The sequence below is a fragment of the Bacillus sp. FSL K6-1560 genome (assembly GCF_038592935.1).
Lineage (GTDB): Bacteria > Bacillota > Bacilli > Bacillales > Bacillaceae > Bacillus > Bacillus subtilis.
Genome location: NZ_CP151946.1, coordinates 1482713 through 1937565, shown reverse-complemented (window position 1 = coordinate 1937565; position 454853 = coordinate 1482713). Strand labels below are relative to the sequence as shown.

Genomic DNA, 454853 nt, shown 5'->3' with positions numbered 1-454853 from the left:
ACATAATATGAAAGTTGGTAAAGTGGGTTCTGCTAATTGCCGCCTTTTTTCACTTACAGAAGCAGTGGATTTTGCTGAGAAATGGTTTATTAATAATGATAGTAAAAATATAAAAAAATAGCTTGGTCTACCAAATGAGTTTAGTAACACTTTTTAAAACTATCGGGTTCTTTAGGTTTAAAATTGACAGTTAAATCATTGAGCTTGGAAGGAAATTTTTCAAGCTTATTTTTAGTGTCCACCTGTTTAGCCTTTTTACTGAGAAGGCCTCCCACTCTGTTGATCCTCGCTTAACAATGGGAGGGCTTAACTCGTTATAAAAATAAGCGCTCTCCCCTTCGGAAATACGCCTGGCTATTTATTACCTTATTATCATATTAGCCGATGTAAAGCAAAACAGAGTGTCAACGTTGACTCAAAATTTTGTCAAATCATTTATCCATAATAATCATCTGAATTGTAATTAAAGTACTCAAAAGTATCTTCAATGACTTTCTTGCAGATATCACATACATCCCAATGTCCCATATCATTTTGTTCGGTATAAACTTTGGACACTTCACAAGTGCAATAGTCTACTTCATTAAACATGCTTATCGCCCTTCGTCTTTGAGATTATCATACCACGTAATCCACGAATTAACTTATGCTTTATACAATGCGGTTCGCCTCTTCATTCTTTAATTTCCTTCACTAAGTAAATCACTTTGCAAATCCACCAAAAATGCAGATTCAAAGCCCTTTGCAACTCTCTGTTGTATAAATCAATTTTATATCCCCCATTCAGTGACTGCATAAATAATTTCATTTGGGTTAGGATCATGATCTAAATATCCGCCATATCGAGACACTAGAACCCCATATTTAAAATTAAAGTCAATAATCCATAAATCGCTGTTATTTATTTGTTCCCACAGAAAATTAAAGTTCTCTATTATCCAGTTACCGTTAATCAGAAAAATTGGGCTATCCTCTATCCCTAAATATAAGTAAACTTGTTCATCAGGAAGCTTAGTTTGTTGCACATGATTGATCACTTCATATTCCCAACTGTATTCTTTTCTATGCTCACTGTATTTAATTGCATAATCATTTTTATGTAACTCAAAGTTCCATTTTTTCTGAACTTTATCTAGGATTCTTTCTAATTCAGGAGATGTGATTAGACTACAATCCTCAATAGTAGTTGCCATATCACGAGGCAGTGTTGACATCAATGTTACTCGGAGGCTTTTTTGTTTGTTTATTTTCAACTTCTGTCTAAGAAGCATTTTTCGATTGTCCATACTATCCCCCATAAATAATAATGTAAGGTTAATAAAAGAAGCCAGAGAGTATGTGAGAGAACCCTCTGACCTAAAGTGACACTAGCTAGTACATATACAATAATCGGGGTGTATAATTTGTGTCTGATACTCCGCATCTCCTGCTGTTAGAACACGTTTCACGTAATAATAAAAGATGGCTGCTGTTTACCTTCCTTTTTATTACGGAAGTATGAACGGCAGCCTATTGATTTAGAATACCCAAAAAATAATCACAAGCCAGGAGATAATCAAAGTTAAAATGAACCATTTTTCCTGCAAAGAAATTAAAGCGTAGCAAATATAAGAGATAGTTAACATCACAATAGAAGTGATCTTGACATACCATCCAATAGATTCATTGGAGAATGCATAAACAAATAAAGAGATAAGAACAAGAACCATAAATATGTTCCCTACAGTCTTTAATATACTCTTTTTGTCATCAAAGTTCATAATTTCAACCTCCAAAATATGTATATTATATGTTATAATTATACAGCATCCAGATAGTCATAAGCATTAAAAAACTTGAAAGGATGATTGTTAGTGAAAAAAACAGTTCTAACTACCCTATCTCTCGGACTCCTATTCTCAACAGTGGCTCCACTAACTAGCCATGCAGAATCCATCTCAGAACCTACACCAAGTTATATCACTCAGGTTAATTCAACACCACTTCAAGAATTAGTTAAAACATCATCAGTTCCAGTCATCCAAGAGAATGGAGAAATTTCAATTCAAGCTGTGCCACCATCAACAAAATGGAAGGTTGTAGATCATTTTAGAGGGAACTCTAAGAACATAGACACTGCAGCTGAATTAGGAGCAAGAATTGCTGCAGGATTACCTGGTCTTAAATACTCTTGGGCTGGTATATTCGCTCAGGCTGTGTTTGGAACATTCTATCACAAAAAACCAACTCGTTATTACTCAACAACACAATACTTAGCCTACGACAAAAAGTATAGATACACAATCGTTGATATGTACGTCTACAAAGACAGTAAATACAGCAAGCAAATAGGTTATGATTATAAAGTTTTCAGAACTCCTAGATAATATAAAGCCCTTTTATAGGGCTTTTTAGCTTTTTAAACAAAAAGCCAGAGAGTATGTGAGGGAACTCTCTGGCCTATAGTGGCTGATACACCAACTATGATACATATACAGGATACTTTAAATTTAGGATGTATTCAAGCAGCTTTCAGGTTTAAATAAAATGTGAATTTTATTTAAACTATTTAACGTACACTTATTTAACTGCTACTTATTTATTGTCCTTTATATGCTCTTCCCCATAAATACTCTTCATTGTTTCTTCACGTTTTTTCTCTTCCCTTTTCTCTTCCTCTGGAGATACTTTCTTTACTTCTGGTATTTCCATGTTTTTAAGTTTGTCATACACCATAGGGCGTGAATATCTTCCTGTGCTGCCGGGAAAATATGCGTCTATCAAGTTGTATTTATTATCCATCAACATTTCAAACTCATAGTAAGTATCCGCTTGGTTTCCAGTTCCTTTTATTTCATAAGAAGATTGAATGTAATATAAACCATCATCCCTTTTTTCTACCAAACTTTTTTCATAATCAGCTGGAATTGTTCTTTCTGGTACTCCGAACATTTCTTTAACAAGCCAGGATACTTTTTCATAGATATCTTTATGTGTAGTACTTGTTTGAGACTTTGCAGAATATTTATCTGTTTCGCTTGCATCCAACTCCTTTTGCCCTTCTTCACTTTTATAGTACTCAGTGATCTGTTCACACTCTTCTTTTCCGTACACTTCAATACAATCATCCATATTTGGAGTATCCGCGAGTTTATTATCATTTTCCTTTACAACTTCTTCGGAGGATTCCTCTTTAGACTCATTTTTATTTTTAGAACCATCATTTGAATTCGCACTACTTTCAGCACACCCACCAGTGAAGAAAATAAAAGATAAACAAACTAACATTGAAAAGCGAATATTCATAAAGCCCTCCTGGATTTATAAAGTATTTACAATGAATTTAGATGAACTAATTATAACCCATGTTCAAGAAGGTTTTTCATAAAATTTCAATCAATTCAATTCTTTCAAATTATTGTATTGTTTTCGTATTCAATGTCAGATAAAATATTCTTAATTAAGTTTCTGTTTTGACATTAAACACAAATAAAGAGGTGCTAAATTTTTGGAGTTAAAAAACATTGTTAATTCTTACAACATCACAAATATTTTAGGGTATCTTAGACGTTCTCGTCAGGACATGGAACGAGAAAAAAGAACAGGTGAAGACACACTCACAGAACAAAAAGAACTTATGAATAAAATACTTACGGCCATTGAGATCCCTTATGAATTAAAAATGGAGATTGGATCAGGAGAAAGCATTGATGGTCGACCTGTTTTCAAAGAATGTCTTAAAGATCTTGAGGAAGGCAAATATCAGGCAATTGCTGTTAAAGAAATAACAAGACTTAGTCGTGGGAGTTATAGCGATGCAGGACAAATTGTTAACCTCCTTCAAAGCAAACGATTGATCATAATTACACCATATAAGGTTTATGACCCTAGAAACCCTGTTGACATGCGCCAGATACGTTTTGAGTTATTTATGGCTAGAGAAGAATTTGAAATGACTAGGGAGCGTATGACAGGCGCTAAATACACTTATGCAGCACAGGGAAAATGGATATCTGGACTGGCACCTTATGGATACCAATTAAACAAAAAGACGTCTAAACTAGATCCAGTTGAGGATGAAGCAAAAGTAGTTCAATTAATTTTTAACATCTTTCTAAATGGGTTGAATGGAAAAGATTATAGCTATACAGCAATTGCTTCACATCTAACAAATTTACAAATCCCTACACCGTCAGGGAAAAAACGTTGGAATCAATACACAATCAAAGCAATTCTCCAAAATGAAGTTTATATAGGAACTGTTAAATATAAGGTTAGAGAAAAAACAAAAGACGGAAAGAGAACAATTAGACCTGAAAAAGAACAAATTGTAGTACAAGATGCGCATGCTCCTATAATTGACAAAGAACAATTTCAACAATCACAAGTAAAAATCGCAAACAAAGTTCCCCTTTTGCCAAATAAAGATGAATTTGAATTAAGTGAACTGGCCGGTGTTTGTACTTGCTCAAAATGTGGTGAGCCTTTATCTAAATACGAATCTAAACGCATACGAAAAAACAAAGATGGAACTGAAAGCGTTTATCACGTTAAATCGCTCACATGTAAGAAAAATAAGTGTACGTATGTGAGATATAACGATGTTGAAAATGCAATTCTGGATTACCTCTCTTCCTTAAATGACTTAAATGATAGTACTTTAACAAAACACATCAATTCGATGCTTTCAAAGTACGAAGACGACAACAGTAACATGAAAACAAAAAAGCAAATGTCTGAACACCTTTCACAAAAAGAGAAAGAGCTAAAAAACAAAGAGAACTTCATCTTCGATAAATATGAAAGTGGCATTTACAGTGATGAACTTTTTTTGAAGAGAAAAGCTGCATTAGATGAAGAATTTAAAGAGCTCCAGAATGCAAAGAATGAGCTCAATGGATTACAAGATACACAATCAGAAATAGACAGTAATACAGTGAGAAACAACATAAATAAAATAATTGACCAGTATCACATTGAATCAAGCTCAGAGAAAAAGAACGAGCTATTAAGGATGGTCTTAAAAGATGTTATTGTTAACATGACACAAAAAAGAAAAGGGCCTATACCAGCTCAATTTGAAATAACCCCTATCCTAAGGTTTAATTTCATTTTTGACCTCACAGCCACTAATAGTTTCCACTAAGAAAAGTAGTAAGTATCTTAAAAAACAGATAAAGCTGTATCTCCTGTGAACACAATGGGTGCCACCAAGCTGTTATCTGAAAAGCTGTTTCATCAAGCAAACCGCCACGTCCAAAACAAAGGAACCTTGTTTTGTTCGGTCCGCTTTGGAAATGTTCTCGGTTCCAGAGGTTCGGTCATCCCCATATTATTTGAACAGATGATGGAGGGTGAACCTCTGACCATCACAGACAAAAACATGACCAGATTTTTCATGTCAATAGACGATGCAGCTACATTGACATTACAATCTGCTGCTATTACAAAAGGCGGAGAAACCTTTATTTTCAAAATGGAATCACTGAAACTTGAAGAACTGATTCATGGGTTTGAAGAATATGCATCGCAGCACGGGCTCCCGCGGCCGGCTGCAGTAGAAGTGGGCAAGCGTCCAGGTGAAAAGCTTCACGAAGAATTAACATCTCCACATGAAATTGAATCACTGTATGAATGGGGCAACCTTTATGCAATCCTTCCAGAGCCGGAAAAACATCCTGACTTTCGCAAAGTCAATCTGCCTGGGTATCAATCAGATCAAGCCCCGCTCATTACGAAAGAAAGAATTGCTCAGATTATTGAAGAATTGCATCAAGAGAAAAAGGCATAAAAACAAGCCTGTCTATCCATTAGGCAGGCCTGTTTTTAACAGTTTATTTATTAAAGAGATGCAGATAGCTTTCGTATCCTTCTTCTTTCAGCTTATGCTTCGGAACAAACCGCAGCGCTGCTGAATTTATGCAGTAACGAAGTCCGTTTGGACCCGGTCCGTCATTAAATACGTGGCCAAGATGAGAATCAGCAGTTCGGCTTCTTACTTCTGTGCGAATCATGCCGTGGCTCGTGTCCAGTTTTTCTTCCACTTCTTCTTCTTCAATCGGCTTTGTAAAGCTTGGCCAGCCGCAGTGGGAATCAAATTTATCTTTGGATGTAAACAATGGCTTGCCTGACACAATGTCTACATACAACCCTTCTTCCTTATGATCCCAATATTCATTTTGAAACGGCGGCTCCGTGCCGTTATTTTGCGTTACTTCATATTGCATGCGATTTAACGACTTCATTTTTTCTTCTTTATTGTACGCCATTTATTTAGCCCCCCAATGCTCGCTGATAAATCCCGCACGTCCGGAACCTGTCCGGTAGCGCTGATAATGTGCTGGATTCTTTTTATAAAAATGCTGATGGTAGCCTTCCGCTTCATAGAAAGGTTCAGCTTTTAAAATGTCCGTTACAATCGGATCTTTAAAGATGCCGCTTTCCGCCAGACGTTGCTTGGAAGCTTCCGCAAGCTCCTTTTGTTTATCATTATGATAAAAAATGGCTGCGCGATAGGAACTGCCGCGATCAGCAAATTGCCCCCCGGCATCTGTCGGATCGATTTGCTGCCAAAATAATTCAAGCAGTTTTTCATAAGGGAATACATCAGGATTAAACGTGATTTGAACGGCTTCACGATGTCCCGTCGTTTCACTGCACACCTCTTCATACGTAGGGTTTTCAGTATGGCCGCCTGTATACCCGGACACCACTTTTTCAATTCCCGGCTGTTCGTCAAAAGGTTTAACCATACACCAAAAACAGCCTCCTGCAAATGTGGCGATTTCTTTTTTTTCAGACATACTGGTGCCTCCTTTGTTAATACGTGGTATTATTATATTATAGCATGTAAAAATAGAATGAAAATGATTCTGCTTTTCAATAAAATCTATAGGTTTTAAGCAATATGCTTATGTAATGGAGGTTCACAAATTTGAAAGTAAGAACACAGATGATGTACGATATGGAAACTTTACTCCGTAAAGTCTTTAAACAAATACGCAATGAAATCAATGAAATTTTAGATAAAGAGCTGTCGCGGAATGAATTCACCATTCTTCGGATCCTCAGTGAACAAGGGCCTAAAAAAGTCACTGAATTTGCGCCTATTTTAGAGGTATCGGCAAGCCACATTACGGCTGTGACCGATGCGCTGGTAGAAAAGGAATGGATTACGAGAATCAGATCGAAGGAAGACAGACGCATCATCCGCATTCATATCACTGAAGCGGGCGAAAAAGTCCTTCAGCACTTTAACGAGAAAAAAACGGAATATTTCTTTAAACGCTTTGACTGCTACACTGATGCTGAACTTGCCACGTTAATCGAGCTCTTCAGCAAACTTGATAAAAAACGGTGAAAAAAAGCACATACCGATATATAGGTATGTGCTTTTCGCAGTGCTTCACTTATTTTTCAGTAAACAGCTTCATTGCTTTCCAGCGGCCATATCTATAATACAAAAATGCCGCGCAGCTGCTAAATAAAAAACTCATTCCGATTCCAAGCCCGATTCCTTTTTGTCCAAGCCAAGCTGAAAATAGAGCTGTGAAAGGATATCTCAACACCCAAAACGAGATCAAATTCAATACCAGAACCTGCAGCATCGCTCCCGCGGCCCTGACGATTCCGTTCAGCACAAAATTAATCCCAATAAAAGGGTAGAAAAACGCAATCCACTTCAAATATTGTTCACCAAATGCGACCGCATCAGGCTCACTGATAAATAACCTTATGAGATATTTACCAAATACCCAAATCATAACCGCAATCACCAGCATGCAGGAAATAACAGCTATCACACCTAGCCTTGCAATTGTTCCCACTCTTTTTTCGTTTCCGATTCCAATATTTTGCCCTGCCATACTATTGACGGCCGTACCGGCAGCCATTGCTGGAAGCGTGATGATACTATCAAGCCGCTGCACCGCGCCAAAGCCTGATACCACGTGATCCCCGTATGAGTTAACAACACTCATAATCGCCATCATACCGCCTGTAATCACCATCATCTGCAGACCTGCCGGAATCCCGAGTTTCAAAATCAACGCGGACTCTTCCCACTTGGGCATTCTCGGAATTGAGAATGGCACAAGCTTGTGTTTGACCACATAAAACAACCCATACAAAAACGCAATGCCCTGTGACAAAATCGTTGAATAAGCCGCTCCCGCTATTCCCATGCGGAACACAGAAATAAAGAGCGGCGCAAGCACTGTATTCAGTACAACAGCAAACGCAATAAACCGGAGAGGTGTCTTGCTGTCGCCCAGCGCACGAAGCACAGTACTGATAAAGTTATAACCAAACAAAAATAAAATGCCGATAAATTGAATCTGTAAATACGTCTCAGCAAGCGGTATCATTGACTCCGGCGTTTTTAGAAGACGCAGCAAAAGCTCTGAGAGAAAAAAACCGGCCGCGCCGAATCCGATGCTTAGGCCTGTTAATAAAACAACAAAAGCGTTAATATACGACGCCATTCCTTTTACATCATCTTTTCCTTTTTGCTGAGATAAAATGGTTAACGTCGCATTGTTAAGGCCCAAAATAAAAGACAGCACGGTCAAAACAATCGTGCTTGATACCGCGGTTGCCCCAAGGGCCTTTGCCCCCAGTAAATTGCCGATCCACAAGCTGTCTATAAATTGAAAGGAAACCTGCAATGCGTTTCCGAGCATAATAGGCATTGAAAACAGTACAAGCTGTTTCAGCACGTTCCCCTGTGTAAAATCGTATGCTTTCATCTTTTCTCCTTGTGTTCTCAAATTTTCTTCGGACCGCACGAAAAAAGAGACGTTGTTTCATGTCTCTTTTTTCATGACTTATCGGTTTTTTTTCGGTCTCGCATACCGAATGTAAACACCATCACACTTAGGAACAAGGCACAATAGGAAACATTCAAATACATTTGATCCATGTCTTCAGCAGCCAGATGATGATAAGCAAGCCAGCCGAAGTACAGGGAAAATGTAAAGGATAATAAACTGAAATACTGGTAAATCCTTTTCATTTTCAGTCACCTCTATTGTTTAGGATGGTAATAGGAAAACTCAATTTCATCTTTTTCTAAATTTATCTTATCCGCTTTGACATACATTCCATTCGTTAAAGGCATTTCTGACAAACGTACTTCAATGCTTTTATCTCCGGGGTGAACATGGACAAATGACGGCAATTCATAAAAGCTGTCCATATAATTTAACACAAAGCTAATTGGTATACTCAATTTCCCTAACGAAAATTTCGTGACATTCAGCTCTACATCACCGTTTTTTTTCACAGTCGGCTCAAAAGCGATAAACGCATCAATAGACGTGGAAAATGCCTTGATTTTCCCTGCGACATGAACATCATCATCAATCTCTACTTTATAATCAAGCTTGTTTGATGCTTTGTCGTTTAAATATGAGTTAACAAACGCAGCTAATGATTCTTTTGTGCTTGTCACTTGAAATCCATACTCGCTCTCAGATGAATCCTTCACCTGAGCCTGTTCCCCCGGGAGCAAAACAAGTGCCACAAACCCGGCGGCGAGGATAAAATTGATTGCAAGCAATATAAAAAACAGTCGCTTCCACTTATTCATGCTGTCACCCTACTCTTTCGGTAATCCTTCTTTTTTAATGGCTTGATAGACGCGCTTTGCGATAAGAGAATAACCCGTACCATTAGGATGAAAATCATCTTCCTCAGAAATTCGGCTGCTGTCACTTTTTTGATTGAACAAATCTTCGATATGAACGATTTTTGCATGTTTATCTTTTTTCAGCTCTTTTTCAGCAATATGGTTCCAATCCGTGACGACACCGTTTATTTCATTTAGTTCTGATAATGTAAACGTAAACGGATTGTACATGCTGACATAAATCAGCTCAGCGTGATCATTCAGCTTGCGAATTTCAGAAATGATTTTTTCAAAGCGCTTTTCGTACGGTTTTTCCGCTTCCTGAAACGGTTCAACGGTTAATTGCAGAAAGTTTTGGCGAAGGATTTTCATCAAATCATTACCGCCAATTGTAAAAAAGACATAATCTGCGTCCTTTATGCCTTTTTGAACCTTTTTATCTTTTAGTTTTTCTAATAAATCATCCGAACGGTTCCCTTTTACGGCATAATTTTTCACGTCGACCGTTTTGACTTGTTTATCTGACCGGATAGAATCCGCCACCTTGCCGACATATCCCTTTCCGTCGGGATCTCCGATTCCTTCTGTCAGCGAATCTCCGACAGCCGCTATGACAATGTGTTCTTTTGTTTTCGTTTCATGGGCTTTTTGTTTTCCCTCAGATGATGTACGTATGCTCGTACACGCAGTAAGAAGCAAAATCAAACTGGCCATGATTGAAAAAATGCGCAGCTTCAATCTTGTTGCTCCTTCCCATTCTACTAGTGGAAAGTGTATCATGTTTTAGAAGATTTGCAAATGCCTAGTCTCTTAGCTTACTTGAGTGTACTGGCTGACTTCACATCGGAAATGATATCATCGTACGGTGTATTCTCCACTCCATTGTAATCTTTCAGCACCTTACCGTCCGGACCTACCAAATAAAAAGAAGATTGATGAATCACTTGGTCCTCTCCCTCCGGCTTCTTTACGATCGCTTTAAAGCTCTTAAGTGCGAACTCCTCAATCTCACTCTGGCTGTATCCCGTGAGAAAATCCCAGTTATCAAAAGATAATGGATAATTTGCGGCAAATTTCTTCAGCTGTTTCGGCTTATCGTTTTCTGGATCAACACTAAATGATATGATGCGGACATCTATATTTTCGGCTTTCAATTTTTTTTGCAGATCGGTCATATGAGCGGTCATTGGCGGACATATAGTTTCACAATTGGTAAAAATAAAATCCGCCAGCCATACTTCTCCTTTTAAACTCTCTAAAGAAACGTTCTTGCCGTCTTGGTTTTGAAATGTAAAAGGCTCCACCTCGTAATTGAGCGGATCTTTAATCTGCTGTCCTCCGCATGCACACAAAAACAGAAAAATCAGCCCAGCCGTTAACCCCTTGATAACCTTCATGACATCCACCCTTTCCAGCCAGCATAAAAACGCTTTCTAAAACCGTCCTTACTGTCCCATGTTTGTATTCGATACTGAGCAAAAAAAATCCTGCATGCCTCCCATTAACGATTACAAAGGAGGGCATGCAGGTAAAAAACAGCATGTTACGCGTTGTGCTTTAACACCTCTTGATGAAAAACAGCCTGATAATCTGCCCACTTCATCCGGCGCTTCATATAATGTCGGAAAGAATACACTTTTGCCCTGCTGTTTGATGAAAACACTTCTTTTAAGTAGAATTGCAAATGGTGATGTAACATAAAGAAATAGTGCTCATCTTCCTTTAATACAGGTATTTCTGTCACTTTCACCTGAATCCCGTCACCGCGTTTGAACTCTAGGCTTTTGAGTAACAAGCTATCAATCCTCTTTTTTGTTTTTCTTCTATTATATATGATGCCAGCCGGGCTGTCTGTCATTTTGCGCGGTTGTGTAAAAAAATTAGATTAGCAAATGGAACAAGTCCTCATCCTTGTTCACCTCTACATAATGAAACGGTTTTTTGTTCATCCGTTCAATCAGCGGCCCATAATCGGCTTTGTTCTGCAGCTCGATGCCGACAAGAGCAGGTCCGTTGCTTTTATTATTTTTCTTCGTATATTCAAATCTTGTAATGTCATCATTCGGTCCGAGTACTTCGTCAAGAAATTCGCGGAGCGCCCCCGCTCTTTGCGGAAAGTTGACGATAAAATAATGCTGAAGACCTTCAAAAATTAAGGAACGCTCCTTCATTTCCTGCATTCTTCCGATATCGTTATTGCCCCCGCTTACCACACACACCACGTTTTTCCCTTTAATTTCATCCTTGTACAAATCAAGCGCTGCGACAGAAAGAGCTCCAGCCGGTTCAGCAACAACCGCACATTCGTTATATAATTCAAGAATGGATGTACATACTTTTCCTTCAGGCACAAGGAGAATGTCATCAACGACAGTTTCCAGCGTCCGGAAGGTTTCCTCGCCAATTTTTTTAACAGCCGCCCCATCTACAAACTTATCAATTTTATCAAGTGTGACGACATGCCCAGCTTTGTTTGATTCAAAGTAGGATGCCGCTCCCGCCGGCTCAACAGCAATTACCTTTGTATCAGGAGACACGTTTTTCAAATATGTACCTACCCCAGAGAGAAGGCCGCCGCCTCCGACACTTGCAAAAAGAAAATGCGGTTCTGTATCAATGTCGTTTAAAATCTCGACTGCGAGCGTTCCCTGTCCGGCCATCACATCCGGATCATCGAACGGATGGATAAACGTCCGAGATTCCGCCTCACAGCATTCAGCAGCGCTTTTATACGCGTCGTCAAACGTATCGCCTGTCAAAATAATATCGATAAATCCTTTTCCGAATAGTTCAACTTGAGATACTTTTTGTCTCGGTGTAGTAGACGGCATAAAAATTTTCCCGTGAATGCCAAGATGTTTACACGAAAATGCCACACCTTGAGCGTGGTTTCCGGCACTTGCACACACAACTCCGTTCTCTGTCTGCTCGCTGGAAAGCTGTTTCATTTTATGATAAGCCCCTCTGAGCTTAAAAGATCTGACAACTTGCAAGTCTTCGCGTTTTAAATAGATATTGCATTCATATCTCTCAGAAAGTCTGTCATTCCTCTGCAAAGGTGTGTGAATGACAACGTCCTTTACGTTTTGGTGAGCCTTCAAAATGTCTTTCACTTGGATGAGAGAGTTTTCTTTAAGCAACGGTTTCATGTACAGATTCCTTTCTTGTTTTAAATCCCTATTTAATATGCCATTATAACATGAAAATTCAAAAAATAAGACAATTATTTTTATTTAATAATTAAAAAAATACAGACTATGTCCACCACATCTTGTGGTAACTTCTGTTCAACCATTATCCTGCAGAGTCAAGAAAAAAGATGATCGTAAAATAAAGGGTGTTTTCAACCAAAAGGCATGATATAATGAAACCAATTAGAACCAAAAGGAGCCAATTGATGAATAGTGCACCAAAACTCAATACATTTCAACATCTAATCGGAGAACATCAAACTTTTCTGGAAGCGAAGCGAATCGCCAAGCAGTTCTCGTTATCGGAGCTTCCTGTCTTAATAACAGGAAAAATCGGAACAGGCAAAAATCACTTCGCACATGCCATACACTTGGAATCTTCGAGAAGCAATGAACCGTTTATAAGCGTCAATTGCAGCACCCATTCGGAAGAAACCCTTATTCATAAGCTTTTTGGCCCTAACGGAAACACAGGTGTTTTTCAAAAAGCGGTACGAGGAACCCTTTTTCTTGATGATGTATGGCGCATGCCTGCTTCTGTACAAGCTCAGCTGTTAAAAGCGCTTGATTCAGACACGGAGAAACCGCGAATGATCTGTGCTTCTGCAGACCGATCCGTGGAACATACATTCAGGCAAGACTTATTCTACAGACTGAACATTTTAACGCTCACACTGCCCGAATTATCGGAACGAAAAAGCGATATTCCGCTTTTGACACAGCATTTTCTCTCAAATTCTGGTCAGCAATTGTTAATCGATCCCTCCGTTTTTCCCGTGCTTGAGAAGCATGCATTTGAAGGCAATGTCAGGGAATTAAAAAACGCTGCAGATTATATGGCGGCAGTATCAAGCGGGGGAACGATTCAGCCATATGACCTGCCGCCGTATATTAGAGGCACGATAGACGGAAAAACGTCGAAGAAAAAAGCGAAACTGCTGACTTTAATGGAAAAAGCTGAGTTTTTGTTTATTTTGGAAACAATAAAAGTATTGAACGAAAAAGGAGAACCTGCCAGCAGACGGATCATTTCTGAACACAGCAAAAATACCCAAACCTCGTTAACTCCTCAGCAGGTCAGAAGCCGTCTCGACTATTTGGAGAAAAAAGATTATGTCACCAAAAGCCGCGGACGCGCAGGCACAAAAATTACCTTTGAGGGCTTGAGCTTTATAGAGACGTTAAAAAATCAAATGATCTAGCGATCGAAAGGAGAATGTACTTGTTTACAATCAAAGAAGAGATCGCCAATGCGATTACACACGGCATCGGTGTCCTCTTATCCATCCCAGCATTAGTGTTTCTAATCATATTTGCGGCTAATTACGGGTCTGCATGGGACATTGTCAGCTTTACAATATTCGGTGTCTCTATGCTGCTGTTATATTTGAGCTCCACCCTGCTTCACAGCATCACACATAAAAAAACGAAGGACATTTTGGAGATTATTGATCATAGCGCAATTTACGTACTCATCGCCGGAACCTACACGCCTTTTTTGCTTGGGCCGCTGAAAGGCACACTCGGCTTTACCCTGTTGGTTATCGTATGGTCACTTGCCCTAGGCGGAATCGTTTTTAAAATTTTCTTTGTGAAACGGTTTATCCTATTGTCAACCTTCGTGTATTTAGTCATGGGGTGGCTGATGATTATTGCAGTTAAACCTTTATATGCTTCACTAAGCGGAGCGGGATTCAGCCTCCTTTTTCTCGGCGGCATTTTATACTCTGTCGGAACCATCTTTTACATTTGGAAAAAGATCCCCTTCCATCACGCCATTTGGCACAGCTTTGTATTGGGCGGGAGCGCTGCCATGTTTTTCTGCGTGCTCTTCTATTGTGTAAAGGTGCCGTTCCTTTCGTAACAGTAACAGAAAAGCGCAGTCTTCACGACTGCGCTTTTTTTATGCACGTAATTGTTTTTCATTGGCAGGTATATAAGCTTTTGAAAAGGACAATTCAATGTCTGCCGGTTTTAAGCGTTTAAAAAACGAGCCCTTTTGCATGTTATCTGTTCCTTTCGTTTCCACCATCACCAACGGAAGATGATAGCGGGCCGCAAGTTCTATAGGATCAATAGAACCATCTAGTGAAAGAATCAGGCTTTGTCCCTTTTCCAGCTGTTTTGTCACATCTTCATATACCTTTTCTGAATCACCGTCTGAAATCACATCCATCCGATCCAGCCATTGCCCGATAAAAGGCAAGCGGAACACTTTTGGGTTGGCGATAAAGCCAGCCGGTTCCTCAATATATCCAGCAATTAAGGCCAGTTCAGCCAAACGCAAACGGGGATGCACATACAAAACAGGACCTTGTGGTATTGGCTCTGGCTGATGGATTGTCACAACTGAACCGGAGATGCCGATACAGCCTTCCAAAAACGCCTTTGGCTGTTCGTACACAAGAGTCATCTGTTTTTTGTATGACAGACGGGGATCAAGCATTGCTTGATTAAATAATTGTTTCATATTTTTTAACAGCATATACACAATATAAACCACTAGAAGGCTGTAGCGAACCAATTAAAATCCTCCCGCTTTAGAAGAATTCTTTTTTTCATACATTAGAAATTCGTAATCATACGGGTTTTTTTCGTCTTTGATCCCCTGCTCAGAAGAAACCAGCTTCCAATTGGATTCATCAAATTCAGGGAAGTGACGGTCACCCTCAAACTCGTGATGAATTTTCGTCATATACAGTCTGTCCGCATAAGGGAAAAGGTCCGTATAGAGCTGAGCCCCTCCGATCACAAAGCATTCTTCAGGGCCTGAACAAATGTCCAGTACATCCTTTAATGAACCGACAACCGTGCATCCCGGAAATTCTGAAGCCGGCGCTGAGGTAACGACAATATTTTTCCGATTTGGAAGCGGACGTCCGATCGATTCAAATGTTTTTCGGCCCATAATGATTGAATGGCCCGATGTTACTTTCTTAAAGTATGCAAGATCATTGGGCAAATGCCACGGCAAATCATTGTCTTTGCCGATAAGCCTGTTGGCATCCATCGCAAAAATGAATGAAATCATACGCTTACCGCCCCTTTTTGCTCTAAAACATGTCTGCATAAATCCTTAAACTGTTTCATTTTTTTCATCCTTTAAAAGTAGTCTTCTAGTAGTGTAACACAATAAAAAATCATTTCTGAACCCAGAAATGATTTTTTTATAGTCAGCTGACGACAGGCTTTTCATCCTGTTCTTTTTCTTCATCTTGCAGATCCTGATGCGTATGTGCAATTCTGCTCGCCGCTGCTGCAGCAAGAGCTGCCACAATATCATCCAAAAAGGTGTGAATACCGTCTGGACTTTCATCTAGTTCCTTAATAATTCCAATCTTCTCTTTATCCAAATAACCGAAATTGGTCAAACCGATCGACCCGTACACATTAACGATTGAAAGCGGGATAATTTCATCTATGCCGTAAAGCGGTTCATCCGTTTCAACAAGGTGCTGCAGCGGTTCGGGGAGAAGCTTCTTTTCTGCAAGCTGATCGAGTGCAAGGCCTGTCAAAACAGCATGAATAATTTCACGTTTGTTCAGAACTTTTTCTACATTCTCCATGCAAACACTGAGCGGCAGATTTGGATTGTATTTTTCCTGAAGTTTTTGAACAATCCGTGCAATATCTTCTATCATAACGCCCCGTTTGTTCAGCATATCCTTTGTTATATCGACCATTTCATTCATTGTGTACTTTTTCATGTCTAATGGCATCTCCTTTAGGCACTCATCCAGTTGGGAGGCGTGTTGCGGTCCCAGTAAATACTCCCAAGCTCATGATGTGATTGAAATCCATCTTCTGCTGTATGATAATGAAAATTAAACCAGTAGCCGTCATGAGGCGGGTGGTCTCTTCGCACATGGAATCTGAGAAGATCTTCTCCAGTTGTCCGATTATAAACGTTGAAAATTTTTTCCGTTTTGCCCGCTGAAGGCATGCTTGAGATCACAACATCTTGGTACGCCTCATCATCTTGCAATGTCGCTAAATAATCACTAATCACATTTTCGATTTTTGGCAGGATCTCTTTCCGATAGTCATCCTCAATGACAGGAGCGATTCTGCTGCCGAATTTTAAAAAGGACTGATCCTCAGCGCTGTCAAGGAGCTGTTCCTTGTACGATTGAAAAAGCAGTTCAGGATCTCGCCTGTCATCCGACTCATCATCGTACAGGTCATGCTCATCATAAAAAGCGGTGTAATCATTCTGCTCAAGACTGCTCGGCTGTCCGGAAGGCTTGTCCGCCATAAGGGCAGCCGGAGGAGATACGAGCCCGAACGTTACAATGGTAAATAAAACCACAAGGGTCTTTCTCATCCACAATTTCATGACTGCTTATTCCTCTCTATTTTATTGTCATGTTTCTCTTATTTTAGCACATCCAAAACATGCAAGTCATGTACTATATGAAACTGAAATGCAAATTAGGAGATTCGTTGCTATGCACTTTGCGTAAAAACGCTTACAATATTCCATGAAAGGAGGCTTTCCGCATGATTGACGCTCTGTTTGCCACAGTTTCACTCTTAACATTGTTATACTTTGTCGTCATGGAGGTCACCGATTAACAGAAAGCCCGTGATATGAATCACGGGCTTGTTTGAATGACGCCATAATGGAACAGTGCTGTTTTTCTTTTCATGACGTTAAAACCAAACTGTTCAAACCGCGGGCTTTTCCAGTGGTCTTTTAGCACAACGCTTTTTCTGGCAACTCGTACCGCTTCATTGATACATCCTTCGCGCAAAACGGAATCCTCTGCCAAATCACGTAAAGGCGCGATACCGTCAGAGGTTTCTACAGGTTCATGAAACATTGGATCGAAATAAACCACATCAACAGAGTTGTCAGGAAGCTGCTTGATGTGTTCAAAGCAATCACCATTCTTCACCTGGATTCTTCTCATCGCAGCTTGAAGCTCTTCTATACCCGTTTCCCATGAATGCAGCCCCATCCTCACTAAAACAGACACAAGATGGTTTTTTTCAATCCCAACAACAGAACCCGTTTCGCCTACTGCCATACTTGCGATAATGGCATCTGACCCCAGCCCGAGTGTGCAATCTAAAAACGCATCCCCTTCAGATAAGCCGGCAGCCCGAAGCATAGGCTCTTGCTCTCCCTGTAAGAAGCGTTTGGCTCTAAACATCGCTGTATTCGGATGAAAAAAGAATTTGGCACCTTGTTTCGTATACAGCTCAAACCGCTCTTTGCCGACCACTAGCAAATCACGTTCAGCTGACTTCAACAGGTGTTCAACCGTTTGTTTATTCCGGCCGCAGTATGGCATATTTAGCTCTTTAGAAAGCTGCTTTGCAGTTTTTATGGTGTGTTCAGACGGTCTATAGCTTGTTGTTATCATCTTCTGTACTCCCAAAAAGAAAATGCCCGGAAAACGGGCATTTAGCAGTGCGCATCGAAGGCAGCAGTCAGATTTTTCATAATTTCTTCCATATCGTGTCCTTCAATTTCATGACGCGGAATAAAATGTACGACTTCTTTGCCTTTCAAAAGAGCCATTGATGGTGAAGAAGGCTCCTGGCCAGTAAAATACTCACGCATTTTCGCAGTAGCTTCTTTATCTTGGCCCGCAAATACAGTCACCGTATTGTCAGGTGTTTTGTCATTCTGGAGGACTGCCTGTGTAGCCGCAGGACGCGCAAGGCCTGCCGCGCAGCCGCATACAGAGTTAACGACTACAAGAGTTGTGCCCTCTGCCTTTTCCATAAAGTTTTCTACTTCTTCCGCTGTTGTTAACTCTTCAAAACCTGCTCCAGTCAGCTCGCGGCGCATCGGCACGACAAGCTGGCGCATGTATTCTTCATAAGCCATTGACATAAAAAAAGCCCCCTCTAGTATCCTTCATCTGAAGTAAAGGATACTATAGAGAGGGCCGGATTTCAAATGTTCACACCTTAAAATAAAAGAAAGTGTCCCCAGCTATCTAGATTTTCATAATACCGCCGGTGTTGGCACTTGTCACAAGTTTAGAATAACGTGCCAGGTAGCCGGTTTTCACTTTCGGTTCAAAACCTTTCCAGTTCGCTTTTCGTTTTTCCCACTCTTCTTCTGGCACTTGTACATCCAAGATGCGTTTTTCGATATCAACGATAATATGGTCTCCGTTTTCAACAAAGGCAAGCGGCCCGCCCTCAGCGGCCTCAGGTGATACGTGGCCGATTGAGAGGCCACGGGAGGCTCCGGAAAAACGTCCGTCCGTAATCAATGCCACTTTTGGTCCGAGTCCCATTCCAACGATTTGGGATGTTGGCGCCAGCATTTCCGGCATGCCAGGTCCGCCTTTTGGCCCTTCGTATCTAATGATGACAACGTCGCCTTCTTTTACTTTTCGGTTGATAATGCCGTCAAGCGCCTCGTCCTGAGAATCGAATACGACAGCCGGCCCTTCGTGTCTTGTAATCCCATTCTGTACGCCGCCTGTTTTAATGATAGCGCCGTCCGGAGCTAGATTACCGAATAAAACAGCAAGGCCACCCTTTTCAGTGAATGGTTGATCCAGCGGATGAATGACGTCATAATCCTTTACTTCATGTCCGGCAATGGTTTCTCCAAGAGTTTTTCCTGTAACAGTCAGCGCATCTAAATGAAGCGCTCCTTCTTTCTTGGAAAGCTCATTCAGAGCCGCTGACACGCCGCCCGCTTCATGAAGATCTTCAATAAACACATCCGATGCAGGAGCCAGCTTGGCCAAGTGCGGCACGCGCTCAGCGACTTCGTTAATGCGTTCTAAAGAGTATTCAACGCCGGCTTCGTTTGCAAGGGCAAGCGTATGAAGAACGGTATTTGTAGAACCTCCGAGCGCCATATCGAGTGCAAACGCGTTATCAATCGCTTTTACTGTAACGATATCACGCGGTTTGATATCTTTGCGAATCGTTTCCATTAATTGCGCAGCCGATTTTCTCACAAACTCTTTGCGTTCCGGAGATGTCGCCAGAATAGTTCCATTACCCGGCAAGGCAAGACCAAGTGCTTCTGACAGACAGTTCATTGAGTTCGCCGTAAACATGCCTGAGCAAGACCCGCACGTTGGGCATCCGAACTGCTCTAGTTCTTGAAGCTCGTTTTCGTTGATTTTCCCTGCTTGGTAGGCGCCTACCCCTTCGAATACTGAGGAAAGGGAGATTTTTCGCCCGTCACTTGTTCTTCCTGCCGCCATCGGTCCGCCGCTGACAAAAATCGTCGGAATGTTGATGCGCATTGCCGCCATAAGCATTCCCGGTGTGATTTTGTCGCAGTTCGGAATACAGACCATTCCGTCAAACCAATGTGCGGATACAACCGTTTCCACAGAGTCTGCGATAATTTCACGGCTTGGCAGCGAATATCTCATACCGATATGCCCCATTGCGATGCCATCATCTACCCCAATGGTATTAAATTCAAACGGAACGCCCCCCGCTTCTCTGATTGCTTCTTTTACGATTTTCCCAAACTCCTGCAAGTGAACATGACCGGGAACGATATCAATGTATGAATTACACACCGCAATAAACGGCTTGCCGAAATCCTCTTCTTTTACTCCTGCTGCACGAAGCAAACTGCGGTGCGGAGCTCTATCGATTCCTTGTGTGATCATATTACTGCGTAATTCTGCCATGGTGATCCTCCTAAATTCTTTCAATTGTTTGATTGGATTTTATTTTGACAATTTTCAGTTTATTTATGGGCTGTTTTTGCAAATAAGATAAATACAGGCCGCCCTCACCTTGTTTTGTTCTTTCGTGTTTTTATATTTATATAGCTTTCTTTCGATTTGAACCCTCCAACTATTAATATTGTTACTTACTATAAATAGTTTTCGGATATTTTTCAACAATATTCGAAATAATTTTTATAAAAAGTGAATTCACATAAAAAAGGTGCATGATCTGCACCTTTTTTATTTCTATTCGCCTTTTTTTCTGCTTTCCGTCATTTGTTTCCAAACAGAACCTTTTGCTTCTTCTCCATGCTCAATACGTTCAAGCGCCATTTTGACTTGAAGGCTGACCTCAAATTCGGGGTCATCTTCGGCAGCGCGCAAAGCTTCAATTGCACTTTCATCCCCGACTTCATACAGGAACATGGCCGCACGCCAGCGAACAAGCTTGCTGGAGTCGCTTAACGACTTGATCATAGCGGGAATGGCTTGAGGATCGCCGATATCAGACAGGCAGTCTCCGGCCGTTCTTCTGACTGATACAGCTTTGTCCTCAAGTGCTTTATACAATAGAGGAAGAACATCAGGTGTTTCAATCATCCCTAAGTACACAACAGCCTGTCTTCTGATGGACACCTTTGGATCATCCAATGCCTTCTGTAAAACCGGGATATCCTCTTCTTTCGGATCCATCTGTTCCAAGTGTGCATAACGCTTTTTCCAGTCCTCATCATCCAGCATGTCAAGCGTTACTTTATACGCTTTGCGCTGTACAGCTTGTTTTGCTTCGCCCTTTCCTTGAGCGGCTGCTTCAGTCAGTCGTTTCAGCCGTTCATCACTGTATGCCGCCTGAAGCTCTTCTGTCACATCATGGCCGATTTCATCAAAGTCACCGAATCTGACACCTTGTTCTTTCCAAGCCCGCTCAAACACAACATTGGAAGCTTCAGATCTAAGTTTTAAGATCGCCTGCTGAAAGCGTTCAGGTAAGCCGAAGCGTTCTTCCCGCTCTCCATCGGTTAATTTAACTTGCATAGGAATGCCGCTGAACATCTGCACAAAAACTTTTACCTCTCCAAAAGATTCTTGATCAGAACGATTTTCTTCTCCGCCTTCAGCACTTTCCATCCCAAATGCAGTGCGGACTTGCGGTAATATGTCTTTCCAGTCGTATCTTGCATTCCGTTCAACAGCAAGAAAATCTGCGACGTGATATACCCCTTTAACTCCATCTATTTTAAGAATTTCCGCTATAACAGGCGGTGCGCCTTCTGCTTGCTCAGGTTTATAGTTATTGCTTTTGCCCGCCGGAAGCTCTTCCGTTAAGATGACTTTCATTGTATTCGGGCTTGGTGTAGGTTCAATTGATTTTATCTTCATGATCGTCCTCCTATAGCATATCTGTGACTTATTCTATCATAGTCGCTCCAAGCCTTCTATTACGACGTTTTGGCATCAATCCCGGGTATTTCTTTTTCTAATTGGCGGACAAACTGAAGCATAAAATTGTGTCTTTCTTCTGCCAGTTCCCGTGCAGTGTCTGTATTCATCATATCTTTCAGCCGCAGCAGCTTATGAAAAAAATGAGCGTAGGCGCTTTGCTCATCTCCATAAAGGCCATGCCCTTTTGCGCCCGCAAACATGAAAGCTCTCGCAATGCCGACAGCACCAATCGCATCAAGTCTGTCAGCATCCTGTACGGCTTTTCCTTCAATTGAGAGCGGCTCCTTCGCCAATTTCCCCCTGTCCCGAAAGGACATCCTTGTTATATTATGAATCACCCTGTCAGCATTCTCTTTTCCTACTCCGAAAAAAACGAGCTGATCATATACTTCGCTCACAGAAAGCCTGACCGTGTCAGGCAGCTTCATATCAATTAAATCATGAACCAAAGCCGCTGTTTCAACAATGAACAAATCCGCTTTTTCCTTTTCTCCAATATACGCTGCAAGATCTGCTACTCTTGATACATGATGCCAGTCATGTCCAGAGCTTTCGTCAGTCAGGATAGATTGAACCCATGTCCTGATTTGCTCTGCCTGCTTCAATTCCTTCACAAAAACACCCTCTTTTTATTGCTCTAATAGCTTCACGATATCGTTTTCCAGCTCTTTCGGATTTGTATTTGGTGAATAACGGCCAACGATTTCTCCATTTCTATCCACTATAAATTTCGTGAAATTCCACTTGATCGCCTTAGTTCCCAGCATCCCTTTCGCATGTTCTGTCAAATACACAAACAGCGGGTGGGCGTTTTTCCCGTTTACATCCACTTTTGAAAACATAGGAAATGTAACACCGTAATTTGTTTCACAAAATTCCTGTATGTCAGCCTCTTCACCAGGCTCTTGGTTCATGAATTGATTGCAGGGGAACCCTAAGATCTCCAGCCCCTCCTGCTGATATGTATCATATAATTCCTGCAGCTGCTTTAATTGGGGAGTAAAACCGCACTTACTTGCTGTATTCACGATCATCAGTACCTTTCCCGCGAAAGGCTGAAGTGTCATGTCTTTCCCTGTGATTGTACGTACCTTCATATGATAAATAGACATGTAAGTCCCTCCTATGTCCCTAGTGCTGATTATTTTACCTTTTTTAAATCGCAATTCAAAATGTAAACATCAATTAAGAACTCATAAGAAACCTAACGATATGAGCGTCCGTTCATTATCAATTCATATGGCTCATTTTTTATCTTAATCATTCTATAAAACATTACAATTCCCTCTGACATCATGGAAAATCATTTTACTGTGAAACCAAAAGGCGTGTCAGTGCGTTTTATTTAAAGAGTTTTCTGTTGTTTCCCCCTCAACACGCATAGATAGATTGAAAATTGGCGTGAAAATTCCTATAATGAAGAAAATTAAACGGGGAAATAATGGAGGTGGCACGTTGCCTATTAATATACCAACACACCTGCCGGCAAAACAGGTGCTTGAAAGTGAACATATATTTGTAATGGATGAAAGCAGAGCATTTCATCAGGATATCCGGCCGCAAAAAATTATTATATTAAATTTGATGCCGAAAAAAATCCAAACAGAGACTCAGCTTCTCAGATTGCTTGGAAATTCGCCTTTACAGGTTCATTTCACATTTTTAATCCCAAGCACACACACGCCGAAAAATACTGCGAGAGAACACCTTGACGAATTTTACACGACTTTTTCCAATATCCGTCACAAGAGGTTTGACGGCATGATTATCACCGGTGCGCCGATCGAGCATTTGGCGTTTGAAGATGTTTCATATTGGGAAGAGCTCAAGGAAATCATGGAGTGGAGCAAAACAAATGTCACTTCAACCTTGCATATTTGCTGGGGTGCTCAAGCAGGTTTGTACTACCATTACGGTGTGGAAAAAATTCAAATGCCGAAAAAAATCTTCGGTGTGTTCGAACATACCGTTCTTTCAAAACACGAAAGATTGGTAAGAGGTTTTGACGAGCTATACTACGTGCCGCATTCCCGGCATACAGATATAAATATGGAACAGCTTCAAGCAGTGCCCGATTTAAACATTCTTACCGCATCAAAGGAAGCCGGGGTTTGCTTAATTGTGTCAAAAGACGAAAAACAAGTCTTTTTGACAGGGCACCCTGAATATGATACAAATACGCTTCTTCAAGAGTATGAAAGAGATTTGGAACGAAACCTTTCTACTGTCGAAGAGCCTAAACATTATTTTGCAAAAGGCAGCAACGAGCCAGTGAATCGCTGGAAAGCGCATGCCACATTATTGTTTATGAATTGGCTGAATTATTACGTTTACCAAGAAACTCCTTATGAATGGGACTAATTTTTCTTTTTTTAGTGATACGCTGAGCAAAAAATATGATAAAATACATCTGATTCAGTCTGCGTATAACAAAAATTTAAAATACTGGAATCCAAATCATTTAAAATTAGCTTAACTTTTTCACTGCATTAATAATTCGATTATGTATTTGTGTTATGTTTATGTATAGACAATAACTCCTTACGATGCATGAAGCTTGCTTGTTGTTGATTACATTGAGGTGAATTTACTTGAATACCAATAAAAGAGTATTAATTTTGACTGCAAATTACGGAAATGGACATGTGCAGGTAGCCAAAACACTTTATGAACAATGTGTACGGCTCGGCTTTCAGCATGTAACAGTTTCTAATTTGTACCAAGAGTCAAATCCGATTGTTTCAGAGGTAACTCAATACCTTTATTTAAAAAGCTTCTCAATCGGGAAACAGTTTTATCGTTTGTTTTATTACGGAGTTGACAAAATCTATAATAAACGTAAATTCAATATTTACTTTAAAATGGGTAATAAAAGATTGGGCGAACTTGTCGATGAACATCAGCCCGATATTATTATTAATACATTTCCGATGATCGTCGTGCCGGAATACAGACGCCGAACTGGAAGAGTCATTCCTACCTTCAACGTTATGACTGATTTTTGTCTTCATAAAATTTGGGTTCACGAAAACGTGGATAAATATTATGTGGCGACAGATTACGTGAAGGAAAAACTGCTGGAGATCGGCACTCATCCAAGCAATGTAAAAATCACAGGAATTCCAATCAGGCCGCAATTTGAAGAATCCATGCCGGTTGGCCCGATATATAAAAAGTACAATCTTTCACCAAACAAAAAAGTGCTTCTGATCATGGCAGGTGCCCACGGTGTATTAAAGAACGTAAAAGAGCTGTGCGAAAACCTTGTCAAGGATGACCAAGTGCAAGTGGTTGTCGTGTGCGGGAAAAATACGGCTTTAAAAGAATCTTTGAGTGCGCTTGAGGCGGAAAATGGTGACAAATTAAAAGTTCTGGGCTATGTGGAGCGCATTGATGAGCTATTTCGGATCACAGATTGCATGATTACCAAGCCCGGCGGCATTACTTTGACAGAAGCCACAGCCATTGGAGTGCCTGTCATTCTGTACAAACCCGTGCCTGGCCAGGAAAAAGAAAATGCAAACTTCTTTGAAGACCGCGGAGCTGCCATCGTTGTGAACCGTCATGAAGAGATTCTCGAATCAGTCACTTCCCTTCTTGCAGATGAAGATACCTTGCATCGCATGAAGAAAAACATTAAGGACCTTCATTTAGCAAACTCCTCTGAAGTGATTTTAGAGGATATCCTGAAGGAATCAGAAATGATGACTGCCAAACAAAAAGCCAAAGTGCTATCGTAATGGCGTACTTGAGAGCATACGAAAATCGTGTGCTCTTTTTATTTATATTCAGCCATCAATAAAAGCGGTTACATTTTTTTATGGAACTTGCCCTTCTTTTGAAAAATAAGCCGTTTCGCAACTTGACGGGTGCTCCCAGATGGTGTATAGTTGAACCATCATTTAACAATGAATCAAAGTTAAATGATGACAAAATTTTTTTTAGCACATGGGTGCTACAGTACTAGGAGGAATTAAGCAATATGCAAAACGGTAAAGTAAAATGGTTCAACAACGAAAAAGGATTCGGCTTCATTGAAGTTGAAGGCGGAGACGATGTATTTGTTCACTTCACAGCTATCGAAGGAGAAGGATACAAATCATTAGAAGAAGGACAAGAAGTTTCTTTTGAAATTGTCGAAGGTAATCGTGGACCTCAAGCTTCTAATGTTGTAAAACTCTAAACTCAATACATGATGATGAGATGACAAATAGAGGAGAGGCATTCGCCTCTCCTATTTGATTTTCATCTGGATTTCAATCGCCAAAATGTTTTGTTTGCACCTCTGTTCAATCTCTTCAACATACTTTTCCATTGACGGTTTTCCTTTTTTCGCGATATCCGCCAGTTCTTCTAAATCACTGTATATTTCTATAAATGTTTTGTGAAGGATCAACTTCAAGTCTTTATCATCCATAGCTGCGTTCCCCTTCTCTATCAAGATACCTCAAATAGTAAAACAGCCCTATTTATTCTGGTTCAATAGTTATATCGGCTTATTTTTATTTTCTTTTCTATTTTGGTACATAAATTTCAAAAAAACTCTGCAAAATAATGGCGGAGGTGTTTTTGGTGACTTCAGAATTTCATAAAGAGGATCAGACTGGCTTTACGGATAAGCGGCAGCTGGAACTAGCGGTGGAAACAGCGCAGAAAACAACAGGAGCTGCGACGAGAGGCCAAAGCAAAACATTAGTTGACTCTGCATACCAAGCCATTGAGGATGCTAGAGAACTGTCACAATCTGAAGAGCTGGCAGCTCTCGATGATCCTGAATTTGTAAAGCAGCAACAGCAGCTGCTAGATGACAGCGAGCATCAGCTGGATGAATTCAAAGAATAAAAACCGCAGCTTCTGCGGTTTTTATTTTTAGTGATTGGTTAAGACATCTCCGTATTGTTTCAGCTTTTCACCAACCGTACATTTATTGATACAAAATGAATGCGCATAAGTTTTGCCAAATTCTTTGCGAAACTGCTTCTTAATAAAACAGTCCTTGCAATATTCATCGTGCAGTTCTGTCAGTTCTTTAAAGATCATTTTCTTATCCAATATCGTCATCTCCGTTACGGTCTAATTTCGTGTGGCTTTCTACGAATTGATGGGATAGAATTTTTTTAGCGAGGCCGTCAGCTTCCTGATTGTCTTTTCGTTGTATTGTTTCGTAGGTTGGAGTAAGCTTCAGCGATTCAAGGAGTGCTTCTATTTTGTCCAGCCATTCATTATGAGATGGATCATAACAAGGCCAGCTGCCGTCAAGCTGATTCAGCACAACAAGCGAGTCCCCTTTGATTGTAATTGAATTTCTGCTTGCCCCAAGCTCTCTTACTTCTCTTATTGCTTCATAAAGCGCTGCGTATTCAGCTTCATTATTGGTTTTCAGCCGGAAGCTTTTATTTTTTCTCAAACGATGCCGGATTCCTCCCAATGAATAATAGATGACGATCCCGAGACCGGCCAGTTCGCTCTCCTTATCGAAACTGCCGTCAAAATAAACAGTAATGTCATCAGGCTCTTGAGCAAGCTCCTCTGTCAGCTTTTCCAATTCCTTCAGCGTCCAGCTGCCTCCTTTCTCGTCTTCGAACTCTAGCTCTTTCATGTATGGAAAACGGCCAAGTTCTCTGGCGAGCATACGTGCCTGCTGTGCTGTCAGCCAGTCTTCGCTAAAAAATGAGACGGATCCCGTTCCTTTTGCTTCTATTTTCAAATGCGGTCTGAGCTTCATTACAATCACCTTACCATTCATTAGTTGCCGGGCTTATGCTATAATCAAACCAATCTTACCCCGGAAAGGAAGCTTTTTCATCTTGTTTAATAATTCGTTTTGGATCTTTTTTGCGATCATTCATTTTATCATTGTTCTTTTATTTTATAAAGGATTTGGCAAAATGGGACTGTTTGTTTGGATCGGTTTTGCGACAGTCTGCGCCAACCTCCAAGTCGTCAAAACAGTTGAACTGTTTGGCTTAACAGCGACACTCGGGAATGTGATGTATGGCACAATCTTTTTTGCGACAGATGTGCTGAATGAAAAATACGGACCAGCTGAAGCCAGAAAAGCGGTATGGCTCGGATTCTCAACGCTCCTGACGCTGACATTTGTCATGCAGGGCGTGCTGCTTTTCGAACCGGCTTCCAGCGACATATCACAAACAGCGCTGGAAACGATCTTCGGATTCCTTCCGCGAGTTGCGTTAGGAAGTCTGCTTGCCTTTATCTTCAGCCAAACGCTGGATGTTTATGTATATTCGGCAATTAGAAGGATATTTCCTTCTGATCGGCTTTTATGGCTCAGAAACGGCGGCAGTACAGCAGTCAGCCAGCTGTTTGATACATTCATATTCACTGCAGTCGCCTTTCTCGGCATTTATCCGGCAGGCGTGTGGCTTCATATTTTTATTTCTACATATTTGATTAAGTTTGCGGTATCTTTGATTTCATTGCCTTATGCTTATGCAGCCAAAAAAATGATACCTAAAGATGAAAGGAGTTCATAATGCCTACAGAAATATACGTAGACGGCGCAAGCGCTGGTAATCCCGGGCCTTCGGGTATCGGCATTTTTATCAAACATGAGGGAACAGCAGAATCCTTCTCTATTCCAATCGGAGTGCATACAAATCAGGAAGCGGAATTTCTTGCATTAATTGAAGGGATGAAGCTATGTGCAACGCGCGGGTATCAATCGGTTTCCTTTCGAACCGATTCAGATATTGTGGAACGCGCCACTGAGCTTGAAATGGTTAAAAATAAAACGTTTCAACCGTTCGTAGAAGAAATCATCCGATTAAAAGCGGCATTCCCTCTTTTTTTCATCAAATGGATACCGGGCAAGCAAAACCAAAAAGCCGATCTTCTGGCAAAAGAAGCGATTCGGCTGAATGAAAAGAATTAAATCTTGATGATTGGTTCATCCTAATGGCGAGGTGAACTAACATGAAAAAGAAAGATAAAGGCCGGCTGACCGGCGGTGTTACTCCGCAAGGCGACCTGGAAGGCAATACACATAATGACCCTAAAACAGAGCTTGAGGAGAGAGCAAAAAAAAGCAATACAAAACGCTAGAGAAGATCTAAACGATCTCTCTAGCGTTCAGCTTTTCAAGCATACGCTCAATTCCTTTGATTTGGTGGCGGCGAAGCATGTCAGCCGCCTGCTCCATTTGCAAAGTAAATAAAGCGTCTTTCAGTGTGCAGGCCAGCGGCACTGAGCAATGAATTTCCGCAAGCTTCCTCGACATCTCCAAATCGCTTAAACCTTGCTGAATTTTTCCCTGCTGTCCTTTTGGAAGAAGAGAAAGATTTTCCAATAAACGGTCAATCGTTTCGTATTCACGAATCAGTTTGTAGGCTGTTTTTTCTCCAATCCCTTTGACTCCGGGATAGTTATCACTGGAATCTCCCATAAGCGCTTTAATATCAATCAAAGCCTTCGGCATTACGCCTGTTTCTTCATAAAAAGTCTCTTTTGTATAGACTTTATAATTTCCGATTCCTTTTTGAAGCAAAGCAACGCTTACTTTATCCGTTAAAAGCTGAAGTAAATCTCTGTCTCCTGTTACGACCGTAATGTCCGCTTCATTCGCAAATAAATCGGCAAGAGTACCGATACAGTCATCCGCTTCATAGCCGGCAAAGCCAATATTCATGATTCCAAGCTCTGCGGCTGCTTCCTTTGCCAAATCAAACTGCGGAATCAGCTCCACAGGCGGCGCGCTGCGGTTGGCCTTATAATCTTGGAACAAGTCATTTCGGTACGTTTTGCTCCCCATGTCCCAGCAGCAGACGACGTGTGTCGGCTGGAATGTTTCCACAGCCGTAATCAAATGCTTTAAAAAGCCGTTGACGCCGTTCGTCGGCACCCCGCTGTCATTTATCATAAAGTTGCGATGTACGGCCGTGGCAAAAAAAGCCCGGAATAAAAGAGCCATGCCGTCAACCAGCAATAGTTTATTATTATTCATCAAATAACTCCCTTTTCTTTCATTCCTTCTATTTTATCATAAAGCAGCCCAAAAATAAAAAACAGTATCTCTTTAATTAGAGATACTGTTTGGATATTTATCAATCGTTGTGTCTTTTGTTGCTGGCGATCAGTTTTTCAGCTTCGCGTCCTGCGTAAGAGTCAAAATGGGTTTGAAATCCGTTTTTCTTTTTGGCATTGTTATTCGCCTGTGCATTTCTGTTTCCGAGCTTTGTTCTGCCCAACATGAATCCCCCCTTACGTCGGATGCATATAGTATATGCTTCCTACAGGAGGTTCACTCGCGACAGGATCATCCAGCTTACATGCGGCTTACGTATTCTCTGACCATTTCTTTTGATACAAGCCGTCTTGTCGGGACGATGCCTTTTTTAGCGAGCTGATTCATTTGCTCGGTAATTTCATTAATTGCATCTGTAGTATAAGGTTCATCGTTTCTGCATTTCGCAACAGCTTCTTCAATCGCCAATTCACGCATATTTTCAAGACGCATAAATGCTTTGATATGCTCGTGCTGTTTTGATGAATGTGCTGAAATTGCTTTATGTACCTCTGACATTAATCGTTCATCTCGCTTTTTTCTATTTAGTCTATCATGACTTGAAATACAAGCCAACTGAATTTTACATTTTTATTGTATTGTCTGAATTTTTCCAGGAGATGCACGCCTGGTACGCTATTTCAATCTCTTTCGCATGTTCCCCTTCCGCATATCCTCTTAAATATGTCTCTTTTTGATCCGTTATTTGCGCGATTGCTTTTTCGCCCATATCTTCCTGTAAGCGTCTGAGGTGAGCTGTGTAATGAGAAATCAGGCTTTCTTCTTCATTTTTTATCCATGCCTCTGTGATTTTCGTAAGTTTCATCCGTACAGCTTCGATAAAGGCCGATTTTCCTTTCTGCTCAAAAAACTGCTTCGGTGATTTGACCTCTTTTAGTTCCTGCTCGAAAGCACGTTCTTCTATTTCTGGTTCAACTTCCTTCAACTGTATGCCGTTTGAATGCTGATCACCCGCATAAACGGAAAAATAGCCGTCCTCATTTAATGTTTTTTGAAATTGATCCAGCCATTCTTCATTGATATGCCGTTCGATGAAACCGCTCATACGAACATCAAGCGTTTTGATTTCCTGAATATATTCAAATTGATATTCATGTAAGGCTGTTGTCATCGCCTTACTGACGTTCTTTTTCCAATCCCCGTTTTGCAGCCCGGGATGAAATGCCGATTTTAATAAATCATTTGCAAAATATGATAATCGCTGTGTAATGTGATATAGCTGCTCTCTTGTATCTTTTTTTACTTTTTCAATGATGGTTTCTGAGTTCCGCCGTTTCTCGATATCGGCCGCTGTCCGCTCAAATGACAGCATAAGGCGCTGTTTCTGCGCTTCCTTCTCTTCTCGGGACTGATGCCGGGATTGGTGAAGCTGAAAAACGGTTTCGCATAGTTTGTCTGCCTCCGAACTGAGCTGCGCTGCTGACGCTTTTTTTACATCCACTTCGATAAACCGGTCTAAGTGTTTTCTTACTTTTGAGAACTGATTGTAAAATGACTCCGGTTTTCCCACCAGTTCCTCCTTACTTGATACAGTAAAGAGCTGCGGTTCATAAACCCCTTCTTTTACAAGCTCTGCGCTGACATAATCGGTCACTGTTTCGAGTTCTGTTTTATCTTTTGCAAGGTCTGCAGCATTAATAATAAAAAACATTTTATCCATGCTGAGCGATTCTTTCACAAGTCCAAGCTTTCGCAAAAATGAACGGTCTCCTTTTGAAAAAGAGTGCTGATAATAAGTCATATAAAAAAATGCATCAGCATCTTTGATATATTGGAATGCCAGTTCTGTATGCCGTTTATTCATGCTGCTCGCGCCGGGTGTATCAACGATCGTAATCCCTTTTTCAGTGAGCGGGCATGTATAGTAGACCGTTACCTCTTTCACAGCACAGGCCGTTGTTTCCTCTGCTACATACGGCTTTAATTCAGATAGCGGAATCGTTAATTTCTTCTGTTCCTGTATATACTGCTGATACTTCTCATATGCAAGCAGGAAATTGCTGATCAATTTCACGTGTTCTTCCTGCAGCCTGTTTTTTTTGACTGCCTTTTCCCACTTCTCTGTGAAGGAACGGCCTGCCGGTTCCTTTGGTATTCCGGTGAGCTGCAAAATTTCAGCCGTTATGTCATCCTCTGTCTTAAACACTACATCCGCTGTTTTGTTTAAGTTGCCATTGATTGGCATTGTGATCTTGTTAATTGTCGCTGTGGTTGGCGTTGGTGAGGATGGCAGCACTCTTTCGCCGACAAGCGCATTGGCAAATGATGATTTCCCCGAGCTGAAGCCTCCAAAAAGAGCGAGTGTAAATTTCCGTTCCTCAAGCCTTTTCACCCTTTCACGAAACGCTGAAGTTTGCTTTAACAACATGCTGCATTCGCCTAAAAGGTCAGACAAAGTGTAAAAGCGTTTGATTTGGTCTTGAAGCGGCATTTCTTGTTCCATTTTGATTTCTGATTTCGGCATCGGCTGCGCCGTCAGCTGGCTTCGGCCTTGTTTCTGCTCTGGAGCCGCCACTCTTGTTTTCTTCGATTTAAACCATTCTGTGTCTATATGCATTGGGCATGCGGACTCTTCTTCCCAAATGGCCCACAGGCGATCGGTTTTCTCTCGGGCATTATTCTCTAAACGCGCCTGTTCTTGAAGAAAGACAAGTTTTTCTGATTCTTGGACGAGCCGGTCGTTAATCGTTTGCACGTCTTTGGAAACACGCTCTTTCACCATAGCGGAGAGCACCTTTATGATGTCTGCGGCTTCTCTTTTCGCCTCTTTCCGGATGAGCTCTGCCAAATCTTTTGTATATTGCAATACATATTCAGAAGAAAAGGCTGCACCATGCTTGACCGCGCGTTCAATGATGCTTATATCAAGCGGTGTGCGATAGGCCTGAATCAGCTTTTCACTTTCAGCGGTATAGACATCAAATGCCTTGGCGAGTTTATGAAGCGTGTCTATCATATGCCAATCCGCTTCGGCCTCTGTTCGTTTTGCCACATCAGAGAAAAAAGCATTCCGCCTTTTATCTCTTTCCTGTGCAGTTTTCGCTTTAGAAAAGAAAAAGCCGGTTTTAAAGGAAGGCTCTTGTGATTCTAAAAATGCAGCCGCCAATTCACGCATTTCAAAAGGCGTCAGGTTGGCGTTTTTTAAAATACGATTGATTTCTTCCTGCATCCTCTTCTCTGCCTCAGTCGTTTGTTTTTCGGCCTCATCCAATTGATCACGCAGCGATTGGACCAGTCCAGTTTGGATATTAAGCTGTTCAGCGAAACTCGGAGCGCCTGTTTCGTCTTTCTTCAGCATTTCCGTATGTTCCTTTAGCAGGTTACGGACTTTTTGAACGGTTAAAGCCTGCATATTGCTTTTTGATTGCTGTTCTATTCTTCTTAACTCTTCTCTCAGGGCCCCCATCTGATTGAACGGGTGGTCCGGTTCTGTTACTGACGTAAAATAGAGCGCTTCCTTTGAAATCCCTTCATTGCAAAGCATCTCCTCTACCTGCGCTTGATAGTCTCCAAATTTCGTCTCCGTCTCATCATGGCGGTCAATTTGATTGACGATAAAATACACATTCGGAATGCTTTCTTTTATTGATCTGAGAAACTTTACATTTTCCTCAGAGTGCACGTGATTATAGTGAACGACGTAAAACAGCGCATCCGCTTGGTGAAGAATAGAAGCAGCCGATAGAAAATGCGCATCATCTGTTGAATCTATCCCTGGAGTATCAATATACGCAACCCCGGAATCGATCTCAGTATATCTGTCAAAAATTTCGACGATTTCAATCTGTTCCCCGTCTTTACAATATTGCTGCACCTTGTCTTTCTGGTAAGGCCCTTCCAGCTCAGCACACGCTCCGTCTGTTGTATGAAGCCGAACTCGCTTTTCCCCGTTTCTGATCACAACAAGGTTAGCGCTTGTCGGAATCGGGCTTGTCGGCAAAATATTCTCCATTAACAGGCAGTTCAGCAGTGACGATTTCCCCGCTGAATAATGCCCGGTAAACGCGATATAAACCTCTTCATCAGCCGCTTTTTTCATGACCGCAGCCAGTTTAGCAGCCCTTTGTTCATCTTGATTCTCAATAAATTGCTTATAAAGTTCCCCGGTTTTATGCAAAAGCTCTTTTCTGTTTTGATCTGTCATAAGTCTGAACCCCTTTGTGCCGTTTCAATTGTGAACCTTTTTCGAAAGATCTGAATTCATTCCCTTTTCATTTTACACAAGAATAAACCAAATTTCTTTAGGAGAATAGAAAAAAGCCGCCATTACGGCAGCTTCTATAAAAGAAAATCTGCAACTTTTACAAGTTCCAGATTCATCAAACAGATTTATTAGAGATTCCTTTTAATACAAAACCAATTAATACACTATATGTACAAACCGCTCCAAGCAAAAACAGCATTGTCATTTGCTTCACCATCCTGATTGAGAATCTTTTTCAAATCCATTTTAACATGGTTGAGAATGATTTTCAATCGCTATTTTACGCTGTATTCCTGTAATGCTTTGTCTTCTGCGCGAATTCTGACGCTTAACAACACGGCATTGAAAATGGAAAACAGACACATGGTGACGTATGCTTGATAAAGCAGCGGAATCAGCAAAATTTCGAGTATAACAACGGCATAGTTTGGATGTTTCATCCATTTATATGGACCTTTTTTTACAAGCTCTACACCTGGAACAACAAGGATTTTCGTATTCCAATATGCCCCTAAGGAACAAAGCGCCCAATACCGTACGATCTGTACGCTTAAAATAACTGCAGCGATACCGAGCCACCAGCTGGACGGCTGTTTATTCATCAGCAGCACCTCGGCAATTAAGGACAGGAAAAAAAGGATATGCATCGTAATGATATACGGATAGTGGCTCTCGCCAAATTCAATTGCTCCTTGCTTCTTTACCTTTTGTTCGTTTTGCCTGGCCACTGCCATTTCTGCTGCTCTTTGAACAATGAGAATGGCGATCAACAACCAAAACATGAGTCAGGCCCCCTTTTCCCAGCTGAATAACAGCAATTCTGATGAGAAACCCGGCCCTAATGCGCCAATCAGTCCTCGTTCAGCTTCCTTTTTATGTCCGTTCTGCAGATGGTCTTTGATCACATACAAGATTGTGGCTGAAGACATATTTCCGTGCTTTTGCAAAATGCTTTGCGCAGATGAAAGCTTTTCTGACGACAGCCCGAGACTTTTGATGTATGCATCGATCACTTTTTTTCCGCCTGGATGCGCCAAAAAAACACTGATATCATGGAATGACAGCTTATGTTTGTCCAAAAAAATCTGTACATTTGTTTTGAGCCATTTTTCCACCAAGGTTGGAATGTCTCGTGAGAAAATGACTTTGAATCCTTGATCGGTAAAGTCCCAGCCCATGACATCTTCTGATTGTTTCATCAAAACAGATTGGGCGTCCATTATCTTCGGCGCAAGTTTCAGCTTTGACATCCTGCGGTCCGCCTTCTCTCCGCATAATAAAGCTGCGGCAATGCCGTCACCAAAAAGCGAGGTGCCGATCAGATTGCTTTTCGTTTTATCTTCCGGCTGGAATGTCAGGCTGCACAGCTCGGCAGCAATGACAAGCACAAAAGCCTCAGGATACGCTTTGCAGTATTCGGTTGCACGCGCAAGTCCGCTGGCTCCTCCTGCACAGCCAAGCCCCCAAATCGGGATCCGCTTCGTATATGGAGAAAACGGAAGTTCATTCATAAGCCGCGCCTCGATACTCGGTGTGGAAAGACCTGTACTGGAGACGAAAAAAACAGCTTCCACTTTCTCATAAGGAATGGCTTCTTGAAAAAATTCCGGATGAGAGAGGCACTCACGAACAGCCGCTCTGCTGTGTTTAAGTGTTTCTTCTATGTATATTTGATTTTTTTCTTCAAAGCTGTGCCCCTCTTTATACCATTCAATCGGCTTAACAAACTGTCTCGAATGGATTTGCCCGTTTTTAAAGGAGGATAACAGCCGGTCAATATCCTTAAAAGAATGCTGAAACATATAGCGGGCGAACTCGGCCGCTTTCTCTTGGTTTACATTATACGCAGGAAGACTTGTTCCAATGGATAAAATAAACGCCATGCGATCACCTCTTTGCATACATTGTGCCGCAACAATCTTTTTTATATGCAAAAAAACTCCGCCGCGGCGGAGTTAGACTGCTGTTTTTTGTTCAGCGAGGTCAGCTTCTTGTTCTGTTTTTTTAGCTTTAGAAAAAACGTTATATACAAAATTTAAGACGACTGCAGTAAAGCTGCCCGCCACAATGCCATTCGTTGTAAGCAGCGTTAAGGCACTCGGAAGCTGTTTGAAAATATCCGGCACAACGGTCACACCGAGCCCCAATCCCACTGAGCAAGCAACAATCAGCAGATTTTCCTGTTTCGCAAAATCAATGCGGCTGAGCATTTTAATTCCGTAAGCAATCACCATTCCAAACATCGCCACCATTGCACCGCCCAAAACAGCGGATGGAATAATGGTCGTGAAAGCAGCGATCTTTGGAAACAGCCCAAATGCCATTAGGATCACACCTGTGACCACAATGACGGCATTTTTTTTGATCCCTGTAAGCTGAACAAGCCCGACGTTTTGAGAGAATGCCGTGTAAGGAAAAGCGTTAAAAATACCTCCCAGAAGCACAGCCAGTCCTTCAGCTCGATAGCCTTTAGACAAATCTTTCTCTGTCAAACGGCGGTTTGTCAGGTCACCTAAAGCAAAGTAAACACCAGTTGACTCCACAAGGCTGACAATTGCAACGATGGACATCGTAATGATAGGCGCTGCATGAAAAGACGGCGCGCCGAAGTAAAATGGCTGAATCATTTGAACAACTGCCGCGTCCGAAACATTATCAAATTGAACTTTCCCCATAAAATAAGCGATGAAGGTGCCAATCAAAATACCGATCAAAATCGAGACGGACTTGATAAAGCCTTTTGTAAAACGGTACAGAAGCACAATGATACTCAACACGGTAAAAGCAAGAGCAAGGTTGGAGAGATCTCCGAAATCTGCACTTCCTTCTCCGCCGGCCATGTTATTCATGGCAACCGGCATCAGTGTAATACCGATAATCGTAACAACAGAGCCTGTCACGACCGGCGGAAAAAACGATACGAGCTTTCCAAAGAAAAATGAAATAAGAATGACAAGAATGCCTGAAGCGATAATGCTGCCGTAAACTGTTGAAACCCCATATTCAGATCCAATCGCAATCATTGGCGATACAGCTGTAAAGGTACATCCAAGCACTACCGGAAGCCCGATCCCAAAAAATCGGTTGCTCCACACTTGCAGAAGTGTAGCCACACCGCACATAAAAATATCAATTGATACTAAGTAAGTCAGCTGCTCGACGGTCAGTCCCATTGCTTTTCCGACAATCAGAGGAACGACAATGGCGCCGGCATACATGGCGAGAACATGCTGAATCCCTAAAGACAGCGTTTTGCCGAATCCATTTCTCATGAATGAACCTCCTGTACGAAGGACACTTTTCCTTCTTCTAAAGACTGAATTCTTGCCAAAGATTCCACTCGGTAGCCCAGTTTTACAAGTTCTTCTCTTCCCGGCTGAAATGACTTTTCAATAACAATGCCAATTCCCGCGATAGAAGCTCCCGCTTGCTTCACAATCGACACAAGCCCGTGCGCTGCCTGTCCATTTGCCAAAAAATCATCGATAATCAGCACATGATCCTGTTCCGACAGGTGGGTCCCAGACACTGCGATTTGGCTTTCTGTTTGCTTCGTAAAGGAATAAACAGACGCTGTCAGCAAGTTGTCGGTGAGTGTTAACGATTTATGCTTTCTCGCGAAGACAACTGGCACACCCAGCTTCAAGCCCGTCATTACAGCGGGGGCGATACCTGATGATTCGATTGTCACAATTTTGGTAATACCGTCTTTTGCAAACCTGGACGCAAATTCGTCACCAACTCTCTGCATAAGCAGCGGATCAATTTGGTGATTCAAAAAAGAATCCACTTTCAATACCTGATCAGATAATACGACGCCTTCTTCCTCTATTTTCCGTTTCAGTGCTTCCATCCTGTCTTACCTCCGTTATGAGAATAAAAAAAGCATTGCCCGCTCAAATAAAGAGCAAGCAATGCTGATATCACAAAAAACCGTACACGTGCGGTTCCATTGCTCACCCATAGTCGGACATTTACGGTGCCCGGTAGAAACTTGCGTGCCATATCCACGCGATTATATGAGTGTTCCTATTATATTGTAATAAATTATATCAAGATTCTAATCTCTTGCATAGGCTGAAAATAAAAATTCCCGAACTTTATTTTTGTTTTTTTAGATATCATTCGTATTTCAAGGGTATACGATATAAAAGAGCCTGACGACCGCGCCGCCAGGCTTTTGATTATGACAGATAGAGATTTGAATATTTGTTTGATAAATAATCAATTAAATAGCGAACATTCAGCTCTTCTCCCGTTGCATCTTTAATAATGTCTAACGGCTTTTTCCGTTTTCCGTGAATGTGCACCTTTTCCGTTAGCCATTGCTTTATCGGATGGAACTCTCCTCTTTCCAAGAGAGCGTCAAATTCAGGGAGATCCTCAAGCATTTTTTGTTTCAGCTGAGCCGCATACATGTAGCCGAGCGCATAGGATGGGAAGTAGCCGAAATCTCCACCTGCCCAATGGACGTCCTGTAAAATCCCATCTGCGTCAGTCTGCGGTGTAATCCCTAAATAATCTTGGTATTTTTGATTCCAAAGCGACGGCAGATCTTCCACAGACACTTCATTGCTGAAAATCGCTTTTTCAATTTCATAACGGATGATGATATGAAGAGGATACGTCAATTCATCCGCTTCGACCCTGATAAATGAAGGTTTTGATTCATTGATTGCCCGGATAAAATCATCCAGGGAGATGTCCTTGAACTGTTCAGGTGATGCTTCTTGAATCTTCTGATAGTACGGTGTCCAAAAATGCTTGTTGCGGCCGATAAAATTCTCGTAAAATAATGATTGCGATTCATGAATTCCCATTGATGCGCCGTCTGACAAGTTCGTGCCACTGAGTGCTTCATCAATATTTTGCTCGTATATCGCGTGCCCGCACTCATGAATGGTGCCAAAGATCGCCGTCCGGAAATCTTTTTCATCATATCTCGTCGTGACCCGAACGTCTCCCCGATTCAGCGTAGTTGCAAACGGATGAACGGTTTCATCAAGTCTTCCGCCATCAAAATCGTAGCCAAGCTCCTGTAAAAAATACAGACTGAGCTCTTTTTGCTTTTCTTTCGGGAACGCTTTTGTAATAAAGCTTGTATCTGGTTTATTTCCGGAAGCTGTCACCTGTTTAACAAGAGGGATAATCGCTTCCTTCAGCTCAGTAAACAGCTGATCAAGCACCTTTACCGTGACGCCGGGCTCAAACAAATCAAGCAATGCATCATAAGGATGCTCTTGATATCCCCAATACGTAATAAAACGTTTATTGAATTCAATCAGCTGTTCTAAATAAGGAGAAAACAGGCTGAAATCAGATTTTCCTTTCGCTTCCTCCCACGCTGTTTCTGCCTTTGAACACAGAATCACGTATTCTTTGTATTCAGCCTCAGGGATTTTCTTATTCTCTTCATACTCTTTTTTCGCCAGTTCCACTGCTTTTTTCGTATCTTCCGACAAGTCATCAAATCGTTCATACAGGACATCGATAAGCTCCTTCATTCGATCTGATGTTTGGATATTGAATATATCTGTTGAAAGCTGGCCGATACTTTCGGCACGATCCTCTGAGCCGTTTTTCGGCGCGCCTGTTCTGGAGTCCCAGTGCATTAACGCAACTGCTTCGCTGTAATGTGAGATTCTTTTTATAAGATCAAAAAATTCTTTTTCATATGTATGTATCTCCATATCCATTCCCTCCCTATTCTAGCCGTTCCATTACAGGCTAATGGAAGGGGGTATGAAAGTCAAATTGTTTGTATAAAAGGCTGCCGGTATGTTTTTATGGCAGCCTTTTTATTCAGTTGATCGTCATTTGATTTTTTGGCGGAGGTGTTCTCCGCTTTTTCTGCTTGATTTTTTTATCTACCCACACTGTTGCCAGCGGGGTTAAGAGCGAGGTGACAATAACGCTTGTCGCGATAATTGCAGTTGCCGACTCAGCAACTGGCGCAAATGAGGCATTCGCTTCCGCTAATGCATATGGCACGGCTACAGCCGCCCCCGCCGTAGAAGAAGCGGCCACTCCCGCGACACCATCTCCCCGCGCAATAAAACGATCAAGCAAAAACAAAGAACTGCCCGATAAAATGACGACAGAAACTCCGATAAAAATGCCGAGCAGCCCTGATTGGATCAGCATTCCAAAATTCAAGGTATTGCCGAGCGAAAAGGCGAAAAATGGAATGATCGCCGGCACAACCTTGCTGAATAAGTCTCTGAGATCATGATCCAGGTTTCCAAGTATACATCCAAGTAAAAACGGGATGACTGTCGCTGCCAGCGTTTCCCATGGGAATGCGGCAAGTCCCGTCACACCAAACGTCACCATGGTCATAAAAGGACCAGATTCTGTACTGATAAAGGCGAAAGCGCCCGCATCCTCTTTTCTTCCCATGTGATTCATGAGCGCCAAATACAGTCCGCCGTTCGTTTCATTCATTACCGCGACAATTGCTAAAACAGAAAGGCCTGCAAAAAAGCCGGATTGTATGCCTTCGTCAGGTATAAATTGCGCTGCGATCACGCCGAGCAGCGCCGCAAATCCGATCTTCCCCAATAATAACGTGATTCCTTTTCTTGCGATATAGCCTGAAGAACGAAAATCAATCGTTGCTCCTACGCAAAAGATAAAAACACCCAGTATCGGCAGCGTTCCGGTAATCAAAGCACCCGTAAACCCTCCAAAGAACTCCGCTGTTCCAGGCGCAAACGTGTTGAGCGCCGCTCCAAGAAATAGCGGAATAATCATCATTCCGCCAGGTACCCGTTCAATTGTCGCCTTGATTTTCATATTGTGGATTCTCCCATCCTCCGGTTATGAAAAAACAATTCCACTTACACTTGGAAAACAGCCTGCAAATCCTCTTTTGAACAGCTGCCCAACTGGCTGCCGACTCCGACGGCGCCAGCTCCGGCTCTAAGCCAATCAGGCACTTCAGACGGATGTATCCCGCCTGTCGGAATAAAGGTCACCTGCGGGAAAGGACCCGCTAAATTTTTCATAAACGGAATGCCAAACACACCGCTTGGGAACAGCTTTAATGTCGTGAACCCGAATGTCAACGCTTCCATAATTTCGCTCGGAGTCAAGACGCCGGGGATATAATGTGTCTTTACAAAAGATAGATGTTCAGCAAGATCAGCTGAAAAACCCGGACTGACAATAAACTGCGCGCCAGCCTCAGCAGCTTCCCCAGCTTGCTGCGCGGTGATGACCGTGCCCGCGCCAATTAAAATATCTTCCCTATTACGGAAGGATTCGATAATATCTGATGCCTCGGGGGTCGTATACGTCACTTCAACTGCACGAATCCCTTTATCTAATAAACTCTCAATCTGCTGACAGGCCTCCTGCTTATCCTTTGAACGAATGACTGCAATCAGCTTTGCTTCTTTCAGACGGTTTTCAACGACTTTGGACTCCATATTAATAATCCCCTTTCTTTTGGTGAACCGTTCTTTGAGCAGATAAAAAAGAAGCTAATTTCTCCCTGGTCGGCAAACCGTCCATATCCCCCGGTGCCTGCACTTGCAAAGCGCCAATCGCATTTCCCCTTTGCACCGCATCCTTGTACGACAAACCGTCTAGGATACCGCTGATTACACCGACTGCAAATCCGTCTCCGGCGCCGACCGTATCAACCACCCGATCGACCCGGCAGCCTTCTAGAAATCCTTCACTTGTCCCCGTTTTAAAGTAAGCGCCTTCTTTTCCAAGTTTAATAGCAACAAATCTGGCACCTTTTTTCAAATAATAGTCGGCAATGCCTTCAGGTGTTTTTTCTCCGGTCAATAGCTCTCCCTCTGCGATACCCGGGAAAAACCAGTCTGCAAGCCCAGCCAGATCATTAATTGTGTGTACCATTGTTGCTTGATCAGGCCAAAGCGAAGGTCTTACATTAGGGTCGAATGAAATGGTCTTCCCTGCGTTTCTCATGTCGTTCATGACATGATACGTGAAGTCTTTCATCTCGGCTGATAAAGCAGGCGGAATGCCTGTCACATGCAAATGGCCTGCGCATTGAAAATAATCTCTCGGATATTCAGCTGAAGTTAATGTGCTTGCAGCTGAGTTTTTCCTATAGTAGGTAACTTGCGGGTCGCCTTCTTTCACTTTTGACTTCAGCAACAGCCCGGTGGGATTTTCGTCCTGCGAGCGGATCACGCGGGACACATCTACTCCCTCTTTTTTAAGCTCTTGTAAAATAAACGTTCCGAGCTGATCATTGCCGACCTTGCTCATCCATCCCATTCGGAATCCGAGTCTGGCAAGACCGCAGGCGACATTGCTTTCTGCTCCGGCAAGCCCTTTAGAAAAAGTGGATACTTCATGAAGGCCTCCATACTCATTTGCGTAAAACATGGCCATTGATTCCCCGAATGTCACCGCATCAAGCTTCATCTCTTCCCAACCTCCTCTTAGTTGAGGGCACCTAGGATTAAAGTGACTTTCTCATGATGACTTTTGCCTCTAATTCAATGGTTTGAGGCGCTCCTTTGTCACCTTCAATCCTTTTTAATACACGTTCCATCGCCGTCCTGCCCATATCATGTGACGGCTGGGCGATCGTTGTAATGCCTGGACCGATCAGTTTATACCATTCCGTATCATCGAATCCTGCAATCCCTATATCTTGAGGGATGCGCAGGCCAAGCTCTTCCATACAGCTGATGATTTTCAGCATAATCAAGCCATTCAAAGCCAGAATCGCTTTTTTTTGCTCCGGCATTTCCTTGCGAAAAGAACGGAGCGCCGCCTTAAGCTGCTCCTTGTCCTTTACGTCAATTTCATGCAATCTGACAAGCCCGTTCACATTATGAACCGAAGCCATTTCCTGATACACAGCTGCTCTTTCTGCACGAGGGCTGATAGAGGAAATCGGTTCGGTAAACAGCGCGACATCAGTATATCCTTTGCTGTACACCTTCTGAAGAATCTCTTTTGTGATCCATCTGTTGTCAGTCGTTACGGTATCCAGTTTCAGATCCGGCAGTTTCCGGTCAATTAAGATTGTTGAAATTTGCTGTTCAGCAAAAGCGCGCAGTACATCCTTGTTTTCCCCTGTTGCGTTTAAAATCAAGCCCTCAACCGAATGGGCTTCTAGCTTTAAGAGCATTTCCCGCTCTTTTTCAGGACTGTTATCTGTGTTGCACACCATAATGCTGTATCCATATTGATCACAAACCTCTTCGACTCCCCTGAAAGCAGCGACCGAAAAAGGATTTGTAATGTCAGCTACAACAAATCCGATTAACTTGCTTTTTTTTATTTTCAAACCTTGTGCCATTTTACTCGGCCGATAATTCAATTCTGCGATTGCCTTTTTAATGTTTTTCACTTTTTCAGGAGAAATCGCGTCAATTTTTCCGTTAATATAGCGGGAAACTGTCGATTTCGAAACTCCTGCACATTCAGCTACATCTTTGATGGTTGTATGGCCTGTTGTTTTCTTTTTCATTCAAGTGCTCCTGTATCTCATATATTTGAAACCGTTTTCAAAACCGTTACAACAAAAGGATACCATAATTTTAGAATTTGGAAAGAGTTTTTTTAATAATGTGTCAATTCATTATTTTTCCGTTGACTCTTTTCACTATTTATCCTAAAATTTTCTTTGAAACCGTTACCAAAATATTTTCATTCAAGTGTTGCTGAAATCCTAACCAAGGGGGAAATATAATGGAAAATCGTTATTCTGTACATCCTGAACAAGTAAAACGCTTTACAACAGAGGAGCTTCGCAGTCATTTCTTAATGGATCCTTTATTTACAGAAAACAAACTTACGATGTATTACTCACATGAAGACCGGGTTGTCATCGGCGGAGCGGCTCCAGGGCAAAGTGAACTGAAGCTTGATGCAGGTGATTTTCTAAAAACAGACTTCTTTTTGGAACGGCGTGAAATCGGGATTATTAATGTCGGCCAGCCTGGTGCCGTTAGAGTCGGCGATGATGAATATGTGCTTCAAACAAAGGATTTTCTCTATATCGGAATGGGTAATCAGGATGTATCATTTTCAAGCCTGAACGGTGAAAAAGCGAAGTTTTACTTCGTCTCCGCTTGCGCCCACAAAAGCTATCCGACACAAAAAGCCGCCCTAGCTGAACTGACACCGGACCGCCTTGGTGATGATGCAGCGTCTAATGTCAGAAGTCTGTACAAAGTCATTCATCAGGATGGCATTAAAAGCTGTCAGCTGATGATGGGAATAACGATATTAGATCAAAACAACAACTGGAATACCATGCCAGCACACGTTCATGACCGTCGGATGGAGGCTTATCTTTATCTGGATCTTGAAAAGGACTCAAAGGTATTTCATTTCATGGGCCAGCCGGACGAAACACGCCATCTTGTTGTTGGAAATGAGCAGGCTGTCCTTTCTCCCGCCTGGTCTATTCATTCTGGCGCAGGAACATCAAACTATAGCTTTGTGTGGGCGATGGCTGGAGAAAATTACACATTTACGGACATGGATCTCGTTCCGATGGATGGGCTGAAATAAGATGGGTTATCTACATGACGCCTTTTCATTAGAAGGAAAAACAGCGCTGGTGACAGGCCCGGGAACAGGGATCGGTCAAGGTATTGCCAAAGCCCTAGCCGGGGCTGGCGCTGATATTATCGGCACATCACATACAAGCAGCCTGTCTGAAACACAGCAGCTTGTGGAACAGGAAGGCCGGATATTTACATCTTTTACATTGGACATGAGCAAGCCAGAAGCGATAAAGGATTCTGCAGCTGACCTGTTTGAAAACAGGCAGATCGACATCCTTGTCAATAATGCCGGCATTATTCATCGGGAAAAAGCGGAAGATTTTTCAGAAGAGAACTGGCAGCACGTACTGAATGTCAATCTACACAGCCTGTTTATTCTGACACAGCTTGCTGGCAGGCACATGCTGAAAAGAGGTCATGGAAAGATTATTAATATTGCCTCTCTCCTGTCTTTTCAAGGCGGCATCCTCGTTCCGGCTTACACCGCGAGCAAACACGCTGTTGCCGGTTTGACAAAATCATTTGCAAATGAGTGGGCAGCGTCCGGTATTCAGGTCAACGCAATCGCCCCAGGCTATATTTCTACTGCGAATACAAAGCCTATTCGGGATGACGAAAAGCGAAATGAGGACATTTTAAAGAGAATTCCTGCCGGCCGCTGGGGCCAAGCGGATGATATCGGGGGGACTGCAGTCTTTTTGGCATCACGTGCTTCAGATTATGTAAATGGACATATTTTAGCAGTTGATGGCGGCTGGCTATCCCGCTGACAAATAAAAAAAGCTGACGAACGACCGTCAGCTTTTTTCCATTACATCATGTGCGGTTCAACAGGCAAGACCTTTTTGACCTCATCAATGATGCGTTCATTTTCTCCGCCAGCGTAAATGTGAATCGAGCCGCTGTCTTGATTCGAGCGAATCAGGCGCCCGATGCCCTGCCGTACACGTAACAACATATATGGCAGATCAACTTCTTCGAACGGATCTTTTTTCGCTCCGTTGCGCTTCGCTGTAAATACAGGATCGTGTGGCGGGAACGGCAATGACCAAATGGTAACATTCTTCAATGCGTCACCGGGAATGTCGAGTCCTTCCCATAAGTGAACTGAACAAAGTACTGTTTCCTCTTCCTCTTGGAATTTCTCTACTAAGCTGCTGATTTCCTCATCACCTTCGAAGAAAATTGGATACGGCAGCTCCCATGCCGCCGACAGCTCTTTAAACTCGTTTAATTCTTCAAAAGAAGGGAAAAGCACCAGCGTTCTTCCTTTGTAACGTTTGATTGTTTCAATCGTTTCAGCCGTTTTTTGTTCAGCGGCCATATCTGTTTTTGCGTATAGATTAATACTCATTTGCTCGTCATAATCATAAGGGGAATCAACAGTTAATGACAAATAATCATGAATCCCAAGACTGTCGGCAATATAATCAAACGAACCGCCTTCTGACAGCGTAGCAGAAGAAAAGATATAAGGAATTTTCTTAGAAAACACTTTTTCGCCAAGTACTTCTGCTACCGTTCTCGGCATCACGACAAAAGTTGATTCTGCTTCCTTTTTCTCCAGCCAGCTGATCGCATCCTTTTGATATAGAGATAATGAATACGCCATTTGTTCAACATATTCTTCCACTACTGACAGCTCGTATTGATCAATCGTATACATTTCAGACTCAAATACAAGTGCCTCACCGATTTTATCAAGTAAACGGCAAAGCTCGTCCGCCGCCTTTTTGACACGCTGGTCATTTTTTATTTCTAAACGGTGTGAACCGGCTACTTCCTTTGATTCTTCAGAAAGAACATAGAAAAATTCGTCGTTTGCGAGAAGCGCATCTTCAATCAATTCTGCAAACTCTTCTCTGATGTCATTTTGCAGCAATCGTTCTAAAAACAATTCAAGAGTAGACTGCTTCACTCTATAGGTTAGCGCTTTTTGCGCAGCAAACTCTAACAAGTGCCCCTCATCAAATACAACTGCACTATGATCAGGCAAGAGCGGCAGCTGGCCCTCTCGTTTGCGTGATTCTTCCGTCCACACATGCTCCATATAAAAATCATGGGAACAAATGATTAAGTCCGTTGACTTGCGGTAGTAATCTCTGGAAAGTGTCAGACCGCATCTGTGTCTCATATCACAAGTCAGACAGTCCTGAAACGAGTCGTAGCTTACGTCAGACCACTCTTCATTCGATAGATTTGCGTACTGCTTACGGTCGCCATACGGATAAAAGCGCTGCATCGCCTGTGACTCGTGGACAAATGACGGTAACGACTCATAAAGATCCAGCCATTTATCATCATCAGAACGCTGCATTGTTTTTTCAAGCTTCTTCAAGCATAAATATTGCTCATGTGATTTTGACAGCCTTGTATCAATTTTCAGATCAAGATGCTCAGCCAGCTTAGAAATATCGCCCTCTTTTTTCACCAGCTGTTCAATTAATGTTTCATCTGCACAAGCGATGATGGCGGGTTTGCCGACATACCTTGCATAGCTGATTGCAAAAAGAAGATAAACCAGCGTTTTCCCCGTTCCCACTCCAGCTTCGGCGAACATGACTTTTTTCTCTTTAAACGCCCGCTCCAGCTGAAAAGCCATAAATACTTGCTCGTCCCGAAGATCAAACCCTTTTTCGGGAAGGATATCGTAAAACACGTCACCAATCCAATTGTTCAATTCTTCATAAAAATTCTTTGTTTTCGTTAAAGAAAAAGGCAAACGTGATGTTGTCACCTAGTTCCAACCCCCAACTATTCGACATTCAGACCACCAATAATATCATTTTCCGCTGATGAATACAATAAAAAAACTTGGCAATGCCAAGTTTTTTGCAGTTTACTTACGATTGATCACATGCGACGATAAAAAAGGATGGTCTGTTGAATAAATATGTTCTACCGCTTTTTCTAAATCAGTTTGCGCATGCGAAATCACAGACGGAGACGAATCAGTCCCGAGCTCCTTCAGCTCGTTTGCTGTTGCGTCAAGCGCCATTTGAATAAGATTAAAATGTTCGCTGTTCAGCATGAGATCACCTCTGATGGAAATAATCATCATTGTATGCGAACTTTTCATTTTATATACATGCTTTACCGCATGTTATCACCGAAACATGCACAAACTACACTTGATATTCCGTCTCCGGATTATCCGTCTTATCAACAATATTCTATCAGGGAGTGATGTTGACATGAGTTATAGAAACCGATTAGATCAGCATTCTGAACTGTTTCATCACAATTGGACGCGGCCTAAACGTTCTAAGTCTCAAGTAAACGGTCACACTGAAATGTCCCAAACCAACATTATATTGAGAAGCAACGCGAAAGCTCACCGTTGGTAACGATAGAATAGGGCTGAAAGATGAAAGAAGACGCATGCAGAGCGTCTTCTTTTTATGCGTTTTCTGTTTTCTTTCGCTGCGGCCTTACTTTTGACCAATATTGATAATAATCCGTTTTAATAAACCCGTTAAAGAGCTTTCGTTTCTTCGTTGCTTTTCTGCCATATGCTTCCTCAAAGTTTTCATTTGATGTCAGCATATACACAGACCAAGTATCAAGCGGCTCGAACGCCTTCCCCATTTCTTTGTACATCTGCTCAACGGCTTTTTTCTCGCCGAGACGCTCTCCATATGGCGGGTTGCCGACAATTACGCCAAATTCCAGATTTGTGGTAAAGTCTTTGACCTGCATCTGTTTGAACTGGATTAGATCTCCCAATCCTGCTTCCTCTGCATTTTCTTTTGCGATTTGAACCATGCGGTGGTCTATGTCGCTAGCGAAAATTGTAAGCGGCTGATCATAATTTGCCTTTTCTTCGACTTCAAGCCGCGCTTTGTTCCACAGATCTTTACCGATCCATTCCCAATCCTCTGAAACAAAATCGCGATTGAATCCCGGGGCGATGTTTTGGCCGATTAGCGCCGCTTCTATCGCGATTGTTCCGGAGCCGCAGAAAGGATCAACAAACGGGCGGTCAGGCGTCCAATTGGTTAATTGCACCAAAGCGGCAGCAAGTGTTTCTTTAATCGGCGCACCGCCCTGATCGACACGGTATCCTCGTTTGTGAAGGCCTGTCCCTGATGAGTCCAGTGTAATCAAAGCCTGATCTTTCAATAAAGAAATTTCGACTTTATACTCGGCACCTGTTTCTTCAATCCAATCATTGGCTTTGCCGGACTGCAGCTTGAGTTTTTCGACAATTGCTTTTTTGACGATCCGCTGACAGTCGGGAACGCTTGCAAGTGTTGATTTTACCGATTTTCCGATGACAGGGAATTTCCCGTTTTCAGGTATAAATGAGCGCCAGTTAATCGCTTTCGTTTTTTCAAACAGTTCATCAAATGTTTTCGCTTTAAAAGAAGCAACCTGAACCTTTATGCGGTCGGCTGTTCTAAGCCAAAGGTTCGCACGGCAGATGGCAAGTGCATCACCTTCAAAAATAACTTTCCCGTTATCAACCTTGCATTCGTATCCTAAATCTCGTACTTCCTTTGCGACAACAGCTTCAATGCCCATCGGCGCCGTTGCAATTAGTGTATACTTCTTCATCGTATCACCCTGTCTTTTAAAACTTTTCTCTTTTCAAGATAAAAGCTCTCCTTATACGGGAGAGCTTGTTTTCATCATTTTAAATGTAAGTGGTCTAACGTTCTGTAAGCCATGTTTTGTTCCGTCGTACTGCAAACGGCTCATCACCTCGTACTCAGGCGGCAATCATCTATCTACAGAAAGCATTCTGTCCTTCTCTCCGTTGAATTCCGTTAAGAAGGTTCCCCTACCAAAATTTGGGTTTCTCGCTCGAGGGGTTTACCGCGTTCCACTCTCACCATTTCTAGTGAGACTTCGTCACTGTGGCACTTTCAAGGATACTCAGCCATATCCGAAGACGTAGGCTTTTTTCCTGCCGTCAGCCTCTAAAGACTGCCCTAGCTTATGACTTCGCTAGGCACGAACACTACGGGCATCTCAGCACCGTGCGAGCATGGACTTTCCTCTACAGATTCAAGATCTGCAGCGATTACCCGAACGTTAAGAACATGAATTATTATATAACAACTGATTACAATTTACAAGCGCCATTTTTTTCAAGCGTGATCAATCATAAAGCTTGCTGCCAAAAACGTGTTTTTCTAAGTTAGACAGCCGTTTTAAAATATCAAAGTTTGTTGTGTTAGATTGCACAGGCTGTTTTTTGCTTGCTTCTTCAAGCTGTTTTTTCAGCTGCAGATTTTCCTGCTGCAGTTCTTCAATTTCTTGATGGAAGGTTTCATAATCCTTAATAATCATATCTAAAAATTTGTCAACGTCTTCTTGCTTGTAGCCTCTAACGCCTGTTTTAAATTCTTTTTCCAAAATTTCTTTCGCAGAAAGCTTTACTTTATCAGCAAGCATCTTTTTCACCTCGTATCGTGAATCATCACATATATTTTTTCAGAAATCTGTACGGTTGTCAAATTTCTCTTATTGCTATGAGTAGCTGTCTTCCTCTACTGTCACTCTCAAGTCATCCATTGTAATAAAGTAGATGGGATAGCCATCCTTTTCGCGCCTTTTTTCCGCTGTCCCAAGCATATACTTAGGGGAGCCTTCCTTTTCCGGGTCATATAAAAGCAGAAGCCCGTCGGACTTATCAATGAAGAACTGATTTTTTTGTTTGAATTGAAGCGGGCTTTCATAAGGACGGTGAGTCAGGCTTGCTTCATAGTCTGCCTGAGCCAGAACTGCTTCATACTGTTCCTTATTCGGTTCTTTCCAGTTCTTTTCCTGCTCGTAAAATGGTGTGATGACAGCTACCTTTAAGTCAGGGTATTCCTCCTGCAAATCATATGCAGCTTCTGCCGCCCACAGCTCCGCTCCAAGCTGGCCCGAAATTAAAATCCATTCTAATCCTTCATCCAAAAAAGCAATCAGCCGGTTCTTAATGGCTTTTTTTATGTAATACAGCGCCTTGTCATCCTGCTTAAATATCCCGAGTTCAAACGGTTTATAGCCCGTAATTGCCAGTACTTTCATCATTTCACCTGCTTTAAAAAATGGGGCTCCCGTGGGCCCCATTTGTTGTGCTGCATTGTTTACACCATCAAGCTGCACGTTTTCCATACTAGTAGTCGCAGCAAGGTTTTCCTGCTTGAAAATGCTGATGCGTAGCCGGGTCAACATTTGAGAAAGTGTGTGGAAAGTAGTGAACGTGCTGAAAATGCTGGTGGTTTACGTTTGTTGTATGCTGTGGGTGAATGTGCGGCACGATAGTCTTCGAAAACGTATGATGTTCACAGCAATGAGTAGGATGGACAATTGGCGCCATCATATGCGGTCTGCAGTGATGCATGATAAAATCCCCTTTCCATAAACTTTATTACAATACTAAGCTATGAAAAATAAGGGGTACATGTTCTGATGCAAAGACCTATTTTAAAAGTGTGCAATTAAGCTGTCTTTAAAGTTTGAAAATACAAAAGCAATCAAAAATACCACAACAAAGAACAAGTAAAAAACACCCTTATACATACCAACTCTCCCTTTAAAAATAACTAAAGTCATTTTACAGGATTCGCCGCTATTCTACAACAAAATCAATGTGAATTCAGCAAAAAAAATTCATGGCGAAACAAGTCGTCTTTTGCGCTTTCCCGGGGAATATTTAAGAGGAATATTTCCTCTTCAGCCGGGCAATTCTCACATGCAGTTTTTCAGTTTCTTTCTCTGATAAGCATGCCGCCTCGCTAAGCAATTGCTCTGCTATTTGCAATGCTTTTCCGAATTCTTTTTTCTTATGCTCAAAATATTTCGCGAGCTCTATTACAGCAGCGTATCTGCACTTCTGGTTTTGCGAGCGGGACAGCTTTTCCCAAAGCGGCACTGCTTCTTCCAAGCGGTTTTGTTTTTTGTACAGGAGCGATAAATCCAGCCGTGCACTGTCCTTGTCCTCAAACGATTTTTCTATAAGCCTTTCCAACTGCTTGATCGCTTGGTCCGTTTCTTTATGAGCCATAAACCATTTCGCCATAGCATAGGCTTCACTGTGTTCTTTTGGCGCATGTGATTCTGAAAGGATTTTTTTAGACATATGGATGTACAATGAAATGAGTGATAACACATCCATTTCATTATGATGCAGGACACCTTTTAAAAGATCCGGCTCTTGCGCCTTGATAAAATGAAAGTAAAGCATTGGCGCCAAGTAGCCCGGTGTGTCTTCTAGTCTGCGGATGCCGAGCTCCTCTTTTTCAACCGTGCCAAGAGATACGCGGTCCATTTTGTGTTTCCACAGGCGTCTAGCTCCATGCAAAAGATCAAAGTGGCCAAACTCCGGAAGCTTCGGAAGTCTGTCACGGATCAAGGTGTGCCTTGTTTTCACCTGCGGCCAATCAAAGGCTTTGCCGTTGTAGGTCACAAGTGATGTAATGTCAACCTCGCTTAAAAAGCTTTGGTACAAGGCGACTTCGTTCCCCGGTTTGGGCAAAAGATGCTGTTTGACTGTCACTCGGTCTTCATATACTCTCGCATGCCCAAGCAAAAAAATGGTATTCCCAGCTCCACCCCCAAGACCGGTTGTTTCTGTATCAAAGAAAAAGAGGTTGTTTTTGTTATACCCTTTTGCTGACAACGTATGCGACAGGCCGCTTTGATTCCACAGTGTGATCACTTCCTCAAGCTCAGAAAAGCTGTATAACCCATGGCGGTGAGAAAGCGGATATTCTACTTCTCTGATGAGGCAATATTCATCTTCGAAGATGAAAGGCTTCATGCCAAAAGCCTCCCACTCTTCTAAAAACGGGATGTCATCAAAGTGGTTTTCTTGTTTGCCTGCTTCTATTTTTTGTTCTCCTTCATCGAGCACCATGTGCTTTTTCATCCGCTGGAGTTTCCCTTTTAATGACATATCCGGCCCCCCTCCTTACGACATTTGATCCAACAGCTGCAAAATTCTTTCCTTTGCTTTTATCCCTTCTATTTCCGTACCTATACAAGACGGACAGCCGTCATGACAAGGACAATGTGTAATCAGTTGTTTCGCCGCTTCATTAATGTCTGAAAAACGTTTAAAGACTTCCTCCGCCAAACCGATACCGCCCGGATAATGATCATATAAAAATATGGTTGGCAATCCGGTATGGGCTGCTTTGATTTGAGAAACAACATGAACATCATTTCGATCACACATGATATACACAGGGACAATATGCTGCAGCACATTCGAGATGCCAAGAAGCAGCTGTTCCAGTGTCTTTTCCCCGATGTCCTCATCCGCTGTTTTGATTTCGAGCCAAGCTGCACTTGTATGCAGTTCTTCTTCCGGCAAATGAATAGGTCCAGACCCAATATTTTCAAAAGTGGTCATTTTTATTTTTTTAAAAATGGTCGGCAGGGCATTGACAGTGACGTCTCCGTAGTGCAATGACGTACGGCTTTTTTCTTTCGTTTTATCGATTTCTAATACCTTCAGCTGAACTGCCAGGTTTGCATCCGTATAATATTCGACATCGACTTTTCTGACATACGCCTTTTTATGGTCCCAATCGAGCTTCTCAACTTGATACTGAACGCCTTCATGCAAATAAATTGCTTCATCATGTAAAAGCGTCATTGCACTAAAACGGTCCATTTCACCGATAATCCTTACATTTGCAATATCCGACTGATCAACTATAACGACATTTTCCTGGGAGGCGGAACGCAAACTGATGTTTGAAGCAGGGAACGACTCACTTGCCCAATGGTACCGTTCGCCGTTGCGGTGAAGAACAGCCTCTTCCTGAAGATACTCAAGAATATCACTGACTTCCATGGCTCCAAATTCTTCATCAGCTCTAAAAGGAAGCTCATAAGCCGCACACTTTAAGTGGTCTACTAAAATAATCAAATTCTCCGGATTGATTCTTGCAGATTCCGGCGAACGATTAAAGAAATATTCAGGATGCCGCACAATATATTGGTCAATCGGTGTTGAATTGGCTACCATGATAATCAAAGATTCACCGTGTCTTCTGCCGGCTCGTCCGGCCTGCTGCCAAGCACTTGCAACACTTCCGGGATACCCCGTCATTACACACACTTGCAGCTGGCCGATATCAACACCAAGCTCTAAGGCATTCGTACTGACCACTCCTAAAATGTCGCCTTCTCTCAGGCCTTTTTCGATTTCTCTTCGCTCTTTCGGCAGATAGCCTCCCCGATAGCCTCTGATTGATTTTGTTCCAATCTCTTTTTTCACAAGCTCCTGAATATGGCTTAAAATAATTTCCACCCGAACTCTGCTTCTGGCAAAAACAATGGTCTGCACTTTGTTTTTAAGGAACTCTTTCGCCAGTTCATTCACTTCTGCGGTTGCGCTCCTTCTAATATTGAGCGGTTTGTTCACAATTGGCGGATTGTAAAACACAAAATGCTTGCGTCCGCTCGGTGCGCCGTTGTCATCGACCAGCCGCATCGGGTTGCCTGTCAGCTGCTCTCCCAATTCCTTTGGGTTGGCAATTGTTGCGGAAGTACAAATAAAAACCGGATCACTTCCATAAAACCGGCAGATCCGCTTTAGCCGCCGGATCACATTTGCCACATGGCTGCCGAACACACCTCGATACGTATGAAGCTCATCGATGACGATATACTTAAGGTTTTCAAACAAACTGACCCATTTCGTATGATGCGGTAGAATGGCAGAATGCAGCATATCGGGGTTTGTAATGACAATATGACCTGCTTTTCTCACCTTTTGTCTGATTGCCGGAGACGTATCCCCGTCATATGTAAAGCTTTTAATATCAATGCCCATTTCATCAATAATTTCATTTAGCTCGCTCTTTTGGTCTTGTGCCAGCGCTTTAGTCGGAAATAAATATAACGCCCGGTTTGTTTCATCTTGGGCGATGGACTGCAGGACTGGGAGGTTGTAGCATAACGTTTTTCCTGATGCTGTTGGCGTTACAGTAACGATGCTCTCTCCTTTTTGCACATATTGAAAAGCGGAATATTGGTGAGTATATAGTTCATCAATGCCCCTTTTCGAAAGGGCCGCTTTGATTCTCTCGTCTATACTTTCGGGCATAGGCCTTGTTTTTGCTTCCCGAGGCTCAATTTCATGCCAATTCACAACGTTTTCATTTCCTTTTAAATCAGAAATGAGTTCAGTCAGTGATTTCTTTTTCATTCTTTACACCTCTTTGTCAAGTACAGTTTACCGAATATTTGTTTGCATGGCTAGGTGCAAATTTTATACAGTTGAATAAAAAAAGCAAGGCATACGCCCTGCTTATTTCGCTTTTATTGTAAGGAGCTTTGATTCGCCTTTACGAGCGGCCTTTTCGCCTGCCGGTACCATTGATCCTACAGCCTCACCATTCATTATAACGATTGGGATGACTGTGCTGCTCGCTTTTTCTTTTATTAATTCCAAATCACATGTAATCAGCGGGTCACCGACCTTCACTTTATCCCCTTCTTTAATGTGGGCAGTAAATCCTTCTCCGTTCATATTGACTGTCTCCAGCCCGACATGAATTAACAGCTCAATTCCCGAGCGAGTCCGAATGCCAACGGCGTGTTTGGTGTGGAAAATCTGAATGACTTCACCTTCAGCGGGAGAAACGATTTCACCGCTAGAAGGTTCCACCGCTATTCCTTCTCCCATCATTTTCTGTGAAAAAACAGGGTCCGGCACATCTGACAGGTCCATTACTGTACCGTCTGCCGGAGAATAAATAACCTCTTCTGTCACCTTTTCCTGAGTTTTGCCCATTCCGAATAATTTTTTCAGCAATGTATTTTCTCCCTTCTCATTCACTTCAACCGTTATCCCTTCATTCACCACTATTTAACCACACTTTCAATTTTGCTTCAATTTATAACAACATCTGGCATAGACGCATAATCTGGTTAAAAAAGGCGGTGGCGAAATTGGAATTCTATGATGACAAAAAGAACGAACTGCAAAAGAAAGAAGAAATCATAACGGAGGCAATCGACACTCTTTTTCAATCCTCAGCGTTCGGCAACCTTATAAACGGATTTCAGAACCTGATCAACTCGAGTTTAAAGGATGTGCAGACGACCATACATGTCAGAGAAAGAGATACTGGGCTGTATATCGATATTACCATTCCGGCGACGTTTCGAGATGGCGAGATCGTCGTTGATGTTAAATCGAGGTATCTCCATGTAACACTCCAAGAAAAACAGAAACACCAAAATGAGGCTACCTTTACAAGCATGACAAGAACGGTTCAGCTGCCTTATGAAGTTCGCCAAGAAGATATGGAAACGTCTTGGAACGAGCAGACAATGACACTTTTCTTTCCAAAAAATAAGCATGAATGAACGATTCATTCATGCTTCTATCATTTAAAAAAGCTGGTAAATCCCTTTATTAAAGATCCGACCTGATTCATTGCACTCATTACTTGACCTGTCGTATCCATCATTTTATTAAAATCAAATTGCCCATTGGCTTTTTTGAACTGCGACATAATGCTTTGAAATTGCGAAGGCTGCTGTTGATTAGGCCTTGGGATAGGATAAGGGTTAGAAAATACAGGCGGCTGCATAGGCATAGGCTGGATCGGAGCATAAGGCTGATAATAATCCTGCTGTCCATAATGCTGCTGAGGCAGTTGTTGCTCTAAATAACCGGGTGCAGCCTGCTGATAATATCCTTGCATATGCTGAGGATAATAATAGCCCATTTGCCGAGGATAGCTTCGAGAGCTCCCGTTCATTGCGATTCCCCCCTAAACACAACATATTTCTCTTCTATATATGTATGAATGACTTCTATTGTTTGTGTCACAAGTGATGATTAGCATTTGTCAAATTGTGTCGAAAGTTTAAATTTTTTAAAAACAGAAAAAAGTCGAATCATTATGGTACCATATTTTCAATACAGATGAGAGGGGATGCACCATAATGAACGTATCATACTTAAGCAAACGTTTTGCAGAAATGAAGAAATATGAAACAGACTGTATGAATAAACTGATGGACTTTGCCAAGTTCCTCTATATTCAAGGACATCTCAGCATAACTGAGTTTCGTAACAGTATGAAGGTTCTCGAAGCAAATGGAGCAGAAAGCCCGGCATATGAGATGAATTAACGTCCGGCCCCCTATAAAAGCGAAGAGAAGACAGCCTTTTACCGGCTGTCTTCTCTTGCAATTTCATCCTTTACTGCGTGCAATGTATAAAGGACTGACTCAGTGATGTCCTTGAATCGTTTTTTATGAATATGATGAACATATGATTGAAGGACCAATTCCAGGAAATTATCCTTTACGGTCTCAATTTGCTCTTTATGCACATATTTAGGCCGGCGGACTTTTATCAATTCAAGAGCACCCTCTGCCCAGCGAGCGGCCAGTTCATCATTCTCTTCAACTGCAGGCTTTATCGTCTCAAAAAAATCATAAGAATGATTACTGTTTTTCCCTTCCTGATACCGATCAGCGCCTTTTTCAGCAACTTCAATCATTTGCTCGGTCATTTCCAGCAAAGTTTGTGATAGCAATATCTTTCACCTCAATGCCTATCGTACCAAATTTCACTCGCAAATTCAGCCGATGCGGTATACCTTCTCAAACGCATACCTGTGTTCAGGCGATTGATACAGCTCATTTATACAAATATGAAGATCTATGATTTCTTCTTCCAGCACACTCAGGCGATCGTTTTCCGTTTCCCGCATCTCAGCCTCTAATGCATTTACAGAATGATTCAGGCTTTGCTCAGCTCGCGTTAATTCATCTTCTATATCAGAAAGCATACGGAGAATATCTGTCTTGCTAACATAACCGGACATTCGTGTACCTCCCTTTCCTCGTCTCTCCCGGTTAAAATTCTTTGCTCTCAAGGCTCTTTCCTTCCTCATGACAAAACTAGAAGCAAATCGCCAAACAAACAGGTATTCCACGAAAAGCTGAAGTTTTCGACAAAAACACCCGCAAAAATTGTATGATCCTCCTCGTTAATGCAAACGATACTTGTGAGGAGGTGCCGTATGAAAATAAGACCGAAAAAAGCCGGCCAGCAAAAAAAGACTGAATCAAAGGCAATCGATTCTTTAGATAAAAAATTAGGCGGCCCGAACCGCCCTTCTACGTAAGAAGCAAGGAATTTCCTTGCTTCTTTATTTTTTCAGCCACTGCTCCACCGCAAAAAGCGCATGAAGCTGGCGCTTTTTATGTAAATACCAGTCTGTCAATTCAATCTGCTTCGGCAATTCCTCGCGCCTAAAGAACGTTTTCTTTATCTTTCCATGAAACCAATCTGTTTTCGTTCCGTCTAATGAGTGGATTAACTCAGGGTAGCATGTCCTTAGCATAGGAGATGTTCTTTTTGTAATCCCGATTATCTTTTCTATATCAAAACGGGAACCTGTGTGCGGCACTGTGTGCAAAAAGTGATAAAAAGAGGAGAACAATTCTGGCTTGAACAGCAATTGAGACAGCTGCTTTCCCAGCCTTATCCTTTCCTCCGCCTTTGAAAAGCGTTTCACTGAAATGCCGTAAAGTAACCCATTTGAGGAAGGAAAAATAACGGTGTTAAAATGCAACCAATCACTTAAATAAAAAGGAATCGTGTCAAAAACATTCTTTTTAAACGAAGGATTTTGTATAATAGGTGTTTGGATAGTGTTTTGTTCATTTATAATAAGGGCATACATTAGCCGCTCCGTATTTCGCTCATGCCAAAAACGGGTCCATTCTTCCGACATAAATTGTGAGACGCCAAACACATGCAGCAGATGAAACAGCGGTTTCCCGACTCTTTTTGACCAGTGGTATAAAAGAAGCTGCGGATAGGCATCCGAAAAAATAAGCCAGTTCGCTCTTTCATAGGCTAAAAAGAACCATTCTTGCTGTCTCTCACGGAGTCCAAGCTGAAACAGACTGCCTTTTAAGTCAGTCATTGACCAGCCGGCATTACGAGAAACGAAAGAAGCCAAAAGCGACCATTTGATTTCCGGATGACGGTCGTAAAATGCTTTATAAGCATTTGTTCTTGAAATGTTATCCGCGTTTTTTATTTTTGTCTGCCGCTCAATTCGGCTCAGAAGCTTTCTAATGGTCTGTTGTTCTTGCACGTTCATTCACTTCCGTCATGATTAGTTTAATAAGGAGGATGAGAAAGTGATTCGGTATCCTAACGGAAAAACATTTCAGCCGAAACATTCGGTTTCATCCCAAAACAGTCAGAAAAGGGCCCCGTCTTACAGTAATCGCGGAATGACCCTCGAAGATGACTTAAACGAAACGAATAAGTATTATCTGACAAACCAAATTGCCGTTATACACAAAAAGCCGACACCTGTTCAAATTGTAAATGTCCATTATCCAAAAAGAAGTGCCGCAGTGATTAAAGAAGCTTACTTTAAACAATCATCGACAACAGACTACAATGGGATTTACAAAGGGCGGTATATTGATTTTGAGGCGAAAGAAACGAAAAACAAGACCTCTTTCCCCCTGCAGAATTTTCATGACCATCAAATCGAGCATATGAAGCAGGTAAAGGCTCAAGACGGTATTTGTTTTGTTATTATATCCGCTTTCGACCAGGTTTATTTTTTGGAAGCCGATAAGCTGTTTTATTTCTGGGACAGAAAAGAAAAAAACGGCAGAAAATCAATTCGAAAAGATGAGTTGGAAGAAACAGCTTATCCGATTTCTCTTGGATACGCACCCAGAATTGATTATATTAGTATTATTGAACAGCTTTATTTTTCGCCATCATCTGGTGCGAAAGGTTGATTAACGAAAGGTTGAGATGTTATGTCAGATCAATTTAACAGCCGTGAAGCTCGGCGAAAAGCGAACAGCAAGTCGAGTCCTTCACCGAAAAAAGGCAAGAAACGAAAAAAGGGCGGATTGTTTAAAAAGACCCTTTTCACTTTACTCATTCTGTTTGTTTTAGGCGTAGTCGGCGGTGCTGTTACATTTGCCGTCATGGTTTCTGATGCGCCGTCCCTTGATGAAAGCAAATTGAAGACGCCTTATTCATCAACGATTTATGATAAAAATGGAAAAGAAATTGCTGAATACGGTTCCGAAAAGCGGTCCTACGTCTCAATAGATGAAATACCTGATGTCGTAAAAGAAGCCTTTATCGCGACAGAGGACGCACGTTTTTACGAACACCACGGGATTGACCCTGTCCGTATCGGAGGTGCCCTTGTCGCCAACTTTAAAGACGGCTTCGGAGCTGAAGGCGGAAGTACGATCACCCAGCAGGTCGTTAAGAATTCCCTTCTGTCCCATCAAAAGACGCTGAAACGGAAGGTACAGGAAGTGTGGCTTTCAATTCAGCTGGAGCGCAATTACTCTAAAGATGAAATTTTAGAAATGTATTTAAACCGGATTTATTTTTCTCCCAGAGCATACGGAATCGGAAAAGCGGCAGAAGAATTTTTCGGCGTCACAGATTTAAGCAAATTGACTGTGGAACAAGCTGCGACACTCGCGGGTATGCCGCAAAGCCCGACAGCGTACAACCCCGTTAAAAACCCGGATAAAGCGGAAAAAAGACGGAACATCGTACTCAGTCTGATGAAAAAGCAAGGATTTATTTCTGATTCTCAATACAACAAAGCGAAAAAAGTGGCAGTGAAAGACGAAGGCGTTGTTTCACAAAAGGAATATGAAAAAAACAATTCAAACAAATACAGCGCGTTTGTTGAAGAAGTCATGAAAGAAATTGAAGAAAAATCTGATGTCAATCCAGGTACTGACGGATTAAAGATTTATACAACATTAGATACAAAAGCACAAGACAAACTAGATGAATTAATGGACGGAGACACTGTCGGATTTACTGAAGGCATGCAGGGCGGTGTGACGCTTCTCGATACCAAAAACGGAGAAGTCCGAGCGATTGGTGCGGGACGCAATCAGCCTGTTGGAGGCTTTAACTATGCTACTCAAACTAAGGCACAGCCTGGTTCGACCATAAAACCGATTTTGGACTATGGACCAGTTATTGAAAATAAGAAATGGTCCACATACGAACAAATTGATGACTCAGCTTATACGTATTCTAACGGAAAACCGATTCGTGATTGGGACCGCAAATATCTAGGGCCTATCTCAATGCGTTACGCTCTGGCACAATCAAGAAATATACCTGCTTTAAAAGCATTCCAGGCAGTCGGTAAAGATACTGCTGTAGACTTTGCAAATGGACTTGGCCTTGGTTTAACAAAAGATAATGTAACAGAGGCTTATTCTATTGGCGGTTTCGGTGGGAACGATGATGTTTCTCCTCTGACAATGGCAGGAGCATACAGCGCGTTTGGAAATAACGGAACGTATAATGAACCCCATTTCGTAAAGTCTATTGAATTTAACGATGGCACAAAGCTTGACTTAACACCAAAATCAAAGTCAGCAATGAGCGATTACACTGCGTTTATGATTACAGATATGCTGAAAACAGCTGTTAAGACAGGTACTGGACAGCTTGCACAAGTACCTGGTGTAGAAGTTGCAGGAAAAACAGGGACGACCAACTTTGAAGAAAGTGAAATCCAAAGGTACAATATCGCAAGCGACGGCGCCCGAGATTCTTGGTTCGTTGGCTACACACCACAATATACAGCTGCCGTCTGGACGGGAATGGGAGAAAACGAGGCTGGAAAGAAATCACTTTCAGCTGAAGAGCAAAAAGTTGCAAAGCGCATCTTCGCCCAGCTCATTGCCGATGTCGATGACGGAAGCGGATCATTTGAGAAGCCTGACAGCGTAGTGGAAGCCACCGTAGAAAAAGGTTCTAATCCGGCAAAACTGGCAGGGCCAAATACGCCAAGCGATAAGAAGCTCACAGAGTACTTTGTTAAAGGCACAGCTCCTTCTACTGTTTCTAAAACATATGAGAAAGAAGAAAAAGAGGAAACAGCTAAACTGTCTGGTTTAAACGTGAAATACGATAAAGACAATCAATCTTTAACGTTAAGCTGGAATTATGACGGAGATGCGACCTTTGCTGTTAAGCAATCTGTTGACGGCGGCAGCTACTCGGAAATTCAAAACAGCTCTGCAAAAGAGGCAGTCATTTCGGGTGTGCAGCCAGGATCTGTGTACAAATTCGAGGTAACAGCCGTCAGTGATGATGGCAAAAGTACAGCTTCCACATCTTATGAGGTGCCAAAAGCTGAAGACGATGAAGATAAAAAAGACCAGCAACAAACGGATGATGAAAAACAAGATGATGAGAAGACTCAGGATGATACCCAAACTGATGATTCTCAAAAAGATGACGGTAAGACGGATCAAGATCAGACAGATGATTCAACAAATGATCAAGACAAAAAACAAGACAACACGAACACCAATCCGTCTGACAACAGTAACCAAGACCAATCTAACAATAGTAATAACAATAACAGTAATAACCAGGATACGTCGGATGGTGATTCGAACTCAGATACGAATGACTCAACAGGTACTGACACGAATAAAAATAAAACAGACACATCTAATAAAACACAAACAAACTCATCATCAATTGAAAAAACAAATTAACCAAAAAAGCCGTCACCTTTGGGGTGATGGCTTTTTTGGTACACAGTAAAAAACCTCCCGTTTTAACAGGAGGTTTTATCGATTCATCGCATGATATTTATAAAAATGCTTTTTCATTTCGGTAATCAGCTCATCAAGCTGAATAAAGCAATGGTATTGGGTCGGCTTAAGAAGAATAAATTCCACTCGTTCAGCCCAATTAATCGGCTTTGCGGGATATGATTTCTCCCTCAGTTCTTGCCAATCGAGCGATTGCACCGGCTCACCTGCTGTCCAATGTAACGAAACCAGCAAACACACAATGCCCTTTAACATTTCGTTTTGGTCACATCTCGATTTTCGTGTTTGAAAGACTGGGAGAAGTGATGCTTTGATGTCATCCCACACTTCAAATAAAAGCGGAACGTATTTCCCGCTGTCCTCCCATGGCAAATCGCCTTGTAATTCCGTGCAGAAATCAAAATACACGGGATTGGTCTGCAAGGTTTTCTTCATATCCGAGGAACTCTTCTGGCCAAGACTGCGCAAGTATTGCTCATAGGAAGCCAACACTTCTTTTGCTTGCGTCATCGTTTCACCAGTCCTTTTTTATCCCTCTTCTGCCCTTCTCTGCACAAAGAAAGCAGCGGACACTCCGCACAGCGCGGAGATTGGGCTTTACAGTGATATCTGCCGAAGAAAATAAGCCGGTGATGCGTAACGGACCAGTCTTCTTTGGGAACCTTGCGCATCAGCGTCTTTTCAACTTCCAGAACCGAGTCCTTCCACCTGCAAATGCCCAATCGTTTGCTGACTCTCTCCACATGGGTATCTACGGCTATGGCCGGCACGCCAAACGCAACGGATACCACTACGTTTGCGGTCTTTCTCCCGACCCCTGGCAGTTTGACAAGCTCATCGCGGTCTCTCGGCACTTCTCCGCCATAATCTTCAATAATCATTTTACTCAGCTTTTGAATATTTTTCGCTTTATTACGATATAAACCGATTGATTTAATATCTTGCTGAAGCTCTTCCAGCGGAACAGCCAAATAGTCTTCCGGCCGTTTGTATTTTTGGAATAATGTTTTGGTCACTCTGTTTACAAGTGCATCTGTACATTGCGCAGATAAAGCAACAGCCACCACTAATTCAAAAGGATTGGAATGAACCAGTTCACACTCCGCATGAGGAAACATGTCACCTATCTTGTCTAAACAGAATTCAATTTGTTTTAGATTTAACACGATTGTCACCTTTTCACTTTATTGTTCAAGCCAATTGTAAAAAGGAACCTGCCTTTTATACTCTTTTTGCTGTTCATTCTGCTTTGCTTGTACACGCCGGAATTTTTGGCTGTGTATTTTTGCCTGCTCCACAGTTTTAAGCCCGTTTTTCTTCCATTCAAACAAAATCCGGTCAATGTAGCGGAAACTGAGTTTTCCTGATAGTACAGCCTCTTTTAACGCGTGTTTGATCAGTTGTGCGTCATGCTGATCCTGGTCCTGCCAGATCGCCAGCGTTTCACACTCCAAAGGCGATAACGGCCTTGCGAACTCTTCCTCAAAAATGGTATAAAGGCTTTTTTGTTCCCCTTCTGCTTTTCTTTCCTGTGTTTGATTCTGTGCAAGCTGAATATACTCGTACAGTTTCCCCCATAAAGGCTGAAGAGAATATTTCTCAAATTTGATGCCGTTTTGATCCTCGCATTCTTCAATAAACAGAAAGCCTTTTTGAATAAACATCCGCAATCTGTTTGTGCATTCTTCAACAGAAATTGACATACCTTCCTGCAGCTGATTCGGTGTAGGAAAATATGATCCTTTTTCTAAATGCATTTTAATTTTTAACAGCAGAATAAGTTCTGTTTCATTAAGCCCAAGCTGTTTATAATGCGTAAGCAGAAGATTGGGGATGGTTGATGTTCCCTGCTCCTGCATATCAATAAATTGCTGTTTTTTCATCGTCACACCTCTTACTGTAAAGGATTGTGATTGCCCCTTTACTGTAAAAAGTCTCCCTTGCAGGAGACTCTTTTTTGTTTCATTTGAATGTATTACGGATACAGACGGTTTAACAGTCTTGGGAACGGAATCGTTTCACGAACGTGAGGCGCTCCGCTGATCCAAGCTACTGTCCGCTCTAATCCAAGGCCGAAGCCGGAATGAGGAACTGATCCATATTTTCTAAGTTCAGCATACCATTTATATGCGTCAGAATCCAGTCCATGTTCTTTAAGACGGGATTCCAAAAGTTCCATATCGTGAATCCGTTCAGACCCGCCGATGATTTCTCCATAGCCTTCCGGCGCAATCAAGTCAGCGCAAAGCACAACGTCCTCACGGTCAGAAGCCGGCTGCATATAGAACGGTTTTAAGGACGTCGGATAGCGAGTGATGAATACCGGTTTGTCATAATGTTCAGCAATCGCTGTTTCATGAGGCGCTCCGAAATCATCTCCCCACTCGATATCGTTAAAGCCTTTTTCTTTCAGAAATTCAATCGCTTCATCATACGTGATTCTTGGGAACGGGGCTTTGATTTGCTCAAGTTTTGACGTGTCTCTTCCCAATGTGTTTAATTCAATTTTACAATTCTTAAGAACTGATTGTACGATGAAAGAAACGTAATTTTCCTGTACTTGAAGGTTTTCTTCAAATTCTACAAACGCCATTTCCGGTTCGATCATCCAGAATTCGATTAAGTGACGCTTTGTTTTAGACTTTTCCGCTCTGAATGTCGGTCCGAAAGAGAATACTTTTCCTAAAGCCATTGCCGCAGCTTCCATGTAGAGCTGGCCGCTTTGAGACAGATACGCATCTTCATCAAAGTACTTTGTCGCAAAGAGTTCTGTTGTACCTTCAGGTGCGCTTCCAGTCAAAATCGGCGGATCCACTTTTACGAAGCCTTCGTTATTAAAGAATTCGTAAGTCGCGCGAATGATTTCATTACGGATTTTCATGATCGCATGCTGGCGCTTTGAACGCAGCCATAAATGTCTGTGATCCATCAAAAATTCCGTTCCGTGTTCTTTTGGTGTAATTGGATAATCGGTCGCTTCGTGAATGACTTCAATATCTGTCACAGCAAGTTCATATCCAAGCGGAGAACGCTCGTCCTCTTTGACAATCCCTTTTATATAGAGCGACGTTTCCTGCGTCACTGATTTAGCTGTTTGGAAAATGCTTTCTTCCACTTCCGCTTTTACTACGACACCCTGAATAAAACCGGTACCGTCCCGAAGCTGTAAAAACGCAATTTTCCCGCTTGAACGCTTATTAGCGACCCAAGCTCCGATCGTTACTTCCTCACCTACGTGCTTGTACACTTGGTTGATTGTTGTTTTCAACATATTTCCCTCCAAAACAAGAAAGACATTCGGAAGCTCATTGCCCCGCGAACTCTTTTATCATCACTTTATTATACCCGCTCTTAACTAACCGGGTCAATGCAGATAAAAAGCGGCTTTTCTGTCAGCCGCTTTTTGATCTGTTAGCTATGTTTTTCTACAAAACGCTTGATTCTTTCAATGGCTTTTTCAAGAAGATCTAACGATGTTGCATAAGAAAGACGGACATTCTCAGGAGAGCCAAATCCGGATCCTGGAACAATCGCAACTTTTTCCTCCTCGAGAAGCGCTTTAACAAATTCATCTACATCTTTGAAACCGCAAGAGTGAGCTGCCTCTTTTGCATTTGGGAACAAGTAAAAAGCACCTTCCGGCTTCACACAGCTGAACCCTGGGATTTCTATGAGCTTTGCATAGATCGTATTTAATCTATGTTCAAATGCTTCTCTCATTTCTTCCAATGGCTCAGAAGGCCCGTTATAAGCAGCAATCGCTCCGTATTGTGCGATTGATGTCGGGTTTGACGTGCTGTGGCTTGCAAGGTTCGTCATCGCTTTAATAATGTCTTCAGAGCCTGCCGCATAACCGATTCTCCAGCCTGTCATGCTGTGGGACTTCGATACGCCGTTTATAATGACCGTTTGCTCTTTCAGTCTGTCTGACAGCTGTGCAATGGAAACATGTTTCTTTCCGCCGTATGTAAGTTTTTCATAAATTTCATCTGACACAATCAAGATATCATGTTCAAGGCACACTTCACCGAGCGCAGATAGTTCTTCTTCCGTATACATGACACCAGTCGGGTTGCTTGGAGAGTTAATAACGATTGCTTTTGTTTTTTCCGTAATTGCATTTTTCAGCTGCTCAGGCGAAATTTTGAAGTGATTTTCTTCAAGCCCTTCTACATAAACAGGCTTTCCGCCAGCGAGTTTCACCTGCTCCGGGTAGCTTACCCAGTAAGGCGTTGGAATAATAACTTCATCTTCTTCATCCAAAATCACTTGGAAAAGGGTATACAGAGCATGTTTGGCACCAGTGCAGACAATAATTTGAGACGGTTTGTATTCAATATTCTGGTCGCGTTTAAATTTCTCTGCAATGCTGTTTTTCAGTTCAGCCAAACCACCGGAAGGCGTGTATTTCGTATGGCCCTCGTTCATCGAACGCACAGCGGCATCAATAATATGCTGCGGTGTATTGAAGTCAGGTTCGCCTGCTCCTAAGCCGATGACATCATGGCCTGCGGCTTTCAGTTCTTTCGCTTTCGCTGTGATTGCCAGTGTGGTTGATGGTGTTAATGCGGATACTCTTTTTGCCAGTTTCAACTTGAACTCCCCCTAATTCGTCTTAAGGCGTGATATTTTTGAGAATCTTTCCAGTTGTAAAGTCCACATAACTTAAACTGTATTGCCCTTCTTTGTCTAAGTACGTCACTTCCCAAAGCAGGACGTTTCCTTCTCTTGCCAGATGAACCTCTTTTTGCTTTGAAACCAGCCCTTCATCCTTTATGATTTTCGCCGCTTTGTCTTCAGAGATTCCCTCTTTCGCTTCTTTTGAGAGAATTTTTGCTTTTTTATCGGCAGGAACCCAGACATATAATGCAGTGCCTTTTTTATCCGTTCCCTTTACAACATAATATTTTTCTTTTCCGACAAATGTTTCGACTTGATCAACATTGGCGAGATCGGTTTCTTTTTTAGCTTCAGCAGCTGCTGCTTCGTGCCCCTCTTCCTTTTGTGCCATGGCTGATTTATAAATGCTTGCCGAGACAAGAAGTACTGCTAAAAAAATAATACCAAAAATGACGGTAAATATTAATGCTTTTTTTCTCATCTTCTCACCTACGTACGATAAATGGTAAAAACGGCTTGGTTTTTGTTTTCTTCATCCAGCGCAAGGCCGAACATCAGATTGTCTCTTTTCAATGTACGATTCAATGTGTCCACAATTTTATACAGATCATCAGAATGCTCTACATTAATTGTTGAAAGAATTTCGATTTTACTTTCCATTTTTTCATCCTCCAGTTTGAACAAATATTGTTAGTCATACTCCATTTCAGGACACGCCATACTAGTATCACAGAGCGGGAAATCCGCTTTTAAATAAAACACCATCCTACTCCCACACCGCAAAAGCCGCTTTATGCGGCTTTTATTCTTTTTCCCCTGCAACATAAGCTTCAAGCTCGCTGTCAGTCATTTCGGATACTGAGGTTGTCGGCAAGGCATCAAGAAACAGCCGGCCGTAACCAGCGGTTTTAATCCGTCTGTCCAATATCATAATCGTTCCCTTGTCTCCCGCAGAACGCAGCAAGCGTCCGATTCCTTGCCTGAAGGTCAGCACAGCTTCCGGTAATGACACTGTTTGAAACGGATTCTTTCCTTTTTTGCGGGCAAACTCACATTTTGCAGCATGAAGCGGGTGATCAGGGGACCGGAATGGGAGCCTCACGATCATTACTGTTGTCAGTTCATCACCAGGGAAATCAACGCCTTCCCAAAAATGATTTGTTCCGAGCAGGATCGCCTGATTGGATGTTTTAAAAGTCTTCATCAGTTTGCCGGGACTTCCGCCTGTAATCCCTTGTGCCAAGAGCTGAATGCCGGAAGCACTCATGTTATGCTTGAGCTCCTGGTGAACCTTTTTCAACATATCATGGGATGTAAACAGCACAAGAATTTTAGGCTGTTTTTCCTTTGCCATCAGTTCGATATAACGGGCTGTATCCTGTATAAATTCAGGTTGTCCTGTATCCTGAATTGATTTCATTTCCTTTGGAATCATCACCTGCATACGCTCATCGTAAGAAAAAGGTGACTCAATTCTCATTGTCCGCGGGAAAAAGTCACTCAGTCCCAGTCGTTCAATCATAAATTGAAAAGAACCTTCGACTGTAAGGGTTGCAGATGTCAGCACCACACTATTTTTGCGCGCGAAAAACTGATCAGCCAGAAGTTCACCAGGTTCAAGAGGCTGTGCGTAAATGGCCACTGCATTTTTCGCACCCTTTGCATCTATTTCAATCCAAACCGCTTCATCGTCATCAGACCCAAAGAAGAGCTTCTGCAACGTCTGACAGTAATGCTGCAAGCCTTTCATGCTTCTTTGGTATTCATCGGCTAAAAAGACGGTTTTGCTCTTCATACCCTTCAAATGTTTTTCCATCAGGGATGACTGCGCCTCAAAAAGCTGCTGCAAATGTGTCAGCATGGAACAAAGCCTCTCCGCACCATCTGTTAAGATCGACCAGCTTTTATCCTGGCTTTCTTTGTTCACCTTAAACACTAGACGGTTTAAGTCTTCTTTAGGTTTTCTTCGTTTGACAAAAGAATGTACAGAGCTGAAGAAAGCATCACTTTCTGCTTGAACATGCTGAAGCCACTCTTCCAATTCGAAAAATGAATCAACCGGCAGGCTGTTTCGCTGGAATAGCTGTCTCATCTTTTTTAGAAGTCCCTGCTCCTTCAGAGTGCCGATTCTGCTCAATTTCGTATGCAATTCTATGTACGTAGCTCTTTTCCCTAAATGTTCGCTTGCCGCACGTTCAAAATGGTGTGCTTCATCAATAATAAATGTGCCGCTTTCGGGAAGCCTTTTTTTCTGGCTGCCTTCATCGGTCAGCAAAAGAGAATGATTGGTGATCACCAAATCGGAACGCAAAGCAATCTGTTTGGCCCGCTCGTAAAAACCGATCACATGCTCACTGCGACTTCTTTTATAGGAGTCATCGTCATAAGCCAATCTGTCCCACAGCAATTTTCCGCCTGAAGGCAAATTCAGTTCCGCTACATCTCCTGTATTTGTCTCTGTCAGCCAAACGAGAAGCTGTGCCTTTGTCAGTACGGCATCATAATTATCATCTTCTTCATGAAGCACCTGCTCAAATTTATACAGGCATAAATAATGCGATTGCCCTTTTAAAATCGCCGCTGTTACCGGAAATGGAAACAGATCTTGGACAATCGGCAAATCCTTTGTGAGAATCTGCTGCTGTAAAAGCGTCGAATACGTGCTGATTATGACCGGCTTTTTTGATTTCTTGGCAAAAAGCGCAGCCGGAATAAGATAGCCAATCGTTTTTCCGATGCCTGGAGGAGCTTCAATCAGCGCATGCTCACGATTGGCAAACGCATCAGCCACCTCTCTCATCATCATCATTTGGCCGTCTCTTTTTTCATACCCAGGCATTAACTCTGACAGCGCTTTTTCATTTCCCGCTTCCCAGCTTTCGATCTCAAATGAGAAGTTCTCGTCCTCATTTATACGAACATCGATAGCTTCAGGTTCTCTGACAGAAAACGAAGAAAAGCGCGTATAGCCCGGTATCTCGGTATGTCTGTTTTCATTAATGAACATATCCAACAAATGCGTCAGATCACTGATGAAATGCTGCGAAAGCCTTCTTAACTGCTTTAATGTCGGATAAGGAAGCTGCCGCAGCTTTTCAAGGATTTCCAAAAAAATAAGCCCTGTCACTTCAGCATCGCTGTCAGCCCGGTGCGGCTGATCATGCCGCAGCTGAAGCTCCTCGCTTAATTCCGTCAGCTTATACCCTTCAAATCCCGGAAAAACAATACGTGAGAGCTCGACAGTATCAAGCACTTCACAATCTGGGAGCTGAAAGCCCGCCTTATGTAGCTCATACTTGACAAATCCAAGGTCAAAATGGATATTGTGTGCGACAAAATAAGCGCCGTCAAGCAATTGGAATACTTCTTCAGCAACTGCTTCAAATGGCTGTTCATTCTCGACCATTTGATTAGAGATTCCAGTAAGCTGCTCAATAAAAGCAGGGATTGATTTATTTGGATTAATGTATTTTGAAAACCGCTCAGTAATTTGTCCATTTTCGATTACAACCGCTGCGATTTGTATGATTTTATCGCCTTTCTTCGGCGAATTCCCTGTTGTCTCTACATCTATAACAACGAACCGTTGCTTATTCATTAAAATGGACACCTCAATTCTTGCATACGACAAAAGTGTAACACGTTTTGTACGGAAATGGAGCGGCAAAACCGTTTTACTCTCAAAATCTTAAAAGAAAACCCCCGATAAAGGGGGCTTTTCTTCTACAAAATTGTACGGGCTGGTTCGTTCCCCAGCATTTGTTCAATTTTGTTTTGATCATTCAGAACAGCCACTTTCGGCTCGTGGCTTGCCGCTTCTTGATCAGACATCATTTTGTAGGAAATAATAATGACCTTATCTCCTTCCTGCACAAGGCGTGCGGCTGCACCGTTTAAGCATATGACGCCGCTTCCCCGTTTACCAGGAATAATATACGTTTCAAGACGTGCTCCATTATTATTATTCACAATTTGTACTTTTTCATTAGGAAGCATTCCCACAGCATCAATGAGATCTTCATCAATTGTAATGCTTCCCACATAGTTCAGGTTTGCTTCCGTAACAGTTGCCCTGTGAAGCTTGCCGCTCATCATTGTTCGATACATATTATATTCTCTCCATTTCTCGAATATCAATAATGATATTATCTATTAAACGCGCTTTTGAAAAAGCAACTGCAACAGCGAGAATCATCTTTCCAGCAATTTCATTCACAGGCTCGAGTTCCGGATAGGAATAAAGCTCTACATAGTCTATGGTTCCGCTAGTCGTTTCAATGATTTCTTTTGCAGCTTTTATCACCGCTTCAGGATCTCTTTCACCGGCTTGGATCAGCTCCGCACTTGTTTGAAGGGCCCGATACAGCTTAGGCGCTTCTTTTCTTTCCTCAGCTGTTAAGTATACATTGCGAGAGCTTTTAGCTAAGCCGTCTTCCTCTCTGACCGTATCGACAGGAACCAATTCAATATCCATGAAGAAGTCACTGATTAACCCATCAACAACAGCTACCTGCTGCGCATCCTTTAAACCGAAATAGGCACGAGTCGGCTTGACTAGGTTGAAAAGCTTCGTCAGTACGATCGCGACCCCGTCAAAATGTCCTTCTCTTGAGCGCCCGCATAACACGTCTGTGCGTCTTTCTACATGAATCGTGACATTCTTTTCACCGGGATACATATCATGAGCATCTGGCGTAAATAAAATATCGACTCCGGCGTTTTCTGCAAGAGCTGCATCCCGCTCAATATCGCGCGGATATGCTTCAAAATCTTCATTAGGGCCGAATTGTGCAGGATTCACAAAAATACTCATAATAACGGCGTCGTTTTCTTGTCTTGCTTTGTCTGCTAAGGTTAGATGGCCCTCATGCAGAAACCCCATCGTCGGGACAAATCCGATTGACTTGCCCTCTGAATGATATTGTTTTATGGCTTCTTTCAACTGTGAAATATCAGTAATCTGTCTCATCTTATTTTCCCCCGTACAAGCCGTCCAGCACTGTCTGGTTCATTTGAAAGGAATGCTTTTGTTCAGGGAAAGCACGATGTCTTACATCCTGAACATATCCGCTGATTGCTGTTTCGATGGTTTCATCAATGCGCGTATATTGCTTTACAAATTTAGGTGTTCTCTCAACACCGTGGCCAATAATATCATGATAAACGAGAACTTGTCCGTCCGCTTTCACACCAGCACCGATTCCAATGACCGGTATGCTTAGCGTCTCGGCAATTTTGGCTGTGAGTTCTGCCGGCACACATTCCAGCACAAGCATCATAGCTCCTGCTTCTTCGCATTTTATACTGTCTTCTATTAATTTTTTGGCGCTTTGTTCGTCTTTGCCCTGTACTTTATAGCCGCCCAGTACGCCGACTGACTGCGGTGTCAAACCTAAGTGACTGACTACTGGAATGCCTCCAAGCGTCAATGCGCGAATGGATTCAAACACGCCTTCTCCGCCCTCAAGCTTCAGTGCGTCAGCTCCGCTTTCCTGAACGATAGCCGCTGCATTTTTCAGCGTATCTTCCTTAGATAGGTGATAAGACATAAACGGCATATCTGTCACAATAAAGGTATTCGGCGCACCCCTTTTAACGGCTTTTGTATGATGAATCATGTCCGCAACTGTCACACCGACAGTTGAATCAAGGCCGAGGACGACCATTCCAAGTGAATCACCGACTAAAATCATGTCAACTCCCGCTTGTTCAGCAAGTTTAGCTGCCGGATAATCATAAGCGGTCAGCATGACAATCGGTTCTTCAGACTCCTTCATTTTTAGAAAATCCAGTTTTGTTTTCATGTTTTCTCCTCCTCATGTTTAGAGGAGATGATCTGCCGTTTTCTTCTGCAAGCCAAAAAACCTTCCGTTACAACGAGAAGGATTCTTCACTTTCTAAAGTTCGGCGAGTTTCATCCCTCTGTCCCAGTCCTTTTTTGGATCAAGGCAGACTGCTGCAATGTCTATCTATTTTAATAATAGGTGCAGTTCGCAGGCGATACTGCCCAATGGAAGTATACCAAAATCAACGGGCTTGTACCAACACATTAGCCCAATTCGATATCGGCAGAATAGATTTTTTTAATGCCTTCGTTCGTTTCTAAAAGCAGAACGCCTTCATCATCTATACCTAACGCCTTCCCGTAAAAGGTTCCGTTTAACGTTCTGGCTCTCATATTAGTGCCAATACCGAGCGCATAGCTTTCCCATAAAAGCTTAATCGGCGTAAATCCGTGCGTCATATAATCCCGGTACCGTTTCTCAAAGCATAGTAAAATATGCTGGATGACGCCGGCCCGATCAATTTTTTCCCCAGCAGCTTGGCTGAGGCTTGTCGCGATGTCCTTCAATTCATCTGGAAAATCATTAGGCTGCTGGTTAACGTTAATGCCGATCCCAATGATCACTGAACGTACGCGGTCTTCTTCAGCCTGCATTTCCGTTAGAATACCGACTGTTTTTTTTCCGTTAATCAAAATATCATTTGGCCATTTAATATCCGTTTGGATGCCTGCTGCCTCTTCTATTCCCTGCACAACAGCTACTGCAGCAAGAAGAGTCAGCTGCGGTGTTTTTTGGAGCGGAATGTCAGGCCGCAAAATCAGGCTCATCCAAACACCGTTTCCTTCTTGAGAATGCCATACCCTAGACATTCGGCCCCTTCCGGCTGTTTGTTTGTCAGCCACCACGAGGGTGCCTTCCGGTGCGTTATTATTCGCGAGCTCATGAGCCGTTTTTTGCGTGCTTGAAAGAACGTCATGGTAAATAAGATGCTGGCCCATCACTTCCGTTTTTAATCCAAAACGAATTTCGCTTTCACTGAGTTTTCCGGGCTTTTTGATGAGCCGATATCCCTTTCTTCTAACGGCTTCTACTTCATAACCCTCTTTCCGAAGCTCTTCAATATGCTTCCACACAGCAGTTCTTGAACAGCCGAGAGCATCACTGATTTTTTGGCCGGAAATAAATTCATTGCCGGCCTGAGAAAATAATTCAATAAGGTCTTTTCTTAATGTTGACCGCATGTCTTCAGCCACTCCTCTATGTGTTTCTTTTGATTGGAGAGCTTCCCTGTCACAACAGCCTGCTCGATCCGCTGTAATTCTTCCGACACCCATTTTCCGGCCGGCTGGTTTCGAAGCGCAAGCAAGTCCTTACCCGTGATATCAAGATCCTTAAGGCTTTTGATCGGCAGGTTTTGATAAGTGTACTGAATGTCCTTCAGTTTCTTTTCATCCAGTTTTTCGTTTTGACGAAGCTGCGATATTTTGGCCGCTGAGAGCAGTGCTTTTTCCCCAGCTCTGTACATTGTCATTGCGTCAAGGCTCTGGCCAAACGTATCGGCAATGTGAATGGCTTCCTTGATCACTTTTCCCGGGAGCTTCCAGGCTTTCAGGAAAAGGGGCGCGTCTTTTAAAACTATGCCAAGGTTAATTAAAAGAGCAGCCCAAAGCTCCTCACGGGATGTTAAAGAGAAGAATGGAAACTCACTCGTTGAAATCAGGTTTTCTCGTTTATGATAAAAACCAGGAAGCTCTTCATACAATCTCGTTTGAATGAGCGTTTGAAGCGCCTGGCGAGAAGCTCTTCCCTTCAGCAATTTCTCGAACTCTATAGTTTTTCGTTCGACTGAAACATGGGAGAGGAGTGATTTTTCTTTCGCAATGGCTTCTTCTGTTTCCGGTGAAAGCGTAAAGCCAAGCTGACTCATAAAGCGTACGGCTCTCAGCATACGAAGCGCATCCTCTTGAAATCTATCCTCAGGCTTTCCAACGGTTCGAATCACTTTCTGATCAATATCTTTCTTGCCGCCAAAATAATCAAGCACCTTCCCGTCCGCTGTCATGGCCATCGCATTGATCGTTAAATCTCTTCGTTTTAGATCCTCTTCTAATGATGAGATAAATTGCACTTCTGACGGTCTTCTGAAATCAACATAATCAGATTCAGTCCGGAATGTCGTGACTTCATAGGTTTCATCCTCCCAGAGCACAATAATGGTCCCGTGCTCTTTGCCTACATCAACAGTTCGTTGAAACAGCCGTTCTACTTGATCAGGTGCCGCATCTGTCGCGATATCGACATCTCCGATCGTTCGTTTCATATAGCTGTCACGAACTGCGCCCCCGACAAAATAAGCCTGATGGCCCGCTTCGATTAAGATGCGGAGCACGGGAAGTGCTTTGATAAAAACTTTTTCCATGTGATCACTCCGGTTCTGCTAAATCGCCATAAATCTGTTCATACTGGCTGACAATTTTTTGGGAAGAAAATTCATTTTCAAGCATCTCTATTGCCGCCTTTGTAAAACGATTGCTTAGCTGTTCATCTTCTAAAATGCTCATCGCGCGGGCTGTTGCAGCCGCAACATCACCGACATCCACCAAAAATCCGCTCACATTGTTTTTAATAACCTCAGGGATACCGCCAATGTTTGTTCCGATACAAGGCACTCCGCAAGCCATCGCTTCAAGCAGGACAAGACCGAAGCTTTCTTTTTCAGATAGCAGCAGCTTCAAATCGCTAATAGAATAAAGCTCTTCAACACGGTCTTGATTTCCAAGCATTAAGACTTGGTCTTCCAAGCCATATTTTCTGATAAGCTCGCAGGCTGTCGATTTCTCCGGACCGTCTCCGACTAAAAGCAGCTTCGCTTTCGTTTTGCCAGCGATATTGCGGAACACACGGATGACATCCTGCACGCGTTTAACTTTTCTGAAGTTGGACACATGGATGACGACTTTTTCATCTGGTAAAATTCCATGTTTCTCTTTAATTGCCGCTGTGTTTTTCTTCAGATACACACGCTCGTCTATAAAGTTATAAATCGTTTCAATTTTTTTCTCCGGTTTAATTAAATCGTATGTTTCAGCCGCAAGCGCTGAGGAGACGGCAGTCACCCTGTCTGATGACTCAATGGCAAAACGGATCAGATCTTTTAGAGACGGATCATAACCTAACACCGTGATATCCGTGCCATGCAAAGTGGTAACAATGCCGATATTGCGTTTCAGCATTTGTTTTGCAAGATAGGCGCAAACGGCATGCGGGAGAGCATAGTGAGCATGGATAATGTCTAAATTCTCCCGTTCCGCCACCTCTGCGATTTTGCTTGCCAATGTCAAATCATACGGAGGATACTTAAAAACAGCATATTGATTAACCTCAACTTCATAAAAATGAATATTGGGATGATATGTATTCAGTCTAAACGGAATGCTTGATGTGATGAAATGGATTTCATGTCCCTTTTCAGCAAGCTGCTTCCCCAGTTCTGTCGCAATGATACCTGAGCCTCCAACGCTCGGATAGCATGTGATTCCTATTTTTAGTTTTCTCATTGTTCGCCCCCAAGCACATCATGATCAAGCATCAGCATCCGTTTGGAAAAGAAACCTTCGGCATACTCCACGCCCGCTTCTTTACCGTAAAGCTTTTCTCTCGCTTCAACGATTTCAATATACCCATTCGTCAGAGGAGTAGAAACGGAATCCTTTGACGGGATAAACTGGCTTTTGTAGGCGTTGAGGCTTTGTTTCTTTGCCTCTATTGTATCCGAGATATCAATAACAAAATCCGGCTGATGAAAACCATTTATCATATAATAGTAAACCTTGCTGACTTTATGCGCCGGAAGGCTTTTTTCGTCTTTATATTTATGGATTCCGGCGGAAAAGATCGCTTCTTCCACCAGTGCAGCCGCATTGCCGTGATCCGGATGGCGATCCTTTTTATACGGCATAAAAACCGCTTTTGGCCGACAGGTTCTGATGACAGTGACAATCGACCGAATTGCCTGATCACTCATTATTAGGCCGCGGTCTGGAAGCGTTAGCTGAATTCTTTTATCTGCGCCTAATATGCGGGCTGCTTCAGCTGCTTCTTCTTTACGCAAACTGACCGTACCGTTAGAAGAGAGTTCCGCTTCTGTCAAATCGCATATCATTACTTTTTTTTCCTGTTTGACAAACTTCGCTATTGTGCCGCCCATTCCGATCTCGACATCATCACTGTGGGCGCCAAAAGCAAGAACGTCAGCATTATACATTCGGCTCTTCTCCCCGAAGAAGGTCACGGAATTCGAAAACACCTTCATCAAGTGTGCGGACGAGAATTTCCGCAGTACCCATATTTGTGGCGAGCGGAATGGAATACACATCACATAACCGGATTAATGCCGAGACATCCGGTTCATGCGGCTGCGCGGTCAGCGGGTCGCGCAAAAAAATGACAAGATCGAGTGCATTGGCAGCGATCAGTGCACCGATTTGCTGGTCTCCCCCTAAAGGGCCGGATTGAAAACGTTCAATTTTAAGACCTGTCGCCTCTTGAATTTTCAACCCTGTGGTTCCGGTTGCGTATAGATCATGATTCTTTAAAATATCCCGATAGGCAGTCGTAAATTGAACCATATCCTGTTTTTTCTTGTCATGCGCGATCAAAGCAATTTTCATTGTTTATCCCCCCGTCTAATCAATGATATTTTCTAAACCGTACACAAGCTGATCAATCTTCATGACTTGTTCGACTGACAGTTTAACGCCTGACATGAAAGAAGCACGGTTATAAGAATCATGGCGTATCTGAAGCGTTTGGCCATCCATGCCGAACATGACCTCCTGATGCGCGATCAGTCCCGGAAGACGGACGCTGTGCAAGCGAATGCCGTTTTGCTCCGCTCCTCTTGCTCCTGGGAGAATTTCTTTTTCATCCGGATGTCCTTGCTGCTTTTCTTTACGGACTTCTGAAATCATTTCCGCTGTTTTAAGCGCAGTTCCGCTTGGTGCGTCAAGCTTCTGGTCATGATGAAGCTCAATAATCTCAACATCCTCAAAATAGTTGGCAGCCATTTTTGAAAATTTCATCATCAGTATCGCACCGAGCGCAAAATTTGGCGCAATGATGGCTCCGATCCCTTTTTCTTCTGTTAAAGACGTGAGCTCTTTTAAATCAGCTTCTGAGAAACCGGTTGTTCCGACAACTGGACGGACTCCGTGCTCTAATGCAATTTTTGTATGTACTTTTCCGATTTCGGGCGTTGTTAAATCAATCAAAACATCCGGTTGTGTTTCTGTAAAGCAGGCATGGATATCTGTGTAAATGAAAGCATCTGACTCAACAGGCATCACATCAGATAATTTTTGCTGATCGTATGTATGGTCTATGGCCCCGACAAGGTCAAAATGAGGTGTTCGTTCTGCCAATTTAACAGCTTCCTGCCCCATTCTTCCACGCGGTCCCGCAATGACTACTTTAATTGTTTCGTTTGACATCTCGATCTCCTCTACTTTCCTTCTTCTTTTCTGGTCCAGCGATCTTTATCTCTTGTATTAAATTTATGCATGACTCGGTCGTGGGCTTCCTCTAAAGAGATATCAAGGGAGTTGGCTAAACAAACCAATACAAATAGCACATCGCCCATTTCCTCTTCCATGCTTTTATCATCTTCAGTCGCTTTTTTTGGTTTTTCTCCATAACGGTGATTCACTTCTCTGGCAAGCTCGCCCAGTTCTTCAGTCAGCCTCGCCATCATGGCCAGCGGGCTGAAATATCCTTCTTTAAATTGGCCGATGTAACGGTCTACTTCAGCCTGTATGTCTTTCATTGTTTTATCACTCACTGAACGAAACCTCCTATCATCCTCTTACATGTTAGCTAATTCAGATACGTTTGACAAATGTTTAAGCACGTTTGCTGTTTTCTTTTTCATCCACTATAATATAAACGCTATCTAATGGAAGGAAAAGGGGTTTTGTGTGATGCTTGGAGAAATTAGATTAAAAAACATATTTTTTATTTTAATCGGAGCGGCAATTTTTTCATTTGGCTTGGTTCATTTCAATATGCAGAACAATCTGGCTGAGGGCGGTTTTACAGGTATTACACTTTTGCTTTATGCCCTTTTCCACATCAGCCCCTCTATCTCGAACCTGGTGTTGAACATTCCGATTTTTTTTATTGGCTGGCGTTTGCTCGGCAGGACAATGTTTGTTTATACCCTTGTCGGCACTGTAGCATTGTCTTTGTTCCTCAGCATCTTTCAGCGATATGAAATACATATGCCCCTTCAGCACGACTTAGCGCTCGCCGCTTTATTTGCCGGCGTATTCATCGGAGCCGGACTGGGAATTATTTTCAAGTTCGGCGGAACGACAGGCGGTGTTGATATCATCGCACGTTTAGTGAATAAGTATTTTGGGATCCCGATGGGCAGAACGATGTTTGCTTTCGATGCCTGCGTCATCATTTTGTCTTTGCTTACTTATCTCTCCTATAAAGAAGCGATGTATACGCTGGTAGCTGTATTTGTAGCGGCAAGATTAATCGATTTTATTCAGGAAGGCGGATACGCTGCTAAAGGCGCTACGATCATCTCTTCGAAAAACGACCTGATTCAGAAAAAGATTCTTGAAGAAATGGAACGAGGCGTCACCATTTTGAAAGGACAAGGTTCCTACACAAAAGAGGATATAGATGTACTTTATTGTGTGGTGCCGAAAAACGAATTGGTGATGCTGAAAAGCGTGATTAACTCCATTGATCCCCATGCCTTTGTAGCGGTAAGCGATGTTCACGATGTGCTCGGAGAAGGATTTACGCTTGATGAAAATAAAAATCCGCTTCCGCGCTGACATGTAATAGAAAAAAGGCGGCTGACCGCCGCCCCTCATCCTTATTTAGGGTAGTCCCTTTTTTTCAGCTTGTTTTTTTCCGCCTTGTACTTTCTGTAACCGACATAGGTAAGAGCAGTAATGATGATACTGCCGGTTGTAATCATCACCCAGAGTAAAGACGGATCGGCATCATCCTCCTCCACCCTGTCAAACACATTTTTCAGGTCATGCTGAAGAAGGGAAAGCCGTTCAAGCTTCGTGCTCTCTGTCATTTGCTGAAATTCCTCTTGCTCAATGACGTCTATATGTTTTCCGACTGTTTCAAGCTGATCCTCTGATACATCGATTGTAAGACTGGGGTAAATCAAGTCATATAAACTGATAAATTCATTCCATTTTTCATGAAAGCTTGTGCTTCCATTCTTTTGGACATCTCGCTTCAGCTCAGTAAAAGCTTCCATAATCGGTTTTTCCAGTGAGCCCCATAGCGGGTCAGACCGATTGTCAACCGCATCCATCAGCATCCTGAACTGCGCGGCTGCTCTGAGTTTTTGTGTGTCTGATGTATCAGCTTGCTTTAAACTCCGAACCATATCATTATAGCCCAATGTGATTTGACGAATTTGGGCTCCCGTTAGCATGGGGTCTTGCTGTTTTTTCTCAGCGGATTTTAATGTTTTTTCAAAATACTCCAAGACTTGAAGCGCCTCTTCATATTTCGCCTGTCGGGTCATTTGAAAGACTGTATCGGATAAATCATTCAATTCCTCGAGGCTTCCCCGCTCTGCAGCCTTGGCATTTCCATTATAAAAAATAAGTGCAATCAACAAACAGATCGTCAGCTTTCGTTTCATGCAGGTCCCTCCCACTCTCTCTCCTTACAGAATATGAAGAAAGGGACAAGGATAGACCAACATTGTCTTTACATCAGCTCAAGCTTCGTTTGCTTTTTTGAGACCACAAGAAAGTAAGCAAGCGCGATTGAGAAGATGCTTAGCCAAAATGTTCCGTATCCTATTTCAGTCATATAATCAGAAAGCATTGAATATCGCGGCATCATATCAAACAAGTAGTCAATGACATCGTTATGCAGTGTCCAGACTGCAGCAATTGCAAGATGCCAAAATGAAAAACGAAAATACGGACTGTATAATACGCCTTGAACTGCCATTGCAAAATGCGAAGCAATTAGCATGTAGCCCTCCCACGGCAAGTCACCAGTTACTGCAAGCACAAGAAAATTCATAGCCACCGCCCATAGGCCATACTTTACGAGGGTAACTAGCGCAAGCGCCTCAAAGAACGGAGCATTCCGTTTCATGAGAAAGGCAAGCAGCACAAACAGAAAGAAAAACGTTGCTGTGGGACTGTCCGGAACAAAAATCAGGAAACGGGCCGGTGTCTCCAAAAGCTGCGGCAAGTACCAATAGTAGCCGTAAACCGTTCCCAGAAAATTAATGGCTAAGACAAGAATAAGCATCGGCCGCTGCCCTAATACATATTGAAACCATTTCACATCGAATCAACTCTCAGTCTGTAAAAATAATATGTCCATATAAAAAAGCTGACGCCGGGTCAGCTTTTGATAATAAAAGTATATCCTTCCATTTGACAATTCACAATACGTTATTTTGCGGTTGTTTCAGAAATAAATTTTGCAAGTTCTTCGAGTTGCTTATCATTTCCTTTGAACACACCCGCCGGCATTTTGCCTTTCCCTTCTACAGCTATTTTTTTGATTTCATCCGGTTTCAGCCCGCTGTCAACCAATGAAGGCCCGGCCGCTCCTCCCTGAAGGTTATCCCCATGGCAAGAAATACAGCCCTGTTCCTTAAAAACCTTATATCCTTCTGCATTGGTGTCAATGTCGGCTTCTTTTGTAATTTTCCCCTGTTCTTCTGCCTTGGCCCAGTCATGAGTAGCAACTGACTGCCACGTCAAAAATACAGCAGCGGAAATGGCCAGAAGCATCATACCGACAGCGACCGGACGCTTCCACGGCCTTCTTTCTGTCCCTCTGTCTAGGAATGGAGCCAATAGCAGGGCCCCAAAAGCGAGACCTGGCATAATCATGGCGCCGACCACTGTAAAGCTTCCAGCGGCGTATTCATATTTCAACAGCTGGTATAAGAAAAGAAAATACCAATCCGGCAGCGGAATATAACCAGTATCAGTCGGGTCCGCCATCCGCTCCAAAGGCGGCTGATGCACAATCGTCAAAACGAGAAAACCGATGAGAAAGACAGCTCCAACCATCCATTCCTTTAACAAGAAATTTGGCCAGAAAGCCTCTGTTTTACCGGGATACTCCGAATAATCCTTCGGTATATTCGGCTTTTTTTCAGCCGGTATCCTTGAGTCGCCTACAAATTTCATCCCTTTGCCCCGGTGCATGTCATCCCCTCCCTTTTATTCGCAGATCAAGAGTTTAAAGCGGTCCTGAAATCCCCTGCTTCCGGATCATAATAAAATGTGCAGCCATCAGCCCGAACAATGCGGCAGGAAGAAAAAATACATGGATCGCAAAAAACCTAGTCAGCGTTTGGGCGCCTACAATATCCGGATGCCCTGCAAGGAGCGTTTTAACTTGCGTTCCGATCAAAGGCGTGGCTTCGGCGATCTGCAGCCCGACTTTTGTTGCAAACAGAGCCTTCATATCCCAAGGAAGCAAGTAGCCTGTAAAGCCAAGACCGAGCATAACAAAAAAGATCAGCACACCGACAATCCAGTTCAGCTCGCGCGGTTTTTTATACGCGCCTTGGAAAAAGACCCTCAGCGTATGTAAAAACATCATCACAATGACCAGGCTCGCACCCCAGTGGTGCATCCCCCTGACAATCTGGCCGAATGCCACTTCATTTTGCAAATAATATACCGATTCCCAGGCATTTTTGATATCAGGCACATAATACATCGTTAAAAACATTCCAGATAATACTTGGATAACGGTTACAAAAAACGTCAGTCCCCCAAAGCAATACACAAACGCAGAGAAATGATGGGCGGGATTCACATGTTCCGGTACTTCGTGATCGGCAATATCCCTCCACATCGGTGTAATATCAAGCCGCTCGTCTACCCAGTCATAAATTTTGTTCAGCATGTCACCCTTCCCCCTTAGGCTTTGCTTTTCCAAGATACAGGAAGCCGTCTTTTACTTCTTGCTCATAATGATCAAGAGGCGCAAGCGGCGGCGTGCCAGGGACATTGGTGCCGTCCTTTTCATAGAGTCCGTAATGGCATGGACAAAAGAATTTATTCGGGTTTTTAGGATCACTATTCCAGTTCACCGTACACCCTAAATGTTTACAAATTGGCGAAAGTGCTACAATTTCATCCCCGTTTTTGAAGACCCAGGCTGATCTTGACTCTTCTGACTCATACCAGGCATCGACTTGATTAATTTTAAAATCAAAGCGCTGCGGCTCTTTTGTCAACTCATCAACGCTGACAACCTGAACCATATCCTGCTTCCCTGTCGATTTTAATACCGGGTCGAGTGCGAAGCGAACCATAGGCATGAGCATACTAGCCGCCATAAAACCTCCTACGCCTGTGAGCGTGTAATTCAAAAATTGACGTCTGGATATATCATGTTTTCCGCCCATCTCTTCTCCCCCCTCTAGGTCACCCCTGCAAACTGACTAAAATAGAAAATATTGCAATAACTCTAGACACCCTCATAATATATGAATCTCTCAGCAAGGTCAATATAGCCAAAATATTGTTCATAAGGAAATGTAAGTGTTTTTATGAAGTGCTCCATAACTGTAACAAAACGTTCAAAATTTCAGCAGTGCGTTCATCCAATATTTTTCTTTTTAAAGAGTCATTTAAATGCTCTAATGGAACAGACGGTGTAACAATCATTTTGCCTAACGCATCCTCAGCTCTCCAACTTTCGTCAGATGTGAGCAGGACAACATGCGGAAATTCCGTTATCAGCTCTTCCCGCAAATCCTTAAGCCCTTGAACGGTTATTTCATTTCTATCAACATATGTATAAGGCGGAAGTAAATATACCCGTCCCTTTAACTGCCTTTCAAGTTCTTCTGAGAGAAGCTGCGTAAACTCGCCTTTCTCCGCCGCCATTTTAAAATGGTTATTAACCCTTATGTTAATTAATGGTATGACAGCGGTATCAATGTAATCCTTAGCTTGTAAATAGTCCTTGGCATCAGTGATTCTCCACCTCATCGTTCTCCCCCTTTACGGCAACAAGCCTTGCAATTCACTGCAAGGCTGGTCATATTATGTGAGCTGATTTAATTGGCGCGATAATTGTTCAAATGCCTCTTTATCATGACGATCTAACGCGTCGTCAATGTCTTTTAATAATTTTTCTCTTTGGAATGTGGAAATAGCGTGCTCTAAAATCTGTTCCGCCAATCCCTGATCTTTTTTATTCTCAAAAAGGTTTTTCGGAATATGCGGGTTGGACTCCAGCACCGCCGCATATTCAGGTGAGCTGTAAGCCGAACGGAAATTAAGCTGGATAAACAAATCCTGCTGTTTATTTAATCTAATATCATGAAAAGATTTTTCCGCGTCGGTAGTCATGACATTCTCTTTATAGAACCGGAACGGAACTTCTTCAACACAATGTGTTGACATTATAATGCCTCTCGGGCAAAATTCAGCCTGCTCCACAAAATGAACCTTCTCCATGAGAGAATCATGGCTCATTAAGTAGTTCAAGATCCAAACGCACTCTCGGCGCTTTAACTGATAATGGTTTAAAAACCAACGGATAAAATCTTTTTTCTCATTGACAGAAACAGGGGTCTGCATGTAATTCCCTCCTCTATCGTTCGTATAATCTATATACTTATATGTTCCACATGAATGGTTAATATTCCTGCTTATCTAGAAAATTCATCCTCGATTCGCAAAATCGTTTCTTCAAGCTCTTCATTGGCTCCGTCCATTTCAAGAACCTTTTTCAAAAGCGGCAGCGCTTCTTTTTGAAGGCCTTCTTCTAATAGGAAGCTTGCGTATTCATATAAGAAATCTCTATCCTCCCGATAATGAAGATAGGCAGCCTCAAAGGATTGTTTTGCTTCCTCGTATTGCTCTAATTCAGTATATGCGCTTGCAAGATACCAATTGTATTTCGGATCTTCTTCACCGTAGCTTCGAACCTCTTGAATAAGATCAATGATCTGATCATAATCCTCTTCTTTGTGATACACGGCAAGAAGTGTATGAAGCGCCTCGACAAAGCCCGGATCAAGCGCAAGCGCCTCCTGAAGCAGCTTTTTCCCCTCTTCTGACTTCCCGATTTTTAAGGCCATTTTGGCGGCATAAAGGAAAAGTTCTTTGTTATATTCATCATATCTGATCCCCTCTTTTGCCGTTTTTAATGCCTCTTCATACATCCCTTCAGCTTCATAGCTTTTCGAGAGCGGCATATAAAGTGAAGTATAAGATGGATCAAGCTCCTTTAAATCAGACAGCTGCTTAATAGCTGTTTTCACAAGCCCCGCCTGTAAGGCTGTAAAACCATAGCCGAAAATCGTATTAGGATCAGGATTCTCATCGACAGCTTTCTCATACCATGGAATGGCATCCTCAAATTCACCTGAGGCACTTAACGATTCTGCCAGTCTTTGATGGACATTAACGCCTCCGATCTCACTCTGCTCCTCAGCCGTTGTTTTAAAATATTGAACCGCTTTTGCATAGGCTCCCTGAGCAAAGTAAAGTTCTCCCAGTGCAAAATCAATAACAGGTTCATTGTCCAGAATGGACTTTGCCTGTAAAAGCTTTTGTTCACTGACTTCGAATAACCCCTGCATCTGATAAAGATCCGCCATAAGCAGCAAACTTTCCGGATATGATGGATCTGTTTCCGGAATAGTCTCCAGCACAGCGAGGGCTTTTTCTTCTTCGTCAATATCTATTAAAAGTTCAGCGTAGAAATTCGTCAGTTCTGTTTCATTTGGATATAAATCATGTAGATCACTAATCAGTGAAATTGCTTTTTCTACATCGCCCCACTCGTAATAAAGCTGGGCTGCAATGGCTTTATCTTCATCATGCAGCTGTTTTTCAGCCTTCGAGAGCGTGTTGAGGCCTTTTTCTGTTTCACCTGCTTCAACTAATTTTATGGCTTCTTGAATCAATGTATTCAAATCGGACCGGTCCTTTCTTTTCCTATACAACATCAACCATACAAAAAAGCTTTATTTGTTCGGGTTAATCTTATCATAATTCAGACGAATGCCCCCGGCAAATAAGATGCTTCTGTACGGAAGGGAATTATTGAGTCTTATTAGTTTACCAAAAGATCTTGAGATAGAAAATGAAAAAAGGAAGATCGCCCTCTGTACAGTAAAGCAGCTCTTTGACCTGCCGGCTTGTAAGTAAAGCACATCCCCCCTTTTTGTTTTTCTATCCCCTCTATAAGACAAGCTATGTTTTTTCGCCTCGAATTATGATCTGCATAAAAAATCCTGAAGTAAAACTTCAGGATTTTTTCGAAAGCTTATTTAAATGCTCGAAGAAGGTTGGATAAGAAACGTGAATGGCATCCGTGTGCTCGATTTCAATCGGCTCCTCCGTTATACAGGAAGCAATACCAAGCATCATTCCGATTCGATGATCTCCGTGGCTGGACACTGCCGCGCCGCCTTTCAACGTTTGTTTGCCATAAACCTTCATTCCATCTGCTGTCGGTTCAATTTCAGCACCCAGCTTGCGAAGCTCAGAAACAACAGTATCAATACGGTTTGTTTCTTTCACTTTTAGCTCTGCCGCGTCCTTAATAACGGTAGTTCCTTCCGCCTGAGTCGCAAGAAGCGCGATGATAGGGATCTCATCAATTAAACGCGGAATGATATCTCCTCCGATTTCAACTGCTTTTAGAGATGACGTTTCTATAATCAAATCTCCATAAGGCTCTGCACCGCTATCAGCAGATGGTTTGATTTCAAGTTTTGCCCCCATGTTTTGAAGGACGTCAATAATACCTGTCCGAGTCGGATTTAAACCTACGTTTTTCAATACAATTCTGCTGTTTGGAACCATCGCGCCAGCAGCAAGGAAAAACGCGGCTGAAGAAATGTCTCCAGGAACAAAAATATCAGCAGCTGTCAGTTTCTGGCCACCAGCTATGGAAACACTCGTTTGATCTTCAGAAAGCTTAACGCCAAAAGCAGAAAGCATCCGCTCAGTGTGGTCCCGAGATTTATGGGGCTCTGTGACAGTTGTTGTGCCCTCAGCCTGTAATCCGGCCAGCAAAACAGCAGATTTAATTTGCGCGCTTGCAACAGGTGATACATAATCAATTCCTTTTAATGAAGCGCCGCTCACTGACAGCGGTGTAAACTCTCCGCCGGCTCTGCCGTCGATTTTAGCCCCCATTTTTTTCAAAGGCTCAGTCACACGCTTCATTGGGCGCTTCGCAATGCTCTCATCTCCGGCTACCGCGCTGTAAAAAGGACGGCCCGCCAATATTCCGAGCATCAGGCGAATGGTTGTACCTGAATTTCCGACATCTAAAAGGCTTTCTGGCTCTTTCAGGGCATCGATTCCTTTTCCGTGAATCACGACATCGCTGCTGCTTTGCTCAATGTGAACACCCATTTTTCTAAAGCAATCGATCGTGCTCAGACAATCTGCTCCCGGCAGAAAGTTTTTAACTGTTGTTGTGCCTGCCGCTAGCGCGCCAAACATAACAGAGCGGTGAGAAATGGATTTATCACCGGGAATATGTATTTCTCCATGTAAGGTCTGCACTTTTTCTCGTTTCATTTTTTCCACCTCAATCAGCATAAAAAGTTTCATATTCCGCCCGGGCTTCAATGCATTGTTCTGCCCTTTTGCGGTCGTCATCAGACTGAAAACTGATCCTTAAAATCCCGTTAATATCCTCTCGTGTTTCGATAATGCGGATATTCGTGATACTGATGCGCTCCGCAGCTAAGATAGCTGTTATCTCGGATATTACACCCGGATGATCGGGTACATCCACATATAAATCATAAAATGCAGGTATCGCTCCCTTCTGCCGAAGCGGCAGCCCGTCGCGATAATCCTTGGCGGTTTTAAAATAACGAAATAGATTTTCCGCATCTTCTTGTTCTACATATGTACGGATCTTGTCAATTTCACGAATCCACTCATCAAAACGGTCTAAGATTTTATCTTTATTATGTAATAAAATATCCCGCCACATTGCCGGGCTGCTTGATGCAATCCTTGTAATATCTCTGAATCCGCCGGCAGCAAAACGCTTAACAAGCGGATACAGGTTTTCCGAATGATGGGTTTGGTGAACAAGACTGGCTGCTACAATATGCGGAAAATGACTGATTACACTTGTAACGCCATCATGCTCCTCGGGCGACATTTCCACGAAATGGGCATTCGTCCCCTTCAGCAGGTTTTTTAACTGTTCCACAGCTTGTTTGTCCGTTTTCTGGCCTGGCGTTAAAATATAAAATGCATTTTCAAACAGGAACTCCTTCGCAGCGGCCACTCCTGATTTATGTGAACCCGCCATCGGATGTCCTCCGACAAATTGATAGCGGCTAGGCAGCACTTGATCAGCGTAATCAACCACTTTTTGCTTTGTGCTTCCTACATCCGTAATCAAAAGCTCATGTTCAATTCCTGAATGAGCCAGCTCTTCAAGCATAACCAGTGTTTGTTCAACAGGTGTCGCAATGATTACTGTAGCTGCCTCTTTCGCACCGCTAATAAACGAATCAGCACGATCGTCTATCACACCTAATTTTAATGCCGCTACCGCCTGTTCATCAGAGATGTCGATTCCGATAATCCGTTTGCCGGGATGATTTTTTTTGATGGCTAGGGCAATCGAACCGCCTATCAATCCGAGACCGGCGAGCAATATTGTATCTTTCATTTGATTCATACGTCATCACCTGGTTTATAGACTAAAGAGGTGATATTTGATCACCTCTTATAAAATTTCAGCTAAAATGGCAAGTATTTCTTCATTTTGCTCTTTTGTTCCGATCGTAATCCGGAGTGATGTCGGGAAACCTAAAGCATTTCCTGACCGGACGATATAGCCTTTTTCCAGCAGAGCCTGAAACAGTTCATCAGCAGGACGTTTAAAGTCAATTAACACAAAATTTGTCTGTGAAGGGTAGCACTTTAAACCATGAGTTTTCGCAAAATCATAATACTGCTGAAGGCCTGCATTATTTTGCTCGACACAGGAAGCAATAAACGCTTGATCATCAAGTGCGGCAATCGCCGCAGCCTGGCCCAGACGGCTCGTATTAAACGGCTCTCTCGCCGGCTCAATCTGGCGAATCAGGTTCTCGTCAGCAATTCCGTATCCGACTCTGAGCGCTGCCAGACCGTATGCCTTTGAAAATGTGCGCAAAATCATCAAATTGGAATACTTGCTTAAGAGCGGCACAGTTTCCGGGTAATCCTCTGCTGTTACATATTCATAATATGCTTCGTCAAGAACGACAAGGACACGAGAAGGAACGCGCTCCAGAAATGCGAGTAATTCTCCTTCAGATGTATAAGTGCCAGTCGGATTATTCGGGCTGCATATCCAAACGACTTGTGTCTGTTCGTCGATGGCTTCTAACATGGCGTCTAAATCATGTGAGCCGTCGGGACGAAGTGCAATTTCACGTACTTCAGCACCTTCAATAACCGCATTATGTTTATATTGCGGAAAAGTCGGAACAGCAGTGATCGTATTGGTTTTATTGTTTAGAAATGCCCGGCAGATGATCTGAATGATTTCATCAGAACCGTTGCCGAAAATAAGTGATGTTTCGCTGACATCGAGGTGCTTACTGAGCCTTGTCCGCAAAGCGGCGCTATACCCGTCCGGGTAAAGGGCTAGCTGTTGAATCTCATGATGAAGCGCCTCTTTTGCAGCCTCTGAACAGCCGTAAGGATTCTCGTTTGAAGCAAGCTTCACAACTTTATCCAAGCCATATTCTGATTTCACTGCTTCAATCGGCTTTCCAGGCTGATAAGGCTTCAGCTGTTTTAAATGTTCTTTGATACGCAAATCAGTCACCTCATTTTAAACTGTACAAGCCGCCAAACGCCATTGCATAATCCTCAAACTCCTGCAGCGCCTGATTTCTCGTTTCAGCGCTGATGAGCCGGTCCTTTAATTCTTCTATTTTTCTGACGAGCGCGCTTCCCACTACGACACCGTCACTAATTTCATTCATCTTTATGACCTGTTCACGGTTTGATATACCGAACCCTACAGCGACCGGAACAGTGCTGAGATTCTTCACTGTCCGAATGAACGGGTACACGGATGAATTGAACTCATTGCGGACACCGGTCACACCCAGAGAAGACACACAGTAGACGAAGCCCTCGGCTTGTTCAATAATGGTTTTCAAACGGCTTTCGCTTGTCGGCGCAACCAAAGAAATATACGTCACCTCATGGCTTTTACATTCCTCTTGAAGGCTGGCGCTTTCTTCTAGTGGCAGATCCGGAACAAGCAGACCGTCAATATGATTTTCCCGCAGTAAAGCGAAAAAGTATTCTTTGTTCAATTGTAACACAGGATTATAATACGTAAAGAGGATAATCGGAATATTCACTCCGTTTTTTTTCATTTCTCCGCCTAATTCGATTGCCTTTACGATATTCATTCCTTGATCAAGTGCCCGCTTTGAAGCCCGCTGGATCACCGGACCGTCTGCAAGCGGGTCAGAGTATGCAACACCAAGCTCCAATGCAGTGGCGCCTGCTTTTTGAAGCGACTTCGCCAGTTCAATCGAAACCTCAGGAACTGGATCGCCCGCCGTAATAAACGGGATAAACAATTTTTCTGATGGTTGAAGATCCAATTTAAACATGGGCTTTCACCTCTTCTTCCAATACCTTCATTAATGTGTTGACATCCTTGTCTCCCCGTCCTGATAAACAGACGAGAATGAGTTGACCGCGATCCATTCCTTTGGCGAGTTTGAATGCTTTCGCTAACGCATGGGCAGATTCGATTGCCGGCAAAATCCCCTCTTTTTCTGACAAAAGCTTTAATGCATCCACCGCTTCTTCATCAGTGATACTGTCATAAGTGACACGGCCGCTCTTATGCAAGTGTGCGTGCTCCGGACCGATTCCAGGATAGTCGAGACCGGCTGAAATAGAGTAGGGCTCAATAATTTGCCCGAATTCATCCTGAATGAGATAAGTCAATGAACCGTGAATAACCCCTACGGTTCCTTTCGAAATAGTGGCGGCATGAAGAGGCGTATCAATTCCTTTTCCTGCTGCTTCAGCGCCGATCAGTTCAACATCTTCATTTAAAAATGCCTGAAACATACCCATCGCATTGCTTCCTCCGCCTACACATGCCACTACTTTATCAGGCAGAGTGCCTTCAATACGTTTCAACTGATCCTTCGCTTCCTCTCCGATCATTTTTTGAAATTCACGGACCACTTGCGGATAAGGATGCGGGCCGACAACTGATCCAATCATATAAAAGTGATCCTCACAATGCTGAACCCAGTACCGGATCGCCTCATTTGTGGCATCCTTCAATGTTCCGTTTCCGCTTGTTACAGGCACTACCTCCGCTCCAAGAAGCTTCATGCGGAAAACGTTCAGAGACTGGCGGACAACATCCTCTTCACCCATAAACACAGTACAGGAAAAGCCGAATTTGGCTGCAACTGTTGCAGCGGCAACGCCATGCTGGCCGGCACCAGTTTCAGCAATGATTTTCGTTTTGCCCATTTTTTTAGCAAGTAGCGCTTGACCTAGCGCATTATTGATTTTATGAGAACCTGTATGGTTTAAATCTTCTCGTTTCAAATAGATTTTCGCGCCGCCTAAGTATTCAGTGACTCGATCAGCGTATGTTAACGCAGTCGGCCGTCCGGAATAGTCCTTTAACAGCTTATAATACTCTTCACGAAAAGCGGGATCATCCTTGATTTGTTTAAATGCTGTTTCTATTTCATCTAACGGCTGCATGAGTGTTTCCGGAACAAACTTTCCGCCAAAATCACCGTATCTGCCTATTTCATTCGGATATGGATACATATCGGTTCATCCTTTCTTCTAAAAGCCTCATCAGATTCTGATCTTTTTGTCCGTTTTTTTCAATTCCGCTGGCAAGGTCAATTCCTTCTGGCTGCCATTTCAATAGGCCTGTGATGCTATCCGGATTCACGCCGCCAGCGATAAAGCAGCGTTTACCAATAGCCGCCTGCTGATATTCCGGCACACATTCCCAAGAAAATGCAACACCAGTTCCGCCTCTAGACCCTTTTACAGATGAATCAATCACAAAGCCGTCAACATTATCTTTAAAGCGGGCTATTTCTTGAGTTGTGTTATCTTGATGGTGAAGCGCCTTCCATATTTCACAGCGTGTCAGCTTGCGAAGAACAGCAGCATCCGTCGGTTTTTCATCACCGTGAAGCTGAATGACGTCGAGCTTCAAGCTCTTGGCAACACGTGACATCGTCTCTATTGATTCATTAACAAAAACACCTGCAACCTGTTTTTCGACACGAACTTGGTTCAGCCATTTTTTCACATCTTGCGGAGATACTTTTCGTTTGCTTTCAGCAAAAATAAATCCTAGGTAATCAGCCTGTGATTCCGCCGCAAGCTGCAAATCCTTTAGTGACCGAATACCGCAATATTTTAATGCCGGTTTCTTCAAAACCTCACTCCCTAAACAAAGCATGGATTGCTTTACGCTGAGAAGTTTGTCTCATCAATGATTCACCGATAAGTACAGCTCGCGCCCCATGTTCATTGACAAAGGTTAAATGTTCTAAAGAACCGATTCCGCTTTCGCTGACAAGCAAGGATTCTTTCGGAACGAGAGATGCGATTTGTTCTGTCTGCTTTACAGATGTCTCAAACGTTTTTAGGTTTCGATTATTTACGCCGAGAATGTCGGGTGTGAACACTTTCAATATTTGTTCTAGCGTTGATGCATCATGAACCTCCACTAACACATCCATCCCCTTTTCACCTGCTTCAAGATATAATTCATGAAGGTGTAAGGGATCAAGCACCTCGCCGATTAACAATATGGCATCCGCTCCGATTCTTCTTGATTCCTCTACTTGAAGAGAATCAATAATAAAATCTTTTCTAAGTACAGGAATCGAAACAGCTCGCTTTACGTCTGATAAATAGCTGTTTTCCCCTTGAAAAAACGGGGTGTCTGTTAAAACGGAAATCGCATCTGCCTTCGCAGCCTCATAGTCTTTTGCAATCTGCACAGGTACAAAATCCTCTTTAATAAGCCCTTTTGACGGCGATGCTTTCTTCACTTCGGCAATCAACCCGATAAACCGATTCGGGCTTGCCAGCGCCTCCTTAAATGAACGTTTCTCGAAAGGCTGCTCTACCGGCAGAACCAGTGTTTTCACTTCTTCTTTCTTTTGTTTGATGATTTTTTCAAGCATAGATCTCTTCCTCTTTCTGCTTTAGTCGTTCAAGCTGCGCGGCAGCGCCTCCGCTTGTAATCGTCTCTAACGCCAGCTCCGTTCCTTCCTTCAGTGAGGCGGTAATTCCCGCCGTGTAAATCGCAGCACCCGCATTAAAAGCCGTAATAGATAAAGCGGAACTGCTGCTTTTATTTTCAAAAATATTCTGAATGAGATAAGCGCTCTCTTTCGGAGACTGCACCTGTAAATCTTCAAGTCTGCCATTTGTGAAACCGAAATCTTCGGGTGAAACGGTATACTCCCGGCGCTCTCCGTCCTTTAATTCAATCACGTCGGTCGGTGCTGTAATTGAAAGCTCATCTAAACCGTCACGGCTTGATACAAACATAACGTGCTTCGGCTGAAACGTCTCCAGTGCGCTTGCCATCAGTCCAGCTTTTTCAACAGAATAGACCCCAATCACCTGACGCTTCGCCTGTAAAGGATTGCTGAGCGGTCCAAGCAGATTAAATACCGTTCTGAAACCTAGCTCTTTTCTAGTACCTGCTACATGTTTCATAGACGAATAGTAAAGCGGCGCAAAAAGAAATCCCATGTTGTTTGTTTCAATGCTGCTTTTGACCTTTTCGGGAGTGGTTTGAATAGAAACCTCTAGCTCCTCTAAAACATCAGCGCTTCCGCTTTTAGAAGAGACAGAGCGATTGCCATGCTTAGCGATTTTCGCGCCAGCTGCCGAGGCAACAATTGCCGAGGCCGTTGAGATATTAAAAGTGGAAATACCGTCTCCCCCTGTTCCGCATGTATCAACAATATCAGGAAGTCCATCGACTGTAAGAGCGTGTGCCCGCATTGCCTTCACAAAACCCGCAAGCTCTTCTGGCGTCTCCCCCCGATGAGCAAGAATAGACAATATACCACCCATTTCAGAAGGAGTCATTTCCGCTGCCATCATCATATTCATCAGCGTTTCAGCCTCACCGGCAGTAAGGGTTTTTCCGTCAACGCACAATTGTAGAAATCTGTTCATCAGCTTTATCCTCCTTGCTATGAAACATGTCTTCTGCAATATGAATCGTTTTCAGCAGCGCACCGGCTTTATTACAGCTTTCTTCGTATTCGGCTTCCGGAACAGAATCAGCAACAATGCCAGCACCTGCCTGTATCGATGCAACGCCGTTCTTTACACTCATCGTGCGAATCGTAATACAAGAGTCGATATTCCCGTCAAACCCAATGTAGGCAATACATCCTCCGTATGTCTCTCTCGGTGTTGGCTCGAGCTCTTGCAAAAGCTGCATGGCACGGATTTTGGGTGCGCCTGTTAAAGTCCCCGCCGGGAAAGCAGACATCAGTGCATCGACAGGATGAACCCCTTTTTTCAATCGGCCTGTAACCACCGAGATAATGTGCATGACATGTGAAAAGGAAACAATTTTTGTGAACTCCGGCACAGAAACAGAACCATACTCTGCTACTCTGCCGATATCGTTTCGGGCAAGATCAACGAGCATGTAATGCTCCGCTTTTTCTTTTTCATCCTTCATGAGCTCAACCTTCAGTCTCTCATCTTCAGCTTTGTCTGCACCGCGTTTTCTCGTACCGGCAATCGGATGGATTTCTAAGTGCCCGTCTTGAACGTGTATTAACCGTTCCGGAGAGCTGCCGACTATTTCTCTATCTAGCAGTTTCATATAATACATATACGGCGAAGGATTGACGATCCTAAGCACTCGGTATAACTCAAAAGCATCTGCTTTTATCGACACCTCAAATTTTTGTGATAAAACACCCTGGAAGATATCGCCTGCTTTTATATAGCTTTTGATTTTTTCTACATCAGCCATAAAAGCCGATTTTTCATAATTAGAAGATACCGTCTCAAAGCTGGGTGTCTTGTATGAATCAGCAGAGAGAAACAGCTCTTTTATGTTTTTTTGGCCCATCATTTTTTCGATGAGATTTTGGAGCTCCAGATGATTTTGATGGAATACATCCATTTTTTCGTTTTCTGTTTCCTCTCCATTAAGCCTTGCATATTGGATAAAATGGACGTTTTTGGTTTCATGATCATACGCAATTAATGTCCGGCAAACAAACAGCATACACTTTTCCATGTCTGTTTCTTTTGTATGCGAAGGAACAGAAGGCTCAATCAGCGGGATCATATCATAGCTTAAGTACCCGACAGCTCCGCCGACAAAAGGAATGCCAAGCTGAGGTGTTTTGATTTTGTATGTGGTATTCATCCAGTTCAGCACTTCTTTTAGTTCTTTTCCTGTGTAAAGAGATTTGCTGTCCTGATCAGCGGCCGAAAAACGGCCCTGCTCTTCTTTAATTGTGAGAAATGGATTCAGGCCGATAAACGAATATCTGGACCAAGTGGATGTATCGTCCTTGCTTTCAAGAAGATACGTAATCTCCCTGTCAAGCTTCTCTATCATTTGAATGGGTGTCAGTGTATCGACTGTGAAGGTCTCCACAATCGGTATCGTGTGGTGGGACAAGCTGTCCTCTAAAAATGCGGAAATGTTTGATTGGAAATTCATTGCTCTCACTCCTTATGGCAAGGAGAATGAGAAGATGGCATGAGAGGATAAAATACTATATAACAAATAAACCCAAAAGAAAGACTTCTTTTGGGTAGAATAAACATACATGTCTCAGCTCAACTAAACTCATTCTCTGCTACCCTATTCTCTAACTCAACTCATTCTAATCGCTTTATACACACTCTTGTGTATTTCTAAGCTATTCTTATCGTATTACAATTCAGTATTTTTTGTCAATGATAAATCGGGCCTCAATACGACGGCTTTTTCTAAATATACATGTCTGATCTGGTCCTGAGGGACATCTGTCTGGACGGTCATCATGACTCTTATGCACTTTTTCAGACCGCCTGTTACGTCCATTTCCTGCATACATGTTACCGGTACATACTGCCATCCTGAAAGCTCGCGAACAGCTTTTGCCGGGAAAACAGCGTGCAAATCAGGTGTAGCCGAAAGAAGCATTTGAACAACATCTTCCGGTTTTGTATGATTTTCTTCTATGATTTTCTCTAACAGCTGTTTTGTTTTTTGTAAAATTTCTTCTTCAGTATCCCGTTCAACTGTAGTTGCTCCGCGAATTCCGCGAATCATCATGATGTCTCCTCCAATCGCCATTTGTTCAGCCAGCTCTCAAGTTCATTTCTGGAAAATGTATGATCAGCAACTTTCCCTAATTCGTTGAGCACAATAAACTGAATCTTCCCGCCGCGGGTTTTCTTATCATTCATCATGCGGTCCAAGAGAACCGAAGTTTCCGTCTCTTTTCTGATTTGACTTGGATAACCCAGGCTTTTTAGCCAGCCGACCAAACGTTTTCTGTCCATTTCACAGCCTACAGTCTTTTCGCTTATATATAAAGCAAACTGCATTCCGAGGGCTACGGCATCACCGTGAGTGATCTGCCCGTATCCATATTCCGCCTCAACGGCATGACCGAGCGTATGCCCAAAGTTTAAGTAAGCTCTTATCCCCTCTTCTTTTTCATCCTGCTGAACGACAGAAGCTTTAATTGAAATACCTTTAAAAATCATGTCATTCAGCTGATCACTTGTGATATCACGCAGTGAGTGGATATTCAGCAGCTCCTCCAGAAACGCTCTGTCATAGATAAACGCGTGTTTAATCACTTCTGCCATTCCGGACCTAAGCTCTTTTTCAGGCAGAGAACGCAGGAAATCTGTATCATAGAGCACGGCTTTCGGCTGATAAAACGCACCGATTAGATTTTTTCCAAGCGGGTGGTTCACGGCTACTTTTCCTCCGACTGCGCTGTCATGCGCCAAGAGCGTCGTAGGCATTTGAATGAAATCAATGCCGCGCATAAAAGTGGCTGCCACAAAACCGGCAAGATCTCCTACAACACCGCCTCCAAAAGCAATGATGCATGAGGAGCGATCCATATGAAATCGAATCGCTTCACTCTGCAGCTTTGTGTACATGTCCATGGATTTTGCCTGCTCTCCACTCGGTACCGTCACTTTTTTCACAGGCCATTTTTCTTGCAGCAAATGGAGCATTTCATCACCATACAGGCGGTCCACTTCTTCATCCGTGACAAGCATAATCCTTGTTAAAGGCCTGTTTAAAGAGGTTAATAGTTCGCAAGCCTTTTTTCTGATACCTTGTCCGATAAAAACAGGATATGACGAGGAAGCAGTTTGAACATGCAGTGTCTTCATTAAAATTCCCTCGACAGTTTTCTCATATTCTCCACATTTTCTCTAATGCGGTCAATTTGATCTAATCCGAATTGTTCAACGACTGCGTTCGCAATTTCCCAAGCGACAGCCGCTTCAGCGACTACACTTGCCGCAGGAACAGCACAGCTGTCTGAACGTTCAATGCTGGCAGAAAACGGTTCTTTCGTTTCAATATCGACACTTTTCAGCGGTTTATACAAAGTCGGAATCGGCTTCATGACTCCGCGGACAACAATCGGCATCCCTGTCGTCATGCCGCCTTCCAGTCCGCCAAGTCTGTTAGTAGCACGGGTGTATCCTTTTTCCTCGTCCCAAATGATCTCGTCATGGACTTCGCTTCCATTTCGGCCTGCCGCCTCAAATCCGATCCCGAATTCCACACCTTTAAATGCATTAATTGACAGTACAGCGGCAGCAAGCTTGCTATCCAGCTTGCGGTCATAATGGACATAGCTGCCCACGCCTACCGGCATTCCCTCGACAATGACTTCTACTATTCCGCCGATGGAATCTCCGTTTGCCTTTGCTTCATCAATGGCAGCCATCATTTTTTTGCCTGCCTCTTCATCGTAGCATCTGACAGGAGACTCTTCCGTTACGCGCTGCAGGTCTTCAATTGACGTATATTCTGTTTTTTCAGCTTTAACAGCGCCAATTTGCAACACATGGCCCGCCACCTTAATGCCAAGCTCAGAAAGAATCTTTTTAGCTACAGCCCCTGCCGCCACTCTGACAGTTGTTTCCCTTGCTGAAGAACGCTCAAGCACATTTCTCATATCACGATGATTATATTTAATTGCACCGTTTAAGTCAGCGTGCCCAGGTCTAGGTCTGGAAATCTGGCGCTTCATTTCCTTTTCTTCATCTTCTGTAATTGGAGCGGCGCCCATGATTTTTGTCCAATGCTTCCAATCGTTATTTTCAACTACGAGAGCAATTGGTGAACCGAGTGTACGTGCATGGCGCACCCCGCTCATAATTTTGGCCTGGTCTTTTTCGATCTGCATGCGGCGGCCGCGGCCGTGTCCTTTTTGGCGTCTGGCAAGCTCAAAATTGATATCTTCCTCCGTTATGTAAAGCCCGGCAGGTACACCCTCAATAATGGTTGTCAGTTGGGGGCCGTGTGATTCTCCGGCTGTTAAATATCTCATGACTTCTTCTCCCTTCATCGCATTAACGCTTTTAAGTAAGACTACTATAACATATTTTTCAGCAAAAAGTCAGTCTATCTTTTTTGATAAAAGAATGTATCGGCTGGGACTAGGCCAAATTTTTCGGGATTGAAGATTTGCTCGGTGCTGCCGACAAAAAGAACTCCATTCTTCTTCAAGCTATGTGCCATTTTTAAATACAGCTCTTCCTTCGCGCTTTCTGTAAAATAAATAAATACATTGCGGCACACGATTAAGTCAAAGTCTTGTTCATAACGATCCGCCAGCAAATTGTGCTTTTTGAATGTAATATTCTTTTTGATTTCCGGTTTCACTTCATAACTTCTATTTGCGTTTTGCGTAAAATAACGATCTTTCACAGATAGCGGCACTTCCTGTAAAGACCGCTCCTGATAAACACCTTTTTTCGCTTTTTCCAATGCTTTTTCATCAATATCCGTCGCCAAAATCTGATAGCCCGGAAGACCTTTTTGCTGGTCCAAAAGCATGGCAAGCGTGTATGGCTCCTCCCCCGTTGAGCAGGCGGCACTCCAAATCTTTAAAGGCCTAGAGGTCTTGATTAACGGCAGAATTGCAGTCTCAAGAACTTCCCATCTTTTATAATTACGATAAAATTCTGAAACATTGATCGTCATTCTGTCCAATGTTTCATTTAAGAGAGCTTGATCCTTTTCCAATGCCGCAGCAAAGTCCTTAAAGCTTTGGAACCCCTTTTTCTCATAAAGTGACGTTAGCCTTCTCTTCATTTGTGCTTCTTTATATAGTGTTAAATCGACTCCGGTTAATTGTTTCCATTTCGTTGTAAATACGCTGTATGTATCCATCTCTACTCTCCCAGTCTCGCTGTCTTTTTGTCCTAGTATAGCTTGTTTTATCAGGAAATTGTATTGTTTCAATAAAAAAATCAGCTTTTCAGCTGATTTTAGATCGTTGGGAAAGGCAGAGGTCTGATGCACACTGCCATTCAACCCTTTATTCACTTTAATGTAAACCTTTACAAAACAGATCAAAAACCGGCGGCGTTATATGATGCCGGCTCTGTTACTTATTTTCACAATGATTAATAGATCCAGCCTGCCATAAGCTGCTGATATGATACTAATTCTTCATTCTTAAAGAAAATGTTAATCTCGCGTTCTGCACTTTCGAGAGAATCAGAGCCGTGGATGATGTTTTTTCCGACAAACATGCCATAATCCCCACGAATCGTACCAGGTAAAGCTTCTTTAGGGTTTGTTTTCCCGATCAGCTGTCTCGTCACTTCAATGACATTTTCGCCTTCCCACACCATTGCGAATACAGGTCCTGAAGTAATAAACTCAACGAGCTCTCCGAAGAAAGGCTTTCCTTGATGTTCGGCGTAGTGTTTCTCAGCCATCTGTTCAGTCACTCTCATTAACTTGGCACCAGCTAATTGTAAGCCCTTACGTTCGAATCTAGATAAAATGTCCCCAATGAGCTGACGTTGGACACCGTCTGGTTTCACCATGATAAAAGTCTTTTCCATCATATTCTCCACCCCATCATTATGTATGTATAGGCTTTCACACTGCACACCGAAATCGTAACATCTTTCTGATAATTAATCAATCCGGGGCGGAGAAATTTCTTAATATCTACAAAAATTAAAATTTTCTTTTACCGATATATTTTGCGATGGCTGCAAGAGACGAGCGTGCGCGCCCTCGAGGAAGCGTGTTTAATTTCTGAAAAGCTTTCTGCAGATACATTTCGCTTACTGCCATAGATGCTTCAATTGCATCTGTTTTTTTGATTTCTTCAATGATTGGTTCAAGCTGTTCCTGCGTTGTCTCACTGTTAATCAATTTAAGCTGGTTTTTTAATGCAGGATTTTTCAGGGCATACAGCACTGGCAATGTGACGTTTCCTTGAAGCAAATCTCCTCCAACGGGTTTACCCAGCTCTTCTTCAGTTGAAGTAAAATCAAGAATATCATCAATAATCTGATAAGACATGCCGACGTAATACCCAAACCAGTACAATGCCTTATGAATCTTCTCATCAGCTCCAGACGCAATGGCACCAAGCTGGCAGCTGACCGCGATCAAGAGAGCCGTTTTTCTTTTGATACGCCGGAGATACGTTCTGAGATTTTGTTCCATGTTGTATTTGTCTTTGATCTGCTCAATTTCCCCTAGACAAACTTCAACGATCGTCTGTGACAAAATCCTATGGGCTTTCGGTTCGTTAATTCTCGTCATCATTTCAAGAGATCCCGCAAGCATATAATCGCCTGTGTACATCGCAATACGATTGTCCCACTTTGCTTTGATTGTCGGTTTTCCTCGGCGAAGCTCCGCATCATCAATGACATCATCATGAACCAAAGATGCCATGTGAATCATTTCCAGAGTGACGGCGACATATTTAATCTTATTAATATCGTAATCGCCAAACATGCCGGAAAGCAGCACGAAAACAGGACGAATACGTTTCCCTCCGGCCTGCAGCAGGTGAAGACCTGCCTCGCTTAAAAGCGGGTAATCGGAACGTACGGTTTGTTCAAGTTCTCTTTCGATTACATCAATATCGTCATTTAAAAAAGAGTAGGCCATTTTAAATTTCATATCATTCACCCAAACATCTGTGTTTTCATTTCCATCCGATATGCGTGGCAGCGACTCCGCCAGTAAACGAATGATATTTAACATTTTTCAGGCCCGCCTCTTCAAACAGGCCTGCCAGTTCCTTCATTCCAGGGAAATCTCTGGCTGATTCTTGAAGCCAAGAATATTCTTTATAGCTCTTCGCAAACAGTTTCCCGAAAAACGGCATAATATACTTAAAGTACATAAAGTAAGCCTGTCTGAATCCGAACATTTCCGGCTGGGACGTTTCCAGACATACCACCTGCCCGCCCGGCTTCACTACACGTCTCATCTCTTTCAGTACAGTCAAGTAATCAGGGACATTGCGGAGCCCGAAACCAATGGTGACATAATCAAATGTATCATCATCAAAAGGAAGCTCCATCGCATTTCCGTGCAGCAGTTCAATTTGGCTGAATCCGCCGTCTTTTACTTTCTGCTCGCCGACACTCAGCATATTTTCACTGAAATCCAAGCCCTTGATCTCGCCGCTTTTGCCGGCCGCTTTTGCAAGAGCGATCGTCCAGTCAGCAGTTCCGCAGCAGACATCAAGTGCTTTTGCGCCTTCTTTTACATTCATGATGCGCATCGTTTTGTCGCGCCATTTTTTATGCTGCTGAAAACTGATGACAGAGTTCATTTGGTCATAATTTTTATATATTTTTTCAAATACTCCGTGTACGCGCTGTTCTTTTGAGTCCTGCATAATGGTTTACCCTTCTTCCACTTTCTGATGATAGGTTTGATCTTGGCTGATTGTCTTCAGACGGTTTATTAAAATGTTCTGAATAGGTGAATTTAGAGGCAGAAGTGACTCAATGCTGTTTTTCGCTTTTTTAAAACAATCTTCTAATATCTCTTCTTTTGTTTTTCCCAGCTGTATAAAACTGCCGATCACATCCAGAAATGCATCATTTCCGTTCATAAGCCGCTTAAATACAAAAAAATCACTCGACAGCTTTTTCCAGCGCGGAAGGTTGAAGTGTTCCGCCACACGATGGAATAAAGCTGATTCAACGATGCCGACACTTTCGAAAAAATCGTTTTCGTCCTTGAAAGAACGGTCATACAGACGAATTTTATGTTCGTTGATTTCTTTAATGGCTGTAGCAAGCGTCCGAATCATGTAGATATCCTTCATTTCAGATAGTAAAGAGTAGTACAGCCCGCTGAAATAATCGCCCGCGAGAACAGTCAATTGGCGGTTTTTGTTTTCGTCTCGTTTTATGACTCTAGCTGTCGTCACTTCATCATGGGTATCAAGGGCGCTTTGTACAAGCATCGCTGTTACAATATAATTTTCTCTGTCGTTGTTTTTTATGTCAGCTTCTTCAAATAAAGCATGAAAAAGAAGAAGCTTATCCTCATCAATTTTCGGCGCAGAAATATGCTTCGCTAAATAAGGATGAGACAGCTTTTGTTTTAATTTCGTGTTCAGATTGGCTAAAGTTCCGTAGATGTCTTGCAAAAATATCACCCTTGTCCCCAAATTCACATTTATTTCTTAATCTATGTATGAGTTTTATCTTTTCATTCGCTTACGCAGGTATCATTATAGCATAAAAAAAAGAAATTGGCTGTATCCTCCCGCTGTTTGCGAGCATTTGCTTTTAACAGCGGGGACAGCCAGCTTATTTTTTTTCGCTTTTCATTTCTCCGTACGCGGTTTGAATCAGTGCCTCTCCTCTGACTTTAATGGCAGAAGTATGCTCTGTAAACTGAGCGATGATCACTTCTCCCTTGTCGAGTTTTTCGGAATGGTGAAACTTTGTGTCTGTTCCTCTTGTCAGGCCGATCACATTCACTCCGTCCTCAACGGCTTTAATGACGACAAAATCACTTGAATGCTTTTGGTTCATTTATAGCACCCTCTATCTTTATTAGTCCTGGCGTTTAATATGTTCCAATACTTCTGCACGGGCAGCGGCATCATCTTTAAAAACGCCTCTGACTGCTGAAGTCACAGTTTTCGCACCCGGTTTTCTTACACCGCGCATCGTCATGCACATGTGTTCCGCTTCAACCACTACCATTACGCCATGCGGATCAAGCGTTTCTACGATGCTTTCTGCAATTGTAGAAGTGATGCGTTCCTGAAGCTGCGGGCGCTTTGCAACGGCTTCAACGGCACGTGCCAGTTTGCTGAGTCCTGTGACCTTTCCGCCTCGCGGGATATATGCAACATGTGCTTTTCCATAAAAGGGAACAAGGTGATGCTCACACATAGAATGAAACGCGATATCTTTTACAAGAACAAGCTCCTCATGGTTTTCACCGAAGATAGTCTGGAAATGTTCTTTTGGATCTTCATTCAAGCCGGAGAATACTTCGGCATACATCTTTGCGACTCTTTTCGGAGTATCAAGAAGCCCTTCTCTATTCGGGTCTTCTCCGATCGCTTCTAAAATTTGACGAACAGCTTGTTCGATTTGCTCTTTATTAACTTCTTTCATGTTCTATGTCCTCCACCAATGAATACATTTAATTTCGATTCTAGCACATATGTCCCGCTAAAAGCAAAGTGAATGCCCTGTCAGGAAGCCCATGCTCTTGAAATATGAAAAGCCCCTTAGAAAGGGGCTTTTCTGTGAAGAAATAAAGTGTATGTAAGCTAGATGCATACACGATCTATATTCACAATTATTTTCCGGCAACTGCGTCTTTAAGCGCTTTACCTGGTTTGAAAGCAGGTACTTTGCTTGCTGGAATTTCGATTTCTTCACCTGTTTGAGGGTTGCGTCCTTTACGTGCAGAACGTTCACGCACCTCGAAGTTACCAAAACCGATCAGTTGGATTTTATCACCGTTTTTAAGTGCATCTAAGATCGTATCAAAAACAGAGTCAACTGCTTTTGTAGCGTCTTTTTTAGACAATTCGCTTGCTTCAGCAACCGCATTGATAAGTTCTGTTTTGTTCATGCCTTTCACCTCCTCCCAAAAGGATACATTCAGTTCGTTTATTATCATTTCTTCACAGTTCAGTCTGATTCTAAACCTGTCTCACAAAAAAATGAGAGCAAGTAAGAGAAAGACAATTAAACGGCTTTTTAAGAAAAACTGCACTCTGAGGAATGTTTGTCCAACAAAGTGAAGAATTTCTGTATGTAGAGTAACACATATAAAAGGCCATATCAAGCATTTTAAAGCGTCAATCCCTTGCTCGTCAAGGATTTAAGGTGATTTACCGAACAAATATTCCTTTTTTTCCTTTTTTCATCCTATTCCTTGATCCTTTTCCATTATTAAGAGCAAAGAAAAAAGACCTCCCATTCTATAAAGAGGTCTACCGGTATTACAGGATGATGGCGATTAAGCCGCCAGAGCCTTCGTTTATGATTCTTTCTAATGTTTCTTTTAATTTATACCGTGCGTTTTCAGGCATTAATGACAGCTTTGCCTGAATCCCTTCTCTCACAATTGAGCTCAGCGACCTTCCGAAGATATCGGAATTCCAGATGGAGAGCGGATCATCCTCAAAGTCCTGCATTAAATAGCGTACAAGCTCTTCACTTTGTTTTTCCGTTCCGATAATCGGGGCGAATTCGCTTTCGACATCGACTTTGATCATATGGATCGACGGAGCGACAGCTTTCAGCCTCACACCGAATCGCGAGCCCTGCCTTATAATTTCCGGCTCATCGAGACTCATATCAGCTAAAGCAGGCGCTGCAATACCGTATCCCGTCTGTTTGACCATTTTTAAGGCATCAGACACTTGATCATATTCTGTTTTCGCATGGGCGAAGTCTTGCATGAGCTCAAGCAGATGGTCTCTTCCTCTGATTTCGACGCCCACAACTTCTTTTAAGATTTGATCATATAGATGATCCGGCGCGTACAAATCAATTTCTGCCACTCCTTGGCCCAGCTCAATTCCGGCTAATCCGGCACTTTCAATGAATTCAAACTCGCTGAATTGGCCGACAACCCTGTCTACGTCCCGGAGCCGTTTAATATCCTTAACCGTTTCCTTTACGGACTCCTGATAGCTTTCACGCAGCCAATGGTTTTCTTTCAGCACCATTACCCAGCTTGGGAGATTGACATTCACTTCTAGCACCGGAAACTCGTAGAGGGCCTCTCTGAGCACATTCAGCACATCTGATTCCCGCATGCTCTCTACACTCATTGCCAATACCGGGATATCATATTTTTCGCTTAAATCCTGGCGCATGGCTTCCGTTTCCGGGTGATACGGCCTGACTGAGTTGATGACCATAATAAAAGGTTTGCCAACCTCTTTCAGCTCTTCAATGACTCTTTCTTCAGCCTCTATATAGTCACTTCTGGCGATATCTCCAATGGTGCCGTCTGTCGTAATGACAACTCCGATGGTCGAGTGTTCTTGAATGACTTTTCGTGTGCCGATTTCAGCAGCCTCATGAAATGGGATCGGTTCTTCGTACCAAGGCGTATTGATCATCCGCGGCCCGTTTTCATCTTCATATCCTTTAGCGCCGGGCACTGTGTAACCTACACAATCTACTAATCTTATATTCACATCGAGTCCGTCTGACACATGAACAGACATCGCCTGATTCGGAACAAATTTAGGCTCTGTAGTCATAATGGTTTTGCCGGCTGCGCTTTGCGGCAGTTCATCCTGCGCTCGGGCCCGGTCTGCTTCGTTACTGATATTCGGGAGCACCACAAGCTCCATAAATTTTTTAATGAACGTGGATTTTCCTGTACGGACAGCACCTACGACTCCTAAGTATATATCGCCTCCTGTTCGTTCAGCGATATCCTTGAAAATATCGACCTTTTCCAAGTGATCCCCTCCCGGACTTCCTATCCTTTTCAATTTTATTAAGCTCTTTCAATCAAACACAGGACACTATATGTGTATGACGTTGTCCTATTTGAATATGACATCTTTAGAAAATTTCTCATCCTCAATCTATTAATATAAAAAAACCTTTCTCCCTATTTGTATGCAAGGGAGAAAGGTTCATTCCTTTTTCATATCATTTTCTAAAAAAACAGGTTCCTGTTTGTCATTTACCGTATATTTTACAGAAAACGCGGGGACAAAGGGGGTTTCCTCCCAAATCATATCCTGGATTTCAGTCCCGGGTTTAAACGTTTTTTTGCTTTTTTTGAGGCAAGAAGCCAGCTCAGTCCGGTAATCGGCATATATTTCTCCGTCTCCGTCAATCATAAGCGGCAACGAATTCCCTGAGATTGGGCTTGTCACTGTAAGAGAGCTGCCATCCCCAAGCTTCTTCTCATCGAGTGTAAATAAATCACGAGATAGCACATCCTTGTAAGGCGGATATTGATGCTCCTGACGATACATTTGGATGCGCAATTTCACATCGCGAATTTTTTCTGCCATCTTCAGATCAATTAATTTAACAGTCGGATCGTTCTCTACGTCAACAAGCACGTATTGATAGTCTCCCCCGCTTTCAAATGCCGTACTTGGAGGTTCAGCTATGTATCTTGGCGCTAACCGGTTAAAGTCTATCGGATATTTTTGATATAGCGGTGTCGACATATCTTTTGTTTGAATGGGAAGCAGCCCTCCATTTGCCTTTTGAAATTCATCAACAGCAGATTGAACCTGCTTTAGCTGGTCTTGATAAGGAATGGCATGCACACTGCTTTTCCGTTCATTTGGATATAAACATCCGGATAAAAACACGACTGCCGCAAAAATGATTGCGCACTTCAGTTTACCCATACAGCACTTCCTTTTACAGCTTTATTCATTGACAGGGCCACTAAAAACCACGACAAACACAATAATTCCAGATATGAGCATACACATGTATGCGAATGATGAAATCGCAATCTTCAAAAAACGGTTTTGGCACTTAAAGCGGCTTAAATAGATGGAAGCTACAGCCAGAAACATCAGACCCATGGACCCTAGAGCAAACCACATTTTCATCAATGCCAGATTCAATGACGTGCGCCTCCCCGATATGTATGATGTAAGCGTTATATTATATTTTAATATACAGCGCCGGAAAAGATCAACCGGATTTTCCATCCTTTGATAGAACAAAAAAACTGAAGCAAAGAGGGGGACCTTCGCTTCAGTCAACTTGACTATATTCACCTGCACGTTTAAGAAACACTCTCTTGGACTTCGATGCTATAGTATGCGACTTGGCATACAGATGCATCCTCTATTGCCTAAATCGGCAAAATGTTTCAGGAGATCCCAAGACTTGGGTGTTCTTCTGTTTTTCGGGCTTTCGTTCAATTAAGATATGCGTTTCATCATACGATTGACACTTTTACTTCACTTGATTTTCAAACGTATTTACCAAATCCTCCATCTCGTGGGTTTTCCCTCTCGCCATTAAAGATTCAACAGCGGTTTCCACTTTTTGTCCGTTGAATAGGACCTGATGGAGAGCTTCTGTAATCGGCATTTTAACATCATATTTCTTCGAAAGCTGATAAGCCGCTTTCGTCGTGCGAACGCCTTCGACTACCATTCCCATCTCTTCAAGAACATCTTCAAGCTTGTACCCTTTTCCGAGCAAATTGCCCGCACGCCAGTTTCTGGAATGAACACTTGTGCACGTCACAATCAGATCGCCTACTCCTGTCAATCCAGAGAACGTCAAGGGATTTCCGCCCATTTTCGTTCCGAGTCTCGCGATTTCGGCAAGTCCGCGTGTAATCAAAGCCGCTTTGGCATTGTCGCCGTACCCTAAACCATCTGTAATTCCTGCAGCAAGGGCAATAATATTTTTTAAAGCCCCTCCGATTTCAACTCCGATAATGTCAGGATTTGTGTATACCCGAAAATTGTGATTAATAAATAGATCCTGCACCTCTTCTGCTGCCCTCATGCTCTTTGAAGATGCAGTAACAGTTGTGGGGTGCCGCAGCCCTACTTCTTCCGCATGACTCGGGCCGGAAAGGACAACAATATCTTTTCTGACATCACTCGGGAGCTCAATTTCCATAATTTCAGAAATGCGCAGAAGTGAATCCGGCTCAATACCTTTGCTGACATGAACAAAGACTGCCTTTTTCGTTATAAAAGGGACAGCCTGTCTCAGCACTTCCCGAATTGCTTTTGTCGGGACCGCAACGATAATGACATCTGCGTCTGAAACAGCCTCTTTCATATCTGTTGTTCCTTTAATGGATGTAGACAGCTTAACATTCGGCAAATAATCTTTGTTTTCATGCAACTCATTAATTTGATGAATTAAATCTGCACGGTGAGCCCACACACACACTTCATTTCCATTATCAGTTAGAACTAAAGCCAGTGCTGTTCCCCAACTCCCTGCTCCAAGCATTGTGACTTTTTTCATGTTTGATTCACACCTTTTTATTTTCTAGCTCTTGCAAATATTTTGATTGGTGTCCCCTCAAAACCGAACGCGTCTCTGATTCGGTTTTCTAAAAACCGTTCGTATGAAAAATGCATCAATTCCGGATCGTTTACAAACACAACGAAGCTTGGCGGCTTTACCGACACTTGAGTCGCATAGTAAATCTTCAAACGAGAACCGTTATGAGTCGGTGTCGGATTCATTGCCACAGCGTCCATAATGACATCATTTAAGACGTTTGTTTGAACTCGAAGTGAATGATTTTCACTTGCTTTAATAATCGCAGGCATCAGCGTATGGATCCGTTTTTTCGTTAAGGCAGACATAAATAGGATTGGCGCATAATCCAGAAATTGAAAATGATCGCGAATATTTTCTTCAAATTCTTTCATTGTGCTCTCATCTTTGTCAACAGCATCCCATTTGTTTACGACGATTACGACGGCCTTGCCCGCTTCGTGTGCATAACCGGCGATACGCTTGTCCTGTTCAATAATGCCTTCTTCGCCATCCAGCACAACTGCCACGACTTCTGAGCGGTCAATCGCTTTCAGCGCCCTCAGTACACTATACTTCTCAGTCGTTTCATAGACTTTCCCTTTTTTTCGCATACCTGCAGTATCGACAATGACAAACTCCTGCTGGTTGTAAGTAAATGACGTATCAACAGCATCTCTTGTCGTTCCAGCCACGTTGCTGACAATAACGCGTTCTTCGCCGAGCATTGCGTTCACAAGTGAAGACTTTCCGACATTCGGACGTCCGATCAGACAGAATTGAACAACTTCCTCATTGTATTTCGTTTCTGGAATGTTTTTAAAATGCTCTGCAACGGCATCCAGTAAATCACCCAGTCCGAGTCCGTGTGTTCCCGAAATTGGATATGGCTCGCCAAAGCCTAGCGAATAAAAATCATACATATTCGCTCTCATTTCTGTGTTATCCAGTTTATTAACCGCTAAAACAACAGGCTTTTTTGTGCGGTACAAAATTTTCGCCACTTCTTCATCAGCAGCTGTCACGCCTTCACGGCCGTTCACCATAAAAATAATCACGTCCGCTTCATCCATGGCGATTTCAGCCTGCTGGCGAATCTGCGCTAAGAACGGCTCATCACCGATATCAATACCGCCCGTATCAATCAAATTAAAATCATAATTCAGCCATTCAGCCGAGCTGTATATCCGATCCCTTGTCACGCCAGGGGTATCTTCTACTATTGAAATTCTTTCTCCCGCAATCCGGTTAAAGATTGTGGATTTTCCTACATTTGGTCTCCCGACAATGGCTACGACAGGTTTACCCATAGTACCCTTCCTTTCAATCCAGCCGCTTTCATTTTTACATAAATTTTCAACCGGTTATTAAAATCATTTCATTCACTTTTATGAAAAGAAACCCTTCAGAGGAAGGGCTTAACTCATTTATTATATCAGTTTTTACTGGGATCACAACTATTCTTAAAAATGTTTCACGATCAAATACACGTCATCTCCGATTCTGTGTGCTATTCCATCAAGGATCGCCTCAAGATTTTTAGCGAAAAGCTCCATCTCCTTTTGGTCATTGCAAAAAAAGACAGGTGCTCCCCCTGCAGCCCGGTTTGGATTTGTCGTGATTACAGACAAAATCACTTTCGTAAGAGATTCACTCATCCTATCACCTTATCCTGATTCTTGATAAATTCAGTCGGCATTCTAATCGCATTTTCCAGGGTTGGAACATTGCTAATAATTTGAACAGCCGTTTCGGGATGGTGAATTTGCGGGAGAACAAATACCGCCACTCTCCCATCATTTAAATCCCGTTTTGCAATTGGTGTCAAAGATGGCTCTCCTGAATCCCGATAAACCCCGAGCACATTGGAAACATCAAATAAAATGGCCTGACGCTGCCCTAAATTTGCTATCGTCGCTGCTGAATTAAAGTTTTTTGGCGTTAAAATAAAGCCCATGCCATGCTTTAAAATCAGTTCCTGTTTCTCTGGAAGCCCGATATTCATCATATAAATATTATCAACAAACAGTCCCGGACCGTCAAAGCGCGGCTTTATGTACTCGATGTCTACAATATCCTTCAACACACTGCCCGACATAAATTTCATGGCCAGTAAAAAACAAACGACAGCCGCTATGACAGCAGCCCAGATGGATAAAAACACATACGCAGAGGTTGTCAAAAGCGCTGTAAAGATCACAATATAATTTCTGCTTTCAAACGCAATGGCAATCCCCTCAATATATGTGCTTCCCCTTGAGACAAGTTCATACGAATCCATTTGCGTCAATGTGTTCCGCTCCATGTTTCGGACATCTCTAAATTGCGTCGCTGCCAATGTTAAAAATGTGATGGCCGTAAATTCCTCCTGCAAAAGCGCCGGCATAATAATTGCACCTAAACCAGCCGCTATCAACCCCAGCGCGATGTGAATCACTTTCCCATGAACATAGGTCGGATACTGGCGGTAATCCGTTTTCAGCATATAAAGCCTTGTCGCAATTCCGGCAATGACCCCAGCAATAATCGGATAGATGTAATCACTCATGACATTTTGGTAGCTCCTTTGTTTGATCTTTTGCTTTTCTGACCAATCTGGCTTGCGAGGTGTTCGTATTTAGATATGCCAAACAGCAATATCATCCCCGCAGAACACGCATTCAGCCATTGAAAGCCGCCAACAGCCATAGCCCCGGCCAACTTCTGGATCACAAATGAATACACCAGTTCGCCTTGGCACATCCCTAGGACAAATAAGACAAGCTGCTTCTCAAAATTCCTTTCAACAGAAGCTGTTAAAAGCACTATGAATATAACAGCAGCCCACTCAGGTTTTATGATGAACCAAACCGGGTCATATAATGCAAAAAGATAAACAAACGCATACGCGGCAACAAGCGTCAGATAGACCATGATGTAACGAAAACGATACATTCCCAAATACCCGGCATAGACACATCCGCAAACGAAAAACATCAAAAATGCAGCATTCAGGGAAAAATATAAAGCGATGTCATGTATGCTTAGAATAATATTAGTTAAAATAAAGACAGAGACGGCAATTCGTCTTTTCGTCTTTTCAAAAATAAATGTTGTCAGAACCCACAGAAACCACATTGACCAATAGTAATAAAATTGTTCCATTTTACTTCCTCCATATTCCCAGTATGGAGTTCAAGCACATTTTTTAAACAATCGATCTCACATTAAGGAGTATGATCATGGGAAAAGACAGACAAGAGAAAAAACTCAAAGCTTCAGGCAGAGTCGAATCAGACCGCGACCAGTCCATTCACTATGACGGAGCGACAAGCCTTGAACAAAACGGAAGATTCAAAAAGCGAAAATCATAATACAAAAAGCCCAAACCACATATGGTTTTGGGCTTTTATCATTTATCGCACACTATAGCTTGATGTATTGATCCCTCTCTCTGTGAGCCAATGATGGGTTTCACCTTTGATCACAAGGGGCGCCTTTTGTAAATCGTCAATCGTTCTGGCGCCCAGCACGGTCATAATCATCTTTAATTCCTCAAGGATCAGCTGAATCTCCTCAAGCAGTCCTTCCTCACCGCTGTCAGTCAGCGCTTTTAAAAAATGCCCTGCCATTCCGGTGCAAGAGGCCCCAAGCGCAATTGCCTTTGCCACGTCAAGTGCATCTTGCAGACCGCCAGAGGCGATCATGGTGCTTGCAGGAAACTCAGAGCGGATTTCCGCCAAACTTGCAGCTGTCGAAATGCCCCACGAGTTAAAAAAGGAGATTTGCCGCTGTCTTCGGAGATTTTCAATTTTCGAGAAATTTGTTCCCCCGTAACCACCTATGTCAACAGCTGCAGCACCAGCTTCATACAGCTTTCCTGCTGATTCTTTGCTCATACCGAATCCGACTTCTTTCACAATGACTGGTACACTGACATGACTGCAAATTTGTTCAATACGTTCCAGTGCGCCGCTAAAGCTTCTGTCTCCTTCAGGCATCACAATTTCCTGAATCACATTGAGGTGGATCTGCAGCGCATTTGCTCCAATCATCTCAACGGCTTCCTTTGCCTGAGCAGCCGTTGCCTCGCTTCCCAGGTTGGCAAAAATCAGCCCGTTTGGGTTTTCCTTTCGAACAATTTCATAGGAAAGACGCTCTGATGGCTCTTTTAATGCTGACATTTGCGATCCCACAGCAAGGGGAATTCCAGCCTGAGAAGCCGCTCGCGCAAGCGATTTATTAATCTCATATGTAAGTTTTCCGCCGCCGCCAGTCATTGCATTGATAAAAATCGGCGAACTGCTTGAAAGTTCGCCGATTTTTGTGGAAATATCTACTTGTTCTAATGCAAGATCGGGCAGACTGACGTGAACAAACGTAATATCATCAAGACCTGTTTCCCGCTTTTGGCCGGTGGACAAGGCATGATTGATGTGTTGTCTTTTTCGTTCTGCTCGAGTCACGTTTATCACCAATTATTTTAGTTTATTCAGCTTATCTCCGATCAGATCTCCAAGCTGGAAGCCAGTGCTTGTTTCTTCCTTCGCTTGATATTGACGGTAATCTTCCTGGTCAGCTTTAGGCGTTTCTTCAAGTTCACGCATGCTTAATGAAATGCGCTCCTCATTTTCATTCACATCAAGAACCTTCACTTTTACAGTCTGTCCTTCTTCAAGGACTTCATGCGGCGTGCCGATGTGTTTATTGGAAATTTGAGAAATATGAACGAGACCTTCAACACCTGGAAGGATTTCAACAAAGGCACCGAAGCTTACAAGACGCTGTACAGTTCCTTCAAGCACATCTCCAGGCTTCACTTTTTCGCCGATTTGGCTCCAAGGTCCAGGCAGTGTATCTTTGATCGATAAAGAAATACGTTCATTATCACGGTCAACCGATAACACTTTCACTTTTACTTCTTGCCCCTCTTCAACAACGTCAGACGGCTTCTCTACATGAGAGTGGGAAAGCTGTGAAATGTGTACAAGTCCGTCGATGCCGCCGATATCAACAAACGCGCCAAAATCAGTCAGGCGCTGTACTTTGCCATCAAGTACACTTCCAACTTCAAGAGACTGAAGAAGTTCTTGTTTTTTATTCGCTTGTTCACTTTCAACAACAGCACGGTGTGAAAGGATCACGCGGTTTTTATCACGGTCAAGCTCTACAACGAGCAGTGACAGTGTTTTTCCTTTATAGTCAGTGAAGTCTTCAACGAAATGTGCTTCAACCAGCGATGCCGGAATAAAACCGCGAACGCCGATATCAACGACAAGGCCGCCTTTCACGACATCTTTCACTTCAGCTTCAAACACTTCTTTTGTTTCAAATTTTTTCTCAAGGTCTTCCCAAGCGCGGTCTGCATCAACAGCACGTTTAGATAAAATCAAAGCATCGTCTTCCACTTTTGTTACTTTCAGGTCAAGCTCGTCGTCTACTTTAACAACATCCGATGCTTTCTCTACATGAAGACTTGATAATTCACTGATTGGAATAATACCGGATTGTTTGACATTGATAATTTCTACATCTACATGTTTGTCTTCTACCTTTGTCACAATCCCTTTAACTACATCTCCAACCTCTGGCACTTGAACATCAATTTGATTCATTTCCTCTGTCATTTGAATAACCTCCTTGGTCCAAACCTACACAGCTTAATTAAAACGGTTTGAAAGCTGAACATATAACATGCCCGCTTTTAGCCGAATATGTATTAAAGAATCATCCAAAAAAGTTTTTTGAATGATCAATAAAAAGTTTTATTAGTATTAACTTCTAATAAAAGGACAGGTTTGTCAAGCAATAACATTCTATCTTCGTTGAAAAATTCAAAAAAAGTGGCATTTGCCATCCTCAGCGGGACTTTTGCTCCACAGCCTCGAGGATTTTATCAGCTACCTCTTGAATGGAAAGCGATGTCGTGTCGATTTCAAGAGCGTCTTCTGCTTTACGCAGCGGAGATACTTCGCGCTCTGAATCAAGCTTGTCTCTTCTTGCAATTTCCTCAATTAATGTTTCGTAGTTGACATCAAAGCCTTTTTTCACATTTTCTTCATAACGGCGTTTCGCTCTCTCTTCAACAGATGCCAAAAGAAAGATTTTTACTTCTGCATTTGGCAGCACATGCGTCCCGATGTCACGACCATCCATGACGACGCCGCCTTTTTCCCCAAGCTGCTGCTGGCGTTTCACCATTTCTTCTCTGACACTTCTGTGCTTGGCCGCAATTGAAACTTGGTTGCTGACTTCATCTGTTCTGATCGCATCAGTTACATCGGTGCCGTTTACAAGCACTTTTTGTCCATCTTTTGTTGTAATCAGCTCAATGTCTGTCCGCTTTAGCAGCTCAGCCAGTTTTTCTTCATTTGTCAGCTCAACGTTTTCTTGTAAAGCCGCGTACGTAATCGCTCGATACATTGCTCCTGTATCAATATATATGTACGATTTTTTCTCAGCCACAATTTTGGCAACGGTGCTTTTCCCTGCAGCTGCCGGGCCGTCAATTGCAATCGATAATTTCTTTTCCATAATTCCTCTCCTTGCTCTTTTCTCCTCTATGGATTGTATCACGAACTTTATGAAAAAGGGTGAAAAATTGATGAATAATTAATGTTTGAAGGTTTCAATCTTATTGTCCCCCTCCATGTTATCCACCCCTTCATATTGAATCACTTTTGATATGTATGGTTCAATATGCTGATAGTGAAAAAGAAATTGGACACCAAATAAAATGATGGCCTGAATGAACAATAATTTGATCAGCAGCCGTTCAAATGTTTTCATTGGAGCACCTCCATTACAAATAGTATGGAAGTGTTTGCCGATGTTTATTCCATTCGGGCCTTTCTTCTCTTATTTAACTGGCGCCTGATGCAGTATTGAAGCAAAGCCTGCTGGTCACCTGCTGCAATTTCTGAATACTCTAAAGTCATTTTGCGTTTTCCTGACTTGGGGTCATTAAAGATTCGTCTGACAACTGCTTCTGTTTCTATTTGACGTGTGTGCTCCTCTTCAGGAAGACGAATGATCAGACGCAATGATTCCCCCGATTGAAAAGAAAGGCCATCAGCTAAAACCACGGCGATGCCGCCTGCACTGATGTTATAGGATAGTGTGCGGACCTCTTCCTCATTTCCCGGCTGAATTTGCACATCTAATACCGCATCAGTTCTTACATATTGGCGGCGCTGGATTCTTATCATTTTTTCACGGGGAGGCATTTCAAGACAGATCATTTGAAGTTTGTCCTTCACTTTACCTTTTATACGGCTTATAAAGCGATAAGGAACTTCGTCTTTTCCCACAAACTCTACCGTTACTTCCATATCGTTATGTAAAATCACAGTTCGCCCTGTAACTACATCAACAGGATACGCGATCAAAAGTTCATTGTTTTCGATGCTGACCGCCTTGCTTTTTGCCTTTTTCAATTCATTTTCTTCTATATATTCTAAAAGTACATTTTCTCCAATCTCTATCATTGACTTCACTCTTTCGCATTCAATATACTCACGTTTTTATTAAAGCACGTAATGAAAAAAAGGAAAAGACATTTAGTCCTTTCCTCCTGTTTTTATAGGTCTTTATATATAGGTTCTGCATTTTTTAGTTTTTCAACCTTTTCTTCCGATCCGTCTTTGGCATTGATATACATTCTGAATGTGTCATTTTCAATTGTCCCAAGCATTTCGTAGCATAACACTTCTTGACCTAGTTCATTTGTAATCAAAGCGAGCCTTGTTTCTCTCACTTGTACATTTTTATTTAATTTAGACTTTGCCTCTGCTTCAGTAATTGCAGGCTTAGGTATGGTTCTTTTTCTGTGAGATGTGAGGAAGTCTCTTGCTGAAAAGCCGACAACCTCACCGTCATCCAAGGCCACTTTCATACGAATTGCCTCGGGGTACATCCGGACTTTATTTTCAACAGGAACATATGAAAATACACCGATTTTATCATATTGCGCACTTTCATCAATTTCCAAATCATCTGTTTCAAATCCGTTTTTCTTTAAAAATGCAAGCGCTCGGTTCGATCCGTCATTTAAACTGATTTTCTGATCTTTCACTTCTCTGTTTTGGATCAAGTATACCGGATGCCCGCCCTTCTTCGTAATATCCATATAAATCACTGCTTTATGGTCTGGATCTTTCATGCTGATGCTATATACATCGCGATTTGTTTTTTTTCCGCTCTTTACCACTTTAATTGAATAATTGTCATCTGGGGCAAAGCGCTCAGCAATATGTTTTGCTTCCTGTTCGGAAATTTGTTTTCCCTTCAGATGGCTGAAGCCTTTCTCTTCTTTTTTCGTGCTGGTGAAACTCGGACCAAGATCAGTGCCAGTGGAGAATGCACCAACATTTTTTTCGACTGTTTTAAAGCTGTTGATAATCGTATTATCACTTTGTTTTTCGTCAGAAGCCAGGGCCATTTCTACGTCCATCCAGCGAAGGTTTTTGCTCATGACAAGGTGCTGAACATGACGCAATTCATTTTGTATATCTTCGGACTGCTGATATAGCTTATTTAGTGATGTATACTCGTTTTTATCAAGCGGCTTTTGGTCCAAATCTCTGACTGACGTTTTATAGCTGAAATCGCCGATCTTTGATAATAGCTCTTCAGTTTTATTAAACGGCATTAATGTAAGCGGCAGCTGACTGACACTGTTATGAGCTTCTGATGTAATCCTCCACACATCGATCAATGCAGGCGACAGTGATTTTTGGCTGTTCATGGCAAGTGTTGTTCCGATTTTATCATGAAGCTGATCCATCTGATAGGTAAGCTCATGAAACGCCCGCTGATAGTTATTTTCAGCATGAAGAAGAACTGCGTCTTTTTCCTGGTGTTCTTTGTATCCCCAGTAGCCTGTACCGACTATTGCAATACCAAGCACGGCGATTAAAATTCCTCTGATCATTTATCACACCTCTTTTTATGCTTTCTCATATCTGCTACTCACAGAAAATGTGTTTACCGATTCTTTTAATCTGTGGACGCCCCCAAATCCACGGACTTGTAGCCGTATCCGGATTAAAGTAGTAAAGTGCTTCCTCTGATGGGTCCCAGCCATTGATGGCATCCAGCACTGCTTCTCGGGCCGTTTCATTCGGCTGCATGTAAATTTGTCCGTCGGCTACTGCTGTGAAGGCAAGCGGCTCAAAAATAACCCCCGCTACTGAATTTGGAAATAACGGGCTGTTCAAACGGTTTAAAATGACTGCTGCAATAGCAACCTGCCCCTCGTACGGCTCGCCCCGGGCTTCGCCATAAACCGCTTGAGCAAGCAGCCTGATATCGTTGTTGGAAAATCCACCAGGCATGTTCGCTGCTACCGCATCCTGTTTTCTTGCTTTTGCTGGTGTATTGTTTTGCTGTTTATTCGCATTCGCTTTAGGCTGCTGCGTTGTTTTTTCCGCAGGCTGTTTCTGCCTCGCTTCCGCTTGCTGTCTTGCTTTTTGTGTTGCTGCTTTTGACGGTTTCGTCTGATACTTCAGCGGGATTTTTCCGTAATGCGTGAATGTATTCCCTTTATTGAGCTGTTCCATAACATATTCACGATAGTATTTTGATTTACATATTAAGGTTTGCTTTGTTTTAGCTCCTACAAGGCCGTCAACCTCTTTTAACCCGAATTGATCCTGAAAATTCCGAACTGCCCAGTACGTCCCCCATCCATAAACCCCGTCAATTTTTCCGTTATAATATCCGTTGTATTGAAGACGCGCCTGAAGCTCGACCACATCATCCCCGGTTGCCCCTCTTTGAATGACCTGATTCGAAAAGGCAGAGATCGTTTCAGTATTAATAAACGTCGTTATTGTAAAGGAAAAAAGGATGAGACATGCCATAATCGATCCTTTGGACTTCATCTTTTCAAGCCTCCTACTGCAAATTTTTAAGTGTAATCGTATTTTCTGTAACGAGGTTATTTTTATACACTCTTTCCTTGTTATCCCTCAGAACATAAAAACTGCACACAAAAAAGCCGCACGGTTGCTGTGCGGCTTCTATACTTGCATCATATTAACGGAACGGGCTTTTTTCGCTTTACGCAAACCAAACCACCATAAAAACACCATAAATGGAAGCATATAATAAATCCAATTGCTAAGCGCTGTTAGGATAAAATCATATGATCCATGCAAAAGAGATGGGACAACTAAAGAAAGAGTAAGCCACTTTACACGCGCCTTATCAGCGGAAAAACGGGCTTTTCCAAGGTAAAATCCCATTATAACGCCAATCAAGGCATGGCATGAAACAGGCAGCAGCGCCCTGACAAACGCATGCTCCACGCCGTGGCCAATTAAATAAAGAATATTTTCGAGGGTTGCAAAACCGAGTGATACACTTGCACCGTACACAATCCCGTCATAATGCTCATCAAAGTGGGCGTGCGGGTAAACACTGATCATCAGTATAAACCATTTTAATGATTCCTCCAAAAACCCCGAAGATAAAAAAGAAACGAAAAAGCTTCCGCCTCCTACATTCTCTTTTTCAAGTACATACTGGATAAACATGATGGGAAATACAAGAACAACCCCGAGAAAAAACGACCGTAGCACCATATGTACAGGTTCATTATCATACTGATCTTTTAAATAAAAATAACTTAATAACGCGATGCCGGGGGCAATTCCTGCAGAGATGATTGCAAACATCAGGCAACCTCTTTCCTTTATATTCCTACGTCTATCCTACCATGTTGTTTAAAATTTTACATCTGTCTGCACTTAAAAAAACAAAAAGAGCATACGAATGCATCATATGCTCCTCATCTTTAATGGTTTTCTCTTTTGGCGATTTCCGCTGCGATATGCCCCCCGTGAAACCTGCCGTTTTCAATAAATATTTCATTTGCATTGTTTCCCGCAGCAATAACACCGGCAATAAAGACACCTTCAACGTTCGTTTCCATCGTTTCTTCGTTGAAATATGGACGCCCTGTTTCTTTATCAATTTCAACACCAATTTTTTCAAGAAATTGATGATCAGGATGATAGCCTGTCATGGCAAATACAAAATCATTTTTAATGGTAATGAGTGCTTTCTCTCCGGAGCGATACACAACTTCATCCTCGGTGATTTTTTCGACACAAGCGCCAAATTCCATACGGATTGTACCGTTTCTGACGAGGGCTTCAAATTCCGGCAGAATCCACGGCTTAATGCTTGGAGAATACTCATTGCCCCTATATAAAACTGTGACACGCGCTCCAGATTTCACGAGTTCAAGGGCAGCGTCCACGCTTGAATTTTTCCCGCCGATAACAACAACATCTTTATCAAAATACGGGTGGCCTTCTTTAAAATAATGAAATACTTTCGGCAAATCCTCACCGGGTACATTCATATAGTTTGGATGATCATAATAGCCTGTGGCGATGATACAATATGGCGTCGTGTAGGTCTCTTTTGACGTCTCAATAACGAATGTGTTTTTTTGCGTTTTCGTCACTTTATGCACCATTTCAAATGCGTTAACACGGATGTTTTTCCGTTTGACGACTTCCCGGTAATACGATAAAGCCTGAATTCTGACAGGCTTCCTGTTTTCCGTAATAAATGCCACATCTCCGATTTCGAGCTTTTCACTTGAGCTGAAAAAGGTTTGATGCGTCGGATAATTGTAAATACTGTTAACGACATTGCCTTTTTCGATGACGAGGGCATCAATGCCAATTTGTTTTAGGTGAATGGCAGCAGATAGTCCGCAAGGCCCTCCGCCTATAATAATTGCTTTTTCTTGAATCATTTCTGTCAACTCCTGCGATTGGCATTTCACTTCATATTTTCTATTTCCGAATAAAAAAATCTCCTATTTTATCATAGGAGATTTTTTATTTTTATGCAAATCATCAACTTATATCCAGCCTCTAAAACGCGAAGCTTCAGCCATTTTGCGAACGCCGACCATATATGCAGCGAGCCTCATGTCAATTCTTCGGTTGTTAGCCATTTCATAAATATTGTTAAATGATTTGACCATCATTTTTTCTAATTTTTCTTCTACCTCTTCTTCACTCCAGTAGAAGCCTTGGTTATTCTGAACCCATTCAAAATAAGAAACTGTTACGCCACCGGCACTTGCCAGCACGTCTGGTACAAGCAGAATGTCCCGGTCTGAAAGAATTTTTGTTCCTTCAAGCGTTGTTGGTCCGTTCGCTGCTTCAACGACAATTTCAGCCCGGATATTATGGGCATTTTCTTCTGTAATTTGATTTTCAATCGCAGCAGGAACGAGAATATCACAATCCAGCTCCAGCAGCTCTTGGTTGGTAATGGTATCGTTGAAAAGCTTTGTTACGGTACCGAAGCTGTCGCGTCGGTCTAGTAAATAATCGATATCAAGGCCTTCCGGATCATAAAGTCCGCCATACGCATCTGAGATGCCGACAACTTTTGCCCCCGCATCATGCATAAATTTTGCCAAATAGCTTCCCGCGTTTCCGAAGCCTTGGACAACGACACGCGCACCTTTAATATCGATGCCTCTCTTCTTAGCCGCTTCTTTAATACAGATGGTAACACCTTTTGCTGTCGCAGATTCTCTCCCGTGAGATCCGCCAAGCACAAGCGGTTTGCCTGTAATAAATCCAGGCGAATTAAATTCATCAATTCTTGAATACTCATCCATCATCCAAGCCATGATTTGTGAGTTTGTAAATACATCCGGTGCCGGCACGTCTTTTGTCGGGCCGACAATTTGGCTGATCGCTCTGACATACCCTCTGCTCAGACGCTCAAGCTCTCTAAACGACATATCCCTTGGATCACAAACAATTCCGCCTTTACCACCGCCATATGGAAGATCAATTATGCCGCATTTTAAACTCATCCAAATTGAAAGCGCCTTCACCTCTTTTTCTGTTACGTTCGGGTGAAAACGTATCCCGCCTTTCGTTGGACCGACAGAGTCATTGTGCTGCGCACGATATCCTGTGAAAATCTTTACTGAACCGTCGTCCATACGAACAGGTATTTTTACCGTTAATAACCTCATCGGCTCTTTTAACAATTCGTATACCTCTTCGGGATAGCCCAATTTTTCCAGAGCCTTATGTATTACGGTTTGGGTTGATTTTAATACATCAAGTTTGTCCTCTTCTGTATGACCGGTGTTTCGATCGGCTGCCATTTGAGTTAACCTCCTAGAATCTTCTGTTTCTCACATGCTCCCTTTCAGAGAATAGTATACACCTTCATATGATCTGTGCATAGAATAAACGTTATGTTTTTCCATGTTTTTTAAAGAAAAAAAACTGCTGAAATCAGCAGTTTTCCGTTGCATTCTTATGAAAAATGAGTTTGTATCGTTTCTACAGCATTACCGTCCATAATGAGCTTACCATACTCTTGCAGGCGATAAATCGTTAAAGTTGTCGGATTGCCGTATTCAGCCAGAACCGCCACAACCCCTTCAGCCGTATGTGACCCTAGATCTTCAAGGCTTAAAAAGTACTGCCCGTCATAGTGGTAGACAGTTCCCCCTGTGATACCGATTCGCTGTAAGCTTTCTGAAAGCTGAATGATATCTTCAAAGGAATGGAATTGATATATGATGTCCGCGCTTTCATCAAGCTTGACTTGCATTTCGATGTAATCATCATCATACTCATCGTCTTCTGAATCGGCGTCTTGGTTCTTTGTTACAATCACGACCATCCCTTGTGCTTGGAGAGAATACACTTCCACTGCAATCGGTCCATTCGCTTCAAAGCCGAGCTCTGTATTTGCTTCATTCATCATATCTTTAAATAACTGGTGGACTTTGAATGAGTCCTTCCAGAGGTCTTCTTTTGTCAATCCCCGGTCTGTCAAATCATCGAGGGTTAAAAAGATTTTGATCTTATTATAATTCAGACGCTCAAGCCGCATAACGTTCCCTCCTGCCTCTACTTGCACACAAATCATATAACACATTATATGAGATGATGAGTCATAGGTTCTTAATTGTTATCAGTTTACACTGAGTTCACTAGTAAGACAAGCACAATGCAGTTTTTATTGCCATATGGATTTTTGCTTTTTAGAAGTTATTCTGGCCCGCAAAGAGTCACAATGTGTGTTTCAGGCTCAGCACCTAAACGAAGAGGCACTTTTGTCGTGCCGTAGCCGTTGCTGATCAGATATGCCGCGTTTTTAACAATACCTGTTTTCCCCAGTTCATAAGGGCCAAATTTTCCAAACCTGATCTGGCCTCCATGGGTATGTCCGCTGAGTATCACATCAATACCGTCATCTTCATTGATTTGTTCATGAATCTCCGGATTATGACAAACCAGAATATTCAGCTGGCTTTCATCAAGTTCTTTGATGGCTTCCTCATAATGATCCATCTCCATCCTGATATCATCAACCCCCGCAATCGCAATCGTATGCCCATTGTATGAAAACGGGACTGACTCATTTCTCAGAGTGATGACGCCGTGCGCTTTAAATATGGAATACAGCTTATGCTGCCTGACTTCATAATCATTATTCCCCCACACAAACACGATAGGGACCCCGAAATGTACGAGCCTTTTGATGTTTTCCTCGATTCTCGCACTGGGCACCCCGCCCTCAGCTAAATCACCGCCGATTATAACCAAGTGAGGGGCATGGCTTCGCGCTTTTTCTAAAAGGTCTTGATCGATGAGACGTTTGTGAATGTCTGAAATAAAAAAGATTGTCAGAGGCGGCTTGCCCTTCATCTTTGATAAAGGAAACGTATGTGTCTTCAAATGATTGCCTTTTGCTGTTGCATACATTTTTGCCGTCATTGCCGCTGCCGCAACAGTTAGTACACCGGCAATTTTCACTGATAGCTTCATAAAAAACTCTCCATTCTTTTTAGAACTTATCAATAAGACGGACAATAAAAAAAAGACGTTTCTATCGTTTGAGAAAACGCCCCATTTTATTTACTTTCAAAATATAGATTAATGTCATATTTGTGCTTCATCATATGAAAAACAGACTCTCTCGCCTTCCATTTATCGGGCTGCGGCCAGAGATCAGTGCTTTTCTGAATAATTTCACATCTCAGTTTATGGAAATCAGTCTCGGATTTTTCTTCCTTTTTCTTGAAATAATATGAAGTGCAGTAGGCAAAAGCGGTTGCCAGCATCCAAAATAAATAAAAGGTATGGCTAAGTATTTCTTGAAGTATAAGCTGAGGCTCCGGGCTTTTGATCATGATCATAACACATAATAAGCCTAGGCAGATAAGTGAAGCCCATCGCCATCTGCGGCATTGTGCTGCATAATTTTCGAATTTTTGTTTTCGTTTTACCAGCGCTTGGAGCATCTGTTTGGTCGGCGCGTCTGTAAACTGATCCAGCTGATTCCATAAGGATTCCATACGCTTCACACCTTGTCCATTTTCATTGCTATAATATATGAACGTAAAATAAAAATAATACCCTATTCATCCATTAAGGGGATGTCCAAAACTTGTCCGGTGTAAACATCATTTCCATTCAGATGATTATACGCTCGAATTTTTTCTTCTCCTGTCCGGCTTTTATAATACTTCATGGAAATGCGGTATAGCGTTTCTTTCTTTTGGACGGTGTGCTTGACAACGCGATTCGGCACATTTTGAACTGGCTCAGCCGGCTGCTGTTGCTGTTCTTGCTGTTGTACTGTTGATTGGGAAGAGGAAGCAGCCGCGGCGGTTGCTTCCTCCTTATTTGCCGAGTCTTCTTTTTCCGCTACAGCAGTCTGTTTCTTATCATCAGCGGTTTTTGCCGGCTCTTTTGGCTTGGAATCTTCAGGCTCTTTTTTTGACTCCTTCTGCAGTGCGGTCTCTTTAGTGTCTGCGGTATCGTTTTTATCCTCTGATTTCGGGACAACCTCATATTTGCTTTGGCTGCTGTCAATAAAAACATCTTCATAATCGTCATGATTATCCGGGTGGCTCTTTAGATAAAATAAGGTGACTAAAACGATAACCGGCACAAATACAAATATTACTGCGAGTACTGTGAATAATGGCGTTTTTGTTTTGCCTTGCTTTTTTTTCTGTTCTCTTTGATTTTTTACAGATTGTCTTGTCGGAAGGTTTTCTCCATCATCGACATAATCGTCCGCCAATGCGGCGTTTTGATCTTCATAAAGATTCTGGGCTTTTCTTCTCTCTACTCTTGACATGTTCGTCATGTTTATCCCTCCTCACATGTTCAAAACGAATCTGACAGGCAAACACGGCATCAATGATAAAATGCGCCGTCATCGGAACAAATAAGTTGCCGGTCCATTCATACATCAGACCGAGCAAAAAGCTGATTGCTGTCACCATAATAAATAACAGCCATTTTGACAAATACCGAAAGTGCAGAGCGGCAAATATAAGACTGGCCGCCCATAAACCGATATGAGTCTGCAGCACTCCTCTGAATAACATTTCTTCCGCGAAAGCAATCAGAAGCGTTAAAAATATAATATGAGGGATTGACCTCTTACTGAATATTTTTTTATTGATTCCGCCGTCATCATATAAATGAGACGGAAACCATTTCATTACTGCCACATCGGCTAAAATAACAATAACAGCTATAGAAACACCATACCAGATGATTCGCATATCGCGAATGTCCCAGAGCTTTAATACGTCCCGTACATCCTCAAAAAAGAACAGTCCTGCTGCAGCAGCGGCAAAGATGATGAGTAGCTGCGTCAAATATAACTGCTTCAGCATATCACGGTCAGACATATGCTGAATATAATCTTTTTGCTGTTTCAGTTCAGCTCACCTACAGTCCGCAAGCTGAATATCCGGTGCAATTCCGAACTCCAGCTGTCTAATGGCGCCATTTTACTCCGTTCCCCTTTTTGTTCATACAAGGATAAATCAAAACCGCAATGTGAACAGCACGGGAGGTTTCCGTCATCGGGCTCGTATGATTCATCAAAGTAGGTTAACAGTGCCTGCCTTAAACAGCCGTCACGCTGAAGCAAAAATGATACACGGTGCATTTTTTCCAGCTTCAGCTCCATGCGATATGAAATTTCTTTCTTCATCAGTTCAACTGATGTTTTTCCCTGCATAAAGAGATGAATCATCATACGGGCCTGTGTCTCTCCGACGCCATACTGAAGTAATACGTCACGCAGCCTTCTCTCATCCCGCTCCTCCGTCTTCTCTAGCACACGGATTACGTCGGCGATTTCTTCAGCTGTGACACTCTCCATCTGGATAATTTGTTCCTGCAATTCAAAATCCCCTGGCGCCCGCAGCAAAATGCTGACACTCGGCTTTCCGTCGCGTCCCGCTCTGCCGATTTCCTGCATAAAAGCTTCTGCCGTCTGCGGGGAGTGAAAATGAATCACATATCTGATATCAGGTTTATCGACACCCATTCCAAACGCATTCGTACAACATATCACATCAAGCTGGTTATGAATAAACTGCTGCTGAATTAAAATCCTGTCCCCTGACTCCAAACCGCCATGGTAAAAGTCGGCTCTGCTGCTCGTTTTGCTTTTAATCTCACCCGCTAATTCCTCAGCCCATTTCCGTGTTGGACAATAAACAATTCCCGGGCCTTGCAGATTTTCAACCAGCTGAATGACCCTATCTATTTTTTCGGCAGTATCCGCCGCATTTTCAACCCTCAGTGCGATGTTTGGGCGGTTGACTGAGTTGAGATGGCGTACAGCATGCTGCAGCTCCAGCAGGTTCATGACATCTTGCAGCGTTTCCTTTGTAGCCGTGGCGGTCAATGCCAGAACGGGCGGGTGACCAAGTTTTTTTCTCAGCTGTCCGAGCTTTGAATAATCAGGCCTGAAGTCGTGTCCCCATTCAGAAATACAATGCGCTTCGTCAATAACAAATAGGCTGATCGGGACGCTTTTCAATTTTTCCAATACATATGGAGACTGTAAAGCTTCAGGAGACAAGTACAAAAATTTATATCGATGAATATGTTCTAAAACAAATTGTCTTTCCTGCCTGTTAAGCATGCTGTTCAAAGCTGCAGCACGCTTTTCCCCCCGGGCTTTCAGCTGCTGCACCTGATCCTCCATTAAAGAAAGCAGTGGAGAAACGATTAATACCATGCCGTCAAGCATATAACCAGGCAGCTGGTAGCAAAGCGATTTCCCTCCCCCAGTCGGGAGCATTGCAATGGTATCCTTCCCGCTGAGTATGCTTTCAATAATGTCCTGCTGCCCTTTTTTAAAGGAAGTAAAACCAAAAAACTGATATAACGTTTGCTGTAATTTAGTCATATTGCTGCACCTGCTTTGTCAATGCCAGTCTGATTTGAAAGTAGCTGAACCGCTGTTCCAGCCCGTCGCGAATTTGTTTGATTTTATTCGTCCGCATCCGTTTGGCAAACTCTGCGATTTGGAGCTGGTCTTCTGCTGATACATAATCATTAATCATAAACGTAGGCTCATGGAGAGAAATCTCGACAATGTGGTCTTCAATCGTCGCTGTTTTCAGCTTTCTGATTTCAGCAATTCGATGTATCGGAAACCCTTGTTTGACCATCTGCCATGTTTTCCTCGTCGACTCTGTCAGGGCATTATCTAAGTGCACATCAGAAAGAAGATCCTTTAACAAAGCATCTTCACACTCCGGAAGAGAATGAATAAAATAATGTACCGAAGCCCAAAACATGATATAGACATACCATTCGTCTTCTTTCAGCGTATCAGCAAGCTGCCTGCTCGTATAACCGATCCGATGGTGCGAGGTTAAGGAGTAGACAAAAATTTGCGCTGCTTTGTTTTCAATCTTTTTCAAACGCGCCTCAAGCATGGCAAAAAGGCTTTTTGCCATCTCTATATGATCCGTATGCCGGGACAGGTATTTCTTTACCCAGTGAAGTGTCTTATGATCCTTTGTGACAGGGATATACTGCCTGCTCCCTTGCTGTTTATGGGATAAGACCTGCACAAGCAGCGAAAGCCTTTTCCAAAGCACGCCGGCAGCCTGCTGATAATGAGCGCCGTGACAATGAACGGGCCACGGCCGCTCGCTAAGGGAATGTCTCAAAACTGCTGCGCCGCTGGCTGTCACTTTGTATGTATCTGTTTCAGACATTGGCGCGAGATATGAATGCTTTTCAAGCTTGTCAAGCGACGCAGAAATATCGCTTCTCGAACATTTTGCCGCCATTCCAAAGTATTTTGCAGTCTGAAATAAGCCGGCATCTTGAATGGTCTGTGACGATCTCTTGCCTTTGAATAGGTGAAAAACAGCGCTTCCCGACCGTTCCCCGTTTATTTTGCAAAGGCAATCGAGAACCATAATATCGAAGTAATTTAATGACAACCTATCCACCTACATTCTTCCTGACAAAAATCGTTGATTTGCTCTTTTTATTTTAACAGATTTCAAACAGAAATCGACGTTTAAAGTCATCATTAAGGGGGATGTTATGTAGATAACCCCTTATGTGATAAGCATTCTCAATCATTTTTCTGTTGAAATGTGGCAGCAACATCATTACAATAAGTAAGAGGAATAGGTGTTAAATTGATTAAATATAAAGATTGATCCATTTGTTCCACCAAGAACAATCTGGGAGGTTTTATTCATGGCAAAGTACACAATCGTAGACAAAGATACATGTATTGCATGCGGCGCTTGCGGAGCTGCTGCACCAGACATTTACGATTACGATGATGAAGGCATCGCGTTCGTAACGCTTGATGAAAACAAAGGTGTTGTCGAAGTTCCTGAGGTACTGGAAGAAGATATGATTGACGCATTTGAAGGATGCCCTACTGATTCCATCAAAGTGGCGGATGAGCCATTTGAAGGCGACCCGCTTAAATTTGAATAGAAGTAACAAAAAAGCTCCCGAACGGGAGCTTTTTTATTTAATGGATATGTGCACTTCTGTGCTGCTCAATCCATGGCTTAAGCTTGATAAAAATTAGTGAAAATACAACCGTAATTACAATACCTTTTATCATGTTAAACGGCAGGATACCTGCGACGACTGCTGTTTTTAGCGCGCTGTCGGATAATGCCGGTGAATGTAAAAACCACGTGTATGCCGGAAGAATCAGAACATAATTTAAAATACTCATTAAAATGGTCATCGCTGCAGTTCCCAAAAGCAGGCTGACAGCCAAGCCCTTTGCTGAGTTGAGTTTTTTAAATAAGAAAGCAGTCGGTAATATAAAGAGTGTTCCTGCAATAAAATTCGCAACTTGCCCTACAGGAACTCCGGCCATGCTTCCCTGAATGATATACTGAAGAACATTTTTTATCGCTTCTACGGCAATACCCGCCAAAGGTCCGTAAATCAGAATGGCAATAATAGCGGGAACGTCGCTAAAATCGATTTTTAAATAATCCGGAAGACCCGGAAACGGGAAATTTAACAGCATCAAAACAAATGCAATGCTGCTCAGCATGCTGACCACAACTAATTTTTTTACTTTCACTTCATTCTCTCCTTTTCGATCACATCTTACTCGAAAACGGAAAGGTTCTTTTCCAGCCAATAAAAAAAACCGCTTCATATATAAAAGCGGGGTTTCGAAAATTAGGCTAGGCAAAGAAACGTTTGAAAAATTCAATTTCAAAACGCTTATGAACCTCCATCTTCTCCCATCCAGACTGTACTGTCGGCTCCGGAATCTCACCGAATCCTGCTGTAAAGACAGCTCGCGGGCTTAGAGCCATTGGCTCATCACCGCCGGTAGGGAATTTCACCCTGCCCCGAAGATTGATCATATGAAATTTAATTACATTATAAACGATAACTGGTTGGCTGTATAGAGAATTGCTTCAAATTATATATATTACCTGCAAGCTGTCAAATCATTGATTTATTAGGCTTTACTTTTATCCTTTACTGCGTCAATACACGTTGACACTCTTTTGAGAATATGTTAAATTATCAGATATTTAGTTTGTCAATTTAGGAGGAAATCTAACGATGTTTCGAGTATTGGTCTCAGACAAAATGAGCAACGACGGTTTACAGCCACTTATTGAATCAGACTTTATTGAAATCGTTCAAAAAAACGTAGCAGATGCAGAAGATGAATTACATACTTTTGATGCTCTTTTGGTGCGAAGTGCGACAAAAGTAACAGAAGACCTTTTCAACAAAATGACTTCTTTAAAAATTGTCGGAAGAGCCGGTGTCGGTGTCGATAATATCGATATTGATGAGGCTACGAAACACGGGGTAATCGTGATCAATGCTCCGAACGGCAACACCATTTCGACAGCTGAGCATACATTTGCAATGATCTCTTCTTTAATGAGACACATTCCGCAGGCTAATATCTCAGTGAAATCCAGAGAGTGGAACCGCACAGCTTATGTGGGTTCAGAGCTCTATGGAAAAACGCTTGGTATTGTAGGATTAGGCCGAATCGGAAGTGAAATTGCACAGCGTGCGAGAGCGTTCGGTATGACAGTGCACGTTTTTGATCCTTTCTTAACGGAAGAAAGAGCGAAAAAAATCGGCGTAAACAGCCGTACATTTGAAGAAGTGCTTGAAAGTGCGGATATCATTACCGTTCACACGCCTTTAACAAAAGAAACAAAAGGCTTATTGAATAAAGAAACGATTGCAAAAACGAAAAAAGGCGTTCGCTTAATTAACTGTGCGCGAGGCGGAATTATCGATGAAGCAGCACTTCTCGAAGCTTTGGAAAACGGGCATGTTGCGGGAGCGGCTCTTGACGTTTTCGAAGTTGAACCGCCAGTTGACAACAAACTTGTTGATCATCCATTAGTCATTGCCACTCCTCACTTAGGAGCATCAACGAAAGAAGCACAGCTCAATGTCGCCGCCCAAGTGTCAGAAGAAGTTCTGCAGTTCGCAAAAGGCCTGCCTGTCATGTCAGCTATTAACCTGCCTGCCATGACAAAAGATGAATTTGCTAAAATTAAGCCCTACCATCAAATTGCAGGAAAAATTGGCAGCCTTGTATCACAGTGCATGAAAGAACCAGTACAGGATGTTGCCATTCAATATGAAGGCACAATTGCTAAACTTGAAACATCGTTCATTACAAAAGCCCTTCTGTCAGGCTTTTTAAAACCGCGCGTTGACTCTACTGTTAACGAGGTCAATGCCGGGGGTGTCGCAAAAGAACGCGGCATCAGCTTCAGTGAAAAAATTTCCTCTTCTGAATCTGGATACGATAACTGCATCAGCGTAAAAGTGACAGGAGACCGCAGCACCTTTACTGTAACGGCTACGTATATTCCTCATTTCGGAGAACGAATTGTCGAGATCAATGGATTTAATATTGATTTTTATCCGACAGGTCACTTGGTGTATATCCAGCATCAAGATACAACAGGTGTCATCGGCCGAGTAGGACGTATTCTCGGAGATAATGATATTAACATTGCAACTATGCAGGTTGGCCGTAAGGAAAAAGGCGGAGAAGCCATCATGATGCTTTCCTTTGACAGACATCTGGAAGATAAAATTGTGAAAGAACTAACAAATGTCCCTGATATTGTGTCTGTGAAGCTCATTGATCTGCCATAATAAAAAAACTCAAGCTATATAGCTTGAGTTTTTTTATTGTTCTATCCTCGTGTGTTTTTATGCAAAATATCTAAGACACTCCTTAGCTCAGAAACAGGTATTTGACCTGGTGCGGACGCCTCTTCTCCAGCTCCAAAAGTACAAGCCGATCCAAAAACCTCACCGCTCAGCCTGCTGATGAGCCCTGTTGCAGCCATTGACATTGTAATAATGGGGCGGTCTGCATATTTTGTTTTCATTGTATACGTCGCATCAAGCAGCGTTAGGAGATCTCCAGTATCATTCGGCATAACAGCCATTTTGGGAATATGTGCCCCTAAATCCTGCATTTTCCGAAGTCTTGAAAGAATCTCATCTTTCGAAGGCGTTTTTTCAAAGTCGTGATTTGACATCACCACATAGACGTTGTTTTCTTCCGCCATCGATACTAACGCTTTTACATTTGCATCTCCTGAAAATAATTCGATGTCTATCAGATCGATGTCTTTTGTTTGGATTGCCGATTCCAGCAAAGCAAGATAGGAGCTTTCGTCCATCTCCATGCTCCCGCCCTCTTTGTGGGTTCTGAATGTAAATAGAAATAGCTTGTCTTCTAAAGATTTACGAAGCTTAGACATGAGCTTTGTGACCGCTTCTCTGTCATTAGCTTTTTCAAATACGTCGACTCTCCATTCAACAATGTCCGGATTCAGTAATTTTACTGCCTCTGCTTCATTCAGAATTTGTTTTTCCGTCTTTCCCATCAGCGGAACGATGATTTTCGGCATTCCTTCCCCGATGGAAACTCCTTTAATTGTTAACACGTTCACTCATCTCAAATCCTTTCAATCGTTACCTTGTTTTATTATACACGCACAACTTTTTTTTGAAAATTTCTATTATATGAATAGCAACTAAAAAAAGAGCCTCAAAGGGCCCATTTTAGTTTAAGAAAATCGGATTTGGAGCAGCCGGTACCGGAATTGCATCTGATACGTCATATTTGCCGATTTTGTTTGTTCTGGTTTCGGTAAAGGTCACTTCTGTGAAGCCAAACTCTTTTGCGGTTAAAAGAAGTCCCTCAATCATTAAAATACTGGCAATAGAATCCTCAACTTCTGAGTCCTTTGAGAAACGGATATATAAGTGCTTCTGTTTCTTCGTTACAGATTGGACAGTACCCGCTTGAATAAGCGGTGTTGTATCTTTTTGACTGCTCGATTCCATTTCATTAATCGCTTCTTTTACCGTATCAAATGTTTTTTCTGACGGAATGAGAAAGTTTCCTTGTTTATTTTTGTACAAGTAGTAAGCTCTTTTTGACTGTTTTGGAATCGAAATTTCCGTAAAAGTGCCATATGAGCCAATCCGAACCCCAGTCTCATTTTGATCCGATAAAAATTTGACTTTTTCATAAGGACTCCATTTTAAGGATTCTTTAAGCAATTTTTTTAACAGTGTATCATCTTTTACAGAAAATGCCGTAGCTGGCTGATGGACTCGTATACTTAATTCCTTCTGCTTTGGTTTTTCTTTTATTTCTACTTCATCTATGAAGGATGGAATTGTAATGGCATGATCCAAGATATCCAATTCACTACTTACAGTCAGCATGTCCTGGATCGTTTGGTATGCATTTGTTTTTTGAATGCTGACAGGTATGATTGCAGATGTATCGGCATCAGCAACTGCTACAGTGATGTAATTGTCTTGTTCCTTTTCAGTTACAACAAACAATGTATGATCCAGGGATGATGCAGCTTTTGGGCTGTCTTCTGTCTCAGTTTTCGTTACTGCGTTCTCTTGGGACGCTTCTTTTTGTTGAGGCTGTGCCTGATCAAAGAAATGAGGAGAAATAATGAAGGCGATATAAACCGCAATTGCAGCGGCACACGCGGGGCCAATCCACCTGACAGCGGGCTTATTTTTACGCTTTGCCATCGTCAGCCGCTTGTAAATATCCTGAGGCGAACGATGGTCTTTAACTGCCGGAAGTTGACTTAACAACTCCTTTATCTGTTCTTCGTTCCATTCTGACTTCATCATCCATTAGCTCCTCCCTCAAAAGCTCCATATGTTTCCGAAGTACTTTGAGCCCTCTGTGTTGGGTCGTTTTTACTTTGCTTTCCGAGAAGCGCAGAGCCTTGGCTGTTTCCTGTATTGAATATCCCTGAATAAACCGCAAGATAATCACAGCTCTTTGATCGATTGTACATTGATCAAGCGCAGCATAAATTTCCCGGACATTTTCATGTTGAACCGCAAGTTCGTCCGGGAGCAATTGCTGATCCCTGACATCCTGTGTATCCCAGTCAAATGTACCGAGTATACGCTGTCTGATTGTTTGCTGTTTACGAAACCAGTCTATCGCAACATGGCGTGCGATAGACAAAAGCCATGTTTTTTCACTGCTTCTTCCTTCAAACGTATGATAAGAATTTAATACCCTGATATAAACCTCTTGAAGAAGGTCTTCTGTCTGGTTTTTATCCTTTACCATATAAAATAAAAATTGGTACAAATCTTGATGATATGTATCATATAATAATTGAAAGGTTTCTTCCATTTGAAACCCCTCCGTTCACTTTTTTGTCGTATGAATAGCTTGAAAAGTTACATTACAACTATATTACGAGTAACTGGAATTTGGAAGGGAATTTATATTAACATATCCTTAAATTTTATTAATGTTGGCTATTAAAAAAACACCCGCTCAGTCAGCGGGTGTTTCTTATGGAACAAGATTCTTCGGCAAATTCAGACTCGATTTTACCGTTTTGTCGGAATATAAAAAGTAAATGTTGTTCCTTTATCTATTCGGCTGTGCACAGTAATTGATCCGTTGTGGGCTTCCACGATATTTTTAACGATAGCCAGCCCTAACCCGGTTCCTGCTCTTCCCCTTGTCCGCGCTTTATCTGCCTTATAAAACCGCTCAAAGATAAATGGCAGATCTTCTTCCGGTATGCCGGACCCGGAGTCTTTGATATCAATTTTCAATCCATCCTTCACAGAATGGACTGAAATGGAGACACTGCCACCGGATGAAGTATGCCGCAACGCGTTATCGATCAAATTGGTAAATACCTGCTCCATCTTGTCTTCATCAAACATAAATTCCTCTTCTGTGAGAGAAATGTCATGATGTAAAGCAATATTTTTTTCTTTCGCAACACCAGAAAACTTCCGAATGATCTTTTCTAAAAACTCATTCACATTGATTTTTTCATAATGTAAGCCTGTATGGCCTGATTCCATTCGGGCTAAATCAAGCAAATCATTAACTAAACGGCCCATTCGGAGCGATTCGTCATAAATGATTTGGGCAATTTCTTTCCGGTCTTCTTCAGAGCTTGCAATGTCATCGACAATTGCTTCACTGTATCCCTGAAGCATGGAGATTGGTGTTCTCAGCTCATGACTGACATTTGCGATAAAGTCCTCCCGCAGCTTATCAAGGCGGCGTTCTTCTGTCATGTCACGCAGTACGGCAACCGCTCCTCTGACATGCGATTCCGCATAAAGCGGCGACATCAAAAGCACCCATGATCTGCCTTGCAGCGTCATCTCAATCATTTGTTCTTTTTCAGTGCTGACAGCGTTTTGAAACAGCTCTTTTGCTTCAGGCGGAAGGTTGTCGCCTTCTTTGATATTCATGTTCTGTTCATAATACCAAGCCTGAAGAAAACGTTCAGCCGGCGGGTTGGTCACAAGAATCGTACCGTCAATATTAATGGTAATAACCCCGTCAGCCATACTGCTCAAAATGTTAGAAAGCTGCTCTTTTTCTTGATTGAGCGCATTGATATGAAAGTTAAGCTGCCGGCCCATTTGATTAAAAGCGGTCGCCAGTTCACCGATTTCATCCTGAGTTAAAATCGGGATTTTTGTATCGAACTTGCCCTTCGCCAAATCCTGCGCGCCTTCTCTCATTTTTCGGAGAGGGTACGTGACCCTGCTTGATAAAAAGAATGCGAAAAATGTGGTCAGCACAATCGCAATTCCAGCGGCAAGAAAAATATAGCGGGTAGTATGTTTTGTTGTATCTTTAACGGCAAGCAAAGACTGGGATAAAAAGACCATGCCTTTCTTTCCGTCTTTTTCATACGGGACACCTACAATCAGGCGTTCATTATCCGTGTCTGTATCGCTCAGTCCCGTCCGTTTGCTTACTTTTTTATGGTCTTGGAGAGCTTTATTTAAGTCTTTGTCATGCTGTATTTGCTCAACCGTTATAGACGACAGGCGATTTTTATCATTCGGAGAATACCAGTGGTTCTTCTCATCCTGGATGATGGCAATGCTTGTTAAGTTATCAGCGAGCTCCCAAGTGATTGACCTTGCCAGTGCCTGGTCCTCGTGATTTTCTAGGATGACAGCAACTTTATTCGCAAGCTGTGTTAAATCATTCTCGGCTTCTTCCACATGGTAGTTTTCAATAAACTCCAGCAAAAGAACCGTTAAAATGAACAATACGATCAAGACGAGTGAAAGGATCGTAAACCACAGCTTGCCTACTACGCTTTTCCAAAATTTCATTCAGCGCCGACCTCAAATTTATAACCTACACCCCATACGGTGACAATTTTTTTCGCAGCTTCCGGAGATACCTTGTTCAGCTTCTCTCTCAAGCGTTTGACGTGAGTGTCCACTGTGCGTAAATCACCAAAAAACTCATATTGCCACACTTCTTTCAGAAGCTTTTCCCGATCATACACCTTGTCAGGCGTTTTCGCTAAGAAATATAGAAGCTCATACTCTTTTGGCGTCAGGCTCACTTCTGTTCCATCAGCTGTTACGCGGTGAGCATCATGGTCTATTGACAGATGTGAAAACACGAGCACATTTTTCGTCGGTGTATTGGCATTGAAATAAGAGGTTTGGGATGCTCTTCTCAAAAGGGCCTTTACACGCAGCACGACTTCTCTCGGGCTGAACGGCTTAACAATATAATCATCTGTTCCCGCTTCAAACCCCTGCACCCGGTTTGCTTCTTCTCCTTTTGCGGTCAGCATGATAATGGGTGTCGCTTTTTTTTCACGAATTTGCCGGCACACTTCAATTCCATCAGTCCCCGGCATCATCAGATCAAGCAAAATTAAGTCATAATTGGCTTCAAGCCCTTTAGTAATGGCTTCATCACCATTTTCAGCTTCATCTATAGCATAATTTTCACGTTCAAGATACATTCTTAAAAGGCGGCGAATTCTGGCTTCGTCATCAACTACTAATATTTTTGTTTCGTTCGTTTGGTCCATGTTTTCCCCCTGCTTTCCTTCTGTTACTTTCATTTTATCAAATCGTGAGAAAGTTTGAGAACTGTGTCGCTTTCAAAGGACTATGCATAAGAATGAAGTCCGGCAAGCACAAGATTTACGAATATTAAATTAAACATAATAATAGCAAAACCGATTACGGCCAGCCATGCTGACTTCTCACCGTGCCAGCCTCTTGACAGTCTTAAATGCAAGTAAGCGGCATAGAACAAAAATGTGATCAGCGCCCATACTTCCTTAGGGTCCCAGCCCCAAAATCTAGTCCACGCGAGCTGAGCCCAAATCATTGCAAAGATCAGCGCGCCGAGTGTAAAGATCGGAAATCCGATTGATACGGCCCTGTACCCAACCTCATCCACCAGATCAAGATTGACGTTTTTCACCAGCGGATGTAATAGAGCGCTGATTCTTTTTCTGATGATCAGACGGAGAGCCCCATACAACACAAGACCTGCTCCAAATGACCAAATGACAGTGTTCACTTTTCTGCCTGAGAAAAGCGCGGGAAGATCAACAAGCGGTTCCATTCTTCCTTCGGTCAAAAGCTCTCCCTGATGCGGACCGACAAGCGCGGGCATTTCGTACACCATCACGCTTTTTTCTTTACTTTTGTCCACCCAGTTAAACTCCGCTTCATAGCCTGCAAGACGAAATGCTGATGTGATTGCAATAAAGGCGACGGTTGTGACCAGGATAAACATAATCGCTTCAAGCCAGAAGGTCTTTTTGCTTGGCTTTGTCTGGTCTACATGCTTCAAAAGAAAGATGACACCAGCGACAAAGCTGATGGCAAGTATAGCTTGCCCAAGCGCGGCCGTTGTTACATGAATATACAGCCAGTTGCTTTGGAGCGAAGGAATTAAAGGCGAGATATCTGTCGGAAACATGCTGGCGTAGGCAATCAGCAATAAAGCAATTGACAGCGTAAACAGGCCTAATGAAGGCAATCTATAGAGAAAATAAAGAATGATAAACGCCAAAACAAGCATCATGCCAAAAGCGGTGGTGAATTCAAACATATTGCTGACCGGCGCATGGCCGCTGGCAGCCCACCTTGTGATGAAATATCCAAGGTGGCAGAAAAAACCGACAATAGAAAGGGTGATTCCAATGTTGGCCCATCGGTTTGGCTTGCCCTTTTTATCTTTATTCCCGCGTATGGCCCCGCCAAAGATCGGGACAGCGATTAAATACACAAGAAAGGCCGCATAAAGAAAATTTCCGCTCAGCTCTGCCATGACATCACTCCCTTTTCGCCTATTTCTGTGTTTTGATTAATTCTTTTTGGTCCACCGGTTCAGTCAGTCCGGAATCAGCCAATATAAATGCTAAATCCTTCTTCAGGCCAAACCAGTTTTTATTGGTATGCCCCGCTACCATAACTGCACCGTCCTGTGAGTGCAGCCAAATTCTTCGATGCTGCCAGTACATACCTTGAATAACACCGATCATAAAAATGGCTCCGCCGACAGCAAGCACCCAGAGTGTCAGATCCTTTCTGACTGTAAGTCCAGTAATGTTTTTCGTTTCGACATGGTCAAATTTCAGCTTGTATTTATTATTGCCTGATCCTTCGATGGTTTCTTGGATGGCGACAAAGCTCTTTTCGCCTTTCGGTTTGTCCGGCGTTATAATATTAAAGACAAAAGCCGGATTGTTAGGGATCTTTGTTTTTGTGCTCGGCTCTCCGTCCTGATTAAAATAGAAGTCAGGCAGGTAGCTGGCGATTTCCACCTTGTAACCGTTGCCAAGATCATAGACCGAATCTGGATCCAGAAGGTTGATCTTCAGGCTCCCAAAGGATTTTTTTGTTTTTTTATCAATCAGCTGGAACACCATTTGGTCAAGCTGATTCTCTTTGTAATCCACCTGGTAAACGGAAAAAGAATCAAAACGCAGCGGCTGATTGACACGGATGTCTTCTTCTGTTACTTTTTTCAGCTTCGGCTTCTCGCCATAAACAATTTTTCCTTCTCTCTTGTAGAGTACGGCATCGGTTTGAAAGTTCTTTGCCACTCTACCGTCCCCGACTCTGTCAATGGCATCTGCAAATACCTTTTTTTCTGTTTTGCTGTTATAGGTCTCTACGCTGAATTGATTGTTTTTCAAATAATATTTTCCGTCTGTACCCGGAATTGCGGCGGTTTCGCCTTCTCTGACCCAAAGCGTCTCATCGACGTACATGCCAGGCACAAATCTCAGCATCGCACCAATCAAAAAGATGATCAATCCAATATGGTTGACATACGGGCCCCAGCGGGAAAAGCGTCCTTTTTCAGCAAGAATGCTGCCCTCTTTTTCTCTGATTCTATAATGTTTTTTCTTTAATAGAGCAACTATCTTTTCTTTCGATTCCCCGTTCAGTACAGTAACTGTTTCACTGAACAAGCGCTGCCTTCTTAAAAAAGCTGGGCTCCTTCTGACGCCTTGGTTTTTTAACGCTCTGTACAACGGAATGACCCGATCAAGGCTGCAAATCACGAGTGAAATGCCGATCGAGGCAATGAGCAGCAAATACCACCAAGAACCATATAAATGATGAAACCCGAGCAAATAATAAAGCTGGCCGAACGTGCCGTACTGCTCCTTGTAATAAGTATCAGCCTGTGCGCCCGGAGGCAGATAGGCTTCCTGGGGAAAAATGGTGCCGAACGCTGATGCGGCAAGGGTTATGACGATAAGCCATATTCCCACCTTAACCGAGGAAAAGAAATTCCAAATTTTATCGATGATCGTTTTGTTATAGGTTTGCGAACGTCTTGCGCTTCCGTCATATCTCATATCAGCGAGCGGAGGTTGAGTTTCCTGAAGAGCTCTTCCGCACGATTCGCATAAAACGGTTCCGACCGGGTTTATATGTCCGCATTCACATTTGACTTGCTTCATCCCGAAGTCTCTCCGGGTTTTATGAGATTCATATATTCGTGTATCATGCTTTCTGTCATAGTGCCGGTCACCACCTTGACAACTTTTCCTTCCGGATTGATCAAAAAGGTTGTCGGAAGCGGAGATACGTCATAGGCATCAAGCACTTGGCGATCTGTATCCAGAACAACCGGGAAATTGACTCCGTAGGATTTCATAAAATTATGTACTGCTATCTTTGACTCCCCAACATTTACAGCGACAATTTCAACACCTTGGCTTTTAAAATGCTTATATTGGTTTGCCATATAAGGAAACTCTTTTTTGCACGGTTCACACCATGTACCCCAGAAATTCAAAAAAACACCTTTCCCTTTTAAGTCACTGAGCTCGATACGTTTCCCATTCGTATCCTCAAGGACAAAATTCGGTGCGTCGGACCCTTCGGATATACTCTCTTTGCCGGCAAATACAGCATTGTAAATGGTATAGCCGAGTGCGCAGATTAAAACGAGAAGGATGCCGGTCCGAATGAATAAACGCCTTTTTTTCTTCATTGTCCACTGCCCCCTTCCCCCTATTGCAGATCCATTCAATTATATCATTGCACGTTCATTTCACATTTCTTACTTTTTGAAGGTTATGTGAAATTTAGAAAGCGTTTTTACCGTGATCCGCCAGTGCTCTGAGCCTTTTTACTTCGTGAGGCGTAAGCTCTCTGGCATCGCCCGTGTGCAGGCCTCGCAGGTTTAAAAACGCGTATTCCTCACGCTTCAGCTTGATTACCTCATGTCCGATCGCTTCAAACATGCGGCGCACCTGTCTGTTGCGTCCCTCATGGATCGTCAGCTGAATAATGCTTGTCTGCTTTTTCTTATCCAAGGACAGCAGCTTCGCTTTAGCAGGCGCTGTTTTGCCTTCTTCCAGCCTAATTCCGCGCTCCAGCTTTCTGAGCAGCTCTTTAGGCGGAATTCCTTTCACCTTCGCCACGTATGTTTTGTCTATTTCATACTTAGGGTGCATCAGCTTATTGGCGAATTCGCCGTCATTGGTTAAAAGCAAAAGACCGCTCGTATCATAGTCCAGACGCCCAATCGGATAAATGCGCTGCGGAATATTTTTAAAAAAGTCCGTCACCACTTTGCGTCCTTTATCATCTTGCGCTGCGGAAATAACGCCTCTTGGTTTATATAAGAGAAAGTAAACCGGCTCTTCGCGTTCAACCTTTAACCCGTTTACCTCAATCTGATCAGAACCGGTGACCTTAACACCTAGCTCTGTTACTACTTTGCCATTCACCTTTACTTTTCCTTCTTTAATCAGCTCTTCTGCCTTTCTGCGCGACGCAACTCCGGCATGAGCAATCACTTTTTGCAGTCTTTCCATGTCTTTCACCTCAAGTATTATCTTACTTTTTTCAACCTTAACAAACAAGCTTTTTCAAATTCCTATGCCAAATCTAAAAAAAACGCCGTTTTCAGGCGCTCCCAAATAATAACGTAACGATGATGATAGATGCAACTACGCCGATTAAATCTGCAAGAAGTCCCACCTTTAATGCATCACCCATTTTTTTAATGCCGACTGCTCCGAAATACACAGTCAGTACGTAAAGCGTTGTATCTGTAGATCCCTGCATGACGGAAGCCAGCCTGCCGATAAAGGAATCGGGCCCGTATACTGCAATTAAATCGGTCGTCATTCCGAGAGCGGCCGTACCGGAGATCGGGCGGATCAGAGCAAGCGGCACTACTTCAGCAGGGATGCCGATAGCGGAGAAAGCCGGTTTTAAAAGATCCATTATAAAATCAAGCGCGCCTGATGATCTGAAAACAGTTATAGCGACAAGCATTCCGACTAAATAGGGGATAATGGAAAAGGCAATTTCTATCCCCTCTTTCCCGCCTTCGACAAACGATTCATATGTTGGAACCTTTTTGATCGTTCCATAAAGAAGAATTCCGGCAATAATGATTGGAATCATGGCTAAAGACAGCCAGTTGATGATTTCCATCCGCTCACCTTCCCTTCTTTTTGCGGCGGTAATAAAAATACCGATCAATGATAATGGCACCGATTCCGGAAATAAGCGTTGCCAAAATGCTTGGCCCGACGATATCTGTCGGCGTTTTGGAGGAATAAGCCATTCGGACAGCGATCACCGTTGTCGGGATGAGTGTGATGCAGGACGTATTAACAGCTAAAAAAGTAATCATTGACCGGCTTGCTTCCGATCGGTTTCCATTCAGCTTTTTCATTTGTTCCATTGCTTTAATGCCAAGCGGAGTTGCTGCATTTCCGAGGCCGAAGAAATTCGCCATAAGATTAGATAAAATATAGCCCATCGCCGGGTGATCTGGCGGTATATCAGGGAACAGTTTAGATATAAAAGGCCTGCACATCCGGCTGAAAATATCCAAAAGACCTGACTGCTCGGCGATTTTCATTAAGCCAAGCCAGAAAACAAGCACGCTCATCAATCCAAATGAAATCGTAATCGCTTCTTTCGCACCCTTAAACACAGCTTCATTTACATCTTGCAGAGTTCCGTTGCACATTGCAAAAACGAGTCCGATCACGGTTAAACTGACCCAAATTATATTGACCATTTTGCTCCGCCTGCCGCATTCAGAAAGATTGATTTAAACGTTTCAAAAAATTGTTTCTTCGGTTTTTGATGCCGCTCATTTTCATAATAGATCGGCACTTTTGCGATGGTTGCATCGTTGAACATGATCTCCATGTGCCCTACGATGTCAGGGATTTTCGAGGCATCTTTTTCCCATGCTTTTTTCGGCTTGAGCAGTGTGGTATTAATTTTCACATCTTCTTTTTCCTCTTCAGTCAGCAAATAGGTGATATCACGTTTGATAAAAGCCTTCGATTCATAAAATGTGCCTTTCAGCTTTGGAATATCCCCTTTTTTTGCAATTAAATAGGTTTGATAATGCTCAAACACATAGTTAAACATCTTCATATGGTCATCCCAATCATTAGGGTCATTAATGGTGACGGCTATCAGGTCAATGCCGTCCTTTGAAGCCGTAGAGACCAGTGTCCGTTTTGCAAGTTTTGTATAGCCTGTTTTTCCTCCTGTGCTGTACGGATATAGCATGGTCAGCAGTTTATTTTTGTTTTTCCATACGCTTTCCATCGTTTCCGCTTTGTATATTTTTGTGCCTGAAATCTTTTGATAGTCTTTCAGCTTCATAGCATATTTAGTTAAAATGGCCATGTCATAGGCTGTTGAATAATGATTTTCATGGTCGTCTAATCCGTGCGGGTTTTGAAAACGGGTGTTTTTCATACCAAGCTGCTCGGCTTTTTGATTCATCATATAAACAAACCCATCGAGGCTCCCACCGACATGCTCAGCAATCGCGACAGCGGCGTCGTTTCCTGATCTTAGCATCAGGCCATACACAAGATCTTTTAGCTTCACTTTTTGACCTTCTGTTAAATAAATGGCGGAGCCTTCTGTTCTGACAGCATTTGCCGAAACCGTCACCGTTTGATCCATTTTGCCGGATTCGATGGCGAGGACGGCGGTCATAATTTTTGTGATGCTCGCGATCCGCCTTTTTTGATGCTCATCCTTGGCATATAACACTCTGCCTGACGCACCGTCAATAATGATCGCGCTTTTTGCACTGACATCTATAGCAGCATGTGCTGTATTCACATTTACGGTTGCAATAAGAAAAGAAATCATGATCACGAATACTGCTTTTTTGAAAATGCGCATGTTTGCTCACGTCCTTGTGGTGGTTTGTACAAGTTTATGCGCATGTCCATCAGTTATGAATAACAATTATATTTCTGGAAGCAAACATAAAAAAACTCTCCCTGAAAAAGGGAGAGTAAACGTTATCTGATTGGCGCCATGCTTGATCCGGACGCTTCGTAATGAGCCAGCTCTTCCCTCATCTTCAGAAAGGCCGCGCTCAACGGCAATAATAATTGCTCAAGCGACGCAGGAACAGCATGATAAAACTCAATTGCGCTGACCCCGGTATAAGACGCCCGGCTATTTTCACACCACGTGTCTTTTTTCGGCATAAAGAACTCTTCAATGCATTGGTGATACACATTATAAAGTGTTTTTTCCGCTCTGGCTTCCTGAAAAGGCTCCTGCATCAGGAGACGGCGGCACGCTTCTGCGCCTCCTTCACAAAATACTGCCATTCTTCTCAGAGTGCTCAGCACATCACAGCAGTATCCTTTTTCAATAGGCAATTCAGCCTGTAAGGACTCAAGCGTCGTTTGATTTAGGTAATCGTTCACGGTATTGACAACCATTGATAAGAATTCGCCTGTTTTTTGAGTCTGCGCTCGCACAATCGAATGTCCCATTTCGTTTGGTATCTTCCCCTCATGTCTTTGTCTCTCACATTTTGCTTCTTTCATGATAGCTTCTTCCTTATATCTTATGATGATGAAAAAGCGCGATTCATTAAACTTCTATTTTATATCTTCGAAGGTTTGGTTAAAGTTTTCAAAAAATAAATCTGCTTCTTCTTGAAGAACGTCTTCTTCCGCATTTTCAGGCAGCGGCGGAAGCTCGTCCAGCGTTTTCAGACCGAATTGTTCAAGAAAAGTCGGCGTAGTACCGTATAAAATGGCCCGCCCCGGACCATCGGCACGCCCTACTTCACACAATAGCGCCTTCGCGACAAGACTGTGTAAAATCCGCTCTGATTTTACTCCTCTGATTTCTTCAATTTCTGCTCTCGTAATTGGCTGTTTGTATGAAACAATGGCCAGTACTTCTAAAGATGCTTGAGAAAGGCCCTTTGACGGCACTTCAATCAGTTTTTTCAAGTAAGGCGCAAAGTCTTTTTTGGTAGAGAGCATGTACGTATCTGCATACTCAATAAGTTCAATCCCTCGTGTATCTCCGCGGTATTCGTCCGCCACATCCGCCATGATCGTGTTCAGTTCAGGCTCTTCGATTTCAAGCACTGTTAACAGCTGCTTTTTTGTAAGCCCTTCATCGCCTGCCGCATAAAGAAGGGCTTCCACAATAGCTTTCCAATTCACGATATCAAGCCCCATGAATGGATTCACTCCCCGTAATGTAAATATCTGAAAAATTGTGCTCCTGTTCAATGAGGACCAGCTGATTTTTCATCAGCTCGAGAACAGCTAGAAAGGTCACTACTAAATGTTCTTTTTGCTCATATGGAAACAGATCCATAAAGTTGATTCTCGTTCCTCTAGATTTCAAGCTGTGCACGATTTCGTTCATTCTGGCTTCGATTGGTATGTCCTGTCTTGTAATTGTTGTTTCCATCGGCCTGTTTATTTTTTTGCGTTTCAGCACTTTTTGAAAAGCTCCGATCATATCATAGACCGTGACAGAGAGCTTTTGCTCAGACTGTTTTACTTCTTTTGCATATTCACTCAAATCACTCGGCGGTTTCGTGAACGATTTTTGTCTTTCTTCTTCCCGTTCTTTTAAATCCTTCGCCGCATCTTTATATTTTCGATACTCAATCAGCTTTTCAATCAGTTCCTCCCGCGGATCTTCTTCTTCAAGTAATTCATCTTCAAAGAGCTCCTCCTCTTGCTTCGGGAGCAGCATTCTGCTTTTAATGCTGAGCAGCGTGGCAGCCATAACCAAATACTCGCTGGCCATATCGAGCTCAAGCACACGCATCGTATGTACATATAATAAATATTGTTCAGTGATCTTCGCCACAGGTATATCATATATGTCAATTTCAAGACGATTGATTAAATGAAGCAGCAGGTCCAATGGGCCCTCAAACGTATCAATTTTCACTTGATATTCTTCCATCATCTCACCATTTTCAAGTATCACTCTCATTGCCGGAAAAACTGGCTACCCTATAGTATAAGCCACCAAAAAGCTCTCGTCCAATACTATTTCATTTCCTGTTTTGAACAAGTTTGTACAGAATATCCACGAGAGGTGTTTACTCGGAGCGCAGAAGCGGGAGAAAAAGCCTTAGCTTCTGGTTTTCCTTCTAAGAAGCAATAGAGGCCGAGCGTTCTTTTTTCCTTTTATCCCTTCTATGGTACACTAAAAGCACATTAAAGGAGGAAACACCTTGTATCCGAAAGCTTATATAGATTATCTCGTTGAGTTTCACGCGACACGGGATTATTTTGAATGCCATGAAATATTAGAAGAATATTGGAAGGAAGATCCGCCAAAGAAACGAAAACGCTATTGGGTGGGCTTTATTCAGCTTGCAGTGGCTTTATATCATCACAGAAGGCAGAATACAGCCGGGGCAAAAAGACTGATGGCGAACAGCATCCGGATTCTTCAAGCAGAACACCGGGCAGTCGAAGACTTAGGGCTTGATCATGGCCGTTTGCTCGAACTTATGCAATCGGTTTACGAACAAATCGAGACGGGCTCTGCCTATAAAAGCATTATGCTGCCAATCAAAGATGAGAAACTGGAGGAAGCATGCAGGATCGAATGCAGGAAAAAAAAGTATACATGGGGGCAGCCCAGTGCACTCAGGAACATATTTCTTATCGACAAACACCGTTTGCGGGATCGGACTGACGTCATCCGTGAACGTGAAAAAGAAATAGAACGCAGAAAAAAAAGCAGAGACTGATGACAGCCTCTGCTCAGCGTGTCGACAAACCCTCGCATTCGTTGTCAAGCCTGTGCGTTGGTGCTCACGAATGAAAACATTCGCTCCGCTCCAATGCTCAGCTTTCCTAGACTTCAAGGGTTTTCAATCGCGCTGAAAGGATGACAAAAACCTAAAACAAAACTGTTTTCGGATTTTGTCATCAAACTAAAGCAGAGGCTGATTACAGCCTCTGCTTAATTATTGTATGAAATGTCTTGATCCTGCTGACCTTGACAACGTTCGAAAAAGCTCTGCGTTAATTCATTTGGAACCAGTACTTGCGTTTTGAATAAATGCTTTAAAGCATCCATCATCTGTTTTCCGATTCCTTGATGGCGATGAGAAGGATTCACACTGATATGCCGGATCTCAACCTCAGAATCCTTTTTTTCGACTCCGATTGCTCCGACGATATCCTCGTCCTCTTTCCAAAGAAAGAGCTGGCGGTCTGTATCCGTTTCGTAGTCCTTAATTGTCTGCTGAAGCTGCTTAAGGTCTTTTTCATTCGGCATAAACGAAAGAAGCCCCATCGCAATCTTTTCAAACGATTTTTTATAACGAATTAACATAAAAACCCCTCTATATCCAAAATGTCCAGTCTGCTATTAACGGATACGAATAGGTGATCCGTTTTCTCACATTATATCATTTTCGCCATATTTTTAAACTGTTTTCAGCAAATTATTCAAATGAGCGGTTTAAATTTGCCATTTCAATGGCAGAAACAGCACAATCTACACCTTTGTTGCCCGCTTTTGTGCCCGCACGCTCGATGGCCTGTTCGATGTTTTCAGTTGTTACAATTCCAAAGATGACAGGTACACCAGTAGTGTTTGCTGCTTGCGCGATGCCTTTTGCAGCTTCATTGCAGACATAATCGTAATGCGTCGTAGCGCCTCTGATGACAGTGCCCAATGTGATAATAGCATCATATTTTTTTGTTTCCGCCATTTTTTTCGCAGCAAACGGTATTTCAAATGCGCCTGGAACCCAAGCCACATCAATGTCATTTGTGTCTACGCCATGTCTGAGCAGCGCATCTTCTGCTCCGCTCAGCAGCTTGCTCGTAATAAAATCATTAAATCTTCCTACTACGATTCCGATTTTAAGACCTGTACCAACTAAATTTCCTTGTATGATATTCATATGATTCCCATCCTTTTTTTGTGATATTTGTGATTAGAAATGAAGTAAATGACCTAGCTTGTTCATTTTGGTTTGCAAATATTTTTTATTGTGTTCTTTCGCCTCCATTTGAAGCGGCACTCTTTCTGAAATACTGAGTCCGTAGCCTTCAAGGCCTGCGATTTTTCGCGGATTATTCGTCAAAAGCTTCATATTCCGGACACCGAGGTCGCGTAAAATTTGTGCTCCGATGCCATAGTTGCGAAGATCCGGCAAGAATCCAAGCGCCTCATTGGCTTCTACGGTGTCATAACCTTGTTCCTGAAGCTTATAAGCTTTTAATTTATTGATTAAACCGATGCCTCGTCCTTCTTGGCGCAAGTACAGAAGCACTCCACGGCCTTCTGCGGCAATTTGGTTCAGCGCGGCGTGCAGCTGCGGTCCACAGTCACAGCGATGAGAGCCAAACACGTCACCTGTGAGACATTCTGAATGTACCCGGACCAATACCGGGTCTTCTCCGAACGGCACATCTCCCATCACAAATGCGACATGCTCTTTTCCATCTACCTCATTTGTGTATCCATAAACCTTAAATGTCCCAAAATCAGTAGGCAGCGTAATGTCAACTTCACGCTCGACGAGTGTTGTCAGATTGTAACGGTATTGAATCAAATCCTTAATGGTGATCATTTTTAATTGATGCTTTTTCGCAATTTCAATGAGCTCAGGCACTCTCGCCATCGTTCCGTCTTCATTCATAATTTCACAAATGACGCCGGCTCCTGGAGATCCGCAGGCTTCAGCAAGATCAACAGCAGCTTCTGTATGGCCCGCTCTTTTCAGGACACCTCCTTTTTTCGCAATCAGCGGAAAAATGTGCCCCGGACGCTGAAAATCAGATGGCACGGATGTGCTGTCCAGCAATGCTTGAACGGTAAAAGATCTTTCTTGAGCGCTGATACCTGTTTTCGTTTCACGATGGTCTATGCTTACGGTAAATGCAGTATGGTGAGAATCTGTATTATGCTCCACCATAGGGTGAAGATCAAGCCTGTCTGCGATTTCCTCACTGAGCGGCGTGCAGATCAGTCCTCTCCCATGTGTCGCCATAAAGTTAATGACTTCCGGCGTTGCATGCTCGGCAAGAGCCACAAAGTCTCCTTCATTTTCTCTGTCTTCATCATCTACAACGATGATGACTTCGCCTTTTTTTAAAGCGTCCAGTGCTTCTTCTATCGGATGAAACATGCAAATCTTCCTCTCTAAAAGCCGTTTTCGCTTAAGAAGGCTTTTGTAATGGTTTGTTGGGTCTTATTTTCATTGGCTTTATGCAAAAATCGATACATATATTTTCCGATCATATCGCATTCGATATTCACTTTAGAGCCGATCGTTTTTTCTGAAAAGATCGTTTCGCTGATTGTATGCGGTATTAAGGAGATCGTCACTGTGTCTTCTGTCAGGCCGAATATGGTTAAGCTCACGCCATCCACAGTAATTGATCCCTTTAAAACCAATGTTTTTGTTAATGACGGGTCCATTTTTAAATCATAGTAAACTGCGTTGCTTTTCTCTTCAATTCGTGTGATTTCCGCAGTTCCGTCGACATGGCCTGAGACGAAATGGCCTCCGAAACGGCCGTTTGCCGCCATTGCTCTTTCCAGATTTACTTTGCTTCCTTTTGTTAAATCATTCAGTGACGTAGCTTTGACTGTTTCAGGCATAACATCCACTGTGAATTGATTTTTTGTAAAATCAGTGACAGTCAGACAAATGCCGTTCACTGCAATGCTGTCGCCAAGATGAACATCCTCTAAAATCTTTGAGCATTTAATTGTTAAGGCCATTGAATGCCCTGCTTTTTTCATGGATTCGATTGTGCCTGTTTCTTCGATAATTCCTGTAAACATGGTCACCATCCTATTCCTTTGTCGGTTTTGCCGTCAGTTTGATATCACGGCCGATTTGGGTTATATCAGTGAATTGTAATAAGGGGACATCTTTCATTGATTGAAAACCTTCACCGGAGATTAAGCTGGGAGCATGCGTTCCTCCGATTAGTTTAGGGGCAAAATAGAAGATGATTTCTTGAAAACAGCCTTCTTTGACAAAGCTTCCGTGAACAGCTGAACCGCCTTCCACATACACCGACATGATGCCTTCTTCCGCTAGGATCTTCAAAACATCGGGAATTTGAATGCGCTCGGTTTCAAGTGTAAATATGTTCACTCCGTAAGCTGAAAGCCGTTTTTTCTTTTCCTCGTCTGCGCGTGCCGTCGTAAAAATCCATGTCGGCGCTATTTGATCGCAAATCACTTTAGCGTCCTCAGGAATCGAGAGTACGGTATCAAGTATGACCCGAACCGGCTGTTTTGTTACATTCGGCAGTCTGCAGGTTAAGCTCGGATTGTCGGCTTTCACTGTGCCAACTCCGACTAAAATGCTTTGGTGTGTTTTCCTGTATTGCTGAGCATCCTGTCTTGCAGCCTCTGACGTGATCCATTTGCTGTCACCCTTGCTGGTAGCTATCTTACCGTCAAGGCTGGCAGCCGCTTTTAGCGTGACGTACGGAAGGCCTGTCCTCATAAAGTGCAGAAATTTTTCATTCAGCCTCTCCGCCTGGTCTGCCAGGATGCCTTCCCTTACCTCAATGCCGGCTTCTTTCATCATGCTGATCCCTCTTCCAGCCACAAGCGGATTAGGATCTCTCATCGCTACGAACACTCTTTTGATGCCAGAGTTGATAATCAATTCTGCACATGGCGGTGTTTTTCCGTAATGGCTGCACGGTTCGAGTGTAACGTAAATATCGGCACCCTCTGCATGTGCTCCAGCCATATGGATGGCATGAACTTCTGCATGAGCTTCACCATATTTTAAATGGGCGCCCATTCCGACAATTTGTCCGTCCTTTACGACAACAGCGCCGACGAGCGGATTGGATTCGGTCTGTCCTTCGCCCTGCTTCGCAAGATCTAACGCCAGCTTCATATAATACTCTTCCATTTGTTTCCCTCCCCTCTTTTGTTATTTACCGTCAAAAAAGCCCCGAATTTATAAAAAATTCGGGGCTTTAGGTATTTTACGCAATAGGAAATAACACTATGCATTTTTGAACCATTTGCATAGCGGTTCATCATCCTTCTCCCATCCAGACTTTCACTGTCGGCTTCAGCTTAAACTGAATCCACCGCGTGCTTATGCACACGGGTCACGGGCTCTAAAGCAAATGTGCTTTACTACCGCCGGTCGGGATTTCCACCCTGCCCCGAAGGATACAATCTTTATTCATTTGTCCTTATTGGCTATTATAGCGATCCTTTTTAAAGTACGCAATGAAATAAACTTACAATTTGAGAAAAACAAAACATCACCCTTCGATCCGAAAGGTGATGTTTTGTTAATCATTCACTTTTGCAACCTTGATTAATCCGTCGATCCGCTTTGATTTGCTGAAGTATGCCTTAATCTTGTCACCTTCTTTTATATCAGATAAATCCTGATTTAATTTTTTTCCGTTGAAGATGATTTTCGTTCCGTTTTCTGCTACTCCATGATACTCTGAGCCGTCAATTTTCGTCACTTTATATTCCTGGATGGTGTATTCCTCTTCTTCCGAGGACAAGGTTTGTCCAATTGCTGTCGGAACATCCTTCAGCTCAACATCATTTATGTACATATAACCGCCTGCAAGTAAAAGCAAAAGCACTAACAGAATGGTAATCTTGGTTTTTATTCTTCCCATTTCTAAACCTCCAGCCAATATGAATCTATTCATTCATATGAGTTATTCCTTTTTTTCATGAATAAAAAACCGTAAATTCTCGTAAATTATTAATATAACGATGCATAACGGGAATATGTTTCACATTTCTGCAAAAATTTCTTTTCTATAGATATACGAATTTATGTTCTGTTTTTAGGGGATGACCGTAAAAAAGATATAAAAAAAGCAGCCCCAATGGGAAACTGCTTGATCCTAATTTGTTTTGCGCATTTCGTTAAACGGGTAGAAAACAAACTTTGACGTACCCGCAATTTGTTTTTTCGTGAAGAGGCCAAGTCCGTTACGGCTGTCCATGGAATTCCGACGATTGTCACCCATCACAAAATACTTGTTATCAGGCACTTTAACCGGGCCGAAATCATCGGTCAAAGGTTTACCGTCCTGTTTCGCTCTCTTTTTATTAGCTGCCAAATAAGGTTCGTCCACCTTTTTCCCGTTGATATAGAGCTGGTCATTTTTCATCTCAACCGTATCGCCGGGAAGGCCGATAATACGTTTGACATAGTGAACATCATCTCCGTTTAACACGACGATGTCTCCTCTATCAAACTCGCCGATGTATTTGACTGTCATATTGACAAAGACCCTTTCACGATCGTGAAGTGTAGGTTCCATGGATTCACCGTCAACGACATACGGCGCAAAAATAAAGTTGCGGATGAGCAAAGCAAGAACGACAGCAATCACAATTGCTTTTGCCCATTCTAATATTGATTTTTTCTTCGAAACATTTTCTGATTTCAACTGATTTCCTCCAATAAACAACGGTCTTCAATTTATGTTATCACGAATCGAAAAAAAATCCCATTAGGACCATTGAAGTGATTTTACAAACTGTTAATCTTCATCTTCTACCCACATCATGCCTATTTTTTCTTATCGATCATAACTAAGCCTGCAAATATTGAAAGAAATGAATCGCATAATTCAGAAGCGATGGACTCAGAAGAAAGAGAGTTCTCATATGCTAAATCTTTAGATCGTATATAAGGCATGAGGTTACGAACAGTTTGTTCATTTACTGCATTCCATTGATCTCTCAGTCCATGATACCCATGGCACTTGACAAAAAACAATTCACGTCATAAAGGTTACTGGAATGTTGGCGGCAACCTATTTCACAGGTGATAACCGCACCCCATTTTTTGCTTTCATAATATGTTTAAAATCATTCAAGCTCGAAAACATGGATCAGCCTCCAAAAAATAAATCCAATATATTCCCGGCAGTTGAAGACTCTTTATTATAAAACTCTGAATATCCGCAGTTCTTACAGTAAACCACTAGAAATCGGTTATGCTGCACGTCAAACAGCTTTGATAATCCCGTGCCGGTTGTGGCTATTTCTTTTTGTCCTGCTTCAGTACTGCCGCATTTTATACAGCCTTTGTTGTCCATATCGCGATCTCCTTTTCATTACATCACGTTTATTTGATTTATTTTACTATAAAATACCAATCCCAGTGAACAGGCATCTCCTAAATATTTTTGCCATTAAGTTTACGCTAATCAACTCTAGCACTAATACATATAAAAAATAGAATGATATGAAAGGAGACTTGATAGTATGATTGATTATCCTATTAATATAAACAACGTTTCCGGGAACAGTGTAATTAACGTAGGCGGCGCTTTTATGATCAGGCCTTTAACTTTGTCCAAATCTGTGTTTGGCTCCGGAGGTTTAAACACAGGAATTGTCTTTGAAAATAACTTTGTAAGCAAGGCTAAAATGATTAATCATCAATTTACTGATCAGAACGTCACCAAAATTTTTTAATGTATTCAATACACGGGGGTCACTAACTAAACACCTGGTTTTGCCAACCGCCATCAGCATTCGGCGGTTTTTTATTGAACATTTTTGGCCAATAAAAAAAGCTTCCTCTCTAAGAGGAAGCCTTTTGCCTGCCGATTAGCCTTCTACACGAACTTCTTTCATGACGTCGCCATTAGACATGTTTTTCGCGAATTCTAATCCGCTTGTTACTTTACCAAATACAGTGTGAACACCGTTCAAATGAGGCTGTGGCTCATGAACGATGAAAAATTGGCTGCCGCCAGTGTCTTTTCCGGCATGTGCCATAGAAAGTGCGCCCGCCTCATGTGTATGCGGGTTTCCTTCTGTTTCACATTTGATTGTGTATCCCGGACCGCCAGTACCAGTTCCGTGCGGGCATCCGCCTTGGCTGACGAAGCCAGGGATCACTCGGTGGAATGTAAGCCCGTCATAAAACCCTTCGTTTGCAAGCTTTTCAAAGTTTGCAACAGTTCCAGGTGCAGCTTCAGGATAAAGTTCAAATTCAATTTTGTTCCCGTCTTCTAATAAAAAGTAACCTGTTTTCAATTGTATGCCTACTTTCTTTATTTTAATTTTCAAAGGAGATTATGTATGATAGGTTATAGCCTGTCTCTCCTTGTCGCGGCTATTATACCACACCTTTCGGGGGAAAACGAATCTCCCGAGCTTTACTAAAAAATAAAAATGAAACCTGAATCTCTTTATCTCCGTCTAACCTAACGGAACTGTATTTTTCATGATTCAGGTCCTCACAAAGCAGCACTATCCAGCTGCTTGTGAAATTGAAGGAGGTCAAACTGCTTTGAAGAAAATTTGGATTGGAATGCTGGCAGCGGCCGTTTTGCTGCTGACGGTTCCGAAGGTCAGTCTCGCGGATGCCGCAGTTGGAGATGTCATTGTAACACTGGGTGCTGATTTGTCAGAATCCGACAAACAAAAAGTGCTTGATGAAATGAATGTCCCTGATAATGCCACAACGGTAACCGTGACCAATAAAGAAGAACATGAATATTTAGGAAAATATATATCAAACGCGCAAATCGGATCGAGAGCGATTTCTTCATCCTCAATCACCATTGCCAAAAAAGGCTCCGGATTGAATGTTGAGACCCATAATATCAGCGGCATCACGGATGAAATGTACCTGAATGCACTGATGACAGCCGGTGTTAAAGATGCGAAGGTGTATGTTACAGCACCGTTTGAAGTATCTGGGACTGCGGCTTTAACTGGATTGATTAAGGCGTATGAAGTTTCTTCTGACGAAGCGATCTCGGAGGATGTTAAGCAGGTCGCCAACCAAGAGCTTGTCACGACATCAGAGCTTGGAGACAAAATCGGTAACGAAAATGCATCAGCCCTGATTGCAAAAATCAAAGAAGAGTTTGCTAAAAACGGGGTGCCTGATAATAAAGCTGACATCGAAAAACAAGTGGATGACGCAGCTTCTGATTTAAACGTCACACTTACTGACAGCCAAAAGAATCAGCTTGTCTCCCTATTCAATAAGATGAAAAACGCTGACATTGACTGGGGACAGGTCAGTGACCAGCTAGATAAAGCGAAAGATAAGATTACGAAATTCATAGAATCAGATGAGGGCAAAAACTTCATCCAGAAAGTCATTGATTTCTTCGTATCTATCTGGAATGCGATTGTATCTATATTCAAATAAGAAAAGCGCCGAAAAATCGGCGCTTTCTTTTATTGCTTTACACCCGTTTTAAATGGCAGATCAAGTTTTACAATATCTTCGTATGTTTCTCGCTTCACGACTAAATGAGCCTCACCGTTTTCGACAAATACAACGGCGGGTCTCGGAATACGGTTATAATTGTTGGCCATGCTGTATCCATAAGCGCCTGTACAAAAAACGGCAAGAAGATCGCCTTCTTTTACTTCCGGCAGGTCAATATCCCAAATCAGCATATCTCCGCTTTCACAGCACTTTCCGGCAATTGATACCGTTTTGTCATGCGCTTCTCCGATCCTGTTGGCTGCCGCAGCTTCATATTTAGCTTGGTAAAGCGCAGGACGAATATTGTCGTTCATGCCTCCGTCTACAGCCACATATTGGCGGACACCCGGCACTTCTTTTTGAGAGCCAACCGTATAAAGAGTTGTGCCTGCGTCTCCCACGAGAGAACGGCCCGGTTCGATCCAAATTTCCGGGATGTCAAAACCGTAACGGGAAGCATTTTCTTTCACAGCTTCAATAATTTTTTCAACGTATTCAGTGGCATGAAGCGGTTCATCATCTTCCGTATAACGAATGCCGAAACCTCCTCCAAGGTTCAGCACCTTGGATACAAATGAATATGAATCTCTCCACTCGTCTAGTTTTTTGAAGATTTTTTCCGCTGCTAACACAAAACCGGCCGTATCAAAGATTTGCGAGCCGATATGGCAATGGACACCCAGCAGCTGAATGTGTTCCGATTGTAATACTTGTTCAATGGCCCGTTCAGTTTGTCCGTTATGAAGATCGAAACCAAACTTTGAATCTTCCTGGCCCGTTGTAATGTAGTCATGCGTATGCGCTTCTACTCCGGGCGTGATCCGAAGAAGAACGTCGATGGAGTGACCCGTTTCTTTACATAGGTCTTCAAGAAGCGCAATTTCATAGAAATTATCCACCACAATGCAGCCGATGCGGTGCTCAAGCGCCATCCACAGTTCTTCCCTGCTCTTATTGTTCCCATGAAAGTGGATGCGTTCTGCCGGAAAGCCTGCCGCAACAGCCGTATATAGCTCTCCTCCGGATACGACATCTAAAGAAAGTCCCTCTTCCTCAGCGAGCTGAATCATTGCGACTGATGAGAATGCTTTACTCGCATATGCCACCTGTGCTTTCAGCCCTGCAGAAATAAACGCCTGCTTAAAGCTTTTAGCACGCTCACGTATTAAAGCCACATCATATACGTAAAGAGGTGTACCATATTTCTCCGCTAAATAGAGAGCATCCACACCTCCGATTTCTAAATGACCATGTTGATTTTGTCTGCTTGTGCCGTGTAAGAACAATGTCATTCCCTCTTTCTCCGCTTATGGATGAAAGGACAGTTTTATGGACTGTCCCTTCATAATTAAGACATACATTATCATACTCTTCAGTCAGTTTCAATGCGATTATGAATTGGTAGGCTGTCTTAAACGATTTTTGGGGTGAACGATACTGGGTCTTACTTTTGCGCCAGGTTTCGCTGTGCGGACAAGAACCTGCCACAGCGCCTTTCCGTTAAAGGGAATCAGCGGCCATAAGTACGGTGTCTGAAGGGATTTGATGCTTGCCATGGCAATAATTAGCACTGTAAATCCGATGACGAGCCCTTTTATATGAAATAAGGCAACGAGTATCATGAGGACAAGACGGCTCATTTTGTTTGCCAAGCTTAATTCATAACTAGGCGTCGTAAAGGTTCCAATCGCCGCAAGTGAGACGTACAGAATTACCTCAGGAGAAAAAAGGCCGACCTCAATCGCAATCTGCCCGATCAGAACAGCGGCAATTAAACCCATTGCTGTCGATAAAGCCGTCGGGGTGTGAATGGCAGCCATTCTGAGAAACTCGATTCCTAAGTCAGCTAAAAATATCTGCAGGATGATCGGGATATGCGTATCTTTATTTAAACCGATAAATTTCATGTTGTCCGGGAGCAGATCAGGCTGAAGCACAAAGAGAAACCAGATCGGAAGAAATAAAGTAGAAGCAAGAATACCGAAAAATCTTACCCATCTTAAAAAGGTCCCGACTGAAGGCGCCTGCCTATATTCTTCAGCATGCTGCACATGGTGAAATAAAGTCGTCGGGGTAATGATCACACTCGGCGATGTGTCCACTATAATGATAACATGGCCTTCTAGAACATGATTTGCGGCCACATCCGGTCTTTCTGTATAGCGCACGAGCGGAAAAGGATTATAGCTTTGATTAACAATGAATTCCTCGACAGTTTTGTCTGCCATTGTTAATCCATCGACATCAATGGATGCAATTTCTTTTTCTACGATCTCAACCAGATCCGGATCAGCTATATCTTCTATATAACAAATGCTTAAATCCGTCTTTGACCGCTCACCAACTTTAGTCATCTTGACTCGAAGGCGCTCGTCTCTGATCCGCCTTCTGAGAAGGGCCGTATTGACGACGATATTTTCAACAAATCCGTCTCTGGCTCCCCTGACCACCTTTTCCGTATCAGGTTCTTCCGGGTTTCTGCCCGGATAGCTTCTGACGTCAATTATAAATGCGAAGCCTGCACCTTCAACAATGACAGCGACGAGCCCAGACAGCACTTGGTCGGTGGTTTCATCCAAGGTTTTTACTTTTTCGACCTGGGCGTTAAGCAGCCTGTTTTCGACGATGTCGACCAGCTCATCAGGGTCTTCTTTCCGATTGTTAATGGCAACAAGCTCTCTCATTAAATGAATAATATAGGCTGTATCGCATAATCCATTTAGATAGTAAAGCTGGATCTCTTTATCTAAAATCGTGAGTTTGCGAACACCTACATCATAGCTCGTCCCCATCCCAACACGGTTTTTGAAATATTCTTCATTTTTAGCTGGATTCCGATAAACCCGAATTTTCTCTTCCTTGTGGTCCGGCATGATACCCGCTCCTTTCTAAAATAAACTCGACCGCTTTCATGGTGATTGGCGACCCTTTTGAGATATCGTCTTTTCTGCCCATTTTGCCGATATCCCCGATACCGACAATAAGCGGGAGATCAAGTTTATCAAGGCAATAGACTGTATCTCCACTCATTCTGTGGTCATCAAATTCTCTTTCCCCGACTTTATCGACGCCGTATTCAGTTATTTCTCCATTGCGGTCAATGCTTACATCGACCCTGGTCCATTCAGCCTGATGTGTTTTTGACGCGACCGCAATCACACCGAGCACTTCAATAGACGGATGGGTTGCGACATAGGTTAGAGCGGCTTCTCCCGGACCCTCTCCTTGAAGGCCGGAGTCGTCAAACATGACAAATACAGGATCATACGGTGCTGAGGCGATCAGCTTGACAAGCTCGGCGCCGCTGCGGGTGGAAGGATTCCCTTTTGATTGTGAAATGCATCGACCTCCCACTTTGCTTGCGGCGTATTCAATTGTTTTAGCGGCATAAACATCCCCGTCTGTTACCAGTATGACCTTGCGTTTTGTCGTCATGTCGGCATTATCCTTTCGGTTTGAAAATAACAGCTACGATAAAGGCGAAAAGAATAGCGGCTGAGATACCGGCCGAGGTCAGCTCAAAAATCCCCATGCCGATTCCGATAAATCCGTGTATATGCGCCTGATGCATGGCGCCGTGCAGAAGACTGTGACCGAAGCTGACGATCGGAACGGTGGCGCCTCCTCCGGCAAATTCAATAAATTTATCGTAAATGCCGAAACCATCTAATATTGCACCGATTACAACAAATGATGTCATGACATGAGCTGGCGTCAATTTAAAAATATCCAAGAGCAGCTGGCCGACGATACAAATGGCCCCGCCGCAGACAAAAGCCAAAAGGTAGTCCATGTTAAGATGCACCTCCTGCACGCTCAAATACAACCCCGTGGGCGATAGTCGGGATGGTTTCTTTTTGCTGGATCATTGTCGGGCTTAATAGTGCCCCGGTCGCTACGACAAATACACGGTTTAATTTTCCTTCTCTCAGCTGCTTAAAAATATGAGAGTAGGTGACAACCGCTGAACAAGCACAGCCGCTCCCCCCGGCAAAGACCTGCTGATCCGGAGTGTAAATCAGAAGCCCGCAATCATCATGCTTTGTGCCGACTGGATATCCATCTTCTTTTAAGATGTCTTTTACGATTGGAGAACCGACGCCTGACAGGTCACCTGTCAGGATTAGATCATAATCATCCGCTGTCCGGTTGAGATCTTTAAAGTGCTGCTTAATCGTATCAGCTGCAGCCGGAGCCATAGCCGATCCCATATCAAAAGGGTCTGTAATTCCTAAATCAGAAACCTTTCCGACAGTCGCACTTGTGATTTGGATATCACCCGGTGTCTGACTGATGACAACTGCACCGCTTCCGGTTACAGTGGAGGTAGCAGTGTCCGGTTTTTGGCCTCCGTATTCTGTCGGATAGCGAAACTGTCTTTCCGCAGTTGCATTGTGACTGCTGGTGGCAGCGAGTGCCCTTTTGGCAAACCCGCCATCAACTAAGGCTGATGCGACAGCCACTGTTTCCATTGATGTTGAACAGGCGCCAAACATACAAAGAAATGGGATTTTCAAGTGTCTTGCCACATAGTTAGCCGTCACGTTTTGGTTCAGCAAGTCGCCTGCCAGCAATAGGTCAATATCATCTTTTGTCAGATTGTTTTTTTGAAGCGCAACATTAACAGCGTCTTCCATCAGCTGCCGTTCCGCCATTTCCCAGCTTTTTTGATTACAATGCATTTCGTCATAGGTTTTATCAAATAAAGAGCCGAGCGGTCCGTCTTTTTCCTTTGGTCCTGCTGCCGTTCCCGCTGAGTTGACAAATATGGGATGTTCAAATACCCAGGTTTGCTTTCCTGTTAATTTCATTTTCTTCTCCTCCTATGACATCAGTTTCTCAAAAGCAAACCGAATCATTCCAACGATGTATGCAGCTACAACTCCGAAAACAATAACATTTCCTGCCAGTTTAAACATATTTGTCGCTACTCCAAGCACTAATCCTTCGCTTTTATATTCAAGAGCCGCGCTTGCCATACTGTTGGCAAAACCTGTGACAGGTACGGCTGAACCTGCGCCTGCGAATTGTCCGATTCTGTCATAGATGCCGAACCCTGTAAGCAGGGCAGAAATTAATATCAGCGTTGCAGCTGTTGGATTCCCCGCAGTTTTTTCATTGAAATCAAAAAAATGGATATAAAAATTTTGCAGACCTTGCCCGATTGCACAAATCAGTCCGCCCACTAAAAAGGCTTTTACACAGTTCCAGACGTAAGGCGGCTTAGGCTGATATGTTTTCACTTTTGATTTGTAATTTTCTTTTATGTTTGTCATCTTGAAACCTCCTTATGAATGGTCAATAAAGTACAGCCAATGAAATAAGGATCCCGCGATTTTCCCAATCACGATGGCCATTAACAGAATAATGATTTTACTTCTGAGCCCGATTCGTTTTGCCAAAATTGGCAGGACATTTAAAACCTCTGTAAGAGCAGCCGCTAGCATCCCGACGAACAAACCTGCCAGAAGCCCGACCGGCACAGCTATCCATTTTGTTAGATAAAGATGATTCATATGAAGCGTCTCCCATCCCCCGCAAACCGCGCCAAGAATAACAGCCGCTTCATAAGCCTGAACAAATCTCATTGTTTTGGTGAGCTGCATCAGCCGCGGAATGATTCCCATTACGGTTAAAAAAGCAACGAAACCCGCCCCCACCGTTATGCCTCCGCCGAGCCCGACAAAAATAATGAACAATACACTAACGATCATGCAGATCCTTTATGGTTTCTTGATTCTCATGCATGGCCACATATTGATCGAGATCAAGCTGATAGTTAAACATCTCAACCTCCAGCGGGCTGGGCTCTTCATTTAGGCGCTTTTTAAATATGTGGTTAAAAAACACGATCATCCCCAGTCCCAAACCGATGCTGTATGGGATTTGAAGCAAATATGGATAGTCATTCCTCTCTCCGGTTATGATTTCATATAGTGCGATATGAACATCTCTCATGCTTACATCCTCATGAAAGTTCATGATGGCAAGACACGATCCAATAAACAGAAGCAGCCAGACACCGATAAATAGAACCGTTGATAAATTTCGCTTTCGATATTGAATTTCAACAATGGTTTCTGCTCCGCCTACGGTTTGAACATCAAGTGTCGGATCTTGTAAATGAATGGCTCTGAGGACTTGTATGATATCCAGAATTACGATATTTTTATCTTTTTCGCTCACCTGATAAAGCGGCATAGCCGAAAGTTTCTTTTTCAGCTGAAGCTGCCCTTCTATTTGCGCGGCATCTCCAACGGTAATAATATCCCCTGGATGTGCCAGCACCCGGTGGCGAAGCCGGATAAATATTCGTCGTTCCATCATTGATCACCATCTTTCGGTGGTTATATATGTAGTATGTGGTTCGATTTTGTTCTCATTCATCCGCTCGAAAAGACCATAAATTACCACGCTTTTGCACACAAAAAAGCTAGCCTGCACTGCAGACTAGCCATCCGTATGATCCATTTGAACCTTGATCTGTTTTAATATTTTCTTTTCAAGCCTGGAAACCTGCACCTGAGAGATCCCGAGCCGCTCAGCCACCTCGGACTGTGTCTGGTCTTTATAATATCTGAGATAGACGATTAGTTTTTCCCTTTCCTCCAAATCGCTGATTGCTTCTTTCAGCGCAATTTTGTCAAACCATTTTTCTTCTGAGTTGTCAGCGATTTGATCAAGCAGGGTAATCGGATCTCCGTCATTTTCATAAACGGTTTCGTGAATCGAAGATGGAGCCCTTACCGCCTCTTGGGCCAGTACAACATCCTCAGCTTCAATCTCCAAATGGTCAGCGATCTCCTGCACCGTCGGCACTCTGCTCAGTGTTTTCGAAAGCTCATCCTTCGCGCGCCGGATTTTGTTTCCAAGCTCTTTTAATGACCTTGATACCTTTACGGTTCCATCATCACGGATAAATCGTTGGATTTCTCCGATAATCATCGGCACTGCATACGTTGAAAAACGCACATCATAGGTTAAATCAAATTTGTCAACAGATTTTAACAGCCCGATGCAGCCGATCTGGAAGAGATCGTCAGGCTCATATCCTCTGTTTAAAAACCGCTGTACGACAGACCAAACAAGACGCATGTTTTTTTCTATGAGGAGGTCTCTTGCCTGCTGGTCGCCATTTTGGCTTTGTTTGATTAATTCCTTTACTTCATGATCCTTCAGCTGAGCGTTTTTGCCGTTTTTCTTAACCTCCACATCCATAACAAATCTCCTTAATTACAAAGCGCTTTGCTTTTTGATAAGTGCTTTGTTAAGCGAATCGTTGTTCCCATTTCAGGCGATGAATCGATACTGACATCATCCATGAAATTTTCCATAATGGTAAAGCCCATTCCAGAGCGCTCAAGCTCAGGCTTAGTCGTAAATAGAGGCTGACGGGCTTCTTCAAGATCTGTAATGCCTAAGCCTTCATCACGAATAGTCATATATACGACATGATCTTCCAGCGTCACTGAAATGTAAACTTTCCCTTCACAGTTCTCTTCATATCCATGGATAATCGCATTCGTGACAGCCTCTGACACGACTGTTTTGATTTCAGTCAGTTCATCCATTGTCGGGTCCAGCTGAGCTATAAATGAAGCAACTGTCACACGGGCGAACGATTCATTCTGACTGAGGGCAGAAAACTCAAGGTGCATTTCATTTTTCATGATGCCACCCCCAGTGTCAGGAGCGCCTGCTGTTCAGATTGTTCAAATCGGATAATTTTAAACAGACCCGACATATCAAACAATCGCTTCACCGCAGGAGAGATAGCGCAAACAACCATTTCCCCGCCAATTTGCTTAATTTGCTTGTATCTTCCTAAAATAACGCCAAGCCCTGAGCTGTCCATAAAGGAAAGGTCCTCCAAGTTCAGCACGATATGGCGAATATCATCCTTCTCCAATGATTGAGTCACTTTTTGCTTCAGGGTTTCAGCCGTATGGTGATCGAGTTCGCCTGTTAATCGAATACAAAGCACAGATTCTTTGACATGCATGTCAATTCCAAGGCTCATGCTCATTCCTCCTTGATATGATCGGATAATGAGTGTTTCGATTTCGACGGAATGAATTCCTTCACCGTGACAAAACTAGTGGTCATTCGGCATAATTACTTAAATTTTGTCCAGTCTCCCATCGTCCGCTTCAAGAATGTGATAAACCCGGCTTTCTTCATATCTTCTTTTGCAGCAACAGGACTTTCAGCGAGTACTTCTCCATCCTTTTTCAGAACAAGAGTGCCAAGCTCTTGGCCTTTTTGAATCGGAGCACTAATATTGTCCTTCATCTTGATTTCTTTTTTCACATCGTTCATATCCTCGCCTTTTTTCGTCAATATTGAAATCGGCTCAGATGTAGTGAGTTCGATCAATTTTTGTTTCCCTTTTTTGACCTTTACTTTTGCTACTGTTTCATTTCGTTTATATAAAGGATGCGTTTCATACTGGCTAAAGGCGAAGTCAAGCATTTTTGTCACTTGCGCGTTTCTTTCTTTAGGCGTGCTCGCTCCGAATACAACCGCTATGGCCCGCATGTTTCCTTTTTTAGCCGAAGCAGTCAGACAATATTTCGCTTCGCCTGTATAACCTGTTTTTACGCCGTCTACACCAGGATAAAATTTGATAAGGCGATTTGTATTTACAAGCCAAAACTTTTTATCTGTATTTTCACGCAGATAATCTTCATACGTGCCGGTAAACTTCGTAATTGATTCGTATTTCAATAATTCCTTAGCCATGATTGCCATGTCATAAGCAGAGCTGTAGTGTCCTTCCTCGGTCAGTCCTGTTGGGTTTTTAAAGGATGTATTTTTCAATCCCAGCTCTTTTGCTTTTTTATTCATTTTCTTCACAAATTCTTCTTCAGAGCCGGAAATAAATTCAGCCATGGCGACGGAAGCGTCATTTCCCGAAGCGATTGCGATGCCTTTCAGCATTTCTTTGACAGTCATTTCTTCGCCGGGCTCAAGGAATATCTGTGAGCCGCCCATTGACGCCGCATGTTCGCTTGTACGGACCTTATCACTCATTTTGATTTTGCCTTTATCTAAAGCTTCCATAATCAAAAGCATCGTCATAATTTTCGTCATGCTTGCAGGCGCCAGTCTCTCATTGCTGTTCTTGTTGTAAAGCACTTTTCCCGTGTCACGTTCTATCAGCACCGCAGACTTCGCTTCATGAGCAAGCTCCGATGTACGTTTTCCGTCTTGTTTTGCAAATGCAGACGGTGCAAATGTAAGCAGCATTATACCAATCAACAAAGTGGATAAAAGACGTTTCATCTCAAAAGCCCTCCATTTCATAATCCTTTTTATTTTTTCCAAGCGTGATGGTTTTATACGCCACTGATGGAAAATGTTTCGAATTTTGGGCATAAAAAAAGACAGCTGTGTGATATCAGACACAGCTGTCTTTTGGTCCTGCATTGATTCATATTTATTCGTACTGAGCGACGATCGCTTTAACAAGCTTTAAGAATCCAGCTTTTACTTTTTCGGTCACTTCCATAACTTCATCGTGACTTAAAGGCTGATCCAGAATTCCGGCTGCCGCGTTAGAGATGCAGGAAATGCCAAGAACCCGCATTCCCGCATGATTCGCTACAATGACTTCCGGAACAGTAGACATGCCGACTGCATCAGAGCCCATCGTTCTTAAGAAACGGACTTCTGCCGGTGTTTCGTAAGAAGGTCCTGTCACAGCAGTGTACACGCCTTTTTGAATTGGGATATTAAGGTCTTTCGCAATCTTTTCAGCCAGGCTGGACAGATCTTTGTCATAGGCTGAAGACATATCTGGAAATCTGGCGCCGAAATCTGCTTCGTTTGGCCCGATTAACGGGTTTGTTCCCATAAAGTTGATATGATCGGTAATAATCATTAAATCTCCCGCACGGAATTCAGTGTTGACACCGCCTGCGGCATTTGTCACGATCAACGCTTCCACACCGAGCGCTTTCATCACGCGTACAGGGAATGTGACTTTCTCCATTGAGTAGCCTTCATAAAAATGAAAGCGGCCCTGCATTGCAATGACGGAAACTCCTTCAAGAGTGCCAAGCACAAGCTGTCCGGCATGCCCTTCAACAGTAGATACCGGGAATTCAGGTATATCTTCATATTTCAGCTTGACCGGATTTTCGATTTCGTCCGCCAAAATGCCAAGACCTGAGCCTAAAATAAGGCCGATCTTCGGAGATTCCGGCAGGTTTTGTTTAATAAAAGCGGCTGCGCGTTCAATTCTGTCCTTCAAGAAACAGTCCCCCTATTGTAATAAAGATAAAAAGCTTTTCCCGTATTTCGGTTTATTTGTTTGGAAATTATCAGCGATCGTTGCGCCAATATCGGCAAATGTATCTGCAAGCGGCAGCATTTGCGCTTTCTTATGTTTTTTGCTGTAAGCGAGAATCGGCACATACTCGCGTGTATGGTCAGTCCCATGATGAATCGGATCATTGCCGTGGTCGGCTGTAATAATTAACAGATCGTCTTCTCTCATTTTTTCAAACACTTCCGGAAGCCGCGCATCAAATTCTTCAAGCGCGCGTCCGTAGCCTTCAGGGTCACGGCGGTGTCCGAATAACGCGTCAAAATCAACAAGGTTCGCAAAGCTCAGACCCGTAAAGTCTTCTCCCAGCGTATCGATCACCTTGTCCATTCCGTCCATATTAGAAACCGTTCTGCGTGAAGAAGTAATGCCTTCTCCGTCGTAAATATCAGAGATTTTACCGATTGAAATCACATCTAAGCCGCTGTCTTTCAATTCATTCATGACAGTGCGATCAAACGGTTTAAGGGCATAGTCATGGCGGTTTGGCGTCCGTTTGAATTGACCCGGCTCTCCGACGAACGGCCGTGCAATAATGCGGCCAACCATATATTTCGGATCAAGCGTCAGCTCTCTCGCCGTTTCGCAAATGCGATACAGCTCCTCAAGCGGCACAACCTCTTCGTGAGCGGCAATTTGCAGAACAGAGTCAGCAGACGTGTAAACAATTAAAGCCCCTGTCTCCATGTGCTCCTGACCAAGCTCATCCAAAATCGCTGTGCCGGAAGCCGGCTTGTTTCCAATAATTTTGCGGCCAGATCTCTTTTCCAGCTCTTGAAGCAATTCATCAGGAAAGCCTTCCGGGAACACTTTAAATGGTTTATCAATGTATAAACCCATAATCTCCCAATGGCCGGTCATCGTATCTTTTCCGTTTGACGCTTCTTGCATTTTTCCATAGTAGGCAAGCGGATGTTCTGTTTTTTCTACACCTTTGATATCTTCGATAAGACCAAGGCCGAGCTTTGCCATATTCGGCATATGTAATCCGTTCATATGCTCGGCAATATGACCGAGCGTATGAGCGCCTTCATCATTAAAGTCAGCGGCATCCGGCGCTTCGCCGATTCCGACTGAGTCCATCACAATTAAAAACACACGATTATATTTGTATGCAGGCATCTTGAAAGCCTCCTTTTTTTCTATACGTCTATTGTATCGCTAAGAGGTCTGACAACTCAAGTATAAACCGTTTTCATTCCCGTTGACAATGCATTTGGAAATAATGAGAAACTTCAATATTTTCTGTCGCTCTAAACAAAAAAGCCGCAGCCACCTGCGGCTATGCTCGCGGATGAAACTGCTTGTACACATCCTTCAGCCTTGTTTTCGTCACATGCGTATAAATTTGCGTTGTGGATATATCCGCATGACCGAGCATTTCCTGCACCGCTCTTAAATCTGCCCCGTTCTCAAGCAGATGCGTCGCAAAGGAATGCCTTAGCGTATGCGGAGTCAGCTCTTTCTTAATGCCGGCTTCCAACGCGATTTTTTTCAGGTTCTTCCAAAATCCCTGGCGGCTGATCTGTTTGCCGTGATGATTTAAAAAGAGGGCGTCAGATACATTATTTTTTAACAGTTTTCCCCTGGCTTTTGTCATATATTCCTCAATGGCGGAAGCGGCGGCTTCACCAATTGGCACAATCCGTTCTTTTCTTCCTTTGCCGAAGCATCGGACAAACCCCATAGATAAATGAACATCTGTCGTTTTCAACTCAATCATTTCACTGACTCGTATGCCTGTCGCATAAAGCAGCTCCAGCATTGCTTTATCCCGATATCCGAAAGGGCTCGTCAGCTTAGGCGTGTCCAATAATCGCTCGACTTCATTGAGTGCGAGCACCTTCGGAAGCGCCCGTTCCGTCTTTTGTGTTTCGATATGAACGGAAGGGTCCTTATCCGTTACTTTTTCCCTGAGCAGAAATTGATGAAAAGAGCGAATGGATGCCAAATGCCGCGCCGATGTCTTGCCGGATTTCCCCGAGTCCTTCAAATGCTTTAAGTATTGGATAATATGTATGCGGGTAACGTGATTCCAATCTGTAACATGAAGGGTTTCTGTTAAGTAGAGAGAATAGCTTTTCAAGTCACGTTCATAGGATACGATCGTATTTTGAGAGAGCCCTCTCTCTACCATGACGTAGTGGATGAAATCCTTTATTTGATCTTTCACTCTTGATCTACTCCCCGTTTTGGTAAAAAAAGATCAACCGGTCGAGCCATCCGCCTTTTTCATCCTGATCCATTTCAACAACTTTTACAGCGGAGCCTTCCGGTTTATCATACCGATGATAGTTTTCATACTCTTGATTCACCCATATCATAGCATAATAGAACAAAGCGGTAAAACCGGTAAACAGGATGAAAACTTTCAATGCATCGACAGCTGTTTTCAGGAATCTTCCCATGTCCTAATCGATCCTTTCCTATGGTTCCAGTTATATAAACCATATGCCAAATCAGAAAGGTTTTATACATAGAAACAGCAAAAAACCCTTTCCCCATGAGAAAAGGTTCGCGCTCGGCACCGTCTATTCAGTTTCTTTTCCGTTACAGCGGTGGCAAATGCCGTGAAACGTCAATCTATGATCTTTAATCTTAAATTTCCAATCACGTTCAATGATTTCTTCCACGTCTTCAAGCAAATCTTCTTCAATTTCATCAACGGCTCCGCACTCCATGCACACCAAGTGGTGATGAAAGTGAGCTGCGCCCTCTTTCCGAAGGTCGTAACGGGACACACCGTCTCCAAAGTTAATTTTATCTACGACTTTTAATTCAGTTAATAATTCAAGCGTACGGTATACTGTAGCGAGACCGATCTCAGGAGATTTCTCTTTTACGAGGAGGTATACATCTTCTGCGCTTAAATGGTCTTCTTCGTTTTCAAGCAGCACTCTTACTGTCGCTTCACGCTGTGGCGTAAGTTTATAGCTGGATGAGTGCAGTTGTTTCTTAATTCGATCAATACGGTTTTCCATGTCTTTCCCTCCTACGCCGCATTCCATGACTCATTATAACAAAATACGCGCAGAGTTCCAACTATAATTATTATAAACTGATAAATAAAACGGTTTTCTTTTAATAATAATTTTAAAAAAGTCTAGATGTAAGCTTTTCCATTAAAACAGGAGATAAGTATGCTTCAAAGAGAGATGAGATCAGCGCTAAAAACAGAATGACCAGCAGCACAAAGGCATACCGCCCGAACCATTGAATCGGCGCGTCATGCAGGCTTCGTTTCACGAACAGCTGTCTGATTAACTTTAAAGAAAACGCAATTGCACATGTGCCCATAATGAGATAAGCCGGAATCAGCAGCACATTTTGCGGCAAAACGGAGACAAAAGATAGGAAAAACCCGCTTACTCCCATCTGATTGACTAGGAACCCGACAGTAAAGCCGACGACGATCCCTTTCAGAAAGATCATGATGAAAATAATCGGCATTCCAATGACGGAAATTCCCAGTATCCACATCAGGCCTAAATACTTTGCATTATGAAAGATACTTTGCCCAAACATATCAGCTGAACTTGCCTGTTTTCCATCCGAAAGCTGTCCAAAAAATTGACTTAAGTAGTAGTATAAATCTTCTTTCTGGCTGATGGTCATACTGTTGACAATAATCGCGCCAAAGATGACACCCATGAAAAACAGCACTGACACAAATATATAAAGAGAGAGATGATCTTTGACATGCCTGAGAAACATGTCCTTATAAGAGATTTTTCGCATACCGTTTCCTCCCGCCCGTTCTAGTGATTTGATTTAATAGATTGTATGAAAGAAACGGAAAAACATGCCCTTTTTCAAAAAGAAACGATAGAGACGAATGCTAGGCGGCTTTTTGGGGCACAAAAAAATCCTTATCATCAACTGCTGTATGATCATAAGGATTCTTATGCTTCCGTTTATTCAAAATCTCTTTTTTGCTTTTTGTCATTCTTTCATGTGTGCTGCCTCTTGATAATAAGACGTCACGTCCGCCGTTTCTCAATCGATGCTCCCGCTTCTTTTTCGCTTGGCTTTTTGCCATGTGATCACTCCCTTTTTTTTTCATAGTAATGATAACAAAATTGAACAATAATAAGAAAAAAACAGCACCTGCTACGACAGGTGCTGTTTAGCTACATTTATTTCACTGCTGTAAGAGCTGCATGCTCGACAGCTGCTGCTACCGCATGATGGACTTTTGAATCAAGCGGCTGAGGGACAACATCACCTTGTTTAGTGCAAGCTGCGATGGCCTCTGCTGCTGCGACAAGCATATCATGATTAATCTCCGTGCTTTTTGCGTTAAGCGCTCCTCTAAAAATCCCCGGAAAACCGAGTACATTATTAACAGAACGCCCGTCAGCTGCATATGCGGCGCCAGCCTGCAGTGCGGCCTCCGGCTCAATTTCCGGCTTCGGATTCGATAAAGCCAGAATCACTTGACCAGAACGTACAAATGCCGGTTTTATTAAACCCGGAACGCCCGTTGTAGCAATGACAATATCACATGTTTCCATAAGCTCCTCAATACTGGAAACTGCCTGTCCGCCGTATTGTTCGAGACGGTTCATTGCTGACTCTGATTTGTCTGTGCCGTACACAGCATTCACACCATAAGCCATGAACATCCGGCAGATGGCCACGCCTGCTGCGCCAAGGCCGATTTGCCCCACTTTCGCTTCTTTCAGGTCAACTCCCGCACTCCTGCATGCCGAAATGGCAGCTGCCAGCGTCACTACAGCTGTACCATGCTGGTCATCGTGCATAACAGGGATGTTCAGCTCCTCTTTTAGGCGATCCTCGATTTCAAAACAATGCGGCGAACCGATATCCTCAAGAAGGATGCCGCTAAAGCCCGGAGAAATATGTTTTACTGTTTTGATGATTTCTTCAGGATCACTCGTATCAAGCAGTATCGGAATGCCGCTAATGCCCGCCAGCTGATCAAATAAAGCAGCCTTTCCTTCCATGACAGGCATGCCAGCCACAGAGCCGATATTCCCAAGGCCTAAAATTGCAGTTCCATCCGTTACAATTGCAACAGAATTGCTGATCGTTGTATAAATAGAAGCTTTTTCAGGTTCTTTTTCGATCAGTCGGCACACGTCCGCAACACCTGGTGTGTAGACACGTCCCAGCTCTGCCAGTGAACGGATCGGCATTTTGCTTTTCATTTGGATTTTTCCGCCTTCATGTGCGGACAGGACTTCATCAGATACGGTGTGAAGCCTGATCCCTTCTCCGAGGGCCTGTACAGCCGCGATCACTTCCTGAAGCTGTTCTTCATTCTCCACTTGAACGGTAATATTCCGCATTGTGTAATTGGGTCCGACCTTTACCGTCTCCACTTCACCAATATCTCCGCCCAGAAGGCCGATTGCCGTAGCCACCCTTCCAAGATTTCCGGGAACCGAAGGCGTTTCGATCATCAGTGTCCGAATCATGTGTTTCGCTATCATTCAGTGATCCTCCCCTATTAGCCTAGTTTTTCGGCTTTAACTGTATTGTTTTTCGTATACCATATAAATTTTCCTGTATAACCATAGATAATTGCAAGACCTATTGCTACAAAACTGAGCCACATAAACGGCAGATAAGAGAAGGTAGAAACACCTAAAATACCAGCCATGTAAATCCCATTATCAGACCAAGGTACCATCCCCGAAGTCAATGTTCCCCCGACCTCTGAGTTACGTGATAACACTCTTCTGTCCAGATGCAAGCGATCATAGCTGTCTTCCATAATTTTCGGAGTCAAAATAAGAGATACATACATCGCACAGCCGAAGATGTTCGCTAAAAACGCTACGATCAGTGTAGACAATGTGACATTGCCGGCTGAAGTTAATTTCTTTTCAAACGTTGAAACAATGACTTTTAACACGCCGAGTTTCTCAAGCAGACCGCCAAAACCAAGGCCAAAGATGATGACGACGAGAGAATCAAGCATACCGACAATTCCACCGCGGTTTAACAAGCCGTTCAAAAATTCAACATCAGTTTTAATAGAGAAACCGTTGTACGCAGTTGCAATCGCATGGGCAATATCCATTCCTTGGAAAACAACAGCCCAGATTGCACCGAGTAAAGCGCCAATTACGATAACCGGCATAGATGGCTTTTTCATCGCCAATAAGACTATGACGACAACTGCCGGGATCAGCATCCAAATATGAATGTCAAACGTGTTTTGCAAAGATGATTTTAAGAATTCAACTTTATCAAGATCAATATTTTTCCCGCCGTACATAAATCCAACAACTGTAAAGAGTATAGCTGTAATGACATAAGCAGGTATTGATAAATAAAGCATTGCTCTCACGTGAGCCAATACATCGACTTTTGATAGTGAAGAAGCTAGAACTGTACTGTCAGACAGCGGAGACAGCTTGTCCCCGAAATAAGCACCTGAAAGAATAGCTCCCGCTACTAGAGGAAGCGGAATGCCTAAACCCTCTCCAATTGCGATCATGGCAATGCCGGCAGTTCCGACTGTTCCCCATGACGTTCCTGTTGCCACAGACATAATGGAACAAATAATTAACGTTGCCAGTAAAAAGATACTTGGGTGAATAAATTCCAGTCCGTAATAAATCAAAGTCGGCACAACGCCTCCGGCAATCCATGTTCCGATGAGCGCCCCAACTGAAACGAGAATCAGTACAGCTTCAAGGCCATTTGATATCCCATGTACAATCGCATTTTGTAAATCTTTATAAGAATAACCGAGTCTTATACCTAAAAGCATTGCAATAAACCATGAAACAAAAAGCGCCAGCTGTATCGGCAAGTCGAGAAAGACTGTAAACGATAGAACAAGTGCTAAAAATACTCCTAGTACAATAATAATTTCAAATAGTGTTGGCAATCTTACATCCTTCAAAAGAAGTCCCCCTTCATGTAAAAGCTAAAACGCTTTCAATATATAGTGCAACACGTATACTATACTTCCTCATCCCTATGTTGTAAACAGCTTATTCATCCGACTATTCGGAGATGAATAAGCTGTATTTTATACAAATTTTATTTTTCTAATAGTTCTTTCCCTGCGATACCTGGTTTGGTCATCTCATATGGGTTTAAAATAATATCCAATTCTTCTTCAGTCAGCACATCATGCTGCAGGCAAAGGTCACGGACTGATTGGCCTGTCATAATCGCTTCCCGGGCAATTCTGGCAGCCGCTTCATATCCAAGATGCGGATTGACAGCTGTGATCACGCCTGCGCTTTTTTCTACGTATTGCTTCAACCGCTTTTCGTTGGCTTCAATGCCCTTTAAGCAGTTGTCAGTGAACGAACGGAAGCCGTTGTTCATGATGCTGATGGATTGAAGCAAATTAAAGACAAGCACGGGCTCCATGACGTTCAACTCAAGCTGGCCGGCTTCTGAAGCAAGGCAGATTGTATTGTCGTTTCCGATAACCTGGAACGCAATTTGGTTGATCAGCTCCGCCATAACCGGATTGACTTTCCCCGGCATAATAGATGAACCCGGCTGACGTGCAGGCAGAGAAATTTCCGCAAGTCCGGCGCGCGGTCCCGACGCCATTAAGCGCAGGTCGTTTGCGATCTTCGACATGTTCATCATGCAGACTTTTAATGAAGCTGATACCTCTGTATAGGCATCTGTATTTTGTGTCGCATCAACAAGATGGTCAGCGCCGACAAGAGGAAGCCCGCTAATATCAGCAAGGTGCTTTACTACCTGTTTGATATATTCAGGATCAGCGTTCAGCCCTGTACCAACAGCAGTTGCGCCCATGTTGACTTCATATAGGTGCTGGCGCGATTGCTTGATTCGTTTGATATCACGCTCGAGAACACGGCTGTAAGCTTCGAATTCCTGGCCAAGACGGATCGGAACCGCATCTTGAAGGTGTGTCCGGCCCATTTTAATAACAGAGTCAAACTCCTGTGCTTTTTGCTTAAACACACTATGCATATCTTCCATTGTTTTCAGCAGTTTTTCCAAGAGCTTCAATGTGGAAATATGAATAGCAGTCGGGAACACATCGTTCGTAGACTGTGACATGTTCACATGTGTGTTTGGACTTAAATGGATATAATCTCCCTTTTTGTGGCCCATGATTTCAAGCGCCCGGTTTCCGATAACCTCATTCGCATTCATGTTCATAGAAGTTCCGGCACCGCCCTGAATCGGATCGACGATAAACTGATCGTGCCACTTGCCTTCCAGAATCTCGTCAGCGGCTTGTACGATAGCTTGGCCAATTCCTTCATACAGCCGTTTCACGTCCATGTTGGCAAGAGCCGCAGCTTTTTTCACAATCGCCAGTGCGTTAATCATTTCCTCATGGATTTTGTATCCTGTGATCGGGAAATTTTCAGAAGCACGGAGCGTCTGAATTCCGTAATAAACGTCTGCCTCAATTTGTTTTTCCCCAAGGAAGTCTTTTTCCACGCGATATTCTTTTTGGCCGTTTAACATAATCTTTAACCTTCTTTCTCTTTGCTGGTTATCGTTTTTACATTTTACAGGACAACGTCATCAGCTATCGGCGTTTCCATAATTCTCTTGACGACAGGAAGATCCGAAGACTGACCTAGCGCCCACATCAATTTTGGCACAATTGCTTCTGTGTTCATATTTCTTGATCGGATAATTAAGTCTTGGTTGACTCTGCGGCCAACCTCGTAAATGCTCATGTCTTCGCCTTCTTCAAGACATTGAGTCGTAATGACGACGACAATGCCGCTTTCGATCAGCTCATTCACTTTTGACAAAATGTCCCTGCCTTCAAACGGCACCCCTCCGCTGCCATAACTCTCAATGACAATTCCTTTGTACATGCTTTTCAGGGCATCAAACATTTCAGGCTTTAAGCCTGGATGCAGCTTCAGCAGACATACATCTGTGCATAGTGAAGTGTCAACTGTGAAGGTGTCGTTCTCAGGTTCCGTTACTTGTTTGTTGTATTCGATCCCGTCTTCATTGATAAAAGCGATATATGGGTAATTGATGCTTTCAAATGCGTCGTAGCTTTTCGTTCTTAATTTGATCGCACGCGTTCCCTGAATGACTCTGCCGTCAAATACAACATAAACGCCGCCCACGCCTTCACAGGCAAATCGAATGGCATCAGTAATATTTTTTTTGGCATCGGTTTTTTGGAACGTGATCGGAATCTGCGAGCCGGTGATGACAATCGGCTTTTTGGCATGCTGCAGCATATACGATAGTGCTGCAGATGTATAGGCCATTGTATCTGTACCGTGAGTAATAACAAACCCGTCATAGGCATCATAATTTTCCTTAACGGCTTCCGCTATTTCCACCCAGTATTCAGGCTGCATATTGGTGCTGTCTATATTCATAAGCGACTGAGTTTCCATTGTGTAATCGTTATCAAGTTTTGATACGTAACTTAATAATTCATCAGCCTTGACTCCGGGAGCCAGCCCATTTTCCCCTTCAACTGAAGCAATCGTTCCCCCAGTTGTCAACATCAATAATTTTTTCATACCATGCACCTCTTCACTGTATCTAAAGATGGGTTGCGAGAAGGCATTCGCTTTTCGCATACTTTTAATGCAATTATAGACACGGAAAATAAAATACGCAAGACATTATTATTCAATTCGCGTACACTTCCTAATACCTATATGATATAATCAGCTCAAGGTGAAAAAGGAGCGGAAGTTCATGAATCTAGATCGTTTAACTGAATTGAGAAAAAAGAAAAATTGGTCGCTTCAATATACAGCTGACCTTCTCGGTATCGCAAAAAGCACATATGCCGGCTACGAGTCAGGCTACCGACGGCCTTCACTTGAAGCGCTTGCCATGCTGGCTGACCTCTTTGACACAACCTGCGATGAACTTTTAGGCCGCGAGAAACAAAAACAGACTGCTCCTCAGGCCATAGAATTGGCCACGTGGAGCAGCCTTGACTTTACCATTTCTGTTGATGGCCAGCCGCTGAGTGAAGATGAAATCATCCAGCTGATTACCTTTATACGCACAAAAAGAAAAGTACAGGAGGAACTGAGTTAATCTTTAGCTCACGGTTTAATTTTACCGTAGGTTCCTCCTCCTCCGGCTTTCAATTCCAGTTTTCCGGATCTCGCTTTTACGATAAGCGCCGCGGTTTTCAGCGGGACAACGCGAGCCAAATCTTCTTCTGCAGCCTCATGAAGAACAGCCATTTCTGTTCCGAAGGCTTTTTTTAGTTTGTCCAGCGTTTTCGGGCCTACACCCGGAACAAATTGCAGCGGGATCTGATGTACATATCGCGGACGCGGGACGCGAACTTCAAGCTGATCACTCAATTCACGCAATCTTTCGCTGACTCCCTTGGTAAATCTGGCATTTCCGCAATTCGCGCACGCTGTTTCCCCGCTTACAGCAGGCTCTCCGCACGCTTCGCAAGCCGTCTGATAATATTTCCCCAATAACGGGTCCAAGCCATAATTTTTGATAATTTTCCTGTCATCTTGTCCCTTTAATGCAAGAGCAAATTCAGTAAAATCAGCTGACTGCACATATAGTTCATTATATTCTCTGCCGATTTTCCCCAACGAATGCGCATCAGAATTTGTTAAAAAAGGATACGGATTCAATTCAGATACCTGTGATGCCATGTCTGTATCACAGCTTAATCCAAGCTCCACCGCGTCTATCATAGATGGATCAAAAACCTCAGTTAAGCTTGATTTAACCCCTTTTCCATATAAGCTTTTATGCGGCGTAAAGATATGGGCGGGGATAAACAAGCCGCCCATATCCTGCACTTTTTTTTGCAGGTTTAAGCCCGTTTCATAAATCCGCTGCGAGCTTAAATGAATATTTTTCAGCCGGGCTGACAGCCAGTTTGAAAACTGTTTCATATCAGACAGCGTCGGCATAAATACGAGCACATGGATCGGTCCGCTACAAGCTTCATCATAAATCTCCAGCTCGCTCCCCAATAAAAGAGTCGTGCTGCGATAACGGATTCCTCCCCCGTCAAGCTCGCGATATTTTCCATATGAAATGCCTTCCTCAAGCTCTAGAATGACTTCCGGAGAATGACAGTCGATAATGCCGAGGAGTTCAATTCCTTTATGTTCACTGGCTTCAACCAAAATTCTGTCCAGCGTTAATGTTTTGGCGCCTGTTATTTTGACAGCCCTTCCTGTAAAGGTCCGGCCGATATGAATGTGCAAATCCGCGTAAATCTTTTTCATTTTTGTGCTTGGAGCGCTTCTTTCAGTTGAAGATACTGAATCGCGTAGGCTGTTTTAGCATCATATACTTCACGCGATTCAACCAGCTTTAGCGCATCTTCAAGCGTCACCTCCATCACTTCAACAAACTCGTCCTCATCAAGCTCCCGTTTTTCTTCAAACACAGAAAGCTCCTCAGCAAGAAAAACGTGAACAATTTCATCTGCAAATCCGGGTGATGTATAAAACGCAGTTATTTTTGTCAGTTTTTTTGCTGTATAACCGGTTTCCTCTTCAAGTTCCCGAAGTGCCGTATACTCCGGCTCCTCACCTTTTTCAAGCTTACCGGCCGGAATTTCAACAATCGTCCGCTCAAGCGGCTTACGGAATTGTTTGACCATGATGATTTTCCCTTCATCTGTGACGGCTAGTACCGCTACAGCTCCAGGGTGTTTCACAATTTCACGTTTACTGGCTTTGCCGTTTGGCAGCTCTACATCCTCGACATAAAGATCAATGACTTTACCCGAAAAGATCTGTTCTTTGGCAATTGTTTTTTCTTCTAATGATTTCATTTCTTCATCTCCCGTTCTGTCTCTATATGATGCCCCATACATTTTATCATACTAGAGCAAAAGGGGGCTTCTTCGTGAAAGTGCACCGCATGCCAAAAGGTGTTGTCTTAGTCGGAAAAGCATGGGAAATTCGGGCGAAGTTAAAAGAGTATGGACGCACATTTCAATATGTGAAAGATTGGATCTCAAAGCCATAAAAGTTGAAACTTTAGCTCCTTTATATTACGGTCAATACAAAGCCTAAAAAAGGAGTGTGCACATGAAAAAGCGCAAATTGGGTACATCTGATTTAGACATTAGTGAAGTCGGACTCGGCTGTATGTCTCTTGGAACTGAAAAAAACAAAGCATTGTCCATTCTGGATGAAGCGATCGAGCTTGGCATCAACTATTTGGACACAGCGGATTTGTATGACCGAGGCCGCAATGAAGAAATTGTCGGTGATGCGATCCAAAACAGACGCCAGGATATTATACTGGCAACAAAAGCGGGAAACCGTTGGGATGACGGAAGCGAGGGCTGGTATTGGGACCCTTCAAAAGCTTACATAAAAGAGGCGGTAAAAAAGAGCCTTACACGTCTGAAAACAGATTATATCGACCTTTATCAGCTTCACGGCGGCACGATAGAGGACAACATTGATGAAACGATCGAAGCGTTTGAGGAATTAAAACAAGAAGGTGTCATCCGCTACTACGGCATTTCTTCCATCCGCCCGAATGTGATTAAAGAATATGTAAAAAAATCAAACATCGTCAGCATTATGATGCAATTCAGCCTGTTTGACAGACGCCCTGAGGAATGGCTCCCGCTTTTAGAGGAACATCAAATCAGCGTAGTCGCCAGAGGTCCTGTTGCCAAAGGGCTCTTAACTGAAAAACCGCTTGATCAAGCTTCAGACAGCATGAAACAAAACGGGTACTTGTCCTATTCATTCGAGGAACTGACAAACGCCCGCAAGGCAATGGAGGAAGTGGCTCCCGATCTTTCCATGACAGAAAAGTCGCTGCAGTATCTGCTAGCACAGCCTGCTGTCGCTTCAGTGATTACAGGCGCCAGTAAGATTGAGCAGTTACGGGAAAATATTCAGGCAGCAAATGCACGGCGTTTAACCGAAGAGGAAATCAAAGCGCTCCAATCTCATGCGAAACAAGACATTTACAAAGCTCATCGCTCATAGCAGAAAAACCAGCACCCGTACGGGTGCTGGTTTATTTATATTGATGCCAATCCATTTGGCTTTCATTTAGGAGTTCTTCAAAGCTCTTATTTTTTTCGATCTCTTTTTTCTTTCTGATCTGTTCTGCTTTTTCTCTTTCCTGCCTCTTTTCATCCTCTTCCTTCAATTGGCTCTTCATCTCCATAAGCTTTGCTTTGATATCGGATTGAAGGCCGTCTTTTAGCTGGTGTTTGTCAGCGGATTTTTGTTTTTTCATTCAGACTTCCCCCATGTTTTGTTTTGAAGACAGTTTATCACGGAGCATATACACTGAACAAGCAGACTCTCTTCTGATTACTTTCTCAGCGAAGCAGTGTTTAGGTATAATGATTTTAAACACGAATTACCTATATTTAGTTGAAAGGTGCTGTGACTTTTGAAGAAAATCCTTTTGGCCATTGGCGCTCTCGTAACAGCTGTCATCGCAATCGGAATTGTTTTTTCGAATATGATTCTATTCATCAAGAGAAAAACGGATGAAGACATTATCAAAAGAGAGACAGACGACGGACATGATGTGTTTGAATCATTTGAACAAATGGAGAAAACCGCTTTTGTGATACCATCCGCTTACGGGTACGACGTAAAAGGATACCATGTCGCACCGCATGACACACCAAATACCATCATCATCTGCCACGGGGTGACGATGAATGTACTGAATTCTCTTAAGTATATGCATTTATTTCTTGATCTCGGCTGGAATGTGCTCATTTATGACCACCGCCGGCATGGCCAAAGCGGCGGAAAGACGACCAGCTACGGATTTTACGAAAAGGATGATCTCAATAAGGTTGTCAGCTGGCTCAAAAACAAAACAAATCATCGCGGATTGATCGGAATTCACGGTGAGTCGATGGGAGCTGTGACCGCCCTGCTTTACGCTGGTGCACACTGCAGCGATGGCGCTGATTTTTATATTGCCGATTGTCCGTTCGCATGTTTTGATGAACAGCTTGCCTACCGGCTGAGAGCGGAATACAGGCTCCCGTCTTGGCCCCTGCTTCCTATCGCCGACTTCTTTTTGAAGCTGAGAGGCGGCTATCGCGCACGTGAAGTATCTCCGCTTGCTGTCATTGATAAAATCGAAAAGCCGGTCCTCTTTATTCACAGTAAGGATGATGACTACATTCCTGTTTCTTCAACCGAGCGGCTTTATGAAAAGAAACGCGGGCCGAAAGCGCTGTACATTGCCGAGAACGGTGAACACGCCATGTCATATACCAAAAATCGGGATACGTACCGAAAAACAGTGCAGGAGTTTTTAGACAACATGAATGATTCAACAGAATAAAAAAGCGAAAGGCCTCTTCGGCTCTTTCGCTTTTTTATGTTACAGAACGTCGGTAATGCCATCCATATTTTCTCTGATCCATTCAATCGCAAGATCTATCGTTGTAAACTCCTGCGTCTCGAAGGTCATTTCATCCTGCAATAGCCAGACATCTTTCTTGATGGACTCTGCTCCTCCAATTGACCAGTGAAGCAAGGTATAGGGATGGTTTTGATTCAGGAAGGATACCCACGTTTTATTTTGTGCTGTGTTCTTCATTGCCTTCAGCTTTTGTTCCACGTTTCGCGTCTCCTACTTTACTAATATGCTCATTCTGGGGCTGAGCATTTCAGCCGGGCTTTTCAGCGCCAATGTTTTGGCTTTTTCATTGTAATCGATCGTCATTTGATCGTCAAAAAACACTTTTTGTGACGATTGGATATACAGCGGAATGCCGTTCGTTTCCAGCTGCTCGCACTGTCCCGTTAATTCTTCTGCCAGCCAGATTGTCGGGACACCGCTTACCGCGCAGCCGCATCCTTCTGCATCGTAACGAAGCTGGGCTTTTTTCCCCGGGTTGGCGTCAAACGCCTGCTGCAGTGCCTGTTTTGCTGCATCTGTCACATGTATGTTCATAAGGTGAAACCCCCGTTTTCATCATTTTCGCTATTGTAGCATACAACACTGCCATTCGCATTGTTTCTGCCTTTTTTCCACCGCTTCGCATTTTCTTCTGCAGTCTTGATCCACTCATCTTTCCCTTGTATGTACTGATTGATGCTGTCAGGATGCTGGGCCGCCAGCCGTTTTTTGAGAACGGCGTATTCTTTCGCTATGTTTGGATGAGCTCTGAGATAATCTCTGAATAACAGATGCCTTTCAATAGCAGGGTTTCCCTGTTCGTACATATGGACATGATGAGTGCGTTTATTTCCGCCCTTTTGGAAATAACGCCTGCCCGCTATGCCGTTCTCACCTTTTGGTGTATAGCCGTTAGCCTTCATTTGTTCATCAAATTGGCTCACGGCTTCAATGCTTCTGACTTCAATTAACATATCAATGATTGGCTTCGCTGCCATGTTCGGTATTGATGTGCTTCCGATGTGATGAACAGCGATAATCTCCGGCCCGAACACAAGTTTCAGCCGTTCTTTTTCTTCATCGAAACATTCTGCCCATTTTTCGTTGTAGAGAATGACCTCAACTTTTCTTTTCGGATACAAATGAAAGACCGACAGCAATAGACCCTGCGCTGCTTTGACGGTTTCTGCCTTTTGGAATCCAGCCTGTGTATAGAGTGACACGGCCGGGGTATTGTTCTCGGCTGTGACTACTTCGATTTTCTCAGCGTCTTCATTATGATCAATGACAAATTGCAGAAGTGCTCGTCCAATTCCTTTTCTGAAACCGTCAGGATGCACAACAAGCCTGCAAATGGTGAGATGATGCATGTTTTTCTCATATGAAATGACACCGATCAGCTTGCCGTTTTTCCGATATCCCGCAAACCGTTCATGGGATGCTTGAATATCCTTCACCTTCTCTTGTAAAGCGGGAATACCGTCAAAACCGATAATCTCTGTTTCCTTTATGTAGGCGGGGATCTGTACGGCTAAAATCTCACGCGCTATCGCGGCTTCCTTATGCTGGAGAAATTCAATCATTCGTGTTCTCCTGAAACAGCCGCTGTCTGTCGACTTTTGCGACGCGGACTGCATACGACTCGTACCAAACGCTTTTTCCTTTTTCTTTTGCTGCTTGATGTTCAGTGTGATGCCTCCAATGGTTAATTGCGTCCATACTGTCCCAATAGGAAACTGTGATGCCCCTTCCATCCGCTTCACGTACGCTTTCCACGCCTAAAAATCCAGGCTGATCCGCCGCAAGCGATACCATCCGCTCCGCTGTTTCTCCATATCCTGTGTCATTTTCGCTTTTGACAGAAGAAAAAATGACTGCATAGTAAGGAGGCTCAGGTGTTTTTGATAAAAAATCCATCATATTTCCCCCTCATATGTTTTTGACAAACAGTATCCTGTCTTGGCCCGGGCCATCATAGTTTGCAAACACTGAGATGCCATTTACCGTCTTGGTGCCCTTTTCAATATCAAACCCCAATTTTGTGTGATATGCGATTGATACCTTATTCACAGGTGAAGTGACGCACTTTACCCGGGTGCAGCCTCTTTGTTTTACTGTTTCGATAAATACATCATACAATTGTTTCCCAATTTGCATTTTTCTGAAATCTGGATGCACACCGGAAAAATGAATGTACGCCGTTTCAGGATCCGATTGCGATTGAAATCCGATTAAAAATCCCGTCATGCTGTTATGTTCGGATGTAATAAAGCTTGTGTCCTGAAAATGCTCAAAAAATAGTCTCGGCAATTTTTCTTTCAGCTGTCTGCCGCCCCACCATTCATTCAGTACAGACGTTACCATTTCATAATCTGAAGACGTGATTGTTCGAATATCCATTACGATTTGATCTCCCTCCGTCTGGCAAAACGAATGTCAGCTCTTTTTCTCACAATATAAAAATTATATTTTGCCTGGCTGGAATTGTAAATGCCTTCTTTCCTGTATTATACGTTTCCAGACTGCCGAGGGAACAATGTTTGATCATTTTAAACCTATTTCTCCCCCAAGCAGGAGGAGAGACTTTACAGCACAATATCAAGCACTTGATCAAGTTTCAGCTTATAAAGCTGATCCTCGTCTCCTTTTATCCATACTGCTTTTTCAAACTCTTCATACCGGCAGATTTTCCCGGTGCAGCGGACAATTTCACCGTCCTGAAAGCAGCTCACAGTGATATCCTGAGCAAACTCCATCGCGGCGCAAAGCGTTTGATTCATCTCTTCCAGCTTATCGGGATCAAGGATCGGCTTCTGCAGCTTTTGTTTAAGCCGCTTTCTCTCCAGCAGGCTTTGCTTATGTTCCGGCAGAAACATCCTGCTCCCTTCCCACAGCAGGTTGCCTCTTTTTAAATGGTCGTTCATTTATAATGCCCCCCTATTTTAGCCGCACGTTCAAATGCCTGGCCTGCCGCTGTCAGTGACGCCGCCCTGATGATTGCTGTGTCGCCGAATCGATTTTTAATGCCGTCCATCACATAGCCCAGGCTCATTTTCTTTGCATAATCCTGAAATAAATTGAGCTGCCATATGTCATCAGATGAGAGCTGAGACAGATTGACACCGAGGCGGCGGACAGGTTTCCCGTCCCAAAATGTAAGAAACAGCCGTCGTACAGCCTCATATACATCCTGCGTAGAATTAGTCGGCTCTGCCAGCTTCACTTGCCGGTTGAAGCCCGTCGGCCAATCAAAATCAGCACCCCGGCAGCTCACTGACACCGTCTGCCCCATGACCCCGGCGTTTCGGCTTCGCCTGCACACTTCTTCACTCAGCTCAAGCAATACGACCTTGATTTCTTTGTCAAAGTGTTCGTAGTCTCTCGGGAGAGTCATTCCATGGCCTATCGCCTTTTGCCCGTCCAGAGACGAAGTTGACACAGGGGAATAGTCGATTCCGTTTGCCGTCATCCACAGCACGTGGCCGTTAATGCCCCATTTCTTTTTTAAAAGATCGAGCGGAAAAGCCGCGAGCCCGCCGATCGTGCTGATGCCCATCCGATTTAAATGATGCTTCATGCGGCTCCCGACGCCAAACATGCTGCCCACCGGGAGCGGCCACATTTCGGTTTTCATATTTTCTTTCGTTAAGGTAAAAATACCGTTCTTATTCTTTTTGGCAAAATTGTCACACGCAATTTTGGCCAGCGCTTTGTTAGGGCCGATTCCGACCCGTGCATAAACGCCGATCTCCCGCATGATTCTGCCCTGAATGCTTTTCGCGATCTCCATCGGCGTCCCAAACAGCTTCTGGCTGCCTGTAATGTCCATGAACTGTTCATCGATAGAATAAGGCTCCACAAGGTCTGTATACTCCTCGAGAATGGCCGTAATTTGCAGTGATACATCAATATACCGCTGCATACGCGGCCGGAGCACAACAGCCTCAGGACACTTTTCCTGCGCCTCCCACAGCCGTGAAGCATTCACCACACCTTTTTGTTTCGCCAGCGGGCAGGCAGCCAATACGACTCCGCCCCTTTTTTCAGGGTCACCCGAAACAATGACAGGCTTATTTTTCAAATGTGGATTTTCCGCTTTCTCTACAGATGCATAAAACGATTGCATGTCAACGAGAAAAATCACTTTTTCTTTCATCATACACACCTCTAAAAAGAACTTATGTTCGTTTTTCATTATATGCGAAAGTATGTTCGTTTTATACTGGTAAATGATTCTTGTCTGACAGAAAATATGATCCAAGGGTTTGAGAGAAGAAAAACATTTAGTAGAATAAAAGCGAAGCATAAGGATAGGAGAGTCATGATGGAGAAATTTGTCGAAAAAATGATGGAACAGGCATTGCGGCAATACGGCAGAAACGTTGCTATAGATCCGTTAAGCCCGTATGAAAAACAAAGCCTGAAAGCGGCTCTACAAGAGAGACGGAATGAAGAACCAGATGAGGATTTGCATGCGCATATAGAAGATATCATTTATGACTATGTCACAAACCAAGGCCTGTTCTCTTAAACGCATGACTGTCAGTTCTTTCAGCCGCTGATGCGACTTCCCTTTGAAAACACCGCCTGAAACAAATAAACAGTCTCAGGCTTACAGAAAAAGCAGGATTTTCTCACACTCCATAGATTCATATGGCCTGGCGTAAAATTCCCCCTCAGAACTCGCGCAAAACGGAATAAGCTGTCCATGATCACGCGTATACACTTTTTCGAAGAGATGTGCTCTCTTGTTCTGTCATGCGGTCCATCGGTTTTCAGCTTACATCTTGATCTCATAGCCGGTTTCACTGCCGATATGATCTACGTCCTGGCGGCTTAAACTCTTTTAATGTTTCAAACACACCCTCACTGAATTCGGACATACCGTCATTTTCCTTCTGTCATCACCTTCAATTTCAAGATGTAACCCCCGCCACACGCATCCTCAACGCATAGTATATTGCCATCCATACAATCAGGCATACTACATGTCAATAACGAAATATTTTGAACGATCTATTGGAGAAGGAAATTTTTTCATATATGATAGAGAAAGATCATACATACAGGAGAGAATATAATTCATGAAGAAATGGAAAGATATCCACCCGATCAGCTGGACAATTATAATCGGAACCATTTTCGGCAGAATGGCAACATCGATGAGCATTCCTTTTTTAGCGATTTATTTGACAGCCGTCCAAGGCGCATCAGCTTCCTATGCAGGGCTGGTCATCGCCGCGAGCTCATCAGTCGGCATCCTCGCAAGCTTTTACGGCGGATATATCTCAGATAAATTCGGCAGAAAAAACATGATGCTTGTATCGATTTTCGGATGGATGCTGGTATTTGCAGGCTTTGCGGCGGCATCTCACCTCTGGGTGTTTTTTGTAGTTAACGCATTAAACGGTCTTTGCAAATCACTGTTTGAGCCCGCTTCAAAGGCTTTGCTGTCTGATATGACAGAAGAAAAAACGAGACTGCTAGTTTTTAATTTACGCTATGCGGCTATTAATATCGGCGTTGTCTTCGGACCTGTGCTTGGCCTATATTTCGGCTCATCGCAATCGACTACGCCCTTTTTGGTGCCTGCAGTCATTTACGGACTATACGGAATTGTGCTTGCCCTCCAATTTAAAAAACATCCATCCTTATCAGCACCAGCCCAGTCCCGAAATATGAGCGTGCGGGAAGCGTTTATGGTCACGCAAAAGGATTATCTTTTTACCATTGCTTTGGTCGGCATTACGCTATGCACCTTCGGCTACTCACAATTGAGTTCCACATTCCCTCAGTATATGGCGCAGAGCCCCTTGATCGGCAATGGAACGAAGCTGTATGGGCTGATGCTGACATTAAACGCAATCGTTGTGTTGGCGACGCAATTTCCCATTGTCCATTTTGCAAAACGGTTTTCGCCGCTTTGTTCTCTGATGCTCGGTAATGTGATGGTTAGCATCAGCATGGCCATTTTCACCGTATCGCACGGTGTTCCATCAATTGTGATGATTGTCATCACATTTACAATCGGCGAAGTTCTTTTATTCTCTATGATGGATTTATATGTAGACCAGATTGCAAAACCAGGATTAAAAGGCACTTATTTCGGGGCAATCGGTTTTTCACAGCTCGGAAACGTCATCGGCCCTTGGGTCGGGGGGATATGTATAGACCTGTTTGGCGCTGACAGGCCGATTTTTATTTTTTCTGTCCTGAGCGGCATTACCCTGCTCGGCCTGCCATTTTTAGCGTTCGCCTATCGGCAAATGAAAATGGAGACCACAAAACACCGTTCTCGTCTGGAAAAGCCGCTTTAAATAAAAAACGGAAGAGAATGAAACTCTCCCGCAAACATGAGGTGAAGAACATGAATATAGGTGTTGTGATGTTTCAGCTGTTTGTATTTATTATATTTGCCGCTGTCATCTTTGCGGCTGTTACAGGCTTCAAGTATGCGAAAAACCGAAAAGCGCAGCTGGATCACATTGAGAAAAAGCTGAACAGCCTGTCCAAAGATCACGATTAACAGCTTGGGGCAACGAGCTCTACCTTAATCCGGTCTGGATCCTCACAAAAGACTGCATAATGCCCGTCTCCTCCGGCAAAAGGATGCCTGTCTCGGTACAACACACGATAACCTTTTGCCGTCAATTTTCCAGTCATCTGATCGACTTGAAGCTTGGATTCAGCATGAAATGCGAGATGGTTCAGACCGACTCGGCATCTATGGTATTCCGGCTCTAGAAATGGCTCTTTCGCCTGCACAATCACTAGGTAAAAACGATCTTTCTTCCAGCTGATGCCTGAGCTCCATTTTTGATACTCTTTATAGCCAAGTTCTTTTAAGAACCATCCCCAAAACCGCCTAGACGCCTCCAAATCAGAGACATACAGTTCGATATGATGCACAATTTCATACCCTCCTTACCAGCACTTCCTCGACCTTATGCCCGTCTCCCTTACGCAAAATGAGATCTGACCTGAATTTAGTCGGCAAAATATTTTCATATAAATTCGGCCGGTTGACACTCTCCCAAATCGAGGCTGCCATCTCGTCAGCCTCCTGATCAGACAAGTCTTTAAATTTATGAAAATATGAATCAGGATTTTGAAAAGCAGTTTCCCGAAGCAGGCGAAAACGCTCTAAATACCAAGTGAAAATCCGGCTTTCCTCCGCATCCACATAAATCGAAAAATCAAAGAAATCGGAAACAAAAATACGCGGGTTTTCCCGGTCATCCTCCAAGGTGGGCGACTGAAGAACATTAATGCCTTCAATAATCACAATATCCGCCTGTTCTACAACCTCGAACACACCTTCCTCGCGGTCATAGGTTAGATGGGAATACACTGGGGCCTTTACGCTGTCCTTTCCTGATTTTAAGTCATTCAAAAATTCGAGCAGCGCCTTTACATCATAGCTTTCAGGAAATCCTTTTCTTGACATCATATTTTTCTTTTTCAGCTCGGCAGTAGGAAATAAAAAACCATCTGTCGTGATAAGGCTCACTTTTGGACGGTCAGGCAAACGCGAAAGCAGCTTCTGCAAGATCCGCGCCGTCGTGCTTTTTCCGACTGCGACACTGCCGGCAATGCCGATAATAAACGGAATTTTGGCTGAATGTGGGTGCTTCAAAAAAACATTGACATGCTTATTGCGTTCAGCCGCAGACTTGACATGTAAATGAAGCAAGCGAACAAGCGGAATATAGATCGTCTCCACTTCTTCAACAGATAGATAATCATTCAATCCTTCCACAGCTTTTGCCTCTTCTTCAGATACAGCAATCGACAAATGCCCCCCAAAACCAGACCAAGACTCCCGATTGTGCTGTGTATATAAAGTATGTAGGTTAAGTTCTTTATTTTTCACTGTTTACACCTGACTCTCTGTAGGTTAAAACCCTTACAAAGATTGTAACGGAAAACCTTTTTACTGTCTGCTTATTTTTCATTTCGTTTTTTTAGCAAATCAGCACCGATTCGGTTATACGCAGCCATTTCATCTTTTGGAACCATGCTTCCTCCCGTTCCCCAGACGACATGTACGGCATGTTCCATCTTATATTTCTGAGCATAGCGCCTTCCCTCTTCTGTCGTAAAAAGCTGAACCGGCCCGAACATGCCGGCAAGAGCAGAGGGCTCTAAATATTTATCTTCAGATACAGCCAGCATATGAAGCAAAGTATAAAGCGTATTGTCCTCTACCGTATAACAGCCGCTCAGAAGCGGTTCAATCAGCTTGCCGACAAATCCTGACGGCCTCCCTACGGCAAGTCCGTCAGCAGCAGTCTGATTATCCAGGCCGATATCCTGGACGGAGATTTTCTCGTGAAGTCCTGAATAAAGCCCTAACAGCATACAAGGTGAATGAGTTGGTTCTGCGAAAAACACATGAACATGATCTCCGTATAAAAGCTTCAGCCCAAATGCTACACCGCCCGGTCCTCCGCCGACTCCGCACGGCAGATACACAAACAAGGGCGTCTCAAGACTTGGCTTTATATTCATACAGTCAAGCTGTGTTTTTAATCGGCTTGCAGCAACAGCATATCCTAAGAACAGCTGTCGAGAATGTTCATCATCAATAAAATAACAGAATGGATCTTGTTCCGCCTGTCGTCTCCCTTCGTTCACCGCTTCGCTGTAATCTGTTTCGTACTCCATAACAGTGACTCCCTTTTGGCGGAGGAGATCCTTTTTCCACTGCTTAGCATCGGCGGACATATGCACTGTCACGCGAAAGCCGAGTGCCGCGCCGATGATGCCGATGCTTAAACCTAGATTTCCTGTCGAACCGACAGCAATCGAATAGCGGGAGAAAAACCCGGTAAACCGCTCTTCCTGTAAGATGCGGTAATCATCGGTTTCCTGAAGCATTCCTTCTTGAAGCGCGAGATTTTCAGCATGCTTTAACACTTCATAAATCCCGCCCCTCGCTTTAATCGATCCTGAAATCGGAAGCTCATGGTCGCACTTTAAAAGCCATCTTCCCGGAAATGGCTGCTGATATGCCGCTTCCAGCTTTCCCTTCATATGCTGCACCTCAAAAAGCGGAGACTCGATGATTCCTTTAGCGCCTTTCGTCTCAGGAAACACCTCAGCAATGTAAGGTGCAAACCGCCGCATTCTTTTTTCCGCTTCCGCTATCTCGGTTGCCCACTCATCTGCACGGGGTATTGGCCCCTCTTTCTTGCCTGAATTTGCCCAGAATACAGGCTCTGCATCAATCAGTTTCTGAATAAACGGATCTTTAAGCAGAGCATGAAGGACTTCTGAATGAACTAACATTCAACAATCTCTCCCTTCCACTATCAAAAACTGCCTCGTGAGAAACAAGCCACTCCACCACAGGCAGTTCTATCATTATTTTTTCATGAGCGCGCGTCCTGCCAGCTTTTCTACAAGAGCTGGAAACAGCTGATACAGCTTAGTGCCGGCATTCATTAAACGCGGAAGATTGATCTCCCGCTTTTTCGTAAAAATTGCAGCTGTAATTTGAGCTGCCACGTCATCAGGATCAAGCATCCAGCGGCCGACATTTTTGGCGTAGTCCCCGCCTTTATCAGCAATGGAAAAAAAGTCCGTCTGAATCGGTCCCGGGTTGACTGTTGTCACATAAATGCCGGTTCCCGAAAGCTCCATCCGCAAAGCGTTTGAGTAACCTAACACGGCATGTTTGGTCGCGGAATACAGGCTAGACTTCGGTGTTGCGATTTTCCCCGCTTGAGAGGCGATATTGATGATATGGCCCTTTTTTTGCTCAAGCATTTGCGGAAGCACCGCTTTTGTACAGGCGATCAGGCCGAAGACATTCACATCAAACATCGCTTTCATGTCATCCAATGTAGAGTCTAAAACCGTTTCAAATATACCGAAGCCTGCATTGTTAATCAGTACATCAACCGAGCCGATCTGATCGCGGACCCGGATGATATCCTCTAGGCGGCCGACATCCAGAGGAAAAAGCTCACACTGTCCGCTCCATTCCTCGGTTATTTTCCTTTTGATTTCTATCAAACGATCCTCGCGTCTAGCCGACAGAAGGACATGGGCTCCTTCAGCCGCGCATAAGTATGCGATTCTTTCACCAAGCCCTCCTGAAGCGCCGGTTATCCAAATCCTTTTTCCCGCTATATGTTTCACCCATTTCACCTCTTCATTGTTTTAAAGTATGCGGTATTTCCTTCCCAATATGACGTGATGGCTTCTTCAGCCTCCAACACATCAAGGTGACCTGCCGTTTCTGACATCGTTAAAAACAATTCTTTTTCATATACAGCAGGAAAAAGCTGCTGACAGACCTGAAAAGCGGTCATCGGCTTTTCATCCAGCATGCGACGAACATCCTCCGTCCTGTTCCTCTGCTTGTCAAAACGCTTCTCAATCAGCGCTTGTACACTGGTGATAGGCTCGCCGTGACCAGGAAATACGATTGTTGGATCAAGTTGAGACAGCCTTCGCAATGACCGCTGATAATCCACTAAAGGCTTTGACCTGACGTCTCCCGCTTTCGGCGCTTCCAAAATCGGATTAGATGAGCTGTTTGCCAGCAGTAGATCGCCGCCAAGCATCCTTCCGCTTTTTTCATGGAACAGAACGATATGCGATTCAGCATGTCCAGGCATCTCCAACACAGACCAGCCCTCAAGCCCATCTATGCCCATACCTTCTCTGATTGATTTTGTCAGAGATCTCGTACAGGAAAATGCGTACGCTGACCGAATCAGCTTTTCCGCCTTCCCCGTATCAAATGGAACGCCTAATTCAGGCAGCAGCTTTTGAAAAAAACGTTTTTGCCAATCCACAAAGGCTTGATTTCGGCTGATATAAGGTTCGTTGAACGCATGCCCAATCACTTCGATTTCATCTGAAAAGACATCAAGCAAGCCTGCATGGTCAGCATGATGGTGAGTCAGTACAACCTGCTCGATATCTGATATTTTCACATTTACAGCGGCAAGCTGCTCTTGTAGGGCTCTGGCAGCCTCTTTTGTATTCGGCCCGGCATCGATAAGTGTCAGCGCATCACCTTTTACGAGGTAAACGATAACATCGCCGACAGCAAACGGCGTCGGGACGCGGATCGCAATTACATCTTCAGTTGTCATCCTTTCGCTCCTTGTCTTCATTCATTATTCATATTTTAGCTTTTTCTCGGTCTTGTGTCATTATTGCAGAATGAGAACAAACCTTTTTGAAAAAGCTATTGACATTAGCTTGTCCGCCATTGCATAATGAACAACAAACTAAAACGAGAACCATTGGAACGCTATGACGAGGAATAGTATACAAGGCAATGGCCTAAGAGAGCGATACCCCCGGCTGAAAGGTGTTGCGGCCCGCTTGTTTGTAGAACCTGCCCTCAAGTCGCGGTTAGGAAAACCTAAACGTTTCCCGCGTTACGGGGATTTGAGCTGAGCACAATTTGTGCTAATGAGGGTGGTACCGCGAACCTTTTCGTCCTTTACGTGATGAAAAGGTTTTTTGTTGTTCTGATAGAAGGAGGATATCAATGAAAAAGATAGGATTTGTCGGCGCCGGATCAATGGCAGAAGCAATGATCAACGGCATTTTGCAAAGCGGCATCACAAAACCAGAACATATCTATATTACAAATCGCTCAAATGACGAGCGTCTGATTGAATTAAAGGAAACGTACGGCGTGCGTCCATGCAGAGATAAAAATGAGTTTTTCACTCACACCGATATCATTATCCTCGCTTTCAAACCGAAAGACGCGGCGGAAAGCATCGACAGCATACGGCCGTATATCAAGGACCAGCTTGTCATTTCAGTACTTGCAGGCCTTACCATCGAAACCATTCAGCATTATTTTGGCAGAAATCTCCCGGTCATTCGCGTCATGCCGAATACATCAGCGGCAATCAGAAAATCAGCAACCGGATTTTCCGTAAGCGCTGAAGCAAGCAAGAATGATATTAGTGCCGCAAAAGCTCTATTGGAAACAATCGGTGATGCAACACTGGTTGAGGAGCGAGATCTTGACGCTGTCACTGCAATCGCAGGCAGCGGCCCGGCCTATGTGTATCGTTATATTGAGGCGATGGAAAAAGCGGCACAAAAAGTAGGATTAGATAAAGAAACGGCAAAAGCACTCATTTTGCAGACAATGGCAGGGGCAACAGATATGCTCCTTCAAAGCGGCAAACAGCCGGAAAAGCTGCGTAAAGAAATCACCAGTCCTGGGGGCACTACAGAGGCAGGTCTTCGCGCTTTACAGGACTCCCGCTTTGAAGAAGCAATTATTCACTGTATTGAAGAAACAGCTAAACGGAGCGCAGAAATCAAAGAACAGTTTGCCGGTGCCGCCTTAGAGAGACATTCTTAGATGTAAGGACAAAAACAGAAGGCACAGTGCCTTCTGTTTTTTATTTTTCCCGCAGCAGCTGGCCGGCAGATTCTGATTGCTTTAATAGCGCGGAGATCGTAAATGAAAGCAAATCGGGAAGCACTTCAAAGGAATAAGGCATATACAATCTTTCCGTCCATTTATGCGGGTCTTTACCAGCCGGACCGACATTTAAAACCGGGACATATAAAGCCTGATTTTTACTGCTTGGCAATGAATATCCTCTGTTAAAGAGCGGCATATTGCTTGTGTATGCATCAACCTCCTGCTTTTCCAGCTGAAGATAACTCAAGTCCGAAAGTCCGGGGAAGTACTGAACCTCCCGTAATGCAATGCCGTATCGCTCAGCCGCATAATGCTTTAACTGATCTGCTGTATTTCTGATCAATTGATCATCCTTTGAAGAAACAGCTGGATAAAGCGGCGGACTATAAAACAGAACGATGAGCGGCGCATCCTCCTTACAAAGCGAAGCAAGCTCAGAAACAATTTTCGTCGAAAAATCCCTGTCTCCAAGCTCGCCCCTGTTAGCAAAGGCATAATTTAGAGCCCGCTCTGTTTCCGAGATCCCCGCACGCTTTTTTGCACGCGAGACCAGCTCATCAAATGTCAAAACAGTGACGTCCCGCTCAATCGGCTGAAATGGCTCAAATTGTTGAAAATCCTGTGTTTTCTTCCGAACGTTCGACATGATTTCCTCCGCCGCCTGTTCTGCTGTTTTAAGCAGCATCTGATGCAGCTCACTAGCTGAGCGTTTCATTGACAGCACATTAAATAATGTGACAGCTGTATGCGGTGTCTGGACTGAATATGCCTCTTTCAAGTCCTTTTGCATTAAGTTTACCGGCGGCGGAGTGACCTCGCCATCAACCTTTTCGCAATAATCAGCATTCAGTTCAAGCAAACGGTTAATCTCAGATACCATTAAATTTGCGTTTAGGCCTGAAAACGGCTCTCCAACATGTGTCTCAATCCCCTTGCAGAAAAAACCCGCAAGCACCTTGCCAATGCTTCCTGTATAAAAATATTGCTGCTGATCTCTGGGAAATTTTTCAAACATCGGTTCGGCATTCAGGCAAGCGGTTAATGTGATATCATGCTTTTTCTCCATTTCCTTCAATGCAGGAACCGCTTCAATCATGCCTCTTGAATTCACTTCCTCGTCCGGAACCGTTATCAACAGCAGATTGCCCTCAAAATGCCCGTTCATTGCCCTCTCCAGCATCGACAGTTGAACACAAAGCCCCGCTTTCATATCCATCGTCCCTCTTCCGAACAGCCAGTCTCCGCTTTCGGCATCTCTTCTCACACGTTCCGGGAGCAGCTCTTTTTTCTCTAAAAAGGAGCTCAAAAGCTCAGCAGGCTTGCAAGCCATATGTTTAAATTCGCCGTAATCTTCTATGTCAACGACATCAAAATGACTCAGCAGAAGCACTGTCTTTTTGACATTCTTCTTTTTGACTAGAGCCGTAAGAAAAGATCTGCCATCGTCCATCGGATGAAGTGTTACATCATCAGGGTGCTTTTGAAAATAGGGCTTGTCCTTCAAAATAAAATAAAGATACTCTGCAAGCGCTGCCTCGCCCTTTGAACCGGTGATGCTTTCGTATTGCACAAGAGAAGTTAAAAGTGCCAGCAATTCGTCCTTCGTCTGCCAATTCATTGATTCCGCCCCTCCTATGAATAAAAATGCTTCTATACTGAAAAATAAACTGATTTCTCGTCTATTATACAGAAATGTTTGACAAAAGCGGTTCATTTGAGCAGTTTATATGACGGGAAAGAAATGACTTGATATAATCAATCTCTAAAAACCTTACGGGAGGCGAAAGAAATGGCCAGAAAATTATTTACACCGATTACAATTAAAGATATGACGTTAAAAAACCGCATTGTCATGTCGCCAATGTGCATGTATTCTTCTCATGAAAAGGACGGAAAATTAACACCGTTCCACATGGCACATTACATATCGCGCGCAATCGGCCAGGTCGGACTGATTATTGTAGAGGCGTCAGCGGTTAACCCTCAAGGACGAATCACTGACCAAGACTTAGGCATTTGGAGCGACGAGCATATTGAAGGCTTTGCCAAACTGACTGAGCAGGTCAAAGAACAAGGTTCAAAAATCGGCATTCAGCTTGCCCATGCCGGACGTAAAGCTGAGCTTGAAGGAGATATCTTCGCTCCATCGGCGATTGCGTTTGACGAACAATCAGCAACACCTGTAGAAATGTCAGCAGAAAAAGTAAAAGAAACAGTTCAGGAGTTCAAGCAAGCGGCTGCCCGCGCAAAAGAAGCCGGCTTTGATGTGATTGAAATTCATGCGGCGCACGGATATTTAATTCATGAATTTTTGTCTCCGCTTTCCAACCATCGCACAGATGAATATGGCGGCTCACCTGAAAACCGCTATCGTTTCTTGAGAGAGATCATTGATGAAGTCAAACAAGTATGGGATGGTCCTTTATTTGTCCGTGTATCTGCTTCTGACTACACTGATAAAGGCTTAGACATTGCCGATCACATCGGTTTTGCAAAATGGATGAAGGAGCAGGGTGTTGACTTAATTGACTGCAGTTCAGGCGCCCTTGTTCACGCAGACATTAACGTATTCCCTGGCTATCAAGTCAGCTTCGCTGAGAAAATCCGTGAACAGGCGGACATGGCTACTGGTGCCGTCGGCATGATTACAGACGGTTCAATGGCTGAAGAAATTCTGCAAAACGGACGTGCCGACCTCATCTTTATCGGCAGAGAGCTTTTGCGAGATCCATTCTTTGCAAGAACTGCTGCGAAACAGCTCAATACAGAGATTCCGGCCCCTGTTCAATACGAAAGAGGCTGGTAATGCCCATAAGAGATATCCTGTAGAGGATATCTCTTTTTTTATTTTTAGAGAAACGATCGGCTAAGGTTCTCCGTCTCCCTAGTAGAACCAATTAGAGGAGATGACTCCAATGAAATCAGCTTGGATGGAAAAGACATATACAATTGACGGATGTGCGTTTCATACACAACACCGGAAAGGATCAAGCGGTGTAACGATTGTCTTTGAGGCCGGCTATGGTACTTCTTCTGAGACGTGGAAACCATTAATGGCGGACATTGATGATGAATTTGGCATTTTCACATATGATCGGGCAGGCATAGGAAAAAGCGGGCAAAGCAGAGCTAAACGAACAGCTGATCAACAAGTGAAAGAATTGGAGAGTTTGCTTAAAGCAGCTGATGTAAAACCTCCTTATTTGGCTGTTTCACACTCATACGGAGCTGTCATCACCGGTTTATGGGCCTGCAAAAACAAGTATGATATTATCGGCATGGTCCTTCTTGACCCAGCTTTAGGCGATTGCGCCAGCTTTACCTTTATACCCGAAGAAATGCACAAATCACATACGAGAAAGATGATGCTTGAGGGCACACATGCAGAGTTTTCAAAAAGTCTGCAGGAGCTCAAAAAGCGGCAAGTCCACTTAGGAAACATGCCTCTTCTTGTGTTGTCATCAGGAGAACGGACTGAGAAATTCGCTGCTGAACAAGAGTGGCAAAACTTGCACAGCAGCATATTGTCTCTATCTAACCAAAGCGGCTGGATTCAAGCTAAAAACAGCTCCCACAACATCCATCATGATGAACCTCATATCGTTCACTTGGCTATTTATGACGTATGGTGCGCAGCGTGCCAGCAGGCCGCTCCTCTTTACCAGGCAGTCAATTAACGTAAAAAAAGACCGGGCCGTAAGGGATTCCCGGTCTTTTATATTATTTTGTTTCACGGTGAAGGGTATATTTCTTTAAACGCGGTGAATATTTTTTCAGCTCCAAACGGTCTGGATTGGTGCGTTTATTTTTTGTTGTGATGTAATTTCGGTCTCCCGTTTCAGTGCAGGCTAAAGTAACATTTACTCTCATATTTAACATCTCCTTATAAAACGTAATAATTACGTTTTATTATACAACATCATCACAAATTGTCAAATAAGAGCTCTGCCTTCAGCCTCGCGGGACGTTTACCTCTAAGAAATCATATGCCGCCACGCTATTGGGGAAAACGTCAACCGCTTCTTTTTGAAGCTCCAAAGAAGCATCTCCCTGATATCTTGCGCTGATATGGGTTAAAATGAGCTGCTTCGCTCTTGCTTCTTTCGCTGTTACAGCCGCTTGTTCCGTTGTACTGTGATAATAATCATAAGCAAGTTTACGGTCTTCCTTAGCAAAGGTTGCTTCATGAACAAGCACATCACAATCCCTCGCAAGCTCTTTTAGTTTGTCACTTACTCTCGTATCACCGGAGAACACAACAGATCTTCCCTTTTTAGGAGGCTCCAGAAAATCATTCCCATTGATGATTCGTCCGTCTTCAAGCGTTACCGTTTCGCCTTTTTTGATTTTCTGATATACAGGTCCGGGCGGGATGTTCATTTCTTTTAATACATCAGCCTTCAAGGAACCCGGTACGTCTTTTTCCTGCACACGGTACCCGAAGGCTTCCACTCCATGAATAACAGATACCGCTGTGACAATAAACTGATCGTCCTCAAACACGATTCCTTCTTCAATTTCCTGGACCGCAAGCGGATATGTCAAATGGGTCTTCGTGACGGCAAGGCTTGTTTCAATAAACGCCTTGATCCCTTTAGGTCCGTACACTGTCAGCTCGTCCTCTCCGCCTTGAAAGGAACGGCTCCCCAGAAGCCCCGGAAGTCCGTATACATGATCGCCGTGCATGTGTGTAATAAAGATTTTCTCTATTTTACGAGGTTTAATCGTTGTATGTAAAATTTGATGCTGTGTGGCTTCCCCGCAGTCAAAAAGCCATACCGAACGCCTTTCTTCAAGCAATTTTAATGCCACCGACGTTACATTTCTCGCCTTGGCGGGAATGCCGGCTCCCGTTCCTAAAAAAAGTAATTCCACGTTTCCTTCCTCCTACTAGAACCAGATACCTACAAGAATACAGGATCAAGCTCAAAATGTGAATCTTGCCTCTGAAAAGAACAATCCTTTCGTGCTAGAAACATTTTTTCAGCATTCTGCTTAAAAAAGGTCTTAAATGTTTGCTTTCGTTGAATTTTAGATTTAAAATGAAGGAAATATACGGGGTGTACTAAAATAAAGCTTCGAATAAAGTGAGGTACTTTTAGTGAAAACAAACCAACAACCAAAAGCAGTAATTGTCATATTCGGTGCAACTGGAGATTTAGCAAAACGAAAATTGTATCCGTCTATTCACCGTTTATATCAAAACGGACAAATCGGAGAAGAGTTTGCAGTGGTAGGAGTTGGAAGAAGACCTTGGTCTAATGAGGATCTTCGCCAAACTGTTAAAACATCCATTTCCTCATCTGCAGATAAGCATATAGATGATTTCACGTCTCATTTTTACTATCACCCGTTTGACGTGACAAACCCTGGTTCTTATCAAGAGCTAAACGTATTGCTTAACCAGCTGGAAGATACATATCAAATTCCTAACAACAGAATGTTCTACTTGGCAATGGCTCCTGAATTCTTCGGAACGATTGCAAAAACATTAAAATCAGAGGGTGTAACAGCTACAACCGGCTGGTCCCGCCTTGTCATCGAAAAACCGTTCGGCCATGATCTGCCAAGCGCACAGGCATTGAATAAAGAAATCCGCGAAGCATTTACGGAAGATCAAATTTACAGAATCGACCATTATCTAGGCAAACAAATGGTTCAGAACATTGAAGTGATTCGATTTGCCAATGCGATTTTCGAACCGCTTTGGACAAACCGCTACATTTCAAACATTCAAATCACATCTAGCGAATCACTAGGCGTTGAAGACCGCGCAAGATATTACGAAAAATCAGGCGCCCTTCGCGACATGGTGCAAAACCATATTATGCAGATGGTTGCCCTTCTTGCAATGGAGCCGCCTATCAAATTGAACACAGAAGAAATCCGCAGCGAAAAAGTGAAGGTGCTGAGAGCACTGCGTCCTATTGCAAAAGACGAAGTGGATGAATACTTTGTGCGCGGACAATATCAAGCTGGTGAAATTGACGGTGTACCGGTTCCTTCTTATACAGAAGAAGATAATGTCGCTCCTGACTCCAATACAGAAACCTTTGTTGCCGGCAAGCTCTTGATTGACAACTTCAGATGGGCTGGTGTTCCATTCTATATCCGTACAGGAAAACGAATGAAAGAAAAGACCACAAAAATTGTCGTTCAATTTAAGGACATTCCGATGAACCTGTACTACGGCAATGAAAACAACATGAATCCCAACTTGCTTGTCATTCATATTCAGCCTGACGAAGGCATCACGCTTTACCTAAATGCTAAAAAGCTTGGCGGAGCAGCACACGCGCAGCCAATCAAACTCGATTATTGCAGCAATTGCAATGACGAGTTGAACACCCCTGAAGCATATGAAAAACTAATTCACGACTGTCTTCTTGGCGATGCAACAAACTTTGCACACTGGGATGAAGTTGCCCTTTCTTGGAGCTTTGTCGACTCTATTTCTGAAACATGGGCAGCAAACAAAACCTTATCTCCTAACTACGAATCAGGCTCCATGGGACCGAAAGAATCTGATGATCTTTTGGCGAAAGACGGCTTACACTGGTGGAATATATAATAAGAAGAAAAAAGCCGAAAATGTTTACAAGCATTTTCGGCTTTTTTACGCTGAACAATCTCTTTAATAACAAAACCCCCAAAGCTTAAGAGCTTCGGGGGTTTCTATTGATTACTTCATCCATTCAGTATGGAAGATGCCTTCTTTGTCAGTACGCTCATACGTATGAGCGCCAAAGTAGTCGCGCTGTGCTTGGATTAAGTTTGCAGGCAGTACGGCTGTGCGGTAGCTGTCATAGTAGGCTAATGCGCTTGAGAATGATGGCACCGGCACACCTTGTGCAACTGCAAGTGAAATCACTTGGCGAAGCGCTCCTTGGTAGCTTTCTACAATATTCTTGAAATAGCTGTCAAGAAGCAGGTTGTCAAGCTCAGGCTCGCGATCGTAAGCTTCTTTGATCTTCTGAAGGAATGCCGCGCGAATGATGCAGCCACCGCGGAAGATCATAGCGATTTCACCATATTTCAGATCCCAGTTGTATTCTTCAGAAGCAGCTTTCATTTGGGCAAATCCTTGCGCGTACGAGCAGATTTTACTCATGAACAACGCTTTTCTGACCGCTTCAATCAGCTCTTCTTTATTTTCTGTAACAGGCTTCACTTCTGGTCCTGAAAGAAGGCCGCTCGCTTTCACACGCTCTTCCTTCATAGCTGAGATAAAGCGCGCGAATACAGATTCAGTAATAATCGGAAGCGGAACACCTAAGTCAAGTGCGCTTTGGCTTGTCCATTTTCCTGTTCCTTTTTGGCCTGCTTTATCAAGAATCACATCAACAAGCGGTTTGCCTGTTTCTTCGTCTTTTTTCGTAAAGATGTCAGCTGTAATCTCAATCAAGTAGCTGTCAAGCTCACCTTTATTCCATTCAGCGAAAACTTCGTGAAGCTCATCAGCAGAAAGGCCCAGCACCTGTTTCAGAATGAAATATGATTCAGAGATCAGCTGCATATCTCCGTATTCAATTCCGTTGTGCACCATTTTTACGTAATGGCCGGCGCCGTCCGGACCGATATATGTCGTACAAGGTTCTCCGTCAACTTTTGCAGAAATGGCTTCAAGAATCGGTTTTACAAGCTCATGTGCTTCTTTTTGTCCGCCAGGCATGATAGAAGGTCCTTTAAGCGCCCCTTCTTCTCCGCCGGAAACGCCTGTTCCGATAAAATGAATGCCGCTTTCAGCGAGTTCTTTGTTACGGCGCTGTGTATCTTTATAGTATGTATTACCGCCGTCAATTAAAATATCATCCTTCTCTAGATGAGGAAGAAGAGATTGAATTGTCGCATCTGTTGCAGTTCCCGCTTTAACCATTAATAAGATTTTGCGTGGTGTTTCCAAGGATTGGACAAATTCTTCAATGCTGTAAGTGCCAACAACATTTTTTCCTTTTGCCTCCTGTAAAAACTCCTCAGTTTTACTGCTTGATCTGTTGTAAACAGAAACAGAAAATCCCCGGCTTTCGATATTTAAAGCCAGATTTTTACCCATGACCGCAAGTCCGATAACGCCGATTTGTTGTTTTGACATATTCTAACGTCCCTTCTGCAAACGTTTAATCATTTTAAAATTTAAATTAAAATAAAATGATATTTATAATAAAGAAATTACCATACATTCACCCTTTTTTTCAAGCGATTCAGCTTTTCTTTTCATCTTGAAAAAAATCTTTATTAAAGCTTGTTCCCTTTGTTTTGCTCTCCTCTTTTTTTAACGTTGCCCCTTTTCTGATCAGTTTGGTACCGTACTTTTTATTCAGCTTTTCCATCATCTGCTGAATGGGCTCATCCTTCGCATCCTCATTAAAGCTGAACAAATCGAGCTGCTTATAGGCCTGCTCTTTTTCTACCAAATCGGTTCCGGTAATGCCAAGCAGTCTGACAGGATTTTTATTCCAGTGTTTAAAAAAGAGGTGCTCTGCTTCTTTCAAAATGTCATTTTTTTGATCAATCGGGTTTCTCAGCGTAGTGCTTCTTGTGATGGTTTTCCAATCCGCATATCTAATCATAATAAAAAGCTTCGAAGCCATGACTTCCTTGCGCTGTAAACGGTCACTCACAGAAGCGGCAAGCTTTCTAAAAACGCCTAACAGCTCTTCTTCATCACTGGAATCATGGGAAAGTGTCGATGAGTTGCCGACGCTTTTAAATTCGTAAATGCGCTCCGGGTCAACCGGCGCATGGTGAATGCCATTTGCTTTATTTTTAAGGCGCGGACCGTTGATGCCAAGCAGGCGCTTCAGCGAGTGTTCATCAGCTGCAGCTAGCTCTCCGATTGTATGGATGCCGAGTCCCTTCAGTTTTTCCGCTGTCTTTTTGCCGACTCCGTGCATCTCTCCAACAGGAAGCGGCCACAGGATATCAGGCACTTGCCTCTTTCTTAAAATCGTAATTCCAAGCGGTTTTTTCATATCAGACGCCATCTTAGCGAGAAATTTATTCGGCGCGATTCCTATGCTTGACGGAAGCAGCAGCTCTTTTTGCAATCTGCTTTGGATTTCTTTTGCCGTCTCTAGAGCGCGGCTGCTGTATGGTGTATCGGTCATGTCCATATAGCCTTCGTCGATGGAGACAGGCTCCACTAGGTCAGTATATTCACGAAGAATGGTAAACATCGCTCGTGAAGAGTTTCTATAGCGGTCAAAGTTCGGCGGAAGAACGATGAGCTCAGGACAATGGCGCTTCGCTTGCCAAACCGGCATCGTTGTTTTGACGCCGCGCGCTCTTGCTTCGTAGCTGCATGTCACCACAATGCCCTTTCGCTCCTTTACGTTTCCGGCAACTGCGACCGGCTTTCCCCGGAGAGCCGGATCATATGCCATTTCAACCGACGCATAAAAGCTATTCATATCAATATGGAAAATAATTCGGCTCTTTCCCGGCATAAACAAATCTCCTTTTCGGTCATTAGACAACAGCTTGTACATATAGTAAAATGAAGCTATTGAATGGATGTGATGACAATGTTTGTGGAATCGATAAATGACGTTTTATTCTTAGTCGATTTTTTCACAATTATTCTTCCTGCTCTAACGGCAATCGGGATTGCATTCCTCTTACGGGAGTGCCGTGCGGGCGAGCAATGGAAATCAAAACGAACAGATGAACATCAGACGGTCTTTCACATTAACCGAACAGACTTTCTTATTATTATATATCATCGCATTACAACTTGGATACGTAAAGTCTTCCGCATGAATTCGCCTGTGAACGATGAGGAAGACGCCGGTTCTCTTCTTTTATAAACCGCATTTATAAAAAGGAGGAGAACAAAATTGTTAAAAACATATCAAAAACTTTTGGCTATGGGTATCTTTTTGATCGTATTATGCTCGGGTAATGCTGCATTTGCAGCGACTAATCAGGTGGGAGGCCTCAGCAACGTAGGGTTTTTCCACGATTATTTAATTGAACCGTTTTCCGCTCTGCTTAAGGGTGTTGCCGGGCTGTTTCACGGAGAATACGGACTCTCTATTATCCTCGTAACCATTATTGTGCGTATGGTTGTACTGCCTTTGTTTGTTAATCAGTTCAAAAAACAGCGCGTGTTCCAAGAGAAAATGGCCGTTATTAAACCTCAGGTTGACAGCATTCAGGCCAAATTGAAAAAAACGAAGGACCCTGAAAAACAAAAAGAACTGCAAATGGAAATGATGAAGCTGTATCAAGAGAACAACATCAATCCGCTTGCTATGGGATGCCTCCCAATGCTGATTCAGTTTCCTATTGTGATTGGGTTTTATTACGCGATTCGCTCTACACCTGAAATTGCGTCACACTCGTTTTTATGGTTCAGTTTAGGACAATCAGATATTCTCGTGTCTCTTAGTGCGGGAGCAATGTACTTTATCCAGGCCTATATCGCTCAAAAACTGAGCGCGAAATATTCCGCTGTCCCGCAAAACCCAGCGGCACAGCAATCCGCAAAATTGATGGTGTTCATCTTCCCTGTGATGATGACGATTTTCTCGCTTAATGTTCCGGCAGCCCTTCCGCTGTACTGGTTTACAAGCGGACTGTTTTTAACAGTGCAAAACATCGTCCTTCAGATGACGCATCATAAAAGTAAAAAAACAGCCGCTCTTACTGAGTCGGTGAAATAAAAAAGCAACCCCGTGCGAAAAGCCGGGGTTGTTTTTTGTTACTTGCAAAGCATACCGCGCCAAACAGTCTTGTTTATCATGGCTGAAGCAGAAATGGCCATCCAAAAAATAGCCGTATCGTTTAAAAAGAAGGAAATAGGGAATACCTTTACTCATCTCCAAACGAAAGGAGCATATACGTTGACGGAACACTTTCAGCAAAAAAACATTTCTGTACCTGAAGGAATCTGGATCATGAGACAAACCTGGAATGATGTCTTATTTGCTCACTGGCCTGTTGATGTTTCTATCCTTCGCGCTTTGGTACCGTCCGTTTTAGAATTAGATACATATAACGGGCAAGCTTGGATCAGCATGCTTCCCTTTATGCTCACGAACCTGAGGGCGCGTTATCTTCCTGCCATTCCCGGTGCGCGTGCATTTCCTGAGCTTAACCTCCGCACCTATGTCACGTATAAAGGTAAGCCCGGCATTTATTTTTTTAGCTTAGATGCCGATCATCGTCTGGCGGTCCTTGGCGCACGCACATTCTTTCATCTGCCTTATTTTTACGCGGATATGAAAGCCGAAAAAAACGGTGATGCCATTGACTATGTCAGCAAGCGGAAAGATGACAAAGAAGCAGCATTCCACGCCGCATATCGGCCCATTTCAGCGCCTTTTACAGCAGAAAAGGATTCGCTCGATTACTGGCTGACAGAACGGTATAGACTCTATACTACCAATCAAAGCAAACTCTATTACGAAGACATCCATCATCATCCATGGCTGCTGCAAAACGCCGAAGCGGAAATTTCAGTCAATACGGTGACTGATGCTCACGGCATTACATTGCCAGAGTCAGACCCCTTGCTTCATTACGCTAAAAAACAGGATGTGTTATTTTGGCCGCTTAGGAAATGGAGCTAAAAAACCCGATGCGGGAAATCGCACTCGGGTTTTCTTTTTTTATTTTGCCGCCTCTTCAATAATGGCAACAACCATTTCTGCCGTTTTAACGAGCTCTTCGATCGGCATTTTTTCATTTTTTGTATGGATTTGCTCATAACCGACAGCAAGATTGACCGTCGGGATGCCATGACCAGCGATTACGTTCGCGTCGCTTCCGCCGCCGCTCGTTTGCAGCTCGCTTGGACGTCCGATTTTAGCAGCCGCTTTTTTCGCGATTTCAACAACTTGGTCGCCGTCTTGATATTTAAAGCCCGGATACATAACCTCAATTTCGACTTCTGCGCGTCCGCCCATATCAGCAGCTGCCTCTTCAAAAGCAGCTTTCATTTTTTGAACCTGAGCTTCCATTTTCTCAGGAACTAAAGAGCGCGCTTCAGCAAGAATATGAACTTCGTCGCACACAATGTTTGTTTGTGTGCCGCCTTCAAACCGGCCGATATTAGCTGTTGTTTCTTCATCGATACGGCCCAATGGCATTTTTGAAATGGCTTTGCTAGCGATTGTAATCGCTGAAATGCCTTTTTCAGGTTCAACCCCGGCGTGCGCGGTTTTCCCGAAAATTGCCGCTCTTACCTTCGCCTGTGTCGGCGCGGCCACAATGATATTTCCGACTTTTCCGTCTGAATCAAGAGCATAGCCGTAGGATGCAGTGATCATAGAACGGTCAAGAGCCTTCGCTCCGATCAGACCCGATTCTTCCCCTACTGTGATGATGAATTCAATCGTGCCGTGTTCAATGTTTTCTTCTTTCAACACCTTAATCGCCTCAAACATTGCAGCCAATCCCGCTTTATCATCAGCGCCTAAAATCGTCGTGCCGTCAGTTTTGACGTAACCGTTCTCTACAACTGGTTTTACGCCGTTTCCGGGTACAACTGTGTCCATATGAGATGTAAAATAGATCGTATCTGTTTGTTTTGTCCCTTTTAGCGTGCAAATCAGGTTACCGGCTTCGTGGCCCGTGATATCCATTGTATCGTCTTCTTTAACGTCCACACCTAAATCAGAAAATTTTCGTTTCAGCACTTTGCAGATTTCAGCTTCGTGCTTTGTTTCTGAGTCAATTTGGACAAGCTCTAAAAATTCTTCCAGCAGGCGTTTTTCATTCACCATTTGTAAGTCCCTCCATATTAAAGCGGTATGTTACCGTGCTTTTTTTTCGGTCTCTCTTCTGTCTTATGTGCAAGCATATGAAAAGCTTGAATCAGTTTTCCCCTTGATTCTTCCGGCAAAATGATGTCATCGACCATTCCACAAGCGGCCGCTTTGTATGGGCCGGCGTTTTGCTTTTTGTATTCAGCTGTTTTTTCGCGTTTCGTCTTTTGCGGGTCAGCTGAAGCTTTGATTTCCTTTTCATACAAAATCGATGCCGCACCTTCTGGACCCATCACTGCGATTTCAGCATTCGGCCATGCAAACACAAGGTCCGCTCCGATCGCTTTGCTGTTCATGGCCACATAGGCGCCGCCGTACGCTTTTCTAATGATGAGTGTGACTTTTGGGACAGTCGCTTCAGCATAAGCAAACAATAATTTTGCTCCATGCCTGATGATTCCATTGTGCTCTTGCTGAATACCCGGCAGAAACCCCGGGACATCTTCGACAGTCAATAGCGGGATATCAAATGCGTCACAAAAACGGATGAACCTTGCTGCTTTATCAGCAGCGTCAATCGTCAGGCTTCCCGCCAGATGCTTCGGCTGGCTCGCCACGATGCCGATTGCTTTTTCACCCAGCCTTGCAAACCCAATGACAATGTTCTTCGCAAAAAATGGCTGAATCTCAAAAAAAGACTGCGGGTCGGCCATCTCCTTAATCACCGTCCGAACATCATACGGCTTTGTCGTGTCAGCAGGCACTAGACGGTTTAATAACGGTCTGGACGCCTCTTTCTCTGGCTTCGGCTCTGTTGTCCGGCCATTCAGCGGCAAATAAGACAGCAGTTTTCTCACCCCTGTCAGAACCTCCTTCTCCGTATGCCCGGAAAAGTGGGCGTTTCCGCTGACGGCATTATGTATCCCCGCTCCGCCTAAGCTCTCCGCATCAACCTGTTCCCCTGTCACTTTTTCAATCACCTTCGGGCCGGTAATAAACATCCGGCCGGTCTGTTCAGCCATAAATATAAAATCTGTGAGTGCCGGAGAATATACAGCGCCTCCAGCGCACGGCCCTAAAATAACCGATATTTGCGGAATGACTCCGGAATATAAGACGTTTCGGTAAAATATGTGACCGTATCCATCTAATGATACCACACCCTCTTGAATTCTCGCACCACCTGAGTCATTCAGCCCGATAATCGGCGCCTTATTTTTTGCTGCCAGATCCATCAAAGCGCAGATTTTCCTGGCATGGGTTTCGCCAAGCGCCCCTCCGTACACTGTGAAGTCTTGCGCAAATACATAAACTGAGCGGCCGTCAATTGTGCCGTACCCTGTCACGACCCCATCCCCTAACATGCGCTGTTCTCTTGTTAACACTTGACTTTCCATGAAGGGGTGTAATTCGATAAAGCTGTCCTGATCTAGAAGAAATATGATCCTTTCCCGAGCAGTGAGCTTGCCCTTTTGCCGCTGCTGAGCCAGCTTTTCCCGTCCTCCGCCTTCTTCTGCCTGCTTGCGTTTCGTGTATAAATGATCCATGTGCTCATTCATGCTCATTGTGTTGGTCTCCTTTCGGTTCACAAAGCTCTACAAGAACACCGTTTGTTTCCCGAGGGGAAATAAACGCGATCTTTTTCCCGTTCGCCCCCTGTCTTGGAAACCTGTCAATCAATTGAACATGCCGGTCAGACAATGCTTGAAGCTGTTCAGATAGGCCGTTGCACAAAAACGCAATATGATGCAGTCCCTGCCCTTTCTTCTCCAAAAATAAACGGACGGGGCTGTCAGCTGTCAACGGCTCTATCAGCTCAAGTTTGACGCTACCAGCTTGAAAAAAAGCAACATTCACCTTTTGCTCTTTAACCGTTTCTTGATGAAGAAATGCAAGCCCCAATACATTTTCATAAAAGCTTCTAGCATCTTTTATCGAAAAAACGGCTATCCCGATATGGTCAAGCCTGTTCATTTGCATCCCTGCTTTCGCTAATAGATATCGCTTGTCCACCCATTCAAAACACGCTAAAATATAGACAGATTGTTTAAGGAGTGAAAATCATGTCTCAAAAACTGATGAAAAGCGTTTTGATCGTGATTTTGGGAGTTTTTATTCTTTCAACTGTACTCTCAGGAATCGTCATGTTTTTATAACGATAAAAAAGCAGGCGCCTTATTCAATGGGAATATCCTGCTTTTTTATCAGAGCTTTATGCTCGATGGCAATCTCCTCAAAAGAGCGGTTGTCGTCCGTGATCAGCACTCTCGTTCCTACTGGTATCGTTTGAAACAAATGAACGACCTCATCGTTATGCATACGTATGCAGCCGTTAGACACAAATTTTCCTACTGATTCCTCTCGGTTTGTCCCATGAATTCCATAAATCCGCCCGTCCGTTCCTTTCGCGTCAAATCCGACCCATCTGGCCCCAAGCGGGTTGTCAGGAGATCCCCCTTCAATATTTTTCTTTCTGTAGTAAGGATTTTCAGCTTTTACCGTTACCGAAAACTCTCCTTCAGGCGTCAAATCATCTGTTTTTCCAGTCGCCACACTATACACGCCTTCTACTTTGTTGTCGAGGATAACAGCAAGTTCATTTGTTCGCTTGTTGACAATAATATACGGATCACCCGGCAGCGGATTTTCGCCGAGCGGCCAAATCGGTGAAATCATCATAAAAATCGAACATAAGAAAAAACGCATAAGCTCCTCCTTTTTCATTAGGTTGACCAATGAAGGAAGAGCTCATGCGAATCATCCGAGTGATTTTTGCGCTTTTATTCCTTTAAAATAACTTTTAATCACTAAATATTGTTCCATTTCACCGAGAAGATGGAAGAGAGCAGCCCTCGCTTCAAATTCCTCTCTAGTCGCAGGAAGCGGCATCTCCTCAAATTCTTTTCTCATGTCAGCAAGTCTTTTCAGAAATTTATACGCTGTATTCCCAGGGTGTATCGCCTCCCGCAAATCATGAATAAATTCAGCGATCATTTTTCCCTGATCTACCGTGATGGAGATCGATGTCACTTTAGGGAGAAGGCGTTCAATAATTTCAAATTGCTTTTCTCTCATTTTAAAATAATGATAATGCAGATTTTCGTAACGTAAAATGTGGTTTTGCACATCTCGATATGCCAGGTTTTTAGCCTCCGTAATAAGCTGGTGCGTTTCCGGAATTTCTTTTCCTGACCAATCTTGCTCACCAGTTAACAAATACCGTTCGATTTCTGCAAAAATGACAGCAAAGTTATCCTCTATCTTTTTACGGTAAGCAATCAGCTTCCGATCAAGACTCGGCATATACAAGTTCATCAATAGAGCGACGCCGATGCCGACCGTAATAAGCTGAACTTCATTCCAGATGAAAGTAGGCGTAATGCCGCCGGACATGTATAAATGAAGGATAATAACAGAACTGGTGACGATACCCTCGTTAATTTTTAACAGAACCGTTATCGGAATGAATATCAAAAGAAGCGCTCCGATCACAAACGGGTGGTAGCCAATAAGCTCGAAAAAGAGATAAGAAAAAGCAATTGCCAGACAGCATGCCGCAAAGCGGGCCCATGAGGCCTGAAGCGACCGTTTTTGTGTGATTTGTATACACAAAATGGTGATGATTCCTGCTGATGCGAAGTTTTGCAAATGCAATAACTGGCTTATATAAATAGCCAAAGCTGTTCCAAGCGCGGTCTTTATTGTGCGGTAACCAATTTTAAACATGTCGGACTCCATTTCTATTTGTTTCTTCAATAAAAAAGAAGAGGCGGCCAGCCTTCTTCTTTTTTATATTCTATAATATTTTCTCTAAAAAGTCCTGCGCTCTTTTGGATTTTGGCGACATAAAAAATTCCTTCGGATTGCCGTCTTCGACAATCATTCCTTGGTCCATAAACAGCACACGGTCTGCCACTTCTTTTGCGAAGCCCATTTCATGTGTGACAATCACCATGGTCATGCCGGTTTCGACCAGCTCTTTCATCACCTGTAGCACTTCTTTGACCATCTCTGGATCAAGGGCGGAGGTCGGCTCGTCAAACAGCATGATGTCCGGATTCATCGCAAGAGCCCTGGCAATCGCGACACGCTGTTTTTGTCCGCCAGACAAACGGTTTGGATAGTCATTTCGCTTTTCAAACAAACCGACTTTGCGGAGCAGGTCCTCAGCTTTCTCCTGTGCAGCCTGTTTTGATTCTTTTTTTACATTGACAGGCGCGTACATGATGTTTTCGAGAACCGTTTTGTGCGGAAAGAGATGAAAATGCTGAAAAACCATCCCGATGTTTTCCCGGACCTTTAATGTGTTGGTTTTTGGCTTCGTAATCTCTGTGTCTTTTATTGTAATGGTTCCGCCGTTAGGCTTTTCCAACAGGTTTAAACAGCGTAAGAACGTTGATTTGCCTGAGCCTGAAGGACCGATCACGGCAACAACCTCACCCTCAGCGATTGTTGTTGAAATGTTTTTTAATACTTCGTGTTTCCCAAATGATTTTGACAGCTTTTCAACCTTAATCATTGGATTTCAGCTTCCTTTCTACAGCCTTGCCGATAAACGTTAAAATCAGGACAAGCACATAATAAATCAATCCCGCGATAATGAGCGGCTCAAGGTAATTGTAAGTGGCGGCGCCAGCTTGATATGCGCGTCTCATGACATCACCAAGCCCGATGACGGTAACGATCGCCGATTCTTTTGTTAACGTAATTAATTCATTCACAATTGCAGGTGATATATTTTTGAAGGCCTGCGGCAGCAGCAGATCCTTCATCATTTTTCCATACGGGACACCGAGTGCAACAGCAGCTTCTTTTTGCCCTTTATCAATGGCATTGATTCCGGCTCTGATAATTTCCGATACATAAGCGGCGGAATTCAAAGACAATGCGACAACCGCAGCCCAAAACTGGTCAATTTGAAATCCGAGCAGCTGAGGAAGGCCAAAATAGACAATCATAAGCTGCAGCACTAAAGGCGTGCCTCGGAACACTGATGTATAAAAATCAGCGATCCAGATAAACGGGCGGAATGTGCTGATCTTGCATAAGCTTAGCACAATACCGAGTATAAGTCCGATAATAGCAGATACAACAACAATTTTTAATGTAATTGCCAAGCCTTCTAATATAAAAGGAATTTGGGGGATCGTTGCTGAAAAATCCAAATTCATAGCCTTTGTCTCCTTTTCTTACAGGAAAAAAGTTTCCTATTCAATAAAAAGGCTCAACGAAAAAGTTGAGCCGCTTTTTTTACTTCTCGCCAGTGAACCATTTTTTCTTCAATTTCTCAAGCTCTCCGTTATCTTCCATTTCCTTGAGCGCTTTATTGAATTTGTCTGTCAGTTCACTGTCCTTTCTGAAAGCAATTGCTGAACCGGCTTCTTCCGCTTTCGCATCAGGAATCACAAAGCCTTGCAGGTCATCATTTGATTTGAAATACCCTTCTGCAACAATGTCTTCAATAATCGCGGCATCGAAGCGGTCAGATTTGATTTCCTGCACCAAATCAGAAATTCTGTTGCGGTCTTCTGTTTTAAAACCATATTCCGGAGAAAGCTCTTTCCCCTTCTCTTCCTGAATAGAGCCAAGCTGAACGCCAACTGTTTTTCCTTTCAGGTCTTTCAAAGATTGAATGCCGCTGTCTTTTTTGCTGACAATCATATGGTTCGCTGTGTAATACACATCTGAAAAATCAACTTGTTTTTTACGCTCAGGCGTTGGTGTCATTCCTGACAGAACGAGATCCACCTGTTTTGATTTAAGCGCTGTAATTAAGCTGTTGAAGTCCATATCCTGCACTTCAATTTCATAGCCTGCCTTCTTTGCCAGAGCTTTTGCCAGCTCTACATCAAAGCCGACAATATTATCTCCTTCTTTATATTCAAACGGTTTGTAATCCGCCGAAGTACCCATAATTAATTTTTTCTTTCCGCTTTCTGAACCTGAATTGCTTGAGCCGCACGCAGTTAATGCAAAGGTGATGCAAGCAGCTACAAGTAATAAGAGCCATTTTTTCATGATCCATTTCCCCCGTATTCATTACTTTTGGTGTATTTGAATATTTATTCGTTAATTTGTATTTTAAACAGTTTCTTATTTTTATGCAATACTATTTTTAAAAATTATCTTCAAGCTTATCTTTCCAGTGATCTCTTTTTGATATTACTAGATAAAAATAAAATCACTGTACAATCCGATTGAATAATCCCTTAATATTTATTCATATACTCTTGGAAATTTATGCACAAAAAAACCCGGGCCGCTTTGAGCATCCGGGTTGTTCGTCTTATACTTCTTCACAATATTCTTCAAAGGCTTCCTGCAGCTTTGCCACTACGGCCATCGGCTCATGGCCTTCAATTTCATGACGCTCTACCATTTTCATGATCTTTCCGTCTTTCAAAATCGCAAAGGACGGAGAAGATGGCGGATAACCTTCAAAATAGTCACGCGCACGCGCTGTCGCTTCTTTATCCTGTCCGGCAAAAACGGTGACGAGCTGATCAGGTCTTTTATCATAGTGAACGGAATGGTAGGCTGCCGGTCTTGCAATTCCTCCGGCGCATCCGCAAACAGAGTTTACCATGACAAGCGTCGTTCCTTTTTTCGTAAGTGCCTCATCCACCTCTTCAGCTGTTTTCAGCTCAGTGTATCCGGCAGCTGTTATTTCTTGTCTCGCTTGGCGGACAATATCATTCATAAATAAATTAAAGTCCATATTCAATGAAGACCTCTCCTTTTTCATCATCTGTTCTTATGATAGCAAGGAAACGTCCATATCGGCAAATGACTTTGCTTCGCCGTGCACTTTTTTTGCTCTTCGTTTACTGCTTACAGAAAAAGGGGATTATATAACCAGAAGTAAAATAAAGGAGCAGTTGTATATGAGCCACCGGAAAGCGTTACTGATTCATAACGGAAATGCCGGCAACAAAAATATAGAAAAAGCACTTGGTGCTGTCGTGCCGGTTTTATCTCACCATTTAGATGAGGTGATTATTAAACAGACAAAGAAAAAGGATGATGCGTATCATTTTTGCCGATCCATTGATGATTCTGTCGACACCGTCTTCATTCTCGGCGGCGACGGCACGATCCATCAATGCATAAATGCTATCAGCGCTCTAGAAAGAAAACCCGCGGTCGGAATTTTGCCCGGAGGCACGTGCAATGACTTTTCAAGAGTGCTTGGCATCCCTCAAAATCTTGCAAAGGCAGCGGAAGCACTTATGTCAGGAAAAAAAACCAGCGTAGACGTATGTCAGATGAATGACCGTTATTTTTTGAATTTCTGGGGGATCGGCTTAATTGCAGAAACGTCGAATCAAATCAACGAAACGGAAAAAGCATTATTGGGAAAAATCAGCTATTTTACAAGTGCCTTGCGAACCGTCTCATCCGCTGCATCGTTTCCGATGACATTAAAAATTGATGGAGAAGAAATTAAAGAAGAAGCCGTTATGCTGCTTGTGATGAATGGTCAATATATTGGAACGAATCGAATTCCTCTCCCCGATGCCAGTATTGAAGACGGCTTACTTGATGTTCTCATATGCCGCAACACCAACCTCACCGCGTTGCGGGAGCTGATGAGCATGGAACAAGGCTCAATTGATCGTTTTACCGGAGAGTTGTCCTATGTCCAGGCCTCCCGTATCGAGATTGAAACAGACACTGCCAAAAAGGCGGATATGGATGGAGAAGTTTATACACATACACCCGCAGTCATTCAGGTCCTGCCGCAGCATATCGACATGCTTGTTCCCGCAAATGAATAACTGTCATAAGGCTTTAGAAAGATTTTGCAAATCCGTTGACTCTCCCCTAGGAGGAGGTCTTACAGTATAAGGGATACACACTTGAAAAAGGGGAAGTCATATGGAGAAGAAAAATATTACCTTAACGATATTATTAACCAATTTATTTATTGCTTTTTTGGGGATCGGGCTTGTGATTCCAGTAACGCCGACCATTATGAATGAATTGCATTTATCAGGGACTGCGGTCGGCTATATGGTTGCCTGCTTCGCTATTACACAGCTCATTGTCTCACCAATAGCCGGACGATGGGTTGATCGCTTCGGACGCAAGATCATGATCGTGATCGGCCTATTGTTCTTTAGTGTGTCGGAGTTTTTATTCGGCATTGGAAAAACAGTTGAGATGTTATTTATCTCCCGTATGCTGGGCGGTATCAGCGCAGCCTTCATTATGCCCGGGGTCACGGCTTTTATTGCAGATATCACGACCATTAAAACGAGGCCAAAAGCACTCGGTTATATGTCAGCCGCTATTTCAACAGGATTTATTATCGGCCCCGGCATCGGGGGATTTTTAGCAGAAGTCCATTCCCGGCTGCCTTTTTTCTTTGCGGCAGCTTTTGCACTGTTAGCAGCCATTTTATCAATCCTCACGCTGCGCGAGCCGGAACGAAACCCTGAAAATCAGGAAATAAAAGGGCAGAAGACAGGCTTTAAACGGATTTTTGCCCCCATGTATTTCATAGCTTTTCTCATTATCTTGATTTCGTCTTTTGGTTTAGCATCATTTGAATCTTTATTTGCATTATTCGTGGATCATAAATTCGGATTTACGGCCAGCGACATTGCCATTATGATTACAGGAGGAGCGATTGTTGGCGCCATTACGCAAGTCGTCTTATTCGACCGCTTCACAAGATGGTTTGGCGAAATCCATTTAATTCGGTACAGCTTAATTCTCTCGACGAGTCTGGTATTCTTGCTGACAACAGTACATTCATATGTTGCGATTCTGCTGGTTACAGTCACCGTATTTGTCGGATTTGATCTCATGCGGCCTGCGGTAACGACTTACCTGTCAAAGATTGCGGGAAATGAACAGGGGTTTGCCGGCGGTATGAATTCAATGTTTACAAGTATCGGCAATGTATTCGGGCCTATTATCGGCGGAATGCTGTTCGATATTGATGTAAACTATCCTTTCTACTTTGCAACGGTCACCTTAGCCATAGGGATTGCACTGACCATTGCTTGGAAAGCGCCTGCACATCTTAAAGCCAGCACGTGATAAGAAGCGCATTCTTTGTGTACTGCAAAGAATGCGCTTCTTCTTTATACTGATGACAGAAGGAGTGATGGCATGAAGGAATCGTATTACTCAATTGGGGAAGTATCAAAACTGGCAAACGTGTCGATAAAAGCGCTCCGTTATTACGATAAAATTGATTTATTTAAACCCGCCTACGTCGACCCGGATACCAGCTACCGCTATTATACAGATTCTCAGCTCATTCATCTGGATTTGATCAAATCATTGAAATATATCGGCACACCTTTAGAGGAGATGAAAAAAGCACAGGACTTAGAGATGGAAGAACTGTTTGCTTTTTATACAGAGCAGGAGAGGCAAATCAGGGAGAAATTAGACTTTTTATCAGCACTGGAGCAAACCATTTCATTGGTGAAAAAGCGGATGAAACGGCAGATGGAATATCCCGCGCTCGGTGAGGTGTTTGTTTTAGATGAAGAAGAAATACGGATCATTCAGACAGAGGCAGAAGGAATCGGGCCTGAAAACGTGCTCAATGCCTCCTACAGCAAATTAAAAAAATTTATCGAGTCAGCAGATGGATTTACGAACAATAGCTACGGCGCTACTTTCTCTTTTCAGCCCTACACCAGCATTGATGAAATGACTTACCGTCATATTTTCACGCCTGTATTGACGAATAAACAGATTTCATCAATTACGCCGGATATGGAAATCACAACAATCCCTAAAGGGAGGTATGCGTGTATCGCGTATAATTTTTCGCCTGAACATTATTTTCTCAACTTACAGAAGCTTATCAAGTATATCGCAGACCGCCAATTAACAGTTGTCAGTGATGTTTACGAGTTAATCATACCGATTCATTACTCCCCGAAAAAACAAGAAGAATATCGTGTCGAAATGAAAATACGAATCGCTGAATAATAGAAAAAGAGCATTTTTTGAAACAAAACTTCAAAAAATGCTCTTTTTTCTTATTTAGTAAACAGATGTCTTCTCGTCAATCGATTCTAAAATTTGTTTCACTCGTCCGAGGAATCGTCCGCACACGAGACCGTCAAGCACTCTGTGATCTAAGGACAGACACAGATTAACCATGTCTCTGACAGCAATCATGCCATTGTCCATGACAACCGGGCGTTTGACGATGGATTCTACTTGAAGAATCGCAGCCTGAGGGTAGTTGATAATGCCCATTGACTGAACAGAGCCGAACGAACCTGTGTTGTTGACGGTAAACGTGCCTCCCTGCATGTCATCTGCAGTGAGTTTTCCGTCTCTTACTTTTTTGGCAAGACCGGTAATTTCTTTCGCAATGCCTTTAATTGTTTTTTCATCAGCGTTTTTAATCACCGGAACAAATAAAGAATCCTCTGTGGCAACTGCAATTGAAATATTGATATCCTTTTTCTGAATAATTTTGTCGCCCGCCCACATGCTATTCATTTGCGGGAATTCTTTTAACGCCTGAGCGACCGCTTTTACAAAAAAGGCGAAGAACGTTAAATTAAAGCCTTCTGTCTTCTTAAAGGAATCTTTTATACTGTTGCGATATGCAACCATATTTGTGACGTCGACTTCCATCATCGTCCAAGCATGCGGAATTTCTGTTTTGCTGCGCTTCATATTGGAAGCAATTGCTTTTCTTACACCTGTGACAGGAATTTCTTTATCACCGGCTGCAGACGCAGGATATGCCGTCTCTTCTTTTGGCTCAGGTTTTGATGCAGACTTCGGTGCAGGAGCTGCTGTTTTCGGCTCCTCAGGATTCTGTTCTTGCACGCCGCCTGTTTCAATTAAGCGCTGAATATCTTTTCGCGTAATGCGGCCGCCGGCACCTGTTCCTGTTACTTGTTCAAGATCAATGCTGTGCTCTCCGGCCAAACGGAGTACAGCTGGCGAGTAGCGCTTTTTATTGGGCTGATCAGCTGCTTCGGCACTTTTTGCAGCAGGCGTCTCAGCGGCTGTTGAAGCAGCTGGCTGTTCTTGTTTTTGTTCAGCCGGATTCGCGCCTTCTGTTTCAATTTTGCAAATCACTTCTCCGACTTGCAGGGTTTGGCCTTCTTCTCCCACAAGCTCTGTTATCGTACCAGTAAAAGAAGACGGAACCTCTGCATTTACCTTATCTGTCATGACTTCCGCGATCGGATCGTATTTGTTCACTTTATCACCGGGGGCGACAAGCCATTTGCTGATCGTCCCCTCTGTTACGCTTTCTCCAAGCTGCGGCATCGTCATTTGTTCAATTGCCATGATTGTATCCTCCCTTACGTCTTTAAAACTCCGCTAATTCTCTCATCGCCGCTTCCACTTTATCAGGGTTGACCATAAAGTATTTTTCCATTGTCGGCGCATAAGGCATAGCCGGAATATCAGGACCTGCAAGCCGTTTGATCGGCGCGTCTAAGTCGAACAGACAATGCTCGGATATAATTGCGGCTACTTCGCTCATGATGCTGCCTTCTTTTGTATCTTCTGTGACCAAAAGAACCTTTCCAGTTTTGGACGCAGCTTCGATGATGGCTACTTTATCAAGCGGGTAAACTGTTCTTAAATCCACCACATGCGCTGAAATGCCATCTTTTTCGAGACGTTCTGCAGCTTGTAAGGCGAAGTGGACACACAGACCGTATGTGATCACTGTGATGTCGTCGCCTTCCCGTTTTACGTCAGCCTTGCCAATTGGCAGGACATAATCATCAGCCGGAACCTCTCCCTTTATCAGACGGTATGCCCGCTTGTGCTCAAAAAACAGCACTGGGTCTTCATCACGAACTGCGGCTTTTAAGAGCCCTTTCGCGTCATATGGTGTTGACGGCATGACAATTTTCAGTCCGGGCTGGTTGGCGAAAATTGCTTCGACTGATTGAGAATGATACAGGGCCCCGTGCACGCCTCCGCCGTATGGCGCTCTGACGACAATCGGACAGCTCCAGTCATTGTTGCTGCGGTAGCGGATTTTAGCCGCTTCAGAAATAATTTGGTTGACTGCCGGCATAATGAAATCAGCAAACTGCATCTCAGCAATCGGTCTCATTCCGTACATTGCCGCTCCGATACCGACTCCTGCGATCGCAGATTCAGCAAGCGGCGTATCCATAACGCGCTCTTCCCCAAATTGTTCATAGAGTCCGGCTGTCGCTTTAAACACACCGCCTTTTCTTCCTACATCTTCCCCAAGGACGAAAACGCGAGAATCTCGTTCCATTTCTTCTTTCATCGCCAAATTGATTGCATCAATATATGACATTACTGACATTTGTTCTTCCTCCCTACTTCGCATACACATAATCAAGCGCTGACTCAGGAGCTGCATATGGGGCGTTCTCCGCTTCATCCGTCGCTTCATTTACGATTGCCATAATTTCATCCAGCATGGTTTGTTCTATCTCATCGGACAGCAGGCCTGTTTCCTTTAAGTAAGCTTGATAAGTAAGCAGGGGATCACTTTTTTTCGCTTCCTCTACTTCTTCACGGCCTCTGTAGCTGCTGTCATCGTCATCACTGGAATGTGGTGTAAGGCGGTAAGAAATCGTTTCAATTAATGTCGGGCCTTCTCCTCTGCGTGCCCTTTCGCGTGCTTCTTTGACCGCTTGATAAACTTCCAGCGGATCATTACCATTCACAGTTACGCCAGGCATCCCATAGCCTACGGCACGGTCGGAAATATTCTCACATGCGACTTGCTTATCGTAAGGCACTGAGATTGCGTATTTGTTGTTTTCACACATGAAAATAACCGGCAGCTTATGGACAGCGGCAAAGTTTGCCCCTTCGTGGAAATCGCCTTGGTTTGAAGACCCTTCCCCAAATGTAACAAAGGCTGCGATATCCTTTTTCTCCATACGTCCCGCAAGCGCAATACCGACTGCGTGCGGCACTTGCGTTGTAACCGGAGATGATCCCGTCACAATGCGGTTTTTCTTTTGTCCGAAATGTCCCGGCATCTGGCGGCCTCCTGAGTTCGGATCTGCTGCTTTTGCAAACCCGGACATCATTAAGTCCTTTGCTGTCATGCCAAACGCGAGCACGACACCCATGTCTCTGTAGTACGGCAATACATAATCCATTTCACGGTCAAGTGCGAAAGCCGCTCCTACCTGTGCTGCTTCCTGTCCTTGACAAGAGATTACAAATGGAATTTTGCCAGAACGGTTTAACAGCCACATTCTTTCATCGATTTTTCTTGCTAACAGCATGGTTCTATACATATCAACGGCTTCCTGATCAGTCAGCCCTAGTGCTTGATGTCGGTTTGTACTCATTCAAGCCCCTCCTTTATGCTTTTAAAAATGAATGGCTTTGCCATCTGCGGCAAGCGCTGCTTCTCCAATTGCTTCAGAAAGCGTTGGATGCGGGTGAATCGTTTGCCCAACCTCCCACGGCGTTGCGTCCAGCACTTTGGCAAGACCCGCTTCAGAAATCATGTCGGTGACATGCGGGCCGATCATATGAACGCCGAGAATATCATCTGTATCTCGGTCCGCCACGATTTTGACAAAACCGTCGCTTTCACCGTATACAAGCGCTTTTCCAATCGCCATAAATGGGAACTTGCCGATTTTGACATTATGCCCGTTCGCCTTTGCTTCGTCTTCGGTTAAGCCGACACTGGCAGCTTCAGGGCTTGAGTAAATGCACTTCGGCACAAGCGTCGGATCAAGCGGATGCGGATTGAGACCTGCAAAATGCTCAACAGCAATAATTCCCTCATGTGAAGCAACGTGAGCTAACTGCAGGCCACCGATTACGTCTCCGATTGCATAAATATGAGATTCCTTCGTCTGGCAGCTTTCATTGACTGAAATCATGCCATTTTCAGTAACAATATCGGTGTTCTCTAGGCCAATGCCTTCGATATTTGCCTGTCTGCCGATGGAAACAAGCATTTTCTCAGCAGAGTAGGTAACGGTTTCTCCGTCTTTTTCCGCTTGTATGCTGATATCATCTGATGTTTTTGTCATTGTGTCAGGCAGCACTTTTGCCCCTGTTATGAACTGGATGCCTTTTTTCTTAAGAAGACTTTCCATTTCTTTTGAAATCTCTAGATCTTCAGTCGGCAATATGCGATCCGCGTATTCAATAACCGTTACCTTCACACCAAAATCATGAAGCATAGACGCCCATTCGATACCGATAACCCCTCCGCCGACAATGATGATTGATTGTGGCAGCTCCTCCATTTGGAGCGCCTCATCTGAAGTCAGTACAGACTTACCGTCCGCTTCAAGACCCGGAAGCATTCTCGGTCTTGATCCTGTTGCAATGATCACTTGTTTCGGGATCAGCATGTCATTTTCTTCGCCATTTCCCCGCTCAACAGAAATTGTTCCCGGCAGCGGAGAGAAGATTGACGGTCCAAGGATACGTCCATATCCGGTGTACACGTCAATTTTTCCTTTTTTCATTAAATGATTTACACCCGCTGCAAGCTTATCAACAACGGCTTGCTTACGCTGCTGCACTTTTTCAAAGTTGAGGGACACGCCAGCCGTTTCCACCCCGAATTGATCGGCTTCACGAGCTGTCCGGTATACCTCTGCGCTTCTAAGCAGCGCTTTACTCGGGATACAGCCTTTATGCAGACATGTTCCTCCGAGTTTTTCCTTTTCCACAACGGCTGTTTTTAAGCCGAGCTGAGCGGCTCTGATGGCCGCAACATAACCGCCGGTACCGCCGCCCAGAATGACTACGTCATACTCAGTTGCCATGGTGACTCACTCCTGTCTGTCTATTCAATACGATATTGTTTGGATTGCTCTTCGCCCTGCAATACTCTGAGCGCCCCTTGGGCAAGAGACTGCAGTTCATTTTCACCCGGATAGACTAAAACGTCTGAAATCCAATCTATGTATGATCTGATAGCAGAAACAAAGCTTTTGCCGTACGCAAGGCCTCCCGTCAGCACAATCGCTTCAACTTCGCCTTTTAACGCCGCGCTGGCTGCCCCGATTTCCTTTGCTACCTGATATGCCATGGCATCATAAATGAAGCGGGCTTTTTCATCGCCCCCTTGAATCATTTGTTCCACTTTTACTGCATCATTTGTACCGAGATAGCCTAAAAGTCCGCCGGTGCCAACAAGCTTTTTCATGATTTCTTCTTTTGTATATTCCCCTGAAAAACATAGATCAACAAGATCTCCCGCAGGCACTGTTCCTGCTCGTTCAGGACTGAATGGTCCCTCGCCGTGCAGGCCGTTATTGACATCTACCACTCGCCCGCGGTCATGGACGCCAATTGTAATACCTCCGCCCATATGGGTAATAATCATTTTCATGTTCTCATATCGTTTGCCAAGAGAGGCTGCCGCTTTACGAGCGACAGCTTTTTGGTTTAACGCATGGAAAATGCTTTTCCGTTCAATTTCAGGCATGCCTGAAACTTTCGCAAGCACTGACATTTCGTCTACGACAACAGGGTCGACGATATACGAAGGGATATTCAGGCCATCAGCGATTTCCCGCGCGATAATGCCGCCGAGATTAGAAGCATGCTGACCGGCGTAGCCGCTTTTCAAATCCTCAATCATCTCATCATTCACCACGTAGGTCCCGCCTTCAATTGGCCGGAGAAGGCCGCCTCTTGCGCAGACTGCATCAAACTTTGAGATATTGATTCCCTGTTCATGAAGCGTTTCGAGAATATGGTTTTTACGAAATTCATACTGATCAATAATTCGGTCAAATCGCTGCAGCTCTTCTATGTTGTGTCTCAATGTTTTTTCAAAAATGTTTCTTTCGTTATGAAAAACACCGATTTTCGTTGAAGTTGAGCCTGGATTAATTGTGAGAATGCGTTTTTCGTCATGTAGCACTTTCATAACCTCCAGATCAATTTCTTAACGTCTGCTTAATACACTGTGGCCGTTTTGCAAAAACTGGCTTCTTGAGCGGCGCATGCGTTCAATTCGTTCCTCTGCCAAGCGGTCAGCCGCTAAATATGCAGGAATGCCGTCACGCTGAGAAATCTCTAGTACACGCTCGATATTGCCGTAAATGCCTTCAACTTTTTTCAATGCACGTTCTGCATTATAGCCGTAAAGCTCATCTGCCACGTTGATAACACCGCCCGCGTTAATCACGTAATCCGGTGCATAAACGATGCCCATTTCGTGAATTTGATCACCATGGCGTGTCTCTTTTAATTGGTTGTTAGCCGCACCTGCGATCACTTTCGCCTTCAGCTGTTTAATGGTGTCGTCGTTAATAGTCGCACCAAGGGCACACGGCGCATAAATATCGCAGTCTTGTGAATAAATGTCATCAGGATCTACCGCACGGGCGCCAAAATCTTCAACTGCACGCTGTACAGATTGTTTGTTGATATCCGTAACGATTAAGTTTGCTCCTTCTTCATGCAGGTGGCGGCAAAGGTTATAGGCTACGTTCCCAACACCCTGTACAGCAATGGTTTTTCCTTCAAGAGAGTCGGTTCCGAAAGCAGCTTTAGCTGCTGCCTTCATTCCTCTGTACACCCCGTACGCTGTGACTGGGGACGGATTTCCAGAAGAGCCGAAAGCAGGAGAAATCCCTGTGACATAGTCTGTCTCATCATGAATGATATCCATATCCTCGACCGTTGTGCCCACATCTTCAGCCGTGATGTATCTGCCATTCAGTCCTTGAATATAGCGGCCAAACGCGCGGAACATTTCCTCATTTTTGTCTTTGCGCGGATCGCCGATAATGACTGTTTTTCCGCCGCCAAGGTTTAAGCCGGCCGCCGCGTTCTTATAGGTCATGCCTCTTGCCAATCTGAGCGCATCTTCAATTGCCGCTTCTTCATTTTCATATGTCCACATTCTCGTTCCGCCAAGCGCCGGACCAAGCGTTGTATCATGAATGGCGATAATCGCTTTTAATCCAGATTGTTCATCCTGGCAGAATACCAATTGTTCGTAATCGTATTTCTCCATATATTTAAAAAGTTCCATGTTCGTTCCTCCTAATGTGTGTATTCTTCAGATGCGCATATTGCCAGCGCAATGGAATACAGTTTATTTTCAGCAGAGTCCGCTCTGCTTGTTAAAGCAATCGGTGCTTTTGCTCCTGTAATGACAGCCGCCACGCTGGCCTTGGCAAAATAAATCAGTGATTTATATAAAATATTGCCGGCCTCAATTGTTGGGACGAGAAGGATATCTGCGTTGCCCGCTACGTCTCCCGAAATTTTTTTCTGGGCCGCGGCAATTTGTGAAACTGCGTTATCCAAAGCAAGCGGTCCATCAACAATGCAGCCTTTGATCTGGCCCCTTTTGTACATTTGAGCTAGAGCAGCTGCATTCACGGTCGCTTCCATTTTAGGGTTCACCGTTTCGACCGCTGCAAGGGCAGCTGCTTTTGGCATATTGTTCCCCACTGCATGGGCCACATGAACGGCATTTTGCAAAATCTGCCGGAGCTCTTCCAGCGAAGGAGCAATATTCATTGCCGAATCTGTCACAAACATCAGCCGGTCAAAATCCGGTATATCGAAGACAGCCACGTGAGAAAGGACACTTGCTGACCGAAGCCCCTCCTGTCTGTTCAATACCGCTTTAAGCAAAACAGAAGTCGGCACATTGCCTTTCATTAAAACGTCCGCTGTTTTATGATGCACAGCACGAACCGCTAATTTCGCCGATTCCTCAGGAGTATTGGCATGGACGATTTCCACTTGATGCCCTTGCATGGATGATGTCAGCTCGTTCAGTTTTTTGCTGTCGCCCGTTAACAAGAAACGGGCGGATAGGTGCTCGGCTGCCAGCTTTACAGCCCGGATCACTTCCTCATCCTCAGCATGAGCAACCGCAATGGTCTTATTTTTGTGTATCGACGCTTTGCCGATTAAATCTTTCAGCTTCATCTGTTACCACCTTTCTTGTTTCGACTCCGCCTTTTATTATGCAAGTTCCATGCCAGCTCTTAAGGGTGCTGTCATACCAGGTATACCGAAACATTCGTGCAGATGTTTGCGTTTATTCTGCAAATTATTGCATGCCTTCATTTGCAAGGCCATATTTATCCATTTTGTAATATAAGTTCCGAATGCTGACACCGAGAGCTTTTGCTGTTTTTGTCCGGTTAAAATGATGCTTTTCAAGCGTTTGCTGGATCAAATGCGCTTCAAATTTTTCTACTGCGACAGACAGCTTTTCGCCTTCAATATCCGGAAAATCAAAACCTGTTCCCTGATCTGTGTCATTTTCTTTTTGCTCAAGTTCGAATACAGGCAAGTGATCTTTTTCAATCCATTCCATATGCGGATTCAGAAAAATCATGGCTCGTCCAAGGACATTTTCAAGCTCCCGGACATTCCCAGGCCAATGGTAGGCAGATAAGGCGCGCAAGGCTTGCTGTGAGAGCCCTTTTACATTCCTGCCGTAATCCCGGTTGATCTTTTGGATAAGTCTGACGCTCAATGCTTCAATGTCCTCCAACCGCTGCCGCAAAGGCGGGATGGAGATCGGATAGCGATTGATCCGGTAATACAGGTCTTCCCGGAATGTTCCGTCCGCCATCGCCTTTTCAATATTTACATTTGTCGCCGCGATCACTCTGACGTTGACAGGGATCGCTTTCGTGCCGCCCACTCTGACGATTTCCTTTTCTTGAAGGACGCGTAGCAATTTGGCCTGCATATTTTGTGTCAGCTCACCGATTTCATCTAAGAAAATACTGCCGTTATTTGCTTCCTCAAATAAACCCTTTTTACCGCCGCGCTTCGCTCCTGAAAACGCACCATCCTCATAGCCGAACAATTCTGATTCGAGCAGGTTTTCAGAAAGGGCTGCACAATTCACGCGAATAAATTTATTGTATTTCCGGTCACTTTCGTTATGGATGGCATGGGCGAACAGTTCTTTTCCTGTTCCTGATTCCCCGCGCAGCAAGATGGTTGCCGGTGTTTTCGCACCGAGCTTCGCCTGCTCAAGCGCAACCAGCATTTGCTCGCTTTTGCCGATAATGTCGTCAAACGTGTATTTCGCTTCAAGCGTGCGAATAATTTGTCTAGCGCGATTAAGCTCCGCTGTCAGCATTTTAATTTCGGAAACATCGTGAATCACGCCGACGCTGCCTTTCAAAATCCCGTCCACAATCACCGGTGCTACATTAACGATCACTTCTTTTTCATTCGGGCCGACCTTCATTCTGACACCGCGGACAGGACGTCTTGTTTCAAGCACCTTTAAATGCATGCTTTCGCCTTCGGAAATATCAGTGTTTGCAGGCTTGCCGATGACTTCTTTTTCAGAAAGCCCCGTCATTTTCGTATACGCTTTATTGATTAGCAGGCCGATGCCGTTTTCATCAACGACAGAAATCGCCTCATCGGAGGATTGAATAATTGCCTCCAGCATCGTACGGACCTGCTTTAAGTTGGTCACTTCCTCTGCCAGCTCGACCGCATCAGTGATATCTTTAAACACACAAAGAGCCCCGAGCAGACGTCCGCCTTCATCAATAATCGGCAGTCTTGTGGTCACAATTTGCAAATGATCGCCTAACAGCTGCTTCTGGTTGTATTCAGGCACTCTTGTTTTTAAAATCCGCGGCATCTTAGTGCTCGGAATCACTTCTTTTATTGGGCGCCCAATGACTTCCTCACGTTTTTTTCCGACCATTTTTTCGGCCATATGGTTAAAGAGAATGATTTCTTCATTGATATCAATAAAAATCATTCCATCATGGGTGGAATTAAAAATTCTGTCATATTTATAGGTTTGCTCTTTTAGCATTTGAATCAGGTGCTGCTTTTCTTCCATCAGCTGAAAAACGATGTATGCCATTTTTCCTGGCATGACAATGGTATCTTCATGCTTTCTTTGAAGGAGCTCGTCAAACACGGCTTGATCGCCGGTGGTATGAATGACGATATCCGGTTTTTGTTGTATGTAAGGTTTCCAATCAGATGATACGGCAATCCCATACTGTTCTGCTTCTTTCAATCCCGGCGCTTCGGGGTCTTTGTCAACTACGGCAATGATATCTATGATGGCTGTTTTAATCAGAATATGTAATAACGCCGTTCCCCTTTTGCCGGCACCTACTATCAGTACCTTTTGCATCCCGATACCCCTTTGCATGAAAAAATTTGCACACCTATTTATTCCGTTGCAATAATTTGCACAACCCTATGTTACCACGTTTTCTTCTCTTGACAAAATATTTTTTCCGCTGGACAATAAAGGAAATGAAAAGATAAAGGGGTTTTCTGAAGATGAGCCGACTTCTTGCGCTTTTAATATTAGTCATCCCCGGGGCTATTTCTGCTTTAGGCATTAAACTGATGAGAGATACACTTTTCGGCCATACAATCAAGCCATTTTCAGCTCTTTGGCTCCAAGGGTTGTCAGGATTCATCTTTTTTGCGATCGGCCTCTATGTGCTGGCCGGGTTCATTTTATACAGAGACAGAAAACGCAATCAAGTCAGCCCGCGATTCAGAAAACGATAGCTGAAAAAAAGCCGGAGAATGCTCCGGCTTTTTTTGTTGCATTATTCGTCAGGCAAAACGGTCTTGGCAATCGTTTTGTCTAACGCTTCATAGTCATAATAAGAAATCGTATCGTACAGTTCTTTTCGTGTCTGCATATCATGAAGTCCTTCTTTTTGTGAGCCGTGCTCCTTCATCAAACCAAACATCCGCTCACAAGCTTTTGCCGCCGCTCGAAGCGAGGTGACAGGATATATCACCATGTGAAACCCCATATCTTCGAATTCATCGGCACGATAATACGGCGTTTTCCCAAATTCAGTCATATTCGCAAGGAGCGGAACGGGGATACGCTCAGCAAACTGGCGGAATTCATTCTCCGCCTGTAGCGCTTCCGGGAAAATTGCGTCCGCTCCCGCCCCAATGTAAGCCTCTGAACGTTTTATTGCGGCATCAAGCCCTTCCTGCGCCCTGGCATCAGTACGGGCAACAACAATAAGGGAGGGTGCCGTTTGTTTAATGGCTTTTATTTTTTGCGCCATTTCCTTTATCGGAACTAGCTGTTTGCCATTTAAATGTCCGCATTTTTTTGGGAGCTGCTGGTCTTCTATTTGAACGGCTGCTACCCTGGCTTCAAGCATCTCCCGGGCTGTTCGGGCGGCATTTAAGACACCGCCAAATCCCGTATCGATATCCACAAGCAAAGGCAGATCAGCTGCACGCACAAGATCTTTGGCCCGTTCAGCTATCTCTGCCGATGTGATGATCCCTAAATCAGGCAGCCCCCTGCTGGCTGTATAGGCAGCACCGGACAAATAAATAGCAGAAAAACCGGCTTCTTTCGCAAGCAAAGCGGCCATCCCGTCATGGGCGCCGGGAATTTGAAGAATGTCCGGTGCTGACATCAGCTTGCGGAAACGCCCGGCAAGCTCCTCTTGTGACGATTGCTTATTGACGATCCACGACATGAAACAAAATCCCCCTTTTACATGCAGAACATGTCTACGAATTCATTTACGCGCATCGTTTGTAATGTCTCATAGCTGGTACAGCGCTCATAAATGTGTTTGTGCTGTTTATCAGGAAAATGGGTTTTGAGATTGTCAGAAAACTTTTCCAGCAGTTTCGGCACTGCTTCCTCTCTTCGAAAACGATGGCCGAGGGGAAACTCACATTCCACCATTTCCGTGCTCGTTCCATCTTTAAAATGAACTTGAACGGCATTTGAGATGGAGCGTTTATCAGGCTTCAAATAATCCTCGGTATATGTTTTATTTTCAGTCACTTCCATTTTATCACGAAGTTTATCTATTCTCGGATCATTCGCTGTTTCAGCTTCATAATGCTGTGCGGTGATATCACCAAAAAGCAAACCGATTGCTGTAATGTATTGGAGACAGTGATCACGGTCTGCCGGATTGTGGAGCGGGCCTTTTTTATCAATGATACGGATAGCGGATTCATGCGTTCTGATGACAACTCGGTCTATCTCGTCAATCCGGTTCTTTACCTGCGGGTGAAGAATGACGGCGCACTCCGCCGCTGTCTGGGCGTGAAATTCCGCAGGATAAGACACTTTAAATAACACATTTTCCATGACATAAGCGTCAAGCGGACGGGCAAGCTTGATCTCTTTCTTATTGAATAAAACGTCTTGGAACCCCCAACCCGGTGCACTCAGGGCTGTCGGATAACCCATTTCCCCTTTTAACGACATCAGCGCCAAATGAACACCTCTGCTCGTTGCATCTCCTGCCGCCCATGATTTACGCGAGCCTGTATTCGGTGAATGGCGGTATGTCCTCAATGCTGCATTGTCAATCCATGCATTCGAAAGCGCATTTTTGATTTCTTCTCTTCCGCCGCCCAAAAGCTTTGCCGCAACAGCGGTTGTCGCAACTTTGACAAACAGCACATGGTCAAGGCCAACTCGATTTAAGCTGTTTTCTAACGCCAGCACACCTTGAATCTCGTGTGCTTTGATCATCATCTCAAGTACGTCGCGTACTGTTAACGGCTCTTTTCCTTCAGACAGCCTCACTCTTGATACATAATCAGCAGCGGCAAGGATTCCTCCCAAGTTATCGGATGGATGCCCCCACTCCGCCGCCAGCCACGTATCGTTGTAATCGAGCCAGCGAATCATGCAGCCGATATTAAACGCTGCCCTCACAGGATCGAGAACATATGACGTTCCCGGCACTTTGCTTCCATTCGGCACAGTCGTTCCTGGAACAATCGGGCCAAGCAGCTTTGTGCATTCCGGATACCGTAGCGCCAAGATCCCGCAGCCCAGGGTATCCAGCAATACATGCCCCGCTGTTGTATACGCTTCGGCACTAGTAATCTCTTTTTCAAGCACATAGTCTGTGATTTCTACGATTACACGATCCGTTTTCGGCATTCTACCAGCTCCTTTCATGATTTTGTTTGATATCGCGGACCCATGTAACTGACACGGGGACGGAAGAGCCGATTATTGGCATGCTGTTCAATCACATGGGCGCATAAACCGGACGTTCTCGCGCTGAAAAAGACCGGCGTATATAAAGGAATCGGTATGCCGAGCATCCAATACACCGGGGCAGCATAGTAATCCAAATTCGGGTAAAGCCCTTTTTCCTTCTCCATCAGCCGCTCACCCGCTTCGCACATCTCATATAAACGATGGTCACCGGCTTTATCGCATAATTGCTGCAGCGCCTCTTTCATCATGAGTGCTCTTGGGTCCATTTTTTTCATATACACCCGGTGGCCGAAGCCCATGATTTTTTCTTTTCTTTTCAGTTTTGTTTGCAGAAGCTGCTCAAAATCAGATGTCGTTTTTGCCTCCAAAAGCAAATACATCACAGCTTCGTTTGCTCCTCCGTGAAGATTCCCTTTCAGGGAAGCGACAGCCCCAGTCAAAGCCCCATAAAGATCTGAATGTGTAGATGCAATGACCCTGGCCGCAAAGGTTGAATTCGGCATCTCATGCTCACTGTACAGGACGAGCGACCGGTCAAAAATCTGTTCTTCCAATGAAGACGGCAATTTCCCTGTCATCATGTATAGAAAATTCGCACTGTAGGATAAGGTATGAAGCGGAAGAATCGGTTCTTTCTTATTAATGATTCTGTAGCTGGCAGCAGTGAGGGCAGGCATTTTCCCAAGAAGCTGATAGGCGCGTTCTTTGTTTGCGGAAGGAGACCGATCATCAATTTGCCGATCATAGCCAGCAAGTGCCGACAGGCCGGTACGCAGACTATCCATTGGATGAGTGTCCTCAGGGAGCAGCTCAAGCAGACGGAGATGATCAGCAGGCAGGCTTGCGGCACTGTTTATTTTACGTTCCAGCGTCTCCATTTCACTTTCTTCTGGCAGCCTGCCCTCCAGCAATAAATGGACAAGCTCCAGATAGCTTTTTGTTTCAGAAAGTTCTATTAAATCATAGCCTCTTATCAAAATCTGGCTGGACTGCGTGTCAAGATAAGAAATATGAGTTTCTGCCGCAATCACACCGTCCAACCCTGGAGAATATTGCTGTTTCTCCTCCATATCCTCAACCTCCGTTTATGCGTTTTTTGTCTATCAGGTTCCGCCAAGCAAATACTTAGAAATAATCAGTCTTTGAATCTCGTTCGTCCCTTCATAGATTTGCGTCACCTTTGCATCGCGAAGCAAGCGCTCAACCGGATAATCCTTCATATAGCCATATCCTCCATAAATTTGAACGGCGTCTAACGCTGCCTTCACGGCTGCATCGGAAGCAAATTGTTTAGCCATAGACGCTTCTTTTCCACAATTTAGGCCGCGATTATGAAGGTCTGCGGCGTGGTAGACAAGATGTCTTGCCGCCTCTGCCCTAGTCGCCATGTCAGCCAGCTTAAATGATATGCCTTGATTGGCTGCGATCGGCCTTCCAAATTGCACTCGCTGCTTCGCATAATCAACGGCATGCTCAAGAGCCGCCTCTGCAATTCCGAGGGCCTGTGCCGCAATGCCGATCCGGCCGACATTTAAATTCGCCATGGCAATGTGAAAGCCATCCCCCTCTTTGCCAAGCAAATTGGCTTCAGGCACTTCTGCATTATCAAAAATCAGTTCCGTAGTATTGGAGCCATAAAGCCCCAGCTTTCTTTCTTTTTTTCCAACGGTAAAACCGGGTGTGTTTTTTTCAACAATAAAAGCCGAAATCCCGTGCCTGCCTTGATCTGGAGCTGTTAAAGCAAATGTGATATAGATATCAGCTGCTCCGCCATTCGTTATGAATATTTTCGATCCGTTTAATAGATATTTACCGTTCTTTTTGATTGCTGTTGTGCGGAGGCTCCCGGCATCCGACCCCGAGTGAGGCTCCGTTAGTGCAAATGCGCCCAAATGGTCTCCTGACGCGAGCTTTGGTATATATTTCATCTTTTGTTCTTCGTTGCCGAAATACAGAATCGGATTCGTGCCGACTGAGGTATGAACGGAGAGTATCACGCCGACAGCCGCACTGATTCTAGAAATCTCATGAATCGCCAAAATATAAGAAACAACGTCCGCCCCGGCACCGCCGTATTGTTCCGGCACCGGTATTCCCATCAGTCCGTGTTCACCCATTTTTTTGATCAGCTGAAAGGGAAATTCGTCCGTTTTCTCCATGATTTCCGCAGCGGGAGCAATTTCTTTTCGTGCAAAATCACGCACCATTTTTCGCATCATGACTTGCTCTTGGGTTACATGCAACTCGGCCACCCCCGGATGGAATAGACTTTAGGAAGTCCTCTCCTCATAGTCATAAAAACCGCGTCCGCTCTTTTTGCCAAGCCAGCCTGCTTTGACATACTTGCGGAGCAGCGGGCAAGGACGGTATTTGGAATCGCCAAGGCCTGAGTGAAGAACTTCCATAATTGATAAACACGTATCCAGTCCGATAAAATCCGCTAATGCAAGCGGACCCATCGGATGATTCATGCCCAGCTTCATCACTTCGTCTATTGCCTCCGGCTTCGCCACTCCCTCATACACGCAATAAATGGCTTCATTAATCATTGGAAGAAGCACACGGTTGGAAACAAACCCAGGAAAATCATTGACTTCTACCGCTGTTTTCCCCATCTTTTCCGCTAATGCCATAACATCTAAGGCCGTTTCTTCTGATGTAGCCAAGCCGCGAATCACTTCAACCAGCTTCATTACAGGGACGGGATTCATAAAATGCATGCCAATAACCCGTTGAGGCCGGTTTGTTACAGCAGCGATTTCTGTAATAGGCAAGGAAGATGTATTGCTGGCCAAAATCGTATGAGACGGGCAAATGCGATCAAGTGTTTTAAACATCTCAGTTTTTGCCGCCATGTTTTCTGCGATAGCCTCAATCACAATGTCCGCATGCTCTGCCTCCTCAAGCGTTTGAGAAATCGAAATGCGGCTGATTACGCTCTTCACTTCCGTCTCGGTCCTTTTTCCTTTCTCAGCATCACGGGCCAGCTGTTTCTTCAGCCGTTTCAATCCTGCCTCCGCGGCCTCTGGATTCACATCATACATCCGCACATAAAAGCCCGCGTCGGCAGCTGTTTGAGCAATTCCGCTTCCCATCTGACCTGCGCCAGCTACCATGATTTGTTTGATTTCCATTCAAATCCCCTTTTTCATCATGTTTTAATGAACCTGCACTAAGACGGCGTCTCCCTGTGCTGCCCCGCTACAAATAGCGGCAACGCCCAGACCCCCTCCCCGTCGCTTTAATTCATAAACAAGCGTCATGAGAATTCTCGCACCGCTCGCGCCGATCGGGTGGCCGAGCGCGATCGCACCGCCATTTACATTTACTTTTTCAAGATCGAAACCTACGATTTTTTCACATGTCAAAACAACTGAAGCAAAAGCTTCATTTACTTCAAACAAGTCAATATCTTGGACAGTTAAACCGTTCTTTTTCAGAAGCTTGTTAATGGCAAATCCCGGCGCTGCCGCCAGCTCGTGCGCTGGCATTCCCGTAGTTGAAAAACCAAGAATTGTAGCCAGAGGCCGTTTGCCAAGCTCAGCAGCTTTTTCCTCAGACATCAGCACGAACGCGCCGGCTCCGTCATTGACCCCAGGAGCATTGCCGGCTGTGATAGAACCGTCACTTGCATAAATAGGAGCAAGTTTCGCGAGCTGATCCAGACTTGTGTCACGGCGAATCGCTTCATCTTTATCAACAACGTTTGGTTTTCCTTTTCGACCGATCCAGTTGACGGGAACAATTTCATCCTGAAACTTCCCTTCATCGGCGGCCTTAGCTGCCCTTGCATGACTTCTCAACGCCCATTCGTCCTGCTCTCTTCGTGAGATTGCATATTCCATGGCAGCTGTATTTCCGTGAACAGCCATGTGCACCTCGTCAAATGCGCACGTTAATCCGTCATACACCATTAAGTCCCTAAGCTCGCCGTCCCCCATCCGTGCTCCCCAGCGCCCGGCGGGAACGGCATACGGAATATTGCTCATGCTTTCCATTCCCCCCGCAACAAGTATGTCCGCATCCTGCGCCCGAATCATTTGATCACATAAAGTGACAGCGCGAAGGCCGGAAGCACAGACTTTATTCAGTGTTTCTGACGGCACACTCCAAGGCATTCCCGCCAGACGGGCAGCTTGACGGGAAGGTATCTGCCCTGAGCCGGCCTGGACAACCATGCCCATGACGTTTCCTTCTACATCATCTCCAGAGACTCCAGCCCGTTGCAGCGCCTCCTTCATCACAATGCCCCCAAGCTCAGCAGCTTTCACCTCTTTCAAAACTCCGCCGAATTTGCCAAATGGAGTTCTTGCAGCACTTACAATGACTGTTTTCCTCATGGTTTCACCTCATTCAGAAGATAGACAGCGCTTACAATTTCTAGTTGTCTTCTATGAATGTATGCTTTGAAACGGGCATGAATGAATGAAAAAAGAAGGCTGCATCAAACAGCCTCCTTCTAACAACTATTCATTTTTCAGCAATGCCGAAGCCTTTTCTGGAAAGTCGGTAAACATGCCGTCTGCTCCCGCTTCAATGAGACACTTCATATCTTCCGGACGATTGACTGTATACGGCCTTACCTTAATCGAACTGTTCCTCATTTTCTTCAGCACTTCATCTGTGACCCCTGGGCTGTTTAACTTCGGGTGATAGCCGGAAGCCGGAATAGACGCGATATATCGATCTGCCTGATAAAGCACATCTGAAGTTAATACTGCCCGTTCGATATGCGGCGCAAGCCGGGAGCATAGCGCCAAGCTGTCATGATTAAACGTGGATAGGATGACTCTGTCCTCTACATTGAATCGCTTCACTGCCTCCAGCACTTTTTCTTCCATTCCCTCATAGCGGATCACGCTGTTTTTTAATTCAATGTTGATGAGAAAATCCTTTTTTACCGCCCACGAGAGCACATCTTCTAGCAGCGGCACTTTTATATCGCTGTACGCTTGATCGTGACCAGCGGCCGCATTCGCAGTCTTCACCTCATCATAGGCTGTATCCTTCACGAATCCTTTAAGTGATGTCGTGCGATTAAGTCTTTCATCATGAATCACAACAATGCGTCCGTCTTTCGTCAGCTGTACATCAAGCTCTATCCCATCCGCTCCGGCTTCAATTCCTTTTTCAAATGCAAGCATTGTATTTTCGGGAAATTGACCTGATGCCCCCCGGTGGGCAAAAATCTTTGTCATCGTTTCACCTCAAACCCTAAAGTTTTCTCCATTATACTTATTTTGTCGGCTCCACTCTAGGATTAAGGCTGTATCAATCTACTGATCATAATAAGAATCAATGCCGTTGACAATCGCATCTGCGGCCTTTTGCTGGTATTCTTCACTTCCCAGCTTGTCCGCATCAGAACTGTTAGTGATAAACCCAAGCTCCGCCAACACACTTGGCATTTGTGAATATGTAATGACGTAAAAGTCTGATTCTTTCACGCCCCTGTCTCTCGTTTGTAAGGATGAAACGAGCTGTGACTGAATATCGGATGCCAGACGCCGGCTGTTCTCCCCTTCATAATCAGATTGAAAATACGTTTCTGTTCCTGAAGCTGAAGCTACCCCTGAATTCACATGGATGCTGACAAAAAGGTCAGCCTGATTGGCACTTGCCTTAGCCACTCTTTCCTCCAAGGTCAGAAAATGATCGTCAGACCGGGATGCAACAGGATTGGCTCCCTCCTCTTTTAGTTTGTCTGTCACATGCTCTGAGACAGCCAAATTAATATCCTTTTCAAAGAGCCCGTTTCCGACCGCTCCACTGTCTTCACCGCCGTGTCCGGCATCAATATACACTGTTTTCCCTTCTATCGGCTCTGCTGCCTGTGCACAAGGCGCGAGCGTCAAAGCCAATCCGCACAGCGCCAAGCTCCTCCATAACATTCTCAACTTACTCCCTCCGGTCACGAGTTCTTTCGCAGCTGAATATCTTCCAGCTGTAAAGTTCCATTATCCTTCTTTGTATATTTCACCAGGACATGTGTCTGATCTGGCAGTGATTCACATTCATCACGTTTATCCTTCGGAACTTGTATCATGGTTTCTTCTCCATTAAGAGAAACCGCAATCGTATGAGGATCAGCCGAGCCAATGTATTTTCCCTCTTCGGTAAACCTTGGCACTGAGTCATCCGCACTTGCAACACTGCACCCCGAAAGAAAGAGCGCAGTAAACAGCAAAAGAACCGTTTGTTTCACATGACCACCTCTTCCTGATGTTTGGCTTTTATCTTTGACCAGAATGGCGAATTTGTAAAGACAACGCGAATGCAGGCGAGCAAGTTCCATGATTTTCAAAAGGGCTATACGACCCGATCATTTCCTGTTGTTAGAAAGATAACGAGCAGATTTGTCTATGAGGATGGCTCTAATTGAGGCGTCAATTAGAAAAAATTAGCGGAAAGAAGCAACTTTTTATTCATTTTAAAAAATTTGAGAATAGGGTGAGCAAATCGTTTGACGGGTGGGTCAGCCAAGCGTAACCTTTTAAAGGATATTTACTTTATTGAAAGAAGTTAAAGCCATGAAAAAATTCGTTCTGCTGCTGGCGGCAGCTGTCATCACATGCTCCATCGGCCACCAAATCAGCGGCGGCTACAAAGGCCCCGAAAAAGAGCGGCGAAAACATCACTCTGCACTCAAGATATTCAGTCGGTAAAGCAGATCAATTGCATTAATTTTTACATATAGGCTAGAATATGTGCGAATCCAAACGAAAGAAGATGATCAAATGAATCCTAAGTATAAGCCTCTGTTTGAACCATTTACGTTTAAAAGCGGCGTTACAATCGACAACCGGATCGCAGTAGCACCGATGACTCATTACGCTTCTAATGAAGACGGTACAATATCTGAAGCGGAGCTCGACTACATCATCCCCCGTTCAAAAGAGATGGGAATGGTGATTACAGCCTGCGCAAATGTTACACCGGACGGAAAAGCATTCCCCGGGCAGCCGGCCATCCATGACGATTCCAACATTCCAGGTTTAAAAAAGTTAGCACAAGCCATTCAGGCACAAGGCGCTAAAGCTGTTGTACAAATTCATCACGGCGGTATTGAGTGCCCGTCTGAGCTTGTTCCTCAACAAGATGTTGTGGGGCCAAGTGACGTGTTTGATAACGGCAAACAAATTGCTCGCGCATTAAAAGAAGAAGAAGTGGAAAACATTGTGAAGGCGTTTGGAGAAGCGACAAGACGTGCCATTGAAGCGGGCTTTGACGGTGTCGAAATTCACGGTGCAAACGGCTACTTAATTCAGCAGTTTTATTCTCCGAAAACCAACCAGCGCACGGATCGCTGGGGAGGAAGCGCTGAAAAACGATTAGCCTTCCCGCTCGCTATTGTCGATGAAGTGAAAAAAGCCGCTTCAGAACATGCGAAGGGTGCGTTCTTAGTCGGATACCGCCTGTCCCCGGAAGAACCTGAGACACCGGGATTGACAATGACTGAAACTTATACGCTTGTTGATGCTTTAGGGAATAAAGAATTGGATTATCTTCATATCTCACTGATGGACGTGAACTCAAAAGCGCGCCGCGGTGCAGATCCGACTCGCACACGCATGGACTTATTGAATGAACGTGTCGGAAACAAAGTGCCGCTGATCGCCGTCGGTTCCATCCATTCCGCTGATGACGCGCTTGCCGTCATCGAAAACGGTATTCCGTTAGTCGCTATGGGACGCGAAATTCTAGTTGACCCTAACTGGACGGTAAAAGTAAAAGAAGGCCGTGAAAAGCAAATCGAAACAGTGATCAAAGGCACAGATAAAGAAAAATATCATTTGCCTGAACCGCTATGGCAAGCAATTGTGAACACGCCAGGCTGGGTGCCTTATAAAGATTAATGTGCAAAGACTGCCGAATCGGTACGGCAGTCTTTTTTCCCTTCCCTAAACAAAATTGTCTAAATACAAGCAGGATATGAAAGCAAAATCAAGTCCGAAACAGTATGGCTCAACAACACGTCACTTTATCTCTTAATCTATATATAAGAAATTCTAAAGTATTTATAGGTGGGCAAAACCGACATCAAAACTAAATATAGATACTACCTATCAACATTTTCAGTTTTTTTTGCAGGAAGTAATTCAACTGCTTCCGTTAGTTGCTTTAATTGTATTCGCAGATCTACAATTTCTTGCTTTATACTGGTTTGCTTCTCAAATTTAACACGGTTGCCATTGCCATCTTCCAGATATACATTTTTAAGATTAACACCCTCTAGCAGAACAGCTCTGCTACCATCCTCTCTATAAGCAGTTACATTGTTACTGTCATCAGATAACATTGCTGAAGCAACCTCAATTCTTTCATTTCCCATCACGAGAAACAACACAGGATCACCCCTTATATAACGTCTTTTGCGTCAGTCTTTGAGTCTGAAGAATTATCGACAATGCCTCCGACTGTCCAACTTCCCCGGCAGTCATTACCGTACCGTATAACTTCACTAACCGAACTTGTTATATAAATCCCAGCCCGTGCAAGAGTCGAAGCTGTTGTGATTGGTCGGCACATATTGCCCGCAAGTAAAATCCGCTTTGATCCATTAGCAATCCGGATTGCTTCATATACTCCATGTTCTGTGTGGCCAGCACCTGTTATGAGATTCCCAGTGATAACTGAAGCCTGGACTTTAGATTGTTCTATACCATAACGTTTGGGTTCACAGATAAGGTTCCCATTAATCAATAAATCAGAACACTCTCCAAACGCTGCTATGGCATCTCTTCCTACAAAGTTAATTTGATTTCCACCTGAAACATTAATGCATGTACAGTCATTCAGCCTTATCCCATCTCCTGATGCGTCTAATATTTGGTTAGTAGCTATAATGCCTCCGAAAACTGCATCAAGCCTTATACCCGCTTGGTTTGATCCACCAACCGCGTTTATTATATTTCCGGAGATAACTACATTATGGACAATACCTTCATTATTGAAAAAACCTCGTATATAAATTGCTTCGTTCTCAATTGTATTATAGATTCGATTATTATGAATCGTTACATCTCTGAAATCCTGAGACTTCGATAACTGTTCAAAATTATCATTAAGGGTATGACCAGGATTTGTAGGATCGATTGCGCTGATGGTGATCCCATAGTGACAGTTTCGCAGAGTGTTTCCAGAAATATTTGTTGCATTCCAGTTGTATCCCCGTATAGCCCATCCTGTGGTTCCGTCAAACGTATTGTCATAAATCGAAATATTTTCATGCCAATATCCGATTGTCGATGAGTGAGAACCAACGCCACGAGGCCACGCTTGCGTTCCCGGAGTTCCTGACGCTCCAAAATAGCATCCTGTGATTACACCATCTTTACATATAGTAAAATCATATCTTCCAAATGGACCAAATACTCCCGGGCGTTGCGCTAAGTCTATCTGGATGGCCTCCGAAAATGAGCGTGTACCGTCCGGATCAAAGAACCCGAGAAAATTACAGTGGAAAGCACCGAATCTATGACAAGAGTTAAATTCAATCCCATGATAGCTTCGAATATCTTTAAACGTGACATTCTTAACGTAAATATCTCTCCCATGTCCAAAAGAAAAGCAATTTGACCCTCTCTCGATTTGCAAGCCCCGGCAATCCCACGTCCCCCCGTCTATAATTATATTTCCATTTCCTTCATAACCGCTATATTGTACATTACCATCTCCATTTACACCCATATGATCACCAAAGTAGTTAAGAAGGGTTGCATCTTTTGCAATAACTAACGTATTCTCCCAAAAGACAAGAGGCGCTTCTAATTTAAAAGTACAGCCTTTCGGTATATAAACTCGAACACCCTCGCCATTTTTAGCAAGATTCAGAGCAGCCTGAATAGCTGACGACGCATCAGTATTTCCTGTCGGATCTGCACCAAAATCTAGAACATTAACTTCTGGTAATAATTCTAATCGTTTATATAATTTCTCTAAGTCATAATCCACGCGGTCCTTGGCAGTTGAGTGTGTTGTTGAATCTAAAGCAACGCGAAGATCTACAACTTCTTTCACATCAGTTCCATCATGATTGACAACTAAATTGGTGAATCGTGTATCTAAGTTGTCGATCCGATTACCTACATCAAATATTCCGTGAGATATCTGACGGGAATCGTGTGATCTTATTGAGCTTTTATGTGCGTTAAGTTCTTTCGTCACATCTAAAAAGCCGCGCTCAATCTCTTCGAAATTTTCGTTGAGATTGTTACGGAAGATTCGATCAAATACAGCTCCGACCCGTTTTAAAAGCACGTTAGCCATACGTTGTCCCTCTTTCCAATTAATATATTTAATTTTTGCGTATTGAGCGATAGGGTATAAGTACCTTAAGCGAAGTGCAAAATCACAAAACTATTTATGATACTGCAAAGATATGTGCCGACTTTTTGTCAATAGACGAAAAGTTAAAAATCAGTTGCAACGTATTCTATTTTTAAGCTCCGCTATACTAATTCATTATTATAAAATTGTGCTCAGTAATTTATATGTCATTAAGATTCAATTTATACTAGTTACACACTACTCGGTAATTTAACGTTTTATTTCCAGGACTTAAAAATTGATATGAAAAATTTTTGTGGACACAACAATACATAAGTTTATCTCGTTTAATACATTAAAAAACTAATTAATTGCTTGTTTTGAGAAGTTATTAACAATGAGGTTTTTTGGCGAGCTTTTTTAAAAATTAGTCCGCAGTTCACTATATAGAAACTTTCAATCACCGCAAATTTATCTCTCAAAGTTGGTTTGCCATTATCATAACGTCTCCTTTACTAAATTCCGACACCAGCAAAGAAGACGCAAAAAAAGATATGGCATTATGCTCGATTTTAGTGGGGGCTCTAAGGGATTAATCCAAATAGTTAGCTAGCCTTATGTTCTAATCTCAGCTTATCCGCAACCATTGCGATGAACTCCGAATTTGTCGGTTTAGCTTTTGTCATGCTGACAGTATAACCGAACAACGAGGAAATGGAATCAATGTTTCCTCTGCTCCATGCCACTTCAATTGCATGGCGGATCGCTCTTTCTACACGGCTTGCGGTTGTGTTAAATTTTTTGGCGATGTCCGGATAGAGGACTTTTGTAATGCTGCCGAGCAATTCGATGTCATTGTATACCATTGAGATTGCTTCGCGCAGATAGAGATAGCCTTTAATATGGGCTGGGACGCCGATTTCATGGATAATGCTTGTGATGCTCGCGTCGAGATTTTTCTTCTTTGGTTCAGGCTGGCTGCTGCGTATAATACTGCTTTGCGATGATGGCGCACGATGCGTCACACTGCTGGCATTTCCGCTGACCTGGCGGATATGGCCGACAAGGTTTTCCATATCAAACGGTTTGAGAATAAAGTAGGACGCGCCTAAATCGACGGCCTTTTTCGTGACATCTTCCTGCCCAAAGGCTGTCAGCATAATGACATTCGGCTGTTTTTTCAGATCTGATTCCCTCAGCCTCTCTAAAACCGCAAGTCCGTCTAAATGCGGCATAATAATATCTAATACGAGCACATCGGGATCTTTTTCTTTAAACAGCGACAGGCATTCCTGTCCGTTATAAGCAACGCCGATCACTTCCATGTCTTCCTGTCCTTCTATATATTCACTTAACAGGCTTACCAGCTCTCGATTATCATCAGCAACACAAACTTTAATTTTCTCCACGTTTCTTCCTCCCCAAATGTAGTTAACAGGATTCACCCTTGCTACATGTTTACATTCGACAAAACCGCTATATACCCTCTAAAAAAATCATAATCACCAATATTAGTGGCATATCTTTGTTATTCTATGTTTTTCTCTGTTTTTCGACTAAAAATGAAATTTGACAAACAAGGAAACGTGAATTTGTCGAAAAATCTTCTTTTGTATATTTTACCGTATGTATTCTGAGAAGTGAAGAGGGATCAAAATAAAAAAACTGCCGGAAACTCCGGCAGTCAACTTGCTTTTTCTTTTCCATAAATATCGATTCCTGCTTCTGACAGCATCCATTCAATATGAACACCGTAGCCGCTTGTCGGGTCATTTACAAATACATGGGTGACAGCACCGATCACTTTTCCATTTTGAATAATCGGGCTTCCGCTCATCCCCTGTACGATGCCTCCTGTTTCTTTCAACAGCCTTGGATCGGTAATTTTCAACACCATTCCTTTTGTCGCAGGGAATTTTTGCGGCGTTGTGCTGACGATTTCAATATCGAATTTTTCTACTTTGTCATCATCAATAACGGTTAAAATTTCAGCCGGCCCTTTTTTGACTTCGGTAGAAAACGCAACCGGCAATGCTTGATCTGATATGTTGTTTTGAATCGGCTGATGCAGTGTGCCGAAAATCCCAAACGGGCTGTTTCTGTTAATATCCCCGATCGTTTTGCGTTCTGAGGAAAATCGCGCCAGTTTTTCTCCCGGATTACCGCCTGTCCCTTTTTCAATTGATGTTACAGTGGATTTAACGATTTCTCCATTCTCCACTACAATTGGTTTCTTTGTGTCCATATCGGAAATCACGTGGCCAAGTGCTCCGTATTTTTTTGTTTTCGGTTCATAAAAGGTCATAGTGCCGATGCCGGCAGCAGAATCTCTGATATATAACCCGATTCTGTATTTGCCTTCTCCTTCATCCTTTTCTGGGATCAGCTTCGTTTTGATTTTCTGTTTATCACGTTTGATCAGTAAATCTAAAGACTCACCAGTTTTCCCAGCCTTTTGAATAAATGGGGCTACATCATTCATTTTTTCAATTTTCTGTCCATTCATCTCAATAATGATGTCGCCCGCTTCAATTCCGGCCGTTTCTCCCGGAGATTTTTTGCCTTCACTTGTATTGATTTGATGAAATCCGACGACAAGAACACCGACGGAATGAAGTTTTACACCGATTGATTGTCCGCCAGGTATAACTTTTAAATCAGGAAGAACGTGCACTTTTGTTTTTTTAATTGGAAATCCGGCAAGATCGTATACTAATTCTGACTTACCTGATTTTTTGCCCGTCACCTTGATTTCATGCGGATCTTTCTTTACTGTAAACGCTTCTGAGGATTCTGATGTCTGAGCGTTTACCGATAAACTCGTTTCAATCGCTTGTGTTTGGGTTTCAAATACTCTCATTTGCGTTGGAATCAGTAAATATTCTTTTAGCGGTTTGCATAAACCTACACTTAATAACGAAACAAGGAGAATTAAACCTACTGCTTTTCTGATGTTATCGGGCATTCACTACTTCACTCTCCTCGCTCCTATCCCACACCTTCTTTATGACTTGCTGCTACATCATTTAATTTTGCCTTCTGACGGCTTATTTATAACTGTCATATGAAGAAAAACATTGGATATACTGATGAACGAATGGATGCGCACGAAAAAAATAAGCTGCGCTTCTCGCGCAGCTTACCCAGTTGTTTTGACTTGATCCGCTTGTTTTAAAAGTTCTTTCGCATGGCGTTTCGTTAAGTCGGTTACTTCGACACCTGCAATCATGCGCCCGATTTCCGCTACCTTTTCCTGCTTAGAGAGCGGCTTGACACGTGTCGTCGTTCTGCCGTCTTTTAACTCCTTCGCAATATAAAGATGCGTATCGGCCATGGCAGCCACCTGAGGCAGGTGTGTAATGCACAGCACTTGTGAACCTATTGACACCTTATGGATCTTCTCAGCGATTGCCTGTGCGACCCTGCCGCTTACACCGGTATCAACCTCGTCAAAAATGATCGATGTCACATCCTGTTGTGAGGAAAAAATGCTTTTTATGGCAAGCATCACCCGTGACAGCTCTCCACCTGAAGCGACTTTCGAAAGGGATTTCAGAGGCTCGCCTGTATTGGTTGAAATTAAAAACTTCACAAGGTCAATCCCTTGTTCAGTCAGCTGAACGGGCTGGCCGTTTACAATCGGCGCCTCTTCATTGCGTGACACTGTTCTGACCTTAAATTCCGTATCAAAAGTTGATTTTTCCATGTACAGGCTTTTTAATTCCCGATGAATCTCACCAGCCAGCTTTTTCGCCCATGTTTTTCGGATTTGTGAAACATTTGCCGCTTCCACTGCGACATCTTTGCCGACGGAGTCAAGCTCCTTTTTCAAGCTTTGAAGGTGGCTGTCCCTGTTTTCAATTTGGTCAATCTCTTCTTCAATTTTAGAAGCATATTCCAAAATGTCTTCAACAGTGGCACCGTATTTTCGTTTCAGCTGTTTGATTTCATTAAGTCGCATCTCAATATAGTTCAGGCGTTCTGGATCAAATTCAAGCTCATCCAGCATATTTCTCATCTGAAATGTGGCATCCTCAAGCAAATAGTAGGAGTTCGAAACACTTTCAGACAGTTTTTTCAGCGGTTCGTTAATATCAGATATATCTTCAAGCTGCGCTGATGCCATTCCAACCCAGTCCAATCCGCCCTGCTCACTGCGAAGCGCGTTATATGCATTTTGCAGCGACTCATATATCTTCTCAAAGTTTGAAATTTGCTGGCGCTCTTCTTGGAGCTGTTCATCTTCGTTAAGCTCAAGCTTTGCCGATTCGATTTCTTCGAGCTGAAATTGAATAAGATCAAGACGATGGGCCATTTCCTGTTCGCTTTCAGAAAGCTGCTTAAGCTTTTTGAGCAGCTTCATATACCGCTGGTATCCTTCCTGATACGTTTTGAGCGCGCTTTCCACTTCGGCCCCGGCAAACTTGTCCAAAAGCTGGAGATGATTTTCGTCTTCCATTAACAGCTGGTTATCGTGCTGCCCGTGAATATCTAATAAAAGCCTGCCGATCTCTCTTAGCGAGGCAATCGTGACAAGCTTGCCATTGACACGGCAAACGCTTTTCCCGCTCGTGCTGATATCCCTTCTCATGACGATCATTTCGTCTGAAACGTCGATTCCCTGCTCAGCGCATACGCCTAAAACAGGATGGCCGCTCTCCAACAGAAACAGCCCTTCAAGTTCGGCTTTTGCTTCCCCATATCTAACAAATTCAGATGATCCGCGGCCTCCGACTAAAAGAGAAATGGCATCTATGATAATGGATTTGCCGGCTCCGGTTTCTCCTGTTAAAACCGTAAGCCCGCGTTCAAAAGAAACCGTCAGTTCCTCAATAATGGCAAAGTTTTTAATCGATAGTTCAGCTAACAAACAGCATTACACCTCTTATCTTTGTTAGATTCTGTTACAGCAGTTCAAGCAGTCTGTTTTTTACACCGTCTGTATCTTCAGGAGTCCGGCAAATAATTAAAATCGTGTCATCTCCGCAAATGGTCCCCATAATTTCATCCCAGTCCAAATTGTCCATCAGCGCCCCGATTGCCTGAGCATTGCCCGGCATCGTTTTCAGTACGATCATATGGCTTGCAGAGTCTATTTTCACAAATGCGTCCATCAAGGCCCGCTTTAGCTTAGACAGCGGATTGAAACGCTGGTCCGCCGGAAGACTGTATTTGTAAGAACCATTATTTGTAGGCACTTTTACAAGGTGAAGTTCTTTAATATCCCGTGATACCGTGGCTTGCGTTACTTTGTATCCATCCTGCTTTAGCATGTCGACCAATTCATCCTGCGTTTCGATTTCATTGCTTGTAATGATCTCTCTGATTTTAATATGCCTCTGGCCTTTGTTCATGTAAGCACCTCTATTTCCAAGCTTATCTGTTCTTTTATGTTATATGATTCTCTGCACATTGTACATGAATGCAGAAAAAAGGAATAATAGCGCCCTATTATTCCGGTACATCTGCTTTTTTTTCTTTTAACGTCTTATGTGCTTCTTCTACAACGCGCATGATCTCTTCTTCCGGCAGCTCCTGGCCTTCCTGTCCCTCTCCCGGCCAATGCAAATGAAGGAGAAACTCAATATTTCCGTCTCCTCCCGTGATTGGAGAAAATGACAAGCCTTTACAGATATAGCCTTCAGCGGCAGAAAAACTGATCATTCGCTTGAGCACATCAGCATGCACTTTAGGATCTCTGACAATCCCTTTTTTGCCGACGGATTCCCGTCCCGCTTCAAACTGAGGCTTAACTAGAGCCATGCAGTCGCTGCCCGGTACGAGTAAAGTCCTTAGGACAGGCAGGATGAGCCGCAGTGAAATAAAGGACACATCAATTGTGGCAAACTCCGGCATGCCCTTTGTAAAGTCTGCCGGTGTTGCATAACGAAAGTTCGTCCGTTCCATCACGACGACCCGTTCATCCTGTCTAAGCTTCCATGCAAGCTGATTATAGCCTACATCCACAGCGTATGACTGTTTAGCTCCATTTTGCAAAGCGCAGTCCGTAAAACCGCCGGTGGAGGAGCCAATATCAATCATAATTTTATCTTTGACAGAGACGGGAAATTCCTTCAACGCTTTTTCGAGCTTTAAGCCGCCCCTGCTCACATACCTCAGCGGGTTTCCTTTGACAGTTAACGGAAGGTCGCGGTCAATTTTTTCTCCAGGCTTGTCCAAGCGGTTTTCGTTTGAATAGACGATCCCCGCCATAATGGCTCTTTTGGCTTTTTCACGCGTTTCCGCCAGCCCTCTTTCCACTAATAATACATCTAATCGTTCTTTCTTTGACGTCATGATCCAATTCCTTTGTGTGTCTTTGGCGGCATCAGTAATCTAATACGATTTGCCACCTGCTGTTTTGTCAGTCCAATTTCCTCAAGAAGCGCTGTTACACTTCCGTGTTCAATAAACCGATCAGGTATACCCATTCTGTCGATCGGAGTATGATATTCCCCTTGATCATGAGCGAATTCTAAAATCGAGCTTCCGAAACCGCCTTCTAAGACCGCTTCTTCAATTGTTAAAATTGGCAAGCCTTCTTTTAGGATACTCTTCATCATCTTTTCATCAATCGGCTTAATAAAACGCGCATTCACAACGCGCACGGAAAGGCCTTCTTTCTGCAGCTCTTCGGCTGCTTCAATCGCCATTTCGATTGTTGTGCCGAATGTTAAGATGACAGCATCGTTCCCCGGACGCAGCACCTCCCACGTACCGATCGGAATCGTTTTCAACTGTTCATCCATTTTTACGCCGAGTCCGTTTCCGCGCGGAAAACGCATCGCTATCGGGCCTTCGTCATAGCTAAGTGCTGTATGAACCATGTGCTGGCCTTCATTTTCGTCTTTCGGCATCATTAAGACCATGTTTGGAATGTGGCGCATAAACGCAATATCAAACACGCCTTGATGTGTCTCTCCATCAGCGCCAACGAGTCCTGCACGGTCAATTCCAATAAACACATTGGCGTTTTGGCGGCAGATGTCATGGACAACTTGGTCATATGCCCTTTGCAGGAAGGTTGAGTAAATCGCCAAAAACGGCTTCATACCCTGCATTGCCATAGCTGCCGCCATCGTTGCGGCATGCTGTTCTGCGATTCCTACGTCGAACATCCGGTCAGGGAATTCCTTTGCGAAACCTTCAAGCTTTGAACCGACAGGCATAGCCGGCGTAATGGCTACAATGCGTCCGTCCTCGCGCGCCATTCGCTGCACAGTTCCGCTGACAAGACCGCTCCACGAAGGAGCTGCGGCTTTCGGCTTTACAAAGTCACCGGTATTAATTTTATATGGTCCGGTACCATGCCATGTCCCAATCGTATCGGTCTCAGCCGGTTTGTACCCCTTCCCTTTTTTCGTGATGACATGCAGAAGAACAGGGCCTTTCGTTTTTTTGGCGTATTGAAGATTCTCAATCAGCTCATGATAAGAATGTCCGTCCACTGGGCCCAAATACGTAAAACCGAGCTCCTCGAAAAACATTCCGGAGACGAGCATGTATTTCAGGCTGTCTTTGACTCGTTCCGCCGTGGCGGCAAGCTTGCCCCCAACTGCCGGAATCTTTTTAAATAAGTATTCAAGCTCATCTTTAACCCACTGGTATTTCCCCGCAGTACGGAGCCGTCCGAGCATAGAGTGAATGGCACCGACATTCGGCGCAATACTCATTTCATTATCATTAAGGATGACAATCATGTCTTTTTTCTCGTCGCCGATGTGGTTAAGGGCTTCGAGCGCCATTCCGCCGGTCAGCGCGCCGTCACCAATGATCGGAATAATATATTCATCCGTTCCTTTAATATCACGGGCAGCTGCCATTCCCATCGCGCCTGACAGAGAAGTCGAGCTGTGCCCGGTTTCCCAAACATCGTGCTCGCTTTCACTCCGCTTTGGAAATCCGCAAAGCCCTTTGTACTGGCGAAGCGTCGCAAATTCTTTTCCGCGTCCTGTCAGCAGCTTATGGACATACGATTGATGGCCTACATCCCATAAAAATTTGTCTTTCGGGCTGTTAAATTCCTTATGCAAAGCAATAGTAAGCTCTACGACACCTAAGTTTGGGCCGATGTGGCCGCCGGAAGCGGATAAACTTGTAATTAAAAACTGACGGATTTCATCACTTAATTTCTCTAATTCATCAATGGACATGTTTTTTAAAAACGACGGGTCCTGTATTGATAAAAGATCCAAAGCGGATCAACTCACTTTCAGCATGAATTTCTGCAATAATACATGTCTTTTGCATGCCGAGCTGACAATAATCTCAGACATAAAAAAAGACAAACGCGCTTTTCCTTTTCATTTTTCATATAAACTGCTTACATTTTACCATATCTCGTGCAGCCGCTTCAAATTAGGATCGTTTTAGTGATCTCTTGCCGCAATTAAATCACAAAGCTCATATAAAAGGTCTTTTTGAAGAGAGAGTCCGCCGATCAATCGCTTCGCCTCTTTTATATGAACATCCAATTTATGTTTGGCCCCTTCCAATGAAAGAAGCGACGGGTATGTCGATTTGTCATTTGTGGTATCCGAGCCGACACGTTTGCCGATTTTCTCTTCACTGCCTTCTAAATCTAAAATATCGTCTCTGATTTGAAATCCGATTCCAATGTGGCTGCTGAAGGTACGCAGTGTTTCAATGTCTTCCTCAGGCGCATCAGCCAAAATAGCACCGGCGATTACACAAAAGCCAAGGAGCTTGGCAGTTTTCCGTTCATGAATGGATTCGAGCTCTTCAAGCGTGACTTGTCGGTTTTCCGCTTCCATATCAGCTACTTGCCCACCGACCATGCCTTCGGTGCCTGCCGCTGAAATCAGTTCATTCACAAGCCGCAGGCGCTTTTCTGCTGACACCTCGTCTGACACGTGGGAGGTAATCAGCTTAAAGCTTTCTGTGAGCAACCCGTCACCCGCTAATACTGCCGTCGCTTCACCAAACACTTTATGGTTTGTCGGCTTCCCACGGCGCAAATCGTCATCATCCATGCATGGAAGATCATCATGAATTAACGAATACGTGTGAATCATTTCGACAGCACAGCCCACCGGAATGCCGTCTTTTTCGCTTTTTCCATATGCGTTTAAAACAGCCAGTACAATCAGAGGCCGCAACCGCTTTCCGCCGGCCTGTAGAGAATACAGCATAGACTTCTTTAATGAGTCCGGCATATCAAGCTTTTCTGTATAGACAGAAAGCTGATTTTCAATTGTTTTTTTCCGGTCCGCCAGAAAGCTCGTTAATTTATTTGTCACCTTCGTCTTCCTCCTGAACACTGAAAGGTGCCAGTTCGCCGTCTTCTTTTAAAATGAAGTCCATTTGCTTTTCGACTTTTTGCAGCTTTTCATGGCACATTTTTGACAGAGCCATGCCTTCTTGGAAATAGTTAATGGCTTGCTCTAGAGGCACATCTCCCTCTTCAAGCTTTGATACAATGCTCTCAAGCCCTTTCATCGCTTCTTCAAATGTCATGTTTTCATTTTTTTTCACGTCTGTCATTTTTCTTCCCCTCTCTTTTCTAATACTTCACAGGTCAGCACGCCATCCTTCAGCTTGACTTCAAGCCGGTCCTGCTCTTCTATTTGACTGACACTTTTAATGAGTTTATCTTCTTTATAAGCCAAGCTGTATCCTCTCTCCATCACTTGAAGAGGACTTAGTGCATTCAGCTTGCCAAGAACGGTTTGAAATTGGGAATGCAGCTGCTTCATTTGGATATTCATATTTTTTCTCAGCTGATTTGTTTGTTCCTGGTATCGTGTTCTTGCTTGTTTCAGCTGTTCATGAGGATGCAGTGCCTCTAATCTGTACGTTTCACGCTCCAGCTGTCTGCTTTTCCGATCTAAAAGAGCGGTCAGCTGTGCTTGAAACTGCTGGTACGCGAGGTCAAACTGCTGCTCTTTTTGGGCATACAAACGCTTTGGAAAACGAAAGGCATAGGACGATTGCAGCGTTTGTATCCGTTCTTTTTTCTGGCCGAGATGCTGCTGCATTGCTCTTGTCATTCTGACTTCCGCTGTTTTTGTCCGTTCGATTAAATCAGTGGTATGAGGCACAGCAATCTCAGCTGCTCCTGTCGGCGTCGCAGCTCTGATATCGGCGACAAAATCACTGATCGTAAAATCCGTCTCATGTCCGACTGCCGATATAATCGGAATATTGGAAGCAAAGATGGCGCGTGCTACAATTTCTTCATTGAATGCCCACAGTTCTTCTATCGAACCGCCGCCTCTCCCGACAATTAATACGTCGCAAATCTCTTTTTCATTTGCCTCTTCAATGCGCGTAACGATGGATCTGCTCGCATTTTCACCTTGTACGAGCGCTGGAAGAACAATGACTTTTACAAGGGGATATCTTCTTTTTAGAGTTGTAATAACGTCTCTGACAGCGGCACCCGTTGGAGATGTCACAACCCCGATTGTGGCTGGAAATGCGGGGATTTGTTTTTTGTAGCGGTCGTCAAATAAACCTTCTCCGGCAAGCTTCTTTTTTAATTCTTCGTACGCTAAATAAAGCGCTCCAACCCCGTCAGGCTGCATTTCTTTGGCATATAATTGATAGTTTCCGCTCGGTTCATATACGGAAATTCCGCCTCTTACCAGCACTTTCATTCCGTTTTCAGGTTTAAAAGGCAGACGCTCGCTTTGTCTCGCGAACATCACCGACTGCATTCTTGCGTTTTCGTCTTTTAAAGTGAAATAAATATGCCCTCGTGTGTGTATCTTTACATTCGACAATTCGCCTTTAATCCAAATATTTTCAAGGTGAGGATCTACATCGAATTTTCGTTTTATATACTTTGTCAGCGCTGAGACGGTCACATACGCTGCTTCACCCATGTCTAAAAACTCCTCTCCTAAGCATTCCTGCACCATAACTAAAGAAAACCCGCCCTGGCTTTAGGAGCCTGAAGAAGCGGGTATCGTGCTCATATTCAAGGCGGGCAAACATTTCGCCTGTGAATATCTCCAATTATCTATGATAACGTACGTTTCGCAGATTTAACAGTATTATGCGCAAGCATCGTGATGGTCATCGGACCTACTCCGCCCGGAACCGGCGTGATGAAGGACGCTTTTTCCTTTGCCCCTTCAAATTCAACGTCTCCGCAAAGCTTTCCGTTTTCCAGACGGTTAACGCCGACGTCAATGACAACAGCGCCCTCTTTGATCTGGTCTGCACTGATGAAGTTGGCTCTGCCGACTGCCACCACCAGGATGTCCGCTTTTTTCGTATGTTCAGTAATATTTTCTGTTCTTGAATGACAGTAAGTAACCGTCGCGTTTTCATTTAATAAAAGCTGGCCGACAGGTTTGCCGACAATGTTGCTTCGGCCGACTACAACAACCTCTTTACCGGAAAGGTCAATATTGGTTTTCTTCAAAAGCTCAACAATTCCATGAGGCGTGCAAGGAAGAAACGTATCTTCGCCAAGCAGCATTTTCCCTACGTTTAACGGATGAAAACCGTCTACATCTTTATCAGGGGAGATACGTTCGATCACCGCTTTTTCAGAAATATGGTCTGGGAGCGGAAGCTGAACGAGAATGCCATGAAACTCAGGGTCTTGGTTATATTGATCAATAATGGAAAGCAGTTCAGCTTCTGTGAGGCTGCTGTCAAATTGATCGAGCTTGAAATTCATTCCCATTGTTTCTGCCGCTTTTTTCTTTCCTCGCACGTAAGAGTGAGAAGCAGGATCATCTCCAATCAAAATAACCGCCAGTCCGGGAGTGACGCCTTGCTTTTTAAGCTCTTCTACCTCTTTTGCCAATTGTTCGCGTTTTTCTCTAGCCGTTTCTTTTCCGTCGATGATTGTTGCAGTCATTTTCTTTCCTCCTATGATTGTTCAATATCAGATTTAATGTTAGAAAGAACCCCGTTTACAAACTTTGTCGCTTTGTCATCACCAAACCGTTTTGCCAGCTCAATCGCTTCGTTCATGGAGACATTCACCGGAATGTCTTCGGCATATGCCATTTCATATGCTGCCAGGCGCAAAATTGCACGGTCAACATTGGCAATCCGATCGAGCTTCCAATTCACCAGATGCTTGGAGATCATTTCATCCAGCTGGTCTTGGTGTTCCAATACCCCGTGTACAAGCTGTTCAAAGAAAGGATCTGTTTTTTCTTCATCCAGTGCGTGTTCTATGGCTTCATTCACTGCAATATCGCTGACATCAATTTGAAATAGTGCCTGCAAAGCTTTTTCTCTTGCTGTTCTTCTTTTCATTTTCTTTCTCCTTTGATCCTCTTTATCCGCTTGTCGTTAAGCCACAAAGAGATCATAACATATTTTTTTCGTATCCGCATATTGAAATCAAGGTTTTTTTACCCTATTACCGAATATTTTCACACACCTTAATATGATTATTCGGATTTCACGTTCATGAAGAAACTCGGCTATGTAAGCCGGCTTTCTTCATGCTTTGAAATAAAGGGTAACGTGTAAAAAAACCAAAGGGCCGCCCTCCCCTTGGTTTCGTGTTAAGCCATTTACATTTCTTCGTCGATTTGGACTTCTTGGGCTTTTGTGTCAAATTGAATGCCGACGATGTGAATATTGATCTCGTTAATCGAAAGAGACGTCATATTTAATAAGGTTTGACGAATGTTTTCCTGAACGGATGCTGCAACTTTCGGAATCGAAACGCCAAATGTAACGACACAGTATACATCGATCGTAATTCCGTCTTCCGCCAGGTCGACTTTGACACCTTTGCCATGATTCACTTTGCCAAAGCGCTCAACGACGCCTGTCGCAAAGTTTCCGCGCATTTCGGCAACCCCATCAACTTCTGATGCTGCAATGCCGGCAATGACCTCAATGACCTCCGGTGCAATCTCAACCTTACCCAAATGCGTATCTTCGTGATCCATTTTAAGCAAGCTGTTGTCTTTCATTCAATTCACCTCCGTAAAAATTATGAGCCCATTACATCATATGTTTCTAAAAATTTCGTATTAAACTCTCCGCTCACAAATGTTTCGTGTTCAAGCAGTTTTAAATGGAAAGGGATTGTTGTCTCAATGCCTTCGATGACGAATTCGCTCAATGCGCGCTTCATGCGGGCAATCGCTTCATCCCTCGTTTTTCCGTATGTGATGACCTTTGCAATCATGCTGTCATAGTACGGTGGGATGGAATAGCCAGGGTACGCAGCTGAATCGACACGGACACCAAGACCGCCAGGAGGCAGGTACATTTTAATTTCACCAGGTGACGGCATGAAATTTTTACTTGGGTTTTCTGCGTTGATTCGGCATTCGATGGCCCAGCCTTCAAATTCAACATCCTCTTGCTTGAGGCTCAGTTCCATTCCTGATGCCACTTTGATTTGTTCCTTGATCAGGTCAGTTCCCGTCACCATTTCTGTGACTGGGTGCTCTACCTGAATTCTCGTGTTCATTTCCATGAAGTAATAGCGCTGTTCATTGTAGTCATAGATAAATTCAACTGTTCCAGCACCTGTATAGCCAACCGCTTTTGCAGCCTTTACCGCTGCATCTCCCATTTGCTCCCTGATTTCTGAATCAAGGGCAGGAGATGGTGATTCTTCCAAAAGCTTTTGCAGGCGTCTTTGGATCGAGCAGTCGCGTTCGCCCAAATGGATCGTATTTCCGTAGTTATCAGCAAGCACTTGGATCTCAACGTGGCGAAAATCTTCTATGTATTTTTCGATGTATACACCTGGATTTCCGAATGCAGTTGCCGCTTCCTGCTGTGTAATCTTAATGCCATTAATCAGTTCCTCTTCAGTGCGGGCAACCCTAATTCCTTTTCCGCCTCCGCCTGCGGTGGCTTTTATAATTACAGGATACCCAATTTCATTAGCAAGCGAAACCGCTTCTTCCACATTTTCTATAATTCCCTGTGAACCCGGTACGATTGGCACGCCGGCCTGTTTCATCGTTTCCCGCGCAACGTCTTTTGTTCCCATTTTTGAAATGGCGTCAGCGCTCGGGCCGACAAACGTGACATTCACTTCTTCACATAATTCAGCGAAATCAGCATTTTCAGCTAAAAATCCGTATCCCGGATGAATGGCGTCCGTGCCAGTCAGCTTTGCAACACTCACAATATTTGTAACGTTTAAATAGCTGTCTTTTGATGCTTTCGGTCCGATACAAAAAGCTTCATCGGCCATTTGAACATGAAGGGCATCTTTATCAGCTTCTGAATAAACAGCGACAGTCTCAATTCCGAGCTCTCTGCAGGCTCTGATGATTCTGACAGCAATTTCTCCTCTGTTGGCGATCAATAGCTTTTTAATCATGTTCAGTCTCCTTACTCCGCTTTTACAAGAAATAGAGGTTGTCCGTATTCGACCAGCTGGCCGTTTTCTACTAATACTTCAACGATTTCGCCTTTCACTTCTGCTTCGATTTCGTTGAAAAGCTTCATTGCTTCTACAATGCAGACAACTGTGTTTTCATTTACTTTTGAACCGGCTGTTACATACGGGCCAGCTTCCGGTGATGAAGAAGCATAAAATGTTCCTACCATTGGTGAAGTGATTTTATGCAGATTCTCATCTTGCTTTGGTGCTTCTTGGGCAGGTGCCGCTGCTTGCTGCGCTTGCGGCTGAACTGCCTGCGGAGCCTGTGCTTGTACAGGTGCTGCCGGTGCCTGCTGCATGACTTGAACCGTGCCTGCTTCGTGTTTTTTCAGTTTTAAGGATACACCTTCATTTTCATATACGAATTCGTCAATTGTAGACTCGTCAATTGCTTTAATCAGCTCGTGGATTTCTTTGATATTTAACATTCAATCGCACTCCTATGTATGAAATTTCTTTTTTATAGGTTACTACTAAAAGTACATACTATGTTCATCTTACAGGAGCGGACTTTTGAATTCAACTCTAATATGACAGCAACGCAAAAAGCCCGCTTGTTTAGCGGGCTTCTTTTTCCTCTTTCTTACTTGGATGGTTCAAATGTGACAGCGACATCTTTCATTGTTTTGATTTCTTTTGCCACAAGGTCTATAATGGCTGTCGCCTTCGATTTGGAGTGTTTGTCTGATTTGACTGTAATATTGATTTTATCTCCTTCAGCATTAACAAGCGCATCCTCGTAACCTTGTGTTTTAATCAGCGTTTCAAGCTGTTTTTCTGTTCCTTCCACTTCACTGAGAGCCGTCATTTTATCGTATGCTTCGCTTTTCTCCTTGGCTGTTGCATCATCGCTTGACACAATGGCATTCAGCTCTTCTCTTTCTTTGCTTCTGGCATCTTCTAAATCAAGACGGTACGTTGTAAACAGATCATCATCGGCTGTTTCCGTAACAACAGTTCCTTTTTCACTGGCTTCAGCGGATGTTTCCTTGTCTGCTGATGAATCTTTCGTTCCCTTTGTTCCATCTTCTTTTCCTTTTTCAGTTTCTGTACCGCTTTTTTCCTTCGTGTCTTGCTTGGCAGGCGCTTTTTCAGTTGCGACCTCTCCGCTGTCAGACGCGCTTTTTTCACTTTGCATCTGCACGGCGTTTTTGCTTTCCGGCGACATGATATAGTAGACGCTTAACACCACGACAAGACTGAGCATTGTTAATAGCCAAACGGTTTGTTTTTTAAGCATTTATGAATCCTCCTTTATTTTTTTAGGGGCAACCGCAACCCGGTGGCTTGGAACATCCAGGACCCGTGTCACCGCTTCGATAATGGTTTGTTTTATTTGAACGTTGTCCACTCCTTGAGCAACAACGAGTACACCGCGTATATCAGGTTTTTTCGTTTGGACGACGACAGGTGTTTCTTTATCGCCGTTTTTGATCATGACGATTTCTTCCTCCGATGTTTGGTCTGTAACGCTTCTTGTTCCGCCTTCTTTGTCAGTTTCTTCGGTGGTTGTATTTTTGTTTGATTTGTTTTTTTCGTATACTTTCAGCGACGTTGCATCTACATTCACGACAACCGAGACATCGTCCACACCAATGATTGTTTCAAGGATTTCTTTCAGCTGATTTTCGTATTCTTTTTCATAGTCATCGATCGAGTCTTTAGGTTTATCAGATTTTGAGGCTTTAAACACTTCAGCTGTTTTCTCTTTGCTGTCTGCGGAATGTTGTGATGATACGGCCGTTATCGTTTTGGCGTTTTCAGTTTTCTCAGGTGAAGAAAACAGCTGGCTGACAAGCATAAAGGAAACTCCGAGAACAAAAACGAATAGAAAGTAATGATATTTGGTCAGCTTCGGCTTTTCGCCGTCCTTCGTTTGTCCCGGAAGAAACTGCTTTTTCAATACATTCCATAATCCGTTTTTATTCATTGCCGACACTCTCCCCGCCTTCCATATGAACCGTAATTTTCTCACTTCCGATTTCCCAAATGTCCGCGAGCTGCGTTTGTATCTGTTTGGCTTCTTTTTGTTCGGCTGCTTCTTTTGTTACGTATGCATGATCTGTATCAATGTGGACCGGCGCGACCGTTTGGACCGTTTTTTCAGAAGACGGGGCCATATACACGCTGATTGTTTTAATATCCTCTTCTGAATCTACCTTTTCTCCTGCCGTGAGTTTGATGCGGCCTACTTTATATTCATCATGACTGAATCTCTCCTCCGCTTTCTTTTTTAGTTGGACAGCCATTTCTTCTAGAATATATGCGCGCTGGGAAGCTTGTATTTCTATTTTTTTTGAATTGATTTGATTTTTTATGTCGGCAGACTCTGACTGCCCGTTTTTTGTGAGGTATTCAAAGATGACTTCGGGGTCTGTCTTGAAAAGTTTAAAAATCGGCGTAAGCATGACGACAATCAAGAGCAGGCTGACTACCATTTTTGCGTACTTTTGCATGCTGGAGCTCGGCAGCAGCATATCAATCACAATTGCAAATAGGATAAACAACACGATGGTGGTAAGCCATTCCGTTAAAAAACTCATTCGCCTGCCTCCTTCATTTCATCATCATCGTGAGGTTTCCGGCTGTGATTATGACAGTAAGGCTTAAAAAAAACATGAGAGACACAATGGCGAGAGCTGCAAAAATATAAATGACGCTTTTGCTGATGACGTCGAGGCAGGTGATGACGGGCCCGCCTCCTAGCGGCTGAAGAATCGCGGCTGCCAGCTTATAAATAAAAGCGAGGGAAAGCACTTTGATTGCCGGAAATGCCGCGATACAGATCAAAATAGCGACACCGAGAATCCCTACCGTATTTTTCAGCAGTAAAGAGGCGCTGATTACTGTATCTGTTGCGTCTGTAAACATTCGGCCAAGCACAGGAATAAAATTTCCGGTTATAAATTTAGCCGTCCTGAGCGTAATGCCGTCTGTCACTGCAGCTGAGGCTCCCTGAACAGAGATGACGCCGAGAAAGATGGTAAGAAAAACAGCCAGTGCTCCGATGGCGATATTTCTGAGCAGGTTGGCCAGCTGCGTTACTTTGTATTGTTCAGTCATCGTGCTGACAATGCTCAGAATCGCTGATAAAAAAATCAGCGGCATGACGATATTCTGAATCAAGAGACCGCTCGTGTTCATCAGGAAGAGGATAACAGGATGAAAGAAGGCAGCAGATACAGCTCCGCCTGAGGAAGCCAAAAGCGCCAAGAGGAGCGGAATGAGCGCCAGGATAAAGCTGGTCATCGTCTGAATCGCCTCAGTTGCATAGTTAATTGCCACATGAAAGCTATTAAGCGCAAGGATAATCAGCACCATGTACACAATTGAGTAAGCGACCTTACTGACGGTGCTTTGCTGAAAAGCATTTTGCAAAAGCTGCAGAATGACGCAAAAAATCGTGAGCAAAATCAATGTGCCCAGCAGCTTTCCGTTGGCAAGCACTTCATGAAACAAATAAGAAAAGAGAGCTTTCAGCCATTCTTGCGGTGAGAATGATTTATCGCCATTGATAAACTCCATTAAGCTGCCTTTTTGGCTTTCCGGCAGCAGTCCGCCGTATTCTGTCATAATGTCATTCCAAAATTCCCCGATCTTATCTGTTTCAAGCGAGGCTGCTGTCCTTTCCGCTAATTGCTCGGCTGTTTCAGCATGGTCTTCCGTTTGTTCTGCATTACCAGCTGCTTGTACAATTTCTGCACGGCCTGCTATGATCAGCACGGCCAAAAGCAAAACCCATTGAAAGCGCTTCAATCTACCACCTCCTTTCGGTTATGACATAGAAGGTATAAGTCCGAGAATCGTTTCGATAATGACGGTTAAAATAGGCACAGCCATTACGAGTATTAAAATTTTCCCCGCCAATTCTATTTTCGAGGCGATGGCTCCTTGACCGGCATCTTTTGTGAGCTGTGCCCCGAATTCAGCAATATAGGCGATTCCGATAATCTTTAAAATGGTTTCAACATAGACCATGTTGACATTTGCATTAATCGCAATTTTTTCTATCATTCGAATAATGTCGTAGATTTGGTCTACCAAATAAAGAAAAATGGCACATCCGGCAAAAACGACGATTAAAAACGCAAAAGTCGGCTTTTGTTCTTTTACAATTAAAGAAAGGAAGGTGGCGATCAGCCCTAAACCTACAATTTGAACAATGTCAATCTGCAAGCCCCCCTATCCTTGGAATAAAAACACAGCTTTTATCTTTTTAAATAGGTCATCTACAATCGTGGCGACCATAAATAAAATATAGATAAAACCTAACAGCGTCACCCACTGAGCATATTCTTTCTTGCCCATCTGATCCAATATCGTGTGTAAAAAAGCGACCACGATTCCCACTCCGGCGATTTGAAATATGACATTCACGTCTACTCCCATTTTATTTTTGCTCCCCTCACGTTTACATCAATAGAAGAATGAGTAACAAGCCCGCTAAAAAGCCCAAACTTTTTATCATCTTTTCATTTTTCGCTTGCGCCTGCTCAGCATCCGCTTCAGAGGCTTCCAAATGTGACAGCGCCAGCTTGATGTGCTTTTGCTGAGAGATTCGATCATGAATCCCGAGCGTCTCGCCAAACTGCTTCAGCACTTCGTATTCGCTTTTTTTCAAAGACAGGGTATCCCATACCTTCTTTAAGCTTTGCTCCCACGCCGTTTTCGCGGAATCACTTCCCTTGTCCAGCTGATCACTGAATGCGGAAAAAAGAGCTGAAACAGGCTGTGCGAGCTGTTTGGCAATCTGCTGTGAAGCAGTATGAAGCGGTGTATGGCCGTACATGATTTCAGCCTCGAGGGATTGAAGCGCCGCACGCAGCTGGCGGATTTGCCGCGGCCGTTCTGTATAAATCTTCGCCATCTCAAAACCTGTCCATGTTGTCGCTACCACAATGAATACAGCGCCCAGCAGCTTCAGCATGTTTTCACGCCCGTCGTCCTAGACAGCACATTTCCGTCTTTGTCATAAATTTGGCTCACTGTGCCCGGCCCTTTTGCTCTTGATAATTCCAAATAGCGGTCAAAGGCTCTTTCTTCCCACAAACGCTTCAATGAAGGCCGCTTCATCAGGTCGGATATACTCCAGCCATGCGCCGATACGATTACTGAAACACCGGCATGCAGCGCCTCCAGAAGTGCATCTGTATCTTCCATACGCCCGATTTCATCGACAATCATCACCTCAGGGCTCATGGATCGAATCATCATCATCAGCCCTTCAGCTTTTGGACAGGCGTCTAACACGTCAATTCTCTGACCAAATTGATGCTGCGGAATACCGCGAAGACATCCGGCAATTTCTGACCGTTCATCGACGATTCCTGTCTTTACGGGCAGCATGGGTTTTTTGCCGGTGCTTGAGAGCCTCGCAAGGTCCCGGAGAAGTGTTGTTTTGCCGGTTTGGGGCGGTCCGATAATCAGCGTATTCAGCCAGCTGCTTTGATATAAGTATGGAAGCAGCGGCTCCGCAATCCCCAGCTTTTGCCGGGCAATTCGTATATTAAAAGATGCGATGTCACGGAGGCCTTTCACACCTCCGTTTTCCGTAATGACTCTGCCCGCCAGTCCGACTCTGTGGCCGCCTCTGATCGTGACATACCCTTTCTTCAGCTCTTCTTCAAGTGTATACATACTATAGTTGCTGAGCCGGCTCAGGATCAGATGGGCATCCTCGGCCGTGCCCGCATAGGACAAATACACAGGTTGTCCTCTTCGAATCAACTCAACAGGGCGGTTGATCCGAATTCTGACTTCTTCGATTTCCAGCCATTGTTGTTCCGGTATTTCAGAAAGGGCGTTTTTCATGGATTCAGGGAGAACCTCAGCGATTTCATTCAACAGAGCCTCCTCCTTTCTACCGATTGGCTTCTTTAAAATGTATGATGTGAGGCAGACTTTATGACAAGCCTCTCTTTATTTATGAACACCCGCCAAAATCAAGACAACACCCGTAAAAATCAGAATCAGCTTTGCATACGAAAGCTGCCCGGCAATTTGGTAGATTCCGACAGTCATCGTAATGATAAAAATCAACGGACCGACAATAGCGAGAATGCTGTTAACCACAACCGCCTTCCGGACATCGTTGGTCACAAGCATGACAATTGCTGCCGTCAGCTCAATCATAGAGGATAAAACTCGTAATCCCGCCATTGTTAAAACAGTAGAATTGATATTTCCAAGTAAAAATTTCATAGCACTCTCCCAACCTCCCATTTTTTTATATGATATGCTCTAGCTTGCTGAAGTAGTCTTGTCATTTTCGTATAAAAGAAAGATTCTGTTTTTGGGCACAAAAAAAGCCTGCTCCCATTTGGGAACAGACTTCTTTTTTTCTTTCTATGCTCTTGAAACGTAAGAACCGTCTGATGTATTGACAACAAGTGTGTCGCCTTCATTCACAAAGAACGGCACGTTTACAACAAGCCCGGTTTCAGTTTTCGCAGGTTTTGTACCGCCTGACGCTGTATCACCTTTAATACCAGGTTCAGTTTCAACAACTTTCAGCTCAACTGTGTTTGGAAGTTCGATACCAAGTGTTTCATCCTGGTACATCATGATATGCACAGACATGTTTTCTAGCAGGTATTTTAATTCTTCTTCGATTTGAGTTGCGCTCAGTTCAAGCTGCTCATAAGAAGAAGTATCCATAAATACGTGCTGATCTCCGTTTGCATATAGATATTGCATTGTTTTGGTTTCGATTTGCGCTTTCGCTACTTTTTCACCAGCGCGGAATGTTTTTTCCTGAATCGCGCCAGTGCGAAGGTTGCGGAGTTTAGAGCGGACAAATGCCGCACCTTTTCCAGGTTTTACGTGCTGGAAGTCAACGACGCGCCAAATGCCGCCATCTACTTCAATTGTTAATCCTGTACGGAAATCGTTAACTGAAATCATGTTTAATGTCCTCCTATATTCCAATCACAAAATAATAAGTTCTTTTGGGGAATGGGTGATTGTCCGGTTGCCGTTTTCTGTAATCACGATGTCATCTTCAATACGGACACCGCCTGTTTCTGGTATGTAAATGCCCGGCTCCACTGTGACCACCATACCCGGTTCAAGGATAGCTGAAGATCTGACGGATAATCCCGGCGATTCATGAACTTCCATGCCGAGCCCGTGCCCGGTTGAATGGCCGAAATAGTCACCGTAGCCTTTTGCAGCAATATGATCCCTTGTGAGGGCGTCAGCCTCTTTTCCTGTCATTCCCGGCTTAATATGTGCGACGCCAAGCGCCTGAGCATCAAATACAACCTGATAGATCTCCTTCAATTGATCACTGGGCTGACCTACAGCGACCGTCCGGGTAATATCAGAACAATATCCTTTATAATAAGCGCCAAAATCAAGCGTAACAAGGTCTCCGCTTTCAATCAGTTTGTCACTGGCCACACCGTGCGGAAGGCTCGAACGAAGGCCTGAGGCGACAATCATATCAAAAGAAGAGCTGTCTGCTCCCTGGCTTCTCATATAAAACTCCAGCTCATTGGCAACAGCGATTTCAGAAATGCCGGGTTTCATAAACGTCAAGATATGTCTGAAGGCATCATCTGCAATCTTCGCAGCTTCCTCTAATATCTTAATCTCTTCACTAGACTTAATCAAGCGCAACTTTTCCACGGATTCAGCCACAGGCACTAATTCGGCATCACTGATAACGGCGCTGTATGAAGCGTAAGTGCCATATGTCATGCTGTTCTGTTCAAAGCCGAGACGCTTGATGCCAAACGATTCAACAGTGTCGGCAGTGGTCTGAATCAAGCTGCCGCCATGTTCAATGATCTCAAAACCCTTTACCTGAACCTTCGCCTGCTCAGTATAACGAAAATCCGTAATAAACGCTGCTTTGTCACCCGATATAACAGCCAAACCCGCTGAACCTGTAAACCCTGTCATATAGCGTACATTCGTGCTGCTTGTAACCAGCATGCCGTCAATTCCCAGCTGTCCAAACAGGTTTCTTAATTTCTCTAGCTTCATCTTGATTCTCCCCCTTGCTGGCTTAATAAGTAGCGAACAGCAAGCTTGTAGCCTTCAGCTCCAAGACCGACAATCTGCCCTTTCGCAACAGGAGCGATAACCGACTGATGCCTGAATTCTTCCCTGGCGTATAAGTTTGATAAATGCACCTCTACCACAGGAAGACTGATGCTTGAAACAGCATCCCTGATCGCATAGCTATAATGACTCAGGGCGCCGGGGTTCAGAACAATCCCGCTGTATTGCTCCTCAGCCTCATGTATCGCATCTATCAAATCACCTTCGTGATTAGACTGGAAGAAAGTGAGCTGGATATGTAAGGCTTCAGCAAACTGAAAAAGATCTGTTTCAATATCGGTCAGTGTCTGGCGGCCGAATACTTCAGGCTCACGACTCCCAAGCCGGTTAACATTCGGTCCGTTTAAAATCAAAAAATGAGGCACATAATCTCTCCTTTTCGCGAGGGTTTCTCATGTAAAAAATGTTCACTTCTCGTGAACATTTTATCATACTGGAAAAGGATTATACACTATTCTCTATGCATTCCCAGCGCACGTGCAAGCTTTTCCGAATTCAGCTCATTGTATTCAAATGAAATGGAATACCCGACAAACAGCCCGTAAAGCAAATAAATGCAAATGGTCGTAATAATTGTATCTGATGTCAGTTCGGTCACCGTGCGCACATCTGGAAAAATCGGATTAAAAACAAAAAACACGAGCAGCCAAAGCACCAAGCCGTATAAAATACCCGGCCACATTGTTTTTAAACGTTTCAATAGAAGAAAATAAAGAAACGCTGCGCCAATTGAAATTACTCCAATCAAAATGATGCTGATTACCGTTCCCAGCCCATGTTTTTTCCACTCTCCGAGCACAAACGGCTGCAATATCATATTCGGGCTGATTTCGGAAAAATGAAACAAGTATGCGATATAAGCAACGAAACTCCAAAGTACGCCTCCGCAAAAACCTGTTGCCGCCACTCTGCCGGCCATTGAAACAGGCGGCTTTTGCTTCTCATTCAATTCTTCATTTTGTTCTGTATCTTTTTCGCTTGTCATCATGGCACCTCCAGTTAAAGTGTGCCCAAAAAATGAAATGTCAATAAAAAAGCTCACACTTTTTGACAGCTGCGAGTAAAATTTGAAAATAAAGGGTATAATGCATGTAGAAAAAGCAAGGCTATGGCAATTTTTTCAGCCTGTCAATCTAGAGGTTTAGCGCTGTTTCCTGTACAATAGAGTGAAAGGAAATGGTTAGCAATCCTAAGAAATAGGCAGGTTGATAATATGTCAAAACATAAAGTTCCGCCCGCTTACGGCGGGCAGGCTGTTGTGGAAGGCGTTATGTTTGGCGGAAAGCATCATTACGTTACAGCCATCAGAAGAACGGATGGAAGCATTGACTTTTTTAAGCTTCCCCGCAAACACAACCCGAAACTGAACATCGTGAAAAAGATACCGTTTTTACGGGGGATCGCGGCCATTATCGAAGCGAGTGCAAACGGCACAAAGCATTTGAATTTTTCAAGCGAACGTTACGGGCTCGATCCATCTGAAGACGAGACACTTGAGCAGGAAGAAAAAAAATCCTCCGGGCTGTCTATGTATCTCAGCCTCGCAGTTATAGGCGTCCTATCATTTTTGTTCAGTAAATTCGTATTTACATTGGTTCCAGTTTTCTTAGCGGAACTGACAAGGCCGATTTTTTCCTCGGACACGGCGCAAATCGCGGTTGAAAGCCTGTTTAAGTTGATTTTGCTGCTCGGTTACATCTATTTTTTGTCCATGACACCGCTTATTAAAAGAGTGTTTCAATATCATGGAGCCGAACATAAAGTCATAAACTGTTATGAACAGAATTTGCCAATTACTGTGGAGAATGTCCAAAACCAATCTCGGCTTCATTACCGCTGCGGATCAAGCTTTATTTTATTTACGATTATTGTCGGCATGTTTGTTTATTTACTCGTTCCGACAGATCCGCTTTGGCTGCGTGTTATAGATCGTGTCGCACTGATACCGGTCGTGCTTGGTCTATCCTTTGAAGTTCTGCAGCTGACAAACAAAGTGCGTGACATTCCCGGTCTGAAATTACTTGGGTACCCGGGACTTTGGCTTCAGCTGTTAACCACAAAGGAACCTAAGGATGACCAGGTTGAAGTTGCCATCGAAAGCTTTAACGAACTTCTCAGACTCGAAGCATTGTCTGAGCAAAATCAGAAGCCTTCTCACAACGTCATCTAAAATCCGTTGCCCTGCTATTACTTTCGGAGGTGGACAGTTATGAATCATCGTGTACAACCTATTATTGCTGTATTAATTGCGCTGGGAGCGTTCGGTTTCCTCTATGTGCTGGTAACCAATCCCGGAGAAATGGCAAAAATGGCGGTAACCGTCATCGTGGCAGGTATCATTATTTATTTTATTGTGAAATATGTAATGAATCGAAATGCGGGCAGCGAAGGAGCAGCCTTCAAAAAAGCGGCGAAACAATCGCGGCGCCGGATGAAAGAACAAAAAGCAAAACACCGCGCCGGACATAAGGGACGTGTCAGCCACCTGCGAAGCGTTCCGAGCGCCAGCAAGCCTAAACCGATGATTCTCAAGAAAAAAAGCCAGACTCAGCTGACTGTTATAGAAGGGAAAAAAAATAAAAAGAAAAACAGAGCGCTTTTTTAATAGGTCCACTGCTTTAAAAACAGCTCTGTCCGTCTTTTACCTAGCTCAATCAGGGCTAGTTTTTTTTGTTGTGTTAAATGAAAATCAGTGGCCATTACGTCGTCGACAGGGAGAAAAATGATATTTTGTTCATAGCGTGACGCAATGTGCCTTGCGTCATGAGCATCCTTCATCGTTTCAAACAGGGCGCCGAACAGTTCAAAAGCGTTGCGGATATTTTTTTTCGGACGCTCTCTTTCACGCGGCGCAAGTGTGACACCGATCACAGGGCGCTTTCTTTCCTTTGAAAACAGCCAGATTGGAAAATTGCTTAACACGCCTCCGTCGACAACCGTGGCGGTGCCTGTGTCCGTTTTTAATTTTATCGGTTCAAAGAAATACGGGATGCTGCAGCTCATTCTGACCGCTCTGGCAACCGGGAACATATCAGGATTTAACCCGTAACGGGCCAAATCGTCCGGCAAAACAATCATGGTGCCGTTTGTCAAATCAGAAGCAATAAGGCGCAGAGACCCTTTCTGCAAATCGCCGAAAACCCTTATGCCTTTCGCTCTTAACAGATCAGCAATCCATTTTTCTATCGTATCGCCTTTGTATAAGCCAAGACGCCAGTAGATGGACACCCACTGGAGCATCTTTAAGGGGAGAAATGAGTACCTCTGGTCCAGCAATTTCTCTCCGTCCACTTCTTCAATTAAAGCGTGGATTTCCTTACTGGTGTAACCTGACGCAATGAAAGCGGCAATAATGGCGCCGGCGCTTGTACCCGCAACTCTTTTAAAGCGGAAGCCTTTTTCCTCAAGCACTTCATAAGCGCCTGCGAGCGCAATGCCTTTTACTCCTCCGCCGGAAAAAACACCGTCAATATACATCTCATTCCCTCCCCCTCCATCCGATCGTTTATTACCATTTTAAGAAAACACGCGAAGAAATAGACCAACGAATGACGGGTGGCGTCAGCGTATCAAAAAAGACGGCCTCCTTCGAGACCGCCTTTTTACTGATTATGATGTTCTGTTTTCTTTTGGATTGATTTCAGATCTTTTTTACGGGCATCATCTTCTTCAAAATATTGAACAAGATCCCCGATGCGATCAATACTGTTCCAGCTTAAATGATGTTCGATTCCTTCGACATCGTTATATATTTTCTCTTCATCAACACCAATGATTCTTAAAAACTGCTCAAGCAATTCATGTCTGTATACCAGCCGTTTGCCTATTTTTTTCCCTTTAGACGTTAACACGAGACCGCGATATTTTTCATAAATTAAATATTCGTCTTTATCTAGTTTTTGAACCATTTTTGTTACAGAGGAGGGATGGACTGCCAATGCTTCCGCGATATCGGAAACTCGTGCATATCCTTTTTCTTCAATCAGCATATAAATCTGTTCAATATAATCTTCCATACTTGGTGTTGTCATCGAAACCCTCCCAAAAAGCACCTTAACTTTATAAACCATTACAAGTTTACACTAATGAACTTGAAAAAACAAGGATGCTCCGCGGGTCAAAAGCCCTGTTTACCGCTTATAATTCCATTCATCTGAAGCGTACTTTGTTTCAGCCAAGTGATGAACAAAATCAAACTCTTCCTGAGAAAGTTCATATGGCTCCAAATGAATGTTAAGACCTGTTTCAAATCCTTCTTTAAAGGCTTGACGAGCCTCATCCATCGTCACCCGCTTTTCAGTGAGTTCATTAATGGCAACCGCTTTATTTTTGAAATTGCGCTGCATCCGCTCTCTTACTCTTTCACTTGGATATAAGAACAGATCGAACAGCTTGTCCTCATCTAAATCAAGAAGAATGGAGCCATGCTGAAGAATCACGCCTTTTTGTCTCGTTTGCGCGCTTCCCGCTACCTTGCGCCCCTCAACCACTAGCTCATACCACGAAGGCGCGTCAAAACAAACAGATGACCGCGGATTTTTTAAGCTTTCTTTTTCTTTTTCAGTTCTCGGGATGGCAAAGTAAGCGTCCAGACCGAGATTTCTAAAGCCTTGAAGTATGCCTTCTGAAATAACCCGGTAAGCCTCAGTAACAGTCGCCGGCATCTCGGAGTGCTCTTCCGAAACAATTACGCTGTATGTCAGTTCCTGATCGTGCAGCACACCTCTCCCGCCGGTCGGGCGTCTGACGAATCCTAGATTATATTTATGTACTGCTTCAAAATTGATTTCCTTTTTAATATTTTGAAAATACCCTACAGAAAGTGTCGCCGGATTCCAGCCGTAAAAACGGATAACCGGGGGGATTTTCTTTTCGCTGTGCCAATATAAAAGCGCTTCATCAAGCGCCATATTGAATGCAGGACTTGCATTGCCTGAGTCTATAAACCGCCAAGTTTCTTTTTGCATTTTAAGACCTTCCTTACCGTTTTAATAGAATCAGTTTATCAAACTGTCGGGAAAATGAAAAATATTTTAGTTCCATTATAGATGACAATCACGCTGTGCTTTACTATAATAGTATTTGTCGAAAACGGCTCTATGACCTTGTTTTATGAAGCAGGGTTTTGATTTTATATGCTAAAGGAGTAGAATCACATTGTCTAATATGATCGTTTTGATTATTTTTGCTGCGTTTATCATCTATATGATTGCTTCATATGTCTATCAGCAGCGAATTATGAAAACACTTACCGAAGAAGAATTCCGCGCGGGTTACCGCAAAGCACAGCTTATTGATGTTCGTGAGCCAAATGAGTTTGAGGGCGGACATATTTTAGGCGCCCGCAACATTCCGCTTTCCCAGCTGAAACAGAGAAAAAATGAGATCCGTACGGACAAGCCTGTTTACCTGTACTGCCAAAACAGTGTCCGCAGCGGACGCGCGGCACAAACCCTGCGCAAAAACGGCTGCACTGAGATTTACAACCTAAAAGGCGGCTTTAAAAAATGGGGCGGAAAGATTAAAGCGAAGAAATAAAGCAAACAGCTGTCTGGTAGACAGCTGTTTTTATTTATCTTTCTACCGCCTCGTATCTGAGCACCGGGTGTCTCGCCGCTTTTGTTTCATCCATTCTTTTTACAATCGTTGTATGCGGGGCCTCCTGAACAAGCTCCGGATTCTCCTCCGCTTCTTTTGCGATTTGAATCATAGCATCAATAAACGCGTCCAGTGTTTCCTTTGATTCGGTCTCCGTCGGCTCGATCATGATGCATTCTTCAACATTAAGCGGGAAATAAATAGTCGGCGGATGATAGCCGAAATCAAGGAGCCGTTTTGCAATATCAAGCGTACGCACTCCCAGCTTTTTCTGCCGCTTCCCTGATAATACAAATTCATGCTTGCAATGGCGGTCAAACGGAAGATCGTAATAAGGCGCGAGCTTTCTCATCATATAATTGGCGTTTAACACTGCGTTCTCAGTAACAGCCTTTAATCCGTCAGGCCCCATGGAGCGAATATACGTATACGCTCTCACATTAATGCCAAAGTTGCCGTAATACGGCTTCACACGGCCGATCGCATGAGGGCGGTCATAATCAAACGTAAAGCGCCCTTCTTTTTTAACTAAAACTGGCTTTGGCAAATAAGGAATCAGATCTTTTTTTACGCCGACAGGGCCTGAGCCGGGGCCTCCGCCGCCATGAGGGCCTGTGAATGTTTTATGCAGGTTGAGGTGCACCACGTCAAATCCCATATCTCCAGGTCTCGCCTTGCTTAAAACGGCATTTAAATTAGCGCCGTCATAATACAGTTTTCCCCCCGCTTGGTGTACAATTTCCGCCATCTCTGTAATCTGCTCCTCAAACAAGCCGAGCGTGTTCGGATTCGTCAGCATGAGAGCTGCAGTTTCTTCATTCACTGCTCTTTTTAAATCCTCTAAATCAACAAGCCCATTTTCATTCGATTTCACCGTAACAGTTTCAAAGCCTGCTACTGTCGCTGATGCAGGATTCGTCCCGTGCGCGGAATCAGGGACAATGACCTTCGTCCGCTTGAAATCCCCGCGAGCTTCATGATAGGCACGGATCATCATCAGCCCCGTCCATTCGCCGTGCGCTCCGGCAGCAGGCTGAAGCGTAACCTCATCCATTCCCGTTATTTCTTCAAGGTGCTTGCTTAAATCATATAAAAGCTCTAATGCGCCTTGCACCGTGTCTTCATCCTGAAGAGGATGAATCGCAGCAAAACCAGGAATACGTGCGATTTTTTCATTGATTTTCGGATTATATTTCATCGTGCAAGAACCGAGAGGATAAAAACCGGAATCCACCCCGTGATTGCGTTTGGACAGCGCTGTATAATGGCGCATGATGTCCAGCTCTGAAACCTCCGGCAGCGCTGCGTCTTCGTCACGAATATAGGTGTCTGACAAGAGGTCCCCCAATTCGATTTCCGGTACATCGAGCTCCGGCAGACTATAGCCGATTCGGCCTTCTCTTGAAAGTTCAAAAATAAGTGCCTGGTCCTGATTACTCATGGCGATCCCCCAATTCCTGAATGAGTGCGTCAATTTCTTCTTTTGTTCTCAGCTCCGTTACAGCAATCAGCATATGGCAGTCCAGCTCCGGATACGTCAACCCAAGATCATATCCGCCAATCATGCCTTTTGCCAGCAAACGCTTGTTCACAGCTCTCACCGGCTCATCCAGTTTGATGACAAATTCATTAAATATCGGCCCGTCAAACATAACGGTAAGACCTGCTTTTTTTGCTTCTTGCTTTGCATAGTTGGCTTTTAAGAGATTTTGGCGGGCTATATCTTTTACGCCGTTTTTTCCGAGAGCAGTCATGGCCACTGATGCTGCCAGCGCATTTAAAGCTTGGTTCGAGCATATATTTGATGTTGCTTTATCTCGGCGGATATGCTGCTCCCTGGCTTGCAGGGTAAGCACAAAGCCTCTTTTTCCGTTTTCGTCTTCCGTTTGTCCGACGAGACGGCCCGGCACCTTTCTCATTAATTTTTTAGTAACGGCAAAAAAGCCGCAATGCGGGCCGCCGTATGCTGAAGGAATGCCGAAAGGCTGCGCATCACCGACGACGATGTCAGACTGAAACTTGCCCGGCGGAGTGAGAAGACCTAGCGCAAGCGGGTTAGCTGAAACAATAAACATGGATTTCCCTTGATGAGCGATAGGCTCAATATCCTTTAGCGGCTCGATCCGGCCGAAAAAATTCGGGTACTGAACGATCACTGCGGCTGTGTTCTCGCAAACGGTTTGGCGCAATGCATCAAGATCCGTAACGCCATCCGCAGCGGGTACTTCAACAACATCAATATACTGACCTTTTGCGTACGTTTTCAGCACTTCTCGCGATTCAGGATGCACGGTTTTTGACACAACGATTTTTTTCTTTTTCGTGTGGCTTGAAGCAAGCATTGCTGCTTCCGCCAAGGCTGTTCCGCCGTCATACATCGAGGAGTTGGCGATATCCATGCCTGTCAGTTCACAGATCATCGTTTGGAATTCAAAAATAGCCTGGAGCTCTCCTTGTGAAATCTCTGGCTGATAAGGCGTATATGCGGTATAAAACTCAGAGCGCGAAATGACATGATCCACAATGACAGGCTGATAATGGTCATATACACCCGCTCCTAAGAAAGAAGCGTATTGTACGGTATCACGATTTTTAGAGGCCAGCTTTGTCAGTTCTCTTGTTAATTCTGTTTCTGATTTCGCTTTTTTAATTTGATACTCTTTTTTATATTTGACGTTTTCCGGTATATCAGCAAATAAATCATCGATGCTGCTTACGCCGATAGTAGCAAGCATCTCCTGTTTATCCTTTTCTGTTGCGGGCAAATAACGGTGCTTCATGTGTTGTCTCCTCTCTCCAAGAAAAAATATTAGCGTTTATAAAATGGTGTTTTGACAACCTTTGCTTTCACTAATTTTTTGCGAATCTCTACATCTACAACAGTCCCGATCTCACTCGTTTCCGAATCAATTAAGGCAAGGCCGACGTTTTTCCCTAATGTCGGTGACTGCGTGCCGGTTGTCACCTTTCCGACAGACTTGCCATTTTGGAAAACCTCATATCCGTGCCTCGGTATCCCTTTTTCAATCATTTCGAGACCGACAAGTTTGCGCTTCGCTCCGTTTTCTTTTTGTTCACTCAATACTGACTTACCGAAAAAGTCAGACTCCTTTTTGTGCTTTACAGCAAAGCCTATACCTGCTTCAATCGGTGTAATATCCCGGGTCAGCTCCTGACCGTAGAGCGGGAGCTTCGCTTCAAACCGGAGTGTATCACGTGCACCGAGACCGCATGGAATCAATCCGTATGCATCCCCTGCATCGATGATTTTTTTCCAAATATGCATAGCATCATCACTGCGGCAGTAAATTTCATACCCGTCTTCTCCCGTATAGCCAGTGCGTGAAATAAGTGCTTTGCGGCCGCTGATATCGGCTTCATCAATAAACGCAAACGGCTTTAATGCAGACACATCTGCATCTGTCAGATTTTTTACGACCGCTTCTGCTTTCGGTCCCTGTACAGCCAAGAGCGCAATTCGATCTGACTGATTGTCAATCTGCACATCACCTGCTGCATGTTCTTTCATCCAAGCCAAGTCTTTATCTATATTAGAAGCATTAATGACAAGCAGATAGCGGTTCTCTTCTTTTTGATAGATAAGCAAATCATCGACGGTTCCGCCATCCGGGTAACACATCGCTGTATATTGAGCACGGCCTGGCGTTAACGCGGAAACATCATTTGTCATCAATCTTTGCAAAAAAGACAGACTGTCGTTCCCTGACACTTCGACTTCTCCCATATGAGATACATCAAACAAACCGGCTGCAGTTCGGACAGCCTCGTGTTCTTTTTTTATAGAAGAAAATTGAACAGGAAGCTCCCAGCCTCCGAAATCAATCGTTTTTCCTCCATATTCCTTATACAGGTCAAATAACGGCGTTCTTTTCAGCATCTAATTCCTCCCCTTTATCAACGGCGCAGCTAAAAAACATACAAAAAAGGACAGAGAAACACCTCATGTAAAATGAAGGTTCTCTGTCCTGGCACCTGAAAGTTTACTTTGCATACGCAAAGACGTCCCCTTTGGTGGTTTGCGCATCCGCACAAACACTCTCCAGAGTTGCGTCGAGCAAGAGTTCTTTTGCCTGAGAGATTCACTCCGCAGTTTGCTCCTTCGGCGCCTGTATCCCGAGGTTTTCGGTCAGGTCTCTCCCCTTGCTGTCATTCGCTCATATTTTCATGCTGTTATGGACATACTATAGCAATATCTTACATCAAATACATACTCATATCCTACCATCATCACTATATGCTGGGCAACAGCAATTTGGGCAGATTTTTCTAATATTATTCATCTTAAGAATCGAAGAATAAGAAAGGCGGTTTCAAAGCAATGAATACAGAAATGATCTACGATGCAAAATGGCCTGAAGAATTTGCTGAAAGACTGAAAAACGATGGCCCTTGGGCAAACTGGGAACTGTACAAGCTCTCTGCAGAAATCCAGAAAACATTAGCAATTCCAGATTTTGAAGGCTTACGGGCTCCTTTATATCTGCCTTCCTTTACGCCGCTCCCCCACCAGCTTGAGGTGGCGCAAAAAGTGGTTGAAAAAATGAACGGCAAAGCGATTTTAGCAGACGAGGTTGGTCTCGGGAAAACGGTTGAAGCTGGACTGATTCTAAAAGAATATATGATTCGCGGGTTAGCAAAAAAAATTTTGATCCTTGTGCCCGCTTCCCTTGTGTCACAATGGGTCAAAGAGCTTCAGGAAAAATTTTTGATTCCGGCTGTTGAACAAAAGAAAAGCTATGTGTGGGAGCAATGCGATATTGTCGTCTCATCAATAGACACCGCGAAGCGCTCGCCCCATCGCGAAATCGTTCTGTCAATCCCATATGATCTTGTCATTATTGATGAGGCACACAAACTGAAAAATAGCAAAACGAAGAACTATGAATTTGTCCGGAATCTCGTAAAAAAATATTGCCTGCTTCTTACCGCGACGCCAATCCAGAACCGTATCGAAGAGATTTTCAATTTGGTGTCCTTATTAAAACCCGGCCATTTAGGCAGTCAGAATCACTTTCAGGAGGAGTTCGCCAAGAAGAAATCCAGTTTAGAAGCGCATGAACATTTAAAAGATCTTGTGAATAAAGTCATGATCCGTAACAGGCGGCATGATACCGGGCTGAATTGGAAACAGCGCCATGTTGAAACAGTGCCGATTGAATTTTCTCCATCAGAGCAGGCGCTTTATGATGAAATTTCTCGCTTGAAGGAAAGTATCAATAAACCAGCCAGCATGTTCTCGATTATGACCTTGCAAAGAGAATGCTGTTCGAGCAGAGAAGCGGTGTATATGACGCTGAAAAAGATGCTTGATCAAAAAGAGAAACAAGCACCTGCCATTGATGAACATACGATTTCAGTTTTAATAGAGCGCATCAATCAAGTGACACAAAATTCTAAAGCGCTTCAAGTCGTTGATTTAATCAAAAAGATCGACGATAAGGTCATCATTTTTACAGAATACCGTGCAACCCAGATTTATTTGCAGTGGTTTCTTCAGCAAAACGGCATCAGTTCTGTGCCGTTTAGAGGCGGATTTAAACGTGGGAAAAAAGACTGGATGAAGGATCTTTTCCGCGGAAAGATCCAAGTCCTTATTGCAACTGAAGCAGGCGGTGAGGGAATTAACCTGCAATTTTGCAATCACATGATCAACTATGACCTGCCATGGAACCCGATGCGACTTGAGCAAAGAATCGGAAGAATTCACAGACTCGGGCAGGAGCGTGACGTGCACATTTATAACATGGCGACAAAACATACGGTGGAAGAGCATATTCTAAAGCTTTTATATGAAAAAATTCATTTGTTTGAAAAAGTGGTCGGCGAACTTGATGATATTTTAACGAAAATTCAAGTGAACAATTTTGAAGAGCACCTTCATGACATTTTGTATCACTCAGCAACAGAAGAAGAAATGAAAATAAAAATGGATAACTTAACCTCATTTTTGTCTTATAAAAAACAGCAGCCTGCTGAAAAAAGAGGATCTTAGCCTGTAAGGAGGTTTTACTAGTGAGACAGCAAGAGGTTCACGATTTTCTGCTGCGTTTTTTTCAAGCAAACAGCTGCCAAATCGTCGATCAAGGCTTAGGCTATATGACAGTGCAGCTTACAGTTGAAATGGACAAACAAATCATGAACCGCCCTTTCTACTGGCATTGGCGCGAGAAGACAGGCGGTGATCCGAATCCAATGAAAATCACTTTTATTACAGATAAAGAAAATGCGCCAAAAGACCTAGATGGTGAATTTATATATTTTGGGGCCCCGCGTCTTTTTCAAATATTTAAAGCTGTTAAACAAAATGGGAGATTTACCAGAATGTATGAGAAAATTGAATCAGCCGGAGCCAAAGTCCCACTTCAACCTTGGCTTGGTATAAATGTCACGATTTCATACCAGTCCGACATGAAAAAGGATAAGTTATTGTCACTAGGTCTTCACCTAGTCTCTGGAACGATAATTGAAGATTTTCAAAGCAAGCTGACTCAGCTTTCACTGACATCACAAATATGTGACTATTGCTTCACCATTTCACCTATGATCAAACCAGAAAGCGGACTTAAGCGTATGGAAAACTATATTTCCAAATCCGCTATGCAGGAGCCGTCCGACTGGGCGGAACAGGCGGTTAATAGGTGGAGAAATGACATGATATTGCTTGATAAGTTTTACGAGCATATAGAAGAAAAACCAGAAGAATACCATCTAGAAAAACAGGCGCTGAAAACCTTGTATCAACCAAAGATATCAGTTGAAATTGAAAATGGCGGATTATTTTATCTGCAAAATAATATTTCAAGCTAACTTTCATTCATTCGACATCGTTCTCGTTTTTTTTGAAAAAATGCGATTATAATAAAGGTATATTGGAAAAAAATTCTGGCATTTTTAAAGGGGAAATGACTTCCAGAGACTAATGAAGCATACAATGAGTCATGGCCGGACTGGCTGAAATACATAAACAAGTATTTTAGGAGGAGAAACTGCATGAAAAATGCAAAACAAGAGCACTTTGAATTGGATCAAGAATGGGTTGAATTGATGATGGAAGCCAAAGAGGCAAATATCAGCCCGGAAGAAATACGAAAATATTTACTTTTAAACAAAAAGTCTGCTCATCCTGGTCCGGCAGCCAGAAGTCATACCGTAAATCCTTTCTGAATGTGCTATAATATCACAAGGAAGGTGATGACATTGATTGGCCAGCGTATTAAACAATACCGTAAAGAAAAAGGCTACTCACTATCAGAACTAGCTGAAAAAGCTGGGGTAGCGAAGTCTTATTTAAGCTCAATAGAACGAAATCTACAAACGAACCCCTCCATTCAATTTCTCGAAAAAGTCTCCGCTGTTCTGGACGTCTCGGTTCATACTTTGCTCGATGAGAAACATGAAACCGAATACGATGGTCAATTAGATAGTGAATGGGAGAAATTGGTTCGCGATGCAATGACATCCGGGGTATCGAAAAAACAATTTCGTGAATTTTTAGATTATCAAAAATGGAGAAAATCCCAAAAAGAGGAGTAGTGCCTGAGCAGAGGCACTAACTCCTCTTTTGTCAATAAACATCGAGACGGCCCAGTGATAATTTACTGGGCCGTCTCTTTTTTTGCTGTTATTAATTTTTATCCTCGCTATGCGCTTTTTCATTTTCTTTCACGTAACCATCTTTATCAGTATGGTCCTTTTTGATTGTCAAGCCGTTCCACTGTGTAGCTTCGAATGAGAATTGAAGCTTAATGGAGTTGCCTTGATATTTATTTTGAACCATAAGCCCGTTTTCATCTTTTGTTTTATCATCCTTGAATTGGATTTCCATTTGAACCTGATCGAAGTCAGTTGGTGTTTTTGGAACACCATCATATTCAGGAGCGGTTTTACCATCAATTGTTGCTACATTGACTTTACCGCTTGCATTTAAGAATTTAGGGTCAATTTGTTTTTTGATTTTTTCAGCAGCCGCTGCATCATTTTTAGCAGACATCAAATACAAGTCTTTAAGGTTCGCATCATCTAAAATAATGTTTTTCGGGTAGCCATTGCCGCCCTCTTTTCCAACTGTCAACAATGTCACTTCAAACTGGCTGAGGAAATCTTCTGGAGATGTATTGCTGCCGCCATTTGCTTTAAAATCTCCATAATTAAGCGCCATTAAAACTTCTTTGATCGCAAGTGATCCATTATTTTCAAATTGGAAATCCTTTGTCAACTTATCTCCCGGCTTTAGATTTGATAAGTTCACACTCGCTGAATTTTCTTTAGCAGATAAATCAAGCGTACCTGATGCAAAAGTAGCATCCTTTGATTTAATGTCGTTAAATGCTGCCCATGTTCCTCCTCCAACTAAAGCTAATCCTAGTGCTGCAGAAGCAACTCCTAAACTCAATTTCTTTTTCATACCCATGGTTAAAACTCCCCTTTTATTGAATGTTTTATATCGAAACCTGTTGCCAGGTTTACAACTGAAGTTAAGTAGACATGGTGCTGTCCTTTGTATCTGTTTCCAAGGCTTTTGTCTTTCTTTCAATTTCTCTAATGGCGCTGCTGATCGTCACAAAAGCGTACACTAACAGCATCACGCCGGGAACAATCAATAATACAGCCGTTCCAATTGGCTGGCTGGCAAAATGAAGCATATAGCCGGCATATGGAAGCTGAAAACCTGTGTATTGCGCGCGAACATTTTCGTCCGATACAGGCGCTGAATCAGCTGCTGCATTATTATCACCTTTTGTTTTAAATAACAAATGGTCTCCTTGCTTTGTTATGTCAACAATTCTGTGGGTGACCGCCGTATTTGCATCCTGCATAAATGTAATAACGTCACCTTTTTGGAGCTCTTTCACATCAGTGATTTCTTTGACCAATATTAAGGAACCTGTATTGAACTCCGGCTCCATCGAACCTGACAGAACTGATTTCAATGTATACCCAAACACAGCCGGCTCTCCCCCGGATGAACGTGTTGAAATCACGACAAGTGTCAGCACAATAATAAGAGTAAAGATGATCACGTATAAAATATTACTGATCAGCTTCATTGCTTTTTTCATCCTCTTCCCCGCTTTCCTTCTGGTCTGATTGAGTTTCATTTTCTTTGGTTACAGCTTCTTGAGATGTTTCTTCTTTCATTGTTTTTTCCTGTATATCCTTTTGTGTTGTTTCATTCTCCTTTTTGACGTCCGACTTTGTTTCTTTTTTAGGGACTGTCGGTTTTTCATCGCATTTTGCAAGCGTCATAGGCTCCGACCACTCAAATGTACTGTCGTTTGCCGGGTAGCCTGCCGGTTTATATACTTTAAATGCATAAATGCCGGGTTTCATTTTTTTCTTCGTCTCAATTTTATAAAGTGAATCGCTGATTTGATTGGAGACAAATCCTTTTTCGATCACGTTCCCATCCTTTAACGGTTTTCGGGCATTTTCAAGCTTATGAAGCTCCCACTTCCACTTTGATTTCTTAAGTCTCTCACCTGTATTTTCGAGTTCAGCAAATAAGGTGATAGGTGAGCATACAGTTCCTTTCGTATCCGTTTGATCTGATATGTGCAAATCACTTTGATCCCAGCGTTTATCATAATGGCAGTTTTTATCTGTATGCTGAAAGTCTTTACACGTTTGAAGTGAGACATCAAATGTTTCAATATCATGAAAAGCAGCGCTTGTATCATCGGAAAATTGTAAGCATATTGCGGCAGTCAGACTGAAAATGACTGAAAGCTGGAAGATTAGCAGAACTTTCAGTTTCGTCTTCGCCTTTTGCTGATTGTGAAACAATCGAAACATATCTTACCTCCTGTAAAACACTGTAACTTGATATGACAATCGTTCTTTTTAAAGAACTACACAAGTAGAGTATAATCAACGATTTATAGATTTAAAAACACCAAAATCACTCATTTTGTTCGTTTAAAAGAATGTTTTCATCATATTACAAAGTCTTGCTCAGTATTGCTCATCTTTTCAATTTTTTTGAAATTTTTGGGATTGTTATGTGAGAATTTAAATGCATATCCCGTTATTATTTGGTAATAATAAACAAGAAAGGGTGACAGCATGATGATCAAACAATGTATGATTTGTCTAACTCTTCTCGTCTTTGGCACCACAGCCGCTCACGCAGAAGAAACACCGCTTGTAACCTCCCGTCACATGTCCAAATGGGAAGAGATTGCTGTAAAAGAAGCAAAAAAAAGGTACCCGCTCGCACAGGTACTGTTCAAACAAAAAGTATGGGACCGTAAAAGAAAAGATGAAGCAGTGAAGCAATACCATTTAACTCTGAGGGAAGGATCAAAAGAATTCGGCGTTTTTGTGACGATTTCATTTGATCCTTATAGCCAAAAGGTCAATAAAATCGCCATATTAGAAGAATATCAATAAGGTCCTCCATTTTTTGAAGGACCTTATTCGTTTATTTGCGGTTATTTTTTCCGTTTCAGCCAAAGCCGGAAGCCATAGGGTAAAATACCGAACCACTGCTGAGAAGCAGGCGTTTTTGTTTCTTTCCGCACCTCTTTTCGTTCTTTTCGCTCATCTCTCGGTGTATCTATATATTTGACAAATTGCTGCGTCATATATTTAACATAATCATTCGTTTTCACGTGATCACCTCATCATTCAATTATTATGAAGTGTTGTCTCACATGACTTTTTTTATACCCTTTACACTGTTTTATTCTGTCCATCTCAGCAGTTTTTTCTGTTTTTGATCAAACACGATCTGTGCAGTTCTTTCTGTTCCCGACTCCGTTGACACTCTTAAGTTGATTTCTTTTTGCTCTTTTATCGATGTATCATGAATGTAATAAGAAACCCGTCCATATGGAAATTGCTGCGTACCCTTCTGACCTTTCCGTTCCTCTAGAACATGCCGAATCGAAAGAAGCGTACCATTTTGAAGCAAATTCTCTCCTATGTATAACTCTTTTGTTTCCTTCTCAAACATGCAGCGTGAAATATATTGAACAGCAGCAAAGTTCACGATTAACAGCACAAGCGCTGACACAAAAAGAACAGCTGGATAAATAAACCCTCTTGTACGATACATTCACCCCCCTCCTAAATACGAATAGACTGGAAAAGCAGTTTGATACACTTTTTGGTCCTCACTCTCAATTTTCAGCAAAACAACACCATTTTCAATATCAGCTTTCATGGCAGTAATATGATCTAAAATCGGAACATGCCCTTTGCCATCCACTCTTTTTCTGATCATTGAATGATAAATGTCAAAACGGATATCTTGTCCGGAAAGATTGGTGCAGATTAACACGCTCCCATGCTCGGCTGTCTTAACTGCCTGTGACTCCTTGCATTCATTCATCATCTGTTCTATCGAAATCATCCATTCTTGCTGTGTGAAACCGTCATGTTCCTGCTGTCGAGACAAAAACAGATGGAAAATCGCAGCTAACGATCCTGATATGAGCAAAAAGACTGAGAGCGAAAATAATACGTTAAGAAGCGTGTAGCCATTCTGTCTGCAAAATGCTGAGGCAAAATGATTTCTCTTTATAAGCTGCGGCTTTGATACATACGTTTTGATATTCGCCCTCCTCCTCCCACTTCATTGCATAGATATGATTGTTCTTTGTAATCGTTTTTGACGCGGCTCCTTCACCACTCATGACATATTTGCTAATGCTCTCATTCATCATCTGATAGCCAATTTCTCGTGATTCCGCCATTTTTTCATCAGACATCAGCTTGTCCCACAAGGGGACGACTGTCAGCAGCACAAACAGCCACAGGCTTAGCGCAGACATTGTTTCTATTGTAGAAAAACCTTTATTTTCTCTCCACATTGACTCTCCCGCTCCCTAGATAAACTGTTATGTCATAAGCGTCATGGCCTATTACTCGTATTTTTCCGCCTGCATTCGGGTGCCCTTTCTCATTAAATTCCAAACGGTCTTTTAATGTCAGCAGTTCTATAGAAAGTCCCCTTGCATACGGACGTTCAATGACCGTATCACCAATGACTAATTGATATTCTTTTTTATGAAAGAAAATTTTTGTTCTTTGTTGACGGGAAATAGCAGCCTGCTGTGTGAGCATAATATCATTTTTCAGCTGCCTTGCTGCCTGTCGGACAGCTATATTGTCATAAGCAGGAGGAAGTGTGGTGAAGACGGCAATCAGTAGGATAGAGGCAAGGCTTAACACAAGCAAACTTTCTAAAAGGGTAAACCCCTCCTCCTCGTTTAATTTAATGTTCAACCTTAACTTCTCCGCCGGTGATGATAATGCGCTTACCATTTGGACAGACAGCATCCTTTTTCACATAGCCCTCTGACTGTAAATCGGCAAGGCTCGGAGTTTGTCCCTCATGATCAAGCTCAAATGCAGTCATTTGTGCCTTAACCATGTTTTGTAAGCCTTCACAGCCTTTTTTTTGAATGGTTTGATTATGTTTTGTGACGTTCGGTATCGTAATTAAAAGCAAAATCGAAATAATAAAGAGCACGATTAACATTTCAACAAGTGTAAATCCTTTCTCATTCATCAGCCTCTTCCTTTCACATTTGATTCATCATCTGATACATAGGCACAAGCATAGATAAATACACAAGTAAGATCATCGCTGCAACAAATCCATAAATCATTGGCTGAAGGATGCCTGTCCATTTTTGCGCTTTGTGTTCCAGCCGCTGTAATATGAATTGGCTGTATGTGAAAAGCTCCCGATCCAATCGGCCGCTCAGCTGGCCGTGAGATATGACTTTTGATAAATCAGTTTCATAAAAAGGGCTTCCACAAATAGCGGATTCAATTGACTCACCGGCTTTTAGCCGTTCAATCAATTGTTCAGCCTCGCAGCGGTAGAAAGGGAGAAACGTTTGATGTTTAAATGCATTAAGGCTGTCATAAATTGAGAGGCCTGATTTTAAAAGGCTGCTTAGCTGCAAAGAAAAAAAGTAGCTGTTAAACAGCTTGACAAGCTTTCCAACCAAAGGAATCCTGATACAAATCAGCATTTGCCGGGCAGGTGATTTTTTCTTAAACACAAGCCAATAATAAATCCCGATACCTGCTGTAAAAAGAACAAGCAAAATGATCACAAGATCAATATGCTGAAAAAAAGCAAAAAGCATATCGGTTGAACGTGAGGTTTCCATATTCATCGATTGATAGATACCGGAAAACTGAGGAATGATGATGGACTGTAACATATAAAACATGACAGCGACCGTAAAGATGAGGAAAAGCGGATAGCGCAGCACTCTTTTCAGCTGGTCTGCCTGTGCAATTTTTCGTTCCAGCAGCTCTCCGCTCTGGATCATGGAAGCAGGCAGTTCACCATGTGTTTCAGCAAAATAACAAATACCTACGGCTTCCTTATGAAATGACAAACTCTTTAGTACTTGATAAAACGGAGCCCCTTCCCTCAAACAAGTGACCGTACCAGTCAAGTCAGCCGCCTGCCTCTTATTCATCTGAAGTTCCATCAGGCGTAATCCATCCAGAAGCGTATATCCGCCCGCAGTCATTTCACCGAGCCGCTTTAATAACCTGGCTTGATCCTTTAATGACCAGACTTTTCTAATCTTTTTCATGATAAACCCACCGGTCATAGTTGTTTGTCGTTAAATAGCCGAGCGCAATTCCTTTTCTGATAATTTGACGAAGCGTTTGATATTGGTAATTTGCATGATTTCCTTTTGCCTCCTGGATACATTGCTGAAGATTTTTCCCGTATAGAAGCTCATAAACGCTAGCTCTCCTGGTATTTCGTGACTGTCGGCAATACACTGATGAACATCCGTTTTCACAAAACGGGCAAGCCAAATCAACCAAGCGCTGAGCCGCTATTGCAATGACAGTCTGTTCGATTTCATTCATATTGATACCGAATTCAAGCAGTCTGTAAATGGCGCCCTTTGCGTCTCTCGTATGAAGGCTCGTTAGTACCAGATGTCCCGTCATCGCTGCCCGCACCGCAATTTCAGCTGTTTCCGCGTCTCTGATCTCACCTAAAATAATCATATCGGGATCATGGCGCAAAATTGCTTTCAGACCTGCAGAAAAAGTTACACCGGCTTTTTCATTCACCTGAACCTGAAGAACATCTTCGTCCCTTGTTTCAACAGGGTCCTCTAATGTGACAATATTTCGATTAAAGTGTTTTTTTGCATATTGAACGAGAGAGTATAATGTGGTAGTCTTCCCTGAACCAGTCGGCCCGGTAAAAATGAGCATGCCATGGGAATGTTTTAAAAACGAGAGTAATGTGGCTCCTGTCTTCGGAAATAGCGACAATTTATCAATCGAAGGGATATTGTATTGGGGCATCACTCTGATCACGAGGCTTTCTTCATTAATTGTGGGCAGCGTTGACATTCTTAAATGAACATTTCCCTCTTTCAGCTTTAACGTAAGCGAACCGTTTTGCGGCTTTCGCCTTTCACCTATATCCATTGCTGAAAGAAATTTAAAATGTGAAATCAGTCTTACGCACTCTTCTTTTTTCATGTCCCTTTTTTTCAGCAAGGCATGATCGACCCGAAAATGAATGATAGCGTCCCGCTCCCTCGGCACGATGTGAATATCAGAAGCCTTTGTTAGATATGCCTCTTCAATCAAGTTTTTGCTTACATTTTCTATTGAATCCAATTTGATTCCCTCTCCTTTCAATGCGTATTGTAGAAAAAGAAGGAGCGGTAATCAAACAGGGAAAACGTGATTTTGTGAGATGTTATATGCTGAAAAACCAATTCTTTCTGGCAAGAAAAAAACTTTCAACTGAATGTGCCCCTTTCATTATAATTTTCCCAATAATAAAAAAGCAGACATGGTCACCATGCCTGCTTGATTCCATTTTCATTATGCTGTTTTCGCTTTTTGACCAGTATCTTTCTCAACGGAAAGGTCGCCTAATGCAACAATACCGGTCATTTGGTCATTTTCAAGAATCGATAAACTGCGGATTTGATGCTCTGCCATAAGCGCCTTGTCATCGTATCCGGTCACCCTGATATGTCTGGTGAAAAAGCGGGGCACGCTGCACAAAATATGAAACACCCTATAGAGTCCGCCTTTTTCGAGGTTTCTTTTTCTTCTTCCGCTCCTGCAGCATATCTCCCGTCCAGCCTTTTTTCCTCAAATAGAGATAGATCAGGACTGTAGATGTGACAATCAATAAGAGAGAAAAGAGATATCCGTATTTCCAATTCAGTTCCGGCATCACAGAAAAGTTCATCCCCCATAAGGCCCCCAGAGCTGTAATCGGCGTAAAAAGCGTCGTGAAAATGGTCAGCGCTTTTACAATTTCATTCCCCCTATGTGAGGTAATGACTTCCTCTGAATGCAACAGATTGTTAAGCTCCCCTTCAAATTCGCTGATATATGTAAATCCCCTGTCAATCTTCAGTTGTGTCCGCTGATAATCCTTTTTCCCTTCATTTTGAGGTAAAAAAGTTTCTTTCAACGCCATTTCAATTTTTTTGGCGCTTAATATTAAATTTTTCCAAATCATCAGTTCATGGCGCAGGAGATGGACGCGGTTTAAAATGCTTTTGCTATTGTCGTCTTTAATCTGCCATCTAAGCTTTCTCAGCTTTACTTCAAATTCATCAACACCGATTAAATACGCATTCATTAGTTCGCCGAGAAGAATTAAAAACCCCTCTATCGCATTGTCCGCTCTTTCCATTTGCCGGACAACTTCTTTTCCTTTAATCTCTCTCAAAATTGAAAAATCAAAGTTGATTGTAAAAAAATATTGTCTGGTGATATAAAAGTGAAAAACAGTATGATCTTTTTCTTCACCAAGCCCCTGATCATAAACAATCGACCCAAATACCGCTTCATTTTCCGTTTCAGTTGTATCTACTCGTAAAAAATTAACGTGATGGTTATTTTCAAACCACTTTTCACACTGAGGCCAGTGAGAAAAATGGATTAGATCCCTTGCCTTACTTCTTTCTTGAGGCCCCATTTGGTACCAAAACCAATCCTTTCCCGTATGTGCCTTCATGTCAAGCTCCTCCAAACTTTTGTTCTTTATTCTTTAATTGCCCAATAACCGCGTCACTAAACCAGTCTGCCGCTTCAACACATGTTTTATGAGCATTTTCAGGTGGTATGGAATGTAGAAAGACATCGGAAAAGGGAGGTGCATGCCTTCCTTGGAGAAGGCAGTTGTTTTGGAATTTATCAATTTACTAGCAGTCGCTATTCTCATTTTGTTAACAGGATTTTTTGTTGCAGTAGAATTTTCAATCGTAAAAGTGCGGCGATCCAAAATTGATCAGCTTGTCGCAAAAGGAAAGAAAGGTGCTAAAGCGGCAAAGCATGTCATCACTCACCTTGATGAATATTTATCAGCCTGTCAGCTGGGCATCACAGTCGCAGCCTTAGGACTGGGATGGCTTGGGGAACCGACTGTGCAAACTCTGCTTCGACCGCTTTTTCATAAAGCAGGCTTAAATGAATCGCTTACCCACCTGCTTTCACTCGTCATCGCATTTTTAGCGGTTACGTATTTAAATGTCGTTATCGGGGAGCTGGCGCCAAAGAGTTTCGCCATTCAAAAAGCAGAAAGCATTACCTTGTTGTTCGCTAAACCGCTTATTTGGTTTTATAAGATCATGTTTCCATTCATTTGGCTGTTGAACCACTCTGCCCGATTGATTACAGGAGTGTTTGGACTAAAGCCGGCATCAGAGCACGAGCTGGCATATACAGAGGAAGAACTTCGGGTCCTATTGGCTGAAAGCTATAAAAGCGGCGAGATTAGAAAAAGTGAATTAAAGTACATGAATAATATCTTCACCTTTGATAAACGAATGGCAAAGGAAATTATGGTGCCGCGAAATGAAATGGTCAGTTTGTCACTAGATGAAGACTCCATTTCAAATCTTCAGGAAACAGTCAAGCAAACAAAATATACACGGTACCCAGTTGTAAGAGAGGATAAAGATAACGTTATTGGCGTGATTAATATGAAAGAAGTGCTGTTTTCCATGCTGACGAAAGATTTTTCAATCAAGAAGCATCAAATTGAACCTTTCGTACAGCCCGTTATCCATGTCATTGAGACGATTCCTATTTATAAACTACTGCTGAAAATGCAAAAGGAACGTACTCATATGGCGATCCTCATAGATGAATATGGCGGGACGTCCGGTTTGGTCACTGTCGAGGATATTATCGAAGAAATTGTAGGAGAAATCCGTGATGAATTTGATGCGGATGAAGTGCCTCATATCCGCGAACTTGGAAAGGATCATTACTTGTTAAATGCAAAATTATTAATCAGCGATGTTAACAGCCTGCTTGGAACCGATTTATCAGAGGCTGAAGTAGACACCTTGGGCGGCTGGTTTTTGACACAAAACATAGACGCTGAGCCTGAAAGTGCCATAGAATATGATGGCTACTCTTTTAAGGTAAAAGACATCAACAGCCATCACATTTTATTTATAGAAGTTAAAAAAGCTGAATAGCCCGTGAAAGGCTGTTCAGCTGCTATCTTTCAAGATAAACATGGCAAAGGCATCAACACTCTTTTATTTTAAACCCTTTATTGGCCAGGGCTTTAGCAAGACTTTGCTCGGTTTTCACATTCGAAAAATCCAGACCCAGCTTCACGACAGTTTGGGCAATTTCCGGCCTGATTCCTGAAATAATCGTCTCAATGCCGAGCAATTTGGTGCTGTCAATCACTTTAAAAATTTGATAGGCTACCATGGTATCAACGATAGGAACGCCCGAAATATCTAAAAATAAATACGAGAGCTTTAACGCTGAGCACTGCTCCAGCACAGACTCCAAAATCGTCCTCGCTCTGTGCGTATCAATTTCACCGACAAGCGGAAGAATCCCAATTCCATCAGTAATCGGCATAATCGGCGCACTCAATTCATTAATCATTTCTTTTTGCGCGTTTAATTGTATCATGGTCACCTGGTGATATTCTTCCGTAAACACTTCGATGATCTCATCAATGTTTTGATTCAAGATCCGGCTCCACTCATAAAATTCCTGAATGCTGATGTCTTGAGAAGAAGCTTCGCTGAATTTCTGAATCCATTCAAACATGATGTGCCTGAAGGTGTTAAACTGGCCGACACTTTGTGTAACCGTCACTTCATGAACGGCACGGTCTCTGGCGCATTGAAGAGACCACCGGTTGAGCTCATCCTCTACGTCTTCTTTTCTAAGGGATTTTGCTACGATGGTCACCAATAATTCATGCTGGTCTTTTAACTTTTGTTCTAGTTTTTGCTGATCTTTCGCTGAATACAGCCAGCTGCCTTTTGACGTACAAACTTCCAGCCATTGTTGCGTGATATCTTCTTTGTGCTCTGTTAAGTGCTGATCAAGAGCTATCATCTTAATGAGCTCCCTCCTGTTTTTGAAAAATGTACGCTATATATGTATAACGCGTCTGCCTTTACACATACTATGTTTAGATTCAATGGGCTATAGCCAAGCGGTAAGGCAATGGACTTTGACTCCGTGATCGTTGGTTCGAATCCAGCTAGCCCAGTTTCTGAACAGGTGAAAAACCGAAGATAAGCTGATTCGAATAAATCAGCGGATCTTCGGTTTTTCATCATGCAGATTGATGAACCGTTTTCTTCTTCGATAACTTCAACAGTTCTCCCGGGTTATAACCAATCACCAGCTTTTTGTTGTCTACTAGAATCGGGCGTCGCAAAAGCTTCGGCTTCTCGATTAAAAGTTCCAGCACCTCATTTACCGTCATTTCTTCAATGTTTAAATTTAAATTTTTGAAAGTCTGGCTTCTTGTCGCCAAAATTTCATCAATTCCTTCTGTCGTTAACGATAAAATGTACTTTAATTCTTCTCTTGTCGGGGTTTCTCTGAATAAATGCCGTTCGTTAAATTCAATTTGATGTGCTTTAAGCCAATGTTTTGTTTTTCGGCATGACGTGCAGCTTGGATATGAGTAAAAAGTTAATTGTTGTTCCATTCGTTTTTTCCTCCTCAGTTAACCATCTCTTTGTAGAATAACTACCCGGATCATTTTTCATTTAAACCATTTACAGAACTTTTTTCGGATTATTTTTTAAAAAACATTCATACAATAGAAAACACAATCAAAGGGACAAATTCCATTTGTATATTAATAATGAAAATGTTTACATTTCTAGGTGTGATCTATTATAATAACAGTCAGAGGGACTCTCGGGAGGGGATAAAAATGAATCGCATGTTCCGGGTGTTAGGATTTTGGACGGGAATTTTTGCAGTCATGTTTTATTTAGGTGATATGAAAGATGCTTCCCTTTTATTTTTTGGACAGACGATCTTATTTGTGTTTCTATCGTATTTGAACTTAACCGAACGCATGTATATTTATATTTTTGGCGCTTATTTAACAATTTTCTTCGCCGGCTTTACATATTACTCAATTTTTATTATGGTGCCCGGCGGCGGAGGCCATTAAATGCAGAAAGAGACAAACCTTATCGGTTTGTCTCTTTTTTTACAATGAAAACCCATTTAAAAACGGATTTTGGTCCTGCTCAGTCAGTACGTTTGTTTCAGGTCCATGGCCGCTTAACACCAGCGTGTGTTCCGGAAGCGTAAGCAGTTTTTCATGAATGGACGTCAGCAGCGTCTCTTGATCGCCGCCTATTAAATCCGTACGTCCTATACCGCCTTGGAACAAAACATCTCCGGAGATGACCAAGTCTGCATCTTTCACGTAGTAAGACACACTGCCTGGTGAATGTCCCGGCGTAAATAATGTTTCCAAATGAAACGGCCCGATATTCAACTCACCGTCGCCTTCAATTAGATGATCTGCAGGCTTAGCTGTTACTTCTATCCCTCGCAGCATGCCGGAGCCGTTTAAAGAAGCGTCCGTAAGCCAATTTTTTTCATTTTGATGCAGGTAAACAGGGATATCCCATTTTTCTCTCACTTCATCAAGCGCCCCAATATGGTCAAAATGGGCATGTGTAAGCAAAATGGCTAAAGGCGTCAGCCCTTTTTCTTTTATGTATTGATTGATTTTATGTCCCTCGCCGCCCGGATCAAAAATCAGGCATTGATCATCATTGATGAGAAAATATGCGTTCGCTTGAATCGGCCCTACTGGCATTCGTCTCCATTTCACTATTATCACCTCTTTCTTTTTTATGCTCTTATTATGAGGGTTTTTTAAAAAAGATTCAAACAATCGCAATGAAAACGCTATCGACAAACCTATAAAAAACAGGTAGAATAAAACTGGAAAGAATTGCAGGTTTTTCAATGTAAAGGGGGCTGTGTTATGTTACTTGTCGTGATTTTCGGCCTTGTCGCTCTTTTCGCTTTATGGGGAGTCTTGCGTTCTGTTAGAAATAAAAATATACTCGGGTTTTTATTAGCCGGTGCCACCTTATTTGTCTTTGGATGGTTTACCGTGATGACCGTAATAAACAGCGGGTATCCAACCGCACATTAAAACCTGTATCCGATCGGATACAGGTTTATTTTTATGGCTGTAAATGTTTATTGACACTTTCTATTTTGCTCTCAAGCGTCGTTTTTTTGTCACGCCTGTCATCGATACGGATATTCGTTGCCACTCTGTGCAATCCTTTTTGAAATGGCGCTTCGTGAATTGCCTGAATGACTGCAAAAAGGTCACTGAGTTCTCCCTCGATCAGCGTATTCATCGGTGTCAGCTGATATTTGATTTTCCCTTCTGCTTGATATCCTTCTAATATCTTTTGCACATCGGCTACGTAAGCACTGACACTGGGTGTTTCCGTACCGATTGGGATAATGGTTACATCTGCGATAGCCATCGTTATTCCATCTCCTTTTGATCAATGATGAGTTGCTTCGTTTCATGTGATTTCAATAAAATAATTTGCTCAAAATGAAAGCCGTATAACGCATATTTCCCGTTCGGAGATATTTGAATCGGCTCCATTTCCCGCAGAGACACAAGATCTTTTGTCTCTCCCGATGCTACATTGATTGCTGCGAGCTTATATGCATCGCCGCTTTGTTTGAATGTATAAAACAGGCCTCCTGCTTCATCATAGTCATACTCCATTGGAGCCAAATTTGTATATTTCGCTTGGAGCGGCCATTTCGCTGTAACAGGTGATGTTGATTGCGGCGTTTTAAACTGATACGTCCCTTTTCCTCCGGAAGCTGATTTGACAGTAAAACTCATTTGATGGAAAGAATCGAAGAATAGAACGTCATCCTCAAGCTTCTGTTCCGTCTTAGAAGCTGTATCGAACGTATATAAAGGCCCTGTTTTATCGTCTCTTCCCTCTTTTACATAATCAAATGTATTTTTGGATGTCCAATGAATGAACGGAACCTGTACCGGGCTTAAGAAAGATTCGTCTTTTTTAGCATTCACCTGATATGTATGGAAATCCCAGTTTTCATTGAATTCCGTCACCATCATTTGATAAGGATCATACTGATTCCAAGCAGCCTCCAGCTCATACGTTTCGTAATCTTTTTCGTAAAGCGTCTCTCCTTCTGCATTAAGCAAAACCACTGCCGTCTTTTGGCTATGTGTGATTTGCAGCAGAATCATCTGCTCCCTCGCATTGATTTGAACATCAACGATTTGACCATCCGTTTGATAGAGCTTTTTCGCTTTACCTGTAAAGATGCGGTACGCAAAAAGCTCTGTTTTTGTCGGATTAGACGCAGTATATAATATTGTGCTGTTATTCAGCCAGCCTTCCGCCCCATCCGCTTTTTCCGCGGAAAGCGGTATGATGTCCTTTTTCTCATCTTTTGCCGCCGATGCCTGTTTTTGCTGCTGATGAGATGGTTCGCATGCCGATAAACTAAACAGCAATACCGTCAGCAGAATAAAACAAACTGATCTCATCAGCATTCCCCTCCGATCATCTTTATTCTCTCATATTTGCTTCGGCAGAAAAAAGAAAAAGTTTCAGTTACTCATGAAAAAATAACGCCCTCCACAAGATGCCGTTTGTGGCGTTATATATGTGTGAAAACTGCTGAAACGGCAAAGGATTTTGGCCTTTTCCAAGTTCCACCGTATACCCTTCCTTAAAATAATGGTGAATAAACCAATCACGAAATCCAGCATAGCTGTCTATATCCCTTACTCCCTTATAAATGTTCCCGCTTAACTCCTCAAAATCCTTTATGACGGCAGCAGATTCCTCAGGCTCAAGGCCTTTATAGCCCCAATAAATTTCTTCTCCTTGAGTATGAAGAGCCAGCAGTCTGTCAGGCGGATTCTCCGTGATCAGCCGGTACATCGCAATAGATTCCGGCTCCGTAAGCGGAGAGATTCCCGGAAAATCGCGGTAACTGGGTGCTGTCGGTTTTCGGTATTTTTCAATTTCCCATAATGATGGAAATTGTTTATTTAAATCAACCCCGTTTATATTCGCCTTCCATTCATTAAAATTCGGACGATGTTCATTTAGCCTTTCGAGCTCATCTCTTCTGGCTCCCATGACTTCTGATCCGTTTAAAACAAGATCAACGCCATCCGGATTGACAAGAGGAACGAGGGATAAGGATGTGCTGTTAAACAGCTTCATGGGAGAAAAGCCAAAAAAAGGCGAATTGCAGCATAATGACATACAGTATTCCTTAAACCATTTTAGCAGGACAGACGTTGTAATCCACTCATTCGCATGAAATGACGCGTTCATATGGACCTTTTTTACGGCATGCTCCCCACCAGCCTTCAGCTCCCAGATAGGCCTGCCGAGTACAGAACGGCCAATTTCCCGGCATGAGACAAACGGAAAAACATCAATAATCTTCTTTATTTCCTTTTCAACAGCTGAATCATCATAGATTTTCTCTTGCTCAATCCAGCTATCAGAAAGTTTCAGCTGCCGAGGCTGTAAAAAGCGCTTTATGTCCTGAATGGTTTGAACTTCTTTGCCGCTATGCTCCTCTATCACATGACCAGGGCAATACAATTGATGTTTTTGTGCGGAGCGATTTGCACTTTTAAGCAATTCCTCGTCTATCTTCAGTTCTTTCGCCACTCTGGCCAAATTGTTCTTGATCTCAGGTTTCACCGTAATAAACGCCATCATCATCCCCCTTTTTTGTTACTATATGACAGCGTATTTAAAAAAAGAAAGCCTCCCGCTCACTTTGACGCGGGAGACATTGTGATTACGATGCCTGATCAAGCATTTGTTTTTCTTTCCGTTTTGACGAATTATCCAGCCTTTTCTGGTCATAAAATCGCAACAAATCCCCATAAATGATTTCATCAGAAAGTGATAGCTCCTGTTTTGCTTTATCAGCAAATGCTTCACATTGTTTTGTCTCTTCTAACGGTTTTCCCGTCTCTTTGTCATAACACGCACCGTCTGTATAAACAACCTGATCTGTGATAAAGCTCCCGTCCCGGAGCACCGTAAAGTCCAGTTTTTCGTCTGAAAGCAGATCGTTGCCGAATTGAATTTGATCTTTCGTATCAATCCCTAAAAGATTCATCAGCGTCGGCCTGATATCAATCTGCCCGCCTACTGTTTCAATGGTTTGCGGCTTTTTATCAGTAATACCCGGAATATGAATGACCAGCGGCACTTTTTGGAGCTGCACCTCTTCAAATGGGGTTATTTCTTTTCCTAAAAACTGCCCCATCGCTTCATTATGGTTTTCTGATATACCATAATGGTCACCATATAATACAATAACAGAGTTGTCGTATAATCCGTCTTCCTTCAGCTTTTCGATAAACCGTTTTAGCGCCTCATCCTGATAACGCACTGTCGGAAAATATTTATTTAGCGTCTGGCTGCTTGAATCATATTCATCAATCAATTGATCCTCTTCATCAAGATCAAACGGGAAGTGGTTCGTCAGTGTAATCAGCCTCGAGTAAAACGGCTGAGGCAGATTTTTCATCAGCTCTGAAGACTGCTCAAAAAATTCTTTATCCTTCAGTCCCCAGCCGACTGAATTTTCGTCAGTTACATCATACGAGTTAATATCAAAAAACGAATCATATCCAAATGAGTCGTACATTAAATCACGATTCCAAAAGCTCTTATTATTAGCGTGGAGCACCGCTGAATAGTATCCGCTGTTTTTCAAAATTTCAGGAGCGGCCATATATTGATTGCCCGCATTCGTAAAAAACACGGCACCTCGTCCAAGCGGATACAGTGAATTGTCCACGATAAATTCAGAATCCGAGGTTTTCCCCTGACCTGTTTGGTGGTAAACATTATTAAAGTTGTAACTCTGTTTTATAAAGTCATTCAGAAAAGGCGTGATTTCTTCTCCATTCAATTTTTCATTAATCACGAAGCTTTGCGTCGACTCTAAGGATACGAGAATGACGTTCCTTCCTTTTGCAGCGCCGAATAAGCGTTTGTTGGCATCCTTCGCATTAGCGGTTACGTAGTTTTCAATCTCCGTCAGGCTGTTGCTGTCTGCCAACGCTCTCTGTGCGGATTGCTTTGACTGAAGAACGCCATCGTAAATATGAAAATTAAACAGGCTAATGTTTTTAACAAGCATTTCTCTGTCAAATGAGCGTGTCAATAGCTGAGGTCTTTCCGCCTCAGACAAGCCCAGGTTGAAGAAATAAACAGAAGCAACGAACAAAAAATAAGCCGCCCGTTCATTTTTCGTTGAGGGAATGTCCGATTGAAAAGCTTTTTGCCGGATGTGAAGCCATATTAAAACCGCAATATCTACAGCTAATAGGAGGTCTGTCGGCTCAAGAAGTGTTCCGATGCTGCTTCCGAGATCACCCATATTGCTCGTTTGAAAAAGAACAGGGATTGTTAAGAAATCATTGTAAAAACGGTAAAAAACCATATTTGCCAGCAATACAAACGTGACAAGACAGCTCATCGCGATAATATAGCGATTTCTGTTTTTGCCTTTTAAAAACAGGCTGAGGCCAAAAATAAGCAACAAAAAACTCAATGGGTTGATAAACAGAATAAATTCCTGTGTTAGATTGTCGATTTTAATATGAAAACTGGTTTTGTAAACAGCATACGTTTTCAGCCACATCAATAAAATGGCAATCAGCATAAATGAAATCTTCGAAAAAAACGTTTTTCGCATTTCAACCTCCTATGCAGCACGCTCAAAAAATCAGTCTATTCCCAACATTCTCATTAACACATCAAATTAAATCTTAACCTGAGCACAACAAAAAATCAATTTGATTTACACAATTTTAACAATTTTGATGTTTCAGCCATTCATTTTTAGCGATCCAAGCGCCTCCGATAACGCCGGCATCATTTCCAAGTGCTGCGATTGAAATATCAGCAGCTTGGGCAGCCCGTGGAAACGCGCATTTGCGGAATGTTTTCTCAACTTTTGATCTCAGCAGTTCTCCGGCTCTCGATACGCCGCCGCCAAGAACGATTTTGGATGGATTAAGCGAGCTTGCCAAATTTCCGAGCACCAAACCAAGGTGCTTGGCTACATAATCAACCACCTCAAGGGCAATTTCATCATTTTCACCCGCCGCTTCAAACACATCCCGCGCTGACAATTGTTCGGTTGCTTGTAAACGTGTCGTCTTTTTAGCATTTGCTATTTTTTCTTTTGCAATTCTTACAATTCCGGTTGCTGACGCAATTGTTTCGATACAGCCCGTTTTGCCGCAGTTGCAGGGCGCTCCGCCTTCAGGGATGCTGCAAATATGGCCGATTTCTCCGCCGGCGCCATTTATGCCATGTACAATTTCACCATTTGCAATGATACCGCCGCCAACTCCTGTGCCAAGCGTCACGAGAATGACGTCTTTTGCGCCATCACCCGCTCCCTTCCACATTTCCCCCAGCGCAGCAATATTCGCGTCATTTTCTATAACAGCTGGGATGCCGGTTTCTGTCTCCAGATGGTTTTTCAAAGCATAATTTTTCCACCCTAGATTTACTGTTTCATAAACAACTCCTGACGCCATATCTACAGGGCCTGGTGCACCCATTCCGATGTATTTGATGATGTGCTTCGGTTTTTGCAGCTCATCCAGCTTGCTGTCGATTGTTTTTGCAATTGTGACAGTAATCGTGTCGCCGGTTTTATCAGTCGGAACTTCCCACTTATGCTGAATTTCACCATATTGATTAATAAAAGCGAGTTTAATCGTCGTTCCTCCCAGGTCAATGCCCGCAAACCATATCTCGTCCATTTTTATCACCTTAGCCTTTATAGAAATCTCTTCCGTTTTTTGTTTGTTCCAATTCTTTTCGAAGGACAGCTGCCGCTCTGGCCCACTGCTCCTTTTCAATCATGTGGTTCATGTATAATTCCTTTAATTCATCCAGCATAAACTCAATTTCAAGCTCTCTGTCTCCAAAATAAACAATGTGGCCAAACCTTTTTAACAGCTGTTGCACATCATAAAATGTATTCATTTTCCTCACCATTTCTTGAACTTAACTATCATAAGCGTATTCATATGAAAGCGGTCAGTCAAGAAGAAAACGCTGACAAAAAAACCAGCCTCCTTTCCATATTCCACCTTTATGATTCTTTATTGTTTTCAATTTGTTGCTGCAGCTCCTTGTAGCGCTGCTCCTTCGGCTCCAATTTTAAAGCCAGCCTGATGGCCTTTTCTGCTTGTGCAAGCTCATTTTTTTCCGCATACAATAAGGCTAAATTGTAATAGGAAGCATGGTCTTTAGGTTCTTTTTTCACTGCTCGTTCCAAAAGGGAAACCGCCTGATCATATTCGCCGATTTGAATATCAGATACAGCAAGAATTTTCAAAAGATCGGCAGAGGCATCTTTTTGCTCTGCTTCTCCGTTCAGCAATTCTGTTACTTCTTCATACTTTCCTTCCTGATACAACTCGCTTGCCTGCTGAATCAGCGCTGACTACTGGTGTGAAGGCGAATGCAATCCGTAATATAAAAAACCGGCAGCCAAAGCAATCAGCAAAACCGCTGACAACACTCTTTTTCCAAAGGCTCTGGCTTTGGGCAACCCCAATGCCGCTGCAGCGAAAAAGCCGCCAATCAAGCCGCCGATATGTCCTGAATTATCAATATTTGAAACTGCAAAACCAAAGCCCAGATTGATGATAATAATGACAATAATATTGGTTCCTATGGTTCTTAAAAACATTTTTCGATTAGATAAAGCAACATACAGTAATGCACCTAAGCATCCGAATATGGCTCCTGATGCCCCTGCCGAAGGATACGGGCTGAACACAAAACTCGCAATCGAACCCGTAATGCCAGCAGCCAGATAAATCAGCAAAAATCTCCCCGATCCATACATCCGCTCAACCGCTGTACCAACCGACCATAAAGCCAGCGTATTAAAAGCTAAATGCGCAATGCCGATGTGAAGCACGATCGGTGTCAGAAGCCGCCACCATTCTCCTTGTGCAATCAGGCTGTTTTCTTTTGCTCCAAAAGCGACCAGCGTCTCCGTATTTGTGCTGCCCCCGTTTATTTCGAGCAAGAAAAACATTAGGATCTGAAGCGCAATAAATAAATATGTAAAAATCGGTTTTCCATTTTGAAAAACCGCCGCTTCAGTTTTTCTCTGTTCTTCTTGTTTCAGCACTAGCGAAAGGAAGCGTTCTCGCGCCATTTGCGCGTCTTCAAACGAAATGTGTTCCTCTGTACAATCTTCTGTACGAAATGATGGAAAAACCGCTTGAAGATCATCTCGAAGCATCGCTCCTCTAACGATTGCCGGCTCAACTGACACAGTTCCCTTCTCAAAAGTTTTTTTTGCAATCTCTTCCCAGTCATCAACAGGGGCTTCCGTTGAAAAAAACACATTCAGCAGCTTCATCCTTCGTCTGCCCAATTGATGTCTGACTCGTTCTACTCGTTCGGCCTGCTCTTCGATGTCTCTAACCATTTCTTGACGGAAATCAAGATCGTGCTTATAAAGACGAACTAGATCATGAGAGGACTTGTCCGGAGCTTCCAGCCATATCTCATCTGACTCACCGGCTTGTATGACGCCATACCCGCTATTCACCAGGTGCGCCGCAATTTTCCAATATGTATACTCCAGCAAAAACATGTTTACCGCTCCAATAGTTTTTTTTCATTATAACAGTTGGCGCTCCGAAACGCCTACTGAAAGCAAAAAATCCCGTTTTTCACGGGATTTTAGAAAGCTTGCTGTATAAACTTATTGCGGATAAATGGAATTCTTAAAAACAAATGGATAAAAGACCGCCTGATTCCTGGCTGGCTGAGTACAGTATTCATAAGACGGTAGCGATTTGAATAAAACATGACGGCAGAAACCGCGAAAATGGCATAAATCAAAAGTTTTTTCATGATATCCCTCCTGCCAATAGGGTTTGTTATTCTGCCTTATTTATTCTCGAATAAGGGACAGGAAAGTTATGAAAAACAAGAAATAATCCGATCCTCTGTTATCAGCTTATGTACCGGGATGTCATGCGGCAGACTGGGTACGTGCGCATACAACTGGCACTCCAAAAGCAATGAGACTGTCTTCCCTTCATATTCACTTAAATAGCGATCATAATAGCCGCCTCCAAAGCCGACCCTAAACCCGTCAACATCAAAACAAACACCTGGAACGATCATCAAGTCAATTTGTGATGGGTTTACTACTTTTGTTTTTTCAATTACCGGCTCGAGCAGTCCGGCGTACACGGTTTCGAGCTGACCATCAGTCTGATATGTGCGAAATTGCATTTTCTTCGTGTCCGGATGGCATTTTGGGATGCAAACTTGTTTTCCTTCTTCCCAAGCCTGCTCAATGACAGGACGCGTCGGTATCTCTAATCCTCTGGAAATAGTGACGGCAATGGTGCCGGCATTTTGCCACTCCGGCAGAGAAAACAAGTACTTATACATACGTTCCGTTTTTTGAAGAATATCTTCATTTGATAAAGCAGACAGTGCCTCCAGCGTCTTTTTTCTTAATTGTGATTTCATCTCTCATCCCCCTCGGAATAGAAAAAAAGCCAGAACCTTTTTCAAAGCTCTGGCTTTTTTCTTACACCTCAAACAGCAAGGCTGTTATTTTGTTTCACGGTGTAACGTAGATTTTTTATCACGTGGGCAATATTTTTTAAATTCAACGCGGTCTGGATTGTTGCGTTTGTTCTTTTTAGAAATATAGTTACGCTCACCACATTCAGTGCAAGCCAAAGTAATATTAACGCGCATTATTTTCCCTCCAAACTAAAATCATTTACTTATTCAGACTTATATATAATACCACTATAATGGACGGAATGCTAGGCTGTTTTTCAATGAATTGCTGAATTATTGAAGATACGCTCATAAAGCTGCAAATATGATGACATAATGAGTCGGGGGTGGTGGAGCTTGAACACTTGTTGTCTGCCAGCTTCTTTTATCCGGCGGGCTTTTTCCCGGTCTTTTAAAAAACTGTCCAGCAGATCAGCCGCTTCCTGTACGAGCGTAAAATCAACGATGACTGCCGTTTTGTCATGAACGGCATAGTCACAAAAACCACCCGACTGAGAAACGACAGTCAGCACACCTTGTTCCATGCTTTCTTGCGCGGCAAGCCCAAACGGTTCATAAGAACTAGGGAAAACAGCCATTTCACAGTGAGACAGTAACGTTCTGATGTCTTTCCTATTGAGAAACGGCAGGAACATGACGCGATCCTTCAGGTTATATGCCGCAGCCAATTTCTCATAGCAGGACAGAGACGGCCCCTCCCCAGCCAGCACAAGATAGAGGTCAGGCTGATGCTGCTTCAAGATGGCAAACACCTTTAACAGCTGCGAAAATCCTTTTTCCGGAACAAACCTTCCATATGAAAAGAGGAATCTTCTATTCATGCTTCTTGGGATTTTCCCCTTCTCTTCCTCCATCGATACAGGGCTCGGGATAACGGTTATTTTTTTATGTGCCGCCTTATTAAGAGACCGCTTCATAAATGTGCTTAATACGACCAAAGCATCAGCCGATTCTATAAGGAGCCGTTCGGTCATGAGCCTGTATGGGTGTGGGGCTTCTCGGCACACCTTCTTCCTTTCGCTTTCAAGGCCGTGGATTGTCGCAGCAAGCGGAAGGCCAAGCCGTTGTTTCAAATACTGGGCGGCAGGGGCTGTTGTGTCATCATGGGCATGAATCAGATCAAAGCGTTTATTGTGTGATAACACATGGCGAACCATTGTAAAGTTAGCATCAGCTATGTAATCTTCAAACTTCGCATACGAAAACAGCTGCCCGCTCGGAGTACAAACTGTAATGTTGATATGAGGGTTTAAATAGGAAATGAGGCGGTTTAAATGGACACCGAGCCCGCTTTTCGGCTCATCGGGATGTTCGGGTGAAAGCATGAGAATGTTCACCGTTCTTTTTCCCCTCTCCCATAACAGGTGTATGCAGAAAATTGCGCCTCCCAACTGGTGTGCGCTTCTTCAATCTGAAAACTGTTTATATGACGAATCCCATTTTCATCAAGATAGATGTCGTCTGTACCGGCAAGCTTGAGAGAGACATTCATTGAATTCACAATTCTGTATTCAGCCCGATATACAGCATCACCAGCCGCCTGTCTAATCGTCCATTCGCCTTTATCATACGTTGTGCGTTTTGTCCTGACAGCTTCAATGTCTTTTCTTTTGATGACAATGCGCAATTCTTTTATCATATCCTGCGTTTTTTCGAAAAGGAGCGCTTCAGCCAGCCGCATTGTTTCTTCTGAGATTTCCCAGCTTACGGTCAGGGTGTGAGCGTTTTGAATGATCATGTCGAATGTGTCTCTAAAAAAGGCAAGCTTATGTCGTATATTATAGGGAAATGGGTGTTTATCCATGGACTCCTAACATTTCTCCTTTCCAATCGTTCACTTCGTGTTCCTATTAAACCATTACATAAAGAAGAAGCAAAGAAAGATTTCTCGACAAAATCTCGTTTTTTTCGCGAATTCCTTTAGAAACTATTGGTTTTATGGTATAAAAAAGAAGGATAAAAAAAGAATAGAAGGTGATGAAACGTGGAAATTGCTATTATTGCGTTGTTTATCGTCAGTATAGCGCTAATTGCATTCTCATATTCTCAAAGAGACCCGATGAAAGATGTAGAACAGGAACTCGAAACACTGCAGCTTTCTGCGATGCAGGAAATTTACAAGCTCAAAAAGAAAATGACAGTGCTTGAGGAAGAATTACTGGAAACTAACCTTGTCATTCGCAAATCAAAGCAGAGCGACATCAATCAAAAAATCGCTAAACAAATACTTTCTAAATATAATAACGGTATGTCAGCTGAAGCGATTGCTAAAGCTGAGCATGTATCAGTGGAAGACGTGAATACGATTATCAAAGATAATGAGAAGGTGCTCGTATGACAAAACGGGGCATTCAGGCATTTGCTGGTGGCATCATTTTAGCGACAGCCGTTCTTGCAGCTGTTTTTTATCTGACTGACGAAGACCAGGTCGCTGCTGTAAAAGATAATAAAACAGTAACTGAACAAGACGTGAACAATTACCTTGATTCTAAAAAAATGGTTTCTGTGAACCGTGATGAATATCAAAAACTTCTTGATTCAAAAGAGAAATCGTTGACCGATGATAGCAGCTCAGACACGAAAACAGACAAAGTCAAAACGTACAAGCTCAAAATTAAAGATGGCATGAGCACTGCGGATGTATCTGCTATTCTTGAAAAAGAGGGCATTATCTCTTCGGCTCAAGACTTTAATGACTATGTCATTGATGCCGGCTATCACAAAGAAATTCGTGCCGGCGAGTTTAAAGTAAAATCAGACATGAGTTTCAAAAAGATCGTAAAAACGTTAACACGATAAAAAACAGGCTGACTCAGCCTGTTTTTTTCATCCAAACTTTCCTGAAATGTAATCGAGCGTTCTTTGGTCCTTCGGGTTAGAGAACATTTTATTCGTATTGTCGCATTCAACAAGCTCGCCCATGTAGAAAAAGGCGGTTTGATCAGAAACCCTTGCTGCCTGCTGCATGTTATGCGTGACAATGACAATTGTATATTTATTTTTCAGCTCTAGAATGAGTTCTTCAATTTTTCTCGTTGAGATTGGATCTAGTGCAGATGTCGGTTCATCCATCAGCAAAATATCAGGATTGGTCGCAAGTGCTCTGGCGATGCAAAGACGCTGCTGCTGGCCCCCTGACAGCGAAAGAGCGGACGTATGCAATCGATCCTTCACCTCATCCCATAACGCCACGTCTTTTAATGACTTTTCCACAATTTCCTGAAGCTTCTTCTTATTTTTGGTGCCGTGGACTCTCGGTCCGTAAGCCACATTATCAAAAATAGATTGCGGAAACGGATTCCCTTTTTGGAATACCATGCCGATATTTTTTCGCAAATCCACGATGTCCACTTTATCCTTTAAAATGTTGCTGCCATTATAGTTCAGCTCACCTGCAAGCTTTACATTCGGCGTCATTTGAATCATTAAATTCAATGTCTTGATAAAGGTCGATTTCCCGCATCCGGATGGTCCGATAATCGCCGTAACCTCATTTTCATAAATGCTCAAATTGATATTTTTTAAAGCATGATGCTGCCCATACCATAAGTTCATTCCATTGACTTGATATACTTCCTGTTTCATTACAGCTTCGGTAGCAATACTCATTGCCGCCCTCCTATCCGAATTTCCCGTTAATATAATCCTCTGTCTTTTGCTTTTTCGGACTCGTGAAAATCTGTTCGGTCTGTCCGTATTCTACAAGCTCGCCGTTTAAAAAGAATGCCGTCCGGTCAGAAACCCGCAGAGCCTGCTGCATATTGTGCGTGACAATAATAATTGAGTATTCTCTTTTCAATCCTGTAATTAATTCCTCTATTTTTGCATTTGAAATCGGATCAAGCGCTGAAGCTGGTTCATCAAGCAGAAGAACAGCCGGCTTCATCGCAAGCGTTCTCGCGATGCATAAACGCTGCTGCTGGCCGCCGGATAACGAGAGTGCGGATGAATGTAAACGATCCTTCACCTCATCCCAGAGCGCTGCTTTTGTTAAACTTTCTTCCACAATTTCATCTAAAACAGCTTTATTCCGCTCTCCGGCATATTTCAATGCATGTGTGATATTCGCATAGATCGATTTCGGAAATGGATTTGGTTTTTGGAAAACCATTCCGATTTCTCTTCTCAAGCTGACAACGTTAATATTGCCGCCCAATATATTTAATCCCTCATAAAGGATTTCACCTTCCGCTCTTGCAGATGGAATTAAATCGTTCATTCGGTTAATATTTCTCAAAAAAGTAGATTTTCCGCATCCCGACGGCCCAATTAAAGCAGTCACCGCATTTTTTTCAATATCCATGTTTACATGATGAACTGCTTGTTTATTTCCGTAAAAAATAGACAGATCTTTGACCTCAAGCACGTGATTCTGCTTCGGAACAATAACAGCTCGCTCAGGTTTTTCTTTTACCATTTGTTCAGACATGTTTTTCGCCTCTTTCCGTTCTAATTTGCCGTAAGCTTTTTGTAGATCATCGTGCCAAGCCATCTCGCTGCGAGATTAAACACAAGAACAGAAATCACCAGCACGGCAGAACCACCGTTGGCAATCGCTTCAGCATCCGGAATCATTCCTTGTGTATTGACGTTCCAAATGTGGACCGCAAGTGTTTCAGCGGGCCTGAAAATATTAAGCGGTGATGTTTCCGAAAACGGGTTCCACTCCGTAAAATTAAGACGCGGTGTTGTCAGGCCTGCCGTAAATAATAATGCGGCCGCTTCCCCGAACACCCTTCCTGACGCTAAAATTGCTCCTGTGATGATAGAAGGAATCGCACTTGGAATTAAAACCGTTTTTACGGTATGCCAGCGTGATACACCTAAAGCGAGAGAGGCTTCCTTCAGATCTTTAGGGACTGAACGGATCGCGTCTTCTGTCACACGCACCATGACAGGAAGGTTAAAAACAGTTAACGCAAGAGCTCCGCCTATGATCGTATATCCCCAGCCTGTTAAGTTGACAAACATCAATAATCCAAACATCCCAATGACAATAGACGGAAGAGATGAAAGCACCTCTATACATGTTCTAATGAAGTCAGTTACTTTGTTATTAGGCGCGTATTCAGCCATGAAGACTCCGCCGCCCACACCGAGCGGGATTGTAATCAGCATTGTAATAAACAAAATATAAAAGGAGTTAAACAGCTGATCTCGTATGCCTCCTCCAGCTGCAATGGCGCTTGATTTTGTTGTAATAAATTGAAAACTGAGCTGAGAAACACCGTTTATAATAATATAGGAAAACAAACCTACTAAAATGGCAGCGATAATGGCTGCACACAAACCAAACATTCCGGTCGCCAGTTTATCTGTTATTTTGCGGTTCATTACACTTTCCTCCTAGATGACAAGTAGCGAATAAGCAGGATGAACAAGAATGACATCACCAGAAGCACAAGCCCCATTGACCACAGCGTATTGTTTTCAACACTTCCGTATGTGGTGTGGCCCATATTCAGCGTGATGATCGTTGTCAGCGTTCCCGCAGTGTCAAACAGGCTTTCCGGCAATACTCTTGTATTTCCAATGACCATCTGAACAGCCAAAGCTTCACCGAACGCCCGAGCCATGCCTAACACAACAGCTGTCATCAATGTTGGAAAAGCTGCAGGCACAAGTACTTTTCTGATCGTCTGCCATCTTGTCGCACCAAGCGCGTAAGAACCCTCTCGTAAACTCTTCGGAAGAGAAGCCATTGCATCAGCAGAAATCGAGGTGATCGTCGGGAGAATCATGACGGAAAGGACAATCGTTCCCGCCAATAAACTGTGCCCTGTTCCGCTCGATTTGAACTGGGCGATAAACGGCACCAATACTGTAAGACCTATGAATCCATAAACAACAGATGGAATACCGACTAAAAGCTCAATCACCGGCTGCAGCACTTTCTTTCCCCAATTCGGGGCAATCTCTGTCATAAAAATCGCACCTGCAATGCCAAGCGGCGCAGCGATTAGAGCAGAAAGAATCGTTACTGCAAATGAGCCAAAAATAAATGGCAGCACTCCGTATTTCGGATCACTATCTGTAGGATTCCAATTTAAGCTCGTTAAGAATTCAATTGGGCTTACACCATTTACAAGAAAAGATTGCAGCCCCTTCACGCCGAGGAAAATGGTGATTGCAACAGATGCCGCAATCATAATCAGCGCACATGCTGTCACAATCATTCTTCCCCGAACTTCATCCAATTGCCGATTTTGCCTTGAGCTGATTAAACGCTCGCTCACAGACATATTTTCTCTATTGTTTATCATTGTTTTACACTCCTATGAATGTGTTAAGAGGAGAAACGGTTGTCCCCGCACTCCTCTTTTTATTAAGATCAGCTTTGCTTCCCGTTGGCATCGCGTGTCACTTTCATATCAGTAACCGGAATGTAGCCTTGGTCAGTAACAATGCTTTTTTGAATGTCTTCACTCTTTAGATAATCAAGAAATTCTTTAGCTAAACCTGTCGCTTCACCTTTTGTATAAGAATGCTGATAAGCCCAGATCGGATACTCGCCAGTTGCTACATTTTTCGCTTCAGGTTTAACACCGTCAATAGATAGAGCAGTTACTTTGTCATCTGTTAAATATGAGAATGCAAGATATCCAATCGCTCCCGGAGTATCAGCAATGATTTTTTTCACCGTGTTGGAGGAATCTTCAGTAATGCCTTCTGCAGGTTCTTCTCCGTCAAGCGCATATTTCACAAATGTAGCACGTGTGCCAGAAGAATCAGGACGGTTTACAAGTGTAATCTTTTGGTCTTTGCCGCCGAGCTCTTTCCAGTTTTTAATTTTGCCAGTGAAGATTTTTTTCAATTCATCTTTTGAAATATCCTTCACACCAGCATCAGGGTTTACAGCTGCTGCCATACCAACTACAGCGACTTGATGATCGACAAGCGCTTTTGCATCGATGCCTTCTTTTTCTTCTGCAAAAACGTCTGAATTCCCGATCTGAACAGCTCCTTCAGAGACTTGAGAAAGCCCTGTTCCAGAACCGCCAGCTTGTACCTGTATATCAGCATCAGGGTTTTCTTCCATAAATTTTTCCGCGGCTGCAAGTACTAGTGGCTGCATTGCCGATGAACCAGAAATGGTTAAAGAACCTGATGCCTTTTCTTCTCCTTTTGCAGAATCGCTATTCGATTTTTTACTTTCTCCTGCATTTCCGCATGCAGCTGCAATCATCATAAATGCAGCCATCAGAAGCATAAGCACCAATTTGTTTTTTTTCATTTCCTGAATTCCCCCTGCGTATAATGTGTAATTTGTCCTACACGTATAGAGTAAAGGTTCTATGTAAAAAGGGTTTGAACCGAATGTTAAGGTTTTGTAAATCAGTGCGTTTTTTTGTATAAAAAAAACGCCCACATCATGTGAGCGTTTCTTTTTAGTTATCAGAAGACGTTGTGTTTTCTGCATTTTCTTCAATTTTGTCTTTATTCTTTTGCTGAGTATCTTCTTTGTCCTGCTTCGATTTCAGCTCAAAATATTTATCCATTACTTCCCTGCCGATTTCGTTTGTAATGGTATATTTAGCGCTGTAATCAATATAAGCCCAAGGGACTACTACAGAGATCGCAATCTCAGGATTATCAGCCGGTGCATAGGCAACAAGTGTCGTATTATAAGTCGATGTTCCTGTTTTTGATTTATCAGGTCCATCATAGAACGATTGTGCTGTTCCTGTTTTACCGGCAGGCTGATATGACGCTGAAGCAAATTGGCTGGCAGCTGTCCCTTTTGTCATCACCCGTCTGAATCCGGCCTGAACCTCTTTAATATATTCACTCTTCATGTCGATTTTATTCAGCACTTCCGGCTGAACGGATTGTACGACAGCACCGATTCCTTTTTCAGGATTAGGATCCCTGACTTCTTTCACAAGCTGAGGTTTTAAGCGATACCCGCCGTTTGCAATCGTTGATACGTATTGCGCCAGTTCCAGCGGTGTATATGTGTCGTATTGGCCGATTGCATAGTCAAGCAAGAATCCCGTCAATCTGTCTGTTCCTTTATAGCCTGTCATTTCATTCGGAAGATCAATTCCAGTTTTGACACCTAATCCAAATTGGCTGAAATAATTACGGAACGTATCAAAGGCCGTCGTATCAATCGGTAAAGCTTGGTGCGGTTTATATTCACCTTTTCCGAGCGCGATCGCTGTTTTAAACATAAATACGTTAGAAGACTGCTCTAAGGCTCTTTGAATATTGACCGGTCCTAAGTTAGTCCATGACTTTTTACCGCGTTTATCCTGACCAATATATAAAGGTTCATCTTGAAAAACAGTATTCAGATTGATAGCTCCGGTTTGAAGGCCTGTCAAGACTGTTGCGCCTTTGACTGCTGAACCCATGGCGTAAGATGACGTCATTGTACCTAAAGCGTAATCATCAATTTTATATTTCCCATTTTCTTGTTTAATCTGCTTGCCCGCCATTGAAAGCACTTCACCATTTCTTGGGTCCATCATGACAACGAATGCCCGGTCTAACAATTGAGTGCTTGGTCTTGCTTTAGCAGATTTGAGGTTCTTCTCAATGATTTTTTCCACTTCTTTTTGCAAATCAATGTCAATCGTAAGCACGAGATCCTTACCGGCTTTGCCTTCAGATACCGTTTTTGTTCCCGTGACATTGCCGTTTGAATCTGTGATATTTTCGACTTTGGCTTTTTGGCCCTGCAGAAGGCTTTCATATTGGTATTCCAAATAGCTTTTTCCGACCCTGTCATTACGGCTGTAGCCAAGCGACAGATAATGGTCGAGCAAGTTGGACGGCAATCCTTCATTAGAGCTGGACACACTTCCGAGCACTGAGCGAAGAAGGTTTTTATACGGATATTCACGTTCCCAATCGGACGTGACATCAACACCTGGCAGTTCGTCTAAATGTTCACTTACCACTGCCATTTCCTTCGCTGATACATCTTCGTTTTTGATATATTGAGGGGTCAATGCATAGCCCGAATCCATCTGTCTTTTGATAGCGAGGATCTGCATATCTTTATCCGTCAATTCATTCAGCTGCTTATCAGTAATCCGTTTTAGCTGAAGCTGGTATAAATCGTCATCGGATATTTTTTTGTCTTCAACCTGCTGTCTTTCTTTAGAGCTAATGAGCTTTTTCGCTTCTTTCGGTCTAGTCAAAATCCAATAATCTTTTTTATCCCGTTCTGTTACTTTTTTTGTATCGACTTTGATCATGTCAGACAGCTTTTTTGCGATCTTTAAGCGCTGTTCTTGCGTGGTCGATTTAGATCTCGTGTATGTGATTGCATTTAAAGCCTTATTTGTCACAATGGCATTAAAGTTTCGATCATAAATTTTCCCGCGCGGTACCGCTGAGCTGACTTCACTTTGTTCCTGCTTATTCGCTTGGTTTTTGTAATCATCGCCTTGCACGATCTGCTTGATGCCCAGTTCCACAATAATCCAGGTAAATATAACAAAGGCAGCTAAAAATAAAATATTCAGCCGGATCGGAAGCGACTTCTTTTTCTCTTTATGATTTTGCTTTTTTGGTTTATTTCTCCTCATAACATCACCTTTTCTATTTACAGAAAGAAAAGACACTCAAGTAAGAGTGCCAGTTTTCATTTTAAAGGTTTTTTCGACTTTTTTCTACAGATAACCCCTTTTTGGCAAAAAAATTATCTCTCGCCTTTTAACAGGGTCGGTTCTGTTACCCGTTTTTGGCCGTCTTCTTCCATGGTTTCATTTTCCCCTTCTTTCTCCTTAAAACGGATATCCTTGACAAAGTAATAAATCAAAGGATGTCCTATACCCAATATCGCAAGTGACAAAGGAATTCCCACATCCTCTTTCAGAAGGGCCACAATCAGGAGAAAGCACAAAATGGAAACAATTCTGCCGGCATTCAAGAACATTTCTCTAAGCACGATATATTCAATTCTTGCTTTTCTTGCATGCCTCGCGCGCCCTATCACATCATATGTAAGTGATACATATGGCACAAGCAACAGAGGATAGCCGATGGCAATAAAAACGCCGTACGTTAATAATGTCGAAAAGCTCATATGAAACAGAATCAAAAACAGCGCCCCATACAAAATAAGTCCGCCCAGCAAAATCGATTTTTTTCTCGCCTTTTTCTTAATCAGCCTGGATGCAAAGTAGTAGGCAAAGAAGGAAACAGCTGAATTGACAAGACCGAATGTACCGAGAGCAAGTTCGCTGTTTGTCTCAATAAATACAAACACACTGATTAAAAAGACAAAAATCCCTTCTCTCAAACCCTGAAAAAAATGCGCATTCGTGATTCTCCGCCAATTCATATTGCTATGGCGCTCTCCAAATACTTTGCTCAGCATAAAACGGCCCTTTGATTCTCTCCGTTTTAAGAAAAAGCTCATCACGACAGCCAGGGCAAATAAACTGAGGGAGAGACTGAAAATCACTGTATAACCCGTATTATTTTCAAGCCTTGAGATCACGAATCCGGCTACAATCGGGCCGATCATTCCTGCAGAGGAAGACAGAATGCCCATAAACCCGTTGAAAAAGTCTCGTGTATCCGGCTCTGTTATTTCAAAGGTCAGTACGTTAAACGCTAGCCAATAAAAGCCATAGCCAACTCCGAGCACCGCGCCGATTAGCACGAGGCGGCTGGCCGCCGTTTCTCCGGCTAAAAGCACACTTAAATAAAAGGCAGCTAAAAAAATGACGCCGAACCTTAAAATGAATACCCTGTCTATTTTTTTGGCTAACCGTCCAGCCAAATAAAAGGTTATCGGCTGCATTGTCACAATGGATAAATTATATATCGCCAAATCAATAAATTTCCCTGACTGCTTCCAAAGATACACATTAACAAATGTATTGGACAGTGCAATTCCCAGCGAGTAAAGCCCGCCAATGGTCAGCAGAAAGAGTAACCCTTTGTTTACGTCTACATCGCCTATCACTTTTTTTAGTTTGCTCATTACTGACTCCCCTTTACTATCCCTTAGTCTGTCTCACTCAAACCGAGATATGTAAAAAGAAGACATAAAAAAACAAGGTCCCATAATGAGGACCTTGTTTGTGCCATTATTTTGCTTCGCTGTATAGACGAGCCACTTCGTCCCAGTTTACAACATTCCAGAAAGCTGAAATGTAATCAGGACGGCGGTTTTGATAGTTAAGGTAGTAAGCATGCTCCCAAACGTCAAGACCTAAGATAGGCGTTTTGCCTTCTGAAAGCGGAGAATCTTGGTTTGGCGTGCTTGTGATTTCAAGTTTACCGTTGTTCACAACAAGCCATGCCCAGCCAGAACCGAAGCGTCCAGCTGCTGCTGCTGCGAATTGCTCTTTGAATTTGTCAAAGCTTCCAAATACACTGTTGATCTCTTCAGCAAGCGCGCCAGTCGGTTCGCCTCCGCCGTTTGGAGATAAAAGTGTCCAGAATAATTTGTGGTTTGCGTGTCCGCCGCCGTTGTTGCGGACTGCAGTGCGGATGTTTTCAGGAACAGAATCAAGATCTGCAACAAGCTCTTCAACTGATTTGTTGGCAAGAGCAGTGTTTCCTTCAACCGCTTTGTTTAAATTTGTAACGTATGTGTTGTGGTGTTTCGTATGGTGAATAGTCATAGTTTCCTTGTCGATATGCGGTTCTAAAGCATCGTACGCATAAGGTAATTCTGGAAGTTCGTAAGCCATGATAATTCCTCCTTAGTATATATGTACTGAAATGCCGCTTCACAGCGAGCCTTTCTTCATTCAATGTAACAAAAGAATGCTTTGTAATCAATGAAAAAGCTCACGATTTGGCTCATTTCAGCGGACATATTTCACTTTAACCGATAATCTGCCCCATTAAACCTGCCGCCAGCATTTCTTATAGGACCGTCCATAAAAAGTATCCGATCATCAAAAGCTGTATGATGCCCTTTGCAATAACCCCTGTTAAAAAACCAATGAGTGAGCCGAGACCAATTTTAAACGCTGACTTTAAGTCCTTCTGATGGACGATAAGTTCTGCGCAAACAGCCCCGATAAACGGCCCCAATATGATCCCTGCAACCGGAATGACAAAAGGCCCGATTAATAAACCGATCGTGCTTCCCCATATGGCAGCTTTGCTTCCTCCGAACCTTTTTACTCCAAGCAGATTCGACACGTAATCTGCTGCGAATAATACTGCGGCAAAAACTGCCTCAACAAGCCAGAACATATAAGAATACGGACTGAATGAAAATAAAAATCCGTACAATACAAATCCGGCAACAATAAATACTACGCTCGGAATAACAGGATACACCAGCCCGATAAAGGCAATGATAAAAACCGCTGCAATCAACAGCCAATACAACATATCCATAGCTTCCATCCTCCCATTTTACTCTGCTTCTTCATGTCTTCCTTGTATTCACACGCATGCAACGATACAATAAGCAACATATATTAGTTTAGCTAGGAAGTGAAGATAGTGAATGTGTTTCAGCTTTTCATTAAAAGTACATACTCTCCCCGTGATATTGCAAAAACAAGATTTCAAGGAATCGGAAAAGCGATTCTTTATGTATTTTTGCTCTCTGTCCTGTTTGCAATCCCTACCGCTTATTATGTAAGTACAGGGACCGTAAAATCAATGAACGGCTTTAAAACTGTTTTAAACAAAGATTTCCCTGATTTCACAATTTCAAACGGCAAACTTCAAACGGATGAGAAAAAAGCCACGGAATCTCAAGCAAATGGTTTCGTTATCGTGTTCGATCCGACAGACTCCTATGGCACTGAACAAATTGAAGCAAAGCAAAACGCGATCGGCATCCTTCAGAACAAATTTGTTTTGGCCATTGACGGACAGGCCCAAGAAATGTCTTACTCAATGATGCCGTCAGAGTTACAGAAAAAAGATGTCATTGCAGGGTTAAACCAAAATAAAGCGATGATTGTAACTGTTCTCTCAGCTCTTATTTTTCTCGTAACAGCAGCGGGAAAATTTATTGAAGTATCGTTTTTAGCGCTTATCGGGTTAATCATTAAGAATTCGCAGAAAAAACATTTATCCTATCATCAGCTCTGGAAGCTTTCTGCTTATTCCATCACCCTTTCAACTGTATTCTTTACAATCATGCGGGCACTAGAAGCAACCGTACCAAGTGAATTTTTACTGAACTGGTTTGTCAATTTTGTCATCCTGTTTCTCGTTTTAAAAGAGATTCCGTCCAAAAAAGCTGCTGTATAAACCGAGGCTGCATTCGCAGTCTCTTTTCTTTTGTCATGAATCGAAATGGACAAGCATACTATGATATAAAATTTCGTATGCGGGAGGAAAAGCGATGAAGCGTCTCACCTTAGTATGCAGCATTGTTTTTATACTTTTTATTCTTTTTTATGACCTTAAAATTGGAACAATACCCATTCAGGACCTCCCTGTCTATGAAGCATCAGCAAAAACGGCTGCACAAGAACCGGCTTATAAAACGGTGAAGGTAAAGCCGGGTGATACGGTTATGTCGATAGTCGGATCAGCAGGTTCTCCGGATGACATTGTAAAGGATTTTGAAGCACTGAATCCAAATGTGAAAGCCAATGACATTCAAGCGGGAACAGCGTATAAATTCCCGGTCTACCCTTAATTTAACGTTAATTTCTTGTCAGTTCGGCGAAGACACTGTTACAATGTAATTTGTAAAATAAATTCACATAAACCATACTAGAATTGTTATATCTAGAAGCGGCAACTACAATTAAGGAGCGATTGCAAGTGAGTGAAATCACACATCGTACAAAAACGCGTCCCGTCAAAGTGGGACCTTTAACAATAGGCGGCAACAATGAAGTTGTCATCCAAAGCATGACAACAACAAAAACACATGATGTAGAAGCAACGGTTGCGGAAATTAACCGTTTGGCTGAAGCCGGATGCCAAATCGTTCGGGTAGCATGTCCGGATGAACGGGCAGCAAACGCCATTGCGGATATTAAAAAGCGCATTTCCATTCCTCTCGTTGTTGACATACATTTCGATTATAAACTTGCGTTGAAAGCCATTGAAGGCGGCGCAGATAAAATCCGAATCAACCCCGGCAACATCGGCCGGCGCGAAAAAGTTGAAGCGGTTGTTAAAGCGGCCAAAGACAAAGGCATTCCGATCAGAATCGGAGTAAACGCCGGTTCATTGGAAAAACGTATTTTAGAAAAATACGGTTATCCGACTGCCGATGGAATGGTAGAAAGCGCACTTCATCACATTAAAATTCTTGAGGATCTTGATTTTCACGATATTATTGTCAGCATGAAGGCCTCTGACGTGAACCTTGCAATCGAGGCTTATGAAAAAGCGGCGAAAGCGTTTGACTACCCGCTTCACCTCGGGATCACCGAGTCAGGAACGCTGTTTGCCGGCACAGTAAAGAGCGCAGCAGGACTCGGCGCCATTTTAAGCAAAGGCATCGGGAACACCATGCGCATTTCACTAAGCGCAGACCCTGTAGAAGAGGTAAAAGTAGCAAGGGAGCTTCTGAAATCTTTCGGCTTAGCCTCCAATGCTGCCACGCTCATCTCATGTCCGACTTGCGGCCGTATTGAGATTGATCTAATCAGCATTGCCAATGAAGTGGAAGAGTATATTTCTAAGATAAAAGCGCCGATTAAAGTTGCTGTTCTCGGCTGCGCTGTAAACGGACCTGGTGAAGCGAGAGAAGCTGATATCGGAATCGCCGGCGCACGCGGTGAAGGACTGCTGTTCCGGAAAGGGAAAATTGTCCGTAAGGTTCCAGAGGAAACGATGGTAGAAGAACTTAAAAAAGAAATTGACATTCTTGCTGAGGAACACTACGCAAAACTTGAAGCTGAAAAAGCAAAATTAAAAGAAGAAACACAAAAAGCTTGACGGGAACCCGTCAAGCTTTTTTGTGTTAGAAAAATGGAATAATAAATATTCCAAGCACTAATGAAACGACACCGATACCCATTGCCCAGGCTCCAAGGCCTTGAGCACCTCTTCTTCTTGCGATATAGCCGACAATAATACCGGCAGCTCCCAATAAAACAGGCAGTACAAACAATGAAATGATGGACAAGGCTAAAGCGATGTACCCTATTCCCCGTCCTTCATTGACATTGCCGCCGCTGCGATCATTGTCTTGGTCATTGCTGCGGTCAGCAGCACGATAAGGCTCTGCGATTTCAGCAGCTGTTTCCTCAAAAAAACCGTCATTGTCGCGGGTAATATTTGTTCCTTCAGATCCATGATCAACATAGTAACTGTTGTTATCACGCTTTTCGTAATCGTTTGCCACCTTCAATTCCCCCTTCTGTTTTATTAAAGGAGCTTTTATAGTTTGATCCATTTTGCCTGATTCATGTTTGCTAAACTTTTCTGTTAATGTCAATTGTTTATGTTACACTTGAAGGGATGAAACTGAAGGAGTGTGGGCATGTTACGCTTAGGAATAGATATTGACGGCACAATCACGGCTCAGGATACATTCGTCCCTTATTTGAACCGTTCGTTTAATCTTTCCATTTCATTAAACGATATGACGGATTATGATTTAACAAAGCTGTTAAACATTACCCAGGAAGAATTTTGGGATTGGATGAATCAAAATGAAGCGATCATATATAAGGAAGCATTGCTTGCACAGCATGCGAAACAGTCACTTGATCTTCTCAAAGAGGAGCACAAGCTTATTTATATTACAGCGAGACGGACTCATTTAACTGATATTACCTATGAATGGTTTGACAGACAAAACATTCATTATGACCACATCGAACTCGTTGGCGGTCATCACAAAGTTGAAGCGGTCAAGAATCATAACATCGACCTGTTTTTTGAGGATCATCACGGGAACGCCATGATGATTGCGAAAGAAGCCGGGATACCGGTGATTTTGTTCAATTCCCCTTATAATCAGCTTCCGATTGATTCAAACATCATCAGAGTAAACAACTGGCTAGAAGCCGTTCAATGGATGAACAACAACAAGCATCACTTAATACGCGTCAATAACTGAAAAAGGAGCCCAAACCGGGCCCCTTTTTCATATATACGCATTTTACGCAGTAGTGTTTTCTTGGTTTTCCGCTGTACAATCAGGGCATGTGCCATAAATCTCAAATTTATGCCCGCTGACCTGATAGCCATCCAAATCATCACAAAGCTTGTCCATCGGACATGATTCAATTTCCTTTGTTTTGCCGCAGGCAAGACAAATAAAATGATGGTGGTGATGGGTGAATGAACACTTAAATCGGAAGAGCTTTTCACCGGACAGCTCAGTTGTTTCCAAAATCCCAAGTTCTTCATATAAAGAAAGATTTCTGTAGATTGTATCAAAGCTTAAGCCTGGATAATCATCATTCAGTGCAGACAGTACGTTTTTAGCGGTAAGATATCTGTCTGAATCAGCAAAAAGCTGCAGCATATCCTCCCGTTTGTTTGTATATTTATATCCGTTTTCTTTTAGTAGGTTCAGCGCTTCTTGTACGTTCATGAAGGGTCCCCCTTTTCGCTTTGCTTAAGAACGTATCACATGTATGAAAAAGAAAATGGCAGCTGTCTGTCCAGCAAGCCATTTTCTTTACTGCAGATAAAATTATACCCATAAAATGAATAAAAGTAAATGAAAGCCTAGTGGATTGCGTTTTTGAATTTTCCGCCTCTCGTTTCATGAGTATTCATAATTGTTATGAATGCATTTTGATCAACTTCAAACACGATCGATTTGAGCTTTGTCACTTCCAGCCTTGTGACAACCGCGTAAATTACGTCTTTTTCTTCGTCCGTATATCCGCCTTTCCCCTTCAGCTTCGTTGTGCCCCGACCGAGACGGTGCAAAATCGCGTCGGAAATCTCATCATACTGCTCAGACACAATAATGACAGCTTTTGTTTCATCAAGCCCTTGGATCACGGCATCAATCGTTTTCATCGCAATATAATAAGTCATGAATGAGTACATCGCTTGCTCAGGACCGAACACAAAAACTGCCCAAATGAAAATGAACACATTGATGAACATAACGAACTCACCTACTGAAAACGGGAGTTTTTTGGTCAGCAAAATACCGAGAATTTCTGTACCATCCATTGAACCTCCGTTTCGAATAACAAGCCCGACGCCAAAGCCGAGTAAAAGACCTCCGAACACAGTAGCCAAAATAGGCTGGGTTGTAATGGCTTCTACATTGTGAAGTGAGGATTCAATAACGGCAAGCCCGACAATCCCTATAAACGTAGAGACTAGAAAGGTCTTACCGATATATTTATATCCGAAGATCATAAAAGGAATATTTAATATGACAACGAAAAAAGCGAAATTCAGAAAGGGGTTTGACATAAAGAGGTGGTCTAAAATAAGTGATACACCGATAATCCCGCCATCAATAAAATCATTGGGGATTAAAAATAATTCAATACTTACAGCCGCAGATGCAGCTCCTACCAGAATCATAAAGACCCTGAAAATAAAATGGGTAAATGTTTCTTTCTTATGTTGTTTTGTTGGGGTCATAAAATCTCCTTTCCTGCAATAACTATTTTAAATACATTATAAATCTATTTTACCATTAAACACTGACACATTTTACTGATTTGCCCATACATTAAGTCTGGAGGTGGATTGACCGATGATTTTATTTCAAAGAATTATTTTACAGCGGCTTAATCAGGCTACTGCTGATGATTTGCTGAAGTACTCAAAACAATACGGAATCAGCTTAACAAGATCGCAGGCCGTTGAAGTAGCGAACCTGTTATACGGGAAAAATGTAAACATCTTTAATGAGAGTGAACGAATGCGGCTGCTGAAACAAGTAGAGACGATTACATCGAAAGAAACAGCTCAAACAGTTAATGAACTATTCAAACAATTTACAAGCTAAAAAATGGGGGTGTTATCCCCCATTTTTTATTGCTGTAAAATCTTTTCGAGCAATGTATCATCAAATTGTTTTTCTTTCAGCATTTCAATCTCAAAACGGTATGGCGGTTTTTTGTTCTTTTTATCTTCACCGACATATGGTGTTTCAAGAATTTTTGGAATGTCTTTTAACTGCTCATGGTGAACAACATATTGCAGTGCGTCAAAACCTATTTCACCAAAGCCAATATTTTCATGGCGGTCTTTTCTCGCACCTTTGACATTTTTGCTGTCATTGATATGAAGCACTTTAATACGGTCAATGCCAATGATTTTATCGAACTCATTTAGCACTCCGTCAAAGTCTTCGACAATGTTATATCCGGCATCATGTGTATGGCACGTGTCAAAGCACACTGACAGCTGCTCATTGTGTGTAACGCCTTCGATAATCTGCGCAAGCTCCTCAAAGCTTCTGCCGCATTCTGATCCTTTTCCAGCCATTGTTTCTAATGCAATCTGGACATTTTGATTCGGATCAATCACTTCATTTAAGCCTTCAATAATTTTTTTGATGCCGGCTTCAGCTCCTGCCCCTACGTGAGCGCCAGGATGAAGGACAATTTGCTTCGCTCCGATGGCCGCTGTCCGTTCAATTTCTGAACGAAGAAAATCAACACCCAGCTCAAAAGTGGACGGATTTGTCGTGTTGCCAATATTAATAATATAAGGCGCGTGTACGATAATCTCGTCAATGCCGTTTTCTTGCATATGTGCCCGGCCTGCTTCTATATTTAAGTCTTCAATTTTCTTTCGGCGCGTATTTTGCGGTGCGCCTGTATAGATCATAAACGTATTCGCCCCATAAGAGACTGCTTCCTGGCTTGCAGCCAGAAGCATATGTTTTCCGCTCATAGAGACGTGTGAGCCTATTCTCAGCAACAGGTTCCCCTACTTTCTTTTCTTAGATTGGTTTCTTCTCTGTTTTTTCTTGATTTTCTCCATCTCATAGCTCATTTTCTTTTTATACCCAGGCTTAACCTTCTTCGGCTTTTTCACGAGACGATGAGCAATTTCATCCGCTTCATTCGGCGTTTTTTTACGCTTTTTGCGGCGCTGACGGTCATCGCCTTTTTTCCATTCGCCCTTTTCAAGCTCTAAGTAATCAAATTCGATGCCCATTTTTTCAAGTCTTACTAATGCATCCTCATCAGTAAGCTCATAAATGGTCATCGCTTGTCCTGATGAGCCGGCACGAGCCGTTCTGCCCACACGGTGAACATAGAAATCGAGATCATCCGGCAGCTCATAGTTGATAACATGGCTGACACCTTTAATATCAATACCTCTTGCGGCAAGGTCAGTTGCAATGATATATGTGAATTCCAAATCATTGATCTGCTTCATGACTTTTTTCCGCTCACGTGGTGTTAATCCGCCGTGCAGCAAGCCGATTTTCATGCCTTTGCCAGTCAGATACTGGGCAATATGGTCAGCCGTATTTTTCGTGTTGGCAAACACAATCCCCAGGTATGGATTCAGATGCGACATGATGTCAAAAAGGAGCTTGTCCTTGTCACGATGTTTCGAAGGAATGAGGATATGCTCGATTTTCGCAGCAGTCACCTGTTTTGGCTCCACATGGGCGTATTTCGGATTTTCCATGTATTTCTTCAAGAATGGTTTCAGCTTTTCCGGTATGGTCGCTGAGAACACAAGCATTTGCAGATCCTCAGGCATGCGGGAACCGATGTAATCTACATCTGCAAGAAATCCCATGTCCAGCATTAAATCCGCTTCATCAATAACAAGAGATTCCGCTTTATGAACACTTAACGCCTGTTCTTTGATTAAGTCAGCAATCCGTCCGGGTGTACCGACAACAAGATGCGGCTGTATTTTCAATTTATCAATTGATTTTTGTTTATCAGTGCCTCCGATAAAACATTTCGAGCGAATCTGACTGCCTTCCTCACCCTGCGTGATTTTAAGCGCTTCCTGATAAATCTGGTTGGCTAGCTCTCTTGTCGGAGCCGTAATGACTACCTGAACGACATCCTTAGCAGGATCGATTTTGTTTAATAAAGGCAGTAAATAAGCGTGAGTCTTTCCAGTACCCGTCTGAGACTGGCCGATGACGCTTTCTTTTTTTAACACTGCAGGAATCAGCCTTTTCTGGATATCAGTCGGTTCGTAAAAACCAAGGCGATGTACTGCATCTATAATAAATGGTTTCAATTCATAAAGTTCAAATTTCGTTTCTTTCATTTTTCCCAGCTCCTTAAAGCGGCACATTATGTGTCCATCATCACATTATACCCGATTTTGCTTAAAAACACCACGTTTGCAAGGCGTTTGTTTTATTCAGTTATGTAAAGCAAATACCGCAGCCCATGCATATTCTAATAGCAGAGAGAGCTGAAAGGAGGTACAAGTATGTTTTCACCGCAGCAGCCAATGAGAAATTACCCACAGCCCGGACCGCCCCGCCCCATGCCAAATCAGCGAATGATGGGCAGAAGACCGCCTAATATGCGAGGACCTTCATTTGGAGCACAGCAGCAAGGTTTTCAGCAAGCCGGACAATTTCTTCCTCAGGCAAATGCCGGAGCGAGAAATGGTGCAGGTGCAGGCGGAGGCTTAAAAGGAATGCTGTCAAGATTCCTACCCGGCGGAGGAGGCGCTGGCAGCGCCGGAGTTCCAGGAGCAGGTGCCGCAGCGAGCGGAGGTGCTGGCCTGCAAGGCATTCAAAATATCGCCAATCCTGCATCATTATCCAGTATGCTTGGAAATGTGCAAAAAGTACTCGGCATGGCGCAGCAAGTCACCCCTATGATCCAGCAGTACGGCCCATTAGTCCGAAATCTGCCAGCAATGATGAAGCTGTACAGCCAATTAAGTAAAAGTGATGATACTGAAACAGAGGCCAATGAGGAAAGTGAAAAACAATCCGTTTCAGAAGAATCATCAGAAAAAGAGACTGAAACAAAAACCTCAGATGGGAACAAAAAATCAAAACCAAAAAGTTCTTCTCTCCCAAAAAAATCTAAAACAACTGACAATAAAGAACAAGAATCAAAAACATCTGCCCCGATGAAAAAGGAAGCTGCCTCTCCTGCTCCGAAAAGAACATCAGGCAGTTCAAAACCGAGATTATATATTTAACATTCTTTGATATCTGAAGTGAGATTGGCTATAATGAGATCAGAAGAATGCAAGAATAGAGCCGTTTGATTACGGCTTTTTATATTGCCTTTACTCACTTCAGTATTGGAGGACAACCGAAAATGGACGTAATTAAAATTTCACCGCGCGGCTATTGCTATGGTGTTGTTGATGCTATGGTCATTGCCAAAAATGCGTCACTAGATAAAAGCTTGCCAAGACCCATCTATATACTCGGGATGATTGTTCATAATAAACACGTCACTGATGCGTTTGAAGAGGAAGGGATTTTTACATTGGACGGCTCTAACCGTCTGGACATCTTAAAGCAGGTTGACAAAGGAACTGTCATTTTCACTGCGCACGGTGTTTCTCCCGAAGTCAGAAGAATCGCAGAAGAAAAAGGGTTAGTCGCAATTGATGCTACATGTCCGGATGTGACGAAAACTCATAATCTAATCTTAGAGATGAAAGAAAAAGGATATCACGTAATCTATATCGGCAAAAAAGGGCATCCAGAGCCTGAGGGAGCCGTTGGCGTAGCGCCGGAGATTGTTCACTTAGTTGAAACAGAAGAAGATGTAAAGAACCTTGATATCCAAGCAGAGAAGTTAATCGTGACGAATCAAACAACAATGTCTCAATGGGATGTCCACGACATTATGGAGCTTGTCAAAGAAAAATATCCTCATGTCGAATATCACCAAGAGATTTGCCTCGCTACTCAAGTGCGGCAGGAAGCTGTATCAGAGCAGGCAAAAAAAGCGGACTTAACAATCGTTGTCGGAGACCCGAAAAGCAACAATTCAAATAGGCTTGCTCAAGTGTCAGAGGAAATAGCCGGGACAAAAGCATACCGGATCGGCGACTTAAGCGAATTGAAGCTCGAATGGCTGAAAGGCGTTAATACCGTTGCAGTTACAGCGGGAGCTTCCACACCGACGCCGATCACAAAAGAAGTCATTCGCTTTTTAGAGCAGTTTGATCACGAAGATCCATCAACTTGGACAACTGAACATAATATACCGCTCAAAAAAATACTTCCAAAAGTAAAAGCAAAAAACTGAGGCTGTAAAAGCCTCAGTTTTTTTATAGAAATGTAAATGGATTTGTATCTGTTTCAGAAACAAAGATATTCACGTCAAACTTTTTATCATTACACATTGATGTCAGCTTTCTCGTGACGCCTTCTTTCATGATTTTTTCCGCATAGTGTCCCGGATCAACCACATTTAGGCCAAGCATCATCGCATCATGGGCCACATGGAAGTATAAATCTCCTGTGACGTAAACATCGGCTCCCTTTCGTTTTGCATGATGAATATACTTGTTTCCATCTCCCCCAAGAACAGCTACCTTTTTCACCATGCTGTCAGCATCCCCCACCATTCTGACACCATTGACGTCAAGCTTGTCTTTCACAAATAAAGCGAATTCCTTGAGCGTCATCTCATTTTTAAGGGTTCCGACACGGCCGAGTCCTTTTTCGGCGGGAGTCTGTTCAACAGGATAGATATCGTAAGCAACTTCTTCATATGGATGGCTTTTTATCATTGCATTGATAACAGCCTTTTCGACGCTTTTAGGAAATACAGTCTCAAGCCTTACTTCATGAACAAGCTCAAGCTCTCCCACTTCACCGATAAAAGGCTTAGCTCCGTCTAATGGCTTAAAGCTGCCGATTCCTTCAGATGAAAACGCGCAATGGCTGTATTCACCGATATGGCCGGCCCCCGCATTTCCGAGCGCGGCTCTGACCTGCTCTTCATATTCCTTCGGCACGTAAACTGCCAGCTTTTTCAGAGGATCCGTATAAGTAGGTGCCAGCACTTCCGTCTCACTCAGCTCTAATGCTTCAGCAAGCAAATCATTCACGCCGCCGTCCGCAACGTCTAAATTTGTATGAGCTGCATAAACAGCAATATCATGCTTCAAACACTTTTCAATTAACCTTCCGGCAGGCTGATCTGTTGAAATATGCTTTAGCGGCCGGAAAATAGGAGGATGGTGTGCAATAATCAAGTCAACCTCTTTTTCAATCGCTTCATCGATAACGCTCTCTAACACATCAAGTGTAACCATCACATTTTTAATTGGTTTGTTTAAAGTGCCGATTTGCAGGCCGATTTTATCTCCTTCAACCGCATAGGCTTTCGGGGAAAATTGTTCAAACAGCTGGATGATCTGCTGCCCATTTACACTTTTAGCCATGATCGATTACCTCCTTTAACAGCTCCATTCGATCGGCGAGCTCCTTTAATTTTTGTTTGTTTTGCTCTGTATCTGCCGCTTGGCTGATCTGTTCATAGATGCTTTGAGTGTGCTGAAGCTCTTGTGTCCACTTTTTCAAAAAGACAGCATTTTTCTCTTTTGCCAAGAAAGGGCCGACGAGCATCCCGGCTGATAAAGAAATACCGTCATAAGCCGCATCCCTGCCTCCCTCTTCTGCTACCAGCACCTCATAGCACTTTCCGTCCTCTTCAAGGATTACCTCATCTATCAGCGCATATCCTTCTTTATAAAGCCACTCCCTGATATGAACAGCATGAATATTCGGCTGTAAAATGAGCCGTTCCTTCCCCGTTAATTTGTCTTTGCCCGCTTCTAAAATGTGAGCGATCAAAGCCCCGCCCATTCCGGCAATCGTAATGGCATCAGCTTCACCTTTTTTAATCACTTCCAGTCCGTCTCCCTGCCTTACAGAAATGTGCGAGTTTAAGCCTGATTTTTCAACCTGCCGCTTTGCAGACAAAAACGGGCCGTCTGTTATTTCTCCGGCAATCGCTCCGCTGGCTTTATGATTCAGCACCGCATAACAAGGAAGGTATGCGTGATCAGAGCCGATATCGGCCATCACCGCTCCATTCGGTATGTACTCCGCTACTGTTTGCAATCGTTTAGATAATTTTAATTCGTTCACTTGTCATCACAACTTTTCTCAATCATTTTTTCCTTTACTATCATATAAAAAATCAGCCCGGAATCCAAGCTGAAGCAAATGATTTTGAAATTATTTCTTTTGATGCGGGTCTGCACGCGGCAGTCAAAAATAAAAGGCTGTCGAGAACATCTCGGCGGCCTGTGAATGTATAAAGAGAAAAATAGTTCTTTTATTTAATTTTTGATACCCACTCTGCCATATCATCCAGCTTATCGGCCGGAACAAGACCGGAAGGCATTCCATTACCGCCTTTTTCGATCTTTGTTTTAATTTCAGCGACATCTTTCTTATCCCCTACACCTTTTAAGCTCGGACCCGAAACACCTTCATAATTTTCTCCGTGGCATGCGATGCAGTTTGCCTTGTAAATTTCTTCTGGTGAAGCGTTCGCATCTTTCTTTTCAGCAGATTTGCTTTCTCCTCCGCTCGCAATCTCCCGAGAGTCATCAAGTCCTTTTACTGATAAAAAGAAAGTTAGACCAATTCCTAAAACAGCGATCAGCAAAAATGGAATAAGCGGGTTCCATTTCATTTCCCTTCCCCCTTTTTGATCCTTCCCCCTATGTAAACACTTCTAATTCTAACTTATTTTTACAAAAAGTAAATGGATTGCTATACAAAAGTTTTTTATTCACACTTTATACAAAATTGAATAGAAACATGCCTAAATCTCTAATATCCTTTTTATTCTATTGTATAATGTATTGTATACGCTTACAATAGAAAATATGGAATTAGATTTTGAAATTTTTCACCACAATGTTCATTTGCAAATGACATCATTTTTCAGTAAAATAAAGGCATATTATCCATATATCTTTTTAAAAAAAGAAGAACGGATCTTCAAGACCCGTTCCATCTTATTCGAGGAAATCTTTCAAACGTTTACTTCTGCTAGGATGTCTTAGTTTCCGCAACGCTTTGGCTTCGATTTGTCGAATACGCTCTCTCGTTACTCCAAATACTTTGCCGACCTCTTCTAATGTTCTTGTACGCCCGTCATCAAGACCGAATCGAAGACGCAATACATTTTCTTCACGATCAGTTAACGTATCAAGCACATCTTCCAGCTGCTCTTTCAATAGCTCGTATGCGGCGTGGTCAGAAGGTGAAGTTGCTTCTTGGTCTTCAATGAAATCACCAAGGTGCGAGTCATCCTCTTCACCGATCGGTGTTTCCAGAGATACCGGCTCTTGAGCAATCTTTAAGATTTCGCGTACTTTTTCAGGCGTTAAATCCATATCTTCCGCAATTTCTTCAGGTGTTGGTTCTCTGCCTAAGTCTTGCAGTAATTGACGCTGCACACGAATTAATTTATTAATGGTTTCAACCATATGAACGGGAATCCGGATCGTTCTCGCCTGATCGGCAATGGCGCGTGTAATCGCCTGTCTGATCCACCACGTAGCATACGTACTGAATTTATAACCTTTGCGATAATCAAATTTTTCAACGGCTTTCATCAGGCCCATGTTTCCTTCCTGAATCAGATCAAGGAACAGCATACCGCGTCCGACATACCGTTTTGCGATACTGACAACAAGCCGCAGGTTCGCTTCAGCCAATCTGCGTTTAGATTCTTCGTCACCTTCTTCAATCTTTTGAGCGTAGGCGATTTCTTCTTTTGCAGAAAGAAGGTTAACCCGACCGATTTCCTTTAAATACATACGAACTGGGTCATTGATTTTAACGCCAGGCGGTACACTTAGGTCATTAAGGTCAAATTCTTCTTCGGCTTTGGCAAGCTGCTGAATATTAGGATCTTCTGTTTCTTCATTCTCACTAATTAATTCAACACCTTGTTCACCTAAAAATTCATAATACTCATCCATTTGGTCTGATTCAATTTCAAAGCTGGACATACGCTCAGCAATTTCTTCATATGTCAAAACGCCACGTTTTTTACCAGACTCTGTTAATTGCTCTTTTACTTGGTCGAATGTTAATTCTGTCTCGTGGGTTTGTTTATCAGCCATTATGGATCCCTCCTTCCAAAGCTTGCAACGAATTCTATAAGCGGTATGATTCTTATTCGGTCCATTCAGGCGTTTTCTATGTGAACTGCCTTTAACAATGTGCGAATAATGAAATGACAATTCATGATGAGGTTAAGCGATCTATTTGCTCCTCCGCAAGGAATCATTGCCAATAAATGCTCCTCATCAGTTCTCCAGTTATTTTAAAGATCGGTTCAATGTAACGATTTCTTGAGCCAGAGAAGCAGCTCTTAAAAAATCTTTTTGCCTTTCGGCTTCGGCTCTTTCCGCCTCTTTTTCTTTTATCATTGACCAATTTCTTTGATTCAACACTTTTTTTACATAATCTGATAACTCGGCTTCGCTAAGCTCTTGATTAACCTGAAGCATTAATATATCAGACAAGAGCTGGCTTATATGATCATCCGTCACCCTGGCCATCAGATGCTGAGGCGTCAGCTCGGCTCCCTCTTCATAAAAAGCATAAAGATAGGCGGCTAATGCCCGGTGCTCATCAATATTAAATTGAAACCCTACCCGGTCAATCACTTTTTTGATGACGCTCCGATCTCGAAGCATGTGAGCGAGTAACAGCCTTTCTGCATTTTCATACGCCGGACGCAAACGTTTTTGCCTTGCTTTTGTCGTCAGATGCGCTCGCCGCGTTTTTGTTTCACCGCTATTGTCAGCAGGTTTGTTTTGCTTGCTGAAAACAGACAGCTGCTCAGTTAAAGACTCCTGTGAAAGCGAAAACTCTGAAGCAAGCTGCTTTACATAGACTTCCTGCTCTAGAGACCCTGAAAGCGTGCTGATTTCTTTCAGTACGTCTTTAATGTAAGCCAGGCGGTCGCCTTCATCGGACAGGTTCTTTCCTTTTCGGAAATATTGCATTTTGAACGCCATTACGGTGACACTGGCGTCAATAATGTCGTTTTTAAATTTTTCCCCGCCGAATTTTTTGATGTAATCATCAGGGTCCAATCCGTCAGGAATCATTGCAACTCTGACTTTGCAGCCTTTTTTTTGCAGAAGCTCCGAAGCTTTTAAGGTGGCTTCATAACCGGCTTTATCAGAGTCATAGCAAAGAATGATTTCTTCGACGTTTCTTCTCAGGATCTTGACATGATCATCTGTAAGAGACGTTCCCATCGTGGCTATGCTTTCTTTTACACCCGAGCTTACAGCCGATATGACATCAGCAAACCCTTCAAATAAGACTGCTCTTTCCTGCTTTCTGATATGAAGGCGGGCCTTATAAAAATTGTAAAGCAGTTTGCTTTTATGAAAGAGCGGGGTTTCAGGACTGTTCATATACTTAGGCTGCTGGCTGCCAAGAGCCCTGCCCGAGAAAGCAACAACAGCCCCGTGATGATCATGGATCGGAAACATGACACGGTTTCTGAAGCGGTCGAAATATCCGCTTCCGTCTTCGCGTCTGATCAGGAGACCCGCTTTTTCCATTTGTGCCTCACTAAATCCCCTCTTTACAAGGAATTTCGTGATAAAGTCCCAAGAATCAAGAGCATAGCCAATCTGAAATTCATCAATCAGCTCTTTCGTAAAGCCCCTAGAAAGCAGATAATCCAGTGCCTCTTGACCTTCTTTTGTATTTATTAACAAATGATGGTAAAATTTCTTCAGGAGCTCATGTGCCTCAGCCATTTTTTGTTCTCCAGAAGACTCTGGCCGGGCTCCGGAATGGACTGTTATATCATCTGGAAAATCAATTTGGTATTTGTCAGCAAGGTGAGAAACCGACTCGGCAAATGAGTAGCCTTCCATCTGCCTTAAAAAAGAGAAAACATTGCCGCCCGCTCCGCAGCCAAAGCAATGAAAAATCTGTTTGTCGGGCGATACGGAAAACGAAGGTGTGCTTTCTCCATGAAAAGGACAGAGTCCAAAGTAGTTTCGGCCTTGCTTCTTTAATTGAACATAATCACCTATGACTTCAACGATATCTGCCGACTTTTGCACCTGATCCACAATTTCATCTGGTATCCGATTTCCCATCTTATAACACTCCGTCGTACATTATTCGATGCTTTAGAGCAAAATCCCTTCATCGTTCGACAGGATTTTTTGCAGCAGTGTAATAAATCGATCTCGATCTTCTTTATTCAATTTTTTAGGCCCTTTGGCATATACGCCTTTTCTTCTTTGTTTGCCGGAAAAATGACGGCCCTCTAGAGCAAAATCAATCGTGTCTTCTTTGTAAAGACGACCTCTTTCCGACATAACGGAGACATTTCTGTTCAACAGCAGAGATGCTAATCCGATGTCCTGCGTCACAACAATATCTCCCGGTTTCACGTGATTTGCGATATATAAATCAGCAGCTTCTTTATGAGGATCAACATACTTCCATTTTTCTTCATTGCTTCTGGAAAGCTGATAATGTTCAAATGAAGCGACAAAAAGAACTTGAACTTCATACTCGGATGCTGTTTGTAAAATTTCATCTTTTACCGGACAAGCATCAGCATCGACAAAAATCGTCTTTTCTTGTTCATTAAGAAGAGTAATTCTCCATCCCTCCATTAAACTCCTGCATAAAAGCAAGCAAAATCGCACATCCTTTATTATTGTGGATGTATATGAATTTGTCGAAAAATTTCCGGGAGAAATTCTTGACATCTTACCCATAATAGTTTATTCGTATCACACGATCCTTAAACCTAAAATTAATCATTTTATCACAATTTTTTATTATAATACAAACTTCACAAAGATGCTATTGTTTTTCATTATTCCCTTTTGGCACAGCCAAAAACCCAGGATAGAGCGTCCTGAGTTATATGTTTTTTGTTTTGAGATGATGGATAATATTTGCTGTTTCCTCAACCGCTTTATTTGAAACATCAACAACCTGGCAGCCGATCCGATCCACAATCTTTTCGAAATACTCGAGTTCCTCTTTGATTCTGTTGATATTTGCATAAATCGCTTTATCATTAAGCCCGAGTGATTTTAAACGTTCTTTTCTGATATGATTCAGTTTATCAGGGCTAATCTTTAAACCGATGCATTTTTTCGGATCAACGTTAAAGAGTTCTTCCGGCGGATCAACCTCCGGTACAATCGGAACATTGGCAACCTTCAGGCGTTTGTGTGCGAGATATTGAGACAGCGGTGTTTTAGACGTTCTTGACACGCCGATCAAAACGATATCAGCTTTTAAAATTCCTCTTGGATCACGTCCATCATCGTATTTAACTGCAAACTCGATGGCCTCCACTTTTTTGAAATAATCTTCATCAAGCTGGCGCACCCGCCCCGGTTCGTATTTCGCTGTTAAACCGTAGGCTGTTTCCATTTTATCAATCAACGGGCCGATAATATCATAATATAAAACATTTGCTTTTTCCGCTTCGGCTATCAAATATTCTCTGATTTCCGGCACCACGAGTGTAAAACAGATAATGCCGCCGTCTGCCTTTGCAAGTGAAATCACTTCATTGATAGTGCCTATATCTTCAACATAAGGAATTCTTCTTACATGAGTATCATCCGCCGATCCGTTAAATTGGCTGAGTGCTGCTTTTACTACCAATTCAGCCGTTTCACCGACGGAATCCGATACAACATAGATGATGCGGTTATTCATATTATCCCCCCGTTAGTTTGCAATCTTATAGGATTTCATTTTCAGATAAACTGACAAGTATTTTGGTCATATTTGTTTTTGTCACTCTGCCGATCACTTCAAAGCCTTTATCGGTGTCTTTGATGACAGGCAGTGCATCAATTTGTTTTTCTATTAAGTGCTTTGCAATGTCCATCACATAATCCTCGCGTCTGCACACCGTAATGTTCGGCATCCTTGTCATGATGATGTGAACAGGGACCGATGTAAGCTCCTGCTGGCCAATGCTCGCTCTGAGCAAGTCTTTTCGTGAAAGCACCCCGACTAAAACAGCATCGCGGTCCACCACAAACAGAGTACCTACATCTTCTAAAAACATGGTGCAAATCGCATCGTACACAGAAACGTTTTCGTGAATCACTACGGGGATAGATTGAAAGTCTTTCACCTGAAGCTTTTTGAGTTTATCCGCCAAAAGCTGCGTGCCGGTTTTTCCCGTATAGAAATAACCGACTCTCGGGCGCGCCTCGAGGAATCCTGACATGGTGAGTATGGCTAAATCCGGGCGCAATGTCGCCCTGGTTAGGTTCAGCTTTTCTGCAATATGCTCCCCTGTAATCGGCCCGTTTTCTTTCACAATCTGCAAAATATGTTCTTGCCGTTTATTTAGTTCGATCGTACTCACCACCTTTTCACTTCATAGCTATGTAAAGAAATAATAATCCATATTATAACGTAAATATCTTGTAATCAAACAAAAAAACTTATAAATGGGGAAAAGACGATTACCGATCACACAGCAACCGCCTTTTCTCTCTTTATTTTACAATAAGGGCATTCATATTCGCAAAGGACTTGATCTCATCCGCCAAGCTTACCATTTGCGCTAAACGATTTGCCTTTAATGACTCATTATCCGCTATAACCATTGTATGATCGAAGTAAGCATCGATCGGTTCTTTTAAGGCTGCAAGTGAAGCAAGCGCCGCCTCATAATCTTTTTTGCTGAAGTTTTCCTGCAGATTTTGCTTCGCTGTTTGGTAGGCATCAAACAGTTTTGCTTCGTATTCATTTTCAAACAGATCAGGCTGAATGTCTCCGGAGACTCCTTTTTTGCTGATAGAGATCACTCGGCCTAACGCTTCGGCTGTTTCCTTAAAGCCAGGTGCACCAAGCTTTTGCTCCAGTACTTGTGCTTTATGCAGCGCAGAGTACGGCTCAAGCTCAGAGCTTTCCAGCACGGCGTCAATGACATCATGTCTGATTTGTTCAGCATTCAAGACATATTTCAAGCGCTGAGTGAAGAAATCCAGCAGTTCATTTTCTTTATTGGTTTGAACGAAAGTAAGCAGCTCTTCAAATGAAATTCCCCAGTTGCGGTCAAGAAGAATCGCAACAATACCGCTTGCTTGGCGGCGCAGTCCGTAAGGGTCCTGGGAACCGGTCGGAATTACGCCGATAGAGAAGAATGAAGCGATTGTGTCAAGCTTATCCGCCATTGCTACAACAGCTCCGGTGAAAGTAGAAGGCGTTTCTCCGCCCGCTGATCTAGGCATATAATGTTCATTAACTGCCGCCGCCACAGCTTCATCTTCGCCAAGCATTCTCGCATACTTTTCGCCCATAATTCCTTGAAGTTCAGGGAATTCATATATCATATGCGTCACAAGGTCGAATTTAGAAATTTCAGCAGCCCGCTTCACATGTTTTAATGTATCTTCATCAGCCTGAAGACGAACGGCAAGTTTCTCTGCGATTGATGTGACTCTTCTAACCTTATCAGCAAGAGAACCAAGCTCTTCATGGAAAACGATATTTTCAAGCTTCTTCACATTTGCATCAATGTTTAGTTTCTGATCTTCTTTGTAGAAGAATGAAGCATCAGATAAACGTGCGCGCAGCACTTTTTCATTGCCTCGGGCCACATTTTCAATCGCGTGGCTGTTGCCGTTTCGGACTGTGATAAAGTGAGGCAGCAGGTCACCGTTTTTGTCTTTGACAGGGAAGTAGCGCTGATGCTCTTTCATTGTCGTGACAAGCACTTCTTCAGGAATTGACAGAAACTCGGATTCAAATGAACCGTAAAGAGCTGTCGGGTATTCTACCAAATGATTCACTTCATCAAGAAGGTCTTCGTCAACTGGAATGCTCCAATTGTTTTCAGCAGCCATTGCTTCCAGCTGAGATTGAATCATTTGCTTTCGGACGCTAGGATCAGCAATAACATGCTGTCCTTTGAGCTGCTCTTCATAAGCTGAAGGTGATTCAATTGACACTTCATGTCCGAGGAAACGATGTCCCTGTGTTGTCCGCCCAGACTCAACGTTTGTGATCGAAAATGGAATGACATCCTGTCCAAATAATGCGACAATCCATTTGATCGGTCGGATATAACGCAAATCTTCATTTCCCCAGCGCATGTTTTTCGGGAAATGCAAGCTTGTAATTAAACCGCTCAGTTCCGGCAGAAGCGACTTCGTTTCTTGGCCGGCTTGGAATTTTTGCACGAATACATACTCTATGCCTTTTACTTCTTTAATGTACAGGTCTTCCACATTCGCGCCTTGGCCTTTTGAAAAGCCGATTGCCGCTTTTGTCCAGTTCCCGTCCGCATCAAGGGCAATTTTTTTCGCAGGCCCTTTTGCTTCTTCTTTTATATCATCCTGCTTTTCTGCGACATCCTTAACGAACACAGCAAGACGTCTCGGTGTATTGAAGAGTTTCACTTCACCGTGAGTAATATTTTTTTCTTTAAGCCAGCCTGTCAGCTTGTCGCCAAGCTGAACCATGCTTTCATTCAAAAAGCGCGCCGGCATTTCCTCTAATCCGATCTCTAAAAGTAAATCCTGTTTACTCATGAGAAGAACCCTCCCCTTTAAGCATTGGGAACCCTAGTTTTTCTCGTTCCTCATAGTAGGTTTTTGCTACTTTTCTAGCTAAATTCCGCACTCTTGCGATATAGCCCGTCCGCTCGGTAACAGAGATCGCACCTTTGGCATCAAGCAGGTTGAAAGTGTGCGAGCATTTCAGCACATAGTCATATGCTGGATGAACAAGTCCGTTGTCCATTTGCTTGATCGCTTCTTTTTCATATGTGCTGAACAATTGGAACAGCATATCGACGTCTGATGTTTCAAACGTATAAACAGAATGCTCATATTCAGCCATCATGAATAAATCTTTTACTGTAAACCCTGACGTCCATTCCAAGTCAAACACGTTTTCTTTATCCTGGATATAAGACGCGAGACGCTCAATTCCATACGTAATCTCTACAGAAACGGGTTTACACTCTAATCCCCCGACCTGCTGGAAATACGTAAATTGTGTTATTTCCATTCCGTCAAGCCAAACTTCCCAACCTAGACCCGCGCAGCCTAAAGACGGATTCTCCCAGTTGTCTTCAACAAAGCGAATATCGTGCTCAAGCGGATCAATTCCAAGAGCACGCAGGGAATCCAAATACAGCTCTTGAATGTTATCAGGTGACGGTTTAATAATGACCTGGAACTGATGATGCTGATACAGTCTGTTCGGGTTCTCCCCGTAGCGGCCGTCTGCCGGACGTCTGGAAGGCTCTACATAAGCCACTTTCCACGGCTCAGGACCGATACTGCGCAAAAATGTATACGGGCTCATCGTGCCGGCTCCTTTTTCTACATCGTAAGCCTGCATAAGCACACAGCCCTGACTGGACCAATGCTTTTGCAAGGTTAGAATCATGTCTTGAATATTCATTTCAAGCACCTCCACTTTTCTTTCATAAGTTACTGCGGCAGCAACCAAAAAACTCCCGTCTCTATGCTTGCCAGCCGCAAACATAGGGACGAGAGTTCTCCCGCGGTTCCACCCTAGTTGCTGAGAACAAAATCCCAGCCTCTTTTTTTAAAATTGCTCAAGAATGCCTTTCGTTGCGTGCTCATCCTTAGCTTACACCGCCCTAAGGTCGCTTTCATGAGGTAAACGCAAGTACTTCTTTCTCTCACTGCAACATATTTTATAATAAATGATCATATAAAAAGATGGACCAAATGTCAACTTTTGTTTTCACCCATAAGATGTTTCATGCTTTCCATTTGATCTAAAAAGCGCTTTGATTTTAAATACAATCCCGAATATTCTTCGTAATATAAATCAATCACTTGCTTTAATTCAGCTTTTGTTTCCTCTTTTAAGGACACATTGCCGAGCCTCGACAGATCAAAATAGTAAAAGAGTCTTAACAGCCTTGCCGTTTGCGGTTTAATCGGTATCCTGTAAGGATCTTTTTCAAAACAGCGGTGGCATATAAAACCATTATCACGAACAGAGAAATGAAAGGTTCCGTCTTGGCTTTTACAATGAACACAATGATTTAGCTCAGGATACAGGCCCATGACACCGAGCATCTTCATTTGAACAATGAAGGTGATAACATCCGGATCTGTTCCTTCATTCAGCTGTTTTAATGATTCTAATATGAATTCAAATAAATAAGGATTTGCCTTTTTTTCTTCTGTGCCTCTGTCGACTAACTCAGCAATATAGGCAGCATATGCTGTTAAAAACAAATCTTCCCTGATGCCTCTCATGCTGAGGATCATTTCCCCCTGCTGAAGCGTTCCGAGGCCCGATGTTTTTTGCATTAAGAAAGCACCATACAAAAAGGGCTGGCTGACTGCTGATAAACGGCTGTTCGGTTTTTTGGCGCCTCGTGCCATAACACCTATTTTTCCGTGTTCTCTTGTCAGTAATGTTACGATTTTATTCGTCTCTCCGTAATCATTTGTGCGAAGAACGATTCCTTCACATTTTGTCAGCATTTCCGCACCTTCCTCAAGCAGGAGCGGCCAAGAGGTTTATAAAATTGGATAATCAAATCGGGCTAGCTCATCTTCTAGTTCTTCGGGTCTTTCCATGTTCTCTTTTTCCAGTTCTTTAAAAAGAAGATACGTATCAACATTTCCTGTTTGAGAAAATACGTTCCAGGTAAAATTCAACACAAGAAACCCACCTTTCTGTAGTTAAACTAGCTTACCTAAACTCCAAATTCTTACCTTTATCTTGACCAGATGTCCTCCATTTCATGTTAAACAAAATTTGCTAATGTATCCCTGTTCCTGTGAGATAATGACACACACGGGAAGAGATTAATATTCGTCCTCTTTAAAGCCAAAATCGCGAAGCTGGGACATTTTATTACGCCAGTCCTTCTGCACTTTCACCCACAATTCAAGGTAGACACGGGAGCCCAATAGTGCTTCAATATCCGCTCTCGCTCTTTTTCCAACCTCTTTTAGAAGGCTTCCTTTTTTACCGATCACGATGCCTTTCTGAGAATCCCGCTCGACCACAATCGTTGCCGCTACGTGTACAGAACCGTTGTCCTGCCCTTTGATGGATTCGATGGCTACCGCAATGCTGTGCGGGATTTCTTCTCTCGTCAAATGCAGCACCTTTTCCCTGATTAATTCAGAAATGATAAATCGCTCAGGGTGGTCAGTTACCTGATCACTCGGATAGAATTGCGGCCCTTCCGGCAAATACGCTTCAATCTGAGCGAGCAAGGTTTCGATGTTATTTCCTTCTAAAGCAGAAATCGGAACAATTTCCTTAAAAGGATAACGTTTGCGGTATTCGTCAATTAGCAGAAGCAATTGGTCGGGATGAATTTTATCGATTTTGTTTACGATTAAGAATACAGGCGTAGACATCGTCTGCAATTTCTCAATGATGAATTCGTCGCCCTTCCCGTAGCCTTCCTCAGCATTGATCATAAACAAGATCAAATCGACTTCTTTTAATGTATTTTGCGCCACTTTCATCATAAAGTCCCCAAGCTTATGCTTAGGTTTATGAATCCCTGGTGTGTCAATAAAAATGGTTTGTGATGTGCCTGTCGTCAGTACTCCTTGCACCTTGTTTCTCGTCGTTTGGGGCTTATCGCTCATGATCGCGATTTTTTGTCCAATGACTCTGTTCAAAAATGTAGATTTTCCTACGTTTGGTCTTCCAATAATGGATACAAATCCTGATTTAAAGCTTTCGTTCGTCATGTAAATCCTCCGATGAAAATGCGCCTGGCAATAATTCTTCCACAGTCATTTCTTTTATTTGTCCTTGTAAATTAGTCAGTACGACAATAACGTCTTTTGTGCAAAGCTCAGAAATCACCTGGCGGCAGGCTCCGCACGGAGATACTGGTCCAGGGGTGTCAGCCGCAACGGCCAGCATCTGAAACTCTGTATCCCCTTCAGAAACAGCTTTAAATAAAGCGGTACGCTCGGCGCAATTGCACATGCTGTATGCCGCGTTCTCAATGTTGCAGCCTCTGTACACTTTTCCATCCTTGGTAAGAAGAGCGGCTCCTACTTGGAATTTGGAATACGGCGCATATGCCATATCACGCGCTTTTAAAGCTTCTGTTATTAATTCTTGTCTGTTCATGTGTACATTCCTCTCTTACCTATAATGGTACCGCTATCACTTTATATTTTACATAATCGCGCGCTTTTTTTCACGCCCATTTCTAAAAATGTAAAATAAATGTAAGAATTTTCAGCCATTACAGCTTTGGCAAAAAAATAAGTAAACCAATGATACACGAAATCACGGCAAAAACGCAAACAGCCCCGGCGGCAGCGTCCTTGGCCGCTTTAGCAAGAGGGTGATGTTTGTCAGTTATTAAATCAACCGTATGTTCAATGGCTGTATTTAAAAGCTCAAGCGAAAACATACCGCCTATCAAAAGGAATATAATCATCCATTCAATCATGCTGAGCTCTACAAGGAAGCCGCAAATGAGAACAGCGCAGGCGGCTGCGGCATGAAATTGGAAATTCCGCTCCGTCCGCGCTGTTTCCCAGATGCCCCGGCCTGCATGCACGAAGCTTTTGAAGAACCGCTTCAGCTCATTTCTATGATCTTTTGAGTCCATAAGCGTCCAGCAATTCCTTTTGCTTAGTAAACATCTCCTCTTCTTCCTCTTTCGTCATATGGTCATATCCTAAAAGGTGCAGAAATCCGTGTACAGCTAGAAATCCGAGCTCTCTTTTAAAAGAATGATTATACTCCTCTGCCTGCTCTCTTGTGCGATCGGCACTGATGATAATATCACCTAAAACCGGAGGCATTTCGGCGCCCACGATTTCGATCTCGCCTTCTCCCTCTTCTTCAAGAGCAAATGAGATGACATCTGTCGGAGCATCCTTTCCCCGGTATTCTTTGTTAATCTGATGTATGTCATCATTGGAAACAATCGTGACAGAAACTTCAGCCTGATCTTGAACGCCTTCACGCTCAGCAGCAAATTGAAGCAGATTTTCTACTTCTTTGAGCATCTCTTCTGAGACGCTTCCCGTTTCATCAACGATATCAATCAGTAAACTCATCTATTTCACCTTCTTAGTAGCCTCCGGATATTCAATCCGGGAGTGGAAAATTCCTTTTAATGTTGCACAGAGCGTTTTTGCGATTGTATCCAGCTCTTTAAATGTCAAATCGCATTCGCTGAACTGTCCGTCCTGAAGCTTATCGGATATAATACCCCGGACAAGCTTTTCAATTCGTTCAGGATTTGGATTATGCATAGATCTGACGGCCGCCTCAACACTGTCGGCCACTGATATAATTGCGGCTTCCTTTGACTGCGGCTTCGGCCCCGGATAACGGAACTCTTCCTCTGTAATCTGGTCGCCTTTTTCCTTCGCTTTATAGTAAAAAAACTTTAAAAGCGAGGTTCCATGATGCTGCTCAGCAATATCGACAAGCTCTTTCGGAAATTTATAGCTTCTCAGCATATTCGCACCGTCTGTCGTATGCGAGATAATAATATTTTTACTCAACTGAGGTGACAGCTTGTCATGCGGATTGTCAATATTCATTTGGTTTTCAATAAAATATTGCGGGCGCTTTGTTTTTCCGAGATCATGATAATATGCGCCGACTCTTGCAAGCAAACCATTAGCCCCAACCGCTTCACAGGCTGCCTCTGATAAATTGGCAACCATTACACTGTGATGATATGTACCTGGTGTTTCTGTCAGTATTTTGCGCAATAGCGGATGGTTAGGATTAGACAGCTCAAGCAGCCTCATGGTGGATAAAATGCCAAAGCCCGTCTCAAAAAACGGCATCAGGCCGATGATCAATACAGATGAAGCAAACCCCGACACAACCCCCATGAGCATTAACGTGCCGATTTCAAGACCCGACAACGCAGTGTTCTGGATCAATAATAAGGATAAAACGACAACCATATTAATAAACGCCACGAAAAGTCCGGTCTGCAAAATCTTTGATCTCGCATTGTGTTTTCCTAAAAATAATACACCTGAAATGCCGCTGATCAAATAATAAATCCCTATGACATAATTGAATGTTCCTGTCACACCCTGATTAAACATCATACTTCCGCAAATCGCAAGAATGATACTTCCCAAAATGGCAATGCGTTCATTCATCAGCAGTTTGATTAAGATGGCGCCGGCCGCAATGGGGACCAGATAGCCGATATTATTATACTCCATCTTCTGAAACAAACTGACAACCTCCATGATCACAAGCAAAAGTGTTGTGATAATCGAGAATAACAGAATGGATTGATTTTTAAACTTCAGATTTTGTTTCTGTTTTTCAAAATAATATACAAGTGTTGCAATGAAAAGTCCGATCATAATCAATAGCCCGCTGATCGGTTTAAAGAGATTTGAGTTATTTAATAACCCGGTCAGCTCAAGTTTCCTGTACACTTCCCGATCAATGAGGTCATTTTCTTCCACGAGCACTTGTCCCTGTTTGATTTGAACCTGCTGGACATTATCTGAGGCTTCCTGCCGTTTTGCCTCTGTTGCTTTCGGATCGAAGACGTAATTCGGAATAATAGCAAAACGCCCGATTTCTGTCGCGGCTCCCAAGTATTTAGACGGAATAGAATTGCTCTTTAGCTCTTTTTCTACCTTATCCTTTGCATCAGATAGTTTATCCGAAGGGATTTCACTGCTCATGACCGTATTTACTGCGGTAATGACCGTATCTCTGACAAAAGAAAAGTCTTCACTGTCTGCTTTCAGCAATGTCTTGATGGAATCCTCGGATATGGAATCATTCACATCTGACGTCAATTTATCCTTTACGGATTTGACCATTGATTTTTCCGATGGTGATTTGCTGCCTTCTTCCGATGATTTTTTCACTTCACTAATACTGTCGAATATTGATGACACTAGGTCTATCCGATTATCTGTGTATTCTTTTTTTAATGTATATTGATCTTCAACCGCGTCTTCAGCGGCTTGCTTTTTTTCCTCTGTGGCTTTTTGATCTTCCACGGTTGCCGGAGCGTAAATGGTCTTGTCGCTGACTGAAAACAGGTCTAAATCAAGTGTTTCCGGCTTAACATGTACAAAGAGCAAAGCAAACATAATGGCAGCCAGCAGAAGATACAGCAGTACATGCATGGAGCGCGCATTTTTAAAACTGCTCCATTTTTTCGAGCTGCTTTTGGTCTTAGCCTTCTTTTTCAACACAAGAACCTCCTCTTGAAACATCAAGCCCATAAGCAATCATAAAAATGACCCGATAACGCGCGATCGGGTCATTCAGCATTAATTTTGCTTATCGTATGCTTCAATAATTTTCGCAACAAGCGGATGTCTGACCACGTCTGTCTGGTCCAGCTCAATCATAGAAATGCCGTCTATTCCTTTTAGCATCTCCTTCGCTACTGCAAGTCCCGATTTGACGCCTTTCGGCAGATCAATTTGGCTAACGTCACCTGTAATGATCATTTTAGAGCCAAAACCCAGTCTCGTCAAAAACATTTTCATTTGAGCAGGCGTGGTATTCTGTGCTTCATCAAGTATAACATAAGCATCATCGAGCGTCCGTCCCCTCATATATGCGAGCGGAGCAATTTCAATGATGCCTCTTTCCATCAGACGTTCTGTATGATCTGCCCCAAGCACATCATGGAGAGCGTCATACAGCGGGCGCAAATAAGGATCTACTTTTTCTTTTAGGTCACCTGGGAGAAAACCGAGGCTTTCACCGGCTTCCACGGCAGGTCTTGTTAAAATGATTTTTTTGATATGTCCGTTTTTTAAAGCATGGACTGCTTTTACGACAGCCAGGTACGTTTTCCCGGTTCCCGCCGGACCAATGCCGAATACAAGGTCATTCCGCTTCATAGCGGCCACGTATTCCCGCTGTCCCATTGTTTTTACACGGATTGATTTGCCTTTTGCGTTTTTTGTAATTTCTTCTTCATACATGCTTTCAAAGTATTCAAGTTCATTCTTCTTTGCCATTTTGATGGCGTAAATCACATCACGTTCAGAGATCTCTATCCCCTTGCGAATTAAAGCGAGGAGCGATCCCAGCAGCCTGTCTGCAATCTGAAACGATTCATCATCGCCTGAAACATAAATCGTCTCGCCGCGCGTAATGATATTTACATTCAGATCTTTCTCCATCAATTTCAAAAAAGAATCTTGGTTCCCGAAGAGTGAAAGCGCCTCGTCCGGGTTTTTCAGTTTTTGATTCATCGCAAGTAAATGTTCTGTCATTCTTCAGTCTCCCTGACAATAGGTGTGGTTTGAACGATATCTTCTATAACTTGGTAGAGAATAATCAACTTTACTTTACCATTCTCAACAGTCTGGTGCAAAACTTTTTCACTTTTCACCTCGCCGTTTTCGCCTATTTTATCCTCTACATCCTGTTTACCCAATTTAATGCCTTCTTGAACTGCTTCTTCTTTCGTATATTTTCGCAAAGCCTCTTCACTTTCTCTCGTTTGCTCTTTGACATAGGATACAGGGAGCTTAAATCCGAGAAAATGAAGCGAATGCTTTTCTTGTTCTGTTTTTGGATGCTTCAATTCCTCTTTTTTAAACGTCATCCCCCAGATCGGGATTGCCAAAGAACCAAAAGAAAGCTTGTGCTTTGTCCTTACTTTGCCCGTATAGACGTTAAATAATGTTTCAAGCGGGACTGTCACTTCTGATCTATACCAGGTTTCTCCGTAAATTTCTGCTTTTGAGGCGACTTCCTGCTGATGGTCTTCGCTGCCGATCAGTCCCGAAACAAGCAGCTGCCCCTTTTCAACATGATCGTGTATGGCGGCCATGGGCTGTCCTTTTTGCACAAACATTCTCGTAATGGTTGCTTTCTTTTTGGCGACAATATTGCGCGGGCTAACATACTTTTCTTTTTCGGGCTCATTTTTCTCCACAACTTTCATGTGAATGGTCGTCCCCTTCAGATCAACTCCGACCCAAGTAATATTGTCTATTCCATTGGTTAATGATTTCTGTATTTTTTCGGGCGACATCATTAAAAACTGCAGACGGCCCTTTTTGACGCCGATTTCATTAAGATGCTGCCTCATTTGATGTTCTGTTTCAGGCTTAGCGCCTGTCACATCAATTTTCCACACCATATTGGACAGCAAAAACAAAAGGATGAAAAAAATCGCAAAACCGATCGTAAACCCTATATTCAGCTTTGATTTCAGCAACAGGAAGGGAAATCCCTTCCGATTGATAAATCGGGCTTTACATTTAAATTTACTTCTCACCCGCCGAAAGGCATGTACATCCTGAAGCTGTATATATAACGATACGGCTTCTTTCTTTTTTTTGACATGAAAGACCGGAATCCCCTGTCTTGTGCATTCATTAAGGAGCCGCTCAATCCCTCTTCCCGTCAATTCAAGCTGGACCTTACCCGAAAAAAAAGACAGCCATTTATTTTTCACAACATTTCCCCCTCGGCTTTATGACTCAACATATCGAACGACATCAATCGTACCCTCCAAAAGTATCTCTTCCGGAAGAATCGCCTTGATGACAAAATTTTTACCAGATATGATGCACTGGCCCTGCTTCAGCATCAGCCTCACTTCATTCTCACTGAAAAGCAAAAGGCCTCTGTGGTTTTCTATGTAGATATGAAGTCTGCCAACCATTGTAATCCTCGGCAGATCCATCATAACGTCCGGGGGAATTTCCAATGCTCTTGTCAGCCAAGCTTTCATACGATTCTTTCTTTGCCCCATACAAAAAGAACCCCCTTTCATCTCATATGTATGATTTGAAAGGAGGTTCTAACACTTTAATTTTTACGGGCTGAGCGCATCGTACGGTGAGGTTTTTTCGCCCGTGGAGGCCCGAACACCTCTCCTAGAACGATCCCCTGTACGACGGTGTCCTTATTCACCTGAAGCATTTTTTGTTTTGTGTATACTGTTTTTTGTTTGGCAGCAGCAAGATCTCGTTCCAGCCCTTTCAGGTTTCTTGCTGTTTCCCTGCGTCTTTCTTCCGCTTCCCGTCTTGCCTGTTCCATACGGTTAGGGATAGGTGCAGGGGCATCTTCTTTTGACTGCTTCTTTTGAGGAGAAGCAGATTGCACGTGTTGAGGTTTTTTTCTTTTTTGGCTGTTTTGCTTTTCTTCTTTGCTCTTTTTGCCGAAAATCGCAGAAATGATTCCGATGATCGCTGCAATAATAAGCGGATTGGTCAGTAAATCTTCCATCAGCGTTCTCCCTTCTTAGAGAGATTATGATTTGCGGTCTTCATCCGAAGGGTCTTTCGTCAGCTTGCCGAATGAATCACGCATTTCTGTGTCAGCATCGATGTTCTTGATATTCATGTAATCCATGACGCCAATATTCCCTTCACGCAAAGCTTCTGCCATCGCAAGCGGCACTTCCGCCTCGGCTTCTACCACTTTCGCGCGCATTTCTTCTACGCGGGCACGCATTTCCTGTTCTTGAGCGACAGCCATCGCACGTCGTTCTTCCGCTTTTGCCTGCGCGATGTTTTTATCAGCCTCGGCCTGATCGGTTTGTAAAATTGCACCGATGTTTTTGCCGATATCTACATCTGCAATATCAATTGAGAGAATTTCAAACGCAGTTCCTGAGTCCAATCCTTTTCCAAGGACTGTCTGAGAAATCATGTCAGGGTTTTCAAGCACTTTTTTATGATTATCAGATGAACCGATTGTAGAAACGATCCCCTCACCTACACGAGCTACAATGGTTTCTTCCCCTGCTCCCCCAACGAGGCGCTCGATATTCGCTCTTACTGTGATTCTCGCTTTCGCTTTGACTTCAATCCCGTCCATTGCGACACCGGCTATGAACGGTGTTTCAATCACCTTAGGATTAACGCTCATTTGAACAGCTTCCAACACGTCCCGGCCTGCAAGATCAATGGCAGCACAGCGCTCGAATGTGAGTTCAATGTTAGCTCGCTGAGCGGCGATAAGCGCGTTGACGACTCTGTCAACATTACCTCCAGCCAGATAATGGCTTTCAAGCTGGTTTGTTCCAACATTAAGTCCCGCTTTATGCGCTTTAATCAGCGGGTTAACAACCCGATTCGGAATGACGCGGCGAAGCCTCATCCCAACTAGAGTGAAAATGCTGATTTTCACTCCGGCTGCCAAAGCTGAAATCCAAAGCATTACAGGCACAAATGTAAAAAATACTGCCAAAACAATGATCGCTACTGCGACAATTGCCAGAATCATAAGTGTTGACGGATCCATATAACTTCTCCTCGTTTCTATTTAAATTTCTCTCACGACAATGCGTGAGCCTTCTACTTTAATCACTTTTACTTTTTTATCTTTTTCTGTAAACGATCCCTCCGAAACAACGTCAAGGCGTTCATCATCAATAATCACGGTACCGGAAGGACGCAGCGGTGTAAAGGTTATACCCACTTTTCCCATTAAGTCCGTGCGCGTTTGATTTGAAACGTAGCCGCTCTCCGTGTTTGTAGAATCATTTAATATCAATTTCTTAAAGAATTTCATACGCTTTCCCAACACCCTTGTCAGTAAAATAAAAGCTGTAATCGAAACAGCTGAGGCGATCAAGAGAGAAACCGCCATGACAGTGAAGCTCCCCGCGGCTAAAAACAGGCTCGCAATAATCGCTCCCAAGCCCAGTAATCCAATGATTCCTCCGGGAAGAAAAATCTCAAGCAGGATGAGGATCACCCCTGCTATAAAGAGGAGAACCGTCTCATACCCGGCAAGGCCGGCTGCAAGATGCCCGTAAAAGAACAGCAATAACGCAATGAGTCCAGCCGTTCCAGGGAGGCCGACACCCGGTGAAAAAAGCTCCACCGTCAGACCTAAAAAAGCGATTGTCAGCAGAATAGGGACAATGACCGGATTCGTCAGCCACCTTGCTGTCTTTTCCGCAAAGCTCTCCTTTGCGTAGCTGATCTGCGCTTTTTCGAACCCAAGCTTCTTTACGAGCGTGGACAAATTGTCAGCAGTGCCTTCTGAATAGCCTACCTCAGTTGCCTTGTCTGCGTTAAGTGTCAGCAGATCTCCCTTAGGCGCGCCGACTTCCTTGGCATCTATATCTGGGTCAGCCATTGCGAGCGCATATTTTGGATCGCGGTTATTTTTCACTGCGGCATCTTCCATCTCTGCCAGCCAAAGTGATTGAGCTTTTTGGTCAGCGGCATTGCCTTGGCCATCAACAATCGCGGCGGCTCCCATTTTTCCGCCAGGCGCCATATAAATGTGATCTGCTTGAAGTGCAATATATGCACCAGCAGACAACGCGCGTTTGTTGACATATGCAGTTACGGGGATCTCGCTATCGGTTATCAAATCGGCCATATCAATAGCAGATTTGACCAATCCCCCCGGGGTATTGATATCAAGAATAATATGGTCTGCATGTGCATCCTTTGCGTCTTGTAACGAACGGGACAAAAACGAGACGAGACCCTGTTCGACATTTTTTTCAACCGGAATCACATAAACAGTTTGTTTTTCTGCTTTAGCGTTCAGCTGTACGCCTAATAAAGAAAGCAAAAATATACCCAAAAGAGCAGCACGGAATCCTTTGATTTGAAGCAAGGGCGGTGTATCCCTCCTTCCTTTTATAATAAGTGCCTTCTCTTCATACGTAACAAATGTATCAAAGGTTTCATTTTTTTATGTATAAAAAAAGACATCTCTCTTAGAAAGATGTCCTTTTCTTTGCCATTTAAGACAGTTGACTGCTCACAAGCTTATTAATTAAACTTCCGTCAGCTTTACCTTTTACTTTAGGCATAATTGCCCCCATCACTTTGCCCATGTCCGCTTTTGAGCTCGCACCGACCTCCGCGATGGTTTCATTTACGATTGTACGCAGCTCTTCTTCTGACAGCTGCTCAGGTAAATAAACTTCTAAAATGTCCAGCTCTTTTTGAACTTTATCTACTAAATCTAAACGATTAGCGTTTGAAAATTCCTGGAGGGAGTCTTTACGTTGCTTAAGTTCACGAGAAAGGACAGTGAGTTCCTCATCCTCGGTCAAACTGTCTTTCTTAAGCTTAATTGCTTCATTTTGAAGTGAAGCCTTAACCATTCGAACGACAGTCAGTTTGTCTTTCTCACGGTTTTTCATATACAGCTTCATATCCTGGTTGAGACGCTCAAGAAGACTCATAAATCCACCCTCTTTTAGAATTTGCGTTTTCTAGCAGCTTCAGACTTTTTCTTGCGCTTTACGCTAGGTTTTTCATAAAATTCACGCTTTCTTGCTTCTTGCAAAGTACCTGTCTTTGATACACTGCGTTTGAAGCGACGAAGAGCATCTTCAAGCGATTCGTTTTTTCTAACGACCGTTTTTGACATTCTCTTTCCCTCCCTCCGAATACACCAATCGACTACCTTTAAGTTACACATATAAACATGTACTTTGACATTATAATATAAGCCATCAGTCAGGTCAACTAAGTGAGTTCACTTTTCCGTCATGAGTGCGACTGCCTGTCTATATAATGATAGAAAGGGGTTGGTGAATAGGATGTTAATTCTGATTAGCTTTACTGCTCTTATATTATTCTTTCTCACAGGCATGAACATGCTTCGAAAAGGCTTAATTTCTATGGCGTACTCAAAAATTGAAGATCGTTTGCTTTTATTTACAGACCATCCATTAAAAGCGTTTCTTATCAGCATTGTATTTACGGGGATACTTCAGAGCAGTTCAGCCTTTATGGTCATTGTCATCGGCTTTGTTAGTGCGGGTGTGCTTTCTTTTAAGCGGACGATACCGATGATTCTCGGAACAAACGTTGGGTCTACCTTTACAACTGAATTTATTGCTATCAAAATGGATATTTTGATTTGGGTTCTTTTAATAGGAGGTTTATTGTTTTTTCTGACTGGCAGGTATCCTTTGAAACAGCTGGGAACAAGCTTCCTCGGACTGGGCATCATCTTCTTTTGCATCAGCGGATTCAGCCACCTTGCCGGGCCGCTGACGAAGCTGAAAACGGGAGCCGACGTTCTATACCATGTTAACGATTCAAACTGGTCCGCTTTGCTCATCGGCATGGTGTTAACTGCCATCATTCACTCCAGTTCTGTCTGTATCGGCATTTTGATGAGTTTTATGAATGAAGGGATTATCGGACTGACACAGGCGATGAGCGTCGTACTCGGATCCAATATCGGGACATGCATTACAGCTGTCATGGCTGCTGTATCCGGTGGATATGCGGCGAAACAGACAGCGTATGCGCATGTGGTATTTAACGTGCTAGGGGTGGCTCTAGTATTGCCTTTTCTGACCGCAGCGACCGGCTTTGTAGAGCAGTTATCACCCGATCCTGCCCAAAGGATTGCTCATTTCAGCCTTTTATTTAATGTAGTAACAGCTCTTTTATTTCTTCCGCTTACAAACTTGTTTTACCGCTTGATTCACCTTCTTATCCCGGCTAAATAAAAAACCGGTACATTTTAATGCACCGATTTTTTAGGTTAAGAAGACAAACGCATGTGTTCAGTTATTTCATCCTCAACCACACGGACAAACTGTCCTTCGTTGTAAGGATAACCTGCTTTTAGGATTTTGACTTTTACGATTTTGCCGATCATATCTTCCGTACCTTTGAAAACAACCTTCATATAATTGTCTGTGTAACCGACAAACATATTTTCTTCTTCTGTTTCCTTAAACGCTTCCTCAGGGATAATCTCAAGCACTTCATTTTCATACTGAGAAGCGTATTCTTTTGCAAGCTGGTCAGAAAGAGCAATCAGGCGGTGCACACGTTCGTTTTTCACGTTTTCATCCACTTGGTCTTCCATTCGCGCAGCTGGTGTTCCTGTACGTTTACTGTAAGGGAAAACATGCAGTTCAGAGAATTTATGTTCTTTAATAAAGTTATAGGTTTCCATAAATTCTTCTTCTGTTTCTCCAGGGAATCCGACGATGACATCAGAAGTAACAGCTAAGCCTGGCAGTGCTTTTTTCAATTTATTTAAACGGTCTGCAAAGAATTCCATTGTATATTTGCGTCTCATTCGTTTAAGCACTGTGTTTGATCCGGATTGGATAGGAATATGCAAATGATTCACTATCTTATCTGAGCGGTCTAAGACCTCGATCACTTCGTCAGTGATTTGGCTGGCTTCGATTGAAGAAATTCTGATCCGTTTCACGCCTTCCACACGGGTGTCTAATTCGCTCAAAAGCTTCGCGAAGTTGTAATCTTTCATATCTTCGCCATAGCCGCCTGTATGAATACCCGTAAGAACAATTTCCTTATATCCGGCATCAACAAGCTGCTGCGCTTGTTTAATGACTTCTTCAGGATCGCGGGAGCGGAGCAGGCCGCGCGCCCACGGAATGATACAGAATGTGCAGAAATTATTGCAGCCCTCCTGTATTTTTAATGACGCTCTTGTGCGATCCGTGAAAGCAGGCACATCAAGCTCTTCATATACTCTTGCTTTCATGATGTTGCTGACGCCATTAATCGGCTGGCGTTCTTCTCGGTATTGGTCAATGTAGCCAAGCATTTTTTCACGGTCCTGTGTTCCAACTACAATGTCGACACCGGGGATCGCCATAATCTCAGCAGGTGAGGTTTGCGCGTAGCAGCCTGTGACACAGATGACACCGTCAGGATTTTGACGAATGGCGCGTCTGATCACTTGGCGGCTTTTTTTATCTCCCGTATTTGTAACCGTACATGTATTAATGACATATACATCAGCTGTTTGTTCAAAGTCTCTTCTTTCATAGCCCGCTTCTTTGAAAAGCTGCCAGATTGCTTCTGTTTCATAATGGTTGACTTTACAGCCAAGCGTATGGAAAGCAACAGTTGCCATTACTGATCACCTCTTAATAACTCTGTTTGATAAGAAATCGCGCTCAACGCGTATAGCGGAGCGGTTTCTGTCCTTAAAATTCTCGGTCCAAGGCCGCACGTCACACCGTCTTGCTTTGTGAGCCGTTCAACCTCCGCTTCTGTTAAACCGCCTTCTGGACCAAATACGATCAATAGAGATGATCCTTTCGGAAGGCTGCTTACAATCGCGCTGAATGCGCTTATTTCCCCTTGCTTCGATGACTCCTCGTATGCAACGACACATTTATCGAAATCCTGCATCCTTTGAAGAAGCTGCTGAAAAGAATGGACATCCATCACTCGCGGCACTTCGTTACGGTACGATTGCTCAGCCGCTTCCTTTGCAATTTTCGTCCATCTTTCCCGCTTTTTCTTTGCCTTTTTGTCATCCAGCTTGACAACAGAACGCGCGGCTTGGAAAGGAATAAAGGCATGAGCTCCGAGCTCAGTCCCCTTTTGGATAATCCATTCAAGCTTATCTCCTTTCGGAAGGCCGCTCGCAATATAGACCTTTATCGGAAGCTCTCTGTTTTCATTCGTCCATTCTATCACAAGGCAGGACACTTTATCTTTGGAAACAGATTGAAGTTCACATTTTGCCTCGAAGCCGTCTTGAGAGCAGCAGATAATCTGATCTCCCTCATTCATTCTCATCACGTTCACAATATGATGAACATCTTCGCCGGTAATCGAAAAAGCCGGCGCTTCCTCTATTTGCTGCTTCGTGAGCTCGATAAAATATCGTTGCATACGCTGTGACACCTACTAACTGTTATTTTTTCGCAATAATGCTGACCCAATCTTCCATTGAAAGGATTTCTACAATGGTAAAGCCAGCTTGTTCCAGTGCTTCTTTTACTTCTTGTTTTTTATGCCCGATGATTCCTGACGTAATAAAGTGGCCGCCTTCTTTTAACAGGCTGTACGCTTGTGAAGTAAAGCGAAGAATGACTTCAGCCAAAATGTTGGCCACAATCACATCATGTTCCCCTTCAATCCCGTCTAACAAATTGTTTTGCTTCACTTGAGCAATATCGCTGACTTTGTTCAGCTTGAGATTAAGGCGTGCACTTTCTACAGCCACGGGATCAAGATCGTAGGCATGAACCGATTCAGCCTCAAGCATTGCAGCCGCAATACTTAAAATTCCTGAACCAGTGCCGACATCAATCACCTTATCACCCTTTTGCACAAAGCGTTCAAGCGCCTGAATGCAGAGTACGGTTGTCGGATGTGTCCCTGTGCCGAAAGCCATTCCCGGGTCCATTTCAATAATCAGTTCATCAGTATGGACCGGCGTATATTCCTCCCACGTCGGCACAATTGTAAACTTTTCAGAAATTTTCACAGGATGATAATACTTTTTCCAGGCAGTCGCCCACTCTTCTTCATTTACTTCAGAAATAGTGATCTGGTTTCTACCCAAATCAATATTGTAAAGAAGGAGATTATTAATCGTTTCTTTAATGCCGTCTACAGTTTCGCCCAGAAAACTGTTAACCGGCAGATATGCTTTGACAATGACACCCTCATCTGGGTAATCATTGGGGTCGAGCTGGTAGATTTCCCCGTACACATTCTCACGTTCTTTAATTAAATCAAGCGGGTCCTCTATCACAACCCCACTTGCACCAGCTTCATGCAATATATTTGAGATAGGTTCGACCGCTTCATGTGTTGTGTGAATGCTTAATTCGGACCATTTCAAAACTACCAACTCCTCATCCAATAATTAATCGCCTTTAAACGCGCGTTTTACCTTGTCAAAGAAACTCATTTCCTGTTCGTCAGGCAGGTTTCCGCTGACTTCGGCAAATTCGCGGATAATGTCTTTTTGTTTATCAGTCAGATTTGTCGGCGTAACGACGCGGACGACGATATGCTGGTCACCCTGTCCATAGCCTCTGACATTTTGAACGCCTTTGCCTCTTAATCTAAATTTCGTTCCTGTTTGTGTACCGGCCGGAATTTTCAATTTCACTTTTCCATGCAGCGTCGGCACTTCTACCTCATCTCCAAGAGCAGCCTGAGCAAACGTTAACGGCATTTCACAGTAAATATCATCGCCGTCACGCTCGAAGAACTCGTGTGCGCGTACATGGAACACGACAAATAAATCCCCGGCAGGGCCGCCGTTTATTCCTGATTCACCCTGTCCCGAGAGACGAAGCTGCTGCCCGTCATCTACACCGGCTGGAATTGTCACATTGATTTTCTTGCGTTTTTTGATTTTTCCTTTGCCGCCGCAGTCCGCACATTTGTTTTTAATGATTTTGCCTGTACCTTCACAGTGGTGGCAGACCCGTCTGTTAACGACTTTTCCAAACGGTGTATTTTGCTCTACGTTTAACTGGCCGGAGCCTCCGCAGTGGGAGCATGTTTCTGGATTTGTTCCAGGTTTCGCACCTGAGCCTTTACATGTCTCGCACGTTTCCTCGCGGGGAATTTCGATGGTTGTTTCTTTACCGAAAGCCGCATCCTCAAACGACAGGGTCATCGTATACTGTAAATCAGCACCCTGGCGCGGAGCATTTGGATCTCTCCGTCTTGTGCCTCCGCCGAAAATACTTGAGAAAATATCATCGAAACCAAAACCGCCGAAATCGCCGCCGCCAAAACCTCCGCCGCCGAAGCCTTGGTTAGGGTCAGTGTGACCAAATTGATCGTAATGCGCACGTTTTTGGTCATCTGACAGCGTTTCGTACGCTTCTTTTACCTCTTTAAATTTTTCATCTGATCCGGCTTCTTTGTTAATATCAGGATGATATTTTTTTGACAGCTTCCGATAAGCTTTTTTAATTTCATCCTTTGAAGCGCTCTTACTTACTCCCAGCACTTCATAGTAATCACGCTTACTCATCTCGCTTCACTCTCCCGAATTTCTCACATAAATTAGATTGTATCATTTTGAATTATGATTTTTCAATTCCTTTTATCCCGGGCAAGAAAAAAAGTCAAAGCCAAGAGATGCCTGACTTTGACTTTCTAATCATTGAATCAGATTATGAAATGTGTTCTTTTCGGTCAGCTCCGGAAGCGGGGCTGACACTAAAAAGAACTTATTTTTTGTTTTGGTCGTCGTTTACTTCTTCGTATTCAGCGTCGACAACGTTGTCATCCGCTTTGCCTTCAGCGTTTGCTCCGCCTTGAGCTTGCTGTGCTTTAGCAGCTTCTTCATAAAGCTTCATAGAAAGCTCTTGAACGATTGTTTGAAGCTCATCTTTTTTCGCTTTGATCTCTTCAAATTCGTTTTTCTCAATTGCTGCTTTTAAAGCGTCTTTGGCATCGTTGGCTTTTTTCACTTGTTCTTCATCCACTTTGCCTTCAAGATCTTTTAATGTTTTCTCAGTTTGGAAAACAAGCTGATCTGCTTCGTTGCGGACTTCGATTTCTTCTTTTTTCTTCGCATCAGCGTCAGCATTTTCTTCCGCTTCTTTAACCATGCGTTCGATCTCTTCATCTGAAAGACCTGAAGAAGATTTAATTGTAATGTTTTGTTCTTTCCCTGTGCCTAAGTCTTTTGCTCTTACGTTTACGATACCGTTTTTGTCAATATCGAAAGAAACTTCGATTTGAGGCACGCCGCGCGGTGCTGGCGGGATATCAGTAAGCTGGAAGCGGCCGAGTGTTTTGTTGTCGGCAGACATTGGGCGCTCACCTTGAAGAACATGGATATCAACAGCTGTTTGGTTATCAGCAGCAGTTGAGAACACTTGAGATTTGCTTGTCGGGATCGTCGTGTTGCGGTCGATCAGTTTTGTAAACACGCCGCCCATTGTTTCGATACCGAGAGAAAGCGGTGTAACGTCAAGAAGAACAACATCTTTTACGTCACCTGTGATAACGCCGCCCTGAATCGCAGCACCAAGCGCTACAACTTCATCCGGGTTTACGCCTTTATGCGCTTCTTTTCCAGTTTCTTTTTTGATTGCTTCTTGTACGGCAGGGATACGAGTTGATCCGCCGACAAGGATGACTTTGTCGATTTCGCTTGCAGAAAGTCCTGCATCTTGAAGCGCTTGACGGACAGGACCCATTGTGCGCTCTACTAAATGAGAAGAAAGCTCTTCGAATTTAGCGCGAGTTAATGTAAGTTCAAGGTGAAGCGGTCCTGCTTCTCCAGCTGTGATAAACGGTAAAGAAATTTGCGTAGAAGATACGCCGGAAAGATCTTTTTTCGCTTTTTCAGCTGCGTCTTTCAAACGCTGAAGCGCCATTTTGTCTTTTGATAAATCAATGCCGTTTTCTTTTTTGAATTCAGAAACAAGATGATCGATGATAACTTGGTCAAAATCGTCCCCGCCCAGACGGTTGTCGCCGGCAGTTGAACGAACTTCGAATACACCGTCGCCAAGCTCAAGGATGGAAACGTCGAATGTACCGCCGCCAAGGTCGTATACTAGGATCGTTTGATCTTCATCTGTTTTATCAAGTCCGTATGCAAGCGCTGCTGCAGTTGGCTCGTTGATGATACGTTCTACTTCAAGACCTGCAATTTTACCAGCGTCTTTTGTTGCTTGACGCTCAGCATCGTTAAAGTATGCAGGAACTGTGATAACTGCTTTTGATACTGTTTCGCCAAGATAGCTTTCAGCGTATGATTTAAGGTGTTGAAGGATGATAGCAGACACTTCTTGTGGAGTGTAATCCTTTCCTTCAATTTCAACTTTATAATCAGTACCCATATGACGTTTGACTGACATAATTGTGTTAGGGTTTGTAATAGATTGGCGTTTAGCCACTTCCCCTACTTGACGTTCGCCGTTTTTAAACGCAACAACTGATGGCGTTGTGCGGTTTCCTTCAGCGTTAGCAATCACTTTAGGCTCGCCGCCTTCAAGCACTGCCACACATGAGTTTGTTGTTCCTAAGTCGATTCCGATAACTTTACTCACTTGAATAACCTCCTGCTATGTAATTATTGATTCACTTTGACCATGGAAGGGCGAATGACGCGATCCTTCAGCTTATAGCCTTTTTGCATTTCCTCAACAACAATGTTGGAGCCGTAGTTTTCGTCTTCAGCCTGCATAACAGCTTGGTGCAGATTAGGATCAAATTCCTGCCCTACAGCTTCGATGGCTTCGACGCCTTCTTTTTTCAAGGCTTCTACGAGCTGACGGTGGACCATTTCCATTCCCTGGAGCAAACTTTTCGTCTGTTCATTGTCGGCTTCAACCTGAAGCGCTCGTTCAAAGCTGTCAAGAGCCGGCAGCAAATCAGTCACGATATTTTGAGAACGGTATTTTTGGGACGCTTCCATCTCTAAACGGCTGCGTCGTTTATAGTTTTCAAAGTCTGCTTGAACACGCAAAAGTTTGTTTTCTTTTTCCTCAAGCAAACCTTGCAATTCGTTAATTTGGTTTTGAAGAAGTTCGCTTTCATTTGTTTCTTCCTGCTGTTCATCAGCGGCAGCTTGTTCTTCAATGATTTCTTGCTCTTCTGTTTCGTTTTGTTCAACGGTTTGTTTTTCTTCTGACATTGTGTTCACCTCCCTCAAAGTGTAAGGAGAAGGACAGGTGCTGCCCTTCGATAAAATTTGCCAAAATTCCCTTATTCATCATACAGACTTGTTAATGCTTTTGACAAGTCCGAAGTCACATGCTGAAGCAGGCTGACAACCCTGGAATAATTCATGCGGGTCGGGCCGATAATCGCAATTGAGCCGATCTGCTTCTGGTCTACGGAATAAGAAGCCGTAATCAGACTGCAATTTTCCATCTCTTCATAGTCGTTTTCTTTTCCGATTTTAATCGAAATTCCCGTGTGCGGGGATTGAACCAGCTTTAAAACATCCTGTTCTTTCTCAATTAATGAAAGGAGCGACCGAACTCGGGTGATATCATGGAACTCAGGCTGGTTCAGCATATTGATTTTCCCGCCAAAAAACAACTTTTCAACATGATTTGTGGAATGAAAGGTTGAACGAAGCGCGTCGAGTATATTGTCATAGTTCTTAATGTGCTGTCTTAGGTACATGACAACTTCCTTAAATATGCGCTCATTCAGTTCATCCATTGGAACGCCGCTTAAACGGTCATTCAGTATATTGACCAGTTTTTCAATATCAGACAGATCCATTTTGGTCGGAAAGTTAATCGTTTTGTTTTCCACATGCCCCGTATTGGTAACGAGAATCGCTACCGCCATATCAGGCTGAATCGGAATGATTTGAATCTGTTTAAGGTAATTCTCACTCAGCTTCGGCCCGAGTACGATGGATGTGTAATTCGTCAGATCGGACAAAATTTGCGCTGATTTTTGAACTGTCTTCTCCAGCTCGAAAATTTTCTCTTTGAAGATCGAGTGGATTTGGTCCAGGTCGCTTTTCGTCAGTTTGACGGGTGACAGCAAATGGTCAACATAGTACCGATACCCTTTTTCTGACGGAACACGTCCTGAGGATGAATGGGTTTTTTCAATAAAGCCCAATTCCTCCAAGTCAGCCATCTCGTTTCTTATTGTTGCAGAGCTAAATGTGATTTCATCTTTTTTCGAAAGAGTTCTTGATCCCACCGGCTGTGCCGATTTAATAAAATCGTTGATTATAACCTGAAGGATCAGCAGCTGACGATTTGTTAACATCATCATCACCTCTGTTAGCACTCTCAATAAGTGAGTGCTAATTCTATAACAAAAGTATCAAACCACAAGAAAAATGTCAATTATAACTCACCCAAAAAAGCGCCAAAAACTTCATTGCCTAATAATTTCCCTTGATGAGTCAAATAAACGGCAGACTCCGAATTGTGAATCAGCCCTTTTTCAGCGAGGTCTTTTAACACGCTTGGGAAAAGTTCATCTAGGGAACGGCCGTATTTTTCTGCGAATCGTTTTTTGCTGACACCGGCTGTTTTTCTCAAACCTAAAAACATTTCTTCCTCAATCTGTTCTTCTGTTGTCACTTCATGTGTATCTCTGTACGGAAAACCCTTTTCAGCTATCAGGTCAATGTAATGCTTAACAGGTCCGACGTTCACTGTTCGTGTGCCGCCAACATATCCGTGAGCGCCGGCTCCGAAACCGAAATATTGTTCGTTGCTCCAATACGTTAGATTGTGCTTAGATTCCATGCCTGCCTTAGCAAAGTTGCTGATTTCATATTGATGAATGCCGTGAGCTTCCATCTGGCTCATCACCATTTCATACATTTCAGCTTCCTGCTCCTGCGGCGGAAGATGAAGCCGCCCTTTTTGCATCAAATTATAAAATACCGTTTTCGGTTCTACAATAAGGGAGTAAACCGAATAATGCTCGGCGTCCAATGATAAAGCAGTGTTTATGGAATGTTCCAGATGCTTGAGGGTTTGCCCCGGAAGCCCGAACATTAGATCAAGACTGATATTCTCAAAACCGATTTCCCGCGCTCTTTCAAAAGAGGTGAATACATCTTTTTGCTTGTGCACTCGGCCGATTTTTTCTAACAGATCGTCTTCGAACGTTTGCACACCAAAGCTGAGGCGATTTACGCCTGCTTCTTTTAATATTTTTAATTTCTCTGCGGACAAGTCGTCCGGATTCGCTTCAACCGCAAATTCCGATAAGTCGCTTGAGGGCTTCAGCACACGGTTGATCATATCCATCAGCTTTTTGAGCTGTTCCTCAGACAGGGAGGTTGGCGTGCCTCCTCCGATAAAGATTGTTTTGAGATCAGGCTGCCCAGTTTTTGCTATTGTATTTATCATTTCCTGTTCGAGTGCGTTTAAATACCCGTCGACTGGCTGACTTTGAATAAAATATTTATTGAAATCGCAGTAGTGGCAAATATGCTCACAAAATGGGATATGGATATAAGCTGATTTCAAATGGATTCACCTTCTTTACAGAAAGAAGCCGCAGTACAAGACTGCGGCGGCTTCTATTGTTTTTTCGGACTGTCGTCCATTTTCAGAACTGCCATAAATGCTTCTTGCGGCACTTCAACTGAGCCGACCTGCTTCATACGGCGTTTTCCTTCTTTTTGTTTTTCAAGAAGTTTCCGTTTACGCGAGATGTCCCCTCCGTAACATTTAGCCAATACGTTTTTACGCATTGCTTTTATGGTGGAGCGGGCCACGATTTTCTGGCCGATTGCGGCTTGTACCGGAACTTCAAACTGCTGGCGCGGAATGAGTTCTTTCAGTTTTTCAACGATCACTTTTCCGCGTTCATATGCGTAATCACGATGCACGATAAAGGAAAGGGCATCGATTTTTTCACCATTCAGCATAATGTCCATTTTCACAAGCTTGGACGGTTTGTAGCCGATCAGTTCATAATCAAAGGACGCATAGCCTTTAGTGCTTGATTTCAGCTGATCAAAAAACTCATATACGATTTCCGCTAATGGCATATCATAAATGATGCTGACACGGTTTGCGTCTAAATACTGCATATCAATAAAATTGCCGCGTTTTCCTTGGCAAAGCTCCATTACAGCGCCGACATAGTCATTCGGCACCATCATCGTCGCTTTTACGTATGGCTCCTCAACCCTTTCGATCTTTTGAGGATCCGGCATGTTGGACGGGTTGTCGACAACGACCTTTTCGCCGTCTGTCATATACACGTCATAGATAACGCTTGGCGCTGTTGTAATCAGGTCGATGTTGAACTCACGCTCAATTCGCTCCTGAATGATCTCCATGTGAAGCATGCCTAAAAATCCGCAGCGGAACCCGAATCCAAGCGCTTGCGAAGTTTCCGCTTCATATTGAAGGGAGGAATCATTCAGCTCAAGCTTTTCAAGAGCTTCCCTTAAATCATTATACTTCGCTGTATCAATCGGATACAAACCACAGTACACCATCGGGTTTAGCTTGCGGTATCCCGGCAGCGCTTCTTCTGCAGGATTGGCAGCGCTCGTTATTGTATCACCGACACGTGTGTCACCGACATTTTTGATTGAGGCAGTCAGGAAGCCTACATCACCGACCGTCAGTTCATTTGTCGGAGTTGCTTTCGGCGTGAACACGCCCACCTCTGTTACTTCGAATTCTTTGCCGGTTGCCATCATTTTGATTTTTTGTCCCGGCTTTACCGTTCCTTCAACGACTCTGATATAAGCCACGACACCGCGGTAGGCGTCATAAAGCGAGTCGAAGATCAGCGCTTTGAGCGGCGCCTCCGGATCTCCGGTCGGAGCTGGCACCTTTTCTACGATTTGTTCTAAAATCTCCTCAATCCCGATACCGGCTTTTGCTGAAGCAAGCACGGCTTCTGATGCGTCAAGGCCGATAACGTCTTCTACCTCTTGGCGCACACGTTCGGGCTCGGCGCTCGGAAGGTCGATTTTATTGATGACCGGAAGGATTTCAAGATCGTTGTCAAGCGCTAAGTAGACATTAGCGAGCGTCTGCGCTTCAATCCCCTGGGCTGCATCCACGACAAGAATCGCTCCCTCGCAGGCAGCAAGGCTTCGGGATACTTCATACGTGAAGTCGACGTGTCCCGGCGTATCGATTAGATGAAAGATATATTCTTCTCCGTCTTTTGCTTTATATTTAAGCTGAACAGAGTTTAATTTAATGGTTATGCCCCGCTCACGTTCAAGATCCATAGAATCGAGCAATTGTTCTTTCATTTCTCGTTGAGTGATTGCCGACGTTTTTTCTAAAATACGATCCGCTAAGGTAGATTTTCCGTGGTCAATATGGGCAATGATAGAGAAATTCCGTATTCTCGATTGCCTCTCTAAACGCTTTTCTTTATCTGTCACAATCTATCACTCCTACTATTAAACGCAAAATACACTAGCTTAGATTATATCAATAGGATTGTAAAGATTCAATGTAAAACAAGAAAGAGAAAAGTTCCCTATCATATCTGGGCTGCTTTTCTCTTTCACGTACTTATTGATTCATATCCCGTATCCATTCATACATTGACTGGGCAGTATTGGTTACGGTGTTCGAAAGCGCTTGTCCGGCTTTTGAAAACATATTGAATGTCTCCACCTTTTCCAGCTCTTTTTGTTTTTCTTCTAAATCTTTTGCCGTGACTGTTTCTCCTAGGATTGAGGCTTCTTTTTCATTATCTTTTCCGTCGGTGAGCGTAAACGCCCCCTTCAGTGAAGGGTCATGATAGCCTTTCATACTCAGCATCCCGTTGTTTGCCTGCTGCATGCCGAACAGAACGCCTAAAAACATGATCGTGACAAGCAGTAAGCATTTTCCAAAGTATGCAAACAAATCAACCACCTATTTCTTATTGTTTTTTCGTCTCCCCGCTCGCTGCGTTGACCTTTTCAGCATCCCAGTACATTTCGCTGAATACGTCCGCGGCCGCGTTAGCCGCACGCTGCAGCTCTTCGAGATTATTATCTACTCCGCCAAACTCGAGCAAAAGCGCTCTATCTGTTAAATCCTGATTGTAAACACCATTATCGCCTGGCGAGCCTTTGGAAAAGACACCTGTGCTAAGTCCGGGGTATTTTTTCTCCATCAGTTTATGAAGCTCACTCGCAATTTTATAGTTTTCTTCGAAGTTTTTGCTTTTTTTCCCGACGACAAAGGCTACCCTGGCATAGCTTTTTCCTTTAATCGTTGCGGTTGTGTCTTTTTTGCGCCGTGAGTCTCTGTGGATGTCAATGATATATTGCAGATTTTTGTTTGAAGCGAGGGCGTCTTTCACGACCGGCCTTGATTCATCATAGGACCTGGCATAGTTTAAGCCTTTTTTATTCAATTTTGACTGTATATCGGTTTTATTCACTGTGGCTCCGATTCCCTGGGATTCAAGCGCTTGTCCGAACATATCTCCTACAAGCGTGACGTTGGCTTTAGAATGGCGCGCCATGTCAGGATCGGTCTCGCCTTTTAATAGAGGGAGATATGATTCGGTATTGTGCGTGTGATAGATAAACACGACCTTTTTATCACCTGTTGTTTGTTTGGGCGGATCTTTTTGTGCATTATCTGATTGCGTTTGCTGTTTTTCAATCTCTGCCAAATTCGCTTCCCTTTCTTCCTCCATCACCTTAGACGGCGGCGGCGATTCCGCAGGCATATTCGTATAATCGGTTCCTTGTCCAGCTAACAAAATCTCGGTATCAAATTGTGCAAACCCTGGCAGCTCCCGACCGAGAAAGCTCCGCGGATCTTCGAGGTTAATGCTCGTCGCCAGCTTTAAAGAAAGACGAGAAAGATGAAATGAGCTGTCGGTTTGAGAGAGGTCAGAAGCGAAATAATGGTTTTCCATCCGCAGCAAATGTGCAAATACGTCACCCGGCAATTCTTCAGCAATCCCATAAAAAGAGTCAGACGACGGCCTAAGTTCCGGCCGGAGAGACGTCAGCACACCGGATAGAACAAAAATCACGATAAGGCTTACGATAAATAGAAAAATGGCTTTTACCGCTTTCCCTCCATTTACCGCAACAACAATCTGTCTGTTTCTGCGTTTATTTCTCATTGAATCCCTCCAGCGCTTGTCTAGTAATTACTCTATGAACAAGCTAGAGGAAGTAGAACTGTTTAGTGATTGTAGGAGCCTTTGTTTTCTTGTGACACTTTTTCATGAAGCGCTGTGTTTAATCCGTTCGCTAAAACATTTGCCATATCGTCGATAAATGAATCGACTTCCTTCGGCGTAACCATTAAGTTGTGCCCTAAAGGCGAAAGCACCTCGTGAATGAGCTGCCGTTTTTCATCTTCTTGAAGGGTTCCGACAATCCCTAGGAACGATTGGCGCTGCTTTTGATCGGGAAGATCTTCTTCAGTGAGCACTTTCTTTTTCCCAAACGTCATGCCTGCCGGAACAAGCGATCTTGATGGCCTGTTATCCTTCATTTCTCTGCCAAAATGTTTTAATATGTAGTCCACCGTGTCGCTGGCAATTGTCACGGCATCAACTACTGTCGGAACACCGATAGCAATCACCGGAACACCAAGCGTGTCTTTGCTTAAATCTTTTCGTTTATTCCCCACTCCAGATCCCGGGTGAATGCCTGTATCCGATATTTGAATGGTTGTGTTGACCCTTTCCACCGCCCGCGCCGCCAACGCATCAATGGCTATGACAAAATCAGGCTTCGATTGCTCAATCACACCTTTAATAATGTCACTTGTTTCGATTCCTGTTATCCCCATTACACCCGGTGCAAATGCACTGACAGGCCTGTAACCCTCCTGTACGTTTTCCGGCTGAAGCTTAAACAAGTGCCTTGTTACCAACAGATTTTCTACTGCCATCGGTCCAAGCGCATCAGGTGTCACGTTCCAGTTGCCGAGCCCAACGATCAAACAGCTCGCATCTTTTGAGATATTAAGGTTTTCAAGAAAAGCTGAGAATTCCTCCGCAAAGACAGCAGAGACCTTCTCCTGCATTTCCGAATCATTCTCCCTGATTCCCTGTGCTTCAAGCGTTAAATAGCGCCCTTCTTTTTTTCCCGAAAGCTCTGCGCCTTCCTTTGTAACATCAACTGTGCGGATTTTAATGCCGCCGTGATCACGCTCTTTTTCAATGAAGCCTTTAATTTCTTTTGTCGGCACAGCCTGCTGATTGGCCATTGCTTCCTTCGTTTCCACTGCCAAATCGGTCCGTATCAAATACTGATTCACATCCAGCTCACTCTTTTTCATACAGGGGCCTCCTTCACATTAAGTACCTATATTGTTGCCATTTGCTGAATGAATCATGCTAAAAAGAGAACCTTCAATGAAAAATACTTTACATTTATATTGCAATCTAAAGGTGTGTTTGATAGAATACAATTTGTTCTATTGTGAAGAAGATTTAACCTTAAGACACTGTGCTACAGGTTGTATCTTAGGAGGTGAAACACATGCCAAACATTAAATCAGCGATTAAACGTACAAAAACAAACAACGAACGCCGCGTTCATAACGCGACAATCAAATCTGCTATGCGTACTGCAATCAAACAAGTTGAAGCTTCTGTTGCCAACAACGAAGCTGACAAAGCGAAAACTGCTCTTACTGAAGCAGCTAAACGTATTGATAAAGCAGTGAAAACAGGTCTTGTACACAAAAATACCGCAGCTCGATACAAATCAAGACTAGCGAAAAAAGTGAACGGACTTTCTGCATAATATAAAAACGATCCTCAATAATGGGGATCGTTTTTTTCATTTCTTTTTAACAGCTGTAAAAGGAACAGTTCGAGCAGAAGCTGCTTGTCCTTTTTCCCGGTTTTCATCTCATAGTCCATGACGGCAAGCTGTTCAATAATTGAACGGAGCTCCTCCTCTGAAAAAAGCCTTGCTTGATCCATCGCCAGCTTTACCCGAAATGGGTGAACTTTTAGATTAGAAGCGATTTGTTTTTGTCCGTATCCCTGTTCCGCGAAGTACTTTGTCTGCAGAATCAGCCGGAACTGGTTCGAAATAAGCGCCATAATTTTGATCGGTTCTTCATTTTGTTTAAGCAAATCATAAAAAATTTGCAGACTCTCAGTTCGTTTTCGGTTGACGATTTTATTGATCAGCTCAAAAATATTTTGTTCAAGGCTTCTAGCAACAAGCATTTTCACATCATCCAGCGTAATTTCTTCACGATCTCCAATAAACGTGCAGAGCTTTTGAATCTCCTGAAAAATCGATGACAGATGTCCATTCACAAGCAGAACCAAATGCTCCGCCGCTTCCGTGCCGATTGTTTTCTGCTCTGTTTTTGCAAGGTTGACAGTAAAGTCCGTCGTTTCCTTTGCGTTTAATTCCTTCGCCTCCATCATAAACGCGTGCTTCTTTAACGCTTTCGTCAGCTTTTTCCGCTCATCAAGCTTTTCATACGGAGCAAGCAGGACAAAGACTGTGTAAGGCGCAGGTGATTGTATATATGATTCAAGCGCACTGACGTTGTGCTCAATTTTTTCTTTTTTCTTTTCACCAGTTAAAAAATATGGATTTTTCACAATGACAAGACGCCGCTCTCCCATAAACGGAAACGTTTCAGCATCTGCAATCGCTTGATCCAGCGGGTCCTCTTCCAGATCAAAAACGGATAGATTGAAATCCTTTGTCTCCTGATCAACGACCGTCTGTCTGATCCTGCTGACGGTTTCTTGCAGCAGATATGTCTCTTTTCCGTATAAACAATAAACTGGATGGACATCTCCTTTTTTCAGGCTTTTCCACACATCAAATACCATTGTTGTACGACTTCCTCTCTTTCATCATCCCCTTCTATCCTAAATTGAGTTTGCAAAATAGTAAAGAGGAAGCCTGACTGCTGCTTCCCCATTTATATTAAACGCCTGTTCGCAAGCCCCCGGGACAGCTTGTAAAAAGGCGATAATCACCAGAACAGAAAACGTTACCTTAGCTTCTAGATTTTTCAAAACAATTCCATTATACTTAAGTCAGTCAGGAGGGATAAAGTTGAATGATTTTGAAAAAAACGTTCAAAGCAAACGAAATGATGCTGTAGATTCAGCTGTTGGTTTTGTTGTGTCCTTCGGATTTTTCGCCTTCTTGTTTGTCATGGCAACGGTTATTCACCTAGTTGGTTCATAACAGCGACTGCCCGGGCTGCTGATTTCTCGGCAGTCTTTTTTAGTTCGTCTCTGTTATATCTGATGTATCATATGGAGGATAGACAGAAAAGGTTCCAACTCTGTTTTTGTATCTATATTGGATCGTTCCGTTTTGATCTGTTCGCAGCACGCGGATAGAATGTCTCTGTAATAGTTGCAGAACTTCTTGATGAGGATGATGGTACCGATTGTTTTTCCCGGCTGAGATAATGGCCGTTTTCGGCTGAAGCTGTTTGATGAATTCTTCACCGGTAGAGCCTTTGCTCCCATGGTGCCCCACCTTTAACACATCTGCTTTTATATTCGGAAACACGTTCATCACCTCTTGTTCCCCTTCTTTCTCCAGATCACCCGTCAAGATCCAGCTCATATCGCGCCCGTCTCCATCCAAAGAACGAGAGATGAATTATTTTTGCTTGCCGGATCAGGTGCTTCAGGTGACAGTACATGGAACTGCAAATCCTTTATTTGCAATACATCGCCTCGCTTCACCTCTTCAATTGTCACTCCCTCTTCTCTGGCTGTCTGCAGCACTTTCTCATCTTTAGGTTCAGAAACGAACCCTTTCGGAATCACGAGGCGCTTTACTTTATGATACTTCAGCAGAATCTCCGCCTCTCCGATATGATCTTGGTCAGCGTGCGTCAGAATTAAAGCGTCAAGCTGCTTGATTCCCTTAGCAGTTAAAAACGGAATCAGCACCTTTTCCCCCAGTGAAAACGGATGCTGTTTTTCGCGCCAAGGCTCTGACGAGTAAGACAAAGTGCCGCCGGTATCAATTAAGACACGACCCCGCTGATGCGGAGCACCTACAAACATGCTGTCACCCTGTCCAATATCTATCATATCCACTTCTCCTTCGGAACTAAGACACGGATATATAAAGAGCAGAAACATCACCGTGCAGCAAATGCCTCCGGTTACCATCAACTGCGACAAGGAGCGTTTTTCAATCGCCATAAGCAATAGGATGATCGTGACCGTGAATAAAAAAAGCAAAACAGGTGCAGGATGTGCGATCATAATCGTGAACACTTCAACATCTGCAATGTTTGTGATTAGCCTATTGGTCCAGCTTATCAATAAATCAAACCAGCTGAAAAACAATCTCCCAAACGAAACGGAAAGACTTAATAGAAGAACACCTGCTACAGCTCCCGGCAAAATACAGAAGGTATAAAATGGTACCATCAACATATTCATCGGTACGCTGATGATAGAAAACTGATGAAAATGATATAGGAGAATCGGAAGCGAGCCCAGCTGAGCGATGAGTGATACAATTGTCAGCTGCCCCAAGGAGGTTTTAACCTGATGAAAAATAGAAGAGGATAGAATTAAAGAAAAACTGACGGCGAACGATAGCTGAAAACCGGCTTCAAAGAGATGATAAGGATTGAAGAGCAGAAGGACGATGTATGAAAGACAAATTGCAGTTGCAGAGTGGACACGCCATTTGACAAGGCTTCCAGCTAAGTAAACACCCGCCATGAGAGCGGCGCGTAGCACTGAAGGAGCAGCGCCGGTCAACATCACATAGAGCGGCAGAAATAACAGCAACAGAATTGACGCCTTTTCTCTAGTTATACCAAGGCGAATCATGATATAAAACAAACCTGCTGTCAAAATCCCCACGTGGAGTCCTGATATTGCCAAGAGATGGACAACACCAAGATTTTGATACGCGGTAAGCACTTCATCCTCCACATAAAATCTGTCACCAACTGTAAGTGCCTGTACAATCCCTGCCGAATCAGGAGGCAGAAGGCTGTTTGTGAATGATATGATATGTTTTCTCAAGCTGAGCACCTTGTACTTAAAATTTTCAGGTTCGCTGCAGTTTTGGATAGACGTGACAGAGTAGTTCCAATGAATATGCTGCCGATAAAGATACTCGTTATAATCAAATGCACCCGGCACAGTTGCGTGATTCGGTTCTTCCAATGTACCAGTCAACTCACATGACATTCCTGGTTCTATGTATAACAGCTGTTCTTTTTCACCAGCAGACTGAATGCGATACGCAGCAGCCCATTTTTCCTTATCAGGTGTCTTAACCATCATAGACATACGGTCGCCGTCAATTTTGGGAATAGTGTCAATCACTGCCTTGAATTGATAGGTTCCCTGCCGATAGGAAGAGACATTCTGAGAATCTGTGACTGCATACAGTACAAAAAACAATATAAAAGAGAAGAAACAAACAATAATAAGAAAAGCGTGCCTCGTTTTGATTAAAATGATGAGGAGAAAGAGGATGAAAAGAAAAATAGCGGGGAAATAAGCGGCGGCAGTAATTCCAGCCGTTGCCGAAGCTGCCGCCATAGGCAATAACAAACGCGAATTACGCATTCATCACACGTAGCTCGTGAAAAGTGTATTCGCCTGTTCATGTATCTTTTTCAATTCTTCCTCCGCTAAACCGGCATCGGCCAATTTCCCTATAAGACCCGCTACAAATGAAAGCTTTTCTCTGTTTTTCAGATCAACGATCATTTCATCGAGTTCAACCTGTTCAACAGTTACACCCGCCTGTTCAAATAATTCCTGCGCATACGGATGTGTTTTGTAATCCTCAGCATAATAAACCGTTTTGATACCAGCTTGAATAATAGATTTGCAGCATTGAATGCACGGATAATGCGTCACATAAATCTCCGCTCCATCAGTCGGCACCCCAAACTTAGAGCATTGAAGAATCGCATTCATTTCAGCGTGAATCGTTCTTGCGCAATGATCATCTATCATTAAGCATCCTTCATCTGCACAATGTACACCGCCCGCGATTGACCCGTTGTAGCCTCCTGCTATCATGCGTTTGTCTCTGACTATAGTAGCGCCGACAGATAATCTCGGACATGTGCTGCGCAGCGCCAATAAATGGCTTTGAGCCATAAAGTATTGATTCCATGAAATTCGTTCCACGTTGTTCCCTCCAAATGTTGTGTTGCCTGACCTATAGTTTACCTATCATAATGCATGACCGTCAAATCACTTTACTGTAATGGAAGACTTTATTTTCTCAAATGACTTTTCACCTATTCCTGAAACCTTAGTGATTTCTTCAATTGTTTGGAAACGCCCGTTTTCTTCCCGGTATGCAATAATAGCTTCAGCTTTGGATGGCCCCACCCCTGAGATGCCTTGTAACTCCTCTAAGGTTGCTGTATTGATATTCACCAGCGCTCCCTTCCCTCCATCGCTTTGGACAGACCCTCCGCCACCTTGCTGCACTGCTGTTTCCTCTCCCTTTTTCGGGATGTACACCACTGTCCCGTCCTGCAGAATCTCCGCCAAATTTACTTGCGCTTCGTCTGCTTGTTCTTTGGTCCCGCCTGCTTTCTCAATTGCCTGAGATACTCTGTCCCCTGTACGCATTTCATAAACGCCTGGATGCTGAACAGCACCTTTGATGTCTATCACAATTGTTTCGCTTGACTCGTCGTTGTTTGCTTCCTGCTTTACCACTGTATTTTCTGCCTCTGTTGGTACAGCTTGCTTCACCGGCTCTTTATTTTTCCCTGTGGCCAGAAAGATCATAATCGCTGTGAAAACAGCCGCAGAAGCCGCTAAAACAATTGCTTTCTTATGCTGATTCAACCAATTCATCGTGCATGTTCCCCGCTTTCGTCATATTTTATTTTCATAACACATATGGTTTAGAGGATAATAGCTCAAAGGAGGGGAAACCATTGAAGATAGGCTTTATCGGCACAGGAAATATGGGTACGATCCTTATCGAATCATTTATTGAATCAAAAGCGGCCGATCCCTCAAACATGACAATCACAAACCGCACAATTGAAAAAGCGTTGCACATAAAAAACCGCTACAACAGCATCAACGTTACCGAAAGTCTCGAAAAGCTCGTTTCTGAAAATGAGATGATTTTTATTTGTGTTAAGCCGCTTGATATATATCCTTTACTGGCAAGAGCGCTACCTTATTTAAGAAAAGATCATATTCTCATTTCAATTACAAGCCCCGTTCAAACCGAACAGCTCGAACAATATGTGCCGTGTCAAGTGGCGCGAGTGATCCCAAGTATTACGAACAGAGCGCTGGCAGGTGTTTCTCTCGTCACGTTCGGCACAAGCTGCGGCGAATCTGCAAAAACGAAAATCAATGAGCTGATGCAGCATATCTCTCATCCGCTGCAAATTGAAAGTGACATCACAAGGGTTGCATCAGACATCGTAAGCTGCGGCCCCGCTTTTATGAGCTATCTGATTCAGCGGTTTATAGATGCAGCTGTCACGGAAACATCAGTATCTAAACAGGACGCGATTTTGATGTGTAAGGAAATGCTTGTCGGAATGGGAAAACTGTTAGAAACCGAATTGTATACCCTGCCTGCATTACAGGAAAAGGTTTGCGTTAAAGGTGGTGTAACAGGAGAAGGCATTAAAGCGCTGGAAAGCGGTGTGCAGGATATGTTTCACCGGGTATTTCAAAATACTCATATGAAGTACGAGGAGGATATTTCTGCAGTGAAAAAGCAGTTTCATGTGTAGACGAGTATGTCATACTTTCGTCTGTACTGCAAAAGCATAAAAAAGCATTTTAAAAAACCATCGTTTTAAGAAACGATGGTTTTTGATTTCTGCGCCTTGAAAAAGAGGCGTTCTGATTGTGCTGATGGCTCGGTATCCGTAAAATCAGCTGTCACGCGATGGAGCTGAAAGCCGCAGTTCTTAAGCATTTCTTCGTATTCTTCCACCGGGAACGTTCTTTGCTCGTGTGTCTCATCAAAACGATCATACGCTTCTCCGTTCCACACAAAAAACGACATATCATGAATGACAGAAAGCTCGTCACTTCCGGCAAAGCTCTGCCAAATATAGCTGATATCTTCGTCCTGGTCAGCAAATGTGCTATCCGGAAAGACTTCCGCAATTTTAAAAGATGAATGAACATCAAACAGCAGAATGCCTTCAGGCTTTAATACCCGAAAAACACTGTTAAAGGTTTCGATCACATCATTTTTTGTTTTTAAATAATTTAATGAGTCACAGCATATCACAACAGCGTCAAACTGACCGTCAAAGCCGGTAATCTCTCTCATATCCTGCTGAAGAAATAAAATAGGCTGGCTACTCGATACCTTTTGCTGGGCGAAAGAAAGCATCTCTTCGCTGAGATCGATGCCTGTAACCTCGAAGCCTTTTTCGGCAAGCCGGATGGAGATTTCCCCCGTGCCGCATGCCAGATCGAGAATACGGCCTTTTTCCGGGAGAGATGCTTCAATCCATTTTGTCCATTGATCGTAAGGCGCGTGTGACATTAACTCGTCATACACGCTTGCAAAGCCTTGATAAATCATTGATTCATTCCAAAGTCAAGATCTGCGAGCGGAGCGTCTCCCCACAGCTTTTCAAGGTTGTAGTAGCTTCTTTCGTCCTTGTGGAAGACATGGACAATCACATCGCCTAGATCAACGAGAACCCATCTTGCTTCATCAAAGCCTTCCATCTTTTTGACTTGAATGCCGTTTTCATCAGCCTGATCCTTGATTTCACGGGCAATCGCCTGTACCTGTTTATCTGAATTTCCGTGGCAGATCAGAAAATAATCAGCAACCAGAGAAATACCTTCCATATCCAGTGCTAAAATATCCTCTGCCCGTTTATCGTCGCAAGCCGCAGCTGCGATCTTTAAAATGGACTTTTGGTTCATTCACAAATTCCTCCTGTTCAGCTGCCAGACACAAGCCAGTTATATGTTAAAAATGTGTCTGGAAAAACCGGTTGATTTTTTTTCATAAGAAAAACCATTGTATTTTTAATGGACTGAATCAGCGCTTGATTCAAATCTGTCTCAGCAAGCTTACGCACCTCATCGACACCGGGAAATGCCCGATTTGGCTCAATGTAATCGGCAACGTAAATGACTTTTTCTAAAAGTGTCATGCCGGGGCGCCCTGAGGTATGATACCTAATGGCGTCAAGAATGTCTTCATCTTGAACCCCTGCCTCTCTTTGGACCAAATAAGCGCCGACCGGAGCGTGCCAGAGCTCCGGATTATGATCCAATAAATGCGCAGGCATTTTTTCTCGCGCAATAATTTGTTTCATTTCTTCTTTCGGGCGGAATTTGGCGTAATCATGAAAGATTGCCGCTGTTTCCGCTTTTTTAGAATCGGCTCCAAAACGCTCCGCAAGTTCGATCGCCGTGTTCATCACGCCAACCGTATGGATATATCGGTGTTCGGTCAATTGCTGCTTCACGCATGCAAGTGCCTCCTCACGATTCATATAAACCATTCTCCTCTACATACTTCTTCACTTTATCAGGGATTAAGTAGTCAGTGGGCTTCTTGCTTTTAAACCGTTCCCTTATCATAGTTGATGATACCTCAAATTCCGGAACGTCTGCAAAGAGAAGCGGATAAGGGGTTTCAACATGAAAACCGGGGCGCTTTACTCCAATAAATTGAATGAGGTTCAGCAGCTCGTCCAGCTTATACCATTTCGGCAAATATTCAATCATATCAGCGCCGATAATAAAGAACAGCTGATCATTTGGATAACGCTGCTTCAGTAAAGAAACGGTATCAAAGGTATATGACGGTCCTTCTCTTTCCATTTCAACAAGCTCCAGCTTAAAGGACGGATTAGATTGAATTGCAAGCTTTAGCATTTCCACGCGATGAAAGCTGTCGGTATAGTCTTCGTTCTGTTTATGCGGCGGAATTTGATTAGGCATAAACCAAATTTCATCAAGCCCCGCCTGGTACAGCACCTCATTCGCCATTAAGAGGTGACCATTATGCGGAGGGTCAAACGTGCCTCCGAAAATTCCGATTTTCTTCATTTCAACCACCTTTAAGGAAGCTCGATTTGTTTATTTTCCTTTGATTCCTTATATAACACAATCGTATTGCCGATTGTCTGCACCAATTGAGAGCGGCTTCCTTTTACAAGAGCTTCCGCTACATCGTTTTTATCCTCTTCGCAATTCTGAAGCACGCTGACTTTAATCAGCTCTCTCGCTTCAAGCGCCTCAGCAATTTGTTTAATCATGTTGTCGTTTACTCCGCCTTTACCTACTTGAAAAATCGGCGTTAAATGATGCGCTTTAGAACGCAAAAAACGTTTTTGTTTACCTGTTAACATTCTGTTCCTCCTAATTTTCCTATTACAATGGATCTCATTTTTTCAATATCAGGCTCTTGTCCAGTCCACAATTGGAAAGACAATGCTGCCTGTTCAACAAACATGCCCACACCGTCGAGTGTTTTCAAGCCTTTTTGGCTTGCTTCCTTTAAAAGGGCCGTCTGTATTGGATTATACACGATATCACATACGACGGCACTGCTCGCGGCACGCTGTAATGAAAGCGGCACATCATCCACGTTCGGATACATGCCCACAGACGTTGTATGGATGATAACATCATACTGCTCAAGACGTTCTTCTGCTTCTTTTATGCTTAATACTTCTTTATTGTGAAACGAGGGAGTAGCTTCTGTAAGCCGCTTTGCTTTTTCTAACGTCCGGTTGCAAATGTCAAATTTTTTCGGGGTATTTCGGACAATTGTTGTAAAAATGGCTCTCGCCGCTCCGCCAGCGCCGATCATTAAGAATGACAGTTCAGAGATGGGCTTGTCTAATACCTTCATTAATGACTTCACGAAGCCTTCCCCATCGGTATTGTATCCGACAAGCTTATCTCCCTCTCTTCTGACCGTGTTTACGGCACCGATCACTTTTGCACTCTCATCAATATGATCCAGATAATCCATAATGGAAACCTTGTGCGGAACAGTCACATTGATTCCTTGTACGCCTAGAGCTCTTATTCCTTTTACCGCATCCTCCAGATCATCCTCTTCTACCTTGAAGGCATGATAATGTCCGTCAAGCCCGAGGTCTTTCAATGATGCGTTATGAATATCAGGTGACATAGAATGGCCAATCGGATTTCCGATAACCCCATACAGCTTTTTCATACTCCTCTCCCCTTTTCTTAAATTAATGAACGCCGAACAAATACATGAACGCCTTTTGGCGCGTATGCAGTTACCTTTTTATCGGCGTCATGGACAGTAACCCAGCCTAACCCAGAGAAAACGATATCTGTCTTTTTGTCTTTTATCGTAAACGTATGGGCGACCAATTCCGGAAACTCATCCATTTCATCTTTACCCGGAGGTGTGAGCAATTCCCCTGCATGCTTTTCATATAGCGCGTCTGCATTTTCAAGTTTTGTTCTATGAATCATCAGCTCATTCGGCATATAGCAAATAAAAGGAGATCTTTCCCCAGACACATAATCAAACCTTGCAAGTCCGCCAAAATACAGTGTTTGCTGATCATTAAGCTGGAATGTGCGAGGCTTCAGCTCCTTTTTAGGAGATAATATTTTCAGATCCTTTTTATTGACATAATGCGCCATTTGATGGTTGTTGATAATTCCCGGTGTATCATAAAGCGATGAACCGTCATCCAGCGGGATTTCAATCGCATCAAGGGTTGTGCCAGGAAATTGGGATGTTGTAATAATATCTTCTTCACCTGACACTTCTTTAATAATCCGGTTAATAAAGGTTGACTTTCCTACATTTGTACATCCGACAACATAGACGTCTTTTCCGTTGCGGTAATGCTCAATCGCGTCAATTACTTCTCTTATTCCCTGGCCGCGTCCCGCACTGACCAAAAATACGTCAACCGGTTTTAAGCCAAGCTCTTTCGCTTCACGCTTCATCCATTGGATCAGACGCTCTCTTTTCAGTGACTTAGGCAAAATATCCGCTTTATTGCCAACTAATAAGATAGGGTTTCCCCCCACCAAGCGCTGCAGCCCATTAATCCAGCTGCCGTTAAAATCAAAAATATCAACAATTTTTACGACAAGAGAGTCCGTTTCTCCAATACCGTGAAGAATGTTCAAAAAATCATCATCAGTTAAGGAGACATCTTGTATTTCATTATAGTTTTTCAGTCTGAAGCAACGCTGGCAAATCACATTTTCTTTCGTAAGCGATGCAGGCGGCGCGTACCCCAAACCTGTTTTGTCCTCGGTTTGGATCGTAACTCCGCACCCGATACAAACAACCTTTTCCATTTCTTACTCCTCCCACTGAATGTGCCCTTTTCGTTTGAGAGCACTCAGTATTCTGCGTTCGACCTGGCGGTTAAAGCGCGTAATGAATCCGTCAGAGGAAGCGACTGGCACGACCAAAATCGTATGGTAGCCGTTTCGGTTTCCCCCGAGTACATCGGTCAGCAGCTGGTCTCCGATGACAACGCAGTCCTCTTTTTTCAGCTCCATATTGCGCACCGCTCTATTAAAGGCTTTACCCATCGGTTTTCTTGCTTTATAGATGAATGGGATTCCAAGCGGTTCTGAGAAAAGTTTCACTCTTCTTTCGTTATTATTAGAGACAATTGTCACTTTAATGCCGTGTTCCTTCATTTCTTCAAACCACTCGATCAATCGCGGCGTCGCATTCGGTCTGTCCCATTCAACAAGCGTATTATCCAGGTCAGTAATAATCCCTTTTACATTTCGTTCCTTTAATTTCTCAGGTGTAATATGAAAAATATTTTTTACAAACTCGTCAGGTAAAAAAAACTTTTTTAACAAAACCCGCACCCTTCCCTTTTTCTATCTTTCAAAATGATTGTCGAAAAAAATCGAACTTGCGCCTAAAGAAAAACTGAGCAAAAAAATTTCGACAAAAATTGGGTTTCTTCACCAGGTGTGGATAAATTTACACACACTATCCACTCTTATTACATCACTCTTTAGACAAATTATAAACACGATACTCACAAGTTATCCACTTTTTGGTGTGGATAACAGAACGATTGTTCTTATATGCATTTCATGGTAGATTAAAGATAACTTCAACCTCAGATGAACGCAACTTATCATTGTATGCGTTAAAATCATGAATGATTCCAACTTTTAAGGAGGTGCCTCTCCCATTAATTGGGTTCCTAGCATGAGAAAACTGTCTGATGAATTACTAATAGAATCTTATTTCAAAGCCACCGAAATGAATTTAAACCGTGACTTTATCGAGTTAATTGAAAACGAAATAAAAAGAAGATCGCTCGGACATATTATTTCCGTATCTTCTTAATAGGAATTTGTCTATTTTTTCCGGGCGTATTTCCTTTTTTTACTCAGATGACTGATATTATATCACTTTGGCTGCGCGCTTTACTACTATTTTCAGCAAAAAACACCCCTAAAAAGAGGTGTTTTAAAGGGCCGGTTATTATGCTAACCAGTATATCCCGCCCACAACCAGGAGAACAACAACTAAAACAACAATAAAAGCGTATCCATATGCTCTGCCTGCGCCATACATGTGAAGCGCCTCCTTAATAAGGTTTTATAACAGCCTATGTAGGAGAAATAAATCGGACTAGGCGGTTGTCCGGCTCAACGCTGCAGGATCTGCCCATCTTGTATTCCTTCATATACGATCCTTGCCCCTTTAGGTGTCATATGATTTCCAGAAGGATCTATTAAACCAGATTGGATAAGCGCTTCATCAGTTGCTTTTCCGCCGTCTGCTTCTATAAAATGCTTCCAGTTATCTACAAGAGGGACATCCAGGCGCTTCGACACATCTCTTGTAATATCGTTATATGAGTTGTGCCATTTCCTTGCTCCGCCTTTTGGTTCAAAAGCAGCTGCTTGGTATCTGGAATAGTAAAACAGATGATGCTTCCCATTACCTTCTATAATTGGGATACACGTCATTAAGATAGGCTTGATCCCGTGTTTTCTGCTTTCTTCAATAAAATAAACCAGATTTTCTCTAAAACGCTGCTTCGACACTCTCGGTTTCCCTTCAGTCAGTATGGCAGCGTCATTGGTGCCGAACATAATAAACAAATACTTCGGTTTTTGATCCAGCACATCTGTCTGAAATCGGAGACGGGCATCCTCTGTCGTCTGTCCGCCGATTCCCGCATTGAGTATATCAAGGTTACCGCGCTCAGCTGTTTTTAATATATTGACCCACTGCTGTGCTTTTGGATAATCGCGATAATCCCAATTTGAGCCACGCGTATTACTGTCACCAAATGCTACAACGTCTTCGTATCCCCTTCCCTCGCATCCTGCTGTAACGAACAGCAGAAGGAAAAGGATGATAAAATGTTTCATCTTTACACCCCCAAAAGCCTCACTTTAATGTTATACCTCTGTTTCTCTTCGTTCAATGAAGAGTTTTTCGCTATCACTGTTTTTTCCTATAGTTAACGTGTCCCCCTCAGTGAATATCATTCTGCTTTCATTGCGGCGCAGCTGATGATTTTTTAAAATTCCCTTCTTTCCAATCTGAAAAACACACAAACCAAAGAAAAGAAAATAACCTGAATCCGCACTGGAAACAGGTTATCCGTTAAATCCTGCATTTACTTTAACTTCGATTTAAGCTTGGCCTTTGTTTTTGGCCCATAAATCCCGTCTGCAGTTAATCCGTTCATGAGTTGAAAACGCTTGACGGCATTCGCTGTTTTCGGTCCGTAAACTCCATCTATGCCATTGTTTTTGGCTCCCTTATCAGGGTAAAAGTGAAGTGCAGCTAAAGCCTTTTGCAGCTGGAGAATGTTTGTGCCCTTTCGATAAGGCGAAGTGAGCTTTATAACCCCAGACGGCAGAGGATATGATGGTGAAGATTCTTTTGGAGGTGTATCCGAGGAAGAAATTCCGTTTAGAAAAGAGTTCCAGTGGTCCAAGAGTTTCCGCGGACATTCTTTCCCGGACCATTTTTTGTGGGGAACAACACGATTTAACGGAATATTGTTTTCCTTCATCAGCTTTCTGATCAGCCACTGGGCATTTGATGTTGCTTTTTCAAAATCGCCGTCAGCATTTTCACAGATTTCAATCCCGATCGATTTGCGGTTTCCTGTCCCGTTTGTACCGTCTCCCGCATGCCAGCCGTTTTCATCTATCGGGAGATGCTGATAAATGACTGAATCGTCAACTGTAAAATGCCAGCTTTCGGATGTGTTCGGGTTTTTCACAAACTTGGCGTGCATTTTCGCATCAGCGCCTTTTGCTGTATTCGCTGTATTATGCACCGTAATATAAGCAGGCGTCATCGCATAGCCAGGACGATTATCATTTGATACCGGTATAAAATCCTTTTTTATGGTTACCATTTCTATCCCTCCCTATTATTAAGAATGCAGAAAACAGAGAGATGGACAGCCTTTTTTATGAAGTAAAAAAGAATTGTGTTCTAAACCTGGTTTTCAGTTGAACCGCTGAAATGGCACCAGTTATACTAATTTAGATGACGGAGGTTTTGGCTCCTGACATCACCTAAGTTGGGAGTGACCATAGACATGTTAAAAAAAGTAATAGGTATACTTGTGATTATCGCTATCATTGCAGTCGGTTTTTTTCAGAAAGAAGCTTGGCTTGATGCAATCAAAGCAGGAGGGATGTTTTCCGTTTTATTTAGTATGCTGCTGATTGCTGCCGATGTTTTTTTCCCAATAGTGCCGTTTGCTTTGGTTGCTGCTTTAAATGGCGCAGTGTTCGGGACTGCAAATGGAATTTGGATTACACTGACCGGCTCAATGCTTGGTACTATATTGCTGTTTTTTCTCGCCAGGTACAGTTTTAGAGATTGGGCCAGAAAAAAAGTTCAGGCCTATCCTGCCATACAGAGCTACGAGGCTTCCTTCAACAAAAACGCTTTTACCGCTGTTTTATTAGGAAGGCTGATACCTGTCATACCTTCACTTGTAATGAACGTGATCTGCGGGCTGAGTCAGGTTCGCTGGCATGTTTTTTTCTTTGCGTCTTTAATAGGGAAAATCCCCAATATTGTTGTTGTCACTATTGCAGGTGCCAATTTCACCAGCAATAAATTATTGTCTATCAGCATTTACGGTACATATATTCTGATCATCATGGTGGTCATTTATAAAAAGTTCCCTCATCTTCTGAAGGTGCCAAAAAAATAAGGAGGCTTGTTTGGCCCCCTTACTTTTTTTCTGTCGCATGGCCTCCAAATTCATTTCGAAGCGCAGCGACCACCTTTCCTGTAAACGTATCGTCTGTCAAAGAACGGTATCTCATCATCAGTGACATGGCGATGACCGGAGTTGCCGTCTGCAGATCAAGCGCGGTTTCCACCGTCCATTTTCCTTCACCTGAGGAATGCATAATGCCCTTGATCTGATCCAGTTTCGCATCCTTAGAGAAAGCTCGCTCAGTCAGTCCCATAAGCCAAGAACGAATGACAGAACCATGATTCCACACTCTGGCAACCTTCTCATAGTCAAAATCAAATTGGCTGTTTTCAAGCACTTCAAATCCTTCACCAATCGCGGCCATCATTCCATACTCAATTCCATTATGGATCATTTTTAAAAAATGTCCGCTTCCCGCTTCACCAGCGTATAGATAACCATTTTCGACGGCGGTATCACGAAAAAGCGGTTCCACAATCTCCCATGCTTCATGGTCGCCCCCCACCATAAAACAGGCTCCATGCCGTGCGCCTTCCATTCCGCCTGACGTTCCGGCATCGAGATAATGGATACCCGCTTCTTTCATTTGATTGTAGCGGCGAATTGATTCTTTATAATGAGAGTTTCCAGCTTCGATAATCATATCGCCTTTACTTAATAAAGGTGATACATCACGCAAAACAGCATCGACAATGCTATGCGGTACCATAACCCATAGGATACGCGGCGGGTCTAATAAAGAAATTAACTCTTTAAGATTCGTTGTCCCCTCAGCCCCGTATGCTTTCAGTTCATCAACAGCCGCTTGATTTACATCATATCCTACCGCTTGATGATTGCGGTCAATGAATTGCTTTCCTATGTTTATGCCCATTTTCCCTAAGCCGATTAATCCGATTTTCATATCTGTTCCTCCTGATTGTCTAAAAAGCCTTTACTCTTTATGTTCCCTTTGGATTGTATTGTGATACGCAGAAAACAAATGGGGCTTACATCGTCTGCGCATGTAAATTTTATTTTTCATAACCGACGGCGCCTGCCAGTTCTATTACTGAATCTCTTTATATCCATAATTATCGCTTTATCCTTGATTTACCATCAGTTTAAGTTAAAATATGGGAAGGAATTCGATTTTTTCAGTAAAAAGAAGGTGACATGTTGCAGAATCAATCTCATACTCTTATTGGAGTTACGAAAACCGCTGTATTCTTTTTATACGCTGCACTTGCAATCATCGGTTTTGCAATCGGGTATTTTATCCCGCAGATTGCGAAATGGGCATTATCCCTCCCCTGGATCCCTCTTGAAGGACCGCTTCGGCTCATTACCTCTTTTCAGGGATCTACAGCTGCATTTATCACTGCTCTTCTCGGTATGTGTGCGGGGATTTGGTTCGCTCATTCTGTTATTGCAATGCTGCTGTCTGTCAAAATTACAGATCACACAGTGGAATTCATCAAAGGAAAAAAAGTGCAAACAATTCATTCCGATGACATCGCTCTTGTATTTATGGATCACAAACGGCTTGTCCTCCTGGGAACAGCCGGATATGAATTGGTACGGGAAGAAATTGATGAAAAACCAGTAAACGTTGAGAAGGCCTTTAGACAGCATCATTACGAATGGGCAACAGATGGTGATCCGTTTAAAGATCAATTTCGCCGATGGATTCCTGATGCACCAGACCTATCGCAAGGCGCCCATGCCTTATTAAAAGCTCGTCATAAAGCGCTGCAGGACGAAGAAAAAGACGATATTGAAGAATTCCGTCTCGAACTGGCACAGCTGGGCATCGTTGTACGGGACGAAGGCACACGCCAATATTGGCGAAAAGCAGAAACCTATCCCCCGAAAATTCAGCACGGCGAAGGATTGTAACAACAGAGGCTCAAGAAAGAGCCTCTTCTTTACTACTGCACAATAAACAGCACTCTGGTACCGTCAGGATAGCTGCTCATTTGATTCCCTACCCACGAGCCGGCGCCGCGATTATCAGAAGGCGTCACATATCGGACATCAGCCCCTGCGCCGCCTTCCTCGCAGACCGCCATCGGCCACTCATCCCGGTCATAGCCCGGCTTGGTCGGGATTCCCTTTAAAGATTCCTCCCGCCTTTTGTCTGCTCCATCTCTGTCAATGGTACAAATATCTGGATGTCCCTCTGCAATTGCATCTCTAATATGACTGCCGGTTTCCGGATAACGAGACAGCGGAAAATATAACACTTTGTCATACGAAGATGCGCCTTGGATCTGTTGCGGAACCATTAAACAAAGAAGAACTGCTGCAGCAAGAAACAGGCCTGCCATCCATTTTTTCATTCCCATCCCCCCATACCTTTGTTCATTTCAATGTATGGGCGCTTGATAAAGATTATTTTTAACATTTGAAGTTAGTATGCTGCTTACAAAAGCCGGACACCCCCGCGAGAAATTTCCCGGTACAGACACAGACAGCCTCCAGGTCACATACATTTACATATAGGCTTTTGCCTACATACTTTTGTGGAGGTGACGATGGTGACAGGTGTTTTCGCAGCGCTCGGCTTTGTTGTTAAAGAGCTTGTCTTTTTAGTATCTTACGTGAAAAACAATGCCTTTCCACAACCGCTCTCAAGCAGCGAAGAAAAAAAATACTTAGAGCTCATGGCTAAAGGGGATGAACATGCCAGAAACATGCTGATTGAGCATAATCTTCGCTTGGTCGCCCATATTGTGAAAAAGTTCGAAAATACAGGTGAGGATGCAGAGGACTTAATCTCCATCGGAACGATCGGGCTGATAAAAGGAATTGAAAGCTATTCCGCTGGTAAAGGGACAAAGCTGGCGACGTATGCTGCGAGGTGTATTGAAAATGAGATTGTAATTACAAAAGGGGGGTGCATACACCCCTCTTTAATACGTTTCAATATATACGGTGTCAGAATCCACAACGGTAACTTCTTTCACGATAAAGTTTACAATTGTTTTTTTATCTTCAAGAGTTAAGTTATCCGCACCGATTGATTGAAAATAGTCGATAGCTCTTTTTAGAGCATTTTCACTTGAGCTTGTATCATTCAGGACTTTCATTTTTGATTGAATTTCGTTACACTTTTCAGTAAGCTGGTTTTGCTTTTTTTGCAGCTCAATAATTTGTGCTTTGATTTCTTCAATATCTAAATCATCGTCATCGCTTAGGCTGATTAGCGTTAAAAGACGCTTGCGGCCTTTTTTTGTTTTCTCTATCTCTTTTTGAATAAGTTCTATTTCATCAGACAGGTGATTTGATTGTTCAATCTCTTTAAAAGAAGCATACTTTTGAGGATTTGTGATGAATTTAAAAATCTCACTCCATACATGCCGGTTTAATTTATTCTCAGACATTTCTTTTCCGCAGCCGCGGTCCTTTGCGCCAGAATAATTTTTCCGGCAAGTGTACACATAGTAGTCTTTACCGTGTGATTTTCTTTTCTTACCTGTCATGGTATTTCCGCATTTCCCGCATCTAACCAAACCCGATAACAAGTAATTGTGAGGGCTAATACTCAAGTGTTTTCTTTTACTTTGACCTAAGAGTTCTTGAGCATAATCCCATTGTTCAGCTGGAACAATTGCTGGAATTGCCACAGTGATTTGCTCTTCTTCAGGCCTTATTTTAATTATTGATTTATTCCCTGCCTGTTTTGAAACATAGGAACCCTCTGTATCATATTTATACTGTCTATGCTCACCCTTATAAGAAGAGTTCATTAATATCTGTCGAACAACCTGCCTGTGCCATACTTTGGCACCTTTTTTTGTTTTAACCCCCATCTGAGTTAAATGCAGAGCAATCCCATTCACTCTGCCGAAAAAAGGGCTTTTATGCTCGGTGAAATAGTTGAAAATCATCCGAATGATTTTTGCTTCCTCTTCAAATATCTCAAGAGTTCTTTTCTCTTTAATAAATTTATAGCCATATAGTTTGGAGTCTTTAATGATCATGCCTTTTTTCATTTTTTGAAGTCGACCGCTTGATGTCCGTTCTTTGATTTTGGCTTTTTCAAATTCCGAGATTGCTCCGCGCATTGCAAAAAACAATTGACCTTCTGGAGAATTGGCGTACTCACCATTTACAAAAATCAAGGGTATGTTTCGCTTTCGCAGTTCATCATCAATGATAAGCTGATTCATTAATTTCCGAGAAAGACGGTCAGGATCATAACAAATGACTTGACTTATAAGTCCCTTGCTTGCATCCTCCCTCAAGCGATTCAAAGCCGGACGTTCTAAAAGCTCTCCTGAAAATCCTTCATCGGCATACTTCAGCACATCCTTAGTCCCTGCTTTCTTTATACAGGCCTCGATCTGGCTGTCGATGCTCGATCCCTTGATCGCTTGCTCCTCGGTCGATACCCTTACATATATTGCTATCACCCTGGATCTCCTTCCTATAAAGTTTTATTAAATAATGATAGCAATCGTTAATGCATTTGTCAGCTTGCGGTCCCTCGATGATTATTACCTTCATAAAATGCATCACCCCTTGGGTAATGCTATGTGACAAGTGTTTGTCCTAATGAGGTGATTTTCAATGAGTATGAAAACAAATAAAAAAACCGATGGTTTAAATCATCGGTTTATTCTCTGACGTATACCACGCCCACTAGTCCCTCAACATAGTAAATCCATATCATTGGTTATTCTGAATAATTGGTATAGTTATCAAATAGTTACTGCAGCTAATTAATGTTTCTCTATCTGGACTTTCCCAGAAATTTATTTCTCTAAAGGAATATTTACACAAAAGTCATTCAAAATTTGAACACTTTTCATATTCTTTATTTTGAGTCCTTACATTAAGTTAAAGAAGTTACTTTTTAATCGAATATCGTATTTCCTCTGACTTTATTTGTTTAGCTATAATGTTAATAACGTTCCTCAGAAATTCCTTTTTTGTTAATGACGCAGTCCCTCCACCTTGAGCTAACGTTTTATTCCCCCCCCCTTTTCCATTAATAAGAGAAAGGCTTTCTTGCATAAGGGTTCTCATGTCCATTTTATTTGTTGATCCTCGCCCACAAACCAGTTGGTAGCGATTATCGTTCTCTGATAAGAGAAAAATAAGGGATCGTTTTTCTTGCTCGGCAATCATTTTTGCTAGCTTTTGAAGTTCTTGGATAGATCGATCTGAAAAGGTTTCTATAATAACTACAGTATCATTTTGAATTGTGCTGTTGGCTAATAAATCATTGGCTTCATACTGAATTATTTTTTCATTAGATTCTAGAAGCTCTTTCTCTAGCTTCTTTACATTTTCAAGTGAACGTTTTACAGCTTCACTTAATTCCCCTTCAGGACGATTAAGCAATCCAGTCAATTCAACCAATACCTTTTGTTTTTGATCGAATTGGGCTATTACCCGATTACCACATACAAAATACAAACGAATTTTTTTTCTTTGTCTTTCCCAATTCAATACTTTAATTGCTCCGACTTCCCCTGTAGCACTAGGATGTGTTCCACCGCATCCGTTATAATCAAATTCATCGATAATGACAAGACGAATATTTTCTTTTACAGATGGGGTTTTACGAATTGGATAATTTACTAAGTCATCATATTCTATCCACTTTGTAACTATTGGTCTATTTTCCATTATCATGTCGTTTGCAAGCTTCTCTGCTTTTCCTACTATTTCCTCTGTTAATTCTGATATGTCAAGGTCAATGGTAACTATATCTTTTCCAAGATGAAATCCAACTGTATGAATATCATACAACTGCGCAAATGCCGCTGACAAAATATGCTGACCCGTGTGCTGTTGCATGTGATCAAAGCGTCGTTCCCAGTCAATAACCCCAACGACCTTATCATCTGAATGTGGTAAAGCCCTTTCTATATAATGACGAATTTCTCCATCTACCTCTTCAACGTTTAAAACTTTGACTCCATTCAATGTCCCTATATCATGTGGCTGGCCACCGCCGGTTGGATAAAAGGCTGTTTTCTCTAAGGTAATGTAAACTTCACCTTTTTTGTCCTGTTGTTGTTTCAAGATTTTCGTTTCAAACGTTTTTAGATAGGGATCTTTGTAAAATAGTTTGTGATTACGTATGCTCATGCCTATCCCCTTATATATGAAGTTTTCCAAATACGTTATGGATATTTTTAAAAAGGCTCTTCATGCTATAATTATTGAAGTCTGCCTCTAGCCTCAATGTCTACTTCGTCTACAACTTCTCCATTAGAGACTAGATAGGCTTTTTCATGTAAATTAACAACCGGACAAATGTGATTAGGAATAATTTGAACCTTATCTCCTATATTCACTTGGTTTCTAAAGTCTGCATTGTAAATAATAGCATGTTCGTCGAATACTCCATGAATGTAAACGCCCTCGTATTCTTTGATACGACCAAGCCCTTTGGTTGCTGTAAGCCCTTCACTTCGTGTTTGGGCGGTAATTCCCTTTGCCCCTACATCTGTAATGACTCGTTCTTTTGTTGGTTTACTAATCACGGTTGTGAGTACAGAAGCTGCACAGCGATCATACGTACCAATTACATTTGCCTGTGAGGCATCCATAAAAATGTAAGTACCAGGTCTAATTTCTGTAACTCCTTCTGGAATATCAAACTTAAACATGAAGGGAGGGGTAGAGCCAATACTTATTACTTTCGGCTTAAGGTTCATTTCTCCCGCTATTCGAGCAAAATGTAATGTTCGTTCTACACTCTCTCTATAAAGCTCTTTACAATGTTCTATACTTTTCGCTTTATAAGAATGCCCGTCATGTGAGAAGATTCCTTTAAGCTCGACATTTTTACACGTTTTGATTAATTCTAATAAAGTACGAAAATCATGTTCTTCAATAATCCCAGAGCGTTGTTCTCCTACTTCAATTTCCACTAACACCTGGGCTTTCTTTGTGGCTCCTTCAAATACTTCTTCAATCTCATGCACTTGATACACACTGTCAATACCAAAGGAGATATCAATTGTTTCAGATAGTTTTTTAATACGTTCAATCTTTGATTTCCCAACAATCTCATTTGCAATAAAAATATCCTTCAAACCATTTATGGCCATTATTTCAGCTTCTCCTACTTTCGCCACAGCGATTCCTATAGCTCCCATTTCCTCTTGTAGTTTAGCTAATTTAGGCATTTTATGTGTTTTTGTATGAGGTCGTAAGTTTACTTTCTGTTCATTAGCGTAATTTTGCATATACTTCATATTGCCTTGCATCACGTCTTTATCGATTAAAAGAGCTGGTGTATCTAATTCTATATAATTCATTGTACCTCCTCCTTTATCGCTGCAATGGCTTCAACTTCAACCAGACATCCGGCATATAAATGATTTGATGGAACAACTACTCTTGCCGGTTTATGATTGCCGAAGAAATGAGCATAAACCTCATTGATATCCGGCCAATACTTTACATCTGGGGTATAAAGTCTGCATAATATCACATCTTCCTTGGCTAATCCCCGTTCCTTGAGGACAAACTCCATATTTGCCAATGCCTGTTTTGCTTCTTCTTTTATGCCCCCAGCTGGAATTTTTCCCGTTTCCGGATTCATCGACAACTGCCCTGAAATATAGAGAACATCATTGTGTTCCATAGCTGGCACGTAATGGCCCCCATCCCGTGTTGAATACTTAGTGTGTACAGGCTTCAATATAATCTCCCCCTATTATTCTTAATATTTAAAGCTAGCCTCATCAATCTTCTGTCCAGCAGCCAGCAAAACAGCGAGTTTGATCCTTGCTTTCTTACTGTCATAGCTGCCGCCAAGTATGATTCCGGCATCTGCATATGTTGAAGCACTTCCTTTGAATCCATATACTCCCTTAACTTCACCTTCGTCAGCACTTGTTGTCAGAACGACAGGAATCCCTTTCTCTACGGCTTTCTTTGCACTTTCTAATATTGCTGGAGCCGTATGCCCTCTTCCCGGCGCCTCAATAATGATTCCTGCACTTCCGCACTTAACTGCATAATCTATAAACTTTCCGTCTGATCCAAGTGAACACTTAATAAGTTCTACATTTGGCAATGGTTGAATTAGTTGATACGTCTCACGCTTGATTAATCTTTGATGAATTGCGATCTCATCTTGATCAGCCGTTCCCAAATAACCGAATCCCGGTGAGAAAAAACCATCAACATTTGACGCATGCTGTTTTTTCACATATCGAGCAGCAAAGACCCTCTCATTAAACAACACTGTTACACCTAAGCCTCGCGCATCAGGATGTGCCGCTAATAAGAAAGCTTGTCTTAGGTTCACAAATGCATCTGTACCTTCAAGTGTCGGTCCTCTTTGTGACCCCGTTAACACGACCGGCCTTTCATCAGAAATAACCAGATCAAGGAAATACGAAGTCTCTTCAAGGGTATCTGTTCCATGCGATATCACAATTCCGGCAACATCCTCATTCCGGAAGAAACTCTCTATATTTTGCTTCAGAATGTCAAGGTGATGAAAAGTCATATGACTGCTTGACATTTGAAAGACTGACTTGATTTCAATCTCTATATGAGAAGGCAGTCGACACATTTCAGAAAGCTCTTCACCTGTCATAGCACCTGCTTCTAATAGACCTGTTTCAGGATCAGGCTTACTTGCAATTGTACCGCCGGTACTCAGTAAAATGATTTTCTTGTTTTCCATGATAACTCCCCCATTTTCATATTAAATGTTTCTCTCTTCGTTCCTAATTAGATTTAATCCCAGCCCCGCATAATGGAATCACGATTTTTTCATCAGAAGAATGATCGTATTTTAAATATCCTGCATAGTTAGCTGCTGTTGTTGGCTCAACATAAAAGCCTTTACTTGCTAATGCTGTACGAACTTTTAGAATCTCTTCCTCATTGGTTGTAATGATTTGACCTTTTGTGGCACTGATGGCTTCTAATATTTGAGCTGATCTTGCCGGTTTGGCAATCGAGATGCCCTCTGCAAGTGTTCCCCTGTTTTCGACGGGTTGAGCAACTTGTTGATTGTTGATAAATGCCTTTGCTAACGGCGCACAATTCTCTGCCTGTATCGCAACCAGTCTTGGCATTTTGTCTATACATTTGTTCTCTAGTAATTCTTTAAATCCATAGTAAACCCCAAGTAATAACGTACCATTGCCAACTGGAATAATAAGCGTATCCGGCGCTCCATTCATTTGTTCCCAAATCTCAAAGGCATACGTTTTTGTTCCTTCATAGAAATATGGATTAAAAACGTGACTTGCATAGAATTTTTTCTCTATATTCACAGCCTTTTGCGCTGCTTCGGCCACATCTTCTCTTGTGCCTTCAATTTCGCGAACGTTGGCCCCATGCGCTTTCACCTGCGCGATTTTCTTAGGTGATGTACCCTTCCCAAGAAATATGTCACATGCGATGTTAGCCCGCTTGGCGTAAGCTGCAATAGATGTCCCTGCATTTCCACTGCTGTCAGCTATCACATGCTTCACTCCCAGCTCCTTTGCCTTAGCTATTAATACAGCAGCACCGCGATCTTTAAAAGACAAAGTAGGCATCATATAGTCCACTTTCACAAGAGTGTTCGGCTCCCCGCTGTCTAACACGATTAAAGGTGTGTATCCCTCCCCCATAGTGATGCCGCTCCATATGGTGGAGTCGCGATCAAATGGCATAGCATCAATATATCTCCACATAGAAGGAATATCTTTGAGCACTTTTGAATCGGACCATTCTACTTTTTCTTTTACAAGGTCTAACACTCCGCCACACTGGCATTTCCACACCTGTTCAGACACATTGTATTTCGTACGGCAAGAATGACATTGATACTGTTCCATTATTTTTAGACCCTCCTATTATATATTTTTTTATATTTTATATATTTTTTTATATGTTTTAGACAAAAAAATATATTACAGACTGGCGATTGCTTCAATTTCAACCTGAAAACCGTAATGCAGCTCGTTCGTCGAAACAACTGACCGTGCTGGGCGATAATCGTGAAAAAAACCCTGACAGACATTGTCAACACGGTCTAACAAATTGATATCGTGAAGATATAAGGTTATCTTTAAAATTTTTCCTTTATGACTGCCGGCTTTTTTTAAGATATACTCTATATTTGACAATACCTGCAAAGTCTCTTCTTCAATGGTGCCAAATTTCTTTTCCTGCGTGATTGGATCAATGGCAAATTGCCCTGATACATAGACCGTGTTTTGATGAATCACAGCTAAGGCATAATGACCGTTCGATTTTAAATTCCCTGCCTCAAAAATACTCTCCACTCTACTCACTCCTATTGTCTTTTTTTCACTTCATCCAAATAACTATAGACAGTTACCTTTGAAATACCTAATTGTTCTGCCACTTTATCAACCGCACCTTTCATGAGGAATATCCCCTTTTCATCCATAAATCTAATCAGCTCGATTTTTTCCGGGCGTTTCATCAGAGAATGTTTGCGGTTCGCTACAATTTGTTCAATTAACTGATTCGTGATCTCTTCTACATTCTGAATAGAAGCTTCCTGTTCCACCGTATTTGGAGCTTGTATTTGATTGTTCTTTTCAGTGCCAGGTATAAATGCATCTAGTACTTCTTTCATTTGAATCATGACATTCATATCATAGTTGATGCAAAATGCCCCAATCACCTGCTGGTGGCCATCTCTAATGAGGGTAGTCGATGATTTTATTGTTCTCCGATCATCTGTTTGGATTTCATATCCTGCTAAGTAATCACCTTTAAATTCGTTGGATAAAAGAACCTTTCTCACTAAGTGATCAAAGGATTGGCCAACCTCTCTTCCCGTCACATGATTGTTCATTGTAAAAATGACGGAAGACTGCGGTGTTGTCAAATCATGAATAACGACTTCACAATTTGGCCCAAACATTTCCCCTATCGTTTTTGCAAATGGTATATAACTTTTTAATATCTGTTTTGCTTCAGTCAAACCCTAAACACCTAACTTTCACTTTTCCTTTAATCGATTTTATTATATATTTTTTTATATGAAAATGAAAGAAAAATATATTTTTTTATATAATTAGATTAACCCTTCTTCTTTCCCCAGTAAATAATCTCGGTTATTAAAATTGTTGTGCCAATGTCATTGGTGTCCTGGCATGAACTCCAAAAGAGGTTTAATAACTCCAACAACAAAAAAGATACCAATATGCTTTGGTATCTTCATCTAAATCGAGTCCCTCAATAAAGTGGATCAGTTACAAAAGCCTGTATATTTATTTGAATCATTTTTTACTCAATACGGGGATAATATGGGCACTGTTTTTAATCCGTCCAATTAAAAAAATGAAGGTTCTTCCCCTTCCCATTAGTCCCAAACTTGATCTCCTGCAATTTTAAAACCAGCTTTTGAAGGTCTATCTTATCTACGAAGTGAGTTTTTTAATGAACTAATCTCCAAAACCACCTAATTCCCCATCGCACAGATTCTTCATGAGAACCAAAAAGTTATTGCGGTCTCACCGAAAATTTAAATTGCGGTGCCTTATTGCCTTTTTCTGCGAACGAAAACTTGTTAATATTTACATTACTAGTAGAGTTAAGGGAAGGGTGAATATCTTGATATCAATCACATCAGCTGAAGTGGGAATGAAGATTAATGAATGGCATAGGCATATTCAAAAATTCAACGTTACTGATGCTGAAATGTTAAAAGCTGAAATAGAACGTGATATAGAGGTTATGGAAGAAGATCAAGATTTGCTTATTTATTATCAATTGATGGCCTTTCGCCATAAAATTATGTTAGAATACACGCTGCCAACTGATGAAAACCGAATGGAACTTTCAGAATATTTAAAGAAAATAGAAGGGCATAAGAAAAAACTAGATAATATGCGCGCTTATTATTATAACTTCTTCCGCGGGATGTATGAGTTTAGAAACGGTGAATACACAAAGGCCATTACATATTACAAAAAAGCTGAACGCAAAATTCCAACGATCTCTGACAAGATTGAAAAAGCTGAGTTTTATTTTAAGTTATCCGAAGTCTATTATCATATGAAAATGACTCATATCTCAATGCACTACGCTGAACTTTCATACAATATCTATAAGAAACACGAGCTTTATTCTGTTCGGCGTATTCAATGTCATTTTGTGATTGCCGGCAACTACGATGACCTTGAGAATCATGAAAAAGCTCTCCCCCACCTTCAAGAAGCTTTAAAAGGTGCCGAGCTGCTTAAAAGTAAAAATACTCACATCTATGCCACTGCGTTTTTCAATCTCGGCAATTGCTATCACAAAATGGACAACTTAAATAAGGCTGCTCGTTACATCGAACAAGCCTTGGTTCAATACAGAAAAATTAACTCTGACGTACTTCCGCAAGCTTATCATGACCTAGCATTAATTTATTTTAAACAAGGCAAAAAAGAACAAGCAATGGATTGCTTCCGCAAAGGAATAAGAAGTGCTGTAGATTTTAAAGACGAACTTTTTATGAACTTATTTGAAGCATTAGACGTTCTTTATATAAGAAATGGCGATACACCTAAACTCCTCAACATTTTCTCTCGTTTAGAGAATGGCAAAGGATACCCTTATCTGGAAGAGCTGGCATTGTTAGGAGGCAACCTTTTCGATTATAATGGAAAAATAGAGGATAGTATCATCTGTTTCAAGAAGATGGTATATGCTCAAAAGCAAATATCGAAAGGGGAATGCATGTATGAAATCTAAATTGTTTATCAGTTTATCCGCCGTTTTAATTGGACTTGCCTTTTTCGGATCTATGTCTAATGGCGAAATGAAGGAAGCATCCCGGAATGTAACTCTAGCACCTACTCATGAATTCCTTGTTTGATTCGATAAACAACATTAGTTCTGATTCCCTTTAGCCGTTTCATAACGGCTTTTTCTTATTTCTGATACTGAAAAAATCCATCATACATAAAGCTTTTGAGGTGAACATTTTGGACTTATTTGATGAATGCTTAGAAGCTCTAGGGAAAAACAAAGAAATCTTATCAGAGGAATTAACGGCAAAATATTATGAACTGCTTTCAAACAGTTTTCCCTTTACATCTTGGGGACGAATTAAGTGGGAAGAAGTTTGTTGTCACCTATCTATAGATTACGAGGAAGAGATTTACGATTGGCTAGCTAAAAAACATTTTAAAGATAGAAACATTATCATCCTTTGGGGTTATGGAGAACAGCCAGCATTAAAAACCAGTATTGAGCATGCATTAAATGTAATTGATGATGTAACTGCCGTTGGATCAGATACTTTTATGTTTAGTGAATCTGGCTACGTTATCGAATTTTTTCATGATGGCGATGTTACAATTGGAAAGTCCCCTTTCATTGAAAGGATTAACAAATAGGTAAAATGACACAGATCGAATGATTCATTTCCACCCTTTGATCCACATAACAGTTAGTTTCATCATTCTTCCATGGTAATATTTTGTTATGACGATTAAATGAAAGGATATGATCATGAAAGTATTTGAAGCCAAAACCTTGCTCTCCGAGGCTGAAAAGCGAGCAAAGGAATACAAAGATTTAAAAAGTAAAATGGTCAAATTAAAGAAAGCGTTCAAAGCTGTTGCAGATTTAGATGATAGCGAGTTTTCAGGCAAAGGTGCTAATAACATCAAATCATTTTATGAAGATCAAGCTGGCATTGCTGACCAATGGATTGATTTAATTGAGATGAAAATTTCTTTCTTAACGAGTATTCCTGGTTTCTTAGAAGATGCCAACTTATCAGATGCCTACATAGAAGAAACCTTTTTAGCGCATGAGCTTGCTAACGCCTACACCAAATCAAAATCCATTATGTCTGAACAGAAAAAAGCCATGAAAGATATATTAAATGATATCAACGATATACTGCCTTTGGATCTGTTCTCGACAGAAACTTTTAAAAATGAACTTTCGTCTGCCGAAAAGAAACGAAAAGAAGCCATTGAGAAAATGGATGAAGTTGACCAAAACTTAACATCAGAATACGGACTATCAGAAGCAAATGAACAAATGATTCAAGCTGATTATCAAGCTTTAATGAATGCGACAGCAAAAGGCAAAAGCGCCTCTCCTATTCACTATAATGCGAAGGCTTATAGAGACAGTGAGATTCACAAGATGACTGAGGATGTAAAGAAACAATCAACAGACTACATCTCTTTTAAGGACCAACAGGCGGAACAAAGAAGAATTGCAAAAGAACAAGAAGAACTGGCGAACAGACCATGGTATGAAAAGTCTTGGGATGCTGTTTGTAATTTTACAGGAGAGGTCTCTGGATATTATGATTATAAAAGAGCCGCTGATGGGGTTGATCCTGTTACCGGCGAAAAGCTAACTGCTGGACAACGGGTCGCTGCCGGTGCAATGGCTGCGGCAGGATACATCCCTATCGTAGGATGGGCAGGTAAATTAGCTAAAGGTGGAAAAGCTGTTTATTCAACAAGTAAAGCATTGTATAGAGCAGACAAAGCTCTCGATGTATATAAAACACCTAAGACATTCCATGCCCTTCAAAACTCCAGCAAAGGACTTTATGGACTTGCTTCTGCAAATGGTTTTAGTGAAGCTATAACAGGACGCGATATGTTCGGGAATAAAGTCTCCAAAGAGAGGCAAGAACAGAGCCTTAGTGGTGCAATGGCAATGTTGGTTCCTTTCGGAGCTCGCGGAATTAACAAAAAGCTTAATGCAAAATCAAGTTCTCGAGTTAGCGAAGCATCGACTAACACCAGCAAAAAACCTAAAGTTCCTAAAACGTACAAAAGACCAACTTATTTCCGTAAAGGCGTTAGAGATAAGGTTTGGGAAAATGCTAAGGATTCAACCGGATCTGTTAAAGACCCGTTAACAAAACAAGTAATGAAAAAAGATGAACCATGGGATATGGGTCATAAACCAGGTTATGAATTTAGAAAACATCAACAAAGTGCGATGGAAAGAAATATTAGTCGAAAGCAATTTTTAGATGAACATAATAATCCAGACCACTATCAACCCGAATTACCTTCCTCCAATAGGAGTCATAAAGGGGAAGATATGACGGATGATTACTTTGGAGATTAAGGAGAGATTGTCTAATGGGCGTTACACAAGAAAATAAAGTAATTGCTAGAACAGTTTTAGGAGCTTTTGGGGGTAAACCGAAGGTTACGAAATATTGGGATGATAATAAGAGTAGCGACATTGATATTTTATCGGTCAAAGACCAGCCTCAGGAAGGTATCACGTCATATTCAACTCTAGGTTTGTCGGATCATTCTATTAATTATGAGGTGAATGGCACTCCGTTGCGGATAGAAATCGTAGCTGCAATGGAGTCAGCTTCAGACATATATGCTAATGTTTTATCAACTTGTGCCTTTAATATAATCAACTCAAATTTCTCTTGTGCACCAGGTGTTATTTTTAAAAATGTGATTAGTATGTATGATCAGGAAACCGACATGAAACATGTTATGTTCGTTCCCCCATTTCTGTGGGAGGAAGATTTAGAGCTACTTGAATTTAGCAACAAAAATGTTACTTGGCTAATGGCTTTACCTATATCAGAAGGCGAATTGCAAGTAGCTGAGAAACACGGTCCAGATTATTTACAAGATCTTTTGGAATCAAAGCAGATTGATATTTTTGATATAAAGAGAGAATCTGTTGTTTAAATGAAAAAGAGTACTTTACAAGCCCCTCTCAATGAGAAGGGCTATTCTATTTAATTTGAAATCAGCTACAAATAATGAAAAAAATGAGAATGACTGAGGTAAGGAGAATTCTATGATTAATGAAGAAAAATTCATGAACCCTCAAGCCATTAGTAATATATTTGGTAGTATGCCCAATTTTACTGATGCGGAATTAATGAATGTTGAATTAAATAGAGATGGCCCCTGCTTATTTGTGCGTCTTATGACGAAAGAAGTTGTTGAGAATAAACCTAAACGCTGGGGAAAGTGGGATGTTGTTTATATAGAAATGTATTTTACAGGCGTTCAGGATTTACTGATAAAAAATCTAGGAACAAATAATATTGTTGATCAATTTGAAATTAGTGCACTTAATGGTAATGGCTCATTAAAAATAAAGTGCAATAATCAAATGCAAATCGAATGTCTTTTTGATTGGGCTAGAATTGAAAATATTACTCCAGGTTTATTGGGGATCTCTTAACTGGACAATATGACAGAGTGGATAATTGCTGAAGAGCCTATTGGGGAGACAACTGTTAAAAAAATCGAAAAGGCATTAGATATTAAGTTCCCTAGCGACTACGTTACAACTATATTAAACAACAATAGGGCGCGCCCAAATAAAAAGATATTTGACTTTAAAAATACAAAAGGTGCTATTTTTAATCGATTACATGGTCTAACTGAGAATAGTTCAAGTTTTATTTTAGAGGTCTTAGAAGATTATCAGGATGGAAGAATGCTTCCTGGGATAGTTCCTTTTGCTTGTGATCCTTTCGGTAACGAAATCTGCTTCGATTATCGTCTGAATAAAGAGAATCCGTCCGTAGTTTTCTGGGATCACGAGATTGCATATGAAGATCTTGATAAAGCTTTGAGTCATATATGCGATTCATTTACAGAGTTGGTTAATAAACTATACGAGGAATAAACGGATAAGACCTTTCCCCTTCTTTTTGAGGAGAAAGGCTCTTTTTATTTAATACAAGGGATAACTTTGCTCGGTATATAACAAGTAGGAGGTTAAACAATGCAAAGTATTAAATGGAGAAAACGAAGCACCTTTCAAGAGGCGACAAACAGTCAGATCAAAGAGGTAGAAGAGAAATTAAAAATCAAGTTCCCGACAGATTACAAAGAATTCATTAAAGACCATAATGGATGTTCCCCTATAGATAAAAAGGTTGTTTTATTCCAAGATTCTCGAGAATCAATCAACAATTTACTGAACATAGGAGATCCTACTCGGCCAATTGATCTCCTTAGTACAATTGATAATGTTAAAGACCGGTTAGTTGATAAGATCATACCTTTTGCTACAGATGCAGGGGGAAACCTCTTTTGTTTTGATTACAGAATGTCTGCTCAAGAATCCGTAATTGTTTTTTGGGATCATGAGATCGCTTATGAAGATAAGGAAAGTTCCATTAGCTATGTTTGTGATTCATTTACAGAGTTGATTAATAAACTATACGAGGGATAAACGGATAAAGCCTTTCCCCTTCTTTTTGAGAAGAGAGTATTAAAAGGTGGAAAGCCCTTCTCGTTATGAGAGGCTTTAATTCGGTGGAAAAATGAAATGGATAATAAAAATAAAGAATTAATTAATTATTTCTTTAAGGTTATTGGTGATGAACGATTTATACGAATTTTAGAGAATTTCTCCAACGGAGAAGGTTATGGTATAGAGAATGTCTGGTGTGTATTTGCTGATGACTATGAAGAGTGGGAAGAAGATTATTTTGGAGATGAGGGTATAGCTTTTTATTTCGATTACCCAGCAGTCGAGGAAGATGAAGAAGTCATATTAGATTATGAAAATTTCTATAAATATTTAAATGAAATTGTTAGGGAATATGTAGAACGACACCCAGAAAATAAACCCGAGGTAGAGAAATACATGAGATCAATTAAGGATAGGTATGAAATTAAGGTATAAACATAACTGCTATCCGTTATATAAAAAATAATCTTGAAGAGAAAAATAAAACATGAAATATCCATACAAATTTGAAGAAGATCCATTTGGTGATTTAGGAATAGTATTGCCAGAAGAAATCAGTATTTTCTCTGATTTCATTGAAAACATCGCTACAGAAGAACAAGCCAACGAGTATATAGATTACATTGAGAAGGTTTCAGAAGGGATATATGAAGATTTTGAGATTGAGTTAAATGCTACAAGTGTTCTCATTAAGAAAGATGTGACAATTGTTGAAAACTCTTTTAGGATAGAAGAAGCCTATGAAAACTCAATTGAAACCGATCAATTTAGAGAATTGCTATTAATATGGCGAGATAAGATTCCAGATATATTTAAAGGTTGAATAAAATTAAAACCCTTCTTACATAAAGAAGGGTTTTACATATCGAGGCGGTTGGTACATTCTTGACGAAAACAATAGCAAGCGAGGAATCATTGTTCCTGCTGTTTACCCTGATGTAGTAACTTTAAAAGGGAGCCATCGCTCCCTTTTGTTCACTGAATTACAGAACTTTCTAATGTGTATGATCCGCCAGTTTTTGCAGTGCTATATCCAGCAACCCTTATGCTATAAGTATAGCTTTTACTGACTGCAATAGTATGTTTCGATAATTCTGAGGAATCATAAGAATTCACAAAAGTTGTCCCACCACCATTTACATCCGTTTTATAAATACTAACTTTTAACGGAGTTGTTGTACTATCTTTGGACAAATAAAACTTTACTTTTGTGGCTGATCCCGGATGGAATTGCCACTCATGCCCTTCTTTAGCAGCAGCGGCATCAGCAAAAGATCCACTTACCTTGTCATTAAGAGGCAGCATACCTTTAAATTCATAGGCTGAAGCACTTCCCATAGCAGTAAACATTAAAATCAGAACAAAAAACATTGATACTAACGACTTTTTCATTTCACATTTCCCCCTTTTAAATTTAAGTCACTGTAATAATACTTCTCTTCATTTAACAAATCCTCCCACCCGGGTTAAACTTCATAAATTTGACATAATAGGATTATAAAGGTTATTATCTGGTGAATTCGTGAACCAAGAGCCTCGTCTATATCCAAAATCTCATCGACTGTTAACTCAGAAGAAATCAGCAAAGGCTTATGATTCAAATAACGATAATTTAAGACTGACTGGATTTGTTCAACCTGCCAATCGGTTGCCCTTGGCTGACTGTTTATTGGTTTGAATAAGTCATCAATGAATAGGACTTCGACCTTTCTCATGACATCGAGTTTTACAACTAAGTTGTCAAGTTATGCCAGCAATACTTATCATAATCTTCTGGAATCATGGTACTTGCAAGGAAAGAAAAAAAGGGCTCTTAAATCCGTTTAAATCTAAACACAAAAGAACCGCAACTGGCGGTTCTTTTAGTATATATTCCCATTTGCCTTCATCATTATTGGACAGTACCATAATCAAAATCAATATCTTTCTTGTCTAAATCCCCCTCAAAATTTTTAGCATAAGTCATTGTTAAATGTACGCTTTTATCTATCCACCAAGTTCCATCATCAGTATTAGTATCCCAAGTAACATCTATATCTCTTCCCAAATTCTCAAAAAACACCAAATTTCCAACAGCTACTGTTTTTCCATTGATTTTGTAATATATTAGAACAATTTTCTTATCAAATATACCTGTCCCGTGCTTTACGATTGTTAAACTATAAGGCTTATTAGGACATTGCTCTTCAAGTATAACTTCAGGATTTAAAAATAAAACATAACAAATGAATAGAATTGGTACAATCGTTAACCTTTTTAATACTTTTTTATTGATATTTAACCTCTTCAACATAGTCCTCCCTTTTTAACAATCCATTTCATTTGGGATACACCCCCATCATTGAAGGTATTTCCTATGAAAAATGATTTTGAAGCTCATAGGAACCCTTACATGACAGGGTTTTTGTTGTTTTTTCATTGTCTATTAAGATCTAAATCAAAAAAAGCTATAAAAAATAAGGAGTGATACATATTATACATGACTAATATGTATCACTCCTTTAGTTTTTGTTCAATAATCGCCCCCGATAGTGGGATAAGAAATAGCAAAAGAACTTGCTATTTCTCAAATACATCAACCAAATGTTCAATGTTAGTTTGTTTTTCATACACACTAATAATAAAAGTAAAACCTTATTAAAACTTTACAAGACAAACTGAATCGACTATAGTCTAATTAGACTAAAATATTGATGTAAAGAAGTGAAAAATTAGATGATAAAGTCTTTTTTAATGTTGGGGCAGTCGAATATGGCGGGCCGTGGATTTTTGAATGAAGTAGACCCGATCTATAATGAAAAAATAAAAATGCTGCGCAATGGACAGTGGCAGATGATGACAGAGCCGATTAATTACGACCGTCCGGTTTCCGGCGTTGGCCTGGCGGCATCTTTTGCAGATGCTTGGTCGAAAGCTCATCCTGATGAAGAAATTGGCTTGATCCCTTGTGCCGAAGGTGGCAGTTCATTGAATGACTGGCATCCGGAAGGCATCCTTTTTCAGCATGCTTTGTCCGAAGCCCGCTTCGCCCTCCGGTCCAGTCAAATTTGTGGAATCCTTTGGCACCAAGGTGAGAGTGACAGTTATCGTTCGCTACATGAAACTTATTACGAGAAATTAACTCTTATCATCGAGACACTAAGAAACGAGTTGGAACTTGATGAGGTACCGTTGATTATTGGAGGGCTTGGTGACTTTCTTGGAAAGACCGGTTTTGGACAGCACGCGACTGAATTTCGACAGGTTAATGAACAATTGCTGCGTTTTGCTAATGAACAACAGAATTGTTATTTTGTTACTGCAGCAGGTTTGACTGCGAATCCTGATGGCATTCATTTAGACGCAGCTTCACAACGCAAATTCGGTTACCGCTATTTCGAGGCTTTTTCGAAAAAGTACCATATCCTGAAACCCATTTCGGGAGAGGAGCAATCGCTGAAAGTGAATGGTGACTATTCTAAAACAGAACAGATTTACCTTCATAGTATGGATTTGGCTTCGGGTAAAATCACGTACGCGGAATTTGAGGCGCGGATGGCGAAGGTGATGAAACCATGATTCCCTTACTTATCCTTGGCTTGCTAATCCAAAACCCCGGAGCTCACGGCTATGAACTTTTGGCCTTAATGGAAAAACGTCATTACAAATACATTGTTAACTTCACGAAAGGTTCATTTTATTACAATCTGCAGCAGCTTGAAGAAAAGTGTTTTATTGAACAGATTGAGCAGAAACCCTCAACCAGCGGGCGTGAAATCCGTAACTACAAAGTCACAGATTCGGGAAGGGCAGAATTCGAAAAATTAATGATCAAATACGGCGCCAAATCGGAATATGTGAACCTGCAATTTTATGGGGCGTTACTCTTTGCAGATGAATTCGACAAAAATAAATTACTGGAGCTGATCCAATCACAAATCGATCAGACTAAAACTCGAATCGAGCTCCTAGATGAATACCTGTCCATCACTCAAGAAATTCCCGGCACAATCGATTACTTTCGCCGTATGAACGAAAATTCCCGTTCACATCACTTGGTTAATTTAGAGTGGTTTGAAAAATTGAAAGCAGAAATAGAATCGACTATTGCAGAAAAAAAAATGCAAAGTTAAATATAAGAATATTAGTTACCTACATATAAAACCTGTGTCGTAGATATTTAGTAACATCTTTGATACAGGTTTTATACTCCTTCTTTAATTAAACCACAATAGGGTTGTCAACACTTGCCCTCAACAAGAGCAAGTGAATCAGCTCCGTGTTCTTCTTTTTCAATCGCTAGCCGTTAGTTTAATTAGAATTCAAATAATCCAAGACACGGTCAACTCTTTCATTGACTGAGTGATCGCCTTCAATCTTTAGCACTGGACAAGATAAATCTGCCATCCAATGTTCGTGTAATGCTTTACTTCTAACTCCCATTCCAGCAGTGTCATATAAAGAAGCCCACTCTAAAAATGCTTTTGATTGTTCATATTTACTGCCACCGGCTAACACTTCATTTCCATAACGCAGAAATTCCCTATGCCTTAATCTCTCAAGCCGTATTTCTTGTGGAATCCATAAGAAGACGACAAGGTCAAAATAACTTTTTAGATTATCGCCCCAGCCACACACTGCACCAGAAAGAATCCATTTCTCATTTATTGTTAAGTCTGTTTCAAGCAACTTTCTTCTTTCAGGAATTTCTCTTTTTTTAGTGAATTTATCTAACCAATAGTAATTATCAGTATCAAGATGCGTATGAGGCAAACGCTTTGATAATGCAGCACCTAATGTTGACGTTCCGGCACCAGAGGCTCCCAATATGTGAATATTTTTTTTCATACTTCCCCCTCCTTATTAAGCAACCAAACTCCCTGTTTGTTGCATAAGGTACTTACTATCATTTTGACATAAATCCCTAAAGACCTTTACTTTTCTAGAGAAATCCAGATGCGTGTTAAAATCATCATACTTACGAAAACAGTCATTATTAAACGGATTCATATTCCATCTCCTTAGACGCATTTTCCTGTGAAAAAAGTCTTGATTTCCCTATAATATTTAAACGAATCCAATTTTTAGATTGTCTTCTTTAAGGAGGTTTTTCATCTTGAGGTATACAAACAGTCATTTAGAGGATTGGATTGAAAACTTATACAGACAGCGGAATTTATAACATATGCTTGGACAGCCGAAAAAACCGAATTGAACGATAGTATGATTTCGCTCATGAATTTTGCCATATATATAGACATGAAGGCGATAAAAAAACAATGCCTGCAACTTGGACAGATTATTTAGAGTGGCAGTCCAATTATTTTACATATCACTTTTGCATTCCAACTTTCATGTTGCGTAATATTAATCTTTCGTACATACAATCACATGCAATTGAAAATATAGCTTGGTTATTTAAGGTATCCCCTTCGTTTGCGAAGAAACGTTTGAGCATTTATTACAGGAAGCTGACTCAACCTTTATTTAATCAAACAGTTACGGGAAATCTGTGCACCCCCCTTTTGTAATGAATAATGAAATCCTCATGCATTTGCGCGCATTGAAAAAAACAAAAAAAGACGTCTCCCTTCACGATCCGATCGGGCAGGATAAGGAAGGGAATGAAATAAGCCTGATTGACGTTTTGAAATCAGAAAACGAAGACGTGATAGATACGATCCAGCTCAATATGGAGCTTGAAAAAGTGAAACAATACATTGACATTTTAGATGACCGTGAGAAGGAAGTGATTGTCGGGCGATTTGGACTTGATTTGAAGAAGGAAAAAACGCAGCGAGAGATTGCCAAAGAACTCGGTATCTCACGCAGCTATGTATCGCGGATAGAAAAGCGGGCGCTGATGAAGATGTTTCATGAGTTTTATCGGGCAGAGAAGGAAAAGCGGAAGAAGGCGAAGGGGAAATAATGCAGAAGAGGCCGGATCTCATATTCCGGCTTTCTCTATTTGAAAGAGTTATGAAAATCATTTTTTTCATCGCTGATAAGCTCTCCGAGAAAGACAGGCAGGATCGTAACAAATAACTTGACCTATAAGTCCCTTGCTTGCATCCTCTCTCAAGCATTCAAAGCCGGACGTTCTAAAAGCTCCCCAGAAAATCCTTCATCGGCATACTTCAGCACATCCTTAGTCCCTGCTTTCTTTATACAGGCCTCGAACTGGCTGTCGATGCTCGATCCCTTGATCGCTTGTTCCTCGGTATATTGCTATCACCCTGGATCTCCTGCCTATGCGGTCCCTCGATGATTATTACCTCCATAAAATGCATCACCCCTTGGGTAATGCTGCGTAATACCTGTTTGTCCTAATGAGGTGATTTTCAATGAGTATGAAAACAAATAAAAAAACCGATGGTTTGAACCATCGATCTGTTTTCTATATCACTGGGCCCTCAATATAGTAAATCTAGCTCATTGGTTATGAAAGCTTATTTTCATTACACACTCTATATTCATTTGTTATCATTTCTATACGTTTATATCAATTATGGTAAAAAATGGTTAAAAAAAACCAATAAACGTCCATCCTAACTTTTTCATCTTATTTATTAAGAATTTTAACCTCTTCCTTGTAAAATAAAGAGCGATTTTCATCTCCAGACAGTTAATGCTATTTCATCGGGACATGTCTGTTAAAGTAGCCAATAAATACATTCAGATATCCACTTACAACCACGATTCAATTTGATCCACTACAGATTTCTGCTGACATTAAACAGATAGACTTATAAAAATCTGTACCATTTCCCTTTCACAATTAGGACATTTCGGCGGCGTATCGGCATAATGCGAACTAATTTATTAATGTTCAACAACAGAATTTCGTCTATTGGCAATAAAGAATCCACAAATCATTGCAAGAATGGCCATCGCCCACCAGAACGTTGAGATCGCCTGATCATGATCGATGATAATCAAACGAATGACAGCTGTGATGCCAATATAAATGAAGTAGCGAAGCGGAAAATGAAAGTCTGATTTGAAGTATTTGATAATTAAAGCAATGAACTCAAAGTACATGAAGAATATAAGCAGTTCTCCAAGCATCTCATAATAGCTGTCCACTTTGTTGAACAGTGACTTGTATACGAATAGCACAATGTACCAAGTCTCGCTGATCAGAAGTGCGCTTAAGGCTAACGCCAGAAAGAACAGACAGACGTTGAGAAGCGCTTGTAACAGGTAAGGCACCTTTTTGAATTTGTTAGAAAATCTCATCATGTTGTCTCCTATTTCAATATATTCGTGGTTTTTATTCTCAGCCTACATCTTGGTGTTCCAAAATCGTAGCACAATGTAGTACTTAGAATTCTTTTGTATACTGTGAAACTGTCCCTGCATGCGGGACATCAGTCGCGCAATGCTTCTTTCACCGAGTCCGTTGCTTTCCGGTGTTATATCTGCAAGTTTAATCGTATTGCTAACATGGATCTCAAATATCTCTTGATCCGATACAAACGTGATGCTGATTTTTTCTTCCGGATCTGCGTATTTCAATAAGTTTGACATCACATTATCAAATACACGACCAAGCTCCTCCAAATTCACGTTAATATAGGTTTCCGGCAGCTCGCCTGAAATATGGACCCGAAAATGCTCCTGATGAAGGATAGCAATCTGATCTGATATTAGATCGTAGATCACTTCTTTCACTGCAACGGTCTCCAGATCGGCCTCATATTCCTTGTCCAGCAGGAAATACGCAAACAGATTGTCAGACAAGCTTTTTAATTGCAGTGCTTTACCATAAGCATTGGCTACATACCGATCTTTGCTGGCACCCGCTTCGCCTCCCTCTTTTTTGGCAAACTCCAGATTCATGATCAGCGACGTCAGCGGTGTGCGCATATCGTGCGACATTTCGGTAACCAGGCTGCGGCTCTCAGCTTGCAATTCCTCGATAGCTTTAAGTTTATCCAGGAAAGCTTTCCGCAGATCCTCAATGCTCTTTGCAATCATCGCTAATTCATCATGCCCTTTTATCGTCATCTCGTAGTCCAGTTCGCCCCCTTCAAGAATATGAATCTCTTGGTGAATCGTTTTAAGGTAGCGAAGACTTTGGCGAATTCCGAAGAGAACAATGATTAAAAAGATGAGGGTTGCCCCGAGCAAATCCAATGCAAAGGCCAGATCATAATATCGGGAAGAGTAGAAACCGTCGATAATGACTCGTCCTTCACCATCGCTAAACTTGACAGGATGTGAATGATTTTGAGCGTACTGAGTCAGCTTTTCCTTTCCATAATCCGATTCGGAATAAATAGAATCATATTGCAGCTCCTGATCCTTGAATATGGTGAGGTTAATGTAATTTTCTTTTTTGACCCACTTGCCAAACGCTTTTCTATCTGATGTAGACAACTCATTTTCTGAAACGTACTTGCTGAATTTTTGAATGTATCTTGCTGACTCCTTGTGATAATACTCTTCCGAACTCAGATATCCCTCGATCAGATCATCTGTGATCTTTTGCAACGTCAGAAAGATCACACCACTCACAATCGCAGCAACCATTATCAGCAAAGCCAGTTTTTTGGTTAACGTAAATTTAAGATGCGCCAAATCGATATCCTCTTCCCCATTCAGTTTTTATATAAACCGGACGTGCCGGATCATCCTCAATTTTGGAGCGCAGCTTCCGTATATGCACCATCACCGTATTGTTGGAACAGTAAAAGTAAGGCTGTCCCCACACACTCTCATATATATTTTGGGCAGAAAATATTTTGTTGCGTTTGCTCATCAGTAGTTTCAGGATACGATACTCCAGATCTGACAACTTGATTTGCTTCTCCTCTTTCCACACCTCATTAAATTCTTCGCTCACTCTTAGTTTGCCCCCGATAAGAAATGTTTCTTCCTGTTCCTTCTTTTCCTGATAGATAGTATATCTGCGTAATTGAGCAATCACTCTAGCGTGAAGTTCCTCTTCCGAGAATGGTTTAGTCATATAATCATCGCCGCCGGCGAGTAATCCCTCAGTTTTATCGAGTGTACTCGATCTGGCCGTCAGAAACAGAATCGGGACGTTAGAGGATTTCCTGATGTGCTGACATGTTTCAATTCCCGAAATGCCTGGCATCATAATATCCAAAATAACCAAATCAAGCGAGTCATTCACAAGTTGCAATGCTCGCTTTCCATCCTTGGCTCTTAGCACATCGTAACCTGCACGTGTAAGGGATTCCTCCAAAAGATCACCAATATCCTCATCATCCTCTACGACTAATATTCGATAGGCCATGTCTCTCTCACCTCATGATTCTTGTTGTTATTTCTCGTGTGTCCTTACTATATATCGTTCATAGTAATAAGTACGTTATAAGATACTACGTAAATCTTAACAATTTATGAAAGCTGATGCTCGCCACAAATTTGTCACATTTTCTAAAAAAATGATGACTCTTCATAAATTGTTAAGATTCGGTCTTTATATTTATCCATTGTAAGGCTCAAGTTTTTAAGATCCGCACTACACATTGCCGTGATAAATGGGAAAGGAGTATTGATATGATTGTACAAAAAGAAGGACGCGGGCAACCGGTGAGTCTGCGGGAACGGGTTCATTTTCTGGACATCGTACGAGGATTTGCCTTGCTTGGCATTATTATTGTCAATTATTTTCTGATCGTAGATTCAGTAAAGGGATTCGAAATGGCCTCCGATGACGTACTGCATAAGCTGGTTTCCTGGTTTGCCGAAGGGAAATTCGTTACGTTATTCTCCTTCCTGTTCGGAGTCGGGTTTATGATCTTTATGGATCGAGCCGCGCAGAAGGTAGAGAGTCCCAACAAGCTGTTTGCCCGCAGGTTATCTATCCTGTTGGGATTTGGCATTTTGCACATCACATTTGTTTGGGTCGGTGACATATTGGCCTTTTACGTCGTAAGTGGCTTCCTTTTACTCGCCTTCTATAAACGCACGGCCAAAACGGTGCTTAGATGGATTATCGCACTTATCGTGTTTCAATTCCTGACTCCTGTTTTCACAATGTTGTACAATGTCATCAATACTGCTGGGTCAAAAAAACCGAATTTTTCAGAGTTTACTTTGTTTAGCCACAGCAGCCTTACCTACATGGAATCCATCAGCACTCGGTGGACAGATATGGTCACGATGGCTGCCGGCTCTTTCTCTATGATCTATTCCATGTTTCTCATGTTTCTGCTGGGCGTGTACTTTGTTAAGATGGAATTTTTCAAAGACATGGAAGCGAAAAAGCCTATATGGAAGCGTATCTGGATCATTAGCACAATCGCTTTTCTCATAACACAAAGCAGTATATTACTAGACATGTTTAATCTTTCTGAGAATATGCTGTGGAAGGACATTTCCTCTGTCTTGGGTCAAAATGGCGGCTTAACCGGAAGTATGTTTTATATGAGCACTTTTGCAATGCTGTTTCTATACGTTCCTCAGCTGCGAGGCCCTATGATGATATTCACCAAAGTCGGACGGATGTCATTGACCTGTTATCTGCTTCACTCTATCATTGGAACAGTTCTGTTCCTCAGGTACGGATTCGGGCTTGCGGATCATATTCAATCCGCCGGCACGTTCATGTTCATTCTGGCCGTGTACTTCGTGCTTATGAGCTTTAGTACATTGTGGTTGAAACGGTTTAGGTACGGTCCGATGGAATTAGTATGGCGCAAGCTGACGTACGGCAAAGTAAACGGGAGTCCCAAAGCAACTCCGCTGCATTCGGAAAAATCTATTCAGAAATAACCCCCTTGCACAGATTGCATGACTTCAAATTAGTGTTGTTGAATGAAGCGGGCATTAAACGGACAGATTTGATATATGGACTAGTTATTATTATATCATTTAGGCTTCTTTGGGCTAATAAATCCACCAGAGTTTACCCAATGTGCATTGCTCATGATCGAATCTAAATTGAATCTTTTACGCATGTTCATAGTCAAAGGCGCCCCATTCGACTATTTTTGTAACTTTTCGCAGGAAAATTCGAGAATGATGACAAATCCCGCCTACGACACTTAATACGGTAGTGAACAATAGTAAATTAGGGTTACATGCAGCTTGTTTTCCAATGAAACAAAGAAAAAGAATCATACTAAAAGACAGGAGAAAGCTTTTGAAGTATTTTAACGCCAAATTTACCGCGGAAGAAAGAGCGACGGAATCACATTTTGTGAAAAGACCTCGCAGGGCATCTCGAATGTTTTACTGAACGACTGAACTCTATATTTTAGCAACTGAGGGAGTGAACAATCATGAAAACTAAAAATGAACCAAAAGTTATTCTGGAACTAGCAAAGGAATCTGATCTGCCAGAATTCCAAAAAAAATTACAAGAAGCCTTTGCGATCGCCGTGATTGAAACGTTCGGTGATTGCGAAGATGGGCCGATTCCATCGGACAATGATGTTCAGGAGTCTTTCAATGTTCCCGGAGCAGTGGTATATCATATTCTTCAGGATGGTAAGAATGTCGGTGGTGCAGTAGTACGTATCAACAGCCAAACAAATCATAATTCGCTAGATTTATTCTATGTATCTCCAGAATATCACAGCCAAGGGATTGGTCTTTCTGCTTGGAAAGCCATTGAAGCACAGTATCCGGATACTGTGCTTTGGGAAACCGTGACACCTTATTTCGAAAAGCGAAATATCAACTTCTATGTGAATAAGTGTGGATTTCATATCGTAGAGTTCTACAATGAACATCACTCTGATCCGCATATGCATCGCAATGGACGTGAAGATGACAAGCCCCTACTGAATGATGATGACTTTTTCAGATTTGTAAAGATTATGAAAAAAAAGGACTAAACAATTGAACACGGCGAGATGCCACAGAGAGTTGCTGGTAACTTTTTTATATTTCATTATCAGAGGAAGGTAATAATGATGTTTAAAAGGTGTTTTGATCCCTGTCTCATAAACAGGGGTCAAAACACCTTTGAATCATCGGTTTCTTTTCTGACATATACCACGCCCACTAGTCCCTCAACAGTAAAAACATATCATGAGTTACAAAAGCTTTTATTCAAAGCATATGTTTACTTTATTTATACTTATTTTCATCATTTTTCAGAATTCTGGACACAAATCGGGTACCTATTAGAGACCAAGGAACTCTACATTTCATTAAGAAATACGTACTCATTGCCCTGCTTTAATTAATTTTAAGCCCTCGCACTATGCCCCCCCTGAATTAAGTATTCGATGTAACTTTGAAATTAAGTTTATGAAAATCTGTCACAAACCCTTATTTTCATAACACATCATTTGTTTCAGCTTCCCTCGCGAATACCGGATTAATGCTCGGCTTTAAGATAGTCAACCAATCTCTCCGCACTGTTCTTAACATCTTCTTTTGAAAGATGAAGTGTCCCATATTGTGTAAACGCAGGAAGAAAACGCATTCCTATATAGTTAGCAGTGACTTGAAACGGTCTGATAAGCTCGCTGATCGTGATATTATATTCTCCGCCTGCTTGATAATCAGATTCCTGTGCGCCTAAAGAGATAGCTAAGAGTAGTTCTTTTCCATGCAATTTAGTTCCTCCAGTTCCATAAGCCCAGCCATGTGTTAACACATCATCTTCCCATTGTTTGAGTAACGCGGGACTGCTGTACCAATACATTGGGAACTGAAAAACGATACGCTCATGATCTAACAGGAGCTGCTGCTCTTTTTCTACATCAATGATAAAATTAGGGTATTCACCGTACAGGTCATGAACCGTAATGTCTTTCTCTTGCTTTAAACGATTCATCCAGGTTTTGTTGACAACAGACGTTTCCAAGTTAGGATGTATAACGATAACTAATGTTTTCATTAGACTGATTATCCTTTCTTTGCCAATTAGTTATTATTGCTTTTACGATAATGAATTGATTCTAATTTTAAAATAGCATTTTTATTTACACCTATTTTATCCTTTTTCATGAATTCAGGGCAACTAATTGGGCACCAAAATCAACGATGACTTAAGACATTGTTTTGTAGAAATCCGATATAACAGAATAATCCCTCATTCAGAAAATTTCCACCTTTTTCCTCAATCCTTACCAATTTAAACTCATTAAGGAGATACTTTATCACCAACTTTAAATAATAATGGAATAAGTGCTAATAAAATAATTCCTACAACCAACGTAGATATTATTAACTCCTTCCATACAATCAAATTCTTTAAAAACATTTGATAAATAACTAATGAGTTTACTGGAATGTTAAGCAATAAGCCCGTAAGAAGTCCAGGTGCATACTTTTTCATTACAACAGTTGCGATAAGATGTGGAAAAATAGCGTTGATAACCATAGAACCTAGAAAGCCAATGAAAATCCATTTTGCAATATCTGATTCTGGCATATATAAAAACCAAATGCAGATAAATAAGCCAACATAGTTATAACAATGACAGCAAAATGAAATTCATTTGAAGTTACTGGCTTTTGAAACTTTGAAGATTGTTGTGACCACTCAGGTAACCAAATAGCTTCCTCAATATTATGAAGTGTAATAGCAAAACAAAAAAATGCTACGAAATAAACCACCTATCATTTCCTCCTCGGTGCCACAACCAATATGGTTTGGCAACATTATATTACATTTGAGGCTGATTGGATATGGTGTTAAAAGAGAGAAGAATCTGCCTTAGTAGTTGCTTCTTAATTATATGTGCAATAACGTGTTGTTACGTGGCATGTCATATTCAAATATAATAACTCTAAAGCAAACAAAGATACCTATATAGTTTGGCATCCTCTTTTTAGTTCGAGTCCCTCTATTTATTTTGGGCACAAAATAGACCTAATTTATATTGACTTATTATACCCATCACATACCATACCCCTTAAACCAATCAGGATTAAAAAAAAAGGTGATCAAAGATTAAGTTATGGTCTCTTTTATTTTATGAATGCTGTCTTAATGCAAAACAACACTGGACACCACTAAGTCAAATGCATTTCATGGTACTATAGTCAAGACTTGTCCAAGTCACCATTATCAAAATGAATTTCATCAAACACTTGAAATATTTATTGAACGCGGCCAAGTGTCATAACATTAATAAGAAACCAACGAGTGATGAATCTTTTAATCTTTCATTTTACCCGCTGGCTCATATCAAAGGAGCTCTAACCAAATTTTAATAGCTGTCGCACTTATTAATAGCGCTAAAATCCATTGCAGGAATTTTGTATTTGCTTTTTGCCCAACTGATGCGCCAATAGGAGAAGCTATTAAACTAGTAATCATAAGAACCAGAGCTGGTACAAAAAGAACCTGGCCCGTGATTACTTTTCCAACTGTTGCGCCAATGGATGAAAGAAATGTAATCGCAAGAGATGAAGCGACTGTGACTCTAACAGGAATATTTAAAATCGATAACATAATGGGGACTAGGATAAAGGCGCCGCCAGCTCCTAAAATACCTGATACGCCACCAATGATAAACGCTAAGGAAGAAGCCAACCATTTATTAAATATCACTTCTTTGTCTTCGCTATGTTCTTGTCCTTTTTTAGGTATCAACATTAAAATAACTGCTAAAATAGCCAGAATTCCGTATATAAAGTTAATTCCTTTTTCAGATATGTAATGAGAAAAGTAACTCCCCAATACACTCCCTAAAAGGATGCTGCTTCCCATGTAGATAATTAATGCTTTATTTAGAAGACCACTCTTACGATAAGCCCAAACACCGCCGAGTGTCGCAAAGAAAACTTGAATAGCCCCTATCCCTGAAACTTCATGGGCAGTTAATGACATCACTCCCACTAAAGAAGGAATGTACAATAGCATTGGATAATTAATAACTGCTCCGCCAATACCAATCATTCCGGAAATAAAGGCACCAATAAACCCTATAATGAAAAGAGTTGTGATAAAGGCAATATCCACTTTGGTTTCCTCCTTTCAAAGGAAAAGGGTATCTTTTTATTCGATACCCTTTCACATTATTAGCCTTTTTTAATCCAGAATTTCAATACATCACCTTCATCAGTTTGCTCTAAAAGGTCATGCCCGCCTGATTTAGACCAAGCTGCAAGATCACTTTTAGCTCCCTTATCTGTTGCATGCACTTCTAATATTTGACCTGATTCCAGTTCATTCATCGCTTTTTTTGTCCTGACGATTGGCATTGGGCATGCCAGGCCTTTTGCGTCTAATACTTTATCTGATTTCATGTTCATCTCTCCTCTTTTTAATAGAAACTTGTGTTACCGTATTGCACAGCGGTTTGGGCCAATCTCCATTTCACGCTGTTTTTCTTCATCTGGGCTGATTTTCCCCATGTTTGTTTCTCGAATCTCTTGGTATGCATTTGGTTGCGGAGGCAAATGATCTGTTACTAGGTGTCTAAATTCTGTTTCATCCGCAATGTTCAAACCATGGTTCTCGCTAAATAATGTACTTAGTTTTTTACCAACACTTCCATCCTCATTTAGCTCGTCAATGATCATAAAGTGTGCTGGTAATACAATTAAATCCTTTGATAACGCTTTGTAACGGCTATAAAGCGTTTTTCTTAAATCTCCTACCCAATCTTCTGCCATACCGGCTAAGTCTGGTCTGCCAATTGAATCAATAAACAAAATATCACCTGAAAGAAGATACAGATCATCGACAATGAAAGAAGTGGACCCAATCGTGTGCCCCGGAGAATAAATCGGTTGAATTTTAATCTTTGTATTTCCAATGATCATGTCATTTCCTTCTTCCAACGGCTGATAATCGAATACCACTTCTTCAGCATCTTTAGGCGGTAACCAGTAGGTTGCTTTTGTTTTTTCAGCAATGACTCTGCCGCCTGAAATATGGTCCGCGTGAAGATGTGTATCAAATACGTGAGTAATCGTTGCACCCTTCTCCTTCGCAAAATCCATAAAGAAATCTACCATACGTGTCGCATCAATAATTGCTGCTTCACCATTGGAAATGACCATGTATGACAAGCAGCCTTTACCGATTCGAACAAACTGATACATCTCACCGCCATCTTTTAAATCCCCGACTTTTACCGGCTCTAAATGTTCGCTCCATGCTTTCATTCCACCCTTAAGGTAGGATACAGAATGACCTGCTTCAGAAAGCATTTCGGATACCATGACGGATGAACCTTCTTTTGCGCAAACGACCAGCACTTCTTTATCAGAAGGAATTTTCTCCAAGATATCTTCTACGCCATCTAAAAGATCAAAATAAGGAACATTCAAATGGTCAAAGTCATGCCCTTCTATCTTCCAATCGTTAAAATCATTTTCATTACGCACATCCAAAATAAATAAAGGTTCTTTGTTAAAGATTTTTTTTGTCACTTCTTTTGGGGTCATTGCCTTTACGGTCATGTTTCAATACCTCCTATATCGAATCTTTTAGCGGGACTAAAATGTTAAGGATACATCAGCATCTTTAGTAAAATCTAATAAGGTAACAGCCCCGCCTACTTCGATTCCTTCCATAAAATCATCTTTTGTTAAACCCATAACGTCCATCGTTATTTGACAACCAAATCATGCAACTCCCATTTCAATCAGTTTAGGAATAGAAGGCACATTTGCTTTCTTACAACCTTCTGCGACATGTTCTTTTCCTTGTCGCAATATTACAGACTTTATAAGCATCAAACAGACCGCCATTTGCCGCAATAATCGCTACTCTTGTACTCATCTGTTCATCATGCTTTTTATTTATTCGGTTTTACCTGTCCAATCCCGCATACCGGGGACAACATTAATAACCTTTTTAAAACCTTGTTTCTTCATGGTGCGGGCCGCCATTTCACTCCTTCTTCCCGAATGGCAGATAATATAAATTTCATCATTTTTGTTTAATTCGTCAGAGCGCTTTTCCACTTCACCAAGAGGGATATGCACAACTCCAGGGATATGAGCTTTTTCATATTCCTCTATCTCTCTAACATCTAAAATGTTAAGAGACTCGTCACTATCTACTTTCTGTTTGAAAGCTTCTAATGAAATCTCAGGAATTGAAGATGCATTTTCTGATGAATGCTCTCCTCCTTTTCGAAGAAAATGACGAAGTATTTCTCCCTCTGCTTCAGTACCTAGATATTCATGGCCTGTACTTTTTGCCCATGCTTCCAGATCTGCTGTAGAACCTTTATCTGTCGCATGAATTTCCAATACTTCACCAGCTTTTAAATCCTTCATTCTCTTCTTCGTTTTTACGATAGGCATTGGACACGCCAAACCTTTAGCGTCTAGTACAATAGTTGCTTTCATCATTTTTTTCCTCCTTTTCTCATATAGGGGTGGGGGTATATAAATATACAAAAAGTTTCTCACTAGAAGTTAATACCATGTATTCATGCCCCTTTTATATTTGTGATCTTTTTAAATCCTTGTTTCTTCAATATTTTTACTTCCCTTTAAACTTCTCCTTCCGCTTAGCAATGAGTAAATGAGTAACATTAGATAAATAAGTTGACACTGCCTTCCTCAGCATCTGCCAAATAAGCTGCTACACCAGCATAGTCAATATCATCTAATAGTTCTTTTTCCTGTAAACCAAGAAGATCCATTGTCATCGTACAAGCTACGAGCTTTACCCCCTGTTCTTGAGCCATCTCAATCAACTGAGGCAAAGGAAGTGCATTATGCTTTTTCATCACATTTTTAATCATTTTAGGGCCCATACCTGCAAAGTTCATTTTAGATAAACCCATCTTATCAGCACCACGAGGCATCATCTTTCCAAACATTTTTTCAAGAAATCCTTTTTTCACTGGAATCAGCTCTTCTTTACGTAAAGCGTTTAATCCCCAAAAAGTATGGAAGATCGTCACTTCATGATCGTAGGCAGCTGCACCATTTGCAATAATATAGGCTGCCATTGCTTTATCATAATCCCCGCTAAATAAAACAATTGTTGTGCGTTTTGTTTGTTCTGTCATGTTTATTCTCCTAACTAATTACCCCCTCGGGTATATTAAAGTCAAAAAATTTTTTCGAAAGATCTGCTATTATTCAACTCTTTAAATACCGGTAGGGGTATAATATGACGCATATAAAAATTCGTCAACCTTAGGTTGATGAATTTTTATCGGCTCTTTACCAATAAGTCAACTGCTTCTTTTACTAAATTTTGTGTGTCTTCGCCTTTTTCTAAACTTTCACGAACACAATGTTCAAGGTTTGTGCTCACAATTAAACCCATCGCTCGATCGATCGCATTACGGGAAGCTGCTAATTGGGTCACAACCTCTCTACAATCTTTTCCTTGTTCCATCATAGTCAATACACCTTTAATTTGTCCTTCAATCCGTCGTAAGCGGTTTTTAATCTTTTGATCATACTCCATATATCAATGAAATCCTTTCTTTCATTTATTTTTACATTTACATGTTGCCAGTTCATAACTGTTTACATGGATACCTTTGCGCTTTAGAAAACGCACTCCTAAATTTAATTCCACCCGATCACGAGCTATTATGTGTATTTTATCACGTGGAATCTCTAAATAAAAACGTTTTAGATACGCATATGGGATGTTTAAAATAATATCATCCGAAAAATTGGGTACATCGTTATAATGGCGAATATCTAATATTGTCATGTCTATAGCCTTTAATTTATCTTTATGGATACAAGAGATTCCGGTTATAGGATAATAACGTCTATACGTTGCAATGATAATCACAAAAATAAGCAGGAATGCAATAACTAAATAATTGATACTACTTACACCACCTTATTAACTCTTTGTTATTCACAAAACTATAATATACCCCCTCAGGTATATAGTCAAGTGTGAAAGTTACTTACTTTGAGCTGATAGATTCATTCCAATATCCGCGGATTGAAAAAATACTTACATTTCGATAATGCCAATTCTGCTAAAAGTAACTCGAATAAAGAAATAAGCCGATTTTATTTTAAATCGACTTTATTTTATCAATTACTTTTTAAATTAGCACAAGACTGCTTGGATATTACATTGGGTTTCACTTGCATAAAAACAATTCTTAGGTACTGGTTCCCCATGTTTCATGCTGGATGTGACTCCAATTACTCAGAAATCTGCGAATAACTATGCTAATCTTCCGCAGCCACTGCATCTGCTTTGGTTTTATGAACTGTACCAAATGGATGGTTAGGAGGAGCATAAATGGAGTAAAGTTTTAATGGCGTATTACCTGTATTCATCACGTTATGCCAAGTGCCGGCAGGTACAACAATGGCAGAATCATCATAAACATTTCTTTGAAAGTTCAAATGACCTTTGCTCTTTCCCATTTTGACGATCCCACGCCCCTGCTCAATCCGTAAGAACTGGTCAACGTTAGGATGGATTTCCAAACCAATGTTTTCTCCAATACCAAGACTCATCAAAGTAACTTGAAAATGCTTTCCTGTCCATAAAGCAGTACGGAACGTATTGTTTTGTTTTGTGGCTCTATTGATATTTACAACAAATGGTTTTGGTCCATAATCCTTCAAAAGAAGGTTTCTATCTTCATATGAAGAGCGCAAATCGGCACCTCTGTGTACGTTCTCCATCTCATTTGGAATAGTCCAATAAACAGATCTTCCATCATTATACATCGGTACAGTCACATAATAATAACATTGAGGCGAAAAAGGGTTATAGTACATTTTTTGATCCCCACAATTATAAATTTTTGTGATAGTATCCTATGCATTTATTAAGGGAGTGTGCTAAATCAAGAAAATTCAGATTAAACACAAAAATGAATGTTCGATCACCGTTTGATTCACGGATGAATAATTTATCACCGACCTTGTAATCGTTTTCTGGATGTTGAATTTCACTAGCCTTTGTTAACAAGACATCGAATGACACCTTTATATGATGGATTATCAAAGGTCGACGATCCTAAATGGCTTTTGAACATTTACATAGCACAACAACAGAGTATACGGAATTCTGTTGTTTGTCCCCCCCCCTATCCCAGCTCTTTAAGATTTATCTCTTTGGATGCGCCTTGATGGCCAGCTTTTCAGCAGCGTAGTATTTAGCGCCTCCTGAAGCCTTATAGCATATTTCAACGCCGATAGACTTGCGGTTCCCAGTGCCGTTTGTACCGTCACCTGTATGTGGGCTCGTTTTTAGTAAACCAGTTTATATTCTTTTTGGGCACACAACAGAAACAATTTTTCCATATGAAAATCTCGTAATCTTACACCTCTTTAACTTGAAGGAGGATTTTGGCATATGTATTTTCATACCCGTCAACTACCATCTCATCCAGCATATATTCCTCATATGCATTTTCCCCTATTTGCATTCCATTTCTTTCAATGAACTCAATGATTCTCCGGTATGCCTCTTCAGTATTTCCGCCTATTTCATATCCAACTGCATACAGGCCTTTTGGCCGTACATGATAATTTATGTTCTCTGCCCCATCTTTTACTTTTATATAAAAGTAACTGTAATTGTAGAAGTCTTTTTCTAAGATTTGTTCCCGTGCAAAGATTCCGCCTATCGGATATCCTTCATCTAATTCATATTGCTGAACTTCATGAATGAGTTCTGAAATGGCTGCCACATATTTTCGTTCCGGTAAGTTTAATGTTTTTCGGCTTAACATGAATGTTTCTTCATTTAAATATTCAAAAGAAATTGAGGAAAAATCAGTCTCAAGTGCTTGTTCTGTAAGCGTCACTTTTGTTTGTAAGATCGTTTGCAACTGCTTAAGCTCATTTATTTTTTTATCAATCTCAATAGACTTTTCTTTTAGAACATGCAGGATCTTGTCTGGTGTTTTTCCTTTTATTAGACATTTTATTTCTTTTAATGGAACCCCAAGCTCTTTAAATAGAGTGATGACTTGAAAAATCTCAAATTGATGATAGGAATAATATCTATACCCATTTTCTTTTTTTATTTCCGGCGAGAAAAGACCAATCTCATCATAATGAAATAAGGTTTGTTTTTTTACACGGCAGAGCTTCGAAAACTCCCCTGTTGTGAAATACTTCTTAACATCTTCGCTCATAAAAACCTCCTTGACTATACGGTAACCATATACCTTATGATTTGATTGTACTTGAAAAAAGCTTCAAGCGAAAAGGATAGGTAAAAAGGGTTCAATTGAGTAAAAGGGGAATTCAGATGAAAAAATCAATAAATGAGCAAAAAACGATATTCATTATACTATTAAGCAACATCTTCGTAGCATTTCTTGGTATCGGTTTAATCATTCCAGTTATGCCTTCTTTTATGAAAATCATGCATTTATCCGGCAGCACAATGGGTTATCTTGTTGCGGCTTTTGCCATTTCTCAGTTAATTACTTCACCTTTTGCAGGTAGGTGGGTTGACCGTTTCGGGAGAAAAAAAATGATTATTCTCGGGTTGCTTATATTCAGTTTATCTGAGTTGATTTTCGGATTAGGGACCCATGTTTCAATATTTTATTTCTCGAGGATATTGGGTGGTGTAAGTGCGGCTTTTATCATGCCCGCGGTAACAGCATATGTAGCTGATATTACAACCCTAAAGGAAAGGTCAAAGGCTATGGGGTATGTTTCTGCTGCAATTAGCACCGGCTTTATTATTGGGCCTGGTGCGGGAGGATTTATTGCCGGCTTTGGCATCCGCATGCCGTTTTTCTTCGCCTCCGCCATCGCGTTAATAGCAGCTGTCACTTCCGTTTTTATACTAAAAGAGTCATTGTCGACAGAAGAACGCCATCAACTCTCATCTCATACAAAGGAATCAAATTTTATTAAAGACTTGAAGAGATCCATTCATCCTGTCTATTTCATTGCATTTATTATCGTCTTTGTAATGGCTTTTGGTTTATCAGCTTATGAAACGGTATTCAGCTTGTTTTCTGATCATAAATTTGGCTTCACACCAAAAGATATTGCAGCCATTATTACGATTAGCTCCATTGTTGCGGTAGTTATTCAAGTTTTACTATTCGGGAAATTGGTCAACAAACTTGGAGAGAAAAGAATGATTCAGCTGTGCTTAATAACCGGTGCGATCTTGGCTTTCGTGTCTACTGTTATGTCAGGATTTTTAACTGTTTTGCTTGTAACTTGTTTTATTTTTCTAGCGTTCGATTTGCTACGTCCGGCCTTAACCGCTCATTTATCCAATATGGCCGGTAACCAGCAGGGTTTCGTAGCAGGCATGAACTCCACATACACCAGCCTGGGAAATATATTTGGACCTGCTTTAGGCGGTATACTATTTGATCTTAACATTCATTATCCTTTCCTTTTTGCAGGTTTCGTTATGATTGTCGGCCTTGGTCTTACAATGGTTTGGAAAGAAAAAAAGAATGATGCTGCAGCTTTGAATTAATTCATTTTCTATAAAGTCAAGTCATTTGGATGCAGGGAATGCCTCTGGTTAGGCACAATAAGAAAAGGTACTTAATTTGATAGGCTACATGTTGCTTGATGTGAAAATAGTTTATGCTGAGTTTTAGCAATATCAGGATTTCATCTGCCATCACCTTAAGCCGCAGCCTAACCGGGATAAGAAAAAAGGAGAATGTAGTATGAGTATAAACATAAAAGCAGTAACTGATGATAATCGTGCTGCAATTCTTGATCTGCATGTCAGCCAGAATCAATTATCATATATTGAATCTACAAAAGTATGTTTAGAGGATGCAAAAGAATGTCACTATTATAAACCTGTCGGGCTTTACTATGATGGAGATCTAGTCGGTTTTGCAATGTATGGATTGTTTCCCGAGTATGATGAAGATAATAAAAACGGACGAGTCTGGCTTGACCGATTTTTTATTGACGAACGCTATCAGGGAAAAGGATTAGGGAAGAAAATGCTTAAAGCCCTCATTCAGCACCTTGCTGAGCTATATAAATGCAAGAGAATTTATTTAAGTATATTTGAAAATAATATTCATGCTATACGCCTTTATCAAAGGTTTGGTTTTCGATTTAATGGTGAACTCGACTTTAATGGTGAGAAGGTAATGGTAAAAGAGCTATAGATATCCAAGCCTCCTTGTTTGCTGAGAAACGTTTGAACTTCGATAATGATTACCTGCTTAAACTGCAAGATCATTGTTTAAAAAAGCCTGGATGAAAATTTCATCTCAGGCTTTAAGCATCTTATTAGTCAAAATCTCATGTGCTTTATCCAGATGTTATTCTTTTTTCCGGACAATTTCTAAATAATTAATATGCCGGCCAACTGTTTTGTGCACTTTAAAAATATACCCATCGGCTTCTATAACGGATCCAACTGCAGCGTCTATTTGTTGAGTCATAAACCAGCCGCCTATCGTATCCACTTCGTCACTTGCTAACGTCGTTCCCAATAAATCATTTACATCCTCAATGAGCACTTTCGAATCTAAGATAAAGTGATTATCATTTACTTTTCTAATATCAGGCACTTCATCTTCATCAAATTCATCTCTGATTTCCCCAACAATTTCTTCAAGAATATCTTCAACAGTGACTAAACCTGAAGTGCCGCCATATTCATCCACAAGAATAGCGATATGTGTTCGCTCTTTTTGCATTTTTACCAATAAATCATGAATTGGAACGGATTCAATAACATGGATAACAGGAGTGATATGATTTTCTAACTTGAAATCCTCTTTTATCTTCTGGTCTGTGTCAATATAAGCTGACAAGAATTCTTTAGCATTGATAAAACCAATGATTGAATCTTTATCTCCATTTAGGACTGGGTACCTTGTATAACTCTCTGTCTTAATGGTCTTAACAATAGTTTCATAAGAATCCTCACTAGAAATCGCTACGATCTCTCTTCTCGGAATCATAATTTCTTTGGCAATTCTTTCATCAAATTCAAAAATATTATTTACATATTTCAACTCATTTTTATTGATTTCACCGCTCTTATAGCTTTCAGACAGTAAGATGCGCAGTTCTTCTTCAGAATGAGCAAGTTCATGTTCTGATGCAGGTTTCAAACCGAAGAGTCCTACTATAAACCGGGCTGAACCATTTAAAAACCATATAAAAGGGAACAGGATGCGGTAAAACCAAATAATTGGCTTTGCAGTCAAAAGAGTGATGGTTTCCGCTTTTTGGATAGCGAGTGTTTTAGGAGCAAGTTCTCCAACTACAACGTGCAAAAAAGTCGCAATCACAAAAGCAATCACTAAGATCAATACATGTGAGACTGTTTCACTTACATGAAAATGAGCAAATAAGGGGTGCAAAATCACTTCAAAAGTCGATTCTCCAACCCAGCCAATTCCCAACGCTGTAACCGTGATCCCTAATTGACAAGCTGACAAATACTCGTCCAAATGAGTAATGACCTTTTTGGCTGATACGGCACCTTTTTTTCCCTCTAATATGAGTTGGTCAATTTTTGATGACCTGATCTTTACTATCGCAAATTCAGTCGCAACAAAAAATGCTGTTAAGACAATTAATATAGTAAAGATTATAAGGTTAATGGTTGTCAATGATTTGCCTTACCTAGTAAGGCGTACACCTCCGATATAAATATTTATTTTTCTAACCTTTTTTTCTGAATAAACAAAAAACAATATATATAACATTATAAGTTCAAAAGAACCTAAAATCAACTCTGAATGATGTAAATAATCATCTTTTTCCGTATGGAGAGTGGTTCCCATAGTATTCAACTAACGATTGGTGACGTTTTAAGGCTTAAAAAAGAAAGCAAAATAAAAACACACCTGAATTTTCTGGTGTGTTTCAATAATACCCAACCGTCTTAATTTATTTGATGTCTTTATTAAGGTTTTCTCTTAAAATTTGAATCAATTCCGCCTGTTGCTTTATATTTTTGCGGCCATTTCTATTAATTGCAGCAAGTTCACAGACAATTCCAGCTGAAATGAAAAACAATAGACCTTCAAACATTTTAAATCCCCCACCGTCTAAGTGATAGTCAAATGTGTTTTTTCTTTTTGCAATACCTGCTTATAATCTTCCTTACGCTGATATATGTTATTTAAAATGAGTCCAATAATGACAAACAGTGTTCCTACTATATCAAAAGCAGTTATGTTATATCCTTTGATCACCATGATTAACAATGTAGTGATGGGGACAAAGTTAATAAATAAAATCCCGTTAATGGATGATAGGATTTTAATGCCATAGTTCCAACTAAGGAGGGCTATGATACCTGGTAAAGTAATCATAAATAAAAAATCATACTTAATTGCTGCAACTACTTTAATACTCGGTACCGACACGTAACCTTGCGCGGTAAGTATAGCTGTCATGATTCCTGTTATAGCTGTGCCGAATAAACATGTCAATGTTGAATAACGAAGTGTGGACCACTCTTGGAATAACTGTCCCCCCATTGTGTAGACAACCCATCCTAAAACACCAATGAATATAAAGAGTAGCGAGAATAGATGATCCCATAATGAAAAAAAGAAACTTATATTACCTTTGGTTATGACCATCGAAGCCCCCAAAAAGGCAATCAATATACTGATCATTGTGTATTTTTTAGGTTTCACATGTTTATATCCCCATAGAATAACAATTGAAAGCATCGGCATGAGTGCCTCGGCAATGGACGCTGTCATAATTCCAGACTTCCCCATCAACCTTTGACCTAAAAAAATAAGAACATTGTATACAGTAAACGCCATCACCCCAAATAAAATGATCCATTTTGCTTTACCCTCTAAATGAAATGATTTTTTTCCTTCTCTCACTAATAATAAAATCACTAACATAATTGTTACCACACCGTAGCGAATAAATGAAAAATAAAACGGATCAATAAATTCTAATGCATGATCTGCAACTGGAAACATCGCGCCCCAAGACATACTTGCCACTAAACATGTAAGGGCACCAATGAATAATTGACTTTTTTTCATTGAATTCCCCTCCTTTTCTTAAAAATTACAATGAGAATTATAAAAAGAAGTAAGCATCAAGTAAAATGAACAAAAGTGATGAAAAACATCATTGATAATGATACTTTAATGAAGGGGGGATCTTCATGGAACTGCGAGACTTACAAATTTTCAAATGCGTAGCCCATCACAAGAGTATTACCGGTGCTGCAAAAGAGTTAAATTATGTACAATCTAATGTAACTGCGCGGATTAAGCAATTAGAGAATGAGCTCAAAACACCTCTTTTCAATCGCCATAAAAAAGGGGTTTCACTAAGCCCAGAGGGCCGAAAAATGATTGAATACGTTAACAAAATTTTGAAAGATGTTGAAGAACTGGAGCAGGTCTTTCTAGATACTGAAATACCATCTGGAATATTAAAAATCGGTACAGTGGAAACAGTGAGGATACTGCCGACCATCATAGCCTCCTATTATAAAAAGTATCCTAATGTGGATTTATCATTGCAGGCTGGTCTAACAGAGGAACTTATTAAAAAGGTCATGAATCACGAATTAGACGGAGCTTTTATTTCAGGCCCTTTGAAACATTCTATTCTAGAACAGTATGATGTTTATACTGAAAAACTTACTCTAGTAACCAGTAACAAAACGTTTAATATAGAGGATGTTTCAACGACTCCGATTCTTGTTTTTAATCAGGGGTGCGGGTATCGGTCTAGGCTTGAACAATGGCTCAAAGATGAAGGTGTGCTCCCAAACAGAATGATGGAATTTAACATCCTAGAGACAATCTTAAATAGTGTTGCACTTGGACTCGGTATAACAGTGGTACCGGAATCTGCTGTTATGCATCTAGCTGCACAAGGTAAGGTTTATTGTCACCCATTACCTGAGAAAGATAGCTGTATCTCAACAATCTTTATACGCCATAAAGATGCGTACCTGACAAATTCAATGCGCAGCCTCCTTAAGACCATTGTTGAACATAAAAATATGAGTATGTCTTAAAGAGCTTTTTCTCTTTCTATGTTAACTTCTTAAATAAAAGAGAAGGCGCATCTCCACTTCGCTACCCTTATTCACAATAAAATAGAGCAGTAAACATGTGAGTTACTGCTCTGCTTCGTTTATCCACCGTTCATTTGTTTTACAATGTATTCAGCATCATTTCCTACGCCTTGAAGCAACGCTGAACCTCGCTTATGCTGCCAAGGCAACCCTATAAAGTACAATCCTTCTACAGGTGAAACACCTCTATGATGTATGATTCGACCTTCTTGATCCAAAACACCTTTTATATTTATCCAACATAAGGGATTCCTGAAACCAGTAGCCCAAATAATATTGTTTACTTCTAATGTAGATGAATCTTTAAAAATGATTTCATTTTGCTTTGCGGCAATGACTCTTTTTTTTAAGATGATCTCCTTCTGTTTTATTGCATGTTTTAATTCATGCCCAAATACTGGATCACCTTTCTTTTGAATGAATTTGCCTACTATTGATGTATGACTTGCATGTAAAACTCCTAATTTATCAAACCACCAAAAGATGCTTCTTTTTCCGATCATTAAAGGGAAATAAACTAGTTTATTACTACAGGCTAAATATGTAACTCTTTCTTTGGATAATTCAACAGCTATCTGAGCACCACTATTCCCACCACCAACTACTAGTACATTTCCATATGCCAATTGTTTTGAATTCTTATATTGTGATGAGTGTAGTTGATTAATATGATCAGCTAAATCCTTTGATATTGATGGAATACTAGGGGTATGAAAAGGCCCTGTAGCAATGACAAGATTCTTCGTTTGATATTCTTCCCGATTTGTTTTTATTAAGAAATAATTCTTTATTTTTAGGACACTTATTACTTCTGTCCGTAATTGGATTGGAATTTCAAATTTTTTAACATACTTCTTTAGATAAGCAACAATTTCATTTTTTGTAGGAAATCCATGTTTTTCTCCTTCAAGATGCATTCCAGGCAAAGAGCTATACATTCGAGAAGTAAATAAAACTAATGAGTCATACCGATCTTTCCAGCTCTCCCCCACCTCATGACTTTTATCCAAAATGATAAACTTTTGATCGGACTGCTTAAGATAATATCCTATCGAGATCCCTGCTTGACCAGCCCCGATTACGATAGTGTCGTACACATTATCACCCCGCCAATTTCAAATTGTCAGTAGACAGAATCTGCAAAATGCTAGTTGATCTCCTCACTATAAAGTTAGATAAAAAATTTAATGGTGATGGTGGTCACGCGGCTTCTCCATTTTGGGCTGACAAAGGATCGCATTGTCGTGATTATGCGCTTCAGTTTCCATTTGAATGGTTACGTGCGTAATGCCTTTATGCTCAAGTTCATGTTCAATTTTGCGTAAAATATTTTCACTTTCTGAAATGGTCAGTTGATCGTCCACAACTGCATGGCAAGAAAGAGCATTCAATCCGCTTGTGATAGACCATATGTGTAAATCATGAATGTTTTGAATTCCCTCTGTCCCTTCAATTGTACGAATGATATCAGAGACATCGATATTTTCTGGAGTTCCTTCCATTAAGATGTGAATGGAATCTTTAGTCACATTGTAACCGCTTCTTAGAACAAGAATAGCCACAATGATACTAGCCAATGGATCTGCCCAGCCCCATCCAAAGAAGATGATAAGTATGGCAGCTAAAATGGCACCTACAGAGCCGAGCATATCGCTTATTACATGTAAATAAGCTCCTCTTATATTCAGATTATTCTTTGTATCTCCGCCACTCATCATAATCCAAGCGACCAATAGATTCACAACTAACCCGATGATACTAATTGTAAGCATGCCGGTTGTTGCTACTTCTGGTGGATTAGAGAAGCGTTCGATTGCTTCATAAATGATATAAAGAGAAATAAGAATTAAGGCAGCACCGTTTATCACAGCTGCAAGAATCTCAAATCGTTTATAGCCGAATGTCTTATTGTGATTTGCCTTTTTTTCAGCTAATGTAAAAGCAATCAGGGCAACCATTAATGAAATTGAATCACTCAGCATATGGCCTGCATCAGATAAAAGCGCCAGACTATTTGTTAAAAATCCACCTATAGCTTCTATAATCATATAACCTGTAATCATGATAAAAGAGATCAATAAAACCTTTTTATTTGCTCCTTCATTATGATTGTGACTATGATTGTGACCCATAAAAAACTCCTCCTTAACTAAAGTTTTTAATACATATGTATTTATTATTTCAAATCTGTTATGAAGCATTCTAACATGATGCAAATAATATTTATATATGAGCATGTGTTCATATATAAATATATCTACTCTTTACTGAAATGTCAAAATATTTTTATAGAAATCCACAATACCTCCTTAATTATTCTCTTATAAACATAAAAAAGCGTAGCAAACCCATGGTTTGCTACGCTACCCTAGTTTCTCTATCCTTTTCTTCAATCAAGCATTTGAGGGTAGTATTCAACTACAATTTACCTGTTAAAAATTGGGCCTCCCCAAGTCCAAAACTCCAGTCAGCATTATCATTTTCAACAATAGATACAATTAAATCAGTTGATGCGATACCACACTCAGATTCCAGTCTTTCGGCTAACAGCCTGTAAAATTTTTGTTTCTTCTCTTCCGGTCGGGATTTACTTGTAACTGAAAGTGAACTTAAGCCGGCAAATTTAGAAAATTTCGTGCAGAATGAAGGAACTCTTGATCAATTACCGGATGTTCTTCCTACCTTACGAAGAGGCGAAGCAAGAGGAAGGATGATTGTAAATTTGGTTGAACACATTTAATAAGCAATGCAACCGGCGAACAAGCACTTTGTCCTTCCTGCAGATCTGAGTGATATTGCTGTTGATTGATCAACTTGTTTTTGTTCGGAATATACTCAGTATATAGCCGCATATTCCCCCTGTAATAGCTGGAATGAGCCACCCCAGCCCTATGTTATACATAGGAAGAATCTGAGAGAAAATATGATTCACAACTTCAATTTTTATTCCCGCCTCCTTCAAACCGTCAAATAAGCTGATGATGAATGCGAATAATAAACTGCCTTGATACACTTCTGTCTTCCCTTTAAATACAGAATGCAAAAACGTTAAAAATATTAAGGAAATCGCGATAGGATACATCGTCAGTAAGACAGGCATTGACACCTTAATGAGCTGGGTTAATCCTATATTTGCGACAAGTGTACTAAACACTGATAAAACGACAGCAATTTTTTTATAAGAAATGTTCGGAAATAATTCATGAAAAAATGAAGAACACGCTGTGATCAGTCCGACACTTGTCGTCAGACACGCCACTGTAATCATTAAGCCCAATAAGATTGAACCATAAGATCCAAAATAATAGGATGAAACCTTAGCCAAGACCTCTGCTCCATTTTCTAAAATCCCCAGTTCTTCAACGCTGGAAGCCCCCATATAGGAAAGGGCTGTATACATAACTGCTAAGAGTACAGCTGCAATCGCGGCTGCTTTTGCACAAACACCCATCAGCTGTTTTTTGGTAGAAGCTCCTTGTTCTTTCAATGCATTCACGATGATAATTCCAAAAACAAATGCTACAAGAGCATCCAGAGTAAGGTATCCTTCCTGAAATCCTTTAAAAAACGCTTGTGATGTGTACCCTTTTGATGGTGCTTGAATGGTTCCAATTGGGCGAATAAGAGCTACCACTACAAGCAATCCGATAAATGTCAGCTTAATTGGCGTCAAAAATTTTCCAACTATATCAATGATTTTTGAAGGATTAAGTGATAACAAGCATGCCAATCCGAAAAATAATATTGTAAATATGATTAATGAGACAGGGCCTGCATCATTTGATAAAAAAGGTTTTACCCCAATTTCAAACGATACGTTTCCTGATCTCGGGATAGCGAAAAAAGGCCCGATTGCCAAATAGAGAATCGTCGTAAATACAATGCCAAACACCGGGTGAACACGGCTGGCTAACGACTGTAAGTTTTGTTTACCCGAAAAAACAAATGCTGTTATAGCCAGTAATGGCAATCCAACTCCGGTCACTAAGAAACCTGCATTAGCGACCCATACATTTTTCCCAGCCATTTGACCAAGCATAGGCGGAAAAATGAGATTTCCTGCTCCAAAAAACAATGCAAATAGCATTAATCCTATAATGATGATATAGGAAGCAGACACTTTTTTTGACATTATATAGCCTCCGATTAAAGTAGACACTTCTTGAATAGCCAGGAAACATTACAGATGCTATTTGCACTGGCGCAGTGTTGATTCCAAAATAAGTTTGTGTCAGTTTTATATATTTTTATCAAGTTCAATAAAAGCATGATCATTTTGATAGTTTCCGATATCGGTTAAAAAACCAATTGCACCAAAACCATATAAACAACGGTTCCCCCCGCTATGGAAAGAAGCATATTTTTCTTCCACAAGTGAAGCAGTACAACTGCAGCTGCCCCAACCAATTCAGGAATGCCATGACTTCCAGAAAGCAGACTCACATCTTTTAAACAATAAATGACCAAAAGCCCGATTACCGCTGATGGCAGCACTTTACCAAGATACTGTACATATTTCGGTGTCGGTTTGCCAGACGGGAAAATCATGAATGGAAGGAACCTTGTCAGCATTGTTCCAAGCACGACCATTGCAATGGTGATCATTTGCTGCGTCATCGTCATCGTCATACGGAAACCTCAGCTTTCTCCAATGGTTTTCTCAGAACAGTCAGTACCCCTAAAATGGCGAGCATAGCAGGAATAATAAATTGGTTTCCGCCAAAAAGGATAAGACAGGCTACTGAAAGGCCAAGTCCTGTGAGAGCACTGTAATGCTTTTTTTCTTTCATCCATTGTTCTATGAATATCACAATAAACAGAGCAGTCATCACAAAATCAAGCCCTTCGGTATTAAATTTCACGTACGACCCAAAAATACCTCCTATCGCTGCCCCCGCGACCCAATATAAATGATTAAGCAGTGTCACAAAAAACATAAACCAGCCCTTGTCAACATTCGCCGGAACATTAGCGGTATAATTGATAGAAAATGATTCATCGCACATTCCGAAAATCAGATAGAGCTTTTTCTTTCCAGTCCCTCTGTACTTATCCAACATGGAAATTCCATAAAACAAATGCCGGGCATTGACCATTAACGTCAAAAAAAGAGCATTCATAGGGTTGAACGCACCAAGTAAAAAATTCGCTGCAACAAACTCCATTGAGCCCGCAAATATCATAAAACTCATGATGATTGGATAGATTGCGCTAAATCCCAAAGAATGCATAAAGATTCCATAAGCTATCCCCAAAAACAAAAACCCCGCAAAAATCGGAATTGTATATGGGAATGCAGAACGAAATGCAGCCCATATTTGACCTCTCTTATTCATATGAGTGTTTATAGCAGGAGAGCTTAAATGTAACGATTCTTTATTTTTATTCAAATCAACAACCTCCTACATTTCATCAATTGGCACACTGACAGTTCTTTTTTCTGTACTCATGACTATGCTTGTGTCAACTCCACTAATAGCAGGGTTCTGCATTAATGAATCAATGATAAAATTCCGATAACTCTCCATGTCCTTCGCCACAATCTTAAGCATATAGTCATGGCTTCCTGTAAGTGTGTAGCATTCTTGAACCTGTGGGAATTTGTTTATATCCTCTAAAAATGAATGAATTGTCTCCCTATTTAAGGGTGATAAGTTGATGAGAGCTAGTGCTGTGACTTCGATTCCAAGTTTTTTCTCATCAACAATAGTCGTAAACTTTTTAATTATACCTGCTTCTACTAGGTTCTTTGTTCTTGCAAGGCAAGCTGATGGTGAAAGCCCAATTTTCTTAGATAAATTTAAATTTGATATTGAAGCATCTTCCTGCAATTCTCTTAAAATGGCCTTATCAGTTTCATCAAGCATAATACTCATTTGATAACCCCCAATACAACTTAACAGAATTATATTTCATCCAATTTAAATAATAACGAATTTTTATTCGTTAATCAAATATTATTTAAATTTAAATCCTTTTAAAATGTTATTCACAGAATAAAATTATCCTCGCGATTAACTCATAATGAAATTAACTTACATCAGAAAGAAGTCATGGGAAAGTTATGTACTTGTGTGAAGCATCATAAGAAACTTATCAGAAGCCAAAAAGTTATTGCGGTCTCACCGAAATTTTAATTTGTGGTGCCCTATTGCCTTTTTCTGCGAACGAAAACTGTTAAAATTCACAAAACAGAAAGTCTACTCTATTATTATTTTAAACTCGTCCTCTAATTCCTCTTGAGCCTCTAGTAAAACTTCTAATACATCATCAGCGTATGAACCTAAAAACTTTTTACTAAACTCAAAATTTATCAAGACTAAAGTGAGCGGCAAATCCACCCACCCTGTCAGGCAATCCCATAAAGCGTCTAAATTTCTCCCATAGTAGTTTGGGAAGTCTAATTTATCTTTTAAAACATCATGTAAAACTTCTATATTTTCAAAGTCTCTTCCATCTATCATTATTTTTCTCATTAGAAACAATGCCCTCCATTATTTTATCTTAACAAACGTTTACTATGTAACAGCTGTTTGTCCAAATGAGGCTGAAAACAAATAAAAAACACCGATAGGGGGAAACTATTGGTGTTTGCAAGACATTTTCATGCCCGGTAGGCATAAATAATGCTAAACTTTGTTTTTAAAAATCACATATCCCCCCAAAAAAATTAAAAACTAAGCGGCAATTCTTCGAGTGCTCTCATCAGAAAATTCCCTTTCCATTTCATTTGTTCCTTTTCGCCTTTTAACTGTATATTTGGACAGCGGCGTAATAAGGTGGAAATCGCAATCTTGGCTTCTAAGCGGGCTAACTGTGCACCAAGGCAAAAATGATTGCCATGGCCAAAAGCAATATGGCGGTTGTTCTTTCTTTCAATATCAAATATGTCGGCATTTGGAAATATCTTCTCATCACGGTTTGCTGATGCTAAAGAAATGATGATCACATCTTTCCGTTTAATCTCCTGCCCATGCAGTATAAACGGTTCAGCCGTCCAGCGAATTGTCGTTAGTTCAACAGGGCTGTGAAACCGCAATGCTTCTTCTATGGCTGAATTCATCAAGTCTGGCTGCTGGCGGAGCTTTTCAAATTGATCACCGTGACACATCAGAGCATATGTCATATTGGTGATTAAGTTTACGGTTGTTTCATGACCTGCAACGATAAGCAGCATAATCATCGAGTACAATTCTTCTGTACTTAATTGTGTGCCTTCACTTTCCGCTTGAATTAATGCACTGATTAAATCTCCTGCAGGTTCTCTCCTTTTTTTGCGAACTAAGGATTCCAGATATTCAACAAACTCCCCTAACAAGTGGTCATTCTCCTGTAGTCTTTCAGGGGCATCTGAAAAATCAATAATTGCTTGCGACCACACTCTGAATTTTTGACGATCTTCCAAGGGAATGCCGAGCATTTCACTTATCACGATAATCGGCAATGGAAACGCATAATCGTCTACTAGGTTCATGAATTTGTTGGGCTGCACTTTATCCAATAAAGAATCTGCGATATGCTGGATTTTGTCTTCCAACTGCAAAATCATCCGATGCGTAAATGCTTTTTGAACAAGAGTTCGCAAGCGGTTGTGATCAGGGGGATCTGAATTAAGCATATGTTTTGTTAAAGACTCTTCATTCTTCAATAGAGCAGGACGTTTTTCTTTTGCGGTAAATACATTTTCATAGTTTTTCTTTAATTTTTCATTCTTTAATAAATATATTGCATCATCATATCTCGATATGAGCCAGCCTTTCCCCAGAGCTCCTAAAGATAATGGGTAGAGAGGCTGTGATTTTCGCAATTCTTTATAAAATTCATACGCTTCATCTTTAAATGCTCTCGAAGACAATTGACTTTCCGTCAAAATGGTTACACTATTTTTTTCTTTTGAAGACATTCATTCGACCTCCATCTTTATGAAAGGTTAAGATAATCTTTAAATATAAAATCAATACGATTTGTAAAATGATCTATTGAGATCAGCATTCGTGATAAGGGCCAAGATGCCGCCCCGCATTTTGAAATAAAAGGTATGAGTCAGTCATTAATCATTTTGCTGCCCAAACTCTTTCCCTGATAAAATGGCGAAACTCCTAATACTTCTAAATACCATGCCGGCTCTTATAAGGATTTGGAAGATTTTTCAGTCTCATTAGTCACCGCCAACATGTTCAATACTGAAAATCCCCCCATTTTGATTAATGTTATCCCCCCTGCTGCTATATAATCCATCAAGTTAATGTCGGGTTTATCACGATGTTTTAATAGAGCGGCAACAACAATTTCACCATTCTGAATGTCAACAAAAAAGAAATGCTTTTTAAAATATGCTCTTGTCAGTACTTTATGCATTTCAAAAATAAATGAATGATCTTTTTTTTCGCGTTTTACGAGTAAATCCATAAAAGAATATTAATTGAAAAATTCATGGAGTAGCTTTGCCACTTTGCTTCATTCATCTGCCCTTGCTTGTCGATAAAGAAACATTGATACATCTCCTCTGAGCAGTAAAGCAGGAAATCGAATTAAAGCGCCCTTCCTATTGGAAAGGCGCCTGCCGTTTTACTGTGCCAAAATGTTTTTCATCAGTGAGTTTTTATAAAATCATTTATTAATTGATCAGTTGTCAATATTGTGGCAAATTCATCATGCAATGTAGCTAGAGATATATTATGAATAGTCGCCGCATCATAATATGTATCATTTTGGTCTCTCATTCCGAAGGCTGCTGTTGCATCTGAAATCAGGTATGTATCAAACCCTAAATTACCACTCATTCTTGTGGTGGTTGATACACAGTGAGGCGTGGTTAAACCAGTTATGACTACAGTGTTTATTTCATTTAATTTTAAGAATTCTTCTAAATTCGTACCAATAAAGCTGCTATTTACTGTCTTGGTTATAATGACTTCTTCATCCATAGGCTTAACTATTTCCTTTATCGCAAACCCTTCATTCTTTGGATGGAATAAAGAATGAGGTTTATCAGAAGTGTGTTGTATGTATATGACTGTCCATCCTTTTTCTCTCCATAATTTTAGTATTTTACTAATGTTTTCTTCCGCCTTTACGTTATTCCGTTCCCCCCATTTTTTATCATCGAAGGCTTTTTGTACATCCACAATGATTAAAGCTTTTTTCTTTTCTTCCACAAGATACCCTCCTATGTAGAATTTCTATTTATTACTACATTCTAAATACAAATTTTACTTTTGTACAATTGTTTAATGATGAATTTCAACTGACCGCCTTCTTTATTGGAAAATGCGTTCTAAACTGCAACTGTGCCCAAGCCGTTAACCTTCAATAATCTAATCTGAGAATCACTGGCTCTACAGAGAATGATAAAAAGCACTCTAATAACGAGTGCCGAAATGAAAAACTATTGATTTAGAAGCCATTTGATACGCTCAGCTGAAAAGATGTAGTGGAGTATTATTAGACATAAAAAGACAATACCAACTGGTTTTAAATGACTAAAATAAAGCGCTGCAACAGCCATTGCAAAGATCAATAATTCAATAACTAACCTTGTTACCCCGTTTACAGCTATTACAGTTTGTCCACTTCGACTAGGATCATTAGGTACTGCAAATACAGACCAGACAATCATAACTGCAATAGGTAAAACCCAAGTTAAAACATATTTAAAATAACCATTAAAGCTTATCCAAGCAAACACCCCTAAGGAGATTAGTGCAGCGATTTCAAGGGTGAATCTTAAAAGTAAATTAGTCTGATTCAGTTTTTCCAACTCCTCTATAAAAAACACCCCCGTAGGAGATGCTCTTTCTCTGCTTTATTTCAGCGTATAAAAACTTTTCTGTTCTTCCTCTTTAGATTTTCTTGTAGTTTTCGGCGAGATTACCTCTACTTTTGAAGAGATGATACCGACTGCTGCTGTTACCAATGCTCCGATAATAGAACGATGATAAGTATAATGAAAAATGACAACTTTTCCCCTCCTATCCAGTTAATTATCCAAATAATCAGGAAGTTGTCTACAATTTGCAGAATTTGTCGAACGAAGTAAAGATTATACCTGGGAGGCTTTACTCATTGTATGAATTACAGTAATACACTACCTTCCCTTTTGAGAAAACGTTCCCCTCTTGTATCCATTTGTTGCAACTTAGCTAGACTCTTCCAATAGGCTTCCTTTTGGCGCAGCTGCTTCTAGTCGAAATTGAGCAACACCTGAATGTTTCATTGGAATTTCTGAACCATAGAGTAGCCTCCGCAATCGATGAACCTCAATAATATGGTTCTCCTAAGTTGTGAATATTATCTACTCAATTCATCTTTTCATATATTGAATATCTCTCAATCCCTCTTTATCATTTTTTTCAATCAATTGAAAATTTATGATGAAAATACTTTTTTTTCTTGTTAGTTGCGTTATAATACTTTAGTAACAGATAAAAAGGAGGAAAAAATATGAAGAAAGTTTTATTGACAATACTTACTTTCAGTCTACTTATTTCTTTATTTGCTATTGATGGCAGTGAAGTCAAAGCAAAAGAAGTAGAAAGTGCGCATCTCCAAAAATCAACAATTAATGGTTTAGATAAAATTGTTGATAAAAACGGCAAAAAACTTATAACTGAGGAAGAGTTATTAGAATTATTTAATTCAAGCGATTTTAGTCCAAATTCAACAAACCAAGTAAATTATTTCTATACTAATATTGATAACAAAACAACCATTTTAAAGTTAAATTTAGTTGTACATAACAACAAATTAACTTCAGTATCTTTAACAGATACCGAAGAACAATCAGCGACAATTACAACAGCAGTTACAAATCAAGAAAAGGCATCGCCACAGTTTCAAATGCTTAGAAAGGTGCCAAAACCTAAACCGAAGCCTAAGCCGAAAAAACCAAAAATCACTAAAGATGTTCCATATAAAAAGAATGGTGGTACAATTAAAAAAGATTTTATAAGTGAACATGCGTATAAAAGACACAAGTATGACGCAAGCCGAAAATCTACAAGTAATAGAACTCAATATGGAAAAGATGTAGATGTCGCTGAACTGAGAAGATTAACGATGACACAGCCCGATCAAGCTTGGTCTTCTCGTGACAAAGGTGGTCCATGGCGGACATTCTATAGAAAGCAATTTAATAAAAATATAAGCACAAAAGACACTTCTACGACTCATCATCGTGTCATTATTAATACAGCAGACAGTAGTAAAAATACACAATTTCCGTTATCCTTTAAGAACTAAAACATTCATTAGCGGGGAGCTAACCATGATTGAAAAATATACAACTGAAGTTTCTTTAGACTTTTTTAATGGTGACGAGACAGATTTAAAGGATACAATTGAGGAAATTAGACTTTTTGCAAAGACATATGAGAACGATAAAGTAACCGTCCTAAGTGTTATTGAAGACGAATCTTCAAAGGGAAAAAACTATAAGGTCCTTTTACAGCACGAAAGAGATACAGATAATCTAGGACGTAAATATGAATATGATGAAGAAAAACTATTTGGTTTCTTTGAAGATGAAGAATAGTTAACACCCTTAAAACGAATTCAAAAAAACCCCACTTTTAAAAGCGGGGTTTTTAAAGCAAATGTATTCCCTGTCTAGAAAGTTGTTGTGCAGAAGAGAACATATAAGTTCTTAGAAAAATACTTACCCAACTTAGTATCAATGGTAGAATTCCCACCAATATGACGTTTTTTGTACCCATTTCTGATATAAATAACCCGCCTACAGCTGAACCAATTGTTGTTCCTATGTTACAGGATGATATAAATAAGCCATTTGCGAAATCAGGAGCTTCAGGGGCTGAAGGTGCAATCAAATATTAATTAATATTAGCCATTGATAGTGCCGTTTCGTATGAAATGGCGATGGCATTCTTGTTTGGAATAAAAATGATTCGAATATGTTCTTATCATTGGTAAACGAACAAAAAAAGAACATGTTTTGAAAAAAGATTGATCAAAACATCTTCTTATATGTTGTCATAGCGTAACTTTTTATAAAAAGGTTGATTACATTTTCGGGGCTTCCAAACCAAATTTTGCCCATTCTTCTTTTGCTGGACCATAAATACCTGGAACAGTTAAACCTGCTTGTCTCATAAGAACAGTCATTTGTCCCCGATGGTGGTTTTGATGTTGAATTAAAAACATCAAAAGTGAACCGTTAGGCAATTGTTGTCCGATAAAGTTGATACGTTCTTGAAGTGTATGGTCAGTCCATTGGGTTTTTAATGCCTGTACAAATGCATTACTGGCTTGATGATAGCTGTCAGCTATAAACTGAGCCGAAGTTGGAACAGGATAATCTTCAGCTGGGGCATGGAACGTTAAGTCTGTGTTTGAGGTAATGATGCGAATGGCAGCAACAGTATGCCAAGCAATACGGCCTAGAGTCCAATTTTGTGAAGTTATTTCTTGTTTAAGTGATTCATCAGTCAGATTATTTAATAGTTTCTGTGTAGCATCTGCTTCGAACTCCCAAGATTTCAAAAAATGGTCTAAGGTTTGAAACACAAAAATCCTCCTTTTTGTTTTTTCAATGTGCCTATAGGTTAATTATAATGCCTCGTTTCGTTAAAAAGAACAAAAAATTTTGGACAAGAATAATTATAGTAAAATGCGTAGACATTCTTAAACATAACGATTTACGCATCTTTTTACAAACATGGTGACTCCTTGGTCTCCATTGTCAGCGAGAATCAAATATCATATGAAGACAATCCTATATTCTTATCACTTTACTGAGCAATAAATACCTTCCGTATACTTAGTGATGCCTTCATCGTAATCAGGATACTTATATGCAAGACTTTCTGATACAGCTTTTGAATACTTTCTAAATAATGCATAGCAAGTAAATAAAGACTTCCACATTTCCTGATACCCATTCACAGAATATGTAGACATGAGTTCCTCCCATTCTTTATTTGAAAGGTACCGCTTCATAAATTTATAGTTCTTCCCCATACTAAATGAATACCCTTTCTGAGATGCGATATGCCAGGCCATCATTCTCAATAAATTAGGACGTACAATTTCATTTAAATGGTCAATGGCAAAAAGGATTTCATTTCTTGCTAGTCCTTTTACTACGTAAGTCGAAACCATCCAGAACTCATTACAGCAATCATCAAATTCCCTTGCAGTCGGCTTTTTCATCCAGTATTGGCGATCATTTGGGGTCACTTTATAGTTGATGAACGAATCCTTATCGAGCAAGACCTTAACCAAACCATCGTTATTAGCAAAATAATCTTCTGCTTCACGAATTGGAATAAGGGTTAGATCTAATTTGTTGCCATCCTCAAAAAGAATGATGTATGAAAACCAATTACCTAATTCGGGAGGAAAAAGCTCCATATCTTCTGGTTTTTGCATCATAATGCGCTTCCCAAAGATTTCGAGCCACTGATCATTTTCTTTAAAAGATTCTACATCAGTTACAAAATACGAGATGTCATAATCTTGGAAGTTGTCAGGAGGGATATTTCTGTTTGTACGTGACCCTTCCAAAGTGACCAATCGGATTCTCTCATCGTTCAAAGCAAAGTCCAAGAAAATGTCCATCATTTCCTGCTCACTTCGCATCGCATGTTCCTCCGTTTCAGCCTTAATATCTAACTGTAAAACCGAATATTGATCTGTACGTCTTATAGATTTTTTTACTCTTGAATGTGATGTATTCTTCTAAGCTTTATTTTACATGAAGTCCTTCTATATATCATTCAAAATTAAGATGCAAGACATCTCAAAATCAGATATCAACTATGAAGGACTACATGAATATTCAGTTTTTTGTAGAGCCGCCATGGGATCACACTATCTTTGACACACTTTAATCCCCCCTGCTTTATCGACATGTTAACTGGTATGAGAGATTGACAAAAAGAAGGAAAACGATATATTTAAGCGAATACGAGTTTTTGAGCAAATTTTAAAATGACACTTTTTTCAAAAATCATGTCTTAACGGGGGGATTCGGTATGAATGAATTTATGAAGAAGTTTTCCTTAACAAAACCGATTATTCAAGCTCCAATGGCTGGCGGTATTACAACGCCCCGACTTGCATCTGCAGTTTCGAATCAAGGTGCTCTTGGCAGCTTAGCATCGGGGTATCTTACGCCAGACCTGCTAGAACAACAGATAAAAGAAATGTTTGAGCTGACAGACGCTCCTTTTCAAATTAATGTGTTTGTTCCGCTTGGTCTAGAAATGCCACCAGAAGATCAGGTTAAAAAGTGGAAAGAAAACATACCGTTAGCTAATCAAGTAAATCAATTCACATCTGTACAAGAAGAGTGGGATGACTTCTATCAAAAAATTGATCTAATTTTAAAATATAAGGTTAAGGCTTGCTCATTCACTTTTGATCTGCCGCCTGAAGACGCAGTAAAGGAGCTAAAAACCGCTGGATGCTGTTTAATAGGAACCGCTTCAACAGTAGAAGAAGCATTGTTAATGGAAGAACGGGGAATGGATATAGTAGTCCTTCAAGGAAGTGAAGCCGGTGGACATCGCGGAGCATTCTTACCTTCCAAAGGTGAATCTGCCGTAGGTTTAATGGCTCTGATTCCACAAGCAGCAGATGCACTGAGCGTACCTGTCATAGCTGCTGGGGGAATGATAGACCACAGAGGAGTAAAAGCAGCTTTAACCCTTGGAGCCCAAGGCGTTCAAATCGGTTCTGCCTTTTTAATTTGTCACGAGAGTAACGCACATCCAGTACATAAACAGAAAATACTAGAGGCAAACGAAGCAGATACAAAGCTTACAACATTATTTTCAGGTAAAGAGGCCAGAGGAATCGTAAATAAATGGATGGAAGAAAAAGAACAGTTTGAGACACAAACCCTTCCGTACCCTTATCAAAATACACTAACGAAGGCAATGAGACAGAAGGCTTCACTTCAAAATAACCATGATCAGATGTCTTTATGGGCAGGTCAAGGGATACGGTCATTGACTGAGGAAATTTCGGTTAAGCAGCTTTTAAATCAGCTTTGCCAAGAGGATATAAAAATATAGGCGCACCTCATTGATAGAGCAAAAAGCAAACTTCGACAGGCAGTTTGCTTTTTTTTTCGTAATTTCATCCCCTGACTCTGGAAATCTCAATACTCCTACATTTTCAAAGCTAATTGATTCGGGTTATCAATCATCCCATTGATTTGGTGTGATCTTGATGAAATCACCACAATACATCACCAACATTTCGATCTTATCTCCCCTTCTCAAGTTTTGCTACCTATTCGAATAATCGATAACTCCCATATTAAATCCGAATAGTAAAATGGTTTTTTTTCGTTTGATTTAGATGATATAAAGTCATATGATAAAAAAAAGAATGAGACAGAAAGCGTGAGAAGTGATGAAAATAGGATTTTTTGATTCTGGAATTGGTGGCATGACTGTATTGTATGAGGCCATAAAAGTTCTTCCTAATGAAGATTACATTTTTTATGCAGATACGTTAAACGTTCCATACGGTGAAAAATCAAAGATTAAAGTTAATGAATATATTTTCAATGCAGCTGAATTTCTGGCCAGTCAAAATATCAAAGCTCTAGTTATTGCGTGTAATACAGCTACTAGCATTGCGATAGAGGATCTTCGGAGAAATTTCGACTTTCCGATAATCGGAATCGAACCCGCTGTAAAGCCTGCTATAAATAAATGTACAGAGGAAAGAAAAAGAGTTCTGGTAGTTGCTACTAATTTGACCCTTAAAGAAGAGAAATTTCATAATCTAGTTAAAGAAATTGATCACCATGACCTTGTTGATTGCTTAGCTCTTCCAGGACTAGTTGAATTTGCTGAGAACTTTGATTTTGGTGAAGACAAGATCATTAAATATCTAGAGAACGAACTATCTTCTTTTGATCTGAAACAATATGGAACGATTGTGTTAGGATGCACTCATTTTCCGTTTTTCAAAAACAGTTTTGAAAAACTGTTTGGGATAAAAGTTGATATTATTTCAGGCAGTGTCGGTACTGCAAAACAGTTGAAAAAAGTTCTTGCAGATCGTAACCAGCTTGGTAAAGGATCGGGCTCAATCACCTTTTTCAATTCTGGCCATAAAATTGTGGACCAAGTAGTCATATCAAAGTACAAAAGATTGTTTGAAATATTAGATGAAACTCAAAGGAGTCATGTTGGACATTGAATGTAAATGAAAAAGACAATCTCCTGAAGAGAAACATGAACTAAGAAGCGGGCTTAAAAAGCCCACTTTTTTTCTAACAAACAATTGAGTTATACACACATATCTGATTACAGTGTTTTCTCTCTTTCCCCTCTTATTTCTCCCCCCTCTCTATAGCTTTTCTATTTCAATAAAACACAAGTCTCGATTGAAAAGTTATCGTAACATTTACACTTCACAGGAGATTTTTCACGATTGCGAATCGACCGTTTGCCAGATGCACAAAGTCATAATGTGTAAATTCTGTATCTATGTGCATGTTTATTATGGAATTATTTTCATAATGTTTTATAATACAAGATGATAGCGTTTTCTAATTATAATGATAGGGGGAAATAATGATGATGAAAAAAGGTCTGCTTGCGGGTGCGCTTACGGCAACCGTGCTTTTTGGCACATGTGCAGTAGATATGCCGGGTATTATTAGTCCAAAAACCGCAGAAGCTGCATCACAGCTAACTGATGGAATCGGCGGGAGGGCTTACTTGAACAGTAATGGTGCCATTCTTGTTACGAAAATCCAGCTTCCTAGCTCCACTCAGGTTTCAAACGGGACAGCCTACATCTACTCTGGTTTTAGCGGAGGCACAGAATCCGATATTGGGCTTCAGTACAGTGATAAATATAATGTATGGAAACCATATATGAAAGTTGGTTCAAAAGGACAGGATCAGGTTCAGTACCTCGAAGGAGGAAGCCAATTCACGAATACGAAAGGCTTCCGTCCCGGCAGCACCGTACAACTTACCATCTACAAAAACCTTAACGGCAATACCCGCGCTACATACTGGGGCACGAACAATGCCGGATACAACGGCCGTCTCATCTCAGAAATCAGCAAAACAAATGTCGGCTCCATCTCAAAATGGAAAGCGCTCGCTACAGTTGCAACAACAGGTTCACGCCAATCTATCAAATCAAATTTTTCAACATCTTTTACAAACATCACCATCGACAACAAAGCAATAACACCTGTAATTGATACACAAGACTTCGCTAAAGTAACAGTCTCAGGCAACAGTGTCAGTTTATCCGTTGTGAAAAATTAAAACATGTTAAACATACAATGCGTTAGGCTATTGAGAAGCTCTCGATAGTCTTAAAGGGGGCTTAACATGCCCCTTTTTTCATTTCAATTTAACTTTCAGTTAGCTTCGGTACATGCCGTCTATCTCCGTCTTTTATCTGGGTGAAGTAAAGGCAGCTTGCCCCTTCTGAACCTATTCCATTTGCTCAACGCAAAAGGTGTGCATCACTGTCTTAAAAATGTTAAAACAAATGGCAGATGGTGCACTTTATTTTTAGATGAGGCATGCTTACGCTCGATATGCAAGTCAAATGATTAAGGGTCTGCAAGAGAGAGAAGTTTTGGGTGTACTTTCATAAAAAAGGGATGTCTTCATATAGCTCGATTGCATCAGGAAGATTAACCAGCGATTGGCCGAGAACAACACATCACTTTGAAACGGATTCATTCCAAAATGATAAGTATGATCCAATAACTAATAAAGATCAGTTAGCAGTCCAGCCTTAAAAATATTTTTACATCAATTAAACTAGCATCACTATCGAATAAGCTCGATCTGCATATCATGTACTATCCTCTTTTAAGGAAGGTGATGTTATGAGGTCATTTCCATTAATTGTAGTTCTATTCATCCTATTAATCATCGTTGGGACATCTTTCTTTGGTGGCTATTAAGAACACACCTTACCTCATATCCATCAGACGCCATAAGAAATCTTTATGGCGTCTGTTTTTTATTAGATTTAAACAAAACCATTAAAGTGGGGCCATGCAAACACACCTATGGAGATTACTGCCACGACTTCTTTGTGAGGGAAATATTCTTCCCTTTATGGACTATTGTCGATCAAAAGAGAAAGTTGAAATGCATTTTTATGGTGAGATGAATCGAGGCTTAGACATATAAAAAACCGCAAAGCTTTCTTGAAGAAGCTTTGCGGTTTTTGGGTCTCTTTTTTGCTTCATATAAGCCAATAGATTTCAAGCGTAATCCACTGCCATACATCCAATGATTTTTTATTTTGAAATAGGTTTCTTCTACTCTTCCTGTGAGATGAACTCAAGGTATGCCACGTCACAATAATGTGGCGGATCCTGAGTGGTCTCAATCAGTTTTTCCCCATTCTATCAATTCTCCACAGAAAAAATGGCTATGGCAGAACAACTTTATTTTAAAAGAACACCATACTTCATAGTAATCATCATTTAATGAGCCATCATCTCATGGGCAATATCGTGTCCATCCATTTTTGACGGGTAGTAGGTAGGCCAGTTTTTGACTTCATCAAGTAAAGCTTCACGGTCGTCCCCCCAATAGAGATGATAATGACTAGCTTTAGTCGGGTAAATACTATGATCACTAAACTGAATATACTGAGGCAGCCCTTCTGCTTTTTTAGCTAGTTTGAATATGTATCTTACCCCTCTATTACCCGCATCATAGGTTAGAATTTCGTATCCGTCATACGTATACTTACCAGAATATTCTTTTCCATTTTTGAAGAACGTTACAGTATCTTTCCGGATTACAATACGGTCAACATCTGTTTGATAGCCTTTTTTATAATACTCTTTATATTCTTCAGCTGTCTTGTCCCCTTCGTGTTCTGATTTATATGAAAACACTTCGTCAAGAGTACCATCTTGCAGGTATGGATATACAGATTGCCAATCTCCTTCCCAATCAGAAAGTAAGCGATCCTTTACTTGGCTATTTTTAAAATAGCCTTCATATATTTTTTCTGTTTCTTCATCATGCGCATGACTATGATCGTGAGAATGTTCGTGTGTATGACTGTCAGATGTTTGCTCTTGCGTTTTGGAAGAGTCTTCTTCAACTGCTGAGGATGATGTTGTTTTATTAGACTCACCTGCAGAAGAACCGGAAGTCTGACATCCTGCCAAAACTAGTAATGAACCAATCGTTAATATGCCTAGCGGCTTTGAAAATAAAATGTTCATTCCAACACTCCTTTTTTATTAAATCGAAAACGTTACGATTTATATTATACATACATCTCTTGCAAACATCAAAGGGAAAATGCTCTTCATGCGGATGGCCTATTTTAAAGGAATAACTGACTTTGTTCATCAGTTATTCCTTTAAAATACGAAAGTCTACGATATTTCCATATCGATCCGCTTCAATATGACAGCACCCCTCAAGCAGCTGTTTTAATTTTCTCCGTCCGCGTTGTACCCTTGATTTTGCTCCCGAGTAAGAAATGCCGAGCTTTTCACTCAACTCTTTTTGTGATAACCCCTGGAATTCAGTTAACTCGAGCGCCTCTCGATACTTTTCAGGCAACCGTTTGATGGTCGATCGAATACACACAGTTGCTTCCTTGGTGAAATTTTCTTCCTCTGCACTGTCATTAAAATGTAGAACATCAGGCAATATTTCGCTTGTTTTTTTTGTACGGTAAAAATCAATAATCGTATTTCTAGTGATCCGATAAATCCAGCTGTCGATCTTTTGTTCATCGATCAGATTTGGGAGATGCACTTGTATTTTCATAAATACGATTTGCAAGAGGTCATCAACGATAGATTGATCGTTAACCCTATGTGAAATATATGTTTTTAACGGCTGATGAAATTGATCCCATAGATCCTCTATATTCATTTGAAAAAACCTCCTATAATTTTGCGTCTGCTTTACATTTGCTTCGTCTTTTTAATCGTAACAAAGAGCGAAACAATTGTTGAATCAATTGTATTGCAGCTGTTGCAAAAAATAATGATAAAGGAGAGGTTTGTTGTGGAGTATACCTATTTAGGGAGAACAGGATTGCGGGTGAGCCGTTTATGTTTAGGCACGATGAATTTTGGAGTTGATACAGACGAAAAGACTGCGTTCCGTATCATGGATGAAGCGCTTGATAACGGCATTCAATTTTTTGATACTGCCAATATTTACGGCTGGGGCAAAAACGCAGGATTGACAGAGAGCATCATTGGAAAATGGTTTGCACAAGGAGGACAGCGCCGCGAGAAAGTTGTTCTGGCGACAAAAGTATATGAACCGATTTCTGATCCGAATGACGGACCAAATGATATGAGGGGCTTGTCTCTATACAAAATCAGACGTCATCTGGAAGGATCACTGAAGCGGCTTCAGACAGATCATATCGAATTGTACCAAATGCATCATATCGATAGGCGGACACCGTGGGATGAGATATGGGAAGCTTTTGAGACTCAGGTTCGCTCCGGCAAAGTAGACTATATTGGATCCAGTAATTTTGCAGGCTGGCATTTAGTTAAAGCGCAAGCTGAAGCTGAAAAACGACGATTCATGGGACTTGTCACTGAACAGCATAAGTATAGTTTATTAGAACGAACAGCTGAGATGGAAGTGCTGCCGGCTGCACGGGATCTTGGTTTAGGAGTAGTGGCGTGGAGTCCCCTTGCAGGAGGGCTTCTTGGCGGGAAGGCATTGAAAAGCAATGCCGGAATTCGTACAGCAAAAAGAGCAGATTTAATTAAAAAACATCGTTTGCAACTCGAGAAATTTTCAGATTTATGCAAAGAACTAGGAGAAAAAGAAGCAAATGTGGCTTTGGCATGGGTGCTGGCAAATCCAGTTTTAACTGCGCCGATCATCGGACCACGAACGGTTGAGCAGCTGCGTGATACGATAAAAGCCGTTGAAATCAGTCTGGATAAGGAGATTCTCCGCATGTTAAATGATATCTTTCCCGGACCTGGAGGAGAGACACCTGAGGCATACGCCTGGTGATACATTCATTACTCAATACTGACATTTTTCTTAAATATTTATACTGAACTATCATATTAGGAAAGACAAGAGCTTGTTTGTCTCTTGTCTTTTCCACATCATGCTGAAAATGCTGGCTAAACATCGACAAAAACGCTGCCGCTTCTAAAAAAGAACCCTAAACAATAGAGTACTGGAAAGACAACTGACTTGATCAGCTTGGGACCCCTTTCAGCTGTATTTAAATCAATCAAACTAATGATTCATTGGCAGTCTAAATATTATTATTGTTTCTTTACAAAATAGTAATAGCCCCTGTAATTATTGCTAACAACGTAATAACTAATGATGTAATTACAGCCCACTTAACGGCAAACCTTTGAAATGATCCCAAGTCAATTTTAAGCATGCTTACTAACAGTAGTGTTGACGCAACTAATGGACTCATCAGATGAACCGGCTGCCCCATTATAGAAGCCCTTGCTATTTCTACTGGTTCTATACCATATGCTGAGGCAGCTTCTGCAAAGATAGGTACCATACCAAAGTAATATGCATCATTTGATAAAACAAAAGTAAACGGAATGCTAGTGAGTGCTACAATAATGGGGAAAAACTCTCCCATTGATGAGGGGATGATGGATACCAATGATCCTGCTATGGCATCCACCATCTTTGTCCCGGATAATATACCAGCAAATACTCCTGCTGAAAATACCAATAATACCACGGTTATGGCATTACCAGAATGCTCGGCGATTCGCTCCTTCTGCATTTTTACATTCGGATAATTTATAGTAAGGGCAAGAACAAAACCAATTAAAAATAAAACTGACGGATGCTTAGTTCCAAGCACAATAAACACCATTATACTTATAACGAGGAATAAATTAAGATATATTAAGCGTGGCCTTTTCAATTGTTCGCTCTCCAAAGTAGCAGCCATATAAGATTGAGAGCTGTCCTTTGTTATATGTCTAGGCTCTAATTGAACGATGCCTATTCGATTCCTCTCTTTCCTTCCCATTAGAAAAGCCAGAAATATCACACAAGCAATACCTCCAAGCATGGTCGGAAGTAATGGCACAAAGAAATCTGAAGGATCCAAACCCAGCACTGAAATCGCTCTTGTAGCTGGTCCGCCCCATGGAGTCATTCCGCTAACGATACTCAACGACAGCATTGCTAATGTCGCCATAACCATGGGATTCATACCAATTCTTTTATACAAAGGTAACATTGCTGAGACTGTTATCATATAGGTTGTTGTACCGTCCCCATCTAAAGCGATAAGCATTGCCAAGACGGCAGACCCTATCGCTATTTTCACAGGGTCTCCCTTTACTATAGATAAAATTTTTTCTATTAGCGGATCAAATAAACCTGCATCAATTAAAATTCCGAAAAAAAGAATAGCAAACAATAGCAATGCCGCTGAACTTGCAACTGTTTGAATTCCTTCTAAAATCATGTCGCCAATATCCTTACCAAAACCTCCAATAAGAGCAAAAACAATGGGAGTGATGGTCAAGGCAACAATTGGCGAGACTTTCTTTGTCATTATTAATATTGTAAAAACAGTTACCATCGAAAAACCTAAAATAGTAAGCATATTACACCTCCAAGAATACGCTTTCAAATGACTTTTGATTAACATATCTTATACGGTGTAATAAGTTAAATAAATATTTTTTTACTGTGTTCCAAAAAAAATTCTATCATAACTTTAAATGGTTACCATTTGTTCACCCTTTAAAAAATCAATGAATGCTTTAACGAGTTTGATTCCTAATGATTTTTGATCGTACATTAGCCAAGTATCTCTCATTAGAGGCTTACCCTTAGCATTATACAGTTCCATTGTGTACAAATGATCAGATTCCTGCAGGCAAATTTCTGGTGCTATGGAGTAACCAAGACCATGCTTTACCATCTCTTTGCAAGTCTCTTGTCGATCCACTTCCATTGCAATAATGGGGGCTTGTTTTAGATTCGTATGCATCCAATCTTCTATAATCGTTTTTAAAGAAGCATCAGTTTTATATTTGATAAAAGGTAAAAAAGGAAGCTGCTCTATCGTTATTGGTTTTTTTGAGATGATATGTAATTTTTCCCGTGTCAGCCGTTCCTCCACCCCTTTCCAGCGATGGCTTCCTCTCAGTATACCGACTTGTACAATACCAGCATCTAATAATTTCATGACATCTGTGCTCCAGCCTGTTTGTACACTATATTGGACATTAGGATACATAGTGGAAAATTCCCTTAATAACTTAGGGAGCTTATATTGAGCGAAATTGCTTGATACCCCCAGCCTTAGATGTCCTTGCACCTCTTTGCTTAGATTAGAGATATGATCTTTGGTATCTTGAAGTTCCTGTAGCATTCTTCTTGCATAAGCAACCAAGTGTTCTCCTTCCGCAGTAAAGGTAATTCCTTTATGCCTTTTGGTGAATAATTCAATTCCGAAAATCTCCTCAATCTTATTCAACCGATAAGTGATGGAAGGCTGTGATGTAAATAATCGTTCTGCTGTTTTTGTTACACTTTGTTCTTCGTGAAGAATTTTCAATAAAATCCAATCTTTCTCATCCATTTTCATCTTCCTTTCTAGTCCTTCTTTCACAATTATAAAAGTTTTTTTATTGAATATTAAGAAAACTTATATTTTATTTTTATTTTTTTACCTTCTACACTAAAAAACATAAAAAATACTACCTTTAAGATGAGGATGATGACGATGGTCAAGACGAATGTAACAATCATGAGAGGCGGAACAAGCAAAGGCGTTTTTTTCCATGAATCAGCCATGCCTAACAATAAAAACGAATGGGAGCCCTTTTTGCTTGATGTCATGGGAAGTCCTGATAAAAGACAAATAGATGGTTTGGGTGGCGGTAATTCCCTTACTAGTAAAGTGGCAATAATAAAGAAAGCATATACTTCGGATATTGATGTTCACTATACTTTCGGTCAAGTCAGCATTTCGGAAGAAAAGGTGGACTTTAAGGGGAACTGCGGAAATATCTCCGCTGCTGTTGGTCCATTCGCTATTGAAGAAGGACTTGTAAAAGCGACAGAACCAATGACTGCGGTAAGGATACTGAATACCAATACGAATAAAATGATCATTGCGGAAGTGCAAGTGGAAGACGGTCAGGTCAAGTATGACGGAGATGTTACTATATCTGGAGTACCTGGATCTGGATCTCCAATCTATTTAAACTTTCATGATGCCGCTGGTTCAGTTACCGGTCATTTATTGCCTACTGGAAATAGTTCAGAGTTTTTAGATACAAGTCAAGGCCAAATAGAGGTGTCTATTATCGACTATGCAAATCCATTAGTTTTTGTGGAAGCGAGCAGTATTGGTCTGAATGGAACGGAACTTGCAGAAGAATTTACTGATCTACAGTTGGCTCAATTTGAAGAATTAAGATCTATTGCTGCAGAGAAATGCGGCTTTGCCAGTCGATTTTCAGCTACAAAGTTATCACCGGCTGTCCCCAAACTGGCTATAGTAGCAAAACCAGAGAAATATAAAGATAGTACAGGTGCTTGGCATTCAAGCGTTGAGATGGACTTACACATCAGGATGATGTCCATGCAAATGCCTCATCAAGCACTAGCTGTCACTGGGGCGATATGTACAACAAGAGCACTTTCAGTGGATGGTACAATCCCTGCAAGAATAGCAAAAATTCATTCTACAAATGTTCGGATAGCTCATTCTTCTGGTATCATCGAAACAATGTTGGAGCCCACTGGTATAAAGATCGTCCGTACCGCACGACGTATTATGGACGGAACAGTTTATACACATGGTGACTATCATATGATGTAGGTGGACTGTGCAAAAAGCCTCCCCCTTTCCATCGTTAATAGATGGATTGAATGCGCCTTCTTGCACAGATCCATTGTAATCCGGCATGGCTTTAAAAAAAGCCTCTATATTGTTATTGTTTTACATGAAATCGCCAATGTCCTTTAAGGTATCTGCCTCAAGCCTGACCTAATCATTATAGAGAATTGAATACTTTTTACTGCAAATAAAAAGATACCAACATACATCATTGGTATCTTTTAGATTGAGTTCAATCCGCAGCGGTTTCTTTTCCTTACTGCTTATTTGATTATGAAATTACCGTACTCGTTTGAACGAACATGAATCGGTCCGTTTAAATTGTAGTTGTTCTCCTTGGCGATAGATCGAAGCACGTCCACACGGGCAACTGATTCTCTCCATTCGTCACGGGTTTCATGATTGGCCGGATTCATCAGATCGTCATAGCGTACGTCCAAGAATTTATTTAACCACTTCTTCTCGTCTATTCCGTCTTTAGGTGATCCGCCCGCTTTTTTGTTCGTACGTTTAATCAAGGCATAAAAAGAGTCAGGGTCATCACCATCGCCATGTTGAATAACCGTATCGTACATCACAGCTCTAGCCAATGCTGTTTTTAGTCCGGCATTGTCCGATCGTTTCATAGCAGGCTGATAATACAAATGGTCATTTACTTCGTCTTGAGCGGCGCGAAATTCCTTATCATTTGCAAGCGACTTCCAGGCAGAGGCGAATCCCTTGAGATTGCTTGTATCATCGCTTTCTTCCTTGGCCAGACGGCGCAATTCAGGCAGATACTTTTTCAGTTTGTTATTCGGAACTGCCTTTGTGTATACTTCCACTACTTCCAATGCATCCCCGGTAGCCGTTGTAAAGCCTGCCCGTCCGCATGTATAGCCTCGCCCGTCATCCAATCGCTCTACATATCCATATTGGATCTCCGTTGTGCCGTTTTCAAAGATACTTGTCAGCTGTTCCGCCCGGCGCTTTTGATCTTTATTCAGTCCCGCCGCAAAAACCGTTTCGCTCATCATCAGGGTAAAAAACATGGTGAAAACAAGTAATGAGATCGCTGCTTTTTGCATACTGATTTTCATTGCACTTCCCCTTTCTAAATATTGTAAATACAGACTCAGTATACATGAAGAGACTGCCCTATTGTTGAAAATACATCAATTTGTCAATATTTTGAATCTAAAGTAATATAGCTTGAATCTTACTCTTTTCATTGCCAATCAGCCTTAGCCCCTCTCACTGGGAAGGTCCCTTGATTTTCATACTGCTTCAACTTTCATTAACAAGATGCCATAAGGCTTTACTCTATTTTATAATGGAAGTGATCATCGAAAATCGTTAGGGAGGTGATATAAATGGCAAGCAAGATGAGAATGCCAGATTCCGCAACGTCCCATGCAAAGCCTATTATTGGGAAGGCGATACTTTGCATGGGGTAGACTTTCTAAAAGATCGCCCTAGTAAGCTTTTCTGATATAGTGGCTTTGCACCTTATTTAACATAAAAAATAAGGAGCTGGCAGAAATGGCATATGTAAAAGCAACCGCTATTTTACCTGAAAAGCTGATATCGGAAATTCAAAAGTATGTTCAAGGAAAAACAATATATATCCCTAAATCTGAATCCTCTCATCAAAAATGGGGTGCGTGTTCAGGAACAAGAAAGCTGATCGATGACAGAAACGCTTCTATTAAAAAAGCATTTAAAAACGGCAAAACCATTCATAATTTATCTGATGAATATCACCTCTCTATTGAAACAATAAAAAAAATTGTCTACTCTAAATAAACAAAACGGAAGCACTGATGAAATATAATCAGTGCTTTTTTTATGGCGAGTTTGTTTCTTAGTTATTTCCTGCATATGAACATTTTGGCCAATTGTGTAAAGTTAAAGGAGATGAGAAGAAAGGAAGGTCCTACAAATGACGATAAACAATGGAACGTTGCAAGTACCTGGAGCGAACATCCACTATAAAGTGCGTGGCTCAGGTCCCATCATTCTTTTGGTCCACGGCGGAGGCGGTGATGCCGACAAGTTCCATCATATTGCCAATCATCTGGCTAACAGGTACACGGTTGTTACTTATGATCGCCGCGGCCATTCCCGCAGCAATCTCGCCAATCAGATTGAGGATTACCGTGTGGAAACACACAGTGACGATGCTCACCGTCTTCTAGCCAAAATCACCAATAAGCCGGCATACGTATTTGGAAGCAGCTCCGGGGCTGTTATCGGGCTTGATCTGTGCATACGCCATCCCGAACAAGTACATGTCATGATCCCACACGAACCAATCTTATTGCAGCTTCTGCATGGAAATGAGCTGAAACAAGCCGAGCAATTTATGGAAGACCTTAAGAAAAATCATCGAAGTGAAGTCATTAAGTTAATGTCAAGATTAGAGACAGACGAACAATCAAAGGCTGTGCTGACAAAGCGGCTTCTCGGCAATTCAACGTATTTCACTGAGTATGAAATTCAAGGAATTCTCAACTATACATTAGATTTCGAAGCATTAAAAACTATGTTTACATCTTCACCGATGAAGGTACTCCCAGCTGGCGGAAGTGCTTCTCGGGAGCTTTTTCCTTATCGTTGCGCGAACGCCCTAGCGGAACAATTGAAAACAGAATTGGTTGAATTCCCCGGAAATCATACGGGGTACACAATATACCATAAAGAATTTTCTGAGAGGTTACACGACATGTTAGAAAAAGAAAAGAAACATACGTGTTAAGGATTCATTAAAATTTTCATAATAGGACAGGTAAAACTAACTATGGAATTAGAGAAGATTTCACGAAGCGTAAAAAGAACTTTTCACTAACGAGAACGCAATGTGAGATGTTTAACCAAAGTGATATTAGGAATATCATCGAAAAATAGGTTTGTACATTACGTTCTCCTATTGATTATTTCCTATCTTAATTCCGTATTTATACCATTAGATACAACTCTAAAGCGGCTCGTTATTTTGTCCTCAACAACAACCAGTGTCTAACATCATGAATCTCTTTTGAAAATCACCACAAATGCAGGTATGGAAGACTTCATCGCAACAAAAACCATACCAACAACAATAGTTGGTATGGTTCGTCCTAGATAGGCCCTTAAGAAGAGATTCTATTGTACGGAGTATTTAGCTAATTGCATTTGTAACCGACAGGGCCGTCTGATCCTGTGTACACATATGTGTCAGACACATATCCAATATTCACGACACCCCGGGAATCTTTCCACTGGATTTGGTCCCAGATATTACTCGTTCCATACTTCCCTGTAACAGTCGTTCCATAAGCATAACAATAATAAGGAACACGGGAGCCGCTCGGAATGGAAAGCATAATAGGATAATTTGTACCAGGACCGCTGCGCATATTGACAGGCGCACCGCTGCTTGTTGAGACAGTAAAGTACTGAACGGCAAGTGCCTGACTGGAAAAAATGAATAATGATGCAATCATAACGGTTAACATACTCAGCATTTTCAGTTTAGTCAATGTCATCCCTCTTTCTTCAATTCCTTCATTTTAAGAAACGATAGAACATATGCTACCAGCTGCATTTAGGAACAACCGGACCGTCTGAGCCTGTATACATATATGTATCAGAGACAAATCCAGGAACGATCTCCCCGCTGGCAAGCGTCCGCTCTGTGTAATTCCAAATATTGCTCGTTCCATACTTTCCAGTTACAGTTGTACCGGTTTTGTAGCAATAGATCGGGATGCGGGTTCCGCTCGGAATGGTCGTTACAATTCCCCAACTTGTACCTGGGCCGCTGCGCATGTTGACAGGAGCACCGCTGCTTGTTGAAACCGTATAATACTGAGCCGCAAGTGCATGGCTAGAAAAAATGAACACAGATGCAATCATCACCGTTAGCATACTTAGCCTCTTTAACTTATTCACCTTATACCCTCCCCTTATAAATGCCGTACGTTTGACTTTCTTACATCCAGTTAAGGATTTACTTTCAGATACCATGCCCCCTCCCCTCCCATATATTTATCAATGTACCATAAACTAGATCTTTCAAAAGTGGAATTATTCCTATGTTTTCGACAATTAAGGATACAAAATAAATGGTAGTCAGGCTTGATATTGATGGTGTGTTACATTTGGCTCTTAATCATTTGTCCAGTCGGTAATCACGATTGACAATCAGGAAAAAGGACATGGATCAAGCGGCTTCGTTTCCACCAATTAACTCAATCAGTGTACTGCTTCCTTGTATCCACGCTTCTTCTCGATTCATAGATACTCCACCTTTTTCACCAATCAAAAACGGACACCATACAAATCAGCGTAAATGCTGCAAGTTCAGTGTCCGCAACCTATTATGACTTTGCTTTCTTTTACCAGGGCGTATAAAAATGATTAGGTACGTTATCAAACGTTATTCTATGATTTTGCGAGTCGAAAAATCATAACATTTTATATATTTCAATCAGATTATGATCTGGATCTCTGAAGTGAGCAACTCGGGCACTCCATTCCTTGCGATCATGCGGTTTATTCTCACATTTAACTCCTTTTTCGTGTAAATCGTCATACGTTTTATCAACATCTTCTACCTTAAACTGAAGCAAAAATTTTGATTGAGCTTCTCCTTCCAAGGACTTTTTTTCCTCTCCAACGATTTCAGCCATCGTTTCTCGAGATAAAAGCTCTATTTTCGTTTCCCCATTATCAAAGAGTGCATATTCCATTTCATTCTCTAACCAACTTATTGGAAGTCCTAATGAATCTTTATAAAACTCGACGCTTTTCTTAAAATCATTCACCAACAGTCTAATTTGTAACAGCTTCATATCGAGTGCCTCCTATAAAACCATACTTTTACTGGTCATCCAATTTAATGATACCAAAGAAACCTGACAGCCCTATGTCAAGTTTCCATAAATAAATTTCCACACTTCACCCTTATTTCAGATTTAAGTGCAGTTTAGTCCATGTCATAAGAACGAGCAAAAACAGCGATTCTTAAAACAAAAAATGATACCGAGTGTATTTTCTGTATGCTTCAACTTCATTTCGGGAAATGTAACGTTGATAAAAGGAGGTTACATCAATATGGATCATCAAACATTGGCAGCTCATGAGGCTGTTGACTTACATGAAATCGTGAACTTTAAAACACTTTGTATAGCGAAATCAAAGTTAATGCAAGGGCTTGTGTTTGACCAAGAACTGAAGGACTTGATGGAAAAAGATGTACAGCAATCCATTCAAGACCTTACTGAATTACAAGCGGTTTATGAGCGTGCCTCATTTCAGGCCCCTGTCCCTCAAAGCCGCCCAACGCCAATCATCAATTGAAAGGAAGGTAAGCCTCTTTGAATAATGATCATTTAGACCCCATTAATTCGCTGAATGTGCCTGAACTAGCAGACACTACATTCGCGATGGATTTTCTTATACGAGCTAAGGAAGGCGTAAGGAATACTGCTGTAGCTTTGACAGAAACCGCTTCACCAGATGTAAGAGCACTGCTTCGGAAACAGCTGATGCAAGGAATTGCGATGCACCAAGAGATTACGGAACTGATGATCAGCAAAAAGTGGTTCCATCCATATGAGCTGAGCGAACAGTATAAGCTGGATCAGCTCTCTGCAAAAAACACGATCATGGTCGGCAATATGAACCTCTTTCCTGATGAAACAAATCGCAAAGGGATGTTTGACCGGACACCTGATGAACACTAACACTGGAGGTTTTACAGCATGAAGGCAGTAACGTATCAAGGCATTAAAAATGTTGTTGTCAAAGATGTCCCCGATCCAAAGATTGAAAAATCCGATGACATGATTATCAAAGTCACCAGTACAGCCATTTGCGGATCAGATTTACACTTAATCCATGGATTGATTCCTAATCTCCATGAAGACTATGTCATCGGCCATGAACCGATGGGAATTGTTGAAGAAGTTGGGCCAGGGGTTACAAAGGTCAAAAAAGGTGACCGCGTCATTATCCCTTTTACGATCGCCTGCGGTGAATGTTTTTTTTGTAAAAACCAACTGGAAAGCCAATGTGATCAGTCTAATGACAATGGGGAAATGGGTGCTTATTTCGGCTATTCAGGGCAAACTGGCGGTTATCCAGGCGGGCAAGCGGAATATTTAAGAGTGCCGTTTGCGAATTTTACCCATTTTAAAATCCCTGAATCTTGTGAGGAACCCGATGAGAAATTAAGCGTGATTGCCGATGCCATGACCACCGGCTTTTGGAGTGTGGATAATGCCGGCGTAAAAAAAGGCGATACAGTTATCGTTCTCGGCTGCGGACCAGTCGGCCTGTTTGCTCAAAAGTTTTGTTGGCTAAAAGGCGCAAAACGCGTCATAGCAGTTGACTATGTAAACTATCGCTTACAGCATGCGAAACGTACAAACAAAGTAGAAATCGTTAATTTTGAAGACCATGAGAATACAGGGAATTATTTAAAGGAAATCACGAAAGGCGGAGCGGATGTAGTCATTGACGCTGTTGGGATGGATGGTAAAATGAGCGATCTCGAGTTCCTTGCCAGCGGATTAAAGCTTCATGGCGGAACAATGAGTGCATTGGTCATTGCCTCTCAAGCTGTTCGCAAAGGAGGAACCATACAAATTACAGGTGTGTACGGAGGCAGATATAACGGTTTTCCGTTAGGAGATATTATGCAGCGAAACGTCAATATACGCTCTGGCCAGGCTCCGGTGATCCACTATATGCCGTACATGTTTGAACTAGTATCGACAGGCAAAATTGATCCGGGAGATGTTGTCAGCCATGTCCTGCCGCTTAGTGAAGCTAAGCATGGCTATGACATTTTTGATTCAAAAATGGATGATTGTATCAAAGTTGTGTTAAAGCCTTAAAAAACGGAGGTTACAGAAATGGAATACGCCTTACACGAAATGCTTGAGGTTCAGGAAATGACTTCATTTAAGACACTTTGTTTGACGAAATCTAAAACAATGAAAGCACTGGTATCTGATCCGAAGCTGAAAGAAATCATGCAGCAAGATGTTGACATCACCACACGCCAGCTGCAGGAATTTGCCTCTATTTTATCTAATGCAAAGCACGAATGAGGAGATGAATAAATCATGAATCCTATCATAGAATATCTGACCGGCATGAATGTTCTAACAGACCAAATCATTGCTATGGACTTATTAATTTCAGCAAAAAACGGAGTCAGAAATTATGCGATGGCAGCCACTGAAGCCGGAACGCCTGAAGTAAAAGAAGTCCTTATCCGCCATTTGGAAGAAGCACTCGATATGCACGAACAACTCTCAAGCTATATGATGGAAAAAGGCTGGTACCATCCTTGGAACCCTGACGAACAAGTCAAGCTGAATTTAAAAAATATTGATACAGCCATTCAATTGCCAACCCTTTAACATACAATGACTGATTTGCTGAGGAACAGTATTGATTGGCCACAACTGTTCCTCAGCTTCAAAATGAACACTGTTTGTTCAGGTCCTATGACTGTAAATAGATTAACCGCTTTTCTCCATCTGATCTCCGATAATGTTTGCAAATTCTCCAATCCAAATAAGGAATCGTAACCACCTCTTTTTATGCGATCTCTTGATGGAGAAAACAGGCCAGAATCAAAATCCTTCGTTTTAACCTGCCCTCTTCAAACGCAAGGAATGCTACCTTCTTTGCTCCACTGATCCGTGAAGACTTTCCGTTTTAGGCCTGCTTTTGAGCTTTGCCTCGTTTTCGCGCAATTTCCCATCATAATCTTTAATTTTTGTGTCTAATCTTTTAATTGTTTCATCAATTTCTTTCCGCTTCTCTATCAGCCGCTGTCGTTCGTCAGCCAGGATATTTTTTCGAGCTTCTACTGTACGGTCACCTTCGGTAAATAATGTTGTATATTCAATTAGCGCTTCTATCGATAGTCCCGCATTTCGCATGCATTTAATGAATTCAATCCATTTGATATCTTCTTCATCATAGTCGCGAATGCCGCTGTCTTTCGTTTTACAGGCGGGATTAATCCTACACGTTCGTAATATCGGAGTGTTGCGGCTGTCAGGCCAAACTGCTTTGCCACCTGAGCAATATTCATGATCTTCACCTCTCTATCCTGTATGTTGTGAAGGTAACACTTAAAGTTAACTTTAAGTCAAGCTCAAACAAAGTGCTGAATCTGGGTTTATATATTCGGGACTTGCCTTAAAGCACACTTTAAACTCTATACTTCTCCATGCAATAAAAACAGTGTAGATGGAGGGATTGCTGAATGGCAAATAAACAAACTGCCGGAAGAGAACAATTAGGAGAATTTGCGCCAAAGTTTGCTGAACTTCATGATGATGTTCTATTCGGTGGCATTTGGGCAAGAGAGGAACAACTTTCACCCCGGGATCGCAGCATGATTACAGCTTCTGCATTAATTGCTGACTGTATCTCACCTTATAAATCAGGTTCATTTTAAATGGTTTTTAAAAAAACCCTTGCCTTAAAGCAGACTTTAAGGTTTATCGTTATGTTGAAGACACCATAAAACATAAATAAGTGCATGTTTTTATTTACAACACTTATGATGAAGAAAGGATAGGTTCATATGTGTAATCAACATCAAACCCGTGTATTAAGCGTGTCACATGCAAAAGCCAAATTTGAACAAACGACGATTGAGCGAAGAGAATTACGGCCGCACGATGTCTTAATCGATATTAAATTCAGCGGTATTTGCCATTCAGACATTCATAGTGCTTTTGATGAATGGGGCGGTGGCATCTTCCCAATGGTGCCAGGACATGAAATAGCCGGTGTCGTAACAGCCGTTGGAGCAGAAGTCACCAAATTTGCTGTCGGGGACCGCGTTGGTGTCGGCTGTTTTGTTGACTCATGCGGAGAATGCGAATACTGTCTAAACGGAGAGGAACAGTTCTGCACGAAAGGTGTTGTTCAAACGTATAACTCAGTAGACTACGACGGAAACCCCACTTATGGCGGGTACAGCCAAAAAATCGTTGTCACTGACAGATTTGTTGTTCGCATTCCAGACCGTTTGGAAATGGATGTTGCCAGTCCGCTGTTGTGTGCAGGTATCACAACGTATTCCCCGTTGAAACACTGGAATGTTGGCCCTGGTAAAAAGGTTGCGATTGTAGGCGTGGGTGGCCTTGGACATTTGGCGATTCAATTTGCACATGCGATGGGTGCAGAGGTAACCGTTCTGAGCCGCTCCATGAATAAGAAAGAGGAAGCTCTGGAACTCGGGGCAAATCATTACTTTGCAACAAGTGACCCAGCCACATTCACTGCATTGGCCGGGCGTTTTGACGTGATCTTAAATACGGTATCGGCAAATCTCGATGTAGATGCCTATTTATCAATGCTTCGTATAGACGGGACACTTGTAAACGTTGGAGCTCCTGCCAAGCCGGACACATACAGTGTGTTTTCCCTAATCATGGGGCGCCGCAGCATTGCAGGTTCTCTAGTCGGCGGAATTCAAGAAACTCAAGAGATGCTGGATTTCGCAGCTGAGCATGGCATCGAACCTAAAATCGAAGTCATCGGAGCTGACCAAGTGGACGAAGCATACGAACGTATCCTCCGAAGCGATGTCCGTTATCGATTTGTGATTGATATTTCCACATTGTAATAGGTTAGTCCTTATATGGGCTGAACCGCTTATAATGAAACTCACGAAAAACGATCTCGTTAAGCAAATATTTTGAAGGCCGGTCAATCTTCCTGTTATTCTATGAATAGAGAGTTATTAGGAGGGTTTTTTATGAGCAAAAAAATTGCAGTTCTTGTTACAGACCAATTCGAAGACATCGAATATACAAGTCCGGTAAAAGCATACGAAGAAGCTGGCTACAGTGTTGTGGCTATCGATTTGGAAGCCGGCAAAGAAGTTACCGGTAAGCATGGCGAGAAAGTAAAGATTGACAAAGCCATCTCTGATGTGGATGCAAGTGACTTTGATGCACTTTTAATTCCTGGGGGATTCTCTCCGGATTTGCTTCGTGCAGATGACCGTCCGGGTGAATTCGCAAAAGCATTTGTCGAAAACAAAAAACCTGTTTTCGCAATTTGCCACGGCCCGCAAGTACTGATTGATACGGATCTTCTAAAAGGCAAAGATATCACAGGCTACCGCAGCATCCGCAAAGATTTAATCAATGCCGGTGCAAACTACAAAGATGCAGAAGTAGTCGTCAGCCACAACATTGTCACAAGCAGAACACCTGATGATTTGGAAGCATTTAACCGCGAATCATTAAATTTGTTAAAATAAAACGAGAAGGCACAGACTGTTCAGGTCTGTGCCTTTTTTAACATTAAGACTCCTTCTTTACATTCTGAAAGACAGCAGTCGCGTCCCACACGTTCAAGCCAAATTGGCCTTCTGAAAATGCGGAATCATTTGCATCAATCACAAGACGATCATCTAAATAGATTTTAAAGCGATCGTCCTCGGCCTCTGTTTTCAGATGATACTTTTTATTAACGTCTATCGGTGTTTTGTATTCAGCAATGACAGAAGCAGCACCGTTCTCAAATTTAAAGAATTTCACTAGGTCATGCTTCGCATCCACATTGGCAAGGTAACCGTTTTTGGCATCTTTGTCAGAGCGAAACATTAGTGCTCCTGCCCCTCTTCCGTTTCCATCCTTAATGGTGATATCAGATTCATAAGTGAAGTCTGACCCGGATCCTGAAGACAAGATAAAGGAATCGCCGTCCGACCTCCCTTGTTTCCCCTCAATTGTGTCTGCCCATGTGCCATTTACAGTCGTCCAGCCGGTCAAATTGGACATAAAAGGTGACGTTCCCCATACCTTTTTCAAAGGGTGTATCGTTAAAGATTTTACCTTTACACCGCCATTTGCAGCATATAATTCAAGCCCTTTGCTTGATCGGTCTGGGAGAATAATATCCGTTATGACCTGCTTTCCGTCATTCCCAAATACTTCAACCGAAGAGCGGTCAACAAAAATGCGCATCTTAACCTTCCCATTTACCGGCTTCAATGGGGCTGTTTCTTTTCCGGTGTTAAAGGCCGGATTAAAGGTGTTGTTGCCCGACTCGCTCCGGTCAACGAACAATTTGGCGTTCCTTCGGTCATAGCCGACCTTCGTAAATTGATTTTCACCTGTTCGGACCTTAAAACCAAATTCAGCAGCTGAACCAGGGCTTACTTTAAATTCTGCATTTATTTCATAGGCATCTCCAGATTGCCCTGCTAACACATTATGACTTGCAGGCGATATGGTCAGATTCTTCCACTTCTTAGAGGTCCCGCGAATGGTTTCCAGCTCTTTCACTGGTGTTTGGACCACTCTAACCCCTTCGGTAAACGCTTTCAATTTTAACTCTCTTGGAATGGACGTTGCACTTCTCCATGGGGATGTCGGAACATCATTCGCATATTGCCAATTGCTCATCCACCCTAACCATAGCCGGCGGCTGTCTGTTGATGGAATATCGGACCAGGATACAGCCGCATAAAAGTCTCTGCCGTAATCCGTCCAGAGAACTTTGTTTGACGGGTTTTCATTTTTAAAATGAGTTCCATCAAAGTCCCCTACAAAATATTGCATGCCTGATCCTCCCGAGACCGCTCCGTTTCCGACACTGACCTGCATGACCCATTTCTTTTGATTCGGATTGCCGTCTACCGGAAGCTCAAATAAATCCGGGCATTCCCATACTCCCCCGTGGCTTCCTTGATCCTGTCCAAATTCACTTGCATACGTCCACTGCTTCAGATTTTTTGATGTATAAATGAGGATACGGTCACCGGCCGCAAGCACCATTACCCACTTTTTTTCTTTTTCATACCAAAAGACTTTTGGATCGCGAAAATCTTTTTTACCCGGGTTTGGAATGACAGGGTTGCCAGCGTATTTCGTCCATGTTCTTCCTTTGTCGTTGCTATAGGCAATACTTTGCACTTGATGGCCTTCCCGATCCTGTGTATAAATGGCCACAAGCGGCTTCTCTTTGCCTGTTTGAAAACCGCTTGTGTTATTTTTATCTACAACTGCGCTTCCAGAAAAGATCGTGCCTTTTTCATCCGGATACAGCGCAACAGGAAGGTGTTCCCATGTAACCAAATCTTTGCTGACGGCATGCCCCCAATGCATGGGCCCCCACTGAAGCCCGTATGGATGGTATTGATAGAACAAGTGATATTCCCCGGCATAATATACCATTCCGTTTGGGTCATTCATCCAGTTTGCCTCTGGTGTGAAGTGGTATTGAGGACGGTAATCCTCATCATAGTAGCTTGAATCGGCTGCATCTGCCGAAAATGCCATAGTCAACAGCAGGGTGAACATGATCATGACTTGAATAAGTCTCTTTTTCATTTGTTCCTTCGCTCCTCTCTTCATGTTTGAACACTTTCAAGAGAGACTGCTAAGCAAGCTGGTCCGTTTCTGGCAATTCTCCTCTGTTTCGCTGTTATCCGAATGATTTATATATGAAAAGACTGCTGCAGTTTCTCTCTTTTTCCTTCACACACCTTATGCTAAGAATCCAGCCCAATACCCGAGAATCCCGATGACAAAGATGCCGCAAATAATGAGAAGAGGATTCACCCCTTTGCGAAGCATCCATGCCACCAATAACGTTAATCCGAGAGGCAGCGCACCCGGCATAATGCTGTCTAACACATTTTGTACCGTTTGAACATCTACTTTTCCGCTTTCATCCTTAATCCTGGATACAACGATTGGAATGTTGATGGTGGTCCATTTGGACACGAGAGCCCCCATAACAAATAATCCGAGAATCGAAGCGCCCTCTGTAAGCTTTTGAATGCGATTCCCCGCTAAATCCTGAAGAATCTCCATTCCTTTCACATAGCCATACTTTAATCCATAATATTTTGTGCTTAATCTTATGGCATTCAGCAAGAAAAAGAATAGCAAAGGGCCGGCAATGTTTCCTCCTAAAGCAAGGGAGGCTCCTAGCGCAGCTAAGACAGGACGAATCGTTCCCCAGAAAATTGGGTCGCCTACGCCCGCTATTGGTCCCATCAAACCAATTTTCATTCCGCTTATCGCTTTTCCGTCAATTCCTTTATTGTTCGCCATTTCTTCTTCCATGGCTGCCGTCACACCAAATATAGGCGCTGTCAGCCACGGATGTGTATTAAACCATTCCAAATGCCGCTGCAAGGCTTCGTTTCTTTTCGCTCCGGGACCGTACAATTTTTTGATCGCCGGTATCATGACATAACAATATCCCATTGCCTGCACACGTTCGAAGTTAAAGGAACCGAGTAAAAAATTTGAACGAATAAACATGCTGAAAATTTCTTTCTTCGTTAATCGTTTTTCTTTCTCCATTTTTTCTTCCCCCCTCATCGTTTAGGCATCAAGATCATCATCGTCATCATAAACAGCAACACTGCCACTGTCTGATGCGGCCGCGACTGCTCCGTGAGCGCTTTGTTTTTGCATCACCTGCTGGTATAAAAGCGCCAGACAGAGACCAAGGGCTCCAAATCCCACTAAGTTAAAATCGGTAAACGCCGCTAATAAGAAACCAATATAGAAAAATGGCTTTAAATAAGGAATATTCATCATATTGATCACCATGGCATACCCGACAACCACAATAATGCCTCCGCCTATTTGCAGTCCTTTTGTAATGACATCGGGAATATTTCCCAGGAACGCCTGAACAGCGCTGACACTAATTAAAGCAACAATCAATGTAGGAATCATGACGCGCAAAGCTTGAAACACCATCGCGGTAATATGCATAATTTCAATTCCTTTTATATTTCCCGCTTTCGCATATTGATCAGCGCGGTGGATGAAAAAGACAGTGATCGTCCGAACAAAAATCGTCAGCGCCTGACCCGCAGCTGCTAAAGCAACAGCGACAGCAATCCCTTCGCCAATTCCTTGATCAGCGGTAATAACTAAAATGGTTGAGATGACAGAGGCGATCGCTGTATCAGGTGCCATGGCAAGCCCGACGTTCATCCAGCCGAGCGCCATCAGCTCCAGTGTGCCTCCAAGAATAATTCCCGTTTTTAAGTCCCCGAGCACCAAGCCAACCAACGTACAGGCCACAAGCGGACGGTGTGTCTGCCCTTCATCCAATACACTTGCGATTCCGGTGATTGCTGCAATGATTAACAACAAAATAATTTGTAATGAAGACATATTCTCATCCCCTTGATTATTTTGTTACGTTCCGTAAAATCTGTACAAAATCCTCACTGGCATCTGAAGGCAGCTGCCTCAATTCCAGTTTCACGCCCTTGTCACTTAATGTTTCAAATGCCTTTATATCTTGTTCTGTGACACTGACTGATTTTGTGATTTGCCTGCGGTGATTTTCAAAACGCATTCCCCCGACGTTTACGGTTTTGATCGGTACACCTGCTTCTATAAGAGATACAATATCGGACGGATTTTCAAACAAGAGCATTGCCGTTACCCCTTCGTAGCGCGGACTATGAAATGCTTTTGCCATTTTAGAAACCGAGACGGCACTCGCCTTTACATTTGAAGGCGCAACAGAAAGGATCAGCGTTTTTCTCATTTCGTCCTGAGCAATATCGTCGGAGACAACGATGATTCGGTCGGCTGCATGGACTTTTATCCACCTTGTCAGGATTTGGCCGTGAATAAAGCGGTCATCAATTCTTGCTAACACAATGTTCATCATAATTCATCCTCTCTTGTATCTTGATTGGCTGTTTTTACTTTTTCTAAATGTTCACTGCACACTTGAAAGCTTTGCTGACTCATTGCTTTTAAGTTGTTCAGCAAATCTTTGAGAGCCAGATGTTCTCTCAGGCTTAATACCTCCAGCAGAATCGGCAGGTTTACGCCGGCTGCCATATCCATTCTTTGATCCTCAGCAATAAAGGAAGCTGCCGCGTTATATGGCGTCCCTCCAAAAATATCGACTAAAAAAAGCACTTCATGTTCTTCCGGGATATCCTTGAGCGCCTGATGATATTTTTCTTGCAGCGTTTGTATTCCTTCCCCTTTAAAAAACGGCACTGCAATCAGGTTATTTTCTTCACCGAATATCATCCCTGAAGACTCTTTTAATGCTATGGGAAAATCTCCATGACCGCTGATAATAACTGAAATCATGTCTATTGCTCCTTTCCTGTTTTGTACATCCATATATAATGCAAGGATCGTGCCAACACAGTTGTGTTAAGCGTTTTCATTGTTATTTCAGCCAATCGCAATTTGTTGTTGAAACACTTAAAACGAAAAAAATAAACCTGTATTAAAATGGTGTTCCATTTAATACAGGTTCATATGAAAAAACTGTTTTTAAAACAGCTGGCCATGCACTTCTTCAGCAAATATGGCGGCTATAAATAATTTTTCATCATCACTTATGCGAAGTCCGAGCTTTTCTTCATAAGGGGCTAATGTTCGCTCTGTCACGTACACCATTTCCTTCAGCTGATCATTGATCTCTTCTTCCTCTGAGAAAGCGATCGGATTTTGCTTAATTACCCTTTCAAAGGCGAAAGCCGTGTGCATAATGACTTTGATCAAAACCGCATTATTGAAAATGACCCCCAGCTCATCTTGAACGGTTTGCAGCCACTCCAATAACATTTCGATCACATGATGGGGATTCAAGAAGACAAGGTATTTTTTCAGGATATCCTCGCAAAGCTCCCTAACAATCATATTTGCTTCGTTCAATCCATTGCTCAAGGGGATGCTTCCTTTTGTAATCGCCTGTTGAATCAGCTTCTCTCCCTCCCCTTCAATTAACACTTCTAAAGATACATGCGGAGCATTGATTTTAGGATCTTTCGTTCCGACTGTCGCAAGGATTTCATACTCTTTTTCGATTTCTTTTATGCTGTTGGCCAGCTTAATCGATGATACGGTCAATATGTGAATCGGTGTATCGGAGGCCTTGTTTACGATCGTGGTTAGAATGTCTTCCAGCTTTTTGGCCGTCCCGCTGCCCGTGGTGCAGATGGATACCAATGCCTTCTTTTTGCCGGGTGCCGCTGGCTGACGCTCCCACAACTCGATAAAATCCTTCGTGACCGATTGATAGATCGCATGCAAATTTAAATTCAAATAGTTGACCTTTCTGACAGCATCCAGCACCATTGAAGTCGTAACATTGCTGATCGTTTTAATAGAAATGCCTGTCTTTTCCTCCAGCCTGCTTTCCAGCATTGCAAGCGACCCCATATCTACCAGCATTAAAACACCTTCGCCTTCATCAACCTGTTTCATTTTTTCTGCTACGCATTCAAAAATGTCCGAAGGTGAAACAGTAAGCGGCATGTCAACTGCTGCAATCGGCGTACTCCCTAGCAGTTCTGTCGCGACTTCAACCATTGAACTCGCCGTGCTGTTTCCATGAGCAGCCACGATAATACCGACTCTTTTGTTCTCCTTTAACGATTTGATGGAATGAATTAACATCGTTAAGTAGATGACTTCTATTTCAGGAATAGCCACTTTAAAATATTCCTGAATTTTATCTTTAAAAATCATCGCCACCCGATATTCTTTCACATGAGTATCACGAATTTCATCTGTCTCCTGTGTATTCAAAACATCAATTTGCTTTCCTCGCTTTAAAAATGCGTCAATATGCATACTCAAGAAATAAATAAACTTACGGTCAAATGTGCAATCCAGCTCATGTTCAGCTATTTCTTTTAACTGTTTTGTCATTTGAATCACATCATCTTCAACGAATGTCAGCAGGTTGTCTTTTTGAAAAGCTTGATGATGAAAAAAACTTCTGACATGCAAATGGACATCAGTCAAGATGTACTGGTTAATATCCTTTTTGGATAAACCTTCTTTCATAAGCGTTTTCACTTTTTCCTCAATCAAATGATATAAGTTAAATGAGAGGTCTTCGTCAATTTTTGTTGTTTCATCTTCTACAATCGGAGAGATAATCGTTGTAATATTGACATATTCAGAAATGGCTTTGCTTCTTTGCATGTTTTTGCTGCTGGACATCCATTCTTGCTTGATTTCATCAGGCAGATCGCGAACAGTCAGTTCAATAACTTCATTTCTGTCAAGGTTATGCAAAAATCCGTGTGCGCAAACTAACTGGACATTTGATTTCAGCTGTCCGACATTCCCAAATTTCGCAGAGTGAATAAGCGCATTATAGACATCGATATGCACACTCAGATTCTTCTTAATTCGCTCTGCTTCTTTCCCTAA

Annotated in this window: 516 protein-coding genes, 1 tRNA gene, 1 other RNA gene, 21 pseudogenes and 4 riboswitches (2 of these 543 running past the window's edge); of the genes and pseudogenes, 120 read left to right on the top strand and 419 right to left on the bottom strand. The window is 42.3% G+C overall.

From position 1 onward, the window contains the following. Positions 1-121, top strand: partial view of an aminoglycoside N3'-acetyltransferase gene (gene aacD / locus NYE22_RS10615; RefSeq protein ID WP_004399070.1) — the 3' end only. The gene continues 698 nt to the left of window position 1, outside the view; the window shows 121 of its 819 coding nt (coding positions 699-819); the start codon falls outside the window, past its left edge; the stop codon is at positions 119-121. Positions 122-140: 19 nt separating this feature from the next. On the opposite strand, the gene NYE22_RS10610 is transcribed toward aacD, so the two are convergent. The 3 genes from NYE22_RS10610 to NYE22_RS10600 form a co-directional block, all read right to left on the bottom strand. Then, a complete protein-coding gene (locus tag NYE22_RS10610) occupies positions 141-275 on the bottom strand; it encodes a hypothetical protein (protein WP_326243152.1) in 135 nt (44 codons plus the stop codon). Positions 276-435: 160 nt separating this feature from the next. Next, positions 436-591, bottom strand: a complete 156-nt coding sequence (locus tag NYE22_RS10605; RefSeq protein ID WP_326243153.1) for a hypothetical protein — start codon at positions 589-591, stop codon at positions 436-438. Between the two features lie 179 nt (positions 592-770). Then, a complete protein-coding gene (locus NYE22_RS10600; protein ID WP_326243154.1) occupies positions 771-1286 on the bottom strand; it encodes a hypothetical protein in 516 nt (171 codons plus the stop codon). Positions 1287-1853: 567 nt separating this feature from the next. Here NYE22_RS10600 and NYE22_RS10595 point away from each other — a divergent pair. Beyond that, positions 1854-2366, top strand: coding sequence for a hypothetical protein (locus NYE22_RS10595; RefSeq protein WP_116315469.1), 513 nt, complete (start codon positions 1854-1856; stop codon positions 2364-2366). A gap of 208 nt (positions 2367-2574) precedes the next feature. On the opposite strand, the gene NYE22_RS10590 is transcribed toward NYE22_RS10595, so the two are convergent. After that, complete coding sequence (locus tag NYE22_RS10590; protein ID WP_342412524.1) at positions 2575-3285, bottom strand: hypothetical protein; 711 nt, start codon at positions 3283-3285, stop codon at positions 2575-2577. A 202-nt stretch (positions 3286-3487) separates the two neighbouring features. On the opposite strand from NYE22_RS10590, the gene sprA reads away from it, so the two are divergent. Together sprA and NYE22_RS10580 are read left to right on the top strand one after the other, a co-directional pair. Beyond that, the gene (sprA, locus tag NYE22_RS10585) at positions 3488-5125 is read left to right on the top strand and encodes a serine-type integrase SprA (RefSeq protein WP_004399105.1); all 1638 of its coding nucleotides are present in this window, start codon (positions 3488-3490) and stop codon (positions 5123-5125) included. Positions 5126-5149: 24 nt separating this feature from the next. After that, positions 5150-5770 (top strand): annotated as a pseudogene (locus NYE22_RS10580) (polysaccharide biosynthesis protein); the annotation flags it as partial. A 43-nt stretch (positions 5771-5813) separates the two neighbouring features. Here the strand turns inward: NYE22_RS10580 and msrB are convergent. Both msrB and msrA read right to left on the bottom strand, forming a co-directional pair. After that, on the bottom strand, positions 5814-6248 hold the full coding sequence (msrB, locus tag NYE22_RS10575) for a peptide-methionine (R)-S-oxide reductase MsrB (protein ID WP_021481498.1): 435 nt from the start codon (positions 6246-6248) through the stop codon (positions 5814-5816). After that, positions 6249-6782, bottom strand: coding sequence for a peptide-methionine (S)-S-oxide reductase MsrA (gene msrA, locus NYE22_RS10570; protein ID WP_014477117.1), 534 nt, complete (start codon positions 6780-6782; stop codon positions 6249-6251). 131 nt (positions 6783-6913) lie between these two features. On the opposite strand from msrA, the gene NYE22_RS10565 reads away from it, so the two are divergent. Next, on the top strand, positions 6914-7339 hold the full coding sequence (locus tag NYE22_RS10565) for a MarR family transcriptional regulator (protein ID WP_004398634.1): 426 nt from the start codon (positions 6914-6916) through the stop codon (positions 7337-7339). A 49-nt stretch (positions 7340-7388) separates the two neighbouring features. Here the strand turns inward: NYE22_RS10565 and NYE22_RS10560 are convergent, their stop codons facing one another. From NYE22_RS10560 to ilvA, 7 genes are all read right to left on the bottom strand, one after another. Then, positions 7389-8726, bottom strand: a complete 1338-nt coding sequence (locus NYE22_RS10560) for an MATE family efflux transporter (protein WP_342412523.1) — start codon at positions 8724-8726, stop codon at positions 7389-7391. 71 nt (positions 8727-8797) lie between these two features. Beyond that, complete coding sequence (gene ypmT / locus NYE22_RS10555; RefSeq protein ID WP_003230808.1) at positions 8798-8992, bottom strand: protein YpmT; 195 nt, start codon at positions 8990-8992, stop codon at positions 8798-8800. A 12-nt stretch (positions 8993-9004) separates the two neighbouring features. Next, positions 9005-9568 carry a YpmS family protein gene (locus NYE22_RS10550; protein WP_015251867.1) on the bottom strand — a complete coding sequence of 188 codons (564 nt, stop codon included), beginning with the start codon at positions 9566-9568 and terminating at the stop codon, positions 9005-9007. A 9-nt stretch (positions 9569-9577) separates the two neighbouring features. Continuing rightward, positions 9578-10345 (bottom strand): SGNH/GDSL hydrolase family protein, encoded by a 768-nt coding sequence (locus tag NYE22_RS10545; protein WP_032726008.1) that lies wholly within the window; start codon positions 10343-10345, stop codon positions 9578-9580. A 77-nt stretch (positions 10346-10422) separates the two neighbouring features. After that, a complete protein-coding gene (gene scuA / locus NYE22_RS10540; RefSeq protein WP_003245947.1) occupies positions 10423-11004 on the bottom strand; it encodes a cytochrome c oxidase assembly accessory protein ScuA in 582 nt (193 codons plus the stop codon). Between the two features lie 146 nt (positions 11005-11150). Next, the gene (locus tag NYE22_RS10535; protein WP_004399020.1) at positions 11151-11402 is read right to left on the bottom strand and encodes a DUF2535 family protein; all 252 of its coding nucleotides are present in this window, start codon (positions 11400-11402) and stop codon (positions 11151-11153) included. Between the two features lie 85 nt (positions 11403-11487). Then, positions 11488-12756, bottom strand: a complete 1269-nt coding sequence (gene ilvA / locus NYE22_RS10530; RefSeq protein ID WP_014480067.1) for a threonine ammonia-lyase IlvA — start codon at positions 12754-12756, stop codon at positions 11488-11490. Between the two features lie 248 nt (positions 12757-13004). On the opposite strand from ilvA, the gene NYE22_RS10525 reads away from it, so the two are divergent. Next, entirely contained in the window at positions 13005-14000 is a 996-nt protein-coding gene (locus NYE22_RS10525; protein WP_072173276.1) for a sigma-54-dependent transcriptional regulator, read from the top strand. Positions 14001-14020: 20 nt separating this feature from the next. After that, positions 14021-14662, top strand: coding sequence for a hemolysin III family protein (locus tag NYE22_RS10520; protein ID WP_004398522.1), 642 nt, complete (start codon positions 14021-14023; stop codon positions 14660-14662). Between the two features lie 39 nt (positions 14663-14701). On the opposite strand, the gene NYE22_RS10515 is transcribed toward NYE22_RS10520, so the two are convergent. The 10 genes from NYE22_RS10515 to NYE22_RS10470 form a co-directional block, all read right to left on the bottom strand. Beyond that, a complete protein-coding gene (locus tag NYE22_RS10515) occupies positions 14702-15322 on the bottom strand; it encodes a hypothetical protein (protein WP_021481503.1) in 621 nt (206 codons plus the stop codon). Then, positions 15323-15829, bottom strand: a complete 507-nt coding sequence (gene dfrA, locus NYE22_RS10510; protein WP_015714128.1) for a dihydrofolate reductase DfrA — start codon at positions 15827-15829, stop codon at positions 15323-15325. Positions 15830-15971: 142 nt separating this feature from the next. Then, positions 15972-16505: a phosphatidylglycerophosphatase A gene (locus NYE22_RS10505; RefSeq protein WP_021481504.1), complete on the bottom strand. Its 534-nt coding sequence runs from the start codon at positions 16503-16505 to the stop codon at positions 15972-15974. Positions 16506-16522: 17 nt separating this feature from the next. After that, positions 16523-17134, bottom strand: coding sequence for a YpjP family protein (locus NYE22_RS10500; protein ID WP_009967559.1), 612 nt, complete (start codon positions 17132-17134; stop codon positions 16523-16525). Between the two features lie 259 nt (positions 17135-17393). Next, on the bottom strand, positions 17394-18167 hold the full coding sequence (locus NYE22_RS10495) for a class I SAM-dependent methyltransferase (RefSeq protein WP_032726010.1): 774 nt from the start codon (positions 18165-18167) through the stop codon (positions 17394-17396). 41 nt (positions 18168-18208) lie between these two features. After that, the gene (brxA, locus tag NYE22_RS10490) at positions 18209-18643 is read right to left on the bottom strand and encodes a bacilliredoxin BrxA (protein WP_003230794.1); all 435 of its coding nucleotides are present in this window, start codon (positions 18641-18643) and stop codon (positions 18209-18211) included. 106 nt (positions 18644-18749) lie between these two features. After that, the gene (gene ilvD / locus NYE22_RS10485) at positions 18750-20426 is read right to left on the bottom strand and encodes a dihydroxy-acid dehydratase (protein ID WP_009967560.1); all 1677 of its coding nucleotides are present in this window, start codon (positions 20424-20426) and stop codon (positions 18750-18752) included. 288 nt (positions 20427-20714) lie between these two features. Next, the gene (locus NYE22_RS10480; RefSeq protein WP_101502399.1) at positions 20715-21848 is read right to left on the bottom strand and encodes a conserved virulence factor C family protein; all 1134 of its coding nucleotides are present in this window, start codon (positions 21846-21848) and stop codon (positions 20715-20717) included. Between the two features lie 59 nt (positions 21849-21907). After that, positions 21908-22525: an Mn(2+)-dependent (deoxy)ribonucleoside pyrophosphohydrolase gene (hdhQ, locus tag NYE22_RS10475; protein WP_101502400.1), complete on the bottom strand. Its 618-nt coding sequence runs from the start codon at positions 22523-22525 to the stop codon at positions 21908-21910. Positions 22526-22540: 15 nt separating this feature from the next. Beyond that, on the bottom strand, positions 22541-23023 hold the full coding sequence (locus NYE22_RS10470) for a glutathione peroxidase (RefSeq protein ID WP_015251858.1): 483 nt from the start codon (positions 23021-23023) through the stop codon (positions 22541-22543). 343 nt (positions 23024-23366) lie between these two features. Between NYE22_RS10470 and metA the strand changes: the two genes are divergently transcribed. The 4 genes from metA (at position 23367) to cspD (ending at position 26094) form a co-directional block, all read left to right on the top strand. After that, entirely contained in the window at positions 23367-24272 is a 906-nt protein-coding gene (gene metA, locus NYE22_RS10465; protein WP_021481508.1) for a homoserine O-succinyltransferase, read from the top strand. A 230-nt stretch (positions 24273-24502) separates the two neighbouring features. Next, positions 24503-25651 (top strand): diglucosyl diacylglycerol synthase, encoded by a 1149-nt coding sequence (locus tag NYE22_RS10460; RefSeq protein WP_003246153.1) that lies wholly within the window; start codon positions 24503-24505, stop codon positions 25649-25651. Positions 25652-25731: 80 nt separating this feature from the next. Further along, complete coding sequence (locus NYE22_RS10455; RefSeq protein ID WP_120028300.1) at positions 25732-25878, top strand: hypothetical protein; 147 nt, start codon at positions 25732-25734, stop codon at positions 25876-25878. A gap of 15 nt (positions 25879-25893) precedes the next feature. Next, positions 25894-26094, top strand: a complete 201-nt coding sequence (cspD, locus tag NYE22_RS10450; protein ID WP_003153604.1) for a cold-shock protein CspD — start codon at positions 25894-25896, stop codon at positions 26092-26094. Between the two features lie 51 nt (positions 26095-26145). On the opposite strand, the gene degR is transcribed toward cspD, so the two are convergent. Further along, positions 26146-26328 (bottom strand): transcriptional regulator DegR, encoded by a 183-nt coding sequence (gene degR, locus NYE22_RS10445; protein WP_003230774.1) that lies wholly within the window; start codon positions 26326-26328, stop codon positions 26146-26148. A 155-nt stretch (positions 26329-26483) separates the two neighbouring features. On the opposite strand from degR, the gene NYE22_RS10440 reads away from it, so the two are divergent. Beyond that, entirely contained in the window at positions 26484-26753 is a 270-nt protein-coding gene (locus NYE22_RS10440) for a DUF2564 family protein (RefSeq protein WP_021481510.1), read from the top strand. A 27-nt stretch (positions 26754-26780) separates the two neighbouring features. On the opposite strand, the gene NYE22_RS10435 is transcribed toward NYE22_RS10440, so the two are convergent. Both NYE22_RS10435 and NYE22_RS10430 read right to left on the bottom strand, forming a co-directional pair. Further along, on the bottom strand, positions 26781-26963 hold the full coding sequence (locus NYE22_RS10435) for a zinc-finger domain-containing protein (protein ID WP_004399003.1): 183 nt from the start codon (positions 26961-26963) through the stop codon (positions 26781-26783). Beyond that, on the bottom strand, positions 26956-27636 hold the full coding sequence (locus NYE22_RS10430; protein ID WP_021481511.1) for a ribonuclease H family protein: 681 nt from the start codon (positions 27634-27636) through the stop codon (positions 26956-26958). The genes NYE22_RS10435 and NYE22_RS10430 overlap by 8 nt, the downstream gene beginning before the upstream one ends. Positions 27637-27718: 82 nt before the next feature. Between NYE22_RS10430 and NYE22_RS10425 the strand changes: the two genes are divergently transcribed. Genes NYE22_RS10425 through sspL form a run of 3 tightly spaced genes read left to right on the top strand, consistent with a single transcriptional unit; the run spans position 27719 to position 28976 of the window. Then, on the top strand, positions 27719-28408 hold the full coding sequence (locus NYE22_RS10425) for a queuosine precursor transporter (RefSeq protein WP_014477139.1): 690 nt from the start codon (positions 27719-27721) through the stop codon (positions 28406-28408). After that, complete coding sequence (locus tag NYE22_RS10420) at positions 28408-28806, top strand: reverse transcriptase-like protein (protein WP_015251853.1); 399 nt, start codon at positions 28408-28410, stop codon at positions 28804-28806. Before NYE22_RS10425 ends, NYE22_RS10420 begins: the two co-directional genes overlap by 1 nt. A gap of 41 nt (positions 28807-28847) precedes the next feature. Beyond that, complete coding sequence (gene sspL / locus NYE22_RS10415) at positions 28848-28976, top strand: small, acid-soluble spore protein L (protein ID WP_003218255.1); 129 nt, start codon at positions 28848-28850, stop codon at positions 28974-28976. Between the two features lie 7 nt (positions 28977-28983). Here the strand turns inward: sspL and exnP are convergent, their stop codons facing one another. From exnP to kdgR, 14 genes are all read right to left on the bottom strand, one after another. Further along, positions 28984-29874 (bottom strand): 5'-3' exonuclease ExnP, encoded by an 891-nt coding sequence (gene exnP / locus NYE22_RS10410; RefSeq protein WP_003230763.1) that lies wholly within the window; start codon positions 29872-29874, stop codon positions 28984-28986. 100 nt (positions 29875-29974) lie between these two features. Then, a complete protein-coding gene (locus NYE22_RS10405; protein WP_003230761.1) occupies positions 29975-30121 on the bottom strand; it encodes a hypothetical protein in 147 nt (48 codons plus the stop codon). Positions 30122-30195: 74 nt separating this feature from the next. Continuing rightward, on the bottom strand, positions 30196-30453 hold the full coding sequence (locus NYE22_RS10400; RefSeq protein WP_003230757.1) for a YpbS family protein: 258 nt from the start codon (positions 30451-30453) through the stop codon (positions 30196-30198). Between the two features lie 64 nt (positions 30454-30517). Further along, positions 30518-34099 carry a dynamin GTPase gene (dynA, locus tag NYE22_RS10395; protein ID WP_342412520.1) on the bottom strand — a complete coding sequence of 1194 codons (3582 nt, stop codon included), beginning with the start codon at positions 34097-34099 and terminating at the stop codon, positions 30518-30520. Between the two features lie 175 nt (positions 34100-34274). Further along, positions 34275-34364 (bottom strand): Fur-regulated basic protein FbpC, encoded by a 90-nt coding sequence (fbpC, locus tag NYE22_RS10390; protein WP_100069434.1) that lies wholly within the window; start codon positions 34362-34364, stop codon positions 34275-34277. 70 nt (positions 34365-34434) lie between these two features. Beyond that, a complete protein-coding gene (gene bpsB / locus NYE22_RS10385; protein ID WP_004398552.1) occupies positions 34435-34941 on the bottom strand; it encodes an alkylpyrone methyltransferase in 507 nt (168 codons plus the stop codon). Positions 34942-34944: 3 nt separating this feature from the next. Continuing rightward, complete coding sequence (gene bpsA / locus NYE22_RS10380; protein ID WP_250607806.1) at positions 34945-36042, bottom strand: type III polyketide synthase BpsA; 1098 nt, start codon at positions 36040-36042, stop codon at positions 34945-34947. 72 nt (positions 36043-36114) lie between these two features. Next, complete coding sequence (pbuX, locus tag NYE22_RS10375; protein ID WP_342412519.1) at positions 36115-37431, bottom strand: xanthine permease PbuX; 1317 nt, start codon at positions 37429-37431, stop codon at positions 36115-36117. After that, positions 37428-38012 (bottom strand): xanthine phosphoribosyltransferase, encoded by a 585-nt coding sequence (gene xpt / locus NYE22_RS10370; protein WP_032726019.1) that lies wholly within the window; start codon positions 38010-38012, stop codon positions 37428-37430. Before xpt ends, pbuX begins: the two co-directional genes overlap by 4 nt. 90 nt (positions 38013-38102) lie before the next feature. Then, a riboswitch (purine riboswitch) is annotated at positions 38103-38202 on the bottom strand. A 141-nt stretch (positions 38203-38343) separates the two neighbouring features. Next, positions 38344-39849 (bottom strand): carboxypeptidase M32, encoded by a 1506-nt coding sequence (gene ypwA / locus NYE22_RS10365; RefSeq protein ID WP_213419079.1) that lies wholly within the window; start codon positions 39847-39849, stop codon positions 38344-38346. A gap of 112 nt (positions 39850-39961) precedes the next feature. After that, a complete protein-coding gene (gene kdgT / locus NYE22_RS10360; RefSeq protein ID WP_015714144.1) occupies positions 39962-40954 on the bottom strand; it encodes a 2-keto-3-deoxygluconate transporter in 993 nt (330 codons plus the stop codon). Between the two features lie 44 nt (positions 40955-40998). Further along, the gene (gene eda / locus NYE22_RS10355; RefSeq protein ID WP_015714145.1) at positions 40999-41589 is read right to left on the bottom strand and encodes a bifunctional 4-hydroxy-2-oxoglutarate aldolase/2-dehydro-3-deoxy-phosphogluconate aldolase; all 591 of its coding nucleotides are present in this window, start codon (positions 41587-41589) and stop codon (positions 40999-41001) included. Position 41590: 1 nt separating this feature from the next. Continuing rightward, entirely contained in the window at positions 41591-42565 is a 975-nt protein-coding gene (gene kdgK / locus NYE22_RS10350; RefSeq protein WP_342412515.1) for a 2-dehydro-3-deoxygluconokinase, read from the bottom strand. A 37-nt stretch (positions 42566-42602) separates the two neighbouring features. Beyond that, entirely contained in the window at positions 42603-43622 is a 1020-nt protein-coding gene (gene kdgR, locus NYE22_RS10345) for a pectin utilization transcriptional regulator KdgR (RefSeq protein ID WP_103804271.1), read from the bottom strand. Between the two features lie 221 nt (positions 43623-43843). Between kdgR and kduI the strand changes: the two genes are divergently transcribed. Together kduI and kduD are read left to right on the top strand one after the other, a co-directional pair. Further along, a complete protein-coding gene (gene kduI, locus NYE22_RS10340; RefSeq protein ID WP_103804274.1) occupies positions 43844-44671 on the top strand; it encodes a 5-dehydro-4-deoxy-D-glucuronate isomerase in 828 nt (275 codons plus the stop codon). Between the two features lies 1 nt (position 44672). Next, positions 44673-45437 carry a 2-dehydro-3-deoxy-D-gluconate 5-dehydrogenase KduD gene (kduD, locus tag NYE22_RS10335; protein ID WP_049141306.1) on the top strand — a complete coding sequence of 255 codons (765 nt, stop codon included), beginning with the start codon at positions 44673-44675 and terminating at the stop codon, positions 45435-45437. Between the two features lie 41 nt (positions 45438-45478). On the opposite strand, the gene NYE22_RS10330 is transcribed toward kduD, so the two are convergent. Together NYE22_RS10330 and NYE22_RS10325 are read right to left on the bottom strand one after the other, a co-directional pair. Continuing rightward, positions 45479-47404, bottom strand: a complete 1926-nt coding sequence (locus NYE22_RS10330; protein ID WP_014477152.1) for an ATP-dependent DNA helicase — start codon at positions 47402-47404, stop codon at positions 45479-45481. A gap of 102 nt (positions 47405-47506) precedes the next feature. After that, on the bottom strand, positions 47507-47698 hold the full coding sequence (locus NYE22_RS10325; protein ID WP_342412773.1) for a hypothetical protein: 192 nt from the start codon (positions 47696-47698) through the stop codon (positions 47507-47509). 163 nt (positions 47699-47861) lie between these two features. Here NYE22_RS10325 and NYE22_RS10320 point away from each other — a divergent pair, with 163 nt between their 5' ends. Next, complete coding sequence (locus tag NYE22_RS10320; protein ID WP_010327933.1) at positions 47862-48014, top strand: YpzG family protein; 153 nt, start codon at positions 47862-47864, stop codon at positions 48012-48014. 52 nt (positions 48015-48066) lie between these two features. Here the strand turns inward: NYE22_RS10320 and NYE22_RS10315 are convergent, their stop codons facing one another. From NYE22_RS10315 to NYE22_RS10275, 9 genes are all read right to left on the bottom strand, one after another. Continuing rightward, complete coding sequence (locus NYE22_RS10315) at positions 48067-49224, bottom strand: class I SAM-dependent RNA methyltransferase (protein WP_021481520.1); 1158 nt, start codon at positions 49222-49224, stop codon at positions 48067-48069. A gap of 100 nt (positions 49225-49324) precedes the next feature. Continuing rightward, an RNA gene (rnpB, locus tag NYE22_RS10310) (RNase P RNA component class B) lies at positions 49325-49705 on the bottom strand. Positions 49706-49770: 65 nt separating this feature from the next. Next, the gene (gene gpsB / locus NYE22_RS10305) at positions 49771-50067 is read right to left on the bottom strand and encodes a cell division regulator GpsB (RefSeq protein WP_003225629.1); all 297 of its coding nucleotides are present in this window, start codon (positions 50065-50067) and stop codon (positions 49771-49773) included. A gap of 75 nt (positions 50068-50142) precedes the next feature. Then, positions 50143-50688 (bottom strand): DUF1273 domain-containing protein, encoded by a 546-nt coding sequence (locus NYE22_RS10300; RefSeq protein WP_015483367.1) that lies wholly within the window; start codon positions 50686-50688, stop codon positions 50143-50145. 88 nt (positions 50689-50776) lie between these two features. Next, complete coding sequence (gene cotD, locus NYE22_RS10295) at positions 50777-51004, bottom strand: spore coat protein CotD (protein ID WP_010886551.1); 228 nt, start codon at positions 51002-51004, stop codon at positions 50777-50779. 83 nt (positions 51005-51087) lie between these two features. Continuing rightward, complete coding sequence (locus tag NYE22_RS10290) at positions 51088-51216, bottom strand: hypothetical protein (RefSeq protein WP_003230707.1); 129 nt, start codon at positions 51214-51216, stop codon at positions 51088-51090. 100 nt (positions 51217-51316) lie between these two features. Next, positions 51317-52558, bottom strand: a complete 1242-nt coding sequence (mrfB, locus tag NYE22_RS10285) for a metal-dependent exonucleaseMrfB (protein ID WP_032726022.1) — start codon at positions 52556-52558, stop codon at positions 51317-51319. Positions 52559-52573: 15 nt separating this feature from the next. Beyond that, complete coding sequence (gene mrfA / locus NYE22_RS10280) at positions 52574-54823, bottom strand: ATP-dependent helicase MrfA (RefSeq protein ID WP_101502404.1); 2250 nt, start codon at positions 54821-54823, stop codon at positions 52574-52576. Between the two features lie 102 nt (positions 54824-54925). Further along, on the bottom strand, positions 54926-55432 hold the full coding sequence (locus NYE22_RS10275; RefSeq protein WP_029726788.1) for a PTS glucose transporter subunit IIA: 507 nt from the start codon (positions 55430-55432) through the stop codon (positions 54926-54928). Positions 55433-55569: 137 nt separating this feature from the next. Here NYE22_RS10275 and NYE22_RS10270 point away from each other — a divergent pair, with 137 nt between their 5' ends. Continuing rightward, complete coding sequence (locus NYE22_RS10270; RefSeq protein WP_042976351.1) at positions 55570-55989, top strand: Hsp20/alpha crystallin family protein; 420 nt, start codon at positions 55570-55572, stop codon at positions 55987-55989. A gap of 20 nt (positions 55990-56009) precedes the next feature. On the opposite strand, the gene NYE22_RS10265 is transcribed toward NYE22_RS10270, so the two are convergent. Further along, the gene (locus tag NYE22_RS10265; protein ID WP_004398696.1) at positions 56010-56387 is read right to left on the bottom strand and encodes a YppG family protein; all 378 of its coding nucleotides are present in this window, start codon (positions 56385-56387) and stop codon (positions 56010-56012) included. A 187-nt stretch (positions 56388-56574) separates the two neighbouring features. On the opposite strand from NYE22_RS10265, the gene NYE22_RS10260 reads away from it, so the two are divergent. After that, the gene (locus NYE22_RS10260; protein ID WP_003230690.1) at positions 56575-56763 is read left to right on the top strand and encodes a YppF family protein; all 189 of its coding nucleotides are present in this window, start codon (positions 56575-56577) and stop codon (positions 56761-56763) included. Positions 56764-56801: 38 nt separating this feature from the next. Here NYE22_RS10260 and NYE22_RS10255 read toward each other — a convergent pair whose 3' ends face one another. Further along, a complete protein-coding gene (locus NYE22_RS10255; protein ID WP_021481525.1) occupies positions 56802-57173 on the bottom strand; it encodes a YppE family protein in 372 nt (123 codons plus the stop codon). A 45-nt stretch (positions 57174-57218) separates the two neighbouring features. Continuing rightward, positions 57219-57464: a DUF5446 family protein gene (locus NYE22_RS10250; RefSeq protein ID WP_021481526.1), complete on the bottom strand. Its 246-nt coding sequence runs from the start codon at positions 57462-57464 to the stop codon at positions 57219-57221. A 198-nt stretch (positions 57465-57662) separates the two neighbouring features. On the opposite strand from NYE22_RS10250, the gene sspM reads away from it, so the two are divergent. After that, positions 57663-57767 (top strand): acid-soluble spore protein SspM, encoded by a 105-nt coding sequence (gene sspM, locus NYE22_RS10245; protein WP_342412509.1) that lies wholly within the window; start codon positions 57663-57665, stop codon positions 57765-57767. A gap of 24 nt (positions 57768-57791) precedes the next feature. Here the strand turns inward: sspM and NYE22_RS10240 are convergent, their stop codons facing one another. After that, a complete protein-coding gene (locus NYE22_RS10240; protein WP_342412507.1) occupies positions 57792-58754 on the bottom strand; it encodes a DUF2515 domain-containing protein in 963 nt (320 codons plus the stop codon). Between the two features lie 40 nt (positions 58755-58794). Here NYE22_RS10240 and recU point away from each other — a divergent pair, with 40 nt between their 5' ends. Beyond that, positions 58795-59415 carry a Holliday junction resolvase RecU gene (gene recU / locus NYE22_RS10235; protein ID WP_004399067.1) on the top strand — a complete coding sequence of 207 codons (621 nt, stop codon included), beginning with the start codon at positions 58795-58797 and terminating at the stop codon, positions 59413-59415. A gap of 21 nt (positions 59416-59436) precedes the next feature. After that, positions 59437-62181: a PBP1A family penicillin-binding protein gene (locus NYE22_RS10230; RefSeq protein WP_064671081.1), complete on the top strand. Its 2745-nt coding sequence runs from the start codon at positions 59437-59439 to the stop codon at positions 62179-62181. A gap of 75 nt (positions 62182-62256) precedes the next feature. Here NYE22_RS10230 and NYE22_RS10225 read toward each other — a convergent pair whose 3' ends face one another. The 18 genes from NYE22_RS10225 to NYE22_RS10140 all read right to left on the bottom strand — a co-directional run bounded on the left by NYE22_RS10225 (position 62257) and on the right by NYE22_RS10140 (position 78483). Next, positions 62257-62751 carry a YpoC family protein gene (locus NYE22_RS10225; RefSeq protein ID WP_064671080.1) on the bottom strand — a complete coding sequence of 165 codons (495 nt, stop codon included), beginning with the start codon at positions 62749-62751 and terminating at the stop codon, positions 62257-62259. Next, positions 62748-63407, bottom strand: coding sequence for an endonuclease III (nth, locus tag NYE22_RS10220; RefSeq protein ID WP_009967580.1), 660 nt, complete (start codon positions 63405-63407; stop codon positions 62748-62750). Before nth ends, NYE22_RS10225 begins: the two co-directional genes overlap by 4 nt. Before the next feature lie 18 nt (positions 63408-63425). Continuing rightward, positions 63426-64124, bottom strand: a complete 699-nt coding sequence (dnaD, locus tag NYE22_RS10215; protein WP_064671079.1) for a DNA replication protein DnaD — start codon at positions 64122-64124, stop codon at positions 63426-63428. A gap of 92 nt (positions 64125-64216) precedes the next feature. Further along, complete coding sequence (gene asnS, locus NYE22_RS10210) at positions 64217-65509, bottom strand: asparagine--tRNA ligase (RefSeq protein WP_038430016.1); 1293 nt, start codon at positions 65507-65509, stop codon at positions 64217-64219. 143 nt (positions 65510-65652) lie between these two features. Next, positions 65653-66834, bottom strand: a complete 1182-nt coding sequence (aspB, locus tag NYE22_RS10205) for an aspartate transaminase AspB (protein ID WP_041849963.1) — start codon at positions 66832-66834, stop codon at positions 65653-65655. A gap of 22 nt (positions 66835-66856) precedes the next feature. After that, positions 66857-67342: a cell wall elongation/penicillin-binding protein regulator TseB gene (gene tseB, locus NYE22_RS10200; protein ID WP_014477164.1), complete on the bottom strand. Its 486-nt coding sequence runs from the start codon at positions 67340-67342 to the stop codon at positions 66857-66859. 8 nt (positions 67343-67350) lie between these two features. Continuing rightward, positions 67351-67521 (bottom strand): YpmA family protein, encoded by a 171-nt coding sequence (locus NYE22_RS10195; RefSeq protein ID WP_003225588.1) that lies wholly within the window; start codon positions 67519-67521, stop codon positions 67351-67353. A gap of 142 nt (positions 67522-67663) precedes the next feature. Continuing rightward, positions 67664-70459, bottom strand: coding sequence for an ATP-dependent DNA helicase DinG (gene dinG, locus NYE22_RS10190; RefSeq protein WP_049141287.1), 2796 nt, complete (start codon positions 70457-70459; stop codon positions 67664-67666). Positions 70460-70584: 125 nt separating this feature from the next. After that, positions 70585-70968 (bottom strand): aspartate 1-decarboxylase, encoded by a 384-nt coding sequence (gene panD, locus NYE22_RS10185; protein WP_003225586.1) that lies wholly within the window; start codon positions 70966-70968, stop codon positions 70585-70587. 1 nt (position 70969) lies between these two features. Next, positions 70970-71830, bottom strand: coding sequence for a pantoate--beta-alanine ligase (gene panC / locus NYE22_RS10180; RefSeq protein ID WP_024571841.1), 861 nt, complete (start codon positions 71828-71830; stop codon positions 70970-70972). A gap of 1 nt (position 71831) precedes the next feature. Beyond that, complete coding sequence (gene panB / locus NYE22_RS10175) at positions 71832-72665, bottom strand: 3-methyl-2-oxobutanoate hydroxymethyltransferase (protein ID WP_003230652.1); 834 nt, start codon at positions 72663-72665, stop codon at positions 71832-71834. A gap of 245 nt (positions 72666-72910) precedes the next feature. Beyond that, the gene (locus NYE22_RS10170; protein WP_003230650.1) at positions 72911-73888 is read right to left on the bottom strand and encodes a bifunctional biotin--[acetyl-CoA-carboxylase] synthetase/biotin operon repressor; all 978 of its coding nucleotides are present in this window, start codon (positions 73886-73888) and stop codon (positions 72911-72913) included. Continuing rightward, entirely contained in the window at positions 73873-75066 is a 1194-nt protein-coding gene (locus NYE22_RS10165; RefSeq protein ID WP_021481532.1) for a CCA tRNA nucleotidyltransferase, read from the bottom strand. Before NYE22_RS10165 ends, NYE22_RS10170 begins: the two co-directional genes overlap by 16 nt. Before the next feature lie 4 nt (positions 75067-75070). Continuing rightward, complete coding sequence (gene bshA / locus NYE22_RS10160; protein ID WP_342412500.1) at positions 75071-76204, bottom strand: N-acetyl-alpha-D-glucosaminyl L-malate synthase BshA; 1134 nt, start codon at positions 76202-76204, stop codon at positions 75071-75073. Further along, a complete protein-coding gene (bshB1, locus tag NYE22_RS10155) occupies positions 76201-76911 on the bottom strand; it encodes a bacillithiol biosynthesis deacetylase BshB1 (RefSeq protein WP_015383958.1) in 711 nt (236 codons plus the stop codon). The genes bshA and bshB1 overlap by 4 nt, the downstream gene beginning before the upstream one ends. Next, the gene (mgsA, locus tag NYE22_RS10150; RefSeq protein ID WP_032726032.1) at positions 76904-77317 is read right to left on the bottom strand and encodes a methylglyoxal synthase; all 414 of its coding nucleotides are present in this window, start codon (positions 77315-77317) and stop codon (positions 76904-76906) included. The genes bshB1 and mgsA overlap by 8 nt, the downstream gene beginning before the upstream one ends. Before the next feature lie 15 nt (positions 77318-77332). Further along, positions 77333-78136, bottom strand: coding sequence for a 4-hydroxy-tetrahydrodipicolinate reductase (dapB, locus tag NYE22_RS10145; protein ID WP_003230638.1), 804 nt, complete (start codon positions 78134-78136; stop codon positions 77333-77335). 11 nt (positions 78137-78147) lie between these two features. After that, positions 78148-78483 (bottom strand): nucleotide pyrophosphohydrolase, encoded by a 336-nt coding sequence (locus tag NYE22_RS10140; protein ID WP_004398044.1) that lies wholly within the window; start codon positions 78481-78483, stop codon positions 78148-78150. A gap of 139 nt (positions 78484-78622) precedes the next feature. On the opposite strand from NYE22_RS10140, the gene NYE22_RS10135 reads away from it, so the two are divergent. Further along, positions 78623-79495, top strand: a complete 873-nt coding sequence (locus NYE22_RS10135; protein ID WP_003230635.1) for a YitT family protein — start codon at positions 78623-78625, stop codon at positions 79493-79495. Between the two features lie 41 nt (positions 79496-79536). Here the strand turns inward: NYE22_RS10135 and ypjB are convergent, their stop codons facing one another. The 36 genes from ypjB to NYE22_RS09955 all read right to left on the bottom strand — a co-directional run bounded on the left by ypjB (position 79537) and on the right by NYE22_RS09955 (position 111346). Next, on the bottom strand, positions 79537-80331 hold the full coding sequence (ypjB, locus tag NYE22_RS10130) for a sporulation protein YpjB (protein ID WP_015251822.1): 795 nt from the start codon (positions 80329-80331) through the stop codon (positions 79537-79539). A gap of 68 nt (positions 80332-80399) precedes the next feature. Further along, positions 80400-80993 (bottom strand): DUF1405 domain-containing protein, encoded by a 594-nt coding sequence (locus NYE22_RS10125; RefSeq protein ID WP_021481535.1) that lies wholly within the window; start codon positions 80991-80993, stop codon positions 80400-80402. Between the two features lie 110 nt (positions 80994-81103). Further along, positions 81104-81871, bottom strand: a complete 768-nt coding sequence (locus tag NYE22_RS10120; RefSeq protein ID WP_003225562.1) for a menaquinol-cytochrome c reductase cytochrome b/c subunit — start codon at positions 81869-81871, stop codon at positions 81104-81106. Positions 81872-81905: 34 nt separating this feature from the next. Continuing rightward, entirely contained in the window at positions 81906-82580 is a 675-nt protein-coding gene (qcrB, locus tag NYE22_RS10115; protein WP_003225560.1) for a menaquinol-cytochrome c reductase cytochrome b subunit, read from the bottom strand. A 1-nt stretch (position 82581) separates the two neighbouring features. Further along, a complete protein-coding gene (locus NYE22_RS10110; RefSeq protein ID WP_003230627.1) occupies positions 82582-83085 on the bottom strand; it encodes a ubiquinol-cytochrome c reductase iron-sulfur subunit in 504 nt (167 codons plus the stop codon). A gap of 142 nt (positions 83086-83227) precedes the next feature. Then, a complete protein-coding gene (locus tag NYE22_RS10105) occupies positions 83228-83674 on the bottom strand; it encodes a YpiF family protein (protein ID WP_014480115.1) in 447 nt (148 codons plus the stop codon). 54 nt (positions 83675-83728) lie between these two features. Beyond that, positions 83729-84268, bottom strand: a complete 540-nt coding sequence (locus NYE22_RS10100) for a ReoY family proteolytic degradation factor (RefSeq protein WP_004399171.1) — start codon at positions 84266-84268, stop codon at positions 83729-83731. A gap of 71 nt (positions 84269-84339) precedes the next feature. Further along, the gene (locus NYE22_RS10095; protein ID WP_021481536.1) at positions 84340-85611 is read right to left on the bottom strand and encodes a tetratricopeptide repeat protein; all 1272 of its coding nucleotides are present in this window, start codon (positions 85609-85611) and stop codon (positions 84340-84342) included. Between the two features lie 334 nt (positions 85612-85945). Continuing rightward, positions 85946-87232, bottom strand: coding sequence for a 3-phosphoshikimate 1-carboxyvinyltransferase (gene aroA, locus NYE22_RS10090; RefSeq protein WP_031315588.1), 1287 nt, complete (start codon positions 87230-87232; stop codon positions 85946-85948). A gap of 10 nt (positions 87233-87242) precedes the next feature. Beyond that, positions 87243-88358: a prephenate dehydrogenase gene (locus tag NYE22_RS10085; RefSeq protein ID WP_014480118.1), complete on the bottom strand. Its 1116-nt coding sequence runs from the start codon at positions 88356-88358 to the stop codon at positions 87243-87245. 48 nt (positions 88359-88406) lie between these two features. Further along, positions 88407-89489: a histidinol-phosphate transaminase gene (gene hisC, locus NYE22_RS10080; protein ID WP_161986171.1), complete on the bottom strand. Its 1083-nt coding sequence runs from the start codon at positions 89487-89489 to the stop codon at positions 88407-88409. 10 nt (positions 89490-89499) lie between these two features. After that, complete coding sequence (gene trpA, locus NYE22_RS10075) at positions 89500-90303, bottom strand: tryptophan synthase subunit alpha (protein ID WP_032726040.1); 804 nt, start codon at positions 90301-90303, stop codon at positions 89500-89502. Then, positions 90296-91498, bottom strand: a complete 1203-nt coding sequence (gene trpB, locus NYE22_RS10070) for a tryptophan synthase subunit beta (protein ID WP_161986172.1) — start codon at positions 91496-91498, stop codon at positions 90296-90298. Before trpB ends, trpA begins: the two co-directional genes overlap by 8 nt. Beyond that, entirely contained in the window at positions 91479-92126 is a 648-nt protein-coding gene (locus NYE22_RS10065; RefSeq protein ID WP_021481541.1) for a phosphoribosylanthranilate isomerase, read from the bottom strand. The genes trpB and NYE22_RS10065 overlap by 20 nt, the downstream gene beginning before the upstream one ends. A 4-nt stretch (positions 92127-92130) precedes the next feature. Then, positions 92131-92883 carry an indole-3-glycerol phosphate synthase TrpC gene (gene trpC, locus NYE22_RS10060; protein ID WP_003230601.1) on the bottom strand — a complete coding sequence of 251 codons (753 nt, stop codon included), beginning with the start codon at positions 92881-92883 and terminating at the stop codon, positions 92131-92133. Continuing rightward, a complete protein-coding gene (trpD, locus tag NYE22_RS10055; protein WP_014480124.1) occupies positions 92876-93892 on the bottom strand; it encodes an anthranilate phosphoribosyltransferase in 1017 nt (338 codons plus the stop codon). Before trpD ends, trpC begins: the two co-directional genes overlap by 8 nt. After that, on the bottom strand, positions 93864-95411 hold the full coding sequence (gene trpE / locus NYE22_RS10050) for an anthranilate synthase component I (protein WP_161986174.1): 1548 nt from the start codon (positions 95409-95411) through the stop codon (positions 93864-93866). Before trpE ends, trpD begins: the two co-directional genes overlap by 29 nt. A 216-nt stretch (positions 95412-95627) precedes the next feature. Next, entirely contained in the window at positions 95628-96011 is a 384-nt protein-coding gene (gene aroH, locus NYE22_RS10045) for a chorismate mutase (RefSeq protein WP_004398675.1), read from the bottom strand. Continuing rightward, positions 96008-97096 carry a 3-dehydroquinate synthase gene (aroB, locus tag NYE22_RS10040; protein ID WP_032726046.1) on the bottom strand — a complete coding sequence of 363 codons (1089 nt, stop codon included), beginning with the start codon at positions 97094-97096 and terminating at the stop codon, positions 96008-96010. Before aroB ends, aroH begins: the two co-directional genes overlap by 4 nt. Then, positions 97096-98268 carry a chorismate synthase gene (aroC, locus tag NYE22_RS10035; RefSeq protein ID WP_004398727.1) on the bottom strand — a complete coding sequence of 391 codons (1173 nt, stop codon included), beginning with the start codon at positions 98266-98268 and terminating at the stop codon, positions 97096-97098. Before aroC ends, aroB begins: the two co-directional genes overlap by 1 nt. A gap of 74 nt (positions 98269-98342) precedes the next feature. Then, a complete protein-coding gene (gene cheR, locus NYE22_RS10030) occupies positions 98343-99113 on the bottom strand; it encodes a protein-glutamate O-methyltransferase CheR (protein ID WP_014477188.1) in 771 nt (256 codons plus the stop codon). A gap of 236 nt (positions 99114-99349) precedes the next feature. Continuing rightward, entirely contained in the window at positions 99350-99799 is a 450-nt protein-coding gene (gene ndk / locus NYE22_RS10025) for a nucleoside-diphosphate kinase (protein WP_010886554.1), read from the bottom strand. A 115-nt stretch (positions 99800-99914) separates the two neighbouring features. Beyond that, on the bottom strand, positions 99915-100877 hold the full coding sequence (gene hepT / locus NYE22_RS10020; protein WP_003246013.1) for a heptaprenyl diphosphate synthase component II: 963 nt from the start codon (positions 100875-100877) through the stop codon (positions 99915-99917). A gap of 25 nt (positions 100878-100902) precedes the next feature. Further along, entirely contained in the window at positions 100903-101604 is a 702-nt protein-coding gene (gene menG / locus NYE22_RS10015) for a demethylmenaquinone methyltransferase (RefSeq protein WP_003230580.1), read from the bottom strand. A 6-nt stretch (positions 101605-101610) separates the two neighbouring features. Further along, positions 101611-102366 (bottom strand): heptaprenyl diphosphate synthase component 1, encoded by a 756-nt coding sequence (gene hepS / locus NYE22_RS10010; RefSeq protein WP_004398550.1) that lies wholly within the window; start codon positions 102364-102366, stop codon positions 101611-101613. A 163-nt stretch (positions 102367-102529) separates the two neighbouring features. Further along, positions 102530-102757, bottom strand: a complete 228-nt coding sequence (gene mtrB / locus NYE22_RS10005) for a trp RNA-binding attenuation protein MtrB (protein ID WP_003230576.1) — start codon at positions 102755-102757, stop codon at positions 102530-102532. Positions 102758-102778: 21 nt separating this feature from the next. Next, positions 102779-103351 carry a GTP cyclohydrolase I FolE gene (gene folE, locus NYE22_RS10000; protein WP_003225516.1) on the bottom strand — a complete coding sequence of 191 codons (573 nt, stop codon included), beginning with the start codon at positions 103349-103351 and terminating at the stop codon, positions 102779-102781. A gap of 187 nt (positions 103352-103538) precedes the next feature. Next, on the bottom strand, positions 103539-103817 hold the full coding sequence (hbs, locus tag NYE22_RS09995; RefSeq protein ID WP_003153447.1) for a non-specific DNA-binding protein Hbs: 279 nt from the start codon (positions 103815-103817) through the stop codon (positions 103539-103541). Positions 103818-104190: 373 nt separating this feature from the next. Continuing rightward, positions 104191-105669 carry a stage IV sporulation protein A gene (spoIVA, locus tag NYE22_RS09990; RefSeq protein WP_014480131.1) on the bottom strand — a complete coding sequence of 493 codons (1479 nt, stop codon included), beginning with the start codon at positions 105667-105669 and terminating at the stop codon, positions 104191-104193. Positions 105670-105849: 180 nt separating this feature from the next. Beyond that, positions 105850-106584, bottom strand: a complete 735-nt coding sequence (locus NYE22_RS09985; protein ID WP_032726047.1) for a hypothetical protein — start codon at positions 106582-106584, stop codon at positions 105850-105852. A 21-nt stretch (positions 106585-106605) separates the two neighbouring features. Next, entirely contained in the window at positions 106606-106809 is a 204-nt protein-coding gene (locus NYE22_RS09980; RefSeq protein WP_004399143.1) for a DUF2768 domain-containing protein, read from the bottom strand. A gap of 337 nt (positions 106810-107146) precedes the next feature. After that, positions 107147-108184, bottom strand: a complete 1038-nt coding sequence (locus NYE22_RS09975; protein WP_003230566.1) for an NAD(P)H-dependent glycerol-3-phosphate dehydrogenase — start codon at positions 108182-108184, stop codon at positions 107147-107149. Positions 108185-108201: 17 nt separating this feature from the next. Beyond that, positions 108202-109512 (bottom strand): ribosome-associated GTPase EngA, encoded by a 1311-nt coding sequence (engA, locus tag NYE22_RS09970; protein ID WP_021481550.1) that lies wholly within the window; start codon positions 109510-109512, stop codon positions 108202-108204. 153 nt (positions 109513-109665) lie between these two features. Then, complete coding sequence (locus tag NYE22_RS09965) at positions 109666-109860, bottom strand: hypothetical protein (RefSeq protein ID WP_038828580.1); 195 nt, start codon at positions 109858-109860, stop codon at positions 109666-109668. Further along, positions 109857-110750 carry a YIEGIA family protein gene (locus NYE22_RS09960; RefSeq protein ID WP_003230562.1) on the bottom strand — a complete coding sequence of 298 codons (894 nt, stop codon included), beginning with the start codon at positions 110748-110750 and terminating at the stop codon, positions 109857-109859. Before NYE22_RS09960 ends, NYE22_RS09965 begins: the two co-directional genes overlap by 4 nt. Further along, complete coding sequence (locus NYE22_RS09955) at positions 110747-111346, bottom strand: hypothetical protein (RefSeq protein ID WP_169037840.1); 600 nt, start codon at positions 111344-111346, stop codon at positions 110747-110749. Before NYE22_RS09955 ends, NYE22_RS09960 begins: the two co-directional genes overlap by 4 nt. Positions 111347-111423: 77 nt before the next feature. On the opposite strand from NYE22_RS09955, the gene NYE22_RS09950 reads away from it, so the two are divergent. After that, entirely contained in the window at positions 111424-111555 is a 132-nt protein-coding gene (locus tag NYE22_RS09950) for a YpzI family protein (protein WP_003225499.1), read from the top strand. 42 nt (positions 111556-111597) lie between these two features. On the opposite strand, the gene fni is transcribed toward NYE22_RS09950, so the two are convergent. From fni to NYE22_RS09865, 17 genes are all read right to left on the bottom strand, one after another. Further along, a complete protein-coding gene (fni, locus tag NYE22_RS09945; RefSeq protein WP_153256905.1) occupies positions 111598-112647 on the bottom strand; it encodes a type 2 isopentenyl-diphosphate Delta-isomerase in 1050 nt (349 codons plus the stop codon). Positions 112648-112659: 12 nt separating this feature from the next. Beyond that, complete coding sequence (rpsA, locus tag NYE22_RS09940; protein ID WP_014477197.1) at positions 112660-113808, bottom strand: 30S ribosomal protein S1; 1149 nt, start codon at positions 113806-113808, stop codon at positions 112660-112662. 232 nt (positions 113809-114040) lie between these two features. Continuing rightward, a complete protein-coding gene (gene cmk, locus NYE22_RS09935; RefSeq protein WP_021481555.1) occupies positions 114041-114715 on the bottom strand; it encodes a (d)CMP kinase in 675 nt (224 codons plus the stop codon). Positions 114716-114793: 78 nt separating this feature from the next. Beyond that, positions 114794-114970 carry a YpfB family protein gene (locus NYE22_RS09930; RefSeq protein WP_080121181.1) on the bottom strand — a complete coding sequence of 59 codons (177 nt, stop codon included), beginning with the start codon at positions 114968-114970 and terminating at the stop codon, positions 114794-114796. 44 nt (positions 114971-115014) lie between these two features. Continuing rightward, positions 115015-115668: a cyclic di-GMP receptor DgrA gene (gene dgrA / locus NYE22_RS09925; protein ID WP_038828571.1), complete on the bottom strand. Its 654-nt coding sequence runs from the start codon at positions 115666-115668 to the stop codon at positions 115015-115017. A gap of 92 nt (positions 115669-115760) precedes the next feature. Next, the gene (gene ypeB, locus NYE22_RS09920; protein ID WP_064671065.1) at positions 115761-117113 is read right to left on the bottom strand and encodes a germination protein YpeB; all 1353 of its coding nucleotides are present in this window, start codon (positions 117111-117113) and stop codon (positions 115761-115763) included. A 34-nt stretch (positions 117114-117147) separates the two neighbouring features. Next, positions 117148-118065: a spore cortex-lytic enzyme gene (gene sleB, locus NYE22_RS09915; protein ID WP_015714181.1), complete on the bottom strand. Its 918-nt coding sequence runs from the start codon at positions 118063-118065 to the stop codon at positions 117148-117150. A gap of 138 nt (positions 118066-118203) precedes the next feature. After that, positions 118204-118860 (bottom strand): glutamic-type intramembrane protease PrsW, encoded by a 657-nt coding sequence (gene prsW / locus NYE22_RS09910; RefSeq protein WP_003230542.1) that lies wholly within the window; start codon positions 118858-118860, stop codon positions 118204-118206. A gap of 119 nt (positions 118861-118979) precedes the next feature. Next, positions 118980-119954 carry a YpdA family putative bacillithiol disulfide reductase gene (locus NYE22_RS09905; RefSeq protein WP_161986175.1) on the bottom strand — a complete coding sequence of 325 codons (975 nt, stop codon included), beginning with the start codon at positions 119952-119954 and terminating at the stop codon, positions 118980-118982. A 108-nt stretch (positions 119955-120062) separates the two neighbouring features. Further along, positions 120063-121337, bottom strand: a complete 1275-nt coding sequence (gudB, locus tag NYE22_RS09900) for an NAD-specific glutamate dehydrogenase (protein ID WP_161986176.1) — start codon at positions 121335-121337, stop codon at positions 120063-120065. 155 nt (positions 121338-121492) lie between these two features. Next, positions 121493-122077, bottom strand: a complete 585-nt coding sequence (locus tag NYE22_RS09895) for a genetic competence negative regulator (RefSeq protein WP_003230533.1) — start codon at positions 122075-122077, stop codon at positions 121493-121495. 158 nt (positions 122078-122235) lie between these two features. Beyond that, a complete protein-coding gene (locus tag NYE22_RS09890) occupies positions 122236-123015 on the bottom strand; it encodes a metallophosphoesterase (protein WP_003230532.1) in 780 nt (259 codons plus the stop codon). A gap of 86 nt (positions 123016-123101) precedes the next feature. Beyond that, positions 123102-123545 (bottom strand): YpbF family protein, encoded by a 444-nt coding sequence (locus tag NYE22_RS09885; RefSeq protein ID WP_003230531.1) that lies wholly within the window; start codon positions 123543-123545, stop codon positions 123102-123104. A 62-nt stretch (positions 123546-123607) separates the two neighbouring features. Continuing rightward, positions 123608-124345: a LysM peptidoglycan-binding domain-containing protein gene (locus NYE22_RS09880; protein WP_038828566.1), complete on the bottom strand. Its 738-nt coding sequence runs from the start codon at positions 124343-124345 to the stop codon at positions 123608-123610. Beyond that, on the bottom strand, positions 124296-124898 hold the full coding sequence (locus NYE22_RS09875) for a CPBP family intramembrane glutamic endopeptidase (RefSeq protein ID WP_167553949.1): 603 nt from the start codon (positions 124896-124898) through the stop codon (positions 124296-124298). The genes NYE22_RS09880 and NYE22_RS09875 overlap by 50 nt, the downstream gene beginning before the upstream one ends. A 26-nt stretch (positions 124899-124924) precedes the next feature. Then, positions 124925-126415 (bottom strand): ATP-dependent DNA helicase RecQ, encoded by a 1491-nt coding sequence (locus NYE22_RS09870; RefSeq protein ID WP_049141253.1) that lies wholly within the window; start codon positions 126413-126415, stop codon positions 124925-124927. Then, positions 126408-127466: a helix-turn-helix domain-containing protein gene (locus NYE22_RS09865; protein ID WP_124048238.1), complete on the bottom strand. Its 1059-nt coding sequence runs from the start codon at positions 127464-127466 to the stop codon at positions 126408-126410. The genes NYE22_RS09870 and NYE22_RS09865 overlap by 8 nt, the downstream gene beginning before the upstream one ends. Before the next feature lie 265 nt (positions 127467-127731). Between NYE22_RS09865 and NYE22_RS09860 the strand changes: the two genes are divergently transcribed. Further along, a complete protein-coding gene (locus tag NYE22_RS09860) occupies positions 127732-127980 on the top strand; it encodes a ferredoxin (RefSeq protein ID WP_003225461.1) in 249 nt (82 codons plus the stop codon). 37 nt (positions 127981-128017) lie between these two features. On the opposite strand, the gene fmnP is transcribed toward NYE22_RS09860, so the two are convergent. Next, complete coding sequence (gene fmnP / locus NYE22_RS09855) at positions 128018-128590, bottom strand: riboflavin transporter FmnP (RefSeq protein WP_342412486.1); 573 nt, start codon at positions 128588-128590, stop codon at positions 128018-128020. A gap of 154 nt (positions 128591-128744) precedes the next feature. Further along, positions 128745-128879, bottom strand: a riboswitch (FMN riboswitch). A 208-nt stretch (positions 128880-129087) separates the two neighbouring features. Here fmnP and serA point away from each other — a divergent pair. Beyond that, on the top strand, positions 129088-130665 hold the full coding sequence (gene serA / locus NYE22_RS09850) for a phosphoglycerate dehydrogenase (RefSeq protein ID WP_004398713.1): 1578 nt from the start codon (positions 129088-129090) through the stop codon (positions 130663-130665). A gap of 41 nt (positions 130666-130706) precedes the next feature. On the opposite strand, the gene aroD is transcribed toward serA, so the two are convergent. From aroD to scpA, 15 genes are all read right to left on the bottom strand, one after another. Continuing rightward, entirely contained in the window at positions 130707-131474 is a 768-nt protein-coding gene (aroD, locus tag NYE22_RS09845) for a type I 3-dehydroquinate dehydratase (RefSeq protein WP_041849977.1), read from the bottom strand. Between the two features lie 112 nt (positions 131475-131586). Beyond that, on the bottom strand, positions 131587-132690 hold the full coding sequence (locus NYE22_RS09840) for a sigma-X negative effector (RefSeq protein WP_342412485.1): 1104 nt from the start codon (positions 132688-132690) through the stop codon (positions 131587-131589). Next, positions 132626-133210: an RNA polymerase sigma factor SigX gene (gene sigX / locus NYE22_RS09835; RefSeq protein WP_003230521.1), complete on the bottom strand. Its 585-nt coding sequence runs from the start codon at positions 133208-133210 to the stop codon at positions 132626-132628. Before sigX ends, NYE22_RS09840 begins: the two co-directional genes overlap by 65 nt. Positions 133211-133413: 203 nt before the next feature. Further along, positions 133414-135183 carry a sensor histidine kinase ResE gene (gene resE / locus NYE22_RS09830; protein ID WP_014477214.1) on the bottom strand — a complete coding sequence of 590 codons (1770 nt, stop codon included), beginning with the start codon at positions 135181-135183 and terminating at the stop codon, positions 133414-133416. Next, on the bottom strand, positions 135180-135902 hold the full coding sequence (gene resD, locus NYE22_RS09825; RefSeq protein WP_032726061.1) for a DNA-binding response regulator ResD: 723 nt from the start codon (positions 135900-135902) through the stop codon (positions 135180-135182). Before resD ends, resE begins: the two co-directional genes overlap by 4 nt. Positions 135903-135982: 80 nt before the next feature. Continuing rightward, on the bottom strand, positions 135983-137158 hold the full coding sequence (gene resC / locus NYE22_RS09820; RefSeq protein ID WP_032726062.1) for a cytochrome c biogenesis protein ResC: 1176 nt from the start codon (positions 137156-137158) through the stop codon (positions 135983-135985). A 19-nt stretch (positions 137159-137177) separates the two neighbouring features. After that, positions 137178-138806, bottom strand: coding sequence for a cytochrome c biogenesis protein ResB (gene resB, locus NYE22_RS09815; RefSeq protein ID WP_038429221.1), 1629 nt, complete (start codon positions 138804-138806; stop codon positions 137178-137180). Then, on the bottom strand, positions 138803-139342 hold the full coding sequence (gene resA / locus NYE22_RS09810) for a thiol-disulfide oxidoreductase ResA (RefSeq protein WP_014480156.1): 540 nt from the start codon (positions 139340-139342) through the stop codon (positions 138803-138805). Before resA ends, resB begins: the two co-directional genes overlap by 4 nt. Positions 139343-139436: 94 nt before the next feature. Beyond that, on the bottom strand, positions 139437-140171 hold the full coding sequence (gene rluB, locus NYE22_RS09805) for a 23S rRNA pseudouridine(2605) synthase RluB (RefSeq protein WP_004398815.1): 735 nt from the start codon (positions 140169-140171) through the stop codon (positions 139437-139439). A 91-nt stretch (positions 140172-140262) separates the two neighbouring features. Continuing rightward, positions 140263-140799, bottom strand: a complete 537-nt coding sequence (spmB, locus tag NYE22_RS09800; protein WP_003230509.1) for a spore maturation protein SpmB — start codon at positions 140797-140799, stop codon at positions 140263-140265. A 4-nt stretch (positions 140800-140803) separates the two neighbouring features. Then, a complete protein-coding gene (gene spmA / locus NYE22_RS09795) occupies positions 140804-141394 on the bottom strand; it encodes a spore maturation protein SpmA (RefSeq protein WP_004398980.1) in 591 nt (196 codons plus the stop codon). Further along, complete coding sequence (dacB, locus tag NYE22_RS09790; RefSeq protein WP_014480157.1) at positions 141382-142530, bottom strand: D-alanyl-D-alanine carboxypeptidase DacB; 1149 nt, start codon at positions 142528-142530, stop codon at positions 141382-141384. Before dacB ends, spmA begins: the two co-directional genes overlap by 13 nt. Positions 142531-142652: 122 nt before the next feature. Beyond that, complete coding sequence (locus NYE22_RS09785; RefSeq protein ID WP_014477219.1) at positions 142653-143192, bottom strand: YpuI family protein; 540 nt, start codon at positions 143190-143192, stop codon at positions 142653-142655. A 54-nt stretch (positions 143193-143246) separates the two neighbouring features. Next, entirely contained in the window at positions 143247-143840 is a 594-nt protein-coding gene (gene scpB / locus NYE22_RS09780) for an SMC-Scp complex subunit ScpB (protein WP_003223904.1), read from the bottom strand. Next, the gene (gene scpA / locus NYE22_RS09775) at positions 143830-144585 is read right to left on the bottom strand and encodes a segregation/condensation protein A (protein ID WP_014477220.1); all 756 of its coding nucleotides are present in this window, start codon (positions 144583-144585) and stop codon (positions 143830-143832) included. Before scpA ends, scpB begins: the two co-directional genes overlap by 11 nt. Positions 144586-144859: 274 nt before the next feature. On the opposite strand from scpA, the gene NYE22_RS09770 reads away from it, so the two are divergent. Further along, positions 144860-145384 carry a DUF309 domain-containing protein gene (locus NYE22_RS09770; protein WP_187001796.1) on the top strand — a complete coding sequence of 175 codons (525 nt, stop codon included), beginning with the start codon at positions 144860-144862 and terminating at the stop codon, positions 145382-145384. Positions 145385-145599: 215 nt separating this feature from the next. Here NYE22_RS09770 and ribT read toward each other — a convergent pair whose 3' ends face one another. The 7 genes from ribT to lepB form a co-directional block, all read right to left on the bottom strand. Beyond that, the gene (gene ribT, locus NYE22_RS09765) at positions 145600-145974 is read right to left on the bottom strand and encodes a GNAT family N-acetyltransferase RibT (protein WP_003223910.1); all 375 of its coding nucleotides are present in this window, start codon (positions 145972-145974) and stop codon (positions 145600-145602) included. A gap of 112 nt (positions 145975-146086) precedes the next feature. After that, the gene (ribH, locus tag NYE22_RS09760) at positions 146087-146551 is read right to left on the bottom strand and encodes a 6,7-dimethyl-8-ribityllumazine synthase (protein ID WP_003223915.1); all 465 of its coding nucleotides are present in this window, start codon (positions 146549-146551) and stop codon (positions 146087-146089) included. Positions 146552-146584: 33 nt separating this feature from the next. Continuing rightward, the gene (locus tag NYE22_RS09755; RefSeq protein ID WP_038828558.1) at positions 146585-147781 is read right to left on the bottom strand and encodes a bifunctional 3,4-dihydroxy-2-butanone-4-phosphate synthase/GTP cyclohydrolase II; all 1197 of its coding nucleotides are present in this window, start codon (positions 147779-147781) and stop codon (positions 146585-146587) included. Positions 147782-147795: 14 nt separating this feature from the next. Then, positions 147796-148443 carry a riboflavin synthase subunit alpha gene (gene ribE, locus NYE22_RS09750; RefSeq protein ID WP_014480161.1) on the bottom strand — a complete coding sequence of 216 codons (648 nt, stop codon included), beginning with the start codon at positions 148441-148443 and terminating at the stop codon, positions 147796-147798. 10 nt (positions 148444-148453) lie between these two features. Next, positions 148454-149539, bottom strand: a complete 1086-nt coding sequence (gene ribD, locus NYE22_RS09745) for a bifunctional diaminohydroxyphosphoribosylaminopyrimidine deaminase/5-amino-6-(5-phosphoribosylamino)uracil reductase RibD (protein WP_161986178.1) — start codon at positions 149537-149539, stop codon at positions 148454-148456. A gap of 129 nt (positions 149540-149668) precedes the next feature. Beyond that, positions 149669-149813: riboswitch (FMN riboswitch) on the bottom strand. Positions 149814-149933: 120 nt separating this feature from the next. Beyond that, the gene (locus tag NYE22_RS09740) at positions 149934-150278 is read right to left on the bottom strand and encodes a hypothetical protein (RefSeq protein ID WP_003230488.1); all 345 of its coding nucleotides are present in this window, start codon (positions 150276-150278) and stop codon (positions 149934-149936) included. Between the two features lie 234 nt (positions 150279-150512). Then, a complete protein-coding gene (gene lepB, locus NYE22_RS09735) occupies positions 150513-151064 on the bottom strand; it encodes a signal peptidase I (protein WP_249850951.1) in 552 nt (183 codons plus the stop codon). A 266-nt stretch (positions 151065-151330) separates the two neighbouring features. On the opposite strand from lepB, the pseudogene NYE22_RS09730 reads away from it, so the two are divergent. Continuing rightward, a pseudogene (locus NYE22_RS09730) lies at positions 151331-151569 on the top strand (hypothetical protein). Here the strand turns inward: NYE22_RS09730 and NYE22_RS09725 are convergent. Beyond that, positions 151512-151718, bottom strand: coding sequence for a zinc ribbon domain-containing protein (locus NYE22_RS09725; protein WP_003230483.1), 207 nt, complete (start codon positions 151716-151718; stop codon positions 151512-151514). The pseudogene NYE22_RS09730 and the gene NYE22_RS09725 overlap by 58 nt on opposite strands. 169 nt (positions 151719-151887) lie before the next feature. On the opposite strand from NYE22_RS09725, the gene NYE22_RS09720 reads away from it, so the two are divergent. Then, positions 151888-152100: a spore germination protein gene (locus NYE22_RS09720; RefSeq protein ID WP_172861469.1), complete on the top strand. Its 213-nt coding sequence runs from the start codon at positions 151888-151890 to the stop codon at positions 152098-152100. A gap of 135 nt (positions 152101-152235) precedes the next feature. On the opposite strand, the gene NYE22_RS09715 is transcribed toward NYE22_RS09720, so the two are convergent. Then, a complete protein-coding gene (locus NYE22_RS09715) occupies positions 152236-152667 on the bottom strand; it encodes a peptidylprolyl isomerase (RefSeq protein ID WP_003223931.1) in 432 nt (143 codons plus the stop codon). Positions 152668-152923: 256 nt separating this feature from the next. On the opposite strand from NYE22_RS09715, the gene NYE22_RS09710 reads away from it, so the two are divergent. After that, positions 152924-153796 carry a DUF1002 domain-containing protein gene (locus tag NYE22_RS09710; protein ID WP_021479957.1) on the top strand — a complete coding sequence of 291 codons (873 nt, stop codon included), beginning with the start codon at positions 152924-152926 and terminating at the stop codon, positions 153794-153796. Positions 153797-153825: 29 nt separating this feature from the next. Here NYE22_RS09710 and lysA read toward each other — a convergent pair whose 3' ends face one another. The 23 genes from lysA to ansA all read right to left on the bottom strand — a co-directional run bounded on the left by lysA (position 153826) and on the right by ansA (position 173671). Beyond that, positions 153826-155145 (bottom strand): diaminopimelate decarboxylase, encoded by a 1320-nt coding sequence (gene lysA, locus NYE22_RS09705; RefSeq protein WP_095252384.1) that lies wholly within the window; start codon positions 155143-155145, stop codon positions 153826-153828. Between the two features lie 105 nt (positions 155146-155250). Continuing rightward, positions 155251-156732: a spore germination protein SpoVAF gene (gene spoVAF, locus NYE22_RS09700; protein ID WP_003230471.1), complete on the bottom strand. Its 1482-nt coding sequence runs from the start codon at positions 156730-156732 to the stop codon at positions 155251-155253. Beyond that, the gene (gene spoVAEA, locus NYE22_RS09695; protein ID WP_003230469.1) at positions 156683-157294 is read right to left on the bottom strand and encodes a stage V sporulation protein SpoVABEA; all 612 of its coding nucleotides are present in this window, start codon (positions 157292-157294) and stop codon (positions 156683-156685) included. The genes spoVAF and spoVAEA overlap by 50 nt, the downstream gene beginning before the upstream one ends. Positions 157295-157301: 7 nt before the next feature. Next, positions 157302-157652 carry a stage V sporulation protein AE gene (gene spoVAE, locus NYE22_RS09690; RefSeq protein WP_003230467.1) on the bottom strand — a complete coding sequence of 117 codons (351 nt, stop codon included), beginning with the start codon at positions 157650-157652 and terminating at the stop codon, positions 157302-157304. 1 nt (position 157653) lies between these two features. Further along, on the bottom strand, positions 157654-158670 hold the full coding sequence (gene spoVAD / locus NYE22_RS09685) for a stage V sporulation protein AD (RefSeq protein WP_003230465.1): 1017 nt from the start codon (positions 158668-158670) through the stop codon (positions 157654-157656). A gap of 12 nt (positions 158671-158682) precedes the next feature. Continuing rightward, complete coding sequence (spoVAC, locus tag NYE22_RS09680; protein ID WP_003223947.1) at positions 158683-159135, bottom strand: stage V sporulation protein AC; 453 nt, start codon at positions 159133-159135, stop codon at positions 158683-158685. A gap of 12 nt (positions 159136-159147) precedes the next feature. Beyond that, the gene (spoVAB, locus tag NYE22_RS09675) at positions 159148-159573 is read right to left on the bottom strand and encodes a stage V sporulation protein SpoVAB (RefSeq protein WP_003230463.1); all 426 of its coding nucleotides are present in this window, start codon (positions 159571-159573) and stop codon (positions 159148-159150) included. Then, complete coding sequence (gene spoVAA / locus NYE22_RS09670; RefSeq protein WP_015714205.1) at positions 159563-160183, bottom strand: stage V sporulation protein SpoVAA; 621 nt, start codon at positions 160181-160183, stop codon at positions 159563-159565. The genes spoVAB and spoVAA overlap by 11 nt, the downstream gene beginning before the upstream one ends. A gap of 126 nt (positions 160184-160309) precedes the next feature. Continuing rightward, positions 160310-161077 (bottom strand): RNA polymerase sporulation sigma factor SigF, encoded by a 768-nt coding sequence (sigF, locus tag NYE22_RS09665; RefSeq protein ID WP_342412483.1) that lies wholly within the window; start codon positions 161075-161077, stop codon positions 160310-160312. 11 nt (positions 161078-161088) lie between these two features. Beyond that, a complete protein-coding gene (spoIIAB, locus tag NYE22_RS09660; RefSeq protein ID WP_003230452.1) occupies positions 161089-161529 on the bottom strand; it encodes an anti-sigma F factor in 441 nt (146 codons plus the stop codon). After that, a complete protein-coding gene (spoIIAA, locus tag NYE22_RS09655; RefSeq protein WP_003223957.1) occupies positions 161526-161879 on the bottom strand; it encodes an anti-sigma F factor antagonist in 354 nt (117 codons plus the stop codon). Before spoIIAA ends, spoIIAB begins: the two co-directional genes overlap by 4 nt. 95 nt (positions 161880-161974) lie before the next feature. Further along, entirely contained in the window at positions 161975-163144 is a 1170-nt protein-coding gene (dacF, locus tag NYE22_RS09650; RefSeq protein WP_038829775.1) for a D-alanyl-D-alanine carboxypeptidase DacF, read from the bottom strand. Between the two features lie 154 nt (positions 163145-163298). Beyond that, positions 163299-164114 carry a purine nucleoside phosphorylase I, inosine and guanosine-specific gene (locus NYE22_RS09645; RefSeq protein ID WP_003230447.1) on the bottom strand — a complete coding sequence of 272 codons (816 nt, stop codon included), beginning with the start codon at positions 164112-164114 and terminating at the stop codon, positions 163299-163301. Between the two features lie 12 nt (positions 164115-164126). After that, complete coding sequence (gene deoB, locus NYE22_RS09640; RefSeq protein ID WP_015251776.1) at positions 164127-165311, bottom strand: phosphopentomutase; 1185 nt, start codon at positions 165309-165311, stop codon at positions 164127-164129. Between the two features lie 160 nt (positions 165312-165471). Further along, on the bottom strand, positions 165472-166362 hold the full coding sequence (gene xerD, locus NYE22_RS09635; RefSeq protein WP_014480176.1) for a site-specific tyrosine recombinase XerD: 891 nt from the start codon (positions 166360-166362) through the stop codon (positions 165472-165474). 7 nt (positions 166363-166369) lie between these two features. Continuing rightward, the gene (locus NYE22_RS09630; RefSeq protein ID WP_014477240.1) at positions 166370-166597 is read right to left on the bottom strand and encodes a YqzK family protein; all 228 of its coding nucleotides are present in this window, start codon (positions 166595-166597) and stop codon (positions 166370-166372) included. A gap of 123 nt (positions 166598-166720) precedes the next feature. Further along, positions 166721-167170: a ferric iron uptake transcriptional regulator gene (fur, locus tag NYE22_RS09625; protein WP_003223972.1), complete on the bottom strand. Its 450-nt coding sequence runs from the start codon at positions 167168-167170 to the stop codon at positions 166721-166723. 112 nt (positions 167171-167282) lie between these two features. Next, positions 167283-167927, bottom strand: a complete 645-nt coding sequence (gene spoIIM, locus NYE22_RS09620) for a stage II sporulation protein M (RefSeq protein ID WP_004398593.1) — start codon at positions 167925-167927, stop codon at positions 167283-167285. Between the two features lie 100 nt (positions 167928-168027). After that, the gene (locus NYE22_RS09615) at positions 168028-168228 is read right to left on the bottom strand and encodes a hypothetical protein (protein ID WP_342412481.1); all 201 of its coding nucleotides are present in this window, start codon (positions 168226-168228) and stop codon (positions 168028-168030) included. A 97-nt stretch (positions 168229-168325) separates the two neighbouring features. Continuing rightward, on the bottom strand, positions 168326-169645 hold the full coding sequence (locus NYE22_RS09610; protein ID WP_004398731.1) for an NAD-dependent malic enzyme: 1320 nt from the start codon (positions 169643-169645) through the stop codon (positions 168326-168328). 17 nt (positions 169646-169662) lie between these two features. Further along, on the bottom strand, positions 169663-171069 hold the full coding sequence (gene mleN / locus NYE22_RS09605) for a malate-H+/Na+-lactate antiporter MleN (protein ID WP_014480178.1): 1407 nt from the start codon (positions 171067-171069) through the stop codon (positions 169663-169665). Between the two features lie 140 nt (positions 171070-171209). Continuing rightward, the gene (gene aspA / locus NYE22_RS09600; RefSeq protein WP_014477246.1) at positions 171210-172637 is read right to left on the bottom strand and encodes an aspartate ammonia-lyase; all 1428 of its coding nucleotides are present in this window, start codon (positions 172635-172637) and stop codon (positions 171210-171212) included. Positions 172638-172681: 44 nt separating this feature from the next. Then, a complete protein-coding gene (gene ansA / locus NYE22_RS09595) occupies positions 172682-173671 on the bottom strand; it encodes an asparaginase (protein WP_004399032.1) in 990 nt (329 codons plus the stop codon). Positions 173672-173852: 181 nt separating this feature from the next. Between ansA and ansR the strand changes: the two genes are divergently transcribed. After that, on the top strand, positions 173853-174203 hold the full coding sequence (gene ansR / locus NYE22_RS09590; protein WP_004399024.1) for an HTH-type transcriptional regulator AnsR: 351 nt from the start codon (positions 173853-173855) through the stop codon (positions 174201-174203). An 8-nt stretch (positions 174204-174211) separates the two neighbouring features. On the opposite strand, the gene NYE22_RS09585 is transcribed toward ansR, so the two are convergent. After that, positions 174212-175375 (bottom strand): TIGR00375 family protein, encoded by a 1164-nt coding sequence (locus tag NYE22_RS09585; protein WP_342412480.1) that lies wholly within the window; start codon positions 175373-175375, stop codon positions 174212-174214. Further along, positions 175372-175929 carry an ADP-ribose pyrophosphatase gene (gene nudF / locus NYE22_RS09580; RefSeq protein WP_342412479.1) on the bottom strand — a complete coding sequence of 186 codons (558 nt, stop codon included), beginning with the start codon at positions 175927-175929 and terminating at the stop codon, positions 175372-175374. Before nudF ends, NYE22_RS09585 begins: the two co-directional genes overlap by 4 nt. A 74-nt stretch (positions 175930-176003) precedes the next feature. Here nudF and mciZ point away from each other — a divergent pair, with 74 nt between their 5' ends. Together mciZ and NYE22_RS09570 are read left to right on the top strand one after the other, a co-directional pair. Further along, on the top strand, positions 176004-176126 hold the full coding sequence (gene mciZ, locus NYE22_RS09575) for a Z-ring formation inhibitor MciZ (RefSeq protein WP_003230420.1): 123 nt from the start codon (positions 176004-176006) through the stop codon (positions 176124-176126). 62 nt (positions 176127-176188) lie between these two features. Then, positions 176189-177109: an aldo/keto reductase gene (locus NYE22_RS09570; RefSeq protein ID WP_021479963.1), complete on the top strand. Its 921-nt coding sequence runs from the start codon at positions 176189-176191 to the stop codon at positions 177107-177109. Positions 177110-177140: 31 nt separating this feature from the next. On the opposite strand, the gene NYE22_RS09565 is transcribed toward NYE22_RS09570, so the two are convergent. After that, positions 177141-177365, bottom strand: a complete 225-nt coding sequence (locus tag NYE22_RS09565; RefSeq protein WP_003230416.1) for a YqkE family protein — start codon at positions 177363-177365, stop codon at positions 177141-177143. Between the two features lie 159 nt (positions 177366-177524). Here NYE22_RS09565 and NYE22_RS09560 point away from each other — a divergent pair, with 159 nt between their 5' ends. After that, positions 177525-178442 carry an alpha/beta hydrolase gene (locus NYE22_RS09560; RefSeq protein ID WP_169037837.1) on the top strand — a complete coding sequence of 306 codons (918 nt, stop codon included), beginning with the start codon at positions 177525-177527 and terminating at the stop codon, positions 178440-178442. A 39-nt stretch (positions 178443-178481) separates the two neighbouring features. On the opposite strand, the gene NYE22_RS09555 is transcribed toward NYE22_RS09560, so the two are convergent. The 7 genes from NYE22_RS09555 to NYE22_RS09525 form a co-directional block, all read right to left on the bottom strand. After that, entirely contained in the window at positions 178482-178721 is a 240-nt protein-coding gene (locus NYE22_RS09555) for a YqkC family protein (protein WP_003230411.1), read from the bottom strand. Positions 178722-178733: 12 nt separating this feature from the next. Beyond that, positions 178734-179057, bottom strand: coding sequence for an iron-sulfur cluster biosynthesis family protein (locus NYE22_RS09550; protein ID WP_003226552.1), 324 nt, complete (start codon positions 179055-179057; stop codon positions 178734-178736). Next, entirely contained in the window at positions 179054-180085 is a 1032-nt protein-coding gene (locus NYE22_RS09545; RefSeq protein WP_003230409.1) for a bifunctional GNAT family N-acetyltransferase/GrpB family protein, read from the bottom strand. Before NYE22_RS09545 ends, NYE22_RS09550 begins: the two co-directional genes overlap by 4 nt. After that, a complete protein-coding gene (locus tag NYE22_RS09540; RefSeq protein WP_041053294.1) occupies positions 180078-180422 on the bottom strand; it encodes an antibiotic biosynthesis monooxygenase in 345 nt (114 codons plus the stop codon). The genes NYE22_RS09545 and NYE22_RS09540 overlap by 8 nt, the downstream gene beginning before the upstream one ends. Before the next feature lie 9 nt (positions 180423-180431). After that, positions 180432-180902, bottom strand: coding sequence for a GNAT family N-acetyltransferase (locus NYE22_RS09535; protein WP_187953653.1), 471 nt, complete (start codon positions 180900-180902; stop codon positions 180432-180434). A 185-nt stretch (positions 180903-181087) separates the two neighbouring features. Further along, a complete protein-coding gene (locus NYE22_RS09530) occupies positions 181088-181426 on the bottom strand; it encodes a YolD-like family protein (protein WP_014477255.1) in 339 nt (112 codons plus the stop codon). Beyond that, the gene (locus tag NYE22_RS09525) at positions 181423-182661 is read right to left on the bottom strand and encodes a DNA polymerase IV (protein WP_080121355.1); all 1239 of its coding nucleotides are present in this window, start codon (positions 182659-182661) and stop codon (positions 181423-181425) included. The genes NYE22_RS09530 and NYE22_RS09525 overlap by 4 nt, the downstream gene beginning before the upstream one ends. 165 nt (positions 182662-182826) lie before the next feature. Between NYE22_RS09525 and NYE22_RS09520 the strand changes: the two genes are divergently transcribed. The 3 genes from NYE22_RS09520 to NYE22_RS09510 all read left to right on the top strand — a co-directional run bounded on the left by NYE22_RS09520 (position 182827) and on the right by NYE22_RS09510 (position 185028). Then, on the top strand, positions 182827-183033 hold the full coding sequence (locus NYE22_RS09520; RefSeq protein WP_014477257.1) for a YqzH family protein: 207 nt from the start codon (positions 182827-182829) through the stop codon (positions 183031-183033). A gap of 553 nt (positions 183034-183586) precedes the next feature. Next, positions 183587-184819, top strand: a complete 1233-nt coding sequence (locus NYE22_RS09515; protein ID WP_038829768.1) for an MFS transporter — start codon at positions 183587-183589, stop codon at positions 184817-184819. A 50-nt stretch (positions 184820-184869) separates the two neighbouring features. After that, positions 184870-185028, top strand: a complete 159-nt coding sequence (locus NYE22_RS09510) for a hypothetical protein (RefSeq protein ID WP_342412478.1) — start codon at positions 184870-184872, stop codon at positions 185026-185028. Here NYE22_RS09510 and NYE22_RS09505 read toward each other — a convergent pair. The 5 genes from NYE22_RS09505 to NYE22_RS09485 all read right to left on the bottom strand — a co-directional run bounded on the left by NYE22_RS09505 (position 185025) and on the right by NYE22_RS09485 (position 189613). Beyond that, a complete protein-coding gene (locus tag NYE22_RS09505; protein ID WP_072173308.1) occupies positions 185025-185411 on the bottom strand; it encodes a VOC family protein in 387 nt (128 codons plus the stop codon). The genes NYE22_RS09510 and NYE22_RS09505 overlap by 4 nt on opposite strands. Before the next feature lie 4 nt (positions 185412-185415). Continuing rightward, positions 185416-186375 carry a type I pantothenate kinase gene (coaA, locus tag NYE22_RS09500; RefSeq protein WP_003245966.1) on the bottom strand — a complete coding sequence of 320 codons (960 nt, stop codon included), beginning with the start codon at positions 186373-186375 and terminating at the stop codon, positions 185416-185418. Positions 186376-186446: 71 nt separating this feature from the next. Further along, complete coding sequence (gene dsdA, locus NYE22_RS09495; protein WP_038829767.1) at positions 186447-187793, bottom strand: D-serine ammonia-lyase; 1347 nt, start codon at positions 187791-187793, stop codon at positions 186447-186449. A gap of 75 nt (positions 187794-187868) precedes the next feature. Next, a complete protein-coding gene (locus NYE22_RS09490) occupies positions 187869-188648 on the bottom strand; it encodes an SDR family oxidoreductase (protein WP_021479974.1) in 780 nt (259 codons plus the stop codon). A 5-nt stretch (positions 188649-188653) separates the two neighbouring features. Continuing rightward, a complete protein-coding gene (locus tag NYE22_RS09485; RefSeq protein ID WP_038829766.1) occupies positions 188654-189613 on the bottom strand; it encodes an MBL fold metallo-hydrolase in 960 nt (319 codons plus the stop codon). A gap of 404 nt (positions 189614-190017) precedes the next feature. Between NYE22_RS09485 and proC the strand changes: the two genes are divergently transcribed. After that, entirely contained in the window at positions 190018-190854 is an 837-nt protein-coding gene (gene proC / locus NYE22_RS09480) for a pyrroline-5-carboxylate reductase (RefSeq protein WP_342412477.1), read from the top strand. A gap of 40 nt (positions 190855-190894) precedes the next feature. Here proC and NYE22_RS09475 read toward each other — a convergent pair whose 3' ends face one another. After that, positions 190895-192538: a M20/M25/M40 family metallo-hydrolase gene (locus NYE22_RS09475; RefSeq protein ID WP_342412476.1), complete on the bottom strand. Its 1644-nt coding sequence runs from the start codon at positions 192536-192538 to the stop codon at positions 190895-190897. 171 nt (positions 192539-192709) lie between these two features. Between NYE22_RS09475 and namA the strand changes: the two genes are divergently transcribed. Continuing rightward, positions 192710-193726, top strand: coding sequence for an NADPH dehydrogenase NamA (namA, locus tag NYE22_RS09470; RefSeq protein ID WP_003230377.1), 1017 nt, complete (start codon positions 192710-192712; stop codon positions 193724-193726). A 109-nt stretch (positions 193727-193835) separates the two neighbouring features. Continuing rightward, positions 193836-194597 carry an alpha/beta hydrolase gene (locus tag NYE22_RS09465; protein WP_014477266.1) on the top strand — a complete coding sequence of 254 codons (762 nt, stop codon included), beginning with the start codon at positions 193836-193838 and terminating at the stop codon, positions 194595-194597. A gap of 43 nt (positions 194598-194640) precedes the next feature. Here NYE22_RS09465 and rpmG (NYE22_RS09460) read toward each other — a convergent pair whose 3' ends face one another. Beyond that, positions 194641-194790 carry a 50S ribosomal protein L33 gene (gene rpmG, locus NYE22_RS09460; RefSeq protein ID WP_003226511.1) on the bottom strand — a complete coding sequence of 50 codons (150 nt, stop codon included), beginning with the start codon at positions 194788-194790 and terminating at the stop codon, positions 194641-194643. Positions 194791-194871: 81 nt separating this feature from the next. Then, positions 194872-195795 (bottom strand): ribonuclease Z, encoded by a 924-nt coding sequence (rnz, locus tag NYE22_RS09455; RefSeq protein WP_014477267.1) that lies wholly within the window; start codon positions 195793-195795, stop codon positions 194872-194874. A 226-nt stretch (positions 195796-196021) separates the two neighbouring features. Here rnz and zwf point away from each other — a divergent pair, with 226 nt between their 5' ends. Then, positions 196022-197491, top strand: a complete 1470-nt coding sequence (zwf, locus tag NYE22_RS09450; RefSeq protein WP_046160560.1) for a glucose-6-phosphate dehydrogenase — start codon at positions 196022-196024, stop codon at positions 197489-197491. A 111-nt stretch (positions 197492-197602) separates the two neighbouring features. Here zwf and gndA read toward each other — a convergent pair whose 3' ends face one another. Then, positions 197603-199012 carry an NADP-dependent phosphogluconate dehydrogenase gene (gene gndA, locus NYE22_RS09445; protein WP_003230365.1) on the bottom strand — a complete coding sequence of 470 codons (1410 nt, stop codon included), beginning with the start codon at positions 199010-199012 and terminating at the stop codon, positions 197603-197605. 109 nt (positions 199013-199121) lie between these two features. Next, positions 199122-200366, bottom strand: a complete 1245-nt coding sequence (locus NYE22_RS09440; protein WP_015251756.1) for a DNA polymerase IV — start codon at positions 200364-200366, stop codon at positions 199122-199124. A 72-nt stretch (positions 200367-200438) separates the two neighbouring features. Between NYE22_RS09440 and mifM the strand changes: the two genes are divergently transcribed. The 3 genes from mifM to NYE22_RS09425 all read left to right on the top strand — a co-directional run bounded on the left by mifM (position 200439) and on the right by NYE22_RS09425 (position 202493). Next, the gene (gene mifM / locus NYE22_RS09435) at positions 200439-200726 is read left to right on the top strand and encodes a membrane protein insertion/folding monitor MifM (RefSeq protein WP_010886563.1); all 288 of its coding nucleotides are present in this window, start codon (positions 200439-200441) and stop codon (positions 200724-200726) included. A gap of 30 nt (positions 200727-200756) precedes the next feature. Then, a complete protein-coding gene (locus tag NYE22_RS09430; RefSeq protein WP_021479981.1) occupies positions 200757-201584 on the top strand; it encodes a membrane protein insertase YidC in 828 nt (275 codons plus the stop codon). A gap of 180 nt (positions 201585-201764) precedes the next feature. After that, positions 201765-202493, top strand: coding sequence for a DUF2071 domain-containing protein (locus NYE22_RS09425; RefSeq protein ID WP_038829761.1), 729 nt, complete (start codon positions 201765-201767; stop codon positions 202491-202493). 39 nt (positions 202494-202532) lie between these two features. On the opposite strand, the gene NYE22_RS09420 is transcribed toward NYE22_RS09425, so the two are convergent. From NYE22_RS09420 to mce, 3 genes are read right to left on the bottom strand one after another with little or no spacing between them, the layout of a single operon-like run. Then, positions 202533-203648, bottom strand: a complete 1116-nt coding sequence (locus NYE22_RS09420) for a tripeptidase T (protein WP_029317945.1) — start codon at positions 203646-203648, stop codon at positions 202533-202535. A 17-nt stretch (positions 203649-203665) separates the two neighbouring features. Further along, a complete protein-coding gene (locus NYE22_RS09415; RefSeq protein ID WP_161986829.1) occupies positions 203666-205189 on the bottom strand; it encodes an acyl-CoA carboxylase subunit beta in 1524 nt (507 codons plus the stop codon). After that, complete coding sequence (gene mce, locus NYE22_RS09410; protein ID WP_120028350.1) at positions 205182-205604, bottom strand: methylmalonyl-CoA epimerase; 423 nt, start codon at positions 205602-205604, stop codon at positions 205182-205184. Before mce ends, NYE22_RS09415 begins: the two co-directional genes overlap by 8 nt. 89 nt (positions 205605-205693) lie before the next feature. On the opposite strand from mce, the gene prli42 reads away from it, so the two are divergent. Further along, a complete protein-coding gene (gene prli42, locus NYE22_RS09405; protein WP_003226489.1) occupies positions 205694-205786 on the top strand; it encodes a stressosome-associated protein Prli42 in 93 nt (30 codons plus the stop codon). 19 nt (positions 205787-205805) lie between these two features. Here the strand turns inward: prli42 and NYE22_RS09400 are convergent, their stop codons facing one another. The 6 genes from NYE22_RS09400 to brxB form a co-directional block, all read right to left on the bottom strand. Further along, positions 205806-206336, bottom strand: a complete 531-nt coding sequence (locus NYE22_RS09400; protein WP_124072970.1) for a L,D-transpeptidase — start codon at positions 206334-206336, stop codon at positions 205806-205808. A 51-nt stretch (positions 206337-206387) separates the two neighbouring features. After that, complete coding sequence (locus tag NYE22_RS09395) at positions 206388-207356, bottom strand: aromatic acid exporter family protein (RefSeq protein WP_015251753.1); 969 nt, start codon at positions 207354-207356, stop codon at positions 206388-206390. Between the two features lie 70 nt (positions 207357-207426). Then, entirely contained in the window at positions 207427-208149 is a 723-nt protein-coding gene (gene artR / locus NYE22_RS09390) for an arginine ABC transporter ATP-binding protein ArtR (RefSeq protein WP_004398740.1), read from the bottom strand. After that, entirely contained in the window at positions 208142-208801 is a 660-nt protein-coding gene (artQ, locus tag NYE22_RS09385) for an arginine ABC transporter permease ArtQ (RefSeq protein ID WP_003230340.1), read from the bottom strand. The genes artR and artQ overlap by 8 nt, the downstream gene beginning before the upstream one ends. Positions 208802-208880: 79 nt before the next feature. Beyond that, complete coding sequence (gene artP, locus NYE22_RS09380; RefSeq protein WP_004398706.1) at positions 208881-209648, bottom strand: arginine ABC transporter substrate-binding protein ArtP; 768 nt, start codon at positions 209646-209648, stop codon at positions 208881-208883. A gap of 268 nt (positions 209649-209916) precedes the next feature. Next, positions 209917-210354, bottom strand: coding sequence for a bacilliredoxin BrxB (brxB, locus tag NYE22_RS09375; RefSeq protein ID WP_003226477.1), 438 nt, complete (start codon positions 210352-210354; stop codon positions 209917-209919). Positions 210355-210514: 160 nt separating this feature from the next. On the opposite strand from brxB, the gene NYE22_RS09370 reads away from it, so the two are divergent. From NYE22_RS09370 to bmrR, 3 genes are all read left to right on the top strand, one after another. Next, positions 210515-211408 (top strand): diacylglycerol kinase family lipid kinase, encoded by an 894-nt coding sequence (locus NYE22_RS09370; RefSeq protein ID WP_015251752.1) that lies wholly within the window; start codon positions 210515-210517, stop codon positions 211406-211408. A 100-nt stretch (positions 211409-211508) separates the two neighbouring features. Then, positions 211509-212678, top strand: coding sequence for a multidrug efflux MFS transporter Bmr (gene bmr / locus NYE22_RS09365; RefSeq protein ID WP_003230328.1), 1170 nt, complete (start codon positions 211509-211511; stop codon positions 212676-212678). A 72-nt stretch (positions 212679-212750) separates the two neighbouring features. Beyond that, positions 212751-213587 (top strand): multidrug efflux transcriptional regulator BmrR, encoded by an 837-nt coding sequence (gene bmrR / locus NYE22_RS09360; RefSeq protein ID WP_003230325.1) that lies wholly within the window; start codon positions 212751-212753, stop codon positions 213585-213587. 54 nt (positions 213588-213641) lie between these two features. On the opposite strand, the gene bfmBB is transcribed toward bmrR, so the two are convergent. The 8 genes from bfmBB to NYE22_RS09320 form a co-directional block, all read right to left on the bottom strand. Continuing rightward, the gene (gene bfmBB, locus NYE22_RS09355) at positions 213642-214916 is read right to left on the bottom strand and encodes a branched-chain alpha-keto dehydrogenase complex dihydrolipoyllysine-residue (2-methylpropanoyl)transferase (protein WP_032726105.1); all 1275 of its coding nucleotides are present in this window, start codon (positions 214914-214916) and stop codon (positions 213642-213644) included. A 22-nt stretch (positions 214917-214938) separates the two neighbouring features. Then, positions 214939-215922 carry a 3-methyl-2-oxobutanoate dehydrogenase subunit beta gene (gene bfmBAB / locus NYE22_RS09350; RefSeq protein WP_253136837.1) on the bottom strand — a complete coding sequence of 328 codons (984 nt, stop codon included), beginning with the start codon at positions 215920-215922 and terminating at the stop codon, positions 214939-214941. Positions 215923-215935: 13 nt separating this feature from the next. After that, entirely contained in the window at positions 215936-216928 is a 993-nt protein-coding gene (gene bfmBAA / locus NYE22_RS09345) for a 3-methyl-2-oxobutanoate dehydrogenase subunit alpha (RefSeq protein ID WP_021479991.1), read from the bottom strand. Positions 216929-216949: 21 nt separating this feature from the next. Beyond that, positions 216950-218374 carry a dihydrolipoyl dehydrogenase gene (lpdA, locus tag NYE22_RS09340; protein ID WP_015384052.1) on the bottom strand — a complete coding sequence of 475 codons (1425 nt, stop codon included), beginning with the start codon at positions 218372-218374 and terminating at the stop codon, positions 216950-216952. 20 nt (positions 218375-218394) lie between these two features. Next, positions 218395-219486 carry a butyrate kinase gene (gene buk / locus NYE22_RS09335; protein WP_342412475.1) on the bottom strand — a complete coding sequence of 364 codons (1092 nt, stop codon included), beginning with the start codon at positions 219484-219486 and terminating at the stop codon, positions 218395-218397. An 18-nt stretch (positions 219487-219504) separates the two neighbouring features. Further along, positions 219505-220599, bottom strand: coding sequence for a branched-chain amino acid dehydrogenase (gene bcd, locus NYE22_RS09330; protein ID WP_003230309.1), 1095 nt, complete (start codon positions 220597-220599; stop codon positions 219505-219507). Positions 220600-220610: 11 nt separating this feature from the next. Further along, entirely contained in the window at positions 220611-221510 is a 900-nt protein-coding gene (gene yqiS / locus NYE22_RS09325) for a phosphate butyryltransferase (RefSeq protein WP_004398694.1), read from the bottom strand. A gap of 124 nt (positions 221511-221634) precedes the next feature. Continuing rightward, a complete protein-coding gene (locus tag NYE22_RS09320; protein ID WP_004398669.1) occupies positions 221635-223713 on the bottom strand; it encodes a sigma-54-dependent Fis family transcriptional regulator in 2079 nt (692 codons plus the stop codon). A gap of 152 nt (positions 223714-223865) precedes the next feature. On the opposite strand from NYE22_RS09320, the gene NYE22_RS09315 reads away from it, so the two are divergent. Beyond that, positions 223866-224102, top strand: a complete 237-nt coding sequence (locus NYE22_RS09315; RefSeq protein ID WP_003230304.1) for a DUF2627 domain-containing protein — start codon at positions 223866-223868, stop codon at positions 224100-224102. A gap of 41 nt (positions 224103-224143) precedes the next feature. Here NYE22_RS09315 and prpB read toward each other — a convergent pair whose 3' ends face one another. The 9 genes from prpB to NYE22_RS09270 form a co-directional block, all read right to left on the bottom strand. Continuing rightward, positions 224144-225049, bottom strand: a complete 906-nt coding sequence (prpB, locus tag NYE22_RS09310; RefSeq protein WP_128740565.1) for a methylisocitrate lyase — start codon at positions 225047-225049, stop codon at positions 224144-224146. A gap of 17 nt (positions 225050-225066) precedes the next feature. Then, positions 225067-226485, bottom strand: a complete 1419-nt coding sequence (locus tag NYE22_RS09305; RefSeq protein WP_021479997.1) for a bifunctional 2-methylcitrate dehydratase/aconitate hydratase — start codon at positions 226483-226485, stop codon at positions 225067-225069. A gap of 14 nt (positions 226486-226499) precedes the next feature. Then, complete coding sequence (gene mmgD / locus NYE22_RS09300; protein WP_046160570.1) at positions 226500-227618, bottom strand: citrate synthase; 1119 nt, start codon at positions 227616-227618, stop codon at positions 226500-226502. Between the two features lie 33 nt (positions 227619-227651). Then, positions 227652-228791 (bottom strand): acyl-CoA dehydrogenase, encoded by a 1140-nt coding sequence (locus NYE22_RS09295; RefSeq protein WP_032726112.1) that lies wholly within the window; start codon positions 228789-228791, stop codon positions 227652-227654. A 27-nt stretch (positions 228792-228818) separates the two neighbouring features. Continuing rightward, positions 228819-229682: a 3-hydroxybutyryl-CoA dehydrogenase gene (locus NYE22_RS09290; protein ID WP_049141225.1), complete on the bottom strand. Its 864-nt coding sequence runs from the start codon at positions 229680-229682 to the stop codon at positions 228819-228821. A 24-nt stretch (positions 229683-229706) separates the two neighbouring features. Further along, positions 229707-230888 carry an acetyl-CoA C-acetyltransferase gene (locus tag NYE22_RS09285; RefSeq protein WP_049141222.1) on the bottom strand — a complete coding sequence of 394 codons (1182 nt, stop codon included), beginning with the start codon at positions 230886-230888 and terminating at the stop codon, positions 229707-229709. Positions 230889-231014: 126 nt separating this feature from the next. Next, entirely contained in the window at positions 231015-231746 is a 732-nt protein-coding gene (locus tag NYE22_RS09280; RefSeq protein WP_049141221.1) for a glycerophosphodiester phosphodiesterase, read from the bottom strand. A gap of 78 nt (positions 231747-231824) precedes the next feature. Continuing rightward, positions 231825-232445: an N-acetylmuramoyl-L-alanine amidase gene (locus NYE22_RS09275; protein ID WP_010886565.1), complete on the bottom strand. Its 621-nt coding sequence runs from the start codon at positions 232443-232445 to the stop codon at positions 231825-231827. Positions 232446-232459: 14 nt separating this feature from the next. After that, a complete protein-coding gene (locus NYE22_RS09270; protein ID WP_003230284.1) occupies positions 232460-232753 on the bottom strand; it encodes a lipoprotein in 294 nt (97 codons plus the stop codon). A gap of 307 nt (positions 232754-233060) precedes the next feature. Between NYE22_RS09270 and NYE22_RS09265 the strand changes: the two genes are divergently transcribed. Both NYE22_RS09265 and NYE22_RS09260 read left to right on the top strand, forming a co-directional pair. Further along, positions 233061-233213 (top strand): hypothetical protein, encoded by a 153-nt coding sequence (locus NYE22_RS09265; protein ID WP_014480226.1) that lies wholly within the window; start codon positions 233061-233063, stop codon positions 233211-233213. 72 nt (positions 233214-233285) lie between these two features. Beyond that, entirely contained in the window at positions 233286-234404 is a 1119-nt protein-coding gene (locus NYE22_RS09260; protein ID WP_342412463.1) for an NADH-dependent flavin oxidoreductase, read from the top strand. Positions 234405-234607: 203 nt separating this feature from the next. Here NYE22_RS09260 and NYE22_RS09255 read toward each other — a convergent pair whose 3' ends face one another. The 29 genes from NYE22_RS09255 to NYE22_RS09115 all read right to left on the bottom strand — a co-directional run bounded on the left by NYE22_RS09255 (position 234608) and on the right by NYE22_RS09115 (position 260222). Continuing rightward, complete coding sequence (locus NYE22_RS09255; RefSeq protein ID WP_342412462.1) at positions 234608-234895, bottom strand: hypothetical protein; 288 nt, start codon at positions 234893-234895, stop codon at positions 234608-234610. Between the two features lie 11 nt (positions 234896-234906). Next, positions 234907-236817, bottom strand: coding sequence for a glycosyl hydrolase family 28-related protein (locus NYE22_RS09250; protein WP_161986193.1), 1911 nt, complete (start codon positions 236815-236817; stop codon positions 234907-234909). Positions 236818-237422: 605 nt separating this feature from the next. Further along, positions 237423-238226, bottom strand: coding sequence for a sporulation transcription factor Spo0A (gene spo0A / locus NYE22_RS09245; RefSeq protein WP_003226427.1), 804 nt, complete (start codon positions 238224-238226; stop codon positions 237423-237425). Between the two features lie 275 nt (positions 238227-238501). After that, a complete protein-coding gene (spoIVB, locus tag NYE22_RS09240) occupies positions 238502-239782 on the bottom strand; it encodes a SpoIVB peptidase (RefSeq protein ID WP_103803304.1) in 1281 nt (426 codons plus the stop codon). Between the two features lie 174 nt (positions 239783-239956). Then, on the bottom strand, positions 239957-241687 hold the full coding sequence (recN, locus tag NYE22_RS09235) for a DNA repair protein RecN (protein WP_342412461.1): 1731 nt from the start codon (positions 241685-241687) through the stop codon (positions 239957-239959). Between the two features lie 34 nt (positions 241688-241721). Beyond that, positions 241722-242171 (bottom strand): arginine repressor ArgR, encoded by a 450-nt coding sequence (gene argR / locus NYE22_RS09230; protein ID WP_014114358.1) that lies wholly within the window; start codon positions 242169-242171, stop codon positions 241722-241724. Between the two features lie 97 nt (positions 242172-242268). Further along, positions 242269-243114: a TlyA family RNA methyltransferase gene (locus NYE22_RS09225; protein ID WP_003230264.1), complete on the bottom strand. Its 846-nt coding sequence runs from the start codon at positions 243112-243114 to the stop codon at positions 242269-242271. Next, complete coding sequence (gene dxs / locus NYE22_RS09220) at positions 243111-245012, bottom strand: 1-deoxy-D-xylulose-5-phosphate synthase (protein ID WP_015384069.1); 1902 nt, start codon at positions 245010-245012, stop codon at positions 243111-243113. The genes NYE22_RS09225 and dxs overlap by 4 nt, the downstream gene beginning before the upstream one ends. Positions 245013-245186: 174 nt before the next feature. After that, on the bottom strand, positions 245187-246077 hold the full coding sequence (locus NYE22_RS09215) for a polyprenyl synthetase family protein (protein ID WP_003230262.1): 891 nt from the start codon (positions 246075-246077) through the stop codon (positions 245187-245189). After that, positions 246067-246321: an exodeoxyribonuclease VII small subunit gene (locus NYE22_RS09210; protein ID WP_003226409.1), complete on the bottom strand. Its 255-nt coding sequence runs from the start codon at positions 246319-246321 to the stop codon at positions 246067-246069. Before NYE22_RS09210 ends, NYE22_RS09215 begins: the two co-directional genes overlap by 11 nt. Beyond that, on the bottom strand, positions 246318-247664 hold the full coding sequence (gene xseA, locus NYE22_RS09205; RefSeq protein ID WP_015251733.1) for an exodeoxyribonuclease VII large subunit: 1347 nt from the start codon (positions 247662-247664) through the stop codon (positions 246318-246320). Before xseA ends, NYE22_RS09210 begins: the two co-directional genes overlap by 4 nt. 137 nt (positions 247665-247801) lie before the next feature. Then, positions 247802-248653, bottom strand: coding sequence for a bifunctional methylenetetrahydrofolate dehydrogenase/methenyltetrahydrofolate cyclohydrolase FolD (gene folD, locus NYE22_RS09200; RefSeq protein ID WP_003230259.1), 852 nt, complete (start codon positions 248651-248653; stop codon positions 247802-247804). Positions 248654-248664: 11 nt separating this feature from the next. Further along, the gene (nusB, locus tag NYE22_RS09195) at positions 248665-249060 is read right to left on the bottom strand and encodes a transcription antitermination factor NusB (RefSeq protein ID WP_003230256.1); all 396 of its coding nucleotides are present in this window, start codon (positions 249058-249060) and stop codon (positions 248665-248667) included. A gap of 263 nt (positions 249061-249323) precedes the next feature. Further along, a complete protein-coding gene (gene yqhY / locus NYE22_RS09190; RefSeq protein ID WP_014480235.1) occupies positions 249324-249731 on the bottom strand; it encodes a fatty acid biosynthesis protein YqhY in 408 nt (135 codons plus the stop codon). Between the two features lie 20 nt (positions 249732-249751). After that, positions 249752-251104 carry an acetyl-CoA carboxylase biotin carboxylase subunit gene (accC, locus tag NYE22_RS09185; protein ID WP_003230253.1) on the bottom strand — a complete coding sequence of 451 codons (1353 nt, stop codon included), beginning with the start codon at positions 251102-251104 and terminating at the stop codon, positions 249752-249754. An 11-nt stretch (positions 251105-251115) separates the two neighbouring features. Then, the gene (accB, locus tag NYE22_RS09180; RefSeq protein ID WP_003230252.1) at positions 251116-251595 is read right to left on the bottom strand and encodes an acetyl-CoA carboxylase biotin carboxyl carrier protein; all 480 of its coding nucleotides are present in this window, start codon (positions 251593-251595) and stop codon (positions 251116-251118) included. Between the two features lie 155 nt (positions 251596-251750). Beyond that, a complete protein-coding gene (spoIIIAH, locus tag NYE22_RS09175; RefSeq protein WP_003230250.1) occupies positions 251751-252407 on the bottom strand; it encodes a stage III sporulation ratchet engulfment protein SpoIIIAH in 657 nt (218 codons plus the stop codon). Continuing rightward, positions 252408-253097, bottom strand: coding sequence for a stage III sporulation protein AG (gene spoIIIAG / locus NYE22_RS09170; RefSeq protein ID WP_014477307.1), 690 nt, complete (start codon positions 253095-253097; stop codon positions 252408-252410). Further along, complete coding sequence (spoIIIAF, locus tag NYE22_RS09165) at positions 253090-253710, bottom strand: stage III sporulation protein AF (RefSeq protein WP_003230233.1); 621 nt, start codon at positions 253708-253710, stop codon at positions 253090-253092. The genes spoIIIAG and spoIIIAF overlap by 8 nt, the downstream gene beginning before the upstream one ends. A 13-nt stretch (positions 253711-253723) precedes the next feature. Further along, a complete protein-coding gene (spoIIIAE, locus tag NYE22_RS09160; protein WP_003230230.1) occupies positions 253724-254923 on the bottom strand; it encodes a stage III sporulation protein AE in 1200 nt (399 codons plus the stop codon). 18 nt (positions 254924-254941) lie between these two features. Next, positions 254942-255343 (bottom strand): stage III sporulation protein AD, encoded by a 402-nt coding sequence (spoIIIAD, locus tag NYE22_RS09155; protein WP_003230228.1) that lies wholly within the window; start codon positions 255341-255343, stop codon positions 254942-254944. Between the two features lie 6 nt (positions 255344-255349). Further along, positions 255350-255556, bottom strand: coding sequence for a stage III sporulation protein AC (spoIIIAC, locus tag NYE22_RS09150; protein WP_003153142.1), 207 nt, complete (start codon positions 255554-255556; stop codon positions 255350-255352). 22 nt (positions 255557-255578) lie between these two features. Next, positions 255579-256094, bottom strand: coding sequence for a stage III sporulation protein SpoIIIAB (gene spoIIIAB, locus NYE22_RS09145; RefSeq protein ID WP_014480238.1), 516 nt, complete (start codon positions 256092-256094; stop codon positions 255579-255581). After that, the gene (spoIIIAA, locus tag NYE22_RS09140; RefSeq protein ID WP_015714242.1) at positions 256088-257011 is read right to left on the bottom strand and encodes a stage III sporulation protein AA; all 924 of its coding nucleotides are present in this window, start codon (positions 257009-257011) and stop codon (positions 256088-256090) included. The genes spoIIIAB and spoIIIAA overlap by 7 nt, the downstream gene beginning before the upstream one ends. A 75-nt stretch (positions 257012-257086) precedes the next feature. Then, positions 257087-257368, bottom strand: coding sequence for a YqhV family protein (locus tag NYE22_RS09135; protein ID WP_004398639.1), 282 nt, complete (start codon positions 257366-257368; stop codon positions 257087-257089). Positions 257369-257512: 144 nt separating this feature from the next. Continuing rightward, a complete protein-coding gene (gene efp, locus NYE22_RS09130; protein WP_003226377.1) occupies positions 257513-258070 on the bottom strand; it encodes an elongation factor P in 558 nt (185 codons plus the stop codon). Positions 258071-258094: 24 nt separating this feature from the next. Next, a complete protein-coding gene (papA, locus tag NYE22_RS09125) occupies positions 258095-259156 on the bottom strand; it encodes an aminopeptidase PapA (RefSeq protein ID WP_014480240.1) in 1062 nt (353 codons plus the stop codon). Continuing rightward, a complete protein-coding gene (gene aroQ / locus NYE22_RS09120) occupies positions 259153-259599 on the bottom strand; it encodes a type II 3-dehydroquinate dehydratase (RefSeq protein WP_003230223.1) in 447 nt (148 codons plus the stop codon). The genes papA and aroQ overlap by 4 nt, the downstream gene beginning before the upstream one ends. Before the next feature lie 86 nt (positions 259600-259685). Further along, positions 259686-260222 (bottom strand): YqhR family membrane protein, encoded by a 537-nt coding sequence (locus NYE22_RS09115; protein ID WP_003230222.1) that lies wholly within the window; start codon positions 260220-260222, stop codon positions 259686-259688. A gap of 225 nt (positions 260223-260447) precedes the next feature. Between NYE22_RS09115 and NYE22_RS09110 the strand changes: the two genes are divergently transcribed. Together NYE22_RS09110 and NYE22_RS09105 are read left to right on the top strand one after the other, a co-directional pair. After that, positions 260448-261404, top strand: a complete 957-nt coding sequence (locus NYE22_RS09110; RefSeq protein WP_032726146.1) for a DUF1385 domain-containing protein — start codon at positions 260448-260450, stop codon at positions 261402-261404. 39 nt (positions 261405-261443) lie between these two features. Then, complete coding sequence (locus tag NYE22_RS09105) at positions 261444-261839, top strand: SA1362 family protein (protein ID WP_003226367.1); 396 nt, start codon at positions 261444-261446, stop codon at positions 261837-261839. Here the strand turns inward: NYE22_RS09105 and NYE22_RS09100 are convergent. The 3 genes from NYE22_RS09100 to lipM form a co-directional block, all read right to left on the bottom strand. Then, positions 261836-262711 (bottom strand): patatin-like phospholipase family protein, encoded by an 876-nt coding sequence (locus NYE22_RS09100; RefSeq protein WP_003230220.1) that lies wholly within the window; start codon positions 262709-262711, stop codon positions 261836-261838. The genes NYE22_RS09105 and NYE22_RS09100 overlap by 4 nt on opposite strands. 125 nt (positions 262712-262836) lie before the next feature. After that, on the bottom strand, positions 262837-263265 hold the full coding sequence (gene mntR / locus NYE22_RS09095) for a transcriptional regulator MntR (RefSeq protein WP_003236923.1): 429 nt from the start codon (positions 263263-263265) through the stop codon (positions 262837-262839). A 99-nt stretch (positions 263266-263364) separates the two neighbouring features. Next, entirely contained in the window at positions 263365-264201 is an 837-nt protein-coding gene (lipM, locus tag NYE22_RS09090; RefSeq protein WP_342412460.1) for an octanoyltransferase LipM, read from the bottom strand. A gap of 190 nt (positions 264202-264391) precedes the next feature. On the opposite strand from lipM, the gene NYE22_RS09085 reads away from it, so the two are divergent. Continuing rightward, positions 264392-264772 carry a rhodanese-like domain-containing protein gene (locus tag NYE22_RS09085; RefSeq protein ID WP_004398485.1) on the top strand — a complete coding sequence of 127 codons (381 nt, stop codon included), beginning with the start codon at positions 264392-264394 and terminating at the stop codon, positions 264770-264772. A 34-nt stretch (positions 264773-264806) separates the two neighbouring features. On the opposite strand, the gene gcvPB is transcribed toward NYE22_RS09085, so the two are convergent. The 3 genes from gcvPB to gcvT are packed head-to-tail and all read right to left on the bottom strand — an operon-like array spanning position 264807 to position 268730. Next, positions 264807-266273, bottom strand: coding sequence for an aminomethyl-transferring glycine dehydrogenase subunit GcvPB (gene gcvPB / locus NYE22_RS09080; RefSeq protein WP_014480245.1), 1467 nt, complete (start codon positions 266271-266273; stop codon positions 264807-264809). Further along, positions 266266-267612, bottom strand: a complete 1347-nt coding sequence (gcvPA, locus tag NYE22_RS09075; RefSeq protein ID WP_342412459.1) for an aminomethyl-transferring glycine dehydrogenase subunit GcvPA — start codon at positions 267610-267612, stop codon at positions 266266-266268. Before gcvPA ends, gcvPB begins: the two co-directional genes overlap by 8 nt. Before the next feature lie 29 nt (positions 267613-267641). Further along, a complete protein-coding gene (gene gcvT / locus NYE22_RS09070; RefSeq protein ID WP_342412458.1) occupies positions 267642-268730 on the bottom strand; it encodes a glycine cleavage system aminomethyltransferase GcvT in 1089 nt (362 codons plus the stop codon). A gap of 171 nt (positions 268731-268901) precedes the next feature. Continuing rightward, positions 268902-269003: riboswitch (glycine riboswitch) on the bottom strand. 168 nt (positions 269004-269171) lie between these two features. On the opposite strand from gcvT, the gene NYE22_RS09065 reads away from it, so the two are divergent. From NYE22_RS09065 to sinR, 4 genes are all read left to right on the top strand, one after another. Continuing rightward, on the top strand, positions 269172-270845 hold the full coding sequence (locus NYE22_RS09065; protein WP_342412457.1) for an SNF2-related protein: 1674 nt from the start codon (positions 269172-269174) through the stop codon (positions 270843-270845). Between the two features lie 20 nt (positions 270846-270865). After that, the gene (locus NYE22_RS09060) at positions 270866-271660 is read left to right on the top strand and encodes a YqhG family protein (protein ID WP_032726154.1); all 795 of its coding nucleotides are present in this window, start codon (positions 270866-270868) and stop codon (positions 271658-271660) included. Positions 271661-271843: 183 nt separating this feature from the next. Continuing rightward, on the top strand, positions 271844-272017 hold the full coding sequence (locus NYE22_RS09055; protein WP_014477323.1) for an anti-repressor SinI family protein: 174 nt from the start codon (positions 271844-271846) through the stop codon (positions 272015-272017). 33 nt (positions 272018-272050) lie between these two features. Continuing rightward, a complete protein-coding gene (gene sinR / locus NYE22_RS09050) occupies positions 272051-272386 on the top strand; it encodes a transcriptional regulator SinR (protein ID WP_003226345.1) in 336 nt (111 codons plus the stop codon). A gap of 91 nt (positions 272387-272477) precedes the next feature. On the opposite strand, the gene tasA is transcribed toward sinR, so the two are convergent. From tasA to tapA, 3 genes are all read right to left on the bottom strand, one after another. Then, positions 272478-273263 carry a biofilm matrix protein TasA gene (gene tasA / locus NYE22_RS09045; protein WP_014477324.1) on the bottom strand — a complete coding sequence of 262 codons (786 nt, stop codon included), beginning with the start codon at positions 273261-273263 and terminating at the stop codon, positions 272478-272480. A 64-nt stretch (positions 273264-273327) separates the two neighbouring features. After that, entirely contained in the window at positions 273328-273900 is a 573-nt protein-coding gene (locus tag NYE22_RS09040; protein WP_003246088.1) for a signal peptidase I, read from the bottom strand. Then, positions 273884-274645 (bottom strand): amyloid fiber anchoring/assembly protein TapA, encoded by a 762-nt coding sequence (gene tapA / locus NYE22_RS09035; protein WP_064671037.1) that lies wholly within the window; start codon positions 274643-274645, stop codon positions 273884-273886. The genes NYE22_RS09040 and tapA overlap by 17 nt, the downstream gene beginning before the upstream one ends. 270 nt (positions 274646-274915) lie before the next feature. On the opposite strand from tapA, the gene NYE22_RS09030 reads away from it, so the two are divergent. Beyond that, positions 274916-275242: a YqzG/YhdC family protein gene (locus tag NYE22_RS09030; RefSeq protein WP_021480018.1), complete on the top strand. Its 327-nt coding sequence runs from the start codon at positions 274916-274918 to the stop codon at positions 275240-275242. Between the two features lie 41 nt (positions 275243-275283). Here the strand turns inward: NYE22_RS09030 and NYE22_RS09025 are convergent, their stop codons facing one another. From NYE22_RS09025 to corA, 10 genes are all read right to left on the bottom strand, one after another. Then, complete coding sequence (locus tag NYE22_RS09025; RefSeq protein ID WP_014480252.1) at positions 275284-275463, bottom strand: YqzE family protein; 180 nt, start codon at positions 275461-275463, stop codon at positions 275284-275286. 71 nt (positions 275464-275534) lie between these two features. After that, positions 275535-275909, bottom strand: a complete 375-nt coding sequence (gene comGG / locus NYE22_RS09020) for a ComG operon protein ComGG (protein ID WP_064671036.1) — start codon at positions 275907-275909, stop codon at positions 275535-275537. Then, on the bottom strand, positions 275910-276293 hold the full coding sequence (gene comGF / locus NYE22_RS09015) for a ComG operon protein ComGF (protein WP_032726158.1): 384 nt from the start codon (positions 276291-276293) through the stop codon (positions 275910-275912). Positions 276294-276318: 25 nt separating this feature from the next. Continuing rightward, positions 276319-276666, bottom strand: coding sequence for a ComG operon protein 5 (gene comGE, locus NYE22_RS09010; RefSeq protein ID WP_063335293.1), 348 nt, complete (start codon positions 276664-276666; stop codon positions 276319-276321). After that, on the bottom strand, positions 276650-277081 hold the full coding sequence (gene comGD / locus NYE22_RS09005; protein WP_032726159.1) for a competence type IV pilus minor pilin ComGD: 432 nt from the start codon (positions 277079-277081) through the stop codon (positions 276650-276652). Before comGD ends, comGE begins: the two co-directional genes overlap by 17 nt. Continuing rightward, positions 277071-277367, bottom strand: a complete 297-nt coding sequence (gene comGC / locus NYE22_RS09000) for a comG operon protein ComGC (RefSeq protein ID WP_003230162.1) — start codon at positions 277365-277367, stop codon at positions 277071-277073. Before comGC ends, comGD begins: the two co-directional genes overlap by 11 nt. A gap of 13 nt (positions 277368-277380) precedes the next feature. Then, positions 277381-278418, bottom strand: a complete 1038-nt coding sequence (gene comGB / locus NYE22_RS08995) for a comG operon protein ComGB (protein ID WP_086344083.1) — start codon at positions 278416-278418, stop codon at positions 277381-277383. Continuing rightward, positions 278405-279475 (bottom strand): competence protein ComGA, encoded by a 1071-nt coding sequence (comGA, locus tag NYE22_RS08990; RefSeq protein ID WP_342412456.1) that lies wholly within the window; start codon positions 279473-279475, stop codon positions 278405-278407. The genes comGB and comGA overlap by 14 nt, the downstream gene beginning before the upstream one ends. A 210-nt stretch (positions 279476-279685) precedes the next feature. Beyond that, complete coding sequence (locus NYE22_RS08985) at positions 279686-279883, bottom strand: hypothetical protein (RefSeq protein ID WP_072173931.1); 198 nt, start codon at positions 279881-279883, stop codon at positions 279686-279688. 1 nt (position 279884) lies between these two features. Continuing rightward, positions 279885-280838, bottom strand: a complete 954-nt coding sequence (corA, locus tag NYE22_RS08980) for a magnesium transporter CorA (protein WP_004399136.1) — start codon at positions 280836-280838, stop codon at positions 279885-279887. A 142-nt stretch (positions 280839-280980) separates the two neighbouring features. Here corA and NYE22_RS08975 point away from each other — a divergent pair, with 142 nt between their 5' ends. Then, the gene (locus tag NYE22_RS08975; protein WP_161986199.1) at positions 280981-282309 is read left to right on the top strand and encodes a hemolysin family protein; all 1329 of its coding nucleotides are present in this window, start codon (positions 280981-280983) and stop codon (positions 282307-282309) included. A 52-nt stretch (positions 282310-282361) separates the two neighbouring features. Here the strand turns inward: NYE22_RS08975 and rsbRD are convergent, their stop codons facing one another. After that, entirely contained in the window at positions 282362-283198 is an 837-nt protein-coding gene (gene rsbRD / locus NYE22_RS08970) for an RsbT co-antagonist protein RsbRD (protein ID WP_021480027.1), read from the bottom strand. 86 nt (positions 283199-283284) lie between these two features. Between rsbRD and NYE22_RS08965 the strand changes: the two genes are divergently transcribed. After that, a tRNA-Gln gene (locus NYE22_RS08965) sits at positions 283285-283355 on the top strand. Between the two features lie 66 nt (positions 283356-283421). Here NYE22_RS08965 and mgsR read toward each other — a convergent pair. Beyond that, positions 283422-283802 (bottom strand): transcriptional regulator MgsR, encoded by a 381-nt coding sequence (mgsR, locus tag NYE22_RS08960; protein WP_003230147.1) that lies wholly within the window; start codon positions 283800-283802, stop codon positions 283422-283424. 231 nt (positions 283803-284033) lie between these two features. Between mgsR and NYE22_RS08955 the strand changes: the two genes are divergently transcribed. Next, positions 284034-284279 carry a DUF2626 domain-containing protein gene (locus tag NYE22_RS08955; RefSeq protein ID WP_003226300.1) on the top strand — a complete coding sequence of 82 codons (246 nt, stop codon included), beginning with the start codon at positions 284034-284036 and terminating at the stop codon, positions 284277-284279. A gap of 39 nt (positions 284280-284318) precedes the next feature. Here the strand turns inward: NYE22_RS08955 and NYE22_RS08950 are convergent, their stop codons facing one another. Further along, positions 284319-284954: an MBL fold metallo-hydrolase gene (locus NYE22_RS08950; protein ID WP_048655106.1), complete on the bottom strand. Its 636-nt coding sequence runs from the start codon at positions 284952-284954 to the stop codon at positions 284319-284321. Between the two features lie 156 nt (positions 284955-285110). Here NYE22_RS08950 and NYE22_RS08945 point away from each other — a divergent pair, with 156 nt between their 5' ends. After that, a complete protein-coding gene (locus NYE22_RS08945) occupies positions 285111-285284 on the top strand; it encodes a DUF2759 family protein (RefSeq protein ID WP_003230141.1) in 174 nt (57 codons plus the stop codon). Positions 285285-285315: 31 nt separating this feature from the next. On the opposite strand, the gene NYE22_RS08940 is transcribed toward NYE22_RS08945, so the two are convergent. The 12 genes and pseudogenes from NYE22_RS08940 to NYE22_RS08885 all read right to left on the bottom strand — a co-directional run bounded on the left by NYE22_RS08940 (position 285316) and on the right by NYE22_RS08885 (position 295582). Continuing rightward, positions 285316-285630, bottom strand: coding sequence for an MTH1187 family thiamine-binding protein (locus NYE22_RS08940; protein ID WP_003230139.1), 315 nt, complete (start codon positions 285628-285630; stop codon positions 285316-285318). Between the two features lie 2 nt (positions 285631-285632). After that, on the bottom strand, positions 285633-286694 hold the full coding sequence (locus NYE22_RS08935) for a hypothetical protein (protein WP_161986200.1): 1062 nt from the start codon (positions 286692-286694) through the stop codon (positions 285633-285635). A 61-nt stretch (positions 286695-286755) separates the two neighbouring features. Beyond that, positions 286756-287886, bottom strand: a complete 1131-nt coding sequence (locus tag NYE22_RS08930; protein ID WP_161986831.1) for a M14 family metallocarboxypeptidase — start codon at positions 287884-287886, stop codon at positions 286756-286758. 82 nt (positions 287887-287968) lie between these two features. Continuing rightward, positions 287969-289885 (bottom strand): LTA synthase family protein, encoded by a 1917-nt coding sequence (locus tag NYE22_RS08925; protein ID WP_003230133.1) that lies wholly within the window; start codon positions 289883-289885, stop codon positions 287969-287971. Positions 289886-290000: 115 nt separating this feature from the next. Next, on the bottom strand, positions 290001-290966 hold the full coding sequence (gene glcK / locus NYE22_RS08920) for a glucose kinase GlcK (protein WP_046160589.1): 966 nt from the start codon (positions 290964-290966) through the stop codon (positions 290001-290003). A gap of 10 nt (positions 290967-290976) precedes the next feature. Continuing rightward, a complete protein-coding gene (locus NYE22_RS08915; RefSeq protein WP_077671435.1) occupies positions 290977-291192 on the bottom strand; it encodes a YqgQ family protein in 216 nt (71 codons plus the stop codon). 109 nt (positions 291193-291301) lie between these two features. Then, positions 291302-292825: pseudogene (yqgP, locus tag NYE22_RS08910) on the bottom strand (rhomboid protease YqgP). An 89-nt stretch (positions 292826-292914) separates the two neighbouring features. Then, positions 292915-293088, bottom strand: a complete 174-nt coding sequence (locus NYE22_RS08905; protein ID WP_342412455.1) for a hypothetical protein — start codon at positions 293086-293088, stop codon at positions 292915-292917. A gap of 66 nt (positions 293089-293154) precedes the next feature. After that, positions 293155-293718 carry a 5-formyltetrahydrofolate cyclo-ligase gene (locus tag NYE22_RS08900; RefSeq protein WP_342412454.1) on the bottom strand — a complete coding sequence of 188 codons (564 nt, stop codon included), beginning with the start codon at positions 293716-293718 and terminating at the stop codon, positions 293155-293157. Positions 293719-293802: 84 nt separating this feature from the next. Next, positions 293803-293952, bottom strand: coding sequence for a 50S ribosomal protein L33 (gene rpmG, locus NYE22_RS08895; protein WP_003153056.1), 150 nt, complete (start codon positions 293950-293952; stop codon positions 293803-293805). An 83-nt stretch (positions 293953-294035) separates the two neighbouring features. Further along, positions 294036-295115, bottom strand: coding sequence for a glycosyltransferase family 4 protein (locus NYE22_RS08890; protein WP_342412453.1), 1080 nt, complete (start codon positions 295113-295115; stop codon positions 294036-294038). Beyond that, entirely contained in the window at positions 295112-295582 is a 471-nt protein-coding gene (locus tag NYE22_RS08885; protein WP_342412452.1) for a hypothetical protein, read from the bottom strand. Before NYE22_RS08885 ends, NYE22_RS08890 begins: the two co-directional genes overlap by 4 nt. Positions 295583-295762: 180 nt before the next feature. Between NYE22_RS08885 and NYE22_RS08880 the strand changes: the two genes are divergently transcribed. Together NYE22_RS08880 and NYE22_RS08875 are read left to right on the top strand one after the other, a co-directional pair. Then, positions 295763-296116, top strand: coding sequence for a hypothetical protein (locus NYE22_RS08880; RefSeq protein ID WP_014477348.1), 354 nt, complete (start codon positions 295763-295765; stop codon positions 296114-296116). Continuing rightward, a complete protein-coding gene (locus NYE22_RS08875; protein WP_015251702.1) occupies positions 296113-296577 on the top strand; it encodes an endolytic transglycosylase MltG in 465 nt (154 codons plus the stop codon). Before NYE22_RS08880 ends, NYE22_RS08875 begins: the two co-directional genes overlap by 4 nt. A 27-nt stretch (positions 296578-296604) precedes the next feature. On the opposite strand, the gene pstB (NYE22_RS08870) is transcribed toward NYE22_RS08875, so the two are convergent. From pstB (NYE22_RS08870) to NYE22_RS08830, 9 genes are all read right to left on the bottom strand, one after another. After that, on the bottom strand, positions 296605-297387 hold the full coding sequence (gene pstB, locus NYE22_RS08870) for a phosphate ABC transporter ATP-binding protein PstB (protein WP_014480273.1): 783 nt from the start codon (positions 297385-297387) through the stop codon (positions 296605-296607). A 10-nt stretch (positions 297388-297397) separates the two neighbouring features. Then, positions 297398-298207, bottom strand: a complete 810-nt coding sequence (gene pstB, locus NYE22_RS08865; RefSeq protein ID WP_015384102.1) for a phosphate ABC transporter ATP-binding protein PstB — start codon at positions 298205-298207, stop codon at positions 297398-297400. 20 nt (positions 298208-298227) lie between these two features. Continuing rightward, positions 298228-299112, bottom strand: coding sequence for a phosphate ABC transporter permease PstA (gene pstA, locus NYE22_RS08860; protein ID WP_003230103.1), 885 nt, complete (start codon positions 299110-299112; stop codon positions 298228-298230). Further along, positions 299112-300041, bottom strand: coding sequence for a phosphate ABC transporter permease subunit PstC (pstC, locus tag NYE22_RS08855; RefSeq protein ID WP_014477352.1), 930 nt, complete (start codon positions 300039-300041; stop codon positions 299112-299114). The genes pstA and pstC overlap by 1 nt, the downstream gene beginning before the upstream one ends. Positions 300042-300109: 68 nt before the next feature. Next, complete coding sequence (locus NYE22_RS08850; RefSeq protein WP_014480275.1) at positions 300110-301012, bottom strand: phosphate ABC transporter substrate-binding protein; 903 nt, start codon at positions 301010-301012, stop codon at positions 300110-300112. Positions 301013-301166: 154 nt separating this feature from the next. Continuing rightward, entirely contained in the window at positions 301167-303317 is a 2151-nt protein-coding gene (gene pbpA / locus NYE22_RS08845) for a penicillin-binding protein 2A (RefSeq protein ID WP_014477354.1), read from the bottom strand. Between the two features lie 113 nt (positions 303318-303430). After that, entirely contained in the window at positions 303431-304723 is a 1293-nt protein-coding gene (locus tag NYE22_RS08840) for an MFS transporter (RefSeq protein ID WP_003230095.1), read from the bottom strand. Between the two features lie 106 nt (positions 304724-304829). Next, positions 304830-305438 (bottom strand): superoxide dismutase SodA, encoded by a 609-nt coding sequence (sodA, locus tag NYE22_RS08835; RefSeq protein ID WP_004398583.1) that lies wholly within the window; start codon positions 305436-305438, stop codon positions 304830-304832. A gap of 178 nt (positions 305439-305616) precedes the next feature. Beyond that, positions 305617-306099, bottom strand: coding sequence for a DUF456 domain-containing protein (locus tag NYE22_RS08830; RefSeq protein ID WP_004398518.1), 483 nt, complete (start codon positions 306097-306099; stop codon positions 305617-305619). 108 nt (positions 306100-306207) lie between these two features. On the opposite strand from NYE22_RS08830, the gene NYE22_RS08825 reads away from it, so the two are divergent. From NYE22_RS08825 to ispG, 3 genes are all read left to right on the top strand, one after another. Beyond that, positions 306208-306969 (top strand): DUF1189 domain-containing protein, encoded by a 762-nt coding sequence (locus NYE22_RS08825; protein WP_015384107.1) that lies wholly within the window; start codon positions 306208-306210, stop codon positions 306967-306969. 94 nt (positions 306970-307063) lie between these two features. Beyond that, positions 307064-307363: a LysM domain-containing protein gene (locus NYE22_RS08820; protein ID WP_021480041.1), complete on the top strand. Its 300-nt coding sequence runs from the start codon at positions 307064-307066 to the stop codon at positions 307361-307363. 122 nt (positions 307364-307485) lie between these two features. Continuing rightward, entirely contained in the window at positions 307486-308619 is a 1134-nt protein-coding gene (gene ispG, locus NYE22_RS08815; RefSeq protein WP_010886567.1) for a flavodoxin-dependent (E)-4-hydroxy-3-methylbut-2-enyl-diphosphate synthase, read from the top strand. A gap of 25 nt (positions 308620-308644) precedes the next feature. Here ispG and NYE22_RS08810 read toward each other — a convergent pair whose 3' ends face one another. After that, positions 308645-309034 carry a DUF308 domain-containing protein gene (locus NYE22_RS08810; RefSeq protein ID WP_010886568.1) on the bottom strand — a complete coding sequence of 130 codons (390 nt, stop codon included), beginning with the start codon at positions 309032-309034 and terminating at the stop codon, positions 308645-308647. Between the two features lie 132 nt (positions 309035-309166). On the opposite strand from NYE22_RS08810, the gene NYE22_RS08805 reads away from it, so the two are divergent. Beyond that, positions 309167-309748 (top strand): nucleotidase, encoded by a 582-nt coding sequence (locus NYE22_RS08805; RefSeq protein WP_003246215.1) that lies wholly within the window; start codon positions 309167-309169, stop codon positions 309746-309748. Positions 309749-309790: 42 nt separating this feature from the next. Here NYE22_RS08805 and zur read toward each other — a convergent pair whose 3' ends face one another. Both zur and NYE22_RS08795 read right to left on the bottom strand, forming a co-directional pair. Then, positions 309791-310228, bottom strand: coding sequence for a zinc uptake transcriptional repressor Zur (gene zur, locus NYE22_RS08800; protein ID WP_004398578.1), 438 nt, complete (start codon positions 310226-310228; stop codon positions 309791-309793). Positions 310229-310365: 137 nt separating this feature from the next. After that, positions 310366-311247 carry a YitT family protein gene (locus NYE22_RS08795; protein WP_161621670.1) on the bottom strand — a complete coding sequence of 294 codons (882 nt, stop codon included), beginning with the start codon at positions 311245-311247 and terminating at the stop codon, positions 310366-310368. A gap of 115 nt (positions 311248-311362) precedes the next feature. Between NYE22_RS08795 and NYE22_RS08790 the strand changes: the two genes are divergently transcribed. After that, the gene (locus NYE22_RS08790; RefSeq protein ID WP_003230076.1) at positions 311363-311617 is read left to right on the top strand and encodes a DUF2624 domain-containing protein; all 255 of its coding nucleotides are present in this window, start codon (positions 311363-311365) and stop codon (positions 311615-311617) included. A 26-nt stretch (positions 311618-311643) separates the two neighbouring features. On the opposite strand, the gene NYE22_RS08785 is transcribed toward NYE22_RS08790, so the two are convergent. Then, positions 311644-312537, bottom strand: a complete 894-nt coding sequence (locus NYE22_RS08785; RefSeq protein ID WP_009967756.1) for a deoxyribonuclease IV — start codon at positions 312535-312537, stop codon at positions 311644-311646. 9 nt (positions 312538-312546) lie between these two features. Beyond that, the gene (gene cshB, locus NYE22_RS08780; protein WP_021480044.1) at positions 312547-313863 is read right to left on the bottom strand and encodes a DEAD-box ATP-dependent RNA helicase CshB; all 1317 of its coding nucleotides are present in this window, start codon (positions 313861-313863) and stop codon (positions 312547-312549) included. Positions 313864-314031: 168 nt separating this feature from the next. Between cshB and NYE22_RS08775 the strand changes: the two genes are divergently transcribed. Next, complete coding sequence (locus NYE22_RS08775; protein ID WP_213419114.1) at positions 314032-314760, top strand: YqfQ family protein; 729 nt, start codon at positions 314032-314034, stop codon at positions 314758-314760. Between the two features lie 122 nt (positions 314761-314882). After that, a complete protein-coding gene (locus NYE22_RS08770) occupies positions 314883-315827 on the top strand; it encodes a 4-hydroxy-3-methylbut-2-enyl diphosphate reductase (RefSeq protein ID WP_014477361.1) in 945 nt (314 codons plus the stop codon). A gap of 22 nt (positions 315828-315849) precedes the next feature. Here the strand turns inward: NYE22_RS08770 and NYE22_RS08765 are convergent, their stop codons facing one another. The 25 genes from NYE22_RS08765 to rpsU form a co-directional block, all read right to left on the bottom strand. Next, complete coding sequence (locus NYE22_RS08765) at positions 315850-316971, bottom strand: Nif3-like dinuclear metal center hexameric protein (RefSeq protein ID WP_038829714.1); 1122 nt, start codon at positions 316969-316971, stop codon at positions 315850-315852. Beyond that, entirely contained in the window at positions 316964-317614 is a 651-nt protein-coding gene (trmK, locus tag NYE22_RS08760) for a tRNA (adenine(22)-N(1))-methyltransferase TrmK (RefSeq protein ID WP_342412772.1), read from the bottom strand. Before trmK ends, NYE22_RS08765 begins: the two co-directional genes overlap by 8 nt. Positions 317615-317870: 256 nt before the next feature. After that, complete coding sequence (cccA, locus tag NYE22_RS08755) at positions 317871-318233, bottom strand: cytochrome c550 (RefSeq protein WP_003230068.1); 363 nt, start codon at positions 318231-318233, stop codon at positions 317871-317873. 328 nt (positions 318234-318561) lie between these two features. Further along, the gene (rpoD, locus tag NYE22_RS08750; RefSeq protein ID WP_003226225.1) at positions 318562-319677 is read right to left on the bottom strand and encodes an RNA polymerase sigma factor RpoD; all 1116 of its coding nucleotides are present in this window, start codon (positions 319675-319677) and stop codon (positions 318562-318564) included. 198 nt (positions 319678-319875) lie between these two features. Continuing rightward, on the bottom strand, positions 319876-321687 hold the full coding sequence (gene dnaG, locus NYE22_RS08745; protein WP_014480290.1) for a DNA primase: 1812 nt from the start codon (positions 321685-321687) through the stop codon (positions 319876-319878). 33 nt (positions 321688-321720) lie between these two features. Next, the gene (locus tag NYE22_RS08740) at positions 321721-322215 is read right to left on the bottom strand and encodes a YaiI/YqxD family protein (RefSeq protein ID WP_342412451.1); all 495 of its coding nucleotides are present in this window, start codon (positions 322213-322215) and stop codon (positions 321721-321723) included. 253 nt (positions 322216-322468) lie between these two features. Next, the gene (locus NYE22_RS08735; protein ID WP_003230064.1) at positions 322469-323281 is read right to left on the bottom strand and encodes a pyruvate, water dikinase regulatory protein; all 813 of its coding nucleotides are present in this window, start codon (positions 323279-323281) and stop codon (positions 322469-322471) included. A 25-nt stretch (positions 323282-323306) separates the two neighbouring features. Next, entirely contained in the window at positions 323307-323945 is a 639-nt protein-coding gene (gene ccpN / locus NYE22_RS08730) for a transcriptional regulator CcpN (protein WP_003237058.1), read from the bottom strand. Positions 323946-324078: 133 nt separating this feature from the next. Beyond that, on the bottom strand, positions 324079-326118 hold the full coding sequence (gene glyS, locus NYE22_RS08725; protein WP_342412450.1) for a glycine--tRNA ligase subunit beta: 2040 nt from the start codon (positions 326116-326118) through the stop codon (positions 324079-324081). Then, positions 326111-326998 (bottom strand): glycine--tRNA ligase subunit alpha, encoded by an 888-nt coding sequence (gene glyQ / locus NYE22_RS08720; RefSeq protein ID WP_003226213.1) that lies wholly within the window; start codon positions 326996-326998, stop codon positions 326111-326113. Before glyQ ends, glyS begins: the two co-directional genes overlap by 8 nt. A 296-nt stretch (positions 326999-327294) precedes the next feature. Then, positions 327295-328062, bottom strand: a complete 768-nt coding sequence (gene recO / locus NYE22_RS08715) for a DNA repair protein RecO (RefSeq protein WP_342412449.1) — start codon at positions 328060-328062, stop codon at positions 327295-327297. A 36-nt stretch (positions 328063-328098) separates the two neighbouring features. Beyond that, positions 328099-328242 carry a YqzL family protein gene (locus NYE22_RS08710; RefSeq protein WP_003230053.1) on the bottom strand — a complete coding sequence of 48 codons (144 nt, stop codon included), beginning with the start codon at positions 328240-328242 and terminating at the stop codon, positions 328099-328101. A gap of 147 nt (positions 328243-328389) precedes the next feature. Then, positions 328390-329295 (bottom strand): GTPase Era, encoded by a 906-nt coding sequence (era, locus tag NYE22_RS08705; protein WP_003230051.1) that lies wholly within the window; start codon positions 329293-329295, stop codon positions 328390-328392. Next, positions 329276-329686 (bottom strand): cytidine deaminase, encoded by a 411-nt coding sequence (locus tag NYE22_RS08700; RefSeq protein ID WP_003230049.1) that lies wholly within the window; start codon positions 329684-329686, stop codon positions 329276-329278. The genes era and NYE22_RS08700 overlap by 20 nt, the downstream gene beginning before the upstream one ends. Before the next feature lie 118 nt (positions 329687-329804). Then, a complete protein-coding gene (locus tag NYE22_RS08695; protein WP_015384119.1) occupies positions 329805-330176 on the bottom strand; it encodes a diacylglycerol kinase family protein in 372 nt (123 codons plus the stop codon). Then, positions 330157-330630, bottom strand: coding sequence for an rRNA maturation RNase YbeY (gene ybeY, locus NYE22_RS08690; protein WP_003230039.1), 474 nt, complete (start codon positions 330628-330630; stop codon positions 330157-330159). The genes NYE22_RS08695 and ybeY overlap by 20 nt, the downstream gene beginning before the upstream one ends. Then, positions 330631-332766, bottom strand: a complete 2136-nt coding sequence (pgpH, locus tag NYE22_RS08685) for a cyclic-di-AMP phosphodiesterase PgpH (RefSeq protein ID WP_010886570.1) — start codon at positions 332764-332766, stop codon at positions 330631-330633. A 78-nt stretch (positions 332767-332844) separates the two neighbouring features. Further along, the gene (locus tag NYE22_RS08680; RefSeq protein WP_014477373.1) at positions 332845-333804 is read right to left on the bottom strand and encodes a PhoH family protein; all 960 of its coding nucleotides are present in this window, start codon (positions 333802-333804) and stop codon (positions 332845-332847) included. Continuing rightward, the gene (gene yqfD / locus NYE22_RS08675; protein ID WP_003230033.1) at positions 333801-334997 is read right to left on the bottom strand and encodes a sporulation protein YqfD; all 1197 of its coding nucleotides are present in this window, start codon (positions 334995-334997) and stop codon (positions 333801-333803) included. Before yqfD ends, NYE22_RS08680 begins: the two co-directional genes overlap by 4 nt. Positions 334998-335015: 18 nt before the next feature. After that, positions 335016-335297 carry a sporulation protein YqfC gene (gene yqfC, locus NYE22_RS08670; protein ID WP_003226191.1) on the bottom strand — a complete coding sequence of 94 codons (282 nt, stop codon included), beginning with the start codon at positions 335295-335297 and terminating at the stop codon, positions 335016-335018. A gap of 56 nt (positions 335298-335353) precedes the next feature. Next, positions 335354-335773: a hypothetical protein gene (locus NYE22_RS08665; RefSeq protein WP_024573276.1), complete on the bottom strand. Its 420-nt coding sequence runs from the start codon at positions 335771-335773 to the stop codon at positions 335354-335356. 24 nt (positions 335774-335797) lie between these two features. Next, entirely contained in the window at positions 335798-336793 is a 996-nt protein-coding gene (floA, locus tag NYE22_RS08660; RefSeq protein WP_003230026.1) for a flotillin-like protein FloA, read from the bottom strand. A 21-nt stretch (positions 336794-336814) separates the two neighbouring features. Next, positions 336815-338128: a nodulation protein NfeD gene (locus tag NYE22_RS08655; RefSeq protein ID WP_014480299.1), complete on the bottom strand. Its 1314-nt coding sequence runs from the start codon at positions 338126-338128 to the stop codon at positions 336815-336817. A 130-nt stretch (positions 338129-338258) separates the two neighbouring features. Continuing rightward, positions 338259-338705: a GatB/YqeY domain-containing protein gene (locus NYE22_RS08650; RefSeq protein WP_003230022.1), complete on the bottom strand. Its 447-nt coding sequence runs from the start codon at positions 338703-338705 to the stop codon at positions 338259-338261. A gap of 14 nt (positions 338706-338719) precedes the next feature. Further along, on the bottom strand, positions 338720-338893 hold the full coding sequence (gene rpsU / locus NYE22_RS08645; protein WP_003152957.1) for a 30S ribosomal protein S21: 174 nt from the start codon (positions 338891-338893) through the stop codon (positions 338720-338722). 172 nt (positions 338894-339065) lie between these two features. On the opposite strand from rpsU, the gene NYE22_RS08640 reads away from it, so the two are divergent. Further along, the gene (locus NYE22_RS08640) at positions 339066-339989 is read left to right on the top strand and encodes a Na/Pi symporter (protein WP_014480301.1); all 924 of its coding nucleotides are present in this window, start codon (positions 339066-339068) and stop codon (positions 339987-339989) included. Positions 339990-340024: 35 nt separating this feature from the next. Here the strand turns inward: NYE22_RS08640 and mtaB are convergent, their stop codons facing one another. From mtaB to gpr, 12 genes are all read right to left on the bottom strand, one after another. Then, entirely contained in the window at positions 340025-341380 is a 1356-nt protein-coding gene (gene mtaB / locus NYE22_RS08635) for a tRNA (N(6)-L-threonylcarbamoyladenosine(37)-C(2))-methylthiotransferase MtaB (protein WP_003230017.1), read from the bottom strand. Further along, complete coding sequence (locus NYE22_RS08630; protein ID WP_038829708.1) at positions 341380-342150, bottom strand: 16S rRNA (uracil(1498)-N(3))-methyltransferase; 771 nt, start codon at positions 342148-342150, stop codon at positions 341380-341382. The genes mtaB and NYE22_RS08630 overlap by 1 nt, the downstream gene beginning before the upstream one ends. Positions 342151-342172: 22 nt before the next feature. Beyond that, the gene (prmA, locus tag NYE22_RS08625) at positions 342173-343108 is read right to left on the bottom strand and encodes a 50S ribosomal protein L11 methyltransferase (protein ID WP_032726187.1); all 936 of its coding nucleotides are present in this window, start codon (positions 343106-343108) and stop codon (positions 342173-342175) included. Between the two features lie 24 nt (positions 343109-343132). Next, positions 343133-344260, bottom strand: coding sequence for a molecular chaperone DnaJ (gene dnaJ / locus NYE22_RS08620; protein ID WP_041850026.1), 1128 nt, complete (start codon positions 344258-344260; stop codon positions 343133-343135). Between the two features lie 199 nt (positions 344261-344459). Further along, a complete protein-coding gene (gene dnaK / locus NYE22_RS08615) occupies positions 344460-346295 on the bottom strand; it encodes a molecular chaperone DnaK (protein WP_014477380.1) in 1836 nt (611 codons plus the stop codon). 23 nt (positions 346296-346318) lie between these two features. Continuing rightward, positions 346319-346882, bottom strand: coding sequence for a nucleotide exchange factor GrpE (grpE, locus tag NYE22_RS08610; RefSeq protein WP_003230005.1), 564 nt, complete (start codon positions 346880-346882; stop codon positions 346319-346321). A gap of 71 nt (positions 346883-346953) precedes the next feature. Next, a complete protein-coding gene (hrcA, locus tag NYE22_RS08605; protein WP_003246126.1) occupies positions 346954-347985 on the bottom strand; it encodes a heat-inducible transcriptional repressor HrcA in 1032 nt (343 codons plus the stop codon). 80 nt (positions 347986-348065) lie between these two features. Beyond that, positions 348066-349205 (bottom strand): radical SAM family heme chaperone HemW, encoded by a 1140-nt coding sequence (gene hemW, locus NYE22_RS08600; protein WP_342412448.1) that lies wholly within the window; start codon positions 349203-349205, stop codon positions 348066-348068. Positions 349206-349258: 53 nt separating this feature from the next. Continuing rightward, the gene (lepA, locus tag NYE22_RS08595) at positions 349259-351097 is read right to left on the bottom strand and encodes a translation elongation factor 4 (protein ID WP_003229999.1); all 1839 of its coding nucleotides are present in this window, start codon (positions 351095-351097) and stop codon (positions 349259-349261) included. Between the two features lie 133 nt (positions 351098-351230). Continuing rightward, positions 351231-351569, bottom strand: coding sequence for a YqxA family protein (locus NYE22_RS08590; RefSeq protein ID WP_161986208.1), 339 nt, complete (start codon positions 351567-351569; stop codon positions 351231-351233). Positions 351570-351585: 16 nt separating this feature from the next. Then, positions 351586-352791: a spore autolysin SpoIIP gene (gene spoIIP, locus NYE22_RS08585; protein WP_014477383.1), complete on the bottom strand. Its 1206-nt coding sequence runs from the start codon at positions 352789-352791 to the stop codon at positions 351586-351588. Between the two features lie 62 nt (positions 352792-352853). Next, the gene (gene gpr / locus NYE22_RS08580) at positions 352854-353960 is read right to left on the bottom strand and encodes a GPR endopeptidase (protein WP_014480309.1); all 1107 of its coding nucleotides are present in this window, start codon (positions 353958-353960) and stop codon (positions 352854-352856) included. A 203-nt stretch (positions 353961-354163) separates the two neighbouring features. Here gpr and rpsT point away from each other — a divergent pair, with 203 nt between their 5' ends. Further along, positions 354164-354430 carry a 30S ribosomal protein S20 gene (gene rpsT / locus NYE22_RS08575; protein WP_003229989.1) on the top strand — a complete coding sequence of 89 codons (267 nt, stop codon included), beginning with the start codon at positions 354164-354166 and terminating at the stop codon, positions 354428-354430. 14 nt (positions 354431-354444) lie between these two features. Here rpsT and holA read toward each other — a convergent pair whose 3' ends face one another. After that, positions 354445-355488 (bottom strand): DNA polymerase III subunit delta, encoded by a 1044-nt coding sequence (holA, locus tag NYE22_RS08570; protein WP_029317888.1) that lies wholly within the window; start codon positions 355486-355488, stop codon positions 354445-354447. Positions 355489-355527: 39 nt separating this feature from the next. Beyond that, the gene (locus NYE22_RS08565) at positions 355528-355677 is read right to left on the bottom strand and encodes a hypothetical protein (RefSeq protein ID WP_003229985.1); all 150 of its coding nucleotides are present in this window, start codon (positions 355675-355677) and stop codon (positions 355528-355530) included. A 40-nt stretch (positions 355678-355717) separates the two neighbouring features. Here NYE22_RS08565 and NYE22_RS08560 point away from each other — a divergent pair, with 40 nt between their 5' ends. After that, the gene (locus NYE22_RS08560) at positions 355718-355852 is read left to right on the top strand and encodes a YqzM family protein (RefSeq protein ID WP_003229983.1); all 135 of its coding nucleotides are present in this window, start codon (positions 355718-355720) and stop codon (positions 355850-355852) included. Positions 355853-355891: 39 nt separating this feature from the next. On the opposite strand, the pseudogene NYE22_RS08555 reads toward NYE22_RS08560, so the two are convergent. The 3 genes and pseudogenes from NYE22_RS08555 to comEA all read right to left on the bottom strand — a co-directional run bounded on the left by NYE22_RS08555 (position 355892) and on the right by comEA (position 359481). Then, positions 355892-358224 (bottom strand): annotated as a pseudogene (locus NYE22_RS08555) (DNA internalization-related competence protein ComEC/Rec2). Between the two features lie 3 nt (positions 358225-358227). Continuing rightward, on the bottom strand, positions 358228-358797 hold the full coding sequence (locus NYE22_RS08550) for a ComE operon protein 2 (protein ID WP_003229978.1): 570 nt from the start codon (positions 358795-358797) through the stop codon (positions 358228-358230). Positions 358798-358863: 66 nt separating this feature from the next. Next, the gene (gene comEA / locus NYE22_RS08545) at positions 358864-359481 is read right to left on the bottom strand and encodes a competence protein ComEA (protein WP_032726193.1); all 618 of its coding nucleotides are present in this window, start codon (positions 359479-359481) and stop codon (positions 358864-358866) included. A gap of 83 nt (positions 359482-359564) precedes the next feature. On the opposite strand from comEA, the gene comER reads away from it, so the two are divergent. Further along, the gene (gene comER / locus NYE22_RS08540) at positions 359565-360386 is read left to right on the top strand and encodes a late competence protein ComER (protein WP_032726195.1); all 822 of its coding nucleotides are present in this window, start codon (positions 359565-359567) and stop codon (positions 360384-360386) included. 65 nt (positions 360387-360451) lie between these two features. Here comER and NYE22_RS08535 read toward each other — a convergent pair whose 3' ends face one another. From NYE22_RS08535 to NYE22_RS08500, 8 genes are read right to left on the bottom strand one after another with little or no spacing between them, the layout of a single operon-like run. Continuing rightward, positions 360452-361195: a class I SAM-dependent methyltransferase gene (locus NYE22_RS08535; protein WP_032726197.1), complete on the bottom strand. Its 744-nt coding sequence runs from the start codon at positions 361193-361195 to the stop codon at positions 360452-360454. Beyond that, the gene (gene rsfS, locus NYE22_RS08530; RefSeq protein WP_014477391.1) at positions 361192-361548 is read right to left on the bottom strand and encodes a ribosome silencing factor; all 357 of its coding nucleotides are present in this window, start codon (positions 361546-361548) and stop codon (positions 361192-361194) included. Before rsfS ends, NYE22_RS08535 begins: the two co-directional genes overlap by 4 nt. Positions 361549-361565: 17 nt before the next feature. Then, entirely contained in the window at positions 361566-362126 is a 561-nt protein-coding gene (gene yqeK / locus NYE22_RS08525) for a bis(5'-nucleosyl)-tetraphosphatase (symmetrical) YqeK (RefSeq protein WP_014480316.1), read from the bottom strand. Then, entirely contained in the window at positions 362116-362685 is a 570-nt protein-coding gene (locus NYE22_RS08520; RefSeq protein WP_004398676.1) for a nicotinate-nucleotide adenylyltransferase, read from the bottom strand. Before NYE22_RS08520 ends, yqeK begins: the two co-directional genes overlap by 11 nt. Positions 362686-362696: 11 nt before the next feature. Beyond that, complete coding sequence (yhbY, locus tag NYE22_RS08515) at positions 362697-362987, bottom strand: ribosome assembly RNA-binding protein YhbY (RefSeq protein WP_003226133.1); 291 nt, start codon at positions 362985-362987, stop codon at positions 362697-362699. Further along, positions 362981-363823 carry a shikimate dehydrogenase gene (aroE, locus tag NYE22_RS08510; RefSeq protein WP_014480317.1) on the bottom strand — a complete coding sequence of 281 codons (843 nt, stop codon included), beginning with the start codon at positions 363821-363823 and terminating at the stop codon, positions 362981-362983. Before aroE ends, yhbY begins: the two co-directional genes overlap by 7 nt. 17 nt (positions 363824-363840) lie before the next feature. Beyond that, complete coding sequence (gene yqeH / locus NYE22_RS08505) at positions 363841-364941, bottom strand: ribosome biogenesis GTPase YqeH (RefSeq protein WP_003229966.1); 1101 nt, start codon at positions 364939-364941, stop codon at positions 363841-363843. Positions 364942-364944: 3 nt separating this feature from the next. After that, positions 364945-365463 (bottom strand): YqeG family HAD IIIA-type phosphatase, encoded by a 519-nt coding sequence (locus NYE22_RS08500; RefSeq protein WP_003226126.1) that lies wholly within the window; start codon positions 365461-365463, stop codon positions 364945-364947. A gap of 361 nt (positions 365464-365824) precedes the next feature. Between NYE22_RS08500 and NYE22_RS08495 the strand changes: the two genes are divergently transcribed. Continuing rightward, positions 365825-365965: a sporulation histidine kinase inhibitor Sda gene (locus NYE22_RS08495; protein ID WP_003226124.1), complete on the top strand. Its 141-nt coding sequence runs from the start codon at positions 365825-365827 to the stop codon at positions 365963-365965. Positions 365966-366270: 305 nt separating this feature from the next. Here the strand turns inward: NYE22_RS08495 and NYE22_RS08490 are convergent, their stop codons facing one another. After that, positions 366271-367002: an SGNH/GDSL hydrolase family protein gene (locus NYE22_RS08490; RefSeq protein ID WP_003229964.1), complete on the bottom strand. Its 732-nt coding sequence runs from the start codon at positions 367000-367002 to the stop codon at positions 366271-366273. Positions 367003-367253: 251 nt separating this feature from the next. Then, entirely contained in the window at positions 367254-368006 is a 753-nt protein-coding gene (gene cwlH, locus NYE22_RS08485) for an N-acetylmuramoyl-L-alanine amidase CwlH (protein WP_021480067.1), read from the bottom strand. 186 nt (positions 368007-368192) lie between these two features. Between cwlH and NYE22_RS08480 the strand changes: the two genes are divergently transcribed. Beyond that, complete coding sequence (locus NYE22_RS08480; protein ID WP_038829700.1) at positions 368193-368819, top strand: TVP38/TMEM64 family protein; 627 nt, start codon at positions 368193-368195, stop codon at positions 368817-368819. 19 nt (positions 368820-368838) lie between these two features. Here NYE22_RS08480 and gnd read toward each other — a convergent pair whose 3' ends face one another. After that, positions 368839-369732, bottom strand: coding sequence for a phosphogluconate dehydrogenase (NAD(+)-dependent, decarboxylating) (gene gnd, locus NYE22_RS08475; protein ID WP_046160611.1), 894 nt, complete (start codon positions 369730-369732; stop codon positions 368839-368841). Positions 369733-369983: 251 nt separating this feature from the next. On the opposite strand from gnd, the gene NYE22_RS08470 reads away from it, so the two are divergent. Next, complete coding sequence (locus tag NYE22_RS08470; protein ID WP_032726205.1) at positions 369984-370706, top strand: hypothetical protein; 723 nt, start codon at positions 369984-369986, stop codon at positions 370704-370706. Between the two features lie 32 nt (positions 370707-370738). Here NYE22_RS08470 and nucB read toward each other — a convergent pair whose 3' ends face one another. Beyond that, the gene (nucB, locus tag NYE22_RS08465) at positions 370739-371149 is read right to left on the bottom strand and encodes a sporulation-specific Dnase NucB (protein ID WP_009967785.1); all 411 of its coding nucleotides are present in this window, start codon (positions 371147-371149) and stop codon (positions 370739-370741) included. A gap of 195 nt (positions 371150-371344) precedes the next feature. Between nucB and NYE22_RS08460 the strand changes: the two are divergent. Beyond that, a pseudogene (locus NYE22_RS08460) lies at positions 371345-371692 on the top strand (sigma-70 family RNA polymerase sigma factor); the annotation flags it as partial. A gap of 30 nt (positions 371693-371722) precedes the next feature. On the opposite strand, the gene spoIVCA reads toward NYE22_RS08460, so the two are convergent. The 9 genes and pseudogenes from spoIVCA to NYE22_RS08415 all read right to left on the bottom strand — a co-directional run bounded on the left by spoIVCA (position 371723) and on the right by NYE22_RS08415 (position 379740). After that, positions 371723-373183 carry a site-specific DNA recombinase SpoIVCA gene (gene spoIVCA, locus NYE22_RS08455; RefSeq protein ID WP_342412771.1) on the bottom strand — a complete coding sequence of 487 codons (1461 nt, stop codon included), beginning with the start codon at positions 373181-373183 and terminating at the stop codon, positions 371723-371725. After that, positions 373141-373319, bottom strand: a pseudogene (locus tag NYE22_RS08450) (hypothetical protein). Before NYE22_RS08450 ends, spoIVCA begins: the two are co-directional and overlap by 43 nt. A 342-nt stretch (positions 373320-373661) precedes the next feature. Then, positions 373662-374912, bottom strand: coding sequence for a DHHA1 domain-containing protein (locus NYE22_RS08445; protein ID WP_172850663.1), 1251 nt, complete (start codon positions 374910-374912; stop codon positions 373662-373664). A 71-nt stretch (positions 374913-374983) separates the two neighbouring features. Further along, on the bottom strand, positions 374984-376090 hold the full coding sequence (locus tag NYE22_RS08440; protein ID WP_172850661.1) for a D-TA family PLP-dependent enzyme: 1107 nt from the start codon (positions 376088-376090) through the stop codon (positions 374984-374986). Then, entirely contained in the window at positions 376087-376476 is a 390-nt protein-coding gene (locus NYE22_RS08435) for a RidA family protein (protein ID WP_041521011.1), read from the bottom strand. The genes NYE22_RS08440 and NYE22_RS08435 overlap by 4 nt, the downstream gene beginning before the upstream one ends. A 21-nt stretch (positions 376477-376497) precedes the next feature. Then, complete coding sequence (locus tag NYE22_RS08430) at positions 376498-377472, bottom strand: asparaginase (protein ID WP_014114490.1); 975 nt, start codon at positions 377470-377472, stop codon at positions 376498-376500. Positions 377473-377515: 43 nt separating this feature from the next. Then, positions 377516-378619 carry a threonine synthase gene (locus NYE22_RS08425; protein WP_342412447.1) on the bottom strand — a complete coding sequence of 368 codons (1104 nt, stop codon included), beginning with the start codon at positions 378617-378619 and terminating at the stop codon, positions 377516-377518. 75 nt (positions 378620-378694) lie between these two features. Beyond that, complete coding sequence (locus tag NYE22_RS08420; RefSeq protein WP_072182062.1) at positions 378695-379069, bottom strand: RidA family protein; 375 nt, start codon at positions 379067-379069, stop codon at positions 378695-378697. A gap of 11 nt (positions 379070-379080) precedes the next feature. Then, positions 379081-379740 carry a PAS domain-containing protein gene (locus NYE22_RS08415; RefSeq protein WP_172850659.1) on the bottom strand — a complete coding sequence of 220 codons (660 nt, stop codon included), beginning with the start codon at positions 379738-379740 and terminating at the stop codon, positions 379081-379083. Between the two features lie 632 nt (positions 379741-380372). Between NYE22_RS08415 and rapE the strand changes: the two genes are divergently transcribed. The 10 genes and pseudogenes from rapE to NYE22_RS08365 all read left to right on the top strand — a co-directional run bounded on the left by rapE (position 380373) and on the right by NYE22_RS08365 (position 386802). Next, the gene (gene rapE / locus NYE22_RS08410; protein WP_019715061.1) at positions 380373-381500 is read left to right on the top strand and encodes a response regulator aspartate phosphatase RapE; all 1128 of its coding nucleotides are present in this window, start codon (positions 380373-380375) and stop codon (positions 381498-381500) included. Continuing rightward, entirely contained in the window at positions 381490-381624 is a 135-nt protein-coding gene (gene phrE / locus NYE22_RS08405) for a phosphatase RapE inhibitor PhrE (RefSeq protein WP_014114495.1), read from the top strand. Before rapE ends, phrE begins: the two co-directional genes overlap by 11 nt. Before the next feature lie 109 nt (positions 381625-381733). Further along, positions 381734-381893, top strand: a pseudogene (locus NYE22_RS08400) (hypothetical protein). Positions 381894-382262: 369 nt separating this feature from the next. After that, a complete protein-coding gene (gene yqcG, locus NYE22_RS08395) occupies positions 382263-383858 on the top strand; it encodes an LXG family T7SS effector endonuclease toxin YqcG (RefSeq protein WP_342412446.1) in 1596 nt (531 codons plus the stop codon). A 14-nt stretch (positions 383859-383872) separates the two neighbouring features. Continuing rightward, complete coding sequence (gene yqcF, locus NYE22_RS08390) at positions 383873-384451, top strand: type VII secretion system immunity protein YqcF (protein ID WP_342412445.1); 579 nt, start codon at positions 383873-383875, stop codon at positions 384449-384451. 112 nt (positions 384452-384563) lie between these two features. Next, on the top strand, positions 384564-384956 hold the full coding sequence (locus NYE22_RS08385) for an immunity 50 family protein (RefSeq protein WP_342412444.1): 393 nt from the start codon (positions 384564-384566) through the stop codon (positions 384954-384956). A 9-nt stretch (positions 384957-384965) separates the two neighbouring features. Next, positions 384966-385406 (top strand): SMI1/KNR4 family protein, encoded by a 441-nt coding sequence (locus NYE22_RS08380; RefSeq protein WP_342412443.1) that lies wholly within the window; start codon positions 384966-384968, stop codon positions 385404-385406. A 99-nt stretch (positions 385407-385505) separates the two neighbouring features. Further along, complete coding sequence (locus tag NYE22_RS08375; RefSeq protein ID WP_342412442.1) at positions 385506-385958, top strand: SMI1/KNR4 family protein; 453 nt, start codon at positions 385506-385508, stop codon at positions 385956-385958. 96 nt (positions 385959-386054) lie between these two features. Beyond that, positions 386055-386414 (top strand): ribonuclease toxin immunity protein CdiI, encoded by a 360-nt coding sequence (gene cdiI / locus NYE22_RS08370; RefSeq protein ID WP_032726219.1) that lies wholly within the window; start codon positions 386055-386057, stop codon positions 386412-386414. A gap of 52 nt (positions 386415-386466) precedes the next feature. Beyond that, entirely contained in the window at positions 386467-386802 is a 336-nt protein-coding gene (locus NYE22_RS08365; RefSeq protein ID WP_049141186.1) for a hypothetical protein, read from the top strand. A 152-nt stretch (positions 386803-386954) separates the two neighbouring features. On the opposite strand, the gene NYE22_RS08360 is transcribed toward NYE22_RS08365, so the two are convergent. The 3 genes and pseudogenes from NYE22_RS08360 to NYE22_RS08350 form a co-directional block, all read right to left on the bottom strand. Continuing rightward, positions 386955-387371, bottom strand: coding sequence for a hypothetical protein (locus NYE22_RS08360; protein ID WP_015483456.1), 417 nt, complete (start codon positions 387369-387371; stop codon positions 386955-386957). A 74-nt stretch (positions 387372-387445) separates the two neighbouring features. Next, positions 387446-387721: pseudogene (locus NYE22_RS08355) on the bottom strand (ATP-binding protein); the annotation flags it as partial. Positions 387722-387870: 149 nt separating this feature from the next. After that, positions 387871-388272, bottom strand: coding sequence for a hypothetical protein (locus tag NYE22_RS08350; RefSeq protein WP_080529581.1), 402 nt, complete (start codon positions 388270-388272; stop codon positions 387871-387873). Positions 388273-388694: 422 nt separating this feature from the next. Here NYE22_RS08350 and NYE22_RS08345 point away from each other — a divergent pair, with 422 nt between their 5' ends. After that, complete coding sequence (locus NYE22_RS08345) at positions 388695-389537, top strand: sialate O-acetylesterase (protein ID WP_038429350.1); 843 nt, start codon at positions 388695-388697, stop codon at positions 389535-389537. After that, on the top strand, positions 389534-390091 hold the full coding sequence (locus NYE22_RS08340) for a PadR family transcriptional regulator (RefSeq protein WP_103803722.1): 558 nt from the start codon (positions 389534-389536) through the stop codon (positions 390089-390091). The genes NYE22_RS08345 and NYE22_RS08340 overlap by 4 nt, the downstream gene beginning before the upstream one ends. Before the next feature lie 178 nt (positions 390092-390269). Here NYE22_RS08340 and NYE22_RS08335 read toward each other — a convergent pair whose 3' ends face one another. Then, entirely contained in the window at positions 390270-390806 is a 537-nt protein-coding gene (locus NYE22_RS08335; protein ID WP_124072931.1) for an AAA family ATPase, read from the bottom strand. 268 nt (positions 390807-391074) lie between these two features. Here NYE22_RS08335 and NYE22_RS08330 point away from each other — a divergent pair. The 3 genes and pseudogenes from NYE22_RS08330 to NYE22_RS08320 all read left to right on the top strand — a co-directional run bounded on the left by NYE22_RS08330 (position 391075) and on the right by NYE22_RS08320 (position 392003). After that, positions 391075-391489 (top strand): annotated as a pseudogene (locus tag NYE22_RS08330) (ImmA/IrrE family metallo-endopeptidase). A gap of 5 nt (positions 391490-391494) precedes the next feature. Beyond that, positions 391495-391887: pseudogene (locus NYE22_RS08325) on the top strand (sigma-70 family RNA polymerase sigma factor); the annotation flags it as partial. Next, positions 391887-392003 (top strand): hypothetical protein, encoded by a 117-nt coding sequence (locus tag NYE22_RS08320; RefSeq protein ID WP_123373037.1) that lies wholly within the window; start codon positions 391887-391889, stop codon positions 392001-392003. The pseudogene NYE22_RS08325 and the gene NYE22_RS08320, both read left to right, overlap by 1 nt. Here NYE22_RS08320 and NYE22_RS08315 read toward each other — a convergent pair. From NYE22_RS08315 to yrkP, 5 genes and pseudogenes are all read right to left on the bottom strand, one after another. Further along, a pseudogene (locus NYE22_RS08315) lies at positions 391969-392150 on the bottom strand (recombinase family protein); the annotation flags it as partial. The gene NYE22_RS08320 and the pseudogene NYE22_RS08315 sit on opposite strands and share 35 nt — an antisense overlap. Then, positions 392123-392212: pseudogene (locus NYE22_RS08310) on the bottom strand (hypothetical protein); the annotation flags it as partial. The pseudogenes NYE22_RS08310 and NYE22_RS08315, both read right to left, overlap by 28 nt. Positions 392213-392780: 568 nt before the next feature. Next, on the bottom strand, positions 392781-393197 hold the full coding sequence (gene psiE / locus NYE22_RS08305; RefSeq protein ID WP_003246154.1) for a phosphate-starvation-inducible protein PsiE: 417 nt from the start codon (positions 393195-393197) through the stop codon (positions 392781-392783). Positions 393198-393242: 45 nt separating this feature from the next. Then, complete coding sequence (yrkQ, locus tag NYE22_RS08300) at positions 393243-394541, bottom strand: two-component system sensor histidine kinase YrkQ (RefSeq protein WP_342412441.1); 1299 nt, start codon at positions 394539-394541, stop codon at positions 393243-393245. Beyond that, positions 394528-395223 (bottom strand): two-component response regulator YrkP, encoded by a 696-nt coding sequence (gene yrkP / locus NYE22_RS08295; RefSeq protein WP_342412440.1) that lies wholly within the window; start codon positions 395221-395223, stop codon positions 394528-394530. The genes yrkQ and yrkP overlap by 14 nt, the downstream gene beginning before the upstream one ends. 266 nt (positions 395224-395489) lie before the next feature. Here yrkP and NYE22_RS08290 point away from each other — a divergent pair, with 266 nt between their 5' ends. From NYE22_RS08290 to NYE22_RS08280, 3 genes are all read left to right on the top strand, one after another. Beyond that, on the top strand, positions 395490-396707 hold the full coding sequence (locus tag NYE22_RS08290) for a DUF418 domain-containing protein (protein WP_342412439.1): 1218 nt from the start codon (positions 395490-395492) through the stop codon (positions 396705-396707). Then, the gene (locus NYE22_RS08285) at positions 396626-396874 is read left to right on the top strand and encodes a hypothetical protein (RefSeq protein WP_120028412.1); all 249 of its coding nucleotides are present in this window, start codon (positions 396626-396628) and stop codon (positions 396872-396874) included. Before NYE22_RS08290 ends, NYE22_RS08285 begins: the two co-directional genes overlap by 82 nt. Before the next feature lie 342 nt (positions 396875-397216). Beyond that, positions 397217-397774, top strand: coding sequence for a GNAT family N-acetyltransferase (locus tag NYE22_RS08280; RefSeq protein ID WP_161986211.1), 558 nt, complete (start codon positions 397217-397219; stop codon positions 397772-397774). Between the two features lie 488 nt (positions 397775-398262). Here the strand turns inward: NYE22_RS08280 and NYE22_RS08275 are convergent, their stop codons facing one another. The 14 genes and pseudogenes from NYE22_RS08275 to bltR form a co-directional block, all read right to left on the bottom strand. Then, on the bottom strand, positions 398263-398787 hold the full coding sequence (locus NYE22_RS08275; protein WP_003246192.1) for an NAD(P)H-dependent oxidoreductase: 525 nt from the start codon (positions 398785-398787) through the stop codon (positions 398263-398265). A gap of 246 nt (positions 398788-399033) precedes the next feature. Further along, positions 399034-399509, bottom strand: a pseudogene (locus NYE22_RS08270) (HXXEE domain-containing protein). Between the two features lie 574 nt (positions 399510-400083). Further along, the gene (locus NYE22_RS08265) at positions 400084-400860 is read right to left on the bottom strand and encodes a sulfite exporter TauE/SafE family protein (protein ID WP_161986212.1); all 777 of its coding nucleotides are present in this window, start codon (positions 400858-400860) and stop codon (positions 400084-400086) included. Between the two features lie 59 nt (positions 400861-400919). Next, positions 400920-401147: a sulfurtransferase TusA family protein gene (locus NYE22_RS08260; protein ID WP_012116896.1), complete on the bottom strand. Its 228-nt coding sequence runs from the start codon at positions 401145-401147 to the stop codon at positions 400920-400922. Between the two features lie 33 nt (positions 401148-401180). Next, positions 401181-402315 (bottom strand): annotated as a pseudogene (locus NYE22_RS08255) (MBL fold metallo-hydrolase). A gap of 29 nt (positions 402316-402344) precedes the next feature. Next, a pseudogene (locus NYE22_RS08250) lies at positions 402345-402630 on the bottom strand (DsrE/DsrF/DrsH-like family protein). 20 nt (positions 402631-402650) lie between these two features. Then, the gene (locus NYE22_RS08245) at positions 402651-403208 is read right to left on the bottom strand and encodes a sulfurtransferase TusA family protein (RefSeq protein WP_110109440.1); all 558 of its coding nucleotides are present in this window, start codon (positions 403206-403208) and stop codon (positions 402651-402653) included. Between the two features lie 185 nt (positions 403209-403393). Beyond that, complete coding sequence (locus tag NYE22_RS08240; protein WP_015251635.1) at positions 403394-403876, bottom strand: DsrE/DsrF/DrsH-like family protein; 483 nt, start codon at positions 403874-403876, stop codon at positions 403394-403396. Between the two features lie 146 nt (positions 403877-404022). Beyond that, positions 404023-404283: a metal-sensitive transcriptional regulator gene (locus tag NYE22_RS08235; protein ID WP_003237170.1), complete on the bottom strand. Its 261-nt coding sequence runs from the start codon at positions 404281-404283 to the stop codon at positions 404023-404025. Between the two features lie 21 nt (positions 404284-404304). Next, positions 404305-404622: a sulfurtransferase gene (locus NYE22_RS08230; RefSeq protein WP_086344106.1), complete on the bottom strand. Its 318-nt coding sequence runs from the start codon at positions 404620-404622 to the stop codon at positions 404305-404307. A 395-nt stretch (positions 404623-405017) separates the two neighbouring features. Beyond that, a complete protein-coding gene (locus NYE22_RS08225; protein WP_342412438.1) occupies positions 405018-405578 on the bottom strand; it encodes a cupin domain-containing protein in 561 nt (186 codons plus the stop codon). 225 nt (positions 405579-405803) lie between these two features. Further along, positions 405804-405950, bottom strand: a pseudogene (locus tag NYE22_RS08220) (hypothetical protein). After that, positions 405928-406059, bottom strand: a pseudogene (locus tag NYE22_RS08215) (hypothetical protein); the annotation flags it as partial. The pseudogenes NYE22_RS08215 and NYE22_RS08220, both read right to left, overlap by 23 nt. A 64-nt stretch (positions 406060-406123) precedes the next feature. Further along, a complete protein-coding gene (gene bltR, locus NYE22_RS08210) occupies positions 406124-406945 on the bottom strand; it encodes a multidrug efflux transcriptional regulator BltR (protein WP_041850099.1) in 822 nt (273 codons plus the stop codon). Between the two features lie 116 nt (positions 406946-407061). Between bltR and blt the strand changes: the two genes are divergently transcribed. Together blt and bltD are read left to right on the top strand one after the other, a co-directional pair. Then, positions 407062-408264 (top strand): multidrug efflux MFS transporter Blt, encoded by a 1203-nt coding sequence (blt, locus tag NYE22_RS08205; RefSeq protein WP_088467288.1) that lies wholly within the window; start codon positions 407062-407064, stop codon positions 408262-408264. Between the two features lie 199 nt (positions 408265-408463). After that, a complete protein-coding gene (bltD, locus tag NYE22_RS08200; RefSeq protein ID WP_041850101.1) occupies positions 408464-408922 on the top strand; it encodes a spermine/spermidine acetyltransferase in 459 nt (152 codons plus the stop codon). A gap of 156 nt (positions 408923-409078) precedes the next feature. On the opposite strand, the gene NYE22_RS08195 is transcribed toward bltD, so the two are convergent. The 3 genes from NYE22_RS08195 to NYE22_RS08185 form a co-directional block, all read right to left on the bottom strand. Continuing rightward, positions 409079-410383 (bottom strand): hemolysin family protein, encoded by a 1305-nt coding sequence (locus NYE22_RS08195; RefSeq protein ID WP_041850102.1) that lies wholly within the window; start codon positions 410381-410383, stop codon positions 409079-409081. Between the two features lie 280 nt (positions 410384-410663). Beyond that, complete coding sequence (locus tag NYE22_RS08190) at positions 410664-410807, bottom strand: YrzO family protein (RefSeq protein ID WP_017697705.1); 144 nt, start codon at positions 410805-410807, stop codon at positions 410664-410666. Between the two features lie 17 nt (positions 410808-410824). Beyond that, positions 410825-411790: a DMT family transporter gene (locus NYE22_RS08185; RefSeq protein ID WP_213419129.1), complete on the bottom strand. Its 966-nt coding sequence runs from the start codon at positions 411788-411790 to the stop codon at positions 410825-410827. A gap of 125 nt (positions 411791-411915) precedes the next feature. Between NYE22_RS08185 and czcR the strand changes: the two genes are divergently transcribed. Continuing rightward, entirely contained in the window at positions 411916-412782 is an 867-nt protein-coding gene (czcR, locus tag NYE22_RS08180; RefSeq protein ID WP_032726237.1) for a LysR family transcriptional regulator CzcR, read from the top strand. A gap of 119 nt (positions 412783-412901) precedes the next feature. Here the strand turns inward: czcR and NYE22_RS08175 are convergent, their stop codons facing one another. From NYE22_RS08175 to NYE22_RS08120, 12 genes and pseudogenes are all read right to left on the bottom strand, one after another. Further along, positions 412902-413939: an NAD(P)/FAD-dependent oxidoreductase gene (locus NYE22_RS08175; RefSeq protein WP_029318140.1), complete on the bottom strand. Its 1038-nt coding sequence runs from the start codon at positions 413937-413939 to the stop codon at positions 412902-412904. An 87-nt stretch (positions 413940-414026) separates the two neighbouring features. Next, a complete protein-coding gene (gene czcD, locus NYE22_RS08170) occupies positions 414027-414974 on the bottom strand; it encodes a CDF family zinc transporter CzcD (protein WP_021480165.1) in 948 nt (315 codons plus the stop codon). Between the two features lie 286 nt (positions 414975-415260). Further along, positions 415261-415446, bottom strand: a pseudogene (locus NYE22_RS08165) (tautomerase family protein); the annotation flags it as partial. A gap of 205 nt (positions 415447-415651) precedes the next feature. After that, a complete protein-coding gene (brnQ, locus tag NYE22_RS08160) occupies positions 415652-416974 on the bottom strand; it encodes a branched-chain amino acid transport system II carrier protein (protein ID WP_041850105.1) in 1323 nt (440 codons plus the stop codon). Between the two features lie 164 nt (positions 416975-417138). Continuing rightward, positions 417139-417471 (bottom strand): branched-chain amino acid transporter AzlD, encoded by a 333-nt coding sequence (azlD, locus tag NYE22_RS08155; protein ID WP_003245988.1) that lies wholly within the window; start codon positions 417469-417471, stop codon positions 417139-417141. Then, positions 417468-418232 (bottom strand): azaleucine resistance protein AzlC, encoded by a 765-nt coding sequence (gene azlC, locus NYE22_RS08150; protein WP_064671004.1) that lies wholly within the window; start codon positions 418230-418232, stop codon positions 417468-417470. Before azlC ends, azlD begins: the two co-directional genes overlap by 4 nt. Positions 418233-418244: 12 nt before the next feature. After that, entirely contained in the window at positions 418245-418718 is a 474-nt protein-coding gene (gene azlB / locus NYE22_RS08145) for an azlBCD operon transcriptional regulator AzlB (RefSeq protein ID WP_021480168.1), read from the bottom strand. Positions 418719-419042: 324 nt separating this feature from the next. Then, positions 419043-419318 (bottom strand): barstar family protein, encoded by a 276-nt coding sequence (locus tag NYE22_RS08140; RefSeq protein WP_017697606.1) that lies wholly within the window; start codon positions 419316-419318, stop codon positions 419043-419045. 194 nt (positions 419319-419512) lie between these two features. Further along, positions 419513-420745 (bottom strand): cytochrome P450, encoded by a 1233-nt coding sequence (locus tag NYE22_RS08135; protein ID WP_161986219.1) that lies wholly within the window; start codon positions 420743-420745, stop codon positions 419513-419515. A gap of 224 nt (positions 420746-420969) precedes the next feature. Then, positions 420970-421251, bottom strand: coding sequence for a hypothetical protein (locus tag NYE22_RS08130; RefSeq protein ID WP_250540153.1), 282 nt, complete (start codon positions 421249-421251; stop codon positions 420970-420972). A 182-nt stretch (positions 421252-421433) separates the two neighbouring features. Further along, positions 421434-422000 (bottom strand): cysteine hydrolase family protein, encoded by a 567-nt coding sequence (locus tag NYE22_RS08125; protein ID WP_019712537.1) that lies wholly within the window; start codon positions 421998-422000, stop codon positions 421434-421436. Between the two features lie 230 nt (positions 422001-422230). Next, the gene (locus NYE22_RS08120; protein ID WP_072174161.1) at positions 422231-422602 is read right to left on the bottom strand and encodes a YrdB family protein; all 372 of its coding nucleotides are present in this window, start codon (positions 422600-422602) and stop codon (positions 422231-422233) included. A 683-nt stretch (positions 422603-423285) separates the two neighbouring features. Between NYE22_RS08120 and NYE22_RS08115 the strand changes: the two genes are divergently transcribed. After that, a complete protein-coding gene (locus NYE22_RS08115) occupies positions 423286-424083 on the top strand; it encodes a hypothetical protein (RefSeq protein ID WP_049141110.1) in 798 nt (265 codons plus the stop codon). A 25-nt stretch (positions 424084-424108) separates the two neighbouring features. Continuing rightward, entirely contained in the window at positions 424109-424375 is a 267-nt protein-coding gene (locus NYE22_RS08110) for a hypothetical protein (RefSeq protein ID WP_049141109.1), read from the top strand. Positions 424376-424427: 52 nt separating this feature from the next. Here the strand turns inward: NYE22_RS08110 and NYE22_RS08105 are convergent. From NYE22_RS08105 to aadK, 3 genes and pseudogenes are all read right to left on the bottom strand, one after another. Beyond that, positions 424428-424685, bottom strand: a pseudogene (locus tag NYE22_RS08105) (MFS transporter); the annotation flags it as partial. Positions 424686-424863: 178 nt separating this feature from the next. Then, complete coding sequence (locus NYE22_RS08100; protein WP_014480368.1) at positions 424864-425367, bottom strand: DinB family protein; 504 nt, start codon at positions 425365-425367, stop codon at positions 424864-424866. A gap of 219 nt (positions 425368-425586) precedes the next feature. Then, entirely contained in the window at positions 425587-426441 is an 855-nt protein-coding gene (aadK, locus tag NYE22_RS08095; protein ID WP_046381214.1) for an aminoglycoside 6-adenylyltransferase AadK, read from the bottom strand. Between the two features lie 395 nt (positions 426442-426836). On the opposite strand from aadK, the gene NYE22_RS08090 reads away from it, so the two are divergent. From NYE22_RS08090 to NYE22_RS08075, 4 genes are all read left to right on the top strand, one after another. After that, positions 426837-427880: a nitronate monooxygenase gene (locus NYE22_RS08090; RefSeq protein WP_116316503.1), complete on the top strand. Its 1044-nt coding sequence runs from the start codon at positions 426837-426839 to the stop codon at positions 427878-427880. Positions 427881-428223: 343 nt separating this feature from the next. Next, complete coding sequence (gene murI / locus NYE22_RS08085) at positions 428224-429021, top strand: glutamate racemase (protein WP_038829686.1); 798 nt, start codon at positions 428224-428226, stop codon at positions 429019-429021. Between the two features lie 380 nt (positions 429022-429401). Further along, entirely contained in the window at positions 429402-430109 is a 708-nt protein-coding gene (locus tag NYE22_RS08080; protein WP_021480178.1) for a YrpD family protein, read from the top strand. A 575-nt stretch (positions 430110-430684) separates the two neighbouring features. After that, positions 430685-430762, top strand: a complete 78-nt coding sequence (locus tag NYE22_RS08075) for a YjcZ family sporulation protein (protein WP_072175780.1) — start codon at positions 430685-430687, stop codon at positions 430760-430762. A 287-nt stretch (positions 430763-431049) separates the two neighbouring features. On the opposite strand, the pseudogene NYE22_RS08070 reads toward NYE22_RS08075, so the two are convergent. The 3 genes and pseudogenes from NYE22_RS08070 to sigZ form a co-directional block, all read right to left on the bottom strand. Next, positions 431050-431200 (bottom strand): annotated as a pseudogene (locus NYE22_RS08070) (hypothetical protein). A 93-nt stretch (positions 431201-431293) separates the two neighbouring features. Further along, the gene (locus tag NYE22_RS08065; RefSeq protein WP_342412437.1) at positions 431294-432049 is read right to left on the bottom strand and encodes a metal-binding protein ZinT; all 756 of its coding nucleotides are present in this window, start codon (positions 432047-432049) and stop codon (positions 431294-431296) included. A gap of 133 nt (positions 432050-432182) precedes the next feature. Continuing rightward, positions 432183-432713 carry an RNA polymerase sigma factor SigZ gene (gene sigZ / locus NYE22_RS08060; RefSeq protein ID WP_021480181.1) on the bottom strand — a complete coding sequence of 177 codons (531 nt, stop codon included), beginning with the start codon at positions 432711-432713 and terminating at the stop codon, positions 432183-432185. Positions 432714-432848: 135 nt separating this feature from the next. On the opposite strand from sigZ, the gene NYE22_RS08055 reads away from it, so the two are divergent. Continuing rightward, complete coding sequence (locus tag NYE22_RS08055) at positions 432849-433829, top strand: aldo/keto reductase (RefSeq protein ID WP_038829671.1); 981 nt, start codon at positions 432849-432851, stop codon at positions 433827-433829. Positions 433830-434103: 274 nt separating this feature from the next. Here the strand turns inward: NYE22_RS08055 and NYE22_RS08050 are convergent, their stop codons facing one another. After that, entirely contained in the window at positions 434104-435420 is a 1317-nt protein-coding gene (locus tag NYE22_RS08050; RefSeq protein WP_049141097.1) for a citrate:proton symporter, read from the bottom strand. A 114-nt stretch (positions 435421-435534) separates the two neighbouring features. Then, on the bottom strand, positions 435535-436404 hold the full coding sequence (locus tag NYE22_RS08045; protein WP_015251604.1) for a LysR family transcriptional regulator: 870 nt from the start codon (positions 436402-436404) through the stop codon (positions 435535-435537). 144 nt (positions 436405-436548) lie between these two features. On the opposite strand from NYE22_RS08045, the gene NYE22_RS08040 reads away from it, so the two are divergent. Beyond that, positions 436549-437652: a 2-methylaconitate cis-trans isomerase PrpF family protein gene (locus tag NYE22_RS08040; RefSeq protein WP_342412436.1), complete on the top strand. Its 1104-nt coding sequence runs from the start codon at positions 436549-436551 to the stop codon at positions 437650-437652. A gap of 281 nt (positions 437653-437933) precedes the next feature. On the opposite strand, the gene csn is transcribed toward NYE22_RS08040, so the two are convergent. Further along, positions 437934-438749, bottom strand: coding sequence for a chitosanase (gene csn, locus NYE22_RS08035; protein ID WP_338730624.1), 816 nt, complete (start codon positions 438747-438749; stop codon positions 437934-437936). A 442-nt stretch (positions 438750-439191) separates the two neighbouring features. Between csn and NYE22_RS08030 the strand changes: the two genes are divergently transcribed. Beyond that, positions 439192-439455 carry a CD3324 family protein gene (locus tag NYE22_RS08030; protein ID WP_032726262.1) on the top strand — a complete coding sequence of 88 codons (264 nt, stop codon included), beginning with the start codon at positions 439192-439194 and terminating at the stop codon, positions 439453-439455. A gap of 136 nt (positions 439456-439591) precedes the next feature. Beyond that, the gene (locus NYE22_RS08025; RefSeq protein ID WP_021480188.1) at positions 439592-440407 is read left to right on the top strand and encodes an alpha/beta hydrolase; all 816 of its coding nucleotides are present in this window, start codon (positions 439592-439594) and stop codon (positions 440405-440407) included. Between the two features lie 406 nt (positions 440408-440813). Here NYE22_RS08025 and NYE22_RS08020 read toward each other — a convergent pair whose 3' ends face one another. The 4 genes from NYE22_RS08020 to NYE22_RS08005 form a co-directional block, all read right to left on the bottom strand. After that, positions 440814-441170: an SH3 domain-containing protein gene (locus NYE22_RS08020; RefSeq protein ID WP_004398671.1), complete on the bottom strand. Its 357-nt coding sequence runs from the start codon at positions 441168-441170 to the stop codon at positions 440814-440816. Positions 441171-441222: 52 nt separating this feature from the next. Continuing rightward, positions 441223-441582 carry an SH3 domain-containing protein gene (locus NYE22_RS08015; RefSeq protein ID WP_004399021.1) on the bottom strand — a complete coding sequence of 120 codons (360 nt, stop codon included), beginning with the start codon at positions 441580-441582 and terminating at the stop codon, positions 441223-441225. A gap of 271 nt (positions 441583-441853) precedes the next feature. Next, positions 441854-441955, bottom strand: coding sequence for a hypothetical protein (locus tag NYE22_RS08010; protein ID WP_119123071.1), 102 nt, complete (start codon positions 441953-441955; stop codon positions 441854-441856). 142 nt (positions 441956-442097) lie between these two features. Then, a complete protein-coding gene (locus tag NYE22_RS08005) occupies positions 442098-442484 on the bottom strand; it encodes a VOC family protein (RefSeq protein ID WP_004398984.1) in 387 nt (128 codons plus the stop codon). 262 nt (positions 442485-442746) lie between these two features. Here NYE22_RS08005 and NYE22_RS08000 point away from each other — a divergent pair, with 262 nt between their 5' ends. Genes NYE22_RS08000 through NYE22_RS07980 form a run of 5 tightly spaced genes read left to right on the top strand, consistent with a single transcriptional unit; the run spans position 442747 to position 445064 of the window. Next, on the top strand, positions 442747-442992 hold the full coding sequence (locus tag NYE22_RS08000; RefSeq protein WP_003229845.1) for a spore coat protein F-like protein YraG: 246 nt from the start codon (positions 442747-442749) through the stop codon (positions 442990-442992). A gap of 17 nt (positions 442993-443009) precedes the next feature. Beyond that, complete coding sequence (locus tag NYE22_RS07995; protein WP_009967868.1) at positions 443010-443378, top strand: spore coat protein; 369 nt, start codon at positions 443010-443012, stop codon at positions 443376-443378. A gap of 18 nt (positions 443379-443396) precedes the next feature. After that, the gene (locus tag NYE22_RS07990; protein ID WP_021480189.1) at positions 443397-444533 is read left to right on the top strand and encodes a zinc-dependent alcohol dehydrogenase; all 1137 of its coding nucleotides are present in this window, start codon (positions 443397-443399) and stop codon (positions 444531-444533) included. Between the two features lie 18 nt (positions 444534-444551). Then, positions 444552-444749, top strand: a complete 198-nt coding sequence (locus NYE22_RS07985; protein WP_070547576.1) for a hypothetical protein — start codon at positions 444552-444554, stop codon at positions 444747-444749. A 15-nt stretch (positions 444750-444764) separates the two neighbouring features. Continuing rightward, a complete protein-coding gene (locus NYE22_RS07980; RefSeq protein WP_003246006.1) occupies positions 444765-445064 on the top strand; it encodes a spore coat protein in 300 nt (99 codons plus the stop codon). Between the two features lie 261 nt (positions 445065-445325). Here NYE22_RS07980 and adhR read toward each other — a convergent pair. Next, a pseudogene (gene adhR, locus NYE22_RS07975) lies at positions 445326-445747 on the bottom strand (aldehyde stress transcriptional regulator AdhR). Between the two features lie 174 nt (positions 445748-445921). Between adhR and NYE22_RS07970 the strand changes: the two are divergent. The 3 genes from NYE22_RS07970 to yraA all read left to right on the top strand — a co-directional run bounded on the left by NYE22_RS07970 (position 445922) and on the right by yraA (position 447937). After that, a complete protein-coding gene (locus NYE22_RS07970) occupies positions 445922-446116 on the top strand; it encodes a hypothetical protein (RefSeq protein WP_032726272.1) in 195 nt (64 codons plus the stop codon). Positions 446117-446245: 129 nt separating this feature from the next. Continuing rightward, the gene (gene adhA / locus NYE22_RS07965; RefSeq protein ID WP_042976666.1) at positions 446246-447295 is read left to right on the top strand and encodes a formaldehyde dehydrogenase AdhA; all 1050 of its coding nucleotides are present in this window, start codon (positions 446246-446248) and stop codon (positions 447293-447295) included. Positions 447296-447427: 132 nt separating this feature from the next. Continuing rightward, complete coding sequence (gene yraA / locus NYE22_RS07960) at positions 447428-447937, top strand: cysteine protease YraA (protein WP_003229836.1); 510 nt, start codon at positions 447428-447430, stop codon at positions 447935-447937. A gap of 43 nt (positions 447938-447980) precedes the next feature. Here yraA and sacC read toward each other — a convergent pair whose 3' ends face one another. The 7 genes from sacC to levR form a co-directional block, all read right to left on the bottom strand. After that, a complete protein-coding gene (sacC, locus tag NYE22_RS07955) occupies positions 447981-449984 on the bottom strand; it encodes a levanase (RefSeq protein WP_342412770.1) in 2004 nt (667 codons plus the stop codon). Beyond that, a complete protein-coding gene (locus NYE22_RS07950) occupies positions 449923-450054 on the bottom strand; it encodes a hypothetical protein (RefSeq protein WP_223497671.1) in 132 nt (43 codons plus the stop codon). Before NYE22_RS07950 ends, sacC begins: the two co-directional genes overlap by 62 nt. Positions 450055-450170: 116 nt before the next feature. Then, a complete protein-coding gene (levG, locus tag NYE22_RS07945) occupies positions 450171-450998 on the bottom strand; it encodes a PTS fructose transporter subunit IID (RefSeq protein ID WP_003229834.1) in 828 nt (275 codons plus the stop codon). Positions 450999-451019: 21 nt separating this feature from the next. Further along, positions 451020-451826, bottom strand: a complete 807-nt coding sequence (gene levF, locus NYE22_RS07940) for a PTS fructose transporter subunit IIC (RefSeq protein ID WP_014477476.1) — start codon at positions 451824-451826, stop codon at positions 451020-451022. 16 nt (positions 451827-451842) lie between these two features. Continuing rightward, complete coding sequence (levE, locus tag NYE22_RS07935) at positions 451843-452331, bottom strand: PTS fructose transporter subunit IIB (RefSeq protein ID WP_004399158.1); 489 nt, start codon at positions 452329-452331, stop codon at positions 451843-451845. After that, complete coding sequence (gene levD / locus NYE22_RS07930) at positions 452331-452771, bottom strand: PTS fructose transporter subunit IIA (protein ID WP_003246144.1); 441 nt, start codon at positions 452769-452771, stop codon at positions 452331-452333. Before levD ends, levE begins: the two co-directional genes overlap by 1 nt. Positions 452772-452960: 189 nt before the next feature. Continuing rightward, positions 452961-454853, bottom strand: the 3' portion of a protein-coding gene (levR, locus tag NYE22_RS07925; RefSeq protein ID WP_072175810.1) for a transcriptional regulator LevR. It continues 915 nt past the right edge of the window; 1893 of the gene's 2808 nt are visible here — the last part of the coding sequence; its start codon lies beyond the right edge, outside the window — the gene reads right to left on this strand; the stop codon is at positions 452961-452963.

Bases quoted from the DNA above. Each gene is read 5' to 3' on its own strand.
- NYE22_RS08740 (WP_342412451.1), bottom strand. From the start codon at position 322,215: ATGGAGGGATGGAGAATTACTCTTCTTAATGAACAAGAAAAGACGATT.
- spoVAEA (WP_003230469.1), bottom strand. From the start codon at position 157,294: ATGACGACAAAACGCAAGGTCATACTGGTAACAGACGGGGATGTTTAT.
- bltD (WP_041850101.1), top strand. From the start codon at position 408,464: ATGAGTATAAACATAAAAGCAGTAACTGATGATAATCGTGCTGCAATT.
- sodA (WP_004398583.1), bottom strand. From the start codon at position 305,438: ATGGCTTACGAACTTCCAGAATTACCTTATGCGTACGATGCTTTAGAA.
- NYE22_RS09100 (WP_003230220.1), bottom strand. From the start codon at position 262,711: ATGTATATTGACGGTGTTTTTTCCGGCGGAGGAGTAAAAGGCATTGCG.
- NYE22_RS10315 (WP_021481520.1), bottom strand. From the start codon at position 49,224: ATGAAGAAGTATACACTAATTGCAACGGCGCCGATGGGCATTGAAGCT.
- NYE22_RS10600 (WP_326243154.1), bottom strand. From the start codon at position 1,286: ATGGACAATCGAAAAATGCTTCTTAGACAGAAGTTGAAAATAAACAAA.
- engA (WP_021481550.1), bottom strand. From the start codon at position 109,512: ATGGGTAAACCTGTCGTAGCCATTGTCGGGAGACCAAATGTAGGAAAA.
- NYE22_RS10455 (WP_120028300.1), top strand. From the start codon at position 25,732: ATGGAACTTGCCCTTCTTTTGAAAAATAAGCCGTTTCGCAACTTGACG.
- fur (WP_003223972.1), bottom strand. From the start codon at position 167,170: ATGGAAAACCGTATTGATCGAATTAAGAAACAACTGCACTCATCCAGC.
- NYE22_RS10105 (WP_014480115.1), bottom strand. From the start codon at position 83,674: ATGAGGTGGAGAATCACTGATGCCAAGGACTATTTACAAGCTAAGGAT.
- NYE22_RS09930 (WP_080121181.1), bottom strand. From the start codon at position 114,970: ATGAAAACATTTGAACGGCTGCTGATCAAATTATTGTTCATTCAGGCC.
- NYE22_RS08425 (WP_342412447.1), bottom strand. From the start codon at position 378,619: ATGGAACAGTATCAATGTCATTCTTGCCGTACGAAATACAATGTGTCT.
- aadK (WP_046381214.1), bottom strand. From the start codon at position 426,441: ATGCGAAGTGAGCAGGAAATGATGGACATTTTCTTGGACTTTGCTTTG.
- NYE22_RS08440 (WP_172850661.1), bottom strand. From the start codon at position 376,090: ATGAATTATATAGAATTAGATACACCAGCTCTTTTAATCGATAAAGAC.
- gndA (WP_003230365.1), bottom strand. From the start codon at position 199,012: ATGTCAAAACAACAAATCGGCGTTATCGGACTTGCGGTCATGGGTAAA.
- mgsA (WP_032726032.1), bottom strand. From the start codon at position 77,317: ATGAAAATTGCTTTGATCGCGCATGACAAGAAAAAACAGGATATGGTT.
- NYE22_RS10170 (WP_003230650.1), bottom strand. From the start codon at position 73,888: ATGCGGTCAACATTAAGAAAAGACCTTATTGAATTATTTTCTCAGGCC.
- NYE22_RS08260 (WP_012116896.1), bottom strand. From the start codon at position 401,147: ATGAAATCAGATAAAGTATTAGACGCAAAAGGCCTGGCATGCCCAATG.
- yqiS (WP_004398694.1), bottom strand. From the start codon at position 221,510: ATGAAGCTGAAAGATTTAATCGGCAAAGCGTCGATACACAAAAATAAG.
- NYE22_RS08940 (WP_003230139.1), bottom strand. From the start codon at position 285,630: ATGGCTATCGCAGATGTAACCATTATCCCAATCGGTACGGAAACACCC.
- NYE22_RS08360 (WP_015483456.1), bottom strand. From the start codon at position 387,371: ATGAAAAAGTCGTTAGTATCAATGTTTTTTGTTCTGATTTTAATGTTT.
- NYE22_RS10420 (WP_015251853.1), top strand. From the start codon at position 28,408: ATGCCTACAGAAATATACGTAGACGGCGCAAGCGCTGGTAATCCCGGG.
- NYE22_RS08975 (WP_161986199.1), top strand. From the start codon at position 280,981: ATGCCTTCCTTGGAGAAGGCAGTTGTTTTGGAATTTATCAATTTACTA.
- NYE22_RS10605 (WP_326243153.1), bottom strand. From the start codon at position 591: ATGTTTAATGAAGTAGACTATTGCACTTGTGAAGTGTCCAAAGTTTAT.
- accC (WP_003230253.1), bottom strand. From the start codon at position 251,104: ATGATTAAAAAGCTATTGATCGCCAACAGAGGAGAAATTGCTGTCAGA.
- csn (WP_338730624.1), bottom strand. From the start codon at position 438,749: ATGAAAATCAGTATGCAAAAAGCAGCGATCTCATTACTTGTTTTCACC.
- spoIIIAC (WP_003153142.1), bottom strand. From the start codon at position 255,556: ATGGGAGTAGACGTGAATGTCATATTTCAAATCGCCGGAGTGGGAATC.
- yqfC (WP_003226191.1), bottom strand. From the start codon at position 335,297: ATGGGGCAAAGAAAGAATCGTATGAAAGCTTGGCTGACAAGAGCATTG.
- NYE22_RS08135 (WP_161986219.1), bottom strand. From the start codon at position 420,745: ATGTCTTCAAAAGAAAAAAATAGTGTAACCATTTTGACGGAAAGTCAA.
- NYE22_RS08795 (WP_161621670.1), bottom strand. From the start codon at position 311,247: ATGACCCCAACAAAACAACATAAGAAAGAAACATTTACCCATTTTATT.
- ansR (WP_004399024.1), top strand. From the start codon at position 173,853: ATGAATCTAGATCGTTTAACTGAATTGAGAAAAAAGAAAAATTGGTCG.
- phrE (WP_014114495.1), top strand. From the start codon at position 381,490: ATGAAATCTAAATTGTTTATCAGTTTATCCGCCGTTTTAATTGGACTT.
- aroA (WP_031315588.1), bottom strand. From the start codon at position 87,232: ATGAAACGAGAAAAAGTGCAGACCTTACATGGAGAAATACATATTCCC.
- xseA (WP_015251733.1), bottom strand. From the start codon at position 247,664: ATGGGTGAAGCAGCGTATGTGACCGTCTCAGCGCTGACAAAGTATATA.
- NYE22_RS08280 (WP_161986211.1), top strand. From the start codon at position 397,217: ATGAAAACTAAAAATGAACCAAAAGTTATTCTGGAACTAGCAAAGGAA.
- mmgD (WP_046160570.1), bottom strand. From the start codon at position 227,618: ATGGAGGAGAAACAGCAATATTCTCCAGGGTTGGACGGTGTGATTGCG.
- resE (WP_014477214.1), bottom strand. From the start codon at position 135,183: ATGAAATTTTGGAAAAGCGTAGTAGGCAAGCTGTGGTTTACGATCCTT.
- scuA (WP_003245947.1), bottom strand. From the start codon at position 11,004: ATGAAGGTTATCAAGGGGTTAACGGCTGGGCTGATTTTTCTGTTTTTG.
- ribT (WP_003223910.1), bottom strand. From the start codon at position 145,974: ATGTTAATTCGTTATAAAAAATCGTTTGAAAAGATTGCGATGGGGCTT.
- NYE22_RS08930 (WP_161986831.1), bottom strand. From the start codon at position 287,886: ATGATGGCGTTTATTACGGTGAAACCTGAGATCAAGAACAATTTGGCC.
- NYE22_RS08955 (WP_003226300.1), top strand. From the start codon at position 284,034: ATGAATCGCATGTTCCGGGTGTTAGGATTTTGGACGGGAATTTTTGCA.
- deoB (WP_015251776.1), bottom strand. From the start codon at position 165,311: ATGCCTGCATACAAATATAATCGTGTGTTTTTAATTGTGATGGACTCA.
- NYE22_RS08820 (WP_021480041.1), top strand. From the start codon at position 307,064: ATGAAGCGTCTCACCTTAGTATGCAGCATTGTTTTTATACTTTTTATT.
- NYE22_RS09115 (WP_003230222.1), bottom strand. From the start codon at position 260,222: ATGATGACAAGCGAAAAAGATACAGAACAAAATGAAGAATTGAATGAG.
- NYE22_RS10100 (WP_004399171.1), bottom strand. From the start codon at position 84,268: ATGCAGACCCCTGTTTCTGTCAATGAGAAAAAAGATTTTATCCGTTGG.
- dynA (WP_342412520.1), bottom strand. From the start codon at position 34,099: ATGACAGATCAAAACAGAAAAGAGCTTTTGCATAAAACCGGGGAACTT.
- nusB (WP_003230256.1), bottom strand. From the start codon at position 249,060: ATGAAAAGAAGAACAGCAAGAGAAAAAGCTTTGCAGGCACTATTTCAA.
- bpsB (WP_004398552.1), bottom strand. From the start codon at position 34,941: ATGTTTTGGTTGTTGATCGCCATTCTCATTGTTCAAAGAGCAGCAGAA.
- spoIIAB (WP_003230452.1), bottom strand. From the start codon at position 161,529: ATGAAAAATGAAATGCACCTTGAGTTTTCTGCCCTCAGTCAGAATGAA.
- NYE22_RS10505 (WP_021481504.1), bottom strand. From the start codon at position 16,505: ATGAAAAAGTACACAATGAATGAAATGGTCGATATAACAAAGGATATG.
- msrA (WP_014477117.1), bottom strand. From the start codon at position 6,782: ATGTCTGAAAAAAAAGAAATCGCCACATTTGCAGGAGGCTGTTTTTGG.
- rsfS (WP_014477391.1), bottom strand. From the start codon at position 361,548: ATGAACCAAAAGTCCATTTTAAAGATCGCAGCTGCGGCTTGCGACGAT.
- NYE22_RS09960 (WP_003230562.1), bottom strand. From the start codon at position 110,750: ATGAGTGATTACATCTATCCGATTATTGCTGGGGTCATTGCCGGAATT.
- msrB (WP_021481498.1), bottom strand. From the start codon at position 6,248: ATGGCGTACAATAAAGAAGAAAAAATGAAGTCGTTAAATCGCATGCAA.
- gcvPB (WP_014480245.1), bottom strand. From the start codon at position 266,273: ATGAGTAATCAGGACCAGGCACTTATTTTTGAACTTTCAAGAGAAGGC.
- hrcA (WP_003246126.1), bottom strand. From the start codon at position 347,985: ATGTTAACAAATCGTCAGCTGCTGATCCTTCAGGTTATAATCAACGAT.
- NYE22_RS09565 (WP_003230416.1), bottom strand. From the start codon at position 177,365: ATGAAAAAACAAAAATCCGCTGACAAACACCAGCTAAAAGACGGCCTT.
- NYE22_RS09785 (WP_014477219.1), bottom strand. From the start codon at position 143,192: ATGAAAGAAGCAAAATGTGAGAGACAAAGACATGAGGGGAAGATACCA.
- rpsA (WP_014477197.1), bottom strand. From the start codon at position 113,808: ATGACAGAGGAAATGAATCAAATTGATGTTCAAGTGCCAGAGGTTGGA.
- NYE22_RS09030 (WP_021480018.1), top strand. From the start codon at position 274,916: ATGATGATCAAACAATGTATGATTTGTCTAACTCTTCTCGTCTTTGGC.
- NYE22_RS10560 (WP_342412523.1), bottom strand. From the start codon at position 8,726: ATGAAAGCATACGATTTTACACAGGGGAACGTGCTGAAACAGCTTGTA.
- NYE22_RS08110 (WP_049141109.1), top strand. From the start codon at position 424,109: ATGATTGAAAAATATACAACTGAAGTTTCTTTAGACTTTTTTAATGGT.
- NYE22_RS08375 (WP_342412442.1), top strand. From the start codon at position 385,506: ATGCAAAGTATTAAATGGAGAAAACGAAGCACCTTTCAAGAGGCGACA.
- mtaB (WP_003230017.1), bottom strand. From the start codon at position 341,380: ATGGCAACTGTTGCTTTCCATACGCTTGGCTGTAAAGTCAACCATTAT.
- aroC (WP_004398727.1), bottom strand. From the start codon at position 98,268: ATGAGATATTTAACAGCCGGAGAATCACACGGCCCCCAACTGACAACC.
- spoVAF (WP_003230471.1), bottom strand. From the start codon at position 156,732: ATGCCGGACCACAAGGAAGAGAAAATTCGGGTTTATCGGAATCCAGCT.
- levD (WP_003246144.1), bottom strand. From the start codon at position 452,771: ATGATTTCAGTTATTATCAGCGGTCATGGAGATTTTCCCATAGCATTA.
- sleB (WP_015714181.1), bottom strand. From the start codon at position 118,065: ATGAAGTCCAAAGGATCGATTATGGCATGTCTCATCCTTTTTTCCTTT.
- serA (WP_004398713.1), top strand. From the start codon at position 129,088: ATGTTTCGAGTATTGGTCTCAGACAAAATGAGCAACGACGGTTTACAG.
- NYE22_RS09320 (WP_004398669.1), bottom strand. From the start codon at position 223,713: ATGCAAAAGGTACTGATAGTAGGTGCCGGCAAAAGGGGAACGGCGTTA.
- NYE22_RS09225 (WP_003230264.1), bottom strand. From the start codon at position 243,114: ATGACGTCAAAGAAAGAACGATTAGATGTATTATTAGTGGAAAGAGGG.
- comGC (WP_003230162.1), bottom strand. From the start codon at position 277,367: ATGAATGAGAAAGGATTTACACTTGTTGAAATGTTAATCGTGCTCTTT.
- qcrB (WP_003225560.1), bottom strand. From the start codon at position 82,580: ATGCTGAACAAAATTTATGACTGGGTAGACGAGCGGCTTGATATTACA.
- spoIIAA (WP_003223957.1), bottom strand. From the start codon at position 161,879: ATGAGCCTTGGAATTGACATGCATGTCAAAGAATCTGTGCTTTGTATT.
- spoIIP (WP_014477383.1), bottom strand. From the start codon at position 352,791: ATGAGAAATAAACGCAGAAACAGACAGATTGTTGTTGCGGTAAATGGA.
- NYE22_RS08030 (WP_032726262.1), top strand. From the start codon at position 439,192: ATGGCATATGTAAAAGCAACCGCTATTTTACCTGAAAAGCTGATATCG.
- NYE22_RS08630 (WP_038829708.1), bottom strand. From the start codon at position 342,150: ATGCAACGATATTTTATCGAGCTCACGAAGCAGCAAATAGAGGAAGCG.
- NYE22_RS09395 (WP_015251753.1), bottom strand. From the start codon at position 207,356: ATGTTTAAAATTGGTTACCGCACAATAAAGACCGCGCTTGGAACAGCT.
- murI (WP_038829686.1), top strand. From the start codon at position 428,224: ATGAAAATAGGATTTTTTGATTCTGGAATTGGTGGCATGACTGTATTG.
- NYE22_RS08235 (WP_003237170.1), bottom strand. From the start codon at position 404,283: ATGGAGTATGATCAAAAGATTAAAAACCGCTTACGACGGATTGAAGGA.
- hepT (WP_003246013.1), bottom strand. From the start codon at position 100,877: ATGAAATTTAAAATGGCCTACTCTTTTTTAAATGACGATATTGATGTA.
- NYE22_RS08665 (WP_024573276.1), bottom strand. From the start codon at position 335,773: ATGGAAGATTTACTGACCAATCCGCTTATTATTGCAGCGATCATCGGA.
- cmk (WP_021481555.1), bottom strand. From the start codon at position 114,715: ATGGAAAAGAAATTATCGATTGCAATTGACGGCCCGGCAGCTGCAGGG.
- azlB (WP_021480168.1), bottom strand. From the start codon at position 418,718: ATGAGTATTATGCTTGATGAAACTGATAAGGCCATTTTAAGAGAATTG.
- bmrR (WP_003230325.1), top strand. From the start codon at position 212,751: ATGAAGGAATCGTATTACTCAATTGGGGAAGTATCAAAACTGGCAAAC.
- NYE22_RS09860 (WP_003225461.1), top strand. From the start codon at position 127,732: ATGGCAAAGTACACAATCGTAGACAAAGATACATGTATTGCATGCGGC.
- NYE22_RS09725 (WP_003230483.1), bottom strand. From the start codon at position 151,718: ATGGACAACAAAGGCTGTATAAAATGCGGCAGTACTGAAGCAGGACAA.
- NYE22_RS09370 (WP_015251752.1), top strand. From the start codon at position 210,515: ATGAGCCACCGGAAAGCGTTACTGATTCATAACGGAAATGCCGGCAAC.
- NYE22_RS08050 (WP_049141097.1), bottom strand. From the start codon at position 435,420: ATGCTTACTATTTTAGGTTTTTCGATGGTAACTGTTTTTACAATATTA.
- NYE22_RS09260 (WP_342412463.1), top strand. From the start codon at position 233,286: ATGAATCCTAAGTATAAGCCTCTGTTTGAACCATTTACGTTTAAAAGC.
- NYE22_RS09610 (WP_004398731.1), bottom strand. From the start codon at position 169,645: ATGATAGCGAAACACATGATTCGGACACTGATGATCGAAACGCCTTCG.
- accB (WP_003230252.1), bottom strand. From the start codon at position 251,595: ATGTTAAATATCAAAGAAATCCACGAGCTGATTAAAGCAATTGACGAG.
- NYE22_RS08875 (WP_015251702.1), top strand. From the start codon at position 296,113: ATGACAAAACGGGGCATTCAGGCATTTGCTGGTGGCATCATTTTAGCG.
- trpB (WP_161986172.1), bottom strand. From the start codon at position 91,498: ATGTATCCATATCCGAATGAAATAGGCAGATACGGTGATTTTGGCGGA.
- kdgT (WP_015714144.1), bottom strand. From the start codon at position 40,954: ATGAAAATCAAGGCGACAATTGAACGGGTACCTGGCGGAATGATGATT.
- NYE22_RS08925 (WP_003230133.1), bottom strand. From the start codon at position 289,885: ATGCGAAAAACGTTTTTTTCGAAGATTTCATTTATGCTGATTGCCATT.
- NYE22_RS10525 (WP_072173276.1), top strand. From the start codon at position 13,005: ATGAATAGTGCACCAAAACTCAATACATTTCAACATCTAATCGGAGAA.
- NYE22_RS09420 (WP_029317945.1), bottom strand. From the start codon at position 203,648: ATGGTGAATGAAAAACGCCTGCTGGAAGAATTTTTAGAGCTTGTCCAA.
- NYE22_RS08345 (WP_038429350.1), top strand. From the start codon at position 388,695: ATGATAAAGTCTTTTTTAATGTTGGGGCAGTCGAATATGGCGGGCCGT.
- pstA (WP_003230103.1), bottom strand. From the start codon at position 299,112: ATGAACCGCAAAATAACAGATAAACTGGCGACCGGAATGTTTGGTTTG.
- NYE22_RS09975 (WP_003230566.1), bottom strand. From the start codon at position 108,184: ATGAAAAAAGTCACAATGCTTGGAGCAGGGAGTTGGGGAACAGCACTG.
- pbpA (WP_014477354.1), bottom strand. From the start codon at position 303,317: ATGAGGAGAAATAAACCAAAAAAGCAAAATCATAAAGAGAAAAAGAAG.
- NYE22_RS08885 (WP_342412452.1), bottom strand. From the start codon at position 295,582: ATGGATAAACACCCATTTCCCTATAATATACGACATAAGCTTGCCTTT.
- NYE22_RS09955 (WP_169037840.1), bottom strand. From the start codon at position 111,346: ATGGAACAATTTTATTACTATTGGTCAATGTGGTTTCTGTGGGTTCTG.
- NYE22_RS09210 (WP_003226409.1), bottom strand. From the start codon at position 246,321: ATGACAGACGTGAAAAAAAATGAAAACATGACATTTGAAGAAGCGATG.
- NYE22_RS10430 (WP_021481511.1), bottom strand. From the start codon at position 27,636: ATGAAGCTCAGACCGCATTTGAAAATAGAAGCAAAAGGAACGGGATCC.
- nucB (WP_009967785.1), bottom strand. From the start codon at position 371,149: ATGAAAAAATGGATGGCAGGCCTGTTTCTTGCTGCAGCAGTTCTTCTT.
- NYE22_RS08025 (WP_021480188.1), top strand. From the start codon at position 439,592: ATGACGATAAACAATGGAACGTTGCAAGTACCTGGAGCGAACATCCAC.
- namA (WP_003230377.1), top strand. From the start codon at position 192,710: ATGGCCAGAAAATTATTTACACCGATTACAATTAAAGATATGACGTTA.
- cccA (WP_003230068.1), bottom strand. From the start codon at position 318,233: ATGAAATGGAACCCGCTTATTCCATTTTTGCTGATCGCTGTTTTAGGA.
- NYE22_RS07985 (WP_070547576.1), top strand. From the start codon at position 444,552: ATGGAATACGCCTTACACGAAATGCTTGAGGTTCAGGAAATGACTTCA.
- bfmBB (WP_032726105.1), bottom strand. From the start codon at position 214,916: ATGGCAATTGAACAAATGACGATGCCGCAGCTTGGAGAAAGCGTAACA.
- NYE22_RS10250 (WP_021481526.1), bottom strand. From the start codon at position 57,464: ATGTCCGGTTATGTTAGCAAGACAGATATTCTCCGTATGCTTTCTGAT.
- zur (WP_004398578.1), bottom strand. From the start codon at position 310,228: ATGAACGTACAAGAAGCGCTGAACCTACTAAAAGAAAACGGATATAAA.
- holA (WP_029317888.1), bottom strand. From the start codon at position 355,488: ATGGTATTTGATGTGTGGAAAAGCCTGAAAAAAGGAGATGTCCATCCA.
- panB (WP_003230652.1), bottom strand. From the start codon at position 72,665: ATGAAAACAAAACTGGATTTTCTAAAAATGAAGGAGTCTGAAGAACCG.
- glyQ (WP_003226213.1), bottom strand. From the start codon at position 326,998: ATGAATATTCAAGACATGATTCTAACCTTGCAAAAGCATTGGTCCAGT.
- NYE22_RS08680 (WP_014477373.1), bottom strand. From the start codon at position 333,804: ATGACAGAACATTTACTTGCGATGAATCAAAAACTGAAAAACCCGGAC.
- sigF (WP_342412483.1), bottom strand. From the start codon at position 161,077: ATGGATGTGGAGGTTAAGAAAAACGGCAAAAACGCTCAGCTGAAGGAT.
- argR (WP_014114358.1), bottom strand. From the start codon at position 242,171: ATGAACAAAGGCCAGAGGCATATTAAAATCAGAGAGATCATTACAAGC.
- lipM (WP_342412460.1), bottom strand. From the start codon at position 264,201: ATGCAAAAAGAAACTTGGCGGTTTATAGACTCAGGCAATGCAAGTCCT.
- levF (WP_014477476.1), bottom strand. From the start codon at position 451,826: ATGTCTTCATTACAAATTATTTTGTTGTTAATCATTGCAGCAATCACC.
- NYE22_RS08695 (WP_015384119.1), bottom strand. From the start codon at position 330,176: ATGGACTCAAAAGATCATAGAAATGAGCTGAAGCGGTTCTTCAAAAGC.
- dsdA (WP_038829767.1), bottom strand. From the start codon at position 187,793: ATGTTAGTTCATTCAGAAGTCCTTCATGCTCTGCTTAAAGATCCGTTT.
- tapA (WP_064671037.1), bottom strand. From the start codon at position 274,645: ATGTTTCGATTGTTTCACAATCAGCAAAAGGCGAAGACGAAACTGAAA.
- NYE22_RS09585 (WP_342412480.1), bottom strand. From the start codon at position 175,375: ATGAAAAAGATTTACGCGGATTTGCACATTCATATCGGCCGGACCTTT.
- trmK (WP_342412772.1), bottom strand. From the start codon at position 317,614: ATGGCCGATATCGGCTCTGATCACGCATACCTTCCTTGTTATGCGGTG.
- tseB (WP_014477164.1), bottom strand. From the start codon at position 67,342: ATGAGAAAAAAAGCATTAATATTTACCGTCATTTTTGGTATTATTTTT.
- NYE22_RS10085 (WP_014480118.1), bottom strand. From the start codon at position 88,358: ATGAATCAAATGAAAGATACAATATTGCTCGCCGGTCTCGGATTGATA.
- hbs (WP_003153447.1), bottom strand. From the start codon at position 103,817: ATGAACAAAACAGAACTTATCAATGCGGTTGCTGAAGCAAGCGAATTG.
- NYE22_RS08140 (WP_017697606.1), bottom strand. From the start codon at position 419,318: ATGAGAAAAATAATGATAGATGGAAGAGACTTTGAAAATATAGAAGTT.
- sspM (WP_342412509.1), top strand. From the start codon at position 57,663: ATGAAAATAAGACCGAAAAAAGCCGGCCAGCAAAAAAAGACTGAATCA.
- resA (WP_014480156.1), bottom strand. From the start codon at position 139,342: ATGAAGAAAAAAAGGCGTTTATTCATTCGGACCGGCATCCTTCTCGTT.
- NYE22_RS08285 (WP_120028412.1), top strand. From the start codon at position 396,626: ATGGCGCAAGCTGACGTACGGCAAAGTAAACGGGAGTCCCAAAGCAAC.
- xpt (WP_032726019.1), bottom strand. From the start codon at position 38,012: ATGGAAGCACTGAAACGGAAAATAGAGGAAGAAGGCGTCGTATTATCT.
- NYE22_RS09250 (WP_161986193.1), bottom strand. From the start codon at position 236,817: ATGGCTAACGTGCTTTTAAAACGGGTCGGAGCTGTATTTGATCGAATC.
- NYE22_RS09965 (WP_038828580.1), bottom strand. From the start codon at position 109,860: ATGAGTGAATCTCTTACGAAAGTGATTTTGTCTGTAATCACGACAAAT.
- mifM (WP_010886563.1), top strand. From the start codon at position 200,439: ATGACAATGTTTGTGGAATCGATAAATGACGTTTTATTCTTAGTCGAT.
- pstB (WP_015384102.1), bottom strand. From the start codon at position 298,207: ATGTCTGAACAAATGGTAAAAGAAAAACCTGAGCGAGCTGTTATTGTT.
- grpE (WP_003230005.1), bottom strand. From the start codon at position 346,882: ATGTCAGAAGAAAAACAAACCGTTGAACAAAACGAAACAGAAGAGCAA.
- NYE22_RS09065 (WP_342412457.1), top strand. From the start codon at position 269,172: ATGAATACAGAAATGATCTACGATGCAAAATGGCCTGAAGAATTTGCT.
- NYE22_RS10400 (WP_003230757.1), bottom strand. From the start codon at position 30,453: ATGTCAGAGGTACATAAAGCAATTTCAGCACATTCATCAAAACAGCAC.
- kdgR (WP_103804271.1), bottom strand. From the start codon at position 43,622: ATGAAAAAGAAAACAACAGGCCATACAACCATCAAAGATGTAGCTGAA.
- NYE22_RS10165 (WP_021481532.1), bottom strand. From the start codon at position 75,066: ATGGAAAAAGTTTTTATCAAAGCACTTCCCGTGCTCCGCATCTTAATC.
- mtrB (WP_003230576.1), bottom strand. From the start codon at position 102,757: ATGAACCAAAAGCATTCAAGTGATTTTGTCGTCATTAAAGCCGTTGAG.
- NYE22_RS08090 (WP_116316503.1), top strand. From the start codon at position 426,837: ATGAATGAATTTATGAAGAAGTTTTCCTTAACAAAACCGATTATTCAA.
- fbpC (WP_100069434.1), bottom strand. From the start codon at position 34,364: ATGACAATGCTGTTTTTGCTTGGAGCGGTTTGTACATATAGTGTATTA.
- rpsT (WP_003229989.1), top strand. From the start codon at position 354,164: ATGCCAAACATTAAATCAGCGATTAAACGTACAAAAACAAACAACGAA.
- bcd (WP_003230309.1), bottom strand. From the start codon at position 220,599: ATGGAACTTTTTAAATATATGGAGAAATACGATTACGAACAATTGGTA.
- sspL (WP_003218255.1), top strand. From the start codon at position 28,848: ATGAAAAAGAAAGATAAAGGCCGGCTGACCGGCGGTGTTACTCCGCAA.
- efp (WP_003226377.1), bottom strand. From the start codon at position 258,070: ATGATTTCAGTTAACGATTTCCGTACAGGATTAACAATTGAAGTAGAT.
- NYE22_RS08080 (WP_021480178.1), top strand. From the start codon at position 429,402: ATGATGAAAAAAGGTCTGCTTGCGGGTGCGCTTACGGCAACCGTGCTT.
- NYE22_RS07990 (WP_021480189.1), top strand. From the start codon at position 443,397: ATGAAGGCAGTAACGTATCAAGGCATTAAAAATGTTGTTGTCAAAGAT.
- menG (WP_003230580.1), bottom strand. From the start codon at position 101,604: ATGCAGGACTCAAAAGAACAGCGCGTACACGGAGTATTTGAAAAAATA.
- NYE22_RS08650 (WP_003230022.1), bottom strand. From the start codon at position 338,705: ATGAGTCTTCTTGAGCGTCTCAACCAGGATATGAAGCTGTATATGAAA.
- NYE22_RS08495 (WP_003226124.1), top strand. From the start codon at position 365,825: ATGAGAAAACTGTCTGATGAATTACTAATAGAATCTTATTTCAAAGCC.
- dacB (WP_014480157.1), bottom strand. From the start codon at position 142,530: ATGCGCATTTTCAAAAAAGCAGTATTCGTGATCATGATTTCTTTTCTT.
- floA (WP_003230026.1), bottom strand. From the start codon at position 336,793: ATGGATCCGTCAACACTTATGATTCTGGCAATTGTCGCAGTAGCGATC.
- artP (WP_004398706.1), bottom strand. From the start codon at position 209,648: ATGAAAAAATGGCTCTTATTACTTGTAGCTGCTTGCATCACCTTTGCA.
- yrkP (WP_342412440.1), bottom strand. From the start codon at position 395,223: ATGGCCTATCGAATATTAGTCGTAGAGGATGATGAGGATATTGGTGAT.
- sigZ (WP_021480181.1), bottom strand. From the start codon at position 432,713: ATGAATATAGAGGATCTATGGGATCAATTTCATCAGCCGTTAAAAACA.
- NYE22_RS08535 (WP_032726197.1), bottom strand. From the start codon at position 361,195: ATGATTTATCAAGGCTTTGCAAGCGTGTATGACGAGTTAATGTCACAC.
- NYE22_RS09280 (WP_049141221.1), bottom strand. From the start codon at position 231,746: ATGACAAAGATTTTTGCCCACCGGGGGGCATCAGGTCAATTTCCCGAA.
- dgrA (WP_038828571.1), bottom strand. From the start codon at position 115,668: ATGATAGAGATTGGAGAAAATGTACTTTTAGAATATATAGAAGAAAAT.
- folE (WP_003225516.1), bottom strand. From the start codon at position 103,351: ATGAAAGAAGTTAATAAAGAGCAAATCGAACAAGCTGTTCGTCAAATT.
- mntR (WP_003236923.1), bottom strand. From the start codon at position 263,265: ATGACAACACCAAGTATGGAAGATTATATTGAACAGATTTATATGCTG.
- spoIIIAF (WP_003230233.1), bottom strand. From the start codon at position 253,710: ATGAGTTTTTTAACGGAATGGCTTACCACCATCGTGTTGTTTATCCTA.
- NYE22_RS09615 (WP_342412481.1), bottom strand. From the start codon at position 168,228: ATGGCAAAAAGCCAAGCGAAAAAGAAGCGGGAGCATCGATTGAGAAAC.
- lpdA (WP_015384052.1), bottom strand. From the start codon at position 218,374: ATGGCAACTGAGTATGACGTAGTCATTCTGGGCGGCGGTACCGGCGGT.
- NYE22_RS08190 (WP_017697705.1), bottom strand. From the start codon at position 410,807: ATGTTTGAAGGTCTATTGTTTTTCATTTCAGCTGGAATTGTCTGTGAA.
- NYE22_RS08005 (WP_004398984.1), bottom strand. From the start codon at position 442,484: ATGAAGCTGTTACAAATTAGACTGTTGGTGAATGATTTTAAGAAAAGC.
- prli42 (WP_003226489.1), top strand. From the start codon at position 205,694: ATGTCTCAAAAACTGATGAAAAGCGTTTTGATCGTGATTTTGGGAGTT.
- rsbRD (WP_021480027.1), bottom strand. From the start codon at position 283,198: ATGATAGCTCTTGATCAGCACTTAACAGAGCACAAAGAAGATATCACG.
- NYE22_RS10260 (WP_003230690.1), top strand. From the start codon at position 56,575: ATGAACGTATCATACTTAAGCAAACGTTTTGCAGAAATGAAGAAATAT.
- NYE22_RS09055 (WP_014477323.1), top strand. From the start codon at position 271,844: ATGAAAAATGCAAAACAAGAGCACTTTGAATTGGATCAAGAATGGGTT.
- panD (WP_003225586.1), bottom strand. From the start codon at position 70,968: ATGTATCGAACAATGATGAGCGGCAAGCTTCACAGGGCAACTGTTACG.
- corA (WP_004399136.1), bottom strand. From the start codon at position 280,838: ATGAAGGCACATACGGGAAAGGATTGGTTTTGGTACCAAATGGGGCCT.
- aroB (WP_032726046.1), bottom strand. From the start codon at position 97,096: ATGAAGACACTGCATGTTCAAACTGCTTCCTCGTCATATCCTGTTTTT.
- NYE22_RS09570 (WP_021479963.1), top strand. From the start codon at position 176,189: ATGAAAAAGCGCAAATTGGGTACATCTGATTTAGACATTAGTGAAGTC.
- NYE22_RS09465 (WP_014477266.1), top strand. From the start codon at position 193,836: ATGAAATCAGCTTGGATGGAAAAGACATATACAATTGACGGATGTGCG.
- NYE22_RS10495 (WP_032726010.1), bottom strand. From the start codon at position 18,167: ATGATAACAACAAGCTATAGACCGTCTGAACACACCATAAAAACTGCA.
- NYE22_RS08275 (WP_003246192.1), bottom strand. From the start codon at position 398,787: ATGAAAACATTAGTTATCGTTATACATCCTAACTTGGAAACGTCTGTT.
- NYE22_RS08365 (WP_049141186.1), top strand. From the start codon at position 386,467: ATGAAATATCCATACAAATTTGAAGAAGATCCATTTGGTGATTTAGGA.
- brnQ (WP_041850105.1), bottom strand. From the start codon at position 416,974: ATGTCAAAAAAAGTGTCTGCTTCCTATATCATCATTATAGGATTAATG.
- NYE22_RS08770 (WP_014477361.1), top strand. From the start codon at position 314,883: ATGGACGTAATTAAAATTTCACCGCGCGGCTATTGCTATGGTGTTGTT.
- trpA (WP_032726040.1), bottom strand. From the start codon at position 90,303: ATGTTTAAATTGGATCTTCAACCATCAGAAAAATTGTTTATCCCGTTT.
- spoVAE (WP_003230467.1), bottom strand. From the start codon at position 157,652: ATGGACTACCTTTTGGCTTTTGTCTGCGGCGGGGCCATTTGTATCGTC.
- dapB (WP_003230638.1), bottom strand. From the start codon at position 78,136: ATGTCAAACGAAACAATTAAAGTAGTCATTGCGGGACCGCGTGGAAGA.
- gcvPA (WP_342412459.1), bottom strand. From the start codon at position 267,612: ATGAAGCACCGTTATTTGCCCGCAACAGAAAAGGATAAACAGGAGATG.
- rluB (WP_004398815.1), bottom strand. From the start codon at position 140,171: ATGGAAAGACTGCAAAAAGTGATTGCTCATGCCGGAGTTGCGTCGCGC.
- NYE22_RS08290 (WP_342412439.1), top strand. From the start codon at position 395,490: ATGATTGTACAAAAAGAAGGACGCGGGCAACCGGTGAGTCTGCGGGAA.
- NYE22_RS09890 (WP_003230532.1), bottom strand. From the start codon at position 123,015: ATGAAGCTATCAGTGAAAATTGCCGGTGTACTAACTGTTGCGGCAGCG.
- resD (WP_032726061.1), bottom strand. From the start codon at position 135,902: ATGGACCAAACGAACGAAACAAAAATATTAGTAGTTGATGACGAAGCC.
- NYE22_RS10195 (WP_003225588.1), bottom strand. From the start codon at position 67,521: ATGGAAAGTAAAATCGAAATTCTTTCAACAATTAATGTAGAGCATTCT.
- blt (WP_088467288.1), top strand. From the start codon at position 407,062: ATGAAAAAATCAATAAATGAGCAAAAAACGATATTCATTATACTATTA.
- ypjB (WP_015251822.1), bottom strand. From the start codon at position 80,331: ATGAAACGAAAGCTGACGATCTGTTTGTTGATTGCACTTATTTTTTAT.
- NYE22_RS10240 (WP_342412507.1), bottom strand. From the start codon at position 58,754: ATGAACGTGCAAGAACAACAGACCATTAGAAAGCTTCTGAGCCGAATT.
- yqeH (WP_003229966.1), bottom strand. From the start codon at position 364,941: ATGGAAAAGGTTGTTTGTATCGGGTGCGGAGTTACGATCCAAACCGAG.
- ansA (WP_004399032.1), bottom strand. From the start codon at position 173,671: ATGAAAAAATTATTGATGTTGACAACTGGGGGAACGATTGCTTCAGTT.
- NYE22_RS09985 (WP_032726047.1), bottom strand. From the start codon at position 106,584: ATGGGTAAACTGAAGTGCGCAATCATTTTTGCGGCAGTCGTGTTTTTA.
- NYE22_RS08320 (WP_123373037.1), top strand. From the start codon at position 391,887: ATGCAGAAGAGGCCGGATCTCATATTCCGGCTTTCTCTATTTGAAAGA.
- papA (WP_014480240.1), bottom strand. From the start codon at position 259,156: ATGAAGCTAGAGAAATTAAGAAACCTGTTTGGACAGCTGGGAATTGAC.
- bshA (WP_342412500.1), bottom strand. From the start codon at position 76,204: ATGAGAAAACTAAAAATAGGAATCACATGCTATCCGAGCGTTGGAGGC.
- NYE22_RS07970 (WP_032726272.1), top strand. From the start codon at position 445,922: ATGGCAAATAAACAAACTGCCGGAAGAGAACAATTAGGAGAATTTGCG.
- spoIIIAH (WP_003230250.1), bottom strand. From the start codon at position 252,407: ATGCTTAAAAAACAAACCGTTTGGCTATTAACAATGCTCAGTCTTGTC.
- ribD (WP_161986178.1), bottom strand. From the start codon at position 149,539: ATGGAAGAGTATTATATGAAGCTGGCGTTAGATCTTGCGAAGCAGGGC.
- NYE22_RS08775 (WP_213419114.1), top strand. From the start codon at position 314,032: ATGTTTTCACCGCAGCAGCCAATGAGAAATTACCCACAGCCCGGACCG.
- NYE22_RS08185 (WP_213419129.1), bottom strand. From the start codon at position 411,790: ATGAAAAAAAGTCAATTATTCATTGGTGCCCTTACATGTTTAGTGGCA.
- NYE22_RS10290 (WP_003230707.1), bottom strand. From the start codon at position 51,216: ATGACTTTAGTTATTTTTAAAGGGAGAGTTGGTATGTATAAGGGTGTT.
- era (WP_003230051.1), bottom strand. From the start codon at position 329,295: ATGACGAACGAAAGCTTTAAATCAGGATTTGTATCCATTATTGGAAGA.
- NYE22_RS09840 (WP_342412485.1), bottom strand. From the start codon at position 132,690: ATGATGAAGTCAGAATGGAACGAAGAACAGATAAAGGAGTTGTTAAGT.
- NYE22_RS09530 (WP_014477255.1), bottom strand. From the start codon at position 181,426: ATGAACGACCATTTAAAAAGAGGCAACCTGCTGTGGGAAGGGAGCAGG.
- yqhY (WP_014480235.1), bottom strand. From the start codon at position 249,731: ATGAAAGACAACAGCTTGCTTAAAATGGATCACGAAGATACGCATTTG.
- cwlH (WP_021480067.1), bottom strand. From the start codon at position 368,006: ATGGTAACCATAAAAAAGGATTTTATACCGGTATCAAATGATAATCGT.
- NYE22_RS10225 (WP_064671080.1), bottom strand. From the start codon at position 62,751: ATGACGCAAGCAAAAGAAGTGTTGGCTTCCTATGAGCAATACTTGCGC.
- kduI (WP_103804274.1), top strand. From the start codon at position 43,844: ATGGAAAATCGTTATTCTGTACATCCTGAACAAGTAAAACGCTTTACA.
- prpB (WP_128740565.1), bottom strand. From the start codon at position 225,049: ATGTCGTGGATCGTCAATAAGCAATCGTCACAAGAGGAGCTTGCCGGG.
- adhA (WP_042976666.1), top strand. From the start codon at position 446,246: ATGTGTAATCAACATCAAACCCGTGTATTAAGCGTGTCACATGCAAAA.
- NYE22_RS09550 (WP_003226552.1), bottom strand. From the start codon at position 179,057: ATGAACATACATGTGACAGATGCAGCAAAACAGGCACTGCAGCAGGCG.
- NYE22_RS09315 (WP_003230304.1), top strand. From the start codon at position 223,866: ATGAGCCGACTTCTTGCGCTTTTAATATTAGTCATCCCCGGGGCTATT.
- mgsR (WP_003230147.1), bottom strand. From the start codon at position 283,802: ATGGAACAACAATTAACTTTTTACTCATATCCAAGCTGCACGTCATGC.
- NYE22_RS08380 (WP_342412443.1), top strand. From the start codon at position 384,966: ATGACAGAGTGGATAATTGCTGAAGAGCCTATTGGGGAGACAACTGTT.
- NYE22_RS10120 (WP_003225562.1), bottom strand. From the start codon at position 81,871: ATGCACCGGGGCAAAGGGATGAAATTTGTAGGCGACTCAAGGATACCG.
- dinG (WP_049141287.1), bottom strand. From the start codon at position 70,459: ATGAATAAGCAACGGTTCGTTGTTATAGATGTAGAGACAACAGGGAAT.
- NYE22_RS08915 (WP_077671435.1), bottom strand. From the start codon at position 291,192: ATGAATACATTTTATGATGTGCAACAGCTGTTAAAAAGGTTTGGCCAC.
- glyS (WP_342412450.1), bottom strand. From the start codon at position 326,118: ATGAGTAAACAGGATTTACTTTTAGAGATCGGATTAGAGGAAATGCCG.
- NYE22_RS10470 (WP_015251858.1), bottom strand. From the start codon at position 23,023: ATGTCTATTTATCATATGAAGGTACGTACAATCACAGGGAAAGACATG.
- ilvD (WP_009967560.1), bottom strand. From the start codon at position 20,426: ATGGCAGAATTACGCAGTAATATGATCACACAAGGAATCGATAGAGCT.
- ribH (WP_003223915.1), bottom strand. From the start codon at position 146,551: ATGAATATCATACAAGGAAATTTAGTTGGTACAGGTCTTAAAATCGGA.
- NYE22_RS09895 (WP_003230533.1), bottom strand. From the start codon at position 122,077: ATGCGGCTTGAGCGTCTGAATTATAATAAGATCAAAATCTTTTTAACC.
- yhbY (WP_003226133.1), bottom strand. From the start codon at position 362,987: ATGTTAACAGGTAAACAAAAACGTTTTTTGCGTTCTAAAGCGCATCAT.
- NYE22_RS10480 (WP_101502399.1), bottom strand. From the start codon at position 21,848: ATGAAGATAAAATCAATTGAACCTACACCAAGCCCGAATACAATGAAA.
- spoIIIAG (WP_014477307.1), bottom strand. From the start codon at position 253,097: ATGAATAAAAACGGATTATGGAATGTATTGAAAAAGCAGTTTCTTCCG.
- NYE22_RS09515 (WP_038829768.1), top strand. From the start codon at position 183,587: ATGAAGAAATGGAAAGATATCCACCCGATCAGCTGGACAATTATAATC.
- kduD (WP_049141306.1), top strand. From the start codon at position 44,673: ATGGGTTATCTACATGACGCCTTTTCATTAGAAGGAAAAACAGCGCTG.
- NYE22_RS09905 (WP_161986175.1), bottom strand. From the start codon at position 119,954: ATGATTCAAGAAAAAGCAATTATTATAGGCGGAGGGCCTTGCGGACTA.
- artR (WP_004398740.1), bottom strand. From the start codon at position 208,149: ATGATTAAGGTTGAAAAGCTGTCAAAATCATTTGGGAAACACGAAGTA.
- gnd (WP_046160611.1), bottom strand. From the start codon at position 369,732: ATGAAAATCGGATTAATCGGCTTAGGGAAAATGGGCATAAACATAGGA.
- NYE22_RS08765 (WP_038829714.1), bottom strand. From the start codon at position 316,971: ATGGCTAAAAGTGTAAATGGGCAGCAGATCATCCAGCTGTTTGAACAA.
- brxA (WP_003230794.1), bottom strand. From the start codon at position 18,643: ATGTCAATGGCTTATGAAGAATACATGCGCCAGCTTGTCGTGCCGATG.
- spoIIM (WP_004398593.1), bottom strand. From the start codon at position 167,927: ATGCGAAAAATCTCTTATAAGGACATGTTTCTCAGGCATGTCAAAGAT.
- NYE22_RS09885 (WP_003230531.1), bottom strand. From the start codon at position 123,545: ATGGAATCCTTATGGAATCAGCTGGATCAGTTTACAGACGCGCCGACC.
- gpsB (WP_003225629.1), bottom strand. From the start codon at position 50,067: ATGCTTGCTGATAAAGTAAAGCTTTCTGCGAAAGAAATTTTGGAAAAA.
- NYE22_RS08225 (WP_342412438.1), bottom strand. From the start codon at position 405,578: ATGTACTATAACCCTTTTTCGCCTCAATGTTATTATTATGTGACTGTA.
- bfmBAA (WP_021479991.1), bottom strand. From the start codon at position 216,928: ATGAGTACAAACCGACATCAAGCACTAGGGCTGACTGATCAGGAAGCC.
- levE (WP_004399158.1), bottom strand. From the start codon at position 452,331: ATGAACATTGTGTTAGCAAGAATTGATGACCGCTTTATTCACGGCCAA.
- gcvT (WP_342412458.1), bottom strand. From the start codon at position 268,730: ATGCTGAAAAGAACGCCGTTATTTGACCTGTATAAGGAATATGGAGGA.
- spoVAB (WP_003230463.1), bottom strand. From the start codon at position 159,573: ATGATCGTTAGTGTATTGTTCATTATTTTTGTCGGGCTCGGCGGAGGC.
- yqcG (WP_342412446.1), top strand. From the start codon at position 382,263: ATGAAAGTATTTGAAGCCAAAACCTTGCTCTCCGAGGCTGAAAAGCGA.
- NYE22_RS08240 (WP_015251635.1), bottom strand. From the start codon at position 403,876: ATGACAGAACAAACAAAACGCACAACAATTGTTTTATTTAGCGGGGAT.
- levG (WP_003229834.1), bottom strand. From the start codon at position 450,998: ATGGAGAAAGAAAAACGATTAACGAAGAAAGAAATTTTCAGCATGTTT.
- nudF (WP_342412479.1), bottom strand. From the start codon at position 175,929: ATGAAATCATTAGAAGAAAAAACAATTGCCAAAGAACAGATCTTTTCG.
- NYE22_RS09400 (WP_124072970.1), bottom strand. From the start codon at position 206,336: ATGCGTTTTTTCTTATGTTCGATTTTTATGATGATTTCACCGATTTGG.
- NYE22_RS09290 (WP_049141225.1), bottom strand. From the start codon at position 229,682: ATGGAAATCAAACAAATCATGGTAGCTGGCGCAGGTCAGATGGGAAGC.
- spoIIIAB (WP_014480238.1), bottom strand. From the start codon at position 256,094: ATGCTGAAGCTGCTGGGCGCTGTATTCATTGTGGTAGCGACAACATGG.
- NYE22_RS08700 (WP_003230049.1), bottom strand. From the start codon at position 329,686: ATGAACAGACAAGAATTAATAACAGAAGCTTTAAAAGCGCGTGATATG.
- NYE22_RS08000 (WP_003229845.1), top strand. From the start codon at position 442,747: ATGGATCATCAAACATTGGCAGCTCATGAGGCTGTTGACTTACATGAA.
- NYE22_RS10550 (WP_015251867.1), bottom strand. From the start codon at position 9,568: ATGAATAAGTGGAAGCGACTGTTTTTTATATTGCTTGCAATCAATTTT.
- trpC (WP_003230601.1), bottom strand. From the start codon at position 92,883: ATGCTTGAAAAAATCATCAAACAAAAGAAAGAAGAAGTGAAAACACTG.
- resC (WP_032726062.1), bottom strand. From the start codon at position 137,158: ATGGCAGAGCTGAGCGGAAATTTTCTTTATGCGGCCTTTCTTGTGTAT.
- NYE22_RS08850 (WP_014480275.1), bottom strand. From the start codon at position 301,012: ATGAAAAAAAACAAATTGGTGCTTATGCTTCTGATGGCTGCATTTATG.
- cheR (WP_014477188.1), bottom strand. From the start codon at position 99,113: ATGGATACATACAGCGTATTTACAACGAAATGGAAACAATTAACCGGA.
- trpD (WP_014480124.1), bottom strand. From the start codon at position 93,892: ATGAACAGATTTCTACAATTGTGCGTTGACGGAAAAACCCTTACTGCC.
- recO (WP_342412449.1), bottom strand. From the start codon at position 328,062: ATGCTGACAAAATGTGAAGGAATCGTTCTTCGCACAAATGATTACGGA.
- cshB (WP_021480044.1), bottom strand. From the start codon at position 313,863: ATGAAAGAAACGAAATTTGAACTTTATGAATTGAAACCATTTATTATA.
- NYE22_RS09040 (WP_003246088.1), bottom strand. From the start codon at position 273,900: ATGAAGCTGATCAGTAATATTTTATACGTGATCATCTTTACTCTTATT.
- NYE22_RS09545 (WP_003230409.1), bottom strand. From the start codon at position 180,085: ATGATTGAATTTCTCCAGCATAAGGAAGCCGCGATAGCGCGTGAGATT.
- pbuX (WP_342412519.1), bottom strand. From the start codon at position 37,431: ATGAGAAATGGATTCGGCAAAACGCTGTCTTTAGGGATTCAGCATGTT.
- NYE22_RS08480 (WP_038829700.1), top strand. From the start codon at position 368,193: ATGTTAAAAAAAGTAATAGGTATACTTGTGATTATCGCTATCATTGCA.
- NYE22_RS08350 (WP_080529581.1), bottom strand. From the start codon at position 388,272: ATGTTGAAGAGGTTAAATATCAATAAAAAAGTATTAAAAAGGTTAACG.
- NYE22_RS08065 (WP_342412437.1), bottom strand. From the start codon at position 432,049: ATGAACATTTTATTTTCAAAGCCGCTAGGCATATTAACGATTGGTTCA.
- ybeY (WP_003230039.1), bottom strand. From the start codon at position 330,630: ATGAGTTTACTGATTGATATCGTTGATGAAACGGGAAGCGTCTCAGAA.
- NYE22_RS09440 (WP_015251756.1), bottom strand. From the start codon at position 200,366: ATGCCGGGAAAGAGCCGAATTATTTTCCATATTGATATGAATAGCTTT.
- scpA (WP_014477220.1), bottom strand. From the start codon at position 144,585: ATGGAAGAATATCAAGTGAAAATTGATACGTTTGAGGGCCCATTGGAC.
- NYE22_RS09740 (WP_003230488.1), bottom strand. From the start codon at position 150,278: ATGGGAAGAATAAAAACCAAGATTACCATTCTGTTAGTGCTTTTGCTT.
- mrfB (WP_032726022.1), bottom strand. From the start codon at position 52,558: ATGTCATTAAAAGGGAAACTCCAGCGGATGAAAAAGCACATGGTGCTC.
- NYE22_RS10590 (WP_342412524.1), bottom strand. From the start codon at position 3,285: ATGAATATTCGCTTTTCAATGTTAGTTTGTTTATCTTTTATTTTCTTC.
- NYE22_RS08045 (WP_015251604.1), bottom strand. From the start codon at position 436,404: ATGGATGAGAAAGATTGGATTTTATTGAAAATTCTTCACGAAGAACAA.
- NYE22_RS08805 (WP_003246215.1), top strand. From the start codon at position 309,167: ATGTTACGCTTAGGAATAGATATTGACGGCACAATCACGGCTCAGGAT.
- spmA (WP_004398980.1), bottom strand. From the start codon at position 141,394: ATGGTCAATATAATTTGGGTCAGTTTAACCGTGATCGGACTCGTTTTT.
- comGB (WP_086344083.1), bottom strand. From the start codon at position 278,418: ATGAAAAAGATTAGAAAAGTCTGGTCATTAAAGGATCAAGCCAGGTTA.
- dnaD (WP_064671079.1), bottom strand. From the start codon at position 64,124: ATGAAAAAACAGCAATTTATTGATATGCAGGAGCAGGGAACATCAACC.
- ypwA (WP_213419079.1), bottom strand. From the start codon at position 39,849: ATGGAGATACATACATATGAAAAAGAATTTTTTGATCTTATAAAAAGA.
- rpoD (WP_003226225.1), bottom strand. From the start codon at position 319,677: ATGGCTGATAAACAAACCCACGAGACAGAATTAACATTCGACCAAGTA.
- cspD (WP_003153604.1), top strand. From the start codon at position 25,894: ATGCAAAACGGTAAAGTAAAATGGTTCAACAACGAAAAAGGATTCGGC.
- NYE22_RS09540 (WP_041053294.1), bottom strand. From the start codon at position 180,422: ATGATGGATTTTTTATCAAAAACACCTGAGCCTCCTTACTATGCAGTC.
- spoVAA (WP_015714205.1), bottom strand. From the start codon at position 160,183: ATGGAACGACGAATATTTATCCGGCTTCGCCACCGGGTGCTGGCACAT.
- ribE (WP_014480161.1), bottom strand. From the start codon at position 148,443: ATGTTTACAGGAATTATCGAAGAAACAGGCACAATCGAATCCATGAAA.
- folD (WP_003230259.1), bottom strand. From the start codon at position 248,653: ATGACTGCAACAATCATCGACGGAAAAGAAACGGCTAGAGAAAAACGC.
- dacF (WP_038829775.1), bottom strand. From the start codon at position 163,144: ATGAAACGTCTTTTATCCACTTTGTTGATTGGTATAATGCTGCTTACA.
- NYE22_RS09950 (WP_003225499.1), top strand. From the start codon at position 111,424: ATGGGAAAAGACAGACAAGAGAAAAAACTCAAAGCTTCAGGCAGAGTC.
- NYE22_RS08130 (WP_250540153.1), bottom strand. From the start codon at position 421,251: ATGGATTTACTCGTAAAACGCGAAAAAAAAGATCATTCATTTATTTTT.
- ilvA (WP_014480067.1), bottom strand. From the start codon at position 12,756: ATGAAACCGTTGCTTAAAGAAAACTCTCTCATCCAAGTGAAAGACATT.
- pstC (WP_014477352.1), bottom strand. From the start codon at position 300,041: ATGATAAACAATAGAGAAAATATGTCTGTGAGCGAGCGTTTAATCAGC.
- NYE22_RS09415 (WP_161986829.1), bottom strand. From the start codon at position 205,189: ATGAATGAGCACATGGATCATTTATACACGAAACGCAAGCAGGCAGAA.
- NYE22_RS08840 (WP_003230095.1), bottom strand. From the start codon at position 304,723: ATGAGCAAACTAAAAAAAGTGATAGGCGATGTAGACGTAAACAAAGGG.
- artQ (WP_003230340.1), bottom strand. From the start codon at position 208,801: ATGAATTTGGATTTTTCAGCAACGATCCCCCAAATTCCTTTTATATTA.
- NYE22_RS09285 (WP_049141222.1), bottom strand. From the start codon at position 230,888: ATGAGGAAAACAGTCATTGTAAGTGCTGCAAGAACTCCATTTGGCAAA.
- NYE22_RS10230 (WP_064671081.1), top strand. From the start codon at position 59,437: ATGTCAGATCAATTTAACAGCCGTGAAGCTCGGCGAAAAGCGAACAGC.
- NYE22_RS08945 (WP_003230141.1), top strand. From the start codon at position 285,111: ATGTTACTTGTCGTGATTTTCGGCCTTGTCGCTCTTTTCGCTTTATGG.
- NYE22_RS08430 (WP_014114490.1), bottom strand. From the start codon at position 377,472: ATGGAAAACAAGAAAATCATTTTACTGAGTACCGGCGGTACAATTGCA.
- NYE22_RS09105 (WP_003226367.1), top strand. From the start codon at position 261,444: ATGAATCATCGTGTACAACCTATTATTGCTGTATTAATTGCGCTGGGA.
- NYE22_RS08935 (WP_161986200.1), bottom strand. From the start codon at position 286,694: ATGCTGATGAGATCAGTTTGTTTTATTCTGCTGACGGTATTGCTGTTT.
- cdiI (WP_032726219.1), top strand. From the start codon at position 386,055: ATGGATAATAAAAATAAAGAATTAATTAATTATTTCTTTAAGGTTATT.
- spmB (WP_003230509.1), bottom strand. From the start codon at position 140,799: ATGGAAATCATCAACTGGCTGTCTTTAGCCATGATTCCAATCATTATT.
- bltR (WP_041850099.1), bottom strand. From the start codon at position 406,945: ATGAGCGAAGATGTTAAGAAGTATTTCACAACAGGGGAGTTTTCGAAG.
- bpsA (WP_250607806.1), bottom strand. From the start codon at position 36,042: ATGGCGTTTATTTTATCCATTGGAACAAGTCTTCCTGCGTATAATGTA.
- gpr (WP_014480309.1), bottom strand. From the start codon at position 353,960: ATGAAAAAGAGTGAGCTGGATGTGAATCAGTATTTGATACGGACCGAT.
- NYE22_RS10110 (WP_003230627.1), bottom strand. From the start codon at position 83,085: ATGGGCGGAAAACATGATATATCCAGACGTCAATTTTTGAATTACACG.
- ypmT (WP_003230808.1), bottom strand. From the start codon at position 8,992: ATGAAAAGGATTTACCAGTATTTCAGTTTATTATCCTTTACATTTTCC.
- exnP (WP_003230763.1), bottom strand. From the start codon at position 29,874: ATGAATAATAATAAACTATTGCTGGTTGACGGCATGGCTCTTTTATTC.
- aroE (WP_014480317.1), bottom strand. From the start codon at position 363,823: ATGAAAAAGCTGTATGGGGTTATCGGAAATCCGATTGGCCATTCTATG.
- mce (WP_120028350.1), bottom strand. From the start codon at position 205,604: ATGAACAGGCTTGACCATATCGGGATAGCCGTTTTTTCGATAAAAGAT.
- buk (WP_342412475.1), bottom strand. From the start codon at position 219,486: ATGAAAGTGCTACATGACGAAAAACGCATTCTCACAATTAATCCAGGC.
- yqeK (WP_014480316.1), bottom strand. From the start codon at position 362,126: ATGAATCGTGAGGAGGCACTTGCATGCGTGAAGCAGCAATTGACCGAA.
- NYE22_RS08075 (WP_072175780.1), top strand. From the start codon at position 430,685: ATGAGGTCATTTCCATTAATTGTAGTTCTATTCATCCTATTAATCATC.
- degR (WP_003230774.1), bottom strand. From the start codon at position 26,328: ATGGATGATAAAGACTTGAAGTTGATCCTTCACAAAACATTTATAGAA.
- spoIVB (WP_103803304.1), bottom strand. From the start codon at position 239,782: ATGCCCGATAACATCAGAAAAGCAGTAGGTTTAATTCTCCTTGTTTCG.
- NYE22_RS08790 (WP_003230076.1), top strand. From the start codon at position 311,363: ATGATTTTATTTCAAAGAATTATTTTACAGCGGCTTAATCAGGCTACT.
- NYE22_RS09510 (WP_342412478.1), top strand. From the start codon at position 184,870: ATGAATATAGGTGTTGTGATGTTTCAGCTGTTTGTATTTATTATATTT.
- spoVAD (WP_003230465.1), bottom strand. From the start codon at position 158,670: ATGAAATTAACAGGAAAGCAAACCTGGGTATTTGAACATCCCATATTT.
- NYE22_RS08445 (WP_172850663.1), bottom strand. From the start codon at position 374,912: ATGAGCATACGTAATCACAAACTATTTTACAAAGATCCCTATCTAAAA.
- eda (WP_015714145.1), bottom strand. From the start codon at position 41,589: ATGGAGTCCAAAGTCGTTGAAAACCGTCTGAAAGAAGCAAAGCTGATT.
- NYE22_RS08735 (WP_003230064.1), bottom strand. From the start codon at position 323,281: ATGAATAACCGCATCATCTATGTTGTATCGGATTCCGTCGGTGAAACG.
- psiE (WP_003246154.1), bottom strand. From the start codon at position 393,197: ATGAGATTTTCTAACAAATTCAAAAAGGTGCCTTACCTGTTACAAGCG.
- NYE22_RS08335 (WP_124072931.1), bottom strand. From the start codon at position 390,806: ATGAAAAAAAATATTCACATATTGGGAGCCTCTGGTGCCGGAACGTCA.
- ypeB (WP_064671065.1), bottom strand. From the start codon at position 117,113: ATGATCAGAGGAATTTTAATCGCCGTGCTTGGTATTGCAATAGTCGGT.
- bshB1 (WP_015383958.1), bottom strand. From the start codon at position 76,911: ATGTATAATGCTGACGTTCTTGCTTTTGGCGCCCACAGTGATGATGTC.
- NYE22_RS10320 (WP_010327933.1), top strand. From the start codon at position 47,862: ATGAGTTATAGAAACCGATTAGATCAGCATTCTGAACTGTTTCATCAC.
- azlD (WP_003245988.1), bottom strand. From the start codon at position 417,471: ATGACGATGACGATGACGCAGCAAATGATCACCATTGCAATGGTCGTG.
- NYE22_RS09485 (WP_038829766.1), bottom strand. From the start codon at position 189,613: ATGACAACTGAAGATGTAATTGCGATCCGCGTCCCGACGCCGTTTGCT.
- NYE22_RS09535 (WP_187953653.1), bottom strand. From the start codon at position 180,902: ATGGATATTCGAACAATCACGTCTTCAGATTATGAAATGGTAACGTCT.
- proC (WP_342412477.1), top strand. From the start codon at position 190,018: ATGAAAAAGATAGGATTTGTCGGCGCCGGATCAATGGCAGAAGCAATG.
- czcR (WP_032726237.1), top strand. From the start codon at position 411,916: ATGGAACTGCGAGACTTACAAATTTTCAAATGCGTAGCCCATCACAAG.
- NYE22_RS08520 (WP_004398676.1), bottom strand. From the start codon at position 362,685: ATGAAGAAAATCGGAATTTTCGGAGGCACGTTTGACCCTCCGCATAAT.
- NYE22_RS09525 (WP_080121355.1), bottom strand. From the start codon at position 182,661: ATGATGAAAGAAAAAGTGATTTTTCTCGTTGACATGCAATCGTTTTAT.
- NYE22_RS10500 (WP_009967559.1), bottom strand. From the start codon at position 17,134: ATGAAATTGTGGATGAGAAAGACCCTTGTGGTTTTATTTACCATTGTA.
- NYE22_RS09475 (WP_342412476.1), bottom strand. From the start codon at position 192,538: ATGAATTGGCAGACGAAGGACGAATTGCTGGCACTTTTAACTTCTCTT.
- NYE22_RS08385 (WP_342412444.1), top strand. From the start codon at position 384,564: ATGATTAATGAAGAAAAATTCATGAACCCTCAAGCCATTAGTAATATA.
- NYE22_RS09870 (WP_049141253.1), bottom strand. From the start codon at position 126,415: ATGACTAAATTACAGCAAACGTTATATCAGTTTTTTGGTTTTACTTCC.
- cotD (WP_010886551.1), bottom strand. From the start codon at position 51,004: ATGCATCACTGCAGACCGCATATGATGGCGCCAATTGTCCATCCTACT.
- NYE22_RS08900 (WP_342412454.1), bottom strand. From the start codon at position 293,718: ATGAAATCACAATTAAGAAAAAAGACGCTGGAGGCACTGTCTGCTTTA.
- czcD (WP_021480165.1), bottom strand. From the start codon at position 414,974: ATGGGTCACAATCATAGTCACAATCATAATGAAGGAGCAAATAAAAAG.
- comGE (WP_063335293.1), bottom strand. From the start codon at position 276,666: ATGTGGAGAGAAAATAAAGGTTTTTCTACAATAGAAACAATGTCTGCG.
- NYE22_RS08340 (WP_103803722.1), top strand. From the start codon at position 389,534: ATGATTCCCTTACTTATCCTTGGCTTGCTAATCCAAAACCCCGGAGCT.
- NYE22_RS09305 (WP_021479997.1), bottom strand. From the start codon at position 226,485: ATGCCGAAAACGGATCGTGTAATCGTAGAAATCACAGACTATGTGCTT.
- NYE22_RS08640 (WP_014480301.1), top strand. From the start codon at position 339,066: ATGTTAATTCTGATTAGCTTTACTGCTCTTATATTATTCTTTCTCACA.
- dnaG (WP_014480290.1), bottom strand. From the start codon at position 321,687: ATGGGAAATCGGATACCAGATGAAATTGTGGATCAGGTGCAAAAGTCG.
- sacC (WP_342412770.1), bottom strand. From the start codon at position 449,984: ATGTTCACCCTGCTGTTGACTATGGCATTTTCGGCAGATGCAGCCGAT.
- prsW (WP_003230542.1), bottom strand. From the start codon at position 118,860: ATGTTTGCAATCATCTCTGCAGGAATTGCCCCCGGCATCGCGTTATTA.
- NYE22_RS07980 (WP_003246006.1), top strand. From the start codon at position 444,765: ATGAATCCTATCATAGAATATCTGACCGGCATGAATGTTCTAACAGAC.
- yqcF (WP_342412445.1), top strand. From the start codon at position 383,873: ATGGGCGTTACACAAGAAAATAAAGTAATTGCTAGAACAGTTTTAGGA.
- NYE22_RS10135 (WP_003230635.1), top strand. From the start codon at position 78,623: ATGCTTGGAGAAATTAGATTAAAAAACATATTTTTTATTTTAATCGGA.
- NYE22_RS08245 (WP_110109440.1), bottom strand. From the start codon at position 403,208: ATGATGAAAGCAACTATTGTACTAGACGCTAAAGGTTTGGCGTGTCCA.
- kdgK (WP_342412515.1), bottom strand. From the start codon at position 42,565: ATGAAGCTTGATGCGGTGACATTCGGGGAATCAATGGCCATGTTTTAC.
- trpE (WP_161986174.1), bottom strand. From the start codon at position 95,411: ATGAATTTCCAATCAAACATTTCCGCATTTTTAGAGGACAGCTTGTCC.
- comGG (WP_064671036.1), bottom strand. From the start codon at position 275,909: ATGTATCGTACAAGAGGGTTTATTTATCCAGCTGTTCTTTTTGTGTCA.
- NYE22_RS09875 (WP_167553949.1), bottom strand. From the start codon at position 124,898: ATGTCTGACCGTGATATGCTGAAGCAGTTATATTTGACGCAGCTACTC.
- NYE22_RS09110 (WP_032726146.1), top strand. From the start codon at position 260,448: ATGTCAAAACATAAAGTTCCGCCCGCTTACGGCGGGCAGGCTGTTGTG.
- NYE22_RS09135 (WP_004398639.1), bottom strand. From the start codon at position 257,368: ATGAAATTTTTACTTGGAAATATCAATTCTACTGTTTTAACAATGGCG.
- NYE22_RS08470 (WP_032726205.1), top strand. From the start codon at position 369,984: ATGTTGCAGAATCAATCTCATACTCTTATTGGAGTTACGAAAACCGCT.
- NYE22_RS09880 (WP_038828566.1), bottom strand. From the start codon at position 124,345: ATGACGAACATGTCAAGAGTAGAGAGAAGAAAAGCCCAGAATCTTTAT.
- sigX (WP_003230521.1), bottom strand. From the start codon at position 133,210: ATGGAAGAAACCTTTCAATTATTATATGATACATATCATCAAGATTTG.
- NYE22_RS10265 (WP_004398696.1), bottom strand. From the start codon at position 56,387: ATGAACGGGAGCTCTCGAAGCTATCCTCGGCAAATGGGCTATTATTAT.
- scpB (WP_003223904.1), bottom strand. From the start codon at position 143,840: ATGGGGCTTGATATCGTGAATTGGAAAGCTATTGTGGAAGCCCTTCTT.
- aspA (WP_014477246.1), bottom strand. From the start codon at position 172,637: ATGTTAAACGGCCAAAAAGAATATCGCGTGGAAAAAGACTTCCTTGGG.
- yraA (WP_003229836.1), top strand. From the start codon at position 447,428: ATGAGCAAAAAAATTGCAGTTCTTGTTACAGACCAATTCGAAGACATC.
- rpmG (WP_003153056.1), bottom strand. From the start codon at position 293,952: ATGCGCGTTAATATTACTTTGGCTTGCACTGAATGTGGTGAGCGTAAC.
- glcK (WP_046160589.1), bottom strand. From the start codon at position 290,966: ATGGACGAGATATGGTTTGCGGGCATTGACCTGGGAGGAACGACGATT.
- NYE22_RS09720 (WP_172861469.1), top strand. From the start codon at position 151,888: ATGATTGATTATCCTATTAATATAAACAACGTTTCCGGGAACAGTGTA.
- resB (WP_038429221.1), bottom strand. From the start codon at position 138,806: ATGAAGCAAGTCAAATGTGAATGCGGACATATAAACCCGGTCGGAACC.
- NYE22_RS08115 (WP_049141110.1), top strand. From the start codon at position 423,286: ATGAAGAAAGTTTTATTGACAATACTTACTTTCAGTCTACTTATTTCT.
- dnaJ (WP_041850026.1), bottom strand. From the start codon at position 344,260: ATGAGTAAGCGTGATTACTATGAAGTGCTGGGAGTAAGTAAGAGCGCT.
- tasA (WP_014477324.1), bottom strand. From the start codon at position 273,263: ATGGGTATGAAAAAGAAATTGAGTTTAGGAGTTGCTTCTGCAGCACTA.
- gudB (WP_161986176.1), bottom strand. From the start codon at position 121,337: ATGGCAGCCGATCGAAACACCGGTCATACAGAAGAGGACAAACTTGAT.
- NYE22_RS08905 (WP_342412455.1), bottom strand. From the start codon at position 293,088: ATGAAAAAACTTTTGATTTATGCCATTTTCGCGGTTTCTGCCGTCATG.
- comEA (WP_032726193.1), bottom strand. From the start codon at position 359,481: ATGAATTGGTTGAATCAGCATAAGAAAGCAATTGTTTTAGCGGCTTCT.
- NYE22_RS08040 (WP_342412436.1), top strand. From the start codon at position 436,549: ATGGTCAAGACGAATGTAACAATCATGAGAGGCGGAACAAGCAAAGGC.
- panC (WP_024571841.1), bottom strand. From the start codon at position 71,830: ATGAGACAGATTACTGATATTTCACAGTTGAAAGAAGCCATAAAACAA.
- NYE22_RS10300 (WP_015483367.1), bottom strand. From the start codon at position 50,688: ATGAAAGTACTGGCAATTACGGGCTATAAACCGTTTGAACTCGGGATA.
- NYE22_RS08490 (WP_003229964.1), bottom strand. From the start codon at position 367,002: ATGAAACATTTTATCATCCTTTTCCTTCTGCTGTTCGTTACAGCAGGA.
- rpsU (WP_003152957.1), bottom strand. From the start codon at position 338,893: ATGTCAAAAACGGTCGTTAGAAAAAACGAATCGCTTGAAGATGCTCTT.
- pstB (WP_014480273.1), bottom strand. From the start codon at position 297,387: ATGAGTATTGCTACCGAAGCTGTAATGAAACAGGAAGTATATCAAGTC.
- NYE22_RS10325 (WP_342412773.1), bottom strand. From the start codon at position 47,698: ATGCTGAACAGCGAACATTTTAATCTTATTCAAATGGCGCTTGACGCA.
- spoVAC (WP_003223947.1), bottom strand. From the start codon at position 159,135: ATGACAAACATAAAAGAAAATTACAAATCAAAAGTGAAAACATATCAG.
- NYE22_RS08830 (WP_004398518.1), bottom strand. From the start codon at position 306,099: ATGGATATGTTGTATTGGCTGTTGATTGCAGCGGTTTTTATCATTGCC.
- mrfA (WP_101502404.1), bottom strand. From the start codon at position 54,823: ATGAAAAAGAAATCACTGACTGAACTCATTTCTGATTTAAAAGGAAAT.
- NYE22_RS10405 (WP_003230761.1), bottom strand. From the start codon at position 30,121: ATGTTGGGCAGAACAAAGCTCGGAAACAGAAATGCACAGGCGAATAAC.
- dfrA (WP_015714128.1), bottom strand. From the start codon at position 15,829: ATGATTTCATTCATTTTTGCGATGGATGCCAACAGGCTTATCGGCAAA.
- ndk (WP_010886554.1), bottom strand. From the start codon at position 99,799: ATGATGGAAAAGACTTTTATCATGGTGAAACCAGACGGTGTCCAACGT.
- rpmG (WP_003226511.1), bottom strand. From the start codon at position 194,790: ATGAGAGTAAATGTTACTTTAGCCTGCACTGAAACGGGAGACCGAAAT.
- bfmBAB (WP_253136837.1), bottom strand. From the start codon at position 215,922: ATGTCAGTAATGTCATATATTGATGCAATCAATTTGGCGATGAAAGAA.
- bmr (WP_003230328.1), top strand. From the start codon at position 211,509: ATGGAGAAGAAAAATATTACCTTAACGATATTATTAACCAATTTATTT.
- NYE22_RS09630 (WP_014477240.1), bottom strand. From the start codon at position 166,597: ATGGGAAGATTCCTGAAAACAGCTGTCGATGCATTGAAAGTTTTCATC.
- NYE22_RS09520 (WP_014477257.1), top strand. From the start codon at position 182,827: ATGGAGAAATTTGTCGAAAAAATGATGGAACAGGCATTGCGGCAATAC.
- aroH (WP_004398675.1), bottom strand. From the start codon at position 96,011: ATGATGATTCGCGGAATTCGCGGAGCAACTACAGTTGAACGGGATACT.
- NYE22_RS09755 (WP_038828558.1), bottom strand. From the start codon at position 147,781: ATGTTTCATCCGATAGAAGAAGCACTGGACGCTTTAAAAAAAGGCGAA.